Source organism: Actinomadura monticuli (assembly GCF_041463655.1).
Taxonomy (GTDB): domain Bacteria; phylum Actinomycetota; class Actinomycetes; order Streptosporangiales; family Streptosporangiaceae; genus Spirillospora; species Spirillospora monticuli.
The window spans coordinates 1-461373 of record NZ_JAXCEI010000002.1 but is presented as its reverse complement, the minus strand read 5'-3'; the positions used below and the strand labels follow the sequence as shown (position 1 = coordinate 461373).

Below are 461373 nucleotides of genomic sequence, written 5' to 3'. Positions count from 1 at the left end.
GGCTTCGCCCGCATCTGCGTCTGCGCGCCGCTGCTGGGCGTCGCCACCCTCAGCGACTCCTTCGTCTACCTGCTGCTGCAACGGCGGGTCGATCTGCCGGCCCACTTCTTCCCGCTGCTGCCGGTCGGCACGGCGGCCGCGTTCCTGCTGCTGGCCGTGCCGCTCGGGCTGGTCTCCGACCGGATCGGCCGGCTCCGCGTCTTCCTGGCCGGGCACGCCGGCCTGCTGGTGGTCTACGGCCTGCTGCTGTCGCCGCTCGGCGGAGCCGTCCTGGTGACCGTCGCCCTCGCGCTGCACGGCGCGTTCTATGCCGCGACCGACGGGGTGCTGATGGCCCTGGCCGGCCCGCTGCTCCCCGAGAACGTGCGCGCCGGGGCGCTGGCGGTCCTCCAGACCGGGCAGGCGACCGCGCGTCTCGCCTGCTCGGTCGGGTTCGGCGCCGCCTGGACCTGGTGGGGGCCGCGCAACGCTCTGCTGCTCGCCGCGACGGCGCTGGTGCTCGCCGCGGCCGCCGCCGCCCCGATGCGACCGGAGACCCGGAACCCATGACGAACCGTTCCCGAGCGACCATGCTGATCGTGGCGGCGGTACTGCTCGCCGGCCTCGCCGTCGGCTACACCGTGCACGCCGCGACCCGCTCCGGTTCGGACCGGTCGGGCGCCGGCCGGACGAACGGGCGGTTGAGTCTCTCCGGCCACGGGCGGATCCTCTTCCGCGACACCGGCATGGGCACCGGCAAGGACCACCTCGCCTCGGTCACGGCCGCCGATCCGGGCGGACGCCGGATCGACGGCCGGCTGAGCTGCGTACGCTTCTACGCCGCCGCCGGAACCGGGGTGTGCCTGCGCAACGACGGCGGCGTGGTCCCGACCTACACCGCGGTGATCCTGGACGGCGACCTCACCGAGGTCCGCAGAATCGAGCTGGCGGGCACGCCGTCCCGGGCAAGGGTCTCGCCCAGCGGGCACATGGCCGCCTGGACCGTCTTCGTCAGCGGTGATTCCTACGGGTCGCTGGCGTTCTCCACGCGCGCGAGCATCCTCGACGTGCGCACCGGCACGCTGGTGCCGAGCCTGGAGACGTTCTCCGTCGCCAAGGACGGCAAGCCCTACCGGGCCGCGGACGTCAACTTCTGGGGCGTGACCTTCGCCGACGACGACCGCTTCTACGCCACGCTCGCCACCGCCGGGAGGACCTATCTGGTGGAGGGCAGCGTTCGCGGCCGCAGCGTGCGCACGCTGCGGGAGAACCTGGAGTGCCCCTCACTCTCCCCCGACGGAACCCGACTGGTGTTCAAGAAGCGGGTGCGCCCGGCCTCATCGGGCGCGCCATGGCGGCTGTACGCCCTCGACCTGAAGACGATGCGCGAGACCCCGCTCGCCGAGCAGCGCAGCGTGGACGACCAGGCCACCTGGTTCGGCCCGGACACCGTCGTCTACGCCCTGGCAGGAGACTTCGGCACCGACCTGTGGTCGGTCCCGGCCGACGGCACCGGCACACCCAAAAAGATCATCAGCCGCGCGCTGTCACCCGCCATGATCCCCTGATCAGGCCGGAGCCGTGGAGCCCGTCAGGTCACGGCGAGGTGCTCGCGGCGGTTCCGCGGGGTCTCGGCCTCGTCGAGCAGGACGAGCGCGAAGTCCGCGTAGGAGATCCGGGCGGCGGGGTCACCGTGGTCGCGAATCTCGTAGCGGCCCGTGCGCTGCCCCTGATGGTCGAAGTCGCCTGCCGGACTGACATACACCCAGTCCAGCGCGCCGCCCTCGGAACGAAGGACCTCAAGACCCTCGGCGTGGCCAAGGCAGAAGGGCCGGAACTCGGCGGGGAAACCGGGCGCGTCCATCAGGCGGGTGCCGTCGGCGCCGGACAGGAGCGATGCCAGCCCGACCGCGACGAGCCTGCCCACCCCGGCCTCCCGCAGCCCCCCGATGAGGGCATGCGACGCGTCCGCGAAGAACTCCACAGGTTCGATCACCGCCGCCGCGTTGATCGCGGCGTCGTGCCCGGCCGCGAGCGCGGCGACGTCCGCCGCCTCGGTGACGTCCCCGGCCGCGACCCGCACGCCGTCGCCCGCAAGGCCGCCGTGGCCGGACGGGTCGCGCACCACCGCGGTGACCTCGTGCCCGCGCCGCCGCGCCTCCGCCACGGCCTGCCGTCCGGCCCGTCCACCCGCCCCGAAGATCACGATCTTTCCCATCGCTGGAATACCTCCCGTTGACTCGATGCTCGGGAAAGGTATCCGCGGGGTCGGTTACCTCCCGGATACCGAGACCAGCCACCGGCCGACCGGCGGGAGAGGGACCATGACGCACCGCGAGCCGCTGCCTGCGGACATGTTCGACGAACTGTGCCCGTCCTCGCTGCTGCCCTTCCGTTTCGGCGACAAGTGGTCGGCCCTGATCGTGCGCTGCCTGGAGGACGGCCCGCGCCGCTTCTCCGAACTGCGCGTCCCGCTCCACCGCGTCACGCCGAAAGTGCTCACGCAATCGCTGCGCGCCCTGGAACGGGACGGGCTCATCTCACGCACGGCGCATGCCGACCCGAGACCGCGGGTGGAGTACGCGCTGACGCCGCTCGGCCGCAGCATGCTCGAACCCCTGTACTTCGCCTGCGAGTGGGCGGCCGAGCACTGGGACGAACTGATCGACGCGCGGGAGCGGAGCCTCTAGCCCGGATCGGCCGCAAGGAACACGCCGATGCCGTTGGCGACGGCACGCTCCGTCCCGTCCGACGGGGCGTTGCGGACGGCCGCCGAGACCGTGCCGGGGACCCGCGCCACGAAGGTCGAAGAGCCGCCGCCGTCGAGGTTCACGGCGTCGTCGGCCCCGACCCCGTCCAGGAGGGACGCCAGCTCGGCGACGGTCAGCCCGCCGCTCCGCTCCGACCTGCCGTCCGCCACGACCAGGTAGAGGCGCCGCCCGTCGCGGCTCACCCCGGCGGCGGTGCGCGGCGCCGGGCCGTCCGGGCTCAAGCCCTTCAGGGGCTCGCCGTCCCGCAGGATCGGAACCCCGCCGACGGCGAACCGGAACCGGACCGGCCCCGTGAAGCGGTAGGAGACCCGCACCCGCTGCCCGACCCGGAGCCGGCGCAGCACGCCGGCGCCCTTCTCCCGCCCGACCAGGACGGTCGTGCCCTCCGGCACCGCCCCCGCGCCCACCGTGCCGGACACCCCCGCCACCACGCCCCGCCGGACGATCGCCTCGGCCGTCTCCGTACTGCACGGAGCGCCGCGCACCTCGTCCGTCCCGCACACCGCGCGCCGCCGCGAGACCGCACCCCACCGCGAGTCGAACGCGCCGACGCTCCCGACATGCAGCGCGTACTGGTTCAGCCCGCGCAGGGGGACGGACGTCTTCCCGTACCGGACGCTCCCGGTCAGACGCAGCCGCGCGACATGCCCCCGCCCGTCTTCCCCGACGCCGATGACGCTCTCGCTGGACGCACCGGGCGGCAGCGCGGGCCCGAACCGCTGCCCGTCCGGCACCGCCCCCTTGACCGGCCGCCCGCTGTCCACCGCCGGGCCGGACGACGACCCGGTCGCCACCACCCCTGGCCGCGTCTCACTCACATTGAAGAAGTCGCCGTTGACCCCGGCCACCGCACCCTGCGCACCCGCCATGCCCGACACCGTCCGCCGCGCGGCGACCACGGGCGGCCGCAACAGCCCCACGGACACCTTCGGGGCGCGCAGATCGACGTCCAGCAGATCACCCACCACCCGCCCAGCGCCCCCGGACGTCTCGAACGCCCGAAAGGTCACCCCCGGCGCCGTCTTCTCGGACGAGGTGAACCGCACCTCCCCGACCACGGCCGAAGACGGCAGCCTCCGCGCCCCCGCCCGCTCCCCGGACCCGGCCCCGTCCACTCCCGGCGGCGGCGCGTCCTCCGCGAGCACGGGGAGAGCCCCGGCCACCGTCACCCCCGCCACCACCGCCCCGACCACGACCCGCCGCACCCGCGCCCCCTCCCAACACCCCCAGCCCGCTGATCATGCCGCGCAAATGGTGAAGCCCGAGCGATCGCCCGCCCAAAGCACGCCGAAGATCGCGTATCCCGCCACGGGACGTGGTCACAAGTGCGACTCGAGACGCGCAAGGGCATAGGCGGCTACGCCCATTGGCCTGGACGCGGCATAGAGCCCGGACATGCCAGCGGCCCCGCCAAGAGGCGAGGCCGTTGCGTGCTTGTGAGGGGACGAAGGGGGCGTCTACAGGTGCAGCTCTCCCCGCTTCGCAGCGGCGATGAGCCGAGCGAAACTTTCCGAGGAGAGTGAGAGGTGCCCGGCGCCGGGGGCCTTGCTGTCCCTGATGCCACACCCCTCTGCGAAGGCGGCGACTTCGACGCAGTCTTGGCCTCCACCGGCACCCGAACCGCTCCGGCTGGACTTGCGCCATACGGGTGGGTTCATCTCATGGCCTCCATCAGCTCACGCAGGAGATTCCGAGTCGAGTCTCGGGAAAGGGCATCGTCTCCTATGAGGTCCCACCGTAGCCGGTAGTCCCTGATCTTCGCCGGGTCGGAGACGAGCCGCCCGCCGTGAACGGCGGGAGACCAACCGTGTTCCGTCTGGCCGATCCTCAAGATCGTAAATGAGCCGTCAATCCCGGGGTGCGCGGCTGTGGCCTTCGGAAGAGCCCTCACGACAATCCCTCTGCGATGGCTCAAGTCCAGCAAGTGGCCAAGCTGTGCTCGCATGACGTCGGGTCCGCCCACCGGGTCTTCAAGGACGGATTGCCGCACGAGTAACCGCAGGTCGGGGACTTCGCGAGCGTTGAGGAGCCGCTGTCGTGCCATGCGAACGGCAAGAGCGCCCTCAACATCATCAACAACCTGCGCGCCCTCGATGAGTGCTCGGGCGTAGTCCTCGGTTTGGAAGAGGGCATGTACGACGAGCGCCGAATAGGCGCTGATCGCTTCGGCCCGCTCCTCGTACCGCGTGTACTGATCAAACCAGTTCGGGTCGTGGGCGGACTCTGCAAGTCGGCGAAGTCGGGCGAAGTGCCCTTTAGTCTTCCATACTCGGTCAAGAGTTTCGGCGTGTGTCTGCGGTAGTTTCGCGCTGGCCGATTCCCAGTTGGCAACCCGAGAATTATCGACACCGCAGAGGCGTCCTACATCAGCCTGTGACAGATTGCGTTCAAGTCGCCATACTCGCAGGTCAACGGCCAGCCAGTGCCAAGGGTTGTTGTCCGGATCCAGGGTGTCGGCCCTTGCCATTCAAGATCTCCTAGCTTGTGATCTCTGGACGCAATGGGACAACTGTAATCGCTGACGTCAGGCTGTGGGCAGAAACGCAAACCGCGAGAGGGCGGCCGATGTCCGCGACACCCATAATGGACAAAAATCAACAAAACATATTGAGCGAGATCTTCCGGGCCTATCCGGAAACCGTCTATCTCGCACGGGAGCTCGTGAAGAGCGCGCTTGCCTCCTGGGGGCTCGGCGCCTTCGAGGGGGACGCTGTACAGATCATGAGCGAGCTGGCGTCCAACGCGGCCCGGCTGTGCGAGGGCAGGAAAATCCGCGTGTGGGTCAGCCGGATCGACCAGGGCGTCGAGATGTGCGTGTGGGACGACCACCCCGACCGGCCCGTGGTCCAGCAACCCCACGAGTTCGGCACGTCGGGTCGCGGCCTGATCCTCGTTCAGGCGTTCGCCTCCGGCGGCTGCGGCTGGTTCGAGTTGGGCGAAGGCAAAGCCGTGTGGGCGCGGATCGCGATCGACCACGGATACATGCTGGGTGCCGCGCGCGAGGCGGGCTGCCCGATCCTCGCGCCCTTGCAGCGCGTGGACCGGCCCCACGTCCCGCTGCGCTCATAGACCGCCCCCGCCCTGCGGAGCGCGTCTCCACCGGTTCCCCCGACCTGGTGGGTCCCCCAACCTCCGCAGGGCGGGCGGCCACGCGTCCCCTCCAGATCGCCTACGCGTCAACGGCCAGGCGGGAAGGGTCGTTCAGCTCCGGGACGTGCACGGAGACCTGAACATCGGCTGACTCGACGGGCCGGCTGTCCGGTCAGGCGTCGGCGGGGAGGTCGTAGTGCTCCTGGTCGGACGGGCGGGGGGCCTCCGGCCCGTCGCGGCCGAGGCGCAGCATGCGCGCCACCCGGACGGTGCGGAACTCCCGCCCGCGGACGCTGAACGAGTGGCCCGGCGTGGCCCTGATCTCCTCGGCCATCGCGGACCATTCGGCCAGTTCGTCCTCGGTGGCGGGGTCGCCGCCGAACTCGCGGAGCCTCGGCAGCAGCCCCGTGAAGTGCCGCGCCAGCCGCTCGCGGGCGTCGTCGGGGGTGTCACCGCCGGTCAGCGGGCCCCAGCCGTTGCCCTCCAGCTCCACCACCATGAACGTCGGCGGCAGCACGACGACGCCGGGATGCGCGTGGATCGCGTGGCGCGCCTCGGTGCGCACGACGTCGGGGACGCTGCCCGACGCGGCCATGAACGCGACGAGGTTCAGCCGCAGTTGCGCCTCCCAGTGCCCGCACGGCGCCTCCGGCTCGATCGGGTGGTCGCGGAGCAGGTCGTCCGGCGCGAGGTCGGCGTCGGTGGCGCGGGGCGGCTCCAGGACGCGGTCGCCGAACTGGACGAACCGCTCCACCCGGATGATCCGGTACCGGTGGTCGCCGATCTCCCATTCGTCCTTGGCGAGCTGCTCGCCGTCCTCGGGGTCGAGCCGGCCGGCGGCGGCGCGCATGGCGGCGGCGGTCGCCGGGCACGGCTCGTCGCGGGCGGCGGTCCGCAGGTCGATGGCGAGGTTGTACCGGGCGGTCTTCGGGTCGTCCGCGCCCAGCGATCCGATCCGCCATTCGTCTCCGGTCTGTATCGCGTGGCCGAAGTCGGGCGAGCCGATGGAGTAGATCTTCGGGTAGCGCAGAATGCGCTCGCCCAGCTCCCGGTCGCGGACCGCCGCGACCGGATCGAGGCAGGCGACCACGTTGATGTGGTCGAACCCGCGCATCAACGCGAAGGACATGCCCGCATCCTGGCGGGACGGCCCGTTCCCGCGCACGCCTTTTCCCGTATTCCCGTGCCAGGTTGGCCCCTATTGCACGATATTGCCCGCCTTTATTCGAGCACTTTTTCGCGCGCTCACCCGCCCAGCTCGATGACCACCTTCACATCGTCGGGATGCGGGGTGAAGGCGTCCGCGTAGCGCTCCAGCGGGACGCGGCGGGAGATCAGGCGGCTCAGCCAGTCCAGGTCGGCCTTCGCCAGGGACCGCGCGGCGGCCGCGTAATGGCCGAGGTTCGCGTTGACCGACCCGACGATCGCGTCGTTCTCCAACACGATGTCGCGGTTGAGCGCGCCCGCGTCCACCTTCAGCGTGCGGCCCGCCGGGGACACGCCGGTCAGGCACACGATCCCGTACGGGGCGTTGTTCGCGATCGCGCCGAACACCAGCCGGGACACGCCGGTCGCCTCGACGACCACGTCCGGCTCGCAGTCCCGGACGGCCTTCTCCAGGCCGTCGTGGTGGTACGTCGCGCCGAGGCCGGCGACCAGCCGCGGCTTCGGCCCGTCCGTCACGCGGTCGAGGACGTGCACGTCGAGCCCGCGCTGCGCGCCCAGCAGCGCGGCGAGCAGGCCGATCGGCCCGGCGCCCGTCACGAGGACCCGGCGCGGCTCGAACCAGGCCCGGCCGCCGACCTTCTCGATCTGGTCCCACGCCTTGGCGACCACGGTGGTCGGCTCCATGAGCACGCCGACCTCCGCCAGCCGCGGGTCCAGCTTCACGGCGTAGCCGGCCTCGACCCGCCACGCCTCGCTCGCGTAACCGTCGATCTCCTTGATGCCGCGCTCGGTGTACCGGCCGTTGCGGCACATGTCGAACTCGCCGTGCGCGCACGCCCCGCAGGGCTCCGGATCGGGGCGCCGGACGACGCCCACGACCAGGTCGCCGGCGGAGAAGCCGCTCCCGGACGGCGCCTCCCGCACCCGTCCCAGCGACTCGTGCCCGATGACCAGCCGGTCGCGTCCGGGCGGCGCCCACCCGTAGTCGCCGGCGGCGATCTCCTTGTCCGTGCCGCACACCCCCACGGCGAGCCCGTCGACCAGCAGGTCGTCCTGTCCGGGCTCGGGGTCGGGGACGTCGGTCACAGCCAGCGAGCCGCGCTTGCGGGGCAGGACGGTCAGGGCGCGCATGGCGCTTCTCCTTCCACGGCGTTCAGGACCGGCGGGCGGCGGGGCGGGTGCCGCTCAGGTGCCGCGCGGTGTTGACGAGGCCGACATGCGAGTACGCCTGCGGCGTGTTCCCGATCTGCCGCCCAGTAGTCGTGTCGTACTCCTCGCTCAGCAGCCCGAGGTCGTTGCGCAGGCCGAGCAGCCGCTCGAACAGCTCGGTCGCCTGCTCGGTGCGGCCGATGCCGTGCAGCGCGTCCGCGAACCAGAACGTGCAGGCCAGGAACGAGCCCTCCTCGCCGGGCAGCCCGTCGACGCCGCCGTCCGCGCCCGTGTCGTAGCGGAGCACGAAGCCGTCCCGGTACAGCTCGCGCCGCACCGCGTCGACCGTGCCGACCACTCGCGGGTCGCCCCACGGCAGGAACCCGGCCTGCGGGATGAGCAGCAGCGCCGCGTCCAGCCCGCGCGAGCCGTAGAACTGGGTGAACGTGCCGCGGTCCGCGTCGAAGCCGTTGGCGCACACGTCGCCGTGGATCTGCTCCCGGAGCTCCCTCCACTTGTCGACGGGCCCCTCCAGCCCGTACCGCTCGACGCCCTGCACCATGCGGTCGACGCCCGCCCACGCGAGCACCTTCGAGTGGACGAAGTGGCGCCGCTCGCCGCGCACCTCCCACAGGCTGTTGTCGGGGTCGGTCCAGTGCCCCTCGAGGAAGTCCATCAGCGCGAGCTGCAGGTCCCAGGCGTTCTCGTCCGACTCGATGCGGGCGGTCCGCGCGAGGTGCAGGCCGTCCAGGACCTCGCCCCACGTGTCGAGCTGGAACTGGCCGGACGCCGCGTTGCCCACCCGGACGGGCGACGACCCCTCGTACCCGGCCAGCCAGTCGAGGGTGAACTCGGTGAGCCGCCGGGTGCCGTCGATGCCGTACATGATCTGCAGGTCGGCGGGGTCGCCGGCGACCGCGCGCAGCAGCCACTCCCGCCACGCCTTCGCCTCCGCGACGAACCCGGTGCCGAGCAGCGCCTGCAACGTGAACGTCGCGTCCCGCAGCCAGCAGAACCGGTAGTCCCAGTTGCGCGGGCCGCCGAGCTGCTCCGGCAGGGACGTGGTCGCGGCGGCGACGATGCCGCCGGTCGGGGCGTAGGTGAGCGCCTTCAGCGTGATCAGCGAGCGGCGGACCGCCTCGTCCCAGCGCCCCTCGTAGTCGTAGCCCCGCATCCAGTCCGACCAGAACAGCTCGGTCTCGGTCAGCGCCCGCTCGGGCTCGACCGCCCGCGGGCGCGGCAGGTGGGACGCCTGGTAGGTGAGCACGAACGGCACCCGGTCGCCCGGCGACACGGCGAAGTCGGCGAAGGTGCCGAGGTCGTGCCCCTCCATCTCGACGGGCGTCTTCAGCCATGCCGCGTCCGGGCCCGCGATCGCGTTGCGCTCGCCCTCGCGGTGCCGCACCCACGGCACGATCCGGCCGTAGTCGAAGCGCAGCCGCAGCTCCATGCGCATCGGGACCCGCCCGCTGACGCCCTCCACGATCCGGACGACGTCGGCGGCCTCGCCGCGCGGCGGCATGAAGTCGATCAGCCGGACGGTGCCGTCCGGGGTGTCCCACTCGCTCTCCAGGATCAGCGTGTCGCCGCGGTACCGGCGCCGCGCGCACATCCCGCCGGACGCGGGGGCGAGCCGCCAGAACCCGGCGCGGTCGTCGCCGAGGAGGGCGGCGAAGCAGGCGGGGGAGTCGAAGCGGGGCAGGCACAGCCAGTCGACCGAGCCGTCCCGGCCGACCAGCGCCGCCGTCTGCGTGTCCCCCAGAAGCCCGTAGTCCTCGATCCTCAGTGCCAAGACGGCGCACCCCGCATTCGGTTCTCCGGCCTACTCCGACCTACCCGTGATAGTGGATGCATGCTCCGGTCGCCGGAGAATCCGGAAATGCGCCGGCACGGCGACCTGGGAGCTGCCACCGTGCCGGATGCCGGAATCGGTGATGGATATCAGGGTGTGCTGCAGGTGATGGACGGGTCCGCCACATTTCCGCTCGGCGCGCTGGCCGTGAAACCGAACGAGGCCGATGCGCCCGGTGCCAGTGCCGAGTTCCAGCCGACGGGCTTGACCGTGACGACATTGCCGCTCGTGCTGGGGCTGCCGTTCCAGAGGGCGGCGATCGACTGGCCGGAGTTCATGGTCATGACGACCGTCCAGGAGCTGACGGCGCTGCCGCCGGCGGTGATGGTGACCTGGCCGTTGAAGCCGTTGTTCCACTGCGAGGTACGGGCGTAGGCGCAGGTGACGGTGCCGTCTCCGGGGTCGCCCGGGTCGCCGGGCTCGCCGCCGAGGGCCGCGAGGACCGCGTCGTACGCGGGCTTCTTGCCGTAGTTGTCGTCGAAGAGCAGCGCGGCGCCCTCACCGGGGAACGTGTCGGGGACCCACGAGTACTTGTCGGTGATGCCCCACACGGTCATGACGGTGCACCGCGACACGGCGAGGCAGGCGGAGACGACCTTCTTGTAGTCGTTCGCCTGGGTGGCGAGCTTGGAGCCGTCCGCCGGTGTGTTCATGCGGATGTCCAGCTCGGTGATGTGGACGTCCACGCCGAGCGCCGCGAACCGCTGCATGTTCGCCTGCATGTCGGACGGGACGTTCCCCAGGGTCAGGTGCGCCTGGAGCCCGACGCAGTCGATCGGGACGCCGCGCGCCTTGAAGTCCTGGACCATGGCGTAGACGGCATTGCTCTTCGCGTTCTGGCCGTCGATGTTGTAGTCGTTGTAGCAGAGCTCGGCGTCGGGGTCGGCCTGGCGAGCGGCCCGGAACGCCTCCTCGATGTAGCCGTCGCCGATGACGCGCTGGAACACCGAGTCGCGCCGCGCACCGGAACCGTCCTGGAACGCCTCGTTCACCACGTCCCAGTAGTCGATCTTCCCGGCGAAGTGGCCGGCCTCCTTCGCGATGTGGTTCCGCATCACGCCGAGCAGGTCGTCTCGCGAGGAGATGCCGCTGACCCAGCCCGGCAACTGGTTGTGCCACACCAGCGTGTGCCCGCGGATCGCCATGCCCTGCGCCTGCGCGTGCCCGACGAGCTGGTCCGCCGCGCTGAAGTTGAACGAGTCGCGGGACGGCTCGGTGGTGTCCCACTTCATCTCGTTCTCGGGCGTGAGCTGGTTGAACTCGCGGTCGAGCGTGGTCGCGTACGCCGATTCGCCCATGTGGCCCTGGGCGGCGGCGGTGCCGAAGACGCGGCCCTTGGCGGCCGCCGCCTCGCCGAGCGTGCCGGGGGCCGCCGACGCGGGGAGCGCGACGGCCACCAGCATCGCCAGGAGCAGCGACACTGCTCCCAGCACCGCGGTGAGTGCTCTTCTCATGGTTTCGTTCCTCCTAAGAGAGTGGGGCTTGAGCGAAACCCGGCCCGCCGGGACTCCGGGGGCCCGAGATAGGAGGTCCTGAGTCCGCCCGTGTCGACCACGATCTTCTGCAAGACGACCGCGGGGTCGACCATCCAGAACTTCAGGGTGTGCGTCCCCGATCCGGTGATGGTGTGGCTCGTGACGGTGCGGTTCACGTTGTCGGACGTGTTCCGCTCCCACTGCTTGTTCATGGTGGTGTCGTTCGCGCCGGTCGCCGCGGTGACGTTCACGACCTGCGGCGGCTCGTCGTCGATGGAGACGGCGTATTTCAGGCCCTCCGGCGAAAGGACGCTGTTCCTCGGCGACAGGTAGGCCCAGACCTTCACCGGCCCCCGTGGTGGTCAGCGTCATGTCGTATTCGAGGCGCGGGCCCTTGCCGGCCTCCTGGCCGGGCGCGGTGACGGGGAACGGCTCCATGCCGGCGTCGGTGCGGCCCAGCCCGGGGACGCGCGTCCATCGCGCCGCCGCCGTGTCGGTCGCGCGACTGTAATGGTCGGCGTTCATGGACACGTAGCCGCCGGCCTCGACGAAACCGTGCGCCTTGTACGACGCCGGTTTCGTGACGACCGCCTGGACGGTCACGGTGCGTCCGTGCGGGCCGGAGACCTCGATGGGCACGCGGCTCGTGCCCTTCGGCGCGCGTGACCAGTCGATCCACACCGTGGCCCGGATCTGCTTGCCGACCTGTCCCATGTCAGGGGTGACCCGCACCCAGGGCTCGGCCGGGGCGATCCGGTAGCCGAACGCGTCCGACCCGCGGTTGAACACCTCGATGTACTGGGCGGGACCGCTCTGGTAGGGGCTGAACTCCGGCAGGACGGCCCCGGACTTCGCATCCGGCCACCATGCGTCGGAGCCGTCGATCGCCACGCCCATGTCGGTGCCGCCCGGGACCTCGATCCGCTGGAGCTTCGGGAAGATCTCGTCCGGCAGGGCCACGTTGTCGCGCTCGGGCTGCTGCCAGGGCGCGTTCGGGCCGTACCGTTCGACGTCGCCGTAGCCGATGTGCGGCTGGCTCTGGAAACCGTCCCATTTCCCGCCGGCGAGCCGGGTGTTGTAGTGCTCCGACATTTCCTGGTCGTCGGCGAAGCGGGCCTCGGCGAGGTCGGCGTAGTCGTTGGCGGCCGCCCGCCCCTGCTTCGCGTACAGGATGTTGGTGAATTCGGCCTCGCGCAGTTCGTACAGGTTCGCGGTCGCCTTCACCTGGTAGTGGACGAGCTGGTAGTAGGCGTCCTGGTATTCGTCCGGCAGCCGCCTTCGTATCCGTTCAGCCTGCGCCGCCAGCCGCTTCCACCGCGCGGTCACGGTCGCCATTTCCTGGTACTGGTTCAGGTAGAACGGCGTCTGCTGGTCGTCATAGACGACCGCGCCCGAATCGGTGGGCAGGTCCTTGCCCGGGTCGACGGTGATGCGGCGGTTGAGCAGTTCCGGCTTGCGCAGCGCCTGGAGGTTCCCGTACGTGTCGAGCACCTCGGCGATCTCGTCCGCGTGCTCGGGCCCGAAGTTCTGCGCGGCGTACTGCCGCTCCCATTCCCTGAGGTTCTCCAGCGGCCACTCGGCGGGGTTCCACGCGTAATCGAGGAAGAACTGGAGCGGCAGTTCGTTGCTCTTCATGTCGCCGACGTTCGCGACCCACAGGTTGCGGATGCCGTACTGGTACGACTGGTGCAGCTGCTCCCACGTGTTGCCGAGCTGGGCGGTGGCGACCCACTTGTAGTTGCGCCCGCCGCCCACGTAGTCGAAGTGGTAGTAGAGCCCGTATCCGCCGCTGCGCGCCGGCAGGCTCCTGTCCGGCATCTTGCGCATGTTGCCCCAGTTGTCGTCGGTGAAGACGACCGTGACGTCGTCGGGCGCGCGCAGCCCCCGGTCCCAGTACCGCTGCACCTCCTTGTAGAGCGTCCAGACCTGCGGGGTCTCCGACGGGTCCTTGCCGGTGACGTCGCCGAGGATCTCGCGCTCGCTCGCGATGATGTCCCGCATCAGTTCGATGCCGTCGCCGTCCGGCAGGCCGACGTCGCCGTTGCCGCGCATCCCGAGGGTGACGACGCCCTCGAAGCCGTCGTCGACCATGCGCCGGACGCCGTCCCTCCAGTACTTCTCGATGGCGTCGGCGTTCCGGCGGAAGCTCCATTCGCCGGTGCCCCCGTACGGGTCGCGGCCCGGTTCGACGATGTCGCCGTCCTCGTCTCGCTGGGCGGGGACGGCGTGCCGGTTCCACTCCTCGATGCCGCGCATCATCGGCGCCTCGTGGGACGTTCCCATGACGACGCCGTACTCCTTCGCGGTCGCGTGGTTCAGCGGGTCGTCCTCGGCGAATGCCCGGCCCCACACCGCCGGCCACAGGTAGTTGGCCTTCAGCCGGAGCATGGTCTCGAAGATCTTGGCGTAGAACTCGTGGTTGAAGCCGTTGGGGAAGCCGGGCGCCTTCCCGTTCCCGAAGAACTTCGGCGCCCACCGGTTCAGCGCGGGGTTCTCGTCGTTGATGAAGAAGCCGCGGTACTTCACCGCCGGGGTCCCCTGGGTGTGCCGGCCCGGCTTCACGTAGAGCGCGCGCCGGTGCGCGGACGGGACGTCGTCCCAGAAGTACCAGGGCGAGACGCCGATGTTCTTCGAGACGTCGTAGACGCCGTAGATCGTCCCGCGCTGGTCGCTGCCGGCGATCACGAACGCGCGGCGGACGCCCGGCATCGGGTCCTCCACCACCTGTTCGAGGGTCGTCTCCCACTTGCCCGCGATGCCCGTCACGTCGAGCTTCCCGGCCGAGACGAGGCCGTCGACGAGCGGGCTCTCGCCGATGGTGCCGACGATGACGGCGTCCCGGCCGGACGGCGGCGCGTCCCGCGCGACCCGCGGCCTCACGCCGGTCACGCGCTCGACGTCGGCCTGGAGGTCGCCGACGGCGCGCACGACGCCGGGCAGGTCGGCGCCGCTGACCACCAGCGGGGCGGCCCTGCCGTGCTCGACGAGCGGGAAGTGGCCGCGCCCGTCGCGAAACGAGATGTAGGACGCGGGGTCGGCGGGGCGGGGACCGGCCGGTCCGGCGGCGGGCGCGGCGGCGGCGGGCCCGGCGGCGGGCACGGCGGTGAAGGCGACGACGGCGGGGACCAGGGTCAGGAGCACTTTCCACGTCCGCGGGGATCGGCCCATCGGCGGTCTCCTCAGGGGAGAGCGGTCTCGAAACTTTTCGCTACAGTTTCGAGAGTAGACAGGAAAATAACCCCAAGCGCCCCTAGCGTCAACTGCTTCCAGGCGCTTTCAGAGGTCAGCCCTCAGGGCCGACGGGCCACGGCCGTGATCGTTGCTTCGAAATCTTTCGAAGGCGACCGGAAGGCGACCGGAAGGCGACCGGAAGGCGACCCCGGAAGAGGCGGCCCGAGCGCCGCACCCCGCCGACCCGCCCGGCCTTACCCGGCCATTTCCCCTCCGCGCCCCCGGAAACGCAAATAGGATCCACGCATCGGCCGCGAACACTTCGCGGTGGTGGTCGGCGTGCGCGCGAAAAGAGGGCCGAACAGGTGAGCAGCGGCGAAAAGGAATCCATCGACCTCAATGAAGAGGTCGCGCATCCGGCCCGGATGTACGACTACTACCTGAACGGCAAGGACAATTACGAGGCCGACCGCGTGGCCGCCGAGGCGGCGCTGCGCGCGGCGCCCGAGTTGCGCGCCATCGCCCAGGAGAACCGCGCCTTCCTGCGCCGCGCCGTCCGCCATCTGGTCGAATCCGGCGTAAGGCAGTTCCTCGACATCGGCGCCGGGCTGCCGACCCAGCGCAACGTCCACGAGGTGGCACAGGAGATCGCACCCGAATCGCGCGTCGTCTACGTCGACAACGACCCGATCGTCCTCGTGCACGCGCGGGCCCTGCTCTCGACCCACCCGCGCGGCCGGACGGCGGTCGTGCGGGCCGACGTCCGCGACCCGGAGAGGATCCTCGCCGACGACCAGGTCCGCTCGCTGATCGACTTCGACCGGCCGCTCGCGGTGATGCTCGTGTCGGTGCTCCAGTTCGTCCCCGACCGGGAGCCGCACGAACTCGTCGCCCCGCTGCGGGACGCCATGCCGCGCGGCGGCTACCTGGCCGTCTCCCACCCCACCCAGGACTTCCGCGCCAGCCAGGTCGACCAGGTCGCCAGCACCTACACCAAGGCCAAGGCCCCCGCGGTGGCGCGCCGCAAGGCCGAGATCGAGCGCATCTTCGACGGCTTCGAACTGCTGGAGCCCGGCATCGTCCAAACCCCGCTGTGGCGCCCGGACGGCCCGGTCACCCCGCATCTCGACCGCATCTGGATGTACGGCGCCGTCGGCCGCAAGCTCTGACAACCCCCGGGAAAGGCGATATGGACGTCATCGAGGCCATGAAGACGACGGGCACCTGCCGCTACTTCAGCGGCGACCCGGTGCCCGACGAGGTGCTGATGGCGGCGTTCGACGCCGCCAGGTTCGCCCCGCAGGGCGGCAACCGGCAGCCCGTCCGCTGGATCGTCGTCCGCGACAAGGACCGCAAGCGGCAACTCGCCGAGTGGTACCTCGCGCCGTGGAAGGCGTACCTGGCCGGAATCGGGGACGGGGAGATCGGCGTCGGCGCGCTGCCGAAGGCCGTCACCGACGCCGACCACTTCGCCGAGCACCTGCACGAGGTGCCCGCCATCGTCGTGCTGTGCGCCGAGCTGGACGGCCTGCACCCCACCGACCTGGAGCTCGACCGCCTCAGCGTCGTCGGCGGCGGCTCCGTCTACCCCACCGCGCAGAACTTCTGCCTCGCGCTGCGCGACCAGGGCGTCGCCAGCGCCCTGACCACCCTCCTCGTCCACGCGGAGCCGCAGGTCAAGGAGCTGCTCGGCATCCCGGACGGCATCATCACCGCGGCTCACATCGCGGTCGGCTACCCGGCGAACGGCTTCCCCGCCCGGCTGACCCGCACCCCCGTCGAGGAGATCGTTTTCGACGAGACGTACGGCACGCCACTCGCCGGCGGCTGAGCCGTCATAAATGTTCGCCCGGACCGGCGGCGTCCTGGCGACCGACTTCCACCTGATGGACCGGCCCCGCCCCATGGCCGCCGCCGGCCTCCCGTTCGCGTTCCGCTACGCGCCCGGCGGCCGGACCGAGACCGGCGTCCCCGGCGCCCGCACCCCGTTCACTCCGGTGAGCCTGGAGATCCCGGCGCCCTGCCGCTGGTGCCAGGTAGTAAACATGTAGACTGTAAGCATGGCGAACCAAGCCGATGCCCCGCCGCCGCCCACGGGTTACCTGCTCTGGCACGTGTCCCTGCGCTGGCGGGTCGCGATGGACCGCGCACTGGCGCCGCTCGGGCTCACCCACGCCCAGTACGCCGTCGTGGCCTCCCTGCACGGCATGCTCATGTCCGGCGTCCGGCCCAGCCAGCGGCAGCTGGCCGACTACAGCGGCCTGGAGCCCATGTACATCTCCCGGCTGGTCCGGACACTGGAGCGCGCCGGGCTGGTGGAGCGCACCGACAACCCGGACGACCCCCGGGCCGTGCAGCTCTCGCTCACCGCGCGCGGCTCGGAGGTGGTGGCGAAGGCCGTCCCCGAGGTGCGGGAGCTGGAGGGGCGCTACCTGGAGCCGCTGGGCGGCGCCGGCTCCGCCCGGAACGTGGAGCTGAGGCGCGCCCTCCAGACGCTGCTCGACCACGCCGACGCGCTCGGCGGGACGCCCGCGCCGGCGGCGTTCGGCCGGGCCGCCGGCTGACGCCGTCGCGGCCGGGCCCGGTTCACCGTCCCAGGTCGCCGAGCTGGGCCCACAGCCGGGACGCCTCCTCGCTGAGCGGCTCGCCCGGCACCAGGCGCTCGGGGTGCGCCGGCGGCGGGAGCGAGCCGTCCGGCGGATCCTCCGCCGCGGCCGCCGCGTGCCCGGCCGCGCCGGGCTCGTGCGCGGCGCCGTCCTCGCGCTGCGCGACGTACCGCATGTACTGGCTCGGAGTCATCCCGATCACGCCGAAACCGACGTAGCCCATCCCGGTGCTGAGATAGCGCAGCGCCCTGCGGAGCCGGCCCCGTCCCATCGCGTCCTCCCCTCCTGAGCGCCCGCGGGCGCGGGGCACGGACGGAGTGTGCGGAGCGCCGCTCAAGGGGCGGTGGAAGATCGGTGGGCGGGCCCCCGGCCGCCGCCCGCGCGGCGCGGCACGTCCAGCCGGTCTCCAGTGGCCGTTGAGCCCCCCGGGCGACTCTGCCCAGGTGAGTACGCAGACGATGCCGACAGACGCGGTGCAGTGGTACGGCTGCCCCGCGTGCCGCGAGCTGACGTACGGCAAGCGTTTCGACCGTTCCCTTCGCGTCTGCCCCGGTTGCGGGGCGCACACCCGCCTCTCCGCGCGCCGGCGCATCGCCCAGCTCCTCGACGAGGGGTCGGTGACCGTCCTCGACGACGTCGCGGTGCCCGAGGACCCGCTCGGCTTCGCCGACTCCCAGCCGTACCCGGAGCGGACGGCGCGGGCGCGGGCGGAGACGGGGGAGCGGGAGGCCGTCACCTGCGTGACCGGGACGCTGGAGGGGCATCCGGTGGTGGCGGCCGTCATGGACTTCCGGTTCATGGGCGGCAGCCTCGGCGTGGGCGTCGGTGAGCGGCTGGCGCGGGCCGCGCGGGTCTCCCTCCGCACCCGCGCGCCGTTCCTGCTGGTGACCGCCTCCGGCGGGGCCCGCATGCAGGAGGGCGCCTTCTCCCTGATGCAGATGGTCAAGACCAGCCAGGCGCTCGCCGAGCTGGACGAGGCGGGCGTGCTGACCGTCTCGGTCATCACCGACCCGACCTACGGCGGGGTGGCCGCGTCCTACGCCACGCTGCCCGACGTGATCTTCGCCGAGCCGGGCGCCCGGATCGGGTTCGCCGGGCCGCGGGTGATCCAGCAGACCATCCAGCAGGAGCTCCCGGACGGTTTCCAGACGGCGGAGTTCATGCTGGAGCGGGGCTTCGTGGACGCCGTCGTCCCGCGCGCGGCGCTGCGTCCCGCGCTGGGGTGCGTGCTCGCCGCCGCGCTCGGCGAGCGGCCCGCCGCGGCGGCCGGGGAGCGGGTCCGGCTGGTCCGCGACCCGGCGGAGCTGCCCGCGCGGGACGCGTGGGAGGTCGTCGGGCTGGCGCGGCACCAGCGGCGTCCCACGACCCTCGACTACATCCGCCAGACGCTGGAGGACTTCCAGGAGCTGCGCGGCGACCGGGTGTCGGGCGACTGCCCCGCGATCGTGGGCGGGACCGGGCGGCTGGACGGCCGTCCCGTCATGGTCATCGGCCACCAGAAGGGCCGCGACACCGCCGAGCGGGTCGCGCACAACTTCGGCATGGCCTCGCCCGCCGGATACCGCAAGGCGGGCCGGCTGATGCGGCTGGCGGCCAAGCTCGGGCTGCCGATCGTCACGCTGGTGGACACGCCGGGCGCGCACCCGGGCGTCGAGGCCGAGGAGCGCGGGCAGGCGTGGGCCATCGCCGAGAACATCCGGCTGATGACCGGGCTGCCGGTGCCGATCGTCTCGGCGGTCGTCGGGGAGGGCGGCAGCGGCGGCGCGCTGGCACTGGCCGTGGCCGACCGGGTGCTGGCGTTCTCCGGCGCCGTCTACTCGGTGATCAGCCCGGAGGGATGCGCCGCCATCCTGTGGAACGACCGGGAGCTGGCGCCGCTGGCCGCCGCGGCGCTGCGCCTGGACGCCCGCGACCTGCTGCGGCAGGGGATCGTGGACGCCGTCGTCCCCGAACCGGACGGCGGGGCGCACGAGGACCCGGTGGCCGCCGGCGAGCTGCTGCGCGGCGCGCTCACCGCGACGTTGGACGAACTGGCCGACATCGCCCCGGCCGACCTGGTGCGGCGGCGCCGCGCCCGGTTCGGCGCGTTCGGGGCCGAAGAGCGAGGTGCACATGACTGAGGACCCGACCGGCGGTGCCGCGAGCGCCCTGGATGACCTGTGCCGCCGGGCCGCGGAGCTGATCGGCGCCACCGACGGGCCGCTGAAGAGCGTGCGGGTCCGCGCGGGCGAGCTGAGCGTCGAGGTGGAATGGCCGGATCCGGCCACCGCCGCCGCGCCCGCGCCGGCCGCCCCCGCCGCCGCTCCCGCCGCGGTCTCCGCCCCGGCGGCGGTCCCCCTTCCCGCCGCCGAGCCCGGCACGGACGACGACGACGGCTCCTTCCACGTCGAGGCGCCGCTCGTCGGCACCTTCTACCGTGCGTCCTCCCCGGGGGCACGGCCCTTCGTGGAGGTCGGCGACGAGGTGGAGGAGGGCCGGCAGGTCGCCATCGTCGAGGCGATGAAGCTGATGAACGCCGTCACGGCCGAGCGCGCGGGCCGTGTCGTCGAGGTGCTGGTGTCCGACGGCAAGCCCGTCGAGTACGGCCAGCCGCTGTTCGTGCTCGCCCCGGCCTGAACCGGCGGCGCGCGGCAAGCCCAGCCCGTCCCGGGCAACTCCGCCACTGAGGAGTCTTCATGTTCTCGACCGTCCTGATCGCCAACCGGGGGGAGATCGCGCTTCGCGTGGCGCGAACCTGCCGGGAACTGGGCATCCGCACCGTCGCGGTGTACTCCGACGCCGACCGCGACTCGGCGGTGACGCGGCTCGCCGACGAGTGCGTCCGCATCGGCCCGGCCGCCCCCCGCCGCAGCTACCTCAACCCCGCCGCCATCGTCACCGCCGCCCTGCAGGTCGGCGCCGACGCGGTCCACCCCGGGTACGGCTTCCTGTCCGAGGATCCCGACTTCGCCGAGATCTGCGCGGCCGAGGGGCTGACCTTCGTCGGCCCGTCCGCGCCGGTGCTGAGCCGGCTGGGCGACAAGGCCCAGGCCCGGGAGATCGCCCGCCAGGCCGGGCTGCCCGTGCTGCCGGGCAGCCCCGAGCCGCTGGAGACGGTGGAGCAGGCGAAGGCCGTCGCGGCGTCCATCGGCTACCCGGTCATCATCAAGGCGGTCGCGGGCGGCGGCGGCCGCGGCATGACGGTGGTGCGCGACCCGCGCGAGCTGCCGCGCGCCTACGTGGAGGCCCGCGCCGGCGCGCAGGTGGCGTTCGGCGACCCGCGGCTGTACGCCGAGCGGTACCTCGACCACGCCCGGCACATCGAGGTGCAGATCCTCGGTGACGGCGAGGGCGGCGTCGTCCACCTGGGGGAGCGGGACTGCTCGGTGCAGCGGCGGCGGCAGAAGCTCGTCGAGGAGACCCCCGCGCCGGGGCTGCCCCGCGAGCTGGCCGACCGGATCTGCGCGGCCGCCGTGCACTCCGCGAGCGAGCTGCGCTACCCGGGCGCCGGCACCTACGAGTTCCTCGTCGACCGGGACGGCGACTTCTACCTGATGGAGGTCAACTGCCGGATCCAGGTCGAGCACCCGGTGACCGAGCTGGTGACCGGCATCGACCTCGTCCGCGAGCAGCTCCGGGTCGCCGCGGGCGACGGCCTGTCGGTCCGGCAGAGCGACATCGTCCCCCGCGGCGTCGCCATCGAGACGCGCGTCAACGCCGAGGACCCGGCGCGCGGATTCATGCCCACGCCCGGCGTCCTGGACGACTTCGCGCCCCCTGGCGGCCCGTTCGTCCGGGTGGACACGCACGCCCGTCCGGGCATGCGCGTCACCGCCGACTACGACCCGCTGCTCGCCAAGGTGGCGGTGTGGGCGCCCGACCGCCGGCAGGCGATCGAACGCGCCGACCGGGCGCTCAGCGAGTTCCACGTCTCCGGCAAGGGCGTGCGGACGACGCGCGAATTCCTGCGCGGCGTCCTGGAGAACCCCACGTTCCGCGCAGGCAAGCACACCACGGCACTCGTCGACGAGATGAACTTCGGAGGTGACCGATGAACGCCGCAGCGGACACGCCGGTCGTCATCGCGGGCGGGAGCCTGGTCGGGCTCGCCACCGCCCTGTTCCTGGGCAGGCACGGCGTACGGTCCATGGTCGTCGAGCGCAACGAGGGCCTGTCGCCCCATCCCCGCGCGCGGGGGGTCAACGCCCGCGCCATGGAGCTGTTCCGGTGGGCGGGCATCGAGGACGAGCTGCGCTCCATGCCGTCCGCGAAGGCGCTCGCGGGCAACAGCGGCATCATCGCGGCCGAGAGCCTCGCCGGGAAGGAGATGGGCGCCCTCAAGGAGGGCTACCACCGCGACACCGGCGCCGCCGACGACGACGCGGGCTGGCTGGGCGCGACCGGCTGGTGCCTGTGCCACCAGCACGAGGTCGAGCCGCTGCTGCGCGAGCACGCCGCCCGGCACGGGGCCGACCTGCGGTTCGGCACCGAGCTGACGGGCTTCGAGCAGGACGCGGACGGCGTGACCGTCCGGACGCGGGACGCCGCCGGCGCGGAGCACTCGATCCGCACCGCCTACCTGGTCGGCGCGGACGGGGCGGGCAGCCTGGTGCGCCGCCTCCTGGACATCGGGATGGACGGCCCCGGTACGCTGGCCCATTTCCTCAACGTCCAGTTCCGGGCCGACCTGACCGAGCCGCTGCGCGGCCGGCGGTTCGTCATGTGCTACACGATCAGCGGGAAGTCGCGCAGCGGGCTGCTGCCCGTCAACAACGCCGACGAGTGGCTGCTGCACGTCCCGTACGAGCCGGACCGCGCCGCCGAGTTCACCCCGGAGCACTGCGCGAGCCTCGTGCGGACCGCCGCCGGGGTGGACGACCTGGACGTGACGATCGAGGGCGTCGCGTCCTGGGAGTCGGCCGGCCGGGTCGCGCGCTCCTTCGCCGCCGGGCGGGTCTTCCTGGCCGGCGACGCGGCGCACGTGATGCCGCCGACCGGCGCGTACGGGTCCAACACCGGCGTCCAGGAGGCGCACAACCTGGCGTGGAAGCTCGCGGCCGTGCTGCACGGGCAGGCCGGTCCCGGGCTGCTGGACACCTACGAGCGCGAGCGCCGCCCCGTCGCCGAGGCCACCGTGGAGCAGGCGGTGCTGCGGTCCAAGGACCGCCCGCGGCTGGCCGGCGGCCCCAGCCCCGCCCCGGACCCGCGGATCAAGCCCGACCCCGTCGTCACGTTCGGCCAGGTCTACCGGTCGGCCGCGGTGGAGGCGGACGCCGCCGGCGGCGACCCGCTGTGGGAGCCGGAGCCCACCGGGCGGCCCGGCACCCGCGCCCCGCACGTCATCGTCAAGCGGGACGGGCGGCTCGTCTCCACGCTCGACCTCTACGGCGACGCGTTCGTGCTGCTCTGCGGCCCGCAGGGCACCGCCGCCGCGGACGCGGTGGCGCGGGCGGCGCGGAAGGCCGGGGTCACCGTCGAGACCGCCGTCATCGGCCGGGACGTCCACCCCGTCGCGGTCGACCTCTGCCGCGCGCACGGCCTGACGCCCGCGGGCGCGCTGCTGGTGCGCCCGGACGGGTTCGTCGCGTGGCGGAGCGCGGGCCCGCCGGCCGGGAGCGACGACCTCGGCGGGCTGTTCGACCGGCTGCTGTGCCGGTCGGCGGACGCGCCCGCCGAGGTCGCGGACCGGGTCGCCGGCTGACACCGGGACGAGGCGGACGGCCGCGCGGCCCCCGAGCCTGAGCGCTCGGGGCCGCGCGGCCGTCAGGCGTGCCGTCAGGCCGGCGTCTCCGGCTCCGGAACGGCCACCGGGCGGAAGTCGCTCGCGGCCTCCCACTGGGTGTCGTGGACCTCGTAGACCTCGTAGTGGCCGGCCGGGCGCGTCCGGTCCTGGTAGGGCCGCAGCGGCGACGGGTGCCCGGCGGCGCGCAGCGACCGCTCCCAGTCGCGGTAGGAGGCCAGGTCGCGCCACGCCATCACCAGCGCGTACCGGCCGTCCCTCTCCTGGACCTCCAGGAGCTCGTGGCCGATGAGCCCCGGCGTGCCGCGCAACTGGCGGCCCGCCTGCCGGTAGGCGTCCGTGACCGCCCCGGTCGGACCGCGGGGATCGCGGTAGTGGACGACGACGCGGACGGGTCTTTCGGACACGGGCTACTCCTCGCTGCGTGTTTCGGTCACGGACGGTGGGCCGGACGCGGAGCGGGGTGCGGCTTCCGGTCGGTCGTGGATCGGGTCGGTCGTGCATCCGGTCGGTCGTGGATCGGTCAGTCGTAGTAGGCGGGCGCCGCCCGCAGATCGGTGAGGTTGGACGGCTCGTGGCCGCAGATGATCAGCGCGTTCTCGGCATTGGCGAGGTCGACGAGCTTCTTCGTGGACGCGCGGACCTCGTCCTCGTCCATGTCGAAGGGGAAGACGGGCCGCTTCCCGGGGTCGAGCGCGGCGGTCATGGGGATCGCGTCGGCGGCGAGCAGCACGGGCCCGGTGCGGGGCAGCCGGATCAGCACCGACTGGTGCCCGGGCACGTGCCCGGACGACTCGATCAGCTCGATGCCGGGGAGCAGCTCGGTGTCGCCGTCGACCAGGCGGAACCGGGTGTCCGGCCGGTCCCAGCGGTCCCGGGTGGACCCGCAGCGCGCCCCGGCGTCCGAGACCGCCCACGCGTGGTGCCGCCGCTGGACGACGAACTCGGCGCCGCCGAACACGTCGTGGTTGCCGGCGTGGTCGGGGTCCAGATGGGTGCAGACCACCAGGTCGACGTCGCCGGGGGCGACGCCGAGGCCGCCGAGCAGGCTCGGCACGTCCTCGCCGGGTTCCAGCTCCACGCGCTCGTCCGGGTCGGTGCGGTGCGCGCCGGCGCGGTCCCGCGGCGGGCCGGTGTCGACGAGCACCGTGGCGTCGCTGGTCGTGATGAGATACGCCGGCACCGGGGCGCCGATAGGCCGGATCCGGCCGCTGAAGAGCAGTTGAAGTTTCATTCTCCACTCCCGAGTCTGCTGGCGTGTCCCCGTTGCCGGAGGTCGGCGGTTAGCGTAGGGGGCGCGGGTCGAATGCCGGTCGACCGGGCCGGCCGCCGCCCGAAACTCTGATTTGCGGACTATCATTCAAGTCCTATTTATATTTCCGTTACATGGCCGCAACCCGAGATTTCTGGGCACGCCGGATGACCTTGGAACGTCGCGTTCTGCGGTCGGCCGTGTACAGGTTGGCGGAGTCCGAAAAGACGCGTAATAGCTGCCGCCAGTTATTGGCGGCGAGATGGCGGGCCGGCGAGGGCGTAGTCGCCTGCGAGTGAGCTTCGAGTGGGCTCCGAGCAGCCGGAGTGCACTGTGATGCGGTCTTCGGTTCGAGAAGGCCGAGGTTGCCGCTTGTCGGGCCGTCCGGAACCCCTGAAACGGCCGTCCGATACAGCGGGAGGGTGCACAGCCCGGCTTTCCGGATGGCCGGGCAGAGAATTGTATAGAGGGTGATGCGGAACTTCAAGAGGCGTGTCCGGCACTCGGTGACCGTCCCGCTAGTGGCCGTTGCCTGGGCCTTCGATTCAGTCGAGAATTTCCCCCAGGTGCTTATTTGCGCGGCCGAGGTTCATCGAGATGTGATGTGACGACAGAACACGGGGAAGGGTGCATGTATTTCCGGATTCTGGGTCCGCTGTGGGTGGCCAATGGGGGTATGGAACTGACCCCCACCGCGCCGAAGGTGCGGCAGGTTCTCGCCTTCCTGCTCGTACGGTGCGGAAAGCTCGTCCAGGTGGGCGAGCTCATCGACGAGCTTTGGGGCGACGAACCGCCGGCCAGCGCGATGACGACCCTTCAGACGTACATCTACAAACTCCGCAAGGATGTGTTGGAGCGTTGCACCTCGGCGACTCTCCATACCAGGGTCTCCGGGTATCTGCTGGACGTCTCGGCGGAACGCGGTGACCTCCTGCGGTTCGAACGACTGGCGCACGAGGGCCGCACGGCCCTCGACGAGGGCGACGCGGCCCGTGCCGCCGACCGGCTCTGCGAGGCGCTCGCGCTGTGGCGCGGCCCCGCGCTGGCCGACGTGTCGGCGGGCGAGATCCTGTCCGCGCACGTGACCAGGCTGGAGGAGGAGCGGCTCCGCACCATGGAGCTGCGCATCACCGCCGACCTGGAACTCGGCCGGCACCGGCAGCTGATCAGCGAACTGAAGATGCTGGTGTCGGAGCATCCGCTCAACGAGCGGTTCCACTCCCACCTGATGATGGCGCTGCACCGGTCCGGCCGCCGCTACGAGGCTCTGGAGGTCTACCAGGGACTGCGCCGCATGCTGATCGACGAACTGGGGATGGAGCCGTCCGCGGCCGTCCAGCAGCTCCACCTGAACCTGCTCAACTCCGACGCCGAGTCGCGAGACGAGGGTGCTCCCGCCCCCGTCGTGCGCAGCCGTTTCGAGACCCTCCTGGTGCCCGCGCAGCTCCCCCCGGACACATCTGACTTTGTGGGCAGGGAGGAAGTCCTGCGGGACGTGCGCCGCCACCTGGTGCGCCCCCAGGGCGAGAACACGGCGGCGCGGGCGGTGTCGATCTCCGGCATGCCGGGGGTCGGGAAGACCGCCCTCGCGCTGCGGGCCGGCCACGCCGACCGCGCGGAGTTCCCCGACGGCCAGCTCTACGCCGACCTGCGGGGCACCGGCGACCGGCCCACCGACCCGTACGAGGTCCTGGAGGGCTTCGCGCGGGCGATCGGGGTGCCGGCCGCGGAGATCCCGGACAACCTCCAGGAGCGCAGCAAGCTGTTCCGCACCTGGAGCATGGGACGGCGGGTGCTGGTCGTGCTGGACGACGCGCACTCGGTGTCGCAGGTGGCCCCGCTGCTCCCGGCGGCGCCGAACTGCGCGGTCCTCATCACCACCCAGCGGGGCCTCTACAGCCTGCCGGGGGTGCGGCACGTCGAGCTCGACGTCATGTCGACGAAGAACGCGATGGCGCTGATCGAGGCGGTGAGCGGGCGCCGCTTCACCGCGGACGAGCTGGGCGCGGCCGAGCGCGTCGCCCGGCTGGCCGGGCGGCTCCCGCTCGCGGTGCGGGCGGTGGGGTCCCGGCTGGCGGCCATGCAGACGTGGCCGGTGGAGAAGCTGGCCGCGCAGCTGGAGAGCCTGCCGCGCCGGCTCGACCTGCTGTCGTTCGCGGAGCTGGACGTGCGGGCCCGGCTGGCGTCCGGCTACCGGCGGCTCGACCCCGGCGACCGCAGCGCGCTGCGCCTGATCAGCCTGCTGCCGCCGCCGGACTTCACCGCCACCACCGCGGCCCGGCTGATCGGCAACGGCACCGACGAGGTGGAGGCCCAGCTGATCCGGCTGGCGGGCTGCCACCTGCTGTCGGTCAGCATGGGCGGCGGCGGGGAGATCCGCTACCGGCTGCACGAGCTGGTGCGCGTGTTCGCCCGGGAGCGCCTCGACGAGGAACTCCTGGAGCCGGCGCGGGAACGGCCTGAGGCGGCGGCCACCGCGGCCGCCGCCGACCACGCCCGCGCGGTCCGCGAGGGCGTCCGGCCGGCGCGCGAGGGCGTCCGCCCCGTGTGGGAGAGCGTCGGCGACCGCCCGGACTCCGGGTACGAGCACCGCGACCCGCGCGTGGTCCGCGCGGCGGTGCCGGAGCCGCCGGCCAGGCGAACGCGTCCGGTGAACGGTGTGGTGAAGGCGCTCGGCAATGGGTGAGGGCCGGCCCGCGCCCGGGTTTCCATCCCGCGTCCAGCGGTGTTCAAGCAGCTGCCGCGACAGTGGGGCCACATCGGCACGAGAGGAGAGACGATGGCCCGGTTCACGGTGAACGACGTCCGGCGCATCCTCCGGGACTGCGCGGGCGAGCCCGACTCCATCAGCCTGGACTCGGAGATCGGGGCGGTGTCCTTCGACGAGATGGGCTACGACTCGCTGGCCCGGCTGGAACTGGCGGCGCGGATCCAGCAGGAGTTCCTGGTGGCGATCCCCGACGAGCAGGTCGAGGAGCTCCGCACGCCCGACGACGTGGTCGGCTATGTCACTCCGCGCATCGCCGCGGCGTGACGGACCGTCCGGGGAGGTGGTCGGGCGCGTGCGCGTGCTGGTGTACGCGAGCGCGCCCGGCGACGACCCCCGGGCGGTCGAGGACGCCTACCACACCGTCAGCGGCGCCCTCACGGGCACGCCGGGACTGCTCGGCAACGCGCTGCTGCGGTCCGTCCACGAGCCGGGAGCCTTCGTCGTGATGAGCGAGTGGGCCGACCTGGACTCGTTCCGGGAGTGGGAGGAGGGCGCCGAGCACCGCGGCGCCACCGCCCCGCTCCGCCCCCTCCAGGACGGCCGGGGCCGCGGCCCGTTCGGAATCTACGAGGTCACCGCCGCCTACTGAGCGGCGCCCGGTCGCGCCGGCTCCACGACTCCTCCGCGATCCGGCGGTGCGCGAGAAGCGGCTCCCACCAGGCGCGGTTGCTGCGGTACCAGCGGATGGTCTCGCGGACGCCGCGCTCGAACGGCACCTCGGGAGCCCAGCCGAGCGTCCGCCGGATCCGGGTGGAGTCGAGCAGGTAGCGGCGGTCGTGCCCGGGCCGGTCGGACACCAGTGTCTTGAGCGTCCCGGGCAGGCCGAGCTCGTCCAGCACCAGGTCCGCCATCTCCTCGATGGTGGCCTCCTCGCCGCTGCCCACGTGGTAGGTCTCGCCGACCTCGCCGCGCGCGAGGATGAGGTCGATCGCCCGGCAGTGGTCGGTCACCGAGATCCACTCCCGCTTGTTGCCGGTCGAGGCGTACATCGGCAGCGGCAGCCCCGCCAGCGCGTTCGTGACGAACAGCGGCAGGACCTTCTCCGGGAACTGGTAGGGGCCGTAGTTGTTCGCGCAGTTGGAGATCGTCACCGGGAGGCCGAAGGTGTGCTGGTAGCTGCGCACCACATGGTCGGATCCCGCCTTGCTGGCGCTGTAGGGCGTGTGCGGCAGGTAGGGGCTGGACTCGGTGAACGACTCGGGGGAGTCCAGCGCGAGATCGCCGTAGACCTCGCAGGTGGACACCTGGTGGAACCGGCCGACCCCGGCCTGCCGGCACGCCTCCAGCAGCGCCTGCGTCCCCAGCACGTTGGTGCGGAAGAAGCGCGCGGGCTCAAGGACGGCCAGGCTGTTGTGCGTCTCGGCGGCGAAGTTCACCACCACGTCCACCTCGTTCGCGCGCAGCACCCTGGTCATCTCCGCCTCGTCGGCGATGTCGTGCTGGACGAACACGATCTCGGCGCGGACCTCGTCGAGGTTGCGCACGTTCCCGGCATAGGTCAGGGCGTCGATCGCGACGATCCCGTCCTCTGGATGGACAGAGCGCCAGTAGCGCACGAAGTTGCCGCCGATGAACCCGGCGGCGCCCGTCACGGCGATGGTGCGTCCCATGTGTCTCCCCTTCTGCTCGCTCTCTCCCGGAGCGTCGCCGCACGCTCGCAACGGCTGCTCGATTCCCGAGCGAGATGGATCCGCGAGCCTCCTCGCGGGACGTTCCTCCAGCGCCCCTTGAGAACGGCGCGCGACCGTGTCCGTGCTCGATCACCCATGCGGAAGGACGGACGATGCTGACACGACGGGGAGTCATCAGGCTGGGGGCGGTCGCCGCCGGAGCGGCGGCCGTGCCGGGGACGGCGGTCCTCGGACGGGGCGGGCGCGCATGGGCGGACGTCACCGCGCCGCCGCCGTTCTCGGTGCCGCTGAGCCTGCCCGAGGTGGCCGTCCCGGTGCGCCGGACGGCGACCACCGACTACTACGACATGACGATCCGGCACGGCGCCGCGGAGATCCTGCCCGGCGTCAGCACCCCGATCATGGGCTACGAGGGACGCTTCCCGGGGCCGACCATCCGCGCCGAGGCGGGCCGCCGGGTCGTCGTCCGGCAGACGAACGCGATGATGCACGAGACCGTGGTCCACCTGCACGGCGGCCTCGTCGCGCCCGGCCAGGACGGGCATCCGGCCGACTCCATCGCCCCCGGCGCGTACCGGGAGTACGTCTACGACAACCGGCAGCCCTCGGCGACGCTCTGGTACCACGACCACAGCCACCACATGGAGGCCGAGATGGTCTTCCGCGGGCTGGCCGGGTTCTACCTGGTCGGCGACCGCCGGGAGCGCCGCCTCGGCCTGCCGTCCGGCCGCTACGACGTGCCGCTGATGCTGCGCGACGCGCGCTTCGACGAGCAGGGGCGGCTGCTCTTCGAGATGGACGACTTCCGGTACCGCAACACCCTCCTGGTCAACGGCCGGCCGCAGCCGTACATGAAGGTGGACGGCCGCAAGTACCGGCTGCGGCTGCTCAACGGCTCCAACGAGCGGTACTTCACGCTGCGGCTCGGCGAGGGCGACGGGGACGCGATGACGGTCATCGCGTCCGACGGCGGCCTGCTGCCCGCCCCCGTCACCGCCACGAGCATCACGCTGTCGCCGGCCGAGCGCGTGGACGTGGTCGTGGACTTCTCCCGCTACCGGCCCGGCACCCGGGTCGTCCTGCACAACGCCGACGGGACGGACGAGGCGACCACCGGCGTCATGCGGTTCGACGTCGGGCACCGCGTCCCCGACCTCAGCCGCGTCCCCGAGCGGCTCGGCCACGCCCGCGACCTCGGCGAGGCCGTGGTCACCCGCGACATCGAGATGAAGCTCGACCTGTCCATCGGCGCGTTCGTCATCGACGGCAAGACGTTCGACATGGACCGCGTCGACACGAAGATCAAGCGCGGGGAGACCGAGATCTGGCGCGTGCACAACCGCGACGTGCGGCCGTCGGTCCCGCACAACTTCCACGTGCACGGCACCCACTTCCAGGTGCTGGACCGCAACGGGCAGCCCGTCACCGGGCACGAGGCGGGCCGCAAGGACACCGTCGCCGTGCCGATCGGCGGCGACGTGCGGCTCAAGGTCCGCTTCGACCGGTACCTCGGGCGCTACCTCTACCACTGCCACCTCCTCGACCACTCGTCCATGGGAATGATGGCGCAGGCCGAGGTCATCGGGTGAACGAGGTCACCACCGTCGCTCCAGAGGTGCTCTAGCCCAGCGCGACACCGTTTCAGTTCCCGACCCGGCGACGTCCAGGAGGAATCCCCAACATGGCGGGACACACCGACAACTCGATCGTCATCAACGCGCCGATGGACCTGCTCTGGGACATGACCAACGACGTCGAGTCGTGGCCCCGGCTGTTCAGCGAGTACGGCTCGGCGGAGATCCTGGAGCGCGACGGCGACACCGTCCGCTTCCGGCTCGCGCTGCACCCCGACGAGAACGGCACGGTCTGGAGCTGGGTGTCCGAGCGCACCCCGAATCCGGAAACCCGCACGGTGGACGCGCACCGCGTGGAGACCGGCGTCTTCCAGTACATGAACCTGCACTGGGAGTACGAGCACGTCGACGGCGGCGTGCGGATGCGCTGGACGCAGGACTTCGCGATGAAGCCGGACGCCCCGCTGGACGACGCGGGCATGACCGAGCGCCTCAACCGCAACACGGCGGTCCAGATGGAGCGCATCAAGCGGATCGTCGAGGAGGCCGCCGAGCGCGCCGCGGGCGGCGTCCGCTTCGACCACACCGGCCGCCGCGTCCTCGTCACCGGCGGCACCCGGGGCCTCGGGCGGGCGATCACGCTGGCGTTCGCCCGCGCGGGCGCGAACGTGCTGACCTGCCACCGCCAGGACGGCCCCGCCGTCGACAGCCTGGTCAAGGAGCTGGCCGAGACGCCCGGGAACCACAAGGTCGTCAAGGCCGACATCGGGGACGAGGCCGGCGTCGAGCACCTCATCGCCGAGTGCCGCGCCCACCTCGGCTCGCTCGACGTGCTCGTCAACAACGCCGGCGCGATCAGCCACGTGCCGTTCGAGAAGCTCGGCGCGGACGAGTGGCGACGCATCCTGGACATCAACCTGACCGGTACCTTCCTGGTCACCCAGCGGGCCCTGCCGCTGCTGACGCCCGGCGCCTCGATCATCAACGTCGGCTCGAAGGTGGCCACGGTCGGCATCCCGCTGCGCGCCCACTACACCGCGTCCAAGGCCGGCCTCACCGGCCTGACCCGGTCGCTGTGCAAGGAGCTCGGCCCGCTGGGCTACCGCGTGAACCTCGTCGCGCCCGGCCCGGTGCAGACCGAAGAGGAGGTCCCGCCCGAGGTGCAGGAGCGGTACCAGCGGCTCACCGCGCTCGGCCGGCTGGGGCAGCCCGCCGACATCGCCGGCGCGGTGCTCTTCCTCGCGAGCGACCTCGGCGCGTGGATCAGCGGGGAGACCCTCAACGTCGACGGAGGAATCTGACATGGGCGCGACGGACAGCGGCGCGGCCGCCGGCGGGGCGCCGGGCGGCGGCATCTTCCGCGTCATGCTGCGGATGAACATCCACCCCGGCAAGGAGCAGGAGTTCGAGGAGACCTGGTACAAGGTCGGGCACGCGATCACCGAGGACCCCGCCAACCTGCGCCAGTGGCTGTCGCGCAGCGACGACGAGGACGGCGTGTACTACGTCGTCAGCGACTGGGTGAGCGAGCCGGGCTTCCGCGAGTTCGAGCGCAGCCCCCAGCATCTGGAGCACCGCACCAGGCTGCACCCGTTCCGGGAGTCGGCGTCGATGGTCACCATGCACGTCGTCTACGAGATGACCGGCCGGGCCCTGCTCGGCGGGCCGCCGGCCCAGCCGGCCTCGCCGCGCTAGCGGACCGCTCCGGTGCCCGCCGTGGCCGCGGTGAGCGCGAGCCAGGTGCGGCGCAGCCCGTCCGGCAGCGAGGTCCGCGGCCGCCAGCCGAGGACCTCACGGGCGCGCCGCACGTCGAACCACACGTCGCGGCGGTCGAACCCGCGGGCGGGCAGCCGCTCCACACGCGGCTCCCGCCCGATCGCCGCGGCGACGGACCGGGCCAGCTCGCCGAGGGACACCGGCACGCCGGAGCCGACGTTGAACACCTCCGGCGCGTCCGGCTCGGGCCGCAGGCGGGCGAGGTGACGGGCGTGCAGGAACGCCTCGACGACGTCGTCCACGAACACGTAGTCGCGGCACACCTCCGGCGGCCCGTACAGCCGCAGCGGCAGCCCGGCCGCCGCGGCCTCCAGCCAGTGCCCGACGACGCCCTGCATGGTCCCGGTCCGCTGGCCGGGGCCGTAGGCGTTGGCGATCCGCACCACGACCGGGCGCACCGCGTCGCGCGCCTCGAACAGCGCCCGTTCGAGCTCCGCCTTGGCCCGGCCGTACGCGGAGGCCGGGCCGATCGGGGAGGTCTCCCGGTACGGCGGGTCCGCGTCCGGCGCGTACACGGCGCCGGCGCTGCCGGCCAGGATCAGCGCCGGGCGGTCCCCGGCGCGGCGCAGCGCGGCCAGCAGCCCGGTGAACGCGGCGTGGTCGGCGGCGACCCGCTCGGGATGCCGCTCGGCGAGGGCCGGGTTCACGGTGCTGGCCAGATAGAAGATCGTCCGGGCGGTGCGCAGGGCGGGCGCGGGGCGCCCGTCCACCACCGCCGGGGTCGCGCGGGTGACGGGCGCCGTGGGAACGCCCGCCATCGTCAGCGCCTCGGTGAGCCGGGTGCCGATGAATCCGCCCGCTCCCACCACGGCCACCGGTTCCGGTTCCGTGTCGATGTTCCTGTGCGTAACCACGTCCCGAACGGTTCCAGCGGCGGCTCGACGGCCGCTGTGAGCCGGATCGAGGCGCCCCGAACGAGGAAGAGGTACGTGTGATGCACGTTCTGGTCACCGGCGGTGCCGGGTTCATCGGATCCCGGGTGGCGGCGGCGCTGCTGGCCGCCGGACACCGGGTGCGCGTGGTGGACGCCCTGCTGCCCGAGCTGCACTTCGGCCCGCCGCGGCTGCCCGACGGCGTGGAGTTCGTGCACGCCGACCTGCGGGACGAGGACGCCGTGCGGAGGGCGCTGGACGGCGTCGACGCGGTCAGCCACCACGCGGCGATGGTGGGGCGCGGGCGGGAGATCCTGGACGCCCGCCGGTACGCCGACTGCAACGACCTCGGCACCGCGACGCTGCTCGTCGGGATGGTCGAGGCGCGCGTGGAGCGGCTCGCCTACGCCAGCTCCGTGGTGGTCTACGGGGAGGGCCGGTACCGCTGCCCCCGGCACGGCCTGGTGCGTCCGCGGCGCAGGACGGTGCCGGACCTGGACGCCGGCCGGTTCGAGCCGCGCTGCCCGGAGTGCGGGCGCGAGCTGGCCGCCGAGGCGATCGAGGAGGACGACCCGCTCGCCCCCGCGTACAACATCTACGCGGTGACCAAGCTGGCGCAGGAGAACCTCGTGGCGGCCTGGGCGACCGACACGGGCGGGAGCGCCTCGGCGCTGCGGTACCACAGCGTGTACGGGTCCGGGATGCTCGGCAGCTCCTACACCGGCGTGGCGGGCACCTTCCACCACGCCGTGGTGGAGGGGCGCCCGCCCCGGGTGTTCGAGGACGGCCTGCCGCGCCGCGACTTCGTCCACGTGGCCGACGTGGCGGACGCCAACGTCGCCGCGCTGGAGCGGGGCGGGCCGGGGTTCCGCGCCTACAACGTCGGCAGCGGGACCCCGCACACCATCCTCGACGTCGCGAGTTCGCTGGCCGCCGCGGCCGGCGGGCCGCCGCCCGTCGTGACCGGCGAGTACCGGGTGGCGGACGTGCGGCACGTCTTCGCCTCGCCGGCCCGCATCATGGACGAGCTGGGCTGGCGGCCCCGCGTCGGGCTGGAGGCCGGGCTGCGCGAGTTCGCCGCCGACCGCGTCCGCGGCGGGGTGGCCCCGGCCGGAACCTGAACGCGAACCCCGTCGACCTGCGGCGTGTCGTTGTTATCGGCCTTGCCATAACAACGACACGCCGCAGGTCGACGTATCCGGGGTGGCGGACTACCGGGCGGCCCGGCGGCAGACGAAGGCCACGAAGAAGCGGGTCGTGTAGACCTCCACGACCTCGTCGAAGACCTCGTGCAGGAGGGGCTCGACCGCCGCGGAGCGCAGCAGCTGCGTGCGGTACGACGCCCAGCGGACGCGGCCCCCCGTCGCGCGCATGACGACCGCGTTGGCCAGGAACAGCGCGGAGCGGCCGAGGTGCTTGCCCGCCCCGTACCGGCCGCGCTGGTAGTCGTGGTAGTTGTCGATCGTCCACAGGTTGCCGACGAAGGTGCCGCCGGGCTCCACGAACGTCTTCAGCCGCTCCAGGACCTTCCGCACCTGCCCCATGTGGTGGATCGCGTCCACGCAGAGGACGAGCGGCGCGGGCTCGATGCCGTCCAGGGTCCAGAAGTCCCCCTGGCGCAGCGTGAGCCCGGGGTGGTCCACCCGGTCGCCGGTGATCTTGAGCGCGTGCTCGGAGATGTCGTTGGCGAGGATCTCCTTCGCCGAGGTGAGGCCGGCGGCCATCGCGGTGAACTCGCCGGTCCCGCAGGCGAACTCCAGCACCCGGCCGGCGTCCCGGCCGTGCTCCTCGATGTACTCGGCGATCTTCTTCTTCTGCGCGCGGAAGTCGTCGCCTAGCACCGGGCGGCTCTCCACCTCCTCACGGTCCCAGAACCGCCTGGACCAGTAGTCCCGCCCTTCGGGGGCGTGGTCGCCGATGAGCCTGTGACCGGCGCTGACGAAAGTCTCAGCTAGCATGAACGGCCCCTTTCGAAGACGTCGTCACCTCGCCCACGTCCCGCATGCCGCGTGTCGAGGCCCAGGCCGAAGCCTTCGGTATGCCGGTCGAGGTGGCCTAGAAGCCCGGTGGACCGGATGTCGAGCGGACGTCGATCCGCGGGTGCGAGCGTCCTGCGCGGAATCCGTCCGTGACGAGAGGAGCCGCCGTGGGCGAGGGAATGGGACGCCGAGAACTGTTCGGGAGGGGCGGGCGGCTGGTGCCCGCGGTGGGCGCGGCGGCGCTGCTGCCCGCGGCGCTGGCGCCGGACGCGGCGGCCGCGGACACCGAGACGCGGGTGCGGATACCGCTGCCGGGCACGTGGGCGGTCACCGTGACCATCACCGACCTGCCCGACTTCCCGCCCGAGCCGGGCCTGTTCGCGTTCGGCGCGGACGGCCTGCTCACCGGCACCGGCGGCGCGTCGAAGATCGTCGGCTTCGGCACCTGGACCGCCACCGGCGCCGCCACGTTCGCGGTGGACTACCGGCACTACGTCATCTCCGACGACGGCAAGGTGACCGGGACGGTGCGCGTCAAGCAGGCCGGCACGCTGCTGTCGCCGGACAAGCTCACGATGACCGGCGAGGCGGCGCAGGTCGACAACGACGGCAACGTCATCGTCACGCTGCACGCCTCGTCCAAGGGCGAGCGCTACGGCTTCGGCCCGGCCGACCTCGGCCGCTGAGCGTCCGCGGACGCGCTGGGGCCGCCGGCCAGCCGGCGGCCCCAGCGCTTGTAGTAGCGGGCCCGGACGAGCCGCCGCGGCAGCACCCGCGACATGGCGACCCGCCAGCGGTAGTCCAGCCCCGGGACGCAGACCGGCCGCCCGGCCGCCACGGCGCTCAGCGCGTCGCGGGCCACGTCGTCGACGTCGAGCAGCCTGCCGAGCCGCCCCGACTCGCGGTGCCCGGCGGAGCGGTGCAGCCGCGTCCCGCCGGTCGACCCGGGACACAGGGCGGTGACGTGCACGCCGTTCCAGCAGACCTCGCCGTGCAGGCTCTCGCTGAACGACGTCGCGAACGCCTTGGCCGCCGCGTACGGGGCGCCGCCGGGCGCGGGCAGGAAGCCCATCACCGACGAGACGTTGACGACGCCGCCGTGGCCGCGTTCGAGCATCCCGGGCAGCGCCGCCCGCGTCAGCCGCACCAGCGCGCCCGTGTTGAGGGCCAGGCCGTGCGCCAGCTCGGCGGGGTCCCGGCGGGCGAGCGGGCCGATGCCGCCCAGCACCCCGGCCCCGTTGACGAGCAGGTCGACCGGACGGTCCGGGTCGGCCAGCCGCGCGGCGACCCGCTCCAGGCCGGCCGGGTCGGCGAGGTCGGCGGGCAGCGTCTCCACCGCGGCCCCGTGGTCGCGCTCCAGCTCGGCGGCCAGCGCCGCCAGCCGCGTCCCGTCCCGCGCGACCAGGACCAGGGCGGCGCCGTCCGCGGCCAGCCGGCGCGCGAACGCCGCGCCGATGCCGCCCGACGCGCCGGTCACCAGGGCGTTCCGATACCGCGTCATATCCGCTCCTCCGTCGCCAGGGTCACGTCCGCTCCTCCGTCACCAGGCGACCGGCAGGGCCAGCGGGCCCCGGATCATGCCGCCGGTCCGCCACTCCGGGGCCCGGCCGGGCTCGGCGTGCCGCAGCCCGGGGAACCGCTCCAGCAGGGTGCTCAGCGCGACCGCCAGTTCCGCCCGCGCCAGCGCGGCGCCCAGGCAGCGGTGCGCGCCGTGCCCGAACGCCAGGTGCGGGTTGGGGTCGCGGCGCAGGTCGAGCCGGTCGGGGTCGGTGAACACCGCGGCGTCCCGGTTGGCCGAGGTGATCGCCGGGAGCACCGCCTCGCCGGCCTTGATCGGGGTCCCGCCGAGCTCCAGGTCGCGGGTCGCGACCCGGATCGTCCCGCCGCTCGCGGAGACCGCCACGTAGCGCAGCAGCTCCTCGGCCGCCGCCGGCATCAGCGCCGGGTCGGCGCGCAGCTCGGCGAGCTGCGCGGGATGGTCGAGCAGCGTCTGCACCGACCCCGCGATCATGCCGGCGGCCGTCTGGTACCCGGCGACGAGGAGGGTGACGCCGAGCGCGACCAGCTCCTGCTCGCTGAGCCGCTCCTCGTCCTGTGCGGTCACCAGGGAGCTGATGACGTCGTCGCCGGGGTCGGCGCGGCGGTCCGCGACCAGGGAGCGGAAGTAGCCGCGCAGCCCCTCGGCCGCGCGCCGCACCGTCTCGGGGTCGGTGCCGGTGGTGCCCAGGTAGTCGTCGGCCCACGCGCGGAACCGGTCGTGGTCGGGCTCCGGGACGCCCAGCAGCATGCTGATCACCCGGATCGGCAGCGGGGCGGCGTAGCCGGCCACCAGGTCGGCCGGGGGGCCGGCGGCGGCCATGCCGTCCGCCAGTTCCTCGGCGATCGCGCGGATCCGCGGCCGGAACCGGCGCATCCGGTGCGCGGTGAACTCCCCGGCGATCAGCCGCCGCAGCCGGGTGTGCTCCGGCGGGTCCAGCGTGGTGATCGAGCCGGCCTCCAGCGCGATGCCGCGCACCCGCGGCGCGCCCTCCCGGGCGGCGGCGGCGCGGCTCAGCCGCTCGTCCGCCAGCAGCCGGTGGTTGTCGGCGTAGCGGCTGGCCAGCCAGGCCGGCCGCCCGTCGGGCAGCCGGACCCGCGCCACCGGCCGTCGCTCCCGCAGCCGCGCGTACTCGCGCGCCGGATCGGGGCCCGGGGGCACCCGCGGCGGGAACCGCAGCTCCTCCCCGGTCGGGTCGGCGTCGGTCATGTCGGCGTCGGCCGTCTCGGCCATGTCCGCTCCCTGGCTCGGCTGCTTCCGCGACGGCATCGTGGGCCGCCCGGTTCGAGGGCCGCTCGACGCCGGACCGCCGACCGGCCTCGATCACGGCTCGAGGAGGACGCCCGACGCTGGCCGTGTGCGGACGCCGCCGGCGCCCGCCGCGAACAAGCCGACCGGAGGGAGCACCCGTGCTGGACAACGCGCTCGGTGTCGTAGCGCTCTCGGGAAGCGGCATCACCGCGGGCGTGCTGCTCGCCGTGGCCCTCAGCGTCGTCCCCACGCTGCGGGCGGTGTCGCCGCCCCTGTACGTGCGCATCCACCAGCTCCTCGGCCGCAACTGGGACCCCACCATGCCGGTGATCGTGCTGACCTCGGCGCTGACGAGCCTGGTGCTCGCGGTGCTCGCGGACGGCGCGGCGGCCCGGGTGCTGTTCGCCGCCGGCACCGTGCTGCTGGTCGCGGTGTCGGGCGTGTCCCACCTGCTGAACGTCCCGCTGAACCGCCAGGTCAAGAGCCTGGACCCGGACGCGCCGCTGCCCGCGGACTGGCGGGACCCGCGCGCCGAGTGGCGGCGCTGGCACCTGCTGCGCACCGCCCTGGCGATCGCGGCGGTGCTGGTGAACGCGACCGCCGCGGTGATCTGAGGAGTGTCATGAACATAGGACTGCGAGACAGGCGGGCCCTGGTGACCGGCGGCACCCGCGGGGTGGGCCGCGAGGTCGCCCTCGCGGTGGCGCGGGCGGGCGGGCGCGTCGTCGCCGGCTACCACCGGGACGAGACCGCCGCGAAGGAGCTGGCGGCCGAGCTGGACGCCATCGGCGGCGGGCACCGCGTCGTGCGCGCCGACGCCACCACCGAGGAGGGCGCCGAACTGCTGGCCGCCCGCTGCCGCGAGGCGTTCGACGGCCTCGACGTGCTCGTCAACAACCTCGGCGTGGACGCCTCCGCCGGGCTGGCGGAGCTGGGGCACGAGGAGTGGACGCGGGTGCTCGACGCCAACCTCACCTCGATGTACCTGGTCACCCGGGCCGCGCTGGGGGTGCTGGCCGACGGCGCCTCGATCGTCAACGTCGGCAGCTCGCTGGCGCAGCGCGGCGCCCCCGGCCGGGCGCACTACGCGGCGTCCAAGGCGGCCGTGCTCGGGCTGACCAGCTCGCTGAGCAAGGAGCTCGGGCCGCGCGGCATCCGCGTCAACACGGTGCTGCCCGGCTTCGTCGACAAGCGGGACGGCGGCGGCCCGCCGGCCCCGATCCGGGAGCGGCTCGCGGGGATGACCGCGCTCCGCCGGCTGGCCGGTCCCGAGGACGTCGCCGGCGTCGTGCTGTTCCTGGCGGGCGACCTGTCGCGGGCCGTGACCGGGGCGGCCGTCCCGGCCGACTGCGGCGTCTGACCATGCCGGGACTTCGACCATGCCGGTGTTTCGACCATGCCGGACTCTGACCATGCCGGACAAGGAGAACATATGAGCGACGACGACGGCGGCGGACGGATCCTCGGCTTCCTCGGCCTGGGCGTGATGGGCACGGGAATGGCCACGCGCCTGGTCGAGGCGGGATACGAGGTCCGCGTCTACAACCGGACGGCGGCCAAGACAGCGCCGGTGGTCGAGGCGGGGGCGCGGGCGGTGGACACGGCCGCCGAGGCGGTGGACGGGGCCGGCCTCGTGGTCGTGAGCCTCGCCGACGAGCCCGCGGTCGAGAAGGTGCTCTTCGGGGACGCGGCGCCGCGGCTCGCCGAGGGCGCTCTCGTCGTCGACACCTCCACGGTCTCCCCGGACTTCGCCCGGGACGCCGCGCGGCGGCTCGCCGCCCTCGGCGTCCGCCGGGTCGAGGCGTGCGTCTTCGGCAACCCCATGCAGGCCCGGTCCGGGGAGCTGCGGGTGCTCACCGCCGGCGACCCGGCGGACGTGGACGCGGCGCGCGGCGTGCTGGAGGCCGTCGGCAAGGACATCCGGCACTTCGGGCCGCCCGGCTCGGCCGCCGTGATGAAGCTCGTCCTCAACATGCTCATCGGCACGGAGATCGCCGCCCTGGCCGAGGCCGCCGAGCTGGGCCGCGGCGCCGGGCTGGACCGCGACGCCGTCCTGGACTGCGTGGCCTCCAGCGGGGTCGCGTCCATGGTGATGGCGTTCCGCGCGGCGATCATGCGCGAGCGCCGGTACGAGCCCGCCGCCTTCCGCACCCGGCTCATGGCCAAGGACCTGCGGCACGCCGTCGACCTCGCCGCCGTCGCGGGCGGCGGGCTGCCGCTGGCCGAGCGGGCGCTGGAGATCGTGACGCGGGCGATCGACCGCGGGGACGGCGACAAGGACCTGGCCGTGCTCGCCGAGCACGCGTCGCCGGGCACGCACACGACTCACGACAGGGGTGACGCATGACCGACACCACCACCGCGGTGCAGCCGCGAGACGAGGACGACCGCGCCGGCTCCACCGGCTCCGCCGGCCATGACGACCGCGCCGCCTTCGAGGCGCTGGCCGCGCTGCCGGCCCGGCACCGGCTGATGATCCTGACGATGGGCCGGGTCGTCGCGCCGGTCGTGTGGGCCCTCACCGAGCTGGGCGTCCCCGACCGGCTCGCCGGCGGCCCGCTCCCGGTCGGCGAGCTGGCCCGGAGCACCGGCACGCACGAGCCCACGCTGCTGCGGCTGCTGCGGGCCGCGGCGTCCTTCGGGGTGTTCGCCGAGGAGCCCGAGGGCCGGTTCCGGCTGACCGCGATGTCGGAGTTCCTGCGCGCGGACGCCGAGCAGACCGTCCGCGACCTGGTGCTGATGAACGGGACCGAGCTGTTCTGGCGGCCCTACGAGGCGATCCTGCACTCCGCGCGCACCGGCGAGCCGGCGTTCGACCACCTCTTCGGCAAGTCCCTGTTCGCCCATCTGGAGGAGCGGCCGGAGCTCGCGGACATCTTCCACCGCGCGATGACCGCCGCCAGCCGGCGCGGCTCCGCCGCGGTCGCCGCGGTCATCGACCTGCCCCCGGGGTCCCGGGTGGCCGACGTCGGCGGCGGCCAGGGGTACCTGCTGGCCGAGGTGCTGCGCCGGCACCCCGGCTGCCGGGGGCTGCTCTTCGACCGCCCGGCGGCCGTCGAGGGAGGCCGCGGCTTCCTGGGCGAGCGGGGCCTCGCCGACCGCGTCGAGTTCGTCGCCGGCGACTTCTTCGCCGAGATCCCGGCCGGCTGCGACGCCTACCTGCTCAAGCACGTCCTGCACGACTGGGACGACGACCAGGCCGTCCGCATCCTGCGCAACGTGCGGCGGGCCGCCGGCGACGACGGCCGGGTGCACGTGATCGAGATGGTCACCGGCGAGCTGAACACGCTGGACGTCGTGCGGCTGCTGGACATCGACATGCTCGTGTCCGCCGGCGGCGCGGAGCGCTCGGCCGGGGAGTACCGGCGGCTCGCCGCCGCGGCGGGCCTGCGCCTCACCGGGCGGCGCGCCGCCGCCGGAACGACCGTCCTGGAGTTCCGCGCCGACGTCAGCGCGGGCTGAGGACCTGCTCCCGCCGCCCCCGGTCGCCGAGCGCCTCCATCGTCGCGACGAGGGCGGCGGGCGCGGGCAGCGCGGCCACCTCGTCCCGGATCTCGCGCGCGGCCGCGGCGTAGCCGGCGTCCTCCAGGAGGGCGCCGGCTTCCGCGCGGATGCTGTCGACCGTGGTCTCGGCCAGCGGCAGGGAGCGTCCCGCGCCGCTCGCGGCGACCCGCGCGGCGTTGGCCGGCTCGTCCGCGAACGAGGGCACCACCAGTTGGGGCACCCCGAGCACCGCCGCGGTGATCGTGGTGCCGGCGCCGCCCTGGTGGACGATCGCGTCGCAGGCGGGCAGCGACAGGTTGAGCGGCACCGACTCCAGCACGGGCGTGCCGGCCGGCAACTCGCCGATCAGGTGCCGGTGGCCGGTGCCGATCGCGACGAGGATGTCGACGTCCAGGTCGCAGAGCGCCTCCACCGCGGACCGCACCGGGTCCAGGTGGCCGGTCTGCTTGACGAACGTCGTCCCCCACGTGACGCACACGCGCGGCTTCTCGCGCGGGCCGGTGGGCAGGTCCGGGACGATGCCGGACCCGTTGAACGGCACGTACCGCATCATCGCGCGGTTGGGCGCCTCGGCGAGCTGGAGGCGGGGCGGGCACACGTCGAGCGTGACGGCGCCCAGGTGGTCGGCGTCCGGCACGCCGTACCGCTCCAGCATCGGGAGCAGCGCGGGCGACTCGATGTCCCACCGGTCGCAGGTGAAGTCGGTGCCCCACAGGTGGCGCACCAGCGGCAGGCCGAGGACCTCCGCCGCCACCAGCCCGGCGTAGCCGCGCGGCTCGTACACGACGACGTCGGGCCGCCAGCGCCGCGCGAACGCGATGACGTCGTCGGCCATCGCCTCCGCGACGGCCGCGAACATCCGCATCCCGCGGGCGGCCCGCGCCTCCTCGCTGCTCCGCCAGCCCGGGTCCGCCTCGCCGTCCTGGTACCAGACGGCGCCGAGGTCGACGTCGACGCCGGCCTTCACCGCGGGCAGCCCGGTGCCCCGCACCGCCTGCAGGTAGGAGGGCTGGGAGGCGACGGCGACCTCGTGGCCCGCGGCGCGCAGCGCCCAGGCCAGCGGGACCATCGGGAAGAAGTGGGAGGGGGCGGGAAAGGTGGTGAAGAGTACGCGCATTGACGGGTTCCTCGCTCTCGGCTGAGAAAGGGCCCCACGGCGCGGCCCGCCGTGGGCGTGCGGGGCTCAGGAGCCGACGTGGAAGAGGCCGGCGAGCGCGCCCGCGACCACGTCTCCCGCGTCGGCGGTGGGACGGCCGGGGCTGCGCCAGGCGACGAACCCGTCGGGCCGGACGAGCACGGCCCCGTTCGGCGGCATCCCGTGGCGGCCCTCCCACACGTCCCCGGGGTCGTCCAGGTCGTCGCCGTACTGGTGGACGTCCAGCGGGACGCCGAGCCGGTCCGCCGCCGTCCGGGCGCCCGCGGTCCACCGGCCGCCCTCCGGCCCGGCGACGAGCACCGGGCGGTCGCGGTAGAGGTCGAGGGTCGAGATGCGCCGGCCGGCCCGGTATATCCACGCGTGCGGGGCGCGGGTGCCGACCTGCGCGGTCAGCTCTTCGGGCGGGAACGCCTCCGGGCCCTCGCCGCCCGCCCCGTACCGGTAGCCGAAGACGACCGCGTAGTAGGGGGCGGCGGTCTCGTCGGTGTCGAGGACGTTCCGGCCGGTCCGGTCCCGCATCTGCAGCAGGGCCTGCCGCATGGTGAAGGAGGCCACCGGCCTGCGCTCGGCCTCGTAGCCGTCCAGGATCCCCTCGCCGGCGTGCCCGTCCAGCACGGCGGCGAGCTTCCAGGCCAGGTTGTGGACGTCCTGGATGCCCGTGCCGGAGCCGAGCGCCCCCACCGGCGGCATCGCGTGCGCGGCGTCGCCGGCGAGGAACACCCGCCCGTCGCGGAACCGGTCGGCGATGACGGCGCCGATCCGGTAGCGCAGGAGCCGGGTGCCGTCCCGCAGCTGCGGCACGATGCGCGGCCTCAGGTCCGGGTCGCCGACCGCCTTGCGGATCATGTCGGCCGCCTCGGTCGCGTCCACCCGGGTGACCGGGACGCTGAACACCCACCGGTCGGCGCCGTCGTGCGGGACGATCACCGTCCCCGGCACGGGCCGGTCGACGTGGCACACGGCGATGCGGCGGTCGCGGACGTGCCGCGACAGGTCCGCCTCGAACGCCAGGGTCACCGTGTCGCCGAGCAGGCCGGGCCCCTCGCCCGGGATGCCGAGCCGTTCGCGGACCGGGCTGTCCGCGCCGTCCGCGGCGATCATGTACCGGGCCGCGATGGTGCGCTCGGCGCCGGTGTCGCGGTCGGCGACGACGGCGCGCACGCCGTCCGCGTCCTGCTCGAAGGACGTCAGTTCCGTGGCGAAGCACAGCCGGGCGCCGAGCCCGGCGGCCTGCTTGCGCAGCAGCGCCTCCAGCCGGTCCTGGTCGACCGGGACCCACGGGCACGGGCTGAACTCGGCCGGGTCCTCGGCGGGCTCGCCGCCGAGCCTGCTCCGCTCCGGACCGGCGAGGGTCTCCGCCGTGATCATCAGTTCGCCGGTGTTGACGTTGCGCCGGTCCAGGACGTCCTCGGCGAGGCCCGCCTGGCGGAACAGCTCCTGGGTGCGCGGGTTGACCGTGCGGGCCCGGGGGTGCACGAGGATTCCCCGGTGCCGCTCGACCACGGTGACGTGGACGCCGAGCCGGCGCAGGAACACCGCGGCGGACAGGCCCGTGAGCCCGCCGCCGACGACCAGTACGGGAACGGTCTCGTCAGCGGACACGGCATCCTCCGTGGCACGTCACTTCGCGGACGTACACGTCCTGCGGATCGCCGGCCCGCTCGCCGCTCATCGCGAACGCCGACACGAAGCCGTCCGGCGTGTGCGCCAGCCCGGTGTAGGACCCGAGGTACGGGCCGCCGAACCAGCGGAACGCCTTGTCCAAGTCGAACGGCCCGCCGAGGCGCTGCTCCCGGAACCCCCTGCCGTAGGCGCAGCCCGGCCCGTCGCACGTCGCGATCCAGTGGGCGGTGGAGGCGCCGGGCGCGTCGGTGTCGTCGCGCAGGTCGTAGTAGGTGATGGCGAGGGTGCCGTCGGGGGCGGCGTCGATCTGCGGGGTGAACGCCTGGCCGTTGCCGCCGGGCGGCGAGTCGGGCGTCCCGTTCACCCGCCGCGGGGTCGTCCAGGTCCGCCCGCCGTCGGACGAGGAGGTCAGCGCGACCGCGCTGCGGCTCTCGCTGAGCCGCGCGTCGTTCCACACCAGGTAGACCCGGCCCCTGCCGTCCACGGCCGCGTCCGGGACGAGGGAGGCGCCGACGATCGGCGTGGCCGTCCCGGGCAGCACCGGGACGCCCAGCTCGGTGGCCGCGATCGTCGCGGGCGCCGACCAGGTCGTGCCGCCGTCGGTGGAGCGCATGACGCGCAGCAGCTCGGGCCCGTCCGCGGCGGCGGGCGCCGCCGCGGCGGTCGCGGCAGCCCCGCCGGGCGCGAAGGGGCCCTGGTGGAACAGGTTGAGCAGGGTTCCGTCCGGCAGCACCACGATCTGGTTGCCGATCGTGCCGTCGCCGACGGGCGGGCGGTAGACGGAGCGGGCCGGCTCCCACGTCCGGCCGCCGTCGGTGGTGCGGCTGAACAGCAGGTCGTGCGTCTGGTCCGTCTTGCCGTGCCGGTTCCACACCAGGTACGCGCGGCGCGGGTGGCGGGGGTCGACGGTGAGCGCCGGCTTGTCGTGGAAGTACCCGGTCATCGGGTCGGAGGCGACCTCGGCGGGCGCGCTCCAACTCCGCCCGCCGTCGCCGGAGGTGAGGACGGCGACGCCGGTGGTCAGCGGGGCGACCCCGGCGACCATCGCGGTCGCGTAGAGGCGCCCGTCCGGCCCGAAGGTCAGCCACGGGTTGGTGATCCGGCCGTACGGGCCGCCCGAGCAGAGCGTGAGGGGCGGCGTCACCTGCCGCCAGGACCGGCCGCCGTCGGCGGTCACCGCGGTCCCCATGCCGCGGGCGCTGCCGTACGCCCACCGGTCCTGCTGCCAGCCGACGACGCGGCGGCGCGGATCGGCGGGGTCGATCGCCAGCGTCGGCTCGGCCTCGGTGTCCAGCGTGAAGGTGTCGCCGGGGAACGCGTCCACCGTGCACCCGGCGAAGGGGCTGTCCGCCGAGACCCGCGCGGGCGGCGCCGGGGACGCCGCGGCGGCCGGCACCGCCGGCGCGCCCAGCAGCGGGACCGCCAGGGCCGCGGCGAAGAGGGATCGGGATCTGTGTCGCAGCATCGAAGACCTCGCGTCGTCGTGACCCGGCGGAGCTCGGGATGGGCGCCGTCCGCCGGCGGAAGGCCAGGCCGACGGTAGGGGCCCCGGCTGGAAGATCACTCGAAGCGGCGCGGGTGCCGTGCGCGGCGGGCCCGTGCCGATTCGAGCGCGCGACGACCCGCCGGTCCCACAATCCGTCCCATGAGCGGCCTGATGGAGACCGAGGTGCTGATCGTGGGGGCCGGGCCGGTGGGCCTGACCGTGGCGGTGGAGCTGACCCGCCGCGGCGTGCCCTGCCGCGTGGTGGAGGAGCGCCCCGCCCCCCGGGACAGCACGCGCGGCTGCACCGTCTACCAGCGCACCCTGGAGGTCTTCGACGCCATGGGCCTGCCGGTGGAGGAGTACGCCGCCGAGGGCGCCCGGATGGCGCGGCGCGTCTACCACCACTTCGGCGAGGAGATCGGCACGGTCGACATGGCCGAGCCGCGCAGCGACCACCCGTATCCGCTGGTCGTCGGCCAGAACGTCACCGAGCGGTACCTGGAGCGGCGGCTCGCGGACATGGGCGTGCCGGTGCAGCGCGGCACGTCCGCCGGCGCGGTGACGCAGGAGAAGGACGGCGTCACCGTCGCCCTGCGCCACGCGGACGGGCGGCGGTCGGTCATCCGGGCCGCCTGGGTGGTGGCCGCGCAGGGCGCGGCCAGCGGCGTCCGCGACTCGGTCGGCGTGGCGTGGCGGGAGTGGCGCCGGTTCACCGGCCTGCGGATGCTGCAGATCGACGCGCGCGTGCGGCTGCCGTTCGCCCTCGCGCCGGACGAGGCCCACCTGTTCTTCGGCGCCGGCGGCCACGTGGGCTGCGTGCCGCTGCCCGGCGGGCGGCACCGGGTCTTCGTCGTCCGGCGCGGCGCCGAGGACGGCGCCGAGCGCGGCGACCCGGCGCCCGCCGAGATCGCCGCCGCCATGGCGCCGCTCTGCGGCGTCGACGAGGTCGGGCTGGAGGACGGCCGGTTCGCCTGGCGGGTGCGGCTGCAGAACCGGTTCGCCGACCGGATGCGCGCCGGGCGCGTGCTGCTGGCGGGCGATTCGGCACGGGTCTTCGCGCCGGTGCACGCGCAGGGGATGAACACCGGCGTCCAGGACGCCTTCAACCTGGGCTGGAAGCTGGCCGCGGTGGCCGGGGAGGGCGCCCCCGAGACGCTCCTGGACACCTACGAGGCCGAGCGGCGCCCCGTCGCCGAGGAGCTGCTCGGGCGCACCGAGCGGTCGCTGGACTTCGGCGTCCAGGAGGCGCCCGACCGGGACGAGCTGCTCGCCGCGATCGCGGTGAACCGGCCGAAGCGCACCCAGCTCGCCATCGACTACCCGGACTCCCCGCTCACCCGCGACCTGCTCGGCGACGCGGCCGGGCCGCGCGCCGGCCGGCGGGCCCCCGGCCGGTGGGAGGGGCACTGGACGCTGCTGGTGCTGCCCGGCCCCCGTCCGGACCGGCGGGTGATCGGCCGGCTCATGACCGGGCTCGACCCGCGGGTGGAGGCCATCGTCGACGTCGACGGCGCGGCGTCGTCCGCGCTGAACGCCGGGCCGGACGCCGCCGGCATCCACCTCATCCGGCCGGACGGCCACATCGGACTGCGCGGCGGGCTCGAACACGCCCCGCAGGTCGCCGCCTACCTCGACACCGTTCTCGGCCCAGTACCGCCCCGCACCCGATCCACGGCCTAGGAGATCGCCCATGCCCGCCTTGAGAGCCCTGAACGTCCTGACCGCCGCCCTCGCCGTCGCGGTGCCGCCGGCGGCGGCGGCCGCGCCGGCCGCCGCCGCGAGCGTCGCCGCGGCCCCGTCCCGCCCGCCGTCGATCCCGGTCGAGGTGACCGGCGACGGGTTCTGCGCGCCCGGCCCGAACGTCCGCCCGGCGGGCCCGCTCACCTTCCGGGTGAGCACCCCCGACGCGGCGGGGCGCTGGTGGGCGCTGATGCGGCTGCGCGGCGCGGCGACGATGGACCAGGTCCGCCAGGAGTTCGCCGGCAGCTACTCGCCGGACCCGACGGTGTCGCTGCCCGCGCTGCGCGCCATCTACCGGGATGTCGACTTCCGCGGCGGCGCGTCCGTCACCCCGGACGCGCCGGTGTCGGTCACCTCCGACTTCGAGGCGGGCACGTACTACATGTCGGACACGGCGCTGGAGGGCGCGACCGACGGCTGCGGCACCGGCCTCACCCACCTGCAGCGCTTCCGCGTCGCCGGGCACCCGCGCTCCACGCCGCCGCCCCGGGGCGGCACCGTGATCGAGGCGCGGACCACCGCCGGCGGCGGGCAGCGGTTCGACATGCCCCGGTCCTGGCCGTCGCACGCCTCCGTGGTGGTGCGCAACCGGGCGGAGCAGCCCCACGAGGTCATCATCGTCGGGGTGGCCCCGGGCACCGTGGACGCGGACGTCCTGCGCTATTTCGACGCCCTCCGGAATGGCGACACGAGCGTTCCGAACCCGTTCGGCGCGACCGTCGGCGGGATGCTGGCCATTTCTCCGGGCCGGACCGCGTCATTCCGCATCGACCTGACCCCGGGACGCTACGCCGTGCTGTCCTTCGTGCGTAATCCCCAAACCGGGGTGAAAAGCGCGTTCGAGGGGATGTTCACGACCGTGACGGTCCGCTGATAAACCCTCTCCGCGGCCGGTCGAGCATGGCTCGAGCGGCCGCGTGCACGATCGACCAAGCCATTTCCGAAACGCAGCCGAAAGGTGGCTCCATGTCCCTCGATCACGCCTCCGAGCAGGTACAGCGGCTCAGCCGGATCGTCTTCCGCCCGTGGGAGCCGCAGATCATCTGCGCGTTCGTGCGGTTCGAAATGGCCGACCGGCTGGCCAAGGGCGGCAGAACGGTCGCCGACCTCGCCGGGGAACTCGGCGCGCACCAGGACTCGCTCGGCCGGTTCCTGCGTTCCGCCGTCGTCCTGGAACTGCTCGAAACCGCCGACGGCGACACGTTCGCCATCACCGAACTCGGCCGGCTGCTGTGCTCGCCCGAAGCCGGAATGCGCAACATCGTGATGATGAACTTCACCCCCGGCATCTGGAACCGGGCCGGCCGGCTGCACGAGACGGTCATGACCGGAAAGACCGTCCTGGACGACGCGGGCGAGGACCTCTACGACTACTACCGGCACAACCCGGTCGAGCGCGCCTGGCACGCCGCGGCCATGGCCGACCTCGCGGGCGACGCGGGCGCCGCGATCGCCGAGCACCACGACCTCGGCGGCGTCTCCACGATCGTGGACGTCGGCGGCAGCCTCGGCGTGCTGCTGTCGCGGCTGCTCGAAGGGGCGCCCGGCGTCACCGGCACGGTGTTCGACCTGCCCGGCATCGTGGAGAGCGGCCGCGAGTGGGCCGCGAAGACGCCGGTGGCGGACCGGCTGTCGTTCGTCGGCGGCAGCTTCTTCGAGGACACCCCGCCCGCCGCCGACCTCTACCTGCTCAAGCAGGTGCTCTGCGACTGGGGCGACGAGGACTCGGCGCGGATCCTCGACTTCATCCACCGCGGCGCCCCCTCCGGCAGCCGGCTGGTGGTGATCGAGTGGATGCGCCCGGACGGGCCGGAGCCGTCGGAGTACGACAGCATGAGCCTCGGCCTCCAGACCGTCACCGGCGGCCGGGTGCGGACCGAGCGCGAGTTCGTCGGGCTGCTGGAGGGGGCCGGGTTCAAGTTCGAGTCGACCGTCACCGTGCCGAGCACGCTGCTGCCGCGGCCGTGGAACCTGATCCAGGCGATCCGCCCCTAGCGCCTCACGGTTCGGCAGTCCGTTCGGGCGCGACTTGACCGCGGCCGGTGTCACCAGTTCCATGGGGAGAGAACGCGGAATTCTCTCCGAGATTTCCGGACTCATTGGGACAAAGCCGAGGAGAATCCTTCGATGTCCGATCCGAAACCGTCGTGGTCCGCCTCCGGAGTCGTGGACGCTCCGCCCAAGGAGGTGCTGAAGGCCCTGGTTCGCACCCTCAAGGAATCGGGTGTGGGTGAGGTGACCGTGAACGAGGCGGAACGGCGCGTCTCCCTCCAGGGCGACTGGTGGTACCGGGGCGAGCACATCGTCAAGGACCACGACGGCGGCAGTCTCATCCAGTACACCGTCTACAACATCGCCTCCGGGGCGACGCGCTGGATGGTCCCGCTGGTGGCGCCGAACAAGGGAAAACTGCGCGAAGGCTTCCAGGAACTGCTCCGCGGCCTCGGGCAGAGCCTGCGCGCGGGGGCGCGTTACCGCGGCAAATAACCGCATTCGCATCATCAGTCGGTGAAATAGCGGGCCGCGCGATAGCTGGCGCCAGCCAATTGCCGCGCGGCCGAGGAAACCGGTGATCCTCGACCTCCCCTTGAGCGAGCGGCCAGCGCCGCCGTCCACGATGGCGGCGTTCCACTCGACAGCGGGAGGTCGGCTCATGAAGGCGCTCGTGCTGTGCGGCGGACATGGGACGCGGCTGCGTCCCATCACGCACACATCGGCCAAGCAACTCGTTCCCATCGCCAACAAGCCCGTCCTGTTCTACGGCCTGGAGGCGCTGCGCGACGCGGGCGTCGAGGACGTCGGCGTCGTCGTCGGCGACACCGCCGAGGAGGTGTGCCGCGCGGTCGGCGACGGCTCCCGGTTCGGCCTGCGGGTCACCTACATCCGGCAGGAGGCGCCGCTCGGCCTCGCGCACGCCGTGCTCATCGCCCGCGACTACCTCGGCGACGACGACTTCGTCCTCTACCTCGGCGACAACTTCCTCCTCGACGGGCTGACCGGCGTCATCGACGGGTTCCGCCGCGACCGGCCGGACGCGCGGCTGCTGCTCACCCCCGTCGCCGACCCCGGCTCCTTCGGCGTGGCGGAGCTGGACGCCGACGGCCGGCTGACCGCCGTCGAGGAGAAGCCGGAACGGCCGCGCAGCGACCTCGCCATCATGGGGGTGTACCTGTTCACCCCCCTCGTGCACGAGGCGGTGCGCTCGATCAAGCCGGACCCGCGCGGCGAACTGGAGATCACCACCGCGATCCGCTGGATGCTGGAGCGGGGGACGCGGGTGACGTCCCACATCGTCCACGGCTACTGGAAGGACACCGGGCGGGTCGAGGACATGCTGGAGTGCAACCGGCTCGTCCTGGAGTCGCTGGAGACCCGGATCGACGGCGAGGTGGACGACGCCACCGAGATCACCGGACGCGTCGTCATCGAGGCGGGCGCCGAGGTCACCGGGTCGCGGCTGGTCGGCCCGCTGATCGTGGGGGAGGGGGCGGTCGTCCGCGGCAGCTACCTCGGCCCCTTCACCTCCATCGGGCCCGGCTGCGTGATCCGCGACACCGAGGTGGAGTTCTCCATCGTCATGGAGCGCTCGTCGGTGCTCGGCGTGCCGCGCATGCGCGACTCCCTCCTCGGCAAGGACGTCGTCATCACCCCCGCCGCCGGCCAGCCCCGCGCGCACCGGTTCGTCGTCGGCGACCACAGCCGGGTCCGCCTCGGCTGACCCGGCCCCATCCCGCCGCCCACCGCCGGTCCAGCGAGCCTCTAGCGGCCGCGTGTGCGATGGCGGCACGTTCCCACTCCGCCTTGGAGGTCCACCATGCCGTACGCGGCGATCACCTACCGGGTCAAGCCGGGATGCGACGACGAGCTGGCGGAGATATTCGCCGGCTTCAAGCGGGTCGACACCCCGGACATGCGCGACGAGAACGGGGAGACCGTCGGCCGGCTGCTCGGCACCGCGGTCTTCGTGAAGGACGAGTTCATGGTCCGCGTCATCCACTACGAGGGCGACTTCATCGCCATCGCCCGGCACATGGCCGCCCAGCAGGGCGTCCACAACCTGGAGGAGAAGCTCGGCCCGTACCTGACGCACCGGAAGCCCGCCGAGACCCCGGAGGAGTTCAAGGAGAACTTCCGCAACGCGATGATGCGCTGCGTATCCCAGCTCTCGGTGGAAACGCACCCGGCCGGCAGTTGACGCGAGGCTCGTAGAGGGGAGCCCAGCGCATGGACATCCTGCCTGCGATCGTCGGCCCGGTCGGTGTGTCCGCCGCCCCGCCGCCGGCGGATCTCGAGCCCCCGTCCGGGTTGCGCTTCACGGTGCTCGGGCCGCTGGAGATCCACGACGGGCTGCGGATCCGCACGCCCCGCGCGCACAAGCTGCGGGTGCTGCTGGCGCTGCTCCTGGTGCGGTGCAACACCGTCGTGTCCACGGACACGCTGATTTCGGAGCTGTGGGGCGAACGCCCGCCGCGCACGGCGCTCAAGGCGCTGCGGGTGTACGTCTCACAGCTGCGCCGGGCGCTGGCGGCGCTGCCCCCGAACGACCAGCGCCCGTCCATCGTGACCCGCGATCCCGGCTACCGGCTGGAGATCGACGACGGGACGCTCGACCTCGTCCGGTTCGAGCGGCTCTGCGAGCTGGGCCGGATGGCGGCGGACGAGGGCCTCCTGGAGCGCGCGCTGCGCTACTACCGCGCGGCCACCGGGCTGTGGCGGGGGCCGGCGCTCGTGGACGTGCGCTCCTCGTCCGTCCTGGAGGGCGTGGCGCTCAGCCTGGAGGAGGCGCGGATCTCCGCGCTGGAGCGCCGCATCCGGCTCCAGATCCGGCTGGGCGGGCACGTCGAGGTCATCGGGGACCTGCGCGCCCTGGCCGCCGAGCATCCGCTGCACGAGCGCGTCCACGCGCAGCTGATGGTGGCGCTGTACCTGGCCGGGCGCAGGGCTGACGCCCTGGCGACGTTCCGCGCGCTGCGCGAGTCCTGTGTCAACGACCTCGGCGTCGAGCCGAGCCACGACCTGCAGCTGCTGCACCGGTCGATCCTGGAGTCCAACGCCGAGTCCCCCCGCCACTGGGAGGCGTGGATCGCCTAGCGCGCTCGCCTAGCGGCGCGTTTTCCCGCGACTGGCCGCTGCTTTATCCCCGGCTGAGACGCTCGACGGCGTGAGCCACTCAGGATCACGCGGGGAGTGGCGCCGGACAGAGGAGCGGCACCATGGATTTCGGTCTCAAGGGACGGCACGCGGTGGTCACCGGGGGGACCCGGGGCATCGGTCGCGCGATCACCCGGGCGCTGCTGGAGCAGGGCGCCTCGGTCACCGTGTGCCACCGTCAGGAGAACGCGGAGGCGGACGCCCTCCGCGCGGAGTTCGCCTCGCGTGAGGCGTCGGCGCGGCTGGTCCGCGCCGACGTGTCGCGGGAGGCGGACGCGCGGCTGCTGCTGGAGCGCGCCCGCGACGCGTTCGGCGCCGTGGACGTGCTGGTCAACAATGCCGGGATCATCAGCCATCTGCCGCTGGCGGAGATGGCGGAGGACGAGTGGGCGCGCGTCGTCGACACCAACCTCGGCGGCACCTACCGGATGATCCGCGCGTCGCTGGACGGGCTCGCCCGGCCGGCGTCGATCGTCAACATCACCTCGGCCGTCGCCAAGCACGGGATGCCGAACGCGTCCCACTACGTGGCGTCCAAGGCCGGGATCATCGGGCTGACCCGCGCCCTGTGCAAGGAGCTCGGCCCCGAGGGGATCCGGGTCAACGCGATCACCTGCGGAATCATCGACGACACCGGGCAGGCGAACCCGAACGGCGAGGAGGGCAAGCGGCGCTACGCGGGGATGACCGCCCTCGGCCGGCTCGGCGAACCGGCGGAGGTCGCCGACGCCGTGCTGTTCCTGGCCTCCGACGCGGCCAGGTACGTCACCGGCGCCGTCCTGGACGTCGACGGCGGGATCTAGGAGGTGACGACCATGGTCCGTGCCGTGCTCACCATGCTCGTGCGCGAGGGCTGCGAGGCCGCGTTCGAGGACATCTGGAGGCGCGCGATGAGGGACACCCAGCCGCGCGGCAGCCTCGGCCAGGCGCTGACCTGCGATCCGCAGCAGCGCCGCCAGTACACCATCACCGGCGACTGGGAGAGCCGCGAGGCGCTGCGGGCGTTCGAGAGCAGCGCCGAGCGCCGCTCCATGTCCGCCGCGTTCGAGCCGCTCCGCGAGTCGGCCAGCAAGCAGGTCCTGGAGATCATCGCCCGCGTCTGACCGGGCGGTCAGAGAGGAGACGTGACAGCCATGACGTTCCGCATCGTGGTGCGTGCCACCCCCCGCGAAGAGGACCGGGAGAAGTTCGAGGCGGCCTACCGGCAGGTGACCGAGACCGTGCGCGGCACGCCCGGCCACCTGCACGACGAGCTGCTGCGCGACACCGAGGACGGGCGGACCTACATCCTGCTGGCCGAGTGGGAGAGCGAGCAGGCGTTCCGCGCATGGGAGGACCATCCCCGGCATCTGGAGATGGCCGCGCCGATGCTGCCGTACTGGGGCGACGACGGGGTCGAGCGGCGCATCTTCGAGGTGCGCGCCCGGCTCGACAGCGTGTGACCGCCATGGCGGCGGTGCGCAAGGCCATAGTCGTGGGCGCGGGGATCGGCGGTCTGACCACGGCCGTCGGGCTGCGCCGGGCGGGTGTGGAGACCGTGGTCCTCGAACGCCGCTCGGCCCCCGGGCGGCTGCTCACCGGCGGCGGCTTCATGCTGTGGCACAACGCCCTGCTCGCGCTGCGCGAGCTGAAGCTGGACGAGCGGGTGGCCGAGGCGGGCGTGGAGATCGTCTACCACGAGTTCCGGTCCGACCGGGGCCGCCGGCTGGCCCGCTGGGACATCGCCCCGGAGGCCGAGCGGTACGGCGCCCCGGCGCTCGGCCTGCGCAGGTCGGCCCTCAACACGGTGCTGATGGACGCGGCCGGCGACGACGTCCTGCTCGGGCGGCGCTGCGTCGGCTTCGAGCAGGATCCGGACGGCGTGACGGCGCGCCTGGAGGACGGCTCCGAGCTGCGCGCCGACGTCCTGATCGGCGCGGACGGCGTCCGCTCGACGGTCCGCGACGTCCTGCGGAAGGGGCACGACCTGCCGCTGCGGTACGCGGGCTACACGGCCTGGCAGGCGATCACCCGGCTGCCGGGCGAGGACGTGGTGCCCACCGGCACCTTCTTCAACCTGTGGGGACGGGGCGGGCTGCGCTTCCTGTACATGCGGCTCAACCCGGAGGAGGTGTACTGGGACGCCATCACCGCCGACAGCGTGGGCGCCTCGTTCGACATGCTGGCCAAGGACCGGCGCGAGGTGATGGCCGAGGCGTACCGGGACTGGCCCGACCCGGTGCCGCGCATCCTCGCGTCCACCGAGGAGGACGCGATCCTGCCGATCGACATCTTCGACCGCCCGCCGGACCGCGGCGGGGGCTGGGGCAAGGGCCGCGTCGTGCTGCTCGGCGACGCCGCGCATCCGATGACCCTCAACCTCAGCCAGGGCGCCGGCCAGGCGATCGAGGACGGTGTCGCCCTCGTCCGGCTGCTGAGCGAGCACGAGCGGGTGCCCGCGGCGATCGCGGCGTTCGAGGACCTGCGCCGCGAGCGCGTCGACGGGATGACCGGCACGGCGTGGTCGATCGGCGCGATGGGGCGCTGGCGGAGCCGGGCGCTGTGCGCCGGGCGGGACCTGTTCATGCGCGCCTTCTTCGACGGCAAGGGCCGCCGGGAGAGCTACGCCCAGATGATGGACGTGCGGTTCTGATGGCCCCGGACGGCGTGGTCGACGTGCTCCTGGCGGTGTTCCTGCTGCTGTCGGGGGTGCTGGCGGGTGTGCTCTTCGCGGTCGAGACGGCGATCGTGCCGGTGGTGGCGGTGCTGCCGGCGGACCGCTACGTCCAGGTGCACCGGCTGCTCGACCGCCGGTTCGACCCGATGATGCCGCGGGTCAACAAGGTGGCGCTGGCGGTCTGCGCCGCGCTGGTGGTGGTCGCGGACGGCGTCTGGCCGCGGGTGGCGGTCGGCTGCGCGGGGCTGTGCGTCGTCGGGGTCGCGGTCGTGTCGGAGGGCTGGAACGTGCGGATGAACCGGGTGATCGACGGCTGGGATCCGGCCGCGCCCCCGGCGGACTGGCCGGGCGTGCGGGCGCGGTGGGCCTCGGCCAACCGCGCGCGCACGCTGCTGGCCGCCGCCGGGTTCGGCGCGGCGATCGCGGGGGCGTCGCTGGTGTGGTGACCGGGGCCGGTGTGGTGAGGGCGCTCGTGTGCTGACCGGTGCGGCGGCCGGCCCGGAGGCACCGTCCGGACGGGGCGTCGTCGCAGGTCGGACATAGTTTCCAGCCAGGTAGTGGCGACCGATCTCATACATGTAGACAATAGCCATGTTTACTGTCCGGGCCCTGTTCGGCCTCCGACCGTCCGATGTCCCGATCCCGACCGCCCGATGACCGAGAACCTGGAGGTTCCCCGATGACGAGGTTGCTGGCACTGCCCGCCGGCCGCCGGACGAAATGGATCGTCCTGGTGGGCTGGCTGGTGATTCTCGCCGCGTCCGGGTCGTTCGCCGGCAAGCTGTTCAGCGCGGCCGAGAACGACCGGATCGAGTACCTGCCGAAGAGCGCCGAGTCGACCGCCGTGCTGCAGGCGCAGGAGGCGTTCCCGCAGGGCCAGGTCATCCCGGCGATGATCGTCTATCAGCGGGACGGCGGGCTGACCGCGGCCGACAAGGAGCGCGCCGCGGCCGACGCGCAGCGGCTCACCAAGGAGTTCGCGCCGCACGCCACCGCGCAGCGGCCCCAGGTGTCCAAGGACGGCAAGGCGGCCCTGTACACGGTGCCGCTGGCCGCCACCGGCGACGAGCAGGAGGGCGAGGTCATCCTCGACGCCGTCGACGGCATGCGCGAGCGGCTGGGCGAGGGGAGCGGCGGCCTGGACGTCAAGGTGGCCGGGCCCGCCGGGCTCGGCGCCGACGAGTTCCTGATCTTCCGGGACATGGAGTTCACCCTCCTGCTCATCCCGGTCCTCGTGGTCGCCGTCCTCCTGCTGCTCATCTACCGCAGCCCGGTGCTGTTCCTGGTGCCGCTGTTCAGCGTCTTCGCCGCCAACCAGGTCGGCAGCGCGATCGTGTACGGGCTGATCAAGGGGCCGGGACTGGCGGTCAACTCGATGGCCGTCAGCGTGCTCAGCATCCTGATCTACGGCGCGGGAACCGACTACGCGCTCCTGCTGATCGCCCGGTACCGGGAGGAACTGGCCCGGCACGAGGACCGGCACGAGGCCATGCGGGTGGCGCTCCGCCGCTCCGGCGGCGCCATCGTCGCCTCGGCCGGCACGGTCGGCCTCGGCCTGCTCTGCCTGTTCGTCGCCGACCTCAACTCCACCCGCTCGCTCGCCCCGGTCGGCGTGCTGGCCGTCGGCTCCGCCGTCGTCGCCATGATGACGCTGCTGCCCGCGCTGCTCGTCATCTTCGGCCGCTGGATCTTCTGGCCGCGCGTCCCGCGCGCGGGCGAGGCCCCGCACGCCTCCCGGGCGTGGACGCGGGTGGGCGCGCTGGTCGGCTCCCGTCCCCGCGCGGTGTGGTCGGTGACGGCGCTGGCGCTCGCCGCGTGCGTGCTCGGACTGCTCTCGTTCAACGTCCCGCAGCAGACCCGCTTCACCGAGACGCCCGACGCGGTCAAGGGCCAGGAGCTCATCTCCGCGCACTTCGCCGCGGGCGCCGGCAACCCGGTCGACGTGATCGCCAACGCCGGGCAGGCCGACGCCGTCCGGCAGGCCGCGCTCGCGGCCGGCGCGACCTCCGCGCAGGAGTCCGGACGGGCCGGCGGCACGGTCCAGATGCAGGTCACGGTGGCGGCCGAGCCGGAGACCGCGGCCGAGCGCGACGCGGTGAAGCGGCTGCGCGACCGGCTGCACGCCGTGCCCGGCGCGGACGCCAAGGTCGGCGGTCCCGCCGCGATCGAGGTGGACATGATCAAGACGATCCAGCGCGACTCGCTGCTCACCATCCCGCTCGTGCTGGTGGTCATCCTCGTGGTGCTGTGCCTGCTGCTGCGCGCCTTCACCATGTCGGTGCTGCTGATCGCGACGGTGGTGCTGTCGTTCGGCGCCGCGATGGGCATCTCGACGGCGGTCTTCGAGCACGTCTTCCACTGGACCGGCCAGGACGCCCAGCTCCCGCAGATCGCCTTCGTGTTCCTCGTGGCGCTCGGCGTCGACTACAACATCTTCCTGATGAGCCGGGTCCGCGAGGAGACCAAGCGGCACGGGACGCGGCAGGGCACCATCAACGGCCTGGTGTCCACCGGCGGCGTCATCACCTCCGCGGGCATCGTGCTGGCCGCCACCTTCAGCGTCCTGGTGACCCTGCCCGTCGTCGGCTTCGCCGAGCAGGGCTTCGTCATCGCGCTGGGCGTGCTGATCGACACCTTCATCGTGCGGTCCCTGCTCGTCCCCGCGCTCACCTACGACCTCGGCGACCGGCTGTGGTGGCCGAGCGGCCTGGCCCGCGGCCGGGTCGAGCGGCCCCGCGCACCCGGACGCGAGCTGGCACCCGAGCAGAGAGGCTGACACGGTGACGAGCGAAACGACCGACCGCGGGCGGGCGGCGGACGGCGGGTCCGGCTGGAAGGGCGAGCCCGGGGACACCTCCACGCTGCTCGGCCGCCCGGCCGTCGGATACCTGGACGCCGCCGCCGACACGCTGGGCACGGTCAAGCGGGAGATCCTGCGCCGGCTGGGCGCCGAGCCCGGCCGGCGGCTGCTGGACGTCGGCTGCGGCAACGGCACCGACGTCCTGGAGATCGCCGGGCGGGTCGGCCCGTCCGGCGAGGCCGTCGGCGTCGACGTCAACGAGCGGGCGATCGAGGAGGCGCAGGCGCGCAGCACCGGCACCGGCGTGCCCGCGTCCTTCCTGACCGCCAGCGCCTACGCCCTGCCGTTCCCCGACGGCCATTTCGACGGCGTCCGCTCCGAGCGGATGGTCCAGCACCTGGCCGACCCGGCGGGCGCGATCGCCGAACTGGTGCGGGTGACGAAGCCGGGCGGGCGCGTCCTCGTCGCCGATCCCGACCACGGCATGTGGGCCCCGGACCTGGACGACCGGGACGCCACCCGCACCGTGCTGACCTGGTGGTTCGACAACATCCGCAACCCGTGGATCGGCCGCCGGCTGTCCGGGCTGCTGCGCGCGGCCGGGCTGCTGGAGGTGCAGGTGAAGCCCATGCCCGTCGTGCTGGACGGGATCGCCGCCGCCGACGGGCTCACCGGTTTCAGCGACGCCGTCCGGCGGGCCGGGGAGGTGGGCGTGCTGCCGCCCGACCGCGTCCGCGCCCTGACCGACAACATCGCCGAGCGGGAGGCCGACGGCGGGTTCCTGATGTACGGCGTGATCATCCTGGCCGAGGGCCGGAAGGAGGGGTGAGGATGCCGGACGCGGAGCCCGGCTCCGACCGGGCGGCCGGCCGCTACGCCGGCGCCGTCGACGCGGCGCTCGACCGGCTGGCGGACGTCGGGTTCGAGTTCGGGCCCGACTTCGCGATGCACGCGCCGATGGCGGCCGAGGCGCTGGTCGCGCTGGACTATCCGGACGTGGTGCCGTCCTGGATCGAGCTCAACCTCCAGCGGCGCCGCTCCTACGCCCCGCCTCCGCCGATGGAGCCGATCCCGGACGGCGACCCGCTGGCGCGGCGGGCCGCGCTGGGCGACTACCGCCGCGTCACCGACTGGGTCGCCTACTTCGACCGCCGGCTCGCCGAGCGGCCGTGGCGGGACGTCGTCGTCGAGTGGTGGCCGGTGCTGCTGGACGGGGCGTTCGCCGCCTTCACCCACGGGCTGATCCGGACGGCGCACGCGGTGCGGATGCTGCGCACCGCGCCGGAGCCGAGCCCGCTCCAGCTCGCCGAGCTGGCGCGCGGTCTGGCGTACTGGGCGGCGCGCTTCACGCCGGTCCGCGGGCCGGGCGCCGGGGCCGGGGAGATCCCGGTCACGCTGGCCACCCGGGTCCCGGTCGAGCGGGTCGGGGCCGCGCTGAGCGAGCTGACCGTGGTGAACGCCGGCCTGTACGCCGAGTTCGCGCCCCGCCCGCCGGTCCCGGCCGTGCACACGGTCACCGCGCCGGCGGCCGTCCGGCTCGTCCTGCCGATCCTGCCGGACGAGCTGTGGCCGCCCACGTACGCCGCGGCCGAGGCGCTGGCCGCGCAGGTGTGGGCGGTCTCGCGCGGCTTCTCCGGGCAGGGCGCGCCCCTCCCGGAGGGCGACCCGCCGGCCGTGGACGCGCTGGTCGAGGACGCCGTCGAGATCGGCGAGGAGCACGCCATCAAGCTCGCCGAGGCGTGCCGGCGCGAGTTCGCGCTGCGTCCCGACCCGCGCTACCTCGCCGCGGCGCAGACCCTGAACGTCAACTGCCGGCACGGAGGAGGACTCTGATGGCAGCCACGCCCGACATGACGATGATGCTGGTGACGCACAACGCGTTCCGCCGCGACCTGGGCCACCTGACCGACGCGGCCGAGCGCCTGGACGCCGGCGACGCCGGCGACTTGGGCCGACGGGAGGCGGTGGGCCTGGGCTGGGCCACCCTGAAGGCCATGCTGATCAGCCACCACGAGGGCGAGGACCGGTACATGTGGCCGCGGATGCGGGCCGGCCTGCACGGGCGCGCCGACGACCTCGCCGTCCTGGACGCGATGGAGGCCGAGCACGACCGGATAGATCCGCTGGTGGCGGCGGTGGACGACGCGCTGGCGCGGTCCGGGGAGAACGGCACCAGGCTGGCCGCGGCGGCCGGGGAGTTCCGCGCCGAGCTGGACCGGCACCTCAAGCACGAGGAGGAGGAGGCGCTGCCGCTGGTCGCGGTCGCGATGTCGCCCCGCGCCTGGGACCGGTGCCTGGCGGACATGCGCGGCAACGGGCTGGCGGCGCTGCGCAGCGCGCCGGAGTTCTTCCCCTGGCTGCTCGGGGAGGCGTCGGCCGCCGACCGGGCGGCCGTGCTGCGCAGGGTCCCGCCGCCCGTGCGGCTGCTCTTCCAAAAGGTGTGGCTGCCCCGTTACACGAGGCAGCCACGCTGGTTGTGAGCCGGGTGTGCGGCCCGCCGGTCAGCCCGCGGTCGGCGGGCCTCCCGCAGGCGGGCCGCCGGGGCCGCCCGGACCACCGGGACCGCCGGGACCGCCGGGGCCACCGCCGGGGGGACCGGGGATGATGCCCAGCTGCCGCATCATGCCGATGTCGTCGCGGACCGCCCAGTGCTCGGCGATCCGCTCACCCTCGAACCGGATCATGTGCAGCTGCCGCACCTCGACCCGCTTGCCGGTGCCGGGCAGTCCGGAGCCGGGCAGCGGCCCCTCGTGGGTGCCCCGCATCGTCAGCCGGAACGCCACGTAGTCGCCCTCGCCGATGACCTGCTCCACGTCGTAGTCCAGGTCGGGGAAGGCCCGGCGGGCCTGCTCGGCCACCGCGAGCACCCGCGCCGGCCCCCGCTCGGGCGCCCCGCTGTTGTCGGTGTAGTCGGCGGTGTAGGTCTCGTTCGCCAGCTCCGCACCGGCCTTTCCGCGGAGAATGTCGAGCGACTTCACAAGGATTTCCTTATTTCTTTCCTCGCGACTTTGCCCTGCCATTTTTCCTCCATTCGAGGAGCGTTCTCCGATATTGGTCAATAAAGACGCTAGGCTGCTTGTCCTTTTATTGTCAAGGCTTTGCCTGGACGGCCTTTCCCGCGCTTAGCCGCCGATTAACCGGAACTCGCGACACTGGGCTCGCGGCCCGCACGGGGCCCGCGTCACAGGAGGGGCGAGCATGGCCGAACGGTGGACCCCGGCCGACATCCCGGACCTGGCCGGGCGCACGGCGATCGTCACCGGCGCCAACAAGAACCTTGGCTTCCACACCGCGCTCGAACTGGCCGGCCACGGCGCGGACGTCACGCTGGCCTGCCGCCGCCGCGAGCGCGGTGAACGGGCACTGGCCGAGATACGGCGGCGCGTCCCGGGCGCGTCCGTCCACGTGGGCATCCTCGACCTGGCCGACCTGTCGTCGGTCGAGCGGTTCGCGAAGGAGTACGCCGCCGAGCACGCCGGCCTCGACATCCTGATCAACAACGCGGGCATCCTGGGCATCCCCAGGCTGCTCACCGCCGACGGGCACGAAATGCAGTTCGGCGTCAACTACCTCGGTCATTTCGCGCTGACCGGACGGCTGCTCCCGCTGCTGCGGGCGCGGCCCGGCGCCCGGGTGGTGAGCCTCAGCACCTGGGTCGTGAAAATGATGGGGAAGATCGATCTGGACGATCTGCAGAGCGAGCGCGCGTACGACAAGTTCAACGCCTACAACCAGGCCAAGCTGGCCAATCTGGTGTTCGCCCGCGAACTGTCCCGCCGGTACTCCGGGGACGGGCCGGTGGGCGTCGCCGCGCACCCCGGCTTCGCCGCCAGCGACCTCCAGTACACCGGCCCCCGGATGGAGGGCAGCCGGTTCCAGGAGGCGTTCTTCCGGATCCCCACCCGGCTGTTCGCCAAGCCGACGGCGATGGGCGCGTGGCCCTCGCTGTACGCGGCCTGCGCGCCCGGGGTGGAGCCGGGCGCCTGCTACGCGCCCACCGGCTTCGGCGAGATCTGGGGCCCGATCGGACGGGTGAAGACCCCCGCCAAGATCGTGGACCCGGAGCTCGGGCGGCGGCTCTGGGACATCTCCGAACGCCTGTCCGGCGTGTCGTACCAGCCGGCCCCGGCCGGCGCCGCGGCGCCGGAGGCCCCGGTGTCCGAGACGAAGGAGGGCTGACCATGGCGGACAACGCCCCCGCCGTGCCCGAGACCGCGGACCTGCGCGGCCGCGTGGCACTGGTCACCGGCGCGAGCAGCGGCATCGGCGCCGCCACGGCCCGCACGCTCGCCGCCCGCGGCGCGGCCGTCGCGGTCAACTACCACCGCGGCGAGGCGCCGGCCAAGGAGGTGGTGGAGGCCGTCGAGGCGGCCGGCGGGCGCGCGCTCGCCCTGCAGGGCGACGTGACCGAGCGCGACCAGGTACGGGACCTGGTCGAGCGCACGCAGACGGAGCTGGGCCCGATCGACGTGCTGGTCACCAACGCGACCGGCCTCTACGGGTTCGAGGTGAAGGTGGCCCCGTTCGCCTCGACCTCGGTGGAGTACTGCGAGTGGATCGTGCAGCGCCAGCTGCGGGCCCTGCTCAACCCCGTCGACCTGGTGCTGCCCGGCATGCTCGACCGCGGCCACGGCACGGTCGTCGCGGTCGGCGCGGCGCTGTCGCGCTCGCCCGCGCCCGGGTTCCTGCCGCTCAGCATGGCGAAGGCGGCGGTGGAGTCGGCCGTGAAGGTGCTCGCCCAGGAGGCGGGCCCGTACGGCGTGCGGGTCAACGGGGTGGGCCCGGGGCTGATCCTCACCCGGGTCGCCGACGGGCTGCCCGAGCAGGCGCTGCGCGCCAACGCGCAGCGCGCGGCCATGCGCCGCAACGGGGTTCCGCAGGACGTCGCGGAGGTGATCGCGTTCCTCGCGAGCGAGCCCTCCGGCTACCTGACCGGAAGTTACCTGATCATCGACGGCGGCACCGCGATGGTGTGAGCGGCCGGGAGGCGACGAACGTGAAGAAGCAGGCGAAGGAGCACGTCAAGGAGCACGTCAAGGAGACCGAGTGCGATGTCCTGATCATCGGGTCGGGCATCGCCGGGTCCATACTCGGGGCCATCCTCGCGGGCAACGGCGCGAGCGTCGTGCTGGTGGACGGCGTCCAGCATCCGCGCTTCGCGGTCGGCGAGTCGACGATCCCGCACTACCTGGTGCGGCTCGGCATGCTCGCTGCCCGCTACGGGATTCCCGAGATCACCACGCTGGAGAGCCTCAACTCGGTCGACAAGAAGATCGGCAGCACGTTCGGCATCAAGCGGCACTTCGCGTTCGTCTCGCACCGGCCGGGCGAGGAGCCCGATCCGCAGGAGACGATCCTGGCCGGGGTGCCGAAGGCGCTGTACAAGGCCACCCACATCTTCCGGCAGGACAGCGACGCCTACATGTTCCACGTCGCGATCAAGTACGGCTGCGAGCCGCGGCAGAACTGGCGCGTGGCCGACCTGGACCTTGGCGAGGACGCGGTGACGGTCACCGGGCAGAACGGCGAGCGCATCCGCGCCCGCTACCTGGTGGACGCGAGCGGATTCCGCTCCCCGGTGGCCGACAAGCTGGACCTGCGGGAGAACCCCACGCGGCTGAAGACGCACACCCGCTCCATCTTCACGCACATGTCGAACATGCCGCCGTTCGACCACATGGTGGACTGGCCGGCCGAGGACCGGCCGCCGCTGCGCTGGCACGAGGGCACCCTGCACCACACCTTCGACCGCGGCTTCTTCTGGATCATCCCGTTCGACAACCACGCCAAGTCGACCAACCCGCTGTGCAGCGTGGGCCTCGTGCTGGACACCCGCGTCCACCCCAAGCCCGACGACATGACCCCGGAGGAGGAGTTCTACTCCTACGTGAAGAGGTTCCCCGCGGTGGAGCGGCACTTCCGGGGCGCGCGGCGGGTGCGCGAGTGGGTGTCCACCGGGCGGGTCCAGTACTCGTCCAAGAAGACCGTCGGGCACCGGTGGTGCATGATGGCGCACGCCGCCGGGTTCATCGACCCGCTGTTCTCCCGCGGCATGTCCAACACCGTCGAGGTCATCGACGCCGTGGCGTGGCGGGTGCTGGAGTCGCTGAAGGACGACGACTTCTCCGAGGAGCGCTACGAGTTCGTCGAGCGGCTCCAGCAGGGCCTGCTGGACTACAACGACGACCTCTGCAACGTGTCGCTGATGGCCTTCCCGCACTTCAAGCTGTGGGACGCCATCTTCCGGGTCTGGGGATTCTCGTCCAACTACGGCGCGATGCGGCTGAGCCGCGCGCAGCTCCAGTACAACCTCAGCGGCGACGACCAGATCTACAAGGACCTGGAGGACGCGCCCAACGCCGGGTTCTGGTGGCCGGACAACGCGGAGACCAAGGCGATGTGGGACGTGATGGTGGAGACGGTCGAGAAGTTCGAGGTCGGGGAGATCTCGGCCGACGACGCCGCCGACATCGTCCTGCGCCAGGTCCTGGAGTCGGACCTGCCGCCGGCCGCCTTCGGCTACAAGGACCCGGAGAACCACAACCTGCACCCGACGACCCGGGACCTGGCCAAGTTCATGTACTGGGCGATCCGCTACGGGCCGCCCGCGGCGCGCGAGCTGGCGGCCGGGACCCTGCAGGCCATCGGCCGGGCCGCGCTCCGCCGCAAGAAGATCGCCTGACCCGTCCGGGCCGCGCCGTCCCCGCGGCCCGGACCCACGACCCGAACACCAGCGGAGGTAGCGGTCATGACGCACACACCCGGAAAGCTCGTCTGGCGCGACAGGACGCCGCCGGTCCGGTGGCAGGGCGAGGAGGGCCGGTTCCTGCTGCGCGCCGAGGACACCGGCGGGCTGTACTCGTTCTTCGAGGTCACCACGTCCCCCGGCGGCGGGCCGCCGCTGCACGTCCACGCGGCCGAGGACGAGGCCTTCTACGTCATCGAGGGCCGGTACGCCATCTGGCTCGGCGACGAGGAGCACGAGGTCTCCGCGGGCGGCCTCGTGTACGGGCCGCGCGGCGTGCCGCACAAGTTCCGCAACGTCTCCGGCGGCCCCAGCAAGCTGCTGGTCGTCGCCACACCCGGCGGCGTCGAGGGCTTCTTCGAGGGGCTCAGCGAGCTGATGGCGGGCGGCGGGCCGCCCGAGCCCGCCGCGATGATCGAGCTCGCCGGCCGCTTCGACGTGGAGGGGCTGGAGCCGGTCGGCCCGCCGCCCGGTGCCGGGCGTCCCGGCGCGGCCCGCCCCGCCGCCTCGTGAGCGCCGGCGAGGCGGGCAAGGAAATGGCTCGGCGCTGGCTCGTGGAGGGCTGGTGCGGCGGTGACCTCGCCCTGGCCGACCAGATCTTCGCGCCCGACTTCGTGCTGCGCGGCCGCCGCACCGGGCCCGACGGCCCCCGCGAGGCGGCCCGGCGGATCCGCGCCTCGTTCGCCGGCATGACCGTGGACGTGGACCTCCAGGTGGCCGAGGGCGACCGGGTCGTCACGCACTACACGGCCCACGGCCGGCACGTCGCCGGATACCGGGGCATCCCCCCGACCGGGCGGTCCGCGTCCGCCTCCGGCATCCAGATCTGGACGCTCCGCGACGGCCTCGTCGTGGCGGACGTGAACGTCTTCGACGAGTGGGGCCTGGTCTCCCAGCTCCGCTGACCTCCGTGCTCCCCGCCATCGGCGCAGCGAGCCACCCGCGCCGCAAAGCCGCCGGCGCCGAAAGGACCGGGCCAGCCTCCCACGGAGACGGGCCCGGTCCTTTCGCGCGGTGTCACTCGGGCTTGTGCCCGATGACGACCGTGTGCCCGTCGTAGTCCTGGAGCGGGACGGTCTCGACGTCGCTGAAGCCGGCGTCCCGCATCCACTGCACGCACTCGGCGGCCGAGTAGCCCGAGCCGCCGACGCTCAGCGTCATGGCGAGGCTGAGCAGCAGCGGGTTCAGCCGGCCGCGCTCGTCGTCGAACATCAGGTCGTAGACCATGAAGGCGCCGCCCGGCCGGACCGCCTCGAACGCCTTGCCGATGACCGTGCGGCGCTGCTCGGTGGTCCAGTTGTGCAGCGCGTGCCCGCACAGCAGCGTCCCGCCCTCCGGCAGCGGGTCGGCGAACCAGTCGCCGCCCTGGTAGCGGGCGCGGTCCGCCACGCCGAGCCGCTCCATGTGCTCGTCGAACAGCGGGCGCAGCGGCGGCATGTCGAACACCGTGCCGGTCAGGTGCGGGTGGGCCTGCAGCAGGATGCCGGCGACGTTGCCGCGGGCCCCGCCGAGGTCGACGACGTCGGTCCGGCCGCTCCAGTCGATCCGGCGGGACAGCTCCCAGGCCAGCTCGCTGCTCAGCGCGTCCTGCGCCTCGATGAACATGCGCTGGAGCTGCGGGTCGGCGTAGGTCTGCTCGAAGAACTCCTCGCCCTCGCCCTGCGGCGCGTCCCCCTGCGGCGGGTGCGGGATCTGCGGCGTGCCGGAGCGCATCACCTCGGCGAGCCCCTCCCACGTCGGCCGCATGAACCGGTCGACGAACCCGAGGTAGGTGCCCATGAAGTAGCGCTTGCCGGGGACGAGGTAGTAGTCGGCCTCGGGGCTGTTGCGGTAGGCGCCGCCGTCGCGTTCGAGCAGGCCCATGGCGGCGAGCCCGTCCAGGAACTCGGGCAGCGCGGAGGACTTCAGGCCGAGCCGGCCGGCCAGCTCGGCGGCCGTGGCCGGGCCCTCGGCCAGCGACGCGAACACGCCGAGCTCCGCCGCGGCGACCAGCATCTTGGAGTGCCAGAACGCGGTGCTCAGCTCGTAGATCTTCGCGGGCGGGAACGGTGGCGCGCTCGCGGCGGGGGTGTCGGTCGGTGCGGTCATCGTGCCATCTCCTCATCTGGGGTTCGCCGGTCGTCAGGGCTCTTCGGGCTCTTGCGGGGCTCCTCGGGGCTCCGTCGGGGCGTTGGAGGGCACCCGGCTACTCGCGCCAGGCGGACCACCACTCGACGTCGGTGTCGAGGGACCGGTAGCCGCCGGCGTAGTAGACCAGCGGCTGGTCGAGGTCGCCGGCGTCCGTCTCGACCACGGCGACCCGTCCGATGATCACGTCGTGGTCGCCGGCGGGCCGCCGCTCCGGCTCGACGCATTCCAGCGTGGCGAGGGCGCGCGGCAGCAGCGGGACGCCGGTCCGCCCCTCGCGCGGACGCAGCCCGGCGAACCGGTCGAACCCGGGGTGGGCGAACCGCCGCGACTCGGCGGTCTGCCCGTCCCGCAGGATGTTCACCCCGAACGCCGTCGCGGCGGCGAACACCGGGTACAGGCTGGACCGGCGGCTCGCGCAGAACAGCACCAGCGGCGGGTCGAGCGACACCGAGGTGAAGGAGTTCACCGTCATCCCGACGGGCGTGCCCGCCGGGCTCGTCGCGGTGACGACCGCGACGCCGGTGGCGAACCTGCCCAGCGCCGTGCGCAGCCGGCGCGCGTCTGCGGGATCCGTCGTTCGCGAGTCAGGGGTTCGCATGTGCCTCCCCGTCCCGGGATCGGTGCCGGGCCGTCCGGCTCACGCTCCCGCGCGGTGCTCGAGGACCGCTCGGGACGGTCTCAAGCGCGCCGGCCCCGCCGCCGCCCGGCCGCCGGGCGCTTCCAGTGCTTCTGCAGCCAGGGTCAAGCGGCGGCCCCGACGCTCGTCGTGGTGATATCCGTCAGCCTGCCCGCGAGCCGGGCCGGCCGCAGGGAGGAGCGTCCATGCACCGAACGCTGATCGTGGCCCGGATGGAGCCGGACCAGGCCGGCTCGGTCGCCCGCCTGTTCGGCGAGTCCGACTCGACCGAGCTGCCCCACCTGATCGGGGTGTCGCGCCGCACCCTGTTCCGCTTCCACGACCTGTACTTCCACATGGTCGAGGCGGACGGCGACATCACCCCGAACCTGTACAAGGCCCGCAGCAACCCGCTCTACAGCGAGCTGAGCGATCGGCTCACCGCGCACGTCCGGCCCTACGACCCGAACTGGAAGGAGCCGAAGGACGCGATGGCCGAGCCCTTCTACATCTGGACCGCCGACGACGGCATCCAGCTCACCCCGTGACCTCCCGCCGGTTCCCCCGCTCGTTCAGCCAGGCCCTGCACGTCCAGGACCCGCACGTCCAGGACCCACACGTCTAGGAGTCACCACCGTGTCCACACCGCGAATCCGGAAAGTGACGGCGCAGGACGTCGTCCCCAACCGCCGCCGGGGCGGGGACATCCGCGTCCTGCTCAGCCCCAAGACCGTGAAGTCCACCTCGGGGTTCATGGGCGAGCTCACGCTCGAACCCGGGGAGTTCGTCTCCGAGCACCGGCACCCGTACTCGGAGGAGTTCCTCTACGTCGTCCGCGGCTCCGTGCTGATGCGGGTCGAGGGGGAGGCGGTGCGCCTCGGCCCCGGCGACTCGCTGATGGTGCCGATCAACGACCGGCACCGGCTGGAGAACGACGGCGCCGAGCAGGCGTTCGCGGTCTTCCACCTCAGCCCGCTGGCGCCGCGGCCGGAGCTCGGCCACGTCGACACCGAGCCGCTGCCGAACGCCGGCGAGGCCGCGCCGAAGGTCGGGTGACCCGTGACCTCCGCACGCTCAGCCGCGATCACCGGGATCGGGGTGGTGGCCCCCGGCGGCATCGGCACCAAGGCCTTCTGGGAGATGCTCACCGCGGGCCGGACCGCTACCCGGACCATCTCGCTCTTCGACGCGTCCGGGTTCCGGTCCCGGATCGCCGCCGAATGCGACTTCGATCCGGCCGCCCACGGCCTGTCGCCCCAGGAGATCCGGCGGATGGACCGCGCCGCCCAGCTCGCCTCGGTCGCGGCCGACGAGGCCGTCGCCGACAGCGGGCTGGAGACCGGCGCGCTGCGGCCGGACCGCGTCGCCGTCAGCCTCGGCAGCGCGGTCGGCTGCACGATGGGGCTGGAGGAGGAGTACATCGTCCTCAGCGACGGCGGCCGGCAGTGGCTGGTCGACCACGAGTACGGGGTGCCGCAGCTGTACGGCTACATGGTGCCGAGCACGTTGGCGGTCGAGGTGGCCTGGCGGGTCGGCGCGGAGGGACCGGTCGCGCTGATCTCCACCGGCTGCACCTCCGGGCTGGACGCCGTCGCGCACGGCGCCCAGCTCATCCGGGAGGGCGCCGCGGACGTGGTGATCGCCGGGGCCACCGACGCGCCGATCTCGCCGATCACCTCGGCCTGCTTCGACGCGATCAAGGCGACGTCCCCCAACAACGACGACCCCGCGCACGCCTCGCGGCCGTTCGACCGCGACCGGGACGGATTCGTGCTCGGCGAGGGCTCGGCCGTGTTCGTGCTGGAGGAGGCGTCGGCGGCGCGCCGCCGCGACGCCCACGTCTACGCCGAGGTGGCCGGGGTCGCCGGACGCAGCAACGCCTACCACATGACCGGGCTGAAGCCCGACGGCCGGGAGATGGCCGAGGCGATCACGGTCGCCATGCGGCAGGCGAGGCTGGGGCCGGACGACATCGACTACATCAACGCGCACGGGTCGGGCACCAAGCAGAACGACCGGCACGAGACGGCCGCGTTCAAGCGCAGCCTCGGGCAGCGGGCCTACGAGGTGCCGGTCAGCTCGGTCAAGTCGATGATCGGGCACTCGCTCGGCGCCATCGGCTCGCTCGAGGTGGCGGCGAGCGCGCTGGCGATCGAGCACGACGTGGTGCCGCCGACCGCCAACCTGCACACGCCCGACCCCGAGTGCGACCTGGACTACGTGCCGCTCACGGCGCGCGACCACCGCACCGACGTCGTGCTCAGCGTGGGCAGCGGCTTCGGCGGCTTCCAGACCGCGATGCTCCTCGCCCGTCCGGGGAGAGCCGCGTGAGCGCGGCCGTCGTCACCGGGGTCGGCGCCGTCACGCCGCACGGCATCGGCGTCGAGGCGTACTGGGAGGGGACGATGGCGGGCCGGAGCGCGATCCGTCCCGTCACCCGGTTCGACCCGGCGTCGTACCCGGTCCGGATCGCGGGGGAGGTGCCCGGCTTCTCCGCCGCCGAGCACGTGCCCAGCCGGATCGTCCCGCAGACCGACCACTGGACGCACCTGGGCCTGGCCGCCGCCGCGATGGCGCTGGACGACTCGGGCATCGACCCCGCCGGGATGCCGGAGTACGAGATGGCCGTGGTGACGGCCAGCTCGTCCGGCGGCACCGAGTTCGGCCAGAAAGAGATGGTCAATCTGTGGGGCCGGGGGCCGGAGTTCGTCGGCGCGTACCAGTCCATCGCCTGGTTCTACGCGGCGACGACCGGCCAGATCTCCATCCGGCACGGCATGCGCGGCCCCTGCGGGGTGATCGCGACCGAGCAGGCGGGCGGGCTGGACGCGGTGGCGCAGTCGCGGCGGCTGCTGCGCGACGGCACCCGGATGGTGGTCAGCGGCGGGACGGACGCGTCGCTGTGCCCGTACGGCCTCGTCGCGCAGCTCAGCACCCGGGCGCTGAGCGTCCGTCCCGACCCGGAGCGGGCGTACCTGCCCTTCGACGCCGAGGCGTGCGGGTACGTGCCGGGGGAGGGCGGCGCGCTGCTGATCGTCGAGGACGGCGGGCACGCCCGCGACCGGGGCGCCGGGCGGGTCTACGGCGAGATCGCCGGCTACGGCGCGACGTTCGATCCGCCGCCGGGCTCGGACCGGCCGCCGACGCTGCGGCGGGCGATCGAGAAGGCGCTGGACGACGCCGGGGTCGCGCCGGACGACGTGGACGTCGTGTTCGCCGACGCGATGGGCGTGCCGGAGCAGGACCGGGCGGAGGCCGACGCGCTCACGGCGGTCTTCGGGGCGCGCGGGGTGCCGGTCACCGCGCCGAAGACGCTGACGGGACGGCTGTACGCGGGCGGGGCCGCGCTGGACCTGCTGGCGGCCCTGCTGTCCATCCGCGACTCGGCGATCCCGCCGACGGCGCCGGTGGCGGGCCCGGTGGCGGACGCGCTCGACCTGGTGCTGGACGGCCCCCGCGAGGCACGGGTGCGCACCGCGCTGGTCGTCGCCCGCGGATACGGCGGGTTCAACGCGGCGCTGGTCGTCCGCGCCCCCGGCTAGCCGGGTCGTCCCCACGTTGACTTGCGGCGTGTTGTTGCTATCGGTCTTGCGATAGCAACAACACGCCGCAAGTCAACGCCCCGGTACCGCACTAGCCGGCGCCGCCGGCATGGATGGAAGGAGAGGGAAAGTGAGCCAGATCCTCGTCGTCGTCGCCCTGCTGGGCAACGCCGTCGCCGTGGGGGTGTTCTGCGCGACCGTGCTGGGCGGGGTCCCGCTGCTGATGGCGCTGCCCGGCGACCAGTACGTGCACGCGCACGGGTTCCTGGCCACCCGCTACGACCCGTTCATGCCGGTGACGATCCTGCTGACGGCGCTGGCGGACCTGACGCTCGCGGTGGCGGCGCCGGGCTGGGCGGGGCCGCTGGCGGGCGGGGTCGCGGGGCTGCTGATGATCTCGGTGATCACGGTGTCGCTGACCAAGAACGTCCCGATCAACCACTGGGTCACGGCGCAGGACCCGGCGTCGCTGCCGCCCGACTGGACCGAGCGGCGCGGCCGGTGGCGGCGGTGGAACGCGGTCCGGACGGGCCTCGCGGCGGCGGCCCTGGCGGCCAACCTGGCGGCGGCCGTGGCGATCGTCATGTGACGGGCCGTGTGACGGGCGCGGGGAGAGGGGGCGTGTGAGGGGGGTGTGACGGGTCGCGTGACACGTTTCGCGCGAACCTCCGCGCGCGGCGACGGCGGATGGCGGGCGATATCGCCTGCCATCCGCCGTTTTGTGTTGTCTGGGGTCACTCCTGCGCCATGTCCCGCTGAAAGGCGTGGTCGCCGAATCTCCGGGACGGTATACTCGGCTTAGAGTATCCGTCACCGGAGAGTCTCATGGTCAAACGCAAGGTCTCGAATCCGCTCGCGTTGGCGGTGCTCGCCGTCCTGTCCGAGAGCTCCATGCACCCGTACGAGATGGCGCAGAAGCTCAAGGGACGCGGCAAGGAACAGAGCATCCGGATCAACTACGGGTCGCTGTACACCGTCGTCGACGCCCTCGTCCGGGCGTCCTTCATCGAGCCGGTGGAGACGTTCCGGGAGGGCAGGCGCCCCGAACGCACCGTCTACGCGCTCACGCCCGCGGGCGAGGTCGAGCTGAGGGAATGGCTCAGCGAGATCCTGCGGACCTCGACCAAGGAGTACCCCGAGTTCGAGGCGGGCCTGTCGCTGATGCCGGTGCTGCCGCCCGAGACGGTGGCCCCGCTGCTGCGGCAGCGGATCGAGTCGCTGGACATCAGGCTGGCCGAGGTGCGCGCGTTCATGGACCAGATGCGCTCGAACGGCCTGCGCCGCCTGTTCCTGATCGAGGCCGAGTACGAGGAGATGATGCTGCGCGCCGAACTGGCATGGGTCAAGTGCCTGGCCGAGGAACTGGAGGAGGGAACCCTGGAGGACCTGGAGATCTGGTACCGCTGGCACCAGGGCGACGAGTCCAGCCGGAGTTTCGCGATCCGGGGGAAAGAGCGCCACGTGAGCTGACCCGCCGAAACGAGAACCCCGGCGGGTGTTGCAGCACCCACCGGGGCCCACGACCTCGATCGACGCCAACGGGTGGCGGCCGGTTACTCGAGGATCCCCTACCAGGTTAACCGGATCTCTCCCCGCGGGCACGATCGCCGACCCCACCATGCGGGAGATCCGTCATGTCAGGAGACACCCTGGCCATCGAGGTCAGCGACCTCACCAAGACCTATCCGAACGGCGTGCGCGCCGTGAACGGAGTCACCTTCTCGGTCCCGTCCGGGACCGTCTTCGGCCTGCTCGGCCCCAACGGGGCGGGCAAGTCCACCACCATCAAGGTCCTCACCACCCTCACCCGGCCGGATTCGGGCACCGCGCGGGTGGCGGGCTTCGACGTCCTGTCCGACGCGGCGCAGGTGCGCCGGCACATCGGCTGCGTCGCGCAGAACTCCGGTGTCGACCCGGCCGCGACCGGCCGGGAGAACCTGGTGCTGCAGGGCCAGCTCTACGGCCTGGGAGGCGGCGCCCTCCGCGCGCGCGTCGACGGCCTTCTGGAACGTTTCGGCCTCACCGAGGTCGCCGGACGCCTGGTCAAGACCTACTCCGGCGGCATGCGCCGCAAGCTGGACGTCGCCATGGGGCTGGTGCAGGAGCCGCGCGTCCTCTTCCTCGACGAGCCCACGACCGGCCTCGACCCCGAGGCACGCGCCGAGCTGTGGAAGGAGATCACCGGGATGGCGGCCTCCGGCATCACCGTCGTCCTCACCACGCACTACCTGGAGGAGGCGGACGAACTGGCCGACACGCTCGCCATCCTGGACGAGGGCAAGGTCGTCGCGTACGGCACCCCGGAGAGCCTCAAGAAGGCCCTGCACGGCGACTCCGTCCAGATCCTGCTGAACGAGCCGCCGGAGGAGGCGGCGGTCAGGACGGCCCTGTCCAACGTGGTGGGCGCGCACGACGTCGTCGTCCACGGCCGCGAGGTCGGCGCCCGCGTCGACGCCGGGGCGGACAGCGCGCCCGCCCTGCTGTCGGCGCTGGAGGGGGCCGGCCTGCGGGTCGCCTCGGTCACGCTCTCGGCGCCCACCCTCGACGAGGTGTACCTCCGGCACGCCGGCCGCACCTTCCGCAGCGTCCAGGAAGGACACATCCGATGACCGCCGCGGTGCTCCAGTCGTACCACATGACCGTGCGCGACCTGCGGGCCTTCATCCGCCAGCCGTTCTACCTGGTCGCCACGCTCGTCCAGCCGGTGATCTGGCTGCTGCTCTTCGGCAAGCTCTTCGCCCCCCTCATGGAGGACACCCACACCACCGACTCCTACATCGGCTTCCTCACCCCCGGCATCATCGCGATGACCGCCCTGTTCGCCAGCGGATGGAGCGGGATGGTCTTCGTCGTGGAGATGGAGCAGGGCACGCTCAACCGGTTCCTCGTCACCCCCGTCCGGCGCGGCGCGCTCATCACCGGGCGGCTGATCCACCAGGCGCTGTCGGTCGTCCTGCAGGGCCTGATCATCCTGGCCATCGCGCTCGCCACCGGGGCGCGCTTCCCCGGCGGAGTGCCGATCATGGTGGTGTTCCTGGTCTGCGTGGCGCTGATCGCGGTCGCGTTCGCCTCGCTGTCCAACGCCCTCGGCCTGGTGACCCGCAGCCAGGAGTCGGTGATCTCGATCGCGCAGTTCCTGGTGCTCCCGCTGGCGTTCCTGTCCTCGACGTTCGTCCCGCGCCGGGTCATGCCGGACTGGATGAGCACGATCGCCGGCGGCAACCCGGTGAACTGGCTCGTCGAGATCGGCCGGCAGACCCTCGACGACAGCGTCGACTGGTCCTTCGTGGCGACCCACGGCGCGGGGCTGCTGGCCGTCGCGCTGGGCTGCGCCTGGCTGTCGACCCTGGCGTTCCGCGTCTACCAGAAGCAGGCCTGACCCCCGCCCACCGGACCCCGGGTCCCGGGCCGCCGCCTCCCCCCTTGCAGCGGCCCGGGATCCGGCCGGGCGCCCGGTCAGACCGCGGCCGGGGCCTTCTCCCGCTCCGGGACGGCCGCGCGCTGCTCCTCCTCCAGCCGCCTGGGCAGGGCCATCGAGTACAGCGGCAGCGCCGCCGCCGTCGTCAGGACGGCCACCAGCACCAGCATGCTGAACACCTCCTGGGTGATGATCCCCTGCGCGAGCCCGATGTTGATGAAGATCAGGATCATCAGGCCGCGGGCGTTCATCAGCCCGCCCACGGCGTACGACTCGCGCGTGCTGAACCCCAGCGTGCGCATCGCGAGCGCGCAGCCGAAGTACTTGCCGACGAAGGCCGCGGTCAGGATCGCCAGGAAGGACAGCAGCATCGTGCCGCCGCCCAGCCCGCCGAGCTGCGTGTTGAGCCCGGAGAAGGTGAAGAAGACGGGGAGCAGCAGGACCGACACCACATTCATCATGCGCGCGTGCAGGAGCTTGCGGAACGCGGCGTCGCGCGGCATCGTCAGCCCGGCGATGAAGCCGCCGAACACCGAGTAGATGCCGATCCAGTCGGTGAGCCAGCCGGCGACGAGCGGCACCAGCAGCAGGATGTAGGTGTGCCCGAGGGTCATGTCCCCCTTGCGGGAGATGGCCCGGCCCAGCGGGCGCAGCAGCGGCCGGACCACACCGAGCGCCACGGCCGAGAAGACGAGCGCCAGCGCGATCGTGCGCATCGCCGAAGCGGTGCCGTCCCCGGCGTGCACCGCGCACAGCACCGCCAGCAGGCACCACGCCGCCGCGTCGTCGATCGAGGCCCCGAGCAGCGACAGCCGTCCGAGCCGCGAGTTCTCCAGGCCGCGCTCGTAGAGGATGCGGGCGAGCATCGGGAAGGCGGTCAGCGACAGCGCGCCGCCGACGAACACGGCGAACAGCCACCGGCCGACGTCGTCGCGCGACAGCTGCGACCACAGCGCGAACCCGACCGCGCCGCCGAGGAGCAGCGCGGGGACGATACCGGAGATCGCCAGGACGATCGGCCGGTGCAGGCCGCCGCGCTCCCCGCCGGAGCCGTGGTCGAGGCCCGCCCCCACCAGGAACATGTACAGGGTGAGCCCGAGCGTGCTGATCACGTACAGGATCGGTGTCACGTTGTCCGGGAACACGGCCGCCTGGACGTCCGGGAACAGCCATCCGAACAGCGTCGGGCCGAGGATCACCCCGGCCACCATCTCGCCGAGCACCCGGGGCTGCCACACCCAGCGCGCCAGCCATCCGCAGAGGCCCGACGTGACGAGGATGACGATCAGTGCCGGGAGGACGTCGAGGACTAATTCGAGATTCTTGTCGGTGGTGGCGCTCGCGAGAATGTGCGCTTCCATGTCTCCCTCCACCGCGACCCTCCGGGCCGCTTCGCGGGTGATTTCCCGCCGATCCTGTAAAGGGGCGCTGGTGACGGGCTCGCGGCGAATTGGAAACCCGCTGGTGCCCGGCGGAGCGCGGCTCCCGGAGCAGCCGCTTTATCCACGCTTGATCTTGCGGTAGCGCGGCCGTCCTAACGTGGAAATCCGCCTCCGCGCTGTGGAAAAAAGTGATGAATGAACGACCCCTCGCCAGGCTCTGCTCCCTCGTCTCGCTCCTGCTCACCGCCGCACTGCTCGCCGCCCCAGGTGCGGACGCGGCGCCCGTGCCCGCTCCGGCGGGGACCGGCGTGGCCGCTGCCGCCGCCGCGGCCCTGCCGCCCGGCATGCGGCTCGCGGGCGGCGCCCGCCTCCGCGAGGTCCGCCGCGCCGGGCAGCGCACCCTCGACGTCACCATCGACTCCGCCGCGCTCGGCGGCGAAGGCCGCGCCCGCATCCTGCTCCCGCGCGGCCACGCCGGCCCGCGCGGACGCCCCTGGCCCGTCCTCTACCTGCTGCACGGCTGCTGCGACGACGCGGGCGGCTGGCGGCAGTGGACGGCCCACTCCGACATCGAGCGGCTGACCGCCCGCTACGGCGTCCTCGTGGTCATCCCGGACGGCGGCACCCACGGCTTCTACAGCGACTGGTGGAACGGCGGGCTGCACGGCCCACCCGCCTGGGAGACCTTCCACCTCACCGAGCTGATGGGCCTGGTGCGGGACGGGCTGGGCGGCGGGCCGCTGCGCGCCGTCGCCGGCGTCTCCATGGGAGGGTTCGGCGCGCTGTCGTACGCGGCCCGCAATCCCGGGATGTTCCGCGCCGCCGCCTCCTACAGCGGGCTGACCGACTCGGTGTCCGGCGCCGCGAACGTCCTGGCCGTGCTGGCCGGCTACGGCGCCGACCCGTCCGCCCTCTGGGGCGAGCCGGTCCGGCAGTCCGGTCTGTGGAGCGAGCACAACCCCTACGACCAGGTGAAGGCGCTGCGCGGCGTGCGCCTGTTCGTCTCGTCCGGCGACGGGAGGCCCGGTCCGCTCGACCCGCCGCGACGTCCTTTCGACCCCCTCGAAGGCTGGGTGGGGCCGATGAGCGCGCGCTTCGTGGAGCACGCCCGCGCCGCGGGCGTCCGGGTGACCGCCGACCTCTACGGCGCGGGCACCCACGGCTGGGCCTACTGGAACCGCGAGCTCACCCGCAGCCTGCCGCTGCTGATGGCCGCGGTCGGCGCCCGGCCCGCGTGACGGCCCCGCCGGTCGCCCGCTTGATCGCCCGCTAGAGCGCGCCGCCGGCGCGCCGAGAGGAAGGCGGAAGGAAATGACCGAACCGAGCAGAGCCCGGCGAACCCGGGGGCTCCGCGTGAGCGCGCTGTGCGCCGCCGTGCTGACCGCCGGGGCGGTGAGCGTCGCGCCCGCGGTGGGCGACCGCTCGTCCGCGCGCGCCGCGGACTTCGACTTCGACAAGGGGAACGCGATCACCGACGTGCTGTGGAGCCGCGTCGGGCACGTCATCAGGACCGAGGTGTCCGCCAAGGGCAACGACGCCACGCTGGTCTTCCGGATCGCCGCCATGGCCGCGGTCGCCCAGTTCGACGCCATCGCGCCGTACCGGGACCGGGCCGTCGGCCTCTACTCCGACCTGGGCCGCCGCCCGGCCTCCGAGGGCGCCACCAACCGGAACAAGAACATCGCCATCCTGTACGCCTCCTACCGGGTCTACCAGAGCCTCGTCCCGACCGCGTCGCAGCAGTGGCGCGAGGTGCTGACCGGCGTCGGACTCGACCCGGACGACGACAGCGAGGACATCACGACACCCGTCGGCATCGGCAACAAGGCGGGCAACGCCGTGGTGCGCGGCCGGCTGCACGACGGCATGAACCAGCTCGGCGACGAGGGCGGACGCGAGTACAACCGGCAGCCCTACGCCGACTACCTCGGGTTCCGGCCCGTCAACAGCGCCTACAAGCTGACCGACCCCTCCCACTGGCAGCCCGCCGTGGTGACCAAGAACAACGGCATCTTCCAGGTGCAGCAGTTCATCACGCCGCAGCTGAGCGTCACCAAGCCGTTCAGCTACGACAGCCCGAAGCGGTTCCTGCCCCCGCCGCCCGTCAAGAGCGACTACCAGCACAACGAGAAGGGGTACAAGGAGCAGGCCGACGTGATTCTGGCGGAGTCGGCCGGGCTGGACGACCGGAAGAAGATGATCGCCGAGTTCTTCGACGACAAGTTCCGCGGCATCGGGTACTCCATCGGCACCGTCGCGCTGAACAAGCACGCGACGCTGGACCAGTTCGTCGAGCACACGGCCGCCACCGACGTCGCCGGGTTCGACGCGCTCATCACGTCCTGGTACGCCAAGTACAAGTACAACGCGGTGCGCCCGTTCAGCGCGATCCGCTTCCTGTACCGCGGCAAGAGGGTCACCGCGTGGGGCGGCCCCGGCAAGGGCACCGTCGACGACATCCGGGGCGAGGAGTGGCAGAGCTACCTCGACATCCCCGACCACACCGAGTACCCGTCGGGCTCGACGTCGGTGTGCGCGTCCGCCGCGCAGGCGGGACGGCGCGTCTTCGGCACCGACGACATCACGCTCTCCTTCCGCTTCGCCAAGGGCTCCTCGCTCACCGAGCCCGGCGTCACCCCCGCCGCCGACACGGTGCTGACCTGGAACACCTGGACCGAATGGGTGAAGCAGTGCGCGTGGAGCCGCGTGCTCGGCGGCGTCCACTTCCCGGCGGCCGTGCAGGCGTCCCAGGAGTTCGGGCCCAAGATCGGCGACCGGGCCTACGAGCTGATCCACGCTCACGCCGAGGGGAAGGCCCGCCCGATCGGCTGACGGTCGCCCGCGTCGTGCAGCTCGATCCGGCCGCGCGCCATGATGACGATGTCGTCGAAGAGGCCGAGCGCGTCCTCCCGGTGGGTGACCACGACCGTCGTCCGTCCGTGCCGTGCTCGCAGCACGCCGGCGAGCACGGCATGGCCCGTCTCGGCGTCCAGCGCCTCGGTCGGCTCGTCGAGCAGCAGCACCTCCGGGTCGGCGAGCAGGGCGCGGGCCAGCAGCAGGCGCTGGCGCTGCCCGCCGGACATGCCCTGCCCGCCGGACACGCCCTGCCCGCCGGACATGCCCTGCCCGCCGGACACGCCCTGCCCGCCCGCGCCCACCTGCGTCGACAGGCCCTGGGGGAGCTCGTCCAGCCAGCCGGTCAGCCGTACCCGGTCCAGGACGGCGCGCAACTCCGCGTCCCCCGCGTCCGGCTTCGCCATCAGCAGGTTGGCCCGCACCGTGGCCTCGAACAGGTGCGCGTCCTGGTACAGGCCGCGCGCCGGGCGCAGCAGCGCCAGGCCCTCGGCCGGCTGGACGAGCCCGGCGAGCACCGCCAGCAGCGTCGACTTGCCGGCGCCGCTCTCCCCGAGCACGGCCACCGAGCGTCCCGGGGACAGGTCGAGGTCGACCCCGTCCAGCGCCGGGACGTCCCCGAGGCGCACCCGGACGCCGCGCAGCGCGACGCGTCCCGGCGCGGCCGGGGGGTGTGGCCGCTCGTCGGGCGGGAGCGCGGCGTCCGTCCGGATCAGCCGCCGCACCCGCGCGGCCGCCGGACGCAGCTCGACGTAGAGCTGCGCGGCGGGGATCAGCGGCTGGACGGCGTCCAGCGCGACGAGCGCGGTCAGCACGAGCACCGCGGCGGTCACCGGGCCCGTCCCGGCCGCCGCCCAGGCGACGCCGAGCGCGGTCAGCCCCTGGACGGCCGTGCCGGCCGCCACTGCCGCGGCGGACACCGCGCCGCTGACGCGCTCCACCCGGGCCAGCCGCCGCGCCTCGCGCTCCGCGGCGGCCGTCGCGAAGTCCAGCGCGCCGAACGCCACCAGGTCGGCGCGTCCCTCGGTGAGGTCCATGGCCCGTGCGGCCAGGTCGGCGCGCGCGCCCGCCAGGCGCTCGCCCAGCCTGCGCGCCGCGGCGGCGGCCCCGGCCGGCACGGCCAGGCCCGCCGTCAGCGCGCCGGCCGCCACGACCGCGCCGGACGCGGGATGCAGCGCCCAGCAGAACGCGACCGCCGCGACGCCGGCGACCCCGGCCACGAACGCGGGCAGCGCGCAGCGGAGCCGCAGGTCCTGGCCGGCGTCCAGGTCGGCGACCATGTGCGTGAGCGCGTCGGCGTCGCGGCGTCCGGCGCCGACGGACCCCGCCGGGAGGGGCCCGTGCGCCAGCGCGCGGTACAGCCGGACCCGCTGCCCGGCCGCGCGGCCGAGCGCGGCGTCGTGCCCGGCCAGCCGCTCCAGGTAGCCGAACACGCCCCGCGCGGACGCGAACGCCCGCACCGCCACGATCGCCAGGCCGAGTGCCGACAGGTCCGGCCGCTCGGCGGCGCGGGCGATCAGCCACGCCGCGGAGGCGGTCAGGCCCAGCGCGCAGAGCCGCGCCGCGACTCCCGCCAGGACGGCCCACAGGGTCACCGGCGCACCTCCTCGACGATGCGTCCCTCGCTCAGCCGGACCACCCGGTCCGCGCCGCCCAGCAGGGCGGGACGGTGCGCGACCAGCACCGCCGTCCGGTCCCGCAGCAGCCGCCGCGCCGCCTGGACGACGGCCCGCTCGCTGTCCGGGTCGAGCCGCGCGGTCGGCTCGTCCAGCAGCAGGACGGGGGCGTCGCGCAGGTAGGCGCGGGCCAGCGCGATCCGCTGCCGCTGCCCGGCCGAGAGCCCGGCCCCGCGCTCGCCGAGCACCGTGGCGTCGCCGTCCGGCAGCGCGTCCACGAACTCCCGCGCCTGCGCGTCGGACAGCGCGTGCCGCACCGCCGCGTCCGACGCGGCGGGCATGCCCAGCCGGACGTTCCCGGCCACCGAGTCGGCGAACAGGTGCGGGGTCTGCGGCACCCAGCCGACCTGCCGCCGCCACGCGGCGACGTCCAGGTCGCGCAGGTCGGTCCCGCCGACCAGGACGCGGCCCTCGTCGGGCTCGGTCAGCCCGAGCAGCACCGCCAGCAGCGTCGACTTGCCCGCGCCGCTCGGCCCGGTCAGCGCCACCACCTCGCCCCGCCGGATCACCAGCGACACCCGGTCGAGCGCGGCCCGGTCGCCGTAGCGGACGCTGACGTCCTCCAGCCGGATGTCGCCACGGGTCGGCGCGGCCCGGCCGGCGGGCTCGGGATCGGCCGCACCGAGCACGCGGCCGGTCTCCTCGGCGACCGCCAGGCCCTCCGCGGCGGCGTGGAAGCGGCTGCCGAGCGCGCGCAGCGGCAGGAAGACCTCGGGGGTGAGCAGCAGGACCAGCAGCGCCGTCCGGTAGCCGATGCCGCCGTCCAGCAGCCGCAGCCCGACCGGGACGGCGACGAGCGCGACCGACAGCGTCGCCACCAGGTCCAGCACGAGCGCCGACAGGAACGCGGTGCGCAGGACGCGGCGGGTGGCGCGCCGGTGCGCGTCCGCCATCCGCCGCACCTCGCCCTCCTGGTGGCCGGTCCGGCCGAACGCGCGCAGCGTCGGCAGACCCGCGACCACGTCGCGGAAGTGGCCGCCGAGGCGGCTCAGCCGCTGCCACTGCACGCGGGTGGCGTCCCGCGTGTGCCGGCCGACGAGGACGCCGAAGACCGGGACGAGCGGCAGCGTGACCAGCACCGTCAGCCCGGACGCCGGGTCGGCGGCCAGCAGCCGCGCCAGCACCAGCGGCGGCACGACGGCGGCCAGGGCGAGCTGCGGCAGGTAGCCGGTCAGGTACGGGTCGAGCGCGTCCAGGCCCCGGACGATCAGCGTGGTGCCGCCGCGCGCGTGCAGCAGGGCGGCGCGCAGGTCGGCCTTGACCCGCGCGGCGGCCCGGTGGACGGCGCCCGCCGTCGCCCAGGACACCAGGGCGCGCAGCGCGACGACCGCGGCGAGCCAGGGCAGCGGGCCCGCGTCCGGCGGCGCGAGCGCCCGCACCAGCAGTTCCGCCTGGGCGACCACCAGGGCCCCCTGAACGACCGCCGGCGGCGCGAGGGTGCGGAGCAGCCGCCGGCGGTCGAGTCCAGGGAGGTCGGGGGCGGTCACGGCCGGGCCCTCACAGGTAGCTCGGCGCGGTGACCCGGTGGCGGAAGATCCACCACGTCCAGATCTGGGCCGCGACCAGGACGGGCAGGAGCACGGCGGTGGACCCGGCCACGAACTCCGCCGACTCGGTGACCGTGTCGCGCAGCGGGAGCCGCGCGCCCAGCGCCAGCGGGATCACCACCATGCCGACCGTGGTGAGGGCGAAGGTGACCTGCTCCCCGGACGGGCCGGTGACCGTCCGGGCCCGCGAGTGCGGTGCGCCGCGCAGCCGGAGCGAGGCGAACGCCAGGCCGTGCAGCGCGAACAGCGCCCACGACGCCGCCACGCCGATCAGCGGGAACGGCGAGGTCTCCGGGTCGAGCCGGTACAGCAGCACCGAGCCGACGATCCAGCCCCAGGCGCCGGTGACCGTCCAGCTCCCGGCCGTGATGGCGCCGTCCCAGAAGAGCCGCCAGCGCGGCGCGTCCAGCCGGCCGCGCAGCCACAGGCCCACGTCCCGGACGACCCATCCGGCCAGCAGCGCGGCGATGGTGCCGGACAGCGCGCCGAAGAGCTCGCCCTCCAGTTCGTGGAACAGGCCGACGAGCAGCCCGGCGGTGAGGACGAGCCAGATCTCGTTGGCGAGGAAGAACGGGGCGAACGCGGCGATCACCAGGCGGCGCTCGGCGGGGTCGCGGCCGAGGAAGAACAGCATCATGCCGGTGCCGAGGTCGGTGCCCGCCAGCACGAAGTAGCCGACGGCTGCGAAGGCCAGGAGGCCGATGGCGAGGACGTCCATGAGAGTTCCCTGTCAGCGTGGGCGGCGTCAGAAGTTCGGCACGGGCTCGGGCTCCACGGCCGTTTCCGGCGGCACGCCGAGCGCCGACCCGTCGGGGCCGCGCCGGGCGAACCGGCCGAGCAGCCAGGCGTCCAGCGCGATCAGCACGGCGAACAGCGCGGTGAACCCGATCAGCGTGAGCCGCATGCCGCCGGCCGACACCGACGGCCCCAGCGCGTCCTCGGTGCGCAGGACCTGGTTGATCGTCCACGGCTGCCGGCCGACCTCGCGGAAGATCCAGCCGGCGATCACCGCGGCGAACGGCAGCACGACGGACCAGGTCAGCAGCCGCTGCCAGGCGCGCATGAGGATCCCGGCCCGGTTCGTGTAGGCCAGGACCAGGCCCACCGAGGCGAAGACGAAGAGCACCACGCCGAGGAACATCATCACGGCGAGCGGAAGGTTGATCCAGTCCGGCGGGCTGTAGTCGCCGGGGCCCAGCTCGGCGGCGAGCTCGGCCTGGAGCCTCGCCTGCTCGGCGGTGTCGCCCTGGCTGACCGCGAACTTCATCGGCAGGTGGTCGGCGACCACGGCGAACTGGTTGAACCCGGCGCCCAGCGTGAGCAGCGACGCGGGCAGCGCCACGATCATCCCGGTGCGCATCGAGCGGCGGAACAGGTCCAGGTCGGCGGTGCGGCGCCGCAGGTGGAAGGCGCTGATCCCGGCGAGGAAGAACCCGCCGGTCAGCAGGCCCGCGCCGATCACGTGCAGGAGCGCGATGAGCGCGTCCGGGTTGGCGAGCATCGCGGCGCGGTCCACCAGCACCATCCGGTCCCCGCGCCGTTCGGCGCCGACCGGGTTCTGCAGCCAGCCGTTGGCGGCGATGATCCAGTACGCCGAGACGTAGGCGGTGAGCGTCACGATCCAGAGCAGCGCCAGGTGCGCCCACTTGTTGACGCGTCCCCAGCCGAAGATCCACAGGCCGAGGAAGGTGGACTCGATGAAGAAGGCGACGAGCGTCTCCATCGCCAGCGGGGCGCCGAAGACGTCCCCGGCGAACGTGGTCAGGCCGCTCCAGTTCAGGCCGAACTGGAACTCCATCACCAGGCCGGTGACGATGCCCATGCCGTAGTTGATCACGTAGAGCTGGCCCCAGAACCGGGTCATCCGCCAGTGCGTCTCGCTCCCGGACACGGTGGCGCGCGTCTGGATGGCCGCCAGCAGCGGCGCCAGCCCGAGCGTCAGCGCGACGAACAGGAAGTGCGCGCCCGCGGTGATCGCGAACTGGAGCCGCGCGAGGTCGAGCGTCTCGGCGTTCATGCCGAGCATCCTCACGGAGCGGTTCCCGCGCTGTCGTCGGCCTGTGGTCGACACCGCGATGTCAACCACGGGAGACACGCGCCGGTAAATAGTTGCTATGTATACTGTCGGATCGCGCGGCTCTCTGCCTAAGGGGTGCGATGAGGTTCCACCGTCCGCCGGCGGGACTGCTCCCGGACGCGGCGATCGGTGCCGTGACCCTGGCCTTGGTGCTCGGCTCCGCGTTCACCCGGGACGGTCCCGCGCCGCTGCCCGGCCAGGTCGCGGCCGCCGTCGCCGCGTGCGCCGCGCTCGTCCTGCGCCGCCGCCACCCCGTGAGCGTCCTCGTGCTGACGCTGCTGCTGACCTCCCTGTCGGGCGCGCTCGGCGAGTCGGGCGGGCCCGTCTTCGTCGCCTACATCGTCGCGCTCTACACCGCCGCGGCCGAGGGACGGCTGCCCGCGGCGATCGTGCTGGCCGTCATCGCCATCATCGGCATGATCCTGCGCGGTTCCGTCTCGGCCGAGGGGCAGGGGGAGAGCGCCGTCCTGGTGGCGGGGTGGCTGGTCGCGGTGCTCGCGGTCGGCGGGGTGACCTGGAACCGCCGCGCCTACCTGGCCGAGGTGGAGCACCGGGTCGCCGAGGCCGAGCGCGGCCGGGAGGCCGACGGCCGCAGGCGCGTCACCGAGGAGCGGATGCGCATCGCCCGCGAGCTCCACGACGTCCTCGCGCACAACATCTCGATGATCAACGTGCGGGCGGGCGCCGCGCTGTTCCAGCTCACCGGCGGTCCCCGCCGCGACGATCCCGGGCTGCGCGACGAGCTGGCCGACGCCCTCACCGTGATCCGGGACGCCGGGCGGGACGCCGGCCGCGAGCTGCGCGCCACGCTCGGCGTCCTGCGGCAGGCCGACGAGGCGGAACCCGCCGCCCCGGCCCCCGGCCTCGCCCGCCTGCCCGACCTCGTGGACACCGCCGGACGCGCCGGGCTCCGCGTCCGCACCACCGTGGAGGGCGCGGGGCCGTCCGTCCCCGCCGAGGTCGACCTGGCCGCCTTCCGCATCGTCCAGGAGGCGCTGACGAACGTGGCGCGCCACGCGCGCACCGAGGAGGCCACCGTGCGCATCCGCGTCGGCGCGGCGGACCTGCACATCCGCGTCGAGAACGCCGGCGCCGCACCGGCCGCCTGCACCGGCTACGGCATCCGCGGGATGCGCGAGCGCGCCGCCGCGCTGGGCGGCGACCTGCGCGCCGGGCCGTGCGGCAACGGGACGTTCCGGGTGCTCGCCCGGCTGCCGCTCCGGGAGCAGGCATGATCAAGGTGCTGCTGGCCGACGACCAGACCCTCGTCCGGGTCGGGTTCCGCTCGATCCTGGAGGGGCAGCCCGGCATCGCCGTCGCGGGAGAGGCGGGCGACGGCGCGGACGCCGTCCGGCAGTGCGCGGCGCTGCGCCCCGACGTCGTCCTGATGGACGTCCGGATGCCCGACGTGGACGGCATCGAGGCCACCCGGCGCCTCGCCGCCGACCCCGCGCACGCCGGCCTGAAGATCATCATCCTGACCACCTACGAGCTGGACGAGTACATCTACGGCGCGCTGCGCGCGGGCGCCAGCGGCTTCCTCCTCAAGGACATCGACCCGGCGGAGCTGATCCGCGCCGTCCGGGTGGTGGCGCAGGGCGACGCGCTGGTGGCGCCGTCCGTCACCCGCCGCCTGATCGCCGAACTGGCCGGGCGGGTGGACCCGCAGGCCGCCGATCCCGGCCTGGACGTCCTGACCTCCCGGGAGCGCGAGGTGCTCGTCCTGATCGCCGACGGCCTCAGCAACGCCGAGATCGCCGCCCGCCTGTTCGTCACCCCCACGACCGCGAAGACCTACGTCAGCCGCATCATGACCAAACTGGCCGCCCGCGACCGCGCCCAGCTGGTCATCTTCGCCTACGAGGCGGGCCTGGTGACCCCCCGTCGCCTCCTCCGCTGAACGCCGCCTCACCTGGTCGTGTGCCGCAGCAGCGCGCGCAGGCTCTCCACGAGCTCCTCGGTGCGCCGGTCATCGCGCCCGCCGAGGGCGAGAAGCCGCTGCTCCTCGAGCGCCGACACCTCTCGCCGCGCCGCGGTCACCGCCTCCCGTCCGGCACGGGTGATGCTCACCGCGACCGCACGGCTGTCGGCGGGATGGGGGGCCCGGGTGAGCATCCCCGCGCCCTCCAGCGCCCGGACCAGTTTGGACACGTGGATGCGGTCGAGCCCGCTGAAGTCCGCGAGCTCCCGCTGCCTGGGCGCGTGCCCGGAACGGCTGAGGGCGTGGAGCGAGGCGAGGACGGCGTACTGGGCGGCGGTCAGGCCCAGCGGGGCGAGCGCGCGGTCGACCTCCAGCTGCCATCGCGCCGACAGCTGCCAGATGAGGAAGCCCACGGCGGTCGAGGGCGTGTCGGCGGGGTCGGCCATGGGTATATGTTGCCGTGGCTACTATAGCCATGACAACCTGGGAACGCCGGCCGGCACCGTCCGCGGCCGGTCCGTCACCGAAGAGGGATGATCGATGTCTCGCCTTACCGGCCTTTCCGCCGCGGGGAAGGCAACATTCACCGCGCTCCTCGTCGCCGGCGTCGCCTTCGTCGTCCTGGAGGTGGCCGGTCTCACCGACACCCCGCCGATCCCGCCCGGCCTCGTCGCCATCGTGCTGGCCGCCGGCCTGCTCGCCGCCGTCCCGGGCCGCTGGACCCCGGTGGCCGGCGCGGTGGCCGGGCTCTTCAACCTCATCGTCATGTTCGCGGTCGGCGCCCAGGAACGGCTGGTCGAGCCGGAGTCGGCCCTCGACCTCGTCGCCGGCTGGGTCCTCGTGGTCGCGCTGGCCGTCGCGAGCGTCGCGGGAACAGCCGCCGCCTTCCGAACCGAGGAGATCGACCCCGTCGGCAAGGACTGAGCGTGGCCACCGACGACACCGCTTCGCCGGTGAGACCAGCCACTCGTACTACCTCCTGGACGGAGTGGACGTCCGTGGGAGGCACGGCCAGGGCACATCGTCGCGTTCGGTGACTCCATCACCGACGGGCACGGCTCCACCCCCGCCGCGAACCGCCGTTACCCGATCACCTTGCCGAACGGCTCGCGGCGGAGGACGGGTCAGCCCTCCTGGTCCCCGAAGTAGGCGCGCTGGATCTGGTCCCGGTCCTCTCGGAGTTCGGCCGCGGGGCCGACGAGCACTACTCGGCCGTGGTGGAGCACGACCGCCTCGTCGGCGATGCTGAGCGCCTGGTCGATGTGCTGCTCGACGAGCACGATCGCCGTGTCCTCCTCGTCGGCGAGCCGTCGCAGCTCCGGCAGGATCTGCTGTACGGCGACCGGAGACAGCCCCATGCTCATCTCGTCGATGAGCAGGACCTTCGGCCGGAGCAGCAGGGTCTTCGCGATCGCGAGGAGCTGCTGCTCCCCTCCCGAGAGCAGACCGCAGCGCCGGTTCAGCAGGGGGCGCAGCTGCGGGAACCGGTCGAGTGCCGCGTCGAAGCCGCCCCGCGCCTTGGCCAGCCGGAGGTTCTCGGCCACGGTCAGGCGGTGGAAGACCCCCCGGTTGTCCGGGATCAGGCAGAGCCCCGACCGGGTGGCGCGCTCGACGCTCGACAGCAGGCGCGTCATGAGGATCAGCAGGACCGCGACGATCACGAGGACCATGAAGGAGAACCGCAGCGTGATGAGGTCGGTGCCCTCGCGGACGGCCAGGGAGAACCCGAACAGGGACGGGTCCTCGATCAGATTGCCCGTGTAGGGGGTCAGCGCCGGATTGCTGAAGACGAAGCTCTCGATCGCGAAGCGCCGCCAGGATCACGATGAGCCCCGAGACGAAGCCCGTTCATCCAGGCCCTGGTCCCGCTCCGGTCGCCCGTCGCGTCCGAGAGGTCAACCGCGTCTACGTCAAGGCGTTCCGGCGCAACGCCCACGTCCTGCAGGCCGTCTATCAGGCGCGCGACGAGGACGAGCGGCTGAAGGCCCAGTGGGACGAGGTCGCCGACCACTTCCAGAGCAGGGTCACCCGCGCCATCACCGAGTGGCAGAAGGCCGGCAAGGCGTACGCCGATCTGGACCCGCGCCACACCGCGCACGCCCTGACGCTGATGGTCGAGCGCGTGGTCATGGCGTGGTCGTACGAGGGCGTCGAATACGACGCGGAGGTCCTCATCGACACCCTCGACAAGGTCTGGATCCGGTCGCTGGGCCTGACGAGCGCCGCCACCCCGGACACCGATCCCGCCGTGCGGCCCACCGCCGAATAACCCGAACCGCCTCACGGGGGTGGGCAGAACAGCCCAATAAAAAACGGGTACTCGCGATGTCAATCATGAGTACCCATACCAAGCGGAGTGCGCCGTCAGGGACTTGAACCCCGAACCCGCGGATTAAGAGTCCGCTGCTCTGCCAATTGAGCTAACGGCGCATGTCCTGGGGCCTTGGCCTCGGCCGGGGCCCTTGCGACAGGAAGAACAGTACCAGGGGTCCGGGAGCAGTGCGAATCGGTTTAGTCCCGGGCGGGAAGGACGCTGACCATGCCGCGCCAGAGGGCGATGGCGGTGGCGCGGGAGCTGACGCCGAGCTTGGCGTAGATGCGGTTGACGTGGTTCTTGACGGTCTTCTCGGACAGGAAGAGCTGGCGGGCGATCTCGCCGTTGGAGCGGCCGGTGGCGATGAGGTCCATGACCTCGGATTCGCGGGCGGACAGGCCGAGGGTGGTGCGGGACGCGGCGCGGACGCCGCGGATGAGGTCGCGGGCGGTGAAGGCGCCGGGCACGAGGTGGCCGCACGCGCCGGCGCGGAGGGCGGTCTCGGCGGCGTCGGCGTCGGCGGTGAGGACGAAGACGCGGGACGTGCCGCTGAAGGGGTCGGCGTGGCCGGCGGAGGCCGCGTCGAGGAGGACGATGTCGGGGCGCAGGCGTTCGGCCAGCGTGCGCGCGGTCAGGGGGTCCGGGGTCTCGGCGACGACCTCGAGTTCGTCGCTGGCGTCCAGGAGGGAGATCACGTCGGCGCGGACGCGGGGATCGGCGTCCACCACGAGGATGCGCAGGGGGGCCGTCTCGTCGACACTCATCCGTTGCCCTTGGAATGTCGTTGACATGTATAGGGACGGAGCATAACGGGACGATCTCCGGGAGTCGATGGACCGCGCCGTACACGACGAAGGCCCCGGTCACCGACCGGGGCCTCGCGCGTGGGGTGAGTGAGGGGACTTGAACCCCCGACATCTTGGACCACAACCAAGTGCTCTGCCAGCTGAGCTACACCCACCGTGGCCGGGATCGCTCCCGGCTACCAGTAGTGTAGCGGCTCCGCGGGGGTGGGTCAGCCTGAGGACACCTTGGCGGCGATGCCGCGGGCGGTGTCGGAGTCGGGACCGGGCTGCGGGACGAAGACCGCGGCGCGGTAGTAGCGCAGTTCCTGGATGCTCTCGGTGATGTCGGCGAGGGCCCGGTGGCCGCCCTTCTTCTCCGGGCTGGCGAAGTACACGCGCGGGTACCAGCGGCGGGCCAGTTCCTTGATGGACGAGACGTCCACCATGCGGTAGTGGAGGTGGCCGTCGAGGGCGGGCATGTCGCGCGCCAGGAAGGACCGGTCGGTGGCGATGGAGTTGCCGCACAGGGGCGCCTTCTTGGCGTCCTTCACGTGGCCGCGGACGTAGCGGAGGACGGTGTCCTCGGCCTCGGCGAGGGTGACGCCGCCGGCGAGCGCCTCCAGGAGGCCGGACGCGGTGTGCATGTCGCGGACGACCTTCGTCATCTGCGTGACCGTCTCGGGCGGCGGTTTGATGACGACGTCGACGCCTTCGTCCAGGATGTTGAGTTCGCTGTCGGTGACCAGCGCGGCTATCTCGATGAGCGCGTCGTTCCGCAGGTCGAGTCCCGTCATCTCGCAGTCGATCCAGACCAGCCGCTCGTTCATGGATTCACCCTACGGCCATGGACGACTGCGCGGGGCACTGAGCCCGATCGAATTAGGAGGTCACGCGATGGGCGATATGTCCGGGAACGGGAATGCCGGGGCGGAGCAGCGGGTCGGGGGACGGCGGCCCGAACGCCTGCCGGACGGGGAGGACGCCGGCCCAGACGTCGAGGGCGTGGTCGGGTCCGTCGTCGCTGGGCGGCCCTTGGCGGATTTTGACGGACGCCTCGGACAAGGGAAGCGCCAACACGGTGGTCGCGGCGAGTTCCTTGCGGTTGGGTTCGCGGGCAGCCGCCCATTGGCCGGGGGCCAGCTGCTCGGTTATGGCCCGGAGCCCGGTCAGCTTCGCGTCGGTGTCGGTGACCCGTTGGGGCGTGCCGAAGATGACGGCGCTCCGGTAGTTGATGGAGTGGTGGAACACCGATCTGGCCAGGACGATGCCGTCCACGTGGGTCACGGTGACGCAGACGTCTTGGGACGGCCCCTCCATGAGGCTGCGCGCGCCGGTCGAGCCGTGCAGGTAGAGGGTGTCCTCAAGGCGGCCGTAGCCGGTGGGGATGACGCGGGGCGTGCCGTTCACGACGACGCCGAGGTGGCAGATCATCCCGGCGTCGAGGATGCCGTAGAGGACGGAGCGGTCGGCGCTGGAGCGTTCGGGCAGCCTGCGGACGCGCGTGCGGTCGGTGGAGGACAGCGGGTTCATGACGCTTACGCTAGGAGGAGAGTGGCCTGGTCGGTATGGCCACTTGGTGCGTATAGCCGGAGACCACTTTGTCGATCGATCTGCCCCTCGTCGTTGACCGGGAGGCCGGGGAGCCGATGAGCGCCCAGCTCGTCGGCCAGTTGCGGGACGCCATGGCGGAGGGACGCCTCGCCGCGGGGGAGCGGCTCCCGTCCAGCAGGGCGCTGGGAAAGCTGCTGGGCGTCAGCCGGACGGTGGTGACGGAGGCGTACGAGCAGCTGTACGCGGAGGGATGGCTGGAAGGACGGCATGGGTCCGGGACGTACGTGACCGAAGGCGTCGCCGCCGCGCCCGAGCCGAGACCACTGAAACCGACGACGAGACCGGCGCGGAGGGCGGCGGCCTTAGACGAAATCGACCTGCGGCCGGGTCTCGCCTGGATCGGGGCCCTGGACACGCCGGCATGGCGCAGGGCATGGCGCCTGGCCGCCGGGATGCCTCCGCAGCAGCGCCAGGACCCGCACGGCCTGCCGGGCCTGCGCGCGGCGCTCGCCGACTACATCAGGCGTAGCCGGGGCGTGAGCTGCCCTTTGGACGGGCTCCTCGTGACGCGGGGAGCGACGAACGGGCTCGACCTGCTTGCCGCGACCGTACTTCGTCCTGGGGACCGTGTAGGGGTGGAGGATCCCGGCTACGGGAGGGCGCGGGTCGTCCTAGAGGGACGTGGCGCGGAGCTCGTGCCGTGCCCGGTCGACGAGCACGGGCTCATCGTGGACGGCCTGCCCGACGATCTCCGCATCGTCTACACGACGCCGTCCCACCAGTTCCCGATGGGCGGCGTGCTGCCCATCCCGCGCAGGCAGGCGCTGCTGGCGTGGGCGAGGCGCAACGGGGCCCTCATCGCCGAGGACGACTACGACGGCGAGTTCCGGTTCGACGTGGCGCCCCTGCCCGCCCTGTACGGGCTCGACCCGGACGTGGTGGTCTATCTCGGCACGACGGCGAAGATCCTCACGACCGACATGGGCGTCGGCTGGCTGGCAGGGCGTCCGGACCTGGTGGGGGAGGTGGCTCTGCGGCGCGAGCAGTTGAACGACCGCACGGCCGTCGTCCCGCAGGACGCGCTGCGGCTCCTCCTGGAACGCGGCGATCTCGACCGGTACGTCCGCCGGATGCGCGGCGAGTACGCGCGGCGCCGCGAGGTGGTCGTGCGGGCGCTGGACGGGCTCGTCCTGCGCGGCGACACGGCGGGCCTGCACCTGGTGGTGGACGTCCCGGAGGCCGAGGCCCGGCGCATCTCGGCGGAAGCGGGCGAACGGGGCGTCCTGGTGGAGACGCTGGAACGCCACCACATGGGGCCGACGCGCGCGTCCGGCCTGGTGATCGGCTACGGCTCGGCCGCGACCACGGCCGACCTGCGCAGGGGCTGCGAGATCGTCCGCGCGCTCGCCGCGTAGCCCCCGCGGCGCGCGGTCAGTTGGACATGGCGGACTGGCCGACCGGGACGGGCTCGGGCGCGGGACGCAGCTGCGCGGGGGACGCGGGGTCGTTCTGCGAGCGGACGGTGTCCGGGGTGCGCGGACGAGGGGGCAGCACCCGGGCGGCGCCGGGCGCGCTCGGGGCGCGGGGCTTCGGGATGGGGGCGAGGGGGGTGTCGGGTCCGGTGATGCGCCGGACGTCGATGCCGCCGGGATCGGGGCGGCCGAGCGTCGGCACCTGGGACGCCCCGTAGTGCCCGCCGCGCGCCCACTCCTTGCGGCTGCGCAGCGCGTGGTAGGACTGCGGCGACGGCAGCGGCGGCCCGGCGGGCCAGCGGCGCGCGACGCCCCACGCGTCCAGCCACTGGACGATCGCGTCGAGGCCGGTGAGCAGCGAACCGGTGAACGGGGTCCGGGACTGGCCGATCACCATGATCTGCGCGCAGACGCGTCCCTCCCGGCCGACGCGGTCGCCGAGGAGCCCGGCCGCGCGGGTGATGGGAAGGAGTTGGACGATCTCGCCGGTGCCGGGGTGCCACACCAGGTGCGCCGGACGATCGTCCTTGACGAGGTCGGCGGCCACCGAGCGCGCGGAGACGCTGCGCGGATCGTACTCGCCGGTGCACCAGACGGCGCGGGGAGCACCTCCTCGCAACGCTCCGCCGTCGTGTCGTGCCGGCATGCGGCCGGCTACCGGCAGCCATGCGTCTGCCACGGTGCGTCCCCCCCATCGGGCGGTCTAGTCCCGAATGGTCTAGTCCTCTTCTCTTAGCCCAGCGAGACTCATAAGTCCAGCCTGCCGTCTCATGGGCCGGATGACGGCTGCCGACACCCGCACCGGAATGCGCCCTGTGTGACTCGGGTGTCGTCGCTGAGGCGTACCCCGGGTATACAAAGATTCCACCTTGAGTCACGATTTTCACCTGAGAGTTTCGGTGAAACGGGCGTCCGGCACCGGACAGTGGGATATCCGCCCAGGTCAGGCCGGATACTGAAGGCCCGCTGGGGCCTTCCTGTAAGTCGGCCGGAAGTGGCCGACAACCGATCGCCGTCTCCCGCGTCCGCGCGTGTCCGGGGGCGGTTCGCGCGCAGGTACGCGCGCAGGTACGGGGGTGGGGTTCACAGCCTGGACCGAGCCGCGTTCTAATAGGTCGTCATGACCGTTGACGCAGAGCTTCCGGCCGGGGTCCCCGGCATCGACGTGCCCCGCCTGGCGGCCTGGCTGGCCCGCGAGCTGCCCGGCTCAGGGCGGATCACCGGGGTCGACCTGATCGCGGGCGGGCGTTCGAACCTGACGTACGGGATCACCCTGGACGGCGGCCGCCGGATCGTGCTGCGCAGGCCCCCGCTCGGGCACGTCCTCCCGACGGCCCACGACATGGGACGCGAGTACCGGGTGCTGTCCGCGCTCGGCGGCGGGACGGCCGTGCCGGTGCCGAAGACGCTGGCGTTCTGCGACGACGAGGACGTCATCGGCGCCCGCTTCTACCTCATGGACTTCGTCGACGGCCGCGTCCTGCGCACCCGCGAGGACGCCGAGGACATCACCCCCGAGCAGGCGCGCGGCCTGTCGGGCGCGCTGGCGGAGGCCCTCGCCGCGATCCACACCGTGGACGTGAAGGCCGTCGGGCTGGCGGACTTCGGCCGGCCGACCGGCTACATGGAGCGCCAGCTCAGGCGCTGGGGCAAGCAGTGGGACAGCTCGCAGGAGGCGATCCGGGCCACCGGGACCGTCCGCGACCTGCCCGAGTACGACCGGCTCGTCGCGCGGCTCGCCGGGCGGATGCCGGCGGACGCTCCCAGCGGTTCCGGGGGGCGTGGGGGGGCGTCCCCCCACCAGGGATGGGCCCGGCTCGTCCACGGCGACTTCCGGCTCGACAACGCCCTCGCCCGGCTGGAGCCCCGCCCCGAGATCGCGGCCGTCGTCGACTGGGAGATGTCGACACTGGGCGACCCGCTGTCCGACCTCGGGCTGACGCTCGTCTACTGGGCCGAGGCCACCGACGCCGCGGAACTGCCCGTCGGCGCGACGATCACCTCGGCGCCCGGCTTCTTCACCCGCCGCGAGTTCACCGACCGGTACGCGGCGCTGACCGGGTTCGACCTGGCCGACCTCGACTTCTACGTCGCGTTCGCGTGCTTCAAGCTCGCGGTCATCCTGGAGGGCATCCACGCCCGCTACCTGCAGAAGGCGACGGTCGGCGAGGGCTTCGAGCGGATCGGCGCCGGCGTTCCCGTCCTGCTGGACCGCGCCCACCGCACCCTGGACACCGGCTCCATCTCCTAGCACGCCGCCCTCCGCCGGACGGGCGTCCGCCCGGCGGAGGAAGAGGCGGTCAGCAGTAGGAGACCCCTGCGGTGCCGCCGGGCGAGAACGACACCGACCCGCTCTTGCGGCCCCAGCAGATGACGTTCGTCCGGGACACGGTGACGCTCGCCGACTCGCCCTGCGACAGGCGCCCGCCGCCGCTCGCGCGCAGCTCCCCGGACGTGCCCGTGACGCGCCAGTTCACCGCCCCGCCGACGGCGGTGATGCGGATCGTGCAGGAGTCGTCCTTGCCCATCGCGCATCCGGACACGCTCAGCCGGCCCGATCTCGGCGGCTCCGGAGCCCGCGTCGTCGGCGTCGTCGGGGGCCGCGACGTCGGCGTCTTCGAGGGGCTCTTGGACGGCGACGGTGACTTCGACGGCGACTTCGACCCGGTCGGGGACGGCGAGGTGACCGTGGGGGACGGGTCGCTCGGCAACGGATCGGGCCCGCTCGAGTCGCCCGGCGAGCCGCTGTCGCCCACCGACGGGCCGTTCGCCGCGGCGTTCGTCCCGTCGTTCCCGCTGTGCAGCCAGGACCAGGCGCCGACGCACAGGATCAGCATCCCGGCGCCCACGGCGACGGCCGCGAGCACGGGGCCGCGCCGCCGGGGCGCCCGGTCGCGGGCGCGCGGGGCGGTCGGCTCGTAGGGGAGCGGCCAGCCGTACTCGTCGAACGGCTCGGTCCAGGCCGCGATGGCGCGGCGATTCCCGGCGCGGTCCTCGGCGGTCGCGGCGGTCAGCACGTCCAGCCGCAGATCGGCGGGGATCGCCGCGATCGGCAGCACCGACAGCAGCCGGTCCGGCGGCAGCGGCGGCGTCTCCTGCTCCGCGCACACCGGGCAGCTCGCCACATGCCGGACGAGCGACGCCGACGTCTGCGGGGTGAGCGGCCACGACTCGGTCAGCGCCGCGACGCTCGGGCAGTTCTTCCAGTGGTTCTGCGCGATGAGCGCCGCGCGCAGCGCGGCGGCGAGGTCGTCGCGGGCCTTCTCGACCAGCGCGAGGGTCTCCTCCAGCGGGATCCCGAAGACGCCGCACACGTCGACCTCGTCCAGCTCGTGCCGGACCGACAGGTCGATCGCCTCGCGCTGCCGGCCGTTGAGCGCGGCGAGCGCGCTGTGCGCGAGCAGCCGGCGCTCCTCCCGGCGGGCGAGCTGCTCGGGGGTCAGGTCGTCCTCGGCCTCCGGCGCCTCCTGCCCGAGGTGCCGGTTCGGGCTGTCGCGGCGCCGCATGCACTCCTTGCGGGCGATCGCGTAGAGCCAGCCGCGCAGCCGCTCCGGCTCGGTGAGCCGCACCACGTGCTCGCGTGCGGCGATGATGACGTTGCGGAGCGCGCCGGCCGCCTCCACCCGGTCGCGGAGCAGACCGTGGCAGTAGTCGTAGAGGAACGGCGCGTAGGTGTCGTAGACCTCGGTGAGGGCGATGACGTCCCCGGCTCGCAGCGAGTCCGCCAGCCTGTGGTCGTCGTTCCGCCCGGGCCCTGGCTCACCGGCCACGGGAACCCTCCCAGCTGAATTCGGTGGTGTTGTCGATCGTGCCCCCGGCGAGCCCCGACGTCCGTCGGCCGACTCTGGTTGACTGATCTTGCCACCAAGTTGCTGGGATTTCTCCCGTATGAGCGGATTCCGTGACGGATTCGGTACGGCGTGTTGCCGTCTGTCCTAGTCGTGGGCACCCGGTCACATAGAAAGTGATCTACGTCACCCCGGTGGTCGGGTCGCCGCCGTCAGCCGCCGCCACCGGGCCCGCCGCCACCTGGCGGGCACGTCCAGGAGACGCTCGCGCCGCCGTTCGGCGAGAAGGAGACCGTCCCCGAACCGGATCCCTCGCAGTCACCCGAGAGCGTCACCGTGGCGGTGGCGGTCCTGCCCTCGGCGAGCCTCCCGCCGCCGCCGGTGCTGAGCGGCGCCGCGGCCGACGCCGACCAGTTGACGGTCCCACCGGCCGCGCGGACCTGGATCGCGCAGCTCTGGCCGGGGGTCAGATGGCATCCGCCGCCCACCAGCAGCACGCCCGTCCGCGGCCTCGTGTAGGTCGGGCGGGGTTCGGACGACTGGGAGGACGGCCGGCGCGTCCGGGTCGGCGTCGGGGTCGGCGTGCTCGTCGTGGGCGTGGGCGTCGGGCTCTCGCTCTCCGTGGGCGTCGGCGAGTCCGACGGCAGCTCCGACTCGGGCGGGGAGGACGGGTCGAGCACGGACTCCGACGCGGCCCCCGACGGGCCCTGCGCGCTCGTCCCGCCGGACGAGCCCGACATCACGTAGAACGCCCCCGCCACGACCACGACGACGGCCGCAGCGGCGGCCAGCGCGGGCCAGAGCGCGCGCGGCGTGCGCCGCTCGGACGACGCGCCCTCCGAGGACGTCCGGTCGACGACGTAGGGCCAGCCCCACTCGTCGAGCGGCCCGGCGCGGTGCGCGATGCGCGCCATGTCGGGCGCCAGCGCGGCGTCGGTGGCGGTGGCCATGACGTGCCCGCGCAGGTCCGTGGGGATCATCGCGACCGGCAGCACCTGCAGCAGCCGCGCCGTCGGCACGGCCTGGTTCCGCCGCGGCCCGCAGATCGGGCACACGTCGACGTGGTGGGCGAGCCTGCGGACGACCGGCGGCGGCAGCGGCCGGCCGCCGCCCCCGTCCCCGCCGGCGATGGCGGCGAGCTCCGGGCAGTCGCCGCGCGCGGTGCGGGCGATGTAGACGGCGGCGATCGCGTCGTCGAGGCGGGCGTGGGCCACGCCGGTCAGCTCGGCGGCCTCCTGGTCGTCCAGGCCGAGGACGCCGCCGACCTCGGAGGCGTCCAGGCCGTGCCGCACCATGAGGTCGAGCGACTCGCGCTCGCGCCCGCGCAGCGCCGACAGGGCGCTGTGGACGAGCCGGCGGGCGTCCTGCCGCCGGGCGAGTTCCGCCTCGTCCAGGAAGCCGTCCTCGACCTCGGGCGCCTCGCGCCGCTCGGCGGGACGGCCGGGGTCGCGCAGCCGCCGCATGCACTCGTTCCGCACGAGCGCGTACAGCCAGCCGCGGAAGCGGTCGGGCTCCCGCAGGACGGGCACGTGCGCGTAGGCGGCGATGAGCGCGTCGTGCAGCGCCCCGGCCGCCTGCTCCTGGTCGCGGAGCAGCGCGTGGCAGTAGTCGTACAGGCGGGCCGCGTAGCGGTCCATGACCTGGATGAGCGCGCTCGGATCGTTCGCGGCCAGCGATCGCGCCAGGCGCTCGTCATCGGCGCGGTCGAAACTGGGCCAACCGGACACGAGGTCCTCCCGCGGGCTGTGTTCGGATTCCTCGTCCGCATCATCAGGGACGGGCTGGAAGAAGATCCAAGAGGGGAGCGGTGCGCTCTCCCGCCGCCGGTGAGACTCCTCGCGGCGGTCACTTCCCCGTCACGGGCCGGGGGGAAAGCGGGTCGGAGGCCCGACGGCCCCGCTCCCCGTCGGGCCTCCACACGTTTGACGATCGGCTCGGGCGCCTGGTTGACACCGAACCGCAGGAAAAATCAAGAACTACCTGACGCGTCCGTAAGATCACCGAGTGGTGATCATTGGATCCGGCGGGACAGCATCTTGAGGAAGATCTTGGAGATCTCCTGCGGGGTCTGGGCGACCTGGACGTTGCCGTTGGTGGCGGCGGCGATCTGCTCCAGCTCGTTGCGGTCCACGCCCTTGCCGAAGCCGATCATGTTCACCTGGATCGGCTTGTTCGGGTCCTGCATGGCCTTCAGCTGCTTCAGCGTCTCCTTGAGGGTGGGGCCGCCGTCGTCGTCGTTCTTGCCGTCCGTCAGCAGCAGGATCGAGTTGCCGAACTCCGGCTTGTAGGTCTCGTTCATCTGCTTGTACGCGGCCAGCATCGTCCGGTACAGGCCGGTGTCGCCGTTCGGCTTCGGCCTCATCTGGTTGAGCGTCGACAGGACGAGGCCGCGCCGGGTGGTGGACCCGATCCGCTCGCCGAGCGGGCCGATCGGCACCGAGATCCGGTACGGCAGGTCGCCGTTCATCTTCGTCGAGAACAGCCACTGGCCGAGCTCGGTGTCGTTCGACATCATGCTGAGGCCGCCCTGCGACACCGCGGCGATGGCCTGCAGCCGGTTGGTGTTCGGGCCGACCTTCTCCAGCATCGAGCCGGACACGTCGATCAGCGTCAGCATCCGCAGCCCGAGCGACAGCTTCGACCACGCCTGCATGATCTTCGCGACGTCCTCGCTCTTCGGCATGGGCAGCTGCCGCGGCTTGGCCGGGCTGACCCCGGCGCCCTGGTCGAAGCCCGCCGGCGCCTTGCCGTCCGGCGCGCGGAACCCCAGCTCGTGGACGTCCTTGTGGGTCGCCTCGGTGGTCATCGCCTTCTCCAGCAGGCGGGCGGCCTTCTGCTTGCCCTCGTCCTTGCCGGTGACGGTGAACGGGTAGTCCAGCGACAGCGTGCCCTCGATCGGGTACAGCGCCACCGCGGGCTCGCCCGGCTTCGTCTTGTTGTACTGGAAGAGCGCCTGCTCGGACGACAGGGAGATCGGCTTCTTGCCGCCCTGGTTCTTGCGGAACGCCGTGAACTCCGCCTCGGTCGAGGGGACGGTGCTCTCCCGCACCGTCCGGACGATGCCGGTGAAGATCGAGTCCCGGTTGGGGTCGTTCGCCAGCAGCATGCTCGTCACCATGAGCGAGCCCATGCCGGCCGCGTTCCGCATCGGGTCGGGCACGACGAGCCGCACCGAGCCCGCCGGGATCATCTGGTTCTTGGTCACCGCGCCGCCCGCGGTGCCGCCGGCGGCCTTGAGCAGGTTGTCCCAGGACGGGCTGGCGGTGATGCCCTGCTTCTTCAGCTGCACGGCGAGGGACTGCGGCAGCCCCACCACGATCGGGCTCTTCGCGACGGACGTCTTGGTGGAGATGACGCCGCCCTTGTCGTCGCCCTCGGCGCCGGCCTGGGCCAGCGAGATCCACAGGGACGAGTCGGGGATCCAGACGTCCGGGCGGTCGTTGGACCCGTTCGCCACGGCCTGCCCGGACAGCAGCGTCGTCACCGCCGACGGCTCGACCTTCTTCACGGTCGCCTTGACGCACTTGCCGTCGACCTTGCTCTTGCCGTCGTTGAAGCGTCCGGCGGCCTTCTCCACGGCCGGCGCGATGTCCGGCGCCACCGCGACCGACAGGTTCATCGCGTCGTCGCCGGAGCAGCCGCCGCCGCTCTCGGCGAACGCGTAGACGCCGACGCCGAGCAGCAGCGCCAGGCCCACGGCCCCGGCCATCGGCCCGATCAGCGCGGTCGCGCTCCGCTTGCGCTTGCGGCGGCCGTACTCGTACCCGCCGGACCCGCTGTCATAGCCGCCCGACCCGCCGCCGTAACCGCCGGATCCCCCAGAACCGCCCGAACCACCGGATCCGCCCGCACCACCCGAACCGCCGGCCCCGCCGGATCCGCCGAAGAAGCCCGACGGGCCGCCGTCCGAGCTCCGGATGGCGTCGTACTCGCTGTACCCGGTGCCGGCGAGCGGCGAGGACTCCGGTGACGGGCCCTGCGTGGACGACGACCGCGGCTCGCCCTGCGGGTACCCGCCGGACCGTCCGAGACCGTAGCCGCCCGCGTCGGACGCGCCGCTGAACCCGCCGGAGCCGTAGACCGGCTCCTCGGACGACTGCCGCGGCGTGAACCACTCCGGCGTCTCGCCGGACGCGCCGGGCGGCGGCCCCTGCGGCTGCGGAGTCCCCTGCGGTCCGCCCTGGGGCTGCGCCAACGGCCGGCCCTGGCTCTCCCGCGAGCCGAACCAGTCCGACGACCCGTCGTTGGCCGGGCCGAAGACGGGCCTGGACGGGTCGTAGCCGCCGTCCATCCCCTCAGGGAAGTCATTGCGATGACGTCCGCTCATGCCCTGCCCTCGATTCACCAGAAACCCGCCGATGTTCCCCGGCACTGTAGTAGTACGAACCAGAGGTTACAAAGAACTCAAAACTGATAATGACGCAGGTCATCACCGTATGTCCCGACGAACCTGGCATTGACCCCGTCCATCACCGGCTGCGACGACGACGGTACGAACCGGCGCGGAGCGGCCGTCCGGAGCCGGCCTCCGAGGGCGGCAGACTGGGGGGATGGCCGACCTCGTCCCCGTCTCCGACCCCGCCGACCCCCGCCTCAACGACTACGTGCGGCTCCGCGACGTGAACCTCCGCAAGAGCCTGGAGGCCGAGCACGGCCTGTTCGTCGCCGAGGGCGAGAAGGTGATCCGCCGCGCGGTCGGCGCCGGCCACCCCGTCCGCTCCCTCCTGATGGCACGCCGCTGGGCCGGACCGCTCGCCGACGTCCTGGACGGCCTGGACGCCCCCGTCTACATCACGGACGACGCCACCATGGAGTCGATCACCGGCTTCCAGGTGCACCGCGGCGCCCTCGCGTCCCTGGAACGCCTCCCGCTGCCCTCGCTCGACACCGTCCTCGCCGCCGCCCGCCGCGTCATCATCTGCGAGGACATCGTCGACCACACCAACATCGGCGCGATCTTCCGCTGCGCGGCGGCCCTCGGCGTCGACGCCGCCGTCCTCGCACCCCGCTGCGCCGACCCCCTCTACCGGCGCGCGGTCAAGGTCTCCATGGGCGCCGTCTTCGCCCTGCCCTACGCCCGCATGACCGACTGGCACAACGACCTCTCGGTGATCCGCGCCGCGGGCTTCCAGCTCCTCGCGCTGACCCCGTCCCCGGACGCGGAACCCATCGACGACGTGCGCCCGGCCGGCCGGCGCGCGCTCCTGCTCGGCTCCGAGGGGGACGGCCTGTCGTCCCGCTGGCTGCGCGAGGCCGACCACCGCGTCCGCATCCCCATGAACGAGACGGCCCTGTCCCGCGGCGTCGACTCCCTGAACGTCGTGGCCGCCGCCGCGATCGCCTGCTACACCCTCACCCGCCCCTGACCGGCGCGCGTCATCTGCACCATTTCTGAAACGGCGCTCCGGGTGAACTCGCCGCGTTCTCTCCGCGCCCACCGGACCGAAATCAGCGCACCGGTGTGCTTTGATCAGAAGGCTGGCCACCTCGGTGACCGGGTACGCGAAAGCCATCAGTCGCAACCAGCGCCGCCGATTCGCCGTCCGGCCGGAGTGGTCGCCGGGAGCTCTGGTAATGCTCCGTGCCATTCCCGCCTCGACTTCGAGCTGATCGACTTCGAGATCCGCAGGACGTCCAGAGGGCAAGGCGTCAGGCTGACATGATGGCCGAGAAAGGGCCGAGGTATTCGTTCCTCGCCGACGGCGGATGTGCCTCTGGATGGGCGGCTGAGAGCTACTTCGGAGACCTCGGATTCTATGGGCAGGATCTTTGGCCTCGATGCGGACCGCTGATTGCGTGCTTTCAGCCATCCGGATCTCGGGCGCGGCGAGAACATCGATGCGTGATGGAGAGGAGCCTTGCACTGATCATCTGGCGGGGATACAGGGGCCTGCCGCATCGGCGGCGGAACCCGAATTGTTGTGCTAAGTACTGATCACTTGCCGAACATGCCGTGGCGGGGACGGCGGTGGGTTCCTCGCGCGCGCTTCGCCGCCCCCGCGGGGACGCGCCGGCGGCCGAGCCGCAACTGGGTCAGCAACAGCGAGAACGCGACCATCAGGGCGGCGAGCCAGGCGATCTGCGTGCTCGCCATCCGCTCGAACGTGATGTCCTGCGCGACGGGCGTCTGGTTGCCCTGGAGGCGGCTCTGCGGCGTCCCCGCGCCGGGCACCGGGCTTGGCGCGACCGTCGGGCTGGGCGCCTGGATGGGCGGCAGCGCCACCTGCGGCTTATCGGGGTCGAACGAGGAGTTCGGCGACGGCGGCACGTAGTCGTTCGTCCCCGACCCGCCGGACGACGACCCGCCCCCGGAACCCGACCCGCCGCCGCTCCCGCCCGTCCCGGACGACTTGCTGGTGGTGGGCGAAGGCTTCGACGGCGTCCGCGACGTCGGCTTGTCCGTCGGCGGCTTGGAGGTGGAGGGAGGCGGCGTGGTCGGTGTCGGAGACGGCTCCGGCACCACGTAGGTGATGGTCATTTTTTGAGTGCTGGCCTCGATGCCCGTCGCGGCGACGGTGACCGTGATGCTGAAATCGGTCGTTTTGTCAGGGCCTTCTGCCGGCACTGTCACCGTCGACTTGACGATGCCCTTTTCGCCGCTGCCGATCGTCTCGATCTCGCACTCCGGCGCACTGAAGGGTTCCCCGCAGTCACCGCTGAACTTCGTGCCTTCGAGGGTCGAGGTGATGTCCGTGACCTCGGCGTTCGTGACGTCGCCGTCAACAGCCTTGAAGGTCGTCGTGATGACGAAGGAGTCCTCTGGGTTCACCTTCGCCGCGACTGGCGTGACGCTCACTTCGAGCTTGCCTGCAGGCTGAGCGCTGCCCGAGTCTGAGGGGGACGGTGACGTGGTCGCGGCCGTTGCCGATGCCCCGCCTGCGGCGAGGATCGCCGCCGTGCCGAGACCGATGAACATCGGTTTGACCGCCGATCGGCAGATCACTGCCGCAGCACCTCCGTCGCGTCGCCGTTGAACGCCCGTGCCCGTTGTGCACTACCCGAGGGGTCGCCTCGAGAGTCAAGCGAACACGGATCTCCGGGCCAAATCAACCCCGGACGGCATCAGATCAACTCCTCGCGGATGTCCTCGATCTCGGCGCTCGGAGCCCACGCCTGCCAGATGCCCTGGTCGATGCGGTCGAGTCCCAGACTCTCGGCGACCGGGGCCCGCCCTCCCGTGTACTCGACGCGCAGCCAAGTTTCATGCTCGCCCACGATGACGAACCGCTCCCCGCGCCAGCGGCACGTCGTCCGGACGTACCGGAGGTCCTCGATCTCGGACGCGGGGACGATCCGGCGGAACCGTCCGGGCCGGAGTTCCTCGAACCCGTCCGTCGGCCCGGGCGCGTACAGCCTGACCTCGCCGTCGGCGCCCGGCGCGGCCTCGAAGTCGCGTCCGAGCCAGCGTGCGACGTAGCCGTCCCGGATCACTGCGCGGCCTCCGTCCGTCCGTCCCAGCCCTCGGGGCCCGCCTCGGGCCGGAGCCACGCGAGCCGGTCGGGGTCGTACATCGCCACGAACCGCTCGGACCGGTCGCGGCCGAGGTAGTACATCTCCGCCCCGTACGGGAGCCGGACGCTGTCCACCTTGTACTCGCGGATGGACCCCGCGCTCCCCGGCGCGAACCCGCTGCCCAGGAACGGCGGCCGCTCGACGACCCAGCCCGCCTCGCCCCACGCGGCCATCTCCGACTCGTCCCGTCCGCCGAAGGGGACCCGGTACAGGTCGGGACAATAGGCGGGCCACCGGATGACGTACACGCCTTCGTCCGCGGGTGAGAACGGGGAGCCCTCGTACAGCAGGCCCAGCGCCTCGTACAACTGGCTCGGCGTCTGCAACTCGGCGACGTCACCGGTCGAGTGGACGAACCCGCCGGCCCGGTCGTAGCCCTGCTCCAGGTACCAGGCGACGTGCCCGTGCGGGACGACCTTCTGCATGATGGTCGGGGACGAGACACGGTCGTCGAGGTCGGACGGCAGCTCCGCCACCGCCGGCTCCTGCCGCGGCGGCGGCAGCGGAACCTCGGGCCGCGCCGGGACGAGCCCGACGCGCATCGCCCACTCGCTGAGCGCCCGGACCTGGTCGCCCTGCAGCGACGCCCCGATGCGCGTTCCCGGGTTGAGCAGCATCGCCCAGTCGTCCCGCGGCCACGCGCCGATCAGCTCCCGGAAGTCCGCGTAGACGAACCGCGACTCGGGCAGCACCTCGCGCAGCCGGACCAGCGACGTGAACACCTGCACGGACGCCTCGCTCCGCAGCGCCGCGTCCCAGCGGAAGTCCCGCTGCATGGGCGTCACCTCAAGCGGCGCGTCGTCCGGGATCGGCACGAGCACGTTCGCGTTCAACAGGACGCGCAGGAACGCGTCCGAGTCGCCGCCGGCAGCCGCCTCGTAGAGCTCCTGGTCGATCCGGTTGCCGGGCTCGAAAACGGGCTCCACGGCCCGCAGCCCGCGCTCACCGGCCCCGCTCGGGGGAGACCCTGTCCGGCCGCCGGGCGCCTCGCCCGCAAAACCGTCCTGCGTGCGGGCGTCGTTGAACGGCACCTCGCCGGAATGCCCCGCACCGGCGACGTCCTGCCGACCTTCCGGTGCGCCGACCCGATCGGACAGGTCGGGCGCGCCCGCAGTGCCCGGGAGACCGTCATGCGGAGAACCGGCGTGACGCCCGGTCACATCACCCTGCGCCGGATTGGCCGCGCCGGGCGCGAGCGGGTCGCCGTACGGCATTCCGCCGACATCCGCTGCGGGCCCTTGCCCCGCGACGTGGTCCTGCGGCGGGACGGCATGGGGGCCAGGCGCGCCGGGCATGCCGAACGCGCGGGGATCGCCGTACGGCGTTTCACCGGCGTTGGGCGGGGCCCCGTACCCCGCCAACGGGTCGACGACCCCGCCCGAGGGCGCGTGCTGTGCTCCCTCGCCACGGTCGTCCGGCTCGCCGGATGGGGCCGCGTTGGACGTGCCGAACCCACCGACATCGGCTCCGGCGCCGGGCAAGTCACCACCCGTACTCGGCCCGCCCACGCCGCCTGGCTGGCCGGACGCGCCGGCGTCGCCTGGAGCACCTTGGTGCGGTGGGCCACCGTGATGGCCGCTCACGTCGCCTGGCGCGATGTCGGCCCCACCGGCCGGGTCGGTGGCTCCGACGGGTGCGCCGGGCATCCCTGGCATCCCGGGCAGGCGCGGGTCGGTGTACGTCGCGTCGCCGACGTTGCTCGCAGGCGCGGTCGGGCCACTACCGCCTAGCTGGGCGGACGGGCCCGGCGCGGCCTCGGAGGCGACACCGGGTGCGCCGGCGTGGGGGTGCTCGCCGGACGTGCGTGAGCCGTAGGCCCCCTCGCCGACATCGATCGTCGGCTCCTGCCCCGAGCCCGCCCCGAAACTGCTGGGCAGCCCGGACGCGTCCAGGCCGTCCTGGACACCTTCGGCCGGAGAGCCGGCGTGGCGACCATTCACGTCACCTGGTGCCATGCCGTCGCGTCCGTCGGTCGAGGCAGCCGCATCGCCAGGTATGCCGGGTATGCCGGACGTGCGAGGGCCGGTAAACGGCGTTCCGCCGGTATTGGCCGCTGGCTCCTGCCCGGCGTGCGGGCCGCCGGGTGCACCGACCCCGCCGGGCAGGTTGGATGCGTCCGGGCCGCCTCGGTAGCCGGTCACGTCGCCCGGTGCCGCGTTGGGCCCACCGGTGCTACCCCCGCTGACCGCTTCAGCGGCCGTGCCAGGCGTGCGGGGGTCGCTGTAGGGCGTCTCGCCAGGGTTGGCTGCGGGCACCTGCCCGGCGGCCGGGCTGCCGGGCGTGCCGCCGCTGCCCGGCGGGTTGGATGCGTCCGCGCCTGGGTGACCGGTCGCGTCACCCTGCACCGCGTTGGGCCCGCCGATGGTTCCACCCGGCGCGCTGGGGGTGTGCGGGTCGGTGTACGGCGTTGCGGGTTCTTGCCCGGCGGCTGGGACGTTGGGCGTGCCGATGCTGCCTGGCGCGTTGGTCGCATCCGGGCTGCCTGGGGCGCCAATCTGCGGCGAGGTGGCGTGGCGCGGCCCCTCGGTGGGGGCGCCCGGCAGGTCGGCGCTGCCTGGAGTCACGTTGGACGGGGCGCTGCCGGCGTCTGTCGGGTCGGCGGCTTCGCCAGGCGCGCCGGGCATGCCGGGCATGCCCGGGTCGCTGTAGGGCGTCTCGCCAGGGTTGGCTGCGGGCTCCTGCCCGGCGGCCGGGCTGCCGGGCGTGCCGACGCTGCCCGGCGGGTCGGATGGGGTCGTGCCGCCTTGGTGGGCGGTCGCGTCAGCCGGCGTCGCGCTGGGCGCGCCGATGGTTCCACCGGGCGCCTCGGGGGTGCGGGGGTCGGCGTACGGCGTTGCGGGCTCCTGGCCCGCAACCGGGCCGCTGGGTGTGCCGACGCTGCCAGGCACGCCGCCGAGCGGCAGGGCGTTATGGCGCGTTCCCTCTGTGCTGTCGGCCGCCGGGCCCTGTCCCATGTTCGCCTCGCCGAACGCGGCCTCGCCGCTGGACATGCCACCTGGGTCCGCAGTATCGCCAGGCATGCCGGAAAAGCCGGCGTTGCTCGAGAGGTCGCCCGGTGCGGCCGGTGCGGCTGGGACGCCTTCGTGGCCCGGCCCGCCGGTCGGTGCGCCCAGGGTGCCGGCGGACGCGAGCGGGTCGGTGTGGGCTCCGTGCCGTCCGGGGACGGCCGGGGCCACCGGGACGGCCGGGGTCTCCGGAGGCGGCGGCGTGGACGCCGACGGGGGAGTCCCCGGCGGGGTCGCCGGAAGGCGCAAGGTGCGGATCTGGTCGCCCGGCATGGCGGCGTCGATCGGGGTGCCCGGGTTCAGGACGAGCGTCCACTCGGTGTCGGGCCAGGCGGCGACCATCTCGTGGAGGCTCGGCATGATGAAGCGGGACGAGCCGATCGCCTCGTTCATCCACTTCAAGGACGTGAAGACCTGGATGGACGTCCGGCCGTGGACGGGCACGGGCCGCCACGGGAAGTCGGCGTCGCCCGGCACGATGCCCCACGGGGTGTCCGCGTCGGCGGGCACCAGGACCTGGGCGGCGAGGACGATCTTGTAGAAGGTGTCGGTGTCGCCTCGGCGGGCGGCGTCGAAGAGGCGCTGCTCGATGTCGTTCTGCGGTTCGAAGCGCTCCGTCATGCGCTGGGCGGCGCGCTGGTCGGCCCAGGTGGCGAGGCCGGGGAGCTGCTGGGCGAGGACGGTGCCGCCGGCGGGGGAGCCCGAGTTGATGGCGAGCAGCCAGTCGTGGTTCGGCCAGTAGCGCAGGGCGACGGTGAACGGCAGCTTGATGTACTCGGTGCCGGCGCCGGACGCTTCGAGCAGGCGTTCCGGGGACGTGAACACCGGCACGACCGTGGAGCCGTCCACCTCGCGGGTCTGCCACGGGAAACCGGGCCGTCCGGGACGGAGCGCGAAGTCCATGTCGTCCGGGACGGGCAGCAGGACGTCGGTGCCGGCGAGGGTCTGCAGGAACAGGTCGTGGTCGTTGTTGGCGGCGGCGCGCAGCAGTTCGCGCTCGACGTCGTTGGCGGGCTGGAACTCGGGGCGGGGCGACTGCCGGGGCAGGTCGCGGTGCTGGTCGCGGAGCTCCTCCCATGGCGCGGGCGCGCGGCCGACCTGCGGCGGGCGGCCGTCGCCCTCGGCGACCTGGCGGACGAACCAGGCCGGCATCCGCGCCTCGATCGGCAGGACGGTGCCGACGCCGTGGCCGGGCGCGTCGATGGCGAGCCACCAGCGGGCGTCCGGCCACGTCTCGGCGATGTCGCCGAACCGGACCGTCATGAAGTGCTGGTACGACGGCCCGAGGCACGCCCGCATCGCCGACGCGGACGTGTAGGCGAGGACGTGGACGCGGCCGTCCTCCTCCTGGGTCGGCCAGGACGGCTGCGTCTCGTTGGCGAGCACGCCGTCCACCAGTTCGGGCGGGACGGGGACGACGAGCTCGCTGTCCGCGAGGAGGCGGAAGTAGCTCTCCTGGTCCCCGGCCCGTACGGTCTCCTGCAGTCGGTGTTCCAGCTCCGACGTGGGTCGCCACGCGTCGGCCACGGTCGCCACCCCCTGTTTCCTCCGTGCTCGTCCCCGCGCGACTGCCTACGCTACAGGGGCGAACAGGACCAAAGAGCATAATCATCTGACTGCCCGCGAGTGTCCGCAGGTCAGCGCGTTGTCAGCCCGGCGAGGGCGGTGAGCAGCCGGTCGATGTCCTCCTCGCTCGTCCCGATGCCGAGGCTGGCGCGGACCGCGGCGCCCCCGCCCGCCAGGTGCCGGACGAACGGGTGGGCGCAGAACCGCCCGTCCCGGACGCCGATGCCGTGCTCCTCCGACAGGGTAAGCGCCACGTCGCGCGCGTTCCAGCCGTCCACGGTGAACGACACGATCCCGACGCGCGGCGCCCGGCCGCCCCACAGCGACAGCTCGCGGACGTGCGGCAGCGCGGCGAGCCCCGCGCGGAGCCGTCCGACGAGGGCCTCCTCCCGGACGGCCAGATCGTCCCAGACGGGGGAGAGCGCGTCGCACGCGGCGGCCAGCGCGACGGCGCCGAGGACGTTCGGCGACCCCGCCTCGTGCCGCTGCTCGGCGGAGGCCGCCCACCGGGTCGTCGCGCCGACCGACGCGCTGGCGCCGCCGCCCTTCAGGTAGGGCTCGGCGGCGCGCAGCCAGTCGGCGCGCCCGGCGAGCACGCCGGCGCCGAACGGCGCGTACAGCTTGTGCCCGGAGAACGCGACGTAGTCGAGGCCGAGCGCGGTCATGTCGAGCGGACGGTGCGGGACGAGCTGCGCCGCGTCCACCGCGATGCGGGCGCCGTGCCGGTGCGCGACCCGCGCCAGCTCCTCGACGGGCCACAGCTCGCCGGTGACGTTGGACGCGGCGGTCACGACCAGCAGCCGCGACCCGATCGGGCAGGCGGCCAGCGCGCGGTCGGCGGCGGAGACCGCCTCGGCCGGGGTGGCGGGCGCGGGCAGCCGCACGGCCCGCCTCCACGGCAGCAGCGATGCGTGGTGCTCGGTCTCGAACACGACGACGCTCGTCCCGGCGGGTACGGCGCGTGCCAGCAGGTTCATCGAGTCGGTCGTGTTGCGCGTGAACACGACGGCCGCGCGCCGCCACGCCCCGACGAACGAGCGGACCGTCTCGCGCGCCTCCTCGTACGCGCCGGTCGTGACCTGGGACGCGTAGCCCGCCCCCCGGTGGACGCTGCTGTAGTACGGCAGCGCGCGGGTGACGGCCTCGTGCACCGCCTCCAGGCAGGGCGCGCTGGCGGCGTAGTCGAAGTTGGCGTAGGGGACGTGGCGGCCGTCCCGCAGCGGCACCGGGACGTCCGCTCCGATCACGCGCGGAATCCGGCGAACCCGGACCCCCTCGGGACGCGTCACAGCAGGGGTGGCGATGGGGGAGCGGGCGAGCAGCATGGGCATACCGGGACCTTCCGGGTCAGGGACCCCGGAACGACGGTCGGGATCCGCGCTTGCCGGAACGCGGTGCGGCGTCCGGCCAGGTCCTCACCCGGGGCACCCCATCGCGGACGAAGGGTTGCCGGCCAGCAAGCCGGGGCTTGACGCTGGCGCTCATGACCTCATGCGGAAGTATAGGCGGGTGCGGTCGGGGATCAAGCGGGAGGGCGCGATGCGGTACGGGGTGGTTCGGGCGCTGGCCGGAGGCGTGGTGGTGCTCGGCGCCCTCGGCGGATGCGGGGTGCTGAGCGGCAACTCCGGCCAGGTGTGCGCCGACACGAAGAAGGCGTTCCAGCAGTACATCACCCAGGTCAAGGGCATTCCGGCGGCCGAGCCCGCGCAGTGGCGGCAGGCGACCGAGCAGCTCGCCGGACGCCTGGACGCGCAGGCGAAGAAGGCCGACGACGGCGACCTGAAGAAGGCGCTCAAGGCGGAGGCGGGCAAGCTGCGCGCCGCCGCCCCCGCCGTCGGCACCGGCGACGTCTCCCAGCTCGACACCGTGATGCAGGAGACGCCGGCCACGATCGGCGAGGCCTGCGACTAGCCCCCGCCCGGCCGGGCGGGGGGCCGCGCGTCAGCCGGTCGAGCCGATCCGGCCGCCGCCGCCGTCACCGGGGCCGGGACCGCCCCCGTCTCCACCGCCGCCACCGTCACCGCCTCCGTCACCGCCTCCTCCGGGCTGGGTCGGGATGACGGTCGGCAGGTCGGTCGGCGGCGTCGGGATCTCGGGTTCTTCGGTGGTCGGCGGCGGTTCGGACGGACCGGTCGTGCGCGGCGGTTCCGTCCGGCCCGGCGTGGTCGGGCCCGTCGGCCGTTCGTAGCCGCCGCCCGGCCGCATCGACGGCGAGCCGAACGACTTGGGCTCGTAGTCCTTGATGTTGACGGCGTCCGACATGTAGGCCCGCCAGATCTGCGCCGGCAGCTGCCCGCCGTACGCCCCGTAGCCGGGGATGTTCAGCGGCTTGCCGTCGCTGCGGAACATCGCGACCGACGTCGCCATCTGCGGGATGAACCCGTTGAACCAGATCGCCTTGCCCTTGTCGGTCGTGCCGGTCTTGCCCGCGACGTCGCGGCCGTCAGGAAGCTGGGCGTTGGTCCCGGTGCCGCCTTCGACGACCTTCTGCATCGCGTAGGTCGCGTCCCGCGCGTTCTGCGCGCTCAGCGCCCGGGTCCCCTTCTCGGTGAACGTGCGCTTGTGGTCCTCGTTGTCGGTGACGGACTTCACCACGAACGGCGCCTTGTGCACGCCCTCGGCCGCGAACGTCGCGTACACGCCCGCCTGCTGGACGGGATGCAGCGACACGATGCCCAGCGGGAACGTGGCGGCGTTCCGCTGGTCCTCGTTCATCTGCGCCGCGGGGATGCCCATCTTCTCGGCCATCTTCGCGATCTTCTCGTTGCCGACGTCCCGGCCGAGGTTGACGTAGGCGGTGTTGATCGAGTGCTGGGTGGCGGTGACGAGGTTCACCGACCCGAAGCTCTCGTTGCTGTCGTTGTGGATGGACGACCCGGCGAACGTCTGCGGCGAGCTGCCGTCGTAAGTGGTGGTGAGCGACCGGCCGTCCTGCAGCGCGGCGGCGAGCGCGATCGGCTTGAACCCGGAGCCGGCCTGCGCCCAGTCGCCGAACGCGCTGCTCAGCGCCTCGTCCAGGTAGCCGCGCCCGCCGTAGAAGGCGAGCACCTGGCCGGTGGACGGGTCGACCGACACGGCCCCGGTGCGGATCTTCTTGCTCATCCCGTCCGGCGCGTTCTGCGTGACGGCCTGCTTCATCGCGTCCATCAGCCGCTTGTCGAACGTCGTGGTGATCTTCAGCCCGCTGCGGTTGATCTCGTCCTCGCTGTAGCCGCGGCGCTCGGTGAGCTCCTTCTTGGCCACGTTGACCATGTAGCCCTTCTGGCCCTTGAGGACGTCGGTGATCTTCTGCTTGTCCGGCGCGGGGAACTCCAGCGCCGCGGCGTCGGCGGACGTCAGGTAGCCGTCCCGCACCATGTTGCCGAGCACGGCCCGCCACCGCTGCTCGGCCGGGGCGCGCAGGGCGCCGCTCGGGTCGGCGAAGTTGCTCGGCTGCTGGATCGCCGCGGCGAGGTAGGCGCCCTCGGCGGGCGTCAGGTCCGAGACGTCCTTGTCGTAGTAGGCGTGCGCGGCGGCCTGCACCCCGTAGGCGTTGCGGCCGAAGTAGATCGTGTTGAGGTACTGCTCCAGGATCCAGTCCTTGGGCTTCTCCCGGTCGACCTTCAGCGCGACCATGATCTCTTTGAGCTTGCGGGTGATCGAGCGTTCCTTGCCGATGCCGCCGTAGTAGTTGCGGACCATCTGCTGCGTGATCGTCGACCCGCCCTGCAACTGCTGCCCGGTCACCGTCGACCAGAACGCCCGCGTCGTGCCCTGCACCGAGACGCCCGGGTCGTCGTAGAAGCTGCCGTTCTCTGCGGCGATGACCGCGTTGCGGGTGCTCTCCGGGATCTGGCCGAGCTTGACCGCGTCCCGGTTGATGCCGGTCTTCGCGATCTGCGTCTTGCCGTCGGAGTAGTAGAACGTGGGGCCCTGGGCGATCGCCTTCTCCTGCGGGGACGGGACGGGCGTGAACAGGTAGGCCAGGCCGAACGCGGCGATGCAGAACCCGATCAGGCCGAGCAGCGTGAACAGCGTCCGGCGCAGGAACCGCGACCTGCGGCTGCGCCGCTTCCCGCCGCCGCCACCGTTGCCGCCTGTCCCGCCGCCGCTTCCGGGCGGCGGCGGATCTCCGTGCTTGGACGAGGCGGCGGGCATGGTCTTGATATGACCGTTGGCCGGTGCTTCAACACCCTCGGACGGCGTTTCCGCGTCCGCGGACGGCGTTCCGTCCGCGAGAACGCCCGGTTCGTCCTGCACCGTTTCGGAAGCGCGTGATTCGCCCGCATCCTCGGCAGAGGCGGGGGATTCGCCGTCCTTATCGCCGTTCCGTGATTTGTCGTCCGCATCCGGGAATTCGGTGTCCTGGACGGTTTCCGCGGCCCCCCGGCTCGCTTCTCCGGCGTCCTCGGTCAGCGTGCCGGTGACCGTGCCCTCCGCGCCGGCGGGCTCCCCGGCCTCGGTGTCGTTGCGGTCCACCTCGGCGGGCCCGGCGGGCGCGTCGCCCTCCGGGACCTTTTCGCTGTCGCTCACAAGCCCCCCGTGATTAATGCGTTACCGACCATACCTGAGGGGATCCGTGCGTCGGCCGCCCAATGCGCAACCGCATGGCTTCCCGATAGGAGGACGGGCAATCCGTCCCGCCGGTTGTCGTGACGGACGCCGCAATATCAGATCTTCTCCGCGAACGCCGAACGGCGGGGCCCCGATCGGATGCCCCGCCGCTCGCACGCCGTCCCTCAGGCGATCCCGCCCGCGCGGCCGGGCCGCGCCCGGCTCACTTCTGGATCCTGGCGAGGATGTCCACGACGAACACCAGGGTGTCGGTGCCCTTGATCTTGGGCGGGCTGCCCTCCTTGCCGTAGCCCTCCGCGGGCGGCAGGACGAGCAGGACGCGGCTGCCGACCTTGGCGCCCGTCAGGCCCTTGTCGAAGCCGGGGATGGTCGCCCCGGTGCCGATCGGGAAGTTCGCCGGCTGCCCGCCGTCGAAGCTGGAGTCGAACTTGTCGCCGCTCTTCCAGATCTTGCCGACGTAGTTCACGACGGCGTCGTCGCCCTTGGCCAGCGCCGGGCCGGTGCCCTCGACGAGCGTCTTGACCTGCAGCTTGTCCGGCGCGCCGACGTCGGGGATCGTGACCTTGGGCTCCTTGGCGCCCTTGTCCTCGACCTTGGGCAGGTTCTTGTCGTCCAGCTTCTGCACGGCGCCCTCGGGCTTCGCGTCCTTCGGGACGACGGCCTGGATGTCCATGATGAAGACCACCGCGTCCTTGTCGGTGATCTGCTGCGGGCTCAGCTGGCTGAGGTCCTTGGACGGCGGGAGCTGCAGGACGAGGCGGCTGCCGGCCGTCCGGCCGACGAGGTTCTTGTCGATCTCCTTCAGGCCGCTCTTGCCGATGACGAGGGGCCGCGGGCCGCTCGGCTGCTGGGACTGCTGCTCCCAGGTCGAGCTGACCTTCGCGCTCGTGCTCTTGACGCGCGAGTTCTCGTCGTCCTTGTCCTTGGACCACTTGTAGGTGGCGAAGGAGACGTAGGCGGTGTCGCCGTCGGCGATCGCGCGTCCGGTGCCCTTGATCGGGGTGGTCACCTTCAGCGCCGTCACCGGCGCGAGCTTGGTGGGGATCTCGACCTTCGGCTCGGCCGCGAACTTGCCGGTCACCTCGAGCTCCGGGCCGGGGCGGGTGACCCACCACGCGACGCCGCCGGAGATCGCCAGCGCCGCCACCACGATCCCGGCGATCATCATCAGCCGCCGCTTGCGCGCCTGCTTGGCGGTCAGCGCGGACGGGGCGGACGGCCGGTTCAGCCCGCTGCCGCGCCCGGCGCTGATGCCGTGCGGGGTGAACTCGGGGCTGCGGATGCTCTGGGCGTTCGGGATCTTCGCCTTCGCCTTGACCACCGGCTTGCCCCGGGGCTTGTCATCCTCGGACATGGTTCCTCACTTGCTCCGGGCTAGACGACATCGCGAACGTGACCACCCTTCCAGGGCCGGGCTAAGCACAGCGTGAAAACCCTGTAAAGGAGGCCGACCCGCAATCTACCGGTCACGCGCGGATCGCGGTGCCGTCCGGGCGGGGACGGGAGAAGCAGTCAGGATATCCCCGGGCCCGGGGTGGGTGGGGCCCCGCGGATGGCAGGCTGGGGGAATGCGCCTCGCGACGTGGAACGTCAACTCGGTGAAGGCCCGGCTCCCGCGCCTTCTCTCCTGGCTGGACGAGACGAAACCGGACGTCGTCTGCCTGCAGGAGATCAAGTGCCGCGCGGACGCGTTCCCGTCCGGCGAGGTCGCGGAACTGGGCTACGCCACCGCCGCGCACGGCGACGGCCGGTGGAACGGCGTCGCGGTTCTTTCACGCGTCGGCATTGAGGACGTCTCGAACGGCTTTGCGGGCGAGCCCGTATATGGGGGCGAGATGGAGGCCCAGGCGAAGCTCACCGAACCCGCCCTTCTGGTCCCCGAGGCCCGAGCGATCGGCGCGACGTGCGGCGGGGTACGGGTCTGGTCGCTCTACGCTCCGAACGGCCGCACCCCGGACTCGGTCCACTACCGCTACAAGCTCGAATGGTTCGCGGCCCTGCGCGACGCCCTGGCCGCCGAACTCTCCGCCGGGACGCCCCTGATGGCGACCGGCGACTACAACGTGGCGCCGACGGACGACGACGTCTGGGACCCGTCCGTGTTCGTCGACTCCACCCACGTCACGCCCGCCGAGCGCCAGGCCCTCGCCGAACTGCGCGACCTCGGCCTCCACGACGTCGTCCCGACCCCGATGAAAGGCCCCCACCCCTACACCTACTGGGATTACCGGGCTGGGGCCTTCCACAAGAACCTGGGCATGCGCATCGACCTCGTCTACGGGAACGACGCGTTCGCCGAGCGCGTCCGTTCCGCTTACGTCGACCGTGAGGCGCGCAAGGGGAAGGGGCCGTCCGACCACGCCCCCGTCGTCGTCGACCTCGACTAGCGGCGGGCGAGGAGGCGGCGTTTCGCGGTGCGCGGGTCGTCGGCCTCGTCCAGGACGGTGAAGCCGTCCGGGAGGAGCGAGGCGGGCTCGCCGGGCGCGAGGCACCATTCGGCGGGCATCCGCGGCCGGTCCCGGCGGGCCTCCCCGGTGAACGCCTCCCAGCCCAGCAGGCCGCCGGGCAGCACGGCGCCGGCCGCGCGCCCGAACACGGCGCGGTCCCAGAACCCGGTGCACAGGACGAGCGCGTAGCCGGCCGGGTCGGGCCGCCAGTCTCCGAGGTCGGCGTGGACGAGCGTGATCAGCGCGCCGAGGCCGCGCCGGCGGGCCTCCGCGCCGAGCGCGCCGAGCGCGGTCTCGGAGATGTCGACGGCCGTCACGCGGCGTCCCGCCCCGGCGGCGAGCAGGGCGCTGCCGGACGGCCCGGACGCGAGGTCGAGCACCCCGCCGCCCGGCATCGGCAGCGACAGCGCCCGCTCCGCCAGCGGATGGACGGGTGACAGCGCCGGGGCGTCCCCGTACTTGGCGTTCCACCGCAGCCTGTCCGGATGCTCGGTCAGGCCGTCCGGCACGTCGTCCATGGTGACGACCCTAACGGCCGGGGCCCCGCTCACGGCGCTCCGCGATCAGCAGCATGAACATCGCCGTGGGGAAGCCTTTGCGCCACCACGGGTCGTCCCTGAGCTGCTCATCCGTCGGATGGGGTTCGCGCAGGTCCGCGATGACGAATCCGGCGTCCCGGAGCGTTCCAGCGTAGTACTCCAAGGGGCGGAGCCAGCTCGTTATCAGCGAGGGGGATTCCAGGCCGTCCACCAGGAACCGCTGGTCGACGCCGCGCGAGGTGAAGTACTGCGCCGCCGGGACGCTGTTCATCGCGCCCTGCTCGGAGTTCTCCACGTAGAAGCACGGGTGCAGGGTCAGCAGGACGAGCCGCCCGCCGCTCTTCAGCACGCGCCCGAACTCGCCGATGGCCCGGGCCGGGTCGTGCAGGTGGCTGAACAGGTGGTTGCAGATGACGACGTCGAACCGGCCGTCCTCCAGGGGGAGGTCCTCGACGCCGGCGCGGGTGAAGGTCGCCCCGGGGGTCGGGTGGGCGGCGGCGGCGTCGATGAGGCCCTGCGCGGCGTCCACGCCGGTCACCTCCGCGCCCATGGCGGCCAGTTCGCGGGAGAGGTAGCCCTCGCCGCACCCGGCGTCCAGGACGCGCAGGCCGGCGCAGGGGCCGACGGCGTCGAGGACGGCGGCGTCGGTCAGCTCGGTCCGGTACCGGTCCCGCCCCTCCCTGATGATCTTGACCCAGTACTGGGCGTTGGCCTCCCACCTTTCACGTGTCAGATTCGCGATGGCTTGCGCCGTGTCCTCCACCGGCTCCCCATTTCTCAAAAGCGCCCCGCGCCACCGGGTCAGGCGATCCCCCTGAGCCGCCGCACCAGCGTGTTGCAGGTCTGTCTGGTCGTGCTGTCCCGGCAGTCGGCCCCGCGCAGTTCCAGCGCCTGGATCAATTCGGCGATCTTGCCGCCGAACGCGGGGTCGCGTTTCAGCGCCAGCGGGATGTACGTCGACACCAGGTAGTACAGGTAGGCGTCGTTGTAGACCGCTATCTCGCGCAGCACCTCGGTGGCCGTGTTGCGCAGCGACAGGGAGCTCGGCAATGTGAAGTCGCTGCTGATCCGGCCGTCTCTGGTGTAGGTCGGGAACGCCCATTCCTCAAGTGCCGCGTACACGGGCGTGGCGTCCAGTTCCCTGCGGTACCGCTCCGCCAGATCGAAGTCGTTCGAGCCGATCAGAGCGCCCATCACGACACCGCGCATCATGAACGCGCTCTGCCGTCCGGGGACCTCGAAGCCGAGTTCGGCCTCCAGCCTCCCGGTGACCTTGCTGACCTGGTGCGTCAGGATGTTGAGCGCCAGGATCGAGTGGAACGAGTAGGTCTTGCGGTTCAGCCGCGGGGCGAGTTCGATCGACGCGTCGAACAGTTTCCGCGGATCTTCGATGAGCCCGCGGCCGGGCTCGGTGGAATAGATCGACTCCAGCGCGCGGTCCTGCTCGCGCCCCCAGAACCGGGCGATGAACGAGGACGTCTTCTGCGACGCCTGCCCGCGCATGATGTGCAGCGCCGCCTCCAGCGCGTTCAGCAGATGCTGCTGCGCCACCGCCGAGTTCTCCAGCGCGTGCACGTCGACGGTCAGCCCTTCGTCGTGCAGGTCGTCGACGAGCTCGTCGCGCCTTTTCCGGATGGCGTGCGCCATCGAGTACTCGGCGATTCCCGGAACGGACGACATGAGGCTCTGCAGGGACCGTCCGCTGACCCGGTCGAGCCATTCGACGTTGTCCCACAGCCGGAAGATCGTGCTCTCGTCCAGACCGGAGAACGCCGCGACGTCGGACATGTTGAGGCCCATGTCCCGGGTGATGTCGGAGAGAGACTTCGGCGCACCGTCCGCTGTCATCAATCGTCCTTGATGCGGCAATTGTCGGTGTCTCGATCTTAACGAAGCACCGGCCGGCCGGCGCGGACGATCGGGAGATGTGTCCTTCCCGTCACCGTCGACGGCGAGGCTCGCGGGGACCATGGCGTCCCGTCATCCCGGTCCGGCGGAGCGGTCCAGGCAGACCCCGTGCGCCTGGACGGCCCGCGGGCCCGCCGTCACGGCAGCCGCCACCCTTCCCGGATGCCCATCCCGAACCAGAACGTGGACGTCCCGTTCCTGCCCCGGTAAGAGCCGAAGTCGGCGGCGAGCGCCTTCACCAGCACGAGGCCGCGCCCGTGCACGGGCATCTGCTCGCCCTCCCCCGGCTGCGCGGGCGCCGGCCCGCCGTCGGTGATCTCGACCCGCACGTACCGGTCGAGGTGCAGGACCGACAGCGTGATCGTCCCGTTCCGCCGGGGCTGCCCGTGCAGCACCGATGCGGTCATGGCCTCGCTGGTCAGCAGTTCGAGGTCGCCGAGCTCGGCCCGGTCGGCACCGAAGTGCTGGCCGAGGAGCTCCCGGACGTACGACCGCGCGAGCCGCACGGCCGGCGGCGTGGCGGCGAGGTCGATCTCCCCGATGAACCGCCCGGACGACTTGCCGTTGTTCCAGGCGGACGGGATGCCGAGTTCGAGTGAAGGTTCGGGCACCAGCACGGCCCCTCCGGACCACGCGTCAGAAGCGTTCATAGCGGGGTTGGTTTCACGTATCCGTGTCGGGCTGTAAGCGAACATGTGTTCTCAGACCAGGTCGAAGTCGGACGTGGAGTGAAACAACTCAAACTCTGACGCAGCCCGCACACCCGAGTCACCGCCCCTTGCGCGCACGCAAGCCCCTCCCCCCACCCAGCACGCTCTCACCGTCCGCACCCGATCCACCGCACACAGCCGACCCCGCCCCCTGGCGAAGGTCACCGATGCCGGGGCGGGTGGGGTGTTACGGGATCAGGCGGGGGAGGAGTGCGTCGCGCAGGGCGGTCAGGGTTCGGGTCTCGGCCGCGGCGGATTCCACGCGGGCGGCCAGGGCGGCGGTGAACTCGTCGAACGCGCGGGCCTGGGCGTCGCCGGGCCAGGGGATGGCGAACGCGGCGATGTCGGGCCATTTCGCGCGCGGCATGCGGGTGCCGTCGCTGAGGGCGGACGCGTGGGCGATCACCGCGTCGCTCGACAGGGCCGCGAGCAGCCAGCCGCGGTGAGCGGGATTCTTCGGCCGGACGACGAGGACGTCCGTTGAGGCGACGCCGTCCGCGAAAGCCAGCCCGGCCTTGTGGAAATAGGGACGGAGCTTGCCGAAGAGGATGTCGCCGGACGCGAACCGCTTTTTCGCGCTGGTGACGCCGGACGCGTCCGTCCAGGTCGAGAGCCACATGTGCCGTTTCGGCATGTGCTCCAGCGCGATGTAGTTCTCGTCCCGGCCGATCTCGACGGCCGGGACGTTCGACCGGACGAGGTCGCCGAGTTCGCCGATCCGTATCGAGGGGCGGGCGGCGAACGTCGCGTACTTGGCGCGGACCAGTTCGTCGGCGCAGGCGGCGATCCGGTCGTTCACCGCGGCCTTGTCGTCCAGCGCCCCGAGGACGGACGCCGCCGAATCCTGTTCCGCCCTGGTGAGGCGAACGGTGGAGAGGCGGTTCAGGATTCCATGGGTGAGGAGTGGCTGCCCGGACCCGATGCGGTACCGGTTCAGACCGAGTCTCTTCAGGAGGTAGAAGACGTAGCGGGGGTTCACCCCGTCCTTCGGGGCGGCGATGATGGCGTTGTCGGTGACCCAGCACGGTTCCGGGCTGTAATGGACGGCGCCGCAGTAGGAGCCCACGCGTCCGACGATGGTGCTGTGGGGGCCGGCGTTGGAGTCGGCGGACGCGCCGATGACGCCGTTGGCCCCATAGGTCCTGTAGGCGGTGCCTTCGGCGGGGTGCGACCTTCCGTTCGTGAAGGTGACGAGTTCACCGAGGGGCACGTCAGCCATCCAGGCGTTCCAGTTCCGTCCGGACGACCTGGTCGAGGCGCGCCGATTTCTCGAAATGCGCGAAGAGTTGCTTGGTGAGGCGCTCGACCTTCGCGGTCGCGGGCTCGTCGCCGGGGGCCGATATGGCGGTGCCGACGTACCGGCCGGGCGTCAGGACGTGGTCATGGGATCGGATCTCGTCCAGGTCGGCCGAATGGCAGAACCCGGGGACGTCCGAATGGCCGGTGCCGCGCCAGGAACGGTACGTGCCGGCGATCCGGGCGATGTCGTCGTCGGTGAGGACCCGCTCGGTGCGGTCGACCATCGTGCCCATGTCGCGGGCGTCGATGAAGAGCACCCGGCCGTCCGCCGACCGGTCGAGGAACCAGAGGCACGCGGGGATCGGGGTGCTGCGGAACAGCCGGTCGGGCAGCGCGACCACGCACGACACCAGGCCCGCCTCCACCAGCGCGGCGCGGATCCCGCCCTCGCCCGACTGCCGGGACGACATCGAGCCGTTCGCCATCACGACGCCCGCGCGGCCGTTCGGCCCGAGCTTGGAAACGATGTGCTGGATCCACGCGAAATTGGCGTTCCCGGCCGGTGGGACGCCGTAGCGCCAGCGCGGGTCCCCGGGGTCGCGGTACCAGTCCGACATGTTGAACGGGGGATTGGCGAGCACGTGGTCGGCCTTGAGGCCGGGATGGGCGTCCGCGTGGAAGGTGTCCGCACAACGGATGTCGCCGGAGATCTCGTGAACGGCGAGGTTCATTTTGGCGAGCCGCCATGTCCGCTCGTTCGCCTCCTGCCCGTAGACGGCGATGTCGCCGAGGCGTCCCCGATGGCTGAGGACGAACCTGTCCGCCTGGACGAACATGCCGCCGGAACCGCAGCACGGGTCGTACACCCGCCCCTTGAAGGGCTCCAGGATCTCGACGAGCAGTTTCACCACGCTGGACGGCGTGTAGAACTCCCCGCCCCGTTTCCCTTCCGCGCGGGCGAACTTCTCCAGGAAGTACTCGTAGACCTCGCCGAGCACGTCCCGTGCGGCCTTCCCGCCGAAGCGGACCTCCCCGATCAGGTCCACGAGTTCGCCGAGCCGCCGCTGGTCGACCCCGCCGAAGATCTTCGGGAGGGCGCCGTCGAGCGAGGGGTCGGCCAGCATGACCGCGTCCATGGCCGCGTCGACCCGGTCCCCCAGCGCCCCGGTGCCCGCGGCGAGATCCGCCCAGCGCGCCCCGTCCGGCACGGCGAAGGCCCCCGTCCCGGCCGCGTCGGACACGTATTTGAGGAACACCAGCCCGAGAACGAAGTCCTTGTACTGTGCCGCGTCGACCGCCCCCCGCAGCTTGTCGGCGGCCTTCCAGAGGACGTCGTCCATCCGCGTGACTCTAGCGTCCGACGTGCCTCCTGGACGGCCCCGCGATGCGGTGCGACGCTGCGAAGCGTGGTGATCGTGGACGTCCTGGCGCTGGCGGCACTGGCCGGATGGCTGTACCTGGCCCTCGGCCACGGAGCCTTCTGGCGAACCGGGCCCGGCCTCCCCGAACGGGACGACCCACCCGAATGGCCGGAAGTCGCGGCGGTCGTCCCGGCCCGCGACGAGGCGGCGATCCTCCCGGAGACCCTGCCGACGCTCGTCGCCCAGGAGTACCCGGGCGTCTTCCGCGTGATCGTGGTGGACGACGCGAGCGGTGACGGCACGGGCGAAACGGCCGCCCGCTTCACCGACCACGTCGTATCCGCACGGGAACGCCCCGATGGATGGGCGGGCAAGGTGTGGGCCATGTCCGAGGGCGTCCGGGCGGCCGGCGACCCCGACCTCTACCTGTTCACCGACGCCGACATCGCCTACGCGCCCGGCACCCTGAAACGCCTCGTCGCGGAGGCCGAGGCGGAGTCCGGAACCGCCGGTGAGCGCCGCGACCTCGTCTCCCAGATGGCGACGCTCAGCATTCGCACGCGATGGGAGAAGGTGATCGTCCCCGCCTTCGTGTACTTCTTCGCGCAGCTCTACCCGTTCCGCCGCGTCAGCCGCGACGGAGCGCGCACCGCCGCCGCGGCGGGCGGCTGCATGCTCGTCCGCCGCGCCGCGCTGGAGCGGGCGGGCGGCCTCGCCGCGATCCGCGGGGCGCTGATCGACGACGTGGCGGTGGGCCGCCTCGTCAAGCGCGCCGGCGGGCGCTGCCGCCTCGACCTCACCCGGGACGTGGTCAGCCGCCGCCCCTACCCCCGCCTCGCCGACCTGTGGACGATGATCGCCCGCAGCGCCTACCACCAGCTGCGCTACTCGCCGGTCCTGCTGGCGGGGACCGTCCTCGGCATGCTCCTGCTCTACGCGGTCCCGCCCGCCGCGACGCTCGCCGGCGCCCTCGCCGGCCCGGCCCCGGCCGCCCTCACCGCCGGCGCCCTCGCCTGGACGATCATGACCCTCAGTCACGTCCCCCTACTCCGCTTCTACGGTCTGTCACCCCTGCGCGCCATCGCGCTGCCCGCCGTCGCGCTGATGTACGCCGCCATGACGGTCGATTCCGCGCGCCGCCATCGCACCGGCCGCGGCGGTGCCTGGAAAGGCCGTACGGCGGTCCCCGTGCAAAGTGGAAAGACGGCGCGGGCGGCGACTGCCACCTGTGCGGAGTCGGCACCAAGGAGGCACGATGACCGCCCATGACGGCCTGCCCGAGATCGTCCTGCCGAGCGGTGCCACGATGCGCGCCGTGCGCCGGTACGCCGACGTCCGGCAGGTGCTGACCGACGCGCGGTTCCGGCGCGACCTGGGCGGGACCTCCGGGCGGATGGTGCGCGGCAAGGACATCAGTGACGACCCGCACATGATCCTCAACATGGACCCGCCGGAGCACACCCGCATCCGCCGCATCGTGGCGGGCCCGTTCGCGCCGCGCCGGATCGCCCGCTGGAAGCCCCGCATCCTCGAGATCACCCGCGAGCTGGCCGCCGGGATGGCCGCGGGCGGCGCCCCGGCCGACCTGGTCACCGCGTTCGCGTTCCCGCTGCCGATCCGGGTGATCTGCGAGCTGCTCGGCGTCCCCGAGTCCGACCGCGCCCTGTACCGGCGCTGGGCGGACACGAGGCTCAGCACCTCCGACCTGGGCGCCGACGACCGCGCGGAGGCGGCGCGCGAGTTCGGCGAGCACGTCCGCGGGCTGGTCGCCGAGCGCCGCGCGCACCCGGGCGAGGCGCTCGTCGACGACCTGATCGCGGCCCGGGACGGCTCCGACGCGCTCACCGAACCGGAACTGATCAGCCTGATCAGCGCGCTGATCACCGGCGGCCACGAGACGACGGCCAACCTCATCGCGACGGGCGTCTTCACGCTGCTCACCGAGGACGTCTACCGCGGCCTCGCGCCCACCGAGGGGCTGGTCGAGGAGCTGCTGCGGCACGACACCCCGGCCCAGTACGGGCTGCCGCGGGTGGCGGCCGAGGACGTCGACCTGCCGTCCGGCCGGGTCGCCGCGGGAGAGATGGTGCTGCCGCTCCTCGCCGAGGCGAACCGCGACCCCGGCATGTTCCCCGAGCCGGACCGCTTCGACGCCGGCCGTGACGGGCCCGCGCACATCGCCTTCGGGCAGGGCGCGCACTTCTGCCTCGGCGCGCGGCTGGCCCGGCTGGAGGCCGAGGCGGCGCTGACCGTCCTGCTCGCGGAGTTCCCGGACCTCGCCCTCGCGGCCCCGGCGGAGGACGTCCCGTGGCGGGAGGCGAGCCTGGTCAAGGGGCCGACCCGGCTGCCCGTCCGCTGGTAGCGGCCCTTTCCCGCGCACGCCCTTCGTCAAGCCGGTTTGTCAGGGAGCTACAAAACCGGCGGCACCGATGCGTCGCGAACCTCATTGGAGTAAGTGTCCAGTTACGTTACGGTCGGGTGGCCGTCATGCCGACGGCAGGGCCAGACGAAGGGTTCACCCGCCATGTCCATCACCGTTCGCCGGGTGCTGCGCACCCTGGTGGCCTCCTGTCTCGGGATCGCCATGTCGGCGGCAGCCCTGCAGGGCACCGCCGCCGCGGCGCCGCCGGCCGAGGATCCGTTCTACACGCCGCCCGCGCCGCTCCCGGCGGGTCAGCCCGGCGACGTCATCCGGTCACGCTCGTCGGTGTTCACCATCGACCCGATCGGCCATGCGCCGTACGAGGGCGTCAACTCGTGGCAGCTCCTCTACCGGTCGGAGACGGTCGGCGGCGAACCGACCGCCGTGTCCGGCACCGTGCTCGTCCCGACCAAGGCGTGGACGGGCCAGGGCAAGCGCCCGCTCGTCTCCTACGCCGTCGGGACGCGCGGCATCGGCGACGCCTGCGCGCCGTCCTACACCCTCACCCAGGGCATGGACTACGAGGAGTTCTTCATCGCGGACGCGCTCAGCCGCGGCTGGGCCGTCGCCGTCACCGACATGGAGGGCCTCGGCACGCCCGGCCAGCACACCTACGAGGTGGGCGGCTCGCAGGGCAAGGCCGTGCTGAACATGGCACGGGCCGCGCAGCGCCTCCCGGAGGCGGGCCTCGGCGGCGCGCCCGTCGGCCTCTGGGGCTACTCGCAGGGCGGGACCTCCACGGGCTGGGCCGCGCAGCTGGCGCCGGCCTACGCTCCCGAGCTCGACCTCAAGGGCGTCTTCGCGGGCGGCGTCCCGGCGGACCTGCTGGAGGTCGCCAAGAGCCTGGACGGCACCGCGTTCGTCGGCCTCATGTTCCTCGCGGCCGTCGGCTACGACGCCGCCTACCCCGAGCTCGACCTGGACAAGTACCTCAACGACAGGGGCCGCGAGCTGATGGCGAAGGCCAGTAACCTGTGCCTGGTCAGCGTCGACGGGATCTCCACGCTGGTCGGGACGTTCTTCAAGAAGATCAGCGACTACACCACCAGCAACCCGCTGGACACGCCCGAATGGCAGCAGCGCCTGGCCGCCAACAGGCTCGGCGGCACCGCCCCGGCCGTCCCGGTGTTGCAGACGCACGCCGTCTATGACGAGATGGTCCAGTTCGCCCAGGCCGACACCCTGCACAAGGCGTGGTGCGCGAAGGGCGCGAACCTGACGTGGAAGACCTACACGTTCGCCGAGCACGCGACCGGCATGCTGTGGAGCGAGCCGGACGCGATGGCCTTCCTCTCCGACCGGTTCGCCGGCAAGCCCGTCACCGGCAACTGCGCCGCCTGATCCCGCGGGCCTGATTCCGCCCGCCGGAACCGTCCTGGGGCCGTCCCGCTCTCGCAGAGGGCAGGATGGCCCCATGGACTTGGTGGAGTTCCTCCGCGCCCGCCTGGACAGGGACGAGCAGATCGCCCGCGACTGCGCGTCCGCCCCCTGGAAGGCCGCGCCCGGCGGGACGGTCGGCCGCGACACCGACGACCCCGCGCCCGTCGCGAAGGCGGAGAACGACGCCTACGCCGAGCACATCGCCCGCCACAACCCGGCCCGGACGCTCGCCGAGGTCGCCGCCCGCCGGCAGATCGTCGACGACTACGAGAAGAACGCCTGGATCCTCGGCCAGGGCCATCGGACGCCCGAACTCGGCGCGGCCCAGAACGTCCGCGAATCGCTCCTGCGGCTCCTCGCCCTCCCGTACGCGACACATCCCGCGTATCAGGAGGAATGGCGTCCGAGTTCGTAGCGCAGCGACGCCGGCCGCCCATCCGCATCCCCTTCATCCTTCCCGCATCGTGGGACGCGACTGACACACCGGATCCCGGGAAGGTAATCTCGGTGCGAGGCCGAGAGGCGCTGCAACGGGCGAGAGCCCGCCACGCTCGGTCCGAGACACAGACTCAAGCAAGGGCGCCTCCCATATGAACTGGGAGGTGCTCGAAAACATGACCGACACCACTTTGCGCGAGCTGCTGGAGCAGCGGATCGCGGTGCTGGACGGCGCCTGGGGCACGATGCTCCAGGGCGCGGGCCTCAAGCCCGAGGACTACCGCGGCGACCGCATCGGCGACGACCACCCGAAGGACGTCACCGGCGACCCCGACCTGCTGAACCTGACCCGCCCGGACGTGATCCTGGACGTCCACCGGCAGTACCTCGACGCCGGCGCCGACATCACCACGACCAACACGTTCACCGCGACGAGCATCGGCCAGGCCGACTACGGCCTGGAGAGCCTGGTGCACGAGATGAACGTGCAGGGCGCCCGGCTCGCCCGGCAGGCGGCCGACGAGTACGAGGGCCGCTTCGTCGCCGGCTCCGTCGGGCCGCTCAACGTGACCCTGTCGCTGTCCCCCCGGGTCGAGGACCCGGCCTACCGCGCCGTCACGTTCGACCAGGTCAAGGACGCCTACGCGGGGCAGATCGCGGGCCTGGCCGAGGGCGGCGTCGACCTGCTGCTGATCGAGACGATCTTCGACACGCTGAACGCGAAGGCCGCGATCGCCGCCGCCCGCGAGGTCGCCCCCGAGCTGCCGCTGTGGATCTCGGTGACGATCGTCGACCTGAGCGGGCGGACGCTGTCCGGGCAGACCGTCGAGGCGTTCTGGCGCTCGATCGAGCACGCCGAGCCGCTGGTCGTCGGGGTGAACTGCTCCCTCGGCGCCGCGGAGATGCGCCCCCACGTGGCCGATCTGGCGCGGCTCGCCGGCACCTACGTCGCCTCCCACCCGAACGCCGGGCTGCCGAACGCGTTCGGCGGCTACGACGAGACGCCCGAGCAGACCGGCGCCCTGCTGCGCGAGTTCGCCGAGTCCGGCATGGTCAACCTCGTCGGCGGCTGCTGCGGGACGGGCCCCGCGCACATCGCCGCCATCGCCGAGACCGTGCGCGGCATGGCGCCGCGCGAGGTCGCCGAGCCCGCGCGGGCCAGCCGGTTCAGCGGGCTGGAGCCGTTCGAGATCGGCGCCGACACCGGCTTCATCATGATCGGCGAGCGGACGAACGTCACCGGCTCCAAGCGGTTCCGCAAGCTCATCGAGGCGGGCGACCACCAGGCCGCCGTGGACGTGGCGCTGGAGCAGGTGCGCGGCGGCGCGAACCTCCTCGACGTCAACATGGACGCCGACCTGCTCGACAGCGAGCGGGAGATGACGACGTTCCTGAACCTGATCGCGACCGAGCCCGAGGTGGCCCGCATCCCGATCATGGTGGACAGCTCCCGGTGGAGCGTGCTGGAGGCCGGGCTCAAGACCGTCCAGGGCAAGGGCGTCGTCAACTCGATCTCCTTGAAGGAGGGCGAGGAGCCGTTCCTCGAACAGGCCCGCCGCATCCGCGACTTCGGCGCGGGCGTGGTCGTCATGGCGTTCGACGAGACCGGCCAGGCCGACACGACCGAGCGCAAGGTCGGGATCTGCGGGCGCGCCTACGACCTGCTGACGCAGAAGGCGGGTTTCCCCGCCGAGGACATCATCTTCGACCCGAACGTCCTCGCCGTGGCGACCGGCATCGCCGAGCACAACGGGTACGCGAAGGCGTTCATCGACGCGCTGCCGCTCATCAAGGAGCGCTGCCCCGGCGCCCGCACCAGCGGCGGCATCTCCAACCTGTCGTTCTCGTTCCGGGGCAACGAGGTCGTCCGGGAGGCGATGCACTCGGCGTTCCTGTTCCACGCGGTGAAGGCCGGGCTGGACATGGGCATCGTCAACGCCGGGCAGCTCGCCGTCTACGAGGACATCCCCGCCGACCTGCTCGAACTCGTCGAGGACGTCCTGTTCGACCGCCGCGAGGACGCCACCGACCGGCTCGTGTCGTTCGCCGAGAACGTCAAGGGCAAGGGCACCGTCCGCGAGGTCGACCTCTCCTGGCGGGACGCGCCGGTCGAGCAGCGCCTGTCCCACGCCCTCGTGCACGGCATCGTCGACTTCATCGAGGAGGACACCGAGGAGGCCCGCCGGCAGTCCGCCCGCCCGCTCGACGTCATCGAGGGCCCGCTGATGGACGGCATGAAGATCGTCGGCGACCTGTTCGGGTCGGGCAAGATGTTCCTGCCGCAGGTGGTGAAGAGCGCCCGCGCCATGAAGCGCTCGGTCGCCTACCTGGAGCCCTTCATGGAGAAGGAGAAGGAGGAGGCCCTCCGCGCCGGCCGCATCACGCAGGACCGCGGGCAGGGCAAGGTCGTCCTCGCGACGGTGAAGGGCGACGTGCACGACATCGGCAAGAACATCGTCGGCGTCGTCCTCGGCTGCAACAACTACGACGTGATCGACCTCGGCGTCATGGTCCCCGCCGCGAAGATCCTGGACACCGCGATCGAGGAGAACGCCGACGCGGTCGGCCTCTCCGGGCTGATCACCCCGTCCCTGGACGAGATGGTCTCCGTCGCCGCCGAGATGGAGCGCCGCGGCATGAAGCTGCCGCTGCTGATCGGCGGCGCGACCACGTCCCGCCAGCACACCGCGGTGAAGATCGCGCCCGCCTACGAGGCGACGACCGTGCACGTCCTGGACGCGTCCCGCGTGGTCGGCGTCGTCTCCGACCTCCTCGACGAGGACCGCGCCGTCGCGCTGCACACCGCCAATCTCAAGGAGCAGGCCCGCCTCCGCGAGCTGCACGAGAGCAAGCAGCGCACCCCCCTGCTCACGATCGGCAAGGCGCGCGAGAACCGCGAGAAGGTCGACTTCGGCGACCTGCCGACGCCCGCGTTCACCGGCGTCCGGATCGTCCGGCCGGACATCGCCGTCCTCCGCGAGATGATCGACTGGCAGTTCTTCTTCCTCGCCTGGGAGCTGAAGGGCAAGTACCCGGCGATCCTCGACCAGCCCGTCGCGCGCGAGCTGTTCGACGAGGGCAACGAGCTGCTCGACCAGATCATCGCGGACGGCTCGTTCGAGGCGTCCGGCGCGTACGCGTTCTGGCCCGCGCACTCCGAGGGCGACGACATCGTCCTGCCGGACGTCCGCTTCCCGATGCTGCGGCAGCAGACGGCCAAGCCGGAGGGGCGCCCGAACCGGTGCCTCGCCGACTACGTCGCCCCGTCCGGCGACCACCTCGGCGGCTTCGCCGTGACGATCCTCGGCGCCGAGGACCTCGCCGCGAAGTACGAGGAGGAGAAGGACGACTACAAGGCGATCATGGTCAAGGCCCTCGCCGACCGGCTTGCCGAGGCGTTCGCCGAGTACATCCACCTGGAGGCCCGTCGCGCCTGGTTCGAGCCCGGCGCCGAGCCCGACCTGGCGGACCTGCACGCCGAGCGGTTCCGCGGCATCCGCCCCGCGCTCGGCTACCCGGCGAGCCCCGACCACAGCCTGAAGCAGACCCTCTTCGACCTGCTGGACGCCGGCCGCCTCGGCATGAAGCTCACCGAGTCCTTCGCCATGGCGCCCGCCGCCAGCGTCAGCGGCCTGATCTTCGCCCACCCGGCCTCCCGCTACTTCACGGTCGGCCGCATCGGCAAGGACCAGGTCGAGGACTACGCCGCCCGCTGCGGCCTCACCGTGGCGGAGGTCGAGCGCTGGCTCGCCCCGAACCTCGCCTACGACCCCCGGTAGCACGGGCCTCCAGTAGAACGGGCCCGCAGAACGAGAACGCCTGACGGCCGCCGCGCCGCGGCCGTCAGGCGTGCTTGGGGACGGGGTCAGGGGCGGGCGATGCGGACGCGCCAGACCTCCGGGCCCGACTCCTCGTAGTCCCAGCTGAACTCGCCGGGGTACAGGGAGGCGAACTGGTAGTAGAGCGGCTTCGGGTCGTGGTCGTTGACCAGGACGAACGCCGTCCCCGGCCGGAGCGCCTCGAACGTCGCGAAGATCTGCTGATGGCGCTGGCCGTGGGCGAGGACGCGCACGTCGAGTTCGCCGTCCGCCACTTCGGCGGTCGCGCCCGGGACGCCGGGGTGGGCGTCGTGGCCGCCGCAGGTGCAGTGGTGGCCGTCGTCGTCCGTCCCCGCGGCCGTCTCCTCGGACGCGTGCCCGCCGAGGATCTCGTGCATGCCGTCCAGGAGGGCGCCGAGGTTCACGCCCGCGTCGACGAGCGCGGGCAGGATCAGGTCGTTCTCCTTCTCCAGGTGCGACTGGAACAGGGCGTTGACGGCCGCCGCCGCGCCGACCGCCTCCGCGGGCGTCCGCGCCGCCGCCAGCTCCGCCACCTTCTCGCGCAGGACCACGTGCTCGCGGAGCATCGCGCGCAGCAGCAGGCGCGCCTCCGGGAGGTCCTCGGCCGCCTTGTAGAGGGTGTGCTCCTCGGCCTCGGCGTGCGGGATGATCTCGTCCGCGCAGAACGCGACGAGCTTGTCGCGCCGGTCGTAGGGGGCCGTGAGCTGGTCGGCGGCGCGGGCGATGGTGAGCGTGTGGTCGGCCATGGTCCGGCCGAGGCGCTCGTGGTGGTCGAGGATGGCCCGCACCGTGTCCTGCTGCGGGCTCGCGGTCGATGTGGTCATGAGCACTCCTGGTGCCGAGCTGTTTTTCACAACACTACTTGTATTTATAATAGCCGTCATGGAGAATCAGGTCACAGGGGTACGCGACCGTCACCCCCGGGCCGCGCCCCGTCCGGCGGCGCGCCGGCTCCCGCTGCTCGCCGGCGCGCTGCTGTCCCTCCTCGTCGCCCTCTGGGGCGCCCTCGGCCTGCTGGACCTGGACGTCCCGCTGCCGCGCACGTCGTTCGCGCAGCAGCACGGGCCCCTGATGGCCCTCGGCTTCCTCGGCACGCTGATCTCCCTCGAACGCTCCGTCGCCCTCGGCCGCCCGTGGGCCTACGCGTCCCCCGCCCTCGCCGCCGCCGGCGGCCTGATCACCGCCGCCGGATTCGCCGCCCCCGGACGACTGCTGCTCACCGCCGCCGGCGGCTGGCTCGTCGCCGTCTACATCGCCGTCCTCGGCCGCCGGACGGGCCACCGTCCTCCAGCCCCCACCCGCCACCATTCAATCGAGGAGCTCCGCCCGCTTGCCGTACAGATCGCGGGCGCCGTCGCCTGGTACGCGGGCGGCCTGCTGTGGATCGGCGGCCGGACGGTCGGCGAGATCGTCCCGTGGCTCGCCGCGTTCCTCATCCTCACGATCGCCGGCGAGCGCCTCGAACTCGCCCGGGTCGCCTTCCTGGGACGGCGCGCCTCCGACGGCCTCGTCGCCGCGGCAGCGCTGATCGGCGCGGGCGCGGCCGTCTCCGTGGCGTGGCCGGAGCCGGGCTGGCGCCTCACCGGGTTCGGCATGGTCGTGCTGGCCGGCTGGCTCGCCGTCCACGACATCGCGCGCCGCACCGTCCGCGGGAACGGCCTGCCCCGCTTCGCCGCCGCCTGCCTCCTCGCCGGATACGCCTGGCTGGCCGTCGCCGGCTCCATCTGGCTCGCCGCCGGGCGTCCCGCCTCGACCGGCCTCTACGACGCGGCCCTGCACGCGGTGTTCCTCGGCTTCGTGATCTCGATGGTGTTCGGGCACGCGCCGGTGATCCTGCCCGCCGTGCTGCGGGTCCGGCTGCCGTACCACCCCCTCCTGTACGCGCCGCTCGCGCTGCTGCACGCGTCGCTCGTCGTCCGGGTCGCAGGGGACCTGGCCGGCGTCTCCGCCGCGCGGACGACCGGCGGCGTCCTCGGCGAGGTGTCGCTCCTGCTGTTCGGCGGCTGCGCGGTGGCCGCGTCCCGGCTGGCCGGAAGGAAACGCTCATGACGTCCATCGGTGTGCGCCCGAAGGTGGGGCCGCCCCCGGCGCCCCGGCGCGGGCGGTCGGTGTGGCACGCCGTCGCCAACGGGGTGGTGCTGGTCTGGCTGGCGCTGACCGTCGTGGCCGCGTTCGTCCGGCATGAACTGCCCATGCCGCAATGGCTGCTCATCCACCTGTTCCTGCTGGGCGCCGTGACCAACGCGATCGTGACCTGGACGGAGCACTTCGCGTCGGCGCTGCTGCGCGTCCCGGCGCCTCCGGACTGGTGGCCGGTGACGCGGCTGGCCGCACTGAACGCGGGGATCGCCGCGGTGCTGTGCGGCGTCTCCGAAGGCTTCCCGTGGATCGCCGTCGGCGGCGCGGCCGTCGTCGTGGGCGTCGTCGCCGCGCACGTCGCCGTCCTCGCCCTGCGGGGGCGCAGCGCCCTGGGCGGACGGTTCGCGCACGTCGTCGCCTGGTACCTGTGGGCCGGCGCCGCGCTGATCGTCGGCGGGACGCTCGGCGGACTGATGGCGTCCGAGCGCCTGCCGGCCCGCTGGCACGAGCCGATGCACGCGGCGCACGCGCAGGTCAACCTCCTGGGCTGGGTCGGGCTCGCCGTGCTCGGCACGCTGTTCACGCTGTGGCCGACCGTGCTGCGCACCCGCATGGTGGACGGCGCGGGACGCATCGCGCGCTGGTCCCTGCGCTGCGCGGTGCCGGGTCTCGCGCTCGCGGTCGGCGGCCTGCTCGCGGAACTGCGGTGGGTCGTCGTCGGCGGTCTGCTGGTGTACGCCGGTGCCGCCGCGCTGGCCCTGGTCCCCTTCGCCCGGACGCTGGGGCGGCGCCGTCCGCACACGGCCGCGTCCTGGATGCTCGCCGCCGGGACGGCCTGGTTCGCCGTCACCCTGATCGCGGACGCCTCCCGGCAGAGTCTCTCCGGGCTGCTTCCGCTGGTGCTGGTCGGGTTCGTGGGGCAGACGCTGTTGGGCGCCCTGACGTTCTTGCTGCCCGTCGTCCTGGGCGGGGGCCCGGCGGCGCTGAAGGCCAACGCGGCGTTGATCGAACGCGTGTGGGTGGTTCGGGTCGCGGCGGTCAACCTCGCGGTGCCGCTGCTCGTGCTTCCGGTGCCGGAGTGGGCGTCGCGCGCGGCGTGGATCGCCGTCCTCGCCGCACTGGCCGCGTTCGTGCTGCTCGCGGTCGCGACGATCCTCCGCTCACATCGTCCGTCGCCGGTCGTCGCGGGCATCACGACCGGGGTCCTCCTCACCGCCCTGGCCGTGGGCGTGACCGCCGGAAGCGGCGACTCGTCCCCCCAGACGGTTTCGGCGTCGGGGACGCGTGTGGTGGAGGTGAGTTTGGTGGACATGCGTATCCGTCCGGGGACGATCGAGGCCGAGCCCGGCACGCGGCTGGTGCTGCGGGTGACGAACAAGGACGCGATGCGGCACGATCTGCGGCTGGAGTCCGGGCAGGCCACCCCGATGCTGGGTCGGGGGGAGTCGGCGACGCTGACCCTCCCGGAGGTGAAGGACACGATCGACGGCTGGTGCACGGTCCCCGGCCACCGTGCGGCCGGGATGACGATGCAGATCAAGGCTTCCGGCGCGCATGCGGCGCATTCAGCGTCCGCCGCGCCGCCGATGGACCACCAGGCGATGGGCACCGGGCAACTCGACCTGTCGGCGCACCCGTCGGCGGGCTGGAAGCCCTACGACGCCGCCCTCAAGCCCGCCCCGGGCGCGAAGGAGCACCGGCTCGAACTGCGCGCCACCGACCGGCAGCTCGAAGTCGCTCCCGGTGTCCGGCAGACGATGTGGACGTTCGGCGGAAGCGTCCCGGGCCCTGTCCTGCGCGGCAAGGTCGGCGACGTGTTCGTCATCACCCTGGTCAACGACACCGCCATGGGGCACGGCATCGACTTCCACGCCGGCAGCCTGGCCCCGGACGTGCCGATGCGCACCATCCAGCCGGGGGAGCGGCTGACCTACCGGTTCACCGCCGAGCACGCCGGGGCGTGGCTGTATCACTGCTCGACGATGCCGATGTTGCAGCACATCGCCAACGGCATGTACGGGGCGGTGGTCATCGACCCGCCGAACCTGCCCCGCGTCGACCGCGAGTACGTCCTGGTGCAGGGCGAGTTGTACCTGGGCCAGCCCGGGTCGGAGGCTCAGGTGGCCAAGATGCGCGACGGCCGGCCGGACGGGTGGATGTTCAACGGGACGGCGGCCGGTTACGACCATGCTCCGCTGACCGCCCGCGCGGGTGAGCGGGTGCGGGTGTGGGTGGTGGACGCCGGCCCTTCCTCCGGCAGCGCGTTCCATATCGTGGGGGCGCAGTTCGACACCGTCTACAAGGAGGGCGCCTACCTGCTGGGCAAGGCCGGCCCGGGCGGCGCGCAGATCCTGGATCTGGCCCCCGGTCAGGGCGGTTTCGTGGAGACCGTCGTCCCCGAAGCGGGCCACTATCCCTTCGTCGACCACGACATGCGCCACGGCGAATCCGGCGCCCACGGAATCCTGCATGTCACCGGGTGATGCGATCATCCCTTCCGTGGAGATACAGGCCCTTATCGAGCAACTGGCCGGCCCCGAGCAGAAGGCCGCCGCCGACGCGCTGGTCGAGATCGGCGCTCCGGCCGTGGACCCGGTCCTGGACGTCCTCTGCGACGAGGAGTCACCCGTCGACTGGGGCACGAGCGCCTCCGTGCTGCGCCGCATCGGACGTCCCGCACTCGCCCCGCTGATCGAGGCGATGGCCGCCGCCCCCACCGCGGAGGTGGCGCGCCGCTGCGGCTGGGCCCACAGCGGCCTCACGATCGACGACCTCTCGGAGTTCGTCCCCGGCCTGCGCCACCCGAGCCCGAAGGTGCGCGCCAACAGCGCCTACGTCCTGCAGCTCAAGGGGACGGACGCCCTCCCGCACGCCCCCGCCCTGATCGCCCTCCTGGACGACCCGGACCCGGACGTCCGGCAGCGCGCCATCTGGGCCCTCACGGAACTCGGCCCGGACGTGGTTCCCCTGCTCCAGGACGTCCGCCGCTCCACCACGTCCGGCCGCCTCCGCCGCCCCGCCCTGGAGGCGCTCGCCGAAGTCGCCGGCCCGGCAGGGCTGGACGACCGCGACCTCGCCGCCGTCCGCCGCCTGATCCGCATCAAGCGGGCGACCGAGACACCCGAGCCGATGCACCTGTGCGGCACCTGGTTCGCGCTCCCGACCGGCGACCAGAAGGCGGTCCTGGACGCGTTCGAGCTGTCCGACGCTGAGCCCGTCACGATGCGGCTCGGCGCGTCCGCCTGGAACAGCGACCACCACGGCCGGGGTTCCGGCCACCACCGCTGCTCCCGCGCCTACGTGTCACCGAGCCTGGACGGCTGGACGCTCGTCTTCGGCAGCCCCTTCCACAGCGGCGAGGATTTCGACGCCGAGGAGCTCACGGACCGCTGCCGCACCCTGAGCACCCGCTTCGGCGCGGCGCACTGGTACGGCGCGAGCTGCGGCGACGGCTGGACGGCCTGGTGCGTCGCCGAGCACGGCGAGATCGTCCGGTACTACGACGTCTACGAGGAGGACGACCAGATCGGCCCACCCCACCCCGCCGAGGAGGGCTACGTCCTCCCGCACACCGATCCCTTCCCCGACGACGCCTTCGACGGCATCGGCATCGGCGACAGCGACGCTTTCCGGGCCCGCTACGAGCAGGTGAAGGCGGACCTGAACATCCCCGACGAATGCCACGCCACGACGTTCGCCGCCCGCGCGTCCGTGGACCCGTCCTCCCTGGGCGCGGACACGGACGTCCAGGGGCATGCCGTCCTGGCCCTCACCGCCTGCGGCCGAGAACACGGCCACCCCCGAGGCGCTCTGGAGTTGTAGCCCGCGAGTGGTTTTCCGACTGGCAGCCGAATGCGAAACAGGCATTGTGCCTCGTCCGGTGTGACCAGCGAAAACAGTCCATTCGGGCCAGATCTGCGAATGATCCGCCCGCAAGCCGGTGTGACACTGTGAGACGACTTAATTACCGATAGTTTGCCTGACATGCCGTCAACCGATCACGAGCTGCCGCTGGAGATGGTCCGCAAGCGGCCGCAGCTCGTCCCAACGATATTGCGTGACGTCTTCGGGCTGGACATACCCGGAGACGATGACAACGCGACGGTGGCCTCGGAGTCTTTCGCGGGCCTGAACCCGGCCGAGTTGCGCTGCGACGCCACCGTCCTCCTCGACGACCCCAAGAAGCCCAGCCACGGCACCATCGTGGAGGCGCAGCTGCGCTACGACGAGGACAAGATCTTCAGCTGGCCCGCGTACGCGGCTCTGCTCCGGCACCGCTATCAGTGCCCGGTGACCCTGCTCGTCTTCTGCCCCGACCCGGGCGTCGCCCGCGCCTGCGCCAGGCCGATCGCCATGGGCCACCCCAAGTGGGTGCTCGAGCCCCTGGCCTTCCACCCTGGCATGCTGCCCGCCGTCACCGACCCCGACGAGGCGTGCCGTCTCCCCGAGCTGGCGATCCTGAGCGCCCCCGCCCATGCCGACGGCCCGGCTGCCGAAGCCGTCATGACCAGCGTGTCGGCTGCTATCACCGCTCTCGCCGCCGACCCCGATGAGACATCCACAAAGACGGCTGAGCTGTACCATGACTATCTGGTGGGAAAGCTCTCCGAATCCGCTTGCAAGCTCCTGGAGGAGATCGTGAAGATCGCTGACTACGAGTGGCAGTCGGACTTCGCCAAGTCCCACATCGCCAAGGGCCGTGCCGAAGGTCTCGCCGAAGGCGAGGCGAGGGGCGAGGCGAGGGGCGAGGCGAAGGGCGAGGCGAAGGGCGAGGCGAAGTCGGTCCTGCTGGTATTGAAGGCCCGAGGGATCGCCGTCCCCAACGACGTCCGTGAACGTGTCACGAGCTGTACCGACACCGACCGGCTCGAGTGCTGGGTGCAGCGCGCCGCCGTCATCGACAAGGCCGAAGACCTCCTGGACTGACGCCGCCTCCGGCCCCGTGCGCGCTGGTGGGCGGGGCCGCGCCGTCGCGTCCTGTTCTGGGCGAGTCCGGAAGATGGCCCGTCGTCTGGATAAGCGGTGGGCACCGCCGTCTCTGCGGGCGGTAGATCTTTTATTTTCGCTGCTCAGCGGCGGTTCATCTCGTTTTGTTACGGATTCTTCGGCTATGTCGTTGGGGTCAGAGGATGCCGATGAGGAAGCGAAGTGGTGACCGTGGCGGAGACGGACACCGGAGGCAACGGCAAGCCGCAGGACCTGCCGGTCGATCAGCTCAAGGACGCCGTCAAAGAACTCGGCCAGGCGCTCATGGTGCGGACGCTGATGAAGGCCAGCGGCCAGGTGGAGGGCCTGACCCAGCGCCTGACCGACGCCGCTGACGGCGGCGCGGGAGTCGGCGGCAAAATGGCGGCCACCGGCGTGAAGAAGATCGCCGAGGGCGAGTCCCCGGTCAAGGCCGGCCTCAGCGCGGGCCTGACCGGCGCGAAGGAGAAGGTGAAGAGCGCCGTGGGCGCGGGCGGTGACGGCAAGGAGGAAGGGAAGGGCAAGGGCAAGGGCGGCCCCAAGGTGGTCAACATCATCGAGGAGTTCGATGTCGCCCTGCCGCGGCGGGTCGCCTACGACCAGTGGACGCAGTTCGCCGACTTCCCGAGCTTCACCAAGAAGGTCGAGAGCGTCGAGCAGGAGTCGGACGAGAAGATCAACTGGCGGGCGCAGATCTTCCTCTCCCACCGCAGCTGGGAGTCCACGATCATCGAGCAGGTCCCGGACGAGCGGATCGTCTGGAAGTCCAAGGGCGCCAAGGGCTACGTGGACGGCGCCGTGACCTTCCACGAACTCGCCCCCAACCTGACGCGCATCCTCATCGTGGCCGAGTACCACCCGGACGGCTTCTTCGAGAAGACCGCGAACCTGTGGCGCGCCCAGGGGCGCCGCCTCCGCCTCGACTTCAAGCACATCAAGCGCCACATGATGACGCAGACGCTCCTCGAGCAGGCGGAGACCGAGGGCTGGCGCGGCGAGATCCGCGACGGCGAGGTGGTCAAGACCCACGAGGACGCCCTCCAGGAGGAGGAGAAGGCCAAGGAAGAGGAGAAGGGCCAGGAAGAGGACAAGGCCCCGGAGGACGAGAAGGGCCAGGGCGAAGAGAAGGCCCGAGAGGAACAGCACGGCGAGGAAGAGCAGGAGGGCGAAGAGGACAAGGAGGGACAGGAGGCTGACGCCAAGGAGAAGGCGGGCAGCAGTGCCTGACCTCCACGACACGGGCGCTGACGTTTTCGCTGGTCGGCGCCGGGTAGCGGGTCGTGACACGGAGGCGGAGACCGGCCGAGGCTCGGGGGGAAGCTATGCAGAGCGATGCGTCTGACAGGCCAGAGCCCGAACGGAGCCGTGACGATCAAGTCGAAGTCGCCCCTCAGCCCGGCCGGCCGAACGTCAGCGACGGACCGGACGTGCATCTTGACGTCCCGCAACTCGGAGTCGAGGAGATCTCCCTTGAGGTGGAGAACCTGGAGGCGCACGTCTCGCTCGTCGCCCAGGTCCTCGACCTGCTCAGGCTGAACGTCGGCGCGGACGTGTTCCTCGGCAGGGTGAAGCTGGAGATCAAGGGAGTGGAGGCCCGAGCGCAGCTCGACGTCCGGCTGGACAACGTGGCCGTCATCGTGGACCGAGTCCTGACCACCCTCGACCGCAACCCGGAGATCCTCCAGCACATCGGACGCGGCGTCGAGGCGGCGGCCCGCGACATCGGCTCGGGCGCCGGCACCGCCGTAGGCGAGGTGGGCAAGGGCGCGGGCGGCGCGGTGAAGGACGTCGGCAAGGGCGCGGGCGGAGCAGTCGAGAACGTCGGCGAGGGTGCCGGCACCGCCGTAGGCGAAGTAGGCAAGGGCGCTGGAGGCGCTGTCCAGGACGTGGGCAAGGGCGCGGGCGGCGCTGTCGAGGAGGTGGGCAAGGGGGCCGGAACCGCTGCGGGCGAGGTAGGCAAGGGCGCCGGCGGCGCGGTCGAGAACGTCGGCGAGGGCGCGGGCGGCGCCGTCGAGAACGTGGGCAAGGGGGCCGGGAAGGCTGCCGGCGACGTCGGCGAGGGTGCCGGCAGTGCGGCGAAGGACGTCGGCGAGGGTGCTGGCAGCGCGGCGAAGGACGTCGGCTCGGGCGCTGGCAGTGCGGCGAAGGACGTCGGCGAGAGCGCAGGCGACGCGGTCGAGGGCGCCGGCGCGGGCGTCGGCGAGGCCGCCGATGAGACCGCAGAGAGCGCGTCGGATACCGCCGAAGAGGCGAGCGGCCCCAACGCGCACCAGGAAGACACGGCCCCCGAGCACGACGACGCAGCGGACGCCGAGCCCAAGGGGGAGAAGGCGGAGGCCGAGTCAGAGCCTGAGCCCGGCGGCAAGGCGGACGACGGCGGCCGGCAGGGGGAGGCCAACCCGATCGAGGACGCGCTTCGCGAGACCGAGGACTCCGTCCGAGACCTGGGACGGGCCCTCCTCCGCGTGCTCTCCGGATCGTCCCGGCCGCGATCATGAGCGGCGACGAGCGTCCGGACGCGGAACTCCGGCGGACGGCCGACATCCTCTTCACCGCTCACGTGAAGGCCAGGGAGTTGCGCTTCGACATCGCCCCGGAGAGCTCGGTGGTGTTCACCGGCAACGCCTCCGACGACTCCACCTCAGGCAGCGCTCGCACCAACCTGCCGGGCCAGGTGGAGGAACACGTCACCTACCGCGACGTGGACATCCACTACGCCATCGCGGCAAAGCTCTCCGCCGACGACCAACCACCAGCCGGAGACGAACCACCCTGATCTCAGTGCCGGTGCGCGGTGATCCATGCCGGCGTCCGTTCGACCCTCCGACACGCACTGAGGGTCACGGCTATCCGCGTGCGACCTCGATGACGCCGAGGACGAAGGCGCCGAAGCCGATCACAGTGAAAACAGTGGCGGCAAGGCGCTGATACAACACGGACTGCCGGTGGGTTTTGTGCAGTGCCCTGTTCCAGCGGCGCCCGGCGACCCAGTCTGCGTAGCCGCGGTAGTTGATGACGATCGGGACGGTTATGGCCAGCGCGGTGAGCCCCCAGAAGATCAGGGTCCAACCGCTTCCCGACTGTTCGGATGGGGGTACCGCCGTTCCCAGGAACATGGATCACTCCTATGGTGCGTTCCTCATTATTCCCCAGGTCTGTGAGGGCCTGCGGGGGCGAGTTCGGGCACGGCCTCCAGGGCGGTGACGAGGTCGGCGGCGTGCTGGAAGCGCTCGGCGGGGTCGCGGCGTAGTGCGGTGTGGAGCACCTGCCGGAACTCGGCGGAACACGGCAGCCCGGACACGTCGATGTCCTCTGTCAGGAGCTTGCGGATGACGTCCAGCGCATTGTCCGCCTCCACTGGAGGGGCGCCGGTCAGTGCGAACACCATGGTGGCGCCGAAGGCGAAGATGTCTCCGCGGTGGTCGGGCGGCATGCCGTCGACCTGCTCGGGGGCCATGTAGTGCGGCGTGCCGATCATGCTGCCGACACCGGTGATGTCGGCCGATTCGGAATGCCGCGCGATGCCGAGATCGATGATCTTGGGTTCGTCCCGCTCGGGCATCATCACGTTCGCGGGCTTCATGTCGAGCCGGAAAACGCCCTGCTCTTCGAGGTAGACCAGCGCGTGAGCGAGTTTCGCGCCGATGCGCGCGACATCTTTCGCGTGGAGCGGCTCTCTCCTGACCAACTCGGCGAGGGTGGGGCCCTGGACGAACTCCATGACGATCGCCAACGTCTCGTCGCGCTCGATCGCGTCGTAGTACTGGACGATGTTCGGATGATCGAGCCCGGCGAAAATCCGGATCTCGCGCTTGAAACGCGCGGTCAGGGATTGGTCGCCGGGAAGCTCCCGGAGCATTTTCACCGCGATCGCACGGCCCAGCACCTTGTCATGACCCCGCCACACGCGGCTCATGCCGCCCTCGCCGATGACCTGTTCCAGCCGATACCGGCCCATCAGCATCACGTAGGTGTGCTCGGTCGGCGGATTCGCCGGAGTCATTCCGAGCGCCACGCGTTCGCTCTGGTTGCCGCGGGCGAAACCGAGCAGGGCCCGCTTCACGCCGGAGGCGAGCTGGTAGACGTTCTCCTGGGCGGAGGGAACGTCGCCGATGAGGGTCGCGTCCCCGTCCCCGGCACGCCGCACGGTCTCCAGCACTCCATGGTCGGCCAGGTGGCGGAGGAGGTGCTCGACCGAGCGCGGCGACGCGCGGAGCAGCGGGTCGAGTTCGTTGGCGTTCCCGTCCTCGGTGAACAGGTCGGCGGTCCGGAACGGTTCGCCTTCGCTGCGCAGCACCCAGTCGATGACGTAGTACGCGCTCAGCCGGCGCCGATCCTCGTCGATCGGGACGGGGAAGAGCTCCGCCCCGGAGGCGTTGTCCAGATGCTTGCGGAGAATGTCCTCCAATCGGGCGTAGAACCTGATGCGCTCGGCGTCCCGATCCGTCACCCGCAGCAGTGGGCTGCCGTTCTCCCAGACCACGAACTGATGAAACTCCTGGAGCAGGCGCCGGGGCATTCCCCTGGCCTTGAAGCTCAGGTAGTCGCAGAAAAGGGTCAGCTCGTCGACCTGGTCGCCCGGAGGTTCCATCAGGAGCCCCTCGACGAAGTGGTGGACGGCGTCCCAGATGCACGGCACGTACATCCGCCAGCCGAACACGCTCTCGTAGACGCTGTTGCCGCGGGCGGCGTCCCTGATGACCTGGTCGTGCAGGTCGGGTCCCGCCACCACGAGGAAGTGGATGCCGGGCATGGTGAGCACGTTCTTGATACCGCCGAGGAGCTTCTCGACGGCGGACAGGCTCGACTCGCCGTCGGTGAGCTTGTCCGCCTCGTCCAGGACGACGGCCAGCCGCAGCCGCGATCCGGCCGTCCTGGGCCACGGCCAGAGCCGCCGCAGCCGCCCCCGTGCTTCGGACACGACGACGCCCTCGCGGTCGATCAGGGTGACGATCCGCATCAGGTCGTGCTCGACGTCGGTTTCGGAGTAGGCGAGGAACTGGGCCTCGTGCGCGAGGGAGCGGGTTCGTTTGGCGGTGAGGCTGAGCTTCGGCACGACCGTCTTGAGCGCCGACCCGCCGCCCGCGTCGGCGATCGCGCCGCGCTCCAGCGCGTCCGAAACTGTCTGCTTGAACGACAGGGAGGTCCGCATGTAGGCCAGCAGGAGTGACTGCTGCGTCTCGGCCGGCAGCCGGGCCAGCAGCCCTTCGTCGTTGAGGCTCTCGAAGATGCGCCGGACGAGGGCGAACAGGAGCCGGTCGGTGTCGGTCGACCGTGCGATGTTGAGTACGACCGGTACCACCAGCTCACCGCGGTCGCCGTCCTGGACGAGCGCGTCGAGGGCGCGCAGCACGGTGGTGGACTTCCCGGCACCGCGGAATCCGCTGATCAGGAAGGCGCCGCCGCGCGAATACGCGATCCGGTCGCGTAATTCCGTCGCCAACTGCTCGTTGCCCAGCGACGGGATGGCGTCCACGCCGGCCCGCAGCGGCTCGTGGACATAACGGAATGACCGTTTCAGCGGAAGACTCAGCACCCGGCCCCCTCGCATGCGAAGTGCCGTCAGTGTATCGGGGGAGTAATGGGTGAGTGATGGACGAGTAGTCAACCGGTGCTCAGTCCACCGGGGACAATCGTTTTCTCCCGCCTCGCCCCACTTGCCAGGATGGTGCCGGGCCGCTACGGGTGCATTCGCGACCAGACCCACTTGCCCCCGGCCGGGTCGGCGGTCACGCCGCACTTGGCGGACATGGCCTGGACGATGTGCAGGCCCCAGCCGCCGTTGTCGTCGAACGCCTCCTCGGACAGGTCCAGGTCTTCGAGGGTGAGTTCGGTCATCGGCTTGGCCTTGGGCAGCTCGTGACCGGCGTCCCAGACGGCGATGATGATCCCGTAGGCGTCCTGGCTGAGCTGGAGCCGGATCTCCTCCTCCGGCGTCTGGCGGACCGCGTTCGTGACGAGTTCCGAGACGATGAGAAGCGCACTGTCGAGAATGTGCAAGTAGTCCCATTTGCGGATTTGTATGTCCGTGAATGTACGTGCTTGCCCCACTGCGGAAGGTGTGCCCATAAGGGGCATGATCGACTCTGTGGTCGCCGTCATCGCCATCGTCCCGTCCTTGCCCGAGATTCCGATTTCCTCTGACAAGGATCGCTAGCAGGCCCTAATCTCGCCTGTATCAACGGAAATCAAAAACACGGAGGACCGGTGAAGATCGTCCGAGAACCTCTTGACCCCAAGATCTCGATGTGGCACTTCCTGGCCTACTACCTGCGGTTTCTTCGAGAGAAGGAGGGGCTGTCACTCGCCCAGTGGGGAAAGATCATCGGGATGGCTCGATCGAGCGTTTCAAACATCGAAGCGGGGCGTGCGAAGCTCCAGGTTGACTACGCGCGGCGTCTCGACGTGAAATTCGAGACCGGAGGGCTCTTTGAATTGCTGCTCTGGTACGCCCGTATGGCACACGACCCGAACTGGTTCAAGCAATACAGTCAGCACGAGCGTCAGGCGGCCGAGATCAAGGTCTTCCACGGACAGTTGATCCCGTTGCTTCTCCAGACCGATGACTACACGCGTCGGTACGGTCGGCTGAGCACGGCAAAGGATCGTGAAGCGGTCCTTGCCGGACGCATTGCGCGAAAGCGGGCTGTTCTGGAACGAGAGGACCCGCCATACATTTGGGCTCTTCTGGACGAGGCTGTTCTCGCGCGTCGTGTGGGAGGAGCCGAGGTCATGAAGCCTCAACTCGAACACCTTCTCGAAATGGGTGACCGTTGGAACGTGATCCTCCGGGTCGTTCCGTTCTCGGCTGGAGAGCACGAAGGTTCAGACGGCTTCTTCCAGCTCATCGGTCTCGACGACCGCGACATCGCCTACGCGGGCGCCCACGGTGGTGGGCGGTTGATCGAGATGCCCAACGAGATCAAGGATGTTGTTGATAGTTTCGAACGTATCGGCGCAAAGGCAGACTCTCAGGACGCCTCGCGCAAACTGATCAAGAAGTACCTGGAGAGCTACACATGAGCGTGCAGTGGCGCAAGAGTTCGTACAGTGGCTCCGCGAACGACGACGTGTGTGTTGAGCTGGGACGTCTTTCGCCAGGGGTCGGTGTGCGGGACAGCAAGGACCCGGACGGGGGACACCTGACCTTGTCGGTTGCGGAGTTCGCCGGTTTGATCGAGCAGGTCAAGCGGCACCCGGCCCCCTGACCTTCGTCCTTCCGACCAGTCCTCACCCCTGCTGCTCGCGGCCGTTCGCGCGCCGCGCCTCGGCGGTGCAGGCGCGGGAAGACGTCATTGGCCCGCCCAGTGATGTGTGCTCATTCGCGACCGTGGCGATTGACCAGCGCGACGCCGGACGTCCTTGACGCGGTGCTCACGTGTCCATTCGGATGCGGAGATGGGGCAGGGCGTGCTCGTAGGCGGCTCGCTCGTGTGCGAGATCGGACCAGTCATCGGGTGCTTCGGCGACCTTGAAGCAGTTTTCGCCGGTGAGGTCCCACACCTCCGATTCCACCCAGGACAGATGCCGGTACTTGCGCGGGGCCATGGCTTGGGAGCCGAAGTCCCAGCCGATCGCCGACACCGGACGTCCGGAGAACTGCTCGCGGGCCCGCTCGGCGTAACGGGCCCGCGTGATCGTGTCGGGGTGGAGGAACGACAGGTCGAATCCGTTGTCGCCCAGGCCGAAGGCCGCAAGGCCGTACAGGAACGTTGCCTCGATGCCCTGCGTCGTGCAGAACTCGGCGATTCTGGTGGCGCCCACGAGCGTGCCGGCGTAGGAGATGACGAAGACGCGCCGGAGGGGGTGGACGTCCAGGAAGCGGCGCAGCGCGGTGACGATGGTCTCGCCGGACGCGACGGTGTCCCCGATCAGCAAGGTCTCGGCCGGCGCCTCGAAGCAGCAGTACGGGACCTCGATGCGGGCGGTGCCATGGGCGACCGCCGTCCGCGAGGTGGCGATCAGGTTGGTGGGCAGGTTGTCGCCCGTCTCCGCTGAGACGGCTTCCGCGAGCCGGTAGGCGAGGCCCTTGCTGAGGATCACCAGCTCGGAGGTCTCGCCGGGGCGGTACTCGTCGGCCAGATGGGCGATGAACCACCGGCTGGAACGGAGGCAGGCCGCGCGAAAGCCGGTGCCCATGAGGTTGCGATCGAAGAGGAGATCCTCAAGGGCGTCATTGTGGACGAGATAGAGCCGGGGATCGTCCTTGACACGTTCCGCGCTGCTCCGTTCCAGCTCGGTGTTCAACGGTCAGCGTCCTCTGGCGAGCGACGGCTCATGCAGACGCTCCAGCGCGGCCAGCATCGGCGGGTCACCGGGCAGGACGTTGTCGCGGTACTCCGTGATGGCTTCATCGAGCCATCGGGGCATGTGGTGAACGTCACGGGCCTTCCGCGGCGCCAGCTCTGCGAGCATTTCCCCGGCGGCCACGAAATCGTCGACGACCGCGGAGGCCAGCGCGGCCACGTGCGGGTGGACGTAGTCGCGGACGAGGACGCCGCGGTATTCCAGTTCGTCGGCCCGGTACTTGGAGTTGCGCGGGGCGACGACGACGATCGGGGTACCGAGGAGGGCGGCGGCGGACATCTCCACCCCGATGCCGATGCCGCGCCGTTCCCGGGCGTCCACGACGACCGCCGACGCGACCATCACCTGGTACATGTCGCGGCCGAACTGTCCGAGCGTGTTGGACGGGTCGGTGATGGGGTCGTCCGGGTTCAGGAACACGACCTCGTCCGGGGATGCGCCCTTGGCCACCTCCAGCCGCTCGATATCGGACCAGCAGAGCTTCTTCTCGTCAGCCGTGCCCTTCATGATGGAGCCGGAGCAGTATATGGATATGGTCATGGATCGTCTCTCCAGGTTGTTCTGCCATTGAGCGTGAAATCGGCCATGGTGCCGGCCACGGCCTGCACGTTCGACTTCGCTTCGGCATAGGTGCGGGCGAGCCGGAACCCGCGTGATCCGCGTACCGCCAGGACGGCGATCCGAAGCGTGTCGAGTGAGGCTTCGTCGTAGGCCCGGTCGATGATCAGTCCGAACGCGGGCAAGGAGCGCAGCCGCAGTAGTTCATGCCACTCGGCGGTCCGGTGGACGAATTCCGCGACGCCGAGCCAGTGCAGCACCGTGTCGAGTTGGCGTGCGGAGGGGAGCCTGCCGTCCATGCCGGCTGTCCTGCGGCTGAGCCCGCAGGTCAGATCACCTGCCGGGAGGTCCGCGAGGATGGCGGCGTCCAGGTCGAGGAGGTAGCTGCGCAGGTAGGCGCGGGAAAGGAAGAAAGCGAGCGATGTGCTTTCGGCGGGTGAGAGAGGCGCGGGCAGGGCGGGTTCTACGAACCGCGCGATGAACGCCTGGCCCTCCAGTCGTTCAGGGACCCGTGCGAGCAGCCGTTCGGTGCGTCCCCCTGGCCGGTGCCATCTGCGTGCGGTCCCGCGCGCGATCCGGTGCAGTTCTCCGCCGGGCCGCAGAGCCGCTCGCCATAGGTCGCCGATTCCGGCGGCCGTTCCGCCGCCGTGCCGAGGAGCCCAGAGAAAATCGGGATCGGCGCAAATTCCCCGAAGCTCGGCGTGACGGTAGGGGTTGTGCCGGTCCCGGCGGTACTCGTGGACTTTCATCTCCCGGTAGTCGGCGAGATCCGAGACCGGGGCGACGTAGCGGAGAGCGCCCGCCCGCACCAGCGGCTCGATGCATCCGAGGAAGGTCGGGTACCAGGGAATCTCGAAGATGTAGGACGCGGGGATGAGCAGGTGCCGCTCGGTCAGGAGCAGGGCCAGCCGTGTCGCGTCCAGTGCCTGGGTCAGCGTGAACGCCGCGTGCCTTTCGGTGACATCGATGCCATAGCACGCCAAGATTTCCGGGTTCGTGTACTGGACGAAGAGAGGCCGTTCGCGCTTGAAAGCGACTCCAGCGGCAGGGGATGCCTGCGATGTGCTCCCCAGCACCGCGGTGACGTAGATGTCGCGGGCCGCGACGAAGGCGTCGCGTCTCGCCCACACCTGCTGGGTGGGAGCCGGACGTTCCAACCCCTCACCCATCGTCGTCCGAGATCAGGGATATGTGCTGGTCGCGGCCCGCGATGAATGCGTTCCGCCCGGTGGTGATGTTCTGCACGACGTGGACGGCGCCCGCGTCCGGGACGACCTCTCGGACATGGCGGAGGAGGTCCTGGAGTTCGGTGGAGGCATCCATGTGCTCGGCGAGGAAAGCCGTTAACAGGGCCGTCCATCTCGCCTGTTCGGCCGCCACGGCAGCCTGGTCGGGTGGGGAACTCCGGCCGACCCTGCCCGCCGACTCCTCGAGCTCCCGGGTCAGGTCCGACTCGGCGGCATGCGCGCCACGCCCGACGATGCGCGCGAGCCGCGTCCTCGTGGTGCCCCAGAAGTCGGTCGTCATCGCCTCCACGAGCGCCGCCGCGACCGCGCCGGCGAGCCCTGCCAGCGCGGGATCCATGTCGGTGCACCATTCCGATCTACTGCGGTCGCCCGTGTCCTAATTCAGGCATCATTATGGGACGGTAATCGCGGATCTTCCAGGGTTACCGCACACAGGGAAGGTCGTGACCAGGGAGCAGTCACCGTTGTTTCGGTCATAATTGGCAAGGTTTCGGATGTACCAGACAGGGCCGTAACCGAACGTGGTTCGCATCCTGCCCGCCGCGCCTGCCGAAACGGGCGGGCGCGGGCCGGTCTGCTTTCGGAGTTTCTGTCCATAAATGTGGGTGGCCTGCGGGTGCGTCGAGGTGTCATGGAGACGCAGATCACGGCCCGGAAATTCTCAATGAATCGGCTGATCGTCGTTCCGATCGCAGATGGTGCCGGGATGGCCGACATCGGTCGTGCGGAGGCTTCGCAAGGCCGCCGGCGGGCTGTTCTCGCAGCCGAGGGAACGCACGCCGTCCGTGAACTGGTCGGCATCTCGGCCGACCGGTGCAGGTCCACGGACACGGTGCCGCGTGGCCGCAACCGCGCCGCGCCGAGCGGGACGGGGCACGTCCGGGGAGCAGCCTCAGTTCCGCACCAGGACCAGCAGTTTCTGCGGACGCGGCATGCCAGTACCAGGCCAGGGCTCGCGTTTCGTGTCAGGGGTCAATGCGATGAGCGTGCACAGGGCGCTGCTGAGCTGCTCGGTCAATTCCCCGTGGTCGGTGAGGGTGAGCGCCGCCAGGACGGACGTGGCCGCCAGCACCATGTCGCTTTCCTGGACCTCGCGCTCCCGGTTCCACAGCGGAGCGGCCAGCCGCGTCGCGTTCTCGACCAGTGACTGAACATGCCATCCGGCATCGATCGCCGCGAGCCTGTGGGCCCGGTGGAGGGCCGCGGCCGGATCATCGGCGGGGGCCCTCGTGTCGATCTGCACCAACCGGTGCAGGAGGAACGGTTTCAGCGACTCCTCGTTCTCCGCTCGACGGCGCCGGGCCGCGTACGCCATGGAGCCGTTCGCCAGATAGGCGCACGCCCGTCCCGTGGCCACCACGGTGTCCGCGCCCCGGGAGCCCAGGCCACTGTCGGCGGCGACACGGGCGAACGCGAGATCGCGGGCGAGACCGACGGTCCGGGGCAGGACGCGATCGTGGAAGACGGCGCGAATCTGGGCGAGCACGAGGTCGCGCGCCAGGGCAAGGTGGCGGACCCGGTCGGAGTCCGCGGTGTCGTCGCTGCGGCGAAGGCGGTCCAAGAAGGCGGGGATGTCGCGGATCGGTATGACGGTGCCGCTGTCATCGGTGGCGTGAGCGAGGCCCAACGCCCGGTCGACCGCGCGATCGAGGGTCCGGTTGAGGTCGTAGGTGATGGAGCGGGCGGCGTTGCGCGCGTCGGCGGCGGGGGCGGCGGTGAGGCGGGCTTCGTCGAGACCTCGGCGGCGAGCGTCGCGGACGAGCAGCTCACCGAGGGTGTGGGCGAGGGTCTCGTTGTCGGTGAGGGCGAAGTCGGGGTCCCGGACGAGGTGGAAGTCGAAACCGAGGTCGACGTCGCGGGCCTCGTCCAGAGCGTGGCCGAAGGCGCGGGCCAGGGAGTCGTGGAACTCATCGTCGAAGGCTCGTTCATCGCCGGGAAGGTCGGCCCTGCCGAGATCGAGATCGAGTTCGCGAGCGCTCTCCAGGGCGCGGTCGCGGACGAGCGCATAGTCGGGAGCACGGCTGAAGGCGATATCGAGGGCCAGGTCCACGGTGTGGAGGAGCCGGTCTTCGGGCCGCGTGAGATCGCGATCGCAGACATAGGCGGCGAGGCTCCCGAAGGACAGCGAGGAGAACGGGTCGAGCATCCGGAAGACGAAGTGCGTGTGATCGAGGATCAGATCGGGATAGGCGCCGATCTGGTCCGCGGTCGGACGGTGGGGATGCACGTCCGGATCGGCGGTGACGAGTCGCGTCTCGTCCCGTTCGCTGCTCCACTCGCCGTCCGCGACGTAGAGGACCGTCCCGCTGCGGGGAACGAGATCGCCTGCGAGGGCGTGGACCGCCTCGGACGGGGTCGGGAGGCGGTAGCTGTTGCCGTCGCCGAGCAGGCCGTTGAGCCACATGAGGAACCCCTTGATGTCGCGGGCCCACAGGTCGGCGCCCAGCGCCGGGACCCCGCTGCCGGGGCCCGAGAAGGACACATACCGGTCCCACAGGTCGTCGGGGACGGGGTTGGCGCAGATGCGGGTGCCGTTGTCGTCCAGGGCCTGGGTCTCCTGGAGGGCGCGGGCGGCGGCGACTCCGTCCAGCAACCGGATCTCGTCGGGGTCGCCGGGGGCGGTGTTCAGGAGCTGGTCGAGCCGGTCACGGAGCGCGGGATCGAGTTCGCGGGCCTCCTTCGCGCAGGTGTAGGCGAGGTCGAGAGCGGTGACGGTGCGGGCGGTCAGGCACGCCTTGACGACCGGACCGGCGTCGGCGCGGGCGGCCCACAGCAGGGTGGTCTCGCGCCACCACGGGTCGCTGACGTTGTCCACGAGGAGTTGGAGCCGGGACGGGTGGCTGGGGGCCAGCGCGGCGGCCAGGTACTCCTGCAAGGTGAGGTGCGCGAATCCGTAGCGCCGGTACTGGTGCTCCAGCAGCAGGCCGCTGCGTTTCACGTGGTCGAGGAACGTCCGGGGGGCGATGTCGGGCGCGGTCCGCGACATCACGGTGCCGATGGCGCGCTCCGCCTCCTCGAACGGGATGTCGCGCAGCTTGCGGCGCATCATGTACCAGGCCAGTTCCTGGACGATGCGCTCCTTCTTGTCGCCGCTCAGGCCGTCCAGCTCGCCGTCGGGGAGGTTCTTGGCCTCCTGGCGGCGGTGGAGCAGGACCTGGCACACCTCCTCGTACAGTGCCGCCCGGCTGCCGGGGAGGCTGCTGCGGTACCGGTGGACGTTCGCGATCATGGTCAGCAGCAGCGGGTTGGCGGCCAGGTCGTACAGGGTGGTCCGGCCGCTGATCCGCTGGAACAGGTCGTCGGCGGCGCGGGCGGCGATCCGGTCGATCTCGTTCGGGTCGCCCTCCCGGGAGCGGCGCTCGATGGCCCGGTACCAGCCGTCCAGGAAGTCGCGGATCTGCCCGCTGGTGAACCGCTGCACCTGCAGGACGTCCGCGCGGGTCAGCCGGTTGCCGTCGTACCCGAGCGGCCGGGAGGTGACGACGTACGCGTTGCCGGGGTAGCGGCTGATCTGGCTCTCCACCCACTGGACGAGGCGGCTGCGGTCCCGGGCGTCGGCGACCTCGTCCAAGCCGTCCAGCAGGACCACGCACCGGCCCCGCACCAGCCGCTTCTCCAGCCATTCCGCGGAGACCACGCCGTCCAGCCACGGTGCGGCGACGGCGATCTGCGCCAGGCCCGCCGGAGGGTCCTCGCCGGTGATCTGCTCGGCGTGGTCCCGCAGGTAGAGCAGGACCGGGAGCTGCCGCCGCTCCCCGGGCCGCCGCCGCTCGGCCATCTCCAGCGCCGTGTAGCGGGCCAGCGTCGTCTTGCCCGACCCCGCGGCGCCCAGGACCGCGAGCACCCGGCCGCCGGTCAGGAAGGACGCCAGCGGGGCCCGCTGACCGACCGCCGCCGGCGGGATCGGGCCGATGCCGGTGTCGGAGACGACGTCGCTCACCGTCCTCGGCTGGAGCATCACGTCGACGTAGACCTGCCGCGTCCGCAGGACGTACTCCGCCTGGGTGACCAGCCCGATCGTCTCCATCTGGCCGACGGCCGAGCGCATCCGCCGCAGGTAGACGCGCCGCGACCCCTTCCGCCGGGAAGGCGGTGCGTTTTCCGGGGCGGGCGGCGCGGTCTGAGGCGCCGCCTCCACCGATCCGCCGAGCACCGTGAAGACGAGCGCCAGGTACCCCCAGCTCCAGCTCAGCTTCCCGTTGTTCAGGATCTGGTTGACCGCGACGCCCGCCACGACCGACAACGAGGCGGCGATCACCACGCGCGCCAGGTACTTCAGTATCCGCACGACAGCCGCGCCCCCGACGCATGAGACAAGACTCGGTGAGCCGATCTAACCTCGCCGTCCCGTCCGCCTGGACGGACCGTCACCGATCCGATACCTGCCGCAGCCCGGCTCCGGACGCCCGTGATCGGCCCGGAGCCGGGCTGCGGCACGCCTGACCAGGACGTTCGTCAGACATCGCCGACCCGCCGCCCCGGCACGCGGCCAGCACCGGCCAGCCCAGGACACGTTGGGGCCTTCGCCCGTCAGCCGGGGTCGATGGTGGTGTGGGGGAGGGCCACGACGGAGAGGACGTGCTGGGCGGGGCCGCCCGCCGGGGCGTACAGCAGCAGGGGACGGCCCGGGGCGCCGGTGCGGGTGACGGCCTCGTAGAGGACGGCCACGCCGGCGCTGGCCAGGTGGGTGACGCCGGTCAGGTCGACGGTGAGCGGGGTCGTGCCGCCGTGGGTGCGCATCTGGAGTTCCTCGCGCAGTTGCGCGGCGGTGGTGGCGTCGACGGAGCCGTCCACGCGGATGCGCGGCGGCCCGCCCGACGGCTGGTCGAGGATGAGCATCAGTTCCGGGAACTCCGGCGCGGGCGGGGCGGGCGACGGGGTGACGTCGGCGGTGGACAGCAGCCGCGCCGGCCGGGTCATGCGCTGCCGGACGGTCGCCGTCGTCCCCGCCGGCCCGGTCTCGATGCGCAGGTCGTCGGCGAAGTCGCGGGCCATGGCGAGGCCCCGGCCGCGGTCGAGGCGGTCCGGGTCGGCGGTGTGGTCGCTCCAGCGGCCGTCGTCGGTGACCTCGACCTCGACGGAGCCGCGGCCGGTGCACCGCGCCCGCACCCGCACCTCGCCGGTGGACGGGCCGTAGGCGTGCTCGACGGCGTTGGTGATGAGCTCGCCGGCCGCGTGCCGGACGAGGATGACCTCCTCCGCGCGGGCCCCGAGGTCGTAGAGCCATTCGTCCAGGGCCTTGCGAATGGAGGGGATCGCCTCCGCCCGGGCCGGCACGCCGAGGCTGAAGGGGGCCGGCGGTGCGGTCCGCTGCGCGGCCAGCAGGGTGATGTCGTCGGCGTGGCCCGTCACCCGGACGAGCAGCTCCAGCGTCTGCGTCGTCAGCCGGTCGACGGCCGCGAGCCATTCCTCGCGCAGTGCCCGGCCGGCGGCGACGTCCGTGGCGACCTGGGCGAACTCGACGGTGCTCGCCGGGACGTCGAGGCCCGGACGCTCGATGATGCCGTCGCTGTAGAGGAGGAGGTGGTCGCCGAGCTCCAGCCGGTCATGGGCGAGCGCGTACCGCGAACCGGTGCCGAGCGGCCCGCCGCCGGACGAGGGCAGGTAGCGGGCGTGGCCGCCGGACGGGATCAGCAGCGGCGGCGGATGCCCGGCCGTGCAGTACGCCACCCGCCCGTCCGCCGGGTCGACGGCCGCGACGCACAGCGTGGCCGCGCGGGCCGCGGGGAGGCGCCCCGCCAGCCGGTCGACGGCGGCGAGCGCCTCCCCGATGTCGCCGCCGTGGTCGAGGCGGTCCTCCAGGACGGCCCGGAGCTGCCCCATCGCCGCCGACGCCGCGACGCCGTGCCCGACGACGTCCCCGATGACCAGGGCCGTGCGGCCGTCCGGCAGCGGGATCGCGTCGAACCAGTCGCCGCCGGCGGCGTCCTCGGCGTCGGCGAGCAGGTAGCTGCCGCCGATCTCCAGGCCGGGCTGGATCGGCAGGCCAGGCGGCAGGAGCTGCCGCTGGAGCACGTCGATGTCGCGGGCCTCCGCGTACCGCCGCTCCGTCCCGCTCGCGCGCCGCTGCGCGGACTGGCGGTCCCGGACCCGCTCGGTGACGTCGTGGACGATGGCGGCGAGGCCCGTCACGGTGCCGTCCGCGGCCCGGCGCGGCACGATGACGCAGTCGACGTAGAGGTCGTCGGGGCCGGGTTCGCCGTCCCGGTCGAGCTGGACGCGCCACTCCTTGACGAGCTCCGGCCGCCCCGTGGTGAAGGGACGGTCGAGCGCGCCGAGCAGATGCTGCCCGACCGCCTCGGGCACCACGTCGCGGACCTCGCGGCCGAGGAAGTCCTCCCGGCCGAGCAGCGCCCGGTAGGCGGCGTTCGCGGCCACGATCGTGTGCTCGGGACCGGACGTGGCGACGAGGGCGGCGGGGATCGCCTCGAAGATTTCCCGCACCGTCCGGGCGTCGCCGACGCGCCGTTCCAGCGCCTCCTCGTCGTCCGGATCGAGCATGAAGTCCCCATGGTCTCTACGCCGTGCGTCCTGTTCTTTCCGGCTGATCCCGATTCACACCTTCTGCCCCCGGGTCCTAGGCCGATCGGACGTGGTCGTCTCGTCCCGTTGCCCGACGCGGACGAACCGGGACGAGGGCAGCATGAACGTCATGACCACCATCGACCTCGCCGGCGGGGAGACGGGCCGCCGGGCCGGGAGGACGCCGGGCTGGGCCGCGCTGCTCGCCGCGTCCATCGGCCAGTTCCTCGTCGTCCTGGACATCTCCGTCGTCAACGTCGCGCTGCCGCACATGCGCGAGGGCCTCGGCCTCGGCTCCACCGGCCTGCAATGGGTCGTCAACGCCTACTCGCTGACGTTCGCCGGGTTCCTGCTGCTGGGCGGGCGCGCCGCCGACCTCTACGGACGCAAGAGCGTGTTCCTGACGGGCGTCGGCCTGGTCGTCGCCGCGAGCCTCGCGGGCGGGTTCGCGCAGGACGGCGCCATGCTGGTCGGCGCCCGCGCCGTGCAGGGGCTGGGCTCGGCGATCCTCGCGCCGGTCACGCTGTCGCTGGTCACCGCGACGTTCCCGGCCGGGCCCGCGCGGACGAAGGCGATCGCCATGTGGACGGCCGTCGGCACCGCGGGCGGCGCCACCGGCGGACTCGTCGGCGGGCTGCTGACGGACTACCTGGGCTGGCGCTGGGTCCTGCTGATCAACGTGCCGGTCGGCGTCCTGGTCGCCGTGGTCGCCGCCCGCTGGCTGCGGGACGGGAGCGACACCGGGGCGCGCGCCCGCCTCGACGTGCCGGGCGCCGTCCTCGTCACCGCCGGCATGGGCCTGCTCGCCTTCGGCATCGGGCGGACCGGGGACCACGGCTGGACGTCCCTGATCCCGCTGGCCGCCGGGCTCGCGCTGCTCGGCCTGTTCGTCGCGGTCGAGGCGCGGACGCGGCAGCCGCTCGTCCAGCTGCGGATCTTCCGGCTGCGCAGCGTGGCCGCCGGCAACCTCGCCACGCTCGTCATGACGATGGGCGGTTTCGCGCTCTGGTACTTCCTGTCGCTCTACATGCAGAACGTCCTGCACTGGAGCGCCGTCCGGACGGGCCTGTCGTTCCTCCCGCACACCGCCGGGATCATCATCGGCTCACGGCTCGCCCCCGCCCTCATGGCGCGCATGGACGCCCGCCTCCTGGCCGCTGCCGGCGGTCTCATGGCCGCCGCGGGGTTCGCGTGGCAGAGCGTCGTGCTGGACGCCGGTGGAACCTTCCTCGGCTCGATCCTCGGACCCGGCGCGATCATGGCGTTCGGCTTCGGGCTCCTCATGACGCCGCTGGTGGAGGTCTCGACGAGCGGCACGGACGACTCCGAGGCGGGCGCCGTGGCGGGCGTCGTCAACACCTCCCGCGTGATCGGCGGGGCGATCGGCCTCGCCGTCCTCGGCGCCGCCGCCGCGGGCCCCGACCTGGTGGACGGCTACTCCACCGCGTTCCTCGTCGCCGCCGTCATCACCGTCGCCGGGACGGCCCTCGTCCCGCTCCTGCCCCGTCCGACCCGGGACGTCCAGGACGCGTGACCCGCGTCGAGCGCGCCTCCCGGCTACGGCCGCCCTCCGCCACCGCGACCCGGAGGCGGAGGGTGATCACGCCGAGCAGGCCGTCCCGCCATGAGCCGAGGGTGCCGGGCACATTGGCGGGAAAACCCGGACTCAGGTGTTGTGCCGGACGACTATTTCCTCAAGCTGAATGCTCGCCGCGTCATGGCGACAGGAATGGGCGAAGCAATGCACACGGGTAAATTCACGGCGTAACGACCTGCGGTCGCGGGGCGGTCGCGGGTGCGGGAGAGCCGGTGAAGCGGCGGCCCAGGCGCTGCGCGGGCGCCTCGATCCAGCGCTGCGACGCCCAGCTGGCGCCGACGAGCACCACCAGGAAGACGGCCAGGCCCGCCGCGTCCTCGCGTCCGGACGCGCCGAGGAACTGCGCGGCGACCATCAGCAGCAGCGGATGCAGCAGGTAGAGCGAGAAGCTGATGGTGCCGAGTCCGGTGGCCCACGCGGGGAACCGCCGATGCCGCAGCCGCCACGCGACCGCGAACGTCAGGGCCGCCGCCACCACCGCGCCGCACCAGACCAGCTGGGCGTTGCGCCCGTAGGGGGCCGCGTGCCAGATCCCGGCGGCGAGCGCGCCGGCGAGGACCACGCCGCCCGCCGCCGCGCCCGCCCGCCAGGTGATCTGGCCGCGCTCGGCGCGGTGGACGGCGGTGCCCGCGAACATGGTCGCGAGCATGATGAGGCCCTCCCAGGCGCTGATCCGTCCGTTCGCCGAGACCAGCACGAGGGCGAGGAGCCCGCCGAGGAGCCCGCCCGCGATCCGGGGCGCGGGACGCCGGGACACCGCCGCCGCGATCGCCACCACCACGGCCGCGGTGGTCACCGCGACGACCGGGCCGGTCCCGGCCGTCCGGGAGAGCAGGGCCGCCGGCGCGTACGCGCCCGTCAGCAGCCCGCCCGAGGTGAGCGTGACCGCGACCAGCGCGACCACCGTGAGGACGACGGCGGCGGGCGCCGACCGGCGGTGCCCGCCCACCACGAACAGCGCGACGATCAGCAGGTAGAAGGCCATCTCGTAGGACAGCGTCCACAGCACGTTCATCGCGTTCGGGACGTTCAGGAGGTCCTGCAGCATCGTCATGTGGGCCAGCACGGCGGTCGCGGGGGAGTAGCGCTCCAGCCCGGCGCGCAGCCCGAGCACGCCGAGCAGGAACGGCAGCACCGCGAGCAGGCAGGTCACCGCGAGCAGCGGGTAGATGCGGAAGAAGCGGCCGATCCAGAAGCCGCGCACGCTGCCCCGCCGCTCCAGCGACGCCGGGACGATGTATCCGCTGACGAGGAAGAAGACGAGCACCCCGAACAGGCCGGGATCGAACCAGTCGGTCAGCCACACCCGCAGGCGGGGGAGGTACACGTAACTCGCGTGGTGCAGCGCCACCGCCAGGGCCGCCCCGCCCCGCAGCGCGTCAAGCCACCCAAGCCTGGACGTAGCGGAGGAAACCCCTGAAGTGGCAACCATTCCGACAGAGTAGTCGCTCCCACCTCAAGCGCATCGCAAAAACCCAAGTCTTCCCTGAAACGGCTATTTGCCGTGAAATAGGTTGGGAGTTCCGCTCCCGTTTGCGGTACGCCGAAGAGACCCGGCCGCACCGACCTCACTCCGCGGCAGGCCAACGACGTCTTCCTGAACCCGGTGATCGAGGCGGACCGAGCGCGAGGGCACGATGGGCACATGACGACACCGCCACTGAGCCCGGACGAACTGCTGACCACGACCCGCACCGTGCGCAAGCGCCTCGACCTCGACCGCCCCGTGCCGATGGACCTCGTCCGCGAATGCCTGGAGATCGCCCTCCAGGCGCCGAGCGGCAGCAACCGGCAGGGCTGGCAGTGGATCGTCGTCACCGATCCCGAGCGGCGCGCGGCGATCGGCGAGCACTACCGGCGCGCGTTCGACCTGTACGCCGCGTCGAAGGAGTCGGCCGCCGGCCTCTACAAGGACGACCCGGACCGCGCCGAGGTGCAGCGCCGCGTCGGCGACAGCGCCGCCTACCTGGCCGAGCGGATGGGCGACGTGCCCGTGCTGGTGATCCCGTGCCTGCGGGTGGAGGGCGGGAAGCTGCCGGGCGGCAACCAGGCGGGGATCTGGGGCTCGCTGCTGCCCGCCGCCTGGAGTTACGCGCTCGCCGCCCGCGCCCGCGGGCTCGGCACCGCCTGGACGTCCCTGCACCTGGTGTACGAGCGGGAGGTCGCGGAACTGCTCGGCCTGCCCGAGGACGTCCGGCAGGGCGCGCTGCTCCCGACCGCCTACTACACCGGCGAGACGTTCCGTCCGGCCGCGCGCGTCCCCCTCGACGAGGTCCTTCACATCGACCGCTGGTGACGGGCGCGTTCTAGCGGCAGGCGGGCCCGCCCCGGTGCGGGCCCGCCTTGGCAGGCCCGCCCCGGCGTAGGCCGCGCCCGCCCGGGGCCGCGAGATCCGGACGCGGTGCGCTCTCGGGAGGCCGGGCGCCGCTTCGGGCGCGGCCCCGGGCGGCGTCTTATTGGCGTAGCGCCAATAAGCTATTGCCAGTCCGTCAATAAGTGTTCTAGTGTGCCGTGTGCACGGGAGACGCCCCACCACTCCCACGAGACGCACACCCACCCCGAGCACCGGCGGCCCCGCGTGATCCACGTCTTCGCGCCAGACGCACGCGGGGCCGACCGGGACGAACGAAGCCCGGTCCGACCGGAGCACGACCCGAACGAAGAGGAGAGCGACCCGTGTCCGCGATCCAGGTCCCGCGCCGCGTGCACGGCCTGCTCGGCGAGGTCGGCGAGCTGTTCGTCATCGCGCTGGAGGCCGTCCGCCGGACGTGGGACGTCCGAACCTGGGCATGGGAGTTCGCCGAACAGGCGTGGTTCCTCGCCCGGGTGACCAGCATCCCCGTGATCCTCGTGTCGCTGCCGCTCGGCGCGACCGTCGCGCTCCAGGTGGGGCAGCTCGCCGCGCAACTCGGCGCCCAGTCCGCGACCGGCGGCGCGGTCGTGGTCGGGCTGGTGCGCGAGGTCGCGCCGATCGCCGCCGCGCTGATCATCGCGGGGGCGGGCGGGTCGGCGATGACCGCCGACATGGGCGCCCGCCGCATCCGGGACGAGCTGTCGGCGATGGAGGCGATGGCGGTCAACCCCATCCACCGGCTCGTCACGCCCCGGCTGTGGGCGGCGAGCCTCGTCTCGACGCTGCTCGCCTCCCTGGTCATCGTGTCCGGGGCGACCGGCGGCTTCGTGTTCAACGTCCTGCTCCAGGACGTCACGCCGGGCGCCTACTTCGACGGCGCCGTGTCGCTGCTGCAGACCTCCGACCTGCTGGTGACGCTGCTGAAGTCCTGGCTGTTCGGGGTGATCGCCGCGGTGGTCGCCTGCTACATGGGGATGAACTGCGCGGCCAGCCCGGTGGGGGTCGGGCGCGCGGTCAACCGCGCCATCGTCGTCGCGTTCCTGCTGGTGTTCGCACTCAACTACGTGATCACGACGGTGTACTTCGTCGCGTTCCCGCCGAGGATCTGATGGCGAGCCTGCCCGTGATGGAGAGGGTCGCGCCGCGCGCGGCCCAGGCCGGGGCGGCGGCGCTGCGGCGCTCCGGAGACCTCGCCCAGTGGCCGGTGTTCGTCTACCGGATCCTGCTGTACTCGGTGCGCGACCTGATCGTGCGCCGCAAGTACACCAAGACCATCGCCCGGCACGTGTCGGACGTGGTGGTCGGCGTCGGCGCCAGCGTCGTCGGCGGCGGCATGATCTTCGTGATCTTCACGATGGCGTTCTTCGTCGGCACCGAGGTGGGGCTCCAGGGCTACACCGGGCTCCAGTCGATCGGCGCGCAGTCGTTCATGGGCCTCGTCGGGTCGTTCGCGAACGTCCGCGAGATCACCCCCGTGATCGCCGCGGTCGCGCTGGCCGCGCAGTGCGGGTCGGCGTTCACCGCCGAACTCGGCGCGATGCGCATCTCCGAGGAGATCGACGCCCTGGAGGTCATGGGCATCGGGTCGTTCGCCTACCTGGTGTGCACCCGCGTCGTCGCCGCGCTGATCGCGCTCGTCCCGCTCTACCTGATCGCGCTGTTCGCCAGCTTCTTCGCGACCCGGCTGATCAGCACGAGCTTCTTCGACCTGGCGCCCGGCGTCTACGACTACTACTTCCGGCTCTACCTGCCGACCATCGACCTCGTGTACAGCGCGATCAAGGTCGGGGTGTTCGCCTTCGCGGTGATCACCATCCACTGCTACTACGGCTTCTACGCGACCGGCGGACCGGCCGGGGTGGGCCGCGCGGCCGGCCGCGCGATCCGGCTGTCCATCATCGTGATCGTCGTCCTGAACCTGCTGCTGTCCTACGTGTTCTGGGGCAACGGCGCGACCGTGAGGCTCACTGGATGATCAACGAGGAGATCTCGCTGCCCCGCCGGCTGCTGATCAGCGCGCTGACGCTGGCGATCACGGCGGGGCTGCTGTACGTGCTGATCGCCCCGCCGTGGCGGGACTCCGGGACGGTGCTGACCGCCGAGTTCGGGCGCGCCGGGCAGGGCCTCGGCTCCGGCACGCCCGTGAAGGTCCGCGGCGTGACGGTCGGCTCCGTCTCCGGGGTGGAGCTGACCGGCGCCGGACGCGCCAGGATCAGCCTCCGGCTCGACCCCGGGACGCGGGTCCCCGACTCGGTCACCGCGTCCATCGAGCCCGCGTCGGCGTTCGGCCCGAAGTACGTCGCGCTCGTCCCCGGCGCGCACGCCGACACCGGCCCCTACCTGGCGTCGGGCGCCCGGATCGCGCACACGTCCGACCCGAGCGACCTGTCGGACCTGCTCGCCCGCGCCGACGCCGGCCTCGGCGCCATCGACGCGGAGGAGGCCGGGACGATCGTGCACACGGTCGCGGTCGGCCTGCACGGGCAGGGCGCGCGGCTGCGGCAGACCATCGACCAGACCGGCATCCTGCTGGACGTCGCCTACAAGAACCGCCGCAACGCCCGCACGTTCGTCGGCGACGCCGCCGACCTGACCGGCGCGCTGCGGGACAAGGGCGACGAGATCACGGCCATCTCCGGGGACGCCAACGCGCTGATCGGCGCGGCGGCCCGCGGCAACGGCCGGCTCGCCGGGTTCGCCGACGGGCTCTCAGACGTGTCGCTGCTGGTCTCGCACGGGTTCGACAAGCGCGGCGGGCAGCTCGGCCAGGCGTTCCGGTCGTCCGAGCGCACCGCCCGCATCATCTACTCCCAGCTCGGGCTGCTCGGCGGCACCGTCCGGACCGCGAACGGCCTGCTGCCCCTCTACGGCGAGCTGACCTCGTTGAAGGGGACCGGCGGCAAGAACTACATGCGGACCCAGGGCCTGCTCCCGACCGACCCGTGCGCGCTGATCCTCGGGCTCTGCGGGCCCTACGGCACCGGCGCGCCCGCGCAGGGAGGGCGGTGACATGGCGTCCTCCAACGCGCTGCGGCGCGAGCGCATCGGCCTCCTCGTCCGGCTCACGTCGTTCGTCGCCGCCACCGGCCTGCTCACCCTGGTCATCGGGATGCAGATCGCCCGGGTGGACACCGCGGGCGGCTGGCACGCGACCGCGACCTTCGACGACGCCAGCGGCCTGCGGAAGGGCGACCAGGTGAAGATCGCCGGGGCGCCGGTCGGCCGCGTCGACGAGGTGAAGGTGGTGGACGGCAAGGCGCGCGTCGGGTTCACCGTCCGCGACTCGGTCCGGGTCCCCGCCGACAGCGAGGCGGCGATCCGGTGGCGCGACGCCATGGGGCAGCGCGTCGTCTACCTGATGCCCGGCAAGAGCACCGCGAAGATGCGGGACGGCGCGCACATCACCAGGACCCGGGCGGCGGCCGACAGCAGCGCCCTGCTGGACCAGCTCGGGCCGCTCGTCCGCAGCCTGGACCCCAAGCAGGTCAACACCGTGCTGGTGTCGCTGGCCGAGGCGCTCGACGGGAACGCCCAGAACATCGACCGGCTGATCGCCGACATCGACGTGCTGTCGGCGACGATCGCCAAGCGCCGCGCCACGCTGCGGCAGATGCTGGACGACTACGCGACCGTCACCGGGATCATCGCCCGCCGCGACAAGCAGATCGGCTCCGCCGTCGACGACCTGGTCAGCCTCAGCGACGCGTTCACCGGCAACCGGAAGCTGATCGACGGCACGCTCGTCCAGCTCGCCGCCCTCGCGCGGACGTCCGACCAGCTGCTCGCGGGCAACGAACGCGAGCTCGGCCTGGTCGTGGACCGGCTCACCGCGTTCACGGCCGGGGTGAACCGCAACGGCGGCACGCTCGCGGACGTGCTGAAGTCGGTGACGCCGAAGCTCCGGCACATCTTCGCCGCCTTCGACAACGGCCAGTACGGGGAGGTGGCGATCCCCTGCCTGACGCTGGCGGCGCCGCCCTGCCCCTACCCGACGCGACTGCCGGGCCCGCGCGAGGGCTCCGCCAAGGTCGACACGTCGAAGGAGCTGGAGAACCTGATCGTCGGGGGGAAGACATGGCGCTGAGATCCTTCCGCGACCGCAACCGGATCACGGTCGGCCTGGTGTCGGCGGGCACGCTCATCGTGCTGCTCGTCGCCGTGTACCTGGTCGGGACGCGCGGGCTGTTCAAGGACCGCTACACCGTCACCGGGGTGTTCGCCGCGACGGGCGGCCTGCGCTCCGGCGACGAGGTGCGGGTCGCGGGCGTCCAGGTCGGCGAGATCGGCTCCGTCCGACCCGACCACCAGAAGGGGTACGTGGTCGTCACCTGGAAGGTCGACGGCGACGTCGCCCTCGGCCCGAACACCCGCGCCGAGATCAAGGTGGAGAACGTGCTGGGCGGGCGGTACCTGCGGCTGTCCGGCCCGGTCGCCTCCCCGCACCTGGACGACCTGCCCGAGGACCGGCGCCGCATCCCGCTCGCCCGCACCCAGGTGCCGACGACGATCAACGACGTGCTGGACGTCACCACCCGCACCGTCTCCAAGCTGGACACCAAGGCCATCAACAAGATCGTGTCGGAGCTGAACGGGCTCAGCGACGACGACCAGGGCCGGCTCGGCCGCTCCCTGACGAACCTGGCGCGCCTCGCCGAGACGGTCAACGAGGCCGACCCGCAGATCAACAAGCTCCTCGACAGCGGCGACCGCATCCTCCAGCTCGCCCGCGCCAAGGACGAGGAGCTGACCCGCCTGCTCGGCAACGTCCAGGTCATGCTGGACGAGCTGCGCCAGCGCCGCGCCGAGCTGGCGGCGTTCCTCGGCAGCGGCGACCGGACCGTCAAGACCATCACCAGGCTCATCGACGACCGGCAGGCGAAACTCCTGACCCTCGTCGCCGACCTGCGCGGAACCCTCGGCACCCTCCGTCCCGCGACCGGCGACTTCAACCGGCTGCTCGCCTGGGCGGGCCCCACGCTGTCCGGCATGTCCGGCGCCGGCGGGCGGGGGCCCTGGCTCGACGTCGTCGCGACCGGGCTCGGCCCGTTGTCACCGAAGGACCTCGCCGACCTCGCCCGCATCGCGCCGAAGGAGGCACGGCGATGAGACGTCCCGCCGCGGCGGCCACCGTGCTCGCGCTGACCGCGACGCTCGGCGGCTGCGCGATCGGCTCCGGGCCGACGTACCCGATGACGGTGTACTTCGCGAAGGCGCCGTCCCTCTACAAGGACTCGCAGGTGAAGGTGATGGGCGCCGACGTGGGCACCATCACCTCCATCAAGGACGAGCGCGACCGCGTGCGCGTCCAGATCAAGGTCAAGCGGTCCGTGCCCGTCCCGGCCGGGGTGCACGCCGCCGTCGACTCGTCCGACGCGCTCGGCGAGCGGTTCATCACCCTGCACCCGGTGTGGAAGCCGGGCATGCCGAGGGCCGCCGCCGGGGCGGTCGTCCCGCAGGAGCGCACCGAGCTGCCGGTGGAGATCGACGACGCGCTCGCCGCGTTCGCCAAGCTCAACGACTCGATCGACACCGGCACCCTCGGCCCGGCGATGCACCGCGCCGCCGAGTCGGTGCGCGGACGCGGACCGGGCATCAACGACGCCCTGCACAACACCTCCGAGCTGACCGGCCACCTCGCCGCGCAGGACGAGAAGATCGCCTCGCTCGCGAAGGGCCTGCACAGCCTGGCCGCCGACCTCAACGGGCGCGACGTCAAACTGGCGGACCTGCTGAGGTCCTTCTCCACCACCAGCCGCAGCCTCGCCGAGGAGCGCACCCGGCTGCGCGACTTCGTCGCCGGGCTCGCCGCGGCGATCCGCAAGAGCGACGTGCTGATCACCGCGTACCGGGAGAAGCTGCCGTCCACGGTCGCGGACCTGTCCAACATCGTGCTGAGCCTCAAGGGCAACGTCGGCGGGCTCACCCAGGCCATCGACTCCCTCGGCCGGTTCGCCGACGTCGCGGTCCAGGCGTGGGACCGCCGCAACCACGTCGCCACCATCCGGCTCGTCGTGCACGGCACCGTGCGGCAATGGCTCCAGCCGCTGTTCACCGCGATGGGCTGGGGGAACGTCCCGTGCCTCAAGGGCGAACCGGCGCTCGCCAGCTGCCAGCCGCCGCCGGGAGGGCGTCGATGAAAGCGTTCGTGGCACTCGTCCTCGCCTGCGTCCTCACCGCGGGCTGCTCGCTGCAGACGATCGGCGCTCCGCGCGGCGACGTGACGCTGCACGCCACGTTCGACGACGTGCAGAGCCTCGTCGCCGGGCACAGCGTCCAGGTCGCCGACATCCGCGTCGGCAGCGTCACCGGCATCCGGCTGGACGGCTACCGCGCCCGCGTCACCATGTCGCTGCGCAAGCGCGTCCCCGCCGGGACCACCGCGACGATCGCCAAGTCGTCCCTGCTCGGCGAGAACTACGTGCGGCTCAACCTCCCCGCCGGGCACCGCATGGACACCGGCCCCTTCCTGGCCGTCGGCGCCACGATCGGCGACACCAGCGTCCAGCCCGACCTGGAGCAGATCAGCGACAAGATCGGCCCGCTGCTCGCCGCGCTCGGCGGCCAGGACCTCGCCACCATCAGCGCGGAGTCCGCCACCGCGGTGGGCGGCAAGGGACCGCAGCTCAACACGCTCATCGCCCGCGCGAGCAAGGTCGGCGACCAGTACGCCGCCGCGAGCGCCGACCTCGGCCGCGCGCTCGACTCCCTCGGCCGGCTCGGGCGCTCGCTGGACGCGGGGGCGAAGAACCTCGAACCGCTGCCCGGGAACGTCCAGCTCGCCACCCAGCGGCTCCAGGCGGACAGGGACAACCTCAAGCGCACCGTCCAGGCGCTGCTCAAGCTCGCCACCTCCGTCAACGCCAAGGTGCAGCAGCGGCACGCGGCCCGGCTCGGCGCCCTGCTCAAGCAGGCCGACGAGCTGCTCGCCGCCGCCCTGCGCGGGCGCGAGGAGCTGAAGGCGCTCGCCGCGACGGTGCTGAAGTTCCTGAACGGCCCGTCGGTGTCATACAGCGGGCAGGCGCTCATGTTCATGTGGATCAAGGGCTTCCTGCCGCACCCCAACGCCGCCGTGACCACCGGGAAGAACAGGGCCGGCGCCGCCGCGACCAACGCCGCGGGCGGCATGGCCGCCAAGCGGACGAACCTCCAAGGACTGCTGGGGCCGCGCCCATGAGATTTCCCCGCGTCGCCGTCAACCTCGTCTTCTTCGCCGTGCTCGGCGTCGTCCTCGTGGTCTGGGCGGTCCGCAGCCTGATCCACGTCGACGCGTTCGAACGGCCCTACACCGTCACCGCCGACTTCGCGACCTCGCCCGGCCTGCACGGCGACCTGGAGGTCACCCACCTGGGCGTCCGCGTCGGCCAGGTCGGGGCCGTGCGGCTGCGCGGCGACCATGTCGCCGTCAGCCTGAAACTCGACCGGGACGCCCGGGTCCCGGCCGACGTCGGGGCGCGCGTCCTGCGCAAGTCCGCGATCGGCGAGCCGTACATCGAGCTGACCCCGGCGGCGTCCTCGCCCGCCGGGACCGAGAGCCTCGCCGCGGGCGACCACATCCCGATCAGCCGCACCGCCGGGACGACCGACTACAAGCAGCTGTTCGACGGCGTCAGCCGCACCCTCGACGCCATCGACCCGCGCGACACCCGGACGCTCGTCCACGAACTGTCCACCGGCCTGCGGGGACGCGGCGACGACCTGCACGACATGATCTCCGACGCGCACCAGCTGACCGGCACCCTCGCCACCGACGCCGGCACCCTGGACGCGCTGTCCGGCGAGCTCACCCGGCTCACCGCGACGCTCACCGCCCACCGGGGCGAGATCGCGTCCGGCGTCAACGACCTCGCGCTGCTCACCGCGTCGCTCCGGCAGTCGAGCCGCGACCTCGACACCGTCCTCGCCCAGGGGCCGGGCGCGATGAAGAACCTGCACGGGCTCCTCCAGGACGCGCGCCCCGGCCTGGACTGCCTGCTCACCGCCGCCGCGACGCCCACCGAGCCGCTGATGACCCCGGCCAACCAGCAGAAGATCAACCATGTGCTGCGGCTCGTCCCGACGCTGCGGGCGCTCGTCGCGGACGCCACCGCGGTCGACGCGAGCGGCCGGTACCTGCGGGTCACGCCCGTCATCACGCTGGCGGGCCCGGCCAGGGCGGCGACCGAGTACACGACCCCGGCGCCCAAGCCGCAGATCCCGAACATCACCCTGTGCGGGCCGAACGGCCCCGTGGACCAGAAGGCGGCCAAGGCCGCGGGCAAGATCAAGCCCACGCCCGGCACCGCCGCCCGGAAGCCCGGGGCCGAGAAGCCCGCCGGCACGTCGCCGGACGGCGATCTGCGTCCGGTGAAGGCCGACGAGGAACGCCCGGGTTCCCGCTGGCTGCCCCTGCTGCCCCCGGTGCTCGGCGGCCTCATCGTCGTCGCCGCCGTCCTCAACACGCTCCGCGCCGCTCTGCGCCGCCGTTCCCGATAGCCCCCTGGAGGCCCCCGTGAGCAAGACCGGCACCCGCACGAAGGACGCCGCCAAGGCCGAGGACGCCACCGACGAGCAGCCGGCCCCGGCCGGTGCCGAGCCCGAGGCGGTCGACAGCACGCCGGAGGCGGAAGACGTCAAGCCCGAGCCTGCCGACGCCGGGCCCGAGCCTGCCGACGCCGAGCCCGAGGCGGCCGGCGGTGAGCCGGAGGCGGCCGACGCCGAGGTGGTCGACGCCGAGGCGGACGGCGATGACGAGCCGGAAGCGGCCGGCCTGAAGGTGAAGGCGGCGGCGAAGGCGAAGGTCGAGAAGAGGGCCGCGCCCGAGCCCGCGGCCGGCCGGCGGGCGTGGCGGCGGGTACCGGTCAAGGGGTGGCTGGTCCGCGGGACGGTCGCGGTCGCGCTCGTCGGGTGCGTCGTCACGGCCGGGCTCCAGTGGCACCAGGCCGACCGGGCCGCGCAGCGCGACGACGAACGCGGGCAGGTCAGGGCCAGCGCCGCCGAGTTCGGGCAGGCGCTGCTCAGCTACGACCACACGAAGCTGCAGGACGCGCGGCACCACGTGCTCTCGCTGGCGTCCGACGACTTCGCCAAGACCTATGACGAGGCGTTCACCGGCGGGCTGGAGGGCGTCATCACCAAGCTGAAGGCGGACGCGACGGCGACCGTCCAGGCCGTCTACCTGGGGGAGATCGAGGAGGGGACGGCCAAGGCCGTCGTCGTCCTGGACTCCGAGGTCCACAGCACGGCGGGCACCCGCCGCGTGCTCGGCTCGTACCTGGACATGCGGCTCGTCCGGCGCGGCGGCGAGTGGAAGGTCACCGACGTCACCTCGATCGGCGCGGCGAACGAGAGCATGACCGACCCGCAGGGCAAGCAGCAGGAGGAGCCCAAGAACCCCTGACCCGGGTGAAGGCCGGCGAGGGCGGGCGCTAGCCGGTCGTGGGTCCGAAGAGCTTGCGGAGCGTGGCGTCGGCAGCGTCCTGCGGCGAGGTCTCCTTCGTCTCCGCCACGAGGCCGTACCAGTTCAGCGCGGCCCCGTCGGCGCCCAGCCGGAACGAGTAGCCCATCGGGATCGCGGCCAGCAGCCCGCCCGCCGCGACCAGCCGGCGCGTCCACCCGCGTCCCTCGACCCCGGCGGTGATGTGCGCCGTCCAGTCGCCGTCCGCCGTCGGAACCCTCCTGACCGCCAGGTCCGCGGTGCCCAGCGGGTTGCTCGCGGTCGCCGTCAGGGCCGCGTCCTCGCCGGTGCCCGCCCACCAGCGCCCAAGGTCCAGTTCGGCCTCGCAGTCGACCTGCGTGAATCCCTCCACCTCGCCGGTCAGCGCGGCCCGGGCGAGGGTGGGCCTGCGGGCGCTGTCGACCTCGACCCATCCCTTCTGGACGGCGTCCGGGCTGCTGAACTCGATGCGGTTCCGCCCGTCGAACTCCCACGCGGTGACGCTCACGTCGAGCGGGTCGACCTCGTCGTCCGGGCCCAGGAGGACGCGGTACCGAGAACCCGGCTCGGCGTGCTTCCCCTTGAGAAGCCGCACCTTGGAGTCCTTGTCGGATTTCTTGGCGAGCCGGTCCCGCTTCAGGGGCGACTCCGTGATTCCGCGATGCAGGGCGGCCACATATGCCTCGGCCCATTCCCGGGACATGGCGGGGAGTTCGACCCGGTGCTCGAATTCGAGCCTTTCCCGGATTCCGTGCTTCGCCGCGTCCGGCACCACGGCGTTCCATTGGGACGCGACGTCGGCGATGCCCTTCTCGAGGGCCGGCCTCAGACGACCGCGCATGACCGCGAGGCCCACCGCCGCCACCGGACGCAGCAGTGACCGCCCGCCGTACCGTGCCGCGATCCTGACGACCCAGCGTCCGCGCCTGTCCTTGCGCCGCGCCATTCGCACGCCGGCGCCCGCGAACGGATGGACGACCCGCAGCGAGAGCGGGGACGACGCCTTCGCCCCGGCCGGCGACCACCATTCCTCGGCCAGCAGTTCGCCCTCCCATTTCGCGCGCCGCAGCCCGCGGAACGGCTTCGGCCCCTGGTAGCCGCCGGTGACGCGCACCGTGTGGAGCCGCGTCCCCGCCATGCGCAGGACCACCTGGAGGTCGACGCTGTGGCCGCCGGATTCGACGGTGACGTCGATCCGCGACTCCCCGACCTTGTTCCACGCCGCGATGCCCACGTCGGCGACGCCTTCGCCCGTCTCGATCCGGTACCGGGCGCCGGGCGCGAGGTGCCGCCCCTCCACGAGCCGCACCGTGTCGAGGACCTCGTCCCCGAACTCGATGCCGCGCTCGCTGACGGGCACGTCGGCCGCCGCGTCCATCAGGGTGCGGACGGCCTCGTCCAGCAGCTCGCGGGGGAACGGCTCGAGCTCGACGTCCTTCGTGTACCGGGCCATGCCGTTCATGATCCATCAGGCTCGCGCCGGCTCCGATCACGAATCAGGCTCGATCGGCGGCGCCGGGACGCGGGAGGTGCCGCCCGCCGGTGTGTCCCGCCGCCTATTCGGTGGAAGTCGCCGCCGTTCACTGGCATGATCGTTCTGATCGATGACGAGGGGTGATATGTCGAGATATCACAGATTTGCCTCCGGGGTCGCCGCGCTGGCGACCGGCGGGGGTCTGCTGGTCGGAGCCGCCGCCGGTACGGCCGATGCCGCCGCGCTGGTGTTCCGCATCGAGGTGCCGAAGTCCCTCACCGTGGGCAAGGGCGAGTACAGCAAGTCCTGCGCCATGGACGTGTGGGCCTGGGGCACCGAGGGGTCCGGCGTCGCCTATTCGAAGGCGACCGTGATCGAACCCGACGGGGAGATCTGGCCCGTCTACAAGCGCGTCCTGCCGGGCCAGCAGGTCGGCTGGGGCGTGGGCTGCCCGTCCACCATCGACGACCTGGGCAAATGGCGGGTCCGCGTCGTCGCCTACGACAAGAGCGGAAAGGCGCTCGGCAGCCGCGAGAAGTACTGGTACGAGAAGTTCGACACCGCCGTCCAGAGCTTCAACGCCGCGCCCGAGCCGATCCGCAAGGGCCGGACCCTCACGCTCTCGGGGCGCCTCATCCGCGTGAACAACCTGGGCACCGGCTACACCTCGTACTCGGGCAAGACGATGCGGGTCTACTTCCGTCCCAAGGGCTCCACGACCTGGTCGTACATGGGCTCGACCAAGACCGCCGGCGACGGGCGTTTCCGCAAGGCGTTCACGGCCAAGCGGGACGGCACCTGGCGCGCCTACTTCCCCGGCACGAGCAACTTCGACAGGCAGAAGTCGCGCGACGACTACATCGACGTCCGCTGACGTGGAACCCCGCGGCGGTCCTGTCCGCCGCGGGGGCCGGGCTCCGGCGCGCGGGGGAGTTGCTAATCTCGGCAATTGCGAATGTTGCTACTCCGGTGATGGGTACCGGGAGGATGGTGCCGCGGATGGCCAGTGGGTGGGTGCGGTGAGCGCGCCTCTGTACCAGTTGAAGGCGGAGTTCTTCAAGACGCTGGGCCATCCGGCGCGGATCCGGGTGCTGGAGCTGCTGAGCGAGCGCGACCACGCGGTGGCCGAGATGCTGCCGGAGGTGGGGATCGAGCCGGCGCATCTGTCGCAGCAGCTGGCGGTGCTGCGCCGGGCCGGCCTCGTCGTCTCGCGCAAAGAAGGCGCGACGGTCATCTACTCGCTGACGAGCCCGCGTGTGGCGGAGCTGCTGGTGGTGGCGCGGGAGATCCTGACCGGGGTGCTGTCCGGGCAGGCGGAGCTGCTGGACGAGATGCGCGCGTCCGGGCGGACGCGCGGCGGCGGCTGACCGCCCGCGTCGGGTATGCGGCTCTTGCACCCCTTATGAGTTGCTAAAATCTGCAATTGCGCATGTCGATATCAAGCTTCGGGGACCCGCGTGAGAGATCTGTTCCGCAAGATCCGCAAGACCGGCCGCGTCGCGGAGGACGCTCCGGGAGCGCCCGAGCCGGCGCTCCCGGAGCGCGCCCGCGACCTCCGCGGATCGCTCCAGATCCGGCACGTGGACGCGGGCTCCTGCAACGGCTGCGAGGTGGAGATCGCCTCGGCGTTCGGGCCCGTGTACGACGTGGAGCGGTACGGCGTCCGGCAGGTCGCCTCGCCCCGGCACGCCGACGCGCTCCTTGTCACGGGGCCGGTCACGCGCAACATGGAGATGGCGCTCCGCCGCACGCATGAGGCCGTCCCCGAGCCCAAGGTCGTCATCGCGCTGGGCGACTGCGCCCGGAACTGCGGCGTGTTCGCGGACGCGTACGGGGTCGCGGGCGCGGTCGGGGACGTGGTCCCGGTGGACGTCGAGGTCCCGGGATGCCCGCCCGCGCCGGAGGCGGTCGTGGCGGCGCTGCGCGGACTGACCGGGCGATGACGCCGATCGCGTTCACGGCCGTCCTCGTCCTGAACCTCGCCGCCGCGGTCGCGGCGCTCGTCCTGCCGCGCGGGCCGCGGCGGGCCGTGGCCGGGGCGCTCACGGCGGCCGGGGGAGCGGCCGCCGTCGTCGCGGGGGCGGCGGCGATCGGGGGCGGTGAATGGAGCGTCCACCTGCCCGGCCTGCTGCCGCTCGCCGGCATCCGGCTGGCCCTGGACCCGCTCGGCGGCCTCTTCCTCGCCGTCACCGGGGCGGTCGCGGTGTGCGCCGCCGGTTACGGGATCGGCTACACCCGGCACGGCGGCCTGGACGGACGCGTCCCGCAGGCGATGGCGCCCGTCTTCCTGGCGGCGATGGCGCTCGTCCCGGCGGCGGCGAGCGTGAGCACGTTCCTGCTGGCGTGGGAGCTGATGGCGGTGGCGTCGCTGCTGCTGGTCGTGGCCGAGCACCGGCGCCGCGACGAGGTGCGGGCGGCCGGGCTCTGGTACGCGGTCATGACGCATCTCGGGCTGGTCGTCATCCTCGCCGGGCTGGCCGGGTTCGCGGCGGCGGCGCACGGCGAGTCGTTCGAGCGGCTCCGCGCGGCGGCGGACGGGCTTCCGGAGGCCGGGCGCGGCGCCGTCTTCCTGGCGGTGTTCATCGGGTTCGCGTCCAAGGCCGGGATCGCTCCGCTGCACGTGTGGCTGCCGCGCGCCCACCCGGAGGCGCCGAGCCACGTGTCGGCGCTGATGAGCGCGGCCATGGTGAACCTCGGCGTGTACGGGATCGTCCGGGTCGGCTTCGACCTGCTGGGCGGCGGGCCGGCCTGGTGGTGGCTGGTCGTCCTCGCGATGGGCGGCGCGTCCGCCCTCTACGGCATCCTCCAGGCGGCGGTGGCCGGCGACCTGAAGCGGCTGCTGGCCTATTCGACCTGCGAGAACATGGGCCTGGTGCTCATCGGGACCGGTGCGTCCGGGCTGTTCGCCTCGTCCGGCGAGCGCGCGCTGGCCGCGCTGGCGCTGACCGCCGCGCTGCTGCACGTCGTCAACCACGCGGGGTTCAAGACGCTGCTGTTCCTGGCGGCGGGATCGGTCCTGCACGCCACCGGCACCCGCGACCTGGACGCCCTCGGCGGCCTGCGGACGCGGATGCCGGTCACCACGGCGCTGTTCGGGACCGGTGCGCTGATGGCGTCGGCGCTCCCGCTCGGCAACGCCTTCGTCAGCGAGTGGCTGCTGCTGCAGAGCCTCGTCCACGCCCTCCCGTCGGGCGGGACGGCGACGGCGGTCACGATGCCGCTCGCCGTGGCCGTGGTGGCGCTGTCGGCGGGCCTCGCGATCGCGACGTTCGTGAAGGCGTTCGGCGTCGGCTTCCTGGCGCGGGCGCGCGGCCCGGCGGCGGAACGGGCGCGCGAGGCGCCGGCGGCGATGCTCGCCGGGATGGCCGCGGCCGCCGTGTCCTGCGTCGTCCTGGCGCTGTCGCCCGGGCTCGTCCTGCCGTCGGTGGCGCGGTCCGTGGCCGTCGCCGTGCCGGGGCCGGACGCCGTGACGGGCCCGGTGACCCTCCACCTCGCCGGCTCGGCCGGGACCGTGTCGCCGCTGCTCATCGCCGTGTTCCTGCTGGTCGCCGCGATCGGGCTGCTCGCGCTGGTGCGCGCGACCGCGACCCGCCGGGCGTCCCGCCGCCGGGCCCGGCTGTGGGACTGCGGCGCCGGCCTGATGACCGCGCGCATGGAGTACACCGCCACCTCGTTCGCCGAACCGCTGCAACGGGTCTTCGATGACGTGCTCGCCCCCGAGACCGACCTCGACGTCACCCCGCTGAAGGAGTCGGCCTACCTCGTGGACAGCGTGACGTACCGGACGCGGGTCGGCGACCGCGTCGAGCACCGGCTGTACCGTCCCGTCCTCACGGCCGCCGGACGGGTGGGCGAGGCGGCGCGCGGCCTGGCCAACGGCAGCGTGCACCGCTATGTCGGCTACGGCTTCTACGCCGTCACCGGCCTGCTGATCGCCCTGGCGGTGGTCCGGTGAGCGGGATCATCGGGACGGTCCTGCAGGTCGTCCTCGTGGCGGCCGGCGCGCCGCTGCTCGTCGGGCTGATGCGCCAGATCCGCGCCAGGGCGGAGGGACGGGCCGGCGCCGGCGTCCTGCAACCCTGGCGCGACCTGCGCAAGCTCATGCGCAAGGAGCCGATCACCCCGCACGGGACGGGCCCGCTGTTCCGGGCGGCGCCGCTCGTGCTCGCGGGCACGACGCTCGTGGCGGCCGCCGTGGTCCCGATCGTCACGACGGCGTCCCCGCTGGACGGCGCCGCCGACCTGTTCGCCGTGACCGCGCTGCTCGCGCTCGGCACGGTCGCGCTCGCGCTCGCCGGGCTCGACACCGGCACCGCGTTCGGCGGCATGGGCGCCAGCCGCGAGATGGTCGTGCTGGCGCTGGTGGAGCCCACCATCCTGCTGTCGACGTTCGCGCTGTCGGTGCGGGCCGGCTCCACGAACCTCGGCGCGATCGTCACCGCCACCCTCGACGACCCGCAGCGGGCCGTGTTCCCCGCGAGCCTGCTGGCCCTCGTCGCGCTCGTGGTCGTCGTCATCGCCGAGGCGGGACGCATGCCGGTGGACAACCCGTCCACCCACCTCGAACTCACGATGATCCACGAGGCGATGGTGCTGGAGTACGCGGGGCCCGACCTCGCGCTGGTCGAGTGGGCGTCGGCGATGCGGCTCACGGTCCTGCTCGGCCTGCTGTCCAGCCTGTTCGTCCCCTGGGGCATCGCCGGGGACTCCCTCGCGGCGCTGCCCGCCGGAGTCGCCGCCGCCGCGGCCAAGGTCGCGGTCGCCGGCGCCGCGCTCGCCGCCGCGGAGGTCTTCATGGCCAAGCTCCGCATGTTCCGGGTGCCGGAACTGCTCGCCGGCTCGTTCGTGCTGGCGCTGTTCGCCGTCGCCTCGTCCTTCTTCCTGGTGGCGCCGTGAACCACACCGCCTACGTCCAACTGCTAGACGTCGCGTGCGGCGCGTTCCTGCTCGCCGGCGTGCTGGTGCTGTGGCGCCGCGACCTCGCCGCGATCGTGCGGCTGTTCGCGCTGCAGGGCGCGGCGCTGGCGCTACTCATCGCCGTCCTCGGCGTCCACGAGGGGGACGCCGAGGTCGTCGCGCTGGCCGCCGGGATCGGGATGCTACGCGCGGTCGTCCTGCCGTGGCTGCTGCGCCGCGCCATGGCCGGGGGCGGGACGAGCCGGGAGACGCGGCCCCTGGTCAACGTGGCGGCCTCGCTCACCGTCGCGGCGCTGCTCGGCCTGCTCTCCTACGCGGTCACCCGCCCCGTCGTCCGGCTGGACCCGGCGCCCGCGACCCACGCCGTCCCGATCGCGCTGACCGTCGTGCTGATCGGCCTGTTCGTCCTCGTGACGCGGCGGCGCGCGCTGTCCCAGATCGTCGGGTTCCTGCTCATGGACAACGGCATCACCGCCGTGGCGTTCCTCACCACCTCCGGGGTGCCGCTCATCGTGGAACTCGGCGTCTCCCTCGACGTGCTGCTCGCGGTCCTGGTGCTCCAGGTGCTGACCGCGCGGATGCGCGCCGCGTTCGGCGACACCGACCTGGACGACCTGCGGGAGTTGCGCGACTGATGACCCTGCTGCTGATCGCCCCGATCGGGGCGCCGCTGCTGGCGGCCGCCGGCCACGCCGCGCTCGGCCGGCGGCGCGGGACGTCCTGGCTCGGCGCCGCGTCCGCCGCGGCGGTGCTCGCGGCGGGCGTCGCGCTGGCCGCCGCCGGGGGCGTGCGCACCGGGCTCGGCGGCCTGCTGCGCGCCGACGCGCTCAGCGCGTTCATGCTCATCGTGATCGGCGCGGTGGCGCTGCTCGCCATGCTCGCGAGCCCCGCCCACCTGGCCGCCGAGGAGGCCGCCGGGCGCGCCACCGCCCGCGACGCGCGCCGGTACGGGGTCCTCACCCAGGCGTTCGTCGCCGCGATGGCGCTCGCCGTCCTCGCCGCGAGCCTCGGCACGCTGTGGGTCGCGATCGAGGCGACCACGATCCTGACCGCGTTCCTCGTCGGGCACCGCCGCACCCGCAACGCCATCGAGGCCGCCTGGAAGTACGTCGTGATCTGCTCCGCCGGGATCGCGCTGGCGTTCCTCGGCGTCACGCTGCTGCACTTCGCCGCGCAGCACGCCCGCGTCCCGTCGTCCGGGTCCCTGGACTGGACGGAGCTCGCCGCCCACGCCGGGAGCCTCGACCCCGACGTCACCCGCATCGCCGTCGCGCTGCTCGTCCTCGGGTTCGGCGCCAAGGCGGGACTCGCGCCCCTGCACGCCTGGCTGCCGGACGCGCACGGCCAGGCCCCCGCCCCGGTGTCGGCGCTCATGTCCGGCGTCCTGCTGTCGGTCGCGTTCTACGCCGTGCTGCGGGTCAAGGTGATCGCGGACGCGGCGCTCGGCACCGGGTTCACCAGGGCGCTGCTGCTCACCGTCGCGCTGGCGTCGCTGGCGCTCGCGGCGGCCCTGCTGCTCGCCCAGCGCGACTACAAGCGGATGCTCGCCTACTCCAGCATCGAGCACATGGGCCTGCTCGCGCTCGGCGCCGCGATCGGGACGCGGGTCGCCATGGCCGCCGTGCTGCTGCACGTGCTCGGGCACGGGCTCGCCAAGTCGGTCGCGTTCCTCGCGTCCGGGCACGTCCACCAGGCCGTCGGCACGAGCCGGATCAGCGCCGTGCGGGGCCTCGCGGCGCGCTCGCCGGTGGTCGGCGGCGCGTTCGGCGCCGCCGTGCTCGCGCTGCTCGGCTTCCCGCCGTTCAGCCTGTTCGCCAGCGAACTCGCCCTGTTCCGCGCCGGGTTCGCCGCCGGCCTCGGCTGGGCCGTCGCCGCCGCGCTCGCCCTGCTGCTGGTCGTCACCGCCGCCCTCGCCGCCGGGACGGCCCGGATGCTGCTCGGCGGCCCGCACACCGGGCCCGGGGCCGCGACGTTCCCGTCCCGGCCGCCGCTCGGCGCGTCCGCCGCGCTGCTGCTCGGGCTCGCGGGGTGCGCCGCGCTCGGCGTCGGCCTCGGCCCCCTGCACGACCTTCTCATCGACGCCGCCGCCGTCCTCGGAGCGCACTGATGACCACGACCGTCCGCGACGTCGACGCCGCCCGCCTGCCCGAGCACGCCGCGGCGCTGCTGGACGACGGGCACCGCCTCGCCCTGGCCGCCGCCCACGACGACCCGGACGGCCTCCGCGTCGTCTACCTGTTCACCGCGGGCCGCCCGGACCGCCGCGCCGAACTGCACGTCCGCCTCGACCGGGACGACCCGGCCGTGCCGAGCCTCGCCGCGCTCAGCTTCCCCGCCGGGCGGTTCGAACGGGAGATGCACGACCTGTACGGGATCGTCCCGGCCGATCATCCGCTGCCGCGCCGGCTCGTCCGGCACCACCACTGGCCGCGCGGCTGGTACCCGATGCGCGCCGACGCCGGGCCGCCGCCCCCCTTCGGCGACCCCGAGGGCCCCTACCCGTTCGTCCAGGTCGAGGGGCCGGGCGTGTACGAGATCCCGGTCGGCCCGGTGCACGCGGGCATGATCGAACCGGGGCACTTCCGGTTCTCGGTCGTCGGGGAGAGCATCCTCAAGCTGAAGGCGCGGCTCTGGTTCGTCCACAAGGGCCTGGAGAAGCTGTTCCAGGGACGCGCGCCGGCCGACGCGCTGCCCCTCGCCGAACGCGTCAGCGGCGACACGACCGTCGGCCACACCCTGGCCTACTGCCTCGCCGTGGAGGACGCCGCCGGGTGCGTCGTGTCGCCCGGCGCCCAGCGCATGCGGGCCGTCCTCCTCGAACTCGAACGGCTCTACAACCACGTCACCGACCTCGGCGCGCTCTGCAACGACGTCGGCCACTCCGTCCTGAACGCCCAGTTCGGCCGCATCCGCGAGCAGCTCCTGCGGCTCAACGCCGACGTCACCGGCCACCGGCTGCTGCGCGGCGGCGTCCTGCTCGGCGGCGCCGTGCTGCGCACCCTGCCCGACCCGGCCGCCTTCAAGGCCATCGGAGCCGACGTCGCCGAACTCGTCGACCTGGCCCTCGGGCACACCGTCGTCGCAGACCGCTTCACCGGAACCGCGCCCCTCTCCGCCGACGCCGCCCGCGACCTCGGCGTCCTCGGGCCGGTCGCGCGGGCCAGCGGGCTGGACGCCGACGCCCGCCGCGACCACCCCTTCACCGACCTGCGCCCGGCCCTGGCCGTCCCCACCGCGACGACCGGCGACGTGCTGGCCCGCTTCCAGATCCGCGCCCGCGAGATCGCCGCGTCCATCGAGATCGTCCGCGACCTGACCTATGCGATGAACCCGGGCCTGGTCTCCGCCTGGCCGCCGACCGCCCGGACCGGACGGGCGTCCGGCACCGGCATCGTCGAGGGCTGGCGCGGCGCCGTCGTCCACCGCGTCGAACTCGCCCCGGACGGGACGCTGGCCCGCGCCAAGATCGTGGACCCGTCCTTCGTCAACTGGCCGGCCCTCCCGGTGGCCCTCACCGGCGCGATCGTCCCCGACTTTCCCCTGGTGAACAAGAGCTTCAACCTATCCTACGCCGGCAACGACCTCTGACGGCCCCCGTCAGTGGTGCCAGGGGAGGCGGACGGGCTCGGCGGGCGCGCGTCCGGCGAGGAGGTCGGTGAGCAGTTCCGCGAGCATGAGCGGATAGACCGGCTCCTCGGCGTGCGCCAGCTCGCCGAGCGTCCACCACCGGTGGGCGCCGACGTGCTCGCGCTCGATGGGCGTGAACCCCGCGGTGTCGATCTCGCCGGCGGCCGTGCGGTGGAGGAAGAAGTCGTCTCGGAACAGTCCCTCGGCCCAGCCGAGGTCGGCGTGGCCGGACGTCAGGGCGACCTGCGGGCCGAGGTCGCCGGGGGAGACGATCAGGCCGGTCTCCTCGCGCAGTTCGCGGGCCGCCGCCGCGCGCAGCGTCTCGCCCCGCTCGACGCCCCCGCCCGGAGTGATCCAGCAGTGGCCCGCCGCGGGCTCTCCGGCGACCCTCGGCCAGCGGAACAGCAGAACGCGGTCGGCGTCGTCCACCAGCAGGATGCGGGCGGTGCGCCGCCGGTAGCCCCCGGCGGGCACCGGCTCGTCGGAGAGGTCCGGGGGCGTGCTGGTCATGCGCCGAGTTCGGTGCTCAGCTTGGCCAGCTGCGCCTCGTAGATGCTCCGCAGCCCCTTCGGGGCGAAGGTCCGCTCGAAGAACCCCCCGATGCCGCTCGCTCCGTCCCAGGTCGTGGTGACCTGGACGCGCGCGCCGTCGGCGGCGGGGGAGACCGTCCAGGTGGTGACCATGGACGAGTTGGCGTCCCGCTCCACCAGCCGGTCGCCGCCGGGAACGCTCACGGAGAACAGGCAGTCGCGCACCCGCTTGCTGGTGGCCGCCAGCTTCCAGTGCACCACCGTGCCCTCGCCCTGACCGCCCTCCCGCACCTCGTACTCGCTGAAGTGCTCGGTCAGCATGCGGGAGCGCACCCCCGTGTAGTCGCCGAGGGCCGCGAGCACCTGGTCCGGTGTCGCCTTGAGCGTCGTCTCCGCGGTGGCCGTGACTTGTCCCATGCCGCTCATCCTTCCACCGCCCGGCACCAGGTTCCGGACGGGCCATGCCGTTGATCGAAAATCCCGCCGGGTTCGCCCCTACAATCGTCCGATCGGTACCCGGTTGGGAGGTCCGTCCGTGAGCGGTGAGAATCATCCGGAGTGGGTGATCGATCCCGAGATCCCCAGTGTGGCGCGGATGTACGACTACTACCTCGGCGGCAAGGACAACTACGCCGCCGACCGCGCGGCCGCCGACCAGGTCGTCGCGGCGATGCCGAACGTGCTGGAGTTCACCCGCGCCAACCGCCGGCTGCTGTCGCGCGCCGTGACGATGATGGCCGGGCACGGCGTCCGGCAGTTCATCGACATCGGCTCCGGGCTCCCGACGCAGGAGAACGTGCACGAGGTGGCCCAGCGCGCCGCCCCCGACTCCCGCGTCGTCTACGTCGACAACGACCCGATCGTCCTCACGCACGCCCGCGCGCTGCTGGCCGACAACCCGCTGACCACGGTCGTCCAGGCCGACTTACGGGAGCCGGAGGGCATCGTCGGCCACCCCGAGGTCAAGGCCCGCATCGACTTCGCCCAGCCGGTCGGCCTCCTGCTGCTGGCCATCCTGCACTTCGTCCCGGACGAGGCCGGCCCCGCCGCGATCGTCGCGAGGCTGCGCGCCTCCCTCGCCCCCGGCAGCTACCTGGCCATCACGCACGGCTACCGGGGCGCGATCACCCGCGACGTCGAGGACCAGGTCCGGTCCGCCTACGGCAGGACGGGCGCGGGCGACCTCATCCCGCGCGGCGTCGACGAGGTCATGGCGTTCTTCGAGGGCACCGAGCTGGTCGGGCCCGGCCTCGTCCAGGTGGCCGACTGGCGGCCGGACGCCGAGCCGCTCCAGTCCGACATGGCCCCGCCCGGCTTCCTCGCCGGCGTCGGGCGGGTGAAGTGATGCTGCCGCTGGAACTGCTGTTCAGCCGGGACTTCAGCGAGGACCCGTACGCCGCCTACGCGGAGCTGCGCGCGTCCGGGCCCGTCCACCCGATCGACTTCCCGCGCGGCGCCACCGCCTTCCTCGTGGTCGACCACGAGCACGGCCGCGCGGCGCTGAACGACCCGCGCCTGTCCAAGGACGTCGCGCACAGCGCCCTTCCGGTGAACGGCGAGCAGTTCTTCGGCGGCACGATGCTCGCCATGGACCCGCCCGACCACACGCGGCTGCGCGGCCTGATGGCCAAGGCGTTCACCGCCCGCCGGGTCGAGAGGCTGCGCCCCCGCGTCCAGGAGATCGCCGACACCCTCCTGGACGGGATCGCGGCGCGCGGCGAGGCCGACCTGATCGAGGACCTCGCCGTCCCGCTGCCGATCCAGGTCATCTGCGAGCTGCTCGGCGTCCCGGCGTCCGACCGGGCCCGGTTCCGCGAGTGGACGGCCGTGCTGACCGTGCCCGCCCTGACCGCCGAGGCCCGCGCCGCCCGCCGCCAGGCCGCCCGCGAGTTCAACGCCTACCTCATCGAGGTCATCGCCGAACGCCGCGCCGCACCCGCCGACGACCTGATCAGCGCCCTGATCACCGCCCGCGACGGCGACTCCGCCCTGACCGAGGCCGAACTGCTCGCCGCCATCGCCCTCCTCCTCATCGCCGGGCACGAGACCACGGTCAACCTCATCGGCAACGGCGTCCTCGCCCTCCTCCGGGCGCCCGACCAGCTCGCCCTCCTCCGCACGCGCCCCGACCTGCTGCCGTCCGCGATCGAGGAACTGCTGCGCTACGACGGACCGGTGGAACGCGCGACCCAGCGCATCGCCCTGGAGGACCTGGAGATCGCCGGAACCCCCGTCCCCCAGGGCTCCTGGGTGCACGTCTCCCTCGGCGCCGCCGACCGCGACCCGGCCGCCTTCGAGACCCCCGACCGCCTCGACGTGACCCGGGCGCCCAAACGCCACGTCGCCTTCGGCCACGGCCTGCACTTCTGCCTGGGCGCGCCCCTGGCCCGCCTGGAAGGCCAGATCGCCATCGGCGGCCTGCTCGACCGCTTCCCCGACCTGTCTCTGGCCGTCCCGCCCGAGGACCTGAGCCACCACCGCACCGGCTCCATCGTCCGCGGCCTGCGCTCCCTGCCCGTCCGCGTCTGACCGCCCACGGCCAAACGGCATTTTTACCGGTTCCCAAGGTGGCCGGCAGCACTTACCGGAAGGCGATCACGCGTTGGCATCTTGGGCTCGTAGGGCGCGGCGGCGGAGCGGCCTGCCGTTCCCGGCCGCCCCGCGTCCGGGTCAGTAGCGGTTGGTTGTGGCGTCTCGGTCTAGGTCTTTGTCGATTTCCTCGGCGGAGACGCCCGTGATGCCCATCTGGTCCTTGATGATCCGCCCGAGCGTGGGCAGCGTCCCGCGGTCGGGCCACGTCTCGGGCTCCCACAGCGACGAGCGCAGGAACGCCTTCGCGCAGTGCATGTACAGCTCCTCGACCTCGACGAGGAGCGCCAGCGGCGGCCGCTTCCCCCGGACGGCCAGGTCGTCGAAGAACGGGGCGTCCGACACGAGCGTCGCCCGGCCGTTGACCCGCAGCGTCTCGTTCATCCCCGGCACGAGGAACAGCAGCCCCACGTGCGGGTTGCGCAGCACGTTGCGGAAGCTGTCGACCCGGCGGTTGCCCGGTCGGTCGGCGATCGCCAGCCGGTGCTCGTCCAGGACGAGCACCGACCCGGCGGGGTCGCCCTTGGGGGAGACGTCGCACGTCCCGTCCGGGGCGGAGGTCGCCAGCAGCAGGAACGGCGAGTGCGCGATGAGCGTGCGCGCGTGCTCGTCGATGCGGCCGATGTCCTTGTCCCAGATGCCCTGCGGCGGCTCCTGGACGATCTCCCGGAGTTCGGCCTCGGTCCGCACCGTACGGATTTCAGAAGGATGCACCGTCCGAATATAAGGTAAGGCTAACTTACGTGCAGATCGCGGTCTTCCTCGCCATACGTCGTCCACATCGGGGTAGGGGCGGACAATGGAGGAACGCGCAGGGCTGCGCACCGTCGCCAGTGATCGACCCGCCGGCGAGACGGTCGACCGGCTCGAGTCGGCGATCAGCGAGGCGGGTTTCGGGATCTTCGCGCGGGTGGACCACGCGGCCGAGGCGGCCAAGGTCGGGATGCGGCTCCCGCCGACCGTCCTGGTGATGTTCGGCAACCCCCGGGTCGGTACCCATCTCATGCAGGACCGGCAGAGCACCGGCATCGACCTTCCCACGAAGGTCCTCGTCTGGGAGGACGAGGACGGCAGGGCTTGGCTCACCTACAACGACCCCGCCTGGATCGCGGAACGCCACGAACTGAGAACCGCGCACGAGGACACGGGCAAGGCCGTCGCGGGCATCGAGGCGAGCCTGACCGCGATAGTCCGCCAAGCGGGGGGCGGGTCGCCCTCCACGTGAGGCGAGCCGGGCGTCCGATTCCGTTCACATCCGTCTGAGCGCTTGTTCGGACGGGTGGAACGCACTTTCGATGTACGTGCTGATCTCTTCGGCGAGAGCCGGTGCGCGGGGTACCGGCCGGTCAGGATCTCGGGGTAGATGTGATCACGCGTAGCGGTGAATCGGGGGTCGGCGAGGATCTGGGCGGCCGGCGGAGGGCGGTGCTCTCCGTGGGGCTGCTGGGGCCGCTCGCCGTGTCGCTGGACGAACGTCCGGTCTCGTTGACGGCGGGCAGGCTGCGGGCCCTGCTGGCGATGCTGGCGCTGTCGTCCGGGCAGGCCGTGTCGGTGGAGCGGCTGGCGACGGCCGTGTGGGCGGCCGAGGAACTGCCGGGCAACGCCCGGCGCAGCGTGCAGACGTACATCGCCCGGCTGCGGAGCGCGCTCGGTGCGGACTCGATCGGTTCGAGGCCCGCCGGCTACGTGCTGCGGGCCGATCCCGAACACGTCGACGCCCTGCGGTTCGGCAGATTGCTGAGAGCCGCCTCCGCGGCGTCGGACGCCGCGCAGGAGCGGGCGCGGCTGGCGGAGGCGCTCGCCCTGTGGCGCGGCAGGCCGCTTGAGGGCGTGCCGTCCGGCCCGCTGGTGGAGTCGGAGACGCCCTGGCTGGTCGAAAGCTACCTGGCGGCGCTGGAGCGGCGCGTCGACCTGGACATCTCCGCCGGCCGCCATGGCGAGCTGGTCGTGGAACTGAGCGCGCTGACCGCGCGGTATCCATTGCGCGAGTCATTGTGGGCGCGGCTGCTGATCGTCCTGTGCCGCTCGGGCCGGCAGGCCGACGCGCTGGCGCGGTACGAGGCGGTCCGCGTCCGGATCGCCGACGAGATCGGCGCGGACCCCAATCCGACACTCCGCCGTATTCACGCCGATCTGCTGGCGAGGAGAACGCCGAGTCTTTAGCACGTTCCGCAAAATCTTGATCAAGACCGCCGCACTTCGCCACAATGAAGTCCATGGGTGAAGGGGACGACGGCGGCCGCTGGGCGGTGGCCCCGGCGGACGTCCCGGAGCCGGCGGACCCGAGCGGCCCGCGGCCCGCCGACATATGCCCCTACCAGGGCCTTGCCCCCTTCGAGGCCGAGAAGGCCGACCTGTTCTTCGGGCGGGCGTCGGCGACGGCGAACCTGCTGGAACGCCTCGCGCCGCGCCTGGCCGAGCGGGGGTCCGTCCTCCTGGTCTCGGGCGCCTCGGGCGTCGGGAAGTCGTCGCTCTTACGGGCGGGGCTGATGCCGGCGCTGGCGCGGGGAAAGCTTCCGGTCACCGGATCGCGGCATTGGCCGCGCCTGCTTCTCAGCCCGACATCGGCCCCGCTGCGGGCACTCGCCGAGAAATGGGCGGAATCATTCGGCGGAAGCGCTGAAACGGTCGAGCGGCGGCTGCGGGACGATCCTCGGGAACTGGCCGGAACGCTCGCGTCCGGCCGCTTCGTCCTGGTGGTCGACCAGTTCGAGGAACTGTTCACGCTGGTGGGCGACGAGCGGGAGCGCCAGGCGTTCGTGCGGGCGCTGCACGCGCTGGCCGGACGCCCCGGGGGCGCGGGCGTCGTCGTCGGCGTGCGGGCCGACTACTGGGACCGCTGCGCCGCCTACCCCCAGTTCGCCGAGGCCATCCAGGACGGCCAGGTCATCGTCGAGCCCATGACGGAGCCGGACCTCCGGCTCGCCATCACCGGCCCCGCGGACGCGGCGGGCCTGGAGATCGAGGCCGCCCTGGTCGAGACCATCCTGGCCGACCTGCGCGCGGACCGGCCCGCCGGCGGCGACCGCTACGAGGCCGGCGCCCTGCCGCTGCTCTCGCACGCGCTCCGCAACACCTGGGAGAGGCGCGAGGACGGCCGGCTGACCGTCCGGGGGTACGAGGAGTCCGGCCGCGTCCAGGACTCGGTGCGCCGCACGGCCGACGAGATCCTGGAGCGCCTGCCCGCCGGCGACCGCAAGACCGTGCTCAAGCTCCTGCGCCGGATGACGGTCATCACCGCGGGCGGGCGGATGGCGCGCCGCAGGATCACGCTGGCCGAGGCCCACGCCGCGGCGTCGGCGCGCACGGCGCAGGACCGGGACCGCGTCGAGGCGCTGCTGTCCTCGTTCGCCGACCGGCGCCTGCTCACCCTGCACGAGGACGCCGTCGAGATCGCCCATGACGCGCTCCTGACGGCCTGGCCGGCGCTCCGGCAGTGGCTCGAACCCGACCTGACCGCGCAGTCGGTGTACGACCAGCTCGTCGAGGACGCCGCGGAGTGGGACGAGCACCACCGCGACGCCGCCTTCCTGTACCGGGGCGCCCGGCTGCTGGCCGTCGACGACGTCCGCCCCCGCTGGGACCGCGACCCCGACAGCTTCCCGCCGCCCGGCCCCACCGCGACGGGCTTCCTCGCGGCGTCGGCGCGGGCGGCGCGGCAGGCGGGCCGCCGCCGGCGCCTCGTCCAGGCCGGGCTCGCGACGCTGTCGGCGGTCGCCCTCGTCGCGGCCGGGCTCGCCGTCCACGCGGCGGGCGACGCGGACCGGCAGCGCCACGTCGCGGTGTCGCGCCAGCTCGCGGCGCAGAGCGAGGCCACCGGCGACGGGCCGCTGGCCTCGATGCTGGCCGTGGCGGCGTGGCGGATCGCGCCCACCGACGAGGCGCGCAACCGCCTGCTGGCCGCGGCCACCCGGCACGGCCGGGGCACCCTGGCCGGGCACGCCGGCGGCGTCACGGCACTGGCGTTCAGCCCCGGCGGCCCGGTCCTCGCGACGGGCGGCCACGACGGCGCCGTGCGGCTGTGGGACGCGGCGTCCCGGCGGCAGCTCGGCGCCCCGATCGCGCAGCCGGACGGCGACTGCTCGGGCGCGTCGTCCGTCAAGGGCATGGCCTTCGCGCCCGACGGCCGGACGCTGGCGACGGCGTGCCTCAGCACCGTCCGGTTCTGGGACGTGGCCACCCGCCGCGAGGTGGGCCCGCCCCTGGAACTCGACTCGGTCGTGTCGGCGCTGGCGTACAACCCGGACGGGAAGACCCTCGCGACCGGGGAGTTCAGCGGTCTCGTCCGGCAGTGGGACGCGGTCGCGCACCGCCCGCACGGGCCGCCCATGGGCCGCGCCGACGACGGCCCCGAGCGCTCGACCATGATCCACTCGCTGGTGTACGGCCGGGACGGCAGGACGCTCGTCACCGGGAGCGAGGACGAGACCGCGCAACTCTGGGACACCGTCGCGGCCCGCCGGCTCGGCGCCCCGTTCGAAGGGCACACCGCGCCGGTCATCGACGTCGCCGTCAGCCCGGACGGCGCCACCCTCGCGACCGTGAGCTGGGACAGGACCGCCCGGCTGTGGGACATCGCGACGCGCGAGCAGAAGGGCGTGCTCAAGGACCGCCGGGCCGGATTCGACTCGATCGCGTTCAGCCCGGACGGCACGCGGATCGCCACCGGCGGGAGCAGCGGCCGCACCGTCCTGTGGGACACGGCCGGCCGGCGGCAGGTGCTCGCGCTCGCCGACAACGTCGGCTCCGTCGACCACGTCGCGTTCAGCCCCGACGGGAAGCTGCTCGCGGCCGCCGGCGCGGACGGCGTCGTACGGCTGGCCGACCCGCGGACGCACCTGCAGATCGGGACCCCGATGCCCGCCCAGGCCACGGTCGCGCTGAGCCCGGACGGACGCACGCTGGCCGCCGGCGCGGCCGGCGCGAAGAATCCCGCGATCCGGCTGTGGGACGTCGCCACGCAGCGGCCGTCCGGCCCGCCGCTGGTCCCGCCGGGCGCGCACCGCCCGGTCGCGATGACCGCCTTCCTCCCGGACGGGCGGACGCTCCTCACGTCCGGCGCGGACGGCCTGCGGCTGTGGGACGTCGCCGCCGGCCGGGTGATCGCGCACGACGGGACGCTCGGCGGCGTGGCGGAGCTCAGCGCCGACGGCAGGTTCGTCGCCGTCCACGACGACAGGGCGATCGCGTTCTGGGACGTCGCGCGCCGCCGCGAGAGCGGGCCGCGCATCCGCGTTCCGGGGCACACCGACATCGTCACGGCGATGGCGTTCAGCCCGGACGGCGCAACGCTGGCGACCGCCGGCTTCGACGATCAGGTGCGGCTGTTCGACGTCGCCTCGCGCCGCCAGACCGGCGTCCTGCCGTTCAAGGCCGCCGGCGGGTTCGTCAACGACCTGGCGTTCAGCCCGGACGGCCGGACCCTCGCCCTCACCGCCGCCGACTCCACCGTCCGGCTGTGGGACGTGGCGCGCCGCCGCCCCGTCGGCCTCGCCCTCGTCATCGGGACGGACGCGATCAGCGCGCTCGCGTTCAGCCCGGACGGCAGGGTCATCGCGACCGGCTCCACCGACGACGAGGTGCGGCTGTGGGACCTGCGCGCCCACCGGCGGCTCGGCGAGCCGATGGCGGGTCACACCCGCGGCGTGACGGCGATCGCGTTCGGCCGGGCCGGGACGGTCGTCGCCACGGTGGCCGGCGACGGGACCGCGCGGCTGTGGGACGCCCGCACGCCCGCCGACCCGGTGGCGGCGGCGTGCGCCAACGCCGGCCGCCCCCTCACCCGCGACGAATGGGAGAACTACGTGCCGCAGGAGGATTACCGGCGGACGTGTCCGTGACACCGACCTTCGACGGGGAGCCCGAGCATGTTCCTGCGAGGTTTCCGGCGCCGGACGGGCCGTCCGGCGGCGGAACTGGCCGCGCTGTTCCGCTCGATCGTCACCGAGAGCCGCACCGTGCACCCGGTCGCCGCCGACTTCCTGGACCACTTCATGGACGGCGCCGGGGCGTCCCGCACGCTGTCGCGGCGCTGGCTGCGCTCGTTCCGGGCGATCCGGCGCGCCGAGCGCAAGAACCGGCGCCGGTTCGAACGGCAGCTCGCGCGGGCCGCCGCCGCGCTGGACGACGGAGCCTCCACCTGGCTGAACGACCACTGGGACGCGCGGATCAACGCGTTCATCGGCACGGAGCTGTTCTATGTCAGCAGGATGAGCCTGCTGCGCTCGCAGGGTTCGTTCGTCCTGACCCGGGACGGCCGGGAGGTGACGGTGTCGGGCACGGTGCGCCACCACTGGTTCGACCCCTATGACTGGGACCGCGGGCGCTGGGTGTACATCCCGCGGCACGGTTTCGTCCCCATCGCGGTCGGCCGGGAACTGGTCGAGGCCGACGAGGCGCGCAACTACCTGATGGAGGCGCGGCACGTCCAGACGCTGGAGGGCACCTGCACGGACGGCCGGTGGCCGCGGCGCGGCCGGGCGGCGTTCGCGTGGGCGCTGGTGGGGACGGACGGATGACCGGTGGCGACCGCGGTCCGCCCGACCCCGCCGGGGCCGCGAGCACGGCGGAGTTCGTGGGGGCGCTGGTCCGGCTCAGGCGGTGGGCCGGGGAGCCGTCCCTGAGCAGGCTCCGGACCCTCGGCGGCCGGACGGCGACCGCGGACGGGGCGACGATCGACGCGCTGCCGAAGAGCACGGTCTCGCACGTCCTGCGGCAGCCGGGCAAGCTGCCGCGCTGGGACTTCGTCAGGGCCTTCGTCACCGCCTGCCTCCGCTACTGCGACTACCCGGCCGAGTCGATCCCCCTCGAACTGGAACGCTGGCGGGCGGCCCGGACGGCCCTGACCGACGCCCCGGAACCCGCGGCGGCGGACGCGCTTGACGCGGCGAACACGGCGGACGCGCTTGACGCGGCGAACACGGTGGACGCGGTGGACGCGGTGGACGCGGCGGACGCGCCCGCTCCGGCCGCGACGCGGAGCGCGGCCGAGGACGTCTCCGGCGGCTCCGCCGAGCGCCCCGGCCGGGACCCGGCCGTCGAGCTGCTGGCACGCCGGGTGGTGCGGGAGGAGGACCGAGCGCGCAAGGGGATGCTCGGCGGCTACAGCATCGCGCCGGTGTCCTTCGGGACGGACGCCGGCGCCGGCGGCGAGGTCATGGGCGGCCTTCGCTCGATCGGCGGGTTCTTCGCCGGCCTCCGCTCGCGGCGGCTGCTGGTCGTGGGGGAGTCGGGCGCGGGCAAGACGGTCCTCGCCATCGAACTGGTGCTGCAACTGCTCGAACCGTTCCTGACCGGCGACGGGCGCCCTGACGAGCCGGCGATGGTGCCGGTGCGGCTGAACGCGGCCCGCTGGACGCTCGGCAGCCCGTTCGAGCCGTGGCTGGCCGAGCAGCTCCGGCGGGAGTACGGGCTCGCCGCCGGGGACGCGCTGCGCCTGGTGCGGGAGCGCCGCGTGCTGCCGGTGATGGACGGGCTGGACGAGCTGGACCCGGAGCCGTCCACGGGCCCGCCGCGCCGCGCGATCGGGCTGCTGACCGAGCTCAACCGCTACAGCGACCTGTCCGGACGGAGGCCCGGCCCGGTCGTGGTGACGTGCCGGGCCGACCGCCACGCCGAGCTGTTCGAGGCCCGGATCGGCCTGGAGGACGCCGTCCGCGTCCACCTGCACGACCTGACCGCCGGGGAGATCGCCGCGTACCTGCGGGCCCGCTGGCCGGACGGCCATCCGTGCGCCGCGCACCGGGACGGCATCGGCGCGGCGCTGTCCGGCCCGTCGGGGACCGCCGTGCGGATGGCGCTGGCCACGCCGTGGCGGCTGCTGCTGATCGCGACCGCGACGGAGTCGGGCGCCCGTCCGGACGAGCTGCTGGAAGCGGACACCGGCGCCGGCGCCGGCGCCGACCCGCGCGAGGCGGCGGACCGGATCGCCCGCAGGCTGCTCTCCATGTACGTCCCGGCGGCGACCCGGCTCACGCCGCGCGCCGCCCACGGCACCCCGTACGAGCCGGAACAGGTGCGGACCTGGCTCGTCCACCTGGCCGCGCACCTGCGCCGGCAGGCCGCCGCCGCGGACGGGGGGCCGCCCGGCCTGACCTCGAGCGACATCGTCCCGCACCTGCTGTGGCCGATCGGCGGCCTGCGCCGGGTCCGGGCGCTGCACTGCCTGGCCGGCCTGGTCCTCGCGGTCGTCGCCATGCTGGCGTTCTGGACGGGGTCGGCGGTCGACGGCGCGGGCGACCTCGGCGACGGGCTCGACCCCGGCGAGGCGCTGACGCTGGCGCTGATGGCGGGCTGGGTGGCCATCGCCACCGGCCTGTCGCTGTCGCCGTGGCCGGCCGCCGCCGGCGGGCGGGGCAGCGTTCCGCGCGGGCGGCGCCTGGCCGGCTGCCTGCTCGGCGTCCTGGCGGGCCTTCCGATCGGCGTCGCCGGCGGGCTGACCGGCCTCTGGCTGACCGGGGGACGGGTGTTCGGCCCCGGCTACGCCGTCGCCGCGGGGGCGGCCGGCGGCGCGGTGCTCGGCGCGGTCGTCGGGCTGACCGCCGCCGGACGGCGGGGGGCCGAGCACCTGACCGTGTCCGAGGCGGTGCGCGCCGGACCGGTCGCGCTGCTGGGCTTCGGCCTCTGCGGCGCGCTCACCGGGCTGCCGCCGCTGCGGCTCGCTCACGCCGGCCCGCTGCACCTGGCGCTGGGCGTCGCGGGCGCGTTCGCGCTGGCCGTCACGCTCGGCATCGGCTTCCGGATCACCGCGGGCGGCTGGAGCAAGGACGCGGAGCTGACCCACCCGCGCGAGGCCCTGCACCGCAACCCCGCCATCGGCACGGCCTTCGGCCTCACCGGGGGCGTCGCGGCCTTCCTGGTGTTCGCCATGAACCGGGGCATCGCCGGGTCGCTGGCGTGCGCGCTGGTCGGCGGCGTGGCGTTCGGCCTCTCCTTCGGCGCGATCGCCTGGGCCCGCGCCATGATCGGCCTGGCCGCCGCCGCGGCGCGCGGCCTGCTGCCGCTGCGGCTCTGGGTCTTCCTCGACTGGGCCTGCGAGGCCCGGCTGCTGCGCGTCAGCGGGGCGACCTACCAGTTCCGGCACCGCGAACTCCAGGATTTCCTGACCCCGCCCGAGTAGCCGCCCGGAATGGCGCCCGCCCGAAAGGCGTGAACATGTGGGAGCACGCCGTCTACCAGGGCCGGCACGCGGCGTGGCACAACTACACGAGGGTCCCCTATGTGGGCGCATACACCGTCGCCAGCTCGCGGGCGGCGCGGTGACGGCCGGCGCCGCCCAGGCGCGGCTGGCGTGCCCGACCGGCTTCGTCTGCTTCCAGGAGACGGCCGCGGGCGGACGGATCGTGCGGATCGCCGAGGGGCAGGGGGCCTACTTCGCGGGCGGCGCGCGGGTCTACGAGGCCACGAACAACACCGGCCTCACCTACTGCGTCACCAGCACGCCCTATGACTACGCGCTGCGGCCCGGCCAGCGGGTGGCGCGCGACCACACCGTCTACCGGGCCGCCCCGGGCACCGGCTGCCCCTTCTGACGCGGGCCACGCCACCACGGGGACGCCACCACGGGGACGCCACCACGGGGACGCCACCACGGGGACGCCACCACGGGGACGCCACCACGGGGACGCCATCACAGGGACGCAACGACTGGCAGGCGGGCAAGCGGGCGGCGGTGCCGGGTATCTCGACGTGAAAGAATGTCATTCCCGGCGCATCCGTCCCGCCGCGTCCCCGCGGCTTCGACAGAAAGGCCTGCCGCCATGGCGAACCGCGTCCCCAAGCCGCGGCTCCGGGCGCCGGTCCGCAAGGCGCTGATCATGGCCGCGGCCCTGAAGGTGTTCGCGGAGAAGGGCTACCACGGCACCTCGCTGGGGGAGATCGCGGCGGCGGCCGGGGTGGCGCGGACGGTGCTGTACGACCACTTCCCGTCCAAGCGGGTGCTGCTGCTGGCGGTCATGCAGGAGGAGAACGCGGCGCTGATCGAGCACGTGGGTGCCCGGATCGCCGGCGCCGGCTCCGCCGAGGACCGGATGCGCTCGACCATCGACGCCTACTTCAGCTTCGCCGAGAGCCGTCCCGAGGCCCGCCGCCTGCTGTTCGACCGCGCCGACGAGGACGACCCGGAGATCCGCGTCGTCCGGCAGGGCATCCGCGAGTCGCGCACGCACACGGTGACGGCCCTGCTGGCCGACGACATCCGCATGGTCGGGGTGGCGCCCGGCGAGCCGATCGCCGAGGCGATGGTCGAGCTGATCATCACGGGGCTGGACGGCGTGGCGCAGTGGTGGGAACGCTTCCCCGAGATGCCCAGGTCGGCGCTGGTGGAGGGCGCGATGCGGCTGCTGTGGACCGGCCTCGGGACGAAGGACGACTAGGTCACGCCACGCTGGTGTCGTGGTGGTCGTAGGGCGTGCCGGACACCCCCGACCGGGCGGCGAGCCGGGTCACCAGCGCGAGACCGGCCCGCTGCCATCCGTCCCCGTCGCGTGCCCGCCGCCGCATGCGTCGTTCGGTGAAGGGCAACCGGTCACCGGCCCTGCGCAGGAGGACGTTGAGGTGGACGAGGCGTTCGGCGATGCGCTGCCACGGCTGGAGCCGGACCGCCGCCAGCGGTGACGCCCCCAGCAGGGCGCGGACGAGGGATTCGCCGGTGAGGGCGGAGATCAGGCCGAGCACCGGGGCCGCCGCGTGGAGCTGGAGCCGGCGCCGCACCGGGCTGCGGCTGAGGACCCGCTCGCAGGCGGCGTTGACCGTGACGGCGGTCCAGTCGGTCGGGCCGCCGGCGGTGAGGATCATGTGGTGGGCCATCCGCAGGGCGTCGGTGGCGTCGCGCGGGATGAGCTCGTCGGCCACGCCCATCAGATGGGCGATGGAGGACCAGTACAGCATGACGTCGTCCAGGTCGGCCGGAGAGATCCGTCTTCCGTGGGCGTGGTCGAACAGCGGCGGCAGCAGCCCGAAGGTGACCGCGGCGCCCATGGTCATGGCGTTGGAGATGGGGTTGCCGTGCCGGGCGAAGTGCTCCTCGCCCCAGATGCGGCGGAGCGCGAGCCGCGCCTGCGCGTGCATCAGCCGCACCCGGACGATGCTCTTGAAGGCGGGGGAGCGGCGGTCGGCTCCGCCGGGGCGGGTGACGCCGTAGAACCAGGCGACCGTCTCCAGCTCGCGGCGGCGGAAGTCGGCGAGGAACCTGCGGGTCTGACCGGTCGCCGAGGAGACCTCCGCGCCGACGAACGTGCCCATGGCGTCGCTGAGCATCATCGTCGCCTTGCCGGCGAGGGACGAGTTGATCCACAGCCGGCGTCCGCGCTCCCACCTGCGGGCGTCGAACCACTCCGGCGGGTCGTCCAGCTGCCGGAAGAGGTCCACCAGCGCGGGCGGGGGATCGGCGACAGTGTCGATCCCACGGTCGAGCGCCCGGTCGAACATCGCGCGTCCGCGCGCCATCCCCGTCTTCTTGAAGGCCGCGACGACGGCGTCCATCAACTCGTCGCCCTGCCAGCGGTGGTCGTCGAAGAGCCGGGTCAGCGGTGTCCCCGCCGGCGTCGCCGCGACGGGGACCCAAGGGGAGAACTGCTCGATGTGGGGTTTGGTCAGCCAGAGGTCCGAGGGTCGCGCGCTCTCGGGTCCGGGCCGGAGTTCCATGCCCTCCCGGTAGTAGTAGTCGTAGGGATGCCGGTCAGCCAGGATGGACATGCGGTCTTCCAACCCCTACCTCGCCGAGCGGACGTCGCCGCGGTCGGCGGTCAGGGGCCTGGGGCGGACGGGCTCGTCCGGCGCCTCGTCGTGGAGGGCCTGCGTCTCGCTCCTGAGGATGCGGGCGGACTTGCCCAGCGAGCGGGCCAGCTGCGGGAGCTTGGCCGAGCCGAACAGGAGCAGGACGACGAGGAGGATGATGAGGATCTCGCTGGTGCCGAGGCCGGCCATGGGGTTCCTTTCGCCAGTGTCCGAGGGGTCAGGCGTGCTTCCGGGGCTCGGGGTGTTCGAGGTGGTAGTCGGCGGGGTCGAGGCGGCGGGTGAGGCGGCGGTAGCCGGTCATGGAGCCGGGCCAGTTGTTGGTGTTGCGGCGGTCGCCGTCGAGGTACCAGCTGTCGCAGCCGCCCTGGTTCCAGACGGAGGTGCTCAGCCGCCGCTGGGCGTGCTCGTCGAAGCGGTCGAGGACGTCGGCGCGGACGTCCAGGGAGGTGGCGCCCTTCGCGAGGAGCCGCGCGGCCTGGACGATGTAGGCGGCCTGGCTTTCGAGCATGTGGACGATGGAGCCGGACCCGACGTTGGTGTTGGGCCCGTACATGAGGAAGAAGTTGGGGAAGCCGTTGACGGCGAGGCCGAGGTAGGCGCGGGCCCCGTCCTTCCAGGCGGCGTTGAGCTCGGTGCCGTGCGAGCCGGTCACGCGCATGGGGGCGACGAAGTCCTGGGAGCGGAATCCGGTGGCCCAGATGATGGTGTCGAAGGTGTGGTGGTCCCCGTCGGCGGTGCGGGCGCCGTACGGGGTGATCTCGGCTATGGGGCTGTCGACGACGTGCACGTTGGGCCGGTTGAGGGCGCCGTAGTACTCGCTTGAGGTGAGGATGCGCTTGCAGCCGGGCTCGTAGCGGGGCGTCAGCCGGGCGCGGAGGCCGCGGTCGCGGACGGACAGGAGCGCGAACCGGCACATGGCGCGGATGTGCGCCGACAGCAGCCGGCGGCCGTGCGGGGAGACCAGGGCCGGGTTGAGCAGCAGCTCGAACCACAGGAAGATCCCCAGCCTGGACAGCCGCTGCGCGATCGGCGCCCGGCGGTTGAGGGCGTGCCGCCAGCGGGGGTAGACGCGGTCGGGTTTGCGGCTGATCCAGTGCACCTCGATCTGGAAGACCGTCAGGCGCTCCACGGTGGGCGCGATGAGCGGGACGAACTGGATGGCGCTCGCGCCGTTGCCGACGACGGCGACGCGCTTGCCCTCCAGGTCGTGGTCGTGGCGCCAGCGCGCGGAGTGGAACGCGGTCCCGGTGAAGCGGTCCTGGCCGGGCAGCGCCGGGACGGCCGGGTTGGACAGCTGCCCGCACGCGGCGACGAGCAGGTCGTACTCGGCCGTCCCGCCGTCGGCGGTGTGGACGCGCCACCGGCCGGTCGCGGGGTCGTAGTCGGCGTCGGTGACGTGGGTGCGGAGGCGGAGGTGCGGGGTCAGCCCGTACTTGGCGGCGCAGTGCCGGAGGTAGTCGAGGATCTCGGGCTGCTCGGCGAACCGGCGCGTCCAGTCGGGCTTGGGCTCGAAGGAGTAGGAGTACAGGTGGGACGGGGCGTCGCAGGCGGCGCCCGGATAGGTGTTGTCGCGCCAGACCCCGCCGGGCCCGTCGGCCTTCTCGTAGATGGTGAGGTCGGTGAAGCCGGCCTTCTTCAGGGCGATGGCCAGGCCGATCCCGCTGAACCCGCTTCCGACGATGGCGATCGAGACCGCCCGATCTCTCCCGTTACCGACATTCATGTCGGTTAGAGTGGCTGGTCCGGAGGGTGAACGTCAAGATGGCCGCGCCAGAAACCCCTCAGAGAAGCGAAATTCGGCGCAAAAAGGGTCTTGACGGCCCGCGCCCGGCGTCTCCATAGTGGGGTCCCACTCGCAACCGACATCAGTGTCGGTTAGCACCACCCCTCCAAGGAGTGCGCCGTGCAGGACGACAAGACTCCATCGCAGACCGGGCAGGGCGAGGCTGAGCAGGACGGGACCGCAAGGACGCCGGGCGGGGTCGGCCGCCGCCAGTTCGTGACGGGTGCGCTGACGGCGGCCGGTGCGGTCGCCGCGGCCGGGGCGCTGGGCCAGGGGACCGCCTCGGCCGCGACCCCGTCCGCGCGGCGCGCTCCGCGCACCGGCCGGGCCGCGGCGGGACGCCGCGTGGCGATCTTCGGCGGCGGGATGGGCGGCCTGTCCACCGCGCACGAGCTGGCCGAGCGCGGGTTCCAGGTCACCATCTACGAACGCAAGGCGTGGGGCGGCAAATGTCGCAGCATGCCCGTCCCCGACACCGCGGGCACGGGGCGGCGGGACCTCCCCGCCGAGCACGGGTTCCGGTTCTTCCCCGGCTTCTACCAGAACCTCCCCGACACCATGTCCCGCATCCCGCTGCCGGGCGGCGGCAACGCCGCCGGCAACCTCACCGCCGGGACCGAGGTCGCCGCGTTCTACAACGGCACCAAGCTGGTGCTGCCCGCCCGCGGCACCATCGAGGGCACCCTCAGCCCCGACTCGCTGCTGACGTTCCTCGCCACCGGGCTCAACGTGCTGGGCACCGTCCCCGCGTGGGAGGTCGGCTACTTCCTGCAGAAGATGATCGCGTTCGTCACCAGCGGTCCGCTGCGCAGGTACAAGCAGTGGGAGGACATGAGCTTCGCCCAGTTCGTCCACTCGGACAAGATGTCCAAGCAGTACCAGGAACTGCTGGTGCAGATGTTCACCGGCACCCTGGTCGCCGCCAAGCCCGACAAGGCCAACGCCCACACCATGGGCAAGATGGCCGAGGCGTGGGTCTACAGCACGCTCGGCCTGGGCGGCTACAAGGCCCCCGACCGGCTGCTCAACGCCCCGACCAACGAGGCGCTGATCGACCCCTGGATCACCTACCTCAAGTCGCTCGGCGTGGTGTTCCAGCCCGACGCCACCCTCACCGGCCTCACCGTCACCGACAGGAAGATCAGCGGGGCCCAGGTCACCGGAGCGAACGGCACCACCACCGTCGAGGCCGACCACTACGTGCTGGCCGTGCCGGTGGAGCGGGCGGTCCCGCTGCTCAACGACGACATCCTGGCCGTCGACCCGTCCCTGCGGTCGCTGCGCGAGCTGACGACCGACTGGATGAACGGGATCATGATCTACCTGCGCCAGCCGATCAACCTCGCCAAGGGCCACGTCGCCTACGCCGGGCAGCCGTGGGCGCTGACCTCCATCAGCCAGGCCCAGTTCTGGAAGAACAAGTTCGGCACCACGTACGGCAAGGGCGACGTCAACGAGTGCCTGTCGATCGACCTGTCCGCCTGGGACCAGCCCGGCATCCTGTACAACAAGGCCGCCCGCGACTGCACCCACGAGCAGATCTTCAAGGAGGTCGTCGCGCAGCTGCGCAAGGCGATCCCGTGGGGGCCGGTCGTCCTGAACGACGCCAACATCCACTCCTACTTCATCGACCCCGCCATCACCGGCAACGGCACCCCGCAGGTCGCCAACGACGAGCCGCTGCTCATCAACAAGCCCAGCTCGTGGAACCACCGGCCCGAGGCCACCACCGCCCTGCCGAACCTGTTCCTGGCCTCCGACTACGTCCGCGCCGACATCAACCTGGCGACCATGGAGGGCGCCAACGAGGCCGGCCGCAAGGCCGCGAACGCGATCCTGGACGCCTCCGGCGTCGGCGGCACCCCCGCCAAGCTGTTCGAGATGTACCTGCCCAAGGAGTTCCAGGGCTTCTACGACGACGATGACCGCCGGTTCAAGGCCGGCCAGGCCAACGCCTTCGACCTCTGGGACCCGGCCAAGCCCTGACCCTGACCCCACCCCAGAGCCGCCTCCCGCGGCCGGCCGGCCACGCGCCGACCGGCCGGCCGCGGGCGGCCGGAAGGCCGCACCATGCCCACCAGCCACGAAACCCTCGCCCGCTCCCGCACGAGTGGCGCGCCGCTCCGGCGACTGCGCCGGCTGGTCCCCGACATCGCGGCGGAGGCCGCGGACACCGCGCGCGCCCAGGTCCTCGCCTACGCCTGGGGGCGACCGGACGACCGCGACCTCCTCCGCGAGGCCGTCGCCGTCGCGCTCGCCGCCTTCCTCGGCTCGCCGGAACCGCCCTGCGAGCCCCCGGCACAGGCCCTCCGCGCCTTCCGGGAGCTGGGCGGCGCCGAGGCGGCGGGCGGCCGCGGCCCCGACGACCTGCGCGCGCTGCTGTCGGTCACCATCGGCGTCGTCGCCGAGCACCTCACCGAGGAGGCCGCCCGGCACGGCGTCGACCTCGGCCCCGGGCGCGGCGGCGCCCTGCTGCGGACCGGCCTGGCCTACAGCGACCGGCTCCGGCAGGCCGCCGCGGCCGGGCATTACGCGGTGGACGCGCGGGACGCCGGCGGCGCCGGCCGGGAACGGCGCCGCCTCGTCGAGCTGCTGCTGCGCGCGGCCCCCGACCCCGGCGAGCTCCGGGAGGCGGCCGCCCGCGCGGGCTGGCCGCTGCCCCGGACGGTCGCCGCGATCGCCGTGGGCGGCCGCCGCGGCCCCGCCGCCCCCTCCCGGTTCCTGCCCGCGGACGTGCTCAGCGGGCTGCACCTGGACGTCCCGTGCCTGATCTTCCCCGACCCGGGCGGCGCCGGCCGCCGCGCCGTGCTGGAGACGATGCTCGGCGACCACCCCGCCGTCGTCGGCCCCACCGTCGAGGTCACGCGCGCCGCGCTGTCGCTCCGGCTGGCGTGCCGGGGGCTGGACCTCCTCCCCTCCGACGTCCTGTCCGCGGGCGGCCCGGTGCACGTGCGGGAGCACATCCCGACGCTGCTGCTGGTCCAGAACCCGGAACTGACCCGCCGCCTCGCCGACCGCAAGCTCGCCCCGCTGCGGCGCCTCCGCCCGCTCCAGCAGGCCAGGCTCGTGGAGACGCTGCTGGCCTACTTCGAATGCGGGTTCAACGCCAACAGCGCCGCCGTCCGCCTGCACACGCACCCGCAGACCGTCCGCAACCGGATCCGCCGGCTGGAGCCGCTCTTCGGTCCCGACCTGTACGACCCCGCCAGCGCCCTCGACTACCTGATGGCACTGCACAGCTGGCGACTGGACGCCGCCGCGGGCGACGGCGCCAAGACCGTCCCCCGCCGAACCAAGAGAACGGCATGACGCATGGAACTGACGTACCACGCAGGTGCTGCACGTCCAGCCCGTCGTCTAGCCGGGGAGCGGCAGGGACGGACGCAGATGCTCCTCAAGGCCGAGGTCCCTGATCGTGTCCCCGCGCGCGAGCCGCAGCTGCGTGGCGAACAGGTCCAGCCCGGCCAGCCGCTCGGTGACGGAGTGCCCGCTGTGCAGGTGCGGGTCGACGCGCGTCAGGAAGAACCGCCTGGTGGGGGTCAGCAGGAAGGTCATGGTGCTCACACCGCGATAGGGCATCGCGCCGGCCAGCCGCATGGCGGCGTCGAGCAGCAGGAAGCGCGTGGGGGCGGGCAGGCCGGCGGCGGGCGCCTGCCATCGGGGCGCATCCGAACCGCGCCGGAGGGGCTGCCGCTCCCAGAGATGGGCGACCAGCCGTCCGTCGCCCACCGTCTGGACCTCGACCCGCGCGGTGCGCTCCACGAACTCCTCGACGTACACGTCCCGGACCGTCCCGGACGCCGCCCATCGTGCGCGGAGGCGGCGCAGACCGGCCGGGTCCTCGACGACGCACGCCCCCGTCCTGCCGGGTGGGGACGCCGGACGCAGCAGGACGGCCTGCCCCCGCAGCGAGGCCAGGAACGCCTCGGCCTCCTCCCACGAGACGGGGTCCGCCGGCCCCGGCGGGACGGGGACGCCGACCGCGCCGGCCAGGGCGCGCATCCGCCCGCGATCGGTGATGGTCTCCAGGACGTCCGGCGGCGGGCCGATCAGCGTCAGGTCGGCCCGGGCGCAGCGGCGGGCGAACCGGGCGTCCAGGCTGAGCGCTCCGCGCCCCGGATGGACGAGGCCGGCGTCCGCCCGCGCCGCCGCCTCCAGGACGAGGCCGGCGTCGGGGCACGCGCCGTGGGGAGTACGTTCGTCGAGCATTTCGCGCAGCGCGAGCGACCGCCAACCCAGCTCGGCGGCGGCCCGGGCGATGCGGACGGCGGTCTCGCCCTCGTCGGCGATCAGCAGCGTCCGGCCCATGGCGATTCTCCTTAACAAGCGTTCCCGCCGGGAGTTGCGGGTCGTTCTCTGTCAAGGCTGGTGTTCGGCCCGTCCGTCACTCGGTCCGGTGGGGACGGTAGCGTTCGCCGCGCGTCTTCGCCCCGATGACGCGCATCGAGGTCAGCAGCGTCCGCTGGTTGACGCGCCGCGGCAGGGGGCGGGTCATGATGCGGATCCGGGTCGCCATCCGGTCGAATCCGCGCTGTTCCGCGGCGCTCCACTCGATGCCGAGCCGTTCCCTCACCGGCGCGGGGAGGCACCCGATCGCGATGCGGGTGCCCAGCCGCCGCAGGACCGGACGTCCCATCCGGATGGCGAACGACGGCACGAACGGCACCGCCCCGATGCCGTCCGTCCGCGCGATCTCGATGCACCGCGCGGCGGGCGGGGTCATCTCCAGGCGTTCGGCGCAGAAGGTGTCGAAGGCGTCCTGGAAGGAGCGGTAGTCGGGCGGCACCGGCCGCATCGACACGCCGTACCGCTCGTACCAGGTGACGGTCTCGGCGTAGAGGCGCTCCCGGTCGGCCGGTGTCAGCGCGCGCGCCGGGAAGAACAGTTCGGCGGTGCGGAACATGTGCCAGGTGAAGGTGGCGTGCGCCCACCAGAACGTCTCGGGGTCGAGGGCGTGGAATCTGCGGCCCGCGGAGTCCACCCCTTTGATGTCCAGGTGCAGATCGCGGATGCGGCGGCCGCGCTCGGCGCCGTCCGGCTCGAAGATGGTGGCCCAGATCTGCGGGACCGAGCGCCAGATCCGGCCGAACGGGTCGTCGAAGAAACCCGATTCCTCCGCGACGGCGGTGCCCAGCGGCGGATACATCAGCTGCAGCAGCCCGGTGGCGCCGCCCGGGATGGCCGCGCGCAGGTCTCCGGCGACCCTCCAGAGCACCGACTCCGGACCGAGCGCCGCGTTCCCGGCCGGCGGGACGGCGGACGTACGCGTTTCAGGTGTCGTCATCCGGACCCTCCTCTTCAGCGATGCAACAATGACACGAGAATGTCGCAAGTGTCCAGAGACGGATTCCGGGTGGGCATAATTGGGCCCGTGAGCGTCCCGACCCCGCCTCCAGGTTTCGTCGAGCGCCTTCCGCCCCCACCGGGCGAGCAGCTGCGGCCGTTCCTGGAGGCCACCGCGATCTGCCTTGCCCGGCACGGCCTGTCCCGCTGCTCGATGAGCGACATCGCCCGCGAGATGGGCGTCTCGCGCAGCACCGTCTACCGGCAGCTCGGCTCCGTCGAGAGCGCCGCGTGGATGCTGCTGTCGCGCGACCTGCACGCCTTCTACGACACGCTGCCGGACCTGTTCGCCGGCGCGCACGGACCCGAGGTGATCATCCGCCCGCTCAGCGCGCTGCTCCGCCAGGCATGGGCCAACCCGGTGCTGGCCAAGGTGCTGCGGGACGAGCCCGACTTCGTCGGCCGCGCGCTCATCTCGCACGTCGGGCCCATGCTCGAGCAGGGCGCGCACATGATGGCGCCGCTCTACCAGGATCTGATGGACGGCGGCGGCATCCGCCGCCAGGACCCCGTCGCGCTGGCGCACTGGATCCTGCGCGTCTTCATGATGCTCACCATCGCCCCGCCCCCGACCGACGTGGACCGGCTCCTGGACGAGATGCTGCTCCCCGTCCTTGCCCCTTGACCCCCCCGACAGCCCCCTGACAGCCCCCTGGGTTGCCGCAATCGGCCAAGTGACACGAGGGCGGTCGCACGACCGCGACGGCCAGGCAGGACACCCCGCGGACGCCGTGGCCGACATCGACCGGAACGGCGCCCAGGCCCTGACCGTCGGCGCCGGCCGGGTCCATGCGGCACCGTCCGGCGGCGCGCGCCGCCGGACGGTCCGCTCGGTCAGGGATCGGGAGGCGTGTGGATGGCGTCCTTCAGGGTCAGGCGTTTCACGTTCAGTTTCCGGTAGACCTTCGTCAGGTGCTGCTCCACCGTGCTCACGGTGATGTAGAGCTTTGCGGCGATCTCCCGGTTGGTGTAGCCGGCCGCGGCGAGTTCGGCGACGCGCCGTTCGGCGTCGCTCAACCTGTGGAGGGCGTCGCCGTCCTCCTCGCCGTCGCGGACGGACGGGAGGTCGGGGAGACCGCATTGCCGCGCCAGGACGTCGGCCCTGCGCGCGAGCTGCCGTCCGCGGTCGGGGTCGCCGAGGCGGTGGTGGACGTCGGCCAGGTCGGCGAGGGCGCGCAGGAGTTCGAGCCGGTCGCCGCAGCCGTCGAGGAGCCGCACCGCCTCGTCGAGGAGGGCCGGACGGTCGCGCGGGTCGTGGGTCGCGGCCTTCACGCGCAGCGTCATGCCGCGGATCCTGGCGTGGGCCGGGTTGGCGAGGGCCAGCGCCTCGTCCACGAGCCTTCTGGCGCCCGCCGGGTCGCCCAGCGCGATGAGGGCCTGGGCGGCGCCGGCGCGCCACGGTTCGACGCCCGAGCCCGGGGGCGCCGGTACCGCGCCGCAGGCGCGGAAGTCGTCCAGGGCCGCGCGGAACCGCTTCGCCGCGAGGTGGTGCTGGGCGCGGGCGTAGAGGTAGTGCTGGCCCATCGGGGTCCGGAACATGGCCTCGGGCACCGCGACGTCGAGGAGTTCCCCGGCCTCCCGTTGCCGGCCCCTGAAGGTCCTGGCCAGGATCACGCACGAGAGCGGGATGCCGATGACGACGCCCCAGCCCTCCGCGGGGATCAGGTCCAGCGCGGCCCCGGCCCGCTCCTCGGCCGCCGGGAGCTCGCCCTGCCGGAGGTGGAGCAGCGCGCGCAGCGCGGTGAAGAACGCGAGCCAGGTCGGGCTGCGCCGGGCCGCCGCCTCGTCGAGCAGGGAGTCGCACCAGGCCGCCGCCCGCGCCGCCGGAGCGCCGTAGGTGAGCGTTCCCAGCGCGATCCCCAGCGGGACGAACGTCCGCTGGTTCAGGCGGGAGCGTTCCAATAGCCGCTCGGCCGAGACCAGCGCGTCGGTGACGGCGCCGTGGGCCAGGTTGGTCACGAGGGCGGCGGCCGCGTCCTGCCCGATGCCGCCCCAGGCCGGCTCGGACCCGTCCGGCGCCCCGACGCCGGACGGCTCGGGCTCCACCACCGACAGCTCGGGGTACAGGTAGGACGGCCAGAGCCGCGGGGGGATGACGTCCGCGTCGGCGGGCCGCCCGCCGTCCGGCCCGCGGGGATCGCCGCGGGCGCTCGCGTCGAGCATCCGCAGCGCCTCGGGCACGCGTCCCTGCCAGAGCAGGAAGGTGAGGGGGGCGATGGCGTAACGCCCGTCCAGCAGGTCCTCACGGAGGGCCAGCCGCAGCTCCGGCAGCCGCCGCCGGACCATGGTGGGGTCGATCCGCCATTCGGCGTCGGCGAGCACGGCCGCGATCGCCGCCCGCCGGCGCTCGTCGCCGCACATCTGGTGCGCCGCCCGCAGGAAGCGGATGCCCGTCTCCAGGTCGTCGCAGGTCAGCGCCTGGACGGCGGCCTCCTGCAGGACGGGGACGGCCCAGGGCGCGTCCTCGCCGTGGTTGCCCGCGACGATGTGCTCGGCCACCTCCGCCGCCGGGACGCCCTCGGCGCGCAGCAGCCGGGCCGCCCGCAGGTGCAGGGTCGCGCGCTCCCCGGCGGGCAGGTAGCCGGCGATCGCGGCCCGCGCCGCGCCGTGCCGGAAGCGTCCGCCGTCCAGCAGGTGCGCCGACGTCAGCGTGGCGACGGCGCGGGCGGCCGACTCCTCGTCGATGCCGAGCAGCGCGCCGAGCAGCTTCGGCGGGAGCGGCTTGCCGAGGACGGCGACCGCCCCGGCGACCTCCGGGACGGGGAACTCGTGGCGCAGGAGGAAGGAGGCGACCGCCCGCCCGAACGCGTCGCCCATGACGCCCTCGGGGGTGCTGGGCTCGGGCCCGGCGAAGTAGTCGTCGACGAGGGCGCGCACGAGCGCCGGGTTGCCGGCGGTCGCCTCGTGGAAGGTGCGCGCCAGACTCCGCGCGGACTTCGCGTCCAGGCGGCGGCCGAGCATCGCGGCCACGCCGTCGGGGGAGAGGGGGCCGAGCTCGATGAGCCGGGAGTGGGGCTCGTGCTGGAACTCGGCGAGCAGCCGGGCGCCGGCCAGGTGCGGGTGGTGCCGCGCGGTGAGCAGCGTGAGCAGGCGGGCGGACCGCAGGCGCCGGACCAGGTACAGCAGGCAGCGCAGCGACGTCCCGTCGGCGTGGTGGACGTCGTCGACGCCGATCACGACCGGCCTGTCCTCGGTCAGTTCCCGGAACACGGTCCAGAGCCCCCGGAAGCGGACGAGGAGGGGCAGGTCGTGGACGTTCAGCAGCCGCGTCGCGCGCTCGGCCGCGGCCTCGGGGACGTGCGGGCCGCGCAGGAGCTGCTCGACCACGCCCCAGGGCAGGCCGGTCTCCAGGGCCGAGGCGACGGCGTGCAGGAAGACGGCTCCGGAGTCGGCGGCCGCCTTCTCGACGGAGCCCAGCAGGGTGCTCTTGCCGGTGCCGACGTCCCCGCTGATGATCGCGACCGCGCTCCGCGCCCGCAGGGAGTCGGCGAGGAGTTCTTCCAGGACGGCGGATTCGTACCGTTGCACCAGGCTCACGAACTCCCTTTGCGGTGATCATTCTTCCGATGGCGGGGTCGGTTTCATGTGATTCGCATCACATGAACTGATCCGTGGGGCGCTCGTACCCACCGGAATCTAGCGAGACGTCCGCCGGTGGGCAACGGAAGGCGCGTGACCGGACGATTCCGGACGGTCGCGAAATGTGGAATGAGCTGCCGTTCCGGCCGCCCCCGACACGGTTATACACATCTATACTTAGGGTTAGAAAGGATGCTCGGCCGAATATGGCTGCCAGCGGCCCGAGTGGGCGGCAAATGCGGTGAATACTTGCGCGCCGGAAGTGCCGCGCCGGGTCCTATCACCGGTCCGCCGATGTCTCCGGCCCCCGAACCGGGGTGCCTAGGGGTGGGCTTCACAGGGGCAAGGGCCGAGCCCCCTGATTCGACGGCACCGCGGATAGGGGTCCCGATTACGGGTACCGATCGCCCTTCTCTCGACACACCATCGGGACGTACGCGGTCCTGGCGGCGGAGCCGTGCCCGACGGCGGGTCCGCCTTGAGGAGGAGATCGTGAGATATGAGGTCCTGGGGCCGGTCCGTCTCGTCGACGGCGCCGACCGCTCCGCCATCAGCGCACGCAAGATCGAGACCGTGCTGACCGTGCTGCTGATCCGGTCCGACCAGGTGGTGCCGCTCGACCAGCTCATCACCGAGATCTGGGACGAGGCGCCGCCCCGCCGCGCGATGGCCGGGTTGCACGTCTACATCTCGCAGGTCCGCAAGTTCCTCGACCGGCCCGGCCGGACCGGCAGCCCGGTCGTGACGCGGGCGCCCGGGTACCTGCTGCGCAAGGGCGACGACGAGATCGACTTCCACCAGTTCCGCGCGGCGGTGGACCGGGGGCGCCGGCTGATGCGCGAGCGGCGGCACGAGGAGGCGGCGGCGTGCCTGGAGGCCGCCCTCGGGCTGTGGCGGGGGCCCGTGCTCGGCGACCAGCGCGGCGGCCCGATCATCGAGGGCTTCGTGACCTGGATGACCGAGTCGAGGCTGGAGTGCCTGGAGATCCTCGCCGAGGCCTACCTGCGGCTCGGCCGGCACCGCGAGGTGATCGGCCGGCTGTACTCGCTGGTCACCGAGAATCCGCTGCGGGAGGTCTACTACCGCCAGCTGATGCTGGCCCTCTACCGGTCCGAGCGGCAGGCGGACGCGCTGGAGGTGTACCGGTCCGCGCGCCAGACGCTGCGGGACGAACTGGGCCTGGAGCCGTGCCGGGCGCTGCGCGACCTGCAGCGGGCGATCCTGACGGCCGACGAGCGGCTGGACCTCCGTGCCGCCTCCTAGGATTCGCCCCGGCCCGGGACCCGCTCGGTACCGGGCGCCTCCGCCCGCCCCAATTCGGTCATGCCTCGGCTCGGATTAGGGTCCGAGGCCCCGCCGGATTTTGTCTGTCCAGGCATTTTTAACCTCCCTTTACTTGTCATGTCGTGACAGTGCGGCCGTGCCATGCGGAATTCAATCGATTCAACTCCGGCGGGCCGCTCTCAGTGGAATTAGCGATCCCGCAGGTCGGGTACCAGTTCTCACTTCGGGCATCGCCTGCCGGCGCGGTGCCCGTTGTCAGGCCGAAGTTCCCGGTGCGAGTATTCGATGTGTTCCGAAGCCGTCTCGATCCGTCGCGCGGGCACCGCCGATGTTGCGGGAAGTCCGCAAGGTGGAGACGCTCTGTCCAGGGGTCGCTGGTGAATTTGATCGAAAGGGAAGGCGAACTCCGCGCGGTGAAAAGCCTGCGCGCGGCGTTCGCGCAGGCAGGCGGCAAAGTCGTGGTGATCAGCGGCGGCGTGGCGACCGGAAAGAGCACCCTGCTGCGCGCCGTCGGGGACGCGGTGAGCGAGTCCGGCGCCCTCTTCCTCGGCGCCGTCGCGTCGCGCGTCGAGCGCACCCTGCCCCTGGGCGTCCTGGAGCAGATCTTTCGCAGCCCCGACCTGCCCGCCGGCAGCGCGGAGCGGGCGACGCGCTGGCTGGCGGCCGGCGCGCCCGCGGCACCCGCGGGGGAGGCCGTGCCGCGCGGTGCCGGGAACGTTCCCCCGCCCGTCCTGCGCGGGCTCTGGGAGGTCATGAGCGAACTCGTCGAGCGGCGCCCGGTCGTGATCGGCGTCGACGACGTGCAGTACGCCGACGCCCCCTCGCTGCAATGCCTGCTGTACCTGCTGCGCCGGCTGCGCTCGGCGCGGCTCCACGTGGTCTTCGGGGAGTGCTCCCACCCGAAGGCCGCGAGCGCGCTGCTCCAGAGCGAATTCCTCCGCGAGCCGTTCTTCCGGCGGATCCGGCTGCAGCCCCTGTCGGCGGCCGGCGTCGCGCGGATGCTCGCCGCGCAGCTGGACGAACGGGCGGCGCAGGACCTGGCGCCCGCGTTCCACGAGGCGAGCGCGGGGTACCCGCCGCTCGTCCAGGCGCTGATCGACGACCACCGGACCGGCCCGCCGGCCGCCGGCGGCGCGTTCGCCCGCGCCGTCCTCCGCTTCCTGCACCGGTACGAGCCGCCGATCATGGAGGTGGCGCGGGAGCTGGCGGTCCTGGACCGGCCGGCCTCGGTGCCGCTGCTCGGCCGGCTGCTCGACCTGGACGCCGCGTCGACGCTGCAGGCGCTCAACACGCTGACCATCGCCGAGGTGGTGGTGAACGGCCGCTTTCGGCACCGGGCCTTCCAGACCGCCATCCTCGACGGGACCCCGCCGTCCGCGCTCCGCACCGCGCACGGCCGCATCGCCGACCTGCTGCACGACGAGGGGGCCCCGGCCGAGGAGGTGGCGGCCCACATCGTCGTCTCGGACCGCGTCGAGGCGCCCTGGGTCGTGCCGATCCTCCGGGAGGCGGCCGACCACGCCCTGACCCGCGACGAGGTCGGCGCCGGCATCCGGTACCTGCGGGCCGCCCACCAGGCGTGCGACGAGGACCAGCGCCGGGTGGTGGCGGCCAGGCTCGTGAACGCGGAGTGGCGCGTCGATCCGGCGATGGTCCTGCGGCGCCTGCACGAGTTCGACCGCGCCGCGCCCGGCGACCCGGCGGACGTCCCGGCCGTGGGCACGGACCTGCCGGCGTCCACGACCTACCTGCTCTGGCACGGACGCGTGGCCGAGGCGCTGCGCGTCGCCGGCGGCCTGCCGGGGCCCGGAGACGGGGCGGACGCCCTCGCGGACCTGGCCACGTCGCGGCTGTGGGGCGCCTACCTCTACCCGCAGCTCTTCAAGCCGGACGCGGCCCACCGGTACGGGGCCGCCGGCGGCGAGCCGGCGTCGGCGGTGCTGAACCCCGAGCTGGAGGGCGCCGACCTGCTGGCGGCCGACCTGGCGCTCGGCGGCCGGCGGCGGGCGCCGGCGGCGGCCGAGAGCATCCTGCAGCGGTCCCGCCTGAACCACCGGACGCTCGTGCCGCTCACGGCGGCGCTGGCCGTCCTCACCTACAACGACAGGCTGGGCACGGCGTGCACCTGGTGCGAGGGCCTGGTGGCCGAGGCCGCCACGCGCCGCAGCCCGACCTGGCACGCGCTGTTCGCGGCCCAGCTCGCGCTGATCCACGTCCGGCGGGGGAACCTGCGCGCGGCCGGGACGCACGCCGAGGCGGCGCTGCGGCTGATCTCCCCGGAGGGCTGGGGCGTGGCCGTGGGCCTGCCGGTGGCCGCCCGGGTGCTGGCCGCGACCGCCATGGGCGACGCGCGGCAGGCGGAGGCGGCCCTCGACATCCCGGTGCCGGAGGCGATGTTCCAGTGCCGGATGGGCGCGCACTACCTGTACGCGCGCGGCCGCCACCACCTCGCCACGGGCCGCGTCCACGCGGCCCTCTCCGACTTCTGCGCGTGCGGGCGGCTGATGGGCGACTGGGGCATCGACCTGCCGGCGGTGGAGCCGTGGCGGGCCGGCGCCATCGAGGCGTGCCTGCTGCTGGGGGAGCCCGAGGAGGCCGGCCGGCTGGCGGACGAGCAGCTCGCGCTCCTCGGCCCCGGGCACCGGCGGGCACGGGGGCTGGCGCTGCGCTCGCTGGCCGCGACCCGTGCCGTCCGGGCGCGACCCGCCCTGCTCGCGGAGGCCGTCGACCTGCTGCGCGGCAGCGGCGACCGGCTCGGGCTGGCCCGCGCGCTGGAGGACCAGGGCCGCGCCGCCGAGCTGCTCGGCGAGCCCGGACGCGCGCGGGCCCTGACCCGCGAGGCCCACGCGATCGCCCGCGAGTGCGGCGCCGGGACGCTCGACCAGGCCCGTGCCGCGGACGGCGGCGGCGACCGTCCGTCCGTGCCGGAGCCCGGTACGCCGCCGCTGCGCTTCGTCGCCGAGCTCAGCGACGCCGAGCTCCGGGTCGCGGCGCTGGCCGCGGCGGGCCACACCAACCGCGAGATCTCCGAGAAGCTGTACATCACGGTCAGCACGGTGGAGCAGCACCTGACGAAGGTCTACCGCAAGCTGAAGGTCGGGCGCCTCGACCTGCTGGCGGTCCTCCAGTTCGCCGAGGAGGCCGGCCACCGGGCGGGCACGGCCGGCGGGTGACCTTTTGGTGCTGCTTTAGGGCCGCCGCCGACGATGGGCGGGCGAGCGGGCCGCGGCAGGCGGGCTCGGTCCGTCCCGAACCGTGCTCATGGCTGGGTGACCTCGGATGGCGACTGAACGACAGCTGGTCGATTACCTCAAGCGGGTCGCGGCCGACCTGCACGACACGCGGCAGCGGCTCCAGGAGGCGGAGGAGCGGAACGCCGAGCCGGTGGCCGTGGTCGGCATGGCGTGCCGGTTCCCCGGCGGCGTGCGCTCGCCGGAGGACCTGTGGGACCTGGTGGCCTCGGGGCGGGACGCGATCGGCGCGTTCCCGTCCAACCGCGGCTGGGACCTGGACGGCCTCTACCACCCGGACCCCGATCACCCCGGCACGTGCTACGTGCGCGAAGGCGGCTTCCTCCACGACGCCGACCGGTTCGACGCCGCGTTCTTCGGGATCAGCCCGCGCGAGGCCCTCGACGCCAACCCGCAGCAGCGCGTGCTGCTGGAGACGGCGTGGGAGCTGCTGGAGCGGGCCGGGGTCGACCCCGCCTCGCTGAAGGGCACCGCGACCGGGGTGTACGTGGGCACGGCGACCACCGGGAACGGGGCGCGCGGGGACGGCGCGACCGAGGGCTACGCCGGCAACGCCCCGAGCGTCCTGTCCGGGCGGATCGCCTACACGCTCGGGCTCGAAGGCCCGGCGCTGACGGTCGAGACGGCGTGCTCCTCGTCGCTGGCGGCGACCCACCTGGCGGCGCAGGCGCTGCGGCAGGGCGACTGCTCGCTCGCCATGGCGGGCGGCGTGACGGTGATGCCGACGCCCGAGGTGTTCACCGGGTTCTCGCGGCAGCGCGGCCTGGCGCCGGACGGCCGCTGCAAGCCGTTCGCCGCGTCCGCCGACGGGACGGGCTGGGGCGAGGGCGTCGGGCTCCTGCTGCTGGAGCGCCTGTCGGACGCGCGCCGCAACGGGCATCGTGTGCTGGCGCTGATCCGGGGCTCGGCCGTCAACCAGGACGGCGCCAGCAACGGCTTCACCGCGCCCAACGGCCCGTCCCAGCAGCGGGTGATCCGGCAGGCGCTGGCAAGCGCGCGGCTGTCCCCGTCCGAGGTGGACGCGGTGGAGGCGCACGGCACCGGCACGCCGCTCGGCGACCCGATCGAGGCCGACGCGCTCCTCGCGACCTACGGCCGGAACCGCCCTGAGGACCGTCCGCTGTGGCTCGGGTCGGTCAAGTCGAACATCGGGCACACGCAGGGAGCGGCGGGCGTGGCCGGGCTGATCAAGATGATCATGGCGCTCCGGCGCGGCGTCCTGCCGCCCACGCTGCACGCCGCGGACCCCACGCCTCACGTGGACTGGTCCGCCGGCACGGTGCGGCTGCTGACCGAGGCCCGGGAGTGGCCGCGGACGGGCCGGCCGCTGCGCGCGGGCGTTTCCTCCTTCGGCATCTCCGGGACGAACGCGCACGTGATCGTGGAGGAGGCCGCCGAGGAGGCCGAGCCTGAAGCCGGGCGGTGTGATCCGGTGGGTGTGGTGCCGTGGGTGGTGTCGGCGCGCGGCGCCGAGGCGCTGCGGGCGCAGGCGGTGAGGTTGAAGGAGTTCGCCGCCGCATCCGGGGCGTCTGTGGTTGATGTGGGTTGGTCGTTGCTGAGGGCGCGGTCGTTGTTCGAGCACCGCCTGGTGGCGGTGGGTTCGTCGTGTGGGGAGTTGGTGGCGGGGCTGGAGGCTGCCGATCCGGTGGAGCCGGTGGAGGGTGGGTCGGTGTGGTTGTTCAGTGGTCAGGGCAGCCAGCGTGTGGGGATGGGTGCGGGGCTGTACGAGCGGTTCCCGGTGTTCGCCGAGACGTTCGACGAGGTGTGCGGGCTGCTGGACCCCTACCTTGAGCACCCGTTGAGACAGGTGGTGTTCGAGGGACCGGCCGAGGTGCTGGACCACACCACCTACGCCCAGTCCGCCCTGTTCGCCGTCGAGGTGAGCCTGGCGCGCCTGCTGACCAGCATGGGCGTCCGGCCGGACGCGGTCATCGGACATTCGATCGGCGAGGTCGCCGCGGCGCATGTGGCCGGAGTGTTCGACCTGGCGGACGCGTGCCGGCTGGTGGGGGCGCGCGCGACCCTGATGGGCCGGCTGCCCGCCGGGGGCGCCATGGCGGCCCTCCAGGCGAGTGCCGACGAGGTGACGGTCCCCGACGGGGTGAGCGTGGCGGCGCTGAACACGCCGGACGGCACGGTGATCTCCGGGCCGGCCGAACCGGTGGCCCGGCTTGAGGCGGAGTGGCGCGAGCGGGGACGCAAGACCAGGCGCCTGCGGGTCAGCCACGCCTTCCACTCGGCGCTGATGGAGCCGATGCTGGACGAGTTCGCCGAGGCGATCGGCGGGCTGGCGTTCGCCGAACCGTCGATCCCGCTGATCTGCAACGTGACGGGCCAGGCGGCGGACGCGCGGATCGCCGGCCCCGCCTACTGGGTGCGGCAGGTGCGCGAGCCGGTGCGGTTCCAACCGGCCGTCGCCGAGGTGGCCGACCGGGCCGGGACGTTCGTCGAACTGGGACCCGACCCGGTGCTGGCCACCGCCGTCCAGCACACGGTGGACGACGCCGCCGCCGTGGCCGTCCTCGACGGCGAGCACCCCGACGCCGTCGCGTTCGGGCGCGCCCTCGGGTACCTGCACGCCGCCGGGACCGACGTGGACTGGAGCCCCTGGTTCCCCGCCGACCCGGCCCCCCGCGTCGTCGACCTGCCCACCTACGCCTTCCAGCGGCGGCGGTTCTGGCCGTCGGAGTGGCGCGGGGACCGCGACGCGGCGGGCCTCGGCCTCACCCCCGCCGGGCACCCCCTGCTGGGAGCCGCGGTGGAGCTGGCCGAGGGCGACGCCTTCCTGCTGACCGGCCGCCTCGACGGCTCCGCCGGCTCGTGGCTGGGCGACCACGTGGTGGCGGGGACGGCCGTCGTGGCCGGCGCGGTCTTCGTCGAATGGGCGCTGCGCGCCGCCGACGGCGCCGGTTGCGCGACCGTGGACGACCTGACGCTGCGGGCGCCGCTCGTGCTGCCGCCCTCGGGCGGAGTGCGCGTCCAGGTCGCCGTGGGCGCGGCGGACGGCGACGGCCGCCGCGAGCTCCACGTCTACTCCAGGCCCGACGACGAGAACGCCGAAGCCTGGGAGTGCCACGCCTCGGGCGCCCTCGTCCCGCGGTCCACGCCCGCCGGCGTCCCGCCCGAGGCGTGGCCGCCGCCGGGCGCCGAGCCGCTCGACGTCGACGGCCTGTACGAGCGCGCCGCCGCGGCCGGGTACGAGTACGGCCCCGCCTTCCGTGCCGTGCGCGCGGCCTGGCGGCAGGGGGACGACCTGCTGGCGGAGGTGGACCTGCCCAAGGAGGCCGGGGACGAGGACGGCTTCACCGTCCACCCGGTCCTGCTCGACGCGGCCCTGCACACGGCGCTGCTCGCCGGCCGCTCCGGCGAGCGCGCCGAGGGCGCCGACGGCGAGGACGGCGACGGCACGGTCTGGATCCCGTTCGACTGGCACGGTGTGTCGCTGCACGCGACCGGCGCCACCACCGTGCGCGTGCGCCTCTCACCGGGCGACGACGGCGACCGGCGGACCCTGCGCCTGCTGCTGGCCGACCCGGCGGGCCGGCCCGTGCTGGGCGTGGACGAGCTGTGGATGCGCCCGGTGGAGGCCCGCCGGTTCCAGGCCGCCCTTCAGAGCACCGCCCATGGCCTGTTCACCTTGGACTGGACGCCCGCCGCCCCGGGCGACGACGCCGAGCCGGTCGCCGTCCTCGACCCCGGGCCGGTGGGCCCGCGCCTGGTCGAGGCGGCGCTCCAGGCCGAGCCCCCGCCCTCGTCGGTGCTGCCGGTCGAGGTCGGCGGCGCCGAGGGCGACGACGCCGCCGGCGCCGGCCGGGCCGCGGTGGAACGCGTCCTCGAAACGGCGATGGCGTGGCTGGCCGAGCCGCGGCTGGCCGGCGTCCGCCTCGCGTTCGTCATGCGGGGCGGCCTCGCGGAGGCCGGAGTCTGGGGCCTGGTCCGCAGCGCTCAGGCCGAGCACCCCGACCGCTTCCTGCTCGTGGACGCCGCCGGCGAGGCCGACGTCGGCCCGGCGGACGCGGTCCGGCTGGCGCTGGGCGCGGGCGAGGAGCAGGTGCGGGTGCGGGACGGGCGGGTCCTGGTGCCCCGCCTCGTCCGGGCGGCCGGCGACCCCGGCGAGGTCCCGGCGCTCGGCGGGGACGGGACCGTGCTGGTGACCGGCGGCACGGGATCGCTCGGCGGGCTCGTGGCCGAGCATCTCGTCCGGCGGCACGGGGCGCGGCGCGTGCTGCTGCTCTCGCGGCGGGGCATCGGGGCGCCCGGCGCGGCGGACCTCGCCGAGCGGCTGGCCGGGCTGGGCGCGCGGGTGGACGTCGCGTCCGTCGACGTCGCCGACGGGGAGGCGCTGGCACGGGCGCTGGCGGGCGTCCCCGCCGAGCATCCCGTCACCGGCGTCGTCCACGCCGCCGGGACGCTCGACGACGCGGTCCTCACGTCCCACACGCCCGAGCGGCTGGAGCGCGTGTGGCGGCCGAAGGCGCTCGGCGCGTGGAACCTGCACATGCTGACCCGCGATCTTCCGCTGGAGTTCTTCTGGGTCTTCTCCTCGGCGGCCGGGACGCTGGGGAACGCGGGGCAGGCCGGGTACGCGGCGGCCAACGCGTTCTGCGACGCGCTGATGGTCCGCCGCCGCGACGCCGGCCTGCCGGGCATGGCCGTGGCCTGGGGGCCGTGGGACGCCGGCGGGATGAGCGCCGGGCTGACCGCCGCCGACCTGGCCCGGCTGCGCGGCGTGCGCCCGCTGCCGGCCGAGCGCGGCCTGGCCCTGCTGGACGCGGCCCGGCGGCTCGGCGAGCCCGTGGTCGTGGCCGCCGACATCGCCGTGGCGGGCGTCCCCGCCGAGGAGCTGCCCCCGGCCCTGCGCGGCCGGGTGGGGCGCACCCGGCGGCGGGCGGCGTCCGGCGGCGGCGCGCCCGCGCTGGCCGCGCGGCTGGCGGGGCTGGACGCCGGGGCGCGCGCCGAGGTGCTCGCGGGCCTCGTCCGGGAGCACGTCGCGACCGTCCTCGGCCACGCCTCGCCGGACGACGTGCGCCCGGACGCCAACTTCGAGGAGCTCGGGTTCGACTCGCTGACGGTCGTGGGGCTGCGCAACAAGCTCGCCGCCGCCACCGGGCTGCGCCTGCCGGCGACGCTGGCGTTCGACCATCCGACCCCGCGCGCGCTGGCCCGGTACCTGGGCACCCGGCTGGACGGCGTGCGGGCCCCGGTCGTCCCGGCGCGGGCGGCGGCGCGGGCGGACGATCCGGTGGCGATCGTGGCGATGGCGTGCCGGTATCCGGGCGGCGTGCGCTCCCCGGAGGACCTGTGGGAGCTGGTGTCCACGGGCCGCGACGCGATCGGGGAGTTCCCGTCGAACCGCGGCTGGGACCTGGACCGGCTCTTCGCCCCCGACCCGGGCCGGCCGGGGAGCAGCCACACCCGCGAGGGCGGGTTCCTGTACGAGGCGGGGGAGTTCGACGCCGCGTTCTTCGGGATCAGCCCCCGGGAGGCGCTGGCGGCCGACCCGCAGCAGCGGCTCCTCATGGAGGCCGCCTGGGAGACGTTCGAGCGGGCGGGCATCGACCCCGGCGGCCTCGGCGGCACGCCGACCGGCGTGTACACGGGCGTCATGTACCACGACTACGCCAACGGCGCGGCCGACGGCGACGCCAGGCTCGAAGGCCACGTGATGCCCGGGACGGGCAGCGCGATCTCCGGCCGGGTCGCCTACACCCTCGGCCTGGAGGGCCCGGCGCTGACGGTGGACACCGCGTGCTCGTCGTCGCTGGTCGCGATGCACCTCGCCTGCAACGCGCTGCGGCAGGGCGAGTGCGACCTCGCCCTCGCGGGCGGCGTCACCGTCATGGCGACCCCGGGGCTGTTCCCGGGATTCTCCCGGCAGCGCGGCCTGGCCCGGGACGGCCGCTGCAAGTCGTTCGCCGCGTCCGCCGACGGGACGGGCTGGGGCGAGGGCGTCGGGCTCCTGCTGCTGGAGCGCCTGACGGACGCGCGCCGCAACGGCCACCGGGTGCTGGCGACGATCCGGGGTTCGGCGGTCAACCAGGACGGGGCGAGCAACGGCTTCACCGCGCCCAACGGCCCCTCGCAGGAGCGGGTGATCGGGGCGGCGCTCGCGTCCGCCGGGCTCGGCACGTCCGACGTCGACGCGGTGGAGGGGCACGGCACGGGGACGACGCTGGGCGACCCGATCGAGGCGCAGGCGGTGCTGGCGACCTACGGGCGGGACCGTTCGCCGGACCGGCCGCTGTGGCTGGGGTCGGTCAAGTCCAACATCGGGCACACCCAGGCGGCCGCGGGCGCCGCCGGGGTGATCAAGATGGTGGCGGCGATGCGGAACGGCGTCCTGCCGCCGTCCCTGCACATCGACGAGCCGACCCCGCACGTGGACTGGTCGGCGGGCGCGGTGCGGCTGCTGACCGAGGCGCGGGACTGGCCGGCGGGCGGCCGGCCGCGCCGGGCGGGCGTGTCCTCGTTCGGCGCCTCGGGGACGAACGCGCACGTGATCGTCGAGGAGGGCGACCCGCCCGCTCCGGCGGCCGAGGCCGAGCCGGTCGGCGCGGTGCCGTGGGTGGTGTCGGCGCGCAGCGCCGAGGGGCTGCGCGCGCAGGCTGCGAAGCTGAAGGAGTTCGCCGCCGCCGCGCCGGAGGCGTCCCCGGCCGATGTCGGCTGGTCGCTGCTCACGACGCGGTCGCTGTTCGAGCATCGGCTGGTGGCGGTGGGCTCCTCGTCCGGTGAGCTGCTGGCGGGCCTGGACGCCGCCGGAGCCGAGGACGGCGGTCCGGTGGCGCGGATCGGCGGCGACCTGGTCTGGCTGTTCAGCGGCCAGGGTAGCCAGCGCGCGGGGATGGGCGCGGGCCTGTACGAGCGGTTCCCGGTATTCGCCGAAGCGTTCGACGAGGTGTGCGAACTGCTGAACCCGCATCTGGACCATGACCTCGCGTCGGTCGTCCTGGCCGGTACCCCCGACGTCATCGACCACACCACGTACGCGCAGGCGGGACTGTTCGCGCTGCAGATCGGTCTGGCGCGGCTGCTGACCGGCATGGGCGTCCGGCCGGACGCGGTCGTCGGCCACTCGATCGGCGAGGTCGCCGCCGCGCATGTGGCCGGGGTCCTCGACCTGCCCGGCGCGTGCCGGCTGGTGGCCGCCCGAGCCACGCTGATGGGCGCCCTCCCCGCCGGCGGCGCCATGGTCGCGGTCCAGGCCGGAGCGGACGAACTCGACGGGACCCTGCCCGACGGGGTGGGCATCGCATCGTTCAACACCGCTGACAGCTCGGTGGTGTCGGGTCCGGAGGATCTGGTCGCCCAGGTCGGGACGTCCTGGCGGGAGCGAGGCCGCAAGACCAGGCGGCTGACGGTCAGTCATGCGTTCCACTCGGTGCTGATGGAGCCGATGCTGGAGGAGTTCGCCGCCGCGCTCGGCGACGTCTCCTTCGGTGAGCCGGTGGTTCCGCTGGTCAGTACGTTGACGGGGGAACCGGCGGGGAGCGGGATCGCCTCGCCGGAGTACTGGGTGCGGCAGGTGCGTGAGCCGGTGCGGTTCCACCCGGCCATCACCCACCTCGCCGATCGCGCCGGTGCCTTCCTGGAACTCGGCCCCGGACCCGTCCTGGCCACGGCCACGCAGCACATCGCGGACGACGCGCCCGCCCTCGCCGCGCTGAACGGCGACAAGCCCGACGCCGTCGCCTTCGGGCAGGCCCTGGGACGCCTGCACACCGGCGGGCTGGACGTGGACTGGAGCCCCTGGTTCCCGGCCGACCCCCGGCCGCGCGTCGTCGACCTGCCCACCTACGCCTTCCAGCGCCGCACCTACTGGCTGGCCGCCGCGCGCGGGACCGGAGACGCCACCGGCCTCGGCCTGGAACCGGCCCGGCATCCGCTCCTCGGCGCGGCGATGCGGCTCGCGGACGCGGACACGCACGTCCTGACCGGCCGGCTGCCCGGCACCGGGAACGCGGGCTGGCTCGGCGACCACCGCGTCCTCGGCACCGTCCTCCTGCCGGGGACCGTCCTCATCGAGTGGGCCCTGCGGGCGGCCGACGAGGCGGGCTGCGCGGGCGTGGAGGAGCTGACCCTCCAGGCGCCGCTGGTGCTCCCCGGCTCGGGCAGCCTCCCCGTCCAGATCGTGGTGAGCCGGGCCGGGGACGACGGGCGACGGGCGATGCGGATCTTCTCGCGTCCCGGCGACGAATGGGTTCCCCACGCCGAAGGCGTCCTCACGCCGGAGCCCGCCGGCGCACCGGACATGCTCGGCGGCCAATGGCCCCCGGCGGGCGCCGAACCGCTGCCGGTGGACGGCTTCTACGAACGCGTCGCCGCCGCCGGTTACGAGTACGGGCCCGCGTTCCACGGCATGCGGGCGGCCTGGCGGGACGGCACGGACCTCCTCGGCGAGATCGTCCTGCCCGAGGAGGCCGGGGATCCCGCCGGATTCGGCCTCCACCCGGCGCTGCTGGACGCCGCGCTGCACCCGGCGCTGCTGGCCCGCGGGACGGACGGCGACGGCGCCCGGCTTCCGTTCGTCTGGGGCGGCGTCTCGCTGTGGGCGAAGGAGGCGCGGAGCGTGCGGGTCAGGCTGACCCCCGTCGAACCGGACGGGCTCGCGATGACGGTGACCGACGCCGCCGGATCGCCCGTGCTCCGCGTCGAGCAACTCGTGCTGCGCCCGGCCGACCCACGGCAGTTCCGCACCCGTTCCCGTGCCGTCGACGGCCTGTTCGCCGTCGAGTGGACGCCCGCCCCGGACCCAATCGCCGCGTCCCCGGACGATGTCGAGGTCGTGGAGCCGGGGAACGTGGACGAGGCGCTGCGAAGCGTCCGGGACCGGCTGACCGGCCCCGGTTCCGACGGCGATCACCGGCTCGCGATCGTCACGCGCGGTGCGGTTGGGGAGTCTCCCGATCCGGACGGTGCGGCGGTGTGGGGTCTGGTGCGCAGCGCCCAGGCGGAGCATCCAGGCCGTTTCGTCCTGGTTGACCTCGACGAGGAGACGGACACCGGCGATGTGGCCCGGTATGCGGTCGAGCCGCAGGTGGCGGTGCGGGATGGTGGGGTGCTGGTTCCGCGTCTGGTGCGTGCGGGTGTGCCGCGGGAGCTCGCGGGTCCGGTGGGTGAGCGGGCGTGGCGGTTGGTCGCTGATGAGGTGTCGACGCTTGATGATGTGTCGGTGGCGGGGTGTCCTGAGGTGTTGGGGCCGCTTGCTGCTGGTCAGGTGCGCATCGATGTGTATGCGGCTGGTGTGAATTTCCGGGATGTGTTGATCGGCCTGGGCATGGTTCCTGGGTTTGGTGGGATCGGTGGTGAGGGTGCCGGTGTGGTCACCGAGGTCGGGCCGGACGTCACGGGTCTGGCACCGGGTGATCGGGTGATGGGGGTGTTCGGTGGCGCGTTCGGCCCGGTCGCGGTCGCGGACGCCCGCTCGGTCGTGCCGATGCCTGAGGGCTGGAGCTTCGGGCAGGCTGCCGGTGTGGGTGTGGCGTTCCTGACGGCTTGGTTCGGTCTGGTGGATCTGGCTGAGTTGGGTCCGGGTCAGACCGTGTTGGTTCATGCTGCGACCGGTGGTGTGGGGCGGGCCGCGGTGCAGATCGCTGGCCATCTGGGCGCGGAGGTGTATGCGACGGCCAGTCCCGGCAAGCACGTTTTGCTGGAGGAGATGGGCATCGATGAGGCGCATCGTGCCTCGTCTCGCGATCTGGACTTTGAGGATGCCTTCCGTGCCGCGACCGGTGGCCGGGGTGTGGATGTGGTGCTCAACAGTCTGGCCGGTGAGTTCACTGATGCGTCGTTGCGGTTGCTGGCCGGGGGCGGCCGGTTCCTGGAGATGGGCAAGACCGACATCCGCTCCGATCCCGGGGTTTGGTATCGGGCGTTCGATCTGGCGGGCGATGTCCCGCCCGAGCGGATCGAGTCGATGCTGGCCGAACTGCGGGAGTTGTTTGTGTCCGGGGGGTTGGAGGCGTTGCCGGTGCAGGCGTGGCCGTTGGGGCGGGCGCGGGAGGCGCTGCGGTTCATGAGCCAGGCCCGCCACACCGGCAAGCTGGTACTGGACATACCGGCCGCGTTCGACCCCGACGGCACGGTGTTGATCACCGGTGGCACCGGAACCCTGGGCGCTCTGACCGCCCACCACCTGGCCCGCGCCTGGGGCGCCCGGCACCTGCTGCTGGTCAGCCGACGCGGCCCGGACGCGCCCGGCGCGGCCGAGCTCGCAGACCAGATCCCGGCCGATGTCCGTATCGAGGCCGCCGACATCGGCGACCCCGACGCCGTCGGTGACCTGATCGAGGGCATCGACCCCGACCACCCCCTCACCGGGGTGATCCATGCCGCGGGCGTCATCGACGACGGCCTGATCACCGACCTCACCCCCCGGCAGATGACCGAGGTCTGGAAGGTCAAAGCAGACGGGGCCGCCAATCTCGACGCCGCCACCACCGATCACCGGCTCGCCTTCTTCACCGTCTTCTCCTCAGCCGCCGGCACCACCGGCAGCCCAGGCCAGGCCAACTACGCCGCCGCCAACGCCTACTGCGACGCCCTCATCGCCCGGCGGCGCGCGGCGGGGCTGCCGGGCCAGTCCATCGCCTGGGGGCTGTGGGAGTCGGCCAGCGGGATCACCGGCGAACTCAGCGACACCGACCTGCATCGCATGAGGAGCAGCGGGATCACTCCGCTCAGCGACGAGCGGGGACTGGCGCTCCTGGACGCCGCGTTCGAGGACGGGAGGGCGCACCTCGTCGCGTCCGACCTGGACGTCGCCGGGGTGCCCGCCGACGTCCTGCCGCCCCTGCTGCGTGCGCTGGCGCCGGACGGCGGCGACGCCCGCCGGGCCGCCGCCAACGGGCACCGGCGGGTCGACTGGGCCGGGCAGCTCGCCGGCCGGCCGGCGGACGAGCAGCTCGGCCTGCTCCTCGGCCTCGTGCGGACGCACGCCGCGGCCGTCCTCGGGCACGCCGACCCGGACGCGCTGAGCGCCGGCACCCAGTTGAAGGATCTCGGTTTCGACTCCCTCACCGCCGTGGAACTGCGCAACCGGCTGTCGGCGGCCACCGGCCTGCGGCTGCCCGCCGCGCTCGCGTTCACCTACCCGTCCCCGGCGGCCATCGCCGACCATCTGCGCGAGCGGCTGGCCCCGGCCGAAGCGGACCCGTCCGCCCCCGTCTTCGGCGAGGTGGACCGGCTGGAGGCGCTGATCGACCGGTTCGCCCCGGACGGGGACGCGCGGACCCGCCTCGCCAAGCGCCTGGAGGGCCTGCTGTGGCGGCTGGGCGACTCCGCCGATGGCGCCACCGCCGTCGACGACGGCGCGCTCGACTCGGCGTCCGACGACGACATGTTCGCGCTCATCGACCGGGAACTCGGATCCTCCACGGGAAGCGAGGACTGATGTCCGACACCGAAGACAAGCTCCGCCAATACCTCAAGCGCGTCACCCGGGACCTCGGCCGGACGCGTCAGCGCCTGCGCGAGGTGGAGGAGCGGTCCCGGGAGCCGGTGGCGGTGGTGAGCATGGCCTGCCGCCTTCCCGGCGGAGTGAACTCTCCCGAGGACCTGTGGGAGATGGTGTCCTCGGGGCGGGACGGGATCGGCGATTTCCCGTCCGACCGGGGCTGGGACCTGGACCGGCTGTTCCATCCGGCCCCCGACAACCCCGGCACCACCTATGTGCGGCGCGGCGGGTTCCTGGACGACCCCGCCGGGTTCGACGCCGCGTTCTTCGGCATCAGCCCGCGCGAGGCCCTGGCCATGGAACCGCAGCAGCGCGTCCTGCTGGAGACCGCGTGGGAACTGCTGGAACGGGCCGGGGTCGACCCGAACTCCGTGCGGGGCACCGGGGTCGGCGTCTTCGCCGGGATCTCCAGCCAGGACTACCACACCGGGGCCGGGACGCCCGGCGAGATCGAGGGCTACATCGCCACGGGCAGCCTCGCCAGCGTCATATCGGGCAGGGTCGCCTACACGCTCGGGCTGGAGGGCCCGGCCGTGACGGTGGACACCGCGTGCTCGTCCTCGCTGGTCGCCATGCACCTGGCCTGCGCCGCGCTGCGCCGGGACGAATGCGACCTCGCCATGGCGGGCGGCGTCACCGTGCTGGCGACACCGACCGCGTTCGTGGACTTCTCCCGGCAGCGGGGCCTGGCCCCGGACGGCCGCTGCAAGGCGTTCGCGGCGGCGGCGGACGGCACAGGCTTCTCCGAGGGTGTCGGCCTGGTGCTGCTGGAGCGCCTCTCGGACGCGCGCCGCAACGGCCATCGCGTGCTGGCGGTGATCCGGGGTTCGGCCGTCAACCAGGACGGCGCCAGCAACGGCCTCACCGCGCCCAGCGACGCCGCCCAGGAAAGGGTGATCCGCCGGGCCCTGGAGAACGCCCGCCTCAACGCCTCCGACGTGGACGCGGTGGAGGCGCACGGCACGGGGACGACGCTGGGCGACCCGATCGAGGCGCAGGCCCTCCTCGCCGCCTACGGGCAGGGCCGGCCCCAGGACCGGCCGCTCTGGCTGGGCTCGGTCAAGTCCAACATCGGGCACACCCAGGCGGCGGCGGGCGTCGCGGGGGTCATGAAGATGGTGCTGGCGATGCGGCACGGCGTCCTGCCCGCCTCGCTGCACATCGACGAGCCCTCCGGATACGTGGACTGGGACGACGGCGGGCTGCGCCTGCTGACCGAGGGCAGAGAGTGGCCGGACACCGGTCGTCCGCGCCGGGCGGGCGTGTCGTCCTTCGGCATCTCCGGCACGAACGCGCACATGATCGTCGAGCAGGCCCCCGAGGAGCCCGAGCCGGTCGAGGACGCCCCCCGGGTACCCGGTGCGGTGCCGTGGGTGCTGTCGGCGCGCAGCCACGCCGCCCTGCGGGACCAGGCCCGCAGGCTGCGGGAGCGCGTGACCGCCGATCCCGTCGAGGTGGGCTGGTCGCTGCTGAAGACCCGGCCCCTGTTCGAGCATCGGGCGGTGATCCTGGGGGAGGACCCGGCGGCCGGGCTGGACGCCCTCGCCGAGGATGTGCCGCATCCGGACGTGGTGGTGGGTGAGGCGCGCACCGCGAGCGTCGGCCCGGTGCTGGTGTTTCCCGGGCAGGGTTCGCAGTGGGCCGGGATGGGCGCGCGGCTGCTGGATGAGTCGCCGGTGTTCGCCTCCCGGATCGCCGAGTGCGAACAAGCCCTCAACCCGCACGTGGACTGGTCACTGACCGAAGTGCTGCGCGGTGACGGTTCCGAGTTGTCGCGCGTGGACGTCGTGCAGCCCGTCCTATGGGCGGTCATGGTCTCGCTGGCCGCCGTGTGGGCCGACCACGGCGTCACCCCCGCCGCCGTCGTCGGACACAGCCAAGGCGAAATCGCCGCCGCCTGCGTCGCCGGAGCACTCACCCTCGACGACGCCGCCAAAGTCGTCGCACTACGCAGCAAAGCCCTACGGCAACTGTCCGGACAGGGCGCGATGGCCTCCCTGAGCATCGGCGAAGAACGCGCCACCGAACTGCTCACCGACTTCCCGGACGTGACGGTCGCCGCGATCAACAGCCCATCCACCACCGTCATCTCCGGCCCACCCGACCACATCGCCGCCGCCGTAGCGGCAGCCGAAGAGCAAGGGCTGCGCGCCCGCACCATCGACGTCGACTACGCCTCCCACGGACCCCAGATCGACCAGATCACCGACCAACTCACCCGAACCCTCGCCGACATCACACCCCAGACAGCGCGGGTGACGTTCTACTCCACCGTCACCACCACACCCCACGACACCACCACCCTCGACACCCAATACTGGACCACCAACCTGCGCCACCCCGTCCGCTTCGCCGACACCATCACCACCCTCCTCACCGACGGCCACCGCCTGTTCATCGAGGTCAGCCCCCACCCCGTCCAGACGCCCGGCATCGAGGAGTGCTTCGAGCACGCCGGCACCCCTGCCACCGCCATCGCCACCCTGCGCCGCGACCACGGCGACCTGGCGCAGATCGCGCACGCACTCGCCCACGCCCACACCACCGGCACCCCCATCGACTGGACTTCCTGGTTCCCCGCCGACCCGCCGCCCCGGACCACCGACCTCCCCACCTACCCGTTCCAGCACGAGCGGTACTGGCTGCCGGAGGTCGCGCCGCCCCTCTCCGCCGCCGGGCCGGAGGACGAGGAGGAGGCACGGTTCTGGGCGGCCGTCGAGCACGGGGACGCGGACGACTTCGCGGGCGCGCTCGGCGTCGCCGGTGCCGGCGAGCCCAGGGCGTCGCTCGACGCGACGCTTCCGGTCCTGTCCCGGTGGCGGCGGGAGCGGCGCGAACGGTCCGAGGTCGACTCCTGGCGGTATCGCGTCGAGTGGCGGCCGTCGGCGGCGGAGCCCCCGGGCCCCGGCGTCCCGGCCGGATCGTGGCTCGTCGTCCGGCCGCGAGACGGCGCCGCCGAATGGGCGGAGGCGTGCGCGGCCGCGCTGGAGGACGGCGGCGGCCTGGTGCGCCACCTCGACGTCGACCCGGACACCGACCGGGCCGCGCTCCGCGCCGCGCTCGACGCGATGGCCGCCGAGGAGGCGCCGCCGACGGGCGTGGTGTCGCTGCTCGCCCTCGACGAGCGCGAGGACGACGCCCACGGCGGCGGCCCTCCCGGGCTCACCGGCACCCTCACCCTTCTCCAGGCCCTGGTCGACGCGGAACTGCGGGCGCCGCTGTGGGCGTTGACGCGCGGCGCGGTCGCCGTCGGCGGCGACGACGGCGGCCCGGAGCGTCCCGTCCAGGCGCGGGTCTGGGGGCTCGGCCGGGTGGCGGCCCTCGAACATCCGGCCGTCTGGGGCGGGCTCCTGGATCTGCCGCCCGCCCCGCAGGATCTCGACCCGGCGCACCTGCACGCCGCACTCGTCCGCGAGGACGGCGGGGCCGCCGGGGACGGCGAGGACGAGGTGGCGCTGCGGCCCGCCGGCGTGTTCGTGCGCCGGCTCGTGGAGGACCCGGCCGGAGCCGGCCCGCCGCCCCCCGACTGGCGTCCGCGCGGCGCCGTGCTCGTCACCGGGGCCGCGGACGGGCCCGCCATGCACGTCGCGCGGTGGATGGCGGAGCGGGGCGCGGAGCGCGTGTTCCTGCTCGACCGCGCTGGGACGAAGGCGTCCGAGGCGCCGGGCGTGACGGTCGTCGACGCGGTTCCGGCCGATGCCGGCATCGGGACGCTCGTGCACGCGTCGGCGTCGGACGAGCTGGCGCCGCTCGCCGGGACGTCCCCGTCCGCGCTGGCCGAGACGGTCCGCGCCGGAACGGGCGGTGCCTTCGAGGTGGAGGAGAGCTGCGGCCTGGGCCCCGGCGACACCATCGTCTACTTCTCCTCGATCGCCGCCGTCTGGGGCAGCCGGGACCACGGCGCGTACGCCGCCGCGATCGCGCATCTGGACGCCTGGGCGCAGCGGCGCCGGGCCGAAGGCGTGCACGCCGTCTCCGTTGCCTGGGGCATGTGGGACATGCCGGACGACGGCGAGGAGGAGGCCGGGCGGGCGCGCCCGCACGTCGAGAGCGCCCGGCGGCAGGGGATCGTGCCGCTGGACCTGCGGCTCGCGTTCGCCGCCCTGCACCGGATCATGCAGCGCGACGACCCGCACGTCGTCGTGGCCGACGTCGCGTGGCAGCGCTTCGCGTCCCTGTTCACCATGGCGCGCAGGACGCGGCTGTTCGACGAGATGCCCGCGGCGATGGAGGTGATCCGGGGCGCGCGGGAGACCGGCGACGCCGCCGAGGTGACCGAGGCGCTGCGCCGGGACCTCGCGGCGCGGCCGGAGGCCGAGCGGCACGGCGCGCTGCTGGCGCTGGTGCGCGCGAACGTCGCGGCGGTGCTGCGGTACGCGGGCGCGGACGCGATCGATCCGCGGCGCCCGTTCAAGGACCTGGGGTTCGACTCGCTCGCGGCCGTCGAGCTGCGCAACCGGCTGCGGTCCGCGACCGGGCTGCGGCTGCCGGCGACGCTGGTGTTCGACCATCCGACGCCGGACGTCCTGGCGGGACGGCTGCTGAGCGAGGTCCTGCCCGCGGGCGCCGGGGCGGCGCTTCCGGCGTTCGGCCGCCTGGACGACCTGGAGGCGGCGCTGGCCGTCCTGCCGGCCGAGGACGTGCGGCGCAGCGGCCTGGCCGATCGGCTGCAGACGCTCCTGTGGAGGTACGCGGGCGACGCCGCCGAGCCGGACGCCGCCGAGGACGAGACGAGCCTGGAGACGGCGACGGCCGACGAGATGTTCGCGCTGATCGACCGCGAGCTGGGCACCTGACGTCCCGCCCCGTGCAGGACGGTCCGCCCCCGCCCAGGACCGTCCTACGCGGGGCGGGCGGTTTCCGCCGCGGCACCGGCGGGCCGCGCCCCGCCGACGGTCATGTCGGTCATGCCCCAGAAGGCCCGGACGTGGTGGCCGAGGCCCTCCTCGTTGAACTCCACGATGCCGATGATGTGGAACCTCATCACGGTCGGGGTGCGCAGGACGACCGTGCTCTGGGTGACGACGAACCGGCCGCACATCGACGTCACCGGCTCTCCGGGCGTCTCGTGGACCTGGTTCTCGACCGACAGGACCAGGTGCCTGCGGAGCGCCTCCCGGCCCACGGTCGGCTCCCGCCCGACCGGGTCCTCGAAGACGACGTCGTCGGTGAACAGGTCCAGGGCGCCTTCCACGTCGCCCTCGTTCAGGCAGCGCGCGTACTCCCGCACCATCGCCTTGCGGAACGCCTCGTCCGGCATGGGCACCTCCCAGGATCGGTCGGCCGGCCGGGCGGCTCAGCCGATGACTTCGAGATCGGACTTCCCCCAGAACGCCTGCGCCCGGCGGATGAGGCCGGTCCCGTCCACGCGCAGCAGCAGCATGTGGGCGCGCCTGAGCCTCGCGCCCGCCGGGTCGTCCGGGGGGACGAGCCAGCCGCGCCCGGCGAAGACGGGGCCGAGCGGCAGGTAGTCCATGACGGCGGTGACCGGGACGAGGGTGTGCGCGCCGTCCTGGCCCGCCACCGGCTCGCCGGCGGTCTCCCGCACGCGCGCGGCGACCGCCGCCTCGAAGTGGGCGCGCAGGGCGTCCCGGCCTTGGCGCGGCTCCCAGCCGACGGGGTCCTCGAAGACGGCGTCGTCGCCGTACAGTTCGAGGATCGCGTCGACGTCTCCGGCGTTCACCCGGCGGGAGTGCTCCAGCGCCAGCGCCTTGCGGTCGCGCTCACCGGTCAGCGCTCTGTCCAACGGTCTCTCCTCCGTTCGTGCCTCGTCCGAGGTCGCGGTCGATGAACTCGAAGATCTTGTCGGCGGTGGCCGTCTCCAGCCGCTCGGCGGCGCCCACGTCCGCCGTCGCCGCGGCGGCGCCGTCCCGTTCCTCCAGGCGCAGCAGCGTGTTCCGCAGCCGTTCGGCCAGCGCGTCCCGGGCCGCGCCGTCGCGGGCGGCGACGGCCAGCAGCGAGCGTTCCAGCCGGTCGACCTCGCCGAGCGCGGGCGCGAGCGCGTCCGCCTCCCGCGGGTCGAGTTCGGCGAGCAGGTGGCGGGCGAGGGCGGCCGGGCCGGGATGGTCGAAGATCAGTGTGGCGGGCAGGCGCAGCCCGGTGGCCGCCGCCAGCCGGTTGCGCAGCTCGATGGCGGTCAGCGAGTCGAAGCCGAGGTCCTGGAACCGCTGCGCGTCGGCGACCGTGCCGGCGCCGGCGTGGCCGAGGACCGTGGCGACGTTGGCGAGCACCAGCTCCAGCACCGTTCGCTCCCGGTCGGCCTCGGGCATCGCCGACAGCCGGCGGGCGAGGTCGGGCGCGGCCTCGCCGCCCGCCTTCGGCGCCGCGCCGCGGACGAGATGCCGCAGCACGGCGGGGACCTCGTGGGTCCGCGCCTGCCGGCGTATCCGCGCCAGGTCCAGCCGGACGGGCGCGAGCTGCGGGCGGTCGCCGGCCGACCTGGCGCCGGGCAGGGCGGCGTCGAACAGGGCGAGGCCCTCCTCGACGCCGAGCCCCAGCACGCCGGTGCGGGCGTGGCGGACGCGGTCCGCCTCGGTGAGCCGTCCCGCCATGCCGCCCGTCTCCTCCTGCCACATGCCCCAGGCCAGGGACGTCGCGGGCAGTCCCAGCGCGTGCCGGTGCTGGGCGAGGCCGTCGAGGAAGGCGTTCGCGGCGGCGTAGGAGCCCTGCCCGGCGCCGCCGATCACGCCCGCGATCGAGGAGAACAGCACGAACGCGGACAGGTCGAGGCCGCGGGTCAGCTCGTGCAGGTGCGCCGCCCCGTCGGCCTTGACGCGCAGCACCGCGTCGAGCTGGTCGAGGGTCATCGACTGGACGGTGGCGTCGCGGACGATCCCGGCGGCGTGCACGACGGCGGTGAGCGGATGCTCGCCGGGGACGGACGCCAGCAGCGCGGCCAGCGCGTCCCGGTCGCCCACGTCGCAGGCGGCGACGGTGACGTCCGCGCCGCGCCCCGCCAGTTCGGCGGCCAGCTCGGCGGCGCCGGGCGCGTCCAGCCCGCGGCCGCCGACGAGCAGCAGCCTGCGGACGCCGTGCGCGGCGACCAGGTGGCGGGCGCACAGCGCGCCGAGCGCGCCGGTGCCGCCGGTGATCAGCACGGTCCCGTCCGGGTCGAGCGACCCGGGCGCGGCGGGCTCGTCGCCCGGCCCGTCCTCGCGGTCGCGCCGGTGGCGGACCAGGCGCGGGACGAAGGCCTCGCCGCCGCGCACCGCGAGCTGCGGCTCGTCCGAGGCCAGGGCCGCCGGGACGGCGAGGCGGGAGTCGTCCCGCCCGTCGAGGTCGAGCAGCGCGAGCCGCCCGGGGAACTCGATCTGCGCGCTGCGCACCAGCCCCCACAGCGTCGCGGCGGCCAGGTCGCCGACGTCGTCGCCGGGCCGGGTCGCGACGCCCCCGCGGGTGGCGACGACGAGCCGCGCGCCGTCGAAGCGGGGGTCGCCGAACCAGTCCTGGAGCAGCGCCAGCAGCGCGCCGCCGGCCAGGCGGAGCCGTGCGAGCGGATCCTCGCCGCCGCGCGGGGCGGGCACGACGGCGATGACGTCGTCGGGCGTCTCGCCCCCGGCCTCGACGGCGTCGCGGAGCCCGGCCAGATCGGGGAACGCGGACGCGCCGGGCAGGGCGCGGGCCAGCGCGCCGCCGTCCGCGTCGCCGTCGGGCGCGACCACCGCGTACCGGAGCCCCGCAACGCCGGACGGCTCGGGTGCGGGCGCGGTGAGCGGCGTCCAGTCGAGCCGGAACAGCGCGTCGTCGCCTCGCGCTCGGGCGATCCGCCCGGCGGACACCGGCCGCACGGTCAGCGACTCCAGGGTGAGCACCGGCGCGCCGGTCGGATCGGCGGCGGTGAGGGCGAGCCGGCCGGCCGCCTCCCGCCCGATCCGCATCCGGAGGGTGGTGGCGGCGGTCGCGTGCAGGCGCAGCCCCGCCCACGCGAACGGCAGCAGGATCTCGCCGGTCGCGTCCGCGTCCGCGCCGGAGTCCAGCAGCAGCGCGTGCAGGGCGGCGTCGAGGAGGACCGGGTGCACGCCGTACTCGGCGGCCCGCGCCCGCTCCCCGTCCGGCAGCGCCACCTCGGCGTACACGTCGTCGCCGAGCCGCCACGCGGCGACGAGCGCCCGTGAGGCGGGGCCGTACTCGTGGCCGCGCGCGGCCAGCTCGCCGTAGGGGTCTCCGCCGCCGATCGGCTCGGCCCCGGGCGGCGGCCACGCTCCGGCGAGGCTGGCGGGCGGGGCGTCCGGCGGCTCCGGCGACAGCAGCCCGGTCGCGTGCCGCGCCCACGCGGGCTCGTCGTCCTCGTCCGCGCCGGACGGCCGCGAGTGGACGGTGACGGGCCGCAGCCCGTCCCCGTCCGGCGGCCCGACGACGACCTGCACGTCGACGGCGCCGTCCGGCACGACCAGGGGGCTCTCCAGGGTGAGCTCGGCGATGTGGCCGCAGCCCGCCCGCGCGCCTGCGTGCACGGCCAGCTCGACGAAGGCGGAGCCGGGCAGCAGGACGCTGCCCATCACCCGGTGCTCGGCCAGCCAGGCGTGCGCCTCGTGCGAGATCCGCCCGGTGAGCAGCAGGGTGTCCGCGCCCGCCGGCCGCACCGCCGCGCCCAGCAGCGGATGCCCGGCGGCGGCCAGGCCGAGGCCCGCCGGGTCGCCGCCGGAGACGAGGGGCGCGTCCAGCCAGTGCCGCCGCCGCTGGAACGCGTACGTGGGCAGCGGGACGGTCCGCGGCGCCGGGTCGGCGGGGAACCGGGGCGCCCAGTCCACCGGGGCTCCGGCGGCGAAGGCGTGCCCGAGCGCCCGGATGACCTGCTCCGTCCCGCCGTCGTCGCGGCGGAGCGTGTGCAGGGCGGCGGCTTCCGCGCCGGCCCGGTCCACGCACTCCTCGATGCCCGGCGTCAGCACCGGGTGGGGGCTGACCTCGATGAACAGGCGGTGGCCGTCGGTGAGGAGGGTGGTGATGGTGTCGGCGAAGCGGACGGGGTGGCGCAGGTTGGTGGTCCAGTATTGGGTGTCGAGGGTGGTGGTGTCGTGGGGTGTGGTGGTGACGGTGGAGTAGAACGTCACCCGCGCTGTCTGGGGTGTGATGTCGGCGAGGGTTCGGGTGAGTTGGTCGGTGATCTGGTCGATCTGGGGTCCGTGGGAGGCGTAGTCGACGTCGATGGTGCGGGCGCGCAGCCCTTGCTCTTGGGCTGTTGTGACGGCGGCGGCGATGTGGTCGGGTGGGCCGGAGATGACGGTGGCGGACGGGCTGTTGATCGCGGCGACCGTCACGTCCGGGAAACCGGCGAGCAGTTCGGTGGCGCGTTCTTCGCCGACGCCCAGGGAGGCCATCGCGCCCTGCCCGGACAGTTGCCGCAGGGCTTTGCTGCGCAGCGCGACGACCTTGGCCGCATCCTCGATCGACAGCGCCCCGGCGACGCAGGCGGCGGCGATTTCGCCTTGGCTGTGTCCGACGACGGCGGCGGGGGTGACGCCGTGGTCGGCCCACACGGCGGCCAGCGACACCATGACCGCCCATAGCACGGGCTGCACGACGTCCACGCGCGACAACTCGGAACCGTCACCGCGCAGCACTTCGGTCAGTGACCAGTCCACGTGCGGGTTGAGGGCTTGTTCGCACTCGGCGATCCGGGAGGCGAACACCGGCGACTCGTCCAGCAGCCGGGCGCCCATCCCGGCCCACTGCGAACCCTGCCCGGGAAACACCAGCACGGGTCCCGCTCCGGTCGTGTCCGCCACGCCCGTCACGACGTCGGCGTCCGGCGTACCGTCCTCCAGCGCCCGCAGGGAGCGCAGCAGCCTGTCCCGGTCCGCGCCGATCAGGACGGCCCGGTGGTCGAACGCCGACCGGGTCTTGATCAGCGACCAGCCGACGTCGGCGGGGGACAGGTCCGGGTCGGCGGCGACGTGGTCGGCCAGCCGTCCGGCCTGCGCGCGCAGGGCGTCGCCGTTGTGGCCGGAGACCACCCAGGGCACGGGGCGGTCGCCGGACGGTTCCTGCGTGCGCGGCTCGGGCTCGGGCTCTTCGGGTGCTTGTTCGAGGATGAGGTGGGCGTTGGTGCCGGAGATGCCGAAGGCGGAGACGCCGGCGCGGCGTGGGCGTCCGGTGTCGGGCCAGGGGGTGGGTTCGGTGAGCAGGCGGACGGCGCCGGTGTCCCAGTCGACGTGCTGGGTGGGCCGGTCGATGTGCAGGGACTCGGGCAGCAGCCCGTTGCGGATCGCCATGACCATCTTGATGACGCCGGCGACTCCGGCGGCGGCCTGCGCGTGCCCGAAGTTCGACTTGACCGAGCCCAGCCACAGCGGCCGGTCCTTGGGCCGATCCCGCCCGTAGGCGGCGAGGAGGGCCTGCGCCTCGATCGGGTCGCCCAGGGTCGTTCCCGTGCCGTGCGCCTCCACTACGTCCAGTTCGTCCGGCGAGACCCCCGCGTTGGCGAGCGCCTGCCGGATGACGCGCTCCTGCGAGGGCCCGTTGGGGGCGGTCAGGCCGTTGCTGGCGCCGTCCTGGTTCACCGCCGAACCGCGGATCACCGCCAGCACGCGGTGCCCGTTGCGCCGGGCGTCCGACAGCCGTTCGAGCATGACGAGCCCGGCGCCCTCGCTCCAGTTCGTGCCGTCGGCGGCGTCGGCGAACGGCTTGCAGCGGGCGTTCCGGGCGATCCCGCGCTGCCGCGAGAACTCCACGAACGAGACCGGCGTGCTCATGACCGTCGCGCCGCCGGCCAGCGCGAGCGAGCACTCGCCCTGCCGCAGCGCCCGGCACGCCGTGTGCATCGCGACCAGCGAGGCCGAGCATCCCGTGTCCACGGTCACCGCCGGACCCAGCAGGCCGAGGACGTAGGAGATGCGGCCGGACGCGACGCAGCCCAGGTTTCCGGTGCCCATGTGGCCCTCGACCTCGTCGAACCGCTTGCCGACGAGGGTCAGGTAATCGAAGATCGTCAGCCCGGCGAACACGCCGGTGTCGCTGCCGTCGAGGGCCTCGCGGCTGATCCCCGCGTTCTCGATGGTCTCCCACGCGGTCTCCAGGAGGAGCCGCTGCTGCGGGTCCATGGCGACGGCCTCGCGCGGGCTGATGCCGAAGAACGCGGCGTCGAACTCGTCCGCGTCGTGGACGAACCCGCCCTCGCGCACGTAGCTGGTGCCCGGCCGGCCGCGGTCGGGGTCGTACAGGGCGGACATGTCCCAGCCCCGGTTCGCGGGGAACGCCCCGATCGCGTCCCGGCCGTCGGCGACCAGCCGCCAGAGGTCCTCGGCCGACCGCACCCCGCCCGGATAGCGGCACGCCATGCCGACGATCGCGATCGGCTCGTCGTCGGCGCCGCCGGGCCCGGCGGCGCGCACGGCGGCGGGAGCGGGCGCCGCCGCCGGGCGCTCGCCGAGCAGCTCGGCCGTGACGAACTCGGCGAGATCCTGCGGCGTCGGATGGTCGAAGATCATCGTGACCGGCAGTTCGAGCCCGGTCGCCCGGCTCAGCCGGTTGCGCAGCTGCACGGCGGTGAGGGAGTCGAAGCCGAGGTCCTGGAACGGCTTGTTGGCGGGGATCGCGTCCGTCCCGGAGTGCCCGAGCGTCGCCGCCGCCTCCGTCCGCACGTGGTTGAGGAGGATCTGCCGCCGCCGCGACGGGGTCGCGTCCTGGAGCTGCTGCCCCAGGGCCGTGGACGCGGTGCTCGTCTCCGGCCCGCTCGCGGTGACGGGCCGCCGGTTCTCCGGCAGGTCGGCGAGGAGGGGGGAGGGGCGCGCGGTGGTGAAGGTGGGCGTGAACCGGGTCCAGTCGATGTCGGCGACGGTGAGGGTGGCGGTGCCGGTGGCGATGGCGTGGTGGAGCGCCTTGGTCGCCAGGTCCGGGTGGACGGGGTTGAGGCCGAAGCGGGAGAAGAAGGACAGGGTCGTCTGGTCGGCGGCTATCCCCGTCTCGCTCCAGGGCCCCCAGGCCAGGGACGTCGCCGGTTGCCGCGCGGCGTGGCGGTGCTGGGCGAGGGCGTCGAGGTAGTGGTTGGCGGCGGCGTAGGCGCCCTGCCTGCCGCTGCCCCATGCTCCGGCACCGGAGGAGAACATCAGGAACACGGTGACGGGGTGCCGCCGGGCCAGCTCGTGCAGGTGCGCGGCGGCATGGGACTTGGGCCGCAGGACGTGGTCGAGGTCCGCGGCGGTGAGGTCGGCGATCGGGATGTAGTTGGGCACCCCGGCCGCGTGGAGGATGGTCGTCAGCGGCTGGTCTTCGGGGACGTGCCGTAGCGCCTGGTCGAGCTGGGCGCGGTCGGCGGCGTCGCAGGCGGTGATGGTGACGGCGCTGCCGAGGCCGCGTAGTTCCGCGGCGAGGTCGCCGGCGCCGGGGGCGTCGGGTCCGCGGCGGCTGGCGAGCAGGAGGTGGGGTGCGCCGCCGGCCGCGAGCCACCGGGCCATGTGGGCGCCGATTCCTCCCGTTCCGCCGGTGATGAGCGTCGTGCCGGTGGGCTTCCAGTCGGCCGGGAGGCTCGTGGTGGGCGGGGCATGCCGCATCCGGCGCGCCAGCACGCCCGTGGGACGGATGGCCACCTGGTCTTCTCGCTGCCCGGGGGTGAGGACTGAGGCGAGGTGGGCGGCCGAGCGCTGGTCGATGGTGGTGGGGAGGTCGATGAGGCCGCCCCAGAGCTGGGGGTGTTCGAGGGCCGCGACGCGTCCCAGACCCCAGATCTGCGCCTGCGTGGGGTTGGTGAGGGGTTCGGAGCCGGTCGTGGCGACCGCGCCCTGGGTCAGGCACCACAGGGGTGCGGTGATGTCGGCGTCGGTCATGGCCTGGATCAGGGCGGTGGTGGCCGACAGCCCGGACGGCACCGCCTCGAACTCCGCGTGCGGGGACTCGTCCAGACCCAGCAGGCTCATGACACCCGCCGGTTCGCCCTCGGCGGCGGACTCCGACAGCCGGACGGTGAGCGCCTCGCGTTCCAGCTCGTGCCGCTCCAGCGTGAGGCGCGCGGCGGTGGCCCCATGGGCGTTGAGCGCCCGCAACGCGACGTGCACGGCGGAATGGTCCCGCTGCCCGGCCGGGACCAGCAGCAGCCACCTGCCCGAGACCTCCGGCGCGGCGAGGTCGGAGACGTGCTTCCAGGCGAACTCGTACCGCCAGGAGTCGATCGTCCGCCGCTCGCGGTGCCCCCGCCGCCACTCCGACAGCGCGGGCAGCGCCGGACGGAGCGCCGCCATGGCCTCCTCGTCGTCCAGGCCCAGGGTGGCGGTCACCGCGTCGACGTCACCGTTCTCGATCGCCTGCCACAGCTTCGTCTCGACGGGATCGTCCCCACCGGCGCCGGGCTGCCCGGCCGCCGGAGGCTCCAGCCAGAAGCGCTCGCGCTGGAACGGGTACGTGGGCAGCTCGACGACGCGGGGCGGCGGGTCGGCGGGGAACCAGGAAGTCCAGTCGATGGGGGTGCCGGTGGTGTGGGCGTGGGCGAGTGCGTGCGCGATCTGCGCCAGGTCGCCGTGGTCGCGGCGCAGGGTGGGGATCGCGGCTGCGGCGGTCTCGGCGTGTGCGAAGCACTCTTCGAGGCCGGGCGTCTGGACGGGGTGCGGGCTGACCTCGATGAAGGTCCGGTGGCCGTTGGCCAGGAGGGCGGCGATGGCGTCGGCGAAGCGGACCGGATGGCGCAGGTTGTCGACCCAGTAGCCGGTGTCCAGGGTGGCGGTGTCGATGGGACCGCCGGTGAGGGTGGAGTGGAAGACGATGTCGGCCTCGACCGGAGCGATGCCGGCCAGCGTCTCGGTGAGTTCGTCGGTGATCTGGTCGATCTGGGGTCCGTGGGAGGCGTAGTCGACGTCGATGGTGCGGGCGCGCAGCCCTTGCTCTTCGGCTGCCGCTACGGCGGCGGCGATGTGGTCGGGTGGGCCTGAGATGACGGTGGTGGATGGGCTGTTGATCGCTGCGACCGTCACGTCCGGGAAGTCGGTGAGCAGTTCGGTGGCGCGTTCTTCGCCGATGCTCAGGGAGGCCATCGCGCCCTGTCCGGACAGTTGCCGCAGGGCTTTGCTGCGCAGCGCGACGACCTTGGCGGCGTCCTCGATCGACAGTGCTCCGGCGACGCAGGCGGCGGCGATTTCGCCTTGGCTGTGTCCGACGACGGCGGCGGGGGTGACGCCGTGGTCGGCCCACACGGCGGCCAGCGACACCATGACCGCCCATAGCACGGGCTGCACGACGTCCACGCGCGACAACTCGGAACCGTCACCGCGCAGCACTTCGGTCAGTGACCAGTCCACGTGCGGGTTGAGGGCTTGTTCGCACTCGGCGATCCGGGAGGCGAACACCGGCGACTCATCCAGCAGCCGCGCACCCATCCCGGCCCACTGCGAACCCTGCCCGGGAAACACCAGCACCGGGCCGACGCTCGCGGTGCGCGCCTCACCCACCACCACGTCCGGATGGGCTTCACCGCGCGCCAGCGCCGCGAGCCCCTCGCGTGGGTCTCGTCCCACGAGCACCGCCCGGTGCTCGAAGTCCGACCGGGTTTTGATCAGCGACCAGCCGATGTCGGCCGCGGACGCCTCGGGGCGGGCGGCGAGGTGGTCGGCCAGGCGCTGCGCCTGCGCGCGCAAAGCCTGGGAGGTGCGCCCGGACACGACCCAGGGGGTGAGGCCGTCGTGGGAGGCGGGCTCGGGCGGCTCGGGCTCTTCGGGTGCTTGTTCGAGGATGAGGTGGGCGTTGGTGCCGGAGATGCCGAAGGCGGAGACGCCGGCGCGGCGTGGGCGTCCGGTGTCGGGCCAGGGGGTGGGTTCGGTGAGCAGGCGGACGGCGCCGGTGTCCCAGTCGACGTGCTGGGTGGGCCGGTCGATGTGCAGGGACTCGGGCAGCAGCCCGTTGCGGATCGCCATGACCATCTTGATGACGCCGGCGACTCCGGCGGCGGCCTGCGCGTGCCCGAAGTTCGACTTGACCGAGCCCAGCCACAGCGGTTCGGTGTCGCGGCGGTTCTGCCCGTAGGTGGCGAGGAGGGCCTGCGCCTCGATGGGGTCGCCCAGCGTCGTGCCCGTGCCGTGGGCTTCGACGGCGTCCAGTTCCGTTCCGGACAGTCCCGCGTTGGCGAGCGCCTGCCGGATGACGCGCTCCTGCGAGGGCCCGTTGGGGGCGGTCAGGCCGTTGCTGGCGCCGTCTTGGTTCACCGCCGAACCGCGGATCACCGCCAGCACGCGGCGGCCGTCGCGCCGGGCGTCCGGCAGGCGCTGCAGCATGATCAGCCCGGCGCCCTCGGCCCAGCCGGTGCCGTCGGCGGCGTCGGCGAACGGCTTGGCGCGGCCGTCGGGGGCGACGCCGCGCTGCCGGGAGAACTCGGTGAACGCGCCGGGCGTCGCCATCACGGTCGCGCCGCCGGCCAGCGCGAGCGAGCAGTCGCCGCCCCGCAGCGCCTGGCAGGCCAGATGGATCGCCGTCAGCGACGACGAGCAGGCGGTGTCCACCGTCGTCGCCGGCCCTTCCAGGCCGAGGACGTAGGAGATGCGGCCGGACGCGACGCTGCCCAGGTTGCCGGTGCCGATGTAGCCCTCGACCTGGCTGGAGGTCTCGGGGACGAGCATCAGGTAGTCGTGCGCGCTGACGCCGGTGAAGACGCCGGTGTCGCTGCCCGCCAGCGCCGCGCGGGTCAGCCCGGCGTGCTCGGCCGCCTCCCACGCGGTCTCCAGGAGGAGCCGCTGCTGCGGGTCCATGGCGACGGCCTCGCGCGGGCTGATGCCGAAGAACGCCGGGTCGAAGTCCCCCGCGTCGTACAGGAACCCGCCCTCGCGCACGTAGCTGGTGCCGGGGTTCTCCGGGTCCGGGTCGAACAGGCCGTCCAGGTCCCAGCCCCGGTCGGACGGGAACGCGGAGATGGCGTCCGCGCCGTCCGCCACCAGCCGCCACAGGTCGGCCGCGGACCGCACGCCGCCCGGGTAGCGGCACGCCATGCCGATGATCGCGATCGGTTCCGGCTCGGCCGACTCCAGCCTGTCCAGCCGTTCGCGCGCCGTGCGCAGCTCCGCGGTGACCCACTTGAGATTGTCGAGAAGCCGTTCCTCGGTGGACATGCGGTCGTGCTCCTTAGACGCATGGATGGTCAGGACCTGCCGAACTCTTCGGAGATGAGCGCGAGCATCTCGTCCGCCGTCGCCGTCTCCAGGTCGCGGCGGGTTCCGGTCTGCTCCCCGTTCCAGGCGGCCAGCAGCGACCGCATCCGCGCGGCGATCCGGCGGCGCGTGGCGGCGTCCACCTCGCCCGCGGCGCAGGCCGCCGCCCACCGGTCCAGCTCGGCCAGGATCGAGCCCTCCGTCGGGACGTCCCGGCCGACGAGCTCGCCGAGCAGGTGGTCGGCCAGCTCCCGGGGCGTGGGCCGGTCGAACACGAGGGTGGTCGGGAGCCGGAGGCCGGTGCTGGCGTTGAGCTGGTTGCGCAGCTGGACGGCGGTGAGCGAGTCGAACCCCAGGTCCTGGAACGGCTTGTGCGGGGGGACGGCTTCGCGCGAGGGAAGGCCGAGGGTGGCGGCCGTCTCGGTCTGGACGTGCCGCAGGAGCAGCTCCGCGCGCTGGGCGGCCGACGCACCGGCCAGCTCCTCGACCAGGGGCGGTGCGGCGGTGGCGGCCGGCGCGGCGGGCCGCTGGTTCTCCGGCAGGTCGGCGAGGAGGGGGGAGGGGCGCGCGGTGGTGAAGGTGGGCGTGAACCGGGTCCAGTCGATGTCGGCGATGGTGAGGGTGGTGGCGCCGGTGGCGATGGCGTGGTGGAGCGCCTTGGTCGCCAGATCGGGATGGAGGGGACGGACGCCGAAACGGGCGAGGTAGGCCGTGGAGGCTTCGTCGGCCGCGATGCCGAGGTCGCTCCAGAGCCCCCAGGCCAGGGACGTCGCCGGTTGCCGCGCGGCGTGGCGGTGCTGGGCGAGGGCGTCGAGGTAGTGGTTGGCGGCGGCGTAGGCGCCCTGCCTGCCGCTGCCCCAGGTGCCGGCACCGGAGGAGAACATCAGGAAGGTCGAGACCGGATGATCCCGGACGATGTCGTGCAGGTGCGCGGCGGCGTGCGACTTGGGTCCGAGGACGTCGCGGAGCACGGCCGGGGTGAGGTCGGCGATGGGGACGTGGCTCGCCACGCCGGCCGCGTGGAAGACGGTGGTCAGCGGCTGGTCTTCGGGGACGTGCCGTAGCGCCTGGTCGAGCTGGGCGCGGTCGGCGGCGTCGCAGGCGGTGATGGTGACGGCGCTGCCGAGGCCGCGTAGTTCCGCGGCGAGGTCGCCGGCGCCGGGGGCGTCGGGTCCGCGGCGGCTGGCGAGCAGGAGGTGGGGTGCGCCGGCGGCCGCGAGCCACCGGGCCATGTGGGCGCCGATTCCTCCTGTTCCGCCGGTGATGAGCGTCGTGCCGGTGGGCTTCCAGTCGGCCGGGAGGGCCGTGGTCGGCGGCGCGTGCTCCAGGCGCCGCGCCCAGACCGCCGAGGAGCGGATCGCGACCTGGTCTTCCCGCTGCCCGGGGGTGAGGAGTGAGGCGAGGTGGGCGGCCGTGCGCTGGTCGATGGTGGTGGGGAGGTCGATCAGGCCGCCCCAGAGCTGGGGGTGTTCGAGGGCCGCGACGCGTCCCAGACCCCAGATCTGCGCCTGCGTCGGGCTCGTGAGCGGGTCCCCTGCGCTGGTCGCGACCGCGCCCTGGGTCAGGCACCACAGGGGTGCGGTGATGTCGGCGTCGGTCATGGCCTGGATCAGGGCGGTGGTGGCCGACAGCCCGGACGGCACCGCCTCGAACTCCGCGTGCGGGGACCCGTCCAGACCCAGCAGGCTGACGACGCCCGCCGGCTCCTTCCCGGCGAGAGCGGCGGCGAGCGCCTCCCTGGTCGCGCGCGGCGCGTCGATGATCTCGCGGATGGTGGCGGCGCCCCGGTCTTCGAGGACGCGGGCGACGGCGTCGGCCGCCGGGGCATCCCGGTCCGCCTCCGGGACCAGCAGCACCCACGTGCCGGACAGGCCCGCGGGCGCCGGAACCCGGACGTCCTTCCACACGACCCGGTAGCGGCAGGAGTCCAGCGCGCTCCGCTCGCGGTGCGCGCGCCGCCACCTCGACAGCGCGGGCAGGGCCGGGCCGAGCGCCGCGGCGGCGTCCTCTCCGGCCGGTCCGAGCGCGTCGGTCAGCGCGTCGAGGTCGCCGTCCTCGATCGCCTGCCACAGCCGTGCCTCGGCCTCGTCGTGCGCCCCGCCGGCGACGGCCGGCGCCGCGCGCTCGACCCAGTACCGCTGCCGCTGGAAGGGGTAGGTGGGCAGGTCGACGACGCGGGGCCGCGGGTCCGCGGGATACCAGCGGGCCCAGTCCACCCGCGTCCCGGCCGTGAAGGCGTGCGCGACCGCACGCGCGACCTGCGTCAGGTCGCCGTTGTCGCGGCGCAGCGTGGGCACCGCGGCGGCGGTCACACCGGCCTGCTCGAAACACTCCTCCAGGCCGACGGCCAGCACGGGGTGAGCGCTGGCCTCGACGAAGACGCGGTGGCCGTCCGCGAGCAGCGCGCCGATCGCGTCCGCGAAGCGGACGGGGCGGCGCAGGTTGGTGATCCAGTAACCGGTGTCCAGGGTCGTCGTGTCGGCACGGGCTCCGGTCACCGCCGAGTAGTAGGTGACGGACGCCGCGGCAGGCTCGATCCCGGCCAGCGTCTCGGTGAGTTCGTCGGTGATCTGGTCGATCTGGGGTCCGTGGGAGGCGTAGTCGACGTCGATCGTGCGGGCGCGCAGCCCTTGGTCTTCCGCTGCTGTGACGACGGCGGTGACTTGGTCGGGTGGGCCGGAGATGACGGTGGCGGACGGGCTGTTGATCGCGGCGACCGTCACGTCCGGGAAGTCGGCGAGCAGTTCGGTGGCGCGTTCTTCGCCGACGCCGAGGGAGGCCATCGCGCCCTGTCCGGACAGTTGCCGCAGGGCTTTGCTGCGCAGCGCGACGACCTTGGCGGCGTCCTCGATCGACAGTGCTCCGGCGACGCAGGCGGCGGCGATTTCGCCTTGGCTGTGTCCGACGACGGCGGCGGGGGTGACGCCGTGGTCGGCCCACACGGCGGCCAGCGAGACCATGACCGCCCATAGGACGGGCTGCACGACGTCCACGCGCGACAACTCGGAACCGTCACCGCGCAGCACTTCGGTCAGTGACCAGTCCACGTGCGGGTTGAGGGCTTGTTCGCACTCGGCGATCCGGGAGGCGAACACCGGCGACTCGTCCAGCAGCCGGGCGCCCATCCCGGCCCACTGCGAACCCTGCCCGGGAAACACCAGCACGGCACCGGGCCCGGCGTCCCCGGCCACTCCGGTCACCACGTCCGGATGCGCGGCGCCCGCGGCGAGCGCCTCCAGACCCGGTGCCGGGTCCCGGCCGACGATCACCGCCCGGTGCTCGAAGTCCGACCGGGTCCTCAGCAGCGACCAGCCCACCTCGACGGGGGACGGCCCGGAATCCTTGGCCATGAGCTCACGCAGGCGCCGAGCCTGCTCCCGCAGTGCCGCCGCGTTCCGCGCCGACACCGTCAACGGCGCCGTCCCGCCGACCCGAGGCCCCGGTTCCGGTTCCGGTTCCGGTTCGGGAGCCTCCTCCAGAATCAGGTGCGCGTTCGTGCCGGAGAAGCCGAAGGACGACACGCCGGCCCGGCGCGGACGGCCCTCGCGCGGCCACTCCCTGGCCTCGGTCAGCAGGCGCAGCCCGCCGTCCTCCCAGTCCACGTACTCGGAGGGCTCGCCGATGTGCAGCGAGGCGGGCAGGACGCCGTGCCGCATCGCCATCACCGTCTTGATCACTCCGGCGACGCCCGCGGACATCTGGGTGTGCCCGATGTTCGACTTGACCGAGCCCAGCCAGAGGGGCCGTCCGCCGGGGCGGTCCTTGCCGTAGGTCGCGAGCAGGGCGCCGGCCTCGATCGGGTCGCCGAGCGGCGTGCCGGTGCCGTGCGCCTCCACCGCGTCCACCTCGGACGCGGGCAGCCGCGCGCTCGCCAGCGCCTGCCGGATCACCCGCTCCTGGGACGGGCCGTTCGGCGCGGTGAGACCGTTGCTCGCGCCGTCCTGGTTGACCGCCGAACCGCGGATCACCGCGAGCACCCGGCGGCCGTTGCGGCGCGCGTCCGACAGGCGCTCCAGCAGCAGCACCCCGGCGCCTTCGGCCAGCGTCATGCCGTCGGCCTTCGCCGAGAACGGCTTGGAGCGGCCGTCGGGCGCCAGCGCGCGCATCTCGCTGAAGCCGATCAGGGGAGCCGGCGACGACATGACGTGCACCCCGCCCGCCAGCGCCAGCGTCGACTCGCCCCGCCGCAGCGAGTCGCACGCCAGGTGCGTGGCGACCAGGGAGGACGAGCAGGCGGTGCCGATCGTGAGGGCGGGCCCCTCCAGGCCGAGGAGGTAGGAGAGCCTGCCGGAGATGACGCTGGCGGAGTTCCCGATGGTGAAGTACCCGGCCGAGCCCTCCGGGACCTGCGCCGCGTCCAGGCAGTAGTCGAGCCCGTCGCAGCCGAGGAAGACGCCGACGGGCTCGGAGCGCAGCGACCGCGGGTCGACGCCCGCGCGCTCGACGGCCTCCCAGGAGGTCTCCAGCGCGAGCCGCTGCTGCGGCGCCATGCCGAGCGCCTCGGCCGGGCCGATGCCGAAGAAGGCGGCGTCGAAGTCCCCGGCGTCATGGACGAAGCCGCCCTCGCGGACGTGGGCGGTGCCCGGGTGGTCGGGGTCCGGGTCGTAGAGCGCGTCCAGGTCCCAGCCCCGGTCGCCGGGCGGCCCGGTGATCGCGTCGCGGCCCTCCGCGACCAGGGTCCACAGGTCGTCGGGCGACCGCACGTCGCCGGGCAGCCGGCAGGCCATGCCGATGATCGCGATCGGCTCCCGCGCGGCCGACTCGGCGTCCTTGAGGCGGCGCTGGGTCTGGCGCAGGTCGGCGGTGACGCGCTTGAGGTAGGCCAGGAGTCTGGCTTCGTTGTCGGCCATCGGCGAGCGACCGCTCCTCTCCGCAGAACGTGCTGGTCGGAGCCTCGCCGACGCCCCTAAAGGACGCCTAACCCCGCCGCGGGACGGGCTTTAGCGCGCGGCAAGACCGGCGTTAGCCGTGTCCGTGACGCTGACCGCATGGAACCGCCGATCGCGTTCCCCCGTGACGCCCGTCCCGGCCCCTTCGACCCGCCCGAGATCCTGCGCGCCCTGCGAGAGAGGGCGCCGCTGGTCCCGATGCGGTTCGCCGACGGCCATCTGGGCTGGTTCGTGACGGGTCACTCGGCGGTGCGGGCCGTCCTGAGCGACCCCCGCTTCAGCGCCCGGCCGGAACGCCACCACCTGGTCGTGGACCTGCCCATGGCCAAGGCGTTCGCCGGCCGGCTGACGCTGAGCGTGTCGGGCATGTTCCACCTGCAGGATCCGCCCGAGCACACGCGGTACCGGCGCGCGCTCGCCGCCGAGTTCACCGTCCAGCGGATGAGGCGGCTCGAACCGGAGATCACCGAGATCGCGCGGACCTGCCTGGACGCCATGGCGGCCACCGGCCCGCCGGCCGACCTGGTGGAGGCGTTCGCCTTCCCGGTTCCGTCCCTGGTGATGTGCGAGCTGCTGGGGATCGCGCACGAGGACCGGGAGGACTTCCGCCGGGCCGTGGCCACGATGTCCCGCTGGAGCAGCGGCGTCGAGGAGACCCGCGACGCCCTGGACACGGTGCTCGGGTTCTTCCCGCCGCTGGTCCGGCACCGGCGCCGCGACCCCGGCGACGACCTGCTCAGCAGGCTGATGCGCGACGGCGACCTGACCGACGACGAGCTCGCCACGATCGGTTACATCCTGTTCGCGGGCGGGTTCGAGACGACGGCGAACATGCTGGCCCTCGGCACCTTCGCGCTGCTGGAGCACCCCGAGCAGAGGGAGCGGCTGCGCCGCGACCCGGAACTGGTCAACAACGCCGTCGAGGAACTGCTGCGCTACCTGACCATCGGCCACATCGGCCCGCAGCGCGCGGCGACCGAGGACGTCGAGATCGAAGGCGTCCTGATCAGGAAGGGCCAGGCGGTCATGGTGTCGCTGCCCGCCGCCAACCGCGACCCCGAGCATTTCCGAGACCCCGACGAATTCGATATCGGCAAGCCGGCCGGAGGCCATGTCGCGTTCGGCCACGGTGTGCACGGATGCCTGGGGCAGCAACTCGCCCGTGTCGTCATGCGGATCTCGTATCCGGCGCTCCTCGACCGTTTCCCGGATCTGCGTCTCGCGGTCCCGCGCGACGAGGTGCCTGCCAAAGAGGACACGATGGCCTACGGCGTCCACAGCCTCCCCGTCGAATGGTGACTCGCGGTCGAATGGTGACTCGCGCGGGCCGGTGAAGCCGCGATGCCGGCGTGCTTCCCGGCCGACGCGATTTACGCCGACGCGATTTACGCCGACGCGATTACGGAGCGACCTCGCGGGCCAGGTCGAGCAGGTCGTCCGCGAGCCGGTCCGGCTGCTCGCAGTGGAGGTGGTGGTCGCTGTCGGCGTACCACCGGATGCTCGGCCGGGCCAGCGCCGCCTCCGCGCTCGCCACCCACTCCCGCCACTGCCGCTCCCCGTACGGGGACTCGCGGCGCGTGGCGGGCAGCAGCATGACCGGGACGGTCACCGCCGGGTACCACCGGTGCGGATCGTCCTCCCACACGCTCTGGAGGATCGACGCGAAGTGGCGCGCCGACAGGCGCGGGGCGAGCACGCCGTCCGGGCCGGCGCGCATGCCGGCCAGGTGCGCCTCGATCGCGCCGTCCGTCCACCCCGGGTGGACGCCGCGCAGGCGGGCGCGCACCTCGGCGGGGGCGCCGCCGTTCGCCGTGAGGGAATGGGACAGCACGTCGCGCCAGCGCGTCAGGCGCTGGGGCATGACCGCCTCCACGTCGATCCAGCCGCCGTCGACCAGCGCGAGCGCGGCGGCCGGCCCGGGGCGCGCGGCGGCCAGCCGCAGCGAGATGCTCGCGCCCCACGAGTGACCGGCCACCACGGCGCCGGTCAGGCCGAGAGCGGCGGCGACCGCCGCGACGTCGGACGTGGCGGTGGCGGTGTCGTACCCGTCGTCGGGGGCGTCGGACGCGCCGTGGCCGCGCAGGTCGACCGCGTAGGACGGGTGGTCCGCCGCGGCGAGCCGTTCGGCGACCTCGTCCCATTCCCGGGCGTTCGACCCCATGCCGTGCACCAGGAGGAAGGCCGGGCGGCGCCCGCCCGGCCGGTGCCGCACCCGCAGGCGCACACCGTCGGCCACCTCGACGCGCAGGTCCCGGCAGCCGGCCTCGGCCATGGACATCGCTCAGGGCCGCCGCGCCGTGATCAGCACGTAGCCGAGCTCCGGCATGCGGGCGATCTTCTCCTGGTTGCCGATGAGCAGTTCGTACCCCTCGGTGCCGAGGATCTCGACGAACCGGTCGCGGCGGGAACGCAGGCCCGCGGCGAACGCGGCGTTCGTCGGGGACGTCTCCCTGGTGACGTCCCTGAAGTCCTCCGTGACGAGCCCGGCGCGGTCGAGCACGCCCTCGTACTCCTCCATGCGGGTCAGCGAGGCGTACACGGTGGTGTGGTAGGCGTTCGGGTCGCGCGCGCCGTCGGCGGGCTCCTTGTAGACCATGTCCGCGATGGCGATGCGGCCGCCGGGGCGGACGGCGCGGGCGACGCCCGACAGCACCTGGACCTTGTCCGGCATGTGCAGCATCGACTCCAGCGCCCAGGCGCGGTCGAACGACTCCGCCGCGTACGGCAGGTCCATGGCGTTGACCCGCTCGAAGGAGACCCGGTCGGCCAGCCCCTCGCGGCGGGCGCGTTCGTTGGCGCGCTCGACCTGGCGGGCGCTGACGGAGATCCCCACGACCTCGACCTCGCACGCCCGTGCGAGGTGCAGCGCCGGCGTCCCGTTGCCGCAGCCCACGTCGAGGACGCGGTCGCCCGGCCGCGGGTCCAGCCGCCGGATCATGTCGTCCGTCATCGCCCTGGCGGCCTCGTCGAAACTGCTCGTGTCGTTCTCGTCGCGCCACAGGCCGTAATGCAGATTGCCGTCCCAGAGCTCCGCCATCACGTCGAAAATGCCGTGATCGTAGTAGTACCCGATCGTGTTCGAGTCGGGCGGCCGGATCTCCTCGGCGATGACGATGGAGCGCATTTTCGTATGGTCTTCTGTCGTCATGCCTGCACGATCCTCCATATGTCGCGAAGCGACCACCCCTGACCACCCCTGTTGGGCCCCCTATTCGACCGGCCTCCATTCGAGAATTAGCCGGGCTTTAGCGGAGTGGGTGATATTGCTCGCGAACGTTTATGTCGGCGAAAGAGGCGTGGCATGGCGCAGAGGGAAGCAGGGGCATGAGCCGGCCCGCGCACGCGGTCGTGATGGGCGGCGGCCTCGCGGGAATGCTGGCGGCCCACGTGCTGGCGCGCCACGCCGGCTCGGTCACCGTGGTGGAGCGCGACGTCCTCCCCGACGGGCCCGGGCACCGCCGCGGCGTGCCGCAGGCGCACCACGCCCATCTGCTGTGGTCGAACGGGGCGCGCGTCATCGACGAGCTGCTGCCCGGCACGACGGACCGGCTGCTCGCCGCCGGCGCCCGCCGGATCGGCTTCCAGGGCGACCAGGTGACGCTGACGGTGCGAGGGTGGCAGCACCGCTTCCCGCCGACCCAGTTCGCCGTCCTGTGCACCCGCCCACTCCTGGACTGGGTCGTCCGCGAGCGGATCCTCGCGTCCGGCCGCGTCGAGCTGCGGCAGGGCGCCGAGGCGGCCGGACTGGCCGGAGACCGCGGCCGCGTCACCGGCGTCCAGGTCCGCGACAGCGGCCAGGGCGGCACCACCACGATCGACGCGGACCTGGTGGTGGACGCCTCCGGCCGCGGATCCGGCCTCCAGCACTGGCTGGCGGCCCTGGACGTCCCCCCGCCCGGGAAGGACGTCGTCGACGCGGGCATCGGATACGCCACCAGGCTCTTCGTGGCGCCGCCCGGCGCCACCGCCGCCTTTCCCGCCGTCAACGTCGGCGCGCCCCACGCCGCGAGCGAGCCCGGCCACTTCGGCGTGGTGTACCCCGTGGAGGGCGACCGCTGGCTCGTCACGCTGTCGTGCACCAGGGGCGGGACGCTGCCCGCCCGCGAGGACGAGTTCGAGGCGTTCGCGCGGCGCCGGCTGGGGCATCCGCTGGTCGCCGACCTCATCGCCTCGGCGGAGCCGCTGACCCCCGTGTTCCGCTCCCACTCGGGGGCCAACCGGCGGCTGTACCCCGAGCGGCACGAAGGCTGGCCCGACGGCCTCCTCGTCGTCGGCGACTCGCTGACCGCGTTCAACCCCGTCTACGGCCACGGGATGAGCGCCGCCGCGCGCTGCGCCGCCGCGCTGGACCGGGAACTAGCGGCGGGCGGCGACGTCCGGCGGGCGCAGGCGGCGATCAGCGCGGCGGTCGACGACCCGTGGGTCCTCGCCGCCTCCAAGGACGCCGGCTACGCGGGTTGCCGCATCGACGCGACCGACCCGCGGCTGGTGGGCGACCACACCGAGCACCAGCGCCGCTTCGCCGACTCCATCATCGACAGGTCGCTGGTCGCCCCCGGGGTCTGCGCGGTGGTGACCGACGTCATCAGCCTGTCCGCCGGGCAGGCCGAGCTGGGGTCCAGCGGCTTCCTGTCGCTGATGCACAAGGAGGAGCCCCGCCCGAGGCTGACCGGGCCGCCGCTGCGGCCCGAGGAACTCGACCTCGTGGGGCTCCCCGCCTACGAGAGCGTCCCGACCGCCTAGCCGGAGAGAGCCAGCATGGCGACCGAAGAAAAGCTCGTCGACTACCTGAAATGGACCACCGCCGAGCTGCACCGGGCCCGGCGGCGCCTGCGCGAGTACGAGTCCCGGGACCGGGAGCCGATCGCGGTCGTCGCGATGTCCTGCCGGTTCCCGGGAGGCGCGCGCACACCGGAGCGGTTGTGGCGGCTGGTCGCGGACGGCCGGGACGTCATCGGCGCGTTCCCCGCCGACCGCGGCTGGGACGTCGAGCGGCTCCGCTCGGCCGACGGCACGCTGCCCGACCGCGCCGGCGGCTTCGTCCATGACGCGCTCGACTTCGACGCGTCCTTCTTCGGCATGGGCCGGAGCGAGGCGGTCGCCACCGAGCCGCAGCAGCGGATTCTGCTGGAACTGGCCTGGGAGGCCGTCGAGGCCGCCGGCATCGACCCGCACGCGCTGCGCGGCAGCCGCACCGGCGTCTACACCGGGCTGACCACGCACGACTACATCACCGGCCTGGCCCGCTCGGACCGGGCGCCGGACGACGTCCTCGGCCACCTCGGCTCGGGCATCTCCGGCAGCCTCGCCTCCGGCCGGGTGTCGCGCCTGCTGGGCCTGGAGGGCCCGGCGCTGACGGTGGACACGGCCTGCTCGTCGTCCCTGGTCGCGATGCACCTCGCCTGCCAGGCACTGCGCCGGGACGAGTGCACGCTCGCGCTCGCCGGCGGCGCCACCGTCCTCGCGACCCCGGGCCTGTTCCTGGAGTACGCGGCGCAGCCCGGCATGCTCGCCCCCGACGGGCGCTGCAAGGCGTTCGCGGCGGCGGCCGACGGGATGGTGTGGGGCGAGGGCGCGGGACTGCTCGTCCTGGAGCGGCTGCCGGACGCCCTGCGCGAGGGCCGTCCCGTGCTGGCGGTGATCCGCGGTTCGGCCGTCAACCAGGACGGTGGCGGCGGCGGGCTCGCCGCCCCGCACGGCCCGACCCAGCAGCGGCTGATCCGCGAGGCGCTGACCGGCGCCGGCCTCGCCGCGGCGGACGTGGACGCCGTCGAGGCGCACGGCACCGGCACCGCCATGGGCGACCTGATCGAGGCGCAGGCGCTGCTGGCCGCCTACGGGACGGACCGCCCGCCGGACCGGCCGCTCCTGCTCGGCTCCGTCAAGTCCAACATCGGGCACACCCAGGCCGCCTCCGGGGTCGCCTCGGTGATCAAGATGGTGCTCGCGATGCGGCACGGGACCCTGCCGGCCACGCTGCACGTCGACCGGCCCAACCCGTACGTGGACTGGTCGGCGGGCGAGGTGGAGCTCCTCACCGAGCCCGCCGGGTGGAAGCGGGGCGAGCGGACGCGCAGGGCCGGAGTGTCGTCGTTCGGAGTCTCCGGCACCAACGCGCACCTGATCCTGGAAGAGCCCCCCGAGCCCGCGGAACGGGCCGGCGACGGCGGGCCGGTGTCCGTCCACCCGGTGCCGTGGGCCGTGTCGGCCCGGAGCGAGCGGGCGTTGCGGGCGCAGGCCGCCGCGCTGGCCGCGCACGTCACCGAGCACCCCGAGCTGCCGGTGGGCGACGTGGCCTGGTCGCTGGCGGCGACGAGGGCGGTCTTCGAGCACCGCGCGGTCGTCGTCGGCGACGACCGCGCGGAGCTGGTGGAGGGTCTGCGCTCGGTCGCCGCGGGACGGCCCGAGCCGCCCCCCGCCGGACGGACGGCCTGGGTGTTCGGCGGGGAGAGCCCCCGGCCGGGCGCCGGTGCGGAACTGTACGAGCGGTTCCCCGTGTTCGCCGGCGCCGTCGACGAGGTGCGCGCGATGCTCGACGTCCGCGACGGCCTTGAAGACGACCCGTCAGAGGCCGCCGGCCTGTTCGCGCTGCAGGTCGGGCTCGCCCGGCTGCTGGACGCGGCCGGGCTGCGGCCGGACATGGTGATCGGGCACGGGACCGGCGAGATCGCCGCCGCGCACGCCGTCGGAGTGGTCGGCCTGGCGGAGGCGTGCCGGCTGATCGCGGAGTCCGTCGGCGGAGACCCGGCGGAACCGGTCGCGGTTCCCGCCGCGGACCCGGCCGAGGCGGGCGTGCTGCTGGAACTCGGCCGCTGCCCGTCCCCGCCGTCCGGCGAGCCGGCCCCCCTGGCGCTGCCCGTGCTCGACGGCGAGCGGCCGGAGCCGCGGTCGCTGCTCCAGGCTCTCGCCCGGCTGCACGCCTTGGGCGCCGCCGTCGACTGGGCCGGGCTTCTCGGCGGCGAGCCGCCGCCCCGCACCGTCCCGCTGCCCACGTACGCGTTCCAGCGCGAGCGGTACTGGCTGTACGACCCCGTACCGGCGCCCCCGGACGGAGCGAGGCGAAAGGAGGACGCGGGACCCGACGACATCAACGCAATGGACCGCGAAACGGTAGTCGAGACGCGAAGGCAATGGTGATACCGACATGACCGACGAGGAACTGCGGCGCTCTTTCGCGAGCGGCGACGCGGCGCAGCGGGAGCGGCTGCTCCGGGAGACGATCCGGACCCAGGTGGCGGCGCTGCTGGCGCTGCGCACCGTCGAGGACGACGGCAACTTCCTGGAGCTCGGGCTGAACTCCCTGTCCGCGATCGAGCTGACCAAGAAGCTGATGACGATCACCGACATGGAGATCCCGCTGGTGACCATCGTCGACCATCCGACGCCGGCGCGGCTCGCGAGCCACCTCGCCGGAGAGCACTCCGGCGCCGGCGAGGGCCTCCCGCGCTAGCCCGCCGCACCACGGCGGAAGGGGCCGGCGCCAGTGCGGCGCCGGCCCCTTCCGCCGTGGAGTCAGGCCGAAGTGTCCACCTTCGTCTCGGTGGGCTCCTCGGCCGGGGGTGCGGCGACCGGGCGCAGCGCGATGAGCGCCACGACCGCCGCGACCAGCATGCCGATCGCGCCGACGACCGACGCGGACGACATGCCGTTGACGAAGGCGTCCTGCGCGACGCGGGCGAGCCCCGCGTCGCCGCTGGCCGCCGCGGCCGTCAGCGCCTCGCCGATGGAGTCGCGGGCCTTGCCGGTGACGCTCTCGGGCAGTTCGTCGGCGTAGAAGACGGTCAGCACCGTGCCGAGGACGGCCACGCTGAGCGCCTGGCCGGTCTGCGAGACGGTGTCGTTGATGGCCGAGCCGACGCCGGCCCGCTCCTTCGGGAGCGCGGACAGCAGCGTGTTGTACGCCGCGGGCCCGACCGTGCCGCTGCCGGCACCGGTGATCAGGAGCGCGGTGACCAGCTGCGGGTAGCCGTCGCCGGGCGACAGCATGGCCAGCAGCCCGAAGCCCGCCGCCAGCAGGACGAGCCCGGTCACGATGGTGGCCCGGACGCCGATCTTCTTGCTGAGCGGCACGCCGACGCCGTTGAAGACGATCACGGTGACGAGCAGCGGGATGAAGGCGACCCCGGTCTTCAGCGGGCTGTAGCCGAGGACGAACTGCATGTACTGGGTCAGCACGAGCATCAGCCCGCCGGCCGAGAACGCCACCAGCACGAGCGTCACGCTGGCACCGGTGAAGTTGCGGTCGCGGAACAGCGGCAGCGGGAGCATCGGCTCCTTGGCGGCGTGCTCGCGGAAGGCGAAGCCCGCCAGCGCGATGACCGCGACCGCGATCCCTCCCGTGGTCTCGACGGACGTCCAGCCGTCCCGCTGGGCGGAGATGATGCCGTAGACCAGGGCCGCCATGCCCAGCGTGGACAGGACGGCGCCGGGTATGTCGGGCCGGGTGGCGGGCCCGCGCGACTCGGGGATGATCAGCAGCGCGGCGACGACGCTCAGCGCGACGATGGGCAGGTTGATCAGGAACACCGAGCCCCACCAGAAGTGCTCCAGCAGGACGCCGCCGACGAGGGGCGCGCCCAGCGCGCCGACCATGAGCACCGAGCTCCAGATCGCGATGGCCTTCTTGCGCTCCTCGTCGTCGAAGACGGTGGTGAGGATCGACAGCGTCCCCGGCATGAGGAACGCCGCGCCCACGCCCATGAGCGCCCGGGCGCCGATGAGCTGGCCGGTCGTCTGGGCGTAGGCGGCGACGACCGAGGCGGCGCCGAACAGGACGAGCCCGATGACGAGGCAGCGCCGCCGGCCGTACCGGTCCGACAGCCCGCCCGCGGTGAGCAGGAGCCCGGCGAACACCAGGATGTAGGCGTCCAGGACCCACTGGATCCCGGACATGCTGGTGCCGAGGTCCTCGATCAGCGACGGGATCGCGACGTTCAGCACCATGTTGTCGATGACGACGACGATCAGGCTCAGGCAGAGGACGGCGAGGATCCACCACCGCCGCGGGTCGGGAGCCGGCTCTGCGGTTTCTGGTTCGGTTCGAGGGGACGACATCTGGTCTCTCCGCTCGTACGTTGTTTGATTCTCGCACACTGTACTATGAATCGCAGGGTGTGCGACAGCGGGTAGCCTGTAAAAGAGCCAGCGAGAGCGCTAAGGACGGGGAATGCCGCGAAACACCGATCCCATCGCCGTCTCCGTCTGGACCCGGCCGCCGCGCCGGGCGCGCCGGGGGCAGCCGCCGCTGAGCCGCGACCAGATCGTCGCCGCCGCGATCGAGCTGCTCGACGCCGAGGGAATGGACGGCCTGAGCATGCGCCGGCTCGGCGAGCGGCTGGGCGCCGGGGCGACCTCGTCCTACTGGTACGTGGCGAACAAGGACGAGCTGCTCGAACTCGCGGTCGACCAGGTCATGGGGGAGATGGACATCCCCGACCTCGCCGAGGCCGGCTGGCGGACCACCGCCAGGGCCTGCGCCGAGGAGTACCGGGCGGTGCTGCTGCGGCACCCCTGGGTGATCGGCCTGATGGGCGCCCGGCCCACCATCGGGCCCAACGCGATGCGGATGGGCGAGCGGATGATCGGGGCGCTGGCGGCGGCCGGGTTCACCGGGGTGGAGCTGGCCTTCGCCAGCGAGCTGCTGTCGTCCCACGCCGTCGGCTCGGCGACGATCGCGGCCGCGATGCACCAGGCCTCGGACCGCGCCGGCAAGCATCCGAACGAGCTCGTCGCCGAGCTGGACCCGTACCTGCGCGGCCTCCAGGACGAGTACCCCGGCTACATCGCCGTCTGGTACGCGACCAAGGGCATCGACATGGACAAGCTCCATGAGGACGGCTTCGGCTACGGGCTGGAGCGCCTCCTGGACGGGCTGGAGATAAGGCTGCACAGCCCCGACGACGCACTCGGCGCCCCGGAGCCGGACGGCATCCCAGGGGCGCACGGGACGTCCGTTTCCGCGCCTAGCGAGCCAGGGTCGAGCGGATCCAGCCGAGCATGACCGCGTCGGTCACCGGCGCCGTCGTCGACAGGGCGAGGTCGTGGCCGGTCTCCGGGATCATCCGGACGCTAAGGTGCGTCTCCGGCCGGTAGAACTGCGATTCGAACGCCAAAACGGTGGCCGGATCCGCGCAGTTGTACTCGGTGACGTTGACGCACTGGCCGCGGTCGCGCTGCCCGGACACCAGCAGCACCGGCGCCGTGAAGTCCATGGGGACCGGCAGCGCCGGCCCGGGGGTCAGCGTCCCCACGTCCTTGGCAGCCTCGTCGGCGGCGATCACGTCCGGCTCCGACGTCGCCGGGTCGTAGAAGAAACCGCGCGTGCCGGGCAGCGTCGTCACGTAGCCGGGGTCGAGGCCCGAGTCCGCGAACTTCGGGTCCTCCAGGGCCGGATGGATGATCTCCGCGCCTTCGGGATTGCCCGCGTGCAGCGAGCCGGTCAGGACCGCCGCGTCCACGTCGCGGTAGCGCGACAGCTCGTACCAGCCATGGAACGAGCCCTGGGAGTGCCCGACCCACACCACGCGGGAGAAGGCGTGGCCGTCGAGGGCGCCCGACCGGAGCGCGGTGATGGCGTCGTGCAGCGCGACGGCGCCCGCGGGCAGGTTGAGCTGGTCGCTCGGCGGGTGCGAGCTGCCGCCCTCGCCGATCCGGTCGACGTTGAACGTGGCGTATCCCGCGGCGGCCGCCGCCTTGACGTAGGAGTAGCGGTCGTTCCGGACCGGGAAGTCCCAGTACAGGTGGTTGTAGGTGAACCCGTGCACCAGCAGCTGCACCGTGGCGGGCCGCGCGGTGCCGGGGTAGCACAGCCGGCCCCACAGGGTCTGGTCGGCGGGCCCCGGGTCGGTGATGCGCACGTGGAGCTCGTGCGTCGAGCAGGTGAGGCCGGTGACGGCGGGCTCCGCCATCGCGACGTGCGCCGGTGCCGCCACGGCGAGCGGCGTTCCGCAGGCGAGCGCGAGCGCGGCGAGCGTTCGTTTCACGCGCGAAGGCTGAGGCATGGCAGGTCTCCTCGTCGGGATTCGCGGCGTCCGATGCTCGATGGTCCGCCCGTTCCGCCGCCGCGATAACCCTTAGCCCACCCCTAACTCCCGGCTCGGGGGCGCGCGCCGCGCACGTTTGGCGCGCCTTTAGCGGGCGGTCCGATGATGGCGGGCACCGAGAAAGAAGCGATGTCCCGCGCGGAGGACCTCAATGCCTGCCCAGGACCATGCGCCCATCGCGGTCATCGGCCTCGCCTGCAGGCTGCCGCACGCGCCCGACCCGGCGGCGTTCTGGCGGCTGCTGCGCGACGGCGAGGACGCGATCAGCACGATGCCCGCCGACCGCGGCCGGGCCTGGCCCGGCGGGTTCCTCGACGACGTGGCGTCCTTCGACGCCGAGTTCTTCGGCATCTCGCCGCGCGAGGCGCTGGCGATGGACCCCCAGCAGCGCCTCATGCTGGAGCTGACCTGGGAGGCGCTGGAGGACGCCGGCGTCCGCCCGCCGTCCCTGGCGGGCAGCGACACCGGCGTGTTCGTCGGCGCGATCTGGGCCGAGTACGCGGCGCTGCTGGCCCGCGCGGACCTCGACGGCAGCGCCCGCCACGCCATGACCGGCCTGCACCGCAGCATCATCGCCAACCGGGTCTCCTACCGGTACGACCTGCGCGGCCCGAGCCTGCACATCGACACCGCGCAGTCGTCGTCGCTGGTCGCCGTGCACGTCGCCGCCGAGAGCCTGCGCCGCGGCGAGTGCCCGCTCGCGCTGGCGGGCGGCGTCAACCTCATCCTCGGCGAGGACGGCATGGAGATGGCCGACCAGTTCGGCGGTCTGTCTCCGGACGGCCGGTGCCACACCTTTGACGCCCGCGCCAACGGCTTCGTCCGCGGCGAGGGCGGGGGAGTGGTCCTGCTCAAGCCGCTGGACGCGGCCGTCCGCGACGGCGATCCGGTGTACTGCGTGATCCTCGGCGGCGCCGTGAACAACGACGGGAGCACGGACGCGCTGACGGTGCCGAGTGCGGCGGCGCAGGAGAGCGTGCTGCGCGCGGCGTACCGGGCCGCCGTGGTGTCGCCGGAGGACGTCCAGTACGTCGAGCTGCACGGGAGCGGCACCCCGGTCGGCGACCCGGTGGAGGCGGCGGCGCTCGGCGCCGTCCTGGGCGCGGACCGTCCGGCCGGCGCCCCGCTGCCGGTGGGCTCGGTCAAGACGAACATCGGGCATCTCGAAGGCGCGGGCGGGATCGCCGGGCTCATCAAGACGGCGCTGAGCCTGCGGCACCGGCGGCTGCCGGCGAGCCTCAACTTCAGCACGCCGAACCCGGACATCCCCCTGGACCGGCTCGGGCTGCGCGTCCAGGCCGAGCCGTCCGGCTGGCCGCGCCCGGACCGGCCGCTGCTCGCCGGTGTCAGCTCCTTCGGCATGGGCGGGACCAACTGCCACCTCGTGCTCGGCCAGGCGCCGGAGCCGGCCGTCGAGGACGACCGCCCGGCGGCGACGCCGACCGCGGACGTCCCGTGGCCGCTGTCGGGCACGAGCCGGGCGGCGCTGGCCGCGCAGGCCGGGCGGCTCCGCCGGCACCTCGCCGAGCACCCGGACGCCGACGTCGCGGACGTCGGCTACTCGCTCGGCACGACGCGTTCCGCGTTCGCCCACCGGGCGGTGGTCTTCGGCGTGGACCTTGACGAGCGGCTCGACCGGCTCGCCTGCCTGGAGGAGGGGACCGGCGCGGAAGGGCTGGTCGAGGGCAGCGCGGCCGATGGCGGCGTCACCGTCCTCCTCGGCGGTGCCGGGAGCGGGCACGCGGAGATCGTCGACGACCTGTACGCGGTGCACCCGCGGTTCGCCCAGGCGCTGGACGAGGCGCGGGCGCTGCTCGGCCCCGGCCCCGGAGAGGCCGCCGCCGTGTTCGCGCTCGACGTGGCGCTGTACCGGCTGGTCGAGTCGTGGGGGATCGAGGCGGACACCCTGGTCGGGCACGCGGCCGGTGCGGCGGCGGCCGCCCACGTCGCCGGGGCGCTGTCGCTCGCCGACGCGTGCGCGCTCGTGACGGCGCAGGGACGCCTCGCCCAGGCGCCAGACGAGGACGCAGTGCCGGACGAGGACGCGGCGCTGGACGGGCTCCGGGACGTGGTCTCCGGAATGGCCGTGTCGGCTCCCGCCGTCCCTGTCGTGTCCGGAGCGACGGGGCGCCCGATCACCGTCGAGCAGCTCGGCTCCCCCGATCACTGGGCCGGGCAGGCCAGGGAGCCGGGACGGCTCATGGAAGGGGTCCGGTCCCTGGGCGGCGACGCCGGGACGTTCCTCGAACTCGGACCGGACACGCGGCTCGCCGCCGCCGTTGCCGAACTGTACGTGCGGGGTGCCGATCTCGCCTGGGACCAGGTGTTCGCGGGACGGCGATGCCGGCGGGTCGGCCTGCCGACCTATGCGTTCCAGCGCACCAGGTTCTGGCCCGGCACGGCGTCCCGCCCCGTCCCGGAACACGAGCCGGAACACAAGCCGTCGCCCCCGGAGGCCCCGGCGGCGCCGCCGGGGGACTCGCCGTTCGTCCAGCGCCTCGCCGCGCTGAACGACGCGGACCGCGAACAGGCGCTGCTGGAGACCGTGCGCGCGAGCGTCGCGGCCGTCCTGGGGCACGCCACGCCGGACGCCGTCGATCCGCGCCTGACCTTCAAGCAGCTCGGCTTCGACTCGATCGCGGGCACGGAGCTGTCCCGGCGACTCGGCGCCGAGACCGGGCTGGCGCTTCCCACGACGCTGACCTTCGACCATCCGACGCCTGCGGCCGTCGCCGACCATCTCCGCGACCGGGTCCTGCGCGCGCCCGCCGCCTCGCCGGGCGGGCGCGCCGCCCCGGACGCGAGCGGCGACCCGATCGTCATCGTGGGGATGGCGTGCCGGTATCCGGGCGGGGTGACGTCGCCGGAGGAGCTGTGGGACCTGGTGGACGGCCGGGTCGACGCGGTCGGCGCGTTCCCGGAGAACCGGGGCTGGGACCTCGCGGAGCTGTTCGACCCGGACCCCGGCCGGTCCGGACGCAGCTACGTCCGCGAGGGCGGCTTCCTGTACGACGCTGACCTGTTCGACGCGGGGTTCTTCGAGATCAGCCCGCGCGAGGCGGCGGCGATGGACCCGCAGCAGCGGCTGCTGCTGGAGACCGCGTGGCAGGCGTTCGAGCGGGCCGGCGTCGACGCGGCGTCGCTCCGGCGCAGCCCGACCGGCGTGTTCGTCGGCGCGACCACCCAGGATTACGGACCGCGCATGCACGAGGCGTCGCAGGACGCCGACGGCCAGCTGCTGACCGGCACGGCCCCCAGCGTGATGGCGGGCCGGCTCGCGTTCTCCTTCGGGCTGGAGGGCCCGGCGATGACGGTGGACACGGCGTGCTCGTCGTCGCTGGTGGCGATGCACCTGGCGTGCCAGTCGCTGCGGCAGGGGGAGTGCTCGCTGGCGCTGGCCGGCGGCGTGACGGTGATGGCCACGCCGGGCATGTTCGTGGAGTTCTCGCGGCAGCGCGGGGTGGCGCGGGACGGCCGGTGCAAGGCGTTCTCGGCGGCGGCTGACGGCACGGGCTGGGCCGAGGGCGTGGGCCTGGTCGTCCTGGAGCGGCTGTCGGACGCGCGGCGCAACGGGCATCGTGTGCTGGCCGTGGTCCGGGGCTCGGCGATCAATCAGGACGGGGCCAGCAACGGGCTGACCGCGCCGAACGGGCCTTCCCAGGAGCGCGTCATCCGCCGGGCGCTCGCCAATGCGGGCCTGTCCGCGTCCGACGTCGACGCGGTCGAGGCGCACGGCACCGGCACGACCCTGGGCGACCCGATCGAGGCGAACGCGCTGCTGGCCACTTACGGGCGCGATCGGCCGGCGGACCGGCCGGTGTGGCTGGGGACGGTCAAGTCGAACATCGGGCACACCCAGGCCGCGGCGGGCGTCGCCGGTGTGATCAAGATGGTGATGGCGCTGCGGCACGGCACGCTGCCCGCGACGCTGCACGTGGACGAGCCGTCCCCGCACGTGGACTGGTCGGCGGGCGAGGCGCGGCTGCTGACCGGGCCGGTGGACTGGCCGGACACCGGCCGCCCCCGCCGCGCCGCCGTCTCCTCCTTCGGCATCTCCGGCACCAACGCCCACCTCGTCCTGGAGCAGGCGCCGGAACGCGGCGGACCCGAGCCGTCCGCCCCGCTGTGGGTGCTGTCGGCGAAGTCGGCGCGGGCGCTGCGGGCGCAGGCGCGGCGGCTGGCCGAGCACGTCGCCGCCGCTCCCGGCGTGACGCCCGCCGAGGTGGGCTGGTCGCTGATCAGGACCCGCTCGGTGTTCGAGCACCGCGCGGCGGTGATCGGCGGGGACCGCCTCCGCCTGCTGGACGGCCTGGCCGCCCTGGCCGACGGCCGCCCGGACGTCGACGTCGTCACCGGCGTGGCGGGCGCGGGCGGCGCCCGGCCGGTGCTGGTGTTCCCCGGGCAGGGCTCGCAGTGGATCGGGATGGGCGCGGAGCTGCTGGAATGCTCCCCCGTCTTCGCGGCGCGCGTCGCCGACTGCGAGCGCGCGCTCGCCCCGTACGTGGACTGGTCGCTCGTCGAGGCGCTGCGCGGGGGCGACCTGTCGCGCGTCGACGTCGTCCAGCCGGCCCTGTGGGCGGTGATGGTCTCCCTCACGGCGGTGTGGGCGGAGTACGGCGTCACCCCGGCGGCCGTGATCGGGCACAGCCAGGGGGAGATCGCCGCCGCCTGCGTCGCCGGGGCGCTGACGATCGAGGACGCCGCCCGCGTCGTCGCGGTGCGCAGCCGTGCGCTGCGGCGGCTGTCCGGTCAGGGGGCGATGGCGTCGCTGCGGGCGAGCGAGGAGCAGACCGCCCGGCTGCTGGACCCGGCCGGCGACGTGACGGTGGCGGGCGTCAACGGCCCCGCGTCCACGGTCGTCTCGGGCCCGCCCGAGCAGGTGGCCGCGGTGGTGGCCGCCGCCGAGGAGCAGGGGCTGCGCGCCCGGACGATCGACGTGGACTACGCGTCCCACGGCCCGCAGGTCGATCGGATCGCGGACGGGCTGACCGAGGCCCTGGCCGGCGTCCGGCCCGCCGCCGCGCGGGTGCCCTTCTACTCGACCGTGACCGGCGGGCGGACCGGCGTCCCGCTCGACGCCGGCTACTGGGTCACCAACCTGCGCCGTCCCGTTCGCTTCGCCGCCACCGTCAAGGCCCTGCTGGACGACGGGCACCGCGTGTTCATCGAGGCCGCGCCCAACCCCGTCCTGACGCCGGGGATCGAGGAGTGCGCCGAGGAGGCGGGCGTGCGCGCCGCCGCGCTGGGCACGATCCGCCGCGACCAGGGCGGGCGGGACCAGCTCGTCCGGGCGCTCGCCAGGGCGTTCACCGCGGGCGTCGACGTCGACTGGACCCGCTGCTTCCCCGCCGATCCGCCGCCGCGCGTCGTCGACCTGCCCACGTACGCGTTCGAGCGGGAGCGGTACTGGCTGGCCCCGGAGCGCGAGGTCGTGGACGCCGCCGACCTCGGCCTCGGCTCGACCGGGCATCCCGTGCTGGGGGCGGCCGTCGAGCCCGCCGACGGCGACGGCCGCGTGCTCACCGGGCGCGTGTCACCGCGGCGGCAGTCCTGGCTCGCCGACCACGTCATCGCCGGCGCCCTCCTGGTGCCCGGCGCGGCGCAGGTGGAGTGGGCGCTGCGGGCCGCCGACGAGGCGGGCTGCTCCGGCGTCGACGAGTTCGTCCTGCGCGCGCCCCTGGCGGTCGCGGACCCGGGCGGCGTGAACGTCCAAGTCGTGGTCGGCGCGCCCGGCGGCGACGGCCGCCGCGAGGTGGGCGTGTACTCCCGCGCCGGCGCCGCCTGGACCTGCCACGCCACCGGCATGCTCGGCACCGCGTCCGCCGCACCGGGCGAGCCGCCGGCGGCGTGGCCGCCGCCCGGAGCCGAGCCGGTGGACCTCACCGGCTTCTACGCCCGGGCGGACGCCGCGGGCTACGGCTACGGTCCCGCCTTCCAGGGCCTCCGGGCGATGTGGCGGGACGGCTCCGAGGCTTACGCCGAGATCGATCTCCCGGAGGCCGCCGCCGTCCGCGACGGCTTCGGCGTCCACCCGGCGCTCCTGGACGCCGTGCTGCACCCGCTGCTGGAGGGCGGGCTGGACGGCGGCGGGGTCTGGCTCCCGTTCATCTGGAACGACGTCGCCCTCCACGCCGTGGGCGCCACCTCGGTCCGTGTGCGGCTGTCGGCGCTCGGCGGCGATCTCGACCAGGGCGTCCGGCTGACCGTCACCGACCCGGACGGCGGCCCCGTGCTGGACGCCGAGGTCGTCCTACGCAGGGCCGACGAGGACCGGCTGCGCGCCGCGGCCGAGCAGGAGCGGGCGGACCAGGACGGCGCCGGGAACGGCGGTCGGAACGGCGGCCGGAACGGCGGCGGGAACGGCGGCGCGGCCCGGCGGCGTCCGGTCGCGTCCTCCGGCGACGGGCGGGACGCGGGCCTCGCCGACCGGCTCGCCGCGCTCGCCGAGGAGGAGCGGCGCCGCATGGTGCTCGACCTGGTGCAGGGCCACTCCGCCGCCGTGCTGGGCTACGCAGACCCCGCCGAGGTGCGGCCCGACGCCACGTTCACCGAGCTGGGCCTCGCCTCGGTGATGGCCGTCGAGCTGCGCGACCGGCTCGTCTCGGCCACCGGAATCGCGCTCCCCGCCGCGCTGGTCTTCGGGCACCCGACCCCGCGGGACGTGGCGGGCGAGCTGCTGCGCCGCGTCGCCGACGGCGGCGCCGGGACGCGGACGGGCCGCCGCGCCGTCGGCCCGATCCTGGGCGAGCTGGCGAGGCTGGAGTCCAGCCTCTCCGGCGCCGACGTCGGCGAGAGCGACGCGGGCACCGTCACGGCCCGCCTGGAGCAGCTCCTGGAGACGTGGAAGCAGGCGCGGCGGTCCGCGGACGAGGACGACGACGGCGCGGCGGACCGGCTTCGGTCTGCGTCGTCGGCCGAGCAGGTCCTGGACTTCATCGACAACGAGCTCGGAGTCTCCTGAATGGTGATGCCCCATGGCGAATGAGGAGCAGCTGGTCGACTACCTGAAGCGGGTCGCGGCGGATCTGCACGAGACCCGCCGGCGCCTGCGGCAGGTGGAGGAGCGGTCGGCCGAGCCGATCGCCGTGGTGGGCATGGCGTGCCGCTTCCCGGGCGGCGTCGACTCTCCCGAGGCGCTGTGGCGGCTGGTCGCCGGCGGCGGCGACGCGCTCACCGAGTTCCCGGCCGACCGCGGCTGGGACCTCGACGCGCTCTTCCACGCCGACCCCGACCACCACGGGACCAGCTACCTGCGGCGCGGCGGCTTCATGCACGACGCCGACCGGTTCGACGCCGAGTTCTTCGGGCTGAGCCCGCGTGAGGCGCTGATGATGGACCCGCAGCAGCGCGTGATGCTGGAGACGTCCTGGGAGCTGTTCGAGCGCGCCGGGATCGACCCCGCCACCCTGCGCGGCACCAGGACGGGCGTGTACGCGGGCATGTCCGGTGAGGACTACGTGTCCGGGCAGGCCCGCATCCCCGAGGGCCTGGAGGGGCACGCCACCACGGGCCGCAGCACCAGCGTCGTCTCCGGGCGCGTCGCCTACACGTTCGGCCTGGAGGGCCCGGCGGTCACCATCGACACCGCCTGCTCGGCGTCCCTGGTGGCCCTGCACCTCGCCTGCCAGGCGCTGCGCGGCGACGACTGCACGCTGGCCCTGGCGGGCGGGGTGCTGGTGCTGTCCACCCCGGCCCTGTTCACCGAGTTCTCCCGGCAGCGCGGGCTCGCGCCCGACGGCCGCTGCAAGCCGTTCGCCGCGGACGCGGACGGGACGGTCTTCGCCGAGGGCGCCGGCCTGCTGCTCCTGGAGCGGCTCTCGGACGCGCGCCGCAACGGCCGGCGGGTCCTGGCGGTGATCCGCGGCTCGGCGGTGAACCAGGACGGCGCGAGCAACGGGCTGACCGCCCCCAATGACCTCGCGCAGGAGGAGGTGATCCGGCACGCGCTGGCGAACGCGGGCCTGACCGCCGCCGACGTGGACGCGGTGGAGGCGCACGGGACCGGCACCCGGCTGGGCGACCCGATCGAGGCGCAGGCGCTGCTGGCCGCCTACGGGCGGGACCGCCCGCCGGTGAGGCCGCTGTGGCTGCGGTCGGTCAAGGCCAACATCGGGCACACCGTCGCGGCGGCGGGCTCCGCCGGCGTGATCACCATGGTGATGGCGATGCGGGCGGGCACGCTGCCCGCCGCGCTGCACGCCGCCGAGCCGACCCCGTACGTCGACTGGGACACCGGCGCCGTCCGGCTGCTCACCGAGGACACGCCGTGGCCGGACGCGGACCGTCCGCGCCGCGCCGCCGTCTCCTCGTTCGCGATCTCCGGGACGAACGCGCACCTGATCCTGGAGGAGGCCCCGGCGGAGCCGGAGCCCGCGCCCCCGGCCGCGGAGCCGCCGGTCGTCCCGTGGGCGGTGTCGGCCCGCAGCGCCGCGGCGCTGCGGGCCCAGGCGCGCCGGCTGGCGGACTTCCTGGCGGACGGCTCCGCGGGTGCGACGGCGGCCGAGGTGGGCTGGTCGCTCGCGACGACCCGCTCGGCGTTCGAGCACCGCGCCGTGATCGTCGGGGACGACAGGCCGGCCGCGCTGGCGGCCCTGGCGGACGGCGAGGCGCACCCCGGCGTCGTGGCGGGCCGCACCGTGGGCTCGGACCCGGTGCTGGTGTTCCCCGGCCAGGGCTCCCAGTGGGCTGGCATGGGCGCCGAGCTTCTGGAGTCCTCGCCGGTGTTCGCGGACCGTATCGCCGAGTGCGAGCGGGCCCTCGCCCCGCACGTGGACTGGTCCCTGACCGAGGTGCTGCGCGGCGACGGCGGCGAACTCGACCGCGTCGACGTGGTGCAGCCGGCGCTGTGGGCGGTGATGGTCGGCCTCGCCGCCGTGTGGGAGCACCACGGCGTCCGGCCCGCCGCGGTGGTGGGCCACAGCCAGGGCGAGATCGCCGCGGCCTGCGTCGCCGGGGCGCTGTCGACCGAGGACGCCGCGCGGGTCGTCGCCGTCCGCGCCAGGGCACTGCGGCGGCTGGCCGGGGAGGGCGCGATGGCGTCGATCGGCGCGGGCGCCGAGGAGGTCGAGCGGCTGCTCGCCGGCGCGGGGGACGTCACGGTCGCCGCCGCCAACGGCCCGCGCTCCACCGTCGTGTCCGGCGGGCCGGAGCACGTGGCCGCCGTCGTGGAGGCGGCGGAGCGGCAGGGGCTGCGGGCCCGCCTGATCGACGTGGACTACGCCTCCCACGGCCCCCAGGTCGACCGCATCGCCGGGGAGCTGACCGAGGCGCTGGCCGGCATCGCTCCGAAGAGCACCGGCGTGGCGTTCTACTCGGCCGTCACCGGCGCCCGCGCCGACGGCGCCTCCCTCGACGCCGCGTACTGGGTGACCAACCTGCGCCGTCCCGTCCGCTTCGCCGGCGCCGTCCAGGCGCTGCTGGACGACGGCTACCGCGTGTTCGTCGAGGCCGCCCCGCACCCGGTCCTGGCGGTGGGGCTGGCGGAGTCGTTCGAGGCGGCCGGCGTCGACGCCGCCGCCGTGCCGACGCTGCGCCGGGACGAGGGCGGCCCCGCCCGGGTCGCCCGCTCCCTCGGCGAGGCGTACGCCGCCGGGGCGCCCGTGGACTGGGCCGCCTGGTTCCCGGCCGACCCGCCGCCCCGCACCGCCGACCTGCCGACCTACGCCTTCCAGCGCACCCGGTACTGGCTGGCCGACCGGGCCGGGACGCAGGCCGGGGCCGGATCGGGGATCGGGGCGGGGACCGGGTCGGGCCATCCGGTGCTGCCGGTGTCGGTCGCGCTCGCCGACGGCGGGCTGATGCTCGGCGGCGGCCTGTCGGCGTCCGGCGGCGGCTGGGCCTCCCAGCACGCGGTCGCGGGCGCCGCGCTGGTGCCCGGCGCGGCGCTGGCGGAATGGACGCTGCGCGCGGCCGACGAGGCCGGCTGCGCGACGGTGGAGGAGCTGACGCTCCGCGAGCCGGCGTTCCTCCCGGGGACGCGCACCCTGCACGTCCAGGTGCTCGTGGACGCCCCCGGCGACGACGGCCGCCGGGAGGTGCGCGTCTACACCGGGCCCGACGCCGACGCCGGGCCCGGCGGCTGGACCCATCACGCGACCGGCGTCCTCGCCCCGGAACCGCGCGAGCACGCCGGGGAGGGGCAGTGGCCGCCCCCCGGCGCCGAGCCCGTGCCCGTCGACGACTTCTACGACCGCGCCGCGGCGGCGGGCTACGACTACGGCCCGGCCTTCCGCGGCCTGCGCGCGGTCTGGCGGCGGGGGCCGGACCTGCTGGCCGAGGCGAGCCTGCCGGAGGCCGCCGGAGGCGCCGAGGGGTTCGGCGTCCATCCCGCCCTGCTGGACGCGGCGCTGCAACCGCTCCTGCTCGACGGCCCCCTCGACTCCGGCGCGCTCCGGCTGCCGTTCGCCTGGTCCGGCGTCCGCCTGCACTCGGTCGGCGCCACGTCGGTCCGCGTCCGGATCTCGCCGTCCGGGGGGCCCGGCGACGGCGTGCGGGTCCGCGTCTCCGACCCGGCGGGCGCGCCGGTGCTGACCGTCGAGTCGCTCGTGCTCCGCCCGGCCGGCGCCGAAAGGCTGAGGCGCGTCCCCGACGGGCTGTTCGCGGTGGAGTGGACGCCGCAGCCGGAACCGTCCGGCGCCCCGGGCGAGGAGACCTGGGTGGAGCTGGACGCGATGGACCTCGACGCGATGGACCGGGACGCGGCCGTCCCCTCAGCCGCCGTCGCACGCCTCGACACCTCCGGCGGGCGGGCTGCTCCAGAGCGGGCGCTCGGCGTCGTCCAGGACTGGCTGGCCGAACCGCGGCTGTCCGGCTCCCGGCTGGTGCTGGTGACGCGGGGCGCGGTCGCCGCCGACGACCCCGACCTGGGCGGGGCGGCGGTGTGGGGGCTGGTCCGCAGCGCGCAGTCGGAGAACCCCGGGCGGTTCGTCCTGCTCGACGTCGAGGACGACGCCGACGTCGACCGGGGCGTCCGGCAGGCCCTCGCGGCGGACGAACCGCAGGCGGCGGTGCGCGGTGGCCGGCTGCTCGTGCCGCGCATGACCCCGGCGGCCGAGCCGGCGGAGCTCGCCGTCCCGGCGGGGGAGCGGGCGTGGCGGCTGGCCGAGGGCGCGGACGCGACGCTCGACGGCATCGCGGCCGTGCCGTGCCCCGAGGTGCTGGAACCGCTGGGGCCCGGCCAGGTGCGGGTCGAGGTGCACGCCGCCGGGATCAACTTCAAGGACGTCCTGATCGGGCTCGGCATGGACCCGGACACGGGCCTCGGGAGCGAGGGCGCCGGAGTGGTGCTCGACGCCGGCCCCGGCGTGACCGGCCTGGCGCCCGGCGACCGGGTGATGGGCCTGTTCGGCGGCGCGTTCGGCCCCGTCGCGGTCGCCGACGCCCGGACCCTCGCACCGGTCCCCGCCGGATGGGACCTCCGGCACGCGGCGGCCGCGCCCGTGGCGTACCTGACCGCCTGGTACGGCCTCACGGACCTGGCCGGGCTGCGGCCGGGCGAGCGCGTCCTGATCCACGCGGCCACCGGCGGAGTCGGCATGGCGGCGGTGCGGATCGCGCGCCATATCGGCGCGGAGGTGTACGCGACGGCCGGCCCCGGCAAGCACGACGTCCTCGCGGAGAACGGGATCGACGCGCCGCACCGGGCGTCGTCCCGCGACACCGGCTTCGAGGAGTCCTTCCGCCGGGCGACCGGCGGCGACGGCGTCGACGTGGTCCTCAACAGCCTGACCGGCGACATCACCGACGCCTCGCTGCGGCTCCTGCGGCGGGGCGGCCGGTTCGTCGAGATGGGCAAGACCGACGTCCGCGACCCCGCCGCCCTCCCGGAGATCTCCTACACGGCGTTCCAGCTCCTCGACCACGCCGGGCCCGACCGGATCGCCGAGATGCTCGCCGACCTCGCCGGGCTGTTCGCCGACGGGACGCTGCCGCCGCTCCCCGTACGGGCGTGGCCGCTCGGCCGGGCCCGCGAGGCGTTCCGGTACATGAGCCAGGCACGGCACACGGGCAAGCTCGTCCTGGACGTGCCGCCCCCCGCGAACCCCGATGGCACCGTCATCATCACCGGCGGCACCGGCACGATCGGCTCGGCGGTGGCCGAGCACCTGGCGCGGACCCGGCAGGCAGGCCGGCTGCTGCTGGCGGGCCGGCGCGGACCGGACGCGCCCGGCGCGTCCGAGCTGATCGCGCGGCTGGGCGAGCTGGGCGTCGAGGCGCGCGCCGTCGCGGCCGACGTCGCCGACCCGGACGCGGTGCGGGAACTGGTCGGCGGCGTCGATCCGGCGCATCCGCTGACCGGCGTCGTGCACGCGGCCGGGGCGCTCGACGACGCGCTGGTGCGGTCGCTGACGCCCGGCCACCTCGCGCGGGTGTGGGCGGCCAAGGCGGACGGGGCGCACCACCTGCATCGGGCCACGGCCCACCTGCGGCTCGGCATGTTCGCGGTCTTCTCCTCCTTCGCCGGGACGCTCGGCACGCTCGCGCAGGCGAACTACGCCGCGGCCAACGCCTACCTCGACGCCCTCGCCGCCCACCGGCGGGCGGCCGGGCTGCCCGGCCTGTCGATCGCGTGGGGGCTGTGGGCGGAGATCAGCGGGCTCACCGGCAGGCTGACCGAGGCCGACCTGGCGCGCTTCGGCCGGTTCGGGATCACGGCGCTCCCGACCGACGAGGGCCTCGCCCTGTTCGACGCCGCGCGCCGCGACGGGCGTCCCGCCCTGGTGGCGCTCGGCTTCGACGCGGGCGCGCTGGCCGGGCGGCCCGTCCGGGAGCTGCCCGCGCCGCTGCGCGGTCTCGCGGTGCCCGCCGCGCGTCCCGCCCGCCGTGCCGCGGCGCGGACCGGACGGCCGGACGACTGGCCGGCGCGGCTGCGGGGCATGGCCCCACCCGAGCGGCGCAGGGCGGTGCTGAGACTCGTCCGCGCCAACGCGGCGACCGTCCTGGGCCACGACGACCCGGGGGCGGTGCCGGTGGACGCGTCGTTCAAGTCCCTCGGGTTCGACTCCCTCACCGCCGTCGAGCTGCGCAACCGGCTGGCCGCCGCGACGGGGCTGACGCTGCACTCCGCGCTCGCCTTCGACCACCCGGAGGTCGCGGTGCTCGCCGACCACCTGCTGGAGCGGCTCGCCCCCGGCGACGGGGACGCGGCGGGCGCCCCGGCCGGGGACGCCGCCGGGCCGCTCGACGAGGTGGCGCGCCTGGAGCGCGTCCTCGCGGCGGCCCGCGACGTCGACGCCGGCGCGGTCACCGCGCGGCTGGAGGCGCTGCTGGCCCGCTGGAAGGAGAGCCGGGCCGGCGACGGCGACGGCGACGGCGGGCGCGACGCGGCGGACCGGCTGCGCGCCGCCGACGCGGGCCAGATCCTCGAGTTCATCGACAACGAGCTGGGCGTGTGATCGCGAATGGTCAGCGAAGAGCGGCTGGTCGACTACCTGCGGCGCGTCACCACCGACCTGCACGACACGCGGCGGCGGTTGCGCGAGGCCGAGGAACGGGACGCCGAGCCCGTCGCCGTCGTCTCGGCGGCGTGCCGGTTCCCCGGCGGAGTGGCGTCGCCGGAGGACCTGTGGGACCTGGTCGACGCCGGCGGCGAGGTGATCGGGGCGTTCCCGGACGACCGCGGCTGGGACGTCGACCGGCTCTTCGACCCCGACCCGGACCACCCGGGCACGAGCGTCGCCAGCGCCGGCGGCTTCCTGGACGGCGCGGGCCTGTTCGACGCCGAGTTCTTCGGGATCACCCCGCGCGAGGCGCTGACCCTCGACCCGCAGCAGCGGCAGCTCCTCGAAGTGTCCTGGGAGCTGCTGGAGCGGGCGGGCCTCGACCCGGCGTCCCTGAAGGGGAGCCGGACGGGCGTCTACGCCGGGACCGCGCTCCCCGGCTTCGGCACCCCGCACGCCGACCCGGCCGCCGAGGGCCACCTGATCACCGGCAACGCCCCGAGCGTGCTGTCGGGCCGGGTGGCGTACACGCTCGGCCTCGAAGGGCCGGCGGTGACGATCGACACCGCGTGCTCCTCCTCGCTGGTGGCGGTCCACCTCGCATGCCAGGCCCTCCGGCGGGACGAGTGCGAACTGGCGCTCGCGGGCGGCGTCACGGTGATGGCGCTCCCGCACGTGTTCACCGAGTTCTCGCGGCAGCGGGGGCTGGCGCCCGACGGCCGCTGCAAGCCGTTCTCGGCCGCCGCCGACGGCACCGGGTTCTCCGAGGGCGTCGGGCTCGTGCTGCTGGAGCGCCTGCCGGACGCGCTCCGCAACGGCCACGACGTCCTCGCCGTCGTCCGCGGCTCGGCGATCAACCAGGACGGGGCCAGTAACGGCCTGACCGCCCCGAACGGGCCCGCGCAGCAGCGGGTGATCCGGCAGGCGCTGGAGTCCGCGCGGCTGCCGGCGTCCGCCGTGGACGCGGTGGAGGCGCACGGCACCGGCACCCGGCTCGGCGACCCGATCGAGGCGCGCGCGCTGCTGGCCGCCTACGGGCGGGACCGCGACGCGGGCCGTCCGCTGCGGCTCGGCGCGGTCAAGTCCAACCTCGGCCACACCCAGGGCGCGGCGGGCGTCGCCGGCCTGCTGAAGATGGTCATGGCGCTGCGGCGCGAGCGGCTGCCCGCGACCCTGCACGCCGCCCGGCCCACCCCGGACGTCGACTGGGACGGCGGCGGCGTCCGCCTGCTCACCGAGCCGGTCCCGTGGCCGCGCGGCGAGCGCCCGCGGCGGGCCGCCGTGTCGTCGTTCGGCATCTCCGGCACCAACGCGCACGTGATCGTCGAGGAGGCGCCCGCCGCGGAACCCGCCCCGCCGGCCGCGCCCGCGGCGCCCCCGGCGGCGGACGGGCTCGTGGCGTGGCCGCTGTCGGGGCGCACACCGCGGGCGCTGGCGGCGCAGGCGGAGGCGCTCGCGAGCCACCTGGCGGAACGTCCCGAGGACGCCGCCGCCGACGTGGCCGTGGCGCTGGCCACGACGCGGACGCCGTTCGAGCACCGGGCGGTGCTCCTCGGCACCGGCCGCGACGACCTGTGCGCCGGGCTGGCCGCCCTGGCCGGCGGGCAGCGGCATCCCGCCCTGATCGGCGCGGCCGGGCCCGCACGCGACGGCGACTCCGCGTTCCTGTTCACCGGGCAGGGCAGCCAGCGCCCCGGCATGGGCCGCGACCTGCACAGCGCGTACCCGGCGTTCGCCGACGCCTTCGACGAGGTCTGCGCGCACCTGGACCCGCTGCTCGGCCGCTCGCTCCGCGACCTCGTCTTCGGCGAGGACGACGCGGGGGAGCTGGATAAGACGGAGACGACCCAGGCGGCGCTCTTCGCGCTGGAGGTCGCGCTGTTCCGGCTGGTCGAGTCGTTCGGGCTCGTGCCCGCGTACCTGACCGGCCACTCGGTGGGCGAGATCGCCGCGGCGCACGCCGCCGGAGTGCTGCCGCTGCCGGACGCCTGCCGCCTGGTCGCCGCGCGCGGAAGCCTGATGCAGGCGCTGCCGCCGGGCGGCGCGATGGTCGCCGTGCGGGCCGCCGAGGACGAGGTGCTGCCGCTGCTCGCCGGGCGCGAGGACCGGGTCTCGCTCGCCGCCGTGAACGGCCCCGCGGCCGTGGTGGTGTCCGGCGACGAGCGCGACGTCCGGGAGGTCGCCGCCCGGCTGGCGGAGTCCGGGCACAAGACCCGGCGGCTGCGGGTCAGCCACGCGTTCCACTCGCCGCGCCTGGACCCCATGCTCGGCGAGTTCCGCGAGGTCGCGCGGGGCCTCTCCTACGCGGAGCCGCGCATCCCGGTGATCTCCAACCTCACCGGCGAGGCGGCCGGGCCCGGCGAGCTCGGCGACCCCGAGTACTGGGTGCGGCACGTCCGGGAGCCGGTCCGGTTCGCCGACGGCCTGCGCACCCTGCGCGCCGAAGGGGTGGTCCGCTTCCTCGAACTCGGACCGGCGCCGGTGCTCACCGCGATGGCGCGGGAATGCCTGCCGGACGAGGAGTCCGGCGTGTTCGCCGCGGCCCTGCGCAAGGACCGGCCCGAGCCCCGCACGTTCCTGTCCGCCCTCGCCGCCCTGTACGCCGACGGCGCCGCGGTCGGCTTCGCCGCGGCCCTCCCGCCCGGTGCGCGCGCGGTGCCGCTGCCGACGTACCGGTTCCAGCGGCGGCGCTACTGGCGTCCGATCCCCGGAGCGGTCGCGGACGACGCCGCCGGCGTGGGCCCGGCGGACCACCCGCTCCTGCGGACCGCCGTCGAGTCCGCCACCGGGGAGCTGCTGCTCACGGGACGGCTGTCCGCGCGCACGCACGGGTGGCTGGCCGATCACGCGATCGGCGGCGCCGTCCCGCTGCCCGCCAGCGCGTTCCTCGAACTGGCCCTGGTCGCGGCGGGCCGCGCCGGCTGCGACCTGATCGAGGACCTCGCCCTGGAGGCGCCGCTCCCGCTGCCCGCCACCGGGGGCGCCGACGTCCAGGTCTCGGTGGCGCCCGCCGGCGGGACGGGCCGGCGGGGCATCGTGATCTACTCGCGCGGCGCCGGGGACGAGGCGTGGACCCGGCACGCCGCCGGAACGCTCGCGCCGGCGTCCGGCGGCGCGCCGGTCCCCGGCGGTCTCGCGGAGTGGCCGCCGCCCGGCGCCGCCGCGATCGACGTCGAGGAGCTGTACGCCCGCCTCGCCGACCGCGGATACCGCTACGGGCCCGCCTTCCGCGGCGTGCATGCCGCGTGGCGGCTGGGCGACACGCTGTTCGCGGACGTCCGGCCGTCCCCCGAGCGGTGCGGCGACACCCGCGCGTACGTCGTCCATCCGGCGCTGCTCGACGGCGCCTTCCACGTGATCGACGAGCTCTACCTGGACGGGGCCGGCCAGGACGGCGGCGGTGAGGTGCGCCTGCCGTTCTCGTTCGGCGGCGTGCGCGTGCACGCGCCCGGCCTCTCCCGGCTGCGGGTCCAGATCACGCCCGCGGGCGCGGACGCGTTCACGATGACCCTGGCCGGGCAGGACGGCGCCCCGGCCCTCACCATCGACTCGCTGGACCTCCGCGCCGTCTCCGCCGACCGCCTGCGCACCGCCCGCGCGGCCTCCGGCGACACCCCGTACCGGCTGGCCTGGCGGCCGCTGCCCGTCCCCGCCCCCGCCGCGCCGGCCGCGGACTGGGCCGTCGTCGGCCCGGACGATCTGGGGTTGGGGGACGTCTCCGTCCACCCGGACCTCGCCGCGCTGCGCGCCTCCCTCGACGCCGGGCAGCCGGCCCCCGGCCTGGTCGTCGTGCCCTGCCCGGACGGACCGGCGGGCGGCGACGTCCCGGCGAGAGTCCGCGCCGCCACCGGCGAGGTGCTCGCCGTGCTCCAGGAGTGGCTGTCCGACGAGCGGCTCGCGTCCGGCCGCCTGGTGATCGCGACGCGCGGCGCCGCCGCCGAACCGCCCGACCTCGCGACCGCGCCCGTCTGGGGCCTCGTCCGCGCGGCGCAGGCCGAGCACCCCGACCGGATCGCCCTCCTCGACCTCGACGCGGAGACCGGGCCCGGCGACGTCCGGGCCGCCGTCGCCGCGATGGAACCGCAGGCCGCCGTCCGCGCCGGGGACGTCGTGGTGCCGCGCCTGGCCAAGGCGCGGGCTGGGCACGACGGTGCGGCGCGGACGCTCGACCCGGAGGGCACCGTCCTCATCACCGGCGGCACCGGGGCGCTCGGGCGGCTGGTCGCCCGGCACCTCGCGACCGCGCACGGGGCGCGGCACCTGCTCCTGGTGAGCCGCGGCGGAGGCTCTGACGGGCCGGACGGGGAACCGATCGCCCCGGACGCCGACGTCCGCGTCGCCGCGTGCGACGTCGCCGACCCGGAGGCCCTGTCCGCCCTGCTCGCGTCGATCCCCGCCGAGCATCCGCTCACCGCCGTCGTCCACGCGGCCGGGGTCGTCGACGACGGCGTCATCACGTCGCTGACCGGGCCGCGCCTCGAGGCCGTCCTCGCGCCCAAGCTGGACGGGGCCTGGCACCTGCACCGGCTGACCCGGGAGAGCGACCTCGCGGCGTTCGTGCTGTTCTCCTCGGCCGCCGGCGTCCTCGGCAGCGCGGGGCAGGGCGGCTACGCCGCCGCGAACACCTTCCTCGACGCCCTCGCCGCGCACCGCCGCGCCGAGGGCCTCCCGGCGGTCTCGCTCGCCTGGGGCCCCTGGGCGGCGGACGGCGGCATGGCCGCCGGCCTCGCCGGGGCCGACGCCGCCCGCATCGCCCGCTCCGGAATCGTCCCGATGTCCCCCGAGTGGAGCCTCGCGCGGCTCGACGAGGCGCTGTCCGCATCGGAACCGGCACCGGTGCCGATCCGGCTGGACCGCTCCGCGCTGCGCGGGCAGGCCGCCGCCGGGACCCTGCCACCCGTCCTGCGCGATCTGGTGCGGGCCCCGGCGCCCACCGCGGCGGCGTCCCCGGCCGGACGCCTGGCGGCGCTGCCGGACGCCGAACGGGACCGCGCCCTCCGCACGATCGCGCGCGACCGGATCGCCGCCGTGATGGCGCACCCGAACCCGGAGGACATCGACCTCACCCGGGCGTTCCAGGACCTCGGCTTCGACTCCCTCACAGCCCTGGAACTGCGCAGGGGCCTCGGCGCGGCGACGGGCGTCACGCTGCCCAGCACCGTCGTCTTCGACCACCCCACGCCCGAGGCGCTCATCGGATATCTGCGCGGAGCGCTGCGCGGCGAACGGACGGACCGCTCCGCCCCCGCACTCGGGTCACCGTCCGACGACGACCCGATCGCGATCGTGGGGATGGCGTGCCGGTATCCGGGCGGCGTGACGTCCCCGGAGGAGCTGTGGGACCTCGTGGCGGGCGGGGTGGACGCGGTCGGCGAGTTCCCGTCCGACCGGGGCTGGGACCTGCCGGCGCTGTTCGACGACGACCCCGACCGGCACGGACGCAGCTACGTGCGGACGGGCGGGTTCCTCTACGACGCCGACCTGTTCGACGCCGGCTTCTTCGGCATCAGCCCGCGCGAGGCCCTCGCCATGGACCCGCAGCAGCGGCTGCTGCTGGAGACCGCGTGGCAGGCGTTCGAACGGGCCGGCATCGACCCGGCGACGCTGCGCGGCAGCCAGACCGGCGTGATCACCGGTGTCATGTACGACGACTACGGCAGCCGCTTCCTCGGCCGCATCCCGGCCGAGGTCGAGGGCCGCCTCATGCCCGGCAGCCTCCCGAGCGTCGCGTCGGGCCGCGTCGCGTACACGTTCGGCCTGGAGGGCCCGGCGGTCACGGTGGACACGGCGTGCTCGTCGTCGCTGGTGGCGATGCACCTGGCGTGCCAGTCGCTGCGGCAGGGGGAGTGCTCGCTGGCGCTGGCCGGCGGCGTGACGGTGATGTCCACCCCCAACACGTTCGTGGAGTTCTCGCGCCAGCGCGGGGTGGCGCGGGACGGCCGGTGCAAGGCGTTCTCGGCGGCGGCTGACGGCACGGGCTGGGCCGAGGGCGTGGGCCTGGTCGTCCTGGAGCGGCTGTCGGACGCGCGGCGCAACGGGCATCGTGTGCTGGCCGTGGTCCGGGGCTCGGCGATCAATCAGGACGGGGCCAGCAACGGGCTGACCGCGCCGAACGGGCCGTCCCAGGAGCGCGTGATCCGACGGGCGCTGACCACGGCCGGTTTGACGCCGTCCGACGTCGACGCGATCGAGGCGCACGGCACCGGAACCACCCTGGGTGACCCGATCGAGGCGAACGCGTTGTTGGCCACCTACGGGCGCGATCGGCCGGCGGACCGGCCGGTGTGGCTGGGGACGGTCAAGTCGAACATCGGGCACACCCAGGCCGCTGCGGGCGTCGCCGGTGTGATCAAGATGGTGATGGCGCTGCGGCACGGGACGCTGCCCGCGACGCTGCACGTGGACGAGCCGTCCCCGCACGTGGACTGGTCGGCGGGCGAGGTCCGGCTGCTGACCGGGCCGGTGGACTGGCCGGACACCGGCCGCCCCCGCCGCGCCGCCGTCTCCTCCTTCGGCTTCTCGGGCACCAACGCCCACCTGATCCTCGAACAGGTCCCCGAGCCCCCGGCCGCCCGCGAGCGCGCCGAGGGCGTCGCGCCGTGGGTGGTCTCGGCGTCCACCGAGGCGGCGCTGCGCGGGCAGGCCCGCGCGCTCGCCGCCCACGTGACCGCCCACCCCGATCTGTCGTCGGTGGACGTGGGCTGGTCGCTGATCAAGACCCGCTCGGTGTTCGGGCATCGCGCGGTCGTCGTGGGGGACGACCAGGCGGCGGCGTTGGCGGCGCTGGCCGAGGGCGAGGCGCATCCGGACGTGGTGGTCGGCGAGGCGCATGCCGCCACCGACGCCGGCCCGGTGCTCGTCTTCCCGGGGCAGGGCTCGCAGTGGGCCGGGATGGGCGCCCACTTGCTGGACGAGTCGCCGGTGTTCGCGTCACGCATCGCCGAGTGCGAGCGCGCGCTCGCCCCGTACGTGGACTGGTCGCTGACCGAGGTACTGCGCGGCGACGGCTCCGAGCTGTCACGGGTGGACGTCGTCCAGCCCGTCCTGTGGGCGGTCATGGTGTCGCTGGCGGCGGTATGGGCGGAATACGGCGTCACCCCGTCAGCCGTGGTCGGGCACAGCCAGGGGGAGATCGCCGCCGCCTGCGTCGCCGGGGCGCTGTCCATCGAGGACGCCGCCAAGGTCGTGGCCATCCGCAGCAAGGCTTTGCGGCGACTGTCCGGTGGCGGCGCGATGGCCTCGCTTGGTGTGAGCGAGGAACGCACGGCGGAGCTGCTCCAGGACGCCCCGGACGTGACGGTGGCCGCGGTCAACGGTCCGGCCTCGACGGTGGTGTCGGGGCCGCCCGAGCAGGTGGCGGCGGTGGTGGCCGCCGCGCAGGAACGGGATCTCCGTGCCCGGATGATCGACGTGGACTACGCCTCCCACGGTCCGCAGGTCGACCAGATCGCCGACGAACTGAACGAAACCCTGGACGGGATCACCCCCACCGCGACCGACGTGGCGTTCTACTCCACCGTCACCGCCGGACGCCTCGACACCGACTCGCTCGACACGTCCTACTGGGTCACCAACCTGCGCCGCCCCGTCCGCTTCGCCGACACCATCACCACGCTGCTCGGCGACGGCCACCGCGCGTTCGTCGAGTCCAGCCCCCACCCGGTCCTGACGCCGGGGATCGAGGAGTGCGCCGACGAGGCCGGGGTGCGGGCCGCCGTCCTGCCCACGCTGCGCCGCGACGACGGCGGCGCGCAGCGGGTCGTCCGATCCGCGGGTGCGGCGTTCACCGCCGGGGTCGAGGTCGACTGGGCCCGCCGGTATCCCGCCGATCCCGCGCCCGCCCTCGTCGACCTGCCCACCTACGCCCTCCAGCGCGAGCGCTACTGGCTGTCCGCGAGCGACACGGCGGTGCGGGTCACCGATCTCGGGCTGGCGCCGACCGGTCATCCGGTGCTCGGCGCCGCCGTGGAGCACGCCGACGGCGGCGGCCACGTGCTCACCGGGCGCGTGTCCCGGCAGAGCCTGCCCTGGCTGGACGATCACATGGTCGCGGGGACCGTGCTCGTTCCCGGCGCGGCGCAGCTGGAGTGGGTGCTGCGGGCCGCCGACGAGACCGGCTGTCCGGCCGTCGAGGAGCTGGTCCTGCACGCGCCCTTCGTCGTGCCCGCGCGGGAGACGCTGAACGTCCAGGTCACGGTGGGCCCCGCGGACGACGGCGGCTGCCGCGAGGTGGGCGTGCACTCCCGGGCCGAGCGCGACACCGCGTGGACCTGCCACGCGTCCGGCGTGATCGGCGCGAGCCCGCCCGGTGCGGGCGGGCCGTCGGGCGGTGCATGGCCGCCGCCCGGAGCCGAACCGGTGGACACCGCCGCCTTCTACGCCGGCACGGCGGACGCCGGTTACGGCTACGGCCCGGCCTTCCAGGGCGTCCGGGCGGTGTGGCGGCAGGGTGCCGACGTGCTCGCCGAGCTGGAACTGCCCGATTCCGTGCGGGACCGGGACGGGTTCGGCGTCCACCCCGCGCTGCTGGACGCGGCCCTGCACCCCCTGCTCCTGATCGGCGACTTCAGCGACGGGCGGGTCTGGCTCCCGTTCACCTGGACCGGAGTGACGCTGCACGCCGCCGGCGCCGCGTCCGTCCGGGTCCGCCTGTCGCCGCTGGGCGAGGGGCTCGACCAGGGCGTCCGGGTGAGCGTCACCGACCCGGCGGGCGCCCCCGTGCTGGACGTGGCCTCGGTCGCGCTCCGGCAGGCCGGCGACCGGCGGCTCCGGGCGGCCGGCGCGCGCGGCACCGGTGACGTGTTCGCCGTCGAGTGGGTGCCGGCCCCGGACGCGTCCGCCGCCGAGCCGGAGGACCGCGAGACCCTGGAGGCCGCGACGGCGGAAGAGGCGCTGCCCCGGATCAAGGACTGGCTGGCGGCACCGGACGCCCCGGATCGGCGGCTGGCGGTCGTCACCCGCCGGGCGACCGGCGACGACCCGGACCCGGACGCCGCCGCGGTCTGGGGCCTGGTGCGCAGCGCCCAGGCGGAGCACCCGGACCGGCTCGTCCTGGTGGACCTGGAGGAAGGCGCGGAAACCGGCACCGGCCTCGACGTCGCGCTGCGGACCGGTGAACCGCAGGTGGCCGTCCGGGACGGGAAACCGCTCGTACCGCGCCTGGCCCGGTGCGGCGCGCCGCGAACCCTGGCGGCCCCGCCAGGGGAAGCGGCCTGGCGGCTCGGCATGTCCGGACCGGCCACGCTGGACGGCATCTCCGCCGTCCCCTGCCCGGAGGCGCTCGCGCCGCTGGACGAGGGCCAGGTGCGGATCGGGGTCCGCGCCGCGGGCGTGAACTTCCGCGACGTGCTGATCGCCCTCGGCATGTACCCCGACGCCGACGGGGTCTTCTACGGCACCGAGGGCGCGGGCGTCGTCCTCGACGTGGGGCCGGGCGTCCGGGACTTGGCCGCGGGCGACCGGGTGATGGGCGTCTTCGGCGGCGCCTTCGGCCCGGTGGCGGTGGCGGACGCGCGCATGCTGGCCGGGATCCCGGACGGCTGGGGGTTCGACGCCGCGGCCGGGACGCCGGTGGCGTTCCTGACGGCCTGGTACGGGCTCGTGGAACTCGCGGGCCTGCGGGCCGGCGAGTCGGTGCTGGTGCATGCGGCGACGGGCGGCGTCGGGATGGCGGCGGTGCAGATCGCGCGGCATCTGGGCGCCGAGGTGTTCGCGACGGCGGGCCCGGCCAAGCAGGACGTCCTCGAACGGATGGGGATCGACGCCGGGCACCGCGCCTCGTCGCGGGATCTGGAGTTCGAGCGGGCGTTCCGGAAGGCGACGGGCCACCGGGGCGTCGACGTGGTCCTCAACAGCCTGGCGGGGGAGTTCACCGACGCCTCGTTCCGGACGCTGGCGGACGGCGGCCGGTTCGTGGAGATGGGCAAGACCGACGTCCGCTCCGACCCGGGAGTGTGGTATCGGGCGTTCGACCTGGTACCCGACGCGGGCCCCGACCTGATCGGGACCATGCTGGGCCGGTTGCGGCGCCTCTTCGACGAGGGCGCGCTGGAGCCGCCGGCCGTTGACGCGTGGCCGCTCGGGCGGGCCCGCGAGGCGCTGCGGATGATGAGCCAGGCGCGGCACGTCGGCAAAGTCGTGCTGGACGTCCCGGCCGCGTTCGACCCCGAAGGCACGGTGCTGATCACCGGAGGCACCGGCGTCCTGGGCGGGCTGGTCGCCGAGCACGCGGTCCGGTCCTGGGGGGCGCGGCACGTGCTGCTGGCCGGCCGCCGCGGCCCGGACGCGCCGCAGGCCCGGGACCTCGCCCGGCGCCTGGACGCCGACGTGCGGGTGGTCGCCGCCGACGTCGCGGACGCCGGCGAGGCGGCCCGGCTCGTCGCCGGCATCGACCCGGCGCACCCGCTGACCGGGGTGATCCACGCCGCCGGCGTGATCGAGGACGGACTGATCGCCGACCTGGACGCGCGCCGGCTGCGGCGCGTGTGGGACCCGAAGGCCGCCGGCCTGGCGAACCTGCACGCGGCGACCGCGGACGCGCGGCTCGCGTTCTTCACGGTGTTCTCCTCGGCCGCCGCGACCCTCGGCAACCCGGGGCAGGCCGGCTACGCGGCGGCGAACGCCTACTGCGACGCGCTCATCGCCCGGCGGCGCGCCGCCGGGCTGCCCGGCCAGTCCATCGCGTGGGGGCTGTGGGAGCGCACCAGCGGCATGACCGGCCACCTCACGGCCGCCGACCTCGACCGCCTCCGGCGCGGCGGGTTCGCCCCGCTCACCGACGAGCAGGGCACCGCCCTCCTGGACCTCGCCGCCGAGGAGGGCGGCGCCCACGTCGTGGCGGTCGACCTCGACCCGCGCGCACTGGCCGGGCGGCCCGCCGAGACGGTGCCGGCCATGCTGCGCTCGCTGCTCGGCACGGCCGCGGGCCCCAGGCGTCCGGCCGCGTCCGGCGCCGGCGGGACGGCGACCGACCTGAAGAGCCGGCTGGCCGGGATGGCCGACGCCGAGCGGCGCGCCACGCTGCTGAACCTCGTCAGCGCGAACGCCGCCGCGGTGCTCGGCCACCGCGACGCGGACGCCGTGCGCGCCGACGCGTCCTTCAAGGACCTCGGCTTCGACTCCCTCACCGTGGTCGAGCTCCGCAACCGGCTGTCGGCCGCCACCGGCCTGCGGCTGCCCGCCGCCGTCGTCTTCGACTACCCGCAGGCGGCCGGGCTCGCCGACCACCTGCTGGACCGGCTGGACCTCGGCGGCACGGCGGCCCCGCCCGCCGACGCCGTCGAGCCGCTCCTCGGCGACCTCGGCCGGGTCGAGGGCGCCCTCGGCGCGCTCTCCCTGGACCGGGCCTCGCGGGACCGGGTCGCCCGCCGGCTGCGCGGGCTGCTCGCCAGCCTGGACGGCGAACGGGCCGCGCCGGCGACCGCCGCCGGCGTCGAGGCCGCGTCGGACGAGGAGATGTTCGCGCTCATCGACCAGCAACTGCGATCGTCCGGGAACGGGGACTGATGTCGAGCACGGAAGACAGGCTGCGGCAGTATCTCAAGCGGGTGACGGTCGACCTCGGCGAGACCCGGGAGCGCCTCCACGAGATCGAGGAGCGCGACCGGGAGCCGATGGCCGTGATCGGCATGGCGTGCCGCTTCCCCGGCGGCGTCGGCTCGCCCGAGGACCTGTGGGACCTCGTGGCGGCGGGCCGCGACGCCGTCTCGGGCTTCCCGGCGAACCGGGGCTGGGACCTTCAGGCCCTCTACCACCCCGACCCCGACCACCCGGGGACGACCTACGCGCGGGAGGGCGGCTTCCTCGACGGCGCCGACCTGTTCGACGCGGCGTTCTTCGGCATCAGCCCGCGCGAGGCGGCGGCGATGGAGCCGCAGCAGCGCGTCCTCCTGGAGACCGCGTGGCAGGCCCTCGAACGGGCGGGCATCGACCCGGCGTCGCTGCGGGCCACGCCGACCGGCGCGTTCGTCGGCGCGGGACTGCCCGGCTTCGGCACCCCCCACACCGACGAGCAGGCCGAGGGCTACCTGCTGACCGGCAACGCCCTCAGCGTCCTGTCGGGCCGCGTCGCCTACACCCTCGGCCTGGAGGGCCCGGCGGTCACGGTCGACACGGCGTGCTCGTCCTCGCTGGTCGCGATCCATCTGGCGTGCCAGTCGCTGCGCCGGGGCGAGTGCTCGCTGGCCCTGGCCGGCGGCGTGACCGTGCTCAGCACGCCCGGCGGATTCACCGAGTTCTCCCGCCAGCGCGGCCTGTCGCCCGACGGCCGCTGCAAGTCCTTCGCCGCGGCGGCGGACGGCACCGGCTTCGCCGAGGGCGTGGGCCTGGTCGTCCTGGAGCGGCTGTCGGACGCGCGGCGCAACGGGCATCGTGTGCTGGCCGTGGTCCGGGGCTCGGCGATCAACCAGGACGGCGCCAGCAACGGGCTGACCGCCCCGAACGGGCCGTCCCAGCGGCGGGTGATCCGCGCGGCGCTGGCCGGCGCCGACCTGTCGGCCGCGGAGGTCGACGCGGTCGAGGCGCATGGCACGGGCACCACGCTCGGCGACCCGATCGAGGCCGACGCGCTGCTCGCCACCTACGGGCGCGCCCGGTCGGCGGACCGGCCGCTGTGGCTCGGATCGATCAAGTCGAACATCGGCCACGCCCAGGGCGCGGCGGGCGTCGCCGGTGTGATCAAGATGGTGATGGCGCTGCGGCACGGGACGCTGCCCGCGACGCTGCACGTGGACGAGCCGTCCCCGCACGTGGACTGGTCGGCGGGCGAGGTCCGGCTGCTGACCGGGCCGGTGGACTGGCCGGACACCGGCCGCCCTCGCCGCGCCGGCGTCTCCGCCTTCGGAATGTCCGGCACCAACGCCCACGTGATCGTGGAGCAGGCGCCGGACGCCGGCCCGGACGCCGCCCCGGAGGCCGCGCCCGGGGACGAGCCGGCGGCGACGGTCCCGTGGGTGGTGTCGGCGAAGTCGGGCGAGGCGCTGCGGGCGCAGGCCGGACGGCTGGCCGAGTACGCGCAGGCCGTCCCGGACCTGCCGACCGCCCGCATCGGCTGGTCCCTCATCAAGACCCGCTCGGTGTTCGAGCATCGCGCGGTCGTCGTGGGGGACGACCAGGCGGCGGCGTTGGCGGCGCTGGCCGAGGGCGAGGCGCATCCGGACGTGGTGGTGGGGGAGGCGCGCGCCGTTGGCGCTGGTCCGGTGTTGGTGTTCCCGGGTCAGGGTTCGCAGTGGGCGGGTATGGGCGCCCGCCTGCTGGAGGGGTCCGCGGTTTTCGCTTCACGTATCGCCGAGTGCGAGCAGGCTCTCGACCCTTATGTGGAGTGGTCGCTGGCCGAGGTGCTGCGTGGTGACGGCTCCGAGTTGTCGCGGGTGGACGTGGTGCAGCCGGTGCTGTGGGCGGTCATGGTGTCGCTGGCGGCGGTGTGGGCGGAGTACGGCGTCACTCCGGCGGCGGTGGTGGGGCACAGTCAGGGGGAGATCGCCGCGGCCTGCGTCGCCGGAGCGCTGTCCATCGAGGACGCCGCCAAGGTCGTGGCCATCCGCAGCAAGGCTTTGCGGCGACTGTCCGGTGGCGGCGCGATGGCCTCGCTCGGCGTGGGGGAGGAGCAGGCGGCCCAGCTGCTGGAAGCGGTCGAGGACGTGACGGTGGCCGCGGTCAACGGTCCGGCCTCGACGGTGGTGTCGGGGCCGCCCGAGCAGGTGGCGGCGGTGGTGGCCGCCGCGCAGGAACGGGATCTCCGTGCCCGGATGATCGACGTGGACTACGCCTCCCACGGTCCGCAGGTCGACCAGATCGCCGACGAACTGAACGAAACCCTGGACGGGATCACCCCCACCGCGACCGACGTGGCGTTCTACTCCACCGTCACCGCCGGACGCCTCGACACCGACTCGCTCGACGCGTCCTACTGGGTCACCAACCTGCGCCGCCCCGTCCGCTTCGCCGACACCGTCACCACGCTGCTCGCGGACGGGTACCGCGCGTTCGTCGAGTCCAGCCCGCATCCCGTCCTGACGCCGGGGATCGAAGGCTGCGCGGACCAGGCGGACATCGAGGCCGTCGCGCTGTCCACGCTGCGTCGCGACCACGGCGGAGACGAGGAGATCGTCCGGGCGCTCGCCGGTGCGTTCACCGCCGGGGTCGAGGTCGACTGGGCCCGCCGGTATCCCGCCGATCCCGCGCCCGCCCTCGTCGACCTGCCCACCTATGCCTTCCAGCGGACCCGGTTCCCGCTGCCGTCCGGCCGCTGCGCCGCCGACCCGGCCGGCCTCGGCCTGATCGACGTCGGGCACCCCGTGCTGGGGGCCGCCGTCGAGGCGGCCGAGACAGGTGAACGGCTGCTCACCGGACGCGTGTCGCGGCAGGCCCTCCCCTGGCTGGCGGACCACGAGATCTCCGGGCACCCGCTCGTCCCGGGGGCGGCGCTGGTGGAGTGGGCGCTGAGGGCGGCCGACGAGACCGGCTGCCCGGGTGTCGAGGAGCTCGTCCTCCACACGCCCACGGTGCTGCCCCCGTCGGGTGACCTGACCGTCCAGGTGGCGGTCGGCGGGCCCGACGGCGACGGGCGGCGCGAGATCCGGATCCACTCCCGACCTGGCGACGGCGACGGCGCGTGGGTGCGCCAGGCGACCGGTTTCCTCGGTGACGCACCGGCTCACCCGGCACCGGACGCGGGCGAGGCGTGGCCGCCGCAGGACGCCGAGCCGGTCGACATCGAACACCTCTATGACGAGGCCCGCGCGGCGGGATACGACTACGGACCGGCCTTCCAAGGCGTCCGCGCCCTCTGGCGGCGCGGCGACGACCTGTTCGCCGAGGTGCGGCTGCCGGACGCCGCGGGCGCGGCGGACGGGTTCGGCGTCCACCCCGCCCTGCTGGACGCCGCCCTGCACCCGCTCCTCCCGACGGCCGCGCACGAGGACGGCACGGCCCTGCTGCCGTTCAGCTGGACCGGCGTGACGCTGCACGCCGCCGCGGCGACCGCGCTCCGCGTGACGGTGTCCCCGCTCGACGGCGGTCGGTCGTTCCGGCTGTCGGCGGCCGACCCCGCCGGCGCGCCCGTCCTCGACGTGGAGGCGATGACCGTGCGTCCCGCCGAGACGGCCGACATCGCGGCCGCCGCCCGGGACGACGCCGCGAACGGCCTGTTCGTCCTGGAATGGACGCCGCACCGGCCGGCGTCCCGCGAGGCGTCCGGCGACTGGCTGGAACTGGACGACCTGGAGAAGTCGCTCGAAGCCGGGGCGGCGGCGCCCTCGATCGTCGTGGCGCCGGTCGACGCGTCCGGCGGGATCGCGGCGTCCGAGCGGGTCCTCGCCCTGCTCCAGGGATGGCTGGCCGACCCGCGACTCGCCGAGTCCCGGCTGGTGCTGGTCACGTGCGGAGCGGTCGCGACCGACGACCCCGACCCGGACGGCGCCGCGGTCTGGGGCCTCGTGCGCAGCGCCCAGGCGGAGCATCCCGGCCGGTTCACGCTGATCGACGCCGATGCCGACGCCGCGGCCGACCTCGCGATGGTCGTCGAGTCGCTGGACGCCGCCGAGCCGCAGCTCGCGATCCGCGCGGGCACGCCGCTGGTGCCGCGGCTCGACCGCGCCGGCGCCGCGGACGGGACCGCTCCGCCCGGCACGCTCGACCCCGACGGCACCGTGCTGGTCGTCGGCGGGACCGGCGTCCTCGGCGGCCGGATCGCCGAGCATCTCGTACGCTCCGGACGCGCGCGCCGCCTGCTGCTGGCCTCCCGGCGCGGCACGCGGGCCCCCGGCGCGGCGGAGCTGGCGCGGCGGCTGACCGATCTCGGCGCGGACGTCGAGATCGCCGCGCTCGACGTGACCGACCCGGCCGCGGTGAGCGACCTCGTCGGCGGGGTCGGTGGTGTCGGCGGGATCGACCCGGCGCACCCGCTGACCGGGGTCGTCCACGCCGCGGGGCTGCTCGACGACGCGGTGATCACGTCCCAGACCCCGGAGAAGCTGGCCCGGGCATGGGCGGTGAAGGCCGGCGGCGCGGCCAACCTGCACGCCGCGACGGAGCACCTTCCGCTGGGCATGTTCGTGCTGTTCTCCTCGGCGGCGGCGATCCTGGGCAGCCCGGGGCAGGCCGGCTACGCCGCCGCGAACGCGTTCTGCGACGCGCTGGCGCGGCGCCGCCGCGATCGCGGCCTCGCCGGGCTCTCGGTGGCCTGGGGCCTCTGGGCCGAATCCAGCGGCATGACGGGCGGCCTCACCGACACCGACCTGGCTCGTATGAGGCGCGGCGGGATGACCCCGCTGCCCACGGAGCGGGCGCTCGCCCTGTTCGAGGCGGCCCTCCGCTCCGGCCGTCCCGGCCTGCTGGCCGCCGGACTGGACCCGCGCGCGATCCCGGCGGACGACGTGCCGGCGATCCTGCGCCGCCTGGCCGGGCGCACGCGCCGCCGCGCGGCGGCCGGTGCGGCGGAGGCGGACGGGCTCGCGCGGCTGGCCCCCGAGGAGCGCCGCGACGTCCTGACCGGCCTCGTCCTGCGGCATGCGGCGACGGTGCTGGGGCACGCCTCCCCGGACGGCGTCTCCGCCGACGTCTCGTTCAAGGACCTCGGCCTGGACTCGCTGACCGCGGTGCAGCTCCGCAACGGGCTCGCCACCGCGACGGGCCTGCGCCTGCCCGCGACGCTGGTGTTCGACCATCCGACGCCGCGCGCGCTGGGCGAGCACCTGGCCTCCCGGTTCGCACCGGCGAAGACGGCTCGGGCGGGCGCCGCCCCGGCGCGGGCCGCGGCCCGGCCGGACGAGCCGGTCGCGATCGTCTCGATGGCGTGCCGGTATCCCGGCGGGGTGTCCTCGCCCGAGGACCTGTGGCGCCTGCTCTCGTCCGGGCGGGACGCGGTCGGCGAGTTCCCCGCCGACCGCGGCTGGGACCTCGGCTCCCTCTTCCACCCGGACCCCGACCACCCCGGCACCACCTACGCGCGGCACGGCGGCTTCCTGGCGGACGCCATGCTCTTCGACGCCGAGTTCTTCGGCGTCAACCCGCGCGAGGCGCTGGCCGCCGACCCGCAGCAGCGGCTGATGCTGGAGGCCGCCTGGGAGGTGTTCGAGCGGGCCGGCATCGCCCCGGCGGAGCTGAAGGGCACGCCGACCGGCGTGTACACGGGCCTGATGTACCACGACTACGGGACCGGGACGGCCGTGCGCGACGCCCGCCTCGAAGGCTACGGGTGGCTGACCGGCTCGGGCAGCGTGCTGTCGGGCCGCGTCGCGTTCACCTTCGGCCTGGAGGGCCCGGCGGTGACCGTGGACACGGCCTGCTCGTCGTCGCTGGTGGCGACGCATCTGGCCTGCCAGGCGCTGCGCCAGGGCGAGTGCTCGCTCGCGCTCGCCGGCGGAGTCACCGTGATGGCGACGCCCGACCACTTCGTCGACTTCGCGCGGCAGCGCGGCCTGGCCCGGGACGGACGGTGCAAGGCGTTCGCCGCCTCCGCCGACGGCACGGGCCTGTCCGAGGGCCTCGGCCTCGTGCTGCTGGAGCGCCTGTCGGACGCGCGCCGCAACGGGCATCGTGTGCTGGCGACGATCCGGGGCTCGGCCGTCAACCAGGACGGGGCGAGCAACGGGCTGACCGCGCCGAACGGCCCCGCCCAGGAACGCGTCATCCGGACGGCGCTGGCGTCGGCCGGCGTCCGCCCCGCCGACGTGGACGCGGTGGAGGCGCACGGCACCGGCACGCCGCTCGGCGACCCGATCGAGGCGCAGGCGGTGCTGGCGACGTACGGCGCGGACCGTCCCGGGGACCGTCCGCTGTGGCTCGGGTCGGTCAAGTCGAACATCGGGCACACCCAGGGCGCGGCGGGCGTGGCCGGGCTGATCAAGATGGTGATGGCGCTCCGGCACGGCGTCCTGCCGACCACGCTGCACGTCGACGAGCCGTCCCCGCACGTGGACTGGACGTCGGGGGCCGTCCGGCTGCTGACCGAGCCCGTCCCGTGGGACGGCGCCGGACGGCCGAGACGCGCCGCGATCTCGTCCTTCGGCGCGTCCGGGACGAACGCGCACGTGATCGTGGAGGAGGCCGCCGAGGAGGCCGAGCCTGAAGCCGGGCGGTGTGATCCGGTGGGTGTGGTGCCGTGGGTGGTGTCGGCGCGCGGCGTCGAGGCGCTGCGGGCGCAGGCGGTGAGGTTGAAGGAGTTCGCCGCCGCATCCGGGGCGTCTGTGGTTGATGTGGGTTGGTCGTTGCTGAGGGCGCGGTCGTTGTTCGAGCACCGCTTGGTGGCGGTGGGTTCGTCGTGTGGGGAGTTGGTGGCGGGGTTGGGGGCTGCCGATCCGGTGGAGCCGGTGGAGGGTGGGTCGGTGTGGTTGTTCAGTGGTCAGGGCAGCCAGCGTGTGGGGATGGGTGCGGGGCTGTACGAGCGGTTCCCGGTGTTCGCCGAGACGTTCGACGAGGTGTGCGGGCTGCTGGACCCCTACCTTGAGCACCCGTTGAGACAGGTGGTGTTCGAGGGACCGGCCGAGGTGCTGGACCACACCACCTACGCCCAAGCCGGATTGTTCGCGCTGCAGATCGCTTTGGCGCGGCTGCTGGCTGACATGGGCCTCCGGCCGGACGCACTGGTGGGCCACTCCATCGGCGAAGTGGCTGCGGCGCATCTGGCCGGGGTGTTCGACCTGGCGGACGCGTGCCGGCTGGTGGGCGCGCGCGCGACCCTGATGGGAGCGCTGCCCGCCGGAGGCGCGATGCTGGCCGTTCAAGCCGGTGCCGACGAGCTGACAGTGCCGGACGGCGTGAGCATCGCATCGTTCAACACCGCTGACAGTTCCGTGGTGTCGGGCCCGGAGGACCTGGTCGCCGAGGTGGAAGCGCACTGGTCGGAACACGGCCGCAAGACCAAACGTCTCTCGGTGAGTCATGCGTTCCACTCGGTGCTGATGGAGCCGATGCTGGAGGAGTTCGCCGCCGCGCTCGGTGACGTCTCCTTCGGTGAGCCGGTGGTTCCGCTGGTCAGTACGTTGACGGGGGAACCGGCGGGGAGCGGGATCGCCTCGCCGGAGTACTGGGTGCGGCAGGTGCGTGAGCCGGTGCGGTTCCACCCGGCCATCACCCACCTCGCCGATCGCGCCGGTGCCTTCCTGGAACTCGGCCCCGATCCCGTCCTGTCCACCGCCGCGCAGAACATCGCGGACGACGCGGTCGCCCTCGCCGCGCTCAAACGAGACCAACCGGACACCCTCGCCTTCGCGCAGGCCCTCGCCCGGCTCCATGGCGGCGGCGTCGACGTCGACTGGACGCCGTGGTTCCCCACCGAGCCCCGTCCCCGCGTCATCGACCTGCCCACCTACGCGTTCCAGGGAGAACGGTTCTGGCTCGGCGGCCGGGAGCGGCAGGGCCCGGACACCACGCTGGAAGGCGCGGACGGCCGATACCTCCTCAGCGGGGAGATCTCGGCGGGCCACGGGGGCTGGCCGGCCGAGCACGTCATCGGGGGGTCGGCCCTCCTGCCCGGCACCGCGCTGCTCGGCTGGGCGCTGCGCGCGGCCGACGAGTCCGGCTGCTCGGGAGTCGAGGAGCTGACCTTGCAGGCGCCTCTCGTCCTTCCCCGGACGGGCGGGCTATCCGTGCAGGTGGCGGTCGGGACGGCCGACGAGTCCGGCCGCCGCGACGTGCAGGTCCATTCGCGCCAGGACGGCGAGTGGCTGCGCCACGCGTCCGGCACTCTGACCAGCGAGCCCGTGGCCGACGTGGCGCCGATGGGCGGGCCGTGGCCACCGGCCGGCGCTGTGCCGCTGGACGTGGCGGGCTTCTACGCGGACGCCGCCGCGGCAGGCTACGAGTACGGACCGTCGTTCCAAGGGCTCCGCGCCGCCTGGCGGGACGGCGAAGACCTTCTCGCCGAAGTGGTGCTTCCCGAGGCCGCCGGCGAAGCGACCGGCCACGGTCTGCACCCCGCCCTGCTGGACGCGGCACTCCATCCGCTACTCGCCGACCAACTCCACGGCGGCGCGCTCTGGCTGCCGTTCGCCTGGAGCGGCGTGGTGCTGCACGCCGATGACGCGAGCGCGATCCGCGTCCGGTTGTCCCGGGACGGCGAGCGGGTGCGGCTCGTGGCCGCCGACACCGCCGGCGCTCCGGTCGTCACGGCCGAGTCGGTACTCATGCGTCCGGCCGATCCCGGAGGCTTCCGCGGCGGCGTGCGCGGCCTGTTCGCGCTTGAGTGGCCCCAAGGCCCCGAGCCGCACGCCACGGCCCCCGAGGACTGCACTGTCGTGGAGGCGGCGACGGTGGACGAGGCGCTGCGTCACGTGCGGGACTGGCTGCCCGCCTCCGAGCCTGATGGTGATCGGCGCCTTGTCATCGTCACGCGCGGTGCGGTTGGGGAGTCTCCCGATCCGGACGGTGCGGCGGTGTGGGGTCTGGTGCGCAGCGCCCAGGCGGAGCATCCAGGCCGTTTCGTCCTGGTTGACCTCGACGAGGAGACGGACACCGGCGATGTGGCCCGGTATGCGGTCGAGCCGCAGGTGGCGGTGCGGGATGGCGGGGTGCTGGTTCCGCGTCTGGTGCGTGCGGGTGTGCCGCGGGAGCTCGCGGGTCCGGTGGGGGAGCGGGCGTGGCGGTTGGTCGCTGATGAGGTGTCGACGCTTGATGATGTGTCGGTGGCGGGGTGTCCTGAGGTGTTGGGGCCGCTTGCTGCTGGTCAGGTGCGCATCGATGTGTATGCGGCTGGTGTGAATTTCCGGGATGTGTTGATCGGCCTGGGCATGGTTCCTGGGTTTGGTGGGATCGGTGGTGAGGGTGCCGGTGTGGTCACCGAGGTCGGGCCGGACGTCACGGGTCTGGCACCGGGTGATCGGGTGATGGGGGTGTTCGGTGGCGCGTTCGGCCCGGTCGCGGTCGCGGACGCCCGCTCGGTCGTGCCGATGCCTGAGGGCTGGAGCTTCGGGCAGGCTGCCGGTGTGGGTGTGGCGTTCCTGACGGCTTGGTTCGGTCTGGTGGATCTGGCTGAGTTGGGTCCGGGTCAGACCGTGTTGGTTCATGCTGCGACCGGTGGTGTGGGGCGGGCCGCGGTGCAGATCGCTGGCCATCTGGGCGCGGAGGTGTACGCGACGGCCAGTCCCGGCAAGCACGTTTTGCTGGAGGAGATGGGCATCGATGAGGCGCATCGTGCCTCGTCTCGCGATCTGGACTTTGAGGATGCCTTCCGTGCCGCGACCGGTGGCCGGGGTGTGGATGTGGTGCTCAACAGTCTGGCCGGTGAGTTCACTGATGCGTCGTTGCGGTTGCTGGCCGGGGGCGGCCGGTTCCTGGAGATGGGCAAGACCGATATCCGCTCCGATCCCGGGGTTTGGTATCGGGCGTTCGATCTGGCGGGCGATGTCCCGCCCGAGCGGATCGAGTCGATGCTGGCCGAGCTGCGGGAGTTGTTTGTGTCCGGTGGGTTGGAGGCGTTGCCGGTGCAGGCGTGGCCGTTGGGGCGGGCGCGGGAGGCGCTGCGGTTCATGAGCCAGGCCCGCCACACCGGCAAGCTGGTATTGGACATACCGGCCGCGTTCGACCCCGACGGCACGGTGTTGATCACCGGTGGCACCGGAACCCTGGGCGCCCTGACCGCCCACCACCTGGCCCGTGCCTGGGGCGCCCGGCACCTGCTGCTGGTCAGCCGACGCGGCCCGGACGCGCCCGGCGCGGCCGAGCTCGCAGACCAGATCCCGGCCGATGTCCGTATCGAGGCCGCCGACATCGGCGACCCCGACGCCGTCGGTGACCTGATCGAGGGCATCGACCCCGACCACCCCCTCACCGGGGTGATCCATGCCGCGGGCGTCATCGACGACGGCCTGATCACCGACCTCACCCCCCGGCAGATGACCGAGGTCTGGAAGGTCAAAGCAGACGGGGCCGCCAATCTCGACGCCGCCACCACCGATCACCGGCTCGCCTTCTTCACCGTGTTCTCCTCAGCCGCCGGCACCACCGGCAGCCCAGGCCAGGCCAACTACGCCGCCGCCAACGCCTACTGCGACGCCCTGATGGCCCGGCGGCGCGCCGCCGGACTGCCCGGGCAGTCCATCGGATGGGGGCCATGGGAGGAGACCAGCGCCATGACGGCCCGCCTGACCGAGGCCGACCTCACCCGCATGCGGCGCGGCGGGCTCCGGCCATTGACGTCCGATCACGGGCTGGCCCTGTTCGACGGAGCCGCGATGGACGGGCGCGCCCGCCTGGTCGCCTTCGACCTGGACACGTCCGCCCTGCGGGACGAGGTCCCAGAAGTCATGCGCGAACTCGCTGCCGGGCCGGTGCGCAGGCCGGCCGCGGCGAACTCCCGGGCGCGGTCCGGGGAGCTCGCGGCGAGGCTCGCCGCGGCGCCCCCCGAGGAACGGCACGGCATCGTCCTGGAGCTGGTCCTTGCCAACGCCGCCACGGCGCTCGGGCACCCCGACACCGGCGCCGTGCATCCGGAGACCAACTTCAAGGATCTCGGCTTCGACTCCCTCACCGCCGTCGAGCTGCGCAACCGGCTGTCGGCGGCCACCGGCCTGCGGCTGCCCGCCGCGCTGGTGTTCGACTATCCGGACCCCGCCGGCCTGGCCGGCCACCTGCTGGAACGGCTGGGCCCGGACGGCCCGGCGCCGTCCGGGCATGCCGCCGTCGACGCCGTGCTCGACGACGTGGCCAGGCTCGAAGGCGCCCTGGCCGCGCTCGCCGCGGACCCCGGTGACGGGACGGACGCGCGAGCGGTCACGGCGCGGCTGGAGGCCCTGCTGGGGAACTGGAAGGCGTCCCGCAACCGCGCCGACGGCGGCAACGCCGCCGAGCGGCTGGAGATCGCGGACACCGACCAGGTGCTCGACTTCATCGACAACGAACTCGGGCTGTCCTGAGCGGGCCGAACCGCGCCGACACCGTGGACCCGCCCCGGACGACGACACGCACCCGCCCGGACGTGCGAGCCGGGCGGGTGCGTCCAAGACGGAGGGGAGGGGCGAGCTGGTCCGGCCTCTCAACCGCCGGCGCGAAGGGCCTCCGAGTGGTGCCGGTCCAGGTTCGCGAGCGCGAGTTCCTCGTCCGTCAGCGGCGGCCCGGTGAGGGGCGCGAGCCCCTCGTCCGGCTGCTGCATCAGCGCCAGGAAGTCGCTCGACCCGAGCTCGGACTGGGGCGCGCTCATGCTCACCACGTCGGTGACCAGGTCGGACACCGCGCGCGAGCACCTCGCCTTGTCGGCGATGAGGTCGACGAACTGCTGCGTCACCGCCGCCCCCTCGGTCAGCCGCGGGTCCGTGGACCGGTTGCGGCAGTCGACGAAGTCGAGGTCCCGGGAGGCCGCCATGATCCACGGATCGTCCACGCTCTCGCTGATCGCGCGCTGCACGTCGTGCGCGTCGCCCGGACCGAGGTCGTTCCCGGCGAGCCGTCCGTCCAGCACGGCCGCGGCGCGCGCGGCGGCGCTCATCCCGTGGCCGTGGATCGGGTTGAACGCGGCGAGCGAGTCGCCGAGGACGAGCAGGCCGTCCGGCCACCGCCCGAGCCGCTCGGGGTACAGCCGCCGGTTGGCGCCGATGTGCGAGACGAAGACGGGCGTGATCGCCTCCACCGAGCCGATGAGCCGGGCGACGAGCGGGTCGCGGAGCGACTGCGCGTAGGGCAGGAAGTCCTCCGCGCGCGTCGGCAGCCCCCCGCCGCGGGTGCAGGAGAGCGTCACCATCCAGCGGCCGCCCTCCTGCGGGAACACGACCCCGAAACGTCCGGGCTCGCGCACCCGGTGGTCGGCGGCGACGTTGACGGCGGGGAAGCCGGCGGTCGCGCCGGGAGGCGCCACGAACTCCCTGGTGGCGTAGGCGATGCCCGCGTCGACGATGTCCACCTCGATGGGCGGGAGGCCGAGGGCCGACAGCCAGCGGCGCAGGCCCGAGCCGCGCCCGGTGGCGTCGATGACGAGGTCGGCGTCCAGAATCTCCCGCGCGCCGCCGTCCACGGCGCGCACTTCCACGCCGGAGACCCGCCTGCCGTCGCCGACCAGGGTGACGGCCTCCGTGCGCTGCCGCAGATCGATCCGCTCATCGGCCAGGACCTGCTCGCGGAGCACCCAGTCCAGCAGCGGACGGCCGCCCATGATGACGTACTGCCGCGCCGGGAAACGGTGCTGCCACCCGTGGGACGTCAGCGTGACGACGTCCTCGTGGAACCCGACCTTGCGCGCCCCCGCCGCCAGCGCCCGATCGATCGTGCCCGGCAGCAGCCCCTCCACGATCCGGGCCCCGCCCGACCACAGCACGTGGACGTGCCGGGCCTGCGGCAGGCCCTTGCGCTGCTCGGGGCCGTCCGGCAGGACGTCGCGCTCCACCAGCGTGACCGACCCCCAGTGCCGCGCCACCACGTGGGCGGCCAGCAGCCCCGCCCAACTGGCGCCCAGCACGACCGCGTGTCGAGACCTGTCCACAATCTCCGTCCCTTCGCCATAGGCGACACCACACCACGCCTATGGTCAGGGACCCCTCTTAAGCGCCCCTTGCCCCCGACGCGGCCTCGGGTCAGGGCTTCCGGCCCACACCGCGCCACACGGGACGTTGGCCGGGCGCGAGACAACTCGCCATTCCCAACGCCGCATGGGGTGCGCGCTACTCGTAGGTGATCTCCAGGGCGGTCGTCGCGGCCTGGATCGCGGCGAGGACGCCGTCGTGGTCGGCGGCCTCACCGTGGATGATCCCCACGTGGCCGCCGGATCCCCGGCTCCAGTCCACGGGGGAGCCCGGCGGCGAGGACAGCTCGAAGCGGCGCACGCCCGGGATCTGCTCCAGCGTCTCCGCGCCGCGCATCTCGGTGACGCGGGACGCGGTCCGCGGCGGCTGGAACTGGTACTTGTAGCCGACCTGCCGAGGCTCCGGCACGGACCGGTCGAGGGGGAGGCCGAGGGCGCTGCGGATCGCCGCCGCGATCAGGTCGAACCCGGCCGCGTGGCGCAGCGAGTCCGCGATGTAGCCGCCGAGGCGTCCGTTGACCTCGATGATCCGCGGCCCCTCGGCGGTCAGCTTCACCTCCGTGTGCGTCGCGCCGCGGTCGATGCCGAGCGCGCGGACGGCGGCCCCGGCGAGGTCGCACACCCGCGCGTGCAACGCCGCATCGATGGTGCTCGGATACACCAGGCCCGTCTCACGGAACGGTTCGGCGAGCGGGAACTTGCCGGTGACGCACACGTGGTGCACCTCAGCGCCGTCGACGATCGACTCGACCGACACGTAGTCGCCCCATTCGGGGCCGGCCTGTCCCGAATCCCCCTGAAGCATCTCCTCGACGACCAGCTCCCTGACCGTGCCGGGGGAGCGGGCGACCCAGCCCTTCAGCCACTCCCGCGCCTCGGACAGGGTGTCCACCCGGACGGTGTAGGCGCTGCTCATGCCCTGGCGGGGCTTGATGACGGCGGGCAGGCCGATCTCGGTGAGCGCGTCGGCGAGGTCGCCGGGGTCGCGGAGCGCGCGGGTCCGCGTCATGTCGACGCCGCGGTCCGCCAGGGCGCGCCGCTGCGCGGCCTTGTCCTGGCACAGCAGCGCCGTATCGGACGACAGGAAACCGATGCCGGTCCGCTCGGCGATCTCAGCGGTCGCCATGAGCTGGCGCTCGCTGAACGTGATGAGATGCCCGATCCCCGCGGCGCGCACGGCGGCGGCAGCGGCGTCCGGTCCGAGGCCCGTGATGTCGAGGGCCGACCGGCCCAGCCGGGCCCCTTCCGCACCGTTCCGGATGAAGACCGGCTCGCACAGCCCGCGGCAGGCGGCGAAGATCTCGACGGGCCCGGCCGACCCCGCATCGTAAAGGACACCGACTTTCGGTGGCTCGCCTTTACCCGGCATCATCGTTCCTTTCGTCGCGGTGAACTGCGCGACGTTATCAATGCCCGGCTTCATATCGGCTTCGGGCCGTCTTCACGCCGCCGGACCGGGCGCCGCTTGACGCCGGACGAGCCCGCTCTGTACAGATGTTCAGGACGCGATCACTGGAAACCCACATAGATCTGGACGTCATTTTGATGCCACAATCATCTGCGGATAACGCGGCCGGCCCACCCCTGCCCGGCACCCGCTCCGCCGTCCTTCCGGCCCGGCTCGAGAACTACCGGTTCTCGCTGGGGGAGCAGGAAGTCCCCTATTTCTTCGGCTATTCGTGCCGGACGGCCATGGGCGAGCTGCTGGCGGAGCGTTTCGCCGGGCGCGGAGCCGTGCTCATGCTGATCGACGGCGGCGTGCAGCGGCACGCGCGGGACCTGCTCGGATCACTCGACCGGAACGTGAAGGTGGTGCCGGTCACGATCGACCCGAACGAACAGCGGAAATCGCTGTCACTGGTGGGCTCGCTCCTCGAACGGGCCGTAGCCGAGAAGATAGGGCGCGATGCCGTGGTCGTCGCCATGGGCGGCGGCGTCGTCGGCAACGTCGCGGGAATGGTCGCCGCGCTGCTCTACCGGGGGCTGCCGCTCGTCCACCTGCCGACGACGCCGGTGGCCGCGTTCGACGCCGTGCTGTCGGCCAAGCAGGCGGTCAACCTGACGCAGGGCAAGAACCTCTGCGGCACATTCCTCGCACCTTCCCTCATCGCCTGCGATCTCGCGTGGCTGAGCACCGTGCCGCCGCACATGTTGGCGACCGGCATCGTGGAAATGGCGAAGAACGTCCTCGCCGTACGGCCGGCGGACGCGGACCGGCTGACCGGCGCCGTCCCGCTGATCGACACCGATCCGGAACTCGCCCTGCGGACGTTCCTCGATATCGGCGTCAAAGCGAAAATCCCCTTCATCGAGGCCGACCCCAAAGAAAAGGCGGCGGCCCTGATATTCGAGTACGGCCACACCGTCGGGCACGCCATAGAGTTCGCGTCGCGCGGCCTCATCTCGCACGGCGAGGCGGTCGGTTGGGGAATGCTCGCGGCGGCGAGCATCGCCACGCGGCTCTGCGGGCTCTCCCCGGCGGACGAGCGCCGTCACCACGAACTGCTCGCCGGATTCGGGCTGTCCCGCGGCCGGCTGTCCGCCGTCGACCGGCGCGCCGTGACGGAACTGCTGAGCAAGGACAACAAGCGGGGCTACCTGAAGACCGACGGGGAGACCGTCGCCATGGTCCTGCTCGACGCGCTCGGCAGCCCGGTCACCGCCGACGGGCGGCCGTTGATCGGTGTCCCGCGCGCACTGGTCGAGTCCGCGATCGACGAGCTTCACACCGACTGATCGACCGTCCATTCCAGACGGTTGAACACCCTCAGCCGTCCGATGCCACGAGAAAGGCCGCAGATGAGCCCCGTCGACGTGCACAACGAGTGGGACCCGCTGGAAGAGATCATCGTGGGCACGATCCGCGGGGGCCGGCTGCCCACCCCCGACCGAAGCCTGCGCGCCCTGGAGTACGCCGACCTGGACGACCTCGGCGCGGCCCCGTCCGGCCCGTTCCCCGACCACGTCGTCGAGGAGACCGAGGCCGAGCTGGAGATGCTCTGCGACGAGCTGAGCCGGCTCGGGGTGAAGGTCAGGCGGCCGGCGCCGCACGATCACTCGGCGGCGTTCGCCACGCCCGACTGGCAGGCCGACGGCTTCTACGACTACTGCCCGCGGGACGGTTTCCTCGCCATCGGCGACACCATCATCGAGGCGCCGATGGTACTGCGGTCGCGGTTCTTCGAGGGCCACTCGTACAAGGAGCCCTTCCAGGAGTACTTCGCGGGTGGCGCGCGCTGGATATCCGCGCCGAAGCCGCGGCTGGCGGACGAGATGTACGACCCCGCCGCACCGCCCGGGCGGCGTCTGAAGAATCTCGAACCGGCCTTCGACGCCGCCAACGTCCTGCGTTTCGGCACCGACATCCTCTATCTCGTGTCCGACGCCGGAAACGAGATGGGCTGCCGCTGGCTCCAGTCGGTGCTCGGCGACGCGTACCGGGTGCACGCGTGCCGCGATCTCTACACCGGCATCCACCTGGACTCCACGCTGATTCCGCTGCGTCCCGGGCTGGTCCTGGTGAACCCGGCGCGAGTGACCGAGGAGAACATGCCCGAGTATCTGCGCGGCTGGGATCGCATCATCGCGCCGGAACCGTTCGACACGGGCTTCGTCGGGGACCGGCCCCGCGCCTCGGTCTGGGTCGGCATCAATCTGCTCGTCACGGCGCCGGGACAGGTGATCGTCGACCGGCGCCAGACGGAGCTCATCGCGGAACTCTCCCGGCACGGCGTCGAGTCGATCCCCCTGCAGCTGACTCATTCGCGCAGCCTGGCGGGTGGGTTCCACTGCGTCACGCTCGACGTGCGCCGCAGCGGCGAGCTCGAGTCGTACCGATGACCGGCGGCCCTACGGACGGCCGGCGCCCCGGACCAGCTCGCCGCTCAGCTCCCAGAGGCGGGCCGCGAGCCCCTCGTCGGACGCGGCGGCCGAGACCGGGTGCGGCCGGCACCGGTAGTGGTACGGGACCTGAAAGGCGTCGGGGCCCGCGCCGTCCGCCAGCCACACCAGGGTGGCGGCGCCCCTCGCGGGCGAGGCCATGACAAAGCGCTCGAACGGCTTCACCACACGCACGAACCGCGAATCGCGGTTCAGCTCCGTGGTGACCGTCCCCGGGTGGAATGTCGTCGCCGCGAACCCCATCCGCCTCCGCAGCTCGTTGCCGAACAGGATGTTCGCCAGTTTGGAGTTCGCATAGGCCAGCCCGGGGCTCCAGCCGCTCGCCAATTGCGGATCGGCGAGGTCCAATCTCGCGGCGGCGTGATTGGACGAAGCCGTGATGACCACCCGCCCCGCGTCCGTTCTGATCCGGTCCGCCAGCGAATCGGTGAGGACGAACGGGGCGAGGTGGTTCACCGCGAAGCAGAGCTCGAAACCGTCGGCCGTGACCTGCCGCCGGGACGGCTGCACGCCGGCGTTGTTGACCAGGACGTCCAGCCGGTCGGGACCCGTGATGATCCGCTCGGCCAGCTCCCTGACCTGGCGGAGTTCGGCGAGGTCGGCCGGGATCGGGACGGGCACGTCGAGGCCGCGCGGCGCGGCGGCCAGCATGTCGCGGTGCACCGCCCGGAGTTTGCCGGACGACCGCCCGGTCGCCAGTACGCGACGTCCCCTGCGGGTCAGTTCGACGGCGGCCGCCGCGCCGATTCCGGCGCTCGCGCCCGTGATCACGATGAGGCCCATGGGATTCCCTTCTCCATTCTCGCCGGTTGGTCATCTTGCCGTGGCGCGGCGCGGTGACCCACCCTGTTCAGGAATCGACCGGAAACAGAATCGGCACCGGAAGAGGTAATCGAAGTTGTCCTATCGACAGAGTTTCGCCTGGTGGTCCTTCACAGCGGGCCGAGAGCCAATTCCCGACCTGCTCCCGGCAGCCGCCGAAATCGGTTATCGGGGCGTCGACTTCCTGCCGCCCGAGCTGTGGTCACCGGCCAGGGACGTGGGCCTCGAACCGGTGGTCATCGACGGCCAGGTCTCCCTCGACGTCGGGTTCAACGACGCCCGCAACCATCCGGCGCTGGCGGACGAGGTGCGCCGCAACCTCGACACCGCGGTGCGGGAGCGCATCCCGTTCCTGGCGGTCAACGCCGGGAACCGAGGCGCGGCGTCGGACGCCGACGCGGTCTCCATCTGCGCCGACGGCCTGGCGCCGCTCGCCGCCGAGGCCGCGGCGGCGGACGTCGTGCTGGTGCTCGAACCGTTGAACAGCAAGGTGGACCACATCGGCAACCAATGCGACCGCACCGGGTGGGCCGCGGCGGTGGTGGCGGAGGTGGGCTCACCCGGCCTCAAACTGCTGTACGACGCGTACCACATGCAGCTGATGGAAGGTGATCTGCTGCGTACGGTCGAAACCCATCTGCCGGAGATCGCCCACATCCACACCGCCGGGGTCCCGGGCCGCCACGACCTGGACGACCGGCAGGAGGTCAACTGGCGCGCGATCGGGCGCCTGCTCAAGGAGCGGGGCTACGGCGGGTTCGTCTCCCACGAGTTCATCCCGCGCGGCGAGCCGATCGAGGCGCTGCGGCAGGCGTACGCGCTCTTCGCGACCGCCTAGACGGCCGCGCGGACGACCGCGCGGACGACCGTGGGGAACGGCTCCGTGGAACGGCGAGGCTCACCGCGCCCGTCCGGCCAGCACGGCGGCGAGCCGGTGGGCGAGCGCCAGCGTGGTCAGCGAGGGGTTCGCCGCGCCCATGCGGGGGAAGGTCGACGGGCCCGCGGCGTACAGCCCGGGCACGCCGGCGAACTGGTGGTCCTCGTCGAGGACGCGGCCGAGCGGCAGCGTCCCGCCCTCGTGGTCCTCGGTGCCCAGATGACCGCTCCACGTCGCCGGCGCCCCAAGGTCGAGGCTCCCGAGGTGCTCGGGCAGCAGCAGCTCGTTGGTGCGGTCGGGGCGCTCGAAGTCTCCGAACGACAGCGCCGTGCGCGGCAATCCGGCGATCTCGCCGAGCCGGTCCCAGGCCCCCCGCAGCAGCTCGCGTTCGGCGGCCAGGACGTCGAGGTCGGCGCCGCGCGGGGCCGCCCGCACGGCGGCGGGCGACCGCGCCCCGGACGCGGGCCCGCACTCCACGTAGTTCTCCTCGGACGGCAACTGCTCGCCGGTGGCCTGCAGGTCGACCAGGACGGACCCGTCGGGCAGCCGCCGCAGCTCCAGGAAGGTGTTGGCGCGGGTGGCCGCGTCGCCGGGCGCGTAGTAGGAGCCCTCCGGCACCACGCCGGTCAGGGCGGCCCCCTGCTGCGGCGACAGGCGCGCGAACACGCCCTGCACCATGTGGTCGCACAGGCCGGACAGCCGCGGCCGGGGAGCGGGGGCGCGCTCGCCCAGCGCCTGGATGGCGAGGCGGCTGCTCTCGATGGTGCCGGCCGCGAGCACGACCCGGTCGGCAGCGATCCGCACCGCCGCGCCCGTGCGGGCGTCCCTGGCCACCACGCCGCGCGCGCGGCCGTCCCGCACGACGACGCGCTCGACCTCGACGCCCGTCCACACAGGGGGGCGGGGGGACGGTCCGGCGGGCCGGGTCTCGCCGCTCACCGGATCGCGCCAGCGGTCCAGCGGCGTGTACGCGTACCACCGTTCCGCGCCGGGGCCGGCGGGCCGCCGCGCGAACGGCACGGGCAGCAGGTCCAGGTCGCCCAGGCGTGCGGCGGGGCGGCCGGCGGCGAGGGGCCCGGCCGCCTCGGCGCCGTCCGACCGCCAGTCGGCGAGGTGCCGCTCGACCTGCTCGTACAGCGACTTTCCCCCGCGCCAGGACCCGGTCAGGTCCGCGACGACGGCGGCCGGCCACCACGGCGCGGCCAGCGCCCACGGTTCGAGCCGCAGCGAGACGCCGTACCAGTACAGGGAGCGGCCGCCGACCCGGCGCCGGATGCCCGAGCCGGCCGCGAAGGCGGACGGGGTCCGGGACGACCACGGCCGGTCGAAATAGGCGTCGGTGCCCGGTTGCAGCCACATGCGCAGGGCGGTCTCCGGCGCGTGGGCCACGTTCACGTGCCGCAGGTCGCCGGCCGGCCCGGCCTCCAGCACGAGGACGTCGTGCACCCCGTGCCGGACGAGCTCGTTGGCCGTCTCGAGCCCCGCCAGCCCGGCGCCGACGATCACGATGTGCGACCGCAGCGGCCGGTCGAACTCCTGGGAAATGGCGTCGCTGGTCATAATCCACCTATTGCGGTTTAGTGATTGCAGTTTCCCGGAGAGTCTGACTCCAGGAGGATCCAATGCTGCTTCCGCTGGCGGGTCTGAATCAAGAAGAACTGGTGGGCGTGCTCGTCGAACAGTACGGCGCGGATCCCGGCCCGCTCGAGTTCATGCCATTAGGTGCGGACAGCTGGTGCTACCGGTTGGGTGATTTGTGGGTGAGCGTGCGGCGGGATCTGCGCGGTCACAGCCCCGCGCCGTACGAGGCGGCACGGCGGCTGCGTGCGAACGGCCTCGATTTCGTGCTGGCGCCGATCGCCGGAGCCGACGGCCGCGTTTCCCGGACGGTCGGCGGGCGCCCGGTCGTGGTCTTTCCCTACCTGCCGGTCAGCGAGGTCCCCGCGTCGCTCTCCCCGCTGGAGCTGTGGGCGGTGAGCGACATGGTCGCCGGCGTGCACGCCGCGACCGTCGACGTGGATCTGCCCGCGGAGACCTACACGCTGCCCTTCGGCGACGACCTCGACCGGGCCCTCGACGTCGCCCGGTCCGGGCCGCCCGACACCGGCCCGTACAGCCTTCCGTTCCACGCGCTGCTCCGCGCCGCCGCCGACCGTGTCGAAGCCCTGCGCGCCGAGTTCGCGGATCTGGCCGCGCGCTGCGCCGCGGCGGGCCGGCCGCCCGTCCTCACGCACGGCGAGCCGGGCGCCGGGAACGTGCTGCGGCACGGCGCCTCGCTGCTGCTCGCGGACTGGGGTGAGCTGATGTACGGGCCGCCGGAGCGCGACTTCTACCACCTGGTCCGCTCGTTCGGCGGCACGCCCCGCGGCCGCCGGCACTTCCTGCGCTTCTACGAGATCCGCTGGCTGTTCAACGAGCTGACCGAGTACGCCGCCTGGTTCTTCGCGCCGCACACCGGCGATGCGGAGGATCGCGAGGCGTGGGCCCAGGCGCGGCGCTGCCTGCCGGTACGGCCCTGACCGTGGCCCGGGACGTACCCGGCCCGGCGGCGCGGGACGAGCGGTTCGCGCTCGCGTGGAACCTGCTCGACCGGGCCGACGAACTGTCCGCCGCGGCGTTCCGGAGCGGCGGCTACGAGACGTGGACCAAGGCCGACGGATCCCCGGTGACGGACGTGGACATGCGCGTCGAGGACGTGCTCACCGGCGGCATCCGGGCCGCGTTCGGCGCCGACTCCGTCCTGGCCGAGGAGGGCGGCCGCATTCCGGGCGACTCCGTGCAGTGGGTGATCGACCCGCTGGACGGCAGCGCCAACTTCATCGAAGGCATCCCGGTGTACGCGCACATGGTGGCGCTGCTGCGCGCGGGCTCCCCGGTCTTCGCCCTGGTCAGCTCGCCCGTGCTCGGCCGCAGATGGTGGGCCTACCGCGGCTGCGGCGCGTTCGAGCGCACCCGGCGGGTGGCGGCGTCCACGACCGCCCGGCTGGACGGGGCCCGCATCGCGTACGGGGGGCTGCGCGACTACGACCCGCCCTCGCTCGACGGGCTGGTGCGATTGATCAGGCGCTGCATGCGCTCGCGCGGCTTCGGCAACTTCCTGCCGCACATGCTGGTGGCGGAGGGGACCTACGACCTCGCGTCCTCGGGCGGCGGCGGGGAGCCGTGGGACGTCGCGCCGCTCGGCCTCATCGTCGAGGAGGCCGGCGGCCGGATGACGTCGCTGCGCGGCGGGGCCTGGGACGCCGCCGACCCGGTGCTCACCTCGAACGCGATCCTGCACGGCGAGGCGCTGCGGATTGTCAACGGCAAAGCCGGATGAATTCGTCCGAGCGGTGAGTTCGACCATTCTTGACACCCTCTGCGGGCCTGCTTAGCGTGGACGCGCACAATCAATTGGTGTGCGCATCGTCCTTTCTGTGAAAACTCGAAGCGAAAGAGTGGTACGGGTGCTGGCTTTGGTCTTTGAATCTCCGATGCAAGCCGTGGTGCAGGACCGTGAGATACCGGATCCAGGCCCCGGTGAGGCGCTCGTGAAAATCGCTTACAGTTCTTTCTGCGGCAGCGACCTGTCCTTGTTCCGCGGCGTGTGGCACGGGTTCTCCTATCCCGTGGTGCCGGGCCACGAATGGAGCGGCGAGGTCGTGGCCGCCGGTTCGCCGGACGACCGGGAATGGGTGGGGCGCCGCGTGGTCGGCGACCTGACGTGCGGCTGCGGGCACTGCCCGGCGTGCGCCGGCGGCGAGCAGGTCCTGTGCGACGACCTGCGGGAACTCGGATTCACCCGGGACGGCTCGTGCGCGGAGTACATGACGATCCCGATCCGCAACCTCTTCGCCCTTCCCGAGCACGTCCCCATGCGCGCCGCGTCCCAGGTGGAGCCGCTCGCGGTCGCGCTGCACGCGCTGTCCGCCGTCGACCTGCGGGCCGGCGAGCGGGTCGCGATCCTCGGCGCCGGCGGCATCGGGCTGACGCTGATGCAGGCCGCCAAGGCGCTCGGCGCCGAGGTGACCGTGGTGTCCGAACCGGTCGCCGAACGCCGGGAGATCGCGGCGGAGCTGGGCGCCGCCGCGGTGTCCGACGCCGGTGACGGGGCTCTGGCCGGGCTGCTGGAGGCCCGTCCGGAGCTGGTTCCCGACGTCGTGCTGGAGGCGTCCGGCTATCCCGTCGCCGTGCGGGAGGCGCTGGAGGCGGTGCGCCCCGGCGGCCGGGTGTGCCTGGTCGGCTACCGGGTCGGGCGGACCGCCGAGATGGCCCCGAGCGTCGCCACGATCAAGGCGCTGACCATCCGCGGCGTCCTCGGGCCGGGTGGGCGGTTCGCCGACGCGATCGACATGATCGCGGACGGCCTCCCCATCGTCCCGCTGCTGACCCACGAGTTCCCGCTGCGGGACGCGGAGAAGGCGCTCCAGATCGCGCTCGAGCGCTCCGACGGCAACGTCCGCTCCGTCTTCCGCATGTCCTGAGCGGCGGCCACCCGGCCATCCGACGAAAATCTTCGACCTTAGGTGGGATTTGTGGGACAGTCTCTCGCGGTTACCGGTGGCGCGCCCGTCGCCACGATCGACTGGCCGGTGTGGCCGCGCCCGGTGACCGGTACGGATCAGCTGGTCGCGGACGTACTCGGATCGGGCCGGTGGGCCCTGTCCGGCCCGTGGAAGGGCAGGCGCTCGCACGAGCAGGAGTTCGCCCGCCGGTTCGCCGCCTACAACGAGGTCGAGCACTGCGTGCCGACGGCCAACGGCACGAGCGCGCTCGTCATCGCCCTGGAGGCGCTCGGCGTGGGCGCCGGCGACGAGGTGATCGTGCCCGGCCTCACCTGGGTCGCGTCCGCCTCGGCGGTGCTGAACGTGAACGCCGTCCCGGTGATCGTCGACATCGATCCGGCGACGCTGTGCCTGGACCCGGCCGCGGTGGAGGCCGCGATCACTGCGCGGACCCGGGCGATCAACGTCGTCCATCTCTACAGCTCGATGGCGGACATGGACGCGATCCTCGCGATCGGCGCGCGGCACGGAGTCCCCGTGCTGGAGGACTGCGCGCAGGCGCACGGGGCGCGGTGGCGCGGCCGGCGCGCCGGCTCCCTCGGACGGGTGGGCACGTTCAGCATGCAGCAGACGAAGCTGCTGACCGCCGGCGAGGGCGGCGCCGCGATCACCGGCGACCCGGACCTGTTCGACGCGATGTTCCAGCTGCGCGCCGACGGCCGCCGGCTGGCGCCGCAGCCGCCGGGGGACGACCGGATGGAGCTGATCGAGCGGTCGAGCCTGATGGGCAACAACTACTGCCTGTCCGAGTTCGGCGCCGCCGTCCTGCTCAGCGGGCTCGAGGTGCTGGACAAGGAGAACGAGATCCGCGCGGCGAACGCCGCACGGCTGACCGCCCGGCTCCGCGAGGTTCCCGGCGTCGACCCGATCCGGCGGCTCCCGGGCGTGACCGGCGACACCTACTACCAGTACGCGGTCCGCGTCGATCCGGAGGCGTTCGCCGCCCGGTCGGCCGGGCAGGTCTGCCGGGCGGTGGAGATGGAGATCGGCTTCCCGGTGAGCCGCTGCTACCCGCCGCTGAACCGCAACCCGCTCTACCAGCCGCTCGGCAAGCGCCGCTATCTCCTGAGCGACGAGCACCGGGACCGGATCGATCCGAGCCGGTTCGAGCTGCCGAACGCCGAGCGCGCGAGCGCGGAGGTGCTGACCTTCCACCACTCGCTGCTGCTCGCCCGGCCCGCGGACGTCGACGTCGTCGCCGAGGCGTTCGCCAAGGTGCGGCGCCTGGCGGCGAGCATCCCGGCGCCGGCGAACGGGACGGGGCCGGCCGAGTCGTGAGCACGCTCTCGCACCGGATGCGGCTGCTGCGCGCGCTCGCGCCCGCCGGCCGGGTGCCGCCCGCCGCGCTGTTCGCCGCGCTCGCGGCCGGCCACCTGGTCCCGGCGGCCACCGCGTTCGCGCTCGCCCGCCTCATCGACGAGCTCAGGACCGGCACGGGAGACGCGGCCTTCTCCGCCGCGCTCGGTCCGGCGGTCATGTTCGCGGCGGTGCTGCTGGTGGGCTACGTCGCCGAGTCGGCGATCACGCCGCTCGGCTACCTGGTCACCGGCCGCGTCGACGGCGCCGTCCGCGCGGACGTCGCCCGGCTGGCGGCCGGAGCGCGGCGCATCGACGTCCTCGAAGGAGCGGCGGCACAGGGCCTGATCCGCGAGGTCGGCGCGGACCGCAGCCGGGGCGTCGACGCCACGACCGCCAGCGGGGCGATCGCCCAGCTGCGCTGGCTCGCGCGGCTCCTCGGTGTGGCCGCGTCGTGCGCGGTCCTCGTCGGATTCGGCTGGTGGTGGCTGATCCCGCTGGTGGCCGGCCCCGCCGTGCTGGGCCAGCACCTGCGCGCCGGCCACCACGCCGAGCTGGCGCGGCGCTGGCGGCTGGCGATCAAGGGCGAGCTGCACGCGGACGTCTGGCGCCGCGCGGCGATCTCGCCCGGGGAGGGCAAGGACGTCCGGGTCTTCGGGTTCGCCGACTGGATGGTGCGGCGGATGCAGCACCACATCAAGGAGGCCAACGAGCCGTTCTGGTCGTACGTCCTCCGGGCCGCCGCCGACGAGCGCCGCCAGTGGCTGCTGGTCGTGGTCGGCCTGGTGCCGGCGTACGGGATCGTCTCGCTCAGCGCCGCCGACGGCGACACGACGGTCGCGGCGCAGACCGCGGTGTTCGCCGCGGCCTGGTCGGTCTTCGTCGCGCTGTCGGACAGCGAGGACGGCTACGACATCGCCGGCGGCCTCCGGGTCCTGTCCGCGACGGCCCGGCTCCGCCGGCTGCTCGCCGCGGACCCGGCCGGGCCCGCCGACCGGCGGCCCGCACCGGTGGCCGGGAACCGACCGCCCACGGTGCGGTTCGAGGGCGTCTCGTTCCGCTACCCCGACAGCGAGCGGCTCGTCCTCGACGGGCTGGACCTGGAGATCCGGCCGGGCGAGCTGATCGCCCTCGTCGGGATGAACGGCGCCGGGAAGTCCACGCTGATCAAGCTCCTGGCCGGGCTGTACGCACCCACGTCCGGACGGATCACGGTGGACGGCCGGGAGCTGACGGAGGCCGGCCACCTGGAGTGGCGGCGCCGGATCTCCTTCGTGTTCCAGGACTTCGTCCGCTACCACCTGTCCGCCCGCGACAACGTGCGGCTCGGCCACGCGTGGTGCGACCCGGACCAGGCGACGCTGGACCGGGCCGCCCGGGACGCGGGCTTCGACCGGCTGGTCGAGCGGCTGCCCGCCGGCTGGGACACGCCGTTGGCGCGGTCCCGTGATGGCGGCGTCGACCTGTCCGGCGGCCAGTGGCAGCAGGTGGTGCTGGCCCGGGCGATGTACGCGGTGCACATGGGCGCCGGGCTGCTCGTCCTGGACGAGCCGACCGCGCATCTCGACGTCCGCACCGAGTTCGACGTGTTCGACCGGCTCGCCCGGATCCGCGGGGAGACGAGCACCCTGCTGATCTCGCACCGCCTGTCGACCGTCCGGCGGTCGGACCGGATCCTCCTGCTCGACGCGGGCAGGGTCACCGAGTCCGGGACGCACGACGAGCTGATGGCGCTCGGCGGGACCTACGCCGAGATGTTCGCCATCCAGGCTCAGCGCTTCAACACCGGCTACGACGACCGCATCGAGGAGGGCGACGTCGCATGACGCGGTACATATCGCTGTGGTGGGAGCTGTTCCTGCTGTCCTGCCGCCGGCTGCCCGGCCTCAGCGCGGCCTCGCTCGGCGTCATCGCCGGCTCGGTGGGGATCGTCGCGGCCAGCGCGCTGTCGCTGCACGCCGCCGTCAGCGCGAGCATCGCGGGCCACCGGGCGGACGCCGTCGCCTGGGGCGTGGCCGCGGCGATCGTGTACGCGTTCAGCGCGGTCATGCGGAATCTGTTCGAGGAACTGGTCCGCACCACCATCGACCGGTCCGGCCGCCTCGAACTGCACCCCCGGATCCATCGCGACATCGCGACGATCGAGGGCATCGAGCATCTTGAGCGCACCGACTTCCTCGACCGGGTCACGGTCGTCCGCGCCTCGTCCGGCCGGCTCATGGGCTGGATGTGGAAGGCGGTCCGGGCGTTCGCCGGCGTGCTGCGCCTGGTCGTCACCCTGCTCCTGCTCGGCACCGTCAGCCCGTGGCTGCTCGCCCTGCTGGTGTTCGCGCTGGCGCCGGTGTGGTGCGACCACTACGCGCAGCGCCTCATCGCGCGGGCGGAACTGGCCACCGCGGGCGCCGACCGCCTGCAGGAGCACCTGTTCGACGTGGCCACCGGCGCCGCCTCCGGGAAGGACCTGCGGGTGGGCGGCGCCGCCGAGGAGGTCGTCCGCCGCCAGCGCGCCGCGTGGGACGCCACGGTGGCCGGCCAGTTCCGCGCGCACGTCCTCGCGGCGGTGGGGAAGTTCGCCGGCTGGACCGTCTTCACGCTGGGCTTCGCCGGCGCGCTGACGCTCGTCGCCTACCGCACGGCGCACGGGACGAGCACGATCGGCGACCTCGTGCTCACCGTCATCGTCGCCTCCTCGCTGTGGCAGACCGTGCAGAGCACGGTGTCCAGTTCGGCGCAGACGGCCGACGCCGCGCGGGCCATCGAGCCGTTCCTGTGGCTGCGCGACTACATCGCCGCCGACCGGAAGCGGGTCACCGCCGCCGCGCCCGCCCCCCGGCGGCTGCGAGGCGGGGTGGTCCTCGACGACGTCACGTTCCGCTACCCCGGAACGGACGCCGTCGCGCTCGACCACGTCAGCCTCACCTTCCCGGCCGGCTCCGTGGTGGCGGTCGTGGGGGAGTACGGCTCGGGCAAGACCACGCTGGTGAAGCTGCTCGGCAAGTTCTACCGGCCGGACGGCGGCCGGATCCTGGTCGACGGCGCCGACCTCAACGACATCGCTGCCGAGGGCTGGCGCGCGCGCTTCAGCGGCGCCTTCCAGGACTTCGGGCGCTTCGCCACGACGTTCGCCGAGACCGTCGGCCTGGGCGACGTGGACCGTCTCGGCGACCGGACGCGCATCGCCGACGCGGTGCGGGCGGCCGAAGCGGAGGAGCTGGTGGCGCGGCTGCCGGACGGCCTGGACACGCAGCTGGGCCGCGAGCTGGGCGGGGTCGAGCTGTCCGAGGGGCAGTGGCAGCGCGCCGCGCTCGCCCGCGCCTCCATGCGCACCGACCCGCTCATGTTCGTCCTGGACGAGCCGACGGCGTCGCTGGACGCGCCGAGCGAGCGCGCGATCTTCGACCGCTATATGGCGTACGCGCGGGACATCGGGGCGCGCACCGGCGCGGTCACGCTGATCGTCTCGCACCGGTTCTCCACGGTGACCGGCGCGGACCAGATCGTCGTCCTCGACAAGGGACGGGTCGCCGAGTCCGGCACCCACCACGAGCTGATGGCACTGGGCGGTCAGTACGCGGAGCTCTACGGCATCCACGCGAACGCCTACGCGACCGGCGGCCTGGCGGGCGAGGCGGGCGAGGCGGGCGAGGCGGGCGAGGCGATGGCGGGCCCCGGCCGGCCCGCTAGCCCGACGCCTCAGTGATCACGCCGGTGACCGTGTCCACGTACGACGCGATGACGTCCCCGGCGATCCCGGTGGCCGGGTACCGGACCCGGACGGTGAGGCCCGCGTGTGTCCGCAGCAGGTAGAAATCGACGGTGTCCCCGCGGCGCTCGTTCGTCACGAAGCACACGTCCCATTCGGCGAAATGCTCGCTGCCCGGGAGCCGCGTGTTGTCGATGTAATTGACCCAGAACGACCGGTCGGACTCGAACGGCGGTACCAGTTCCCGTACGACCCGGTCGAACGGCACGTCCATCCGCGTGCCGGCGGCGCGCGTCGCGGCGCGGGCGGCGGCGAGCGTCTCGCGGAAGCCCGATCCGAACCCGTCGATCTTGTCGATCACGTCGAACATGACGAACGAGGTGCTCGCGTACCAGCCGAAGGCGTGTTCCGCCGGGTCGCGGCGGACCTGCCTGGGCTCCATGGCCCGGAAGACGGACTGGCCGGCGACGCGGTTGGCGGCGAGGCCGAGCGCGGCGAGCAGGCCGGAGTAGAGGTTGCCGCCGTGGCGGCGGCACAACCGCTCGAAGGAGTCGGTCGTCTCCGCGTCGAGCTCGCAGAAGTCGTCGTACGTCATCGGATACGAGGTGTCCGGCTCGGACCCCACGTCCAGCGGGAAGCGCGGGAGCGCGTCGCCCCCCGCCTTCACGAAGTTCCGCCACTGGGCCGCGACCTCGTGGAGCTCGGCGGAGTTCGCGGGGTCCGCCGAGGCCCGGCGCTCGGCGGCGCAGAACTCCAGGAAATCGCGCGCTCGCGGCAGCGGCAGGTCCCGGCCGTCGACGTTCGCCAGATACATCGCCCTGATCTCGTCGAGTGCGAGCGCGACGGTGTACCGGTCGATGTGGATGTGGTCGAACGCGATGAACACCGTCGACCGGTCCTGGCGGGAGATGGCCGCGAACGCGCACGAGGGCCATACGACCGGTTCCGCGGCATCACCGAAGTGGTCCACGAGGGCGGCGAGCAGCTCCGCCGGATCGGTCACCATTCCTGACTCGGACGAGTCGAACCGCACGTCCTGCGCGTCCACCACATAGCGCTCGATCTGATCGCCCGTGGCGCGAAATCCCGAACGCAGTTCGGCGTGCCGCGCCGCGAACCTTTCGATCGCCGCCGCGAACGAACGCGCTTCGATGGGCCCGGGGACATCGAATTTCCCGACGAACCACCGCGCCGCCCGCTTTCCGTCCGAGTGGAGGGCGAAGGCGCGCCGGAGATACGTTTCCTGCTGATATGAGGGCGGTACCGGATGAGCCGGCGCCGCCGCGACGGCATCGCGCGTGCCGGCCGTGGGATGGAGCAGCACGACTCGGCCGGGTGCCGGATTCATCTCGCGCAGCGAAATCATCTTCATGCTTCCAGATGATTCTGCGACCCGAGGCAATACGTCAATGAAAGGCGTGCGCTCCTTGAACCGCGGCATCGGCCGAACGGATACTCGCCGGCATGGCAGTCGAGTCCCCGAGCATGAGCTGGGAACGGCCGGGATGGTTCCGGTCGACAATGGAGCGGGTGACCGCGGAGTTGGCCCGCCGCGGCATCGCGGTGAGCGGCCCGCCCCGGGAGATAAGGCGCTGGAGCCTTTCGGCGGTGCTTCGCATTCCGACCGGTTCCGGCCCGCTCTGGTACAAGGAGGTGCCGCCGCTGTTCGCGCACGAAGGACGTGTCACCGGCTGGGTCTCGCAGGTCGCGCCCGGGTCCGTCCCCGAGGTCGTCGGGCACGGTCCGGGCTGGCAGCTCACCACGGAGGCGCCGCGACCGCGCCGGTCGTCCGGCGGCTCCCCGCTCGACGCGATCGTGCCCGTCCAGGTCGCCTCGGCCGGGCGGGCCGGGGAACTGCTGGCGATGGGCTGTCCGGACCGGAGGCCGGCCGGGCTGCCCGGCGCCGTCGCGGCACTCTCCGCACGAGCCGACCTCCTGGCGGTCGATGAGAGGACGGCGCTGCGCCGCGTCGTCCCGGTGCTCGAACGCATCAGCCGGCGGCTGGACGGCCTGGACATCCCGGCGACCCTCGTCCACGGCGACGTCAGCACCTCGAACGCGTGGCGGACGGACCGCGGATGGGTGTACATCGACTGGACCGACGCCTGTGTCAGCCATCCGTTCGTCGAACTGGCGCAGCCATTGCTGGACGCCCGGTCGAAGGCGCGGCGGCGGCGAATAGAGGCGTCGTTCGCGCGGATGTGGGAGCGGCACGGGCCGGAAAAGCATGTCGCCGTCGCGATGGCGGCCGCCCCGGTGATCGGCGCGGCCTACCAGGCCGAGACGTACCGCCGGATCATCGACGCCGTAGGAATGGTCGACGGCCATCCCGAGCTATTGCGCGAATGGGTGCGCCGATTGTGCGAAGCGGCACCCGGCTGGATCTGAGCGGCGGCGCCGCGGAGGTGATTGTTCGACCGTCGCGATTGAACAGTCGAACATGATGGATGGCGTTCTATGCGGACTATAGAGTGAGGGCGCCGATCAATGGATGGGAAATCACATGTGGTGCCTTCGGCCGGACGAAGAACGGAGTTTCCATGCAAGGCAGAGGTGACCACGGCGCGAGGCGTCCGGTCCTGCTCGTCCTGGACTATCCCGGTCGCAGGGATGAGGACCGGATCGCCGACATGAATCTGGAATCGATGGGATTCGACGTCCGGTCGCTGCTGGCGGAGCCGTTCGTCCGCGCTCCCACCGCGGCGGCGTACGCCGCCGAACTCGTCGACCGGTTCGGGCCCTTCCCGGCGGAGACGACGGCGGTCCTGGCCTACTGCATGGCCGCGCCCATCGCTCAGGAGGTGGCGGCCGCGATCAGCGTGGACAGGCCGCCCGTGCCTCTGGTGCTGTTCGACGGCGAGCCCGCCACGGCTGCCGCCGTGCACGAGCAGTACCTCGTGACCGCGAACCAGGTGGCGTCGCAGTCCGGGACGGGCTCCCCGGAGACCGTCGATCCGGCGCGTCTGGAAGAGCTCCTCTCGACCAGCCCGGAAGCGGCGGTCGCCGTGCTGCGGAGCAGCCTCCTCGATCTGGTGCCCGCCGCGCTGGCGAACGGCGGGACAGGCCCGGAAGCGGCCGCCATCGCCGAAAAGGTGGCCGATTTCTATCTCGACTGGCTCGTCCACCTGGTGGCCGCCCACAAGGCGTCCTGGACGGCGTTCGGTGGTGAGGTCTTCCACGTGATGTCGCGGGACCACGGCTACGACGGCGATTGGCCCGGTGCGGCCGGCACCGAGCGAGCCCGGGTCGATGTGCCGCGGCCGCAGCTGCTGACGAATCCGGCGACCAGGGAGATCACCGGCACCTGGCTCGCGAGGATCGTCCGGGAGCGAGACCGGGCCACGGCGGCCACCCGGGTCCCGGCCCGGCGGGCAGGAGGAGAGGACATGGCCGACCGCGGGGGAGCGGGCAGCCACCGGGTGGTGGTCAACGCCGAGGGCCGAGGCGGCATCTGGCCCTCCGCCAAGGCGATACCGCCCGGATGGACGGCCACGGGTTTCGTCGGCACGCGTGACGAGTGCCTGGGCGAGGCCGCGCGGCTTCCGCAGGAGATCTCGTCCGGCAGGGACGGCACGGACGGCACGGACGCGCCCGCCACCGCCGGCCGGTCGACGGTGCTGGAGATGCTCGAACGGACGGTGCGGAAGTACCCCGACCATCCGGCGGTATCCGACGACGACTCCACGCTGACCTACACCGACCTGTGGAACCAGGCGCGGGCGTTCGGCGAACGGCTGCGCGCACGGGGCATGGGCGAGGGGGACAGAGTCGCGATCCACCTGCGCCGGGGCGTGCCCGCGATCGTCAGCATGGTCGGGGTCCTCATGGCCGGCGCGGCCTATGCCGCGGTCGACTCGCGCTACCCGGACGCACGCCGCGATCTCATGATCGTCAACAGCCGGCCGGCCCTGGTCGTCACCGAAGCCGACAAGGCGGCGGAACTGCGCGTCCTCGGCCTGCCCGTCCTGGAGTGGACGGACGCGGAGGCGCCGGAGGACCCCGGGCCGCTACCCGGGGTACGGCCCGGCCACGTGGCGACGGTGCTGTTCACGTCGGGCTCGACCGGCACCCCGAAGGCCATTCTGCTTTCGCACGGAAACCTGCGCTACTTCGCGGAGAACCCGGGCCTGCCGCCGCTGTCTCCCGCCGATCGGACCGGGCACGTCTCCAGCCTGTCGTTCGACGCCCTTCATTTCGAGATCTGGTGCAGCTTCGCCCATGGCGCGGAGGTCGTGGTGCTCCCGTCCATGGCGGACCTGATCGCGGACGACCTGCAGAGACAGTTGCGACGCAGGCGGATCACCGCACTCCTCGCGCCGACCATGGCGCTCAACCACGTGGTGTACGAGGACAGGGACGCGTTCGCCGCCCTGCGGGTCCTGCACACCGGCGGCGACGTGGTCCAGCCGGCCGCCTGCCGTGAGCTGCTGGCGGGCTCGTTCAGCGGCGAGTTCACGAACCTGTACGGCCCGGCCGAGGGGACGACCGCCTGCCTGGCGCATCCGGTGCGAGAGGTGGCGGACGGCGCGGCGTCCGTCCCGGTGGGACGTCCCCTGCCGGGTGCGGAGGTCTACGTCCTCGGACCGGACCTCGACGAGTGCCCGGCCGGCGTGACGGGTGAACTGCACATCGGCGGGGCCGGTGTCGCGCTGGGCTATCTCGACCAGCCGGGACTCACCGCGGAGAGGTTCCTGCCCGACCCCTTCGGCGCGCCGGGCGGCAGGATGTACGCCACCGGAGATCTCGGGTACAGGACCGAGGACGGCCTCATCGAGTTCGTCGGCCGGGCCGATGATCAGGTCAAGATCCGGGGCTACCGGGTCGAGCCCCGCGAGGTCGAGATCGTGCTCGCGCGGCACCCCTCGGTCCGGGAGGTCGCCGTCGTGGCCGCCGGTGGGAGCGTCGACCGCCGGCTGGTCGCCCTGGTGGCGCCGAGCGGCCAGGTGACCCCGAGCGAACTGCGGCGGTTCGCGGTCGAGCAGCTGCCGGACTACCAGGTGCCCAGTTCGTTCGTCCAGGTCCCCGAGCTGCCCACCACCGAACACGGCAAGCGCGATCGCGACGAGCTGGAAAGACTCGCGCGGGACCACATCGGACGGCGCGACGCGATGGTCGAGCCCGTTGACCGGGTCGAGCGGTACCTCGCCGGCATGTGGGAGTCGCTGCTCGGGGTGGAATGGATCAGCAGGCGCGACGACTTCTTCGCCCTGGGCGGGAACTCGCTGCTCGCGTTCCGCATGCAGCGCCGCATCGAGCGGGATCTCCGGGTGTCCGTCGGCACCCGGCAGATCCTCACCGCCACCGACCTCGCCGGCCTCGCCGAGGTCATTCGCGTTGCCGGGGAGGCCGGCTGACATGGCGACGCGACCCGAGGTCATCGACCTGACCGACGTGGACATGTTCGTGCGGGACGAGCATCACGACGCCTTCTCCTGGCTGCGGGCGAACGATCCGGTGTACCTGAACCGGACCGTCGATGGCGATGCCTTCTGGGCCCTGACCAGATACCGGGACGTCGTCTCCGCGTACGGCGACCACACGACGTTCAGTTCCTCCGGGGGAGCGATGCTGGGCGGGTCGTTCCGCAACGAGACGGACACCGCCTCCGGGCGGATGCTGGTCGCGTCCGACCCGCCACGGCACCGTCTCCTGCGCCAGATCATGCATCAGGTGTTCTCTCCCGCCACCGGCGAACGGGTTCAGGAGCACGTGCGATCTCTCGTCGAGAAGGCGTTGTCGCGCATGGAGAAGAACGGCGGCGCCGACTTCGCCACGGATGTGGCGCCCGAGCTGCCCGCCGGCGCTCTCATGGCCATCATGGGCGTCTCCTACGAGGAAGCCCATCACCTCATCGGCCTGACGCGGAGGATGCTCGGCTACCGGGACCCCGCATTCGGCGACCTGGGCTCCGACGAGCGGGTGCGGCTCGCCGAGATCCAGGCGGAGATATTCGAGTTCTTCGACGACCTGGTCAGGTCGAGGCGGCGGGCTCCCGGCGATGACCTGATCGGCGTCCTGCTCCGGGCGCGCATCAACGCCCGTCCCCTGGACGACGAAGAGATCCTCTACAACTGCCTGAACGTCGCTGTGGGCGGCAACGAGACCTCGTCGTACAGCGCGTGTTCGGGGATGCTGGCGTTGCTGAACGACCCGGCACAGCTCCGCCTCCTGTGGAAGACACCGGACCTGGTGGATTCCGCCGTAGGCGAGATCCTGCGCTGGAGCTCCACCAACGCCTACGTGCAGCGGGTCGCGCTGCGCGACGTGGAGTTCGCCGGGAAGCACATCGGAGCCGGCGACGTCGTCACGCTCTGGAACGTCTCCGCGAACCGTGACGAGGACGTGTTCCCCCGAGCGGACAGGTTCGACATCGAGCGCCGCCCGAACCGGCACCTGTCCTACGGATCGGGTATTCACCGGTGCATCGGCGCCGTGTTCGCGCAACTGGAGCTCTCCATCCTCTTCCGCTGCCTGCTCGACCAGGGCGCGGCGCTGGAACTCGCCGGCGAACCGGAGCGCCTGCGCTCCAACTTCATCCTCGGCATCACGCGGCTGCCGATTCGGCTCGCCGGCGGCGGTCGCTGACCGAGCGCGATCTGCGCGCGCCCTACCAGGGAAATGGCTCAAATCCGCTGAAGTCAGCGTGAAGCCGATGTGAAGCCCGCGAATGATTCAATCAACCCGAAAGCCGCGGACAGAAATATGCGGTGATGGCTTCTCGCCAATCTCCGCACGGTCCGCTCGCAACTGGGGATTCGGGGCGCTTTCGCCGTTCGTTCTCCGAGACGGCCAGCTCCTGGCCGTCTCGGAGGCCGTCTCGCTTGCGCTCACAAGCGTCGGCCGGATTCCCATGTCTCGACATCGGGAGTGTGCACGTGACGTACTCAGGCGGCCATGTTTCCAAAGGCGGCGACGCCATCGACGACGCCTGCGCCTCGCGCCGGAACATGATCAAAGAGCAGATCGTGGGCCACGAGCGCGGCGAGGTGCTCCCCGAGGTCGCCTACACCGAGGAGGAGGACGCGCTCTGGGAGACGGTGATCGCCGAACTCCAGGACCTGCATCCCGCGGTGGCGTGCGCCCGCTACCTGGACGCGGCGGACCGCCTGAAACTCCCGGTCACGAACGTCCCCAGCCTGGGGGAGGTCTCGTCCGGACTGGAGCGGACCAGCGGGTTCCGCCTGCTGCCGGCTCCCGGCCTGGTTCCCGTCCGCGACTTCTACACGTCGTTCACCGACGGCTACTTCCACAGCGCCCTGTACATGCGCTGCCCGGCGACACCGCTGTACAGCCCCGACCCGGACATCCTTCATGAGCTCGTGGGTCATGCGGTGATGCTCAGCGATCCGCTGTTCGCCGACCTCTACCGGCTTTTCGGCGAAGCCGCCGTGCGGGCCCGTTCCGAGCGGGAACTCGACGCGATCAGCCAGGTCTTCTGGTTCACCATGGAGACCGGCGTGATCCGGGAGGGCGCGGGCCTCCGGGCGTACGGCGCGGCACTGCTGTCATCCGTCGGGGAGCTCACATCGCTGCGGGAGGTCTCGGTCGAAGAATTCTCGATCGAGATGATGACCCGTCTGAAGTACGACATCTACCAGTACCAGCCGGTGCTCTTCGTGGTGGATTCCTACGACCATCTGGCGAACGAGCTGCGTAGCTTCCTGGGCCGCCGGATTTCCGCCGGACACGCCGGTTGACTCCCATGGTCGATCCTCGACGGGGGAAGGAAAGCATGAGGGCCGAAGCCGAAATCGCGGCGATCGAGCACGGTCCGGCCGATACGGCCGTCACGTCCTGGACCTGGCTCGATCGGCAGCTCAACGGATGCGAGCGGAGTTCCTGCCCGATCGATCTCCTCCTGCCGGCGGACTCGCCGCGGCTGAGCGGTGAGTCCGAGGACCACGTGCGCCTGCTGGCGGAGTCCCCGTCTCCGCTGCCGCCGATCCTCGTGCATCGGCCGTCCAGACGGGTCATCGACGGGATGCACCGGCTGGCGGCGGCGAAACTGCGCGGCGACAGCGAGATCGAGGTCATCTGGTACGACGGCGACGAACGCGACGCGTTCGCCCTGGCCGTCCAGTCGAACGTCTCCCACGGACTGCCGCTGTCGCTCGCCGACCGGCGCGAGGCCGCGATCCGCATCATCCATTCCCATCCGGACTGGTCCGACCGGCTGATCGCCTCGATCGTCAACCTGGCGGCCTCGACCGTCGGCGCGATCCGCCTCCGTTCAGCCGCGCCGACCGCGCCCGCACACGTCCGGATCGGCCGGGACGGGCGGGCGCGTTCCGTTGACACCGGCGAAGCCCGCAGGCTGGCCGGCCGGCTGCTGCAGGACAATCCGAAGGCGTCGCTGCGAGAGATCGCCAAGTCGACGGGGCTGGCGCCCTCGACCGTGCTGGACGTGCGGAAGCGGCTCAGCGACGGGCGCGATCCGGTTCCGTCAAGGCAGGGCCTTCGCGAAGCGACCGCGAACGGCCACACCCGCAGGGAGCCGAGGACGACGGCCCCACCGATCCGGTACAGCGACTACACGACCGCTCTGGCGAGCCTGAAAAGAGATCCGTCCCTCAGGTACAACGACATCGGCCGGATGCTGGTGCTCTGGCTGCGGACCGGACCGGTGGACGTCCCGATGCGGGCCAAGGTCGTGGAGCAGCTCCCGCCCCACTGCCTGGAGGTGATCAGAACCCTGGCGCACGCGCACGCCACCGCCTGGCAGGAGTTCGCACTCCAGTTGGAGAACCGCAGCGCGGAGATCTCCCAGAGCGTCTAGACCGCCGACCACCGGCGATGGACGCCACTCGCATCCTCGGCACCTCGGCGCTGACGGTCTGGGAGCCGATCTCGAAGGCGGTGCGGGCCACGGTGAACCCTGGCCCGCACCGCCAAGAGATCCTGGACCTGGCCCGGGTCGGTCACAGCAGATGGTCGACGGCCCCGGGCAGGTGCCGGAGTCGCCTGCGCGCGATCTCCACCAGGTCCGGTGAGCACTCCGCGCACAGCCAGCGCCGCCCGCGCGCCTCGGCGGCCAGGCCGGTGGTTCCACTGCCCCCGAACGGGTCCAGGACGAGGTCGCCGGGTGAGGTGAGGAAATCGATGAAGAAGCCCGGCACGGCGATCGGGTGCCGGTCAGGATGCGGTGTCTCGTCTGTTGCGGCGCAGTCGGCGAAGTACTGGGCGTCGGACTCATCGTCGTCGAGGACGAGGTAGTTGCCGTCCGGCCTGCCGCCGCCTTGCGCACCGATCACCGGAGCGGTCGAGGCGTGGGGCTGCGTGCCGCGCGACAACCAGTAGATCAGGCTCACGCTGTCGTGGAACCGCAGACGGGTGTCGACCAGATCGGGCCGATACCGCAGCTGGTGCGGGTTGTACCAGTAGAACTCCTGCACCAGGTGCCAGCCCTCCTCCCCGACGAGCGTGGCCAGCAGTGCCGCGTTCTGCACCCCTCGGGTGGCCTGGTCGCCGAGCCAGGTGTGGCCCATCTCGATCACCATGCTGCCGGTCGGGGTGAGGAGCCGTTCGAACTCCTTGAAGAAGGGGCGCAGCCAGCGGACGAACGCGCGCCCCGCCGGGTCGTCGGCGAACACGCCGTCGATGCCTTCGAACGGCGGCGACGTCCAGACCAGCTCGACGCTCCCCGCGGGGAGGGCGGGCATCAGTTCTCGCGAGTCGACGTGATGGAACGCGCCGAGTGGTCCCGACAGCACGACGGTCATGAGTGTCCCTTTCCAATGGCGACGGCAGCCGGCACCTCTTACTTTGCGGTGCCACATCAGTCACCACTCATATCAAGGTAAGCGGCTGTTCGGGAATTTGGCTCGGCGGTCATGGCCGAACAGTCGAACGATTGATGAGGCCTTCCGCCTGAGATATAAATTCGGTGGATCGAGCGCGCATTTGAAATGGTGGCCCTTATGTCTGCGCTGGCCGTCACTTCGCACAAGGAGGTACGGATGGACGAGTTGGTCGAGTTGAGTTCGCGGGTCCGCGGCATGTGGGCCGAGGTTCTCGACGTCCCGGTCACCGACGAGACGGACTTTTTCGAGGTGGGCGGGAACTCGTTTCATGCGCTGGAGATCTTTGCCGAGCTCGATACGGCGTTCGGTACCGAGTTGCCGCTGAGTTCGTTGTTCGATCATCCGCGGTTCGGTGCGTTCGTCGCGGCGGTGGCGGAGCAGATCGCCGAACAGACCGGTGACCGGGCCGGGGAGGCCCGATGACCGGCCGGCCCGAGACCGTGGCGCCGCTGTCGTTCCAGCAGGAGGAGTTGGCCGTCGGCATGCGGCGCTTCCCGGAGGTGAGCGCCAAGTACGACAACGTCTATCTGTTCCAGCTGGATGGCGACGTCGATACCGGCGCCCTGGCCTCGGCGATCGAGGACGTGGTGGCGCGGCATCCGGCGCTGCGTACGGCGATCGAATCCCGGGCCGGCGGTGACGTGCAGCGGGTGTGGCCGCCGGATGAGCTGGAGATCGCCGAGACCACGGCGGACTCGGTGACCGACCTGGCCGATGACCTGGTCGCCCGGCGCCATCGCACCGAGGACGTCTTCGCGGGTGGGCGGCTGTTCCGTCCTGGAATCCATTCGGTGAAGGGCGGAGTCGCGCTGTCCTTCACCTTCCATCATCTGATGTCCGATGGTTGGTCGGATCCGCTGCTCTGGCGGGATTTCTCCGAGTGCTATGCCGCCAGGGTGACCGGGTCCGCCGCGGCGCTGCCGCCGCTTGAGAAGACGTACGGGGAGTACGCGACCGAACAGCGCGCCCGGTGGGCGGATATCGGCGAAGCCGCCGTGCCGTTCTGGCGGGACGCGATCGGGGACTGCACGGGAGAGATCGACTGGCCGTGGCCGCCCGATGCGTCGGCCCATCCTCCGACGGTCTCCGATTGGGTGCGCTTCGGAGTGGGCGAGGCGGGGATGGAGACCCTCCGGAGCGTGTCGCGTGAGGCCAGGGCGACGCAGTTCATGGTGTTGCTGGCCGCCACCGCGATGGCGGTCGCGGCCGTGACGGGACAGGCCGGCCTGCTGCTCGGCACCGATGTGGCCGGTCGCGAAGAGCCCTGGAAACGCCGGGTGGTCGGGAACTTCACGAACACCCGAATGACCGCCTTGCGTCTGGCGCCGGAGAAGTCGCTGCCGGAGGCGGCCGCGGACGTGCGGGCGGCGTGGGTCGCGGCCGATCGGTACCGGGACGCCTTCTATGACCGGATCCTCCACGAGGTGGGGGAACGGGAGGTCTTCAAGGTGAACGGCCCGATCTGGGGCGACGAGGTGGAGTTGAGCCTGCCGGGCGTCAAGGCGACACCGGTCCCCGCCGAACCCGGCACCGGATCCCCGCGCGATCTCGGTGTCATCTGGCGGCACACCGGGGAGGGCTTCGCCGCGCGAATCCGCTACCGGCCCGCCCGCGTCGACCGCGCCGCCGCCGAGGCCGTGCGGGACGCGACCCTCGCCCTGCTCGACCCCGATCCGGTGCGGTAGCGGAAGCGGCGTCCTGCCCGATCGGGCGCACCGGATCGGGCAGGACGCCGCCATCCTCCGCAGAGCCCGCTCCAGGACGCGGCTGATTCAGGGCACGCGGCCATGGAACGCGGGTCTCGTCAGCCGCCCGCCTTGATGCGCTCACGCGCCTCTTTCACGTACCACGGGGTGCCGATGGCCCTCTGCACACCGTTGACGACCACCCGGTTCAACCGCCGGCCGATCGCACGCTGGCGCGGGGTGGACTTCGCGCCGAGGACCTCGCGGGCCCACCATGGCATCGCGTCCTCCAGAGCCCAGCGCAGCGGCGCGCGACCGGGCTTGTCGATCTCCGAGAACGCGAAGTCGAGGGCCCACGCGCCGTCCTCGTTGAGGCACATCCGCGGCCTCATCTGCCGGTAGTACTCCTCGATCTCGGCCATCGTCCGCGGCAGGTCGGTGGCGCCGATCGCCTCGTGGATGCGGGCCATGCCGTCCGCCACCTCGTCGAGCTTCTCCGGCGGCAGCGGCTTGGGGTGATAGAGCTGGTGGCCGCGGATGTAGCCCCAGGTGAGCCCGGCGTGCGCCCAGCGGAGGTTCTCCGCGCTGTTGGCGGCGTACGGCGTGCCGTCCGGCATCGTGCCCTGGACGGTCTCGTGGTACCGGTGCACGTTCCGGCAGATCTTCTCGGCGACGTCGGTCGGGCCGAAGACGGTCGCCCAGTAGAACGAGGCCGAGCGGCCGCCCCGGCGCTTCCGGTCGTTGAAGAAGTCGCTGTGGTCGAGGCCGCCGTACACCATGTCGGGTTTGACGCCCTCGCACATCAGTCCGACGAACCCGCCGGCGATCGCGGAGAAGTGCGAATGGACGTACCACATCGCGCTGTCAGGGGAGAACCAGCCCGGGTCGCCGGCCGGCCGGTCGAAGCGCACGCCCGGCAGCATCGCGGACTCGTACATCAGGTGGTCGAGTTTGTCCTGGACCCAGCCGTGCCGGCGGATCGGGTCGACGGGGCGCTGCGAGCGGCTGGGCGGTGGGCGGCGTCCGTCGGCCGGCATCGCCGAAAGAGATTCCTGCGAGATGTCCATTGCTGAGTCCCCAAACTGCTGGTTCCGGAGATCCGTCGGCCCGTGACCCCCAGGGAAGCGGGCTCATTCGCCGGCGCGCACCGGGCGTGTTTCCTCAACTCTGGGCGAGACCGTCCTTCACACCTCCCCGCCGCTCCGGCTCTTCGATCCTAGCAAGCCAAGTAAGCGCTTGGGTATTAGGGTGACGCAATTCCAGTGCGGCAGCTCGTTCTGCCCCACTGTGGAACGGTCCGTGCGCCATTGAAGGGGTGCAATCGTCGCGCATCGCCGTGGCGGCGCGGGTGATCGTCCTGGCGCCGGTCTACGGCGGCCTCGCGACCGCACCTTCGGAGGCGTTCCGGCGCCGTGCCCGCGAGCGGGGAGTAGGTCCAGGTAGGGCGGGTACATCCGGAGGTCACCGAGGGAGGCCGCCATGCGAGCGATCAGAGCCTGCGGTCCGTCGGCACGGGGACGGAGGTAGGGCTCGTGGGGCCGCGACGCTCTCCCCCGGGCGCCGCTCCCGGTACCGGCATGATGCGGCTCGAGACGGCCCTGGCCGAGTTGATGCTGGAGGTCGGCGCTTCGATCGGAGGGGTGTTCCTCCTGCCCGTGGGGGAGCGGACGCTGAGGCTCGGGGTGCTCTGCGGAGCCTCTCAGGAGATCGCCGCTCCGTGGGCACGGGTCTCCCTGGACGACCGGAACCCGGTCTCCGACGCCGTCCGCCGAAGGCGTCTCGTGTGGCTGAGCGGACGCGAGGAGTTCGCGCGCAGGTATCCGCGGATGGCGCTCGCGCTGCCCTACGACTACGTTCTCGCGGTGCTCCCGATCCTCCACGACGACGGCTCCGGTCCCGCGGGGGGCCTCACCCTGGCCTGGCCGATGTCGCGACCGTCGAGGCTGAGCGCCGATGAGCATGAGGCGATCGCGGCCTTCCGCCGTCGCGCGAGCCTGCTCCTGCGGCCGGACTCCGGCGGGAAGCAGATGCTGTTCCCGGACCGGCCGCACGTCCTGCCGCCCCCCGCGCTCGTCCTCGCCCGCCCGACGGCCGTGGACGAGGCGCAGGCCGCGGTCAGGTTCGCCGAGCGCCTGCCGGTGGGCTGCTGCGCCCTCGATCTGGACGGCCGGGTCGTCTTCGCCAATTCCACCGCGATGGACCTGATGGACGCCGACTTCACCGGCCTGAAGGGTGCTCGTCCGTGGGAGGTGCTGCCGTGGCTCCGCGATCCCACCCTCCTCGAGGACCACTACCGGGCCGCCGTGGTCAGCCGCCAGCCCGCGTCCTTCACCGCCGTGCGTCCGCCGGGCACCCGGCTGACATTTGACCTGTACCCGGACACATCTGGAATCAGCCTCCAGATCACCCCTGCCGGCACCGAGCCCGCCACCGGCCCGGAACCGGCGCCATCGGATCGCCGGGCGCCGGCCAGCACGGAGCTGACCGGGGCATCGGCGATCTACCAGCTGACGCATCTGGCCGCCGCCCTCACCGAGGCGGTGGGTCTCGACGAGGTCGTCGACCTGGTCGGCGACCAGATCGTGCCCGCCTTCGGGCCCAGCGCCATGGTGCTGATGACGGCGCAGGAGGGCAGACTCTCCGTCGTCGGCCACCGCGGAGACATCACCGGGCTCGTCGAGCGCATCGAGGGGGCGCCGGTGACCTCCGCCGTGCCGGCCGCGCAGACGCTGGCGTCCGGCAAACCCGCCTTCTACGCCGGTTTCGCCGACCTCAGACGCGCCTACCCCCAGGCGATTCCCGCGGAGGGCATGGACGCGCGCGCCTTCCTGCCCCTGATCGCCTCCGACCGCATCATCGGCTCCTTCATCCTCTGCTACGACCACCATCACCACTTCTCCCGCGCGGAGCGCGCCACGTTGATGTCGCTGGCCGGTCTCATCGCCCAGGCGCTGGACCGCGCCCACCTCTACGACGCCAATCATCAGCTGGCCCGTGCCCTGCAGGCGTCGCTGCTGCCCCGGAGCCTCCCCCGCGTCGAGGGGCTCGACATGGCCGCCCGCTACCAGCCCGCCGGACGCGGCGTCGACATCGGCGGAGACTTCTACGACCTCATCCGCATCGACGGGACGACGGCCGTCGCCACCATCGGCGACGTCCAGGGGCACCACACCACCGCGGCCGCCCTCATGGGCCAGGTCCGCACCGGCGTCCACGCCCACGCCACCATCGGCGCGCCGCCTGGAGACATCCTCGCGCGCACCAACCGCCTGCTCGTCGACCTGGACTCCGAGCTGTTCACCAGTTGCCTGATCGCCCGGCTCGATCTGGAACGCGGGAGCGCTCAGTTCGCGACGGCCGGCCACCCGCCGCCCCTGATCCGCGATCCCGACGGGAAGACCAGAGAACTCACGCTGTCGCCCGGCGTCCTTCTCGGCATCGACCCCGACGCCGACTACCCCACCACGGAGATCCCCCTGGAGCCCGGCACCGTCCTGGCCCTCTACACCGACGGGCTGGTCGAGGTCCCCGGCGCCGACATCGACGAGACCACGGGCGAACTGGCCGATCAGCTCGCCCGCGCAACGGGACGGACCATGGACGAAGTCGCCGACATGCTCGAGAAGAACGCCCCCACCGCCGGGGAGCGGCGCGACGACACCGCACTCCTCCTCATCCAGGTCGTCTGAGACGCGCCTCAACGGGCCGACGGCCGCTGACCCGCCCTGCTTCTCCGCGCCCGCCCTGCTCACCTGCCCTGCCCGTCGGCCTGACCGGAACTCAGGAGAGCGGATCGTAGTGGCGGTCCGCCAGCCGTCCCATGGCCGGGAGGCACACCTGGACCTCTCTGAGCACCCACCGGTGGAGCACCGGGAGCGCGGTGGGCAGCGGCACCGTGCCCGCGCGCAGCGCCTCGGAGAGCCGGGCCCGGCCCGCCGCCACGCTGTCCGGTCGAGAGCCGAGCACGGATTCGAGGTCGTCGAGCTCCGCGCGGCCCTTGGCGTCCGCGAGCCGCTCGCTCTCCCGCAGGTACTTCAGGATGCGGGCCAGCCCCTTGCTGCGCAGGACGACGAAGGGGTCCGCGCTGCGCGGGACGATGATCTCCTTGATCTGGGCGATCGCCGCGTCGTAGAACCGGTCGTTGGCGCCGGGGGACGCCTCCAGGGGCGCGGGGCTCTCCAGGGGCGTGCCGGTGGCGTCCGCCAGCGCCTCCACGAACAGGCGGCGGTGCAGGGTGGTGTACACCAGGCCGTTGCCCACCTCCCCGAGGGGATCGGGGTGTGCGGCTCCCCGGTGGGCCAGGATCAGGATGCGCAGCTCGGCCAGGACGCGGTAGTAGCGGATGCGGTCCAGGTCCAGGGTGCGTCCGGACGCCGCCGCGTAGTCGGCCAGCCGGTCGGGGATGTGCGTGAACGGTTCCTGGACGGCGCGCAGGGTGACCCAGGCCAGGTCGTCGTGCGGGTCGCCCAGGTGCGCGAGCTCCCAGTCGAGCACCGCGGTGACCCGGCCGTCCTCGTAGAGGAAGTTGCCGGGGCCGGTGTCGCCCTGGACGATCACCACGGGACCGGACGCGCCGGGCACGTTGGCGCGCACCCAGGCGAGCCCGAGGTCGACGAGCGGGTCGGCGGGGGACGGCGAGGTCCGGTAGAGCGCCTCCCAGCGGTCGATCTCGGCGTTCACCAGGTCGCGCAGGTCCGCGTCCGCGGCGGCGGGGTCGACCCTGCGCGGGTCGATCGCGTGCAGGGCGGCGAGGATGCCCATGAACTCGGCGGCGACCCGGACCCGCTGGTCCTCGTCGCGCAGCTGGGAGAACCAGGTCTGCCCCGGCACCCGCTCGGCGAGGATGGCCTGCTCGACGGGGTGCACGGCGTGGATGCGCGGCACCGGGACGGGCGTGTCCTGCAGGGCGAGGAAGAAGCGCGCCTCGTCGTGCAGGGTGAAGGACTCGTCGCCCTTGCCGCGGTCGTAGCGCAGGAACAGCTCCAGCCGCGTCCCGTCCGCCGTCTCCGCGTCGACGAACCACGCTTCGCGGCGCCCGCCGCCGGGCCGCCGGTCATAGGAGACGATCTTTCCGTCGACGGCGCCGGCCATCCAGTCGACCAGTGCCGGGCCGAGCCCGGTGGCCGCCTTCTCCTGGGGGGACGCGGACATGCCCATCACGCTCCTCGGTTCCGTGCGGCGGGGTGGGGTGGGGTGGTCACGGCCGGGGCCACTCCTTCAGCGGCCAGACGTCCTGGTCCTCGCCGTGCAGGACCTGCCCTTCGACGCTCCAGTCCAGGCAGGTGCACAGGCACAGCGAGGTGGCTCCCGGCAGGATCAGCCTGCTCGTGCCGTCCGCGCGTCCCGCCGTGACGCGGCCGAGCTCGTCGCGGACCTCCATGGAGATCGCGGTCACCCAGTTCTCGGTGGGGTGGCGTTCGACGTCGCGGCGGCCGTCGACGATGCGCGCCAGGCGGCCGTCGCGCCGCACGTAGCCGCTGTACACGTGCTCGGCGCCGTCGCCGACCGGGGCGGTGTAGGTCAGGAAGCTGAGGCCGGGGGACGACGCCCACGTGTACCCGACCCTGCGGTAGCCGCGCTCGTGCCGCGGCCCCCAGGAACGGTCGCGCATGGCGTGGCAGTCGACGTCGATCCGCTCGCCGTCCAGGACGATGTGGCCGGTGAGCCGTCCCGTCTGGTCGTAGTGGGACGCCTTGGGGTAGGGCGGTTCGCCGCGGCGGAGCGGCACCGGCTCCTCGACCGCGTCGAAGCGGAACCGCACCTGGACCCGGTCCCGGTCGTCGTACCGCAGGTCGTAGGACATGCCGGGCTCCAGCGTCCGCACCGACAGGCCGGTGGGGAAGTCGAGGGCTCCGGGCCCGCGGGGCGTCGGCGGCTTGAGATGCCCGAACTGCTGGAAGAAGGGCGCGCCCCACGGGGCGGTCGCGGTCCCGTCCCACATCCACATGCCGCCGCCCGTCGTCCCCACGGTGCCGCGGACGGACGCGTACAGCCACCCGCCGATGTCGCGTTCGGGGACGAAGAAGGAGTACCAGAACGTCTCGGTCTCGTAGAAGTCGTCGCTGGGGCGGTGGAGGTCGTCGTCGGCGGGCGTGAAGCGGTCCTCGGTGTCGATCAAGGTCGGATGCCTTTCGGTCGGGGGTGGGGCGTCAGCGGTCCGCGCGCAGCAGCAGGGCGCCCGACGGGACCCCGCCGCCGGCGCTGACGACGGCGACGCGGGCGTCCGGCACCTGCCGCTCCCCGGCCTCGCCCCGGAGTTGCAGCATCGCCTCGCGGACGAACCCGTAGCCGTGCGTCCGCCCGGCGGACAGCTGGCCGCCGTGGGTGTTGAGCGGCAGCCGCCCGCCGAGGGCGATGCCGCGCCCCTCGTCGATGAAGTCCGCGGCGCCGCCGAACTCGCAGAACCCGAGCGCCTCCAGCCACGAGAGGGCGTTGAAGCTGAACCCGTCGTACAGTTCGGCGACGTCGACGTCGCCGGGGCGCAGCGACGTGCGGCTCCACAGGTGGGCCGAGGGGCCCAGCGACTGCGGCAGGTGCGTCAGGGTGTCCTGGTCCCAGCTCAGCCGTTCGGTGATCTGGGTGCCGGCGGCCTCGACCAGGACGGCGGGCCTGGGCCGGTCCGCGGCGGTCTCCACGGCCGAGACGACGACGGCGACCGCGCCGTCCACGGGGACGTCGCAGTCGTACAGCCCGAACGGCGTCGAGACCATCCGGGCGGCGAGGTAGTCGTCCATGGTCAGCGGGTCGCGGTAGACCGCCTCGGGGTTGAGGGCGGCGTTGCGCCGCGCGTTGAGCGCGATCCAGCCGAGCGTCTCCCGGCCGCCCCCGTACCGGTGGAAGTAGTGGGACGCCTGGCAGGCGATCCAGTTGGCGGCCGACACCGCGCCGAACGGCACCCGCCACTCCATCATGCCGGTGGCCGGGCCGCCGCCGGGGTGCCACCGGCCGGAGCGGACGAGGGCCGTGTGGGAGGACTCCCACACCGTGCGGAAGCACAGCACGTGCCGGCACAGCCCGGCGGCGACCGCCAGCATCGCCGCGGTGATCGAGCCGATCTGCCCGGGTGTCTCCGCGCCGCCGTTGACCCAGGTCGGGCGCAGTCGCAAGGCCTCCTCCAGGCCCATGACGCCGCCCTCGGACATGCCTCCGGGGGCCGGTCCGGGATAGGTGGACAGGCCGTCGACGTCGTCCGGGGTGAGGCCCGCGTCCTCGATCGCGGCCAGGCAGGCGTCCGCGGTGAGCGACAGCGGATCGACCATGAGGCGGCGGCCGACCGCCGACTGCCCGACGCCCGTCAGGGCCACCCGGTCCTCGAACTTGCGCGGCGTGGCCATCGGGCGCGGCACCGGGCGGCGCGCGGGCGGTCCGGGGGTGGTCCCGGCCCGCTCCGGCCGCTCCGGGTCGGGCTCGAACAGCGGGACATGGACCTCGCCGGCCTTCTCGAACAGCACCCGGACCCGCATGCCGACGTGCACGTCGGACGGGTCGCAGTTGACGATGTTCGTGGTGAGGCGCACCCCTTCGTCCTCGTCCAGGACGACGATCGCGATGACGTAGGGCGGCGGGAAGCCCGGCAGCCACTGCTGGTGGTTCACCGTGAACCCGGCGACCACGGCCCTGCCACCGACCGGGGTCATCGTCATCGCCGGGCTCCGGCAGGACCGGCAGCGCGGCAGCGGCGGATGCGTGTACGCCGAGCAGTCGCCGCAGCGGGCGATCCGCAGTTCCCCGTCCCCGCCAGCGGCCCAGAAGTCCGCGCTGGCGAGGGTCGGCTGCGGTGCCGGCCGCGCCGTCACGTGATCCATGACACCGAACTATAGTGCTCACAATTTTGCGATCTCAAGGGTTGTGAGCGGTAAGGCTCGCACTTCAGCGGTATTGAGTGCTCTCAAACGGGGGAGCGGGACGACAGGTGGCGTCTCATCCGGTACTGGGCAAGGCTGGCGTCGCCGTCCTCGACCGCGGCGAGGATCTCCCGGTGCCGGGCGTCGGCGTCCTCCCCGCATCCGGCGAGCGCCCGGGTGCGGCTGGACAGCTCCGTGATGATCCGCAGGAAGAGGGTCAGGACGGGGTTGCCGGCCGCCTCGGCGATGGCGGCGTGGAAGTCGGTGTCCGGGTCGCCGGCGCGGGGCGGCGCCGGCCGGGCGGCCAGTTCCGCCAGCCGCCCGGCGACGTCCGGCTCCGCCCGCCGCGCGGCCAGCTGCGCGACCAGGCCGACCTCGATCGCCTCGCGGACGACGAGCAGGTCCTCGGCGGCGGCGCGGCGGTAGGCCAGGTACAGCGCGGTCGCGTCGATCGCCGCCCGGGGCACCTGGCGGGTGACGACCAGCCCGCCGCCGGGGCCGCGCCGGGACGTGGCGACCGAGTGGTGCTCCAGCAGCCGGACGGCCGCGCGCAGCACGGCGCGGCTGGTCTCGTACCGCTCCATCAGCTCGGACTCGGACCCGAGGACCGTCCCGGGCTCCAGCCGGTCCCGGACGATCTCCTCGTAGACGCGCATCGCGACCACCTCGGCCAGCGTGCGGCCGGCGGCCAGGCCGACCGGCTCGGGCGCCAGCCGCACCGCCGGGCCGCCGCCGGACCCGTGCGCGCCGATCGCCTCCTGGAGCCAGTCGCTCACCTCGTCCAGGTGCTTGATCAGCTCGACCTGCGCGCGCGGCACGTCCCCGGCCACCGTGGCGTCGAGGATGCCGGCGTGCCGGTGGTACGTGGCCTCGGTGAAGCGGTGCACCTTGCCGGGGGGCACGGGCCTGGCCAGCGCCACGTACCGGTAGGCGAGCTGCTCCAGGACCATGGTGAACACCTGGAGGACCGGGTTCCCGGTCATCTCGCCGAGCACGCTGTGGAACAGCTCGCCCGCCCACTCGCCGTCCGCCGAGGGGGACAGCTCCGCCGCGTGCGTCTCGCGCAGCCGCGCGATGCCCTTCTCGTCGATCCGCTCCGCGGCAAGCCTGCCGACGACCGGTTCGATGAGCCGGCGGGCTTTCAGGACGTCGCGCAGGTCGGTGCCGACGTGCTCGATGTAGACGACCATCGCCGCCACCGTGGGCTCCGCGTCCGGCGCGCAGACCACGAGGCCGCCGCCGGGCCCGCGGCGCATCCTGGCGACCTGGTGGTGCTCCAGCAGCCGGGCCGCCTCCCGCAGCACGCTGCGGCTCACCCCGTAGCGCTCCCGCAGCACCGGCTCGGAGTCGAGGACCTGGCCGACCGGCCACCCCTGGGCGATCACCTCGGCCTCGATCCGCCGGGCCACCCGCGAGGCGAGCTTGTCCAGGGCGCCGGCCGCGCCCACCTTGACTTCCGTGGCGTCCACGCTCTGATCTTAGGTAGGCGGCCGGGGCTGGAGCGTCACCGATCGTGGCACGCGACGAGGTCGCGGCGGACGCGATGCCGTGCCAGGCTCTCGTCTCCCGCCAGGATCGCGGCGACCACCTCCCGGTGCCTGCCCGCATGCCCGCCCGCGGTACCGGACGACTCGGGGCCGGACGGCTCCGCGCCGGACGGCTCGGGCGGCGCGGTACCGGCCCGCCTGCGCCGCAGTTCGGCCAGGATCCGCAGGAAGAGCGTGAGCACCGGGTTCCCGGCGAGGTGGACCAGCTCGTCGTGGAAGCGCTCCGGGAGCGCGGCGCCGGCCGCCGCCTCCAGCCGCCCGGACACCTCCGCCTCCCGCCGCCGGGCCGTGACCGCGCCCAGCGCGCCGAGTTCGAGCGCCTCGCGGACGGCCCTCAGGTGCTCGGCCCCCACCTCGCGGTGGCCGAGGTAGAGGGCCATGGCGCCGATGCTGGCGGCCGGGTCGGGCGCGGTGACCATCAGGCCGCCGCCGGGGCCGCGCCGCATCCGGGCGACGCCGTGGTGCTCCAGCAGCCGGACGGCCTCGCGCAGCACCGCGCGGCTCGTCCCGTACCGGTCCAGGAGCTCGGCCTCGGAGCCGACCAGGGTCCCGACCGGCCAGCCGTCCGCGGCGATCGCGTCCTGGACGCGCGCGGCGACCAGTTCGCTGAGCTTGGCGCCGGGGGCCTCGACGAGCTGCCACGCGATCGGGCCCGCCGCCCCGGGGCGGTTGTCCTTCAGCCATCCGGCCGCCTCGTGCAGGTGCTCGGTGAGCACCGAGTAGGCCAGCCGCGTGTCGCCGGCGATGACGGCCTCGACGATGAGGGTGTGGCTGCGGCCCGCCACCTCCTTGTTGCGCACCGCCTCGGCCCTGGTGTTGCGCCGCGCCGTGTGCGCGTACCGGTCGGTGAGCCTGGTGAGGACCTCGGTGAAGGCGAGCAGCGCCGGGTTGCCCGACAGCTCGCAGAGCGCGGTGTGCACCGGGTCCTGGGACCAGATGCCGGGCTCGGCCCGCCGCCTGGCCTCCTGCTCCAGCAGGCCGCGCAGGAGCCGGACGCCGTCATCGGTGAGCCGCTCGGACGCCAGCACGACGGCGCACGGCTCCAGCAGCAGCCGGGCGTCGATGAGGTCGTCGACCGTGGTGCCGACGTAGTCGAGATAGGTGACCATCGCGCGGGCGGTGGGCGCCAGGTCCGGGGCCGTGACGAGCAGGCCGCCGCCGGGGCCGCGCCGCATCCGGGCGACTCCGTGGTGCTCCACCAGCCGGACCGCCTCGCGCAGCACGGACTTGCTCACGCCGTACCGGTCCTGGAGCTCCTGCTCCGAGCCGAGGTTGCGGCCGACCGGCCAGCCGGTGCGGACGATCTCGTCCTCGATGAACTGGGCCACCCGCGCGCCCAGGCTGGCGGCCCGCACGCCGTTGCCCGCCGCGGGGACGGCGGAGATCCGCGGGAGGGCGGCGGCGTCCCCCCTCGGCGGCACGTGCGCGGCGGGCGTCGCCATGGAGTGGGAGCTCCTCACGGGTGGTGGATTCGCCCATTCTAGTGACCCGTCAGGCGCTCTCGGCCTCGCCGAGGTAGTGCCGCAGCACCTCCTCGCCGGCGCCGGACGCCGGGCCCGACCAGGCGACGCTCCCGCGCTGCAGGACCACGCAGCGGTCGGCGAACTCCAGCGCCCGGTGCGCGAACTGCTCGATCATGATGATCGCGACGCCCGCCGCCCGCGCCCGCTCCAGGCCCTCGAACACCACGTCCACCAGTCGGGGCGCGAGGCCGAGCGACAGCTCGTCGGCGATCACCAGCCGCGGTGTGATCATCAGGGCCCGGGCCAGGCTGAGCATCTGCTGCTCGCCGCCCGACAGGGTGCCGGCGCGCTGCCGCCGCCGCTCGCCCAGCACCGGGAAGATCGTGAACGCGCGGTCGATCGCGCCCCCGCGCTCCGCGCCGGCCGGGGTCAGCGCCATGCGGAGGTTCTCCTGCACGGTCAGGCCGGGGAAGACCCCGCGGCCCTCGGGCAGGTGCACGAGGCCGGACCGCCGGACGGCGTCGGGGGCCGCGGCCGTGATGTCCCGCCCCGCGAACTCGACGCGTCCCGCGGTCGGCGGCACCAGCCCGCTCAGCGCCCGCGCGAGCGTGCTCTTCCCGGCGCCGTTCGCGCCGAGCACCGCCAGGGCGCTCTTCTCCGGGACGTCGAGCGACACTCCGGACAGCGCGAGCGCCGGACCGTAGTGGACCTGGAGGTCCCGCACCGACAGCAGGGGCGTGCTGGCGTTCATCGGCTCTCCTCGTCCGGGCCGGCGCCCTGCGCCGGATTCGCGGGGGCCGGCGTCTCGGTCCCGAGGTAGGCGGCGCGGACCGCCGGGTCGGCGCGGACCTCCGCGGGCGTCCCCGACCGGATCATGACTCCGAAGTCCAGGACGTGCACCGTCTCGCACATGCCGAGCACCAGCTCGACGTCGTGCTCCACGAGCAGCATGGAGACGCCGTGGTCGGCGTTGACCCGCGCGAGCGTCGCCGCGAGCTCGGCGGTCTCGCGGGCGTCGAGGCCGGACGAGGGCTCGTCCAGCAGCATGGTCTCGGGCCCGGTCGCCAGCGCCCGCGCGACCTCGACCAGCCGGCAGGCGCCGAGCGGCAGGCCCGACACCTCGCGGTCCCGCAGGTCCCCGAGACGGAGGGCGTCCAGGATCTCGTCGACGCGCGCGTCCTCGGCGGTGCTCGGCCGCCGGAACCCGCCGCCGGTCACGAGGTCGCGCAGCATCCGGCCGCCGCCGTGGCGGACGCGGTCGGCCAGCACGACGTGCTCGCGGACGGTCAGGCCGTCGAACAGTTCGGGCCGCTGGAAGGTCCGGGCCAGGCCGCGCCGGGCCCGCGTCCTCGCGGACGTCCGGGTGACGTCCGCGCCTCCCATCCGCACCCGGCCCGCGTCCGGCCTGAGCAGGCCCGACAGGACGGCGAACAGCGTGCTCTTGCCCGCTCCGTTCGGTCCGACGACGCCGACCACGGCGCCGGGCGGGACCGCCAGGTCCACTCCGTCCAGCGCGACCAGCCCGCCGAAGCGGACCGTCACCCCGGACGCCTCCAGCCGGGCGGTCGTCGCGGGCGGTTCGGTGGTCTCGGTGGTCACGGTGCTCATGCGCGCTCCCCGCCGGCCAGTTCGGTTTCGGGTGAGGGGTCCAGGGGGCCCGCGGGGCCGTCCGCCGGCGGCGGTGCGCCGGGCGGCGGGGTCGCGTGCCGGCGCGTCCCGCGGTCCAGGAGGCCGCGCAACTGCCGTCCCTGCAGGGCGAGGACGCCGTCGGGATCCTTCGCGATCATGATCGCGCCGAAGCCGAACAGCAGCACCGGGACGTCCGCCCAGTCGGCGGGCAGGTAGGTCTGGAAGACGCCCGGCAGGAGGTGGAAGCTCAGCCCCGCCACCAGCGCCGCGGCCAGGGAGCGCGAACCGATCGTCACCAGGACGGCGAGCCACACCAGCCCGCCGAAGACGTTGTAGGAGTCCAGCAGGGCGGCCTGCACGTCCATGGCCAGGAAGCCGCCGCCCACGGCCGCGATGTAGGTCGCGATCCCCGCCACCAGCAGCTTGGTGCGGACGGTGCTCAGCCCCAGCGTGCGCGCCCCGTCCTCGCTCCACCGCACCGCGCTCATCATCAGGCCCGCGGTCGAGCGCCGGAAGTTGGCGAGGAACAGCGCCAGCAGGACGAACGCGGCCAGCGTCAGGTAGGCGAACAGGCGGTCGTCCTCGGCGAAGCCGGGACGGGACATCAGCACGCCCTGCCCGTAGTTGCTGAAGCGGTCGCGCGTGAACACCAGGGTCTGGACGAGCAGCCCGAAGGTCAGCGTCACCAGCGCCACGTACAGGTCGCCGAGGCGGATGCTGAGCAGGCCGATGACCAGGCCCAGCACGACGACCGGGAGCGCGCCGAGGAGGACCGCCGCCAGCGGGGGCCAGCCGTAGGTGGTCGCGAGCTCCGCCGAGGCGAGCGCGCCGAGCCCCGCGAAGGTGATCTGGCAGAGCCAGATCATCCCGCCCTCCCCGGCGGCGAGCGTGGAGGACAGCAGGACCAGGCTCAGCGCCAGCCCGGTCACGGCGAGCCCGCCCCAGTACTCGTCCAGGACGAGGGGGAGCGCCGCGACCGCGACCAGCCCGGCGGCCGCCGCGACCGTGGACGGCGAGCGGAGGCCGGGGCGGGCGCCGGTGCCGCCCCCGCCGTCCTCCACCCGGATCGCCCGGTCGAGCGACCCGCCCGCCGGCCGGTCGCCGGCCCGCCCGCGCAGCGCGTAGTAGAGCAGGAACAGCAGCATGAAGCCGAACGGGATGCTCGGGACCACCTGCGCGGAGAGCGCGCTCTCCGGGTCCAGGTAGCGCTGGACCACGGTCGTGACCACGCCCATGGCGAGGGCGGCGAGCACGGCGAGGGGCAGGCTCGTCAGCCGCGCGGCGACGACGGCGGCGAACGCGGCGGCCATGAGGAACGTCATCCCGTCGGTCGACAGGCCCGCGGTGGGCGCGACCAGGATGCCGGCGAGCCCGGCCAGGGTGGTGGTCGCGGCCCATACCCCGAGCGACAACCGCGAGGCGTTCACCCCGGACAGGCCGCTGAGCGCCGCCGAGTCGACCATGGCGCGGATCCGGAGCCCGGTCTCGGTGAACCTCAGCACCGCCACGCCGGCGGCCAGCACCACCGCCAGTCCGAGGTAGTTCACGACCTGGTCCATGGTGATGGTCGTGCCGAAGGGGTGGAACACCGTCACCGGGACGGGCGCCAGGCCCGGCGCGGTCGTGTTGGCCAGCTTGCCGAAGACGAGGTCGACGGCCGGCGGCAGCGCCACCGACACCCCGATCGTGGCGACGATCTTGACGAGCGGCGGGCGCAGCCGCAGGTGCCGGAAGAGCAGCCAGTAGAGCAGCGCCCCGAGCAGGGGCGCGAAGACCGCCAGCGACAGCGCGGCCGCCGCCGCGATCGGCCATCCCTGCTCGGTGTGGAGGAAGTAGTAGAACCGGGCGACCGCGAAGGCCATCGCCCCGAAGGCGAAGTTGAAGACGCCCGAGGAGACGTAGGTGACGACGAGCGACGCCGAGGCGATCGCGTAGATCGCCCCCAGCGCCAGACCGGCGAGGACGTATTGCAGCACGGACACCGTCCAAGGGCTTCGGCCGGACACGGCGAGCGGCCGCGGTGATGTGATGGCCATCACTGCGGGTGCATATACAGTGCACTTAGTTATCCAAGTGAGTCAAGAGCCAGAAGCGCATTACCGCCGGATCCACGTCTGCTCTACCGGCTTTGATAACGCTTGCGTTACGGCCCTCGCCTAGATTGTGTGCATTAAGTTTACTTAGCTAGCTAGGTTAGCTGTCTCGGTGAAAGGGACGAACCATGCCACGACCCACCCCACGACCCGCACATCTCGCCGCCGCGGGCGCCGCCTGCGCCCTCCTGCTCGCCGCGACGGCGTGCGGCGGCGGATCGGACGACGGCGCGTCCAGCGCGAAGATCGGCGTCCTGACGTCGCTGAGCGGCTCGGCGAGCGCCGGGTTCACCGGCATCGAGGGAGGGGTCAAGGCGCGCCTGGCCGCCTACAAGGAGGAACCCGGCGCCTGCAAGCGCGACTTCCAGGTCGTGATGGCCGACGACACCTCGACGCCGCAGGGCGCCCTGGCCGCCACGCAGAAGCTCGTCCGCCAGGACAAGGTGTTCGCGGTGCTGCCGAACAGCTCGTTCTTCTTCGGCGCCGGCCAGTACGCCGGCACCCAGGCCAAGGACACGCCGTTCGTCGGGGCGGGCTTCGACGGCGGCAGGCAGTGGCTGAACAAGGACTACCGGAACCTGTTCAACGTCCTCGGCAACGCCGACTACGAGAAGGTCGCCTCCACGATGGGCGACTACTGGAAGAGCCTCGGCGGCACCAAGGCCGCCACCGTGAGCTTCGACACCGCGAGCTCGTCGGGCGCGGCGCTGGCCAGCGTCCAGTCCGCCGAGCACGCCGGGCTGAAGCGCGGTTACGTCAACGTCAAGGTGCCGTTCGGCAGCAAGGACGTCGGCTCCATCGTCCTCGGCATCAAGAACTCCGGCGCCGACGTGCTGTACCTGCCCGTCACGCCCGAGACCGCCTTCGCCATCGCGGGCGGGCTCCGGCAGTCGGGCGTCACGATGAAGTCGGTGCTCCTCGCCACCGGGTACGGCGCCGACCTGCTGAAGTCCGAGCCGGCCGTGCAGGCCGCCCAGGGGCTCGGCTTCGTGTCGCCCGGCGCGCCCGTCGAGGTGCCCACCGCCGGGGGCAAGGCGATGTCGGAGTCCCTCCAGAAGTACGCCGGGGCGACCTCCGCCCTGCCGAGCTTCTCCCAGTCCCTCGGGTGGCAGACCGCGGACCTGCTGCTGCACGGGCTGAAGAAGGCGGGCTGCGACGCGACCCAGCAGCAGCTCATCGACGCGCTCCGCAAGAGCACGGACTGGGACGCGGGCGGGCTGCTGCCGAAGCCGATCGACTTCTCCCAGTACGGGACCATCGCCGGCAGCCACGGGCCCGGCAACTGCTTCTACGTCTCGATCCTGAAGGGCAAGCAGTTCGAGCCGGACTCCAAGGCCAAGCCGGCCTGCGGCACCCTGCTCGACGAGCCGCTGAAGCGGTAGCGCCGCCGGGGCCCGCCCCGCGCCCTCAGGCGCGGGGCGGGCCCGCGGACGTGCGGGAGGCATGGGCGCGCAGCGCCGCGAGGCGCCGCTCCAATTCGGCCCGCTCGCCGGGGCGCGCCGGGCCGGCCGCCTCCAGGAGGGCCTCGGTCTCGGCTATCGCGGCGCGGATCCGCTCACCCGCCTCGCGGCGGGTGAGCAGGTCCTGGTCCGTCCAGTCGGAACGTTCCGACTCCGGCCGCTCGCTCATCGGCCGGTCCTCACACGCCGAAGTCGTAGAGGCGGCGGGTGTTCAGCTCCACGATCTTGTGGACCTCCTCGTCCGGGACGTCCGCGAGCCGCTCGGCGGCGACGGCGCGGCTCTTCGGCCAGTAGGAGTCGGAGTGCGGGTAGTCGCACTCCCAGGTGATGTTGTCGATCCCGATGGCGTGCCGCGCCTCGATGCCGAACGAGTCGTCGATGAAGCACCCGTGGATGTGCTCCGCGAACAGCTCCGAGGGCCGGACCTCCTGGTTGATGTTCTGGTAGAACCGGTGCCGCTCCCAGGTGTTGTCGATCCGCTCCAGCAGCCAGGGCATCCAGCCGATGCCGCCCTCGGACAGGCCGACCTTCAGCCGCGGGTGCTTGTGGAACACCGGCGAGAACAGCAGGTCGGCGGTGGCGTACATCGAGTTGCACCCGAAGAGCGCGATCATCACCGCCATCGGCGCCTCGGGCGCGGTGATGGGGGCCTGCCCCGAGGTGCCGAAGTGCATCGACAGCGGCATCCCCGCCTCCTCGGCCGCCGACAGCACCGGGTCCCAGTGGTCGGTGTGGAAGGAGGGCAGGCCGAGCGGGACGGGGTTCTCCGGGAACGCGATCGCCTTGGCGCCCTTGGCCGCGCACCGCTGGATCTCCGCGACGCTCAGCTCGACGTCCCACAGCGGCAGGATGATCAGCGGGATGAAGCGGTCGGGGGCGGTCGCGCACCACTCGTCCAGGACGTAGTCGTTCCACGCCCGGACGCTCAGGTGCGCCAGCTCCTTGTCCTCCCCTTCGAGGAACACGGTGCCGGCGAAGCGGGGGAAGGAGGGGAAGCACAGGGCCCCCCACACGCCGTCGATGTCCATGTCCGCCAGCCGCGCCCGCGGGTCGTAGCAACCGGGGATCATCTCGTCGTAGCGGGTCGGGTCGATCCCGAACTCCTCGGGCCGCTTCCCCGCCACCGCGTTGAGGCCGATGGTCGGGTAGAGCCGGTCCTCGTACCGCCACACCTCCGAGGGCGGCCCGCCGCCCGCGCGGGGCATGTCGATGATGACGGGCCCGCGGTCGCGGTACTTGGCCGGAAGGCGGTCCGACCACACGTGCGGGGGCTCGATCAGGTGGTCGTCGGTGGACAGCAGCTTCATCCAGGGCTGCAGAGGCATCGGTGACTCCTCCGTGAGTGGCTACAGGGCCGGCGGCTGCTGGGGGCGGCTCTTGACGTAGGCGCCGGCGTCCACCCGCAACTGCATGCCGGTCATGAAGCGGGACTCGTCGGAGACCAGGAACAGGACCGTGGCGGCCACGTCCTCGGGCTCGACGAACCCGACCGGCATCGCGTTCATCATGGGGAAGGTGAGGAGCGCGTCCTCCCTGGTGGGGTTCTCCAGGTCGGGGCGGAAGACCCGGTACATCGGGTCGCTGTTGAGCATGTCGGTGTTGGTGTTGGTCGGGTGCACGGCGTTGGCGCGGATGCTGCGCGGGGCGAGCGTCAGCGCCAGGTCGTGCACCAGCGAGGCGACGCCCCGCTTGGCGAACGCGTAGCCGAGCCCCCCGAAGCCGTTGGCGGGGTTGTCGGTGCTGCCCGGCAGCAGCCCGGCGACGGACCCGGTGGCGACGATCGAACCGCCGTCGGCCAGGTGCGGCAGCGCCGCCTGGACGGCGTGCACGACCCCGTTGAAGTCGACCGCCACGGCGTCCAGGAACGCCTGCGGGTCCTGGGAGCCCAGCGGGCAGATGCCGGCCTGCGCGACGACGGCGTCCAGCCGGCCGAGTTCGGCGACGCCCGCGGCGACGGCGTCCCTCAGTTCGCCGGGCTCCCGCACGTCCGCCTGGCGGGCGACCATGCGCCGGCCGAGCTTCTCCACCTGGCGGACGGTCTCGTCGAGGTCGGCCGGGGTGGCGAGCGCGTAGCCGTTGGTGGCGATGTCGGCGCAGAGGTCCACGCCGATGACGTCGGCGCCCTCCTCGGCGAGCCGGAGCGCGATCGCCCGGCCCTGCCCCCTCGCGGCCCCGGTGATGAACACGACCTTGTCCTGTGCACGGCCCATAGCCGTTCCCTCCTCGTTCGTTCGGGGTGAGCGGTGGCCGCCGGTCAGGCGGACCCCACCGACCAGGCGATGCTCTTCGTCTGCAGGAACTCGTCGAGGCCGTGCTCGCCCCATTCGCGGCCGAGCCCGCTCTGCTTGTAGCCGCCGAAGGCGACGTGCGGGGTGACCCCGCCGCCACCGCCGTTCACCGAGACCAGGCCGGCCCGGACGCGGGTGGCGATCCCGTACGCCCGCACGGGGTCGGCCGCCCACACCGAACCGGCCAGCCCGTAGGGGTTGTCGTTGGCGAGCCGGACGGCCTCGTCGTCGTCGTCGAAGGCGATGACGCTGCCGACCGGTCCGAAGAACTCGGTCCGCGCGATCGTCATGGCGTTGTCGACGCCGGTGAACAGCGTGGGCTCGAAGAAGTAGCCGCGGTCCAGGTGTGCGGGCCGGCGCCCGCCGAACGCGATCCGCGCGCCCTCCTCCTCGCCGGTCCGGACGAGCTTCTCGACCTTGTCGCGCTGCGCCCGGCTGATCAGCGGCCCCATGGCGGTGGCGGGATCGGCCGGGTCGCCCACCGAGACGAACTCCAGCGCGGCGACGGCCTTGGCGACCAGCTCGTCGCAGCGGGAGCGGTGCACCAGCGTGCGGGTGAAGAGCGAGCAGCCCTGACCGGTGTTCACGGTGATCCCGGCGAGCATCTCGCCCAGCACCTTGTCCAGGTCGGCGTCCTCGCACACGATGCTCGCCGACTTGCCGCCCAGTTCGAGCACGACCTTCTTGATGCCGCCGGCGGCCTGGGCGTACACCTGCCGGCCGACGGAGTCGGAGCCGGTGAAGCTGACCAGGTCGACCATCGGGTTCGTGGTGAGCTCCCGCCCGGCGTCGATGCCGCCGGTGACGATGTTGAGCACCCCGGCGGGCAGCCCGGCCTCCTCGGCGATCTCACCGAGCAGCACCACCTCCAGCGCCGCGGCCGGCGCGGGCTTGAGCACGGTCGTGCAGCCGGCGGCCAGCGCGGGCGCGAGCTTCATGACGCTCAGGAAGAGCGGGAAGTTGTACGCGGGGATGAGCGCGGCGACCCCGAACGGCTCGCGTCGCAGGACTCCCTGCCCGATGCCCAGCCCGGGGACGACGGTCGGCGGCATCGGCCGCTCCCACGCGAACGCCGGCATGATCCGCTCGGCCATGTCCCTGAAGTGCTGGATGGGCACGCCGACCTGGAGCGTCTCGGCCAGCATCCGGACCGAGCCCGCTTCGGCGATGTTGAGATCGACGAGCTCGGCCGCGCGCCGCTCCATGATCTCGGCCATCCGGACCATGATCGCGGCCCGCTCCCGGACCGGCATCGAGGGCCACGCGCCCTCGTCGAACGCGCGCCGCGCGGCCCGCACGGCCCGCGCGACGTCCTCCCGCGTCCCGTCCGGGACGCGGCCGAGCACCTCCTCCGTCGCCGGGTTCACGACGTCGATCCACGCGTCCCCGGTGCTCTCCTCCCAGCGGCCGTCGACGTAGAGCCGGTGGTCCGGAACTTCGCTCATGGGTTGCCTCCTCCTCGGCGCCGGCGGCGCTCAGACGTCCCAGCGCAGGGGCAGTTCGTTCAGGGCCCACACGCCGCCGGAGTGCTCGGTCGGCTCACCCGCCAGCGCGTAGTCGGGGATGCGCTGGTGCCATTCGGTCAGCAGCACGGCCAGCTCCTGGCGGGCGAGGTGGGCGCCCAGGCAGCGGTGCGGCCCGCCGCCGAAGGACAGGTTCTTGGTCGAGTCGCGGTCCAGGTCGACGCTGCGGGCGCCGGGGTGGACGGCCTCGTCCCGGCCCGCGGCCGACAGCGGGAAGACCGCCATGTCGCCGGCCTTGACCGGGCAGCCGTGGAACTCCTCGTCCTTCAGCGCCTTGCGGGCGGTCTGCACGATCGGGTACGCGCGCAGGATCTCCTCGACCACGATCGGGACGTGGCCGGGGTCGGCCACGAGCCGGGCGCGGTCCCCGGGATGCGTGGCCAGGTGCCAGAACGCGTAGGACGACTGGCTGGCGACCGTGTCGAGGCCCGCCATGAACAGCAGCAGCGAGCAGTTCAGCAGGTCCTCGTCGCTGACGGGCTCGCCGTCGATCTTCCAGTTCAGCGCGGTGGTGACGATGTCGGTGGCGTCGGGGTCGGGGTCCGCCCTGCGCTCGGCGATCAGCTCCATGAAGTACTGGATCACCAGGCCGACGCCGCCCGCCACGCGCTCCCGGTCCTCCCCGGAGTGCAGGATCATGCCCTCCCACTCCAGGAACTCCGGCAGCTTCGTCACCGGCATCCCCATGATCTCCAGGAAGACGGTGGACGGGAAGACGCGCGCGACGTCGTCCACGAAGTTGCATTCGCCCCGCCCGGCGAGGCCGTCGATGATCTCGCCGGCCAGCCGCCGCTGGTTGTCGGCCATGCCCCTGATGCGCCCGGGGGAGAAGTAGCCGCGCAGCAACTGCCGCCACGGGGTGTGCTCCGGCGGGTCGAGCATCAGCGGGATCAGCTTGAACGGGGGGTTGGGGTCGGTCGGCGTGACGACCGAGCTGGACCACAGGTCGGTCCGCTGGAGGCCCTCGTTGATGGCCTCGTAGTCGGTGAAGACCCAGTAGCCGCCGGCCTCCTCCGAGCGCATCACCGGGCGGGCCCGGTCCTGGAAGGCGTCCATGCGCTCGAAGAACGTCATCGCCGGCGCCATGTCGAAATTCGTGTAGTCCTCGACGGGGCAGGTTTTCGGGGTGGAATCCGCGGCCATCTCGGCTCCTCGGTGCGGTCCGGGTGCGATGCCCTGGATCGTATGACCGCCGCACCGATTTGGGTAGTCTCAATTGCTGATTTCAGCCCGGAGGTCTTGCCTGTCTTCCCGAGGAACGATCTACTAAGTGCACACAATAGGGTCGCGGGAAGGGCGGTACCCATGCACCGACCGATGGAGGGCGTGCGCGTCCTGGAGGTCGCCCAGTTCACCTTCGTGCCCGCCGCGGGCGCGGTGCTGGCGGACTGGGGAGCCGACATCATCAAGATCGAGCACGCCGAGCGGGGCGACGCGCAGCGCGGGCTGATCCGGGTGCTCGGGCTCGACGCCCTGAGCAAGGGCGGCTCGTTCTTCCCGATCATGGAGGGCCCGAACCGGGGCAAGCGCAGCGTCGGCATCGCCCTGGAGAACCCGGCCGCGCGGCCGGTGCTGGAGCGTCTCGTCCGCGAGAGCGACGTGTTCCTGACGAACTTCCTGCCGGGCGCGCGCGCCCGGCTGGGCATCGACGTCGAGGACATCCGCGCCATCAACCCCGACATCATCTACGTCCGCGGCAGCGGGTTCGGCCAGCGCGGCGACGAGGCGGACAAGGGCGGGTACGACAGCACCGCCTTCTGGGCCCGGGGCGGCAGCGCGGCGGGCGTCACCCCGCCGGACTCGGACTCGATGATGCGCATGCCCTCGGGCGCCTACGGCGACTCCATCGGCGGCATGACGATCGCGGGCGGGATCGCGGCCGCCCTGTACTCGCGCAAGACCACCGGCGAGCCGTCCGTGGTGGACGTCTCGCTGCTCGGCGTCGGCGCCTGGGCCACCCAGTTCTCGGTCAACATGGCCCTGTCGATGGGCGGCCCGCTGCCGAAGATGGGGCACCCCAAGCACGGCTCGGTGGCCAACCCGCTGATCGGCCCCTACCGCACCGCGGACGGGCGCTGGCTGGAGCTGGCGATGCTGCAGCCCGGCCGGTACTGGCCCGAGTTCTGCACGGTCGCGGGACGCGAGGACCTGATCAGCGACGAGCGCTTCGACGGCGTCGAGAACATCATGAAGAACGCCGCGGAGGCGAGCGACATCGTCGCCGGGATCATCGCCGCGCGCGACCACACCGAGTGGGTCGAGCTGCTCAAGGGGACGGACGGGCAGTGGGCGCTCGTCCAGGAGCCCTGGGAGGTCGGGCAGGACCCGTCGCTGCGGGCCAACGGCCTCATCGCGCCCCTGGAGGACGCGGACGGCGTCCAGCGCGAACTGGTCGCGAACCCGGTCCAGTTCGACGAGACCCCGGCCGAGCTGCGCCGCGCCCCGCAGTTCGCCGAGCACACCGATGAGGTGCTGCGCGAGCTCGGCCTGAGCGACGACGAGCTCATCCAGCTCAAGATCGACGGCGCCGTCACCTGAGCCGCGGGATGTCACTCCCCGCGCCAGACCGGCGGGCGCTTCTCGGCGAACGCGGTGGCGCCCTCGCGGGCGTCGGCGGAGGTGATCACCGGCCGGAGGATCTCCGCCTGCCGGTCGAACGCCTCCGCCGAGGTCCAGTCGGCCTGGCCGTCCAGGACCCGCTTGGTGGCGGCGACGGCGAGCGGGGCGTTCGCGGCGATGGCCGCCGCCAGCGCGCGAGCGCCGTCCAGCGCCTTGCCCGGCGCGGTGAGCTCGGTGACCAGGCTGTACCGCTCGGCCTGCGCGGCGGTGACGGTCTCGCCGGTCAGCGCCAGCCGCATCGCCACCCCGTGCGGGACGCGGCGGGGCAGCCGGATCAGCCCGCCGGCGCCGGCCACCAGGCCGCGCTTCACCTCGGGGATGCCGAACCTGGCGTCCTCGGCGGCCACGATCAGGTCGCAGGCCAGCGCGATCTCGCAGCCGCCGGCCAGCGCGTAGCCCTCCACCGCGGCGATCACCGGCTTGTGCGGGGGGCGCAGCGTGATCCCGGCGAAGCCGCGTTCGGGATGGGTGACGTCCTCGCCCGCCACGAACGCCTTGAGGTCCATGCCCGAGCAGAAGGTGCCCCCGGTGCCGGTGAGGATCGCGACGGTCAGGTCCTTGCGCGCCTCGAACTCCTCCAGGGCGGCGGCGATGCCGTCGGTGACCGCCCTGTTCACGGCGTTGCGGGCCGCCGGGCGGTTGATGGTGACGACGGTGACGCCGCCGGCGTGCTCGACCAGGACTTCGTCAGGCATGGGGGCTCCTCGGCCTCGTGGGATGGCGCGCATGAAAGTAATGAACTTAGAATACTTCGTAAACTATGTTGGAGGATGCCATGGAGGCAAGGGACCTGGGCGGCGCCCTGCGCGCCACGGCCGGGCGGTTCGGCGCGATGCCGCTGGTCTTCCATGGTGCGCCGGGCACCGCGACCACGGATCTCGGCGCGCTGCACCGGCGGGCGCTGAGCGTCGCGGCCGGTCTCGCCGGTCTGGGCGTCGAGCCCGGCGACGTGGTGGCCCTCCAGCTCACCGGGCGCGTGGAGAGCGCGATCGCCCACGCCGCCGTGCTGCTGCGGGGCGCGGTCGTGCTCCCGGTCGTCCCGATCTACGGCCTGCGGGAGCTCGGCTTCGTGCTGCGCCAGTCCGAGGCCGCCGCCCTCATCACGTCCACCGGGCGGGCGGACGAGGTGCGCGCCATGAGCGCGGAACTGCCGGCGTTGCGCCAGGTCGTCGACGTCGACGGCGAGGACTGGGACGCGCTGGAGGCGCACCCGCCGCTCGGGGCGCACGCCCCGCCCGACCCGGACCGGATCTGCGTGCTCGTCTACACCTCGGGCACGACCGCGGATCCGAAGGGCGTCCAGCACACGCACCGGTCCGTCCTCGCGGAACTGGGGACGATGCCCGGCCACGAGGACGGCTACGTCTACCTCGACGCGTTCCCGCCCGGCCACGTCGCCGGACTGTGCGTCCTGCTGCGCGCCCTGGTGAACGGGGTGGCGACCGTCTTCATGGAGAAATGGGATCCCGGCACCGCGCTGGACCTCGTCCACGAGCACCGGGTGACCGCCTCGGCGGGCGTGCCGTTCCACCTGGCGGGCCTGCTGGACGCCGCCGACCGGACCGGCCGCGGAACCGGGTCCCTGCGGGAGTACCTGGTGGGCGCGGCGAGCGTCCCGCCGGTGCTCGTCGAGCGGGCCGGGCGGGCCGGGATCGCCGCCTACCGGGCCTACGGGTCCAGCGAGCACCCCACGATCAGCTCCGGCGCGGCGGACGACCCCGCCGCCAAGCGCGCCACCACCGACGGGCGCCTGAAAGAGGGCACCGAGGTGCGGATCGTCGACCCCGAGGGCGGGGACCTGCCGGCGGGGGAGGAGGGCGAGATCTGGTCGCGCGGCCCCGAGGTCTTCGCCGGCTACCGCGACCCCGCGCTGAACGCGGAGGCGTTCACCCCGGACGGCTGGCTGCGCACCGGCGACGTGGGGCGCATGGACCCCGACGGGCACCTGACCATCACCGACCGGCTCAAGGACATCATCGTGCGCGGCGGGGAGAAGATCTCGTCCAAGGAGGTGGAGGACCTGCTGGCCGTCCATCCGGCCGTGGCCGAGGCGGTCGCCGTGGCCGAGCCGGACGAGCGCTACGGCGAGCGGGTCTGCGCGTTCGCCGTCCTGCGCGAGGGCGCCGGGCTCGACCTCGGGCAGGTGCGCGAGCACTTCGCCGCGCTGGGCGCCGCCCGGCAGAAGACACCGGAGCGCCTGGTCGTCGTGGACGCGTTGCCGCGCACCGCGGCGGGCAAGGTGCGCAAGCACGAACTGAGGAAGGAAGTGCGCGGATGGACCTCGTGATCAGCGACGAGCAGGAGGCGCTCGCCGCGACGGTGCGCGACTGGCTGGCCGGGCGCACCGACCTCGCCGCGGCGCACGCCGAGCGGGCGGGCGCGCCGCCGTGGTCCGCCGGCGACCTGCGGGCCGCCGCGGAGCTCGGGCTGGTCGGGCTGCTGCGCGCCGGGGAGGGCGGCACGCACACCGACCTCGCGCTGGTCGTCGAGGAGCTGGGATACGCGGCGTCCCCGCTGCCGCTCGGGCAGGCCGGGTCGGTGTGCCGGGCGCTCGACGACGCCGGGATCGGCGGTGCCGCGGCGGACCGGGCGGCGGCCGGGTCGGCGCTGGTGGTGCCGGTGCTGCCCGAGCCCGGGGAGGAGCCGTTCCGGGCGTCGGAGGACGAGGACGGCGGGATCGTCCTGGACGGACGGGCGGCCGTCGTGGTGGGCGCGCTCGGCGCCGAGGCGTTCCTGGCCGTCGCCGGCGGACCCGGCGGTGCGCCGGTGTTCGCGCTCGTCCCGGCGGATCTGCCCGGAGTCGCCCGCACGGCGCGCACGTCGCTCGACATCACCCGGGATTTCGCCGCCGTGGCGTTCGAGGGCGCGCGCGTCCCGGCCGGGTCGTGGACGGCGGTCGAACCGGACGCCGCCGAGCGGCTGCGCGACGCGTCGGTGCTGCACCACGCCGCCGACGCGGTCGGCGCGGCGGGGCGGCTGCTGGCGATGACGCTCCAGTACGTCGGCGAACGGCGGCAGTTCGACCGGGTGATCGGCGGCTTCCAGGCGGTCAAGCACCACTGCGCCGACATGGCCGTGGACGTCGAGCGCGCCCGCGTCACCGTGCGCGCGGCCGCCCGCGCCCTGGACGGCGGCGAGCCGGGCGCCCGCCGCCTGCGGATCGCCGAGGCGGCGGCGATCGCGGGCGAGGCGTGCTCGCGGGTGGCCGGCACCGCGCTGCAACTGCACGGCGGCATGGGCTTCACGTGGGAGCACGACCTGCACCTCTACCTGCGCCGCGTCAAGACCGGCGAGCTGCTGGGCGGAACGCCCCGGCACCACTACGCGCGGCTGATGGAGCTGGTGGGCTGAGGGGAGCCGGTGGGCTGAGGGGGGCTCATTCGAGGATGTCGATGACGGAGGTGGCCTCGCGGTCGCGCAGCACCAGCTGGTCGGCCGCCTGGAGGTGCTTGTGCCAGAACCGTTCCGCCCCGGGCCCGTCCCCGGCCCGGACGAGCTTGACGAGCTTCTCGTACGCGCGCACGGCGCGGGCGTAGACGTCGTGCTCGCCGTCCGCCTCGCTCGCCCGCACCGACGCCTGCGTCTGGCGCAGGATGATCTCGTGCACCATCCCGGCCATCAGCGCCAGGGTCAGGTTGCCGGACAGTTCGACGAGCCGCAGGTGGAAGTGGGCGCTGGCGACCGCGAACCGCTCGTAGTCGGCGACCGCGGCGCGGGCGGGCTCCACCTCCGCCTCCAGCGCGGCGTACCGCTCCTCGTCGGCGCTGAGGGCGAGCAGCCGGGCCGCGGGCGGTTCGATCGCGCTGCGCGCCTGGTACACGTCGCCGAGCGTGGCCCCGCCCAGCTGGAGCAGGAGCCCGGCGGGCCGGGCGACCACCTCGGGTCCGGGCACGGTCACCCGGGCGCCGGTGCGGGAGCCGCGGCGCAGTTCGATCAGGCCCTCGGACTCCAGCACCCGGAACGCCTCGCGCAGCGTCGGACGCGAGACGCCGAAGTGCTCCATGAGCGTGGCCTCGTTGGGGAGGTAGTCGCCGTCGGCGAGGGAGCCCTCCACGATGCGGCGCCGCAGCCGGCGCGCGACCAGCTCGCCGGTCTTGGGCGGGCGGACGCCGTCGGACCGCGCGCCCGCGGTCGGGCCGCGCCGTGTCCCCGACTCCGGCAGTGCCATGGGTGATCGCTCCCTGCTGGTGAGTGGCTGGTGAGTGCGTGGTGGTGGATGACCAGGTGCACAAGGATATCTATCTCCCGATCATCTATGGTAGATAACCTAGTAAACCATGTAGCCTTCGTCTGGACGAGGCGGGAAGGAGCGCAATGGCCTCCTGGCGGTCCCGGTTGCGGGAGTTCCTGGCGGCGCACGCGGGGCCGCCGCCGCGCGGCGCGGCCGAGCGGCTGGCGCGGGCGCGCGCGTTCCACGCGGATCTCGCGGACGCCGGCCTCGCCGCGCCCGGCTGGCCGGCCGAGGCGGGCGGCATGGGCCTCGCGCTCGCCGACCAGCTCGACTACCACCGCGAGATGACGCGCGCCCGCGCCCCCAAGCACCCGTGCCCGCTGTCGTTCATCGTCGCGCCCACCCTGATCAAGCACGGCACGGCCGAGCAGAAGGAGCGCTTCCTGCGCCCGCTGCTGCGCGCCGACGAGCTGTGGTGCCAGGGCTTCTCCGAGCCGGGGACGGGAAGCGACCTCACCGCGCTGTCCACCGGGGCCGAACGCGACGGCGACGAGTACGTCGTCACCGGCCAGAAGGTGTGGACGACCATGGCCGCCCAGGCCGACTGGATGTTCGCGCTGGTGCGCACCGGCCCCGCCGGTCCGAGCGGCGCGGGCATCAGCTACCTGCTCGTCCCGATGGACTCCGACGGCGTGACCGTCCGCCCGCTGCGCGACATCAGCGGCGGCGCCCACTTCGCCGAGGTCTTCCTGGACGGGGTGCGCGTGCCGGTGCGGAACCTGGTCGGCGAGGAGAACGGAGGCTGGGCGATCGCGCGCACCAGCCTCGGCCACGAGCGCGCCACCGCGTTCCTGTCCGACGAGTTCCGCTACCGCCGCATCGTGGACGAGCTGTTCGCGCTCGCCGGGCGGACCGGGGCGAGGTCCGACCCGGGGGTGCGCCAGTCGCTGGCCCGGATCGAGGCGTCCGTGCGGGTGCTGGCCGCCAACAGCCGCCGCGCCCTCGACCTGGTGCTCGAAGGCCGCGACCCGGGGCCGGCCGCGTCGGTGAACCGCCTGGTGAAGGCCGAGTTCGACCAGTACCTGCACGAGGTGGCGCTCCGCGTGCTCGGCCCGGACGCCGTGCTCGGCGCCCGCGCCCCGTCCGCGCCCGAGCGGGGCCGCTGGACCCACGGCTACCTCATGAGCCGCGCGTCGACCATCGGCGCCGGCACGTCGGAGATCCAGCGCAACACCATCGCCGAGAAGGTCCTGGGCCTGCCCTCGCACCTGCACGAGACCTCGGAGGGTTCGCGCGCATGAGCACCGTGGAGTTCGAGAACGACCTGCGGGAGGCCGTCGGCCGGCTGGTCGGCGACCGCTGCGCGCCCGAACGCGTCGCCGCCCTCGCCGACGCGGGCGAGCCCGCCGACCGCGAGCTGTGGGACGAGCTCGCGGCGATGGGGCTGCCGGGGCTGGCCGTGCCCGCCGGCCACGGCGGCGAGGGGCTGGGCTTCGCGCCCGCCGCGGCCGCGCAGGAGGAGCTCGGCCGCGGGCTCGCCCTCGTGCCGAGCGTGTCGACGTTCGCGGTGCAGGCCGCGCTGCTGGCCGCCGGGGACCTGCCGCCGGTCGCGCGCTGGCTGCCGCGGCTGGCGTCCGGGAAGGTCACCGGAGCGGTCGCGGCCGGCCGCACGGTGGACGGCTGGACCGCCGCGGGCGGCGTGCGCGCCGTCCGCACGTCCGGCGGCTGGACGCTGAACGGGGAGGTGCCCGTCGTCGCCGACGCCCCCGCCGCCGGGGTCCTGCTCGTCCCGGCCGAGGAGGAGCCCGGACTGTTCCTGGTGGAGCGCGACGCGGTGGCCGTCGAACCGGTCGAGTCGCTGGACCCTACCCGCCCGCTCGGCACGGTCCGGATGCGGGACGCCCCGGGCGAGGCGCTCGCCGGCCCCGCCGCCACGGCCCGCGTCCTCGCGGCGGCCGAGCGGACGGCGCTGGTGATGCTCGCCGCCGACGTGGTGGGGGCGGCGGCGCGGGCCCTGGACATGGCGGTCGGCCATGCCCGGACCCGCCGGCAGTTCGGCCGCCCCATCGGGTCGTTCCAGGCCGTGTCGCACCGCTGCGCCGACATGCTCATCGCGGTCGAGTCGGCCCGCGCCCTGGTCGCCGCCGCGGCGGAGGCGCTCGACGAGCCGTCCGACGACACGCCGGTCGCGGTCGACCTGGCCGCCGCGCACGCACTGGACGCCGCGGTCGAGGTGACCGGCGGCTGCGTCCAGATCCACGGCGGGATGGGCTTCACGTGGGAGCATCCCGCGCACCGCCACCTGCGCCGCGCCAAGGCCGCGCAGGCGCTGATCGCGCTCCCGGACCGGCTGCGCGACCGGGCCGTGAGCGGGCTGCGGTGACGGCCGGTGCCGGGGGACCGCCGGGTCGGGCCCGCCGCCCCGTCCGAGTGAGGAGCAGCTTCGCATGAGGAGCAGCAACGCCATGGAGTTCGGTGCCGGTACGCCGCTGGAGGAGTTCCGGGAGCGGGTGCGCGCGTTCGTCGCGGCCCGCGCCCCCGGCCACAAGGTGAGGTCGGGGGTGCGCAGCCCGGAGAGCGAGGCCGAGCTGAAGGAGCTGCGGCGCTGGACGGCCGAGCTGTACGCGGCCGGGTACGTGGGGGCCGACTGGCCCGAGGAGTACGGCGGGGAGCCCGGCCACGACCCGCTGCGCCAGTTCGTGGTGGGCGAGGAGATCGCCCGTGCCCGCGCCCCGATGCCCGCGAGCGGCGGCTCGCTGGCCGCGAACGCGCTGATCAGGTTCGGGACGGACGAGCAGAAGGAGCGGTACCTGCCGCGGATCCGGTCCGCCGACGACCTGTGGTGCCAGCTGTTCAGCGAGCCCGAGGCGGGGAGCGACCTGGCGTCCCTGCGGACCACCGCGGTGCGGGACGGCGACGAGTGGGTGGTCGACGGGCAGAAGGTCTGGACGACCAACGGGCACTGGGCGCAGTACGGCTACCTGCTCGCCCGCACCGATCCCGGCGTGCCCAAGCACCAGGGCATCAGCGCGTTCGTGCTGGACATGCGCCTGCCCGGCGTGCAGGTGCGTCCGCTGCGGGAGCTGACCGGCACCTCCGACTTCAACGAGGTCTTCTTCGACGGCGTCCGGCTGCCCGCCGACGCGCTGATCGGCGCGCCGGGCCAGGGCTGGCTGATCGCCAACCTGTCGCTCGCCGAGGAGCGCAACGGCGTCGGCGTCTCCGTCGTGCAGCTCCAGATGGCCTGGGAGGACCTGGTCGCCCTGGCCCGCGAGATCACCGTGGACGGGCGGCCGGCCCTGGACCTGGACGACGTCCGCCAGCGGCTCGCCAGGTTCCGCGCCGAGGTCGACGCGTGCGCGCTGCTCGCCCACACGTCCATCTCCCGGTGGCGCGCGGGCCGGGAACGGATGATCGACGCCCCGGCCACGAAACTGACCTTCAGCGAGCTGAACCTGCGGATGGCCGAGTACGCCGTGTCGCTGCCCGGCGCCCTCGGCGTCCTCACCGAGGAGGACCCCGGCGCCGTCGCGGGGGGCCGCTGGCAGGACGCCTACCTGTACGCCCGCGCCTACACGATCGCCGGCGGCAGCTCGGAGATCATGCGCAACATCATCGCCGAGCGCGCCCTCGGCCTGCCCCGCGAACCCCGCTGACCAGGCTGACCAGGCTGACCATCCCCTTTTCCGGACGGAGGACGCCGTGCACCTGTCCCGGCTCGCCGAGCGCCATCCCGACAAGCCCGCCGTGGTCGACGCGGCCACCGGCGCCGTCACCACCTACCGCGAACTCGACGAGGCATCGCTCCGCCTCGCCCGGCTGCTGGCCGACCGCGGCCTGGAACCCGGCGACCACGCCGCCCTGCTCATGGACAACGGCCCCGGCTACTTCGCCGCCGCCTGGGCCTGCCAGCGGTCGGGCCTGTACTGGACGCCCGTCAACCACCACCTCACCGTCGACGAGGCCGCCTACATCGTCCGCGACTGCGGCGCGCGGGCGCTGATCGCGTCCGGCACGCTGGGCGGCGCGGCCTGGGAGGTCGCGGAAAGCGCCCCGGACGTCCGGACGCGGCTCATCGACGGGTCCGGCGACCCGCCCGAGGGCTTCGAGAACCTGGCCGAGGCGGCGGCCCGCTTTTCCGGCGGCGGGCGGGAGGAGGAGCGCGAGGGCTACTACATGTTCTACTCGTCCGGCACCACCGGGCGGCCCAAGGGCATCCTGCCCGACCTCGCCGGCGACCCGTTCGGCACCGGGCTGAAGCTCGACCACACCCTTCCCCTGCTGTTCGGGTTCGGCCCCGACACCGTCTACCTGTGCCCGGCGCCGCTCTACCACGCCGCGCCCACCGGCTGGACGCTCGGCACGATGCGCGGCGGCGGCACGGTCGTCCTGATGGACCGCTTCGACCCCGAGCGGGCCCTGGCGCACATCGAGCGGTACAAGGTCACGCACGTCCAGTTCGTGCCGACGATGCTCGTCCGGATGCTCAAGCTCCCGGAGGAGACCCGGGCGCGCTACGACCTGTCCAGCCTGCGGACGGTGGTGCACGCCGCCGCGCCCTGCCCGGTCGAGGTCAAGCGGCGCGTCATCGAGTGGTTCGGACCCGTGGTGTACGAGTACTACTCCGGCAGCGAGGGGAACTGCTTCTTCCTCATCGACTCGCGGGACTGGCTCGCGCATCCCGGCTCGGTCGGGCGGCCCGTCCTCGGGACGACCCACATCCTGGACGACGACGGCCGCGAACTGCCCACCGGCGAGGTCGGCACGGTCTGGTTCGAGGGCACGGCCGCGTTCAGCTACCACAACGACCCCGCCAAGACCGCGGGCGCCTTCAACGACCGGGGCTGGAGCACGCTCGGCGACCTGGGCCGCCTCGACGCCGAGGGCCGCCTCTACCTGGTGGACCGACGCGCCGACCTGATCCTCAGCGGCGGCGTCAACATCTACCCGCAGGAGATCGAGAACGTCCTGGCCGTCCATCCGGCGGTCGCCGACGCCGCCGTCGTCGGGGCGCCCGACCCGGACATGGGGCAGCGGGTCCGCGCCGTCGTCGAGCCCGCCGACCCGGCCGCCGCGGGCCCCGGGCTGGCGGACGAGCTGATCGCGTACTGCCGGGCGCACCTGGCCGGCTACAAGTGCCCGCGGGAGATCGAGTTCACCGCGGAACTGCCCCGCACCCCGACCGGCAAGCTGCTGCGCCGCCTCCTGACCGCCCCCGCCGCCGGCGAGCGGCGCTGACGGAGGCCGCGACATCTTGGCTGATCACCCCGTACTAGATAACCTAGTTACCCTTGTCTGAGGAGGGTCTCATGAAGCTGCGTCCCGGCCAGCAGCTGGCCAGCACCGTCGACGGCACCAGGATGATCGTGGTCCGCGCGCCCGCCGCCGAGGTCGCGGTGAGCTGCGGCGGCGCGCCGATGGTCGACGCCAAGGAGGAGGCGGCGCCCGGAACCGCCGATCCCGCGAGGCGGGACGGAACCCTCCTCGGCAAGCGCTACGCCAGCGACGACCTGGGGATCGAGCTGCTGTGCACCAAGCCGGGGGAGGGCACCGTCGAGGTCGACGGCGCGGCCCTGCCGATCAAGGACGCGAAACCGCTGCCCGCCTCCGATTAGACCGGCCCCCGCGACAGGAGCACCCGATGAACGTGACGATGCCGCTGGACATGGCGGCGGACGGCTTTGGCGACCGGATCGTCGTGGGATCCCGGAACGGCGGCCTGACCGCCTCCCGGCTGCGGGCATCGGCCTCCGGCGCCGCCGCGCTGATCCGCGGGTCGGGCGCGGACGCCGTCCTCTACCTCGCCGTCAACGGCCCCGCCTTCCCGGTCGCGATGTTCGCCGCGGCCTTCGCCGGCGTCCCGCTGGTGCCGGTGAACTACCGGCTGGGCGAGGAGCAGCTCGGCCGGCTGCTGGCCGCTCACCCCAAGGCGTACGGCATCGCCGAAGAAGGGCAGCATGCGGCCCTTCTCAGCGCGGGCCTGTCGGTCCGCACCCCCGGGGACTTCCTCCGGGAGGCCGGCGCGGCGGCGTCCCAGGGGCGCGGGGAGGAGGCACCCGCCGACCCCGACGCCACCGCCGTCCTGATCTACACGAGCGGCACCACCTCGGCGCCCAAGGGGGTCGTGCTGCGCCACCGCAACCTCGTCTCGTACGTGCTGGAGACGGTCGAGTTCGCGGCGGCGGACGAGGACGAGGCGGCGCTGATGAGCGTCCCGCCGTACCACATCGCCGCGGTGTCCAACGTGCTGACGAACCTGTACGCGGGGCGCCGCTGCCTGACGCTGCACTCGTTCACGCCGGACGGGTGGCTGGAGCTCGTGCGCGCGGAAGGGGTGACCAACGCGATGGTCGTCCCGACGATGCTGGCCCGCATCATGGACGCCCCCGTCGCGGACCGCTCGGCCCCCTCCCTGCGCGCCCTCGCCTACGGCGGCGCACGGACGCCCCGCCGCATCATCGAGCGGGCGCTGCGCGAATGGCCGCACGTCGGCTTCGTCAACGCCTACGGCCTCACCGAGACCAGCTCGACCATCGCCGTCCTCGGCCCGGACGACCACCGGGCGGCGCTCACCTCCGACGACCCGGACGTCCGGGCCAGGCTCGAATCGGCGGGCCGTCCGGTGCCGTCGATCGAGCTGGAGATCCGCGACGCGGACGGGAGCGTGCTGCCCGCCGGGCGGAGCGGGCGGATCTGGGTGCGCGGCGAGCAGGTCTCCGGGGAGTACGCGGGCCACGGCTCCGCGGTCGACGGGCGCGGCTTCTTCGACACCCGCGACCAGGGCCGCCTGGACGCGGAGGGCTACCTGTTCGTCGAGGGCCGCGTCGACGACACCATCATCCGGGGCGCGGAGAACATCGCCCCCGCCGAGATCGAGGACGTCCTGCTCCGCCACCCGGACGTGGCCGACGCCGTCGTGGTGGGCGTCCCCGACGAGGAGTGGGGCCAGCGCGTCGAGGCCGTCGTCGTGCCCGCCCCGGGCGCCGTCCTCGACCCCGGGGAGCTGCGCGGCTACGTCCGGGAGCGGCTGCGCTCCTCGAAGACCCCCGAGCGCATCGCCTGCTGGCCCGAGCTGCCCCGCACCCCGACCGGAAAGGTGATCAAACGCGACATCGTCGCCGGTCTGGCCGCCCCGGGCGGCTAGCGCGCGTTTCGTCGACCTGCGGCGTGTCGTTGTTATGAGCGCGTCGGAAGCAACAACACGCCGCAGGTCAACGACGTGGTGGCACCGCGTCGAGCCAGGGTTCGAGGGCGGCGAGGTGGCGGCTCATGCGATGCCGGGCGAGGCTGACGTCGCCCGTCAGCGCCGCCTCGGCGATCTTCTGGTGGCTCGCCACGGACGGCTCCCGTCCGGCGTCCTCGGGGGCGCGGAACCGGGTGAGCCGGGTCAGCACGGCCGTGAAGAGCGACAGCAGCTGGTTGCCGCTCAGCCGCGCCAGCGCCAGGTGCACCTCCGCGAGCGCCGGACCGGGCAGGGCCGAGGGGTCGCGCTCGTGGGCGAGGGCGGCCGCGAGGCCGGCGGCGGCGTCGTGGTCGCCGTGCGGGGCGCGGGCCGCGGCCAGCTCGATCGCGCGCAGCTCGACGGCCGTCCGTACCTCGAACACGTCGGCGGCCCGGACCTGCAGGTAGCGCAGGTAGAGCAGGAGCGCGTCGACCACGCGGGCCGGGTCGGGGGCCTGGACGACCAGCCCGCCGCCGGGCCCCTGCCGCATCCGGGCGACGCCGTTGTGCTCCAGGATCCGCACGGCCTCCCGGAACACGGACCGGCTGACCCCGAGCTCCTCGCACAGGGCGGCCTCGTTGCCGATGACCTCCCCGGTCGGCCAGCCGCGCCGGTGGATCTCCTGGCGGACCAGCAGCGCCACCTTCTCCGGCAGCTTGCCCGCCGTGCCGCCGGTGACCGAGTCGGCGAGCCGCTGGGCCAGCGACCCGGGCGGGCCGTCGGCCGGCCCGGCGGCGGCGCGCGCCGCGCGCACCCGGTCCAGCCAGGCGCGCTCGCCCTCCAGCTGGCGGCGGACGCGCCGCTCGGCCCTCGCCTCGTCCCCGGAGACGATCGCCTCGGCGATGCCGTGCAGCGCGCGGCGGCGGACGCCGATCGTCTCCCCGCCGAGGTCGTAGCGGTCGGACGGGTCGCCCGCCAGCGCGCCGGTGACCCGGGTCAGCGACGGGATGAAGATCGACAGCACCGGGTTGCCGGAGGCCCGCGCGACCGCCACGCTGAGCTGCCGTTCCACCGTGTCGTCGGCGGCCACCGTGCGCAGCAGCGCGATGTCGCGCTCGCCGATGCGCCGCGCGGCCAGCCGCGCGGCGAGCACCTCCAGGGTGATCCGGGCGTCGTACAGCTCGCCGACCGACACGTCGGCGAAGTGGAAGAACGCGGCCACCGCCTCGGCGACGACCGCGCCGGCCGGGGCGCGCACCACCAGGCCGCCGCCCCGGCCGCGGCGCATCGCCGCGACCTGCTTGTACTCCAGGATGCTGACCGCCTCGCGCACCGCGGCGCGGGACACGCCGTAGCGCGCGATCAGCTCGGCCTCCGCGCCGATCGGCTCGCCCACCGGCCAGCCCCGCTCGACGATCTCGTCCTCGATGCGCCGCGCGACCTGCTCGGCGAGCTTGCGCCGCGGCTCGGCGCGGACCGTACGTGGCGGCACCGTCAACTGCGACCCCCGATGGGCTCTGGTCCGTGGCCGGACGAGTCGGATGAATCCTAGCGAGCGTCTTGGCCGCCACGATTAAACATGCTACTAATTTCCTTGCATCGATCGTAGTGCCACTTCGGATTGATCGGCGGGAAGGGGTGTTCTCGTGGTCGGAGCTGCGGACAGCGCACCGGCATCGCCGGAGGTGCTGACTAAAACAGCCGACGAAATAGCGTTGATCACCTTGAACCGGCCGGACCGGCTGAACGCCTTCACGCCCGGCATGCGCGAGCTCTACCTGGCCGCCCTCGACCGGGCGGACCGCGACCCGGGCGTCCGCGCGATCGTGGTCACCGGCGCCGGGCGCGCGTTCTGCGCCGGGGCGGACTACACCGCGCTCGACGGCCTCGACGCGGAGACGCTGCGCGCCCGGAACGCCGCGCAGCCGGTCCCCTTCGACACCGCCATGCGGCTGCGCAAGCCGCTCATCGCCGCGCTGAACGGCCCGGTCGCCGGCATCGGCCTGGCCCACGCCCTCATGGCCGACGTCCGGTTCGCCGCGCCCGAGGCGTCCTTCACGAGCGCGTTCCCGAGGTTCGGGCTGACGGCCGAGGGAGGCACGGCCTGGCTGCTGTCCCGGCTCGTCGGCACCGCGCGGGCGCTCGACGTGCTGTGCTCCTCCCGCACCGTCGGGGCCGCGGAGGCCGAGCGCATCGGGCTGGTCCAGTGGATCGTTCCAGCCGGGGAGCTGCTCGACCGGGCCCGCGCCTACGCCGCCGCGCTCGCCGAGAACTCCGCCTACTCGCTGGCGAGGATGCGCGAGCAGGTGCACGCCGCCTGGGAGCAGGACTGGCCCACCGCCTACGAGCGCTCCGTCGACCTGGTCTACGAGAGCCTCGACCGCCGCGAGTTCGCCGAACTGGCCGCCCGCCGCGCCGCCAGGCGCGCCGCACCCGCCGCACCCGCCGAGGGCGCCCCGGCCGCCGGGGCCGCCCCCGTCCCACCCCGTCCCAGCGCATGAAGGAGTGGTCAACCGTGACCCAGACGGCGACCGAACCGCCCGCCGGCGTGGCGGCGCTCACCCCCCTCGTCGCACCGCGTTCGATCGCGGTGGTCGGCGCGTCCGACCAGCCCGCCCGGATCGGCGGGCGCATCCTCGCCCGGCTGAAGGAGACCTACCAGGGCGCGATCTTCCCGGTGAACGCCTCCCGGGACACCGTGCAGGGGCTGCCCGCCCACCCCGGCATCTCCGCCGTGCCCGAGCCGGTCGACCTGGCGATCGTCGCGGCCCCCGGCCCGGCCGTCCCGCAGATCGCGCGGGACGCCGCGGCCCGCGGCACCGGGGCGCTGCTCGTGCTGTCGGCGGGCTTCGGCGAGGTCGGCGAGGAGGGCCGCCGCGCGCAGGACGAGCTGGCCGCCATCGGCGCCGGCTCCGGGATGCGGATCTGCGGGCCGAACTGCATCGGGATCATGAACCTGACGATCGGGCTGCGCGCGGTGTTCTCCACCCTGACCGACGTGCCGCAGGAGACCGGCGGCATCGGCATCGTCAGCCAGAGCGGCGGCTTCGGCATGGGCATGTTCGAGACCGCCCAGCGGTCCGGGCTCGGCGTGTCCTACGTCCTCGCCACCGGCAACGAGGCCGACGTGACCTGCGGCGAGATGGTCGGACACCTGGTCGAGCAGCCGGACGTGCGGGTCATCGCGCTGTTCATGGAGGGGCTGCGCAAGCCCGCCGGGCTGCTCGCCGCCGCCCGCCGCGCGCTGGAGCTGGGCAAGCCCATCGTGGCCGTGCGGACCGGCCGCTCGCAGGTCGGCGCCCGCGCGGCGGCGAGCCACACCGGCGCGCTGTCCTCGGCGGACGACGTGGTGTCGGCCGCGTTCGAGGGCGCCGGGATCATCCGCGTGGACGGCCCCGCCGAGCTGATCGAGTTCGCCCGGGTGTTCGCCGCCGGGCGCCGTCCGGCGGGGCGACGGCTCGCCGTCGTCACCTCCAGCGGCGGCGCCGGCGTCCTGATGGCCGACGCCGCCGAGGCCGCCGGCCTGGAGATGCCCCGCCCCGCCGGCGCGCTGGCCGACGCGCTGGACGGGCTGGTGCCGTCCTTCGGGTCGACCGCCAACCCGATCGACCCGACCGCGCAGATCGTGAACGACCAGTCGATGCTCCGCGAGCTGTTCACCAAGGTCACCGCCGCGCCCGACTACGACATGGTGGTGGTCGCCGGAGTGGCGCGCGGCCTCGGCCCGGCGCTGCGCGAGACGGTCCAGGCCGCCTGCGACTCCACCGACAAGCCGTTCGCGGCGTGGGCGGCGCAGGAGGTGGCCCTCGACCTGACCGCGCGCGGCGTCACCGCCTGCCACGACCCGATGCTGCTCATCCGCGGGCTGGGCGAGCTGGCCCGCTACCAGGAGACGCGCGAGCGGCTGCTCGGCGAGCCGTTCCATCCGCGGGAGGACCCGTCGCCCGGGGCGGAGCCGCCGTCGCGCAGGCTCGCCGAGCACGTCTCCCGCCGCTACCTGGTCGAGGCCGGGATCCCCGTGCCCGACGAGCGCGTCGTCACCGGCGCGGCCGAGGCGGTGGCCGCGGCGGCCGAGCTCGGCGGGACGGTCGTGCTGAAGCTCAGCGCGGACTGGCTGTCCCACAAGAGCGAGCACGGCGCAGTGCGCGTAGGGCTGAGCGGCCGGGACGAGGTCGAGGGCGCCTACGCCGCGCTCGCCGCGCTCGGCGAGGAGCTGCGCCCCGAGGGCGCGCCGGACGCGGTGGTCCTGGTCCAGCGCATGGCGGAGCCGGGGCTGGAACTGGTCTGCGGGCTCTTCACCGACCCGACGTTCGGGCCGGTCGTCACCGTCGGCCTCGGCGGGACGCTCGTCGAGATCGTCCGGGACCGGCGGCTCGCCCTCGCCCCCGTGGGGCCCGCCGAGGCCGGGCGGCTCGTCCGGGAGCTGGCCGGCGGGCGCCTGGTCGGCGCCGTCCGCGGGCTCACCGAAGCGCAGGCCGCCACCGTCGCCGGGGTGCTGGTCAGGCTGGGCGGCACCGTCCGGCGGCACCCGGAGATCCGGGAGCTGGAGCTGAACCCGCTGATCGTCGGGCCGTCCGGCGCCGTCGCCGTCGACGCCCTGGCCGTCGTGTCGCAGACCGCGACGGGAGAGCCGCCGTGCTGAGGACCGTGGCCATCCGGCTGCTCGCGATGATCCCGCTGGTCTTCCTCGTCGCGACCGCCGTGTTCTTCCTCGGGCAGCTGTCGGACATCGATCCGGCGGAGAACATCGTGGGGCCGGAGGCGTCCGCGGAGCAGGTCGCCGCCGTCCGGCACGAGCTCGGGCTGGACCGTCCCGCCCTGGAGCAGTACGCCGACTGGGTGTCGGGCGCCGTCCGCGGCGACCTCGGCCAGTCGCTGTACACCAAGGCGGACGTCTCGGCCTCGCTGTTCCAGGCGCTGCCGGTCACCCTGTCGCTCACCTTCGGCGGGCTGGTGGTCGGGCTGCTGCTCGGCGTGCCGTCCGGGATCTGGAGCGCGCTGCGGGCGGGCCGCGCCGGCGACCGGGCGATCAGCCTGCTCGCCACGGTCGGCCAGGCCGTGCCGGGGTTCTGGCTGGGGCTGCTGCTGATCTTCGCGTTCGCGATCCGGCTGCCGTGGTTCCCGTCGGTCGGCTACGTCGCGATCGAGGAGAGCCCCGCCGGCTGGCTGCGCAGCCTCGTGCTGCCCTCGGTCTCGCTCGAGCTGATCGCCGCCGCCGCGATCTCCCGGCAGACCCGGTCCAGCATGATCGGCGTCCTGCAGCAGGAGTACGTGCGCACGGCGCTCAGCAAGGGCCTGTCCAAGCGCCGGGTCGTGGTCAAGCACGCCCTGAAGAACGCCGCGGTGCCGGTCGTCACCGTCGTGTCGTTCCAGGTCACCACGCTGCTGGGCGGCTCGATCGTGATCGAGCGGCTGTTCGCGATGCCCGGCCTCGGGCAGCTCGCCATCAACGCGGTGCTGCGCCGCGACCCGGACGTCATCCAGGGCATCGTCGTGCTGACGGTGGTCGTCGTCGTGCTGGTCAACGTGCTGCTCGACCTGTCGTACGCGTGGCTCAACCCGAAGGTGCGTGCGCTGTGAGCGCCCCGGACCGGCTCCGCGGCAGGATCGGCGCCCGGCTGCTGCGCTCCAAGGCGACGCTGTTCTGGACCGGCGTCGTGGCACTGGTCGTGCTCGCCGCCGCGCTCGCCCCGCTGATCGCGCCGTACGACCCGCTCAAGGGCGATGTCAGGGAGGGGCTGCTCGGGCCGTCCGCCGACCACTGGCTCGGCACCGACAAGCTCGGCCGGGACGTCCTGTCCCGGATCCTCTACGGCGCGCGGGTCGCGCTCGCGTCGGGCGCCGAGGCGGTCGGCATCGCGGCGGTCATCGGCATCCCGCTCGGGCTGCTGTCGGGCTACGCCGGCGGCTGGACGGACCGCATCCTGATGCGCATCGTCGAGGGCGCCATGTCGGTGCCGTTCCTGGTGCTGGCCATCGCGCTGATCTCGGTGCTCGGCCCCGGACTGTGGAAGTCGATGGCGGTCGTCGGCGTCGTGTACGCGATGACGCTGCTGCGCCTCACCCGCGGCGAGACGCTCGCGGCCCGCGAGGAGCTGTACGTGGACGGCGTCAGGGTGGCGGGCGCCCGCGCCCCGCGCATCCTGTTCCGGCACATCCTGCCCAACATCACCCCGCCGCTCATCGTGCAGGTCACGCTGATGATCGCGGGCGCGATCATCGCGGAGGCGACGCTGTCCTTCCTCGGCCTCGGCGCGCAGGCCGGGGACGCGAGCTGGGGCTCGATGCTGGCGGACGCGCAGGCGAGCATCCGGCAGAGCTTCTTCCTGGCGCTGCCGCCGGGCTTCGCCATCCTGCTCACGGTGCTGGCGTTCAACCAGGTCGGCGACGGCGTGCGGGACCTGTTCGCCCGCGAGGCCAAGGCCGGCTCGCTGGGCGTCAACCCGGTGCACCGCGACGCCGAAGCCCCCGGGACCGCGCCGGACGCCGGGCCGGAGATCGCCGGGGCGGCGGTGCCCGACCCGCTGCTGAGCGTCCGCGACCTCACCGTGTCGTTCCCGCAGCCGGGCGCGGGCCGGGTCGACGTCGTCCAGCACGTGTCCTTCGACGTGGGCAGGGGCGAGGTCCTCGGGCTGGTCGGCGAGTCGGGCAGCGGCAAGAGCGTCACCGCGATGTCGCTGCTCGGCCTCGTCCCCGACCCCGGGCGGGTCACGGCCGCCGCCGTCCGGCTGGACGGCCGGGAGCTGACCGGCCTGGCGTTCGACGAGCTGCGCACGGTGCGCGGCGGCGAGATCGGCGTGGTGTTCCAGGAGCCCATCGCCAGCCTCAACCCCGCCTACACGGTCGGCGACCAGGTCGCCGAGGTGCTGCGCGAGCACGAGGGGCTGACGCGGGCGCGGGCGCGGGCGCGGGTGATCGAGCTGTTCGAGCAGGTGGGCATCCCCGATCCCGCCGCCCGGATCGGCGCCTACCCGCACCAGTTCTCCGGCGGCATGGCGCAGCGCGTGATGATCGCGATGGCGCTGGCGTGCCGGCCCCGGCTGCTGGTCGCCGACGAGCCCACCACCGCGCTGGACGTGACCGTCCAGGGGCAGGTGCTGGACCTGCTGCTGGAGCTGCGCGCGTCGATCGGCACGTCCATCCTGCTGATCACCCACGACCTCGGGGTGGTCGCGGACGTGGCCGACCGGGTCGCCGTCATGTACGCGGGCCAGCTCGTGGAGTGCGGGCCGACCGAGGAGGTCTTCCGGCGCCCGTCCCACCCCTACACCGAGGGGCTGCTGGCGTCGCTGCCGCGCAACGTGCGGCGGACGGGCCGGCTGCCGTCCATCCCCGGCGTCGTCCCGCCGCCGGACGCCTGGCCCGAGGGCTGCCATTTCGCCGACCGCTGCGCGCACGCCCGGCCGGAGTGCACGGCGGGGCCGGTCGAGCTGACCGCCGCCGGCGGCGGGGCCCGCGCCGCCCGATGCGTCCGCGCGGGCGAGCTGACCCTGACGGGCGTCGGCGAGACCGGCGCCGAGCAGATTGCGAAGAAGGCATGAGCCCGACGAACACCGCCAAGGCCGCCGCCGAGAGCACCACCGAGGACGCCGGTCCGCTGCTGCGGGTGCGGAACCTGACCGTCTCCTTCACCGGCCGCCGGTCCGCCCCCTGGCGGCGCCCCTTCAGCAACGTCGCCGTCGACTCCGTCGGCCTCGACATCGCGCCGGGGGAGACGCTCGGCCTGGTGGGGGAGTCGGGCTCGGGGAAGTCCACCACCGCGCGGGCGATCCTGCGGCTGCTGCGGCCGGACGCGGGCACCATCGAGGCGGCCGGCTTCCGCGTCGACGCGTTCGGCCGCCGCGTCCCGGCCGCCTACCGCCGCGCCGTGCAGGCGGTGTTCCAGGACCCGCTCGGCTCCCTGGACCCGACCAAGGTGATCGGCGACATCGTCGCCGAACCGCTGGCCGTCCACTTCGGCCTGCGCGGCCCGGAGCGCGCGAAGCGGGTCGCGGACCTGCTCGACCAGGTCGGGCTCGCCGCCCACCACGCCCGCCGCTACCCCTACGAGCTGTCGGGCGGGCAGCGCCAGCGGGTGTCGATCGCGCGGGCGCTCGCGCCCGAACCGCGCCTGATCGTCCTGGACGAGCCCGTCAGCGCGCTGGACGTGTCCGTGCAGAGCCAGGTCGTCAACCTGCTGGAGGACGTGCGGGAGCGCACCGGCGTCGGCTACCTGTTCGTCGCCCACGACCTCGCCGTCGTCCGCCACACCAGCGACCGGATCGCGGTCATGTACCGGGGCCGCGTGGTCGAGGAGGGACCCGCCGACCGGATCTGCGAGCTGCCCGCCCACCCCTACACCGATGCGCTGCTGGCGGCCGCGCCCGACCCCGATCCGGCCCGGCAGCGGCTCCAGCGGCGGCGCCGCCGGGAACTGACCGCCGTCGCCCCGGGCCCCGCCCCCGCTCCCGGCGGATGCCCCTTCGCCTCCCGATGCCCGCACCGGATGCCGGTGTGCACCGACACATTTCCCGACTGGACGGACGTGACCGGCGGCGGCCGCGTGGCCTGCCACCTGCACGACGATCCCCCCACCCCGGAGGAGTCCCGATGAGAAGAACCCCGGCACCCGGACGCGCGCTCGCCGCGGCCGCGGCGCTCGCGACCACCGTGGCCCTGACCGCCTGCGGCGGCGGTTCCACGAGCGGGTCCGATGGCCCGCTCGTCCAGGCCGACGGCGCCCCGCAGTCCCCGGCGGGGACGCTGCGCATGGCGGCCTGGCAGGAGGCGCCGTCGATGGACCCGGCCCGCACCACCACCCAGAACGGGATGCTGATCTTCCCCGAGTACGACACGCTCACCGTCGTCGACGAGAAGTTCACCCCCAAGCCGTGGCTGGCGACGTCGTGGACGCAGCCCGACCCCAAGACCTGGGAGTTCAAGCTCCGGACCGACGTGAAGTTCCACGACGGCTCCACGTTCGACGCCGAGACCGTCAAGGCGAACCTGGACCGGGCCAAGAAGATCGTCGGCGGCCCGTACACCAACATCTACGCGCCGATCTCCAAGGTGGAGGCCGTCGACCCGGCCACGGTCCGGGTGTCGTTCGCGGTGCCGCAGCCGAACTTCCCCTACAGCATGTCCACGGTCGCGGGCGCGATGGTCAGCCCGAAGGCGATCAAGGACGGCACCGACCTGACCCGCACCGCGGCGGGCAGCGGCGGCTGGATCTGGCAGAAGGACGCCCACCGGGAGGGCGCCGAGCACGTCTACAAGGCCAACCCGGACTACTGGAACAAGGCGGCCGTCCGGGCCGCGACGGTCAACGTCTCGATCATGCAGGAGGACAACGCCCGGCTGAACGCCGCCCAGAGCGGCCAGACCGACGTGATGTCGACGCTCCAGCCGGACCAGATGGACGCCGCGCAGAGCGCGGGCCTGCGGGTGCTGAACGACTTCACCTCGACCGGCACGTTCCTGATCATGGACCGGGAGGGGAAGAAGGTGCCCGCCTTCGCCAAGCCGGAGGTCCGGCAGGCGATCGGCCTGCTCCTCGACCGCGACGCGTACAACAAGGCGCTGCTGTCGGGCAAGGGCGACTCCGAGAACGGCGGGTTCGCCGCGCCGGACTCCCCGTGGAACGACCCGTCGCTGAACGACCTGAACAAGCCGGATGTGGCCAAGGCGAAGCAGCTGCTCGCCGAGGCGGGGTACGCCGGCGGCTTCACCTTCGAGGTGGGCAACGCGCCCGTCATCAAGCAGGTGAACGAGACCGTCGCGCAGTTGCTGAAGGAGGGCGGCATCACCATGAAGATCGTCGATGTCGCCAACGGCCAGTACACCGCGGACGTGCGCAAGGGGCGCTTCCCGGCCGGCTACTTCGTGCCGACCTCGATCGACATCTACCAGTGGTGGAGCCGCACCGTCTCCAACAAGGGGATCTACAACCCGTTCGGGCTCGACGACCTGGCCGACATGGAGAAGACCTTCGACGAGGCTCTGGCGATGAGCGACGACGCCGCGCGCAAGCCCCTGCTGAGCCGGCTGCAGCGGCAGACCGTGGAGCGCGGCGTGGCGTTCCCGCTGAGCCAGAACCCGCGCGCCGCGGCGCTGGCCGCCTCGGTGCGCGCGACGCAGCAGCCGGTCTTCGCGCCGGAGGACATCGCGCCTCGCCCGTACTACCTCTGGACGAAGTAAACTATGTTTGCGAAGTCATCTACGTGGATGTGAGGGTGCGACCGTGACCGCGAGAGCGTGGCTGTTCGACGTCGACGGCACCCTGCTCGACTCGGTGACCGGCACGTCGCTGCGCCCGCTGGCCCGTGAGCTGCTCACGGCCCTGCGCGAGCGGGGGACGCCCGCCCTGCTGTGGAGCGCGGGCGGCGCGGACTACGCGCGCCGCCGCGCCGAGGCCGCGGGCATCGCCGACCTGGTCACGGCATTCCACGTCAAGGCCGAGCGGGACGGGCGGGGCCACTGGGTCCTGCCCACCCTGCCGCCGGAGCACGCGCCCGCCGTGCTGGTGGACGACCAGCCCGACGAGGTGCCGCGCGCGGGGGAGGTGCTCGGCGTCCCGCCCTACGTCGGGCCGAACCCCCGCGACACCGCGCTCGCCGCGCTGCTCCGGCGGCTCCCCCAGCGAACGGAAGGGAATCCATGAACGACGTCGGGCCGGACGCGGCCAGGCCGCTGTCCGCGCGGCTGCGCCGGATGGTCTCGATCGACCCCGCCGCGACCGCGATGACCTTCGGCGGACGCTCCTACCCCTGGGCCTTCCACCGGGAGGCCGTCGAGGACCTGGAGCAGCTCCTGGACGGCACGGGCGCCCGCCGCGTCGGCATCGTGCTGCGCAACCGCCCTGCGCTCGTGGCCGCGCTGATCGCCGTGCTGGCCACCGGCCGGGAGGTGGTCACGCTGAGCCCCTTCCACGGCGACGTCGGGCTCGCCGAGGACATCGAGGGCCTGGCGCCCCAGGCCGTGATCGCCGAGCCGGGCGACTGGGCCAGGGGCGGGGTGCGGGACGCCGCGCGCGCCGCCGGAGCCGTCGCCGTCCAGACGGGCGAGGAGCGGGCGCTGGTCCGCCGCGAGGTGGACTGGGCCTCCGACCCCCGCCCGGTGGAGCCGTCGGACCTCGCCGTCCTAATGCTCACCAGCGGCACTACGGGCAAGCCCAAGCGGGCCGAGCTGACCTACGGCCGGCTCACCGCCGCGTACAAGGCCGCCGGCACCGCCCTGGACGGCGAGCCGCGCCTGAGCGGGGAGACGCAGATCCTCTGGACCTCCCTCGTCCACATCTCCGGCCTGTACTTCGCGGTCAGCTCAGTCCTGGACGGGCGGACGACCGCGCTGATGGACCGGTTCGAGATCGGGGAGTGGACGGGCCTCGTCCGCGCCCACCGCCCGAAGGTCGTCGGGCTGCCGCCGACCGCGATGCGCATGGTCATGGACGCCGGCGTGCCGGCGGACGTGTTCGACGGCGTCCGCGTCGTCCTGTCCGGAACGGCGCCGCTCGATCCCGCCGACGCCGAGCGCTTCGAAGCCCGCTACGGCGTTCCCGTCCTCACCAACTACGGCGCGACCGAGTTCGCCGGGGCCATCGCCGGATGGCACCTGAAACTGCGCCGCCAGTGGGGGGACGCGAAGCGCGGCAGCGCCGGCCGCGCCCACCCGGGCGTCGAGCTGCGGATCGTCGATCCGGAGAGCGGCACGCCGCTGGCGACCGGCGAGGTCGGCGTCCTGGAGGCGCGCGGCGCGCAGCTGCCCGGCGGCGGCGACCGCTGGACGCGCACCACCGACCTCGCCTCCCTCGACGAAGACGGCTTCCTGTTCATCCACGGCCGCGCCGACGACGCCATCAACCGCGGCGGCTTCAAGATCGTCCCGAGCGTGATCGAGGACGCGCTGAAGGCGCACCCGGCCGTCGCCGACGCCTCGGCCGTCGGCGTCCCCGACCCGCGGCTCGGCGAGGTGCCGGTCGCCGCCGTGACCCTCCGCTCGCCCGCCGAGCCCGCCGACCCGGCCGAGCTGCGCGCCTGGCTGGGCGACCGGCTGGCCCGCTACCACCTGCCGACCGAGATCAGGATCGTGGACGAGCTGCCCCGCACGCCGTCCATGAAGATCAGCCGCCCGGGCGTCCGGGCCCTGTTCGCCGTCCCCGAAAGGACCGCCTCGTGAGTGAGACCACCGACGGGAAGACCGCCGAGGAGTTCGAGCGGGCGACCTCCGCCGAGCTGAACGACGCCGACATCGACAAGGACCGCGCGATCCTCGGCCGGGACTGGGCGAGCCGCTCGCAGGAGTTCCTCGGCACCGCCACCCCGGAGGCGATCCGCAACTTCGCCACCGGGTACGGGGACGACAACCCGCTGTTCACCGACCCCGAGTACGGCCGGGCATCCCGCTGGGGCGGCCAGATCGCCCCGCCGATCATGGCGGCGGTGCTGAACGCCCCGCTGCGCGGCGAGCGCCAGTCCAAGCAGGAGCGCGGCGGCAGCTACCGCGGCATCCACGCGTTCGTGTCCGGCGGCACCTGGGACTGGTACCGGCCGATCCGCCCCGGCGACACCCTGTACAGCTTCGGCGGCCTGGAGACGATCGAGGTCAAGCGGTCGGAGTTCGCCGGGCGCTCGGTGGTGAAGGTGCACCGCCAGGTCAAGATGAACCAGAACGCCGAGGTCGTCGGCGTCTACCGGACCCTGGTCATCTACACCGAGCGGAAGAAGGCCCGCGAGCGCGGCAAGTACGCCGGCATCGAGGACCCGAACTACACCGACGAGGACCTCGCGAAGATCGACGAGATCTACGCGGCGGAGGGCCCGCGCGGGCGCGAGCCGCGCCACTTCGAGGACGTCAAGGCCGGCGAGCCGCTGCCGCCGATGGTGAAGGGCCCGCTGACCACGACCGACATCGTCGTCTTCCACGCGGGCGGGTACGGCTTCGTCCCGTACGGGCTGAAGACGGGACGGCTCGCCTACGAGAACCGGCAGCGCATCGCCCCGTTCTACATCAAGAACGAGTACGGCGTCCCGGACGTGGCGCAGCGCGTCCACTGGGACTCCGCGTGGGCGCAGGCGATCGGCAACCCGCGCGCCTACGACTACGGCGTGCTGCGCGAGTGCTGGGCGCACCACTACCTGACCGACTGGGCCGGCGACGACGCGTGGGTGGTCTCCCAGCACGACGAGATCCGCAAGTTCAACTACCAGGGCGACACGCAGTTCCTGTCCGGGGAGGTCACCGGCAAGACCGTGGCCGAGGACGGCCGCTGCCTCGTCGACATCGCGTTCAAGGCCACCAACCAGCGCGGCGAGGACACGATGAAGGGCACCGCGACCGTCGCGCTGCCGAGCCGCGAGCACGGCGCCGCGCTGCTGCCCGCCGTCCCGGCCGAGCTGCAGCGCAAGGCGGCCGACATGATGGCCCGGCACGGCGAGCTGCTGCGCGAGGGACGGCGGTGACGGCTCCGGACGGGGTGCGGTGCGAGGTCGCGGGCGGCGTGCTGCGCGTGACCCTCGCCCGTCCGGACAAGGCCAACGCGCTGCGCTCCGAGGACATCGCGGCGCTGCTGCGCGCGCTGGAGGATGCGGCGGCGGGCGGCGCCGTCCGGGCCGTGCTGCTGCGCGGCGAGGGGCGCAACTTCTGCGGCGGCGCCGACCTCGCCGCCGCCAACGCGCAGGGCGGCGACCGCCCGCCGCTGGGCGCGATGATCCGGAACCTGTCGGCGTCGGCGCACCGCCTCGTCCGGACGCTGTGGGAGCTGCCGGTGCCCGCGGTCGCCGCCGTCCAGGGACGGGCGGCCGGGCTCGGCCTGCACCTGGCGCTCGCGTGCGACTTCGTGGTCGCCGCCGACACGGCCGCGTTCAGCGAGCCGTTCGCACGCCGCGGCTTCACCGCCGACAGCGGCGCGACGTTCCTGCTGCCCCGGCTCATCGGGGTCGCGCGCGCCAAGCAGATGCTCATCCGCGGGACGGTCGTCCCGGCGCCGCGGGCCCTGGAGTGGGGCCTCATCGCGGACGTGGTGCCGGCGGACGACCTGGCGGGCGCGGCGGAGGAGCTCGCCGCCGAACTCGCCGCCGGCCCCACCCTGGTGCACGGCCTCACCAAGGCGCTGATCTCCGACCATCTCGGCGCCGACCTGCCGCGGGCGCTGGACGCCGAGGCCCGCACGGTCGAGCTCAGCCTGCGCGGCGAGGACTTCAGGGAGGGCATCCGCGCGTTCCTCGGCCGCCGCGACCCCGCCTTCACCGGACGCTGACGAGGAGGACCGAGACCATGTCCGCCGCACCCGAGCAGACCGCCGCACCCGAGCAGACCGCCGCACCCGAGCAGACCGCCGCACCCGAGCAGCCGTTCGGGGTCCTGACCGCCGAGGCGATCGAGCAGTCGCGCCGGCGCCTCGGCGTCCCGCACCCGCAGCGCACCCCGCCGCACAACGACGAGGTGAGCCGGGACGGCGTCCCCACCCGGGACCGGCCCCGCGTCGAGCTGCCCGAGCCGCCGGCCCCCACGCTGGACGCCATGGTCCGCCACGAGCTCGACCGCTACGGGGTCGCCCCGTGACCGGCGGCGCGGTGCGGCGGGTCGACTCCGGGACGGAGACCGTCCTCGGCCGGGTCGAGGACGGGGTCGGGGTGATCGAGCTGAACCGTCCCGGGAGCCGCAACGCCCTGCACCCCGAGATGTACGACGCGATCCCCCGCCTGATCGAGGTGCACGAGGCCGACGACGAGGTCGGCTGCGTCCTGGTCACGGCGGCCGGCCCGGCGTTCTGCGCGGGCGGCGACGTCCGCCTGGGCACCGGACGCGACGGCGGCGGCGACGAGGACGGGGCGGCGGCGCTGACCCGGCTGGCCCGCATGGTCGTCATGCTCCGCGAGAGCCCCAAGATCTCGATCGCGGCGCTGCCCGGCCCGGCGGTGGGCGCCGGGCTCGGGCTCGCGCTGGCCGCCGACCTGCGGATCGCCGCGGCCTCGGCGACCCTCGTCGGCGGCTGGTCGCGGCTCGCGTTCAGCGGCGACTTCGGCGGCGCGTGGTCGCTGACGCGGGCGCTGGGGCCGGCCCGCGCCCTGGAGTTCCTCATCGGCACCGAGCCCGTCGACGCGGCGGCGGGGGAGCGCCTCGGCCTGTTCAACCGGGTCGTCCCCGACGGCGACCTGCGGGCCGAGGCCCTGGCCTGGGCACGGCGGGTCGCGGCGGGCCCCCGCGGTGCGTACGCCCTGATGAAGGAGAACATCCGGGACGCGCAGGTCATGGACCTGCGGGAGGCGCTGCCGAGGGAGAGCGAGCGGATGATCCGTTCCGGCCGTTCGGCCGAGCACCGAGAGGCCGTACGGCGCTGGCTCGCCGACCGGTCGAGATAGCAGAGCGACTGTTCACACGGGACTGTGGAGTGCGCATGAAGATCGACGCCAATCTGGGCAGTGACCTGGCGGGGGCTCCCGCCGCGGCGGCGGACCTGGAGAAGGAGGGCTATGGCGGCGTCTGGGTCGCGGAGGCCGGAAGCGATCCGTTCCTGCTGAGCCTGCAGGCGATCTCGGCGACCGAGTCGGCGACCGTCGGGACCTCGGTCGCCATCGCGTTCGCCCGCACCCCCATGACGCTCGCCACCGTGGGCTTCGACCTGGCGCGGCACTCGCGGGGCCGGTTCGTCCTCGGCCTCGGGTCCCAGGTGAAGGCGCACATCGAGCGGCGGTACTCGATGCCGTGGTCGCGCCCCGCGGCGCGCATGCGCGAGCTGGTCCTGGCCATGCGCGCCATCTGGGCGTGCTGGCAGGACGGCGAGAGGCTCGACTTCCAGGGCGACTTCTACACCCACACGCTGATGACGCCGTTCTTCGCGCAGCAGCCCCACGAGTACGGCCCGCCGCCGGTCTACCTGGCCGGGGTGGGGCGGCTGATGACCGAGGTCGCGGGTGAGGTGGCCGACGGCTTCTTCGTGCACCCCTTCACCACGGAGCGCTACCTGCGCGAGGTGACGCTGCCCGCGCTGGAACGCGGGCGGGCCAAGGCCGGCGAGGAGGGCCTGGGCGACTTCACCGTCTCCGGCTCGTGCATGATCGTCACCGGCCGGACGGACGAGGAGATCGCCAAGGCCACCCGCGGCATCAAGCGGCAGATCGCCTTCTACGCCTCGACCCCGGCCTACCGTCCCGTGCTGGACCTGCACGGGTTCGGCGACCTGCAGCCCGAGCTCACCGCGCTGTCCAAGCAGGGGCGGTGGCGCGAGATGACCGACATGATCAGCGACGACATCCTGGACGAGTTCGCGCTGACGGGCGCCCCGGAGGAGATCCCCGCGGCGCTGCGGGCCAGGATCGGCGACGTCTGCGACCGGGTGAGCCTGTACACCCCGTACCGCATCGACCCCGCCTTGTTCACCGGCTTCCTCGCCGGGGGCGGTACGAGCCGATGAAGCACCCCTGGGACCGCCCGCTGGGCATCTGGTACCTCGCCGAGCACCACCCCGATCAGCCGGCCGTCCTCGCCTGCCCGTCCGGTGAGTCGCTCACGTTCGCGGAGCTCGCGGGCCGTGCGCACCAGGCCGTGCACGCGCTGCGCGACCGGGGCGTGGGGCTGGGCGACGTGGTCGGGATGGCCCTGCCGAACGACCTGGACATCCTGGTCTGGCAGCTCGCGGCCGCCGAGGCGGGCTGGCGCTACGTCACCCTCAACACCAGGTCGCCCGCCGCGGAGGTCGCGGCGATCGCCGAGCACGCCGGGATGAAGGCGCTGATCGTCCACGGCGCGTACGCCGGACGCGCGGGCGCGGTCACCGGCGTGCCGGTCCGCGTCTCCGTGGGCGGCGGCATCCCCGGCTTCACCCCTCAGCGGGACGTGCTGCGCGGGCACCCCGACTCCCCGCCCCCGGACCGCACCGCCGGTATGCCGCTCGTCTACACGTCCGGCACGACCGGCAGGCCGAAGGGGATCTGGCGGGACCTGCCCGGCATCACCCCCGACGCCATGGCGGACGCGATGAAGACGTTCGCGCACGCCTTCCGCTTCCAGCCGCTGGAGGGCGCCCACCTGGTGTCGGCCGGCATGTTCCACGGCGGCTGCCAGAGCTTCTACCTCGCGGCGCTGCACGCCGGCCAGCCCCTGGTCATCATGGACGCGTTCGACGCGGAGGAGACGCTGCGGCTGATCCAGGAGCACCGGATCACGACCGGCTACATGGTGCCGACGCAGTTCACCCGGCTGCTGCGGCTGCCGCCGGACGTCCGGGCCCGCCACGACGTCTCCAGCCTGGAGTCCATCGTCCACTCGGCGGCCCCCTGCCCGCGCGAGGTCAAGCAGGCGATGCTGGACTGGTGGGGGCCGGTGATCTGGGAGACCTACGGCGGCACGGAGGGCGCGGCGACGATCGCGAAACCGCACCACTGGCTGGCCAGGCCCGGCACCGTGGGCCGTCCCATCCGGGGCATGACGGTCAAGATCCTGGACGACGACGGCAACGAGCTCCCTCCCGGCCGGGTGGGGGCGGTCTACCTGGACGGCGGGCGGCCCGCCTTCTCCTACCACCGCGACCCCGAGCAGACCGCGGAGGTCTACCGGGGGACGGCGTTCACCCTCGGCGACGCGGGGCATCTCGACGAGGACGGCTTCCTGTTCATCGTCGACCGCATCAAGGACATGATCATCACCGGCGGGGTCAACGTCTACCCCGCCGAGGTCGAGGCCGTGCTGGCCGTGCACCCCGCCGTGCTGGACAGCGCCGTGGTCGGCGCGCCCGACCCCGAGTGGGGCGAGCAGGTGCGGGCCTTCGTGCAGCCGATGCCCGGCCGGGAGCCGTCCGAGGAGCTGGCGGCCGAGCTGATCGCCTACTGCCGCGAGCGGCTGGCGAGCCACAAGTGCCCGCGCGTCGTGGAGTTCCGCTCGGAGCTGCCGCGGACCGAGACGGGGAAGCTCTACAAGCGGCTGCTCCGCGACGAGCTCCGCGGCTGACCACCCGCACGAGCGGGCCGGGCCCGGCCGCCCGTCGTCAGGCGGCCGAGCCGGGCGTCCGGGCCGGGCGTCCGCCCGGTCAGCGCGGGGCGAAGCGCTGGCCGGCGTCCAGGCGGAGGCACTGGCCGTTGAGCATCGGGTTGTCGACGATGGCCAGGGCGAGCTTGGCGTACTCCTCGGGACGGCCCATGCGCTTGGGGAAGGCGGCGTCCTTGGTGAGGGCCTTGGCGAACTCGTCGGGGATGCCCTGGGTGATGCCGGTGGCGAAGAGGCTGGGCGCGATCGCCAGCACGCGGATGCCCAGCGAGCCGAGGTCGCGGGCCATGGTGAGGCACATCCCGGCGATGCCGGCCTTCGCGGCGGTGTAGGCGACCTGCCCGATCTGGCCCTCGAACGCGGCGATGGACGAGGTGTTGATGATGACGCCGCGCTCCTCGTCCTCCGGCTCGTTGGCGCTCATGCGGGCCGCGGCGAGGCGGGAGATGTTGAACGACGCCACCACGTTGAGGTCGAGGACCTTGCGGAAGGCGTCCAGATCGTGCGGCCCCTCCTTGCTCAGCGTGCGCTGGGCGATGCCGCCTCCGGCGGTGGTCACGACGGCGTGCAGGCCGCCCAGTCCGGCGACGGCGGCGTCGATGGCGGCCTCCGTCCCGGCGAAGTCGGTGACGTCGACCGGGTGGAACGTCCCGCCGAGGCCCTCGGCGACCTCGTCGCCGCCGGATCCGGGGCGGTCGAGCACCGCCACGGACGCGCCGCGCGCCGCGAACAACTCGGCGGTGGCGCGGCCCATGCCGGACGCGCCGCCGACCACGATCGCCTTCTTGCCGCTGATCTCCATGCGTTCTCCATCCGCCGGCGGGCGCCGGCCGTCGTTCGGGGTCGGGGGTGGGTCAGGGCAGGCGGCTCATCGCAGCGTCCACGTGCGCGTGGGCACGGCCGAACGGTCGACCTGCGCCTGCCCGAGGGGGTTGCCGATGTGGGTGTACAGCATGCCGGAGCGCAGCGCCTCGCTGCGGGTGCGGTCGAGGGACTCCCACACGGCCCGGACGGTGCCCTGCACCGCCGCGGGCGGCTTGGCGGCGATGATCCGCGCGATCTCCGCGCCCCGCGCCCACAGCTCCTCGCGCGGCAGCACCTCGCTGACCAGCCCGATCTGGTGGGCCCGCTGGGCGGACATGCGCTCGTCCAGGCCGAGCAGCGCGATCCGCATCACCTCGCCGACCGGGATCTTGCGGGCCAGCCCGATCGGCTCCAGCGCGGCGGTCAGCCCGTAGCTCACGTGCGGGTCGAAGAAGGTCGCGTCCTCGGAGGCGATGACGATGTCGGACTCGTTGATCCAGTAGAACGCCCCGCCGGCCGCCATGCCGTGCACGCAGCACACCACGGGCTTCCAGACCCGGTTGAGCTTGGGCGACAGCCGGTCACCGGGGTCCTCCTCGGTCCAGGGGTTGGACGGCCGGTCGAAGCCCTCCTTGACGTCCACCCCGGTGCAGAACGCCCGGTCGCCCGCCGCGCGGAGGACCACCGCGTGCACGTCGTCGTCCTCGCGAACCGTCCTCCACAACTCCGCGAACTCGTTGAGCATCGCCTCGTTGAAGCTGTTCATGGCCTGGGGCCGGTTCAGCGTGATCGTCGCGACATGGCCGGCCACCTCGTAGGTCACCGTCGTGAAGTCCATCCGCCCTCCAGGGTCCATACTAGGTGAACTACGTTGACGTAGATATCTCGGTCAGTCAACAGGATCCCTCACGCGGATCTTCCCGTGAAGGCGGCCGCGTCACCAGGGCCTCCGCCCCGGGTCCGGCCGGCTCCCTGACGGCTCCCCGACGGCTCCCCGACGGCTCTATCGCCGACGCGGGCTGCGGGCCGGGGCCGCTGGGCCGCCCTCGGCGCCGCGATCCGCCGCCCGGCCGGGCATATCGGGTAAAGCGGCAGCAATTAGCTATCTGCCGGAAATTTCCATGCCTGCGGTTATGGGTTTCCCGCTCCGGGGGGAGGGAGTTACCCAATTGGCATGGCGAGTTACGAACTACGGGCGGGACCGAGGTGCTCTGCAGACACGAACGAGACCGGAGAGGTCCGCGGCGCTCTGTAGCGACCCCGCCGCCCGGAGGGAGCGGATTCCATGAGCACGATCACGGCGCCTGATGGTACGGAGATCTACTACAAGGACTGGGGAGAGGGCCCGGCCGTCACGTTCTCGCACGGCTGGCCGCTGAGCTCCGACGCGTGGGACGGCCAGATGCTGTACCTCGTCCAGCACGGCTACCGGGTGGTCGCCCACGACCGGCGCGGTCACGGCCGCTCCAGCCAGGCCTCCTCGGGCAACGACATGGACGGCTACGCCGACGACCTCGCCGCCGTGATCGAGGCGCTCGACCTGAACGACGCGACGCTGGTGGGCCACTCCACCGGCGGAGGCGAGGTCGCCCGCTACATCGGCCGGCACGGCACGGACCGGGTCGCCAAGGCGGTGCTGATCGCCGCGGTCCCCCCGATCATGGTGAAGACCGAGGACAACCCCGAGGGCCTGCCGATCGAGGTGTTCGACGAAATGCGCGAGGCCCTCGTCAAGGATCGTTCGCAGTTCTACCAGGACCTGGCCGTTCAGTTCTACGGCGCCAACCGTCCCGGCGCCGAGGTATCCCAGGGTGTGCTCGACCAGTTCTGGATCTGGAGCATGCAGGCGGGTCTCCTCAACGCCTACGAGAGCATCAAGGCGTTCTCCGAGACCGACTTCCATGACGACCTCGCGAAGTTCGACGTCCCGACGCTGGTCCTGCACGGCGAGGACGACCAGATCGTCCCCGTCAAGGACTCGGCGGTGAAATCCGCTCGCCTGATCAAGGGCGCCAAGGACGTCTACTACCCCGGGGCTCCGCACGGGCTCACCGCCACCCTTCAGGACCAGGTCAACGCCGAACTGCTGTCCTTCCTGCGGAACTGACCGGCGCACTCCGCGACCACCGCCATCGGGGCGGGTCGCCTTCACCTGCCCGAAGGAGAGGAGAGAAGATGTCCATTTCCGAGAGGGAGAGCCGGGAGATCGAGGCCGCCAACGCCTCCGGCCGCACCCCGGTCGTCTTCATCCACGGGCTCTGGCTGCTGCCGAGCAGCTGGGCCGAGTGGGCGGACTTCTTCGAACAGGCGGGCTACGCACCGCTGACGCCGGACTGGCCTGACGATCCGGAAACGGTCGAGGAGGCCCGGGCGAATCCGGATGTCCTCGCCAAGAAGACCTTGAAGCAGATCGCCGACCACACCGCCGAGATCGTCGACGCGCTGGACCGGAAGCCGGTGCTGGTGGGGCACTCGACCGGGGGCCTGCTGGCCGAGATGCTCGCGGGGAAGGGCCTCTCGGCGGTCACGGTCGCCATCGACCCCGGGATCTTCCGCGGCGTCCTGCCGCTGCCGGCCTCCGTGCTGAAGGGCGTGGGCCCCTTCCTGGTCGACCCGCGCACGCGCGGCCGCGCGATCACGCTCACGTTCGACCAGTTCCGGTACGGCTGGGCGAACGCGCTGGACGAGGAGGAGGCGCGCAGGCTCTACGACGCGTTCCACGTCGCCGGCTCGGGGATCGCTCTCATGCAGATGGGCAACGCGAACCTGAACCCGTGGACGGAGGCGAAGGCGGACACGAAGAACCCCGACCGCGGCGCCCTCCTGATCATCGACGGAGAGAAGGACCACACGGTGCCCTGGGCGATCGCGAACGCCTCCTACAAGCGGCAGAAGCGCAATCCCGGCGTGACGGAGATCGTGAAGATGGCGGACCGAGGCCATTCGCTCACCATCGACCACGCCTGGCCCGAGGTCGCCCAGACCACACTCGACTTCGTCGAGCGGCACGCCCCAGCCGGGGCGTAGCAATCGCCGGCGGTGCCCCGGCGGCCGGCCTCGTCCTGCGCCTGCCCGTTTCCGACCAGAAGTGATCATCGCGGGCACGTGACCGCACGCCTCCAGGCCAGAGGAGATCGTCATGGAGTACCTCGTCGAGTTCCAGGTCGAAGTCCCCGAGGGGACGTCCGAGAACGAAGTCATGCGGCGCGAGGACGCGGAGGCGACCGCCGCGGCCGACCTGGCGGCGCACGGCCACGTCGCCCGGATCTGGTCGACGCGGACCGAGTCGGGCGAGCAGCGGATCCTCGGGCTGTACCGCGCGGACGACCGTCCCCAGCTCGACGCCCTGCTCCGCGGCCTGCCGCTGTACGACTGGATGCGCGTCACCGTCACGCCGCTCGTCGCCCATCCCAACGACCCCGCCGCGGCCCGCGGACGCCTGCCTGATCCTCGGCTGACGCTGGTGTACCGGCTGGAGGCCACCCTCGCCCCGCCACTGGAACTGGGCGAGGTCGCCGCGGGACGCCGCCGCATCGTGGCCCTGACCGGCGGGACGTTCACCGGCCCCGCCCTCCGGGGCGCCCTGGTGCCCGGGGCCGGCGCGGACTGGCAGACCGTGCTGCCGGACGGCACCGCGCTGGGCGACGTCCGCTACGCCCTGCGCACCGACGGCGGCGACCTGCTCTCCGTCCGGTCGAGTTCGGTCCGCCACGGCAGTGCGGAGGTCCTCGCCCGGCTCGGCCGCGGTGAGAACGTCCACCCCGACGAGTACGTCTTTCGCGCCTCGACCCGGATCGAGACGGCCGCCCCCGATCTGGACTGGCTGAACAAGGGGGTGTTCCTCACCGTCGGCGGGCGGCGCCCGGGCGCGGTCGTCTACGAGACCTACCTCGCCGGATAGCCGTGGAACTCGCTGTCGTTTCCGTCCAAGACGGCGGCGCGTCCGCGGTCTACCCTGAGCCGCAGCTCGCCCGACCATGAGGAGAAACGCTATGCGTGACCTGGTCTACACCGGTTTCATGTCGCTCGACGGCGTCGTCGACTCCCCCGGCGGAGGGCCGGGGGAGGAGCACCGCAGCGGCGGCTGGGTGTTCAAGGACCTCGAGTTCGTCCCGGAGGCCTGGTCGCTGAAGGGCGAGGAGCTCGCCGACACGACGGCGCTGATGTTCGGCCGCCGCAGCTACGAGGCGTTCGCGCCGGTCTGGCCCGGCTCGGAGGACCACGCCGACTACAAGGAGCTGCCCAAGTACGTGGTGTCGACCACGCTGTCCGAGGACGCCCTGGTCGACGGGTGGGGGCCGGCGACGATCCTGCGCTCGACCGAGGACGTCGCCGCGCTCAAGGAGGGCGAGGGCGGCGCGATCTTCATCCACGGGAGCGCGGAACTGGCCCGGCGGCTGTCGGACGCCGGCCTGATCGACCAGTACAACCTGCTCGTCTTCCCCGTCCTGCTCGGTGCCGGGAAGAGCCTGTTCGGGCGGGCCGACCGCGACAAGCACATGCTGACGCTCCGGGAGTCGGAGAGCTACCCGAACGGGATCCTGAAGCTCGTCTACGAGGTCAAGCGCTGATCCAGGTCGAGGCCGATCGCGCCGCCGGCGCCCTCGCGCAGCTGCCCGGCGGTCCGTCCTACATAGGTGCGCAGCGCCCGTGCCAGGTGCGGCTCGTCGAAGTAGCCGAGTTTCGTGACGACGGCGGCGGCCGGGTCACCGGCCGCCAGCGACCCCGCCGCCGTGCGGGCCCGCTCGATCTGCCGGATGGCGCCCCGCGTCAGCCCGGTCACGGTGCGGAAGCGGCGTTCGACCGTGCGCTCCGAGACGTCCGGCCGGCGCCCCCGCAGCACCCCGGCGACGAGCGGGTCGCCGACCACGATCCCGGCCCGGACGAGACGTTCGACCAGGGCTTCGGCATCGTCGGGTCCGGGAGTCTCCCAGCGGGAGCCGTCGAGCCGGAACGTCCGGCGGGTGGTGTCGGGGAGCTCGACGCCCGCGTCGACCAGCGTCGGCGCGGGCATGGCCCGCAGCGAGGTGCCCACCGCGAAATCGATGCCCGTGAAAGCCGCGCCCTCCGGCACCGGCGCCGTGCCGGTCCGCGTCTCGGGACCGGTGATGCTCGTGTACGACCGGCCGTCCTGCGTCCAGAACACCAGGCCCCAGCGCACTCCCGCCACGGACGTCATCTCCGTGACCCGCTCGCTCGTGCAGGTCCAGACGGCGTCGACCCACGGCGAGTCGGACTGGCGCGTCCCGAAACGCAGTTCCACGGACGAAGGATATGCGGGGTCCGCGGGTCACGGGCGACGGACGCGATAACGCAGGTGCATGACCTGCTGCGCGGGGCTCTCGGTCTCTGGAGTGGTCAGCCGGCGGACCAGGTCGAGCTCGACGTGCTCCGCCGGCAGATGGTCGAACAGCCGCCGTCCCCGCCCCGAGCAGCACCGGTTGCGGCGGCCGGAGATGACGGCGCGGGTGGACATCGCCTCGGAGTACTCCTGGCCGCTCGGGCCCGGATCGTTGCGCCGGTCCGGCCAGTTGAAGAGGCGGAACCCGCCGACGCCCAGCGGGGCGTCCGCATCGTCCTGCGGCCCGGCTATGTAGCCGTCCAGTGACATGGTCATGTAGAGCCGGATGACTGCCATCGGTCACGCCTCCGAGCGCACGCGGTAGCGGAGATGCTGACGTAACGTCCGACGCGGCCCTGTCCGGGGACGACATCGCCCGCATGACCCGCGACGCGGAGCGGACCGACGCCTTCACCACCCGGTCACGCTCCCACGACGGTTACCGAGGCGGCGCCGGGGGCAGGCGAGCGAAGATGATCGCGCCCGGCTTCGGCTCGTCCGGATTCAGCAGATGCTGAGACTCGATGATGAAGCCCGCGTCGCGGATCCAGTCGGCCACGCGGGACGGTCGGCGGTGGTGCACGTACGCCCGCAGGACCTGGTCGCCGTCCCCGACCGTCTCGATCTTGGACGCGTCACCGACGTGGAATCCCACGGCCAGCACCCCGCCCGGCCGCAGCACCCGGTGGAACTGCCCGAGCACGTCCGGCACCGTTTCGTCCGGGATGTAGATCAGCGACCACCACGCGAGGACCCCGGCGAGAGAGTCGTCGGCGAGCTCCAGGTCGGTCATCGAGCCGACCTCGAACCGCGCGCCGGGGTGCTCGCGCCGGGCGATCTCGATCATCGCGGGTGACAGGTCGATGCCGAACGCGTCCGCGCCCAGCTCCCGCAGCAGGGCGGTCGTGTGCCCCGGCCCGCAGCCCACGTCGGCGACGGGCCCGCCGCCGATCGCGCGGACGAGGTCGGCGAACAGCACGACCCCCGCGCGGACGTGGAGTAGCCTGTCGAGCAGGTCGCGGGTCTCGTCGGCGTAGCCGGCCGCGACGGCGTCGTAGGACTTCCGGGTATCGCTCAACCAGGTCATCGAAGGACCGTAGCCTCTTCAACCGACAATCTGGCCGCCACATGGGCACACCGGATGAGCGCCGCGGCAGATGGAGGCGTCAGGGCACCAGCAGGACGCGGCCGAGGTTCGCGCGGGCGTCCAGGATCCGGTGGGCTTCGGGAGCCTCGTCGAGCGGGATGCGCGCGTGGACGGACGCGGTGAGGCGGCCCGAGCTGAACGAGCACGGTCTCGCCCGGAGCGAGGTGTCCGGTCCGGAGCGTGCGGACGCGGCCAGGAACCGGCGGGCGATTCTGCAGGCGACCGAGACGCCGCTGGCCGAGGCCCGTCCCGACCTGGACGCCGAGGTGGTCGCGGACCTGCTCTCAGGAAAGGGCCGCACACCCACGCGAACCGTTGCCGGACGAAGAACGACCACCACTTCTCTCCGCCCATGGCTCCCCGGCCGGCGATGCGGGTGCCGGGCCCGGCCTGTCGGCATGGTCCGATGCACGACGGTGCGGGGCCGCTTCAGTCCCGCCGACCGGTCGTGTGCGGATAGTCGGGGGAGCGGTGCTGGAACGCCAGGATGGCGGGGTTCTGGATGACGCCGTCGCGGATTTCGATGGCCCGGCGGATGGTCTTGTCGGCGTCCCAGGCGGTAGGGCCTTTCAGGACTGTGGCGAGGTGGGGTATCAGTGCCTGGCTGATCTCCCAGGTCGCGGAGTCCCACAGGTAGGAGGGACTGTGGTCGACACCGTAGTGGTGGATGTTGTCACCGATGGTGAACATGGGGTCGGTGAAGGTGGTCGGTCGTGCCCATTCGAAGCCCATCCCGGCGTCGCAGGAGACGTCGACGATGAGCGTGCCGGGAGAGAAGAGCGGCAGGTCGTCGTTGGTGGCGAACGTCAGCGGGGCGCCGGTGTCCTGCAGGACGCAGTTGACCACGAGGTCGTGCCGGGCGAGGAAGGCGGCCGTGGCGATCGGGCCGTCATCGGTGAGGACGTGAGTGCGGGCGGGGTTCTTGGGGTCGCGGTCGAAGTGGACGATCTGAGCCGAGTGGATGGGCGAGCCGACGGCGCTGACCCCGCGGTGGGTCAGGACGTGGACGTCGTGGATCCCGTGGGCGTTGAGGGCCGTGACCGCGCCTCGCGCGGTGGCACCGAAGCTGATGACGGCGGCGCGGCGCCGCCGGCCGTAGGCGCCGGTGGATCCGGTGAGGGCGAGAGCGTGCAGGACGGAGCAGTAGCCGGCGAGTTCGTTGTTCTTGTGGAAGACGTGCAGGTTGAAGCCGCCGTCCGGGGCCCAGTGGTTCATCGCCTCGAACGCGATCAGTGTGAGCCGCCCGTCGATGGCGGCCTGGGTGAGTTCCCGGTCCTGGACGCAGTGCGGCCAGCCCCACAGGATCTGGCCGGGGCGTAGTTCCTTGAGGTCGTGGGGCTGCGGTTTGAGCAGCAGGACGACATCGCAGTCGGCGATGAGCCGGTCGCGGGGGAGCAGCCCGGCGACCTGCGGAGCGAGTACCTCGTCCGGGATGCCGAACCCCTCGCCGTAGCCGCGTTCAAGGTAGATGCGCGACCGCAGGCCGGGTTCGATCCGCTTAAGGTGCAGCGGATGGATCGGCTGCCGGTGCTCGTTCTCCTTGGCCGTGTGCGCCAGGACACCGAGGCTCAGGCCGGTCTCCGGGTTCGGCGGTGCCGTTGTGGCGCCGGGTCGGGGCGAGCCGTTCACGTTCGGCAAGACGTCCCCTCTCGGGGGTGAGCCGGTAGGGCGAGTCAACCTCGGGGCTGGATGTCGCGGTTCTCCGGCGCTTCCGAGCCTACCCGCAGGAACCTTTGCACCGACCTGGAGGCCGCATGCCGACCGTGCATGTGGGGTGGCCATGACGGCACGTCTCGGCCAAGGACGCGTTAAACAGGTTCAGCCTGGCCAGCGTGGCGGCGCGCCATGGAGGCGGGCCGTTCCCGCAGGTACGGCGAGGTCACCGTCGTCCAGCTTGCTTCCGCGATCCGCCGTGCCCGCCCCGGCACTGCTCACGGAGATCCGGCTTCGTGGACTGGCGCCCACCGTCCTGCACATGTCACCCGGACTCCGGTGGCCGCGTCGCGGCCTGCCATGACGCCGGCGAGTGCGTCGGTGATCAGCTCGGCTCGCTTCGCTTCTTCCATTCGGCGACGACGGCCTCGACGTGTTTGCGGATGTCGTCGCTGCGGTCAGCGCTGCCGTTGATGGCACGGCACGCCTGGCCGTACTCGGCCCACAGGGCATCGTCGGCGAGGCGGAACTTACGTTGCGGGCTGCCCGGTGTAGGCATGTCAGCCGCCCAGCTTCATGACCAGCGAACGCAGATGAGGTGTTGCGGCGTTCTCCTGGCCGCGCTTACCCCACAGCGCGATGTGTTCGCTGACCAGTTCGGTGAGGCTCGCACGCTCGTCGTCGGTGAGCTCGACCGTGGTGGTGGTCTCGGTCCGGCAGCCGTAAGCCGTGAAGAGGATGTCTCCTACTGCCTGCTCGGCTGCGGGCGGCTTGCGGTTGCGCTGAGCATGCCAATCAGCACTGTTGTTGACGACGCCCCAACCGTGCAGGGCTTCGTAGTTGGTGAGTTCGAGCCTCATGGGGCCGGTACCTCTCACTGCAAGGGTGTGGCCACACCCTACGCTGCCATCTCGACGGCCATTGCCCCACCTGTAGGGCGGGAAACCCTCGAACAGCTCTTTCCGGCTTGCCGTCCCACCGTCACCGCCCGCTGAACGGTTGGCCTGATCAGGGGTTTCCTCGTCGGCGGCGTGTCCTTGGCGCGTGTTGTCAGAGCGCGCGTCGAACCAGTCGGCCCAGGTAGGTCCGCATGCCCTCGGGCGGCGCGGAGCAGCGGGGGTTGGCGGCCGGGCCGGTGATGGAAGGGCCGGACCGGGGTCAGCCCCGCACGGAGTCAAGGGCTCGGCCGAGGTGTTGTTGCAGTTGTGCGTTGATGTGCTGGGCTTCGGCGAGTTGGTCTTCCAGGATGATGATGCGGCAGGCGGCCTCCAGGGGGGTGCCCTGGTCGACCAGGTCGCGAGCGCGCTGTGCCAGCCGCAGTTGGTAGCGGGAGTAGCGGCGGTGCCCGCCGGGTGAGCGTTGCGGGACGATCAGCCGTGCGGTGTCCAGGCTGCGCAGGAACGCCGGGGTGACGTCCAGCATCTCGGCGGCGCGGCCCATGCTGTAGGCCGGGTATTCCTCATCGTCGAACTTGCCCTCAAGCCCGCCGGAATCCTCCGAGGCGTACGCGTGATGCCGGTCCTGCTGGTTGCCGGTCCGGGCCGGCCGGGGTGCTTTCATCGACCTTCCGTACTGCCTCGGTCCGGCAGTGACGACGACAGGGGCCCCGGCGCCAGACTGCGGCGCCGGGGCCCAGAGGTACAACACCATCTACCGGCTCTGACGGGCCGGTCTTCCGCGCCGACCGCCCGTACGGGGTCGGGGACGCGGGGATCGCGTATGCGTGACCGTAGACCACCGTCCAATCTGTGGGGCTGCGGTACCCGCGCGGCGTGACTGGAGCCTGCAGCGGGCGATCCCGATGGCGTCGAATCCTCCTTTCCTCGACATCACTACTGATCCTGCGTATCTCCGTTCGTACTGGGTCGTGCTGTACATCGTTCCCGGTGACCTGTCGGCCGCCGGGCCGACCGGCCGCCGGAGCCCCTTCCACTGCGCTGGCCCCGGCACGCCCGGCCGGTGTATTCCGTACCTTCCGGCAGTTCGTCCTCTGCCGGTCCTCATGGACTCGTCTCTCTTCGATGACAGAAACGCTACCCACTGCCCAGCCGAAAATCTACCTCGGTCGTTGCAGAGTTTCGTAGATCACATCACCTGGTTGTCTCCATCCATCCCCCTCGGGTCTGGGTTTCGGGGCGATAGGCGGCTGAAGGTTCTGGAGCCCCGCACAGCCGCCGTTACCCCAGGCGCGCGGGCACGCCGGTCGGGCGAGCCGTGACACCGATGCAGCTCAATGGTGTGAGGACGCAGTTCGGGGCTGGGCGGTCTTCCGGCGGGCGTCCCCAACGGAACACCCGACAACGGGCGCCACCTCAGCCAGAAGGCTGACGGCCGTCATCGAGACGACGTGACCGGCCGCTCGCCTACCTGGCGGACGAAAACATGACGGAGGATGTCAGGTTTAACGGCGACCATGGGTTCACCGGTCGACGCCGATGTGGGCGTGGATCAATCCCTACGGATGGACAAGGAGCTCCATGCGCGAAACGCGAGAAGAACTCAAAGAGCTGCAGGCCCTTCTGGACGCCTCTCTGTCACGCTCCTCCTCGCACCTCCGCTCGATCATCAGCACCGAGCGGACACTGACCGCCGAGCAGCTCACCGGGGTCCTCACCGGCATGTGCACCCTGGCCCTGTCCACGGTGACGGCGAAGGGCGAACCGCGGATCAGCGGCGTGGACGGGCACTTCCTGCACGGCAAGTGGCACTTCGGCACGGCGCGCGACGCCGTGAAGGCCCGGCACCTGGCCGCCCGCCCGGCGGTCAGCGCCGCGCACATGCGCGGTGAGGACCTGGGTGTGTTCACGCATGGCACGGTGGAGACCCTCAATCCGCAGCCCGGCGAGCCGGCCGCGGACTGGCCGGATCTGCTCGCTTACTTCAAGGACTTCTACGGCGCCGGCTCCTTCAACTGGGACGAGGACGTGGTCTACTACCGGCTGCATCCGCACTGGATGAGCGTCTACGCGTCCGATATCGGCAAGCTCACTGGGGCCTCCCGGTCCTGATCCGCAGCGCGGGCCGTCCCGGGACGGCCACGTGCGGGCGACGGCCAACTGGCCAACCCCGACGACCTCACCTACAACCTGCGGGCGCGCCAGTATGACCCGGCCACCGGCCGGTTCGTCTCCCGCGACCCGCTGAACCGGCCGTACACCTCGTCCTACGCCTATGCCGCGGACTCGCCGACCGTCCTGGACGACCCCACCGGCCAGGCGCCGCAGGTCCCCGGCGGCCCCGGCGGCGCGTACAAGCCCGGCAACACCCGCACCCATGACTTCGCGCTCCGGATGGCCTACGACCAGATGGTCCAGTTCTGGGGCTACGGCGCCCACAACACCTATGCCGACCTGCCCGGGCGCTACGGCTGGCGCGGGTCCAGATGGCGGGTGGACAGTCCGGCACCGAGGGCGCGTCCTACGGCTGGCCCGACCTGGTCGTGCGCGGCGCCCAGACCCCGCAGGGCACCCAGGGGTACGCGGTCTGGGACATGAAGTCCGCCTGGGGCGACGGGCTGACCCCCGCGGCGCGGGCCCAGGTCGCCAGCTACGTGTACGGGATCGGCGCGCAGACCGGGCAGCCCACCGTGCTCGGCCACGAGATCGCGCCGCAATTCCGCTACGACGCCGCAGACCGCTCCGCCGTCACGATCTTCAACTATGCGGACTGGGCGACCTATGGACCTCCTACGCCAAGCTGACCTATCCGACCGCCCCCGGCGACGGCCCCGGCATCATCCTCTACTCCCGCTTCAAGCTGACCAACGCGCGCGACCCGAGGGCGCCGCGCATCTCCGAGTTCGCCGCGACGCAGGCCGGGAAGGACCGTGTGAACATCAACGCGAATCCCTTTCCGCCGTCGATCAGCGTGTCGCTCTCCCCGGCGTCCTTCGTGACGACCAACACGGGAAGCGTCAGCGTCCACTTCGACCGAGGTTCCCTCGCCCTGCTCGGCGCGGCGGGCGGCGCCGCCGGTGCGGCCGGGAGCGGACGCGGGCGGAAGCTTCCTCGGCGGCGTCGAGGTCATCCTCGAAGGCGCCGCCGTGGCCACGGTCGAGAACCCGGAGGTGAACCTTGGCGGTGCCGTGGTAGCGGCAGCGGCGCATTCGATGGCCGTTGACGATCTCGTTGACGGTGCCCTCAGGGCCCGAGCGGGAGTGATTCGCGGCCGGTTCGGGCCCCGGGCGGCCAGCGGCCCCGCCAGTTCGGCCTGGCTGAGCCGCCAGACCGGACGGCTGGGCTGGCCGCACATCCGCACCTGCCGCCCGTAGCGCTCGCCCATTCGGCTGTGACCAGCCCGTCCAGCACCTCCGGGGCGGTGCGAGCCACCTCCTCCAGCGCGGCCCGCACCGTCTCCAAGACCAGCTCCAGACGAGTCTCAGCACCCTCGTAGCGCTGAGGATGCGGGTGGAATTCACGCCGGCTCTTGTTTTCCATTTCCTGGTGTCGAGTAGTTCGAGTTGCATCCAACCCCAGAACGACTCGATCACTCGATCACGGCATTGTCATAGAAATCGCCGATCGTGCCCATCGAGCCGAGGAGGCCTGCGTCCCGGACTCGCTTACCGAACGCCCAGGACGTGAAATGCTTGGACTCAACCGGGCATCGCAACGGGGATATTGTTATCGGCAAGCTCACGGACCAGCAGTACTCTATTTGGGAGCACGTTCTCTCGAGCGAAATACGCCGCCGCCCGCGCGAGGATCTCGTTCTCCAGTTCCAGTTGCCGGGCCTTTCACCTGACTGTGTCACCGAGCGTTACGTGACAGGTGGGTGCCGGGCGGAGGCTCTGTCGACTCGATCGCGCCGTGCTGCGAAGTTCGAGCGAGGTCCCGGTAACGACAGGAGCCCGCTGCCGACCTCACGCGGCACCCGGCTCGCTGCGGTGGGTGGCCGAGTGGGCTGATCATTTCGGCGCATGGCTGTGCGGTAGGTTCGCTGGATAGGAGTCTGGGTGCCAGAGAGTATGGATCTACGATGCCAGCGGACCGGTCGGTAGCGGCGCTGTTCGGGCGGGAGCCTGAACAGCGGCGTCTCCGCGATTTCGTGGGCGGTGTCCGCGATGGCGGTGGGGCGATGTTGGTGCGCGGTGAGGGGGGATCGGGAAGTCGGCGTTGCTGGTGGAAATGGCGGGGGTCGCAGCCGCGCAGGGTATGCGGATCCTTCGGACGGCGGGGGTGGAGTCGGAGACGCATCTGCCCTTCGCTGGTCTGCACCAGTTGTTGCTTCCGCTTCGCGGCGAGATCGGGCGGTTGCCGCGCCCGCAGCGCGACGCGTTGGGGGCGGTCTTCGGGTTGACCGATGCGCGGGCACCGGATCCGTTCTTCATCGGCTTGGCGGCGCTGAATCTTCTGAGTGAGGCCGCCGGCCGGTCGCCCGTTCTGCTCCTTGTCGATGACGTGCACTGGCTGGATCGTTCCAGTGCTGACGTGCTCGCGTTCGTCGCGCGACGTCTGGACTCCGAACCGATCGTGTTGCTGGCCGCGATGCGCGAGGGTCACCGCGGCCCGCTGCATGGTGCCGGGCTGCGGGAGTTGTTCCTTGATCGGCTCGATGACGCCGCTGCGACCGCCTTGCTGGAGTCCTATGCTCCTGCGCTGAGGCCGGCGGCGCGCGCACGGCTGCTGCGGGAGGCGGCGGGGAACCCGCTGGCTCTGGTCGAACTGCCGGTCGCCGCGGACAGGCAGCGCGGGCAGGGAGCCCTGTCGCCGGGGTGGCTTCCGTTGACCACTCGTCTGGAACAGGTCTTCACCGCCCGCATGTCGGGGTTGCCGTCGACGACGCGGACGATGCTGCTGGTGGCCTCGCTCAACGACAGTGCGGCCCTTTCAGAGACCCTCGACGCCTCCGCGATGATCATCGGTGTTCCGGTCACGGCGGACGATCTGGTGCCCGCGGTCACCGTTGGGCTGGTCGAGGTGGACGAGACCGGAGTGCGGCTCCGGCATCCGCTCATGCGTTCGGCGATCTACCAGGGGGCGAGCGTCTCCCAGCGTCACGCGGTGCACGCCGCACTGGCCGATGTCCTTGCCGGCCAGCCGGACCGTAGGCTCTGGCATCGGGCGGTGTCCACCACCAGGCCGGATGAGGGCATCGCTTCGGAGTTGTGCGCCGTGGCGCAGCGCGCGCAACACCGGGGCTGCCAGTTGCCGGCCGTCACGGCGCTGGAACATGCCGCCAGACTCAGCGAGGATCCCGTTCAGCGGTGTGAACGGCTGGTCCAGGCCGCCGAGTACGCGACCGACCTGGGACGGCGCGATATCGTCGTCGGGCTGCTGGGCGATGCCGAGATGCTGGAGCCGTCCACGCGGCAGCGGGCCCGTATCGTGTGGATCCGTGAGAACTTCGAGGACGGCATCCGCGACGACAGCGTGGCAGCGCAGGCGCTGGCCGACCTCGCCGAGAGCATGGCGGCACAAGGGGACACCGACCTCGCGCTGAAACTCCTGTCGAGTGCGTCCCTGCGGTGCTTTTGGGCTCATGCCGATTCGAGGTCGAGGCAACGTGTCGTCGCCGTGGCCGAGGGTCTGCCCATCGACGACCTGGACGGGCGACTGCTGGCGATCTTGGCGTTCGCGGCCCCGATCGAGCGCGGCAGGGTCGTGATCGACCGCTTGCGGCAGCTGGCGGCGCATCCCGCCGGCGACGCGCAGGCGGCCCGCCTGCTCGGCAGCTCGGCGTTGATGGTGGGGGCGTTCGACCTGTCGGAGGAACTCTGCGCCGCCTCGCTTCCGGTCCTGCGCGCGCAGGGCCGGCTCAGCCGCCTGGCACGCGACCTCGGGGCACAGGCATGGAGCACGGTCCGGCTCGGCGACCTGAGCGTGGCCATCCCCGCGGCCGAGGAGGCCGAACGGCTGGCGCACGAGATGTCCCAGCCGCTGATGCACGCCATCGCCCAGGCTTCAGGAGCCATGGTCGCCGCGCTGCGCGGGGACCAGGGCCGCGTGGAGAGCCTCTCGGCGGCGGCCGAGCAGGTGGCCCTGCCGGTCGGCGCCCGCCCGGTGCTGGCCACGGTGCAGCTGGCGCGGGGTCTGGCCGCGCTGGGCGAAGGACGCTACGCCGACGCCTACGACCATCTGCGGCGGATGCACGACCCCGCCGATCCGGCCTTCCACCTGGCGCTGCGCTGCTTCGCCGTCGCCGAACTCGCCGATGCCGCAGTGCACAGCGGTCAAGGCCATGCGATCGCCGGCATCATGGAGGAACTGGAGACGATGGCTGTGACCACGCCATCGCCGGCTCTGCACGCCGACCTGCGCTACGCCCGCGCGGTCCTGGCCGATGAGGCCAGCGCGGAGCCGTTCTTCGAAGCCGCGCTCGCGGCGGACCTGCGCAGATGGCCCTTCGTGCGAGCCCGGGTCCAGCTGGCCTACGGCGAATGGCTCCGGCGCCGGCGGCGCACGGCCGAGTCACGGGCGCCTTTGCGGACAGCTCGCGAGACGTTCGACGCCCTGGGGATCATCCCCTGGAGTGAGCGGGCGCGCCAGGAACTGCGGGCCTCCGGCGAGAGCAGCCGCAGCCGCGGCCGCCAAGCACGCGATGTGCTCACCGCACAGGAATTCCAGATCGCCCAGATGGCGGCCGACGGCCTGACGAACCGGGAGATCGGCGAGAAGCTCTACCTGTCGCATCGGACCGTCAGCTCCCACCTTTACCGGATCTTCCCCAAGCTGGCGATCACCTCACGATCGGCGTTGAGCACGGCCCTGCACGAACCGGCCTGATCGCACCGGCCTGATCGCACCGAAGGGTGGCCCTTCGCTGTGACGCTCAGTGACGCAGTCATGTGACGCACGCGAGGTGCGCGGGCGGCTTCCTACGGTGGGGCCATGGTCACACGGAGTTCGTTCAGAAACGGCAGCACGCCGACTGTCGTGCTGGTGCACGGCGCTTTCACCGACGCCTCGAGCTGGACGGGCGTGATCGCTGAGCTGCAGGCCGGCGGGTTCGCCGTGACCGCGGTGGCCAACCCGCTGCGCGGACAGGCCACCGATGCCGCCTACGTCGCCGGCGTCGTCGCCGCGATCGACGGTCCCGTCCTGCTGGTGGGTCACTCCTACGGCGGGGTGGTCATCACCCGGGTCGGCGCCCAGGCGGGCAACGTGGTCGGGCTGGTCTACGTGGCCGCCTTCGCGCTGGATGCGGGGGAGAGCGTGCTGGACCTGACGGGCCGCTTTCCCGACAGCCTGCTGGGCCCGGCGCTGCGCCCGGCGACCTTCCGCACCGGCGACGGCGAGGAGGCAGTGGAACTGTCCCTCAAAACCGACCGGTTCGCCGCGGTGTTCGCCGCGGACCTGCCCGACCGTTTCACCGCGGTGGCGGCCGTGGCGCAGCGCCCCATCGCCGCCGTGGCGTTCGAGGAGAGCTCCCCTGACCCCAGTTGGAAGACCCTGCCGTCCTGGTATGTCGTAGCGACCGCTGACCAGGCGATCCATCCCGCCGCCCAGCGTCTCATGGCCCAGCGCGCCGGCGCCGACACCATCGAGGTCGACGGGTCACACGCGATCGCGCTGTCGCAACCGGCGGCCGTCGCCGGCCACATCCGTACCGCAGCGACCGCGACACAGGCGGTCAAGAACATCACCCGGTCATGACCAGCCGCATTCCGTACACCAACGAGCAAACAGGAGCGACCGATGACCGCACCGACAACGGTCCAGCGATCGAGCGGGCAACGTCACCGGCACCGACTTGGTCATCGACGGAGGACTCACCAAAACCTGTGAACCGCCTCCAGCCGGCATCCAGAGGGGCCATCAGTCCCACCGAGAAAACCCTGTTCACCGCGCAGAAGGCACTGCCGCTGATCAACGACAACGGCTCGATCTTCATGACCGGACCAACGCCTCCCTCGGCGCCTTCCCCGGCTGGAGCCTCTACGCGGGAAGCAAGGCGGTCCAGCAGGAGCCAAGGCCGCAATCGAGTCCCTGATCCCCGCGGAAAGATGAGCCGCCCCGAAGAAAACGCCACCGCCGCCCTGTTCCTGACCTCCGACGACTCCAGCTACGTCAACGGACTGGAACTGCTCACCGACGCGGCACCCACCGCCATCTGAACCACGTACCTCGAGAACGGGAAGAGAGCACACCTCATGAGCAGCATCACCTTCATCGGTGCGGGGAACATGGCCCGTACCATCGGCACGCTCGCGGTGGCGGGCGGCAACACCATCGAGGTCATGGCACGTGATCAGTCCAAGGCCGACGGCCTGGCCAAAACTCTGGGCGGCGGTGCGACGGCGGGCAAGTGGGGCGCCGTCCCGGCCGGGGACATCGTCATCACCGCCCTGTTGCACGACGGTGTCGTTCCGGCCGTCGCCCGGTACGGAGACGCCCTCGCGGGAAAGGTCATCGTCGACATCAGCAACCCTTTCAATTCCACCTTTGACGGGCTGGCCCACCGCGAGCAGACCTCCATCGCGCAGGAAGTCGCCAAAGCGGCCCCGGCCGGCGCCAGCGTGGTGAAGGCGTTCAACACCATCTTCCGCAACGTCCTGGAGAAGGGCCGTCCCGACGTCTTCATCGCCGGCGACGATGCGCAGGCCAAGGCGGGCGTGGCGGCATTCATCGAGAGCCTCGGGCTACGTCCGCTGGACGTGGGCGGCCTGAAAATGGCGCACTGGCTGGAAGGAATGGGCGTGGTCACGGTGGGCCTCGCCGGCAACGGGGTCGGCCACGGTGACTTCTCCCTCGGCGTCAACGAGATCGCCGGCTGACCCCCCGGTTCCGAGCAGTCGGCGGCCGGGGCGCCGTGCGCCCTGGCCATCGCCGCGGCGACCAGCCGGATGCGCCTGAACACCAGCACGCTCAGCACGTTCCACTACGAGCCACCCCACCTGGCCCGGCTGCTGCTGACCACGCTCGACGTGCTCTCCAGCCTTGACCAGATGCTCGACGTCGCCAGCCAGGTGATCGCGCGCACCGGCCGATTGTGACCACCGAAAGAACGAACGAACCGGCTGCCACGGAAAGCACCGACACGCATGACGGGGCGGGCATGCCGTTCATCTCAGACCAGAGAAAGAGAGCACTCACCATGAGCAGCATCAGTGTCATCGGCCTGGGGGCCATGGCCCACGCCATAGCCGCACGCGCGGTCGCCGGCGGCAACTCCGTCGAGCTCATCGGCCGCGACGCGGCCAAGGCGGAGGACCTGGCCGCGACGCTCGGCGGCGGGACCACGGTCGGGACATTCGGCGCCGTCCCGGTTGGCGACATCGTCGTCCTGGCCGTGCCATACGCCAGCGCCGTGCCGGTCGTCGCCCAGTACGGGGATGCACTGGCCGGCAAGTTCATCATCGACATCTCCAACACGTTCAACGCCGACGCCACCGGGCTCGTCACCCCTGAAGGCACGTCCGGTGCGCAGGGGATCGCCAAGGCAGTCCCGGCGAGCGCGCACGTCGTGAAGGCGTTCAACACGGTCTTCGGCCACGTGCTGGCCCAAGGGCGTCCGTTGGACGTGTTCTTCGCCGGAGATGACGCGCGGGCCAAGGCCGAGGTGTCGGCGTTCATCGAGAGCCTCGGACTGCGCCCGCTCGATGTCGGCGGCCTGGAGATGGCCCGCTGGCTGGAAGGGGTCGGGCCGCTGCTGATGGGCCTGGCCCGCAACGGCGCGGGGACCTTCGATGTCGCCCTCGGCGTCGACCTCCCCGGCTGAGCACACCCCTGCTAGTAGCCCGCGGCGCTCCGCGGCGGATTCTCACGAAGGAGTCAGCGTGCGTCTGATATGGCAGTTCGTAGCGGTTGCGGCGGTCTGGATCCTCGGCGGTCTGGGCACGGCGGCGGTGAAGGACAACCCCTGGCTGGCGCTCGTCGCCGGCCTGCTGACGGCCGTCGCCGCGGTCCTGGTCTACGGCTGGGTGGTGCGGCGCACCGAGCACCGGTCCCCCGTCGAGGTGTCGCTGAAGGGAGCAGGCGCCGGGATCGGCTGGGGCACGCTGCTCGGCATCGCGCTGTTCGGGGCGGTCATCGCGAACATCGCCTTCTTCGGCGACTACACGATCAACGGCCTGGGCACGCCGACGAGCGCCGTCGGCCTGCTCGGCATCATGGCGGGTGCCGCCGTGACCGAGGAGCTGGTCTTCCGCGGTGTCCTGTTCCGGAACGTCGAGCGCTGGACCGGAACCTGGATCGCACTCGTGCTGACCGGCTCGCTGTTCGGCCTGATCCACCTGCTCAACGCGAACGCCACCCTGGGGGGCGCCATCGCCATCGCCATCGAGGCAGGCGGGATGCTGACCGCCGCGTACATCGCCACCCGCAAGCTGTGGGTGCCGATCGGGCTGCACTTCGGCTGGAACATTGCCGCGAGCGCCATCTTCAGCACCAAGGTGTCCGGCAGCAACACCCCGCAGGGCCTGCTGGACGCGACGATGTCCGGTCCCACGCTGGTCACGGGCGGCGACTTCGGACCGGAGGGCAGTGTGTACGCTGTGGTGTTCGGCGTGGTGGCCACCGTCGTGTTCATGTTGCTGGCACACCGGCGTGGTCACACGGTCCCCGTTCGTCGCTCGGCCCGGGCGGACGTGGCCGCTGGGCTCGCCAAGTGATCGAACTCCGGCGGTCCTGGACCGGTGGCGGCAGATCGACGTCACGGTCCGGGAGCGCCGCTCGCGTTGGTGCCGGCGGTCGCATCGTTCGTGCCGGCGTTCCACGGGCAGGGGAAGGCCCGGCCGGGCGCTGCCTACTTGTCCGCGTGTCCGCCCTCAAAGCCTCGTTCGTGACAGGGAAGGCATCCTTGTCCGGATCACTTTCGCTGAGATCACCTCAGTGACTCGACGCGAGGAACAACGAGTTGCGCGCCCCGAAAAAGGGGCCTTGTTGTTAAGGCCCGTCCGGGCATGATCCGTTCCGTGGAACAGCAAGGGACCGGATGCTGCGGTATCGGCGCCAAAGCGGGTTCACCCTGGTCAGGGCGGTGGGGTGCGCGCAATTCGACCCCCAGCCTACGGATTGGAGGGAGTCGGCTCAATCATTGAATTCCAATGTGGCATTGCGTCGACCAGCCCCGACCAGTCGCTCGGTGAGAAGCGCGGCGAGCGCGAACCAGCCGATGCCGACCAGCAGCTCCAATCCCGCTTGGTGAAAAATATCCGCCGCGGGTCCGGCGGCGAGTACGGTTCGGATGGCCTGAAGCCCGTGAGTAACGGGCAGGAAGGCCAAAAACCACCGAAGAGGCTCGGGCCAAGTCGACAGTGTGACATTGACGCCGCAAAATGTCAGAACAATTCCGTACCCCACATTGAGAATCAGCCACTCGAAGCCGAGTAGTCGTAGGGCCAGGGCCCCCAACAGACAGCCGTAGCCGTAACTGGTAACGGCGATCAACACGATGAGTGGCAGCGCCAGCGCCGCCTCTGGCCACGGCAGCGGTACGCCCAGGAGCGGAGGCAGCGTCAGCCAGGCGACGAGCGTACTCGTCAGACCGGTCACCACCCAGTGGAGTCCTCGGCCCAGATAGAGCGGTAGATGACTACCGGGCGCCACTGCGAGGAGGGCGAGCGTGCCCGTCCTTCGCTCACCGGCCAGCGAGATGACCACGATGGTCGATTCAAGACAGGCAAGCGCAACGATGTTCCCGATGAGCACGAACCGCATGGTGTCCGTGTCGCCGACGTAACGCCCGATGAGCGCGAAGAACGAGGCTTGGCACAGCAGCCGGGCCAGCCAGCCGAACGTCCAACTCCGCCATGTGTAGATCTCCCGTATCTCGGCCAAGCCCAACATGACCGTCTGCCCCACCAGGCGAAACGCATGCGTCATGCGTGACCCACCGTGCCCTCGCGGCGGGTCCGGTCTACGACGACCCGGGTGAGCCAGAGCCCGATCGCGCCGGCCGTCGCCCCGAGGAGCAGAATCGCGGCGAGCTGCGCCACCCAGTCAGCGGAAGCACCACGCATCGCGTTCCTGAGTAGGTCGCCGCTCCAGGACAGGAACAGCAGCCGACTCGCCGGTCGCAGCCAATCGGGCAGGAAGGTGATCGGCACTACGACGCCCCCTAGAATGTAAAGAGGGTAGCTGAGGGAGTTCTGCAGCATCTCCATCGCGCGAGAGAGCACGAATAGGGCGGTAAGCAGGGTCGCCGTGCCGGCCATCGCGAGACAGGTCGCGGCCACACCGACGACGAAGATCAGCGGTTCACGAATGGTGACCACCTGTCCGAACCCGATGGCGGCGACTAGCCAAGCCTCCGCAAAGGCCAATGCGCCGAATCCAATGACGATGATGACCCGTCCGAACACGACGACGCTCAGCGGTACCCGGGTGATGACGATCAGTTCGAACCGGCGGTTCCACCGATCCTCGGCGATGATCTCCCCGGCCAAGTCGATCGAGGCCACCCAGAGTCCGATCAGTCCGGGCGCGAGGACCGCGTTCACCACGGCCGCGGAGTTGCCCGACGCCGTCACGAGCGAAAGAAACGTTATGCTCTGCAGCAGAGTCACTACGAGAGTGAGTGAGCGTCCCGGCTTCCGCCGTATGAGCGCTGCCTGGAGTGCCGACGCCTTCATCGCCACGATCGTCAGCTCGGCGCCCCCGGGTAGTCGTGCGGACGATCGGTCATGTCGTTGTTGTCTGATCACGTGTTCGCGAGCCGATCGCTCAGAGTCGCCGCCAACCGGTCGACGGTCCGTTGGCGAAAAAAGTCGAGCATGGATACCGGGATGCCGCGCTCGCGTAGGAGCACCACGATTTCCACGAGCATTCTCGACGTAAGTCCGTTCTCAAAGAACGGTCGATCCGTTCGGAATTCTCTGCCTTCTGGCACTCGTTCTCGGCAGTACTCCGCCAGGGCGTCCACGATCATCTCTTCGCGCGCGGCTCTGTCCAGTTCCTCCACCCGTCAAGCGTTACCTGCGGGCACGATGTCCTCATGTCCCCAAAACAGGGTCCAGCATGAGCCCCTTCTCCACCTGATAGCCGGCGCTGGTCCGGCGATGGCTCGCGGTCTTCATCGCCTTCCGGTCCGTCGTTGCTCAAGAGGCCAGCAGCACGAACGCGAGATGGCCGAGGCGGGCCTCTTCCTCCGGGAGGACGCCCATGCGATTGAAGTGCGTGTGGATGTAGTGGATCAGGACCTGATGCGTCCAGTCGGCGGCCAGCGGATCTGCCTGCGTCAGTGCCCCCCGTACGGAGTCCTCAACGCGCACGCATGCGGCGAAGGCCTCCGCCACAGCCCGCCCCCAGGCGTTCAGTTTCTTGACAGGGGTGCGTAAAAGGAGCTCTGCCTTGGTATGCGTGCTCATCGGAACATCGGGCGAGTCGCCCCAGGCGGACCAGCCCGAGGCTGTCACATAGTTGGACCAGGACATCTGGTAGTAGTCCAGAAAGCGGAGCATCTCGGCCCGTGGCATCGCGGTGGCCCGCAGCGCCGTCAAGAGCGTCAGCAGTTTCGCCTCCTCGCTGATCCGCGAGCTCGCCTGGGCGAGGACTAGACGGCTGCTGGTGACGAAGAGGGACTCGGCGATTTCGACGCCGACAGGCCCACCGTATTTCCCGTACTCGGGCTCGTAGGGCCGTTCGATGACCGTTCCGTCCGGCACAAGGGGTGCGGGCCCGGTTGCAGAGCCTTCCAGGGCCGCGTAGACGGCCTGGTCCGCGGCGAAGGCCTCGCCGTCGAAGGTGTCGGTGGCAGGGACGGCGGCCAGGTCGTCAATGATCCGTGCCCGGAGTGCCGCGAGGTCGCTCTGACGCGGGAGGTCCACACGCAGGCGGAGATGAGGACCGCCCTGCCAGTAGCGGATGAAGAAGGAGCGTTCGTAGGGAGCCGCCCAGAGCGGAAGGCACTGCTTGACGAGGACGTCCAGACGAGTGTGCGCGTAGACATGCACGGCACGCCAGCTCATTGCCCTGCTCTCCGATATTCGACGGCGAACTCTTCCGCCGCGGGCGTCTGGTCGTGGTAGGCGCCGGTACCGGGTAGACACTCCTCCAGCACCAGCGTGGCCTCTGCGCTGACCGCGGAGAGTCCCCGGGTGAGCGCGCGGAGCAGGAGGACATTGCCGAAGTCGAGATAGTGCGGCTTGTAAGCGCGGGCGCGACGCGGCGAGGACGACGGGAACGGATCCGACAAGCGAAAGAAGCAATGGTCGGGCAGGTCGTTGAGGAGGCGCCACCGACGTGCGGCACGCAGCAGGGCGAGGTCGTCGACGGCCTCGTCCATCACCTTTCGCAACGCGGCGGCCGGGTAGTGCCATGCCCTGCGCTGGATGATCACCTGCCCGAGTCGGATGCGTGGTGTCTCAACACCTCCGGCACGCTCGTCCGTGGTCCTCGTCGCCAGGTAGAGGTCGGTCAGGCCGCCGCGGAACCGGGCAGATTCCGTGAACGTCATCAGGAAGCGGTATAACTCGGGTGCACTGTCAGGGTTCAGGCCGTTGAAAGGGCGAAGGGCGACGCTCTGCCCGTCCCGCTTGGAGATCAGGACGGGTCGGCCGTCAACGCGGTAGACGAGGAGGTCGCGGAGCGTGAGGGCGTCGGACCGGCTCGCGTGGGCGCCGGGATACTCGACCTCCAGGGGTGCGAGATCGGGATGGACGTTGTAGTTGAGGCCGAGGACGGCGACGAGGTCCGCCTGGCGGGGCGCCGTGCTTGCGAGGATCTTGCCGAGGACGGTCGCCGCTGCCGATCCCGGTTCGCAGAAGCGCCCCAGGAACATGCCGTCCCCGGCTTGGACGTCGTTGAGCACGATCCCTTCGGCGCACAACTGGACGAGATAGGTCGCCGAAGGCCATGCGGAGACCACTGACGCGGCCTCGGCGTTGAACTCGCTGACCTGGGCAGGTGTTAGCGACACGGTCCCGTGCCGGGCCGGCTGTTCGGTCATCATGCTGAACCAGGCCCGCAACCCCTGGACCTCGCCCACCCGCGGGTCCTCGGCGCCTTCGGCGATCAGCCGCCTGGTCGCGGAGTCCAGGGCGGCGTAGTCGCGGAACAGGGTGAGGACGTCGACGGGTGCGCTGACGCGTTCGGCGATCCACCGCTGCAGTCCCAGGCGTTCGATCAGCCTCGGGTCGAAGACCGCCAGCAGCCCGTTGAGCTGGTCGAGTTCCGTTACGGCATGGCAGAGGCGGGTCCATTGGCCGGGTTCTGGGCGCCGGCCGGACCGCACCTCTTCGTAGACCGTGGCCCGGACGCCTTCAGGAGGTGTGGTCTTCCTTCTCCGGGCGAAGGCGTGCACCTCCTCCTCGACGGCGGCCAGCAGTGCGCCCCGTTCGGCCACCGGGGCCGTGCTGAGGCGTCCGACGAGTTTCGCAAGGGTGCCGAAGGTTCGCCTGTCCGCCAGGAGGGTCTCGTCGGCATCGTCGAGGCTGTCGGCGATCGCCGCCGCGTCGAGACCTTGATCCGGCACAGCCGGCCAGGTCTCGACCAGCTTCAACTCCAGCAGCCTGTTGGTCCCCGTCCCGATGGCGGGATCCGCATGCCCCGGTGGGAGGTCGTCGAGCGAGATCGAGCGGAGCGCCCCATGTCCCGCCCTATCCGCCGCGTACCACTCCAGCAGGTTTCCCGATCTCCGGATGGTGTTGTTCCAGCGAACTGGGAACGGGTGCGCCGGATTCTCCGCGAGTGCGGAGACCATCCAGTCGAGCACCGTCCTGTTCAGCTGCACCGTGCGTCGTGTTTCCGCCTTTGGTTCGGAGCATGAAGGCTCACCTTCCTCCGGTCGGGAGGAGGCGTGCGGGAATTGCTGGACGGTCAGGGCGAGGGTGGTCAACGATCCGAAAGGCGAAGGTTTGAGGGCACTGCGGTAGGCGAGGCTCACCAAGGTGTCCTCCGCCTTGCGGAGGCGGGAAGGCGGGGAAGATTCGGGAGGGACGCGCTCTGCGTATCTCTTGGCCGCCCGGGCCAACGCCGGGTTCGTGAGCAGCTGGACGGCCTCGGCCAGCGGGGGGACGGAGGCGAGCCGGGCCAGGGAGCGGCGTGCGACGCGGAGTTCGGACTCCAACGCCGCCGCGGCGTCGGTCTCCAGACCGGCCCGGTGGGTCTGGTGGCGCACACGGCGGTCGAGCAGTCGGAGCGCGTCCGCGGACAGCAGGCGGCGTGCCGTCGCAAGGCATTCCGTGTTGGGGGGCCGCTCATTGAAGAGGTCCCTGCGTAGCCGGAGAAGGTGGACGCGGTCGGGAACGGCGGCCTTGGCGATGGAGTCGTGCAGGAGGGCGCCGAGCTCGTCGAACGGGGGGCTCGGCGATTCGAGGAGGACGTCGATCAGGGCGGCGGCGCGGGGCTGCGCCAGGTCGTCCAGCGAACGGACGGGCACGGAGCCTCGGCGCACCAGGACGAGCGGGAGTAGAGCGCCGGAACGTGCTGGCATGTCAGGACTCGCGGGAGAAGATCGAGGGAGTGTCCCGGGGGTCAACGGCCACTACGCGGAACTCCGAGGTGTAGGCGGCCCCTTCCGCGTCGGTCAGCCACAGGTCCTCGGGACCGGGGAGCATCTCCGTGACGCAGAGGCCGAAAGGGGCGGCGTCGGCGTGCAGCCGGCGCGCCACCCGGAAGAGGTTGTCGACCAACGGCGGGGAGGCGAAGTCGACGTAGACCGGTTTGGGCTCCGCCGGAGTCTTGACGAAGACGTGACGAGGAATCCCCCGGCTGTGCAGCCAGGTGTTGAGATCGCCCCGGTCGGGCAGGTCGGCGGGGGCGAGATGCCAGCTCTCCCGGCAGACCACCAGGTCGTCGATGCGGGTGCGGGGCGCGTGGGGGGCCGGGGCTCGGGGTGAGAAGAGGTCGACGGCGAGCGCCGTCAGGAACTCCCCGTAGAACTCGAGGACCGGCGCCTGCCAGCCGCCGCGATGGTGTCGTGCGAAGAGTGCGCCGTCCCGGTCGTGGACCGTCAGTTCCGCGGCGGGAATCGAGTCGGCGCCGAGCGGATGCCCCTGGTCCGGGCCGTAGGACCAGTACCGGTAAAGGCCGGGCGGGTCCAGGGCGGTCGGAGGATAGGTGCGGGAGGTGACCTCCGGGGAGTCGCTGGGGTAGAGGGGGACGATCCGGCCGGACCGGTGATCCCAGGCGGTGAGGTCACGCAACTCGTCCGGGACATCTGCCTGTGTGACGAACACCCGGCTCTCCAGGGTGTTCAGGCCGATGTGGAGTTCCCCCAGCACCCAGCGTGATCTGCCGCCGGGGCGGCGAGCCAGCAGAAGGTCGGGGCTGTGCTGGCGGGCCGCGGCCCAGCGCGGACGTCGCGGCGGGAACAGAGCATCGAACCGCGGAGCGACATCGGTGGCGCGCACCGCGATCTCGCTCCGACCGGACGTGGGCAGGCACTCGGCCCAGCGCAACCGAAAGTCCTCCACGATCGCGTCCGTCCAGTCGCGGGCCCCGGAGAGGACGTCGGCCGCGGAGAACTGGAGCCGCCCCAGGCTGACCGGCTCGGTCCCCCGGGACAGTTCCTTGAAGCGCGCGTGCAGCATGCGCTCGACCTCATCGCCGATCTCCGCGGCGAGCCAGCGTGCCGAGTCCAGGACGAGTGCGAGCGGTCCCGCCAGTCGTTCTCTCAGACCGGGCCCGAGAGTCACGTCGAGATCGCGTCTGCTGTCCAGGTAGTGGCTGGTCCGTCCGAGCACGGGGCCGGCTCGTGCGCGCTTCCGCCTGGTGGGGGCTTCGGGCCGGCGCCGGAGCGGGGCACCGGAGAGTGAACCGAGAGCCTGGTCGGCTTCGGAGAGCGCTGCGGCCAGCGCGGAGGGGGCGGTGTCGGGCGGGGTGCCGGCCAGCCGGACATGGGCGCGGTCGAGGGCGTCGAGCCGCTCCATGAGCTCGGCGCGGGCCGGATGGGACGCCGGGAGGCCGGCGACATGCCTGCGGAGGTGGCGCTCGGGGTGTGCGTCACAGGGGATCAGGAACCCGAGCTGGACCATGCCGCGGCGGTCGAGCTCCCACAGGTCTGCCATGAGCTCGTCCGCGGTGTACTCGGGGAGGGCGGCGGCCGCGGCCCTGATGACGTCACCGCACCGGTCATGGGTGTCCAGCGCGGCGAGGAGCCCGGTGGCGGACCGGCTCAGTGGAGACACGCTTCCCTGCGCACGGACGAACCCGCCTGGACCCAACGAACTAGAGGGCACCCGGCGGACCGGCAGTTCGTCCTGGAGATCGGGCCGCTCGCGCCAGGCCGCGGCGATCGCCTCCGCCGCCCATGTCTCCAGGTGGACGCTGTGCCTGCGAAGCAGGCCGGTGCCGCTCCAGCGCAGATCTGGACCGGTATCGGTGAAGTGCGCCCATGCGACCGCGCCGAAGAAGCCGATCGTGTCGTTCTTCGCGCAGTAGCGCTGGGCATATCGAGCGATCAGCTCCGCCCGTCGTCGTGGCCGCGAGCGGTGGGTGCGCTCGCCACGGCCGAGCGCGGCGGCGTACTCGCTCATCCAGTTCGTGAGGAGGCCGGGGTTCTGCCATGTCAGCGCGGCCAGGAAGCGGGGCGACCGGACGAACTCGTCCTCACCGTGGGCCTTGGTGAGCGTTTCGAGCAGTGCGAAGGGAAATCCCGCGCTGCGCACGGCGGCGATCCGCCACATCGACCATCCGCGAGCCAGAGGTACCAGCCCGGCCCCCTGATCACTCCGTTCCGCGGCTTCCGGCATATGCCCTCCCTCGACACAAGTGCCGTGATTCTCATCCTTTTCTCCTGCTTGCAGGGAGGCATGTCGCGTAAACGAGGTACTGGGGACGGATGTGGGCGGGGATGAGAATGAGCCCTGGACGAAAGAGGGAGTGGCCGTGGGAGTTGCGATCGCTACGGACGGGCTTCGTCGTGGCTATCGGAGGAAACGCGGCGCAGGCGAGGTCCTGGCCCTCGACGACTTCTCGATCGAGATCGGCGAGCGAGAGATCCACGGATTGCTCGGGCCGAACGGCGCCGGCAAGAGCACACTGGTGAAGATCCTCAGCACCGTCCTGCTGCCGACGGCGGGACGGGCGGCCGTCCTCGGTCATGACGTGGTCGCCGAGACCGCGAAGGTCCGCCGGGACATAGGGCTCGTCCTCGGTGGGGACCGCGGCTTCTACGACCGGATCAGTGCACGCCGGAACCTCGCCTTCTGGGGAGCGCTCTACCGGATGAACGGGCGAGAGGTCCGGCGCCGCTCAGCGGACGTGCTGGAACGCGTGGGGCTCGCCGAGGTCGCCGACCGCAACGTCGAGTCCTTCTCCAGGGGGATGAAGCAGCGACTGCATCTGGCGCGCGGTCTCCTGCACTCACCGGCCGTGCTCTTCCTGGACGAGCCGACCGCCGGACTCGACCCTGTGGCCGCCTCGGCCTTTCGGCGGCTCGTCCTCGATACGCGCGCGGAGGGCCGGACCCTGCTCCTCGCCACGCACGACATGGACGAGGCCGCCGCGCTCTGTGACCGTGTCACACTCATCGACCGGGGGAAGCGGCTGCTCACCGCGGCCACGGCGGAAGTCGGCGACCTGCTGGGCAACGATGAGTACGTGGTGTTCGCCCATCCTGACGACCGGCTCGCCGCCGCTCTGGCCGGACTGCCCTGCGTGCTGGCGGTGACGGAGTCCAACGGGAACCGGCATGTCCACGTCGGCGACTCCGCCGGCACCGCGACCGTCCTGCGCTGGCTGCTGGACCACGGGGTTCTCGATGCGCGACGCTCCCGCCCCACGCTGGAGGAGGTCTACATGCGCACCATCGGTGACCGGGGCATGCGCGTCTGAATCCGCCCGAGTCGCGTGTGCTGACCTGAACCGGCCCGGGCGCCCGCCGCGATGGGCTACCCGCCGCTCTCGGGCGATCCACCCGCGGGGTTCAACAGGGCGCGGCAAGCGCGCAGGAGACCGCTCACTTCCCGGCCGTTGGTGACTCTGTGGTCGAACGCGGCGGTGAGGGTGAGCGGCTCGCCGGGGAGGAAGCGGTCGCCGCCGAGCCCGATCCCGAGTGCCTGCCGGTGGCCGAGCAGCGGCTGGAATAACAGGACGTCCTCCATTGAGAGGTCGCTGATGGTGACGCCCGCACCGGTGACGTCGGAGAGCGTGAGGTCGTCGTCGACATAGCGGGAGATGACCTCGGCGATCCTGTCCTCGATGTCCTCCACGTCCGAAAGGCAGGACTCCGGAACGACACCGACCCTGAGCCCCCGGCCGAGGTCGATCGCGAAACCGATGTCCAGCCGCGCGTGGTGGACGATTCCATCCCCCTCGAAGTGCGCATTGAGTTGCGGATACTCGCGGAGTGCCCGCGACGCCGCTCGGACGACGCGGGCCAAGATCCCGATCGACGGCGACACCGCCTGCTGTGCCTCCCTCCTCACCCGCCTCCCGTCGAACTGGACGGACAGGGCGGCCGTCAACTGGTTGGAGCCGGTGAGAATCTCGATCTCCAGTGCCTTGTCCCGCTCCAGCGGCACGCTCTTCCCCGCCGCTGGAGGCGCGGTCCCGCCATCGCGGCCGACCGTTGGCCGTTGACGGCGGTGATGGGCTTCACGCGCGTCGTGGATGGTCACCAGGGCATGCTCCGCGAACACCTCCAGCGGGATCCGATGCTCGGCGATGTAGCTCGCCGCGGCGTCCGAGAAGCGTGCGTCCGAGGCGACCGGCGCGTCCGGCTCGGTGGGGACGGGGGAGGCCGAGGCGTGGACCTGCGCGAGGAGGTCGCCGGGAGCCAGGCGGGCACCGGACGGGACGGCGTGGACGATATGGCCCTTGGCGGGGGACTCGACGTCGACCGTGACCTTGGAGGTTTCCACCCGGACGACAGGCTGGCCCGCGGTCACGCGGCTACCGTTCCTCGCGAGCCACTGGACCACGAGGGCCGTCGGGTCGTTGGAATTGAGCAGGGTCATGCGGATCTCGGTCGGCAAGGCCGGTCACCTCCATTACGGCGCGGACGATGGCCGCCACGTCCGGGAGAACGTCCGCTTCGGCCGTCCGCGCGGCGGGGATCGGGGTGGGTGCGGCGCTCACCCTCCGGACGTTGCGCGGGCACTCTCCGCTCTCGCCGAGCTGGGCCAGGACCTCGGCGCCGAATCCGGCGGCGCGAGGGCCCTCCTCGACGATGACCAGGGCATCGGCGGAGGCGAGGGCATCGATGTGGTCGGTGATTCGCAGCGGGTGTATCTGCGTGGGGCACAGCGCCTGGGCGAGGACATCATGGTCCCGGAACAGCGTCGCGCAGGCTTGCGCCAGGATGGGGACCATGCCGCCGTAGCCGAGGAGCGTGACGTCCGGGGTGCGGTCAGTGCGAAGCCACGCGGTCGGGAAGTCCTCGTCCGAGACCAGAACGTGGAACCCGGTGGGCGTGCCCTCACCGATGCGCGTGCCGTACAGCGCCTTGTTCTCCACCAGCAGTGTCGGCCCGAAGCCGCCGCGGTGGAGCGCCGACAGCGCGTGCCGCACCGGGACGAGGTGGTTGATCGCGAGAACGCGCAGTCCGGGCACACCGAAGAACATGGACTCCAGGGTCTGGCTGTGGGTCGGCCCGTAGCCGCGGCCTCCGCCCATGGGCGTCCGCACGACCAGGTCGGGACCGGCGTCGCCCTTCAGGAAACCGAGCTTGGCCGCATGGTTGACGAGCTGGTCGGCGGCGAGCGTGAGGAAGTCACCGAACATGATCTCGACGAGCGCCGGCACCCCGCTCAGGGCGAGTCCGATGCCCACTCCGACGAGCGTCGCCTCCGAGATCGGGGTGTTGAGGACCCGGCCCGGATAGTGGTCCGACAGCGTTCCCGTCACCTTGAACGCTCCACCGTAGGGAGCCTCGACGTCCTCGCCCAGCAGTAGCGCCCCGTCTTGGAGGAGCGTGTCGAAGAAGTCGTGCAGTTCCGCGGCGACGTGCTTGGCCCTGGAGCCTGCCCCGCTCGGCGAGGGAGCGGGGGATGCGGGCAGGGCGACGGGACGCCAGGCCGGAGTCCGGTGAGCGGGCGGAGCGGGCGGGCAGCGGGTCGGCGCCGACTGCGCGGCCCGGGCGAAGGCACCGGCGACCTGTGCGGTCGTTTCGGCCTGCATGGCGAGGACCGCGGGGTCGGCGGAGTCGAGGAGAAGACGGAGCGGGTCGTTGGTCCACAGGGTGGCCACCTCGGCGGGCGGGCGGGTGTCGTCACCTCTGGAATGGGCCGCGAGGCGCTGCGTGCGCACCTCGAGGAGAAAGGGGCCGCGTCCGTCCCGGACGTGCTGGAACGCCTGGCCCATCAGCCACCACAAGTGCTCCCAGGCGGCGGTATCGCCGCCCGCGTGCGGGACGCCGAACGCCGCGGCCCGGCCCGCGATCGTCCCGGCGGTGGTCGTGGAGGTGGGGGTGGACTGCGCGTAGCCGTTGTTCTCAAGGATGAACAGCACGGGTAGCCGCCACAGCGAGGCCAGGTTCAGGACCTCGTACAGGATGCCCTCGCCCAGGGACCCGTCTCCGATGACGCAGACCGCGATCTCGGGCCGGCCCTCTGTGCGTGCGGCGAGCGCGATGCCCGCGGCGATCGGGACGCAGCCGCCCTGAACGCCCGTGGACAGGAAGCCGGGAGCGCAGAGATGCTGGCTGCCCCCACGGCCGCCGCTGGCCCCCGCCTGGCGGCCCATCACCTCGGCGACCAGGCCCGATACGTCCCCGGTCGCCGCCAGGTAGTGCCCGTGACAGCGGTGGTTGGACAGGACGGTATCGCCTGCCGCCAGATGGGTGCCGATCGCGGCGGCGCAGAACTCCTGACCGAGCGAGGTGTGGATGGTTCCCGAGAGCGCCCCCTCCGCACACAGCTCCAGCAGCCGCGTGTCGACCTCCCGGATGAGTAGGGCGGTACGGAGGAGCCTGTCCCGCTGGTCCTCGTCCGGGCGCGTCCAGGGGGTCTCCGTCCCCTCCGCGCCGAAGCCCGGACCGGAGGTGGAGGCCGGCTGCGGGGGACGGCTCACCGGCGCGCCTTCCTCGTGCGGACGCAGGAGGAGACGACCGAGGTGACGATGGCCGCGGCGGCCGGTGACGAGAGAAGCTCCGCGCGGGGGACGGTCAGCCGGATGGTCCGGTCGGCGGGGAACCCGGGCACGGCGCCATCGCGGGACAGGACGACCGTCGGGTGAGGGGGCGAGATGGTGAGCGGCGCCTCGGCGGCGGTGAGCATGAACCGCAACTGTTCGGCGAAGCGTGCGGTGAACTCGGCGGCGACCTCGTCGGGGAGGCGGGCGGCGGCGCAGGCGGACAGGACGGCGGGAATGTAGAGCTCCTTGAGCGCGTCCGCGAGCGCGGCGAGGTCGGATTCCAGGGCGCGGACCGCTCCTCGGACGAGCGCCCGGATCCTGTCCAGTTCGTCCCGGGGAAGGTCCTCGGCGAAGGGGGCGAGGAACCGGCCCGCCATGAACCACAGTTCCGCCGCGTCGACCTTGACCGGGTCGAACAGCACCACGCGACGGTGTTCGGAGAGCCGCGCGGCCACAGCGCACGCGAGGGAGGCGCTGGAACAGTAGCCGAGCACGACGAGCGGTTCGTCGTCGAGCTCGGCCAGCCAGTCGTCGGGCTCGTACCGGGACGGAACCGTTTCCCAGATCGCGCAGTCGGCGTCGATCATCTCGCTCAGGTCCGGAAAGCTCGCCTCCGCCATGCCGAGCCCGGAGTCGACCGCCAGCAGGCCGGGGGACTTCGGACCGGCTCGCAGCAGCCGCACCGTTTCAGGTGTCACCGGATCACATCCCCGCAGGTGACGTGGAGCGCGCTCGGCCCGTGCAAGTTCAGGTTCTCCCGGTACGGCGGTGGGTCGAGGACGAGTTCCGCGTCGACGAGCCGCTGCGCCAGCCGGGTGAGCGCCAGCCGGCCCTGGAGCCTGGCGAGCGGGGCACCGATGCAGTAGTGGTGGCCCAGTCCGAAGGCGAGGTGCCGGATCTCGGGGCGGGTGGGATCGAACCGGTCGGGATCGGGATGGGCCGCCGGGTCCCGGTGTGCCGCGCCGAGCAACAGGAAGACGAGGCTGTTCCGGGGCAGCGGCAGCGTTCCCACCTCGATCGGTTCGGCGGCCACCCGGACGGCCATCTGCACGGGCGGGTCATAGCGGAGTGTCTCTTCGACGACGCTCTCCGCCATCGCCGGCTCGGTGCGCAGCCGGTCCAGGTGCTCCCGGTTCCGCAGGAGCGCGAGATAGCCGTTGCCGATCAGATTCACGGTGGTCTCGTGTCCGGTGACGAGTAGGAGCACGATCGTCGATGCGAGTTCGTCCGGGGTCAGCCTGTCGCCGCCGTCTTCGACCGCGATCAGTGCGGAGATGAGGTCGTCTTCGGGGGCGGTCCGCCGCACCGCGATGAGTTCCTCGACGTATCGGTGCATCTCCAGCAGGTTGGGCAGCCAGTCGAGGTCGTTCTCCCGGCCGGCCGCGGCGAAGGCGAGTCCCTCCATGAACCGGGTGAGTCCCGCCGACCACGTGTGGAAGAGTGCCTCGTCCTCGACGGGCACGCCGAGCATCCGGCAGATGATCGTGACGGGCAGGGGGTAGGCGAGACCCGCCATGACGTCGAACTCGTCGGCCTCGTCCACCCGGTCGAGGAGCCGGTCGACGAGGGCCTCGATGCCCGGGGCGAGGCGGGCCACCGTGGCCTGGCCGAACGCCCGCGCGACAAGGCCGCGCAGCCGGGTGTGGTCCGGCGGGTCGAGGGAGAGGAACGACGGCTGGAAGAAGGAGGACGGAGCGTCCCAAGGAATGGCATCCTCCCCGGCGGCCGCGCCTTCGAACCGCCATCTCTCCGAGCTCAGCCGCGGCTCCCGGAGCAGTCTCGCGCAGTCCTCGTATCCGGTGACGACCGCCGCGGGCATGTGCGGGAGCCACAGCGGCCCGTCTCGTCGGAGTTCCGCGTACACCGGGTAGGGATCGTGTCGGACGGCCGGGTCGAGGAGCCGGGTGAACGATGTCGCGGTGGCCGGGTGGAACTGGCTCATGTGGTCTCCTTGCGGCGCCGCGGTGCGGCGGCGTCAGGCGAGGTCGACATCCTGGCCCGCGTCGGCGTCCAGAGCACGGCGGTAGACGAGGTCGCAGGCGACGACGTCCTCGATGGGCAGCCCCAGGGACTTGAGGACGGTGATCTCGGATGGGGAGGTGCGGCCCGGAGATTCGCCGGCGAGGACCGTGCCGAGCTCGGTGATCTGGGGTGCGGGCAGCACGCCTTCCTTCTGGGGAAGGAGGAAGTCGCCGGCCTCGGACAGGACCGCGGATCTGCTGTCGGCGAAGAGGGCCGCCCGGGCGACGAGGGCGGAGGGAAGCTCCCTGCACGTCGCGCCGAAGGCGCCGACGGCCGTGACATGGGCACCGGGAGAGACGTCTGCGTCGTCGAGGACCGGAGCGCAGGCCGAGGTGGTCGTACAGATCACGTCGGCTCCGGCCACCGCCTCGGCGACCGTGGCGGTGGAGCGGGCGGGCAGGGCCAGTCCCCGTGCGGACTCGGCGAGCCGGTCGGCACTTTCGCGGGTCCGGCCGTACACCCTGACCTCCGTCCAGGGCCGGATCTCCGCCAGCGCGCGAAGGTGCGCGCGGCCCTGGACGCCTGAGCCGATGAGCGCGAGCGTCCGGGCGTCGGGTCGGGCGAGGCGGTCGGTGGCGAGCGCGGACACCGCGCCGGTCCGCAGCTCGGTGACGGTCGTGCCGTCGAGGACGGCGCGCGGTTCGCCGGTGACCCCGTCGATCAGCACGACCAGTCCTTGGACGCTCGGTAGTCCGTGTGCGACCGCACCCGGGAACATGGTGAGGATCTTGAGTCCGGCCGCCTGGTCCACCGCCGCCGGCATGATCAGCATCTGGTCGTCGCCGTCGAGCGCCGCGGTCACCCGGGGATGCCGGTGGACGCCGCCGGTGCTGTAGGCGATGAGCGCCGCTCGCATCGGCTCGATCAGGTCGGCGATGGTGACCAGGGCCGCCACCTCTCGACCTGCGATGATCTTGATGGTCGTCATGTGGCGTTCTCCAGGGTGAGGCCCGTCCGCTCCAGGCCGTGCTCGGTGCGGCCGGTCAGTGCGAGCTCGACACAGGCGCGGCCGAAGACGGGGACGAACTTGAAGGCCCAGCCGCCCGCGCAGACCACGATCCGTTCACCATGGGGCACCAGCCCCGCCGCGCCGCCCAGGTAGAACTGACGGTCGTGCGCTCCGGGCAGGGACGCGAGGCAGGTGCCGGGCCAAAGCGGGGTGGGGTCGAGGTCGGGCATGTGGTCGCGGACCCACGCGGTGACCCGTTCCAGATCGTGCCGACGGGGCCGGCCGGTCCGCGCTGCGGGGTCATCGAGCGGATCGGTCTCGAACAGCGGGGACACCTGGACGAAGTCGTCGGTGCCCCAGGGGAGTCGGCCGAATCCGTAGAAGAGGTTGGCGTCTGCCGCGGTAGGGGGCTGGAAGGCGAACCAGGTGGGCAGGTCGCGGCTCGACCGTATCCGGAAGTAGGCCTTGGTCAGCTCATAGATGCGCAGGTCGAGGCGGACACCGACCCGGGAGAGCAGGGGAGCGGTCCATGCCCCCGCGGTGACTATCACATGGCCGGCATGGTAGCCGCCTTCGCGGGTGCGCAGGGTGACGCCTGAATCGTCCGGCGTGAGATCGAGGATCTCAGTTCCGGCCCGCAGTTCGCATCCGGCGGCACGGGCCTCTTCCAAGAGAGCCCAGCGGGCGGCGGCGACGTCGATCACCCCGCCTTGCGGCTGGTGGACGCCGGAGTAGCTGGAGGGTAACGCGGCGAATCCGAATCGGGTGCGCAGCGCCGTGGAGTTCACGGTCTCGTAGGGTAGGCCCAGGGTGTCGAGGACGGCCACGGCCGCCTCGATCTGCCCCTCCGAACTGTGCTGTCGGCCGTCGCCGAACCAGAGGCTGCCGGTCTCGTGGACGAGCCGGCGCCGGACCCGGGCCTCAAGGTCTCGCCAGGCCGTTCGCGCACTGAGCGTCAGCGCTGCGAGGTCGGCCTCGGCGTACTGCAGCCGCCATTGCCGTTCGGAGCCGGCGGAGGAACCGTGCCCGCCATGGAAGTCATACTTCTCGATGACGACGGTGGTCATGCCCCGGCTCGCAGCGGCCGCAGCCGCCGCGAGACCGACCGGGCCACCGCCCACCACGACGAAATCGTATTTGGCGATGCCATTGTCCATGCCGCTGACCTGCTTTCGCGGGAGAGCGCTTGTATCTGGAAATCCGTGATTCTTGATTTATCGTCAGTACACGTCTTATCCATGCGTCCGTGCGCGCCGACCGTGGCCAGCCCAGTATCCGGCTGTCTCGTGCAAGAAGCCAGAGATGTCTCGCCGGCGGGACAGGGAACGGCTTCTCAGCGACCGCAGATAACGCGTATGCGACGCAGCCACCGGTCCCCCTCTTCCGCTCCCGAACCGCGCGTCCGGCCGTGCAGGAACTGTGCATTGTCAAAGAGGAGCAGGCCGGCGCGCGTCCAGCGCACGCCACGCACGTGACCTTCCCGGTAGCAGCCGAGCAGCAGCGCGATGAGGGCGGAGGTCACGTCCTCGGCCGACACGGACGGATCGGCGCACCGCCAGCCGACGTCGCCGGTGAAGTCCCGGAAACTCAGCACGTCTCGCCCGGCCTCCCGCCGGAGGATCGGAGTGTCCGCGGCGTCGTCGAGGGTGAGTGCGCGCAGCACGTCGAGTTGCGCGTCGGTCAGCCCCGCCAGCACGGAGGCGCTCGACACCAGCAGTGTCTGGAGACCATGACCCGGGGCCGGTGCCCGGACGCAGGCCAGCACGATGAGGTCCGGCCTGTCGGCCGCGGGCCGTCTGCTGGCCTCGGTGTGGAGTCGGAGCGACCGGAGGCTGAAAGGCTCCGAGCTCACGTCCGCCGGGGACTCGCGCGAGTTCCGCATCTCCAAGACGACCTCCTCGCGCACCCTGGAGCGCACCGCGGGATCGTGCTCCGGAATCGGGGTTCCGATCGCCTCTGCGAACCGGCGGAGCTCCCCGCACTCCGGGACCCGGTCGAGCTGGTACCAGAGGGCGCCGCGGCGCCGGGCCAGCGCGGCGACGTCGTGCGGCCGGGCGAGCAGCTCCGTGACCATGGCGGTGCGCCGGGTCAGCCCCCGTGGTTCGGGGAATCCGCCGAGGCGGTCGAGGATTGCGCTGCGGGCGGCGTCGATATCCGCATTGCCATGAAAAGCGCCGTGCACCATGGACGTCTCCTCGGAGAAGCGAATCGGTCACTATAACCTTGCCGCGCTAATCACCGGTTGTCGCAAGAAAACGTCATAGACGGCATCCGCTCCGCCATGGCACGCTCGGTCATCAAACGATCTGACCCACCCGGGGGAATTCGTGACTTGGCAAGCTTCGCTGCCGTATCCCTCCCCGCCGACGCCGTCCGGCGCCGTGTTGCGGCCTTTCGTGGACGACCGGCTGAGGGAAGTGGCGGAGCGCGCAGCCGATCCACGCGACCCCATCGAACTGCGTGATCTCTACATCGGCAGGATCGAAGCGGAACTCGGGACCGCCGCCGTGCATGGGCAGGCGCTCGCGCGGTGGCGGGCCAGCCGCCGGCGTCGTACCGTCGATCCCGTGGACCTCCTGTCGGAACCGGTGTTCATCCGGTTCGTCAAGGAGCTGTTCAATTTCTACTTCCGCGATGACCTGTACGGTCGGCTCAGGCATGACGGGACGGTCATCCTCTCCAGCGGTGCGGCGGACGAGACCTGCTACGGCCTGCCGACGGCGCTCAAGGACTGTGTCCGGCAGGCGTTGGACCGGGACTGGTACGGCTACTCTGACTCGCGCGGCCGACTGGCCGTCCGGGAGGCCATCGCGGCGTACCACAACGCCAGAACCGAGAACGCCGTCTACACGGCTGACCGAGTGTGCGTCGTCCAGGGCGGCACTTCCGCGATCAACGCGGTGGTCGACTTCCTTGCACTGAACCGAGCAGCGAGCCTGGCGCGGCCGACGGCCGCGGCGCTGTGCGGGATCCCGAACTACCCGCCCCTGGTCGAAGCGGTGAGCAGGCGCTTCCCGACACGGTTGGTGCCGCTCGCCGCCGCGGACGGCCGCACCGACCTTAGCGGGCTGATCGAGGCGATCACACCGGATGTGCCGCTCGTGCTGCTCCAGTCGGTGACCAATCCGACCGGGACGGCGGTGAGCGAGGACGATCTCGCCCGGCTGCTGGCAGCGGCGGGCCCGGCGACCACGATCATCCTCGACGAGTGCCACGAGTGCCTCGGCCCGGTCGAACCGCACGGCCAGGCGCGCACCGACCCGCGGGTGATCCGGGTGCTCAGCATCAGCAAGCCGTTCTCGGCGCCCGGGCTCAAGGTCGGCTGGATCCTCGCGTCCGCCTCGTTCGTCGAGGACTTCTACGAGTACTCCTCGACTACTCACGGTGGCCCGGCCTCGCTGTTCTACCTGCTCGTCGAGACCCTGGCGCGGTTCGAACGCTGGACGTGCGAGGGGGTCGATGAACCGGGAACCGAACAGATGGCCGAATGGGATCCCGCCTATGGCCTCGATCACGCTTCGGTGGCGGTCGCGTACCGGGAGTACCGGGCAGAGCGGGTGGCCAGGGAGCGGAGCCTGACGGGCTTGCGCGATGACGCCTACGCGAGGTTGCGCGATGCCGGGCTGAACGTGGTCCTCCCCGGCTACTCTTTCAACCTGGCCGTGTCCGCCGACCACTGGCCCGACGGCTACCTGTACTTCCGGCAGTTGCTCGCCCGGCACGGAGTCTCGTTCCTGCCCGGAATCCTCACCTATGCGCTGGGCGGCAGCTGGGTCCGGATCACCACCGCTCGCCCGGCGCACGACGTCGAGACCGGGATCCGCCTGCTGACGTCGCTTGCGGGATGAATGCGAGGCGGGCCCTAGAGCCGGCCCGCGGGCTCAGAGAGCCCATGTCATGCCGCGGAGCAGCCCGTTCCGCCCCGGGAGTTGGCGGACGGCGTGCAGGGCGCCGGTGACGTACGCCTCGGAATCGGGCGTGGCATGCTGAAGCTCCAGGCTCTCGGCACCCCGGTGGAGCACGGCTCGGACCGCGGAATATCGCCCACCCTCGCGGATGGACCGCACCTCTGTCGGCAACCCGGCAGCCCGGCAGATCCCGGCGAGTGACGCGGTCGTGTGCAGCGGCGCGTGAACGTGCGGCCCGGCATGGTCGATGAGTTCCACGCGATCGGCCCAGGGCGCGGCCCCGGCCAATGACCGCTCCAGGAGCGCGCAGGTCAGCGAGAGGTTCGGCACCCAGGCAAGCGCCTTCCCGCGCGTCCGCGCAAGGGCCTCCAACGCGCCCAGCGAGCTCTCGGTCCCGGCCGAGGTGGCTGCGAGCAGGACATTGACGCCCTGATCCAGGGCGGCGGTCGCGTGGGCGATCCCGGCCCTGGGCGTGGTCACGTCCACGAGAACGTCGGCGCCTGCCCGCAAGGCCGTTTCGGTGTCGGCGCTGATCCGGAGCTCGATGCCGCTCCCGCGCACGGCTTCGGCGCCGGATCCGGCTCCGAGCGCCGCGGTGAGCGGCATGCCCGCACGGGACCTGGAGGCCACGCCGGTGAGCCTCAGCCCGGGATCGTGGAGGACGGCCTGGACGATGGGCGTGCCGAGCCCGCCCATCCCGGCCACGCAGACGCGGATCACCGGGGCCCGAGCACGAGAGAAAAGCCCAGTTCGCAGTCCTGCCGATGGACGAGGGCGAACCCGGCCCTCTCAGCGTGGACGAGCACCTGGTCCTCGGTGGCCCATAGAGAGTCGAAGCCGTCGAGGTGGACCAGGCGGGTCTCCGGATCGATCCGGGACGGGGTGAGTCCCCATGCCGGGTAGCAGTCGGCGGCGAGGTCTAGGTTCGCGAAACCGCCGATGTAGAGCGCGCCACCCGGTCGCAGGATTCGCCGCGCCTCGACGAGCGAGCGGTCGCGGACGCGCCCCAGGAAGATGCCGAACGTCTGGTACGGGATGAGCACCCGATCGACGCTGGAGTCCCGCAAGGGAACCCGCCGGACGTCGGCGAGCAGGCCGCGAAGATTGGCCAGCCCCTCCTCCTCGGCGAGGAGTGCCATCAGCCGGACGGGTTCGGGCGCGGAGTCCAGTCCCAGGAACCGGGTGGTGGGAAACTCCCGCGCCCCCGGCAGCAGGGACCGGCCGATGCCGCTGCCGAACTCGATGACCGTTCCGGCCTGCGCGGCCAGCTCGCGGATCAGCCGGGTCTCCCCGATCACGAACTCGCGGTCGGCGCGCCGGTGCGGCGGCAGGCCGGCCTCGTCGGCGGCGACCAGCGACGCGAAGTGCTCGAGCCTGGCTCGGTCGGCGGTGTTCCACACCTCATGCGCGGACCGCTTCAAGCGCCGATCACCTCGCGTCCGAAAAGCTCGATCGAGCGCAGCACGTCCTCGTGGCGCATCCCGGCGGCGAACATGTGGCAGGCATACTCGTCCGCCGGGAACTCCCCGCCCCATTCCTCGATACGGGCGATGATCTGCTCGGGGGTTCCTACGGCGAAGTTCAGCCGGTCGAGCAGCTCATAGTGGACCGGAGTGCCCACTTCGCCGTCCCAGCGGACGCCGAGGTCGTCGTTGGCGTAGCGGACGACGGTGCGTCGCGTCCGCTCCAGCGCCTCCCGCTCGGTGTCGGCGACGAAGACGAACCGGAGTGAGATGATCGGGCCGCGGGTGCCGCCGGGGGCGTCCAGGTAGCTCTGCACGAATTCGGCCCTGGCCTCCGCTCGTGCCGTCCGGGGGACGAGCAGACCGTAACCGCGGCGCGCCGCCTCCCCGGTGAGGCTGCGCCCGGTGAGGGACAGCAGCTCCCGGGCGGGCCGGGAGGGCGGCGGCGCGACCGAGATGTCGTTGAGCTCGTAGAAGTCGCCCTTGAAGTCGATATGGCCGGCGTCGAGCGCCTGGCCAAGTATCTCAAGCGTTTCCAGCGTGCGCGGAAGTTTGTCGGCGGCGGGAACGCCGAAAGCTTCGAGTTCCTTCTCCTTCTCCTTTGCCCCGGTTCCCGCGCCGATCCTCAGCCGACCGTTGGACGCGGCGTCGAGATAGCAGATGTCCTCGGCCAGGCGGACCGCGTTATAGTGCGGAAGCTGGGTGATCGCGGTGCCGAGGAGCAGCCGTTCGGTTCGCCCGCTCAACCGGCTCAGGAACATCAATGGCGTGGGCATGCAGCCGTATGTGCCGAAATGGTGTTCAGCAATCCAAAGGCCCAGGAATCCCGCCTTCTCCGCGGCGATGGCCTGCTGTTCGACGTGATCGAAGATCGTTGGGAACGAGGCGCCGGGAGGATAATCCCAGTTGCAGAAGAGCGAGAAACGCAATGTTCCCCCTTGAGTCGGCACGACGATCGCGTGCGCAACTCTAACCGATGCGTCACGACGGTGGGTCACTCGAATACGCGACACGCGTGGATCTTGCATGCTGGGTGGCCCCCCATACGCTGAAAAGGTCTCGTCGCGCCTCTCGGGCCGGGGACAGGAACCGGAACGAGGAACGCATCGCGGTGGAGACCATAGGAAAGACGTCCGGTGCGGGGGAGAGCATTCTGCGGCGCCTTGAGGTTCGCAGAGTCGTCAACGCCACCGGGCACAGAACTGTGCTCGGCGGGTCGCGAATGGCCGAGTCCGCGGTCCGCGCGGCCGTCGCGATCTCGGCGGAGTTCGTGGACATGTTCGAACTCAACGCAGCGGTGTGCCGCAGGCTCGCCGAACTCACGGGCAACGAGGCGGCCCTGGTCACCAATGGGGCCGCGAGCGGGTTGATGCTCGCCGTCGTCGCGGCGATGGCCGACGACACGGTCGCGCTCGAACGTCTGCCGCGCAGACGGCCCGCGCGGCACACCGTGCTGATCCACCGCACCCACCGAACCCCTCTGGACCGGTCGATCGAGCTGGCCGGCGCCGAGATCGTCGAGTTCGGCAACGCTGTCGAGACGACCTGTGCGCACCTCGAGGCCGCGCTGGACGAGCGCACCGCGGCGATCGTCTATGTGGCGGACGGCTACTACCGGAGGGGCTCCCTCGATCTTCCGACCGTGATCGCGGCGGCGCGGCGGCACGGGACTCCGGTGATCGTCGACGCGGCGGGAGAGCTGCCGCCACCGGGCAACCTTACCGCGTTCACCCGCGGTCATGGCGCCGACGCCGCTGTCTTCAGCGGTGGCAAGGACCTGCGTGGTCCGCAGGCGTCCGGGCTGCTCCTGGGCCGGGCGGCACTGATCGGGACGGCGCGGCAGGCGGCCTTTCCGCACACCGGCATCGGCCGGCCGATGAAGGTCGGCAAGGAGGAGTTGGTGGGCTTGCTGGCCGCGGTCGAGGAGTACGTCACGGTCGACCACGAAGCCCGGGCGAGACGATCAGCGGAGATCATTCGAGGTTGGGCGCAACGTCTGGCCGACCGTCCGGGGGTCGACTGCGCGATCGACGCGGACCGTGCTTTCCACGGCCTGCTCATCCGCCTGTCGAGCCCGGTGACGGCCACCGCGGCGGAGGTGCGCGATCAGCTGATGGCGGGGGATCCGGCGATCGCGGTGGACTTCGTCCAGGGCATCAGCGGGCTGCGCGTCACCGCGCATCTGCTGACGGACGCCGAGGCGGAACTGGTGATCAACGCACTGGAGAGGGCGCTGGACGAGAACGGCCCGGCCGCCGTGGAGGGAGACACGTGACCAAGACGGAGTCGGTTCGGTGGCTCGTGGTGGGCCTTGACGGCGCTTCGTACAACGTCCTCGACCCGCTGATCTCCGACGGCGTCGTGCCGACGATCGCACGACTGGCCGCCACTGGCAGGCGGCTCGGTCTCACCGCGGTGCAGCCGTGGCAGACGCCCGTGAACTGGACGTCCTATGCGACGGGGGTCAATCCCGGTGGGCACGGGATCTATGGCTGGTGGCGGCCCAGCCCGCTCACCGGGCGGATGGAACCGGCCAGCGGCCGCGATGTCGATCTGCCGAGGTTCTGGGAGATCATGTCGGCGGCCGGCCACACCGTGGGCGTGGTCAACGTGCCGATGACGTTCCCCGCGCGGCCGGTCCGGGGCTTTCTGATAGCCGGCCTCGACTCGCACTTCCAGGCACCGGAGCGGGATCCGCTGCTGAGCTGGCCGCCGGGGATCCCCGATGGGCTGGCCGGTGAGGGCCTGGCCTACCGGGTGCTTCCGGAGCTGTCCGCGGACTCCTCCCTCGACGAGGTGCTCGATCGCTGGGCGGAGGTCGAAGAGGTCCGGCTGGCGGCGACGGCCCGGCTGGTGGAAACGCATTCTCCGGAGTTCCTGCAGGTCAATCTGTTCGGCACCGACTATGTCGCGCATCGCACCCCGGCAGGCCACCCCGCGCGGGCCCGCGCCTATGGCGTTGCGGACCGGTTCATCGCCGGGCTGCTCGAGCTGACCGGTCCGGAGACGAACGTGCTGCTGGTCTCCGATCACGGCTCCGCTGACATCACCGACCTCGTCATGATTCACAACGTTCTGCAGGACGCGGATCTGCTCGCCTTCCTGCCCGAGCTCGCGGTTGAACAGGTACCCCATGTGCTAGGGCTTCCACCGGACGATCCGGCCTGCGCGGCGCTCGTCCGGCGGCTCCGCACCGAGGGTGCGCGATATCGGCGCGCCATGTACGAGAAGTGGCGGGACGCGCATCCCGGGTGCAACGTCGGCTTCTCGACCATCGACTGGGATCGGACCAGCGCGTTCTGCGTCTCGGACTACGGCCAGGTGACCGTGAACCGCGTGCGCGGAGGCGGCGCGGCGACGTCCGGGAGAGAGGTCGACCGGGTCCGCGGCCTCGTCTGTGAGGCGCTGAACGCGCTGGAGCGGGACGGCGCCCCCCTCGTCGCACAGATCCTTCTCCGCGAGGACCTCTACTCGGGACGGCACTCGCAGGACGCGCCGGACATCACGCCCGTCCCCGTGACCCGGGATGCTTACTGGAGCCACGCGTACGTCTTCTACACCTCCGGCGAGTCGCGCAAGATCGTCCGGGTCGCCGACCTGGTCGATCCGTACCGGATGGCTGCTTTCGGCGACCACCACGAGACGGGGATCCTCATCGCGTCCGGACCTGATGTCGTGCGCGCGGCCGAGCCTTCGACCGCGTCGATCCTCGACGTCGCGCCGACCCTGCTCGACCGGTTCGGCGTCCCCTCGCCCCCGTATTTCGAGGGCGTCCCGCTGGCCGATCTGTTCGGTGGTGTTCGGCCCGCGCCGATGTCCGGCCCGCCGGCGGCCCCGGACTCCCGAATGGGCCTCCAGCAACGGCTCAGCTCACTCGGTTACCACATCTGACCCACCGAGAACTCAAGGTGATCATGGAGTCGCAACAGGACATCGTCGCCGGGCTGTCGGCCGCGTTCACACATGAGTCGCTCACGGTCGCGCGGTACCTCTCCTTCGCGCAGACCGCCGAGATCGAGGGCCGCGCCGAGGCCGCGGCGGCCTTCCAGGAGATCGCCGAAAGCGTGGCCTGCGCCGTCCAGGGCCATTTCGACCTGCTGCGCGACCTGGAGGACCCGCTGACGGGGCTGCCGCTGGGCGGGACCGGGATCAATCTGCGCGCGGCCGTCACCGCGGATCTCCAGGCGATGATCGAGATGTACCCGCGGCTTGCGCGGATCGCCCACGCGGCGGGCCTCGCGGACGTGGCGAGCTGGCTGGAGACGCTGACGATGCTCAAGCGGTCGCATGCCGCCCGCCTTCGGCGCCTGACCGAGGACCCGGTCGGCATGGCGAGCACGGGGGAGGCCGGCTGACATGGCCTACGACCCTTCATCCATCGTCGTCCTGTCGGACATGGAGTCCGTGCGTCGCGCCCCTTCGATGTACGTGGGGTCCACCGGAGCGGCGGGCCTGCACCAACTGGTCTACGAGCTGATCGACAACGCGGTGGACGAGGCCGCCGCCGGGTACTGCCGGACCCTGTCGGTCATCGTCCACGCCGACGGCTCGTGCGAGGTGGCCGACGACGGCCGGGGCATCCCCGTGGACGCCCACCCCGACACCGGTCGGCCCGCCTGCGAGGTGGCGCTGACCACGCTGCACTCCGGAGGCAAGTTCGAGGGCAACGCCTACGGGGTCTCGGCGGGGCTCCACGGGGTGGGCCTGGTGTGCGTGAACGCGCTCTCGTCCAGGCTCGACCTCAGCGTGCGCCGTGACGGCAAGCTGTACCGGCAGTCCTACGCCGGGGGGCGCCCGCTCGGTGACGTCGTGCCCGCCGGAGAGGCGGAAGGCCACGGCACGACGATCCGCTTCGTGCCGGATCCCGAGATCATGGAAGTCGTCGATGTGTCCGCCGAGACCCTCTCGGCCCGGTTGGCGGAGATCGCGTACCTCCAGCCGGGACTGCGGGTGACGTTCACGGACGAGCGCACGGGTCTGCACAGGGTGATGCGCGGCGAGTCGGAGGTCCGCGGCCTCCTGGAGGAACGCAGGGGGGATGCCGTTCCCGTCCACCCGGAGCCGATCGTCGTGACCGCGGGAGACGGCGAACTCTCGGTCCAGGCCGCGTTCCAGTGGACCGAGGGATACGCCGAGAAGATCTGGAGCTACGTCAACACCGTCCGCACCCAAGACGGCGGCGACCATGTGGACGGGTTGCGACTGGCGCTGACGGAAGCACTCCTGGCCTCCGCCGACACCCCGGCCGCGGCGGAGATGACCGTGCCCGACCTGCTGGAGGGCCTGGTCGCGGTCGTCTCCGTCCGGACGGCTCGCCCGCAGTTCGCGGGGCAGTCGAAGAGGCTCCTGGCCAAACCGGAGATCGGCGCGTTCGTCCGGGACGAGGTCGGACGCGCCTTCGCCGGGATGCTCACCGCCGACCCGGGGCTCGGCCTCCGGGTGCTCCGCCGCGCGTCGGAGGCCGCGCGGGCCAGAGCGGCGGCGAGGCTCGCCCGGCGTCCGTCCCGGTACGAACGCCGGGAGATCGAGGTCGACTACGAGATCTACCGGCGGCAGTTCGGCATCCGCTCGGCGGACTGGCACGACTCCTGCGCCTGGCTCACCGACGAGGGGCTGCTCAACAGCCACGTGGAGCTCTGTGACGTGCCCGCGGACGCGAGGATGCTCGACGTCTGCTGCGGCAGCGGGGTCGTCGGCGGGGCCTTCCAAGGCCGCGTCGGTGAGTCGGTCGGCCTCGACATCACCCCGGAGATGCTCCGGCTCGCCGCCGACCGGCTCGATGTCGTCGACCAGGGCACCGTCTACGATCTGCCGTATCCGGACGCCTCCTTCGACCTCGTCGTCAACCGCGAGGTGCTGCATCTTCTGCCCGGGCCGGAAGGACCGGTGTCGGAGATCTTCCGAGTGCTGCGCCCCGGCGGGCAGTTCATCGTCGGGCAGATCATGCCGTACTCGGACGTGGACGCGTACTGGATGTACCGGATCTTCAAGAAGAAGCAGCCGCTGCTGTTCCAGATGTTCGGCGAGGAGCAGTTCCGGGACCTGCTTCTCGGCGCGGGGTTCGGCGACCTGCGGATGACCACGCACCACCTGTGGGAGTCGATCGACCAGTGGACCGACTCCCATGAGACGACCCCGCGGCACCGCCAGGAGATTTACCGGCTGTTCTACGACGCGCCGAAGGAGGTCCGCGCCGTGCATCCCTTCGAGATCGGCGCCGACGGCTCGGTTCGCGACTGCTGGCGCTGGTGCGTCTACTCGGTCCGGAAGCCGGTCTCGTGACCGCGCCGACCGCCGAGATCCGTCCCGCCACCGTAGCTCGGCTGACCGAGCTACGGGGCGCGCGGGGTCCCGCGGTCGCCGGTTTCACCTCCCGCGTTCGAGAACTGGTCGTCGTGGCGTCGAGTTCTCGCGGCGGCTCCAGCATGCTCGCCGACCTGCTCAGGGAGTCGGACGCGCTGGTGCATCTTCGCGCCGAGCTCAATCCGTTTCTGCGGCTCGTCGGGCTCGGCTGCGGCGAGAACGGCGCCGGCTCCGACCGGCTCGGCCCCGGGGACCTCGCCGCTCTCGACCCGGGCCGACGCCGCTTCCTCGACGCCGAGCTGGCCCTGGACACGGGAGCGCCCGCCTCCACCATCGGGGACCCGGAGCGGTTCGCCCATGACGTCGCGTGGCGGGTGATCGTCCAGTGGCCCGACATCGCGGTCTCCCCGCAGACGGTCGTCCCGGCTGTTCGGCGGGTCGTGCGCCGTCTCGTCGGGGCCGACGGCCGGCTGGACGATCCGGCCGGCTTCCTGGTCGCGCTCGTCGCCGAGCTGAGAGCCGCCGGGCTGCCAGTCCGGACGTCCGCCTACGACCTGCCTGCCACGATGCGCGAGAGGCGCGGGGGAGGGGAGGCGCCCAGTCGCCGGCTCGTCGAGGAGCCACCGTTCATCCTGCCCCGCGCTTGGCGGACGGCCGCGGAGGCCGATCTGGCGCAGAAGCCGCTCGTGGTCAAGACCCCCAGCAACGCCTACCGGCTGCCGTTCCTGCGGGCGCTCTTCCCGCACGCGAGGATTCGGGTACTGCACTTGACCCGCAATCCCGCCGCCGCCGTCAACGGCCTGTACGATGGCTGGCGCTATCCCGCGTTCCACTCCCACCACGTGGACGACCCCCTCGACATCGCCGGATACAGCGAACTGCATCCGGACAACCGCTGGTGGTGGAAGTTCGATCTGCCTCCGGGTTGGGAGACGCTGACCCGCAGACCGCTGCTCGAGGTCTGCGCAAGCCAGTGGCGTTCGGCGCATCGGGCGATCCTCGCCGACCTGGCCGAGGGCACGATCGACCACCTGCGGATCCGGTTCGAGGATCTGGTGGCCGGCGGAGAGCCCAGGATGCGGACGATGACCAGGCTCGTGCGGTGGCTCGGTATTCCCTGGGAGGAGCCTTTGCGCACCACAGCGCGTCTCGGGATCCGGCCGGTGAGCGCGACCGCGCCGCCCCGGGCCCGGCGGTGGCGGGACCGTGGCGCGCTGGTGCGTGCCGCCCTGGACGAGGAGACCATGGCGCTTGCCGAAGAGCTCGGCTACTCCGATGAACGCGACTGGCTCTGACCGGTACCCGAGCACCCTGGGCGGGCGGGGCTGGGCGGGCAGGCCCGCGACGCACGGCGGCGACGTGAGCGCGGGGGTGATCTGGCTGCGCTGCGGTCAGCGGTCCGAGACCGGCGCGCTCCGCCGGGTCCTGCTCGCCCGTCCTCCGCGCAGCCTGGGTCTGATCGAGGACCATGCGCGGGCGCTCGTCCTTGACCGGGTGGACGTCGCCGCCATGCGTGCTCAGACGGACGACATCGCTGCGTCGTACGAGCGCAACGGCGTCACCGTCCACGTGGCCGACGTCCCCGAGACGGCACCACCGAACATCGTGTTCATGCGGGACCTCTTCTTCATGACGGCAGACGGTGCCGTGCTCGGCCGGATGGCCTCCGCGGCGCGGTCGGGCGAGGAACGGCACGCCGCCGCCGCGCTCGCCGGTCTCGGCGTCCCCATCCTGCGGACCGTCGCCGGGGCCGCCACCTTCGAAGGCGCGGACGCGCTCTGGCTCGCCCCCGACTCGGTCGTCGTCGGCACGGGATTTCGCACCAACCTGGCCGCGGTCCGGCAGCTCCGGGAGGTCCTGCGGGAGCAAGGCGTCCGGGTGCGCATGGTGCCGCTGCCCGCGGGAGTCCAGCACCTGCTCGGAGTGGTCGTTCCGCTCGGCCGGGGCCTTGCCGCAGTGCACTCCGCGGCAGCCGGAGCCGGGCTGCGGACGATCCTGCGGGCGCACGGCCTCACACCGGTGGAGATCCCGCCCTGCCCCGACCTGCTCGATGCCCGGGGCATGAATCTTGTACCGCTGGAGCCCGGACGGGTACTGATGCCCGCCGGGGCTCCCGTCGTGCGCGACGCCCTCGCAGCCGAGGGCGTCCATACCGAGGAGGTGGCGATCGGGGAGTACGTGAAGGCCGCCGGCGGCATTGGTTGCCTCACCGGCATTCTGTGCCGCGACGGCGAAACCGAGAGAGGGGCGTCTCCGGGTCAGGGATAGACCGACGGATCATCCAGCGGCACCTTCAGCCACGAGATCATCTGACGGAGTGTGTGGTAGGCGGCCAGCCGGCCGGCATCGGAGTCCTCGGCCTCGGCCGCCGCGATCGGCTCCCAGAGCCTGGGCACCATGACGGGACCGAGTTCCAGCAGGCCGCCACTACCACCGGACGCCCATCGCGCGAGCACGTACCGGGTGATCGCACCGACCGGGATGTCGAGGTTGCGCGACATCCCGGTGATCGTGGTCAGCGGGTCCAGCCTCCCGTAGAGCTGGACCTCGGCCTTGAAGTTCGCGTGCGGGTCGTCTTCGAGCCAGAGCCCGCGCCACCGGCGCAGCCGGACCACGGTCTCGCCGTCCTCGTCGATCCACCAGTCCTCGCTCATCCCGCTGTTCCCACCGCGGCGACGAACAGCATGTGGTCGACGTAGCGGCCGTCGACCCGCCCCACCATGTGCCTTTCCCGGAAAGCGGGGGACGCGCCCGCGTACACCGCGCGGATGGCGGCCCTCCGCGCCGCGTCTATGGCCCCGTTGTCGGCCCAGACGTCCACGTCCTCGGCCGAGGTGCGGCTCTCCACGGTGACCGGGTCGCACCCCGCGTCGCGAAGGAGGCGGGGGAGGTCGTCGGGCAGGAAGAAATGCCGCCGCACCGGATTGCGGAGCCGGAGAATCTCGAAATACTCCTCCTGGTCCTCGGGACCGTACGCGCAAAGGTTCAGCAGCACGATTCGGCCACCGGGACGGGTCACCCGCGCCATCTCCTGGACGGCGTCCGGCAGGTCCATGAACTGGATGCCCTGGCGGCACACCACCACGTCGAAGGACCCGTCCTCGAACGGGCTCTTCTCCGCCGGCGCGAGCACCAGGCGATCGACGTGCGGCCGCGCCTGTTCGGCCATGTCCGAGGTGATGTCCATCCCGGTCACATGGGCGGCCCGGTCCCGGAACGCCCGCGCCACCAGCCCGGTGCCGCAGGCCACGTCCAGCACCCGGTCGCCCGGAGCGGGCGCCGCGAGCCGGACGGTCATCTCCGCGAGTTCCTCGTCCGTGCACCAGGAACTCGACCGGTCGTACTTGGCCGCACGGGCCGAGAAGTGTCGCACGACATCCTGCTTGCCGATGGTCATTCCGCTCCTCTCATCCGGGCCGCGGCCTTCAGCCGCAGTCGACGCACCAGGACATCGCGGCGCCAGCGGGCCAGGACGTTCGCGTCCGTCCGCAGCGATCGCCACTCGACCCGGCAGCGCAGCGACGCCTCGCGGAGGGCGAGGCTCGCCGGAGAGGGCCGGGCTCCGCCACGGGGAGGCGACTCCGGCCGATAGCCGAGTTCGCGCATCAGGGGGCCGGCACCCGCTTCAACCTGGCGCAGCTCGTTCGGGGCCAACTCCCGTCGGAACCGGCCCACGCTCCGGTCGCCGATGGCGAGGCCAGTGGCCCGCCACGAGCCGGCGGCACCGGCGAGGCGGTGCGCCGCCGCCGAGCGGTGGTGCTCCAGCATCGCGGGCTCGAAGGGCTCGTCGAGGAACGCGCACAGCTCCGTGAGCCGGCCTTTGGGATCCGCGACGAGTTCCTCGTACCGCAGGAGGTGCACGACGCCGGGGCCGAGCCGGTTCCGGGCGGCGAGGGCGGTCGTCTGCTGGCGGCGCCAGAGCAGCCCCGTCCGGTAGGGATGGCATGGACCGAAGACCGAGTGCTTCGCCGACGCGGCGACGTCCCGCGGATCCCGGACGAGCCAGATGAAGCGGGCGTCCGCGCACACAGCGCGCAGGTCGTCCACGTAGTCCACGTTGAACGTGCTCTTACAGCCCCACCGCGCCTTGCCCGCGGCCTCCCGGTACTCGTCGTGGATCCCCGCGACCAGCGCGGCGAGGCCGGCCTTCGCCTCGGCGACCACCCGGGCCTCGTCGATCGGATGGTCCCACGGGTGGATGTGCGCGGAGAGCAGGCGGAGCGCGTCACGTGCGAGGGCCCACCGGTTCCGCTCGTCGTCGAGCGGCCCGTAGGAGCCGACGATCGGCGTCAGATAGTGCAGGAAATGCGGAGGGTGCGGCACCGCGATACGCGGATGGGCGTTGAGGATGAGTCGTAGAAGGTTCGACCCCGAACGTTCGGTGCCGATGATCAGGATCGGGTCGCTGGTCGCTGCCATGGTCTAGGCGCCGGCGAGGGCGCCGCCCAGATTCTTCGCGCCGCAGGTCAGCAGCGCGCTGCCCGCCCTCGCGACCTCCCGGTCGGCCACGAGGTCGAGGACGAATCTCTCCGAACCCGGGACGAGCGGGGCGCCGGCCGAGCTGAAGGAGGACCGCCACCCCTTGCCGCCGTAGGCCGTCGACCGCTCCAGGCCGTCGTACTGCTGCGGCTGGTAGTAGTTGAAGTGCTCGGGCCAGTGCCGGAAGTCCATCACCGGCCCCGGCTGGTAGGAGGCGTAGACCCGCTCGTAGGCGTCCCGGCAGGCACGCTCCGGCAGGCCGCTGACGTTCAGGAACTCGTCCTCGTGCAGCGCCTGCTCGATGGAGAGCCAGTTCAGATGGTCGAGTTCGCTGCGCATCAGTCCCTGGTCGATCGACTGCCGGTACACGGTCGTCCCCGGCATCGCCGACAGGTACTTCACCCTTGTCACATGGTTGTAGGTCTCGGCGAACTCCACCATGTGGTTCAGTGACTCCTCCGTCTCGTTCGGCAGCCCGACGATCAGAAGCGCGCCGAAACGAATGTCGGCTTCGAATGTGGTCCGCATGGCCCGGACGGTGATGTTCTCCGAACTCCCCTTCCTGGCCTCGCGCAACACTTCGGAGCCGAGCGACTCGACCCCGTAGAGAATGATGTCGCAGCCCGAGTCGTGCATCGCCGCGGCTCGCTCCGCGTCCATGTCGGCGCACCGGGTCAGGCACGTCCAGCGCAGGTCGTGGTCCTTGATGACGTCGCACAAGGCCAGCGTCTGCTTGCGGTAGGAGCTGAAGGTCAGGTCGACGAAGAACGAGAACTCGATCCCGTACTGGTTCTTCAGCCAGGCGAGGTCACGGTCCATCTTCTCCGGGGACTTCGCGCGGACCTGCGGTGTCGTTCGGTAGCAGAATGAGCAGTCCATCTTGCAGCCGCGGCTGTAGGAGGAGATGATCTGCGGCTGGAGCCCCTGCGGGCTTCGCGCCTGCGGCCACAGATCGAGACGCATGCGCGGCAACGAGTCGAGGTCCGGCATCTGCCCCCGGGGCCGCGTGGACGTCGCCCGCCCGCCCTCGCCGCGGTACCAGATGCCGCGGATGTTCGGCAGGTCCTGTGCCCAACGGCCCGCCGCGTAGGACTCCAGCAGTTCCAGAACGGTGATCTCGCCTTCACTGATCACAGCGATATCGCAGGCCGTGTGCGTCATGAACACCTTGGGGACGGACGTCACCAGTGAGCCGCCGCAGATGATCGGGACGTCCGGCGCCGCATCGCGCACCCTCTCCATGAGCTCGCGGCAGAACGGGAAGTTGTCCTCGAAGGTGCAGACGCCCAGGACATCCGTTCCAGCCATGACCTGCTCGAACGCGGACTGCAGCGGGTCCGGCGTGTAGCGGACGTCCACGATCCGCACGGGATAGCCGGCGTTGTGCAGGACGGTCGCGATGTACGTGGCCCCCTCATAAGGCGAGGTGAGGAAGAACTCCCAGCCCCGCGGCATGGTGAACGGAGAGGGGCCGACCACCAGGGTGAACCTCGGCAAGGCCGGATCCGTCGGGACGGGGGTCTCGTCCTGCTCGCGCATCTGCGCCATGTACCGGGCGTCCACCGCTTCGGTGGCGTCCGCGTAGAGCACGGGGGAGAGGGAGAGTTGGCGAGGCATGGAGCCTTCTTTCCTAGGGTGCGGAATCGGGCCCGAGGATGGTCGTTCGGGCCGCCTGTTCGTCGGGGTCGGAGTTCAGGTCGTAGTAGCCGACCTCGTCGCCGCCCACCTGCCAGATGACCTTCTGCCGATGGACCCCGTCGTCCAGGCGGAGCGAGCGGAGCGGATGCAGGCCGGCGCGGTCCGTGCGCTCCTCGGGGAAGTGGGTCTCGGAGTACGCCGCGGGCCTGGTGCCGGGCGAGGAGGCGCCTTCCAGCAGCGGTCGCAGGGACAGCCCGTCGGACGCCTGCGGTTCGAGGCCGAGCAGGTCGAGCACGGTGGGCATGATGTCGACCAGCCGCACCTGGTCGGGGACCTCGACGCCCGCCCGGACACCGGGCCCGCTGAAGATCAGCGGTACGTGCTGGGTGGCGTCGAAGAGCAGGCAGCCATGTCCTTCCTCCTCCGGGTGGCCGCGGTCTCCCGCATGGTCGTTGGGGTACCAACCGCCGAGGTCCTCGCCGTGGTCGGAGAAGAGGACGATGAGCGTCGCGGCGGGGTCGTGGCCCGCGTCCGCCAGGCGCTGCAGCAGGCCCTGGAGGTGGTGGTCGGAGTAGGCCACCTCCCCCTCGTAGGGATTGCGGGTCTGGACCCCCACGTCCTCTGGGGGGTCGTACGGCCAGTGGGCGTCGAAGAAGTGCGCGAACAGGAAGAACGGTGTGCGCTGGGCGGCGAGCCAGTCGCCGGCGCGTCGGGTGACGACCGGCGCCCGCTTCAGTGCGAGTCCGCGCATCTTGACGTCGCCGACGGTGAGTGGGTCACGTCCGTCGGGCAGTAGGGGGATCTCGTCATCGTAGAAGTCGAATCCCCGGTCCATCCCGTACCAGCGGTTCAAGCCCGGGCAGGAGACGACGGCCCCGGTGCTGTAGCCCGCTCCCCGCAACAGTTCCGCCAGGGTGGGCACGTCCTTGCGCAGTTGTTCGCGCAGCAGGTGTCGGATTCCGTGTCGCGGTGGCTGGAGACCGGTGAACACGGTGGCATGGCTGACCGGTGTGAGGGGGCACGAGGAGATGGCCTGCCGAAAGGTCACCCCGGATGCCCGCAGCGCTTCGATGCCTGGCATTCTGCCGTTGTAGGCGACGTCGGCCCGGACGGTGTCTAGTGAAACGAACAAGATGTTGGGTTGCACGCCGCCCCTTCATCGAACCAATCATCGAGGTGACGATAACCGGGTGCGACCGTCTCCCACGAGAACATGGTCTGTCCCGAAATCCAGGGACAGTTGAAGGGACGGTCCTGTCCCGGCTTTACGTGACAGTCGTCATATTCGACCGCCCTTATAGTTGAGCCTTGTTCAATCTTCGGAAGCCGGCGAGAACGGTCTAGGTTGGCGGGGTAAATGACTGCACCCATCGCAAAAGTGGCGATCGATGCTTTTCGGGACCAGGGTTTCCTGGTGTTGGAAGGGTTCTTCGAAGGGGACCGGATGGCCGATCTCGCTGCTGCCGCGGACCGGCTCTACCGGCATTCTGGCGACGAACTCGTGCACACTTCCGAGGGGGAGCTTCAGTCGATCTACGGGATCCACCGGATTGACGGCTCGCTGCCCGGTCTGCTGCGGCAGAGCGGGCTTCTGCCATTCTGCGAGGAGATCGCCGGCGGGCCCGTCTACATCTTCCAATCGCAGCTGCACGACAAACCGATGTCGAGCACGGTGCTGTCGTGGCATCAGGATTTCTATGCCTTCAGCCGGTTTGATGGACTAGCCGATCCGCGCGGCCTCAGCGTCGCCGTCTTTCTGGATGAGATACGCGCGCATAACGCGCCGATCTCGGTCATTCGCCGCTCGCATCGGAAGGGCGTGCTCACGGCCGAGCGGACCATGGCGGTTCCCCGGGGGCCTGCCGGCGCGCTCCCCGCGGGGGAATCGCCGGACCAGGATGGCAAGCACTATGAGATCGACACTGCGCGGGTAGCCGAGCTGGCGCACACGCAGGGGGTGGAGACCATCACGGGCCCTGCCGGATCGGTGCTGTTCATGGACCTCAACCTTGTGCACGCCTCCGGGGTCTCGCTGCTGCCGGAACGCCGCGCGGTGCTCCACTTCTCCATGGTCTCGGTTGAGGTCGGCTGCCGTGATCCGCAGCGTCCCGAGTTCGTCGCGACCCGGACGGTGGTCCCGCTGTGACCGGTGCGTCGACACCGGCCGCCGCGCTGACGAGCATGCAGGCGGACCGGTTGGCCAAGGACGCCTTCTACTGGAGCACGGGACGCACGCCGGCGCCGCACAACGTCCATATCGCCCTGGACGTCCATGGCCCGTTCGACGCCGCCTGGTTCGAGGACGCCTGCGGATGGGCACTGGGAGCGCACCCGGCGTTGCGCCACCGCTTCCGCCTTGAGGACGGAGCGTGGATCCAGGAGGAGACGCCGTCGGCGGAGGTGCCGTTCGCGCTGACAGAGCCGCACCCGGGGGAGCCGCTGCATGAGTTCCTTCACCGGATCGCCTGCACCCGGTTCGAGCTGGACCGCGGCCTGCTGTTCCGGGCGGGGCTCTACCCCCGCGGGGCTGAGGACCAGGTGCTGATTCTCGCCGCCGAGCACCTCGCCGCAGACGGCTGGTCGCTTGATCTCGCCCTCGACACGGTGACCGACGCTTATGCGGGCATCCGCCGCGAGCCGGTGCCCGGCCGCTCGTTCCTCGGTTACGCGCGGGCCGAGCACGAAAGGCTCGACCGGTACCGGCCGCCCGCCTGGGTGGAGGCGTTGAAAGGGGCGGCCGGTCTGCCGTTCAGCGAGCCTCCGCTGGCCCGGCCGGTTCCGCCGCACCGCTCCGCTCTCGTCCACTCCGCGTCCCTCCCGCTGGACCCGGGTATGCGAGCGGAACTCGCCGGACTCGTCAGCGGATGCCCCGCGCCGTGGTCGGCGGTGATGGTCGCGGCGGCGCACCGCGCCGTCGCCGAGATCGACGGGCGGGACGAGGTCGTGACCATCTCGCCGATCGGCAATCGGGACGCCGCGGACCTGCGGACGGTCGGCTGGTACGCGAACATGATCCCGCTCCGCTCCACCGCCGCCGAGCGCGCCTCACCGGACTTCCTCGAGCTTGTGCGCGACCGCTGGCTGGAGGCGATCGACCCGCCCAGTCCGCCGTTCTGGTGGGTGATGGAGCGGCTCTTCGGACACCGCAGCGACCGCGATCCCCGGATGCTCTGGATCTGGGTCGACACGATCATCCCGCCGGATCCGCCGCCGCCGAAACGGTGGCCGGAACTCACGGTCGCGCCGCGGCCCGCACCGATGTCGACCCACGCCCTCAGTTTGGGCATCGAGTTCACCGTTGGCACGGAGAAAGGGGAACTGACCGCGATCGCGCGTCGGGATCGCATGCCGTCCGGGGACCTTGAGCGGATTCTGCGGGCGTGCGCTTCCGCGCTCGCCGGGCTGACCACCGCGGCGTCGTGATGAAGCCGTGACTTCCGTATGCGGGGCCGGGCCGTCCCGCCGGCGAGACAAGACCGTGCTAGCCGCTTCCGGCCCGGCCGCCAGCGCAAGGAGAGGGAGACCGATGATCGAGTCGTCGAGCCCCAGGGTCGACGGGGCACCGGTCCGCAAGCGGCCGCCGGTCCGGGCGGGACGAGGCCCGGCGCGGCCCGTGGTGAACCGGTCGGCGCTGACGCGGCGGACGAGCCTGTCCATTCAGGGGGCCATATCGATTGAGACATGGAAACAGATCGGCGAGCAGATATTCCGGATATCGGATTCTTCTGCGTGGTGGCTCGGAGACTGGCTCGTCTACGGGCAGAACCGCTACCCCGAGCGCTACAAGCGCGCGATAGACGAGACCTCGCTCGACTATCAGACGCTGCGCAACTACGCCTGGGTGGCGCGCCGGTTCGTAGCGTCCAGGCGACGCGACGAGCTCAGCTTCCAACATCACATGGAGGTCGCGTCGCTGTCCCCGGACGAGCAGGACCAGTGGCTAGACCGGGCCCGGGCGCAGCGGTGGTCGCGCAACGAGTTGCGGGCGCGGCTGCGCGCGGCGCGGATGCGGCCCGCCACTGCCGAGGGTCCGGCCGCGGTGATCCAGATCGACGCCTCGAAGGAACAGCGTGCGCGCTGGGAACGCGCGGCGGACAGCGCGATGTGCGATCTGGGCGAGTGGATCCAGCACACGCTCGACCAAGCCGCGGAGCACGGTCTCAGTGCGTGACCTGCTCCGAACCCTCTCGTGAGAGGCGTCGCTAGATGTCGCAAACGTCCGGCTACACGTTGCCGTACCGCTCGCTGGGCGGCCTGATCGGCGACGAGGAGATCGGGGTGCTCCAGGAGGTTCTGACCTCGGGGGAGCCGCTCTCCCAAGGACGGTGGAGGGAACGGTTCGAGGGCGCCTTCAGCGCCCTCCTCGGAGTCAGGCACGCGCTGTCGGTGACCAGCGGCACCGTGGCGCTGGAGATCGCGATCCGGCTGCTGGAGCTGGCTCCGGGGGACGAGGTGATCACCAGCCCGCAGACCTACCAGGCCACGGTGCAGGCGCTACTCGGCACGGGCGTCCACGTTCGGTTCTGCGACGTGGACGCCGACACGCTGAACATCGACCCCGCGCTGCTCGGCGCGGTGGCCACCTCGCGGACCAGGGCGATCATCCTCGTTCACTACGGAGGCCTGCCCGCGGCGATGAACGAGATCATGAAGTTCGCTCGGGCCCACGGCATCCTGGTCGTCGAGGACTGCGCGCACGCGCTCGGCGCGCTGTACGAGGGCAGACCGCCGGGCGCGCTGGCCGACATCGGCTGTTTCAGCTTCCACTCGTCGAAGACGATCACGACGCTGGGTGAGGGCGGCATGATCACGTTCGACCGGGACGATTGGGCCGAGCGGGTGCGCCGGATCAGAGGCAACGAGTGCGACGGCGTCTATCGCGAGACCGGTGGCCGGCTCACCGAGGTGCCGAAGGCGCTCTACCCAGGTCTTGCCTACACCCATGACTGCCTCCGCCTTCGCGCCCCGGGAACGAACGCGACGATGAGCGAACCCGCCGCCGCGGTGGGCCTTGTGCAACTTCGGCGCCTGGCCGCGCTGAGCGCGCGGCGCCGGCGTGTGGCCGAGCGGATCGACGCCCATCTGGCCGCGGGCGCCACGTTCCGTCCCCAGGTCACGCCCGCGGGCTCCGTGCACGGGCATCACCTGTACACGTGCTTCGTTCGCCCGGGCAGTGGAGTGGATCGGGACGCCCTGGTGAGAGCGCTGGAGGAGCGCGGCGTGGAGGTTTGGCTGCGGTACTTTCCGCTGCACCTGCTCCCCGAGTGGCGCGCCCGGGGGCACGGCGACGGCGAGTGCCCGGTCGCCGAGCGCGCCTGGTTCGACGAGCAGCTCAACCTGCCGTGCCATCCGGGCATGACCGACGGCGAGCTGGACCGGATGCTCGCCGTCCTCGACGAGGCGGTCGCCGCGGTACGGCCCCGGAGCGGTACCCATGTGGAGTGAGAAGACCGATGACCGGGTCGAGGTCCCGTCGTTTGCGCAGGAGCGCTTCTGGTTCCTGGAGGACCTGGCCGCGGGAAACGCGGCGCACACGACCCAGCAGAGCTACCTGATCGAGGGCGAACTCGCGGTCGACGCGCTGACCGCCGCGCTGACCCGGCTCGTCCGCGAGCATGAGCCCCCGCGGTCCCGCTACGCGCTGGTCAAGGGCGAGCTGCGGATGCTCATCTCCGCCGACGGTGCCGCGGATGTGCGGTACCTGGACGTCTCCGCCGACCCGGACCCGGAGGCCCAGGCGCGGGCGCTGGCCATCGCGGACGCCTTCGCTCCCTTCGACCTGACACGCGGGCCGCTGCTTCGAACCCGGCTTCTCCGCACCGGTGCGCTCCGGCACGTGTTGATCCTCACCGCGCACCGCTCCGCCTTCGACGAGTACTCCTTCGGGATCGTCGAACGGGAGCTGGCGGCCGGATACGCGGGCGCGGCCCCCCGCCGGGCCCCGTCGTACGCGGCGCAGGCGCGCCGGCAGCGCGCGGGGGGTGACGACGACCTGGCCTACTGGCGGGACGCGCTCGCGGGAGCGCCCGACGCGCTCGACCTGCCCACCGACCGGTCCCGGCCGCCGGTGCCCTCCTACCGGGCCGCCGAGGTGACCTTCGAGGTCCCGGCGCCATCCGCGTGGCCGGGCACCGCAGGTGACGTCGCCCTCGCCGCCTTCGCAGCGCTCCTCAGCCGCCATACGCGCGCGGCGGAGATGGTGGTCGGGGTCCAGACCGACGGCCGCGCCGAGCCGCCGCTCGCGGACATGGTGGGCAATCTCGGCGGCCATCTGCCCGTACGGATCGACACGGGTGGCGGGGCCACCCTCGGCGATCTCGCGGAGAGGACGGCTCGCGCCGTCGCGGAGGCGCGCGCCCATCGCTCCGTTCCCTTCGACCGGATCGCGCTGGAGCTCACGCACAGCCGGGACCTGAGTCGGCATCCGATCTTCCAGGTGTCCTTCGGTCATGCCTTCGCGCCGTCGGAGCCCGCCCTGCCCGGATTGGAGGTCCGGCGGCTGGACACCAAGGTCCGGTGGAGCCGAGTGGACCTTGAACTCCGTGTCGTCGAGCATACTTCGGGTGCGCTGACCTGCAGGTTCATCTATGCCGAGGATCTCTTCGAAGCCGAGACCGCGAACCGGCTGGTCGCGCACTACCGGACGTTGCTGGATGCCTTCGTCGCACGTCCTGACATCCTGCCCGGCGAAGTCGCCCTGCTGACGCCCGCCGAGCGGCGACTCGTGTTCGAGTCCTGGAACCCGCAAGAGCCCCGGTTGCTGACGGATCTGACCATCTCGGAGCTGTTCGAGGCCCAGGTGCGCAGGACGCCCGATGCGGTGGCCGTCGTCTTCGGCGAGTGCCGGCTGACCTACGACGAGCTGAACGTCCGGGCCAACAGGCTCGCGCGCCGTCTCGTGGCCGAGGGAGTCGGGCCCGAGGTGATAGTCGGGCTGTGCCTGCGCCGGGGGATTCCGCTGGTGGTGGCCGTCCTGGCGGTCCTGAAGGCGGGGGGTGCCTACCTGCCTCTCGATCCCGGGAACCCGCCCGCCCGCAACGAGTACATGCTGGCTGATGCCACGGCCGCCTTCGTGCTCACCGAGCGGGCGCTCGCGGCGACTCTGCCCGAGACCCCCCGCATCGTGCTGGAGGAGGTGGCCGCCGAGGTCGCCCTGTGCCCTGGCGGCGACCTCGGCCGCCGATCCGGCGCGGATTCGATGATCTACGTGATCTACACCTCGGGTTCGACGGGGCTGCCGAAGGGGGTCGTCATGACCCACAGGCCCCTCACCAACCTCCTCGGCTGGCAACTCGCCAGGACCTCGGTGGCGGGGCCGACACTGCAGTTCTCCTCGATCGGCTTCGACATCTCGTTCCAGGAGATGTTCGCGACCTGGCTCGCGGGCGGCGAGCTGGTGCTGCTCGCCGAGGAGGACCGGGGCGATCCCGAGCGGATGCTGGAGGTCATGCGGCGGGCCGGCGTCCGCCGGCTGTACTGCCCGCCGATGGTGCTGGAGCAACTCGCCCAGGCCGCCGACGGCGACCTTCCACCGCTCGCGGAGATCGTCACCGCCGGAGAGGTGCTGCACCTGACTCCGGCGGTACGGCGCTTGCTGTCGAGGCTCGACGGTGTCGTGCTCGACAACCAGTACGGGCCGACGGAGGCCCATGTGATCACCGGGCACCGGATGACCGGTCGGCCGGAGGACTGGCCGGTGCATCCGCCGGTCGGTGGTGCGGTGAGCAACACCAGGGTCTATCTCCTCGACGAACGTGGCGAGGCGGTCCCGGTCGGAGGCGTCGGCGAGGTCCATGTCGGCGGGGTGTGCCTCGCCCGCGGCTACCTCGGACGCCCTGACCTCACCGAGGAGCTGTTCCGGCCCGACCCCTATTCGCCCGGCGGGCGGATGTACCGCACCGGGGACCTCGCCCGCCGGCACAACGACGGCACGCTGCAGTTCCTCGGCCGAGTGGACGAACAGATCAAGATCCGCGGCTACCGGGTCGAGCCCGGTGAGATCGAGGCGGCGCTGGCGACCCATTCCGCGGTCGTCGACAGCACCGTCCTGCCCGTCATGCATGACGGCGACCGGCGGCTCGTCGCCTATCTCGTGCTCGCGCCCGGCACCGGCGTGACCGCGGCGGAGCTGCGGGCCCACCTCCGGCTGACGCTTCCCGAGTACATGATGCCCACGTCTTTCGGCGCCGTGGACGCCATCCCGCTGACCGCCGTCGGCAAGACCGACCGGGCGCGGCTGCCCGATCCGTCCTCGTGCGGGCTGGACCAGGACGGGGTGCCCGGCCCGAGCGGTGACGTCGAGGAGGTGCTGACCGGCATCTGGCGGGAGGTCATCGGCGCCGCCGACATCGGGCCCGACGACGACTTCTTCCAGGTCGGCGGGCACTCGCTGCTGGTCGCCAAGGTGATCGGCCGGATGCGGGAGCGGCTCGGCGTGCAGATCCCGTTCCGGGCGCTCTTCGAGCACAGCACGGTCGCCCGGCTCGCGGCCTTCACCACCGCGCGGCTCGCCGAAGGCGCACCGCCGGCGGAGACGTCCGGCCCCATCGCCGCGGCCGAGCGCCGGACTGCGCCGCTCGCCCCGCTTCAGCATGGTGTCTGGCTGCTGCACCAGATCCATCCGGACTGCGTCGCCTACCACATGCCAGTCTGCTTCGAGGTGTCCGGGCCGCTCGATCCAGACGTGCTCGACCAGGCGTTGACGCTGCTCGCGGGCCGGCACGCGACGCTGCGTACGGGGTTCGGCCTCGGGGCGGACGGTCCGGAGCAGCGGGTGACCGGGCCCGCGGGCGGCGGGTTCCAGGTCGTCGACCTGCGCCATGTGCCGGCCGCGGAACGGGACGCGGTGCTGCGCACCCGGATGGACATGGCGGTCGGTACGCCGTTCGATCTGACCCGGCCGCCGCTGTGGCGCGCCATCCGCTACCTGACCGGGGAAGACCGGCAGGTCCTCCTGCTCGTCATGCACCATCTCATCACCGACGGCTGGTCGATGGAGATTCTCAAGCGTGACCTCTCGGAGGCCTATGCGGCCCTGCTCGCGGACCGGGAGCCCGCCTGGGCGGTCCAGCGGTTGCAGTACGCGGATCTCGCGGTGTGGGAGGCGGGAGCCGAGGCCGGGGAACGGAACCGGGAGGAGATCGCCTTCTGGCGCGGCCGGCTGCTGACGGAAGCGGCGCCGCCGGTCCTGCCCGCCAAGGCGGAGCCGCCGGACTTCGCCGGAGAGTCGGTGCTGGGGCGGCTCGACACGCAGACCTACCGGGCGGTTCGTGCGATCGCCGAGCGGGCCGGGACCACGCCGTTCAGCGTGCTGCTCGCCGCGTTCGCCCTGATCGTCGGCCGCTACACGGGTCGGCCGGAGGTCCAGGTGGGAGTGCCGCTCGTGGTCCGCGACCGGCCGGAGTCCGAGGACATCGTCGGCTTCCTGACCAACACGATGGTGCTGCGCCTGGACACCCGGAGCGCCGACTTCGACGATCTCGTCGCGGAGACGAGGGAACGTGTGCTGGAGATGCTCGGCCATCCGCATGTGCCGTTCGACGCGCTGGTCTCCGCGCTGGCCCCGGCGAGGGACGGGCGTCGCCCTCCGTTCTTCGACGTCTGGTTCAACCTGCTCAACTTCGACAGGCACCCGCTCGCGCTGCGGGGGACGCGCGTCCGTGAACTGCGCCTGCCGCCGGCCGGCGCACTGTTCGATCTCGGCGTCTACCTCCAGGAGGACGGCGCGGAACTGGAGATCGAACTCGTGTACCGGCCCAGCGCCTTCTCCGCCGACCGGGTCGGCGCCCTGCTCGGCCAGTTCATCGAGACGATCCGCCGGTTGAGCGCGGGCGAATCGCCGGATGCGGTCCGCTGTGCGCCTCCCCGCGAACCTCGAAGTGATTTCGCCCCGGTGCCCGGCACGACCCTGACGGACCGGTTCCGGGCGCTCGCCGTCGCCCACCCGGAACGGCCCGCCGCCGCGCACCCCGGCGGTGTCTCCTACGGTGACCTCGATCGCGCGGCCACCCGGCTGGCCCGATCTCTCACCGGCCTCGGCGCGGCCCCCGGGAGGGTCGTCGCGATCGTGGCCCGGCGCACACCGGACCTCCTGGTCGCCCTTCTCGCAGTTCGCGCCGCCGGAGCCGCCTTCGCCGTCCTCGACCCGGAGCTTCCCGGGGAACGTCTACGCGCCCGGCTCGGCCGGTTCGCCGCCCCTCTGGTCGTCGCGGTGGAGGGACTGCCCGATGCCCTGCGCGACATCCCGGCCGTCGACCTGTCCGGCGTGGCAGTGTCGCCGGACGCCGGCGTTCCCGCCCGTGCAGAAGCGGTAGCCGAAATCCCGGAGACGGCGGCGGCGGTGACCTTCACTTCGGGCACCGGAGGACGGGAGGCCGGGGCGGTCACGGAGGAGGGACCGGTGACGGCCTTCTTCACGTGGTACTCCGAGCGTTTCGGACTGGGCGGGCAGGACCGGTTCTCCGTGCTCGCTGGGCTGTCGCACGATCCGCTGTTGCGGGAGGTGCTGCTGCCGCTCTGGACGGGCGGGACGGCGTGCTTCCCGCCCGCGGCGGTGTACGCCGAGCCGGAGGCCACGGTGCGCTGGCTCGCCGAGTCCCGATGCACCGTCGTCCATCTGACGCCCGCGCGGGCCAGGCTGCTCGCCGCCGCCGCACGGGCCGCCCGCACCGCGGTGCCGTCCGTGCGGCTGGTCACGGTCTGCGGCGCGCCGATCAGTGCCGATGACCACCTCGCGCTACGCGCGGTGTTCCCCCGCGCCCGGCTCGCCGGTGGCTACGGGACCACCGAGACCCCCCAGCTCGCCGGACTCATCGACCTTGCGGACGCGCCGGCGCTCGGTCGCGGCGGGCCGGGGGCCGAACTCCTGGTGATGGCGGGGAACCAGGAGATCGCCGCGGTCAACGAGCTGGGGGAGATAGCGGTTCGGAGCCCGCACCTGGCCCTCGGCTACGTCGGCGAGCCGGAGCGGAGCGCATCGCGGTTCGGTCCCGACCCGGACGGCGCGCCGGGAATCCGCCTGCACTACACGGGTGATCTGGGTAGATACCGTCCGGACGGCACCGTGGATTTCGTCGGCCGCGCCGTCGGCGCGCTCACGCCGGACGGCGCCCGAGTCGACCTGTTCGAGGTGGAAGAGGCGGCGCGCGCCCATCCGGGAGTGACCGACTGCGCCGCGCTGGCCCGAGGCTCCCGGCTGCTGCTCGCGGTGTCCGCCGCGTCCGATCCGGCGCTCCCCGTCCGCCTGCGCCGGGATCTGGCGGGACGTCTGCCCACGACCATGGTTCCTGACGAGATCGTCCTCGTTGACCGGATTCCGTTGACGCCGAACGGCAAGGCCGATCCGTCCCGGCTCCCGCCGCGCCCCGGTCGGCCGGCCGCCGTGTCCGACGAGGGTGTTCTCGCGGCGGTCATGGCCCTGTGGTGCGAGGTCCTCGACCTGCCCGCCATCGATCCCGACACCCCGTTCTTCGCTCTAGGCGGGACGTCCCTCGGGCTGCTCCGCGTGCACCGTTTCCTGGAGGACCGCTTCGCCGCCCGCCTGACGCTGGCGGACCTGTTCCAGTACCCCACCGCTCGTGGCCTCGCGGCCCGCATCTGCGAGGGCACCGTGCCGGACGGCGGCCGGGCTGTTCTCCGGCGATCCGGCATCGGGCGCGCTCGGGTGGCCCGCCTCAGCGCTCGTTACGCGGCGCGTGTGGCGGTCCGCCCATCCTGACGAGGACATCGCTCAGGATGTGAGGTGCTCGCGCACCACCGCGGACAAGGCCGTGACCGTGGGGTGGTCGAAGACGGTGGCCATGCCGAGTTCGAGACCGTAGACGTCGCGGATTCCGTCCACCACCTGCATGGCGCTCATGGAGTCGCCTCCGACGTCGAAGAAGTCGGCGTCCGCGGTGAAGTCGGGGGAGCCGAGCGCCTCGGACCAGAGGACGCGGAGACGCCGCTCGATGTCGTCCGGAGCGCTGGGCGGAGGCGCCGGCGGATCATCGGGACGGTCCCGGCGGAGGAACCGGCGGCCGGTGGCGCGGACCTGGATCGGAGACACGATGTCCGCGCCGCTCTCACCGGTGCCTTCGAGCGGAAGGGGGGCGTCGCCGTCGAACGGGCGGACAAGGACGTGGGCGGGGGTGCGTGCCGCCAGAAGGTCGAGGAGCAGTCGCGCGCCCCGCTCCGGGCCGAGGCCGCGGGTGCCGGTCGGCGCCTGGGTCCGCGACGACTCATCGGCGAAGGCGGTGTCGACGGAGCACATCGTAAAGCCCTCGATCTCGGCGAGCAGCGTGCCGTCGAGCGCGATCAGCTCGATGTCGGCGGTGATGGAATGCTGGTCGGAGGACGTGCGGTGGATGCGGCTGAACAGTTCAGCGGGCAACGGGCCATGGAGGGCCAGGCGGCGGTAGCGGAACGGTATCCGGACACCGTCCCGTTCGGGCTCGCGCAGCGAGGCGGTCGCGGAATCCAGCAGCGCCGGATGCAGCGGATGGTCCCGCAGATCGGGGAGGAACGCCTCGGGTAGCGCCAGGCGGACGATCTTCGTTCCGTTCTGGTCTGACCAGACGCTCTCGACGTTCTGCCAGCGCGGCCCCAAGGTGAACATCCGGGGGCCCTGTCGGCCGGGGCCAGGCGCTGGACGCTCCGTCATCGCCGAGGTGAGATCGGCGACCGCTATGGGCGAAGTAGCGCCGAGGTCATCGAGTGCCCGGACGCAACCGCCCGCGTGGACCGTCCAGCCGGCGTCCTGCTGTGACTCCAGCCGGGAGACCACCTCGAACCGGTACCGGTCGCCGTCGCTGATGAAGCGAACGCGGACCTCACGGGGCTGGGCGGTCGCGAGTGCGCGGTTGAAGACGAGGTTCTCGAACTCCAGGGCCCCGTGGACGTCCAGCCGCTCGCGCGCCGCGCGGACCACCAGGTCGGCGATCCCGGCGCCCGGCAGCACCGGGGTGCCATCGAGCCGGTGCTCGTCGAGTACCCAGCTGGTACGAGCCGAGAGGATCGTGGCGTACTCGCCCGCGGCCGTCGCGTCAGGCTTGCCGGGAGGGGGCAGTTGGGAACTCGCCATACCCACGCTGTGCCAAGCGGGCCAGCCCACGCTGAGCATGCGGCCGAGCCGGCCCCGCACGGCGGCGGCGTGCGCGTCCAGGAAGCCGTTGGCGGCCGCGTAGTCGCCGCTGCCCACCATCCCGGTCAGCGCGGCGCGGCTGGAGAAGGAGACGAAGAAATCGAGCGGATCGGTGAGCGCCTCGGCCAGGCCCAGGGTTCCATGGATCTTCGGTCGCAACACCTCGTCGGCCTCGCTCCGGTCGCGCAGCGCGAGCATGCCCGCGCCCGGGAGCCCGGCCAGGTGGAACACGCCGTTGAGGGGGCCGAAGTGCGCCTTCGCCGTCGCCAGCAGGCGTGCCAGCGCCCGCCGGTCGGTGATGTCGCACGACTGCACGCGGACGCGCGCTCCCAGCGCCTCCAGTTGAGCGACGGCCTCGGTGAGCGCGTCGGCTCGGGCAGTGTCGTCCGGGCCCGGTGGAAGACCTGACCTGCCGGCGAGAACCAGCCGCGGCCGCAACCCGGTCGCCGCGAGCCCCCGTGCTACGGCGAGTCCCAGCCCGCCGAGCCCGCCGGTCAGCAGGTAGACGCCGTCCTGCCGCAACGGGGACGGTGCGGGGACCGGGACGTGGTCGAGTTCGCGGGGCACCCACCGGCGCCCCCCGCGCAGCGCGACGACGGGTTCCGGGTCGGCCACGGCCAGTTCGGCGGCGAGGTCCGCCTCGTCGGTTCCCGCCATGTCGACCAGCCGGACGGTGACGCCCGGCATCTCGGCGGCGAGCGTCCGGACCTGGGCGGGCAACGCCGCCTTCACCGGGTGCGCGGGATTCCCACCGGAAACATCCACTGCTTGCCGGGTGACGACGAGGATGTCCGGCGCACGTCGGCCGGACGCTCGCTGCGCCATCGCGGCCACCGCCGTGTGCAACCCGCGGAACGCGAGGTCGAGCTGGGCATCGACGGTCGCGGCGGTCACCGGCTGCCAGTCGTCGACGGCCAGGCCGTGCGTGAGGAGCACGGGGGTCCTGCCGGTCTCGGCGAGCCTGGCGAGCATCGCATCGAAATCGTCCCGGACCTCGGGCCGCAGGCGGAACTCGTGCGCGGCCTCGGCGTACCGGACACCGGGCCGGACCAGCACCACTCGGTACCCTCGCCGCTGCAGGGCCAGCACCAGCGGCATCGACTCGCCGACGTCGTCCGGTACGAGCGCCAGCGCCCACCCGAGGTCCGCCTCGTCGGCGTGCCTCGCGGGTGCCGGCCGCTCCGTCCAGGTGAGCACGGAGAAGGGGGACGCCGGCGGCGCGTCCGGCGCGGACCGTTCCGCCCCGGTGACCACGGGGGCCGGTGCGGCGGTCTCGTTCTCCCGGGGGGCCGCGGACTGCGGAGCCGCGGGACCCGTCTCGGGCGTGACCCAGTGGCGGGTCCGCTGATAGGGGTAGCCGGGGAGCGGGACCCTGCGCAGCGGCTCGTCCGCACGCAGCTCGGCCCACTCGACCGCATGGCCGAGGACCCATGCCGAGCCGACGGCGGTGAGCAGACCTCTTTCGTCATCGGCCACGGGGGGACCGGGGAGGACCGGAAAGGCCCGGGAGTCTCCGAGCCGCGGGTGTGCGGCGGCCAGCCCGCAGAGGGCAGTGCCCGGGCCGGTCTCCAGGAGCGTCCATGTTCTGTCGGCGAGCAGAGCGCCGAGTGCCTCCTCGAACCGGGCGGGGGTGCTTACCGACCGTGCCCAGAACTCCGGATCGGTCGCCGTGGAGGCGGTCAGCCGGCGCCCTCCCATCAGGCCCGAGTACACCGGGATCGCGGGCTCGCGCGGGCTCATCTCGGCGACAGCCGCTGCGAGGGAGGCCGCCGCGGATCCCGGCTCCTGCGTCAGCCGGCCGCGGATCTCGGCGAGCCGCGCGGCGTCGCGGGGGTCGAAGACCCCCGCCTGGGCCGCGGCGACGAGTTCGCCCAGCCCGTGGCCCGCCAGTGCCACGGGCCTCAGCCCAAGCCGTTCCAGCACGCGGGCCAGGGCGTATTCGACCGCGAACAGGAGCGGCTGGGCGTGGACGGCGGATCGGAATGCCGTGGCGTCGCCGTCCAGCCAGAGCTCGCGGAGCCGGGGACCGTCTTCCAGCCAGCCCAGTATCCGATCCATTTCCGTGGTGAAGACAGGGTTCACGCCGTACAGGCCGGCACCCATCCGGGCTTGTTGTGAGTCCTGGTCGGGGAACATGAACATGACACCGTGATCGGTCTCGGTCTCGGTGTCGGTGAGCGGAGGGGTGACCGTCCTTTCCGACCTCAACGCCACCGCGACCTCCGCGAAGTCGGACGCGATGACCGCCGCCCGGAGCGGGTGGGCGGTCCTGCCTCGCTGCAGGGTCGCGGTGGCGTCGGCGAAGGTCGCGGCGTCCGCGTCGGCGCAGTGGTCCGCGAGCCGGGCGGTCGCGTCGGCGAGTGCCTGCGGCGTCCGAGCGGACCAGACAACGATTCTGGGACGGCCGTCGACGGGGGAGCGGACCGGGACGGGAGCCTCACCGACCACCGCATGCGCGTTGGTGCCGCCCACGCCGAGGGAACTGAGTCCAGCCCAGCGCGGGCGCCCCTCCTCCCGGGGCCATGGATGCAGCGCGGAGGCCACGAAGAACGGGGTGCGGTCGAGCTCCAGCCTCGGGTTCGGCTTGCTGAAGCCGATGCTGGGCGGTATCTCGCCCGCGTCCATGGCCAGCGCGAGTTTCACGAGGCTCGCCACGCCCGCGGTGGGAGTGGTGTGCCCGATGTTGCCCTTGACCGACCCGATGGGGATCGAACCGGGGGGCAGCGGCCCGTCCGCCAGCGAGCGGTACGCCCGATCCAGAGCCGCGATCTCTATGGGGTCGCCGATCACCGTGCCGGTGCCGTGCGCCTCCACGTAAGAGATCTCCTGCGGCGAGACCTGGGCGATGTCCATCGCCTGGACGATCGCCCGGACCTGCCCTTCGACGCTCGGCGCCCCGAAACTCATCTTCTCCGAGCCGTCGTTGGTCAGCGCCGTTCCGTGGATCACCGCGCGGATGTGATCCCTGTCGGCGACGGCATCGGACAGCCGCTTCAACAGCACCACGCCCGCGCCGTCGGCGAAGACCGTGCCGTTCGCCGCCGCGTCGAACGGACGGCAGTGTCCGTCCCGTGAGCGGACGCTCCCCGGTCCCCATCTGTATCCCTGCCCGTAGGGCAGTTCCACGTTCGCGCCGCCCGCCAGAGCCATGTCGCAGTCGCCGAGCAGCAGTGACTGGCACCCCAGGTGCACGGCGACGAGTGAGCTCGAACAGGCCGTCATCACGGTCATGGCGGGCCCGCGGAGATCGAGTCTGTAGGAGGTGAACGTCGCCACATAATCGCTATTGTTGAGCACGAGCGTCGCGGCCTCGTGATGACGAAGGTCTCCGTTGACATACAGGTCGGTATACCGTGATTGGCCGGCAGCGCCGAATACGGCGATATCGCTGGTCATCGCGGTCGGGTCGAAACCACCGTCTTCGAGAGCAGCATGACTGACCTCCAGGAACAACTTCAACTGCGGGTCACTGGTTCGCGCCTCACGAGCCGTCAAGCCGAAGAATCCGGCGTCGAAATCTTTTAGCGCGGGTACGAGTCCGGCCCGCCGTACATAGTGCGGATCTGCGAGTTCTCGCTGGGTGACCCCATGAGCGAGCAGTTCGGCGTCGGTGCGCGTCGTCACCGACTCCCGGCCCGCGCGCAGATTCAGCCAGTAGTCGCGGGCGTCCAGCGCGCCCGGAAGCCGGGCGGCGACACCGATGATGGCAATCGCTTCCTGGGTGTTGGCCATGGCAGCACACTAAATGCCCGCGCTGGGAACTGGCCATGGATTGCCAGGCCGCCGGAGTAAAAGGCACTCTGCTGACGGTGGCCCGGGATATTTATTTTGGGGGCATAGATGGATCGTGTTCTCGAACCGGACGACCGGGAGCGGTCGTTGCTGGTCCTGTGCGAGCTGGCTCCCGGATACGGGAACATCCCGGTCGCGGTGGCGAGCACCGCCCGGTTCCGATGGTGGCCGCTGCGGATGGCCGTCGCCGTGCTCGCCCGCAGGCATTCCGCGCTGCGGACGGTCTTCACCGCGGCCGGCGCGGGAGGCGGGCCGGAGAAGCGGGTGACGGCCGCGATCGACATTCCGGTCGAGATCCGTTCGGTCGGCGCCGGGTCGCTCGAAGAGTGCCTGCTGCGGTTCGCTGCCACGCCGATCCCCCTGAACGGAGGCCCGCTCATCCGGGTGGTGGCCTTCCGGACCGCGACGACCGATGTGCTGTGCATCGTCGGTCACCACCTGATCATTGACGGCGCGTCGGTGTACGTCCTGATATCCGAGTTGCTGGCCTGCTACAACGCACTCGAGCGGGACGAGGAACCGCCGGAATTGCCGCCGCCGCCCGCGCTGGTGCCGCTGCGGCCGACCCAGGAGGGACGGGACTTCTGGCGAGCGCGGCTGGCGGGATCCGACTCCGCTGCGCGGATCGCCTGCGGTGCGCCGGAACCGGACGTACCGAGCCTTCTCGGTGACACGGCGCGCTACCGGGTCCCGGACGAAGTGCGGAGTGTGGTGGACCGACTACGCAGGCGATACAAGGTCACCGAGAACATCGTGTTCCTCGCGGCCTACGCGCTGCTCCTCTGTCGGCACGGCGCCGGCGGCGATCTCATCATCGGGATCCACCTTGATCCCCGCACGGCGCGGGAACGGGGCGCCGTCGGCTTCCACGCCCGAGTCCTTCCTCTCCGCCTCACGGTTCGCCCCGATGACGCCTTCCCCGCATACGTGCGCACGGTGCGGGACGCCGTCCTCGCGGGGTTCCGGCATGCGGGCACCACCGTGGACAGCGTCACGAGCGGGCCGCCCCAGGGGACGGCCGGCTGGCGCTCCACTCCGTTCCGCTACCTGTTCAACCATCTTCCGAGGCGCCTGCCGGCAGATCTGGTCATTGCGGGGGAGCCGGCGCGGCCACTGTCACTCCACAACGGGCACAGTCGGTTCGACTTGGAGCTGACCGTCCTGTCCGGGGTCGAGGAAACCTGGGTCGAGGCGCAGTACAGCACGGAAATCCATGATCGGACGGAGATCGACGCCCTGGCCGGCCGGTACCTCGCCCTGCTGGGCGCCCTCGACTCCGCGTCCGAGACGCCGCTGCGTGCGGTGCCGATCGCCACCGCCGCCGACGCCGCGGCTCAGCGCCCGCACGCCCCCAGGCCCCGACCGCATCCGGTGGCGCGGCTCGCCGCCGCCGCTCGGGCTCGTCCCGGTGACATCGCGGTCGGCACGCGCGGCAGGCACCTCACCTTCGCCGAGCTCTGGACCTGGGCGGAGAAGATCGCGAGCACCCTCCGCGCCGCCGAGGTCGGGCCCGGCGATGTCGTCGGCCTGGCCCACGGGGAGCCCGTTGGCCGACTGGCGTCCGTGGTCGGCGGCTGGCTCGCCGGCGCCTGCGTCGCCGAGGTCGGCACCGAGTCCGCCGGCTGGTCCCGCAGGGACACGGCCCGGCGCGGGCTCCGCGTCGTACTCGTCTCGCCGGGCCGGCCAGGGCCGGTCGGTGCGGTGTCCATCGCACTGCCCGACCCTCCCGAGGACGTGACCGGTCTCGGACCGGTGACACCCGGTCCGAAGATGGCGGAGCCTCCGCCGGCCGCGGCGGCGCTGCAACTGTTCAGTGCCGACGGACCGATCGTCATCACCCACGGTGCACTGGGCATGCTCTCTGACGAGATCACCGGCGCAGTGGTGCGGGTGCCGGGGTCCAGGGGGCTGGCGAGCCTGGTCGGTGAGACGATGCCGCACCTGGCGCGGGGGAGCAGGCTCGTCTTCGGCGACCCTGGGGATGCGGATCTGGTGCACATCGGCCCCGGGGAGGAGCCGCCGGAATCCCTGAATGGACGGACGCTGCTCTGTGAGGGGCCCGCCGTACCGGACACCGCGGCCCTGCTCGCGGCGGGGGCCCGGGTCTTCCGGGGTATCCGGCATCCCCGGACCGGACTGTGGGCCGCCTTCGGCGAGGTCGGTCCGGGGGGCAGCGGGACGGGCTGGACGGGGCGGCCGCTCGTCGGTGGGGTGCTGATCGAGGACCGGCTCGGGCAGAATCTCCTGCCCGGCCTGACCGGCACCGTGCTGGCCGGCGCGCACGGCGTGCGCTGGCCGTCGGCCTCCGCCAGGGCGCTCGCCGACCGCCCTGGGCGGCTCACCTGGTCGGGCGAACTGGAGTTCACCGCGCCGCCGGGAGCGGACGAGGACACCCCCGTCGAGTCGGCCGCCATGGACGACGCTCTGCTCGCGGCTCTCATCGACCTGTGGGCCACCATGCTCACCGGCGTCGAACCGGATGCGGACACACATTTCTTCGAAGCCGGAGGAAAGTCCCTGGCCGCGGCCCGCCTCGTGCACGCCGCGGGCGGACTCGTCGGCCGCCGGATACGGCTCGACTTACTGTTCGGCGCTCCCACCCCGCGGTTGTTCGCCGCCCAGCTGGAAAAGGTGAGCCATGCCGGCTGAAGACTGTCAGGTGGTGGTGAACGCCCGCGGTCAGTACTCGGTGATGCCGGCCGGACGTCCCAGCCCGGCGGGCTGGGCCGCCGTCGACGTGCGCGGACCGCGCACGGCCTGCCTGGACTGGATCGAGGCCGCCGCTCGGCGGGCGAGCCCCGGGCGACCGCCAGCGGCGGGCCCGTCCAGCAACTCCCCGGATCCGTCCACCGGTCAGGTCGACCCGCCCGGCCCGGCAGATCTTCCGATGGACCGGCCCAAGTGCCTGCTCGGCTCGGCGGGCTACGGCCGCGTCGAGCGGCTGCTGCCCGGCGATCTCCTCGACGCTGTCCGTGAACTCGCAGGGGAACTGAGGCTCCCTACCGAAACGGTGTTCACCGCGGCCGTCCACGTCCTGCTATCCCGCCTGTCCGGGGACAGTGCCGTGTCCGTCGGCTTCTCGCACGACGGATGGCTTCCCGCTACGCGCCTGGACCTGTCGACCGTCCGGGACGGGAGATCCGCCGTACGCCAGACCGGTGCCGAGACCGCGGCCGCTCGCATGCGTCGCCGTGCACCCGCCGACGGTCTCACCGTGCGGTTCGCGGTGGGCGCGGTGCCCGCGGCCCAGCCGTTGGAACTCGTGTTCCGGCTTGAGAAGCGGCTGCTCACGGTCGAGTACGACCGGGCGATGTTCGACAAGGCGACCGTCGCGGGGTTCGCCCGGAACGCCGAGAACCTGCTGCGCGGCATGGCCACGGCGCCGGACGCCCCGGTCGAGGCGCTGCCCCTGCTGGACGCCGTGGAGGCCGCCGCCGCGGTGGCGGCCGGAAGCCGCGTCCCACTGCGACCCCCGCCGGACACGGTGCCCGATCTCTTCGCCGCCGTGGCCGCCGTGCACGCGGACCGCCCGGCCCTGGAGGGCGAAGACCTGAGCCTCACCTATGCGGAGCTGGCGCACATGTCGGCCGTCGTCGCCGACCGCCTGCGCGACCGGGGCGTCGGCGCCGGGGACGTCGTCGCCGTCCACGCCGGCAGATCGGCGCGGGTGATGGTCCTGCTGCTGGCGATCCTCCGGGTGGGAGCCGCGTTCCTGCCGCTGGACCCGGACCATCCGGCCAAACGACGTGCCCGGATGGTCGCGGACGCCGCCCCCGCTCTCCTTGTCGCCGATGAGCACTCAGCCCCTCCCGAGGGACCGCGGCGGACCACTCTCGACGCGTTGACCTCGGAGGCGCTCCTCGCGGCCTCGGCGGAGCCCGCCCCTGGCCCCGCGCCGAGTTCGGCGGCCTATGTCATCTTCACCTCCGGCTCAACGGGTGACCCGAAGGGGGTCTGCAACATCCACACCGGTCTCGCCAACCGGTTGCTCTGGATGCAGGACGCCTATCCGATCGGCCCGGACGACGCCGTCCTGCAGAAGACGCCGCTCACCTTCGACGTGTCCGTGTGGGAGGTGTTCTGGCCGCTCATCACGGGGGCGAGGCTCGTAGTCGCGCGCCGCGAGGGGCACCGGGATCCGGCCTACCTCGGGCACGTGATCCGCTCGTCCGGCGTGACGGTCGTCCACTTCGTCCCGTCCATGCTGCAGGCCATGCTGCGTAGCGGCGAACTCGCCGACACCCCATCCGTCCGACACGTGATCTGCAGCGGGGAGGCGCTGTCACCCCAGCTGAGAGCGCAGTTCTTCGAGACGTGCCGGGCGCGTCTGCACAACCTGTACGGGCCGACGGAAGCGGCCATTGACGTGACCTCCTACGACTGCTCCCCGGACCGTGATCCGGACTCGGTTCCGATCGGGGCGCCGATCAGCGGGGTCAGCGTCCACGTCCTGGGGCCGCGGCTCGAACCACTGCCTCCGGGGGTCGTCGGGGAGATCTACATCGGGGGGCACGGCCTCGCCCGAGGCTATGCCGGCAAGCCGGGGCTCACCGCGGAGCGGTTCGTGGCCGACCCGCACGGCGCGCCCGGCGACCGTCTCTACCGCACGGGAGATCTCGGCAGGCGCCGCCGCGATGGCCTCGTCGAGTTCCTGGGCCGCGCAGACCACCAGATGGCCCTGCACGGTTTTCGCATCGAGCCTGGCGAGATCGAGGCCGTGGCCACGGCGGTGCCGGGGGTCAGCAGAGCGGTGGTCCTCCCCCGGAGCGCGGACTCCGGCGGAACCGTCCTCGTGGGCTTCGTCGAGAGCGAGGAGAGTGACCGTGCCGCTCTCCTCGAGACGGTGCGTGAGACCGTCCGGGAAACGCTGCCCGAGTACATGCGCCCGAACGTCTGGCATGTCCTGCCCGAGTTGCCGACCCTCGACTCGGGAAAGACCGACAGGGCCGCTCTGCTCAGCCTCGGCACGCCCGCGCCCGCCACGGTGACACCGGACCGCCCGTGGACGGAGCGGGAAGGGCGGCTCGCCGAGGTCTGGCAGGAAGTCCTCGGTGCTCCACCGGAAGGACTCGACACGGACTTCTTCCAGGCGGGCGGGGACTCGATCCTCAGCATCGAGTTCGCCGCGAGCGCGCAGGGTGCGGGGCTGGCGGTCTCCGCGGCCGACCTCGCGGACAGCCCCACACTGCGCGGGCTCGCCGAGACCGCCGTGCCCGTCCCCGCCGAGTCCGCCCCCGACCCTCAGCCGTTCGAGCTGCTGACGGACGCGCAGCGCTCCGCCCTGCCCGCCGGCGTCGAGGACGCCTACCCCCTGTCGGCCGTGCTCGCCGGGTTGGTCCACGCATCGGAGACGGACCCCGGCTACCGGGTGTACACGACCACGCTGACCCTGCGCGGCGACTTCGACGAGACGCGCTTCCGCGGCGCCGTCGACGCGCTTGTGCGCCGCACGCCGTTCCTGCGCACATCCGTCGACATCACACTGCCGGGCGGGCCGGTGCAGATCGTGCATCCCACGGTCCCCGACGCGGTGGTGGTGACTGACCTGCGAGGACACCGGGACGCCGAGGCCGAGTTCGCCCGCCATGCCGCCGGCCGTGAACGGCGCCGATTCGACTGGGCGCTGCCGCCGCTCTTCGCGTTGGACGTGCACAGGATGACCGACGAAGAGTTCCGGCTCACGCTCACCGAACCCATGCTCGACGGATGGAGTGTCACCGTCGCGCTGGCCACGCTGCTGGAGCTCTACCTCGACCCTGACGAGGTGGTCCTCCCGGCGCCGGACGAGCCGGCCATCCATGCCCGGCACCTCCGGGAGGAGGAGAGGGCCCTCGGCGATGATCGCGCTCGCGCACGCTGGGCGAGGATCGTGGCGGATGCGCCTGTTCTGCCCCAAGCCCCGGACGCGGTGGAGGGTGTGCGCCGCAAGGTGGTGCCGGTCGATTCCGCCACCTCCGCGCGGCTCCTTCGGCTGGCCGCCGAGCTCGGCGTCCCGCTGCGGTCCGTTCTGCTGGCAGCGCACGTCCAGGTCGTCGCGCTGGTGTGCGGAAGGACCGAGGTCGTCACCGGCGTCATGGCGCACGGCCGGCCGGAGCGGCCGGGCGGTGCCCGGACGATCGGGATGTTCCTCAACACCATGCCGCTGCGTGTTCCCGTGGCCGCCGGCACGCACCGCGACCTTGTGCGCGCCGTCCATGCCAGGCACCTGGCCGCCCTGCGGGACCGGCATCTTCCCTACGCACGAATGCTCAGGGACGGTGGTCTGACGCGGCCCCTGGACACGGTCTTCAACTTCACCCACTTCCAGCCGTACCGGCGGTGGACCGGCTCGGGGCCGCTGCGGATCGTCGGGATCGAAGCCACCGACCAGACCTACCATCCGCTGACCGCCCAATTCCGTCAGGACGTCCTCACCGGCGAGGTCGGGCTGACCCTGGAGTTCACCGGATCGGTGTTCCCCGAGTGGCGCATCGACCAGGTCACCGGGCTCTACGCCGCCGCCCTCGACCGGCTGGTGGCCGATCCGGACGCACCCGTGAATCCGCTTGACCGGCTGCTCGGCCCCGTCCCCTGGGGCAGCGGTCCGGCGGAGGCCGAGGACGCAGACCTGTACGGTCTCTTCACCGCCCAGGCGGCCCGTACACCCGATGCGGTGGCGCTGGAGTACGAGGACGTCCGCTTCACCTACCGCGACCTGGAGGACACGGCCGGAGCGCTGGCGGCGAAGCTGTCGGCCCGCGGTGTACGGCCCGGCTCTGTGGTCGCACTCTGCCTCCCGAGGTCGCCCGGTTATGTCGCCGCCGTGCTCGCCGTACTGCGGGCAGGCGCTGCCTATCTCCCCTTGGACGCCGCACACCCGGTGGAGCGCCGCGAGTCCATCCTCTCCGCCGCCGGGCCCGCTGCCGTCATGGCTCCGGAGACCGGCTCCTTCTCCATCCCCCATGTCCCGGTCCCCGTGCTCCCGCTCCGGGCCGATCAGGACGCGCCGCCCGGGTGCCCGCCCCCGACCGGTGGCGGCGGGCGACCAGCCGTGGTGGTGTTCACCTCCGGGAGCACCGGGAGGCCGAAGGGCGTCGTCCTCGGGCATGGAGCGATCGCCAACCGGCTGCGATGGTCGGCGGCGAGCGCGCCCGCCGGACCCGATGAGGTCTTCCTGTTGCGGACGCCCGTGACATTCGTCGATGCGATCGCCGAACTGTTCGACGGACTTGTCCGGGGGGTACCAACCCGCATACTGCCCGACGGGGTCACGGACCCCGCGGACCTGGTGTCGCTCATCCGCGATGCCAAGATCACCCGAGTGACGATCGTGCCGACGCTGCTGCGCGAACTGCTGCGGCTTGATCGGGCCGGCGACCTGGGCGGCGTCCGCATCTGGCAGCTCAGCGGGGAGCCGCTCGGCCACGACCTCGCCCAGATGTTGCACGCCCGCTTCCCGGGCGTCGTCATCCGGAACCTCTACGGATCGACCGAAGTGTGTGCCGATGTGACGGTCCACACCGTCACCGGCGAGGACACGGCCCCCGTACCGATCGGGAGGGCGCTGCCCGGCGTCCGGATCGACGTCGTCCATGAGGACGGCGGACGGGTTCCCGCCGGCACCCCGGGTGAGATCATGGTCGGTGGGGTCGCGCTCGCGGACGGCTACCTGGAGGATCCCCGGCTCACCGCCGACCACTTCCTTCCCGCGCCCTACGGGCACGGCGCTCGCTGGTTCCGCACCGGTGATCTGGCGATCGTCCGCCCGGACGGCGTCCTGCACCTCCTCGGCCGGAGGGACCGGCAGTTGAAGGTGCGCGGCGTACGAATCGAGCCGGCGGAGGTCGAGGCCGTTCTCATGGCTCATCCCGGCGTCCTCGACGCTCTCGTCACCCAGCGCCGCCGGAATGGCCGAGGGCTGCTGGTCGCCCATGTCCTGGCAGTCGACCCCGGACTCGGCCGGGCCCTTCGCGAGCATGCCGCCGCCCGGTTGCACGGGGCCGCGGTACCGGACGTCGTGGCTGTCGTCGACCACTGGCCGCGGCTGCCCTCCGGTAAGATCGACGTCGCCGCCCTCCCGGTCCCGGTGGAGGGCGAGCCCGGCCCGGCCTCCGCGACCGCACTGGAGCGGGACATCGCCGCACTCTGGTCCGCCCGGTTCGGCGAAGCTCCGGCCGGACCGGATCTCATCGCGCTCGGCGCCAACTCCCTCGACGTCATGCTGCTCGCGGGAGCCCTGAGCCGGCATTTCGCCGTCCCGGTCGCCGCCGCCGACCTCTGGGCACGGCCGACCGTCCGGGAACAGGCTCAGCTCGTCGACGAGCTCAGGAACACCCCCCGCGGACCCCGGCTCACCGCCCTGGCCACCGGCGGCGAATCCGTCACACTCGTCATCCTGCCGTACGCCGGCGGAGAGGCCGGCGCCTACCGGCCCCTCGCCGACGCGATCGCCGGAGCCGGACTGCCGGTGCGCGTACTCGGTCTCGAACCCGGCGGGGACGCCGACCCCGCCCGGCTCGCCGCCGAGATCCGCGCGGCGGCCACCGGGCCCATCGCCCTGCTCGGGCACTGCGCGGGCGCTCCGGTCGCGGTCGCTACCGCGCTCGCCCTCGACGAGTCCGGCGACGCGCCCGTTCATGTCTTCGCTCTCGCCTACATCCTCGACTCGACCGACCCCGACCGGTGCACCGCGACGCGGATCGCCGCCGGGCCCGACACTGCGGTGGTGCAGTGGCTCACCGAATGCGGCGGGCTTGACCTCACGGGTCTCGCCGAGGACGAGCGTCGCGGCCTGGTGCGGGCGTTCAGGGCGGACTCCGTGCATGCCGACGCGGTTCTCCTGACGCTGCTGCGCTCCCGGCGCCGGCTCGGCTGCCCGCTCACCGTGATCTACGCCGAGGACGACAAGGTGATCGCCGGCACCACCCGCTACGCCCGACGCTGGGACCTGCTCGCCGAGCACGTCCGGATCGTCTCCACGGGGCACGGCGGCCATCACCTCCACGTGACCCGGCCGAAGTTCCTGACCGAGGCCATCGCCGCCGCCGTCTCCGAGGCCGGGTGCGGATGAGGGCCGCGCCGGCGCTCGTCCCGGGGCCCTGGCCCGCCACGGCGCGCCGCGACGTCCAGGGAGTGCTCCTGCTCGGCGGGGTTCCCGTCACCGCCCTGGCCGAACGGTTCGGCACCCCCGCCTACATCGTCGACGAATCCGAGTTCCGCGCCCGCTGTGCCATGTTCGCAAGGGCGTTCGACGGCTTCGACATCTACTACGCGGGCAAGTCCTTCCTCTGCAAGGCCATCGCACGGATCGTCGCCGAGGCCGGGTTGAGGCTCGACGTATGCGGCGGGGGAGAGCTCGCGGTGGCGCTTGCCGCGGGCTTCCCGCCGAACCGGATCGTGTTGCACGGCAACAACAAGTCCGCGGCCGAGCTCACCCGGGCCCTGACTTCCGGGGTCGGCCGCATCGTGATCGACTCCGAGAACGAGATCGAACTGCTGTCGGCCATCGCACGGCGGCTCGGCGTGCGGGCGACGGTGCTCCTCCGGGTCGTTGCGGGGGTGCGCACCGACACCCACCCGCACAACGCCACCGGCCATGAAGACCAGAAGTTCGGTCTCGGCCGCTCCGCCGCCGGACCGGCCATCGCACGCATCCGGGCCGACGACCGGTTCGAGCTGGCGGGTCTGCACACCCACCTCGGCTCCCAGATCCGTACACCGGCAGCCTACGAGGCGGCGCTCACCAGGCTGCTCGACCTTCGGGCCCGGGCCGCGCCCGCATGCCCGGAGATCAATCTGGGCGGCGGCTTCGCCATGGCCTACACCGAGCCCGACACTGGCATCGACCTGGAGGACCTTGCCCGGGAGCTGCAAGCGCGCGCTGACGCGCACAGCCGGACGCGAGGGCTCACCGTCCCACGGCTCGCGATCGAACCCGGACGGTCCATAGCGGGCCCCGCCGGGTGCACGCTCTACCGTGTCGGCACGGTGAAGGAGCGGCCGGGGCTGCGCACCTACGTCGCCGTGGACGGCGGGCTCAGCGACAACATCAGGCCGGCTCTGCTCGGCGCCGACTACACCGCCGCACTCGCCGGGCGGTGCTCCACCGCACGCGGTATCCGCGTCAGGGTGGTCGGACGGCATTGCGACGCAGGGGACATCCTCGTGCGCGAGGGCACCCTTCCGGCCGACGTCCGGCCCGGCGATCTCCTGGCGGTACCCGGTACCGGCGCCTACTGCCGCAGCTTCTCGAGCAACTTCAACCACTCGCCACGGCCCCCCGTCGTGGGCGTCCGGTCCGGGCGGGCCCGGGTGCTGGTTCGCGGGGAGACCGAAGAGGACCTGCTCCGGCTGGACCTCGGATGAGGGAAGGACGAAAGGTGACCACATCCCTGGATGCCGCAGCGCGGCCGATCGCCGCCCGGACCGGCATCGCACCGGCCGCGGTGCTCACCGCCGCGGTGCATGTCCTGCTCTACCGGTACACCGGATCCTCCCGGCCGGTCGCGGGGCCCGCCGGGACGGAGGTCCTCCCGTTGGAGGACGGCCATACCTTCGGGGATGTCGTGAACCTGCGACCGACAGCGACCGACGCCCCTCCCGAGGCGTGTCTTCGAATCGACTCAGCGGGGAACTCCGCCGTCACCGGCACCGTCCCGGGCATGGAAGGCCACCTACGGACTCTGCTGGACGCGGCATACGACTCTCCGTCGGTTCCGATATCCCTGCTTCCGCTGCTCACCGAGGCGGAAAGGCGCACCATGATCATGGACTGGAACGCCGACACGGCGGTCCTCGCCGGTCCGAGCTGCCTTCCCGACCTGTTCGCCGCCCAGGTGCGTCGCACCCCCGAAACCACGGCTGTCGTCTGCGGTTCCGTGCGGATGACCTACGCCGAACTCGACGTGCGCGCCAACCGTCTCGCCCACCTTCTCCGGGGAAAAGGGGTCGCCCCGGAGATGAGCGTTGGTGTGTGCCTTGAGCGGAGCGAGATGACCGTTGTCGCGTTCCTGGCCGTGATGAAGGCCGGCGGCGTGTTCGTTCCCCTGGACCCTGACTATCCCGATGAACGAATCGGCGTCATGCTCGCCGAGGCATCCGTCGGAGTGCTGATCACCGACTCTGACCTGGTCCCCACCTTGCCGGTCGAGAAGGAGGCCTGCGTCCTCCTCGACGCCGCCGGGCTCGATGCCTGGCCGGCCACGCCGCCGCCCGTGTCCCTCACCCTCGAAGACCTTTGTGCGCTGGTCTTCACCTCGGGTTCCACGGGAACGCCCAAGTGCGCCATGCTCACTCACGGGAACCTCGCGAACTACGTCGGCTTCTGGAAGGCATGCGAGCTGGACCGACGGCCCATGCGCGTCCACCTGCAGATGACGAGCTTCGCCTTCGTCATCTTCCTCGCCGATCTCACCCGAGCCCTCTTCACCGGCGCCACCCTCGTGGTCGTCCCGAGGGAGATCGTGCTCTCTCCTGGCGACCTGTACGAACTCATGATCCGGGAAGGTGTCAACAGCGCAGAGTTCGTCCCGCCCGTGCTGAAGATGTTGCTCGACGCGGCCGAGTCCGACAGCCGCGGGCTCGAGTTCCTCGACCTGCTCGTCGCGGGCGGCGACGTCTGGCCGACCGTCGACTATCTGCGGGCGCGGCGGCTGTGCGGCCCCGCCACCCGGATGATCTCCGCGTACGGGATGACGGAGACCGCGATCGACAGCACCTGGCTTGCGGACGGGGAGATCGACGAAACCGCAGCCGTCGTCCCGATAGGACGGCCCACACCCAACACCCGGGCGTACGTGCTGGACCGGCACATGCAGCCACTTCCCTCCGGGGTCGTGGGCGAGTTGTACATCGGCGGGCTCGGGGTCTGCCGCGGCTACTTGGGGCAGGCCGCGCTCACTGCGGAACGGTTCGTTCCGGACCACCTGTCGGGGGTGCCCGGTGGACGGCTGTATCGGACCGGTGACCTGGCGCGATGGCGGGCGGACGGCGTTCTAGAGATCTTCGGCAGGGTCGATCAGCAGGTCAAGATCAACGGCATACGGGTGGAGCTCGGCGAGATCGAGGCGGTGCTACGCCGGCATCCCCGGATCCGGGACGCCGCCGTCATCGCGGAGGGAACCGCTCTGGAGGAGCGTCGGTTGGTCGCGTTCATCGCGGTGACCGGGACAGTCGAGGGGCTGGAGGCCTACCTGCGGGAACGACTGCCGGAGACGCTCGTCCCCTCCGTGGTCACCCAGGTCGCCGAGCTCCCACTGAACGAGCACGGCAAGATCGCCAGACGAGGGCTTGGGGCCGGACCGACCGCCCCCGCCGACGATCCCGCGGCGCGCATGCTGGTCGTCGTGAACGCGGTCGGCCAGTACGCGCTCTGGCCCGCGCGCGCGAACGTTCCGGCAGGCTGGCGAGTGCGCGGAGCGCCCCGGTCGCGTGAAGAGGCCCTCCGGGCGGTCGATGCGCTCTGGACCGGGCCCCGACCTCGCTCCGCGTGACCATGTCGTGAGCGTCAGAGCTGGTCAGGCGCCTCCAAGCCGAGCAGACCGAGACCCGTTTTCAGCGTCTCGCCGGTGAGAGCGCACAGGAGGAGGCGGTTGTCGCGGACCTCCGCCTCGGGAGCCTTGAGAACAGGGCAGTTCTCGAAGAAGGCGGTGAACGTCTGGGCTAGTTCGAACAGGTAGGAGCAAAGGCGGTGCGGCTCGTAGGTGGTCGTGACCTCCTGGATCGCAGCGTCGAACTCATCCAGCTTGAGGGTGAGCGACCGTTCCGCGGGCACCAGCGGGACATGCCGATGCACCTTGATCTCGGTGCTGAAGTCCGAGGCGGCCTTGCGAAGGATCGACCGTGTCCGGGCGTGAGCGTACTGCAGGTAGACGCCGGTGTTGCCGTTCAGCGACACCATGCGGTCGGTGTCGAACACGTAGTCGCGAGTGCGGCCCGTCGCTAGATCGGCGTACTTGACCGCTCCGATCCCGACGAGGGCGGCGGTCGCCTCGAGTGCCTCAGGGCCAAGCCGGCGGCTCTTCTCCCCGACCACGACCCTGGCCCGGTCCACGGCCTCGTCGAGCAGGTCCATCAGCCGGATCGTCTCGCCGGACCGAGTCTTGAACGGCCTGCCGTCCTTTCCCAGCACCGTGCCGAACGCCACATGGTTCGCGGTGACATCGTCGGGCAGCCAGCCGGCCCTCCGTGCCGTCTCGAACACCATCCTGAAGTGCAGCGCCTGCCGGGCGTCCACGACGTAGAGGAGCCGGTCGGCGCCCAAGGTCCCGGTGCGGTACCGAAGCGCGGCGAGGTCGGTCGCGGCGTACCCGAAGCCTCCGTCGCTCTTGCGGATGATCAGAGGGATCCGTTCACCGTTCTGGCCGACGATGTCGTCGAAGAAGACGCAGAGCGCGCCCTCGCTGATCTCCGCCACACCGGACTCCTCCAGATCCCGGGCGACGTCGGCGAGCAACGGGTTGTAGAAGCTCTCACCGACCGCGTCCTCGTCGGTCAGGAGTACGCCGAGCTTGTCGTAGACCTCGCTGAAGTACCGTTTCGACTCGGAGACGATCTCCCGCCAATGCTCCAGCGTTTCGGGATCGCCGGCCTGCAAAGCCACCACCCGGTTGCGGGCGCGTTCGGCGAACTCCGCGTCGCTTTCGAACTCGCGGCGCGAGTCGCGGTACCACTGGTTGAGCCGCGACAGCGAGCCCTCCATCTCGCCTGCGGCATTGTCCTGCCATTCGGTGCCGCGCTCGATCAGGTATTGGATGAGCATCCCGAACTGGGTTCCCCAGTCGCCCAGATGGTTGTGCCGGATGACCTCCTCGCCGGCGAATGTCAGTGTTCGCGCCAGCGAGTCCCCGATGATCGTGGAACGCAGGTGCCCGACATGCATCTCCTTGGCGATGTTCGGCTGCGAATAGTCGATGACGGTGATCCCGCTGTCGGTCACCGGCACGCCGAGCCGTTCGTCGCCGAGCCGTTCAGCAGCCTGCCCAAGCAGTGCATCAGCGGCCAGCGTCAGGTTGAGGAATCCGGGTCCGGACACCTCGCAGCCGGCCAGGACGCCTTCAGGATCGAGATGGGCGACGACCTTCTCCGCCAGCTCCCGCGGATTCACCCCGAGCTTCTTGGCGATGGTGAGGAGTCCGTTGGCCTGCAGATCGGCCCGATCCGATCGGCGCACCTGCGGATCGATTTCCGCCGCATCGGCAGGCAGGGCCTGCCGCATGGCGTCTTTCAGACGAGCGTCGACTACGGACGCAAGCGGAACTACAGATCCCATGACCACTTCCCAGTGCGAGCTCTCAGGCTTCGGCAGCGTGCCCAGACGGTCCGGTCCGAACGCATTCCATCACCGCATGCGTCATCGGGTGGGCGCTCGAACAAGGGGACCGAACCCGATTATTCCACACTGCCGCGCGTCCGGACGTCCTCTCACGACCGACTCGAGAAGCGGGATGAAAAGGGCGTTCTGGTGGGCTGCGCCGTAAACGCCGCCGGACTGGCGGCCCCTGCGGGGGCGGCCTCGCGTCTGCCGCTCGGAGCAGGCGCCGCCTGACCGGCAATGTCACATCTGGAGGCCACCGCCTCGCGGCGAACGCGCGACCTGGCCGCCGTTGCCGGTGGGGTGCGCCCCTCCGCCGACCTCTGCCGGCCGTTCCGTCCCGGGCCGCACACGGCGGCGGGCGGCTGCGCGGAACGGTGCTCATGAGATCGTCCCCGGCTCGCGGGTGCGGGCGATCCCGATCGCACCCGCCTGCTCGGACGCAACCTTCGAGTCCAGCGAACGCAACCTTCGGATCCAGCCCGGGCGGAAAGGGTTCGGTGACCCGCACCTCACGTCTTGTGGAGCCCCTGCAGCCCGAGGGGACCGAGGATTGCGATACGGGTGAGCTCGGCCTTGTTTCCGAGACTCAGCTTCGTTCGGATGCGTCGAACATAGGTATCCACCGTGTGCGTACTGATCTGAAGTGAGCGAGCGATCTGATAATGTGTCCGCCCCTCCGCGATGAGGGCCAGAACCTGCTGTTCCCTTGCTGACAGAATGTCCATTGTCAGGTCGATCTCGGAGGTCGCTGACCGGCCATTTGTCGACTCCGCCGACGATCCTTCCGCGGCGATCTCCTGGAAGGTTCGTGCGAATGTCTCCACGCCCGAACTCCGACTTATCCTGCCGCGGACGCCGCAGGCATCGTACTGGGAGTCGTGCTCCGCCCCGTCTTGTACCAGGAGGAATGTCGGGACCTCGCTCGCCGCTTTCTCCAGAAAGAGCAGCGGGGAAGGGCAGGTGATGGATCGGGGGTCGATGAGCAGTAGGTCCGCGCGCTGGGCCGGCCCGTCGGTATTAGTCGACGTGGCCGCGGTTATTATCCTGAATCCGAGGCCTCTGAGTTGAATCGTGAGTCCAGCCAGGTAGACAGGCCAACTGTCATAGATTTCGATACTGGCCATGATTCGCCTTCGATGCTAGGCTGGCGCGGGGAGCTGAGATCCTGAGTGAGTCCTATTCTTTTTGCCTTGCGAATTATCTGCTGATCGGTTCGGCAGGTAGGCTTACTTTGGGATCATTGGTATTCTCGTGGGTGGTCCCACGTCTGGCAATGTTGAGTCCGATGATCTCTATAGGAAACGATTCGGGAAGTCTGTAAGTGTGGTAACGGTCGGACCGGCTCAGGAGGGGCGTCATGCGCTCGCAGGTGAAGGAGATGTTGAGCGGGTCGGGACACGGGGCTGATCCCTACCCCGCGTACGCACGGCTTCGTGAGGAGCAGCCGGTCAGGAGGGTTCGCCTCAGGGAAGGGGTCCACTGCTGGGTCCTGTACCGTTACGCGGACGTGAAGGCGGCGCTGGCGGATCCCCGGCTGAGCCGGGATCCTGCTTTCGCGCTCCCCGCCTGGCACGCGACCGACCGTGGCCGGCCCATAGAAGACGACGCCGACCTTGGGGCACACCTGCTGACCCGCGAGGGTGACGTGCACTGGCGGTTGCGCAAGCTGGTGTTCCCCGCGTTCACCGCGCGCAAGGCCCAGGGCATGCGATCCCGCGTTCAGGAGATAGCCGACTCGCTGATCGACGACTTCCAGTCGCGAGGTCATGCCGACCTGATCGACGAGTTCGCCTATCCGCTGGCCACCATGGTCATCTGCGAAGTGCTCGGCGTCCCCGTGGAGCATTATGCGATCTTCCGGCAATGGACGTCGAATGCCCGTCCGGATGCTGCGGCGGGACCGGATCCGGCAGGTTATCTGTGCGAGTTGATCGCCGCCAGGCGGGCGGCTCCGTCCCATGACGTGGTAGGCGTCCTTGTCGCGGCCGAGGCAGCGGGCGAGATCAGCGAGGCCGAGCTGAGATCGATGATCTTCCTTTTGCTGATTGCGGGGCACGAAGGCTCGGTCGCGCTCATCGCGAACGGCGTTCTCGCTCTCCTCGCGGACGGAGTGCAACGTGCTCTGCTGCGGGAGCGCCGTTGCCCGATGGAGTCGGCGATCGAAGAGATCGTTCGCTATGACGGGCCCATGGAGTTGGCGGCGTGGCGGTTCGCGAAGGAACCTGTGGAGGTCGGCGGCGTGGTCATACCGGCTGGTTCACCCGTTGTTCTGGCACTGGCCGCCGCGCACCGCGACCCACGGCGATTCCGCGACCCCGATCAATTCGACATCACGCGGACGGGTAACGCGCATCTGGGTTTCGGGTACGGTGCGCACCACTGTCTCGGGGCGCCGCTGGCGCGTGTGGAGGGAGCCGTGGCGCTCGCCACGCTGTTCAGTCGCCTGCCCGACCTTGCCCTGAGCACCTCAGTCGAAGAACTGGAACGCCAGCCGAGCACGCTTGTCCGGGGTCTGTTCGAACTCAATGTGGTCTTCACGCCGCGGACGAGCCGGTAAGGTCACCAAACCGACGAGCTCAATATGCTCGCCATTGGAGGCATAGTTTCGTCCTCCAGATAACTCCTGATGCGGACCGCCTTCCACTCGTCCACCTCGCTGTACAGCGCGGCCGCACTCTGCAGCGAACGGCGGGCCTCCTCCGGGCGGGCGAGTTCGCGCAGAATCCGCGCCCGGCGTACCAGTCCGTCGGCCTCGCCCCATTGGGAACCGGCACGACGACGGGCTTCGATCGAGCTCTCGATGGTCGCGAGGGCTTGGCCGGGTTCGCCGCGGGCCAGCAGGACGTCGGCGATCTTGGTCAATGCGAGGGCTTGTCCATCGCAGTTGCTGATGCTCTGAAAGATCTCAAGGGACTGCCGCAGCGTCTTCAGGGCGTCGTCGAGGGATCCGCGGCTCTGGTAGGTGTCGGCGAGAGTGAAGAGCGCGGATGCCTCTCCGTGCCGGTCGCCTGTCTCCCGAAAGATGGCCATCGCCGCCAGCGCGTGTTCGCGCGCCTGCTCCAACCTCCCGCAGTCGATCGCGAGAAATCCCAGGCCCGCTGTCGACCAGCCGGTCCCCTGACGGTCACCGATCTCCCGGCGAATCCTCAAAGCATGCTCGAAGTGATGACGGGACCACTTGTACTGGCGCAACCAGCGGTACCCCTCCGCCAAGCTGGTCTCGACCCAGCCTTCCGCATAGCGGTCGTCGGCGGCACGGGCTGCATCGAGCGCCACCGACGTGCTCACCAGCCACAGTCCGCCGGGGTTGCGCAGCAGACGCAGGTAATCGAAAAGCGCTACCGCTGTTTTCCAGGAGACTTCGTGAAAGCCGTGCTCGGTCGCCGCCTTGATGACTGGAATGAAGTTCTCGGCCTCAGCGTCACACCAAGTCAGCGCAGCGGCGGCGGTTGAGAAGGACTGCGGCACGACGCCCGTCGCAGGCTGCAGTTGAAGCGGGTTCAAACGGAAGGGCGCGAGTGCCCGCCCCGCCGCCGCCACAGTGTGCTGGTACCAGGTCATCAGGCGAAGTACCGCGGACTCCAATTCCGCCTTCTCGTCAGACTCGGTGGCCTTGCTGGCGGCATAAAAACGGAGCAGGTCATGGAACTGGTATCGGTCGTCGGGCGTTCCATCGAGTAGATGGACTGATGCGAGCTTCTCCAGCAGCCGTCGCGCCTGGATCACCGTCATACCCCCGACGGCAGCCGCCGCCCCGACGCCGAAATGCGGCCCAGGGTGCAGGCTAAGCCTGCGGAACATCCGCTGCTCGTCCGAACTCAGATCGTTGTATGACCATTCGAACACGGTGCGAACCGCATGGGACTCTCCGGTGGACAGTCCGTCGAGACGCTCATGTTCGACGGCCAACTCGTCGATCAGATCGCGGAGCGGGCGGTGCGGGTGTACGGCCAGCCTTTCGGCGCTGATCCGGAGTGCCAGGGGCAGCCGGCCGCACTGGTCGGCCAGCACGGCCAGGTGCTTCGCTTGGGCGGACGAAACGTCGACACCGATCGCCCGGCCGAGGATGGTGACGGCGTCAGAGCTTGACAGGGGGCCCAGTTTCAGACGCTCGGCGCCAACGCGCATCGCCAGGCCGGGGAACTTCTTCCGGCTGGTGACGATGACTCCGCAATGCCGCGACTCGGGTAGCAGGGGCTCGATCTGGTCGATGGAAGCGGCGTTGTCCAGCAGAATCAGGATTCTTCGGGAACGCAGGATTGAACGGTAGAGCTTAGCTCTTCGGTCGATATGCTCGGGGATGTCCTGGGGCAACGTCCCAAGCTCGATGAGAAACTCTTCGAGCGCGTCCGTAGGGCGCACGGGCCTGCTCTTCGGGGAGAAGCCCTGCAGATTGATATGCAACTCCCCGTCGGGATATGCCTTTGGTTCCGCCCCTTGGATTTCATATGCGCAACGTATCGCCGCGGAGGTTTTACCCACTCCGGGCGTTCCCTCGATGAAGACGATCCTTGACGCATCCAGTTGCGGCTCACGGGTCAACGTCACTCGCATTAGGTCGAGTTCGTGTTCTCGACCGACGAACCCGGCCAGCGGAGCCGGTAGTTGCGCCACCGGACGACTGATCTGCACGGACGCCAGCGCGATCAGTGCCCCGTTCGCGTTCAATACCTCATCACACCGTCTGACCAGCATGTCCGAGGGGGGCGCGCCATTTTTGATCTTGCTTAACCAGCTCGGATGGTATCCCGCCAGCTCCGCGAATCTGCGCCAGGACAGACCGCGGACCTCCAGCATCTGCTGTAACTCTCTGACAAAGGGCGATTCCTGGGGTGGCCGATCCTTGGTCACGGTTCTCCTGAAGAGGGCACCAGAGTAACGAGTCGATGTGATGGACACCGTTAACGTCTAGCCTGGCGGTTGGAGGTTTCCGATGTCCAGACGAACCGTACGGGTGGCGCAGCGTAGCGCCCAGACCCCGCACGGTCTCTCTTTTTCTGGCCGTTATCAGCATCCGGCGATGTGATCATATCAGTGGTCCAGCCAAGGTGTCGATGAGAAGGGCGATGCCGACGAGGAGTTCTTGGCAAAGGGGGCCGAAGACGTCAAGTCCAGGGCCGGACAATACTTCACGTGTCAATGGCCGTTTGGAACTCCCCGTAGGCGGCCTTGAGAGGCTTGCGGCACGGCACCCTGCGCAGCTACCGCACCCAGATCACCATGCACCTGGAACCGGTGATCGGCCACATCCGCCTGGACCGCCTCCGCGTCGCCGACGTGCAGGTGGTGTTCGACGCCATCGAGGAACGCAACGAGGCGATCATCCGCGCCCGCCAATCCGGCAACCCGGGACTTCGGGCACAGGTGAAGGGGCCCGGGTGGTCGGCCCGGCGACCATGCACCGGATCCGCGCCACCCTGCGCGCCGCCCTCAACCAGGCGATCCGGGAACGGTGCATCGACCTCAACGTCGCCTCCCTGATCGAACTGCCCTCCGGCCGCCGACCCAAAGCGCTGGTCTGGACACCCGAACAGACCGGCACCTTCCTTGACCGCGCCGCCCGCCACCGGCTGCACGTGCTCTACCACCTCATCGCCTTCCGCGGGCTGCGACGGGGCGAGGCGTGCGGGTTGCGGCGGGCCGATGTCGACCTGGACGAAGGCACCATCCGGGTCCGGTGGCAGATCACCCAGATCGGCGGCCGCACCGAACAGGGCCGCCCCAAATCCGAAGCCGGAGAACGACAGGTCACGCTTCGAGTTACAGGCTCGCGCCGGGGTCCGCATCCGAACCCGAGGTTGGATGCGGACCCCGGGTGCCTGTCGCAAGGGCAGGTGGTCGGCCCAAGCCTCACACCCCCCGCACAGCCGAGGCTTTCGCGGACGCGTCGGCGCACTGGTCAAGGGGCGCCCGGCAGCGGTGATCAAGCGGGGTGGAGGAGGGCTCAGCGACACGAGCGCGACAGCCGAGCAAACATCGAGCAAACATGGGGACATACCGGACAGAATTGTCGATCTTGGCAATGGTAAGACTGCAGGTCAGACGGGGGTGCGCCCGGCAGGATTCGAACCCGCGACCGTCGGATTAGACGTCCGAGGATCTTCGTCGGCTCCGCACCCTAGTTCACCTGCGCGTACTCTCCGGCGGACTGGCGATCCACACAAGATCATTCCGTACATACTCCGGATCTTGCTCAGAGGCCACCGCCTGCTCCGCAGGAGTCTCCGTCCCGCGTGCGGCTCACAGGTAGATTGGACACCATGACCGCCCAGCCCGAGGAACCGACCGCGCCACGCGATCCCGGCGAGGATCCGGCCGCGATCTTCGATGCGCTTCCGCCGGCGCATCGCGACCAGTTCCGGGCCGAGTATGACGAGGCGCTCGACGCGGCTCACGACCTGGCGCGCTTCAAGCAGGTCCAGGCCCTCCTTCGGCAGTGGCGCCTACGGGCCATCGCCTATGACCGTCCGGGCTACGACGAGGCGGTACAGGATGCCCTACAAGGTAGGGAAGAGAGCTTCGTTCGCTATACGCCGCCGGGCTGGGAAGGCCGGGTGTGACGTACCGCTGGGACGGCTTCCACGGACGCGCGCTGTACGAGCTGAACGGACTGCCCAACGAAGTCCGCGACGGCCCACTCCTTGAGCGCCTCCTTGACCTCTTGGAAACGCCGTGGGACGCGGTTCCGGAACGCCCGGGCCAGACAGCCATCCGACACGCTTTCTTTGGTGCCAACAGCGAGGGCATGCTCACGCTGCTGATCGACGACGAGGCTGAGACGCTGCGCATCATCGACATCCTGTGGATGGGGTAGCGGCGTAGCCAATTGAAGCTACCGGTTAGCGCAGACATCGTCGGCTTGCTGGTCGCCCTTGGCCGCCGTCTTGGCCGCACGAAAGCTCCCCGCTCCGGGGTGCTCGTTCGCGCGAACGACGAGACGGTGTGACAGGCAGAATCGCGCGAATGAGTGCGCCGGCCCGCGGGGGTCCAGGGGGCGGCGCAGCCCCTTGGTTCGAGCTCGTTCTACCTGGTGGTCTTAGGTCTCGCTGCGGACAAGGGCTTGGGCGACGATGACCCGGTCGCCGTTGAACGTGATGGACGGGGAACCATGCAACTCGTACCCGAGGTCGAGCGCTTCGCTGACCCGCCAGCAGAAGGAAGCGTCGTCGGGGCCGGTCAGGACGCGGTATCGGGGGAGTTGTTGATCGTCGGCCATGTGGCGATCCTACGGTGGCCTGTACGACGGCGGCGCGACCAGGTGACCGCCGGTAGCGGCAGGACAAGCCGGAGCGGCGCGATGCGCGGCCCGGCGCGGCCGTCCGGTGACCGGCGCCCAAGCATCGGGACGATGACCTCGTCCGGCCCGTCCCTATCCCGCCTGAGCTGGTGGCCGTACTCCGCGAGCACCTCGACGCCTTCGGGACGGCCGAGGACGGGCGGTTGTTCGTCACCAGTGGCGGCCGGTCGTTCTCCGGCTCGGCCTACGCGCAAGTCTGGAAGCAGGCTCGCGCCCTGGCGCTGGCACCTGATCAGGTCGAGTCCCCGTTGGCCGCGCGGCCGTACGACCTTCGTCATGCGGCGGTGTCGCTGGGGCTCAACGCGGGCGTCCATGCGCCCGAAGCGGCCGAACGCGCTGGCCACGGGGTGGACGTGATGTTGCGTGTTTACGCCAAGTGCATAGACGGGCAACGAGACGTGGCTAACCAGCGCATCGAGGACGCGTTGGCGGCATGATCGGCAACTGCGGTGGAGAGGCTCCGGAGCGTTCCGGGTCCTCTCTTGTCTTGCGTGCTGACCTGGGCAAACGCGGGCGGAGTCATTCCGCGTATATTCCGGGAACGGTGCCGTGCGGCTGGCTTCGGTGGCATCCGGCTGCATCCGACTCCGCCGCGCTGCGGAGTGTTTTCACAGGTCAGAGCCTTGATCGGCTGGTCATGATGGCGCGCCCGGCAGGATTCGAACCCGCGACCGTCGGATTAGAAGTCCGACGTAATTGCTATCGGCCCGTTATTCAAAGTGTCGAAACATGCCACCCTCTCCCATCATGTGGGGCAGTCGGTGGCCTGCAATGCCGTTGGGTGCCGCCTACCGATAACGCGTTCCGCGACATACGAGCAAACAAGGAGCGAACACGCGCCCACGTTGGCGCTCCATACAGAACCAGGAGGAAATGCGACGTGCGACGAGTTTGGGCGTTGTGTAGCCTTATGTCTGCCGATAACCGCGGTAGGGTAGTTGAACGGGTTAGGGGCGGGCTCCGGCGCGGGACTCTTTAGTCGCTGCGATGGCAACGGCGGAGGCGTTGGACAGGGCGGCTGGACGCGCGGCAACCCGCGCACTCCTTGGCTACGTCCAAATCGTGGACGAGTTGGCGGAGGCCACCACCGTCGGGACCGGGCTCTGAGGACAGGGATCGGTCGAGGTTGAGGGGACAGGGGAGATCCACACGGCCCTTTCCACGGCAACGGCCGCTCCGAGGAGTCCGCATGCGGAGCTGATGACCGCGCACACGACGAGAACCCTCGTCGTCCACTCGGTCCGACGGGGCTCGTGGCGCCGGCCCTTTTTCTGTGAGACTGTCATCGAGACTCCCTCTGCCCCGTGTTGAGGATGGACCGTGGGCTGGTTCCGCTGCGTCCTTCGAGGCGCTTTCAGGTTAACATTACTCAATTCATGATCATCACGCTTCTGGCCTCGCTAATTACCTGCACCCGGGCTATTTGGTACCCGATTAAGGCTCCTTAGTCGGAATACTTAGCAATGGCGGTGAGCTGCATCTCTATTCTGTGTGATGTTGTGCTCGACCAACGTCCCAACCGTGTGACGCACACCACAGAACACCTCCGTAGTTCTCGGGTGACGCGACGGTGGTCGGTGGTCGGTGTCCGCAACCCCTGTCCGCCCGGGATCTGGACGGCGACGGGCGTGGGCGGCCTCGATCTCTGTCCGGGCCGCACCCTGGATCCTCGTCAGATGGCAGAAGCGTGGAGGGCATCAACGGCCCAGCTCAGGGTTGAAGTGGCATAATACCGTCTCCACGCTTTGAGGGGATTGACAGAGGCCGGTCACGGACTCGCATTGCGGCGGTTCCCTTTGGGTCGCTGGCGCGGGCCACCCGCCCGGTCGGCTCTGGGATCTTGACACCAGACCGGGGGCCGAACCGACACGTGACCACCTCGGCGGAGATAGACGACGTCATGAACCCACAGTAGTCTGTCGGTCACTCATTGACCATCTCGTGAGGCGCGCCGACGAGCCTCAAGATTTCCGACAGAGTCCCTCAAATTTTGTGTCGTTCAACGCCCGATGTGTTTCGCGACATACGAGCAGACACCGAGCGAACCTCCTGAGTGCAGCATCAGCGTGATCGCTCTCCGCTTGTGATTGATAACTTCATGCGCTTGTCCCCGCGAGGTGATTACAGCTGACGTCCTGGATACAGCCTTGGAGTACCGGTATCCATAGTGATCTACATCACAAAGCAAGATCGTCTTGAGGGCTTCCGCTGGTTTGGTCACCGGGTTACGTTAAGGCGGCTTTGGCAACCCTTACGCCTTGGGGTTCATATGGGTCGCGGTGCAGCGTGCCGTTGTTTGTCGGTTCTTCGTTCTTTGTCGTGGCAGCGTCTTGGTCCGATGGCCCACCTCATGGCATTGGTATTGGTGGCCGGATTGTTCCAGGTGCCGGTTGCTTCGGTGTTACCTGCATCTGCAGCTCACGCCGACGAGCCGAAGTCTGCGGCGACGGAAGGTGCGGTGGGCGAGGAGGAAGCCGTCGCGACGGCGAAGCAGACCGGGGAACCGGTCGAGATCGTCTCCCGGCGTGGAGAAAGCCGCAGCGTGTGGGCACTGCCGAACGGCCGTCTTGAGGTCGAGCAGCATGTGCAGCCGATTCGCACACGTCAGGGCGGTAAGTGGGTCGGGATCGACCCCACCTTGCACCGCGTCGGTGACGCGATCGTCCCGGCAGCGACTACGGTCGGGCTCCGTTTCTCCGCTGGCGGGAACGGGCCGATGGTCCAGATGACCCGGGCTGGTCGGAAATTGGCGCTGACCTGGCCGCAAGCGCTGCCCGAACCGACCCTCGATGGTGATACCGCTGTCTACAAGGGTGTGGCCGGCTCTGACGTTGATCTGCGGCTGCGGGCGCTGAAGGACGGGTTTGCGCACGTTCTAGTGATCAAGACTGCGGAAGCGGCCCAGGACCCGCGGGTGGCGAAGTTGGTTCTGGCGATGTCGGCCACGCGTCTTGACATGAGCCAGGAGCAGGGCGGCGTGCTGAAAGCAGCGGACGCCGGCTCGGGCTCGGTGGTGTTCGAGGCGCCGACCCCGATGATGTGGGACTCCTCCCAGGGCTCCGCTCCGTCGGTGCAGACCCCTACTCTTTTGGCGCAAGCGTCCGAAGAGCCTGCGGAAGGGGCGAAGACGGCTCCGATCGACGTTGCCGTGGGGGACGGCAAACTCACTCTGACGCCGGATAAGGGCCTGTTGACCGGGGCTGACACTACGTTCCCGGTGTACATCGATCCTGTGTGGGGCGCTAAGAAGGCATCCGACTGGGGAATGGTGTCTTCCGGGTGGCCAGACGAGTCCTATTTTCACTTCGCGGGCAAGTCGACCGAAGGAGTAGGGCGTTGTGAGGTGGCCAAGGACCCCAACTGTGTGAAGAACCAGACCAAGCGGTTGTTCTTCAAGGTCGCCTTGCCTCAAATCAAAGGCAGTTACATCCAGAATGTGGAGTTCACTGCATTTGAGACCAGTGCCTACAACTGCAGCAATAAGACTTCGGTGCAGTTGTGGCGTACTGCGACACTGAAGTCGTATGCAACCTGGAACAATACCAACAATTCGTCGGTGTGGTTGGAGCACTTGGCGTCTCGGGATGTGGCTTTCTGCTCTAGAGCGTCAGTGGAGTTCGGTGGGGCTGCATTGCGGTCGCATGTGCAGGCCGCTGCGAACAAGGGATACAGTTCGATCACCTTCGGGTTGAAGGCTTACAGCGAGTCGACGATGGACTGGTGGAAGCGGTTCGCTGATGACGCATATTTGTCGATTCAGTACAATCGGCCGCCGTTGCAACCCGACACCGATACCATGACCCTTTTTCATCCTCGGGTGAGCTCGTAGTTCTGTAGGACGGCGATGGCCTTGACCAGGTGGCCGGCCTTGCTGGGGCTGCAGCGCAGCTTGCGGAGGATTCGCCATGATTTGAGCTGGGCGTTTGCGCGT

The 461373-nt window shown here is 72.6% G+C and carries 337 protein-coding genes, 2 tRNA genes, 1 pseudogene and 1 riboswitch (1 of these 341 only partly in view); of the genes and pseudogenes, 199 read left to right on the top strand and 141 right to left on the bottom strand.

What is annotated here, in order from left to right; genetic code table 11:
• Together SM611_RS05645 and SM611_RS05640 are read left to right on the top strand one after the other, a co-directional pair.
• Positions 1 to 549 carry the end of an MFS transporter gene (locus SM611_RS05645; RefSeq protein ID WP_371947764.1) on the top strand. 786 nt of this gene lie to the left of the window's left edge, so only the last 549 of its 1335 coding nucleotides appear in the window; its start codon lies off the left edge, out of view; it ends in the stop codon at positions 547 to 549.
• Positions 546 to 1547 carry a TolB-like translocation protein gene (locus tag SM611_RS05640; RefSeq protein WP_371947762.1) on the top strand — a complete coding sequence of 334 codons (1002 nt, stop codon included), beginning with the start codon at positions 546 to 548 and terminating at the stop codon, positions 1545 to 1547. The genes SM611_RS05645 and SM611_RS05640 overlap by 4 nt, the downstream gene beginning before the upstream one ends.
• 23 nt (positions 1548 to 1570) lie before the next feature.
• Here the strand turns inward: SM611_RS05640 and SM611_RS05635 are convergent, their stop codons facing one another.
• Positions 1571 to 2197, bottom strand: a complete 627-nt coding sequence (locus tag SM611_RS05635; RefSeq protein WP_371947761.1) for an NAD(P)-dependent oxidoreductase — start codon at positions 2195 to 2197, stop codon at positions 1571 to 1573.
• A gap of 106 nt (positions 2198 to 2303) precedes the next feature.
• On the opposite strand from SM611_RS05635, the gene SM611_RS05630 reads away from it, so the two are divergent.
• Positions 2304 to 2669: a winged helix-turn-helix transcriptional regulator gene (locus tag SM611_RS05630; RefSeq protein WP_371947760.1), complete on the top strand. Its 366-nt coding sequence runs from the start codon at positions 2304 to 2306 to the stop codon at positions 2667 to 2669.
• On the opposite strand, the gene SM611_RS05625 is transcribed toward SM611_RS05630, so the two are convergent.
• From SM611_RS05625 to SM611_RS05615, 3 genes are all read right to left on the bottom strand, one after another.
• Complete coding sequence (locus SM611_RS05625; protein WP_371947759.1) at positions 2666 to 3955, bottom strand: phosphodiester glycosidase family protein; 1290 nt, start codon at positions 3953 to 3955, stop codon at positions 2666 to 2668. The genes SM611_RS05630 and SM611_RS05625 overlap by 4 nt on opposite strands.
• 252 nt (positions 3956 to 4207) lie before the next feature.
• Positions 4208 to 4408 (bottom strand): DUF397 domain-containing protein, encoded by a 201-nt coding sequence (locus SM611_RS05620; RefSeq protein ID WP_371947758.1) that lies wholly within the window; start codon positions 4406 to 4408, stop codon positions 4208 to 4210.
• Positions 4405 to 5217 (bottom strand): helix-turn-helix domain-containing protein, encoded by an 813-nt coding sequence (locus SM611_RS05615; RefSeq protein WP_371947757.1) that lies wholly within the window; start codon positions 5215 to 5217, stop codon positions 4405 to 4407. Before SM611_RS05615 ends, SM611_RS05620 begins: the two co-directional genes overlap by 4 nt.
• Positions 5218 to 5357: 140 nt before the next feature.
• On the opposite strand from SM611_RS05615, the gene SM611_RS05610 reads away from it, so the two are divergent.
• On the top strand, positions 5358 to 5819 hold the full coding sequence (locus SM611_RS05610; RefSeq protein ID WP_371947756.1) for an ATP-binding protein: 462 nt from the start codon (positions 5358 to 5360) through the stop codon (positions 5817 to 5819).
• Between the two features lie 193 nt (positions 5820 to 6012).
• Here SM611_RS05610 and SM611_RS05605 read toward each other — a convergent pair whose 3' ends face one another.
• From SM611_RS05605 to SM611_RS37600, 4 genes are all read right to left on the bottom strand, one after another.
• On the bottom strand, positions 6013 to 6969 hold the full coding sequence (locus SM611_RS05605; protein ID WP_371947755.1) for a DUF5954 family protein: 957 nt from the start codon (positions 6967 to 6969) through the stop codon (positions 6013 to 6015).
• A 116-nt stretch (positions 6970 to 7085) separates the two neighbouring features.
• The gene (locus SM611_RS05600; RefSeq protein ID WP_371947754.1) at positions 7086 to 8138 is read right to left on the bottom strand and encodes a glucose 1-dehydrogenase; all 1053 of its coding nucleotides are present in this window, start codon (positions 8136 to 8138) and stop codon (positions 7086 to 7088) included.
• 22 nt (positions 8139 to 8160) lie between these two features.
• Positions 8161 to 9942: a glycoside hydrolase family 15 protein gene (locus SM611_RS05595; protein ID WP_443112127.1), complete on the bottom strand. Its 1782-nt coding sequence runs from the start codon at positions 9940 to 9942 to the stop codon at positions 8161 to 8163.
• Between the two features lie 155 nt (positions 9943 to 10097).
• A complete protein-coding gene (locus SM611_RS37600) occupies positions 10098 to 14651 on the bottom strand; it encodes a glycosyl hydrolase 115 family protein (protein ID WP_443112126.1) in 4554 nt (1517 codons plus the stop codon).
• A 368-nt stretch (positions 14652 to 15019) separates the two neighbouring features.
• On the opposite strand from SM611_RS37600, the gene SM611_RS05575 reads away from it, so the two are divergent.
• Genes SM611_RS05575 through SM611_RS05560 form a run of 4 tightly spaced genes read left to right on the top strand, consistent with a single transcriptional unit; the run spans position 15020 to position 17218 of the window.
• Complete coding sequence (locus SM611_RS05575; protein ID WP_371947752.1) at positions 15020 to 15823, top strand: SAM-dependent methyltransferase; 804 nt, start codon at positions 15020 to 15022, stop codon at positions 15821 to 15823.
• Positions 15824 to 15843: 20 nt separating this feature from the next.
• On the top strand, positions 15844 to 16485 hold the full coding sequence (locus SM611_RS05570; protein WP_371947751.1) for a nitroreductase family protein: 642 nt from the start codon (positions 15844 to 15846) through the stop codon (positions 16483 to 16485).
• Positions 16486 to 16495: 10 nt separating this feature from the next.
• A complete protein-coding gene (locus tag SM611_RS05565) occupies positions 16496 to 16705 on the top strand; it encodes a hypothetical protein (RefSeq protein ID WP_371947750.1) in 210 nt (69 codons plus the stop codon).
• Positions 16706 to 16714: 9 nt separating this feature from the next.
• On the top strand, positions 16715 to 17218 hold the full coding sequence (locus SM611_RS05560; RefSeq protein ID WP_371947748.1) for a MarR family winged helix-turn-helix transcriptional regulator: 504 nt from the start codon (positions 16715 to 16717) through the stop codon (positions 17216 to 17218).
• Positions 17219 to 17240: 22 nt separating this feature from the next.
• Here SM611_RS05560 and SM611_RS05555 read toward each other — a convergent pair whose 3' ends face one another.
• Complete coding sequence (locus tag SM611_RS05555; protein WP_371947747.1) at positions 17241 to 17531, bottom strand: DUF6059 family protein; 291 nt, start codon at positions 17529 to 17531, stop codon at positions 17241 to 17243.
• A 172-nt stretch (positions 17532 to 17703) separates the two neighbouring features.
• Between SM611_RS05555 and SM611_RS05550 the strand changes: the two genes are divergently transcribed.
• Genes SM611_RS05550 through SM611_RS05535 form a run of 4 tightly spaced genes read left to right on the top strand, consistent with a single transcriptional unit; the run spans position 17704 to position 22940 of the window.
• The gene (locus SM611_RS05550; protein WP_371947746.1) at positions 17704 to 19380 is read left to right on the top strand and encodes an acetyl-CoA carboxylase carboxyltransferase subunit alpha; all 1677 of its coding nucleotides are present in this window, start codon (positions 17704 to 17706) and stop codon (positions 19378 to 19380) included.
• Positions 19373 to 19876, top strand: coding sequence for an acetyl-CoA carboxylase biotin carboxyl carrier protein (accB, locus tag SM611_RS05545; protein ID WP_371947745.1), 504 nt, complete (start codon positions 19373 to 19375; stop codon positions 19874 to 19876). The genes SM611_RS05550 and accB overlap by 8 nt, the downstream gene beginning before the upstream one ends.
• Positions 19877 to 19935: 59 nt before the next feature.
• The gene (locus SM611_RS05540) at positions 19936 to 21294 is read left to right on the top strand and encodes an acetyl-CoA carboxylase biotin carboxylase subunit (protein ID WP_371947743.1); all 1359 of its coding nucleotides are present in this window, start codon (positions 19936 to 19938) and stop codon (positions 21292 to 21294) included.
• Positions 21291 to 22940: an FAD-dependent monooxygenase gene (locus tag SM611_RS05535; protein ID WP_371947742.1), complete on the top strand. Its 1650-nt coding sequence runs from the start codon at positions 21291 to 21293 to the stop codon at positions 22938 to 22940. The genes SM611_RS05540 and SM611_RS05535 overlap by 4 nt, the downstream gene beginning before the upstream one ends.
• A 74-nt stretch (positions 22941 to 23014) precedes the next feature.
• Here the strand turns inward: SM611_RS05535 and SM611_RS05530 are convergent, their stop codons facing one another.
• Both SM611_RS05530 and SM611_RS05525 read right to left on the bottom strand, forming a co-directional pair.
• Complete coding sequence (locus SM611_RS05530) at positions 23015 to 23386, bottom strand: antibiotic biosynthesis monooxygenase family protein (protein WP_371947741.1); 372 nt, start codon at positions 23384 to 23386, stop codon at positions 23015 to 23017.
• 116 nt (positions 23387 to 23502) lie between these two features.
• Positions 23503 to 24213, bottom strand: coding sequence for an N-acyl homoserine lactonase family protein (locus SM611_RS05525; protein WP_371947739.1), 711 nt, complete (start codon positions 24211 to 24213; stop codon positions 23503 to 23505).
• Between the two features lie 694 nt (positions 24214 to 24907).
• Between SM611_RS05525 and SM611_RS05520 the strand changes: the two genes are divergently transcribed.
• From SM611_RS05520 to SM611_RS05510, 3 genes are all read left to right on the top strand, one after another.
• Complete coding sequence (locus tag SM611_RS05520; RefSeq protein WP_371947738.1) at positions 24908 to 26917, top strand: AfsR/SARP family transcriptional regulator; 2010 nt, start codon at positions 24908 to 24910, stop codon at positions 26915 to 26917.
• A 93-nt stretch (positions 26918 to 27010) separates the two neighbouring features.
• Positions 27011 to 27265, top strand: a complete 255-nt coding sequence (locus SM611_RS05515; RefSeq protein ID WP_371947736.1) for an acyl carrier protein — start codon at positions 27011 to 27013, stop codon at positions 27263 to 27265.
• 28 nt (positions 27266 to 27293) lie between these two features.
• The gene (locus SM611_RS05510) at positions 27294 to 27590 is read left to right on the top strand and encodes an antibiotic biosynthesis monooxygenase family protein (protein WP_371947735.1); all 297 of its coding nucleotides are present in this window, start codon (positions 27294 to 27296) and stop codon (positions 27588 to 27590) included.
• Here SM611_RS05510 and rfbB read toward each other — a convergent pair.
• Positions 27574 to 28611: a dTDP-glucose 4,6-dehydratase gene (gene rfbB, locus SM611_RS05505; RefSeq protein WP_371947733.1), complete on the bottom strand. Its 1038-nt coding sequence runs from the start codon at positions 28609 to 28611 to the stop codon at positions 27574 to 27576. The two genes, SM611_RS05510 and rfbB, sit on opposite strands and share 17 nt — an antisense overlap.
• 173 nt (positions 28612 to 28784) lie before the next feature.
• Between rfbB and SM611_RS05500 the strand changes: the two genes are divergently transcribed.
• From SM611_RS05500 to SM611_RS05490, 3 genes are all read left to right on the top strand, one after another.
• Positions 28785 to 30221 (top strand): multicopper oxidase family protein, encoded by a 1437-nt coding sequence (locus tag SM611_RS05500; protein WP_371947732.1) that lies wholly within the window; start codon positions 28785 to 28787, stop codon positions 30219 to 30221.
• A gap of 92 nt (positions 30222 to 30313) precedes the next feature.
• The gene (locus SM611_RS05495) at positions 30314 to 31507 is read left to right on the top strand and encodes an SDR family oxidoreductase (RefSeq protein ID WP_371947730.1); all 1194 of its coding nucleotides are present in this window, start codon (positions 30314 to 30316) and stop codon (positions 31505 to 31507) included.
• Between the two features lies 1 nt (position 31508).
• Positions 31509 to 31901, top strand: coding sequence for an antibiotic biosynthesis monooxygenase family protein (locus tag SM611_RS05490; protein WP_371947729.1), 393 nt, complete (start codon positions 31509 to 31511; stop codon positions 31899 to 31901).
• Here SM611_RS05490 and SM611_RS05485 read toward each other — a convergent pair.
• A complete protein-coding gene (locus SM611_RS05485; protein WP_371947728.1) occupies positions 31898 to 32836 on the bottom strand; it encodes an NAD-dependent epimerase/dehydratase family protein in 939 nt (312 codons plus the stop codon). The genes SM611_RS05490 and SM611_RS05485 overlap by 4 nt on opposite strands.
• Positions 32837 to 32916: 80 nt before the next feature.
• Here SM611_RS05485 and SM611_RS05480 point away from each other — a divergent pair, with 80 nt between their 5' ends.
• A complete protein-coding gene (locus tag SM611_RS05480; protein ID WP_371947726.1) occupies positions 32917 to 33975 on the top strand; it encodes an NAD-dependent epimerase/dehydratase family protein in 1059 nt (352 codons plus the stop codon).
• 90 nt (positions 33976 to 34065) lie between these two features.
• Here SM611_RS05480 and SM611_RS05475 read toward each other — a convergent pair whose 3' ends face one another.
• Positions 34066 to 34812, bottom strand: a complete 747-nt coding sequence (locus SM611_RS05475) for a class I SAM-dependent methyltransferase (RefSeq protein WP_371947724.1) — start codon at positions 34810 to 34812, stop codon at positions 34066 to 34068.
• A 188-nt stretch (positions 34813 to 35000) separates the two neighbouring features.
• Here SM611_RS05475 and SM611_RS05470 point away from each other — a divergent pair, with 188 nt between their 5' ends.
• On the top strand, positions 35001 to 35519 hold the full coding sequence (locus tag SM611_RS05470; protein ID WP_371947722.1) for a hypothetical protein: 519 nt from the start codon (positions 35001 to 35003) through the stop codon (positions 35517 to 35519).
• On the opposite strand, the gene SM611_RS05465 is transcribed toward SM611_RS05470, so the two are convergent.
• Together SM611_RS05465 and SM611_RS05460 are read right to left on the bottom strand one after the other, a co-directional pair.
• Entirely contained in the window at positions 35486 to 36334 is an 849-nt protein-coding gene (locus tag SM611_RS05465) for an SDR family NAD(P)-dependent oxidoreductase (RefSeq protein WP_371947721.1), read from the bottom strand. The genes SM611_RS05470 and SM611_RS05465 overlap by 34 nt on opposite strands.
• A gap of 39 nt (positions 36335 to 36373) precedes the next feature.
• The gene (locus SM611_RS05460; protein ID WP_371947720.1) at positions 36374 to 37603 is read right to left on the bottom strand and encodes a cytochrome P450; all 1230 of its coding nucleotides are present in this window, start codon (positions 37601 to 37603) and stop codon (positions 36374 to 36376) included.
• 176 nt (positions 37604 to 37779) lie between these two features.
• On the opposite strand from SM611_RS05460, the gene SM611_RS05455 reads away from it, so the two are divergent.
• From SM611_RS05455 to SM611_RS05440, 4 genes are all read left to right on the top strand, one after another.
• Positions 37780 to 38235: an anthrone oxygenase family protein gene (locus tag SM611_RS05455; protein ID WP_371947719.1), complete on the top strand. Its 456-nt coding sequence runs from the start codon at positions 37780 to 37782 to the stop codon at positions 38233 to 38235.
• 8 nt (positions 38236 to 38243) lie between these two features.
• The gene (locus SM611_RS05450) at positions 38244 to 38981 is read left to right on the top strand and encodes an SDR family NAD(P)-dependent oxidoreductase (protein WP_371947717.1); all 738 of its coding nucleotides are present in this window, start codon (positions 38244 to 38246) and stop codon (positions 38979 to 38981) included.
• Positions 38982 to 39053: 72 nt separating this feature from the next.
• Entirely contained in the window at positions 39054 to 39968 is a 915-nt protein-coding gene (locus SM611_RS05445) for an NAD(P)-dependent oxidoreductase (protein ID WP_371947715.1), read from the top strand.
• Complete coding sequence (locus tag SM611_RS05440) at positions 39965 to 41083, top strand: methyltransferase (RefSeq protein ID WP_371947714.1); 1119 nt, start codon at positions 39965 to 39967, stop codon at positions 41081 to 41083. The genes SM611_RS05445 and SM611_RS05440 overlap by 4 nt, the downstream gene beginning before the upstream one ends.
• Here the strand turns inward: SM611_RS05440 and SM611_RS05435 are convergent.
• The 3 genes from SM611_RS05435 to SM611_RS05425 all read right to left on the bottom strand — a co-directional run bounded on the left by SM611_RS05435 (position 41070) and on the right by SM611_RS05425 (position 45369).
• Positions 41070 to 42242, bottom strand: coding sequence for a nucleotide disphospho-sugar-binding domain-containing protein (locus tag SM611_RS05435; protein WP_371947712.1), 1173 nt, complete (start codon positions 42240 to 42242; stop codon positions 41070 to 41072). The genes SM611_RS05440 and SM611_RS05435 overlap by 14 nt on opposite strands.
• 66 nt (positions 42243 to 42308) lie before the next feature.
• On the bottom strand, positions 42309 to 43883 hold the full coding sequence (locus SM611_RS05430; protein WP_371947711.1) for an FAD-dependent monooxygenase: 1575 nt from the start codon (positions 43881 to 43883) through the stop codon (positions 42309 to 42311).
• Positions 43873 to 45369: a sialidase family protein gene (locus tag SM611_RS05425; protein WP_371947709.1), complete on the bottom strand. Its 1497-nt coding sequence runs from the start codon at positions 45367 to 45369 to the stop codon at positions 43873 to 43875. Before SM611_RS05425 ends, SM611_RS05430 begins: the two co-directional genes overlap by 11 nt.
• Positions 45370 to 45549: 180 nt before the next feature.
• Here SM611_RS05425 and SM611_RS05420 point away from each other — a divergent pair, with 180 nt between their 5' ends.
• From SM611_RS05420 to SM611_RS05345, 16 genes are all read left to right on the top strand, one after another.
• Positions 45550 to 47070: an FAD-dependent monooxygenase gene (locus tag SM611_RS05420; protein WP_371947708.1), complete on the top strand. Its 1521-nt coding sequence runs from the start codon at positions 45550 to 45552 to the stop codon at positions 47068 to 47070.
• A 10-nt stretch (positions 47071 to 47080) separates the two neighbouring features.
• Positions 47081 to 48004: a hypothetical protein gene (locus SM611_RS05415; protein WP_371947706.1), complete on the top strand. Its 924-nt coding sequence runs from the start codon at positions 47081 to 47083 to the stop codon at positions 48002 to 48004.
• Between the two features lie 92 nt (positions 48005 to 48096).
• Complete coding sequence (locus tag SM611_RS05410; protein WP_371947705.1) at positions 48097 to 49125, top strand: methyltransferase; 1029 nt, start codon at positions 48097 to 48099, stop codon at positions 49123 to 49125.
• A gap of 132 nt (positions 49126 to 49257) precedes the next feature.
• Entirely contained in the window at positions 49258 to 49617 is a 360-nt protein-coding gene (locus SM611_RS05405; RefSeq protein WP_371947703.1) for a hypothetical protein, read from the top strand.
• A gap of 166 nt (positions 49618 to 49783) precedes the next feature.
• Positions 49784 to 50848 carry a glucose-1-phosphate thymidylyltransferase gene (locus SM611_RS05400; protein ID WP_371947702.1) on the top strand — a complete coding sequence of 355 codons (1065 nt, stop codon included), beginning with the start codon at positions 49784 to 49786 and terminating at the stop codon, positions 50846 to 50848.
• A gap of 96 nt (positions 50849 to 50944) precedes the next feature.
• Positions 50945 to 51325 carry a SchA/CurD-like domain-containing protein gene (locus tag SM611_RS05395; RefSeq protein WP_371947701.1) on the top strand — a complete coding sequence of 127 codons (381 nt, stop codon included), beginning with the start codon at positions 50945 to 50947 and terminating at the stop codon, positions 51323 to 51325.
• 29 nt (positions 51326 to 51354) lie between these two features.
• Positions 51355 to 52221, top strand: a complete 867-nt coding sequence (locus SM611_RS05390) for an AfsR/SARP family transcriptional regulator (protein ID WP_371947700.1) — start codon at positions 51355 to 51357, stop codon at positions 52219 to 52221.
• A 122-nt stretch (positions 52222 to 52343) separates the two neighbouring features.
• Positions 52344 to 53084, top strand: a complete 741-nt coding sequence (locus tag SM611_RS05385) for an SDR family NAD(P)-dependent oxidoreductase (RefSeq protein WP_371947699.1) — start codon at positions 52344 to 52346, stop codon at positions 53082 to 53084.
• Between the two features lie 12 nt (positions 53085 to 53096).
• On the top strand, positions 53097 to 53384 hold the full coding sequence (locus SM611_RS05380) for an antibiotic biosynthesis monooxygenase family protein (protein WP_371947698.1): 288 nt from the start codon (positions 53097 to 53099) through the stop codon (positions 53382 to 53384).
• A 30-nt stretch (positions 53385 to 53414) separates the two neighbouring features.
• Positions 53415 to 53723: an antibiotic biosynthesis monooxygenase family protein gene (locus SM611_RS05375; protein ID WP_371947697.1), complete on the top strand. Its 309-nt coding sequence runs from the start codon at positions 53415 to 53417 to the stop codon at positions 53721 to 53723.
• Positions 53724 to 53728: 5 nt separating this feature from the next.
• A complete protein-coding gene (locus SM611_RS05370; RefSeq protein ID WP_371947695.1) occupies positions 53729 to 54913 on the top strand; it encodes an FAD-dependent oxidoreductase in 1185 nt (394 codons plus the stop codon).
• Entirely contained in the window at positions 54913 to 55383 is a 471-nt protein-coding gene (locus tag SM611_RS05365) for an anthrone oxygenase family protein (RefSeq protein WP_371947694.1), read from the top strand. The genes SM611_RS05370 and SM611_RS05365 overlap by 1 nt, the downstream gene beginning before the upstream one ends.
• Positions 55384 to 55616: 233 nt before the next feature.
• Positions 55617 to 57713 carry an MMPL family transporter gene (locus SM611_RS05360; protein WP_371947692.1) on the top strand — a complete coding sequence of 699 codons (2097 nt, stop codon included), beginning with the start codon at positions 55617 to 55619 and terminating at the stop codon, positions 57711 to 57713.
• A gap of 4 nt (positions 57714 to 57717) precedes the next feature.
• Positions 57718 to 58566, top strand: coding sequence for a methyltransferase domain-containing protein (locus SM611_RS05355; RefSeq protein WP_371947690.1), 849 nt, complete (start codon positions 57718 to 57720; stop codon positions 58564 to 58566).
• 2 nt (positions 58567 to 58568) lie between these two features.
• The gene (locus SM611_RS05350) at positions 58569 to 59570 is read left to right on the top strand and encodes a hypothetical protein (RefSeq protein WP_371947688.1); all 1002 of its coding nucleotides are present in this window, start codon (positions 58569 to 58571) and stop codon (positions 59568 to 59570) included.
• Entirely contained in the window at positions 59570 to 60217 is a 648-nt protein-coding gene (locus tag SM611_RS05345) for a hemerythrin domain-containing protein (RefSeq protein WP_371947686.1), read from the top strand. Before SM611_RS05350 ends, SM611_RS05345 begins: the two co-directional genes overlap by 1 nt.
• Positions 60218 to 60238: 21 nt before the next feature.
• On the opposite strand, the gene SM611_RS05340 is transcribed toward SM611_RS05345, so the two are convergent.
• Positions 60239 to 60715: an ester cyclase gene (locus SM611_RS05340; RefSeq protein WP_371947685.1), complete on the bottom strand. Its 477-nt coding sequence runs from the start codon at positions 60713 to 60715 to the stop codon at positions 60239 to 60241.
• 220 nt (positions 60716 to 60935) lie between these two features.
• On the opposite strand from SM611_RS05340, the gene SM611_RS05335 reads away from it, so the two are divergent.
• The 5 genes from SM611_RS05335 (at position 60936) to SM611_RS05315 (ending at position 65387) form a co-directional block, all read left to right on the top strand.
• Positions 60936 to 61916, top strand: a complete 981-nt coding sequence (locus SM611_RS05335) for an oxidoreductase (protein WP_371947684.1) — start codon at positions 60936 to 60938, stop codon at positions 61914 to 61916.
• A gap of 2 nt (positions 61917 to 61918) precedes the next feature.
• Positions 61919 to 62713: an SDR family NAD(P)-dependent oxidoreductase gene (locus SM611_RS05330; protein ID WP_371947683.1), complete on the top strand. Its 795-nt coding sequence runs from the start codon at positions 61919 to 61921 to the stop codon at positions 62711 to 62713.
• Positions 62710 to 64419, top strand: coding sequence for an NAD(P)/FAD-dependent oxidoreductase (locus SM611_RS05325; RefSeq protein ID WP_371947682.1), 1710 nt, complete (start codon positions 62710 to 62712; stop codon positions 64417 to 64419). The genes SM611_RS05330 and SM611_RS05325 overlap by 4 nt, the downstream gene beginning before the upstream one ends.
• A gap of 66 nt (positions 64420 to 64485) precedes the next feature.
• Entirely contained in the window at positions 64486 to 64995 is a 510-nt protein-coding gene (locus tag SM611_RS05320) for a cupin domain-containing protein (RefSeq protein WP_371947681.1), read from the top strand.
• Positions 64996 to 65018: 23 nt separating this feature from the next.
• A complete protein-coding gene (locus SM611_RS05315; RefSeq protein WP_371947680.1) occupies positions 65019 to 65387 on the top strand; it encodes an ester cyclase in 369 nt (122 codons plus the stop codon).
• A 112-nt stretch (positions 65388 to 65499) separates the two neighbouring features.
• On the opposite strand, the gene SM611_RS05310 is transcribed toward SM611_RS05315, so the two are convergent.
• Both SM611_RS05310 and SM611_RS05305 read right to left on the bottom strand, forming a co-directional pair.
• Positions 65500 to 66570 (bottom strand): methyltransferase, encoded by a 1071-nt coding sequence (locus tag SM611_RS05310; RefSeq protein ID WP_371947679.1) that lies wholly within the window; start codon positions 66568 to 66570, stop codon positions 65500 to 65502.
• A gap of 97 nt (positions 66571 to 66667) precedes the next feature.
• Complete coding sequence (locus tag SM611_RS05305; protein ID WP_371947678.1) at positions 66668 to 67210, bottom strand: flavin reductase family protein; 543 nt, start codon at positions 67208 to 67210, stop codon at positions 66668 to 66670.
• A gap of 224 nt (positions 67211 to 67434) precedes the next feature.
• Between SM611_RS05305 and SM611_RS05300 the strand changes: the two genes are divergently transcribed.
• From SM611_RS05300 to SM611_RS05265, 8 genes are all read left to right on the top strand, one after another.
• Positions 67435 to 67776: a TcmI family type II polyketide cyclase gene (locus SM611_RS05300; RefSeq protein WP_371947677.1), complete on the top strand. Its 342-nt coding sequence runs from the start codon at positions 67435 to 67437 to the stop codon at positions 67774 to 67776.
• An 88-nt stretch (positions 67777 to 67864) separates the two neighbouring features.
• A complete protein-coding gene (locus SM611_RS05295; protein ID WP_371947676.1) occupies positions 67865 to 68284 on the top strand; it encodes a cupin domain-containing protein in 420 nt (139 codons plus the stop codon).
• Positions 68285 to 68287: 3 nt separating this feature from the next.
• Positions 68288 to 69559, top strand: coding sequence for a beta-ketoacyl-[acyl-carrier-protein] synthase family protein (locus tag SM611_RS05290; RefSeq protein ID WP_371947675.1), 1272 nt, complete (start codon positions 68288 to 68290; stop codon positions 69557 to 69559).
• A complete protein-coding gene (locus tag SM611_RS05285) occupies positions 69556 to 70770 on the top strand; it encodes a ketosynthase chain-length factor (protein ID WP_371947674.1) in 1215 nt (404 codons plus the stop codon). Before SM611_RS05290 ends, SM611_RS05285 begins: the two co-directional genes overlap by 4 nt.
• Before the next feature lie 130 nt (positions 70771 to 70900).
• Entirely contained in the window at positions 70901 to 71359 is a 459-nt protein-coding gene (locus SM611_RS05280; protein WP_371947673.1) for an anthrone oxygenase family protein, read from the top strand.
• Positions 71360 to 71595: 236 nt separating this feature from the next.
• The gene (locus tag SM611_RS05275) at positions 71596 to 72240 is read left to right on the top strand and encodes a PadR family transcriptional regulator (RefSeq protein WP_371947672.1); all 645 of its coding nucleotides are present in this window, start codon (positions 71596 to 71598) and stop codon (positions 72238 to 72240) included.
• Positions 72241 to 72404: 164 nt separating this feature from the next.
• The gene (locus SM611_RS05270) at positions 72405 to 73379 is read left to right on the top strand and encodes an ATP-binding cassette domain-containing protein (RefSeq protein ID WP_371947671.1); all 975 of its coding nucleotides are present in this window, start codon (positions 72405 to 72407) and stop codon (positions 73377 to 73379) included.
• A complete protein-coding gene (locus tag SM611_RS05265) occupies positions 73376 to 74149 on the top strand; it encodes an ABC transporter permease (RefSeq protein ID WP_371947670.1) in 774 nt (257 codons plus the stop codon). Before SM611_RS05270 ends, SM611_RS05265 begins: the two co-directional genes overlap by 4 nt.
• Positions 74150 to 74226: 77 nt before the next feature.
• On the opposite strand, the gene SM611_RS05260 is transcribed toward SM611_RS05265, so the two are convergent.
• Positions 74227 to 75549 (bottom strand): cation:proton antiporter, encoded by a 1323-nt coding sequence (locus SM611_RS05260; RefSeq protein WP_371947669.1) that lies wholly within the window; start codon positions 75547 to 75549, stop codon positions 74227 to 74229.
• Between the two features lie 212 nt (positions 75550 to 75761).
• Here SM611_RS05260 and SM611_RS05255 point away from each other — a divergent pair, with 212 nt between their 5' ends.
• Entirely contained in the window at positions 75762 to 76808 is a 1047-nt protein-coding gene (locus SM611_RS05255; RefSeq protein WP_371947668.1) for an alpha/beta hydrolase, read from the top strand.
• Positions 76809 to 76923: 115 nt separating this feature from the next.
• Positions 76924 to 78402 (top strand): vanadium-dependent haloperoxidase, encoded by a 1479-nt coding sequence (locus SM611_RS05250; RefSeq protein WP_371947667.1) that lies wholly within the window; start codon positions 76924 to 76926, stop codon positions 78400 to 78402.
• Here SM611_RS05250 and SM611_RS05245 read toward each other — a convergent pair.
• From SM611_RS05245 to SM611_RS05230, 4 genes are read right to left on the bottom strand one after another with little or no spacing between them, the layout of a single operon-like run.
• Positions 78369 to 80018 (bottom strand): amino acid ABC transporter ATP-binding/permease protein, encoded by a 1650-nt coding sequence (locus SM611_RS05245; protein WP_371947666.1) that lies wholly within the window; start codon positions 80016 to 80018, stop codon positions 78369 to 78371. The two genes, SM611_RS05250 and SM611_RS05245, sit on opposite strands and share 34 nt — an antisense overlap.
• Positions 80015 to 81586 carry a thiol reductant ABC exporter subunit CydD gene (cydD, locus tag SM611_RS05240; RefSeq protein WP_371947665.1) on the bottom strand — a complete coding sequence of 524 codons (1572 nt, stop codon included), beginning with the start codon at positions 81584 to 81586 and terminating at the stop codon, positions 80015 to 80017. Before cydD ends, SM611_RS05245 begins: the two co-directional genes overlap by 4 nt.
• A gap of 10 nt (positions 81587 to 81596) precedes the next feature.
• On the bottom strand, positions 81597 to 82364 hold the full coding sequence (locus SM611_RS05235; RefSeq protein WP_371947664.1) for a cytochrome d ubiquinol oxidase subunit II: 768 nt from the start codon (positions 82362 to 82364) through the stop codon (positions 81597 to 81599).
• A gap of 27 nt (positions 82365 to 82391) precedes the next feature.
• The gene (locus SM611_RS05230) at positions 82392 to 83663 is read right to left on the bottom strand and encodes a cytochrome ubiquinol oxidase subunit I (protein ID WP_371947663.1); all 1272 of its coding nucleotides are present in this window, start codon (positions 83661 to 83663) and stop codon (positions 82392 to 82394) included.
• Positions 83664 to 83803: 140 nt separating this feature from the next.
• On the opposite strand from SM611_RS05230, the gene SM611_RS05225 reads away from it, so the two are divergent.
• Both SM611_RS05225 and SM611_RS05220 read left to right on the top strand, forming a co-directional pair.
• Positions 83804 to 84958 (top strand): sensor histidine kinase, encoded by a 1155-nt coding sequence (locus SM611_RS05225; protein WP_371947662.1) that lies wholly within the window; start codon positions 83804 to 83806, stop codon positions 84956 to 84958.
• A complete protein-coding gene (locus tag SM611_RS05220; RefSeq protein WP_371947661.1) occupies positions 84955 to 85623 on the top strand; it encodes a response regulator transcription factor in 669 nt (222 codons plus the stop codon). Before SM611_RS05225 ends, SM611_RS05220 begins: the two co-directional genes overlap by 4 nt.
• Positions 85624 to 85631: 8 nt before the next feature.
• Here the strand turns inward: SM611_RS05220 and SM611_RS05215 are convergent, their stop codons facing one another.
• On the bottom strand, positions 85632 to 86090 hold the full coding sequence (locus SM611_RS05215; protein WP_371947660.1) for a MarR family winged helix-turn-helix transcriptional regulator: 459 nt from the start codon (positions 86088 to 86090) through the stop codon (positions 85632 to 85634).
• Between the two features lie 94 nt (positions 86091 to 86184).
• On the opposite strand from SM611_RS05215, the gene SM611_RS05210 reads away from it, so the two are divergent.
• Complete coding sequence (locus SM611_RS05210; protein WP_371947659.1) at positions 86185 to 86568, top strand: hypothetical protein; 384 nt, start codon at positions 86185 to 86187, stop codon at positions 86566 to 86568.
• 200 nt (positions 86569 to 86768) lie between these two features.
• On the opposite strand, the gene SM611_RS05205 is transcribed toward SM611_RS05210, so the two are convergent.
• Complete coding sequence (locus SM611_RS05205; protein ID WP_371947658.1) at positions 86769 to 87314, bottom strand: ATP-binding cassette domain-containing protein; 546 nt, start codon at positions 87312 to 87314, stop codon at positions 86769 to 86771.
• 155 nt (positions 87315 to 87469) lie between these two features.
• Here SM611_RS05205 and SM611_RS05200 point away from each other — a divergent pair, with 155 nt between their 5' ends.
• Complete coding sequence (locus SM611_RS05200) at positions 87470 to 87913, top strand: hypothetical protein (protein ID WP_371947657.1); 444 nt, start codon at positions 87470 to 87472, stop codon at positions 87911 to 87913.
• Positions 87914 to 88001: 88 nt separating this feature from the next.
• On the opposite strand, the gene SM611_RS05195 is transcribed toward SM611_RS05200, so the two are convergent.
• The 5 genes from SM611_RS05195 to SM611_RS05175 form a co-directional block, all read right to left on the bottom strand.
• Positions 88002 to 88074, bottom strand: a tRNA-Lys gene (locus tag SM611_RS05195).
• Between the two features lie 81 nt (positions 88075 to 88155).
• A complete protein-coding gene (locus tag SM611_RS05190; protein WP_371947656.1) occupies positions 88156 to 88722 on the bottom strand; it encodes a response regulator transcription factor in 567 nt (188 codons plus the stop codon).
• A 121-nt stretch (positions 88723 to 88843) separates the two neighbouring features.
• Positions 88844 to 88919: transfer RNA gene (locus tag SM611_RS05185), tRNA-His, on the bottom strand.
• 54 nt (positions 88920 to 88973) lie between these two features.
• On the bottom strand, positions 88974 to 89570 hold the full coding sequence (orn, locus tag SM611_RS05180; RefSeq protein ID WP_371947655.1) for an oligoribonuclease: 597 nt from the start codon (positions 89568 to 89570) through the stop codon (positions 88974 to 88976).
• A gap of 52 nt (positions 89571 to 89622) precedes the next feature.
• Entirely contained in the window at positions 89623 to 90273 is a 651-nt protein-coding gene (locus tag SM611_RS05175) for a pyridoxamine 5'-phosphate oxidase family protein (RefSeq protein ID WP_371947654.1), read from the bottom strand.
• A gap of 68 nt (positions 90274 to 90341) precedes the next feature.
• On the opposite strand from SM611_RS05175, the gene pdxR reads away from it, so the two are divergent.
• On the top strand, positions 90342 to 91709 hold the full coding sequence (gene pdxR, locus SM611_RS05170; RefSeq protein ID WP_371947653.1) for a MocR-like pyridoxine biosynthesis transcription factor PdxR: 1368 nt from the start codon (positions 90342 to 90344) through the stop codon (positions 91707 to 91709).
• Between the two features lie 16 nt (positions 91710 to 91725).
• Here pdxR and SM611_RS05165 read toward each other — a convergent pair whose 3' ends face one another.
• On the bottom strand, positions 91726 to 92385 hold the full coding sequence (locus tag SM611_RS05165) for a hypothetical protein (protein ID WP_371947652.1): 660 nt from the start codon (positions 92383 to 92385) through the stop codon (positions 91726 to 91728).
• Between the two features lie 501 nt (positions 92386 to 92886).
• Here SM611_RS05165 and SM611_RS05160 point away from each other — a divergent pair.
• The gene (locus SM611_RS05160; RefSeq protein WP_371947651.1) at positions 92887 to 94017 is read left to right on the top strand and encodes a phosphotransferase family protein; all 1131 of its coding nucleotides are present in this window, start codon (positions 92887 to 92889) and stop codon (positions 94015 to 94017) included.
• A gap of 49 nt (positions 94018 to 94066) precedes the next feature.
• Here SM611_RS05160 and SM611_RS05155 read toward each other — a convergent pair whose 3' ends face one another.
• The 3 genes from SM611_RS05155 to SM611_RS05145 form a co-directional block, all read right to left on the bottom strand.
• Complete coding sequence (locus SM611_RS05155; RefSeq protein ID WP_371947650.1) at positions 94067 to 95536, bottom strand: RNA polymerase sigma factor; 1470 nt, start codon at positions 95534 to 95536, stop codon at positions 94067 to 94069.
• A gap of 230 nt (positions 95537 to 95766) precedes the next feature.
• A complete protein-coding gene (locus tag SM611_RS05150; protein WP_371947649.1) occupies positions 95767 to 97281 on the bottom strand; it encodes an RNA polymerase sigma factor in 1515 nt (504 codons plus the stop codon).
• Positions 97282 to 97565: 284 nt separating this feature from the next.
• Entirely contained in the window at positions 97566 to 99881 is a 2316-nt protein-coding gene (locus tag SM611_RS05145; protein ID WP_371947648.1) for a substrate-binding domain-containing protein, read from the bottom strand.
• Between the two features lie 223 nt (positions 99882 to 100104).
• Between SM611_RS05145 and SM611_RS05140 the strand changes: the two genes are divergently transcribed.
• Positions 100105 to 100920 (top strand): TrmH family RNA methyltransferase, encoded by an 816-nt coding sequence (locus tag SM611_RS05140; RefSeq protein WP_371947647.1) that lies wholly within the window; start codon positions 100105 to 100107, stop codon positions 100918 to 100920.
• A gap of 569 nt (positions 100921 to 101489) precedes the next feature.
• Here SM611_RS05140 and SM611_RS05135 read toward each other — a convergent pair.
• The 4 genes from SM611_RS05135 to SM611_RS05120 all read right to left on the bottom strand — a co-directional run bounded on the left by SM611_RS05135 (position 101490) and on the right by SM611_RS05120 (position 108968).
• Positions 101490 to 102497 (bottom strand): hypothetical protein, encoded by a 1008-nt coding sequence (locus SM611_RS05135; RefSeq protein WP_371947646.1) that lies wholly within the window; start codon positions 102495 to 102497, stop codon positions 101490 to 101492.
• A 119-nt stretch (positions 102498 to 102616) separates the two neighbouring features.
• The gene (locus SM611_RS05130; RefSeq protein WP_371947645.1) at positions 102617 to 102985 is read right to left on the bottom strand and encodes a UCP033725 family protein; all 369 of its coding nucleotides are present in this window, start codon (positions 102983 to 102985) and stop codon (positions 102617 to 102619) included.
• On the bottom strand, positions 102982 to 107607 hold the full coding sequence (locus SM611_RS05125) for an SseB family protein (RefSeq protein ID WP_371947644.1): 4626 nt from the start codon (positions 107605 to 107607) through the stop codon (positions 102982 to 102984). The genes SM611_RS05130 and SM611_RS05125 overlap by 4 nt, the downstream gene beginning before the upstream one ends.
• Before the next feature lie 101 nt (positions 107608 to 107708).
• Positions 107709 to 108968: an aminotransferase class V-fold PLP-dependent enzyme gene (locus SM611_RS05120; RefSeq protein ID WP_371947643.1), complete on the bottom strand. Its 1260-nt coding sequence runs from the start codon at positions 108966 to 108968 to the stop codon at positions 107709 to 107711.
• 41 nt (positions 108969 to 109009) lie between these two features.
• Positions 109010 to 109126: riboswitch (SAM riboswitch) on the bottom strand.
• 2 nt (positions 109127 to 109128) lie between these two features.
• Between SM611_RS05120 and SM611_RS05115 the strand changes: the two genes are divergently transcribed.
• Positions 109129 to 109548 (top strand): DUF8711 family protein, encoded by a 420-nt coding sequence (locus SM611_RS05115; RefSeq protein ID WP_371947642.1) that lies wholly within the window; start codon positions 109129 to 109131, stop codon positions 109546 to 109548.
• 30 nt (positions 109549 to 109578) lie between these two features.
• Here the strand turns inward: SM611_RS05115 and SM611_RS05110 are convergent, their stop codons facing one another.
• Positions 109579 to 112149 carry a transglycosylase domain-containing protein gene (locus SM611_RS05110; protein ID WP_371947641.1) on the bottom strand — a complete coding sequence of 857 codons (2571 nt, stop codon included), beginning with the start codon at positions 112147 to 112149 and terminating at the stop codon, positions 109579 to 109581.
• 244 nt (positions 112150 to 112393) lie between these two features.
• Entirely contained in the window at positions 112394 to 113545 is a 1152-nt protein-coding gene (locus SM611_RS05105) for an FKBP-type peptidyl-prolyl cis-trans isomerase (RefSeq protein WP_371947640.1), read from the bottom strand.
• 214 nt (positions 113546 to 113759) lie between these two features.
• On the opposite strand from SM611_RS05105, the gene SM611_RS05100 reads away from it, so the two are divergent.
• On the top strand, positions 113760 to 114578 hold the full coding sequence (locus SM611_RS05100; protein WP_371947639.1) for an exodeoxyribonuclease III: 819 nt from the start codon (positions 113760 to 113762) through the stop codon (positions 114576 to 114578).
• Here the strand turns inward: SM611_RS05100 and SM611_RS05095 are convergent.
• The 6 genes from SM611_RS05095 to SM611_RS05070 form a co-directional block, all read right to left on the bottom strand.
• Positions 114575 to 115156: a methyltransferase domain-containing protein gene (locus SM611_RS05095; RefSeq protein ID WP_371947638.1), complete on the bottom strand. Its 582-nt coding sequence runs from the start codon at positions 115154 to 115156 to the stop codon at positions 114575 to 114577. The genes SM611_RS05100 and SM611_RS05095 overlap by 4 nt on opposite strands.
• A gap of 10 nt (positions 115157 to 115166) precedes the next feature.
• Positions 115167 to 115940 (bottom strand): class I SAM-dependent methyltransferase, encoded by a 774-nt coding sequence (locus SM611_RS05090; RefSeq protein WP_371947637.1) that lies wholly within the window; start codon positions 115938 to 115940, stop codon positions 115167 to 115169.
• A gap of 38 nt (positions 115941 to 115978) precedes the next feature.
• The gene (locus SM611_RS05085; protein ID WP_371947636.1) at positions 115979 to 117025 is read right to left on the bottom strand and encodes a hypothetical protein; all 1047 of its coding nucleotides are present in this window, start codon (positions 117023 to 117025) and stop codon (positions 115979 to 115981) included.
• Positions 117026 to 117222: 197 nt separating this feature from the next.
• On the bottom strand, positions 117223 to 117696 hold the full coding sequence (locus SM611_RS05080; RefSeq protein WP_371947635.1) for an ATP-binding protein: 474 nt from the start codon (positions 117694 to 117696) through the stop codon (positions 117223 to 117225).
• Positions 117697 to 117982: 286 nt separating this feature from the next.
• Positions 117983 to 119014, bottom strand: coding sequence for a restriction endonuclease subunit S (locus SM611_RS05075; protein ID WP_371947634.1), 1032 nt, complete (start codon positions 119012 to 119014; stop codon positions 117983 to 117985).
• The gene (locus SM611_RS05070) at positions 119007 to 120374 is read right to left on the bottom strand and encodes a class I SAM-dependent DNA methyltransferase (protein WP_371947633.1); all 1368 of its coding nucleotides are present in this window, start codon (positions 120372 to 120374) and stop codon (positions 119007 to 119009) included. The genes SM611_RS05075 and SM611_RS05070 overlap by 8 nt, the downstream gene beginning before the upstream one ends.
• Positions 120375 to 120440: 66 nt before the next feature.
• Here SM611_RS05070 and SM611_RS05065 point away from each other — a divergent pair, with 66 nt between their 5' ends.
• The 5 genes from SM611_RS05065 (at position 120441) to metH (ending at position 128414) form a co-directional block, all read left to right on the top strand.
• Positions 120441 to 121664: a glycosyltransferase gene (locus SM611_RS05065; protein ID WP_371947632.1), complete on the top strand. Its 1224-nt coding sequence runs from the start codon at positions 120441 to 120443 to the stop codon at positions 121662 to 121664.
• A complete protein-coding gene (locus SM611_RS05060) occupies positions 121651 to 122757 on the top strand; it encodes a cytochrome P450 family protein (RefSeq protein ID WP_371947631.1) in 1107 nt (368 codons plus the stop codon). Before SM611_RS05065 ends, SM611_RS05060 begins: the two co-directional genes overlap by 14 nt.
• A 162-nt stretch (positions 122758 to 122919) precedes the next feature.
• The gene (locus SM611_RS05055) at positions 122920 to 124158 is read left to right on the top strand and encodes a lipase family protein (RefSeq protein WP_371947630.1); all 1239 of its coding nucleotides are present in this window, start codon (positions 122920 to 122922) and stop codon (positions 124156 to 124158) included.
• Positions 124159 to 124231: 73 nt separating this feature from the next.
• Positions 124232 to 124612, top strand: a complete 381-nt coding sequence (locus SM611_RS05050) for a DUF6221 family protein (protein WP_371947629.1) — start codon at positions 124232 to 124234, stop codon at positions 124610 to 124612.
• A 199-nt stretch (positions 124613 to 124811) separates the two neighbouring features.
• On the top strand, positions 124812 to 128414 hold the full coding sequence (gene metH / locus SM611_RS05045; protein ID WP_371947628.1) for a methionine synthase: 3603 nt from the start codon (positions 124812 to 124814) through the stop codon (positions 128412 to 128414).
• Positions 128415 to 128500: 86 nt separating this feature from the next.
• Here the strand turns inward: metH and SM611_RS05040 are convergent, their stop codons facing one another.
• A complete protein-coding gene (locus SM611_RS05040) occupies positions 128501 to 129298 on the bottom strand; it encodes a DUF2249 domain-containing protein (protein ID WP_371947627.1) in 798 nt (265 codons plus the stop codon).
• A gap of 58 nt (positions 129299 to 129356) precedes the next feature.
• Here SM611_RS05040 and SM611_RS05035 point away from each other — a divergent pair, with 58 nt between their 5' ends.
• From SM611_RS05035 to SM611_RS05005, 7 genes are all read left to right on the top strand, one after another.
• On the top strand, positions 129357 to 130523 hold the full coding sequence (locus SM611_RS05035; RefSeq protein ID WP_371947626.1) for a DUF8744 domain-containing protein: 1167 nt from the start codon (positions 129357 to 129359) through the stop codon (positions 130521 to 130523).
• Positions 130520 to 133036, top strand: coding sequence for a multicopper oxidase domain-containing protein (locus tag SM611_RS05030; RefSeq protein WP_371947625.1), 2517 nt, complete (start codon positions 130520 to 130522; stop codon positions 133034 to 133036). Before SM611_RS05035 ends, SM611_RS05030 begins: the two co-directional genes overlap by 4 nt.
• Positions 133037 to 133052: 16 nt before the next feature.
• The gene (locus SM611_RS05025; RefSeq protein WP_371947624.1) at positions 133053 to 134375 is read left to right on the top strand and encodes a HEAT repeat domain-containing protein; all 1323 of its coding nucleotides are present in this window, start codon (positions 133053 to 133055) and stop codon (positions 134373 to 134375) included.
• A gap of 162 nt (positions 134376 to 134537) precedes the next feature.
• A complete protein-coding gene (locus tag SM611_RS05020; RefSeq protein ID WP_371947623.1) occupies positions 134538 to 135479 on the top strand; it encodes an RpnC/YadD family protein in 942 nt (313 codons plus the stop codon).
• Between the two features lie 231 nt (positions 135480 to 135710).
• Positions 135711 to 136745 carry an SRPBCC family protein gene (locus SM611_RS05015; RefSeq protein WP_371947622.1) on the top strand — a complete coding sequence of 345 codons (1035 nt, stop codon included), beginning with the start codon at positions 135711 to 135713 and terminating at the stop codon, positions 136743 to 136745.
• Positions 136746 to 136945: 200 nt separating this feature from the next.
• Positions 136946 to 138016, top strand: a complete 1071-nt coding sequence (locus tag SM611_RS05010; protein ID WP_371947621.1) for a putative sodium/potassium/calcium exchanger — start codon at positions 136946 to 136948, stop codon at positions 138014 to 138016.
• Positions 138013 to 138294, top strand: a complete 282-nt coding sequence (locus tag SM611_RS05005) for a hypothetical protein (RefSeq protein ID WP_371947620.1) — start codon at positions 138013 to 138015, stop codon at positions 138292 to 138294. The genes SM611_RS05010 and SM611_RS05005 overlap by 4 nt, the downstream gene beginning before the upstream one ends.
• Positions 138295 to 138364: 70 nt before the next feature.
• On the opposite strand, the gene SM611_RS05000 is transcribed toward SM611_RS05005, so the two are convergent.
• From SM611_RS05000 to SM611_RS04990, 3 genes are all read right to left on the bottom strand, one after another.
• Positions 138365 to 138634, bottom strand: coding sequence for a hypothetical protein (locus tag SM611_RS05000; RefSeq protein WP_371947619.1), 270 nt, complete (start codon positions 138632 to 138634; stop codon positions 138365 to 138367).
• A gap of 26 nt (positions 138635 to 138660) precedes the next feature.
• Entirely contained in the window at positions 138661 to 141054 is a 2394-nt protein-coding gene (locus SM611_RS04995) for a protein kinase domain-containing protein (RefSeq protein WP_371947618.1), read from the bottom strand.
• A 143-nt stretch (positions 141055 to 141197) separates the two neighbouring features.
• Entirely contained in the window at positions 141198 to 141518 is a 321-nt protein-coding gene (locus SM611_RS04990; protein WP_371947617.1) for an ATP-binding protein, read from the bottom strand.
• A 207-nt stretch (positions 141519 to 141725) separates the two neighbouring features.
• On the opposite strand from SM611_RS04990, the gene SM611_RS04985 reads away from it, so the two are divergent.
• Together SM611_RS04985 and SM611_RS04980 are read left to right on the top strand one after the other, a co-directional pair.
• Positions 141726 to 142541, top strand: coding sequence for a helix-turn-helix domain-containing protein (locus tag SM611_RS04985; protein ID WP_371947616.1), 816 nt, complete (start codon positions 141726 to 141728; stop codon positions 142539 to 142541).
• Complete coding sequence (locus tag SM611_RS04980; RefSeq protein ID WP_371947615.1) at positions 142538 to 142726, top strand: DUF397 domain-containing protein; 189 nt, start codon at positions 142538 to 142540, stop codon at positions 142724 to 142726. The genes SM611_RS04985 and SM611_RS04980 overlap by 4 nt, the downstream gene beginning before the upstream one ends.
• 166 nt (positions 142727 to 142892) lie before the next feature.
• On the opposite strand, the gene SM611_RS04975 is transcribed toward SM611_RS04980, so the two are convergent.
• From SM611_RS04975 to SM611_RS04950, 6 genes are all read right to left on the bottom strand, one after another.
• Positions 142893 to 143765: a hypothetical protein gene (locus tag SM611_RS04975; RefSeq protein ID WP_371947614.1), complete on the bottom strand. Its 873-nt coding sequence runs from the start codon at positions 143763 to 143765 to the stop codon at positions 142893 to 142895.
• Between the two features lie 3 nt (positions 143766 to 143768).
• Positions 143769 to 144365: a hypothetical protein gene (locus tag SM611_RS04970; RefSeq protein ID WP_371947613.1), complete on the bottom strand. Its 597-nt coding sequence runs from the start codon at positions 144363 to 144365 to the stop codon at positions 143769 to 143771.
• The gene (locus tag SM611_RS04965) at positions 144362 to 145552 is read right to left on the bottom strand and encodes a hypothetical protein (protein WP_371947612.1); all 1191 of its coding nucleotides are present in this window, start codon (positions 145550 to 145552) and stop codon (positions 144362 to 144364) included. The genes SM611_RS04970 and SM611_RS04965 overlap by 4 nt, the downstream gene beginning before the upstream one ends.
• Positions 145545 to 145967, bottom strand: a complete 423-nt coding sequence (locus tag SM611_RS04960; RefSeq protein WP_371947611.1) for a hypothetical protein — start codon at positions 145965 to 145967, stop codon at positions 145545 to 145547. The genes SM611_RS04965 and SM611_RS04960 overlap by 8 nt, the downstream gene beginning before the upstream one ends.
• A 555-nt stretch (positions 145968 to 146522) precedes the next feature.
• The gene (locus tag SM611_RS04955) at positions 146523 to 149918 is read right to left on the bottom strand and encodes an NACHT domain-containing protein (RefSeq protein WP_371947610.1); all 3396 of its coding nucleotides are present in this window, start codon (positions 149916 to 149918) and stop codon (positions 146523 to 146525) included.
• 242 nt (positions 149919 to 150160) lie between these two features.
• Positions 150161 to 152131 carry a SpoIIE family protein phosphatase gene (locus SM611_RS04950; protein WP_371947609.1) on the bottom strand — a complete coding sequence of 657 codons (1971 nt, stop codon included), beginning with the start codon at positions 152129 to 152131 and terminating at the stop codon, positions 150161 to 150163.
• Positions 152132 to 152282: 151 nt separating this feature from the next.
• Between SM611_RS04950 and SM611_RS04945 the strand changes: the two genes are divergently transcribed.
• Entirely contained in the window at positions 152283 to 153686 is a 1404-nt protein-coding gene (locus tag SM611_RS04945) for an MFS transporter (protein WP_371947608.1), read from the top strand.
• Positions 153687 to 153909: 223 nt separating this feature from the next.
• On the opposite strand, the gene SM611_RS04940 is transcribed toward SM611_RS04945, so the two are convergent.
• Positions 153910 to 155181: an acyltransferase family protein gene (locus tag SM611_RS04940; protein ID WP_371947607.1), complete on the bottom strand. Its 1272-nt coding sequence runs from the start codon at positions 155179 to 155181 to the stop codon at positions 153910 to 153912.
• Between the two features lie 213 nt (positions 155182 to 155394).
• Here SM611_RS04940 and SM611_RS04935 point away from each other — a divergent pair, with 213 nt between their 5' ends.
• From SM611_RS04935 to SM611_RS04890, 10 genes are all read left to right on the top strand, one after another.
• The gene (locus SM611_RS04935; RefSeq protein ID WP_371947606.1) at positions 155395 to 156045 is read left to right on the top strand and encodes a nitroreductase family protein; all 651 of its coding nucleotides are present in this window, start codon (positions 155395 to 155397) and stop codon (positions 156043 to 156045) included.
• Positions 156046 to 156425: 380 nt separating this feature from the next.
• On the top strand, positions 156426 to 157211 hold the full coding sequence (locus tag SM611_RS04930; RefSeq protein ID WP_371947605.1) for an MlaE family ABC transporter permease: 786 nt from the start codon (positions 156426 to 156428) through the stop codon (positions 157209 to 157211).
• Positions 157211 to 158077, top strand: a complete 867-nt coding sequence (locus SM611_RS04925; protein ID WP_371947604.1) for an ABC transporter permease — start codon at positions 157211 to 157213, stop codon at positions 158075 to 158077. The genes SM611_RS04930 and SM611_RS04925 overlap by 1 nt, the downstream gene beginning before the upstream one ends.
• Complete coding sequence (locus SM611_RS04920; RefSeq protein WP_371947603.1) at positions 158074 to 159111, top strand: MlaD family protein; 1038 nt, start codon at positions 158074 to 158076, stop codon at positions 159109 to 159111. Before SM611_RS04925 ends, SM611_RS04920 begins: the two co-directional genes overlap by 4 nt.
• 1 nt (position 159112) lies before the next feature.
• A complete protein-coding gene (locus SM611_RS04915) occupies positions 159113 to 160186 on the top strand; it encodes an MCE family protein (protein WP_371947602.1) in 1074 nt (357 codons plus the stop codon).
• The gene (locus tag SM611_RS04910) at positions 160177 to 161208 is read left to right on the top strand and encodes an MCE family protein (RefSeq protein ID WP_371947601.1); all 1032 of its coding nucleotides are present in this window, start codon (positions 160177 to 160179) and stop codon (positions 161206 to 161208) included. The genes SM611_RS04915 and SM611_RS04910 overlap by 10 nt, the downstream gene beginning before the upstream one ends.
• On the top strand, positions 161205 to 162239 hold the full coding sequence (locus SM611_RS04905; RefSeq protein ID WP_371947600.1) for an MCE family protein: 1035 nt from the start codon (positions 161205 to 161207) through the stop codon (positions 162237 to 162239). The genes SM611_RS04910 and SM611_RS04905 overlap by 4 nt, the downstream gene beginning before the upstream one ends.
• On the top strand, positions 162236 to 163276 hold the full coding sequence (locus SM611_RS04900) for an MlaD family protein (protein WP_371947599.1): 1041 nt from the start codon (positions 162236 to 162238) through the stop codon (positions 163274 to 163276). Before SM611_RS04905 ends, SM611_RS04900 begins: the two co-directional genes overlap by 4 nt.
• Positions 163273 to 164574 carry an MCE family protein gene (locus SM611_RS04895; RefSeq protein WP_371947598.1) on the top strand — a complete coding sequence of 434 codons (1302 nt, stop codon included), beginning with the start codon at positions 163273 to 163275 and terminating at the stop codon, positions 164572 to 164574. Before SM611_RS04900 ends, SM611_RS04895 begins: the two co-directional genes overlap by 4 nt.
• A 16-nt stretch (positions 164575 to 164590) precedes the next feature.
• Positions 164591 to 165478, top strand: a complete 888-nt coding sequence (locus SM611_RS04890; RefSeq protein WP_371947597.1) for a hypothetical protein — start codon at positions 164591 to 164593, stop codon at positions 165476 to 165478.
• Positions 165479 to 165506: 28 nt separating this feature from the next.
• Here the strand turns inward: SM611_RS04890 and SM611_RS04885 are convergent, their stop codons facing one another.
• On the bottom strand, positions 165507 to 166967 hold the full coding sequence (locus SM611_RS04885; protein WP_371947596.1) for a hypothetical protein: 1461 nt from the start codon (positions 166965 to 166967) through the stop codon (positions 165507 to 165509).
• Positions 166968 to 167133: 166 nt separating this feature from the next.
• On the opposite strand from SM611_RS04885, the gene SM611_RS04880 reads away from it, so the two are divergent.
• From SM611_RS04880 to SM611_RS04845, 8 genes are all read left to right on the top strand, one after another.
• Positions 167134 to 167862 (top strand): hypothetical protein, encoded by a 729-nt coding sequence (locus SM611_RS04880; RefSeq protein ID WP_371947595.1) that lies wholly within the window; start codon positions 167134 to 167136, stop codon positions 167860 to 167862.
• Between the two features lie 145 nt (positions 167863 to 168007).
• On the top strand, positions 168008 to 168355 hold the full coding sequence (locus SM611_RS04875) for an ArsR/SmtB family transcription factor (RefSeq protein ID WP_371947594.1): 348 nt from the start codon (positions 168008 to 168010) through the stop codon (positions 168353 to 168355).
• 90 nt (positions 168356 to 168445) lie between these two features.
• The gene (locus SM611_RS04870; protein WP_371947593.1) at positions 168446 to 168931 is read left to right on the top strand and encodes an NADH-quinone oxidoreductase subunit B family protein; all 486 of its coding nucleotides are present in this window, start codon (positions 168446 to 168448) and stop codon (positions 168929 to 168931) included.
• Entirely contained in the window at positions 168928 to 170943 is a 2016-nt protein-coding gene (locus SM611_RS04865; protein ID WP_371947592.1) for a proton-conducting transporter transmembrane domain-containing protein, read from the top strand. The genes SM611_RS04870 and SM611_RS04865 overlap by 4 nt, the downstream gene beginning before the upstream one ends.
• The gene (locus tag SM611_RS04860; RefSeq protein ID WP_371947591.1) at positions 170940 to 171884 is read left to right on the top strand and encodes a respiratory chain complex I subunit 1 family protein; all 945 of its coding nucleotides are present in this window, start codon (positions 170940 to 170942) and stop codon (positions 171882 to 171884) included. Before SM611_RS04865 ends, SM611_RS04860 begins: the two co-directional genes overlap by 4 nt.
• Positions 171881 to 172540, top strand: a complete 660-nt coding sequence (locus tag SM611_RS04855; protein WP_371947590.1) for a hypothetical protein — start codon at positions 171881 to 171883, stop codon at positions 172538 to 172540. The genes SM611_RS04860 and SM611_RS04855 overlap by 4 nt, the downstream gene beginning before the upstream one ends.
• Complete coding sequence (locus tag SM611_RS04850; protein WP_371947589.1) at positions 172540 to 174012, top strand: proton-conducting transporter transmembrane domain-containing protein; 1473 nt, start codon at positions 172540 to 172542, stop codon at positions 174010 to 174012. Before SM611_RS04855 ends, SM611_RS04850 begins: the two co-directional genes overlap by 1 nt.
• Positions 174012 to 175493, top strand: a complete 1482-nt coding sequence (locus tag SM611_RS04845; protein WP_371947588.1) for a hydrogenase large subunit — start codon at positions 174012 to 174014, stop codon at positions 175491 to 175493. Before SM611_RS04850 ends, SM611_RS04845 begins: the two co-directional genes overlap by 1 nt.
• 9 nt (positions 175494 to 175502) lie before the next feature.
• Here the strand turns inward: SM611_RS04845 and SM611_RS04840 are convergent, their stop codons facing one another.
• A complete protein-coding gene (locus tag SM611_RS04840) occupies positions 175503 to 176042 on the bottom strand; it encodes an NUDIX hydrolase (protein ID WP_371947587.1) in 540 nt (179 codons plus the stop codon).
• On the bottom strand, positions 176039 to 176479 hold the full coding sequence (locus SM611_RS04835) for an SRPBCC family protein (RefSeq protein WP_371947586.1): 441 nt from the start codon (positions 176477 to 176479) through the stop codon (positions 176039 to 176041). The genes SM611_RS04840 and SM611_RS04835 overlap by 4 nt, the downstream gene beginning before the upstream one ends.
• A gap of 118 nt (positions 176480 to 176597) precedes the next feature.
• Between SM611_RS04835 and SM611_RS04830 the strand changes: the two genes are divergently transcribed.
• Positions 176598 to 177407 carry an SAM-dependent methyltransferase gene (locus SM611_RS04830; RefSeq protein ID WP_371947585.1) on the top strand — a complete coding sequence of 270 codons (810 nt, stop codon included), beginning with the start codon at positions 176598 to 176600 and terminating at the stop codon, positions 177405 to 177407.
• Positions 177407 to 178591 carry a cytochrome P450 family protein gene (locus SM611_RS04825; RefSeq protein WP_371947584.1) on the top strand — a complete coding sequence of 395 codons (1185 nt, stop codon included), beginning with the start codon at positions 177407 to 177409 and terminating at the stop codon, positions 178589 to 178591. The genes SM611_RS04830 and SM611_RS04825 overlap by 1 nt, the downstream gene beginning before the upstream one ends.
• A 141-nt stretch (positions 178592 to 178732) precedes the next feature.
• On the opposite strand, the gene SM611_RS04820 is transcribed toward SM611_RS04825, so the two are convergent.
• Positions 178733 to 179365: a pyridoxamine 5'-phosphate oxidase family protein gene (locus tag SM611_RS04820; RefSeq protein ID WP_371947583.1), complete on the bottom strand. Its 633-nt coding sequence runs from the start codon at positions 179363 to 179365 to the stop codon at positions 178733 to 178735.
• An 85-nt stretch (positions 179366 to 179450) separates the two neighbouring features.
• Here SM611_RS04820 and SM611_RS04815 point away from each other — a divergent pair, with 85 nt between their 5' ends.
• The 7 genes from SM611_RS04815 to SM611_RS04785 all read left to right on the top strand — a co-directional run bounded on the left by SM611_RS04815 (position 179451) and on the right by SM611_RS04785 (position 189024).
• Complete coding sequence (locus tag SM611_RS04815) at positions 179451 to 179876, top strand: DUF302 domain-containing protein (RefSeq protein WP_371947582.1); 426 nt, start codon at positions 179451 to 179453, stop codon at positions 179874 to 179876.
• A gap of 140 nt (positions 179877 to 180016) precedes the next feature.
• Entirely contained in the window at positions 180017 to 180814 is a 798-nt protein-coding gene (locus tag SM611_RS04810; RefSeq protein WP_371947581.1) for an AfsR/SARP family transcriptional regulator, read from the top strand.
• A gap of 53 nt (positions 180815 to 180867) precedes the next feature.
• Positions 180868 to 184491, top strand: a complete 3624-nt coding sequence (locus tag SM611_RS04805; RefSeq protein WP_371947580.1) for an nSTAND1 domain-containing NTPase — start codon at positions 180868 to 180870, stop codon at positions 184489 to 184491.
• A gap of 27 nt (positions 184492 to 184518) precedes the next feature.
• Complete coding sequence (locus tag SM611_RS04800; protein WP_371947579.1) at positions 184519 to 185169, top strand: hypothetical protein; 651 nt, start codon at positions 184519 to 184521, stop codon at positions 185167 to 185169.
• On the top strand, positions 185166 to 187769 hold the full coding sequence (locus SM611_RS04795; RefSeq protein ID WP_371947578.1) for an NACHT domain-containing protein: 2604 nt from the start codon (positions 185166 to 185168) through the stop codon (positions 187767 to 187769). The genes SM611_RS04800 and SM611_RS04795 overlap by 4 nt, the downstream gene beginning before the upstream one ends.
• Before the next feature lie 139 nt (positions 187770 to 187908).
• On the top strand, positions 187909 to 188181 hold the full coding sequence (locus SM611_RS04790) for a hypothetical protein (protein ID WP_371947577.1): 273 nt from the start codon (positions 187909 to 187911) through the stop codon (positions 188179 to 188181).
• 228 nt (positions 188182 to 188409) lie between these two features.
• Positions 188410 to 189024, top strand: coding sequence for a TetR/AcrR family transcriptional regulator (locus tag SM611_RS04785; protein ID WP_371947576.1), 615 nt, complete (start codon positions 188410 to 188412; stop codon positions 189022 to 189024).
• Position 189025: 1 nt separating this feature from the next.
• Here the strand turns inward: SM611_RS04785 and SM611_RS04780 are convergent, their stop codons facing one another.
• The 3 genes from SM611_RS04780 to SM611_RS04770 are packed head-to-tail and all read right to left on the bottom strand — an operon-like array spanning position 189026 to position 192110.
• On the bottom strand, positions 189026 to 190345 hold the full coding sequence (locus tag SM611_RS04780; RefSeq protein ID WP_371947575.1) for an oxygenase MpaB family protein: 1320 nt from the start codon (positions 190343 to 190345) through the stop codon (positions 189026 to 189028).
• A 15-nt stretch (positions 190346 to 190360) separates the two neighbouring features.
• Positions 190361 to 190576 carry a twin-arginine translocase TatA/TatE family subunit gene (gene tatA / locus SM611_RS04775; RefSeq protein ID WP_371947574.1) on the bottom strand — a complete coding sequence of 72 codons (216 nt, stop codon included), beginning with the start codon at positions 190574 to 190576 and terminating at the stop codon, positions 190361 to 190363.
• A 28-nt stretch (positions 190577 to 190604) separates the two neighbouring features.
• Positions 190605 to 192110: a flavin-containing monooxygenase gene (locus SM611_RS04770; RefSeq protein WP_371947573.1), complete on the bottom strand. Its 1506-nt coding sequence runs from the start codon at positions 192108 to 192110 to the stop codon at positions 190605 to 190607.
• A 180-nt stretch (positions 192111 to 192290) separates the two neighbouring features.
• Between SM611_RS04770 and SM611_RS04765 the strand changes: the two genes are divergently transcribed.
• A complete protein-coding gene (locus SM611_RS04765; protein WP_371947572.1) occupies positions 192291 to 194156 on the top strand; it encodes a hydroxysqualene dehydroxylase in 1866 nt (621 codons plus the stop codon).
• A gap of 84 nt (positions 194157 to 194240) precedes the next feature.
• Positions 194241 to 195479: a PucR family transcriptional regulator gene (locus SM611_RS04760; RefSeq protein WP_371947571.1), complete on the top strand. Its 1239-nt coding sequence runs from the start codon at positions 194241 to 194243 to the stop codon at positions 195477 to 195479.
• Between the two features lie 48 nt (positions 195480 to 195527).
• Here the strand turns inward: SM611_RS04760 and SM611_RS04755 are convergent, their stop codons facing one another.
• A complete protein-coding gene (locus SM611_RS04755) occupies positions 195528 to 196478 on the bottom strand; it encodes an ATP-binding protein (RefSeq protein ID WP_371947570.1) in 951 nt (316 codons plus the stop codon).
• 76 nt (positions 196479 to 196554) lie between these two features.
• Positions 196555 to 197454, bottom strand: coding sequence for an oxygenase MpaB family protein (locus SM611_RS04750; protein ID WP_371947569.1), 900 nt, complete (start codon positions 197452 to 197454; stop codon positions 196555 to 196557).
• Between the two features lie 87 nt (positions 197455 to 197541).
• On the opposite strand from SM611_RS04750, the gene SM611_RS04745 reads away from it, so the two are divergent.
• Positions 197542 to 198138, top strand: a complete 597-nt coding sequence (locus SM611_RS04745) for a TetR/AcrR family transcriptional regulator (RefSeq protein ID WP_371947568.1) — start codon at positions 197542 to 197544, stop codon at positions 198136 to 198138.
• Positions 198139 to 198347: 209 nt separating this feature from the next.
• Here the strand turns inward: SM611_RS04745 and SM611_RS04740 are convergent, their stop codons facing one another.
• Positions 198348 to 201050 carry a LuxR C-terminal-related transcriptional regulator gene (locus SM611_RS04740; protein ID WP_371947567.1) on the bottom strand — a complete coding sequence of 901 codons (2703 nt, stop codon included), beginning with the start codon at positions 201048 to 201050 and terminating at the stop codon, positions 198348 to 198350.
• A 534-nt stretch (positions 201051 to 201584) separates the two neighbouring features.
• Here SM611_RS04740 and SM611_RS04735 point away from each other — a divergent pair.
• The 4 genes from SM611_RS04735 to SM611_RS04720 all read left to right on the top strand — a co-directional run bounded on the left by SM611_RS04735 (position 201585) and on the right by SM611_RS04720 (position 221875).
• Positions 201585 to 202355 carry an AfsR/SARP family transcriptional regulator gene (locus SM611_RS04735; protein WP_371947566.1) on the top strand — a complete coding sequence of 257 codons (771 nt, stop codon included), beginning with the start codon at positions 201585 to 201587 and terminating at the stop codon, positions 202353 to 202355.
• A 398-nt stretch (positions 202356 to 202753) separates the two neighbouring features.
• The gene (locus SM611_RS04730) at positions 202754 to 205549 is read left to right on the top strand and encodes a helix-turn-helix transcriptional regulator (protein ID WP_371947565.1); all 2796 of its coding nucleotides are present in this window, start codon (positions 202754 to 202756) and stop codon (positions 205547 to 205549) included.
• A 106-nt stretch (positions 205550 to 205655) separates the two neighbouring features.
• Positions 205656 to 217016, top strand: a complete 11361-nt coding sequence (locus SM611_RS04725; RefSeq protein ID WP_371947564.1) for an SDR family NAD(P)-dependent oxidoreductase — start codon at positions 205656 to 205658, stop codon at positions 217014 to 217016.
• Positions 217016 to 221875 carry a type I polyketide synthase gene (locus SM611_RS04720; RefSeq protein WP_371947563.1) on the top strand — a complete coding sequence of 1620 codons (4860 nt, stop codon included), beginning with the start codon at positions 217016 to 217018 and terminating at the stop codon, positions 221873 to 221875. The genes SM611_RS04725 and SM611_RS04720 overlap by 1 nt, the downstream gene beginning before the upstream one ends.
• A 44-nt stretch (positions 221876 to 221919) precedes the next feature.
• On the opposite strand, the gene SM611_RS04715 is transcribed toward SM611_RS04720, so the two are convergent.
• From SM611_RS04715 to SM611_RS04700, 4 genes are read right to left on the bottom strand one after another with little or no spacing between them, the layout of a single operon-like run.
• Positions 221920 to 222339, bottom strand: a complete 420-nt coding sequence (locus SM611_RS04715; protein ID WP_371947562.1) for a nuclear transport factor 2 family protein — start codon at positions 222337 to 222339, stop codon at positions 221920 to 221922.
• A gap of 36 nt (positions 222340 to 222375) precedes the next feature.
• Positions 222376 to 222825, bottom strand: coding sequence for a nuclear transport factor 2 family protein (locus SM611_RS04710; protein WP_371947561.1), 450 nt, complete (start codon positions 222823 to 222825; stop codon positions 222376 to 222378).
• The gene (locus SM611_RS04705) at positions 222803 to 233098 is read right to left on the bottom strand and encodes a type I polyketide synthase (protein ID WP_371947560.1); all 10296 of its coding nucleotides are present in this window, start codon (positions 233096 to 233098) and stop codon (positions 222803 to 222805) included. Before SM611_RS04705 ends, SM611_RS04710 begins: the two co-directional genes overlap by 23 nt.
• 29 nt (positions 233099 to 233127) lie before the next feature.
• On the bottom strand, positions 233128 to 237987 hold the full coding sequence (locus SM611_RS04700) for a type I polyketide synthase (RefSeq protein ID WP_371947559.1): 4860 nt from the start codon (positions 237985 to 237987) through the stop codon (positions 233128 to 233130).
• 138 nt (positions 237988 to 238125) lie between these two features.
• On the opposite strand from SM611_RS04700, the gene SM611_RS04695 reads away from it, so the two are divergent.
• Complete coding sequence (locus SM611_RS04695) at positions 238126 to 239325, top strand: cytochrome P450 (RefSeq protein WP_371947558.1); 1200 nt, start codon at positions 238126 to 238128, stop codon at positions 239323 to 239325.
• 100 nt (positions 239326 to 239425) lie between these two features.
• On the opposite strand, the gene SM611_RS04690 is transcribed toward SM611_RS04695, so the two are convergent.
• Both SM611_RS04690 and SM611_RS04685 read right to left on the bottom strand, forming a co-directional pair.
• Positions 239426 to 240298, bottom strand: a complete 873-nt coding sequence (locus SM611_RS04690; protein ID WP_371947557.1) for an alpha/beta fold hydrolase — start codon at positions 240296 to 240298, stop codon at positions 239426 to 239428.
• A gap of 9 nt (positions 240299 to 240307) precedes the next feature.
• On the bottom strand, positions 240308 to 241150 hold the full coding sequence (locus tag SM611_RS04685; RefSeq protein ID WP_371947556.1) for an SAM-dependent methyltransferase: 843 nt from the start codon (positions 241148 to 241150) through the stop codon (positions 240308 to 240310).
• A gap of 200 nt (positions 241151 to 241350) precedes the next feature.
• Here SM611_RS04685 and SM611_RS04680 point away from each other — a divergent pair, with 200 nt between their 5' ends.
• Genes SM611_RS04680 through SM611_RS04670 form a run of 3 tightly spaced genes read left to right on the top strand, consistent with a single transcriptional unit; the run spans position 241351 to position 245476 of the window.
• On the top strand, positions 241351 to 242769 hold the full coding sequence (locus tag SM611_RS04680) for an FAD-dependent oxidoreductase (protein WP_371947555.1): 1419 nt from the start codon (positions 241351 to 241353) through the stop codon (positions 242767 to 242769).
• A 15-nt stretch (positions 242770 to 242784) separates the two neighbouring features.
• Positions 242785 to 245163, top strand: coding sequence for a type I polyketide synthase (locus SM611_RS04675; RefSeq protein WP_371947554.1), 2379 nt, complete (start codon positions 242785 to 242787; stop codon positions 245161 to 245163).
• Positions 245164 to 245170: 7 nt separating this feature from the next.
• A complete protein-coding gene (locus tag SM611_RS04670; RefSeq protein ID WP_371947553.1) occupies positions 245171 to 245476 on the top strand; it encodes an acyl carrier protein in 306 nt (101 codons plus the stop codon).
• A 62-nt stretch (positions 245477 to 245538) separates the two neighbouring features.
• Here SM611_RS04670 and SM611_RS04665 read toward each other — a convergent pair whose 3' ends face one another.
• Positions 245539 to 247080: an MFS transporter gene (locus SM611_RS04665; protein WP_371947552.1), complete on the bottom strand. Its 1542-nt coding sequence runs from the start codon at positions 247078 to 247080 to the stop codon at positions 245539 to 245541.
• 112 nt (positions 247081 to 247192) lie between these two features.
• On the opposite strand from SM611_RS04665, the gene SM611_RS04660 reads away from it, so the two are divergent.
• On the top strand, positions 247193 to 248026 hold the full coding sequence (locus tag SM611_RS04660; protein ID WP_371947551.1) for a TetR/AcrR family transcriptional regulator C-terminal domain-containing protein: 834 nt from the start codon (positions 247193 to 247195) through the stop codon (positions 248024 to 248026).
• Here SM611_RS04660 and SM611_RS04655 read toward each other — a convergent pair.
• Complete coding sequence (locus tag SM611_RS04655; protein WP_371947550.1) at positions 247989 to 249008, bottom strand: alpha/beta hydrolase; 1020 nt, start codon at positions 249006 to 249008, stop codon at positions 247989 to 247991. The two genes, SM611_RS04660 and SM611_RS04655, sit on opposite strands and share 38 nt — an antisense overlap.
• 211 nt (positions 249009 to 249219) lie before the next feature.
• Between SM611_RS04655 and SM611_RS04650 the strand changes: the two genes are divergently transcribed.
• From SM611_RS04650 to SM611_RS04635, 4 genes are read left to right on the top strand one after another with little or no spacing between them, the layout of a single operon-like run.
• On the top strand, positions 249220 to 256029 hold the full coding sequence (locus SM611_RS04650; protein WP_371947549.1) for a type I polyketide synthase: 6810 nt from the start codon (positions 249220 to 249222) through the stop codon (positions 256027 to 256029).
• A 13-nt stretch (positions 256030 to 256042) separates the two neighbouring features.
• Positions 256043 to 262462: an SDR family NAD(P)-dependent oxidoreductase gene (locus tag SM611_RS04645; RefSeq protein WP_371947548.1), complete on the top strand. Its 6420-nt coding sequence runs from the start codon at positions 256043 to 256045 to the stop codon at positions 262460 to 262462.
• 6 nt (positions 262463 to 262468) lie between these two features.
• Complete coding sequence (locus tag SM611_RS04640) at positions 262469 to 274012, top strand: SDR family NAD(P)-dependent oxidoreductase (RefSeq protein ID WP_371947547.1); 11544 nt, start codon at positions 262469 to 262471, stop codon at positions 274010 to 274012.
• Positions 274012 to 285357: an SDR family NAD(P)-dependent oxidoreductase gene (locus SM611_RS04635; protein ID WP_371947546.1), complete on the top strand. Its 11346-nt coding sequence runs from the start codon at positions 274012 to 274014 to the stop codon at positions 285355 to 285357. The genes SM611_RS04640 and SM611_RS04635 overlap by 1 nt, the downstream gene beginning before the upstream one ends.
• Before the next feature lie 119 nt (positions 285358 to 285476).
• Here the strand turns inward: SM611_RS04635 and SM611_RS04630 are convergent, their stop codons facing one another.
• On the bottom strand, positions 285477 to 286913 hold the full coding sequence (locus tag SM611_RS04630; RefSeq protein ID WP_371947545.1) for an NAD(P)/FAD-dependent oxidoreductase: 1437 nt from the start codon (positions 286911 to 286913) through the stop codon (positions 285477 to 285479).
• A 178-nt stretch (positions 286914 to 287091) separates the two neighbouring features.
• Entirely contained in the window at positions 287092 to 288324 is a 1233-nt protein-coding gene (locus SM611_RS04625; protein ID WP_371947544.1) for an ATP-grasp domain-containing protein, read from the bottom strand.
• Positions 288325 to 288446: 122 nt separating this feature from the next.
• Between SM611_RS04625 and SM611_RS04620 the strand changes: the two genes are divergently transcribed.
• Positions 288447 to 289688 (top strand): 3-dehydroquinate synthase family protein, encoded by a 1242-nt coding sequence (locus tag SM611_RS04620; protein ID WP_371947543.1) that lies wholly within the window; start codon positions 288447 to 288449, stop codon positions 289686 to 289688.
• A gap of 63 nt (positions 289689 to 289751) precedes the next feature.
• The gene (locus SM611_RS04615; protein WP_371947542.1) at positions 289752 to 290792 is read left to right on the top strand and encodes a hypothetical protein; all 1041 of its coding nucleotides are present in this window, start codon (positions 289752 to 289754) and stop codon (positions 290790 to 290792) included.
• 9 nt (positions 290793 to 290801) lie between these two features.
• On the opposite strand, the gene SM611_RS04610 is transcribed toward SM611_RS04615, so the two are convergent.
• Positions 290802 to 291635: an SDR family NAD(P)-dependent oxidoreductase gene (locus tag SM611_RS04610; RefSeq protein WP_371947541.1), complete on the bottom strand. Its 834-nt coding sequence runs from the start codon at positions 291633 to 291635 to the stop codon at positions 290802 to 290804.
• Positions 291636 to 291750: 115 nt separating this feature from the next.
• Between SM611_RS04610 and SM611_RS04605 the strand changes: the two genes are divergently transcribed.
• Entirely contained in the window at positions 291751 to 292512 is a 762-nt protein-coding gene (locus SM611_RS04605) for a TIM barrel protein (protein ID WP_371947540.1), read from the top strand.
• 60 nt (positions 292513 to 292572) lie between these two features.
• Here the strand turns inward: SM611_RS04605 and SM611_RS04600 are convergent, their stop codons facing one another.
• Positions 292573 to 294111, bottom strand: coding sequence for an FAD-binding protein (locus tag SM611_RS04600; protein ID WP_371947539.1), 1539 nt, complete (start codon positions 294109 to 294111; stop codon positions 292573 to 292575).
• A gap of 62 nt (positions 294112 to 294173) precedes the next feature.
• Between SM611_RS04600 and SM611_RS04595 the strand changes: the two genes are divergently transcribed.
• The 6 genes from SM611_RS04595 (at position 294174) to SM611_RS04570 (ending at position 302091) form a co-directional block, all read left to right on the top strand.
• Complete coding sequence (locus SM611_RS04595) at positions 294174 to 295070, top strand: phosphotransferase (protein WP_371947538.1); 897 nt, start codon at positions 294174 to 294176, stop codon at positions 295068 to 295070.
• A 2-nt stretch (positions 295071 to 295072) separates the two neighbouring features.
• Positions 295073 to 295870, top strand: a complete 798-nt coding sequence (locus SM611_RS04590) for an inositol monophosphatase family protein (protein ID WP_371947537.1) — start codon at positions 295073 to 295075, stop codon at positions 295868 to 295870.
• 154 nt (positions 295871 to 296024) lie between these two features.
• Positions 296025 to 297014, top strand: a complete 990-nt coding sequence (locus tag SM611_RS04585; protein ID WP_371947536.1) for a zinc-dependent alcohol dehydrogenase — start codon at positions 296025 to 296027, stop codon at positions 297012 to 297014.
• 51 nt (positions 297015 to 297065) lie between these two features.
• Positions 297066 to 298373, top strand: a complete 1308-nt coding sequence (locus SM611_RS04580; RefSeq protein WP_371947535.1) for a DegT/DnrJ/EryC1/StrS family aminotransferase — start codon at positions 297066 to 297068, stop codon at positions 298371 to 298373.
• On the top strand, positions 298370 to 300217 hold the full coding sequence (locus tag SM611_RS04575; protein ID WP_371947534.1) for an ABC transporter ATP-binding protein: 1848 nt from the start codon (positions 298370 to 298372) through the stop codon (positions 300215 to 300217). Before SM611_RS04580 ends, SM611_RS04575 begins: the two co-directional genes overlap by 4 nt.
• Positions 300214 to 302091 carry an ABC transporter ATP-binding protein gene (locus SM611_RS04570; protein ID WP_371947533.1) on the top strand — a complete coding sequence of 626 codons (1878 nt, stop codon included), beginning with the start codon at positions 300214 to 300216 and terminating at the stop codon, positions 302089 to 302091. The genes SM611_RS04575 and SM611_RS04570 overlap by 4 nt, the downstream gene beginning before the upstream one ends.
• On the opposite strand, the gene SM611_RS04565 is transcribed toward SM611_RS04570, so the two are convergent.
• The gene (locus tag SM611_RS04565; RefSeq protein ID WP_371948010.1) at positions 302072 to 303442 is read right to left on the bottom strand and encodes a condensation domain-containing protein; all 1371 of its coding nucleotides are present in this window, start codon (positions 303440 to 303442) and stop codon (positions 302072 to 302074) included. The two genes, SM611_RS04570 and SM611_RS04565, sit on opposite strands and share 20 nt — an antisense overlap.
• 182 nt (positions 303443 to 303624) lie before the next feature.
• Here SM611_RS04565 and SM611_RS04560 point away from each other — a divergent pair, with 182 nt between their 5' ends.
• The 5 genes from SM611_RS04560 to SM611_RS04540 all read left to right on the top strand — a co-directional run bounded on the left by SM611_RS04560 (position 303625) and on the right by SM611_RS04540 (position 310870).
• Positions 303625 to 304482, top strand: a complete 858-nt coding sequence (locus tag SM611_RS04560; protein ID WP_371947532.1) for a phosphotransferase — start codon at positions 303625 to 303627, stop codon at positions 304480 to 304482.
• Between the two features lie 152 nt (positions 304483 to 304634).
• Positions 304635 to 307448, top strand: a complete 2814-nt coding sequence (locus SM611_RS04555) for an amino acid adenylation domain-containing protein (RefSeq protein ID WP_371947531.1) — start codon at positions 304635 to 304637, stop codon at positions 307446 to 307448.
• A gap of 1 nt (position 307449) precedes the next feature.
• Positions 307450 to 308679 carry a cytochrome P450 gene (locus tag SM611_RS04550; RefSeq protein ID WP_371947530.1) on the top strand — a complete coding sequence of 410 codons (1230 nt, stop codon included), beginning with the start codon at positions 307450 to 307452 and terminating at the stop codon, positions 308677 to 308679.
• A 290-nt stretch (positions 308680 to 308969) separates the two neighbouring features.
• Positions 308970 to 309791 carry a phenylalanine 4-monooxygenase gene (locus tag SM611_RS04545; protein ID WP_371947529.1) on the top strand — a complete coding sequence of 274 codons (822 nt, stop codon included), beginning with the start codon at positions 308970 to 308972 and terminating at the stop codon, positions 309789 to 309791.
• Positions 309792 to 309826: 35 nt separating this feature from the next.
• Entirely contained in the window at positions 309827 to 310870 is a 1044-nt protein-coding gene (locus tag SM611_RS04540; protein WP_371947528.1) for a ParB/RepB/Spo0J family partition protein, read from the top strand.
• Between the two features lie 142 nt (positions 310871 to 311012).
• Here SM611_RS04540 and SM611_RS04535 read toward each other — a convergent pair whose 3' ends face one another.
• Positions 311013 to 311813, bottom strand: a complete 801-nt coding sequence (locus SM611_RS04535; protein ID WP_371947527.1) for a DNA-methyltransferase — start codon at positions 311811 to 311813, stop codon at positions 311013 to 311015.
• Positions 311814 to 312050: 237 nt separating this feature from the next.
• On the opposite strand from SM611_RS04535, the gene SM611_RS04530 reads away from it, so the two are divergent.
• Both SM611_RS04530 and SM611_RS04525 read left to right on the top strand, forming a co-directional pair.
• The gene (locus SM611_RS04530; RefSeq protein ID WP_371947526.1) at positions 312051 to 312317 is read left to right on the top strand and encodes an acyl carrier protein; all 267 of its coding nucleotides are present in this window, start codon (positions 312051 to 312053) and stop codon (positions 312315 to 312317) included.
• Positions 312314 to 313579: a condensation domain-containing protein gene (locus SM611_RS04525; RefSeq protein WP_371947525.1), complete on the top strand. Its 1266-nt coding sequence runs from the start codon at positions 312314 to 312316 to the stop codon at positions 313577 to 313579. The genes SM611_RS04530 and SM611_RS04525 overlap by 4 nt, the downstream gene beginning before the upstream one ends.
• 119 nt (positions 313580 to 313698) lie before the next feature.
• Here the strand turns inward: SM611_RS04525 and SM611_RS04520 are convergent, their stop codons facing one another.
• Entirely contained in the window at positions 313699 to 314616 is a 918-nt protein-coding gene (locus tag SM611_RS04520; protein ID WP_371947524.1) for an oxygenase MpaB family protein, read from the bottom strand.
• A 540-nt stretch (positions 314617 to 315156) separates the two neighbouring features.
• On the opposite strand from SM611_RS04520, the gene SM611_RS04515 reads away from it, so the two are divergent.
• The gene (locus SM611_RS04515; protein WP_371947523.1) at positions 315157 to 317268 is read left to right on the top strand and encodes a SpoIIE family protein phosphatase; all 2112 of its coding nucleotides are present in this window, start codon (positions 315157 to 315159) and stop codon (positions 317266 to 317268) included.
• A 91-nt stretch (positions 317269 to 317359) separates the two neighbouring features.
• Here SM611_RS04515 and SM611_RS04510 read toward each other — a convergent pair whose 3' ends face one another.
• The 8 genes from SM611_RS04510 to SM611_RS04475 form a co-directional block, all read right to left on the bottom strand.
• Positions 317360 to 318730 (bottom strand): phosphotransferase family protein, encoded by a 1371-nt coding sequence (locus SM611_RS04510; protein WP_371947522.1) that lies wholly within the window; start codon positions 318728 to 318730, stop codon positions 317360 to 317362.
• A gap of 46 nt (positions 318731 to 318776) precedes the next feature.
• Positions 318777 to 319697 carry a DUF7064 domain-containing protein gene (locus SM611_RS04505; protein WP_371947521.1) on the bottom strand — a complete coding sequence of 307 codons (921 nt, stop codon included), beginning with the start codon at positions 319695 to 319697 and terminating at the stop codon, positions 318777 to 318779.
• A gap of 31 nt (positions 319698 to 319728) precedes the next feature.
• The gene (locus SM611_RS04500) at positions 319729 to 321384 is read right to left on the bottom strand and encodes a thiolase C-terminal domain-containing protein (RefSeq protein WP_371947520.1); all 1656 of its coding nucleotides are present in this window, start codon (positions 321382 to 321384) and stop codon (positions 319729 to 319731) included.
• A gap of 83 nt (positions 321385 to 321467) precedes the next feature.
• Positions 321468 to 322892 carry a FadR/GntR family transcriptional regulator gene (locus tag SM611_RS04495; RefSeq protein ID WP_371947519.1) on the bottom strand — a complete coding sequence of 475 codons (1425 nt, stop codon included), beginning with the start codon at positions 322890 to 322892 and terminating at the stop codon, positions 321468 to 321470.
• A 35-nt stretch (positions 322893 to 322927) separates the two neighbouring features.
• Positions 322928 to 324412 carry a FadR/GntR family transcriptional regulator gene (locus SM611_RS04490; RefSeq protein ID WP_371947518.1) on the bottom strand — a complete coding sequence of 495 codons (1485 nt, stop codon included), beginning with the start codon at positions 324410 to 324412 and terminating at the stop codon, positions 322928 to 322930.
• 49 nt (positions 324413 to 324461) lie between these two features.
• Complete coding sequence (locus SM611_RS04485; RefSeq protein ID WP_371947517.1) at positions 324462 to 325184, bottom strand: ABC transporter ATP-binding protein; 723 nt, start codon at positions 325182 to 325184, stop codon at positions 324462 to 324464.
• Positions 325181 to 326041, bottom strand: a complete 861-nt coding sequence (locus SM611_RS04480; protein WP_371947516.1) for an ABC transporter ATP-binding protein — start codon at positions 326039 to 326041, stop codon at positions 325181 to 325183. Before SM611_RS04480 ends, SM611_RS04485 begins: the two co-directional genes overlap by 4 nt.
• Positions 326038 to 328044, bottom strand: a complete 2007-nt coding sequence (locus tag SM611_RS04475; RefSeq protein WP_371947515.1) for a branched-chain amino acid ABC transporter permease — start codon at positions 328042 to 328044, stop codon at positions 326038 to 326040. Before SM611_RS04475 ends, SM611_RS04480 begins: the two co-directional genes overlap by 4 nt.
• A gap of 239 nt (positions 328045 to 328283) precedes the next feature.
• On the opposite strand from SM611_RS04475, the gene SM611_RS04470 reads away from it, so the two are divergent.
• Positions 328284 to 329537 carry an ABC transporter substrate-binding protein gene (locus SM611_RS04470; RefSeq protein WP_371947514.1) on the top strand — a complete coding sequence of 418 codons (1254 nt, stop codon included), beginning with the start codon at positions 328284 to 328286 and terminating at the stop codon, positions 329535 to 329537.
• Between the two features lie 25 nt (positions 329538 to 329562).
• Here the strand turns inward: SM611_RS04470 and SM611_RS04465 are convergent, their stop codons facing one another.
• Genes SM611_RS04465 through SM611_RS04445 form a run of 5 tightly spaced genes read right to left on the bottom strand, consistent with a single transcriptional unit; the run spans position 329563 to position 334569 of the window.
• On the bottom strand, positions 329563 to 329784 hold the full coding sequence (locus tag SM611_RS04465) for a hypothetical protein (RefSeq protein ID WP_371947513.1): 222 nt from the start codon (positions 329782 to 329784) through the stop codon (positions 329563 to 329565).
• A 10-nt stretch (positions 329785 to 329794) separates the two neighbouring features.
• The gene (locus SM611_RS04460; protein WP_371947512.1) at positions 329795 to 330940 is read right to left on the bottom strand and encodes an amidohydrolase family protein; all 1146 of its coding nucleotides are present in this window, start codon (positions 330938 to 330940) and stop codon (positions 329795 to 329797) included.
• Positions 330941 to 330961: 21 nt separating this feature from the next.
• The gene (locus tag SM611_RS04455) at positions 330962 to 331825 is read right to left on the bottom strand and encodes a mycofactocin-coupled SDR family oxidoreductase (protein WP_371947511.1); all 864 of its coding nucleotides are present in this window, start codon (positions 331823 to 331825) and stop codon (positions 330962 to 330964) included.
• Between the two features lie 44 nt (positions 331826 to 331869).
• Positions 331870 to 333348 carry an aldehyde dehydrogenase family protein gene (locus SM611_RS04450; protein WP_371947510.1) on the bottom strand — a complete coding sequence of 493 codons (1479 nt, stop codon included), beginning with the start codon at positions 333346 to 333348 and terminating at the stop codon, positions 331870 to 331872.
• A gap of 30 nt (positions 333349 to 333378) precedes the next feature.
• Positions 333379 to 334569 carry a cytochrome P450 gene (locus tag SM611_RS04445; RefSeq protein ID WP_371947509.1) on the bottom strand — a complete coding sequence of 397 codons (1191 nt, stop codon included), beginning with the start codon at positions 334567 to 334569 and terminating at the stop codon, positions 333379 to 333381.
• Between the two features lie 162 nt (positions 334570 to 334731).
• On the opposite strand from SM611_RS04445, the gene SM611_RS04440 reads away from it, so the two are divergent.
• Positions 334732 to 335964 (top strand): CaiB/BaiF CoA transferase family protein, encoded by a 1233-nt coding sequence (locus SM611_RS04440; protein WP_371947508.1) that lies wholly within the window; start codon positions 334732 to 334734, stop codon positions 335962 to 335964.
• A gap of 11 nt (positions 335965 to 335975) precedes the next feature.
• On the opposite strand, the gene SM611_RS04435 is transcribed toward SM611_RS04440, so the two are convergent.
• Entirely contained in the window at positions 335976 to 336740 is a 765-nt protein-coding gene (locus SM611_RS04435; protein WP_371947507.1) for a crotonase/enoyl-CoA hydratase family protein, read from the bottom strand.
• A gap of 80 nt (positions 336741 to 336820) precedes the next feature.
• Between SM611_RS04435 and SM611_RS04430 the strand changes: the two genes are divergently transcribed.
• Both SM611_RS04430 and SM611_RS04425 read left to right on the top strand, forming a co-directional pair.
• Positions 336821 to 338332 carry an AMP-binding protein gene (locus SM611_RS04430; RefSeq protein WP_371947506.1) on the top strand — a complete coding sequence of 504 codons (1512 nt, stop codon included), beginning with the start codon at positions 336821 to 336823 and terminating at the stop codon, positions 338330 to 338332.
• Complete coding sequence (locus SM611_RS04425; protein WP_371947505.1) at positions 338320 to 339396, top strand: acyl-CoA dehydrogenase family protein; 1077 nt, start codon at positions 338320 to 338322, stop codon at positions 339394 to 339396. The genes SM611_RS04430 and SM611_RS04425 overlap by 13 nt, the downstream gene beginning before the upstream one ends.
• Before the next feature lie 25 nt (positions 339397 to 339421).
• Here the strand turns inward: SM611_RS04425 and SM611_RS04420 are convergent, their stop codons facing one another.
• A complete protein-coding gene (locus tag SM611_RS04420; RefSeq protein WP_371947504.1) occupies positions 339422 to 340213 on the bottom strand; it encodes a FadR/GntR family transcriptional regulator in 792 nt (263 codons plus the stop codon).
• Positions 340214 to 340359: 146 nt separating this feature from the next.
• On the opposite strand from SM611_RS04420, the gene SM611_RS04415 reads away from it, so the two are divergent.
• From SM611_RS04415 to SM611_RS04390, 6 genes are all read left to right on the top strand, one after another.
• Complete coding sequence (locus tag SM611_RS04415; RefSeq protein WP_371947503.1) at positions 340360 to 341517, top strand: acyl-CoA dehydrogenase family protein; 1158 nt, start codon at positions 340360 to 340362, stop codon at positions 341515 to 341517.
• The gene (locus tag SM611_RS04410; RefSeq protein ID WP_371947502.1) at positions 341514 to 342599 is read left to right on the top strand and encodes an acyl-CoA dehydrogenase family protein; all 1086 of its coding nucleotides are present in this window, start codon (positions 341514 to 341516) and stop codon (positions 342597 to 342599) included. The genes SM611_RS04415 and SM611_RS04410 overlap by 4 nt, the downstream gene beginning before the upstream one ends.
• Positions 342600 to 342663: 64 nt before the next feature.
• Positions 342664 to 343872 carry an acyl-CoA dehydrogenase family protein gene (locus tag SM611_RS04405; RefSeq protein WP_371947501.1) on the top strand — a complete coding sequence of 403 codons (1209 nt, stop codon included), beginning with the start codon at positions 342664 to 342666 and terminating at the stop codon, positions 343870 to 343872.
• Between the two features lie 46 nt (positions 343873 to 343918).
• Positions 343919 to 345454, top strand: a complete 1536-nt coding sequence (locus SM611_RS04400) for an AMP-binding protein (RefSeq protein WP_371947500.1) — start codon at positions 343919 to 343921, stop codon at positions 345452 to 345454.
• A 71-nt stretch (positions 345455 to 345525) separates the two neighbouring features.
• Positions 345526 to 345831 carry a hypothetical protein gene (locus SM611_RS04395; protein ID WP_371947499.1) on the top strand — a complete coding sequence of 102 codons (306 nt, stop codon included), beginning with the start codon at positions 345526 to 345528 and terminating at the stop codon, positions 345829 to 345831.
• Positions 345832 to 345857: 26 nt separating this feature from the next.
• Entirely contained in the window at positions 345858 to 347360 is a 1503-nt protein-coding gene (locus SM611_RS04390) for a class I adenylate-forming enzyme family protein (protein ID WP_371947498.1), read from the top strand.
• 67 nt (positions 347361 to 347427) lie between these two features.
• On the opposite strand, the gene SM611_RS04385 is transcribed toward SM611_RS04390, so the two are convergent.
• Complete coding sequence (locus tag SM611_RS04385) at positions 347428 to 348870, bottom strand: FadR/GntR family transcriptional regulator (protein WP_371947497.1); 1443 nt, start codon at positions 348868 to 348870, stop codon at positions 347428 to 347430.
• A gap of 154 nt (positions 348871 to 349024) precedes the next feature.
• Here SM611_RS04385 and SM611_RS04380 point away from each other — a divergent pair, with 154 nt between their 5' ends.
• The 14 genes from SM611_RS04380 to SM611_RS04315 are packed head-to-tail and all read left to right on the top strand — an operon-like array spanning position 349025 to position 365300.
• Complete coding sequence (locus SM611_RS04380) at positions 349025 to 349879, top strand: enoyl-CoA hydratase-related protein (protein WP_371947496.1); 855 nt, start codon at positions 349025 to 349027, stop codon at positions 349877 to 349879.
• Positions 349880 to 349893: 14 nt separating this feature from the next.
• Positions 349894 to 352020 carry an acetate--CoA ligase family protein gene (locus tag SM611_RS04375; RefSeq protein WP_371947495.1) on the top strand — a complete coding sequence of 709 codons (2127 nt, stop codon included), beginning with the start codon at positions 349894 to 349896 and terminating at the stop codon, positions 352018 to 352020.
• Positions 352014 to 352958 (top strand): ABC transporter permease, encoded by a 945-nt coding sequence (locus SM611_RS04370; protein ID WP_371947494.1) that lies wholly within the window; start codon positions 352014 to 352016, stop codon positions 352956 to 352958. The genes SM611_RS04375 and SM611_RS04370 overlap by 7 nt, the downstream gene beginning before the upstream one ends.
• Positions 352955 to 354919 carry a dipeptide/oligopeptide/nickel ABC transporter permease/ATP-binding protein gene (locus SM611_RS04365; protein WP_371947493.1) on the top strand — a complete coding sequence of 655 codons (1965 nt, stop codon included), beginning with the start codon at positions 352955 to 352957 and terminating at the stop codon, positions 354917 to 354919. The genes SM611_RS04370 and SM611_RS04365 overlap by 4 nt, the downstream gene beginning before the upstream one ends.
• A complete protein-coding gene (locus SM611_RS04360) occupies positions 354916 to 355971 on the top strand; it encodes an oligopeptide/dipeptide ABC transporter ATP-binding protein (protein ID WP_371947492.1) in 1056 nt (351 codons plus the stop codon). The genes SM611_RS04365 and SM611_RS04360 overlap by 4 nt, the downstream gene beginning before the upstream one ends.
• Positions 355968 to 357554: an ABC transporter substrate-binding protein gene (locus SM611_RS04355; RefSeq protein ID WP_371947491.1), complete on the top strand. Its 1587-nt coding sequence runs from the start codon at positions 355968 to 355970 to the stop codon at positions 357552 to 357554. Before SM611_RS04360 ends, SM611_RS04355 begins: the two co-directional genes overlap by 4 nt.
• A gap of 43 nt (positions 357555 to 357597) precedes the next feature.
• The gene (locus tag SM611_RS04350; RefSeq protein WP_371947490.1) at positions 357598 to 358017 is read left to right on the top strand and encodes an HAD family hydrolase; all 420 of its coding nucleotides are present in this window, start codon (positions 357598 to 357600) and stop codon (positions 358015 to 358017) included.
• On the top strand, positions 358014 to 359531 hold the full coding sequence (locus tag SM611_RS04345) for a class I adenylate-forming enzyme family protein (protein WP_371947489.1): 1518 nt from the start codon (positions 358014 to 358016) through the stop codon (positions 359529 to 359531). The genes SM611_RS04350 and SM611_RS04345 overlap by 4 nt, the downstream gene beginning before the upstream one ends.
• Complete coding sequence (locus SM611_RS04340; protein ID WP_371947488.1) at positions 359528 to 360814, top strand: FAS1-like dehydratase domain-containing protein; 1287 nt, start codon at positions 359528 to 359530, stop codon at positions 360812 to 360814. The genes SM611_RS04345 and SM611_RS04340 overlap by 4 nt, the downstream gene beginning before the upstream one ends.
• Complete coding sequence (locus SM611_RS04335) at positions 360811 to 361611, top strand: enoyl-CoA hydratase-related protein (protein ID WP_371947487.1); 801 nt, start codon at positions 360811 to 360813, stop codon at positions 361609 to 361611. The genes SM611_RS04340 and SM611_RS04335 overlap by 4 nt, the downstream gene beginning before the upstream one ends.
• A 17-nt stretch (positions 361612 to 361628) precedes the next feature.
• The gene (locus tag SM611_RS04330; protein WP_371947486.1) at positions 361629 to 361916 is read left to right on the top strand and encodes a hypothetical protein; all 288 of its coding nucleotides are present in this window, start codon (positions 361629 to 361631) and stop codon (positions 361914 to 361916) included.
• On the top strand, positions 361913 to 362716 hold the full coding sequence (locus SM611_RS04325) for an enoyl-CoA hydratase/isomerase family protein (RefSeq protein WP_371947485.1): 804 nt from the start codon (positions 361913 to 361915) through the stop codon (positions 362714 to 362716). Before SM611_RS04330 ends, SM611_RS04325 begins: the two co-directional genes overlap by 4 nt.
• 35 nt (positions 362717 to 362751) lie before the next feature.
• Positions 362752 to 363768, top strand: a complete 1017-nt coding sequence (locus SM611_RS04320; RefSeq protein WP_371947484.1) for an LLM class F420-dependent oxidoreductase — start codon at positions 362752 to 362754, stop codon at positions 363766 to 363768.
• The gene (locus tag SM611_RS04315) at positions 363765 to 365300 is read left to right on the top strand and encodes an AMP-binding protein (RefSeq protein ID WP_371947483.1); all 1536 of its coding nucleotides are present in this window, start codon (positions 363765 to 363767) and stop codon (positions 365298 to 365300) included. The genes SM611_RS04320 and SM611_RS04315 overlap by 4 nt, the downstream gene beginning before the upstream one ends.
• A 79-nt stretch (positions 365301 to 365379) precedes the next feature.
• Here the strand turns inward: SM611_RS04315 and SM611_RS04310 are convergent, their stop codons facing one another.
• Complete coding sequence (locus SM611_RS04310; RefSeq protein WP_371947482.1) at positions 365380 to 366138, bottom strand: SDR family NAD(P)-dependent oxidoreductase; 759 nt, start codon at positions 366136 to 366138, stop codon at positions 365380 to 365382.
• A 66-nt stretch (positions 366139 to 366204) separates the two neighbouring features.
• Positions 366205 to 366978, bottom strand: a complete 774-nt coding sequence (locus tag SM611_RS04305; protein ID WP_371947481.1) for an enoyl-CoA hydratase/isomerase family protein — start codon at positions 366976 to 366978, stop codon at positions 366205 to 366207.
• 447 nt (positions 366979 to 367425) lie between these two features.
• Between SM611_RS04305 and SM611_RS04300 the strand changes: the two genes are divergently transcribed.
• The 4 genes from SM611_RS04300 to SM611_RS04285 all read left to right on the top strand — a co-directional run bounded on the left by SM611_RS04300 (position 367426) and on the right by SM611_RS04285 (position 370711).
• Positions 367426 to 368247: an alpha/beta fold hydrolase gene (locus SM611_RS04300; RefSeq protein WP_371947480.1), complete on the top strand. Its 822-nt coding sequence runs from the start codon at positions 367426 to 367428 to the stop codon at positions 368245 to 368247.
• A 68-nt stretch (positions 368248 to 368315) separates the two neighbouring features.
• Positions 368316 to 369167, top strand: a complete 852-nt coding sequence (locus SM611_RS04295) for an alpha/beta hydrolase (protein WP_371947479.1) — start codon at positions 368316 to 368318, stop codon at positions 369165 to 369167.
• A gap of 112 nt (positions 369168 to 369279) precedes the next feature.
• Positions 369280 to 370041, top strand: coding sequence for a muconolactone Delta-isomerase family protein (locus tag SM611_RS04290; protein ID WP_371947478.1), 762 nt, complete (start codon positions 369280 to 369282; stop codon positions 370039 to 370041).
• A 91-nt stretch (positions 370042 to 370132) separates the two neighbouring features.
• Positions 370133 to 370711 carry a dihydrofolate reductase family protein gene (locus tag SM611_RS04285; RefSeq protein WP_371947477.1) on the top strand — a complete coding sequence of 193 codons (579 nt, stop codon included), beginning with the start codon at positions 370133 to 370135 and terminating at the stop codon, positions 370709 to 370711.
• Here the strand turns inward: SM611_RS04285 and SM611_RS04280 are convergent.
• From SM611_RS04280 to SM611_RS04245, 8 genes are all read right to left on the bottom strand, one after another.
• On the bottom strand, positions 370693 to 371403 hold the full coding sequence (locus SM611_RS04280; RefSeq protein ID WP_371947476.1) for a helix-turn-helix domain-containing protein: 711 nt from the start codon (positions 371401 to 371403) through the stop codon (positions 370693 to 370695). The two genes, SM611_RS04285 and SM611_RS04280, sit on opposite strands and share 19 nt — an antisense overlap.
• Positions 371404 to 371430: 27 nt before the next feature.
• The gene (locus tag SM611_RS04275) at positions 371431 to 371778 is read right to left on the bottom strand and encodes a hypothetical protein (RefSeq protein ID WP_371947475.1); all 348 of its coding nucleotides are present in this window, start codon (positions 371776 to 371778) and stop codon (positions 371431 to 371433) included.
• A gap of 142 nt (positions 371779 to 371920) precedes the next feature.
• A complete protein-coding gene (locus SM611_RS04270; RefSeq protein WP_371947474.1) occupies positions 371921 to 372568 on the bottom strand; it encodes a class I SAM-dependent DNA methyltransferase in 648 nt (215 codons plus the stop codon).
• Between the two features lie 79 nt (positions 372569 to 372647).
• Positions 372648 to 372929, bottom strand: a complete 282-nt coding sequence (locus SM611_RS04265) for a hypothetical protein (RefSeq protein WP_371947473.1) — start codon at positions 372927 to 372929, stop codon at positions 372648 to 372650.
• A gap of 128 nt (positions 372930 to 373057) precedes the next feature.
• Positions 373058 to 374257: a N(5)-(carboxyethyl)ornithine synthase gene (locus SM611_RS04260; protein WP_371948008.1), complete on the bottom strand. Its 1200-nt coding sequence runs from the start codon at positions 374255 to 374257 to the stop codon at positions 373058 to 373060.
• Positions 374258 to 374666: 409 nt separating this feature from the next.
• Positions 374667 to 374840, bottom strand: coding sequence for a hypothetical protein (locus SM611_RS04255; RefSeq protein WP_371947472.1), 174 nt, complete (start codon positions 374838 to 374840; stop codon positions 374667 to 374669).
• 1 nt (position 374841) lies between these two features.
• Positions 374842 to 375141 (bottom strand): hypothetical protein, encoded by a 300-nt coding sequence (locus tag SM611_RS04250; RefSeq protein WP_371947471.1) that lies wholly within the window; start codon positions 375139 to 375141, stop codon positions 374842 to 374844.
• A gap of 298 nt (positions 375142 to 375439) precedes the next feature.
• On the bottom strand, positions 375440 to 375721 hold the full coding sequence (locus SM611_RS04245) for a MerR family transcriptional regulator (RefSeq protein WP_371948006.1): 282 nt from the start codon (positions 375719 to 375721) through the stop codon (positions 375440 to 375442).
• Positions 375722 to 376758: 1037 nt separating this feature from the next.
• On the opposite strand from SM611_RS04245, the gene SM611_RS04240 reads away from it, so the two are divergent.
• Genes SM611_RS04240 through SM611_RS04230 form a run of 3 tightly spaced genes read left to right on the top strand, consistent with a single transcriptional unit; the run spans position 376759 to position 377981 of the window.
• A complete protein-coding gene (locus SM611_RS04240; protein WP_371947470.1) occupies positions 376759 to 377289 on the top strand; it encodes a pyridoxamine 5'-phosphate oxidase family protein in 531 nt (176 codons plus the stop codon).
• A 48-nt stretch (positions 377290 to 377337) separates the two neighbouring features.
• A complete protein-coding gene (locus SM611_RS04235; protein WP_371948004.1) occupies positions 377338 to 377775 on the top strand; it encodes an RHS repeat-associated core domain-containing protein in 438 nt (145 codons plus the stop codon).
• Entirely contained in the window at positions 377664 to 377981 is a 318-nt protein-coding gene (locus SM611_RS04230; protein WP_371947469.1) for a hypothetical protein, read from the top strand. Before SM611_RS04235 ends, SM611_RS04230 begins: the two co-directional genes overlap by 112 nt.
• Before the next feature lie 40 nt (positions 377982 to 378021).
• On the opposite strand, the gene SM611_RS04225 is transcribed toward SM611_RS04230, so the two are convergent.
• Positions 378022 to 378183, bottom strand: coding sequence for a hypothetical protein (locus SM611_RS04225; protein WP_371947468.1), 162 nt, complete (start codon positions 378181 to 378183; stop codon positions 378022 to 378024).
• A gap of 1197 nt (positions 378184 to 379380) precedes the next feature.
• Here SM611_RS04225 and SM611_RS04220 point away from each other — a divergent pair.
• From SM611_RS04220 to SM611_RS04190, 7 genes are all read left to right on the top strand, one after another.
• A complete protein-coding gene (locus SM611_RS04220; RefSeq protein ID WP_371948003.1) occupies positions 379381 to 382005 on the top strand; it encodes a helix-turn-helix transcriptional regulator in 2625 nt (874 codons plus the stop codon).
• A 105-nt stretch (positions 382006 to 382110) separates the two neighbouring features.
• On the top strand, positions 382111 to 382875 hold the full coding sequence (locus SM611_RS04215; RefSeq protein ID WP_371947467.1) for an alpha/beta fold hydrolase: 765 nt from the start codon (positions 382111 to 382113) through the stop codon (positions 382873 to 382875).
• Positions 382872 to 383336, top strand: coding sequence for a hypothetical protein (locus tag SM611_RS04210; RefSeq protein WP_371947466.1), 465 nt, complete (start codon positions 382872 to 382874; stop codon positions 383334 to 383336). The genes SM611_RS04215 and SM611_RS04210 overlap by 4 nt, the downstream gene beginning before the upstream one ends.
• Before the next feature lie 36 nt (positions 383337 to 383372).
• The gene (locus SM611_RS04205) at positions 383373 to 383996 is read left to right on the top strand and encodes an NADPH-dependent F420 reductase (protein ID WP_371947465.1); all 624 of its coding nucleotides are present in this window, start codon (positions 383373 to 383375) and stop codon (positions 383994 to 383996) included.
• Positions 383997 to 384065: 69 nt separating this feature from the next.
• Entirely contained in the window at positions 384066 to 384215 is a 150-nt protein-coding gene (locus SM611_RS04200; RefSeq protein WP_371947464.1) for a hypothetical protein, read from the top strand.
• Positions 384216 to 384316: 101 nt separating this feature from the next.
• Positions 384317 to 384940, top strand: a complete 624-nt coding sequence (locus SM611_RS04195; RefSeq protein WP_371947463.1) for an NADPH-dependent F420 reductase — start codon at positions 384317 to 384319, stop codon at positions 384938 to 384940.
• A 58-nt stretch (positions 384941 to 384998) separates the two neighbouring features.
• Positions 384999 to 385832 carry a CPBP family intramembrane glutamic endopeptidase gene (locus SM611_RS04190; protein WP_371947462.1) on the top strand — a complete coding sequence of 278 codons (834 nt, stop codon included), beginning with the start codon at positions 384999 to 385001 and terminating at the stop codon, positions 385830 to 385832.
• Between the two features lie 418 nt (positions 385833 to 386250).
• Here SM611_RS04190 and SM611_RS04185 read toward each other — a convergent pair whose 3' ends face one another.
• The 6 genes from SM611_RS04185 to SM611_RS04160 all read right to left on the bottom strand — a co-directional run bounded on the left by SM611_RS04185 (position 386251) and on the right by SM611_RS04160 (position 393788).
• A complete protein-coding gene (locus tag SM611_RS04185; protein ID WP_371947461.1) occupies positions 386251 to 387045 on the bottom strand; it encodes an ABC transporter permease in 795 nt (264 codons plus the stop codon).
• Positions 387042 to 387794: an ABC transporter permease gene (locus tag SM611_RS04180; protein WP_371948002.1), complete on the bottom strand. Its 753-nt coding sequence runs from the start codon at positions 387792 to 387794 to the stop codon at positions 387042 to 387044. Before SM611_RS04180 ends, SM611_RS04185 begins: the two co-directional genes overlap by 4 nt.
• A 68-nt stretch (positions 387795 to 387862) precedes the next feature.
• Entirely contained in the window at positions 387863 to 388123 is a 261-nt protein-coding gene (locus SM611_RS04175; RefSeq protein ID WP_371947460.1) for an acyl carrier protein, read from the bottom strand.
• 136 nt (positions 388124 to 388259) lie between these two features.
• Positions 388260 to 389129: a lantibiotic dehydratase C-terminal domain-containing protein gene (locus SM611_RS04170; protein ID WP_371947459.1), complete on the bottom strand. Its 870-nt coding sequence runs from the start codon at positions 389127 to 389129 to the stop codon at positions 388260 to 388262.
• Positions 389126 to 391540, bottom strand: coding sequence for a lantibiotic dehydratase family protein (locus SM611_RS04165; protein ID WP_371947458.1), 2415 nt, complete (start codon positions 391538 to 391540; stop codon positions 389126 to 389128). The genes SM611_RS04170 and SM611_RS04165 overlap by 4 nt, the downstream gene beginning before the upstream one ends.
• A gap of 55 nt (positions 391541 to 391595) precedes the next feature.
• A complete protein-coding gene (locus tag SM611_RS04160) occupies positions 391596 to 393788 on the bottom strand; it encodes a lantibiotic dehydratase (RefSeq protein ID WP_371947457.1) in 2193 nt (730 codons plus the stop codon).
• 202 nt (positions 393789 to 393990) lie between these two features.
• Here SM611_RS04160 and SM611_RS04155 point away from each other — a divergent pair, with 202 nt between their 5' ends.
• Positions 393991 to 394938 carry an ABC transporter ATP-binding protein gene (locus SM611_RS04155; RefSeq protein WP_371947456.1) on the top strand — a complete coding sequence of 316 codons (948 nt, stop codon included), beginning with the start codon at positions 393991 to 393993 and terminating at the stop codon, positions 394936 to 394938.
• 56 nt (positions 394939 to 394994) lie between these two features.
• Here the strand turns inward: SM611_RS04155 and SM611_RS04150 are convergent, their stop codons facing one another.
• From SM611_RS04150 to SM611_RS04120, 7 genes are all read right to left on the bottom strand, one after another.
• Positions 394995 to 396080 carry a 2-oxo acid dehydrogenase subunit E2 gene (locus SM611_RS04150; protein ID WP_371947455.1) on the bottom strand — a complete coding sequence of 362 codons (1086 nt, stop codon included), beginning with the start codon at positions 396078 to 396080 and terminating at the stop codon, positions 394995 to 394997.
• Positions 395998 to 398115 carry a dehydrogenase E1 component subunit alpha/beta gene (locus SM611_RS04145; protein ID WP_371947454.1) on the bottom strand — a complete coding sequence of 706 codons (2118 nt, stop codon included), beginning with the start codon at positions 398113 to 398115 and terminating at the stop codon, positions 395998 to 396000. The genes SM611_RS04150 and SM611_RS04145 overlap by 83 nt, the downstream gene beginning before the upstream one ends.
• Positions 398112 to 398876 (bottom strand): hypothetical protein, encoded by a 765-nt coding sequence (locus SM611_RS04140; protein WP_371947453.1) that lies wholly within the window; start codon positions 398874 to 398876, stop codon positions 398112 to 398114. Before SM611_RS04140 ends, SM611_RS04145 begins: the two co-directional genes overlap by 4 nt.
• Positions 398873 to 400120, bottom strand: a complete 1248-nt coding sequence (locus tag SM611_RS04135; protein ID WP_371947452.1) for a cytochrome P450 — start codon at positions 400118 to 400120, stop codon at positions 398873 to 398875. Before SM611_RS04135 ends, SM611_RS04140 begins: the two co-directional genes overlap by 4 nt.
• 33 nt (positions 400121 to 400153) lie before the next feature.
• A complete protein-coding gene (locus SM611_RS04130; protein WP_371947451.1) occupies positions 400154 to 401128 on the bottom strand; it encodes an ornithine cyclodeaminase family protein in 975 nt (324 codons plus the stop codon).
• On the bottom strand, positions 401125 to 402306 hold the full coding sequence (locus SM611_RS04125; protein WP_371947450.1) for an FAD-dependent oxidoreductase: 1182 nt from the start codon (positions 402304 to 402306) through the stop codon (positions 401125 to 401127). The genes SM611_RS04130 and SM611_RS04125 overlap by 4 nt, the downstream gene beginning before the upstream one ends.
• A 176-nt stretch (positions 402307 to 402482) precedes the next feature.
• On the bottom strand, positions 402483 to 403334 hold the full coding sequence (locus tag SM611_RS04120; protein WP_371947449.1) for a TauD/TfdA family dioxygenase: 852 nt from the start codon (positions 403332 to 403334) through the stop codon (positions 402483 to 402485).
• 211 nt (positions 403335 to 403545) lie between these two features.
• On the opposite strand from SM611_RS04120, the gene SM611_RS04115 reads away from it, so the two are divergent.
• Complete coding sequence (locus SM611_RS04115) at positions 403546 to 404997, top strand: pyridoxal phosphate-dependent aminotransferase (RefSeq protein WP_371947448.1); 1452 nt, start codon at positions 403546 to 403548, stop codon at positions 404995 to 404997.
• Positions 404998 to 405030: 33 nt separating this feature from the next.
• Here the strand turns inward: SM611_RS04115 and SM611_RS04110 are convergent, their stop codons facing one another.
• From SM611_RS04110 to SM611_RS04100, 3 genes are read right to left on the bottom strand one after another with little or no spacing between them, the layout of a single operon-like run.
• Positions 405031 to 405762 (bottom strand): 4-hydroxy-tetrahydrodipicolinate reductase, encoded by a 732-nt coding sequence (locus SM611_RS04110; RefSeq protein ID WP_371947447.1) that lies wholly within the window; start codon positions 405760 to 405762, stop codon positions 405031 to 405033.
• 11 nt (positions 405763 to 405773) lie between these two features.
• The gene (locus SM611_RS04105; RefSeq protein WP_371947446.1) at positions 405774 to 406478 is read right to left on the bottom strand and encodes a class I SAM-dependent methyltransferase; all 705 of its coding nucleotides are present in this window, start codon (positions 406476 to 406478) and stop codon (positions 405774 to 405776) included.
• Entirely contained in the window at positions 406475 to 407449 is a 975-nt protein-coding gene (locus tag SM611_RS04100; protein ID WP_371947445.1) for an LLM class flavin-dependent oxidoreductase, read from the bottom strand. The genes SM611_RS04105 and SM611_RS04100 overlap by 4 nt, the downstream gene beginning before the upstream one ends.
• Before the next feature lie 47 nt (positions 407450 to 407496).
• Here SM611_RS04100 and SM611_RS04095 point away from each other — a divergent pair, with 47 nt between their 5' ends.
• The 6 genes from SM611_RS04095 to SM611_RS04070 are packed head-to-tail and all read left to right on the top strand — an operon-like array spanning position 407497 to position 415091.
• Complete coding sequence (locus SM611_RS04095; RefSeq protein ID WP_371947444.1) at positions 407497 to 408795, top strand: aminotransferase class V-fold PLP-dependent enzyme; 1299 nt, start codon at positions 407497 to 407499, stop codon at positions 408793 to 408795.
• Positions 408792 to 410411, top strand: coding sequence for an alkaline phosphatase family protein (locus SM611_RS04090; protein WP_371947443.1), 1620 nt, complete (start codon positions 408792 to 408794; stop codon positions 410409 to 410411). Before SM611_RS04095 ends, SM611_RS04090 begins: the two co-directional genes overlap by 4 nt.
• A gap of 23 nt (positions 410412 to 410434) precedes the next feature.
• Positions 410435 to 410875: a ferritin family protein gene (locus tag SM611_RS04085; RefSeq protein ID WP_371947442.1), complete on the top strand. Its 441-nt coding sequence runs from the start codon at positions 410435 to 410437 to the stop codon at positions 410873 to 410875.
• A 1-nt stretch (position 410876) separates the two neighbouring features.
• On the top strand, positions 410877 to 412802 hold the full coding sequence (locus SM611_RS04080) for a methyltransferase domain-containing protein (RefSeq protein ID WP_371947441.1): 1926 nt from the start codon (positions 410877 to 410879) through the stop codon (positions 412800 to 412802).
• The gene (locus tag SM611_RS04075; protein ID WP_371947440.1) at positions 412799 to 414118 is read left to right on the top strand and encodes a sulfotransferase family protein; all 1320 of its coding nucleotides are present in this window, start codon (positions 412799 to 412801) and stop codon (positions 414116 to 414118) included. Before SM611_RS04080 ends, SM611_RS04075 begins: the two co-directional genes overlap by 4 nt.
• The gene (locus SM611_RS04070) at positions 414099 to 415091 is read left to right on the top strand and encodes a dimethylarginine dimethylaminohydrolase family protein (RefSeq protein WP_371947439.1); all 993 of its coding nucleotides are present in this window, start codon (positions 414099 to 414101) and stop codon (positions 415089 to 415091) included. Before SM611_RS04075 ends, SM611_RS04070 begins: the two co-directional genes overlap by 20 nt.
• Here the strand turns inward: SM611_RS04070 and SM611_RS04065 are convergent.
• The 5 genes from SM611_RS04065 to SM611_RS04045 are packed head-to-tail and all read right to left on the bottom strand — an operon-like array spanning position 415082 to position 420087.
• Positions 415082 to 415477, bottom strand: a complete 396-nt coding sequence (locus SM611_RS04065) for a DUF6027 family protein (RefSeq protein WP_371947438.1) — start codon at positions 415475 to 415477, stop codon at positions 415082 to 415084. The genes SM611_RS04070 and SM611_RS04065 overlap by 10 nt on opposite strands.
• Positions 415474 to 416220 carry a class I SAM-dependent methyltransferase gene (locus tag SM611_RS04060; protein WP_371947437.1) on the bottom strand — a complete coding sequence of 249 codons (747 nt, stop codon included), beginning with the start codon at positions 416218 to 416220 and terminating at the stop codon, positions 415474 to 415476. Before SM611_RS04060 ends, SM611_RS04065 begins: the two co-directional genes overlap by 4 nt.
• Positions 416217 to 417242: a sulfotransferase family protein gene (locus SM611_RS04055; protein ID WP_371947436.1), complete on the bottom strand. Its 1026-nt coding sequence runs from the start codon at positions 417240 to 417242 to the stop codon at positions 416217 to 416219. The genes SM611_RS04060 and SM611_RS04055 overlap by 4 nt, the downstream gene beginning before the upstream one ends.
• Positions 417243 to 417245: 3 nt before the next feature.
• The gene (locus SM611_RS04050; protein ID WP_371947435.1) at positions 417246 to 418919 is read right to left on the bottom strand and encodes a B12-binding domain-containing radical SAM protein; all 1674 of its coding nucleotides are present in this window, start codon (positions 418917 to 418919) and stop codon (positions 417246 to 417248) included.
• Between the two features lie 13 nt (positions 418920 to 418932).
• Positions 418933 to 420087, bottom strand: a complete 1155-nt coding sequence (locus tag SM611_RS04045; RefSeq protein WP_371947434.1) for a sulfatase — start codon at positions 420085 to 420087, stop codon at positions 418933 to 418935.
• A gap of 210 nt (positions 420088 to 420297) precedes the next feature.
• Between SM611_RS04045 and SM611_RS04040 the strand changes: the two genes are divergently transcribed.
• The 5 genes from SM611_RS04040 to SM611_RS04020 all read left to right on the top strand — a co-directional run bounded on the left by SM611_RS04040 (position 420298) and on the right by SM611_RS04020 (position 430656).
• Positions 420298 to 421086: a phytanoyl-CoA dioxygenase family protein gene (locus SM611_RS04040; protein WP_371947433.1), complete on the top strand. Its 789-nt coding sequence runs from the start codon at positions 420298 to 420300 to the stop codon at positions 421084 to 421086.
• The gene (locus SM611_RS04035) at positions 421083 to 422363 is read left to right on the top strand and encodes a condensation domain-containing protein (RefSeq protein WP_371947432.1); all 1281 of its coding nucleotides are present in this window, start codon (positions 421083 to 421085) and stop codon (positions 422361 to 422363) included. The genes SM611_RS04040 and SM611_RS04035 overlap by 4 nt, the downstream gene beginning before the upstream one ends.
• 103 nt (positions 422364 to 422466) lie before the next feature.
• Positions 422467 to 423111 (top strand): LmbU family transcriptional regulator, encoded by a 645-nt coding sequence (locus tag SM611_RS04030; RefSeq protein ID WP_371947431.1) that lies wholly within the window; start codon positions 422467 to 422469, stop codon positions 423109 to 423111.
• A gap of 35 nt (positions 423112 to 423146) precedes the next feature.
• The gene (locus tag SM611_RS04025; RefSeq protein ID WP_371947430.1) at positions 423147 to 424385 is read left to right on the top strand and encodes a DegT/DnrJ/EryC1/StrS family aminotransferase; all 1239 of its coding nucleotides are present in this window, start codon (positions 423147 to 423149) and stop codon (positions 424383 to 424385) included.
• Entirely contained in the window at positions 424375 to 430656 is a 6282-nt protein-coding gene (locus SM611_RS04020) for a non-ribosomal peptide synthetase (RefSeq protein WP_371947429.1), read from the top strand. Before SM611_RS04025 ends, SM611_RS04020 begins: the two co-directional genes overlap by 11 nt.
• Positions 430657 to 430668: 12 nt before the next feature.
• On the opposite strand, the gene SM611_RS04015 is transcribed toward SM611_RS04020, so the two are convergent.
• On the bottom strand, positions 430669 to 435792 hold the full coding sequence (locus SM611_RS04015) for a type I polyketide synthase (RefSeq protein ID WP_371947428.1): 5124 nt from the start codon (positions 435790 to 435792) through the stop codon (positions 430669 to 430671).
• A 108-nt stretch (positions 435793 to 435900) separates the two neighbouring features.
• On the opposite strand from SM611_RS04015, the gene SM611_RS04010 reads away from it, so the two are divergent.
• The 4 genes from SM611_RS04010 to SM611_RS03995 are packed head-to-tail and all read left to right on the top strand — an operon-like array spanning position 435901 to position 448322.
• Positions 435901 to 438501: a condensation domain-containing protein gene (locus SM611_RS04010; RefSeq protein WP_371947427.1), complete on the top strand. Its 2601-nt coding sequence runs from the start codon at positions 435901 to 435903 to the stop codon at positions 438499 to 438501.
• Positions 438491 to 444901 (top strand): non-ribosomal peptide synthetase, encoded by a 6411-nt coding sequence (locus tag SM611_RS04005; protein ID WP_371947426.1) that lies wholly within the window; start codon positions 438491 to 438493, stop codon positions 444899 to 444901. The genes SM611_RS04010 and SM611_RS04005 overlap by 11 nt, the downstream gene beginning before the upstream one ends.
• A complete protein-coding gene (gene lysA / locus SM611_RS04000) occupies positions 444898 to 446196 on the top strand; it encodes a diaminopimelate decarboxylase (RefSeq protein WP_371947425.1) in 1299 nt (432 codons plus the stop codon). The genes SM611_RS04005 and lysA overlap by 4 nt, the downstream gene beginning before the upstream one ends.
• Positions 446197 to 446210: 14 nt before the next feature.
• Positions 446211 to 448322, top strand: a complete 2112-nt coding sequence (locus tag SM611_RS03995) for an amino acid adenylation domain-containing protein (RefSeq protein ID WP_371947424.1) — start codon at positions 446211 to 446213, stop codon at positions 448320 to 448322.
• A gap of 14 nt (positions 448323 to 448336) precedes the next feature.
• Here SM611_RS03995 and argS read toward each other — a convergent pair whose 3' ends face one another.
• Positions 448337 to 450100, bottom strand: a complete 1764-nt coding sequence (gene argS / locus SM611_RS03990; RefSeq protein ID WP_371947423.1) for an arginine--tRNA ligase — start codon at positions 450098 to 450100, stop codon at positions 448337 to 448339.
• A gap of 554 nt (positions 450101 to 450654) precedes the next feature.
• The gene (locus SM611_RS03985) at positions 450655 to 451269 is read right to left on the bottom strand and encodes a response regulator transcription factor (RefSeq protein ID WP_371947422.1); all 615 of its coding nucleotides are present in this window, start codon (positions 451267 to 451269) and stop codon (positions 450655 to 450657) included.
• Positions 451270 to 451502: 233 nt separating this feature from the next.
• Here SM611_RS03985 and SM611_RS03980 point away from each other — a divergent pair, with 233 nt between their 5' ends.
• Positions 451503 to 452702 carry a cytochrome P450 family protein gene (locus SM611_RS03980; protein ID WP_371947421.1) on the top strand — a complete coding sequence of 400 codons (1200 nt, stop codon included), beginning with the start codon at positions 451503 to 451505 and terminating at the stop codon, positions 452700 to 452702.
• A gap of 2 nt (positions 452703 to 452704) precedes the next feature.
• Here the strand turns inward: SM611_RS03980 and SM611_RS03975 are convergent, their stop codons facing one another.
• Together SM611_RS03975 and SM611_RS03970 are read right to left on the bottom strand one after the other, a co-directional pair.
• Entirely contained in the window at positions 452705 to 454996 is a 2292-nt protein-coding gene (locus SM611_RS03975) for a tetratricopeptide repeat protein (RefSeq protein WP_371947420.1), read from the bottom strand.
• A 350-nt stretch (positions 454997 to 455346) separates the two neighbouring features.
• Positions 455347 to 455931, bottom strand: coding sequence for a hypothetical protein (locus tag SM611_RS03970; RefSeq protein ID WP_371947419.1), 585 nt, complete (start codon positions 455929 to 455931; stop codon positions 455347 to 455349).
• 474 nt (positions 455932 to 456405) lie between these two features.
• Between SM611_RS03970 and SM611_RS03965 the strand changes: the two genes are divergently transcribed.
• Together SM611_RS03965 and SM611_RS03960 are read left to right on the top strand one after the other, a co-directional pair.
• Complete coding sequence (locus SM611_RS03965) at positions 456406 to 456705, top strand: DUF6247 family protein (RefSeq protein WP_371947418.1); 300 nt, start codon at positions 456406 to 456408, stop codon at positions 456703 to 456705.
• On the top strand, positions 456702 to 456959 hold the full coding sequence (locus SM611_RS03960) for a hypothetical protein (RefSeq protein WP_371947417.1): 258 nt from the start codon (positions 456702 to 456704) through the stop codon (positions 456957 to 456959). The genes SM611_RS03965 and SM611_RS03960 overlap by 4 nt, the downstream gene beginning before the upstream one ends.
• A gap of 222 nt (positions 456960 to 457181) precedes the next feature.
• Here the strand turns inward: SM611_RS03960 and SM611_RS03955 are convergent, their stop codons facing one another.
• A complete protein-coding gene (locus SM611_RS03955; protein ID WP_371947416.1) occupies positions 457182 to 457361 on the bottom strand; it encodes a DUF1737 domain-containing protein in 180 nt (59 codons plus the stop codon).
• A gap of 170 nt (positions 457362 to 457531) precedes the next feature.
• On the opposite strand from SM611_RS03955, the gene SM611_RS03950 reads away from it, so the two are divergent.
• Both SM611_RS03950 and SM611_RS03945 read left to right on the top strand, forming a co-directional pair.
• Positions 457532 to 457879 (top strand): site-specific integrase, encoded by a 348-nt coding sequence (locus SM611_RS03950; protein ID WP_371947415.1) that lies wholly within the window; start codon positions 457532 to 457534, stop codon positions 457877 to 457879.
• A gap of 1901 nt (positions 457880 to 459780) precedes the next feature.
• Positions 459781 to 461271: a hypothetical protein gene (locus tag SM611_RS03945; protein WP_371947414.1), complete on the top strand. Its 1491-nt coding sequence runs from the start codon at positions 459781 to 459783 to the stop codon at positions 461269 to 461271.
• On the opposite strand, the pseudogene SM611_RS03940 reads toward SM611_RS03945, so the two are convergent.
• Positions 461250 to 461373, bottom strand: a pseudogene (locus SM611_RS03940) (IS5/IS1182 family transposase); the annotation flags it as partial. The gene SM611_RS03945 and the pseudogene SM611_RS03940 overlap by 22 nt on opposite strands.

Coding starts and splice junctions, on each gene's coding strand:
- SM611_RS05640 (WP_371947762.1), top strand. CDS start 546: ATGACGAACCGTTCCCGAGCGACCATGCTGATCGTGGCGGCGGTACTG.
- SM611_RS05635 (WP_371947761.1), bottom strand. CDS start 2,197: ATGGGAAAGATCGTGATCTTCGGGGCGGGTGGACGGGCCGGACGGCAG.
- SM611_RS05630 (WP_371947760.1), top strand. CDS start 2,304: ATGACGCACCGCGAGCCGCTGCCTGCGGACATGTTCGACGAACTGTGC.
- SM611_RS05620 (WP_371947758.1), bottom strand. CDS start 4,408: ATGAACCCACCCGTATGGCGCAAGTCCAGCCGGAGCGGTTCGGGTGCC.
- SM611_RS05615 (WP_371947757.1), bottom strand. CDS start 5,217: ATGGCAAGGGCCGACACCCTGGATCCGGACAACAACCCTTGGCACTGG.
- SM611_RS05605 (WP_371947755.1), bottom strand. CDS start 6,969: ATGTCCTTCGCGTTGATGCGCGGGTTCGACCACATCAACGTGGTCGCC.
- SM611_RS05600 (WP_371947754.1), bottom strand. CDS start 8,138: ATGCGCGCCCTGACCGTCCTGCCCCGCAAGCGCGGCTCGCTGGCTGTG.
- SM611_RS37600 (WP_443112126.1), bottom strand. CDS start 14,651: ATGGGCCGATCCCCGCGGACGTGGAAAGTGCTCCTGACCCTGGTCCCC.
- SM611_RS05570 (WP_371947751.1), top strand. CDS start 15,844: ATGGACGTCATCGAGGCCATGAAGACGACGGGCACCTGCCGCTACTTC.
- SM611_RS05565 (WP_371947750.1), top strand. CDS start 16,496: ATGTTCGCCCGGACCGGCGGCGTCCTGGCGACCGACTTCCACCTGATG.
- SM611_RS05560 (WP_371947748.1), top strand. CDS start 16,715: ATGGCGAACCAAGCCGATGCCCCGCCGCCGCCCACGGGTTACCTGCTC.
- SM611_RS05555 (WP_371947747.1), bottom strand. CDS start 17,531: ATGGGACGGGGCCGGCTCCGCAGGGCGCTGCGCTATCTCAGCACCGGG.
- accB (WP_371947745.1), top strand. CDS start 19,373: ATGACTGAGGACCCGACCGGCGGTGCCGCGAGCGCCCTGGATGACCTG.
- SM611_RS05540 (WP_371947743.1), top strand. CDS start 19,936: ATGTTCTCGACCGTCCTGATCGCCAACCGGGGGGAGATCGCGCTTCGC.
- SM611_RS05535 (WP_371947742.1), top strand. CDS start 21,291: ATGAACGCCGCAGCGGACACGCCGGTCGTCATCGCGGGCGGGAGCCTG.
- SM611_RS05525 (WP_371947739.1), bottom strand. CDS start 24,213: ATGAAACTTCAACTGCTCTTCAGCGGCCGGATCCGGCCTATCGGCGCC.
- SM611_RS05520 (WP_371947738.1), top strand. CDS start 24,908: ATGGAACTGACCCCCACCGCGCCGAAGGTGCGGCAGGTTCTCGCCTTC.
- SM611_RS05515 (WP_371947736.1), top strand. CDS start 27,011: ATGGCCCGGTTCACGGTGAACGACGTCCGGCGCATCCTCCGGGACTGC.
- rfbB (WP_371947733.1), bottom strand. CDS start 28,611: ATGGGACGCACCATCGCCGTGACGGGCGCCGCCGGGTTCATCGGCGGC.
- SM611_RS05500 (WP_371947732.1), top strand. CDS start 28,785: ATGCTGACACGACGGGGAGTCATCAGGCTGGGGGCGGTCGCCGCCGGA.
- SM611_RS05495 (WP_371947730.1), top strand. CDS start 30,314: ATGGCGGGACACACCGACAACTCGATCGTCATCAACGCGCCGATGGAC.
- SM611_RS05490 (WP_371947729.1), top strand. CDS start 31,509: ATGGGCGCGACGGACAGCGGCGCGGCCGCCGGCGGGGCGCCGGGCGGC.
- SM611_RS05480 (WP_371947726.1), top strand. CDS start 32,917: ATGCACGTTCTGGTCACCGGCGGTGCCGGGTTCATCGGATCCCGGGTG.
- SM611_RS05475 (WP_371947724.1), bottom strand. CDS start 34,812: ATGCTAGCTGAGACTTTCGTCAGCGCCGGTCACAGGCTCATCGGCGAC.
- SM611_RS05465 (WP_371947721.1), bottom strand. CDS start 36,334: ATGACGCGGTATCGGAACGCCCTGGTGACCGGCGCGTCGGGCGGCATC.
- SM611_RS05460 (WP_371947720.1), bottom strand. CDS start 37,603: ATGGCCGAGACGGCCGACGCCGACATGACCGACGCCGACCCGACCGGG.
- SM611_RS05450 (WP_371947717.1), top strand. CDS start 38,244: ATGAACATAGGACTGCGAGACAGGCGGGCCCTGGTGACCGGCGGCACC.
- SM611_RS05445 (WP_371947715.1), top strand. CDS start 39,054: ATGAGCGACGACGACGGCGGCGGACGGATCCTCGGCTTCCTCGGCCTG.
- SM611_RS05440 (WP_371947714.1), top strand. CDS start 39,965: ATGACCGACACCACCACCGCGGTGCAGCCGCGAGACGAGGACGACCGC.
- SM611_RS05435 (WP_371947712.1), bottom strand. CDS start 42,242: ATGCGCGTACTCTTCACCACCTTTCCCGCCCCCTCCCACTTCTTCCCG.
- SM611_RS05425 (WP_371947709.1), bottom strand. CDS start 45,369: ATGCTGCGACACAGATCCCGATCCCTCTTCGCCGCGGCCCTGGCGGTC.
- SM611_RS05420 (WP_371947708.1), top strand. CDS start 45,550: ATGAGCGGCCTGATGGAGACCGAGGTGCTGATCGTGGGGGCCGGGCCG.
- SM611_RS05415 (WP_371947706.1), top strand. CDS start 47,081: ATGCCCGCCTTGAGAGCCCTGAACGTCCTGACCGCCGCCCTCGCCGTC.
- SM611_RS05410 (WP_371947705.1), top strand. CDS start 48,097: ATGTCCCTCGATCACGCCTCCGAGCAGGTACAGCGGCTCAGCCGGATC.
- SM611_RS05405 (WP_371947703.1), top strand. CDS start 49,258: ATGTCCGATCCGAAACCGTCGTGGTCCGCCTCCGGAGTCGTGGACGCT.
- SM611_RS05400 (WP_371947702.1), top strand. CDS start 49,784: ATGAAGGCGCTCGTGCTGTGCGGCGGACATGGGACGCGGCTGCGTCCC.
- SM611_RS05395 (WP_371947701.1), top strand. CDS start 50,945: ATGCCGTACGCGGCGATCACCTACCGGGTCAAGCCGGGATGCGACGAC.
- SM611_RS05390 (WP_371947700.1), top strand. CDS start 51,355: ATGGACATCCTGCCTGCGATCGTCGGCCCGGTCGGTGTGTCCGCCGCC.
- SM611_RS05385 (WP_371947699.1), top strand. CDS start 52,344: ATGGATTTCGGTCTCAAGGGACGGCACGCGGTGGTCACCGGGGGGACC.
- SM611_RS05380 (WP_371947698.1), top strand. CDS start 53,097: ATGGTCCGTGCCGTGCTCACCATGCTCGTGCGCGAGGGCTGCGAGGCC.
- SM611_RS05375 (WP_371947697.1), top strand. CDS start 53,415: ATGACGTTCCGCATCGTGGTGCGTGCCACCCCCCGCGAAGAGGACCGG.
- SM611_RS05370 (WP_371947695.1), top strand. CDS start 53,729: ATGGCGGCGGTGCGCAAGGCCATAGTCGTGGGCGCGGGGATCGGCGGT.
- SM611_RS05365 (WP_371947694.1), top strand. CDS start 54,913: ATGGCCCCGGACGGCGTGGTCGACGTGCTCCTGGCGGTGTTCCTGCTG.
- SM611_RS05360 (WP_371947692.1), top strand. CDS start 55,617: ATGACGAGGTTGCTGGCACTGCCCGCCGGCCGCCGGACGAAATGGATC.
- SM611_RS05350 (WP_371947688.1), top strand. CDS start 58,569: ATGCCGGACGCGGAGCCCGGCTCCGACCGGGCGGCCGGCCGCTACGCC.
- SM611_RS05345 (WP_371947686.1), top strand. CDS start 59,570: ATGGCAGCCACGCCCGACATGACGATGATGCTGGTGACGCACAACGCG.
- SM611_RS05335 (WP_371947684.1), top strand. CDS start 60,936: ATGGCCGAACGGTGGACCCCGGCCGACATCCCGGACCTGGCCGGGCGC.
- SM611_RS05330 (WP_371947683.1), top strand. CDS start 61,919: ATGGCGGACAACGCCCCCGCCGTGCCCGAGACCGCGGACCTGCGCGGC.
- SM611_RS05320 (WP_371947681.1), top strand. CDS start 64,486: ATGACGCACACACCCGGAAAGCTCGTCTGGCGCGACAGGACGCCGCCG.
- SM611_RS05315 (WP_371947680.1), top strand. CDS start 65,019: ATGGCTCGGCGCTGGCTCGTGGAGGGCTGGTGCGGCGGTGACCTCGCC.
- SM611_RS05310 (WP_371947679.1), bottom strand. CDS start 66,570: ATGACCGCACCGACCGACACCCCCGCCGCGAGCGCGCCACCGTTCCCG.
- SM611_RS05305 (WP_371947678.1), bottom strand. CDS start 67,210: ATGCGAACCCCTGACTCGCGAACGACGGATCCCGCAGACGCGCGCCGG.
- SM611_RS05300 (WP_371947677.1), top strand. CDS start 67,435: ATGCACCGAACGCTGATCGTGGCCCGGATGGAGCCGGACCAGGCCGGC.
- SM611_RS05275 (WP_371947672.1), top strand. CDS start 71,596: ATGGTCAAACGCAAGGTCTCGAATCCGCTCGCGTTGGCGGTGCTCGCC.
- SM611_RS05270 (WP_371947671.1), top strand. CDS start 72,405: ATGTCAGGAGACACCCTGGCCATCGAGGTCAGCGACCTCACCAAGACC.
- SM611_RS05265 (WP_371947670.1), top strand. CDS start 73,376: ATGACCGCCGCGGTGCTCCAGTCGTACCACATGACCGTGCGCGACCTG.
- SM611_RS05260 (WP_371947669.1), bottom strand. CDS start 75,549: ATGGAAGCGCACATTCTCGCGAGCGCCACCACCGACAAGAATCTCGAA.
- SM611_RS05255 (WP_371947668.1), top strand. CDS start 75,762: ATGAATGAACGACCCCTCGCCAGGCTCTGCTCCCTCGTCTCGCTCCTG.
- SM611_RS05235 (WP_371947664.1), bottom strand. CDS start 82,364: ATGGACGTCCTCGCCATCGGCCTCCTGGCCTTCGCAGCCGTCGGCTAC.
- SM611_RS05230 (WP_371947663.1), bottom strand. CDS start 83,663: ATGAACGCCGAGACGCTCGACCTCGCGCGGCTCCAGTTCGCGATCACC.
- SM611_RS05225 (WP_371947662.1), top strand. CDS start 83,804: ATGAGGTTCCACCGTCCGCCGGCGGGACTGCTCCCGGACGCGGCGATC.
- SM611_RS05220 (WP_371947661.1), top strand. CDS start 84,955: ATGATCAAGGTGCTGCTGGCCGACGACCAGACCCTCGTCCGGGTCGGG.
- SM611_RS05215 (WP_371947660.1), bottom strand. CDS start 86,090: ATGGCCGACCCCGCCGACACGCCCTCGACCGCCGTGGGCTTCCTCATC.
- SM611_RS05210 (WP_371947659.1), top strand. CDS start 86,185: ATGTCTCGCCTTACCGGCCTTTCCGCCGCGGGGAAGGCAACATTCACC.
- SM611_RS05205 (WP_371947658.1), bottom strand. CDS start 87,314: ATGGTCCTCGTGATCGTCGCGGTCCTGCTGATCCTCATGACGCGCCTG.
- SM611_RS05200 (WP_371947657.1), top strand. CDS start 87,470: ATGAGCCCCGAGACGAAGCCCGTTCATCCAGGCCCTGGTCCCGCTCCG.
- SM611_RS05190 (WP_371947656.1), bottom strand. CDS start 88,722: ATGAGTGTCGACGAGACGGCCCCCCTGCGCATCCTCGTGGTGGACGCC.
- orn (WP_371947655.1), bottom strand. CDS start 89,570: ATGAACGAGCGGCTGGTCTGGATCGACTGCGAGATGACGGGACTCGAC.
- SM611_RS05175 (WP_371947654.1), bottom strand. CDS start 90,273: ATGAACCCGCTGTCCTCCACCGACCGCACGCGCGTCCGCAGGCTGCCC.
- SM611_RS05160 (WP_371947651.1), top strand. CDS start 92,887: ATGACCGTTGACGCAGAGCTTCCGGCCGGGGTCCCCGGCATCGACGTG.
- SM611_RS05145 (WP_371947648.1), bottom strand. CDS start 99,881: ATGAGCGGACGTCATCGCAATGACTTCCCTGAGGGGATGGACGGCGGC.
- SM611_RS05140 (WP_371947647.1), top strand. CDS start 100,105: ATGGCCGACCTCGTCCCCGTCTCCGACCCCGCCGACCCCCGCCTCAAC.
- SM611_RS05120 (WP_371947643.1), bottom strand. CDS start 108,968: ATGCCCATGCTGCTCGCCCGCTCCCCCATCGCCACCCCTGCTGTGACG.
- SM611_RS05115 (WP_371947642.1), top strand. CDS start 109,129: ATGCGGAAGTATAGGCGGGTGCGGTCGGGGATCAAGCGGGAGGGCGCG.
- SM611_RS05105 (WP_371947640.1), bottom strand. CDS start 113,545: ATGTCCGAGGATGACAAGCCCCGGGGCAAGCCGGTGGTCAAGGCGAAG.
- SM611_RS05100 (WP_371947639.1), top strand. CDS start 113,760: ATGCGCCTCGCGACGTGGAACGTCAACTCGGTGAAGGCCCGGCTCCCG.
- SM611_RS05095 (WP_371947638.1), bottom strand. CDS start 115,156: ATGGACGACGTGCCGGACGGCCTGACCGAGCATCCGGACAGGCTGCGG.
- SM611_RS05085 (WP_371947636.1), bottom strand. CDS start 117,025: ATGACAGCGGACGGTGCGCCGAAGTCTCTCTCCGACATCACCCGGGAC.
- SM611_RS05075 (WP_371947634.1), bottom strand. CDS start 119,014: ATGGCTGACGTGCCCCTCGGTGAACTCGTCACCTTCACGAACGGAAGG.
- SM611_RS05070 (WP_371947633.1), bottom strand. CDS start 120,374: ATGGACGACGTCCTCTGGAAGGCCGCCGACAAGCTGCGGGGGGCGGTC.
- SM611_RS05060 (WP_371947631.1), top strand. CDS start 121,651: ATGACCGCCCATGACGGCCTGCCCGAGATCGTCCTGCCGAGCGGTGCC.
- SM611_RS05055 (WP_371947630.1), top strand. CDS start 122,920: ATGTCCATCACCGTTCGCCGGGTGCTGCGCACCCTGGTGGCCTCCTGT.
- SM611_RS05050 (WP_371947629.1), top strand. CDS start 124,232: ATGGACTTGGTGGAGTTCCTCCGCGCCCGCCTGGACAGGGACGAGCAG.
- metH (WP_371947628.1), top strand. CDS start 124,812: ATGACCGACACCACTTTGCGCGAGCTGCTGGAGCAGCGGATCGCGGTG.
- SM611_RS05040 (WP_371947627.1), bottom strand. CDS start 129,298: ATGACCACATCGACCGCGAGCCCGCAGCAGGACACGGTGCGGGCCATC.
- SM611_RS05035 (WP_371947626.1), top strand. CDS start 129,357: ATGGAGAATCAGGTCACAGGGGTACGCGACCGTCACCCCCGGGCCGCG.
- SM611_RS05030 (WP_371947625.1), top strand. CDS start 130,520: ATGACGTCCATCGGTGTGCGCCCGAAGGTGGGGCCGCCCCCGGCGCCC.
- SM611_RS05020 (WP_371947623.1), top strand. CDS start 134,538: ATGCCGTCAACCGATCACGAGCTGCCGCTGGAGATGGTCCGCAAGCGG.
- SM611_RS05005 (WP_371947620.1), top strand. CDS start 138,013: ATGAGCGGCGACGAGCGTCCGGACGCGGAACTCCGGCGGACGGCCGAC.
- SM611_RS05000 (WP_371947619.1), bottom strand. CDS start 138,634: ATGTTCCTGGGAACGGCGGTACCCCCATCCGAACAGTCGGGAAGCGGT.
- SM611_RS04980 (WP_371947615.1), top strand. CDS start 142,538: ATGAGCGTGCAGTGGCGCAAGAGTTCGTACAGTGGCTCCGCGAACGAC.
- SM611_RS04970 (WP_371947613.1), bottom strand. CDS start 144,365: ATGACCATATCCATATACTGCTCCGGCTCCATCATGAAGGGCACGGCT.
- SM611_RS04965 (WP_371947612.1), bottom strand. CDS start 145,552: ATGGGTGAGGGGTTGGAACGTCCGGCTCCCACCCAGCAGGTGTGGGCG.
- SM611_RS04960 (WP_371947611.1), bottom strand. CDS start 145,967: ATGGATCCCGCGCTGGCAGGGCTCGCCGGCGCGGTCGCGGCGGCGCTC.
- SM611_RS04950 (WP_371947609.1), bottom strand. CDS start 152,131: ATGCTCGATCCGGACGACGAGGAGGCGCTGGAACGGCGCGTCGGCGAC.
- SM611_RS04945 (WP_371947608.1), top strand. CDS start 152,283: ATGACCACCATCGACCTCGCCGGCGGGGAGACGGGCCGCCGGGCCGGG.
- SM611_RS04940 (WP_371947607.1), bottom strand. CDS start 155,181: ATGGTTGCCACTTCAGGGGTTTCCTCCGCTACGTCCAGGCTTGGGTGG.
- SM611_RS04935 (WP_371947606.1), top strand. CDS start 155,395: ATGACGACACCGCCACTGAGCCCGGACGAACTGCTGACCACGACCCGC.
- SM611_RS04925 (WP_371947604.1), top strand. CDS start 157,211: ATGGCGAGCCTGCCCGTGATGGAGAGGGTCGCGCCGCGCGCGGCCCAG.
- SM611_RS04920 (WP_371947603.1), top strand. CDS start 158,074: ATGATCAACGAGGAGATCTCGCTGCCCCGCCGGCTGCTGATCAGCGCG.
- SM611_RS04915 (WP_371947602.1), top strand. CDS start 159,113: ATGGCGTCCTCCAACGCGCTGCGGCGCGAGCGCATCGGCCTCCTCGTC.
- SM611_RS04910 (WP_371947601.1), top strand. CDS start 160,177: ATGGCGCTGAGATCCTTCCGCGACCGCAACCGGATCACGGTCGGCCTG.
- SM611_RS04905 (WP_371947600.1), top strand. CDS start 161,205: ATGAGACGTCCCGCCGCGGCGGCCACCGTGCTCGCGCTGACCGCGACG.
- SM611_RS04900 (WP_371947599.1), top strand. CDS start 162,236: ATGAAAGCGTTCGTGGCACTCGTCCTCGCCTGCGTCCTCACCGCGGGC.
- SM611_RS04895 (WP_371947598.1), top strand. CDS start 163,273: ATGAGATTTCCCCGCGTCGCCGTCAACCTCGTCTTCTTCGCCGTGCTC.
- SM611_RS04885 (WP_371947596.1), bottom strand. CDS start 166,967: ATGGCCCGGTACACGAAGGACGTCGAGCTCGAGCCGTTCCCCCGCGAG.
- SM611_RS04880 (WP_371947595.1), top strand. CDS start 167,134: ATGTCGAGATATCACAGATTTGCCTCCGGGGTCGCCGCGCTGGCGACC.
- SM611_RS04865 (WP_371947592.1), top strand. CDS start 168,928: ATGACGCCGATCGCGTTCACGGCCGTCCTCGTCCTGAACCTCGCCGCC.
- SM611_RS04850 (WP_371947589.1), top strand. CDS start 172,540: ATGACCCTGCTGCTGATCGCCCCGATCGGGGCGCCGCTGCTGGCGGCC.
- SM611_RS04845 (WP_371947588.1), top strand. CDS start 174,012: ATGACCACGACCGTCCGCGACGTCGACGCCGCCCGCCTGCCCGAGCAC.
- SM611_RS04840 (WP_371947587.1), bottom strand. CDS start 176,042: ATGACCAGCACGCCCCCGGACCTCTCCGACGAGCCGGTGCCCGCCGGG.
- SM611_RS04835 (WP_371947586.1), bottom strand. CDS start 176,479: ATGGGACAAGTCACGGCCACCGCGGAGACGACGCTCAAGGCGACACCG.
- SM611_RS04825 (WP_371947584.1), top strand. CDS start 177,407: ATGCTGCCGCTGGAACTGCTGTTCAGCCGGGACTTCAGCGAGGACCCG.
- SM611_RS04815 (WP_371947582.1), top strand. CDS start 179,451: ATGGAGGAACGCGCAGGGCTGCGCACCGTCGCCAGTGATCGACCCGCC.
- SM611_RS04805 (WP_371947580.1), top strand. CDS start 180,868: ATGGGTGAAGGGGACGACGGCGGCCGCTGGGCGGTGGCCCCGGCGGAC.
- SM611_RS04800 (WP_371947579.1), top strand. CDS start 184,519: ATGTTCCTGCGAGGTTTCCGGCGCCGGACGGGCCGTCCGGCGGCGGAA.
- SM611_RS04795 (WP_371947578.1), top strand. CDS start 185,166: ATGACCGGTGGCGACCGCGGTCCGCCCGACCCCGCCGGGGCCGCGAGC.
- SM611_RS04785 (WP_371947576.1), top strand. CDS start 188,410: ATGGCGAACCGCGTCCCCAAGCCGCGGCTCCGGGCGCCGGTCCGCAAG.
- SM611_RS04780 (WP_371947575.1), bottom strand. CDS start 190,345: ATGTCCATCCTGGCTGACCGGCATCCCTACGACTACTACTACCGGGAG.
- tatA (WP_371947574.1), bottom strand. CDS start 190,576: ATGGCCGGCCTCGGCACCAGCGAGATCCTCATCATCCTCCTCGTCGTC.
- SM611_RS04770 (WP_371947573.1), bottom strand. CDS start 192,110: ATGAATGTCGGTAACGGGAGAGATCGGGCGGTCTCGATCGCCATCGTC.
- SM611_RS04760 (WP_371947571.1), top strand. CDS start 194,241: ATGCCCACCAGCCACGAAACCCTCGCCCGCTCCCGCACGAGTGGCGCG.
- SM611_RS04755 (WP_371947570.1), bottom strand. CDS start 196,478: ATGGGCCGGACGCTGCTGATCGCCGACGAGGGCGAGACCGCCGTCCGC.
- SM611_RS04750 (WP_371947569.1), bottom strand. CDS start 197,454: ATGACGACACCTGAAACGCGTACGTCCGCCGTCCCGCCGGCCGGGAAC.
- SM611_RS04725 (WP_371947564.1), top strand. CDS start 205,656: ATGGCGACTGAACGACAGCTGGTCGATTACCTCAAGCGGGTCGCGGCC.
- SM611_RS04720 (WP_371947563.1), top strand. CDS start 217,016: ATGTCCGACACCGAAGACAAGCTCCGCCAATACCTCAAGCGCGTCACC.
- SM611_RS04715 (WP_371947562.1), bottom strand. CDS start 222,339: ATGCCGGACGAGGCGTTCCGCAAGGCGATGGTGCGGGAGTACGCGCGC.
- SM611_RS04705 (WP_371947560.1), bottom strand. CDS start 233,098: ATGTCCACCGAGGAACGGCTTCTCGACAATCTCAAGTGGGTCACCGCG.
- SM611_RS04700 (WP_371947559.1), bottom strand. CDS start 237,987: ATGGCCGACAACGAAGCCAGACTCCTGGCCTACCTCAAGCGCGTCACC.
- SM611_RS04695 (WP_371947558.1), top strand. CDS start 238,126: ATGGAACCGCCGATCGCGTTCCCCCGTGACGCCCGTCCCGGCCCCTTC.
- SM611_RS04690 (WP_371947557.1), bottom strand. CDS start 240,298: ATGGCCGAGGCCGGCTGCCGGGACCTGCGCGTCGAGGTGGCCGACGGT.
- SM611_RS04685 (WP_371947556.1), bottom strand. CDS start 241,150: ATGCGCTCCATCGTCATCGCCGAGGAGATCCGGCCGCCCGACTCGAAC.
- SM611_RS04680 (WP_371947555.1), top strand. CDS start 241,351: ATGAGCCGGCCCGCGCACGCGGTCGTGATGGGCGGCGGCCTCGCGGGA.
- SM611_RS04675 (WP_371947554.1), top strand. CDS start 242,785: ATGGCGACCGAAGAAAAGCTCGTCGACTACCTGAAATGGACCACCGCC.
- SM611_RS04670 (WP_371947553.1), top strand. CDS start 245,171: ATGACCGACGAGGAACTGCGGCGCTCTTTCGCGAGCGGCGACGCGGCG.
- SM611_RS04665 (WP_371947552.1), bottom strand. CDS start 247,080: ATGTCGTCCCCTCGAACCGAACCAGAAACCGCAGAGCCGGCTCCCGAC.
- SM611_RS04660 (WP_371947551.1), top strand. CDS start 247,193: ATGCCGCGAAACACCGATCCCATCGCCGTCTCCGTCTGGACCCGGCCG.
- SM611_RS04650 (WP_371947549.1), top strand. CDS start 249,220: ATGCCTGCCCAGGACCATGCGCCCATCGCGGTCATCGGCCTCGCCTGC.
- SM611_RS04645 (WP_371947548.1), top strand. CDS start 256,043: ATGGCGAATGAGGAGCAGCTGGTCGACTACCTGAAGCGGGTCGCGGCG.
- SM611_RS04640 (WP_371947547.1), top strand. CDS start 262,469: ATGGTCAGCGAAGAGCGGCTGGTCGACTACCTGCGGCGCGTCACCACC.
- SM611_RS04635 (WP_371947546.1), top strand. CDS start 274,012: ATGTCGAGCACGGAAGACAGGCTGCGGCAGTATCTCAAGCGGGTGACG.
- SM611_RS04625 (WP_371947544.1), bottom strand. CDS start 288,324: ATGATGCCGGGTAAAGGCGAGCCACCGAAAGTCGGTGTCCTTTACGAT.
- SM611_RS04620 (WP_371947543.1), top strand. CDS start 288,447: ATGTTCAGGACGCGATCACTGGAAACCCACATAGATCTGGACGTCATT.
- SM611_RS04615 (WP_371947542.1), top strand. CDS start 289,752: ATGAGCCCCGTCGACGTGCACAACGAGTGGGACCCGCTGGAAGAGATC.
- SM611_RS04610 (WP_371947541.1), bottom strand. CDS start 291,635: ATGGGCCTCATCGTGATCACGGGCGCGAGCGCCGGAATCGGCGCGGCG.
- SM611_RS04600 (WP_371947539.1), bottom strand. CDS start 294,111: ATGACCAGCGACGCCATTTCCCAGGAGTTCGACCGGCCGCTGCGGTCG.
- SM611_RS04595 (WP_371947538.1), top strand. CDS start 294,174: ATGCTGCTTCCGCTGGCGGGTCTGAATCAAGAAGAACTGGTGGGCGTG.
- SM611_RS04585 (WP_371947536.1), top strand. CDS start 296,025: ATGCAAGCCGTGGTGCAGGACCGTGAGATACCGGATCCAGGCCCCGGT.
- SM611_RS04570 (WP_371947533.1), top strand. CDS start 300,214: ATGACGCGGTACATATCGCTGTGGTGGGAGCTGTTCCTGCTGTCCTGC.
- SM611_RS04565 (WP_371948010.1), bottom strand. CDS start 303,442: ATGAATCCGGCACCCGGCCGAGTCGTGCTGCTCCATCCCACGGCCGGC.
- SM611_RS04555 (WP_371947531.1), top strand. CDS start 304,635: ATGCAAGGCAGAGGTGACCACGGCGCGAGGCGTCCGGTCCTGCTCGTC.
- SM611_RS04550 (WP_371947530.1), top strand. CDS start 307,450: ATGGCGACGCGACCCGAGGTCATCGACCTGACCGACGTGGACATGTTC.
- SM611_RS04540 (WP_371947528.1), top strand. CDS start 309,827: ATGAGGGCCGAAGCCGAAATCGCGGCGATCGAGCACGGTCCGGCCGAT.
- SM611_RS04535 (WP_371947527.1), bottom strand. CDS start 311,813: ATGACCGTCGTGCTGTCGGGACCACTCGGCGCGTTCCATCACGTCGAC.
- SM611_RS04530 (WP_371947526.1), top strand. CDS start 312,051: ATGGACGAGTTGGTCGAGTTGAGTTCGCGGGTCCGCGGCATGTGGGCC.
- SM611_RS04525 (WP_371947525.1), top strand. CDS start 312,314: ATGACCGGCCGGCCCGAGACCGTGGCGCCGCTGTCGTTCCAGCAGGAG.
- SM611_RS04520 (WP_371947524.1), bottom strand. CDS start 314,616: ATGCCGGCCGACGGACGCCGCCCACCGCCCAGCCGCTCGCAGCGCCCC.
- SM611_RS04515 (WP_371947523.1), top strand. CDS start 315,157: ATGATGCGGCTCGAGACGGCCCTGGCCGAGTTGATGCTGGAGGTCGGC.
- SM611_RS04510 (WP_371947522.1), bottom strand. CDS start 318,730: ATGTCCGCGTCCCCCCAGGAGAAGGCGGCCACCGGGCTCGGCCCGGCA.
- SM611_RS04500 (WP_371947520.1), bottom strand. CDS start 321,384: ATGGATCACGTGACGGCGCGGCCGGCACCGCAGCCGACCCTCGCCAGC.
- SM611_RS04490 (WP_371947518.1), bottom strand. CDS start 324,412: ATGGCGACGCCCGCCGCGCACGTGCCGCCGAGGGGGGACGCCGCCGCC.
- SM611_RS04485 (WP_371947517.1), bottom strand. CDS start 325,184: ATGAACGCCAGCACGCCCCTGCTGTCGGTGCGGGACCTCCAGGTCCAC.
- SM611_RS04480 (WP_371947516.1), bottom strand. CDS start 326,041: ATGAGCACCGTGACCACCGAGACCACCGAACCGCCCGCGACGACCGCC.
- SM611_RS04470 (WP_371947514.1), top strand. CDS start 328,284: ATGCCACGACCCACCCCACGACCCGCACATCTCGCCGCCGCGGGCGCC.
- SM611_RS04465 (WP_371947513.1), bottom strand. CDS start 329,784: ATGAGCGAGCGGCCGGAGTCGGAACGTTCCGACTGGACGGACCAGGAC.
- SM611_RS04460 (WP_371947512.1), bottom strand. CDS start 330,940: ATGCCTCTGCAGCCCTGGATGAAGCTGCTGTCCACCGACGACCACCTG.
- SM611_RS04455 (WP_371947511.1), bottom strand. CDS start 331,825: ATGGGCCGTGCACAGGACAAGGTCGTGTTCATCACCGGGGCCGCGAGG.
- SM611_RS04450 (WP_371947510.1), bottom strand. CDS start 333,348: ATGAGCGAAGTTCCGGACCACCGGCTCTACGTCGACGGCCGCTGGGAG.
- SM611_RS04445 (WP_371947509.1), bottom strand. CDS start 334,569: ATGGCCGCGGATTCCACCCCGAAAACCTGCCCCGTCGAGGACTACACG.
- SM611_RS04440 (WP_371947508.1), top strand. CDS start 334,732: ATGCACCGACCGATGGAGGGCGTGCGCGTCCTGGAGGTCGCCCAGTTC.
- SM611_RS04435 (WP_371947507.1), bottom strand. CDS start 336,740: ATGCCTGACGAAGTCCTGGTCGAGCACGCCGGCGGCGTCACCGTCGTC.
- SM611_RS04430 (WP_371947506.1), top strand. CDS start 336,821: ATGGAGGCAAGGGACCTGGGCGGCGCCCTGCGCGCCACGGCCGGGCGG.
- SM611_RS04425 (WP_371947505.1), top strand. CDS start 338,320: ATGGACCTCGTGATCAGCGACGAGCAGGAGGCGCTCGCCGCGACGGTG.
- SM611_RS04420 (WP_371947504.1), bottom strand. CDS start 340,213: ATGGCACTGCCGGAGTCGGGGACACGGCGCGGCCCGACCGCGGGCGCG.
- SM611_RS04415 (WP_371947503.1), top strand. CDS start 340,360: ATGGCCTCCTGGCGGTCCCGGTTGCGGGAGTTCCTGGCGGCGCACGCG.
- SM611_RS04410 (WP_371947502.1), top strand. CDS start 341,514: ATGAGCACCGTGGAGTTCGAGAACGACCTGCGGGAGGCCGTCGGCCGG.
- SM611_RS04405 (WP_371947501.1), top strand. CDS start 342,664: ATGAGGAGCAGCAACGCCATGGAGTTCGGTGCCGGTACGCCGCTGGAG.
- SM611_RS04395 (WP_371947499.1), top strand. CDS start 345,526: ATGAAGCTGCGTCCCGGCCAGCAGCTGGCCAGCACCGTCGACGGCACC.
- SM611_RS04390 (WP_371947498.1), top strand. CDS start 345,858: ATGAACGTGACGATGCCGCTGGACATGGCGGCGGACGGCTTTGGCGAC.
- SM611_RS04360 (WP_371947492.1), top strand. CDS start 354,916: ATGAGCCCGACGAACACCGCCAAGGCCGCCGCCGAGAGCACCACCGAG.
- SM611_RS04355 (WP_371947491.1), top strand. CDS start 355,968: ATGAGAAGAACCCCGGCACCCGGACGCGCGCTCGCCGCGGCCGCGGCG.
- SM611_RS04345 (WP_371947489.1), top strand. CDS start 358,014: ATGAACGACGTCGGGCCGGACGCGGCCAGGCCGCTGTCCGCGCGGCTG.
- SM611_RS04330 (WP_371947486.1), top strand. CDS start 361,629: ATGTCCGCCGCACCCGAGCAGACCGCCGCACCCGAGCAGACCGCCGCA.
- SM611_RS04320 (WP_371947484.1), top strand. CDS start 362,752: ATGAAGATCGACGCCAATCTGGGCAGTGACCTGGCGGGGGCTCCCGCC.
- SM611_RS04315 (WP_371947483.1), top strand. CDS start 363,765: ATGAAGCACCCCTGGGACCGCCCGCTGGGCATCTGGTACCTCGCCGAG.
- SM611_RS04310 (WP_371947482.1), bottom strand. CDS start 366,138: ATGGAGATCAGCGGCAAGAAGGCGATCGTGGTCGGCGGCGCGTCCGGC.
- SM611_RS04305 (WP_371947481.1), bottom strand. CDS start 366,978: ATGGACTTCACGACGGTGACCTACGAGGTGGCCGGCCATGTCGCGACG.
- SM611_RS04300 (WP_371947480.1), top strand. CDS start 367,426: ATGAGCACGATCACGGCGCCTGATGGTACGGAGATCTACTACAAGGAC.
- SM611_RS04295 (WP_371947479.1), top strand. CDS start 368,316: ATGTCCATTTCCGAGAGGGAGAGCCGGGAGATCGAGGCCGCCAACGCC.
- SM611_RS04290 (WP_371947478.1), top strand. CDS start 369,280: ATGGAGTACCTCGTCGAGTTCCAGGTCGAAGTCCCCGAGGGGACGTCC.
- SM611_RS04285 (WP_371947477.1), top strand. CDS start 370,133: ATGCGTGACCTGGTCTACACCGGTTTCATGTCGCTCGACGGCGTCGTC.
- SM611_RS04275 (WP_371947475.1), bottom strand. CDS start 371,778: ATGGCAGTCATCCGGCTCTACATGACCATGTCACTGGACGGCTACATA.
- SM611_RS04270 (WP_371947474.1), bottom strand. CDS start 372,568: ATGACCTGGTTGAGCGATACCCGGAAGTCCTACGACGCCGTCGCGGCC.
- SM611_RS04255 (WP_371947472.1), bottom strand. CDS start 374,840: ATGCCTACACCGGGCAGCCCGCAACGTAAGTTCCGCCTCGCCGACGAT.
- SM611_RS04250 (WP_371947471.1), bottom strand. CDS start 375,141: ATGAGGCTCGAACTCACCAACTACGAAGCCCTGCACGGTTGGGGCGTC.
- SM611_RS04245 (WP_371948006.1), bottom strand. CDS start 375,721: ATGGGCCGCGCCGCCGAGATGCTGGACGTCACCCCGGCGTTCCTGCGC.
- SM611_RS04240 (WP_371947470.1), top strand. CDS start 376,759: ATGCGCGAAACGCGAGAAGAACTCAAAGAGCTGCAGGCCCTTCTGGAC.
- SM611_RS04230 (WP_371947469.1), top strand. CDS start 377,664: ATGGCGGGTGGACAGTCCGGCACCGAGGGCGCGTCCTACGGCTGGCCC.
- SM611_RS04215 (WP_371947467.1), top strand. CDS start 382,111: ATGGTCACACGGAGTTCGTTCAGAAACGGCAGCACGCCGACTGTCGTG.
- SM611_RS04210 (WP_371947466.1), top strand. CDS start 382,872: ATGACCAGCCGCATTCCGTACACCAACGAGCAAACAGGAGCGACCGAT.
- SM611_RS04205 (WP_371947465.1), top strand. CDS start 383,373: ATGAGCAGCATCACCTTCATCGGTGCGGGGAACATGGCCCGTACCATC.
- SM611_RS04200 (WP_371947464.1), top strand. CDS start 384,066: ATGCGCCTGAACACCAGCACGCTCAGCACGTTCCACTACGAGCCACCC.
- SM611_RS04195 (WP_371947463.1), top strand. CDS start 384,317: ATGAGCAGCATCAGTGTCATCGGCCTGGGGGCCATGGCCCACGCCATA.
- SM611_RS04185 (WP_371947461.1), bottom strand. CDS start 387,045: ATGACGCATGCGTTTCGCCTGGTGGGGCAGACGGTCATGTTGGGCTTG.
- SM611_RS04180 (WP_371948002.1), bottom strand. CDS start 387,794: ATGAAGGCGTCGGCACTCCAGGCAGCGCTCATACGGCGGAAGCCGGGA.
- SM611_RS04170 (WP_371947459.1), bottom strand. CDS start 389,129: ATGAGCTGGCGTGCCGTGCATGTCTACGCGCACACTCGTCTGGACGTC.
- SM611_RS04160 (WP_371947457.1), bottom strand. CDS start 393,788: ATGTGGCGGATCGCCGCCGTGCGCAGCGCGGGATTTCCCTTCGCACTG.
- SM611_RS04135 (WP_371947452.1), bottom strand. CDS start 400,120: ATGAGCCAGTTCCACCCGGCCACCGCGACATCGTTCACCCGGCTCCTC.
- SM611_RS04130 (WP_371947451.1), bottom strand. CDS start 401,128: ATGACGACCATCAAGATCATCGCAGGTCGAGAGGTGGCGGCCCTGGTC.
- SM611_RS04125 (WP_371947450.1), bottom strand. CDS start 402,306: ATGGACAATGGCATCGCCAAATACGATTTCGTCGTGGTGGGCGGTGGC.
- SM611_RS04120 (WP_371947449.1), bottom strand. CDS start 403,334: ATGGTGCACGGCGCTTTTCATGGCAATGCGGATATCGACGCCGCCCGC.
- SM611_RS04095 (WP_371947444.1), top strand. CDS start 407,497: ATGCGTCACGACGGTGGGTCACTCGAATACGCGACACGCGTGGATCTT.
- SM611_RS04085 (WP_371947442.1), top strand. CDS start 410,435: ATGGAGTCGCAACAGGACATCGTCGCCGGGCTGTCGGCCGCGTTCACA.
- SM611_RS04080 (WP_371947441.1), top strand. CDS start 410,877: ATGGCCTACGACCCTTCATCCATCGTCGTCCTGTCGGACATGGAGTCC.
- SM611_RS04070 (WP_371947439.1), top strand. CDS start 414,099: ATGAACGCGACTGGCTCTGACCGGTACCCGAGCACCCTGGGCGGGCGG.
- SM611_RS04065 (WP_371947438.1), bottom strand. CDS start 415,477: ATGAGCGAGGACTGGTGGATCGACGAGGACGGCGAGACCGTGGTCCGG.
- SM611_RS04060 (WP_371947437.1), bottom strand. CDS start 416,220: ATGACCATCGGCAAGCAGGATGTCGTGCGACACTTCTCGGCCCGTGCG.
- SM611_RS04055 (WP_371947436.1), bottom strand. CDS start 417,242: ATGGCAGCGACCAGCGACCCGATCCTGATCATCGGCACCGAACGTTCG.
- SM611_RS04050 (WP_371947435.1), bottom strand. CDS start 418,919: ATGCCTCGCCAACTCTCCCTCTCCCCCGTGCTCTACGCGGACGCCACC.
- SM611_RS04040 (WP_371947433.1), top strand. CDS start 420,298: ATGACTGCACCCATCGCAAAAGTGGCGATCGATGCTTTTCGGGACCAG.
- SM611_RS04030 (WP_371947431.1), top strand. CDS start 422,467: ATGATCGAGTCGTCGAGCCCCAGGGTCGACGGGGCACCGGTCCGCAAG.
- SM611_RS04025 (WP_371947430.1), top strand. CDS start 423,147: ATGTCGCAAACGTCCGGCTACACGTTGCCGTACCGCTCGCTGGGCGGC.
- SM611_RS04020 (WP_371947429.1), top strand. CDS start 424,375: ATGTGGAGTGAGAAGACCGATGACCGGGTCGAGGTCCCGTCGTTTGCG.
- SM611_RS04015 (WP_371947428.1), bottom strand. CDS start 435,792: ATGGCCAACACCCAGGAAGCGATTGCCATCATCGGTGTCGCCGCCCGG.
- SM611_RS04010 (WP_371947427.1), top strand. CDS start 435,901: ATGGATCGTGTTCTCGAACCGGACGACCGGGAGCGGTCGTTGCTGGTC.
- SM611_RS04005 (WP_371947426.1), top strand. CDS start 438,491: ATGCCGGCTGAAGACTGTCAGGTGGTGGTGAACGCCCGCGGTCAGTAC.
- lysA (WP_371947425.1), top strand. CDS start 444,898: ATGAGGGCCGCGCCGGCGCTCGTCCCGGGGCCCTGGCCCGCCACGGCG.
- argS (WP_371947423.1), bottom strand. CDS start 450,100: ATGGGATCTGTAGTTCCGCTTGCGTCCGTAGTCGACGCTCGTCTGAAA.
- SM611_RS03985 (WP_371947422.1), bottom strand. CDS start 451,269: ATGGCCAGTATCGAAATCTATGACAGTTGGCCTGTCTACCTGGCTGGA.
- SM611_RS03980 (WP_371947421.1), top strand. CDS start 451,503: ATGCGCTCGCAGGTGAAGGAGATGTTGAGCGGGTCGGGACACGGGGCT.
- SM611_RS03970 (WP_371947419.1), bottom strand. CDS start 455,931: ATGCGGACCCCGGCGCGAGCCTGTAACTCGAAGCGTGACCTGTCGTTC.
- SM611_RS03965 (WP_371947418.1), top strand. CDS start 456,406: ATGACCGCCCAGCCCGAGGAACCGACCGCGCCACGCGATCCCGGCGAG.
- SM611_RS03955 (WP_371947416.1), bottom strand. CDS start 457,361: ATGGCCGACGATCAACAACTCCCCCGATACCGCGTCCTGACCGGCCCC.
- SM611_RS03945 (WP_371947414.1), top strand. CDS start 459,781: ATGGCCCACCTCATGGCATTGGTATTGGTGGCCGGATTGTTCCAGGTG.